This is a genomic window from Ferrovibrio sp. GW821-FHT12F09 (genome assembly GCF_058806775.1).
This window is the reverse complement of record NZ_JBXAPZ010000001.1, coordinates 1,229,292-1,686,139: the sequence shown is the minus strand read 5'-3', so window position 1 is coordinate 1,686,139 and position 456,848 is coordinate 1,229,292. Positions and strand designations below refer to the sequence as shown.

Genomic DNA, 456,848 nt, shown 5'->3' with positions numbered 1-456,848 from the left:
TTTTCGCCGCCCGACAGCTTGCTCACATCGGCCTCGCCCGGCGGGCAACGCAGCGCATCCATGGCGATTTCGACACCGCGCTGCAGGTCCCAGGCATTTGCCGCGTCGATCTTTTCCTGCAGCTCCGCCTGTTCGGCGATCAGCGCATTCATTTCGTCGTCATCGGTCACTTCGCCGAACTTCATCGAGACTTCCTCGAAGCGATCGAGCAGCGCCTTGGTCTCGGCCACGCCTTCCATCACGTTGCCCAGCACGTCCTTCGACTCATCCAGCTGCGGCTCCTGCGGCAGGTAGCCGACCTTGACGCCATCGGCCGCCCAGGCTTCGCCGGTGAATTCCTTGTCCAGGCCCGCCATGATCTTGAGCAGGGTCGACTTGCCGGCGCCGTTGTTGCCCAGCACGCCGATCTTGGCGCCCGGCAGGAAGCTCAGCCAGATACCCTTCAGGACCTGTTTGCCGCCCGGATAGGTCTTGGCCAGGTCCTTCATCACGTAGATGTACTGATACGACGCCATGTCACGCTCCGGGCGTTGGAAGCCTAAAAATCCGGCCGAGTTGTACAGAAACGGGGCTGCCGGGGCAATCCCGGGAGCCCCGCATAACAGGCGGTTCAGGCCACCATCATGGCCTTCACATGGGCTGCCGTGGCGCTGGCCAGCGCCCGCAGGTCATAACCGCCTTCCAGCGCCGAAACGACCCGGCCCCGCGCCGTTTTCTCCGCCACTTGCATCAGCCGTTCGGTCGCCCAGTAATAGTCCTGGTCGCCGAATTGCAGTTGCGCCAGCGGATCGCTCATATGGGCATCGAAGCCGGCCGAGATCAGAACAAGTTCAGGCGCGAAGCTCTCAAGCTTCGTCAGGATGCGCTCGAAGGCGGTGCGAAACTCGCCTGAGCCGGCATAAGGCCTCAGCGGCACATTGACGATGTTGCCGGCCACGCCCTGCTCATGGGCCGCCCCCGTGCCCGGATAGAGCGGCATCTGGTGTGTCGAGGCATAAAAGAGATCGGGATCCGCCGCGAAGGCCGCCTGCGTGCCATTGCCATGGTGAACATCGAAATCGATGGCCGCGACGCGCTTCAGCCCCCAGCGCGCGCGCGCATGCTGGGCGCCGATGGCGATATTGTTGAACAGGCAAAAGCCCATGGCCTGGTCGGGTTCGGCATGGTGCCCGGGCGGGCGGACGGCGCAAAAGGCGTTGCGCAACTCGCCCTGCATGACGGCGTCCACAGCCGCAACCACAGCGCCGGCGGCGTAAAAGGCGGCGTTCCCCGAACCCGGCGACACCACGGTATCCCCGTCGATGAAGCCTAGGCCCTGGGCCGGGATGGCCTGCAGGATGCGGTCGATATAGGGCCCGGGATGGACCCTCGCGATCTGCTCCGGGGTGGCCCGGGGGGCCTCCCGGCGATCCAGGTACAGGAAGTCTTCCCCTTCAAGACGGGCTAGGACCGCCTGCAGCCTTTCCGCGCATTCCGGATGCCCATCTCCCGTATCATGGGTGAGGCAGGCCGCATGAGTGAACAGCCCGGTTACCAAAGCGCCACCTTGACCATTAACTAGGCTCCTCCCCCGGCCGGTCCTGACACAAGGATTTCAACAGAAAACGCAGGACCTTGCGCAGACCGCCGTATACAATAGATCATACGACTGCCGAAATCAGTAGGCCGCTGCGAACGAGCCTGACAGGCATCGTGTTTTCCGGGGGGGAAAACGGGCGGGATCTGGGTCGGTTCGGGGATAGCACAGGGTGGTAGAGGACAATGAAGCTTTGGGGTCAGGTTATTGTGGTCGGCGTGCTCGCCGCCAGTGGTGCGCTTGCCTACACCTATCGGGACAGCCTGCCCTTTATCGGCGGCAAACAGACAGCCGCCAAGCCCGCCGTCACGACCCCCGCGATTCCGGTCGAAGCCGTACCGGTCCGGCGCATGGAAATCACCCGCACGATTGAGGCTGTCGGCACCGCGCAGGCCAATGAAGCCGTCGCTATCACCGCCAAGAGCAGCGGCATGGTCGAGCGCCTGAATTTCCAGGAAGGCCAACTGGTCAAAGCCGGCGTCATCCTGGTGGAACTGGAAGCCGCGGAAAGCTCGGCCAATATTTCAGCCCTGCGCGCCGCCCGTGACGGGGCCAAGATGGCCTATGACCGCGCCAAGCAACTGATCGAAAGCAAGGCCGTGGCGCAGGCCCGCCTGGATGAACTGTCCAAGGCCTATGAAGGCGCCGAAGGGCGCCTGCGCGCCGAACAAGCCAAGTTCTCCGACAGCGTGATCCGCGCACCCTTCGCCGGCAAGCTCGGCCTGCGCCGCGTCAGCCTCGGAGCCCTGGTCCGTCCGGGCGACATGATCACAACGCTGGACGACACCAGCGTCATCAAGCTTGAATTCGAAATTCCGGAAACCGTGCTGAGCGGCATCGCCATCGGCAATACGGTGAGCGCCAAGGCATCGGCCATGCCGAGCAAGAAATTCAACGGCGTGGTCAGCACCATCGACAGCCGCGTCGATCCCACGACGCGCGCCGTGCGCGTGCGCGCCCAGATCCCCAATGCCGACGACACCCTGAAACCCGGCATGTTCATGACCGTGGCGCTGAGCATGGGCAAGGTGCCCGATGCCATGATGGTGCCGGAAGAATCGCTGCTGGCACAGGGCGGCGAGCAGTTCGTCTTCGTCATCCGCGACGGCAAGGCGACCCGCACCCGCGTCACCATCGGCCAGCGTGTCCCAGGCATGGCGCAGATCACCAACGGCCTGCATGCCGACGATCAGATTGCCATCACCGGGCTGCAGCAGCTGCGCGATGGTTCGCGCGTGCGCCAGACCAACGCACCGGGCAGCACGCCGCCGGTTTCCGGCACCGGCACCCCGGCTCAGAAATCCGCCAGCTGACCTAGCAGGATACAGGACCCAAACCATGGTTCTCTCGGACGTTTCGATCAAGCGCCCGGTCTTCGCGACCGTGATGTCTCTCGTGCTCATCATCTTCGGCCTGTTCGCCCTGCGCGGCATGGCCGTGCGCGAATATCCCGATATAGATCCGCCCGCGGTGAACGTCTCCACCATCTACCGCGGCGCCTCGGCCGAGATCATTGAAAGCAAGATCACCCAGGTGATCGAGGATTCGGTGGCCGGCATCGAAGGTATCCGCTCGATCTCCTCGGCCAGCCGCGAGGAATCCAGCTCGATCAGCATCGAATTCAATCTGTCGCGCAATGTCGATGCCGCCGCCAACGATGTGCGCGACAAGGTCGGCCGCATCCTGTCCAAGCTGCCCGATGAAGCGGACCAGCCGATCATCGCCAAGACCGAAGCCGACGCCCGGCCGATCATCTACATCTCGCTGTTCAGCGACCGCCTCAGCCTGCTGGAAATGACCGATTACGCCGACCGCTACCTGGTCGACCAGATGTCGGTCATCGATGGCGTTGCCTCGGTGAACATCTATGGCGCGCGGCGCTATTCCATGCGCGTCTATCTCGACCGAATGGCGATGGCGGCCCGCAACGTCACCGTGCAGGATATCGAAGAAGCCATCCGCCGCCAGAATGTCGAGCTGCCGTCCGGCCGCATCGAAAGCAATATGCGTGAATTCACCGTGCGCGCTGAATCCGGCCTGCGCACCGCCGCGCAGTTCCGCAATGTCGTGCTGCGCGAGCAGGACGGCTATCTGCTGCGCCTGGGCGAGGTCGCCAAGGTCGAGCTTGGCGCCGAGGACGACCGCACCGAACAGCGCATCAATGGCGTCACCGCTATCGGCCTGGGCATCATCCGCCAGTCCAAGGCCAATGCCATGGATATTTCCAATGGCGTCACCGCCACGGTGGAGCGCCTGCAGGGCAGCCTGCCGACCGGCGTGCGCATGGAAGTGACCTACGATCAGTCGAAATTCATCAGCCAGTCGATCTACGAAGTGTTCCACGCGCTGACCGTGGCGCTGGCGCTGGTGATCGGCGTGATCTTCCTGTTCCTGCGCTCCTGGCGCGCCACGTTGATTCCCGCGGTCGCCATTCCGGTGTCGGTGATCGGCTCTTTCATCGTCATCGGCGCGCTCGGCTATTCGATCAACGTGCTGACCCTGCTGGCGCTGGTGCTGGCCATCGGCCTGGTGGTCGATGACGCCATCGTCGTGCTGGAAAACATCCACCGCCGCATCGAGCTGGGCGAACCGCCGCTGCTGGCCTCCTTACGCGGCGCCCGCCAGATCGGCTTCGCCGTCATCGCCACCACGGTGGTGCTGATTGCCGTCTTCGTGCCGATCTCGCTGATGGAAGGCAATACCGGCCGCCTGTTCCGCGAATTCGGCATGTCGGTGGCGGCCGCCGTGCTGTTCTCCGGCTTCGTCGCGCTCACCCTGACGCCGATGATGTGCTCCAAGCTGCTGCACGATGCCAAGGAAGAAGGCTGGTTCTATCATGTGACGGAGAAGTTCTTCGTCGGCATGAGCAACGGCTATGGCCGCCTCCTGCGCCTGTCGATGGGGGCACCGGTGGTGGTGCTGGCGCTCGGCGTCGTCGTGTCGATCGCCGCCTTCCTGATGTTCAAGGCCCTGCCGCGCGAATTCGCCCCGATCGAGGATCGCGGCGCCTTCTTCGTCATCATCGAGGGGCCGGAAGGCTCGTCCTATGACTACACCCGCAAGAACGTTGTCCTGATCGAACAGGCACTGGAAAAGCATATCAAGTCGGGGGCCGTCACCGTCGTGCAGTCGAATGTCGCGCCGGCCTGGGGCGGTCGTCCCTCGCCGGTCAATTCCGGCATGATCGTTGTCCGCATGGCCGACTGGGGCGATCGCGACGTCAAGCAGCAGGAAGTGGCCCGCCAGGTCTTCCAGCAACTGCAGTCGCAGACCGGTGTGCGCGCCGTCGTCATCAATCCGCCCAGCCTGGGCCTGCCCGGTGCACAGACGCCGGTGCGTTTCATTCTCGGCGGATCGACCTATGCGCAGCTCGACGAATGGTCCGATCGCGTGATCGAACGGGCCCTGCAGAACCCGAATCTGCTCGGCGTGAAAAAGAACTATCAGCCGACCCGCCCGGAAATCCAGGTGCAGATCGACCGCGACCGTGCCGCCGACCTGGGCGTGCCGATTGAAACCATCGGCCGTACCCTGGAAACCATGCTGGGTTCGCGCGAGGTCACCAACTTCCAGCGCGACGGCAAGCAGTACAAGGTGCTGGTGCAGGCGCCGGTGGAGCAGCGCGTCACGCCGAACGACATGAACAACATCTATGTGCGCGGTAGCAACACCGGCGGCAAACTGGTGCCGCTGGCCAGCCTCGTGACCCTGAAGGAAGGCGCCAATGCGCGCGAACTGATCCGTACGGACCGCCTGCGCTCGGTGATGATCGAAGCCTCGCCGGCGCCGGGCTACACGCTCGGGCAGGCGCTGGACTATCTGGATGCCGCCGCAGCGGAAGTGCTGCCGCCGGAGGTGCGCATTTCCTATGCCGGCCAGAGCCGCGAATATAAGGATTCCTCCGCGGCAATCTTCATCACCTTCGGTCTGGCGCTGATCGTCGTCTTCCTGGTGCTGGCGGGCCAGTTCGAGAGCTGGATCCACCCGATCATTATCATCCTGTCGGTGCCTCTGGCGGTGACCGGAGCCCTGGCCGGCCTGCTGCTCGCCGGGCAGACGCTGAACGTCTACAGCCAGATCGGCATCATCATGCTGGTCGGACTGATCGCCAAGAACGGCATCCTGATCGTGGAATTCGCCAATCAGCTGCGCGATGAAGGCCGCGATATCTCCGACGCCGCCGTGGATGCCTCGATTGCACGCCTGCGCCCCATCCTGATGACCACGATCGCCACCATCTTCGGCGCGGTTCCGCTGGCACTGGCCCATGGCGCCGGTGCCGAGTCCCGTGCCGCCCTGGGCTGGGTGATCGTCGGCGGCATGACCTTTGCCACGCTGCTTAGCCTGTTCGTGGTGCCGGTGCTTTATATGCTGCTGGCCCGCTTCACCAAGCCGGCGGGCTTCATCGCCCGCAAGCTGAGCGAACTGGAACAGCGCCCCGATGTCGATGGGGGCAAGGTCGAGCCAGCCGAATAACCTGTCCGTAAGGACAGGTTACCGGTTGATAACCTAGACTTGGTCTGGCGCTGGCTTTCCTATAGCTGGATAAGAATCGCTCGCACCCCTTACCGGCACGCCATGGTCCCGATTTCCAAAAAAGATCAGTCAAATCAAGCCTTTGATACTGCAGTTGCCAGCGCCCAGGCGGCCGTTGCCGGGCTGTCGGACCAGTATATCGGCTGGGTTAACGACGATCTGAAGCGCCTGGACAATGCCATTGCCGGGGTAACCGATGGCAGCAATGCTCAGGCTTTGCGCGATGTCTACGGGGTCGCCCATGACATCAAGGGCCAGGGCAGCACATTCGGCTATCAACTGGTGACCGATATCGGACAGTTGCTGTGTCGCTATGCCGAGACCGCCATCGAACAGGGCAAGGTTGATCGCGACGTGATCGACGCCCATGTCGCTGCCCTGCGCACGGTGGTCGATAACCGCATCCAGGGCCCTGCTGGCGAACTGGGCGCCGAGATCATCGAGGCGCTGAAAGGCGCCGCCCAGAAAAGCTTCGCTTAAGGCTTTGCCCTGTCTTCGGCGCGCCTGAACGGCCCGGCATAATCCGCGCGCACGGTACGTCGCCGATCCGGCCCGAAATAATCCGAGCTGCGAACGAACTTCCGGGGCCGCTCGACAATTTCCCGCAGGCGCGTGCCCACGGTTTTCGGGGTCAGCGGCGGCACCAGGATTTCATGGGCCCCAGCCTGCAACGCTTGCCGAATCCGCTCCCGCGTAATGGTCTGCGTCACGATGATCGCCGGCAGAAACGGGGTCGGCGACTCCGGATCGCGTCGCAGTCTGTTCACCAGCGCCAGGCCATCCTCCCCGGGCAATTCCCAACGCGCGATCAGGATGTCGAACGCGGCATCCGACGCCGCGCCACCGCACAACAGGGTCCATGCCGGAGTTGCGCCAGGCACAAAGCGAGCCTTACGGATTCGCAGGTCGGTCAGCAACCGGCGCCAGGTGGTGGCGATGGTTTCGTCTGGCTCGATAATCAGCAAAGCCAGGCGACTCAAATCGTAGGGCATGCAGGCCAGCCATACCTATATAGGTTCGCATCTCTCCGCCGATTGCCGGCGGCAGCGGTTTGAACCACTCTATAGCGCAACCTGACCAGACTGCCACAGGGCAGCGGAGCGGAAATGTCGAACACACTGACCACCCTTCCCGAGATGCACTTCTACGATCCGGCAAAAGGCCATGGCCTGGCCCACGACCCCTTCAAGGCCATCGTTGGCCCGCGCCCGATCGGCTGGATTTCTTCACGCGATGCCCAGGGCCGCGTCAATCTCGCGCCCTACAGCTACTTCAATGCCTTTCACGACAAGCCACCGATTGTCGCCTTTGGCAGCACCGGCTGGAAAGACAGCATCCGCAACATCCAGGACACCGGCGAATTCGTCGCCAATCTGGCAACCCGGCCGCTGGCGGACGCCATGAACAAGACTTCGGCCAGCGTCGAGTCCGATGTGGATGAGTTCGCACTGTCCGGCCTGACGCCGGCGCCATGCCACAAGGTCTCCGTACCGCGGGTCGCCGAGAGCCCGACGGCGCTGGAATGCAAACTGCTGCAGGTGATCCGCCAGCACGATCTGGACGGTAATCCGCTGGACGCCTGGATGGCTCTGGGCCAGGTGGTGGGCGTGCATATCAACAAGGCCTTCATCAAGGATGGCCTGTTCGATGCCGCCGCAGCGCGGCCGATCATGCGCTCGGGCTATCTGGCCGACTACTTCGAGGCCACGCCGGAAACCAAATTCCGGATGGTGCGACCGAAATAGACGCCTGCAATCAGGCCGATGCTACCGCATCGCAACAACACAGCAGGCACCATCAACTGGGCGTGAGAGCGGGTCCCTGCGACCCCTCGTCGCGCCCGCAGCGGTCCGGTCCCACTAGCCAGCCGGTCGGGCCGGAGGCTAATATCCGGCACCAGCTAACGATTTGCCGGCCCACAATGCCGGCGCGACCAGGCATCAAGCCCCATGGATTACGAAGCCCTCTTCGGCCAGGCGGTCGAGACATTGCGCGCTGAAAAGCGCTATCGGGTGTTTACCGAACTGGCCCGCAACTGCGGCAGCTTCCCTGTGGCCGACAACCACAGCGGTGTCGGCCCGGCCAAGATCACCATGTGGTGCTCGAACGATTACCTTGCCATGGGCCAGAATCCCGTGGTGATCGAAGCGATGCAGAAGGCGGCCGCCGAATTCGGCGCCGGCGCCGGTGGCACCCGCAACATTTCAGGCAACAGCCACGCGATCGTCGAACTCGAAGCCGAGTTGGCAGACCTGCATGGCAAGCAGGCCGCACTTGCCTTTATGTCGGGCTATATCGCCAACCAGACCTCGCTGGCCACGCTGGCGAAGCTGATGCCCGGCTGCGTCATCCTCTCGGATGCCGACAACCACAATTCAATGATCGAAGGCATTCGTCATTCCGGCTCCGAAAAACTGATCTGGCGCCATAACGATGTTGCCCATCTGGAAGACCTGCTGCAGAAACTGCCGGCCGACCGACCGAAGCTGATCGCTTTCGAAAGCGTCTACTCCATGGATGGCGATATCGCCCCCATCCATGCCATCTGCGACCTGGCCGACAGATACGGCGCGATGACATACCTCGATGAGGTGCATGCCGTAGGCCTCTATGGCAATCGCGGCGGCGGCATAGCCGATCGCGATGACGCCATGCATCGCCTGCACATCATCCAGGGCACGCTGGGCAAGGCCTTCGGTGTCGTTGGCGGCTATATTGCCGGCAGCAAGACCATGATCGACGCCGTACGGTCCTATGCGCCGGGCTTCATCTTCTCGACGGCCATGCCGCCGGCGATCGCCGCCGCCGCCGCCGCCAGCGTACGCTACCTGAAACGCAGCCAGGTCGAGCGGGCCCGCCATCAGGAGCGCGCCGCCACCCTGCGGCGGATGCTGGTCAATGCCGGCCTGCCGGTGCTGGTCAACCAGAGCCATATCGTGCCGGTGATGGTGGGCGATGCCGCGCTCTGTAAGGCGGCGTCCGACATGCTGCTGGCCGATCACGGTATTTATATCCAGCCGATCAACTACCCGACCGTGCCGCGCGGCACCGAGCGGCTGCGCATCACGCCCACCCCGGTTCATACCGATGCCATGATGCAGGCCCTCACCATGGCCCTGCAGAATGTCTGGCAGCGCCTCGGCCTGCGCCGCCAGGCGGCCTGACGGGCGAAGCGGCCCGGGTTCAAAGGGTTACGGGATTTCAACCTCTGCCGACACTACCCCTGTTAGTAACCCTCGGGTACGACAGGCTCATGTCACAAAAGGCCTACAATCCGATTGCCGGTTTCGGTTTTACCGATCAGCAGGTCACCATCCTGCGGACCCGTCTGGCCGTGCCGCAATTCGTCTACATTTCCGGCCCGGCGGGCGGCGGCAAGACCAAGATTGCCCTGCTGCTGGCCGTGTCCTTCTTCAAGGCCTACAACCGGCCGCACCGGCTGGACGGCCAGGACATGACCACGGCGCAGATCCTGCAGGCGGCCAAGGACCACAACACCGGGATCCTGTTCAACGACCTGGCCTCCCCGCATGACTATATGCGGGCCGGCTATTGCGTGGACTGCCGCATGATCACGCTCGGCGTCGCCTTCGACGGTCCCTCCCGCGGGGAGAGCGCCTATTCCCAGTTGCTCACCCATCTGCCCGGCATGGCGCTGCGCCAGGACGTCACGGTGATCGGCGTCGACCGCGATGAATCTGCTGCTACCCCTGACATGTACAAACTCGACTTCTTCACCACCTGAAAGCCGGCGGCTTGACCGGGCGCTCGCGCTCCGCATGATGGTGGTCCGTCAGCCACACCATCGCCATGACCGAAAACACGCCCTCCGATCCCGTGCATCCCGAATTGCAACGCCTGCGCAACAGCATCGACAACATCGATGCTGCGCTGATCCACCTCCTGGCCGAACGTTTCGCCTGCACCCAGCAGGTCGGGCAACTGAAGGCCCGCGAGAAGCTACCGCCGGCCGACCCCGCCCGCGAAACCCGGCAGATCGCCCGGCTGCGCCAGTTGGCCGAGAATGCCCGGCTCGACCCCGACTTCGCCGAGAAATTTCTAGCCTTCATCGTCAGGGAAGTGATCCGGCATCACGAAGCGATCGCACAGGAAAGCCGGACAAAAGAAAACGGCGCGTAGCCATCGCCACGCGCCGTCATTTCTGTCACGGACTGCCCGATGCGCTAGATGCGCCCCATCAGCAGCAACACAATCACGATGATCAGCACCAGGCCGATACCGCCACTGGGGTAATAGCCCCAGCTGCTGCTGTGCGGCCAGCTCGGCACCGCGCCGATAAGAAGGATGATCAGGATAATAAGCAGGATTGTGCCGATACTCATGGCGCCGCCTCCAAAATGTTTAAAGTAGGATTGACTGAAAAAGAAACGCCGGACGGATGCTTCCGTCCGGCGTTGTTTTTATTCTCAGGCCTTGCGGCCGAGGAGCAGGAGCACCGCGCCGCCACAAGCGACAGCAGCGCCCCCCACCAGGTACCACATCGTTCGGTCGCTGTAGCGGCCGGTGAAGGTCTCACTCAGTTGCTCCATCGGGGCATCGGACGCATTCATTCCGAAACCCAGCAGGATCAGGCCGGCGACCAGAGCCACCGCGCCAAGGACGCGTCCCATCGGCATGACGGCGCGCTCCTTACTTCACAACCAGATCGTTTTTCACGCCGCGCACGCCCTGCACGTTGCGGGCAATCTGCTCGGCGCGGGTCTTGGAGGCCGAGGTGTCGACGAAGCCGCTCAGCTGCACGGTGTCCTTAAAGGTCTCGACGCTGATCTGCGAAGCCTTGGTCACCGGGTCCTTGATAAGCTCAGCCTTCACCTTGGTGGTGATCGCAGCCGAATCGACATATTCCCCGGTCGATTCCTGCTTGGGAGTCGAGGAACAGGCGGAAACGGCGACGGCGCCGCCCAACATGATGACGACGGCGAGACTGCGGGAGAAATCTGAAATCTTCAGCATGGTGTCTTCCTTTGCTCCAATAGTGGTGCGGTTAGAAATTCGTCGTCTTAAATAGAAAGTGTGACTTTCCGCCTGATAGCATCGCATTGCCATCAGGCGGATGTTGATGCCGAGAGGCAATGATGGTTCGACCCATCACTTCCAAGCGGGCTTGCCGAGATTGATCTGATCGTCATCGGTCAGCGCGCCTGTCGCTGCGCCGGCCGCGCCGCCAAGCACCGCGCCGCCCAGCGTATTACCGGTTAGCGCGCCACCGACGGCACCAACACCGGCACCAATGGCGCCACCCGAAATCGCGCGATCCGTTTTCGACTGACCACAGGCACTTAAACCCGCGCCAGCCACCATCAGGGTCATTGCCGCCACAGCGGCCATAAGACGGTTTTTCGTCATGTTCGTCATAACTGCCTCCTAATCACGGCACAGCTTCGTTTGCCGAAGTCATGTCATGAGGTTGCTACAGAAACGACCCCATTCCGGAATAGTTCCGGTTGGCGCCCGATTAGGAGAATATGAGCAGCAAATGCGGCAGCCGCACGGCTGCCGGGTGCTTATCGCAGGAATCTCACAGCTTGTGAGATTTCAGACAAAGAAATCCGGGATCAGGTCGGTTTCCGCCGTGCCCGGATAACGATAGCGCGACAGGTCATTGAGGCCGGCGCTGCGCAGCACTTCATCGTCGATAAAGAAGTTGCCGGTGGTTTCCTTCGCCGGCCGCGTGAGGATCACATGGGCCGCGTCGGCCATGATCTCCACCTTACGACATTTCTTGCGGAGCTCAGGCCCGGTGATGACATTCATCGCATCGGTATCGATAGCGGTGCGCGGCCATAGTGCATTGACGCCGACACCCTTGCGACGGAACTCACCCGCCATGCCCAGCACGCACATGCTCATGCCGAACTTCGCCATCGTGTAGGCGACATGGGATTCGAACCAGCGCTGCTCCATGTTGAGCGGCGGCGACAGATTGAGGATATGCGGATTCTCGGCCTTGAGCAGGTATGGCAGGCATTTCTGGCTGCACAGATAGGTGCCGCGTGTGTTGATCTGGTGCATCAGGTCATAGCGCTTCATCGGCGTTTCCAGCGTGCCGGTCAGCGAAATGGCAGAGGCGTTGTTGATCAGGATATCGATGCCGCCGAAGGTTTCCGCCGCCTGGCTCACAGCAGCCTCGACCACGGCCTCCTCGCGCACATCCACCACCAGCGGCAGGGCCTTGCCGCCGGCTTTCTCGATGGCCTCGGCCGCCGTATAGATCGTGCCGGCCAGTTTGGGATGCGGTTCGGTGGTCTTGGCGGCGATGGCGATATTGGCCCCGTCTTTCGCCGCCCGCAGCGCAATCGCCAGGCCGATGCCGCGGCTGGCGCCGGTGATGAACAGGGTTTTGCCCTGCAGCGAACCGGTCCGGATGGTCTCGGTCATGGTCGTCCTCCCGTCGTTTTCGCCATCCTAGCGCGACGGGTGGACTTTGTGGTGCGAAAAGGAAAAGGAATTACTGCGCGGCTTCGGCGGCGCTGCCGGCGCACAGGAACTCATACTGGCCGGCGGCATTCAGACGACGCATCACCTGCCCCGTATGCATCAGGTGATGCAGATGAGCCAAGGCCTCGCCCACGGCCAGGGTCATATGGTCGGTCACGTCACGACGGAACAGCAGCGGCAGGGCATCGATCACGGTCAGCGGCCGCTGCTGCATGGCAGCCAGCAGGGCATCCAGACGCACCGCATGGTGCCGCTTCAGCATCGCGGTACGTTTGTGCAAACCGATAAACGGGTCGCCATGGGCGGGCAGCACCAGCACATCGGCCGGCAGGTGATCGAACTTGTCGAGCGAATCCAGATACTGCGTCAGCGGCCCGGCTTCGGGCTCGCCAGGATAGACCCCGATATGCGGCGAGATGCGCGGCAGCACCTGGTCGCCGGAAATCAGCAGGTTCAGGGTCGGACTGAACAGGCAGGCATGCTCGGGCGAATGGCCGCGACCGACAATCACCTGCCAGTCACGGCCGCCCATGGCGATCACATCGCCCTCGGAAATACGGTGGAAGCTGCGCGGGATCGGCGACACGGCCTTGGCGAAATTGCCGAAGCCGCGGGCCTTGAGCGCATCGAGCTGCGCGGCCGTGAAGCCGAGCCGCGTGTAGAAGGCGATCACGTCGGCGGGCACTTCAGGCGACTGCTCCAGTTCGAGCATGCGGCCGAATGTCCATTCGCCAAACGTCATCCACAGCGGCGCATCGAAGCGCTGCTGCAGCCAGCCAGCCAGGCCCAGATGGTCGGGGTGGAAATGGGTGCAGAGAATGCGGGTGATGGCCTTGCCCTTCAAATGCTGGGCGACAATGCGATCCCAGATCGTCTGCAGGCGAGACGACCGCAGGCCGGTATCGACCAGGGTCCAGCCCTCAGCCTCTTCGATCAGCCAGAGATTGATGTAGTCCAGCCCCGGAATCGGCACTGGCATGCGCAGCCACAGCACGCCCGGCCGCATCGCCATCACTTCGGCATCGCCGGGGCGGCCGGTTCCCTCCTTGGCAAAGGGATAGGTGAGACTGCCCTGATCGGATACCGCAGTGCCGTCGATATTGGGGGAGTCGCTGGGTTGGGCGGCGTCGGCCACGCGGCTGGTCCTAGTCTGGGTCATGGGCGGGTTTTGCCCCAGTTTGACGCTTACGTAAGCGTCAAACAAGCAAAGTCCAGCGCTGACGTAGCGTCAGTGCCGGTCAGCCCGTAACGAAAACCCCGGATTTTACGCTCGCAGCAGCTCGGGCGTCACCTCGGCCAGCGCCTCGCTGCCCTCGGTCGCGGCCCGGCACAGGCCATCCACGCTGCTCAGCACCTGCTCGGCAAAGATGCGGGCCGAGACGATCTTGGCGGTGAAATAGGGATCGCTGCTGCCCTGCAGGATCTCGGCTTTCGCCGCCAGCGCCTGACGCGCCAGCAGCCAGCCGCCCACCGTGACAGCAAAACCGCGCAGATAGGGCGTGGCCCCGGCCAGCGCCGCCTCCGGATTCTTCGTCACCTGGCCACCCATCCAGACCGATGCCTGGATGAGCGACTTCAATGCGCCGTCGAGATGGCCGTGCAGGCTGCCAAGATCGCCGGCTTTCGCCAGGTCGGCCACCGTGCCGCCGATCTGGGCGAACAGCACCTTCACTGTCTCGCCGCCATTCAGCGGCAGTTTGCGCATCACCAGGTCGATGGCCTGGATGCCGTTGGTGCCCTCGTAGATCGGCAGGATGCGGGCATCGCGGTAATGCTGGGCCGCACCCGTTTCCTCGATGAAGCCCATGCCGCCATGCAGCTGCAGGCCCATGGATGCAACTTCGCAGCCGATATCGGTGGCCCAGGATTTCGACAGCGGCGTGAACAGCTCGACCATCGCCTTCCAGTTTTTCCGCTCGGCTTCATCGGGATGATGATGCGCACGGTCGATAGCGGCGGCGTTCAGGTAGATCAGGCCGCGGCAGGCCTCGGTCAGGCTGCGCATCAGCATCAGCGTGCGGCGTACGTCGGCATGCTCGATGATCGCCACATGCTGCTCGGCATTCATGCCGGGATGACGGCCCTGCTTGCGTTGCTCGGCGTAATCCAGCGCCTGCTGGTAGGCGCGCTCGGCGATCGCCAGGCCCTGGCAGCCCACCGAGAGGCGCGCATTGTTCATCATGGTGAACATGCAGCGCATGCCCTGGTTCTCGGCGCCCAGCAGCCAGCCGATGCAGTCATCGTTGTCGCCATAACTCATGACGCAGGTCGGGCTGGCATGGATGCCGAGCTTGTGCTCCAGCGACACCACGCGCGCATCGTTGCGCTTGCCGGGCTTGCCCTGGGCGTCGGGAATGAATTTCGGCACGATGAACAGCGAGATGCCCTTGGTGCCGGCCGGTGCATCCGGCAGGCGCGCCAGCACCAGGTGCACGATATTGTCGGCCATATCGTGTTCGCCATAGGTGATGAAGATTTTCATTCCCTTGATCTTGTAGGTACCATCGCCTACCGGCACGGCCTTGGATTTCAGCGCGCCGACATCCGAACCGGCCTGCGGCTCGGTCAGGTTCATCGAGCCGGTCCATTCGCCCGACACCATCTTGGGCAGGTACATCGCCTTTTGATCGTCGGTGCCATGCGCAATGATCGCGTCGATGGCCCCCTGGGTCAGCAAGGGGCAAAGCGAGAAGGACAGGTTGGCCGCCTGCACCATCTCCTGTGCCGCCATGGTGACAGCCCACGGCATGGCGCCACCGCCAAGATCTTCCGCGAATGGCATACCGTTCCAGCCGCCATCGACGAATTTCTTGTAGGCATCGGCAAAACCCGGCGCCGTGCGCACCACGCCGTTGTCGACCTTGGCGCCATGCTGGTCGCCGCCGCGGTTGAGCGGCGACAGCACGCCGGCCGCGAATTTCGCCGCCTCTTCCAGCACGGCAGCCACCGTGTCGCCATCGGCATTCTCCAGACCGGGCAACTGGCCGAGTTCAGCCAGGCCGGCGATCTGGTCCAGCGTGAAGCGCATGTCCTTGAGGGGGGCGGCGTAATCCATCTTGGGTCTCCCTTGACCGCAATCTTGGTGTTGCGGCAGGCATAATATGGTCCGGGATGCCTAGCAAGGCCAAGCCCTGCCCGCCTAAACTGCGCCCCATGGTTGACGTAACGATTTCAGAGGCCGCCGCGCGGCTGCTGGCCGGCGATGTGGTCGCCTTTCCCACCGAGACGGTCTATGGCCTGGGCGGCGACGCCACGGACGCCGTGGCCGTGGCGAAAATCTTCGCCGCCAAGGGCCGGCCGGATTTCAATCCGCTGATCAGCCATGTGGCCGATATCGCCCAGCTCGACGATCTGGTGCTGCTGGACAGCCGCGCCCGTCTGCTGGCGGAGCGCTTCTGGCCCGGCGCCCTCACCCTGGTGCTGCCACGCAAACCCGGCTGCCCGGTGACGGACGCCGTTTCTGCCGGTCTGCCCTCGCTGGCCTTGCGGGTACCGGCCCACCCGCTGGCGCGCGACCTGCTGGCCCGCGTCGCCCGCCCGGTCGCCGCCCCCTCGGCCAACCGCTCCGGCCATGTCTCGCCCACCATGGCACAGCATGTGCGCGACAGCCTGGGGCCGGAGATCGCCGTGCTGGATGGCGGCGCCTGCCCGGTCGGACTGGAATCCACCGTGATCGGCCTCACCGGGTCGCAGGCATTGCTGTTGCGGCCGGGCGGCATTGCGGCCGAAGCCATAGAGGCTATGCTGGGCGAGCCGCTCGGCCGGCCGGTGGATGCAAAAATCCAGGCGCCGGGCATGCTGCTGAAGCATTATGCGCCGCGCCTGCCGGTACGTCTCAATGCCGCCGCAGCGCAGGGCAGGGAAGGTCTGCTCAGTTTCGGCAAGCCGCCGGCCGGCTATGCCACCGTTTTTTCCTTGAGCGACACCGGCGATCTGGCCCAGGCGGCCGCCCGCCTCTATGCGGGGTTGCATGCACTGGATCACGTCGCAGGGCTGGACGGCATCGCGGTAATGCCGATTCCGCAACAAGGCCTTGGTCTGGCAATCAATGATCGCCTCGTCCGCGCGGCGCGCGGTCGCTAGTCATACCGGACGATAGCCCTTCGGCGCTTCTTGCATCAACGCCAGGCTGTTGCCGTCGGGATCGTCGAAAAATGCCATCCACAAATCATGGTCAGGCATCTCGGCCACCAGATGCGCAGCCTGCGTGAAGACCACGCCACGCCCCTGCAGTTCCGGTATGGCGAGCGCAAGGTCGGCGCAACGGAAATAAATCGTGGCACCCGCCGTCTTCACGGCACCCTGCGCCTTCTCGATCAGCAGGCGCACGCCGGCGCAATCGAAGAACAGCAGATCGCCGAACCGGAACAGTTTCCGGAACCCCAGTTTCACGCCGTAAAAATCTTCCGCCCGGTCGACATCGCCGGCTGAAATTGCAATCTGGCCGATCCGGCCAATATCCACCGTCATTCGCCCCTCCTGCCCGTATTGCCATGCGAGAATAGCATCTCCCGCTGGCCGGAATATTGCGATCTTCTGTCATTGCGCTAGGGTTGCGGCCATGAACGCACCGATTGTCACGCCGCTGCCATCCGCCCTGCTCGACCGCTTCAAGGCTCTTGTCGGCCCCAAGGGCTGGGTCACGGATCCCGATGTGCTGGCCCCGCATCTGCGCGAGCAGCGCGATCTCTATGTCGGCAATTCGCCGATGCTGCTGCGCCCCGCCAATACCGAAGAAGTGTCCGCCATCATCAGACTGGCCCGCGAGACCGGGACCAAGCTGGTGCCACAGGGCGGCAATACCGGTCTGGTCGGCGGCAACATTCCGTTCATGAGCAACGACGAGATCATCCTGTCGCTGCAGCGCATGAACAAGATCATCGCCATCGACCCGCTGAACGACACCATCACGGTGGAAGCCGGCTGCATCCTGCAGCAGGTGCAGCAGGCCGCCCGCGAGGCCGACCGCCTGTTCCCGCTCTCGATCGGTTCGGAAGGCAGCTGCACCATCGGCGGCAACCTTTCCACCAATGCCGGCGGCAATGCCGTGCTGCGCTACGGCAACACGCGCGAACTGGCGCTCGGCCTGGAGGTCGTTCTGGCCGATGGCCAGATCTGGAACGGCCTGCGCGGCCTGCGCAAGGACAATACCGGTTACGACCTGAAGGACCTGTTCATCGGCGGCGAAGGGACACTGGGCATCATCACAGCCGCCGTGCTGAAGCTGCACCCGCTGCCCAAGGCGATGGCCACGGCCTTTACGGCAATTCCGAGCCCGGCGGCGGCCATCGAACTGCTGGCGCTGTCGAAAGCCGCCACCGGCGGCCAGGTAACGGGCTTCGAACTGATCTCGCGCCTGTCACTGGATTTTGCGCTCAAGCACAATCCCGGCACCGTCGATCCCGTGTCCGAGCGGCATCCCTGGTATGTGCTGATGGAATTCTCGTCCGGCCGCGATGACGGCAATATTGGCGAGACCATGGAAGCCCTGCTGGCTGAAGGCTTCGAGAAAGGCCTGGTTCTGGATGCCGCGATTGCGCAATCCGACAGCCAGCGGGCTGCCTTCTGGAAAATCCGCGAACTGCTGTCGAGTTCGCAGAAGCCCGAAGGTGGTTCGATCAAATGCGACATCTCGGTGCCGGTTTCGAAAATGCCGGACTTCATCGCACAGGCATCAAAGGCGGTGGAAGCCTATCTGCCGGGTATCCGCGTCGTCGCCTTCGGCCACATCGGCGATGGCAATGTGCATTTCAATGCCTCGCAGCCTGTTGGCTGGGACCGGCTCGAATACCTGAAGCATTGGGATGCCGTACACACCATCGTGCATGACATCGTCCAAAGCATGCAGGGCTCGATCTCGGCCGAACATGGCGTCGGCCGCATGAAGATCGACGAAATCGTGCATTACAAGTCGCCGGTCGAGATCGAGATGATGCGCAGGATCAAACGCGCCTTCGACCCCGACAACATCCTGAATCCCGGCAAAGTGGTCTGGCCGTAATCATTTGGCCAGCACCACCTGGTTGGGCAGCAGCTTCTGCCCAACCAGCAGGGCAGCTAGTAACGTCACGCCAACCGCATCGCCCATCCAGCCCGGCACCAAAGTCATCGCCAGCGCACCGGCAATCATCATGACGCGCTCATAGCTGCGCAGATGCGTGCGGAAATAGCCGTGCAGGCCGGCCGCCAGCATGGCAATGCCGATGCAGGCCGAAATCGTGGCATGGATGATCTCGGGCCAGTCGCCGATCATCAGCAGCGCCGGCTGGAACACGAACATGAAGGGTACGATGAAACCGGCGGCACCGATCTTCACCGCCGCCCAGCCGGCTTTCCATAGATCCGCTTTCGCCAGGCTGGCCGCTGCATAGACCGCCAGCGCCACCGGCGGTGTGATGGCCGACAGGATCGCGAAATAGAAGGCGAACATATGTGCCGCCGGCTCGATGACACCCAGCTTCATGATCGCCGGCACCATTAGCGACACCATGACGATATAGGCCGGTGTGGTCGGCATGCCCATGCCGAGGATGATGCCGGCTACCGCGGTCAAGACCAGCGCCAGAAGCAGGCTGTTCTGCGACAGGCCGATCAGCCAGTTGGTGAAGCTGATACCCAACCCGGTCAGCGTGATCGAGCCGATCACCAGGCCAGCACAGGCGCAGGCCATCGCCACTGCCAGCGTGTTGCGGGCCCCGTCTTCCAGGGCCTCGGGGATCAGGCTCCACCGTAATTCCTGGCGCGTGGCGGCCCGCAGCAGGGCTACCGGGAAACAGGCCAGCGTGCCAGCCAGCGCGCACATCGGCGCCGAATAGCCGGCAATCATACCGCCAAGGATGATGGCGACCGGGATGAACAGATGGCCGCGTTCACGCAACACGGCCAGCAGGCGCGGCACTTCATGGGACGGCAGGCCGAGCAGGCCCTGGCGCTTGGCTTCGAAATGCACGGCCCCGAAGCAGGCGACGTAATAGAGGATACTGGGAATCAGGGCCCAGACCGTGACCTGGAAATAGCTGACCGCCAGGAACTCGGCCATCACGAAAGCGGCAGCACCCATGATCGGCGGCATGATCTGGCCGCCGGTGGAAGCCACTGCTTCGACGCCGGCCGCAAAATGCTTGGTAAAACCGGAACGCTTCATCAATGGAATGGTGATTGGCCCGTCGACCATCACATTGGCCACCGCCGAACCCGAGATCGTGCCGAACAGCGAGGATGAAACCACCGACACTTTGCCGGGGCCGCCGGCCTGCCGGCCGGTCAGCGCCAGCGCAAAATCCATGAACAGCTTCCCGGTGCCGGTGCGCTCCATCACGCTGCCGAATACCACGAAGATGGTCACATAGGATGCCGAAACCGCCAGCGTGGAACCGAAGATGCCTTCGGTGGTCATGTAAAGCTGGTCCAACAGCGTCAGTGGATCGACCCGGGTGACGAACAGCGCGTGCCCCATGAAGATCAGCGCCGTGATCGGCAGCGCCCAGCCAATCACGCGGCGCGTGGCATCCAGCACCACGAGCACTAGGCTGAGACCGGCGAGAATATCCAGCGGCTTGAGATCGTCGATATAGATAATGCGGTTGATGAAGTAGTCGTAATCGAGGAACAGGTGACCCAGGCCCAGCGCCGCGCCGGCAAACAACAAAGCATCGAGCCAGACAAAACGGCGGCGCCCGTCATTACCTGCAGCAAAGGGATACAGCAGGTAAATCAGCGCCAGGGCGAAGGCCAGGTGGGTGCCACGGAAGATCAGCGCCTGCGGCGGCCCCATGGCGATGACCCACATATGGTACAACGCCATCGTCACGCCGATGGGCGCCACAATCCGCCCGATCAGGGTCCTGCCTTCCATGATAACGCTCCCCCAAAATCTTAAAAAAGTACCGGCGCCGCCCGTTTCTCCGACGGGACAACGCCGGTCAGTCGCCTCAACTGATCACGGTTACTCTCCTTTGGAGCGCTTACTTCAGCGCGCCGACTTCGCGGTAATACTTCGCCGCACCCGGATGGAAGGGCACGCCGATATCCTCGGCCATGTCCTTCACCGTCATGCGTGACATCGCCTTGTTCACCGCCACCATGTCGCCCATCTGCGTCGCCATCGCCTTGGTCACGGCATAGACCTTGTCCTCGGGCAGCTTACACGAGGCGATGAAATGTGCCGAATAGGCAATCGCCGGTACATCCTTGTCCTGCTTGGGGTACGTGTTGGCGGGAATCGTACCCTTCACATAGCCGGCATTGATCTTCTTCATCGCCGCCACTTCCGCATCCGTCACCGGCACCATCTTGATGCCGCGCGACGAGGCCAGATCCATCACCGACGAGGCGGGGATCGTGGTGCCCAGCGTAAAGACCTGGGCATGGCCGTCCTGCAGCAGGGCCGCCGCATCGTTATACGAGGCCATGAAGTTGACCTTGCCCATGTCGCTGTAGGCCAGGCTGTTCGCCTTCAGGATATCGGCCGAGATGGCTTCGGCCGTATTGCCCTTGGTCTGCACGGCAATCGTCTTACCCTTCATATCGGCGACCTTGTCGACCTTGGAGTCGGCCAGTGCGACGATCTGGAAATACTGCGGATAGAGATTGGCGATCTGGCAGACATTGCTCGCCTTCTTGTCGAAGGGTGCGCGGCCCTCGATGGCATCCACCGTGGAGGTCGAGTTACCGAAGCCGAATTCGACCTTGTTTTCCTCAATGCCCTTCACATTGGCGATACCAGCACCCGGCAGGGTCTGGATCGTGCTGCCCGGTAGCGCTTTTTCGAACATTGCCTTGAAGGTGCCACCCATCGGCACCCAGACGCCGCCCTGCGGGCCAGTCATCAGCTTGTAGGTCTGGGCGTTGGCGGCGCCGGCGAAAACGGCCAAGCCGGCGACTGCGCCAGCATAAAAGATGCTGCGATACTGCATGACGTCCTCCCGTTATGTAATTTTTATGCGGGAAGTCTGCGTATGCGTTACTGCCGCGTCAAGCGAAGATCAGAACAGGCTGCCCTGTTTCGGCGGCTGTTGCAGCGCATCATGCGGCAGCAGGCTGCCGTCGCCCAGAATATGGGCGACCGTCGCGCCCTGCTGCTGCAGCGCCGGCGTCACCAGATGGGTACGATGGCACTGGCGCGGGTCGCGCTCCGCGCACATCATCGCCACCGGCTGCACACCGGCCAGTGCAAGCAGGTCGCCGATCCCGTGAGCAAAGACCGGCTCGGCCGCCCGCGGTTTCCCACCCAGCGCTGCGCCCAGCCAGCGATAGCCGATACCGGCATCGTCCAGGCTGCGCTCCAGGGCGGCGCGGTTGAACTGCGGGGCGAACCGCGAGGCCGGTGCGGAACGGATATCGGCCAGCAGGCGGATGCCATGCCGCTGCAGCAGGGCCACGAACTGCGCTGCGGTCTGGTTGGAATGGCCGATGGTGTAAACCGTGAGGGTCAGTGGGACCTCTGTGATTAATATCACAGTTACCTAAAGGTAACTATTGCAGGATTGGACGCGGTTCGTCCGTACTTATATATACGGCTCTGCCTGGCAGCACAGGGTGGCCGGGCGGGGGATTACAGCATGAAACGCGTCGTCAAGATCGGTGTCTCGATCCTGGTTCTGGCCGTGGTGGCCGGAGGCGGTCTCTATGTGCTCAAAGGCCGCCAGGCAGCCCGGGCAGTCGCCACAACCGAAACCGCGAAATTCGACGGCCTGGAATTCTCGCCGGCCGATCTGGTGCAGGCCACCCGCGCCGATCTGCGCCAGGTGGTGCGCTTCAGCGGCAGCCTGCAGCCGCTCAACCAGAGCCTCGTGCGCGCCGAAGTCGCCGCTGTCGTCAACGAGATCACCGTGCGGCGCGGCGAGCGTGTGAAGAAAGGCCAGCTGCTGGCCCGTCTCGATACCGCCGATGTCGGCGCCAAGCTGCGCGAGAAGCAGAGCAATCTCGACAGCGCCCGCTCGGCGCTCAATCTGGCCCAGATCAATCGCGAAAAGGCCGAGACCCTGCTGCAGCGCGGCGTGAAGTCGCAGACCGCGATGGACGAGGCCGAGAACGCCTGGCGCAATGCCCGCGCCAATGTCGCGGCGCTGGAGCAGCAGCTCGCCATGGCGCGCAAGGCGCTGGGCGATGCCGCCATTTACGCCCCCATCGATGGCCTGGTGGGCGACCGCCTGGTCAATCCGGGCGAGCGCGTCGCCGTGGATGCCAAGCTGTTCGCCATCGCCGATCTCGACACCATGGAAGTGGAAGCCATGGTGCCGGCGCGCGACGTGCCGCAGCTGAAGATCGGCCAGAAGGTCTCGATCCGCGTCGAGGGCTTCGGCGACCGCAGCTTCACCGGCCAGATCGACCGTATCAATCCGACAGCGCAGACCGGCTCGCGCTCGATCCCGGTCTTCATCCTGCTGGCCAATCCCGACCACGTGCTGCGCGGCGGCATGTTCGGCAGCGGCGAGGCCGTGCTGGTCGAGGCCGCGCAGACCGTGGCGATCCCGCAGGAAGCCCTGCGCCAGGATAACGGCGCGCCGGTCGTCTATGTGCTGAAGGACAACAGGCTGCAGCGCCGCGCCGTCACTGTGGCGATCAGCGGCACCGCGGAAGGCCGCATCGGCATCGCGTCGGGCCTGGAGGCCGGCGAAACCGTGGTGGCGACCCCCGGATTGCGTTTGAGCGACGGCCTCGCCGCCCGTATCGCTGGCCGGTAAGGACCCACCGCCATGTGGCTCACCCGCATCAGCGTCAACAATCCTGTTTTCGCCACCATGATGATGCTGTCCCTGCTGGTGGTGGGGCTGTTCGCCTATTTCAAGCTCAGCGTCGAGCAGTTCCCCGATGTCGAGTTTCCCATCGTGCTGGTGAATACCAGTTATCCCGGCGCCACGCCGGAAAGCGTGGAAAGCGAAGTCAGCCGCCCCATCGAGGATGCGGTCAACACCATCAGCGGCGTGCGCACCCTGACCTCGCGCTCGCTGGAGGGTCGCTCCACCGTCATTATCGAATTTGAGCTGACGGTGAATGCCGTCGCGGCGACGCAGGATGTGCGTGAGAAGATCGCCCTGGTGACGCCGAGATTCCGCGACGAAATCAAGATGCCCGAGATCTCGCGCTTCTCGCCCGATAACCAGCCGGTCGCCTCGATCACCGTCCGCAGCGAGCGCCGCGACCTGCGCGAACTGACCACGCTGGCCGATCAGGTGATCCTCAAGCGCCTGCAGACCGTGCGCGGCGTCGGTCAGGCCTATATCGTCGGCGGTCTCAAGCGCCGCATCAACATCCTGCCCAATCCGGAAAAGATGCAGGCCTATGGCGTCGGCATGGACCAGCTGGTCAATGTGCTGAAAGCCGAGAACCAGCAGATTCCGCTCGGCACGCTCACCCGGCCGCAGACCGAATTCGTCGTGCAGATCGAGGGCCGCGTCGCCGATCCGCGCCGGCTGGGCGAACTGGTGCTGGCCCGCCGCGGCAACACCTCGGTCACCGTCGGCGACATCGCGACGATCGACGATGGTTCCGAGGAAAAGGAAGCGGTCGCGCTGTTCAACGGCGACCGCCAGCTGGCGATCAGCTTCGTCAAGGTACAGGGCTCCAACACGCTGGAGGTCATCACCGGCCTGAAGCAGGCGATGAAGGAGCTGCAGCCTGACCTGCCGTCAGACGTTTCGCTGCAGTTTATGCGCGACGACAGCCGCGCCATCCTCTCTTCAGTCAATGGCGTGCAGCGCACCCTGATCGAGGGCGCCATCCTCACCGTGCTGATCGTCTTCCTGTTCCTGAATTCCTGGCGCAGCACCGTTATCACCGGCCTCACCTTGCCGATTGCCGTGATCGGCACGCTGGCCGCCGTGCACGCCGCCGGCTTCACTTTGAACAAGCTGACCCTGATGGCGCTGTCGCTGGCCATCGGCATCCTGATCGACGACGCCATCGTGGTGCGTGAAAACATCACGCGTCACGTCGCCATGGGAAAAAGCCATCGCCAGGCTGCGCTCGACGGCACCAACGAGATCGGCCTGGCGGTGCTGGCCACCACCTTCTGCATCGTCGCCGTCTTCCTGCCGGTCGCCTTCATGGACGGCATCATCGGCCGCTTCTTCCTGCAGTTCGGCATCACGGTGACGGTCGCCGTGCTGATCTCGCTGTTCGTGTCCTTCACGCTCGATCCGATGCTGTCCAGCGTCTGGCACGACCCGGACAGCCAGCCCAATGCCAAGCGCGGCCCCATCGGCCGCGCCGTCGGCCTCGTCGACAGGGGCATGGACTGGCTCGGCCGCGTCTATCGCCGGATTCTGGCCTGGAGCCTGCGCCTGCGCTGGCTGGTGCTGCTGTTGGCCGTTTTCAGCTTCATTGCCACCATCGGCATCCTGCGCACCGGCGCCATCGGCACCGAATTCCTGCCCGAGCCGGATCTTTCGGAAATCCTGGTCGAGATCACCACCCCGCCGGGCTCCGCCATCGACTATACCGAGGCCAAGATTCGTCAGGCGCAGGACGCCCTGAAGGAATTCCCCGAAGTGGATTATTCCTTCGCCTCGATCAATGCCGGCGGTTTCGCCCGGCGCAATGTCGGCACGCTCTATGTCCGCTTCGTGCCGATCAGCCAGCGCACGAAATCACCGCAGCAGATGGCGGTGCACTTCCGCGAACGCCTGACCCGCATCGCCGGCATCGACAACATCAATATCGGCCAGGCCAATCTGGGCGGCGGCCTCAACAAACCGATCATGATCGCGCTGAAGGGCCAGGATATCGCCACACTCGACCGGCTGACCCAGGAAGCCATGACGATCATGCGCACGGTCCCCGGCGTGGTCGATCTGGAATCGAGCCTGAAGGCCAACAAGCCCACGGTAGCGCTGGATGTCGACCGCCAGCTCGCCGCCGATCTCGGCGTAAGCACAACAGCGATTGCCGCCACGCTGCGTCCGCTGCTGGCCGGCGAGGAAGCCGGCACCTGGAAAGCGCCGGATTCGGAAGACTACAGCGTCTTCGTGCGCCTGCCGCGTGACGACCGCACCGGCATGCCCGACCTCGCCCGCATCTATGTCGCCTCCAGCCAGATGAATGCCGATGGCAATCCGAAGATGGTGGCGCTGTCGCAGGTGGTCCATATCCAGCCGTCCACCGGATCGACCCAGATCAACCGCCGCGACCTGGCGCGCGAAGTGCTGCTCACCGCCACCACCGATGGCCGTCCGGTCGGCGAGGTCAGCCGGCTGATCCAGGCCAAACTGGAAGAGCTGACCCTGCCACCCGGCTACCGCTTCTGGTTCGGCGGCGCCTCCAAAGACATGAAGGAATCGGCCGGCTACGCCGCCGCCGCGCTGCTGCTGGCGGTGATCCTGATCTACCTGATCCTCGCCTCGCAGTTCGCCAGCTTCCTGCAGCCTATCGCCATCATGGCCTCGCTGCCGCTGTCGTTGTTCGGTGTTGTCGTCGGCCTCTGGGCCTGGGGTTCCACCTTCAGCATGTTTGCCGTCATCGGCTTCATCATGCTGATGGGCCTGGTAACCAAGAACGCCATCCTGCTGATCGATTTCGTCAACCATGCCCGCCGTGAGGGCATGGCGCGCACGGAGGCCATCCTGGAAGCCGGCGAAATCCGCCTGCGCCCGATCATGATGACCACCCTGGCGATGATCTTCGGCATGCTGCCGCTGGCCTTTGCCGTCGGCGAAGGCGCCAAGCAGACCGCCGGCATGGCCCATGCGGTGATCGGCGGCCTGATCTCCTCCACCCTGCTCACGCTGGTGGTCACGCCGGTGATCTTCACCTATCTGGACGATCTGGGCGCCTGGGCGAGCCGCAAGCTGGGCAAACTGCCCGATGACCATGGCACCGATGACGCTGGGGCAAGGCAGCCCGCCGAATAACCGGCATCTTGTCACCATCCTGTCGCCGGCCCATATATAGACTAGAACAGAAAAGAACCGGGCCGATCAGACGGGAGGATCGCATGTCGCAGACCGCCACGCAGAAAGACAGTATTGCCGTCACCAGCGTCTTGATCGACAAAACCGACCTGACCCAGACGAAGACCGCCACCGGCACCCTGCGGCAGAGCGACCTGAAGCCGGGTGAGATTCTGCTCAAGGTCGACAGCTTCGCCTTCACCGCCAACAACATCACCTATGCCGAGCTTGGCGAGAAAATGGCCTACTGGGCCTTCTTCCCGACTGAAGACGCGCGATGGGGCATGATCCCGGTCTGGGGCTTTGCCGATGTGATCGCCTCCAATGCCGAGGGCATCGCGGTGGACGAACGCATCTATGGCTACTTCCCGATGGCCAGCCATCTGGTGCTGCAGCCCGCCAAGATCACCGACAACACCTTCCTCGACTCCAGCCCCCATCGCACCAAGCTGCCGGCGGCCTATAACCACTACATGCGGGTGACCAGCGACCCGACCTTTGCCGAGCCCTTCGATGCCTGGCAGGCCCTGCTGCGGCCCCTGTTCATCACGTCCTTCCTGATCGACGATTTCCTCGCCGATGAAGGTTTCTTCGGCGCCGAAGCAGTCGTGCTGTCCAGCGCCTCGGCGAAAACCGCCTTCGGCCTGGCGCATCAGCTGCACAAGCACAAATCCGTGCAGGTGATCGGACTGACCTCGGCCGGCAACCGGGCCTTCGTCGAAGACCTGGGCTGCTATGACACCGTCGTGACCTATGACCAGATCACCAGCCTGCCGCGTCAGAAGGCCGTCTATGTCGATTTCGCCGGCAGCGCCGACCTGCGCCGCGCCATGCATGAGCATTACGCCGACGACCTGACCTACAGCTGCGCCGTCGGCCTGTCGCATCGCGAACTGAATCCGCCCGGCGGCAAGGACCTGCCCGGCGCGCGGCCGATCTTCTTCTTCGCGCCCGACCGTATCGTCAAGCGCAACAAGGACTGGGGCCGCGGCGGCCTTGATATGAAACTGGCATCGGCCTGGACCGATTTCGTGCCGCTGCTGCAGCGCTGCCTCACCGTGCATCGCGGCAGCGGCATCAGCACGGTTGAGGCCGTCTACCGGGCAACGCTTGCTGGCCAGGTGAAGCCGAACGAAGGCCATATGCTGAGCCTGTGGGAGTAAATCGTGGATGACACGCAAGCGTGGCATGACCGACTATAAAACCCCAGCGTCATCCCACGGCACAGCCGTGGGATCCACGTCTTCATCCTTTAAGCCAACAGCTTCGCCAGCAGCCCGTCCAGCACGGCGCGGCCATCTTTGGTGGCAACGATCTTCTCCGGCGTCCGCTCCAGCAGGCCCGCCTGTTCCAGCGGCCGCGAGCGCTGCGCCGGCACTACGGTATCCAGATCGAGTCCGGTGGCAGCCCGGAAGTTCTGCGCATACACGCCTTCGGCCAGGCGCAGGCCCATCATCAGCGCTTCTTCGGCGCGCTCGGCAGCGGCCACGGTCGCCTGGCTTTCGCGGCCATGACCTGACGCTTCCACCTGCTCCAGCCAGGCTTCCGGCTTGCGCCTGGTCTGCGTCGCCGCCCAGCGCCCATCCTGCAGGATGCGGCCATGGGCGCCCGGTCCGACGCCGATATAGCTGCCACTGCGCCAGTAGACCAGGTTATGCCGGCTTTCGCCGCCCGCCATACCTTCAGACGCAGGGCGAGCATGATTGGAAATCTCGTAAGCCGGCAGGCCGGCTTGTTCCATGATCTCCTGCGTCACATCATAGAGCGCCGCCTGCGTATCGGCTTCCATCGGATGCAGCACACCGCGCGCCACCGCACCGGCAAAGCCGGTATTGGGCTCGATGGTCAGCGTGTAGAGCGAGAGATGGTCGCCGGCCAGTTTCAGCGCCTCGGTGAGTTCAGCCCGCCAGGCCGCTTCGGTCTGTTCGGGCCGGCCGTAGATCAGGTCGAAGCTGTAGCGCGGCACCGCCTTCTGCGCTGCCTCGATCGCACGGCGGGCTTCGCCGGCATCATGGGCGCGGCCGAGGAATTTCAGCGCCGCAGGCTCGAAGCTCTGCACGCCGATGGAGAGACGGTTGACGCCTGCCGCAGCAAAACCGGCAAACTTGCCGGCCTCGGCCGAATTCGGATTGGCCTCCAGCGTGATTTCGGCATCGGCCGACAGCCGCCAGCGCGCCGCGATCCGCTCCAGAATAGCCGCCGCCGTCTCCGGCGGCATCAGCGATGGTGTGCCCCCGCCGAAAAAGACCGAGGTGACCGTTTCACCGGCGCCGATGCCGGCCGCGGCATAGTGATCCAGCTCGGTCAGATAGGCGGCCTGCCAGCGCTTTGCATCCACCTGCTCGCGCACATGGCTGTTGAAGTCGCAATAGGGGCATTTCGAGACGCAGAAGGGCCAGTGCACATAGAGGCCGAAGCCACGCTGTGGGACTTTGACTGCCGATGGTTCAGCCGAAACAGGCATCGATCAGCTGCCGGAAGGCCAGCGCCCGATGGCTCATGGTCTGCTTTTCGGCATGCGGGATTTCGCCGAAGGTCTGCGTCTCGCCATCGGGCACGAACATCGGATCGTAACCGAAGCCATGGCTGCCGCGCGGCGGCCAGACCAGGCGGCCCGGCACGATGCCTTCGAAGCTTTCGCGATGGCCATCGGGCCAGGCCAGCGTCAGCACCGAGACGAAGCGCGCGGTGAAGGGCGGCTCCGCCCCCTTGTCTTGTACGGCCTGCCAGACCTTTTCCATCGCCTTGCCGAAATCCTTCGACGCCCCGGCCCAGCGCGCGGAATAGATGCCCGGCGCGCCATCCAGCGCATCGACGCTGATGCCGGAATCATCGGCCAGCGCCGGCAGATTGGCGGCCTGGACGGCCGCCAGAGCCTTCAGCTCGGCATTGGCCAGATAGGTATCTCCGGTCTCGTCCGGCTCGGGCAGTCCCAATTCGCTGGCCGAGACCGCGCGCACCCTGAAGGGCGCGATCAGTTCAGCGATCTCGCGCAGCTTGCCCTGATTGTGGGTGGCGATCACCAGCGTATCGCCGGTGAAACGGCGCGCGGTCGTCATGGCTACAGCCCCACCGCCTGGCGCTGCAGGATATTCAGCTCCTTGATGCCCTTCTTGGCCAGTTGCAGCATGGCGGCGAACTGCGCTTCGGAGAACGGCTCCTTTTCGGCGGTGCCCTGCACTTCAACGATGGCGGCGGCATCCGTCAGCACGAAATTGGCATCGGCCTGCGCCGTGCTGTCTTCCGGGTAATCGAGATCGAGAACGGCGGCGCCGTCGCACAATCCGCAACTGACGGCGGCGACCTGGCCGATCAGCGGGATCTTGGCGATGGCGCCATCCTTCACCAGCTTGGCGAAGGCCAGATGCAGCGCCACCCAGCTGCCGGTGATGGCGGCGGTGCGCGTACCGCCATCGGCCTGCAGCACATCGCAGTCGAGGCGAATCTGGCGTTCGCCGAAGCCGGTCAGATCGGTAACGGCGCGCAAGGACCGGCCGACCAGGCGCTGGATTTCCTGGGTACGGCCCGACTGCTTGCCGCGCGAGGCTTCACGATCGGTCCGGGTATGGGTCGAACGCGGCAGCATGCCGTATTCCGCCGTGACCCAGCCGCGGCCGGTGTTGCGCAGAAAGGGCGGCACCTTTTCCTCGATGGTGGCGGCGCAGAGCACATGGGTCTCGCCGAACTTGATCAGGCAGGACCCTTCGGCATATTTGGCAAAGCCCGGCTCAAGGCGGACAGGGCGCAACTGGTCAACGGCGCGGCCACTCGGACGCATGGGCTGGTTCCTCGCGAATAAGTCTGAAAAGCATCGGCTTTTCTAGTGGAATTCCGGATACCCCACAAGACGTGTGCTTGAGTGGGACGGCCCGATGCAATATCACGGCAGCATAACCGAAGGGACAGTACCGGACCAGCAACCGGCCGCTGGCGGGGGGATTTGTCGATGACCAGATTATCAGGCCTTTTCGCCGCCCTGCTCTGCGCAGCGGCACCCGCCGTCGCTGCCGAAGACGACCATGACAAACCCGGCAAGCGCTTCGGCTTCGGCGATGCCGAGCTGACCCTCAACCTGGATGCCGGTTTCGGTGTCTTCGGTGTCGCCAATGCGCAGAATGGTCTGGGCAGCCTGTCCTCCGGCGGTCGACGTCAAGGCGGGCGCGACTGGGCCGAGGGATTCGTCGCGCCGGGCCTGGCGCTGGACTATTTCCTCAACGACACGACGGTTTACGGCAGCATCCGCCTGCTCGGCTCGGCCACGCGTGGGCAGGGCGATGCCCAGCGCACCAGCGGCACCGGCACCCGCCCCGATGCCCTTGCCGTCGATGAAGCCTATCTCGGCTGGAAATCCGGCCTCGCCTTTGCCGCGCTGGGCGAGGATGCGGTCGATGTTTCGGCCGGCCGCCAGGGCTTCGTGGTTGGCGACGGCTTCCTGCTTGCCGACGGCACGCTCGATGGCCTGCGCCGCGGCGCCTATGTGATCGGCCCGCGCGCCAGCTTCGACCGCACGGCGATCCTGCGGCTCAACACCCAGCCGGTGCGCGCCGATGTGTTCCATCTGCAGGGCAATGTCGACCAGGATTTCATGCGTGGCCAGGACAGCGCCGGCACCAAACTCTATGGCGGCAATGTCGAGTGGTTCGGCTCCAGCCACAAGGACCATGGCCGTTTCGAGTATGAGGAACGCGCCTGGTATCTCGGCGCCACGGCCCTGAAAGTCTATGACGCCGACCGCGCCCTGAATGCCACCCGCGACGGTCTGAACGTATGGGCGGTGCGCTCCGGCGGCACGCTGCTCAGCCCGCTGGGCGACGCCTTCAGCGATTTCGCGCTCTACAGCGAGTATGCGCGCCAGGACAACCAGATCGGCTCCACCAAGGTCCGCGCCAACGCCTGGTATGTCGAACCGCAATACACGCTCTCCGCCCTGCCCTGGTCGCCGCGCCTCAGCTATCGCTACGCGCATTTCAGCGGCGACGGCAACACGGCCGACAATCGCCAGACCGGCTGGGATTCGCTCTACATGGCTGGTGGGCCGCGCGGCTATGGCAGCTGGGACCAGGGCGAGATCTTCGCCCGCTATGTCGGCAGCAACACCAACCTGAACAGCCAGATGGCGCAGGTGAAGCTGCAGCCGATGGAAGAGCTGAGCCTTGGCGCGATCTATTACCGCCACCGTTTCGACAAGCCCGACCTGGCCAATGGCGTGCGCTCCGACCGCCTGCTGGACGAGATCGACGTCTTTGCGGTCTGGGACACGCCGCTGAAGGGCCTGACCGTCAGCACTGTGCTGGGTGCAGCGAAAGCCGGCGACGGCCGCCGCCAGCAGCAGGGCACTACCGATGCCACCGACCGCACCACCTGGCTCGGCCAGATGGTCTTCGCCTATCAGTTCTAGGATCAGGCCGGCAGCTTCTCGATCATGGCGCGGGCGATCTCGCGCTCGCCCATGATGACAATGCCGGCGCCATGCTCGACCAGATGGTCGATCTCGGCATCGGCATGGGCGCGCGCCATGATCGTGAGCGAGGGATTCTCGGCCCGCGCCACCTGAACGATCCGGCCGGCCTCGAAGACATTGGGGATCGCCACGATCAGCTGCCGCGCGCCGGCAAGATTCGCCGCCGCCAGCACATCGGCGCGCGCCGCATTGCCGGCCAGCACCTCGGTGCCCTGCTTGATCAGGTCGCGCACCAGTTTCTCGCCGTCCTCGATGACCAGGAAGGGCAGGCCGCGGCTTTTGAGCGCCGCGCCGACCAGGCTGCCGACCCGGCCATAGCCGACCAGCACGATATGGTTGCTGAGCGTCGTCTTCACCGGCACCGCATCGGGATCGGGCACGGCCGCCGCGGCGACCACTTCGGGTGCCGGCGCGATCTCGCCCGGCTTGCTCGTCGTCATGCGCCGTTCCAGATGCGGCTTGAGCCAGTCGATGCCGACGAACAGCAGCGGATTGAGGATGATGGAGAGGATCGCGCCGGCCAGGATCAGGTCGCGGCCCTCTTCTGGCAACAGCTTCATCTCGGTGCCGAGTGCGGCCAGGATGAAGGAGAATTCGCCGATCTGCGCCAGGCTGGCGGAAATCAGCAGGGCCGTGCCGAGCGGATGGCGGAAGGCCAGCACGATGAAAAAGGCCGCCAGCGACTTGCCGATCACGATGATGAACAGCGTCGCCAGCACCGGCAGCGGGTTTTCCAGCAGGATATGCGGGTCGAACAGCATGCCCACCGAGACGAAGAACAGCACGGCGAAAGCATCGCGCAGAGGCAGCGATTCATTGGCCGCCTCATGGCTGAGCGGCGACTCGCTCATCATCATGCCGGCGAAGAAGGCGCCCAACGCAAAGGATACGCCGAACAGCTTGGCCGCGCCGAAGGCGACGCCCAGCGCAATCGCCAGCACGGCCAGGCGGAACAGCTCGCGCGAACCGGTATGCACGATGTAATGCAGGATCCAGGGGATCACCCGGCGGCCGACCACCACCATGATGGCGACGAAGGCCGCCACCTTGGCCAGCGTGATGCCGACGGTCTTGGCGATGTCCAGCGGCTGCAGCTGCACGGCGCCTGAATTGTCCGGCGCCATCAGGCCGCCCAGCGCCGGCAGCAGCACCAGCGCCAGCACCATGGCCAAGTCTTCCACGATCAGCCAGCCGACCGCGATGCGTCCGCGGTCGGTTTCCACCAGCCGGCGCTCCTGCATGGCGCGCAGCAGCACCACAGTGGACGCCACCGACAGCGCCAGGCCGAAGATGAAGCCGCCGCCGATCGACCAGCCCAGGCCCCAAGACAGGCCCATGCCCAGCACCGTGGCGACCGCGATCTGCACAACCGCGCCCGGGATGGCGATGGCCTTCACCGACATCAGGTCTTTCAGCGAGAAATGCAGGCCGACGCCGAACATAAGCAGGATCACGCCGATCTCGGCCAGCTCGTTGGCGAGCGCCTGGTCGGCTACGAAGCCCGGGGTGAACGGACCGACAAACACACCGGCCAACAGATAACCCACCAGCGGCGAAACCCGCAGGCGATTGGCGATGGCGCCGAAAATGAAGGCGAGCACCAGGCCCATCACGATGGTGGCAATCAGTGGTGTGTGATGCGGCATCCCGTGCAGGTCCCCCGGTTCGATTCTGGTTCAGACTCCCAAAATAGGGTCGCACTCCCTCACCTTCAACCGAAGCCGCATGCGTTTATCGCGACGATCTGCGGAAATTTTGAGAACATCGCGGAACATCGCGCCATACTCCAAAACCGTCATGCCACGCTGGCGTGGCATCCACGTCTTGAAAGCCGCAGCCCAGGTCGTGGATGCCACCGCTGCGCGTTGGCATGACGCGGTTATCTGAACGCCGCATCGCGGAAGCGCCGCGCAACGTCACCCAGCGACAACTCCTCCTGCCTGCCGTCGCGATGGCGCAACGTGAGGCTGCCGCGTTCCATCTCGCGGTCGCCGACAACCGCCAGCAGCGGCACGCCCTGCTCATGGGCCTCGGCGATCTTGCGGCCGATGCGTTCGTTGCGCACATCCACCGCCGCGCGATAGCCCTCGCGGCCCAGCATGGCCGCCGCCTTGCGGGCATAGGTCTCCTGGCCGCCAGTGACACTGGCCACCACGATCTGCTCGGGCGCCAGCCACAGTGGCAGGGCACCGCGATGATGCTCCAGCAGCATGGCGATGAAGCGTTCCAGACTGCCCAGCACCGCGTGATGGATCAGCACCGGCCGCTTCTTCGTGCCGTCGCTGGCCACATAATCGGCGCCCAGCCGCTCGGGCAGCACGAAATCGAGCTGCACCGTGCCGCATTGCCAGGAGCGGTCATGGCTGTCACGCAGATGGAATTCCAGCTTCGGTCCATAGAAGGCGCCTTCACCGCTGCGGATGGCAAAATCCAGCCCGGCGCGCCGCGCCGCCATGGCGAGGCCGGCTTCGGCACGGTCCCAGGTGGCCTCGTCGCCGGCACGCCGCGCCGGTCGCGTGGAGAAGAACACCAGCGGCGCACCGAAACCGAAGTCGCTGTAGATGCTGCGCAGCAGCTCGCAGAAACGCTGCACTTCGCCTTCCACCTGCTCCTCCGTGCAGAAGATATGCGCATCGTCCTGGGTGAAGCTGCGCGTGCGCATCAGCCCCTGCAGGGCGCCGGACGGTTCATCGCGATGACAGGCGCCGAATTCGCAATAGCGCAGCGGCAGCTCATGCACCGAACGCAGGGTCTTGTTGAACACCTGCACATGGCCGGGGCAGCTCATCGGCTTCAGCGCAAACGGCCGATTCCCGCTGTTCAGGCGGTACATCTCGTTGGCGAACTTCTCGGCATGGCCGCTCTGTTCCCACAGGCTGTAGCTCAGCAACTGCGGCGTGCGGATCTCGGCAAAGCCGGCCTCGCGCATGCGGCGGCGGATGTAATCCTCCACCACGCGATAGAGCGCAAAACCGCGCGGATGCCAGAACACCATGCCCGGCCCTTCCTCCTGTTGGTGGAAGAGGTCGAGCCTGGTGCCCAGTACACGGTGGTCATAGGCGTCGGAACTGTCCGGGCTGCGGTCTAAACGGCTGAAACTGTTCATGTCGGTCTCCATGGTCGGGATGGACCGGCGATGAACAAAGCCCCAGAAACACCGAGGCCCCGTCCGTCGCCGGCGGGGCCTCTGGGTGTCTTGCTTTGCGTTATCTTTCTACGCGCAACGACCCAGGGCACCGCCGGTGGCGGTAACCTTAATGGTAGCTACGGTGAGAATAATGCTCTGCATGGTGCGCGGACGGTAAGCGGAGATCGGAATTTGGTCAACCGGAAAAATGACACCGCACATTTTTGCGGTGTCACCCCGGGCATTTGATCCAGGGTCCCATTCAGAAAATGGGATGCGGGCTCAAGGCCGGCATGACGATGTTACTTTTTGGATTTCCCGCGTCCGCTCCGCCGTGAAGAAGGCGGCGGCCGGTTTCGGCAGCTTCTTCAGCATCGCCGAGGCCGCATCCAGCACGCGCCAGACCGGTGTGAGCGTGGCGGTCGCTGCGCCGGCCCGATGCGCCTCCCAGGTCGCCTCCGCCACGATGCGCAGGCAGAACCCCATGGTGATCGGGCAGGTCACTTCGGCCCTGTAACGGCGCGCCATGCGCGCCCTCAGGTCGCGGGTATTGCCCTGCATGCCCGACGGCAGCCGGCGGATGAAGCCGTCGACCAGCTTCGCCGTCGGCACCAGCATCACCTGCCCGGCCTTCATGCCGGCGATGTCGATGGGGGCCGGTTTCACCTGGTGCGGCTTGCCGTCATTCAGCTTGTCGGTCCAGCTGGCGAGCATGGCATCACTTCAGCGGCAGGCAGATATCGGTGAGCAGTTCGGTCGGCGGCACTTCGCGCGGATTGTTCAGGTAATCCTCGAACACCGGGGCATCGGCCGCTTCGCGGCCCGACTGCACCAGCCATTCGCCATAAAGCCAGTCATAGGCCGCCTTCATGTCGGAGTAAGGCCCCTTGTGACGCAGCACGGCATAGTCGCCGCCGCGCAAGCCGGCGCGCTCCAGCGGCGCCTCCACCGGAAAACCGGCATCGGGAATGACGATGCCTGCCGCCGAACGCAGTTCGGCTTCCGGCACAGAGGTAGGGTCGGAATAGAACAGGCCCTTCATACACAGGCCCGGCCGGATCAGGTTGCGCGCCGCCAGGGTGCCGAACAGCGTTTCGAAGGCACGTCCGATCTCCATATAGGACCCCTTATGCGGGATCACAGCGAGCGTGGCGGGTTCAAGCTTGCGGATGGCGACGTCGCGCATGATGGATACTCCTTTGGGCGATTGCGGCAGGGTGAAGCGGGTGTGGCTGCCGCTCTTGCGGTATTCCGCTGGCGGCAGGCCGTAGGCGTCCTTGAAGCTGCGGCTGAAGGCGGCAGCAGAGCCATAGCCGGCGCGCGGCCAGATCTCGTCCAGCGGCATCTGCGTATGCGACAGATCGGCGGCGGCGCGCTGCAGCCGCAGGCGCTTCACCGTATTGGTGATGCTTTCGCCATAGACCGCCTGCCAGATGCGATGCCAGTGCCATGGCGACAGCGCGGCCACCTCGGCCAGCGTGTTGAGGTCCAGCTCGGCATCCATGTTGGCGTAGATATATTCAGTCACGCGGGTGAAGCGCCGGATATAGCTGGCTTCGCTGGCGGAACTGGTTGTCACGAAATCGGTCATCTCGATCTTCCCTCTGACTGAAAGAACGCTAGCACGGCCCCATTTGATAAATCTTGCGAAGTTGGCGCTGCAGGGCCAGTGTGCCGGCCCAGGGACGAAACCGGAGACGCGCCGCCATGGCCGACAGCGACCACAACAAGCTTTTCATGCTCAACGAGCAGTATATCCGCAGCGTCGCCGAGTCCGATGTCGCCTGGTTCGAGGCGCATCTCGCGGCGGACTTCCTGAATTCCAACCCGGACGGCCGATTAATCGACCGCGCCGCCTTCCTGGCGCAGATCGCCAAACCTTCGGCGGCGAAAAACCTGAAAGCCGAGGATGTGCGCATCCGCATGTTCGACAGCATGGCGATCATCCATGCCCGCACGATGTATACCAAGCCCGACGGCAAACCCGGCCAGGGCCGCTACACCGATATCTGGACCCAGCAGACCGACGGCGCCTGGCTCTGCGTCGCCGCCCATGTGACGCGGGGATAGAAATCTCATCGTCATTCCCGCGAAAGCGGGAATCCAGTGCCAGGTTAGACTTTACCGTAGCTCTGGGTCCCCGCCTTCGCGGGGACGACGGACCGGCTAGTGTCAACGCTGCGCCAAAAACGCCAGCACCAGCTCATTGAACTGCGCCGGCCGCTGCTCATACATCGGATGACCGGCGCCCTCGATCAGCACACGCCGCACATCGGGCATCAGACGCTGCATCGCATCCAGCACCTTGGGGAAATGACCGCGCGTCAGCGCGCCGCCGACCAGCAGCACCGGCATGCCGATGCTCTCGATCTCGGCTTTCATGAAAGCCGGTCGCGGCTCGCGGGTCTGGCCCAACAGGGTATAGGCATTGTCGCGCGCCATCTGGCGAAAGCGTTCGCTGCCGTATTTCCAGGCGCGCGGACCGCCGACGGCGGTGACAAACAGTTCCAGCCCGGCATCCACTTCGCCGCGCGCGATCAGGTCGGCAGAGTCGGCAAACATTTTTCCCAGACCGGCGCCCGGCGGCGGCGCGTCCTGATCGCTTAACGCCGGATCGAGCTGGCCGCCCGGTTCGCACAGGACCAGGCTGCGCAACAGCTGCGGGTGATGCTGCGCCACGCGGAAGCTCACATGGCCGCCGCGCGAATGACCGAGCAGATGCGCCGGGCCGGCGCCGAGTTCCTCGATCAGCGCCGCGATGTCGTCGGCATGGCGATGGATGTCGTAGCCGTCACCCACGCCATTCCACCGCTCGGGCCAGCAATGGCGCAGGCTGAGCGCCAGCACGCGGTAGCGTTCGGCAAACGGCTGCATCTGCGCCGCCCAGATGCGCTGGTCGCAGAGCGAGCCATGCACCAGCAGCAGTGGCGCACCCTGCCCAGCTTCCAGATAGGACAGGTCATAGCCGTTGACGCGGCGCGTCTGCCGAACCGGTTCCGTGATCATATCCTCATACCGAAAGCGCATCAGCCCTTTGATGCGGTATGGCCATCGTCGTTCGGGCGATGCCCTCGATGGTTCGTCGAGTCGAAGAGCTGCCGCCGACTGTCTTCGCGCACCCAGCGCACCGCGTCATGCCCCAGCCACACATCCGAACCTTTATCGATGAGAAATGTTCTCTCTATAACCGAGCCATGCTCAAAACACGCAACGATCTGGTTCTTGTTGGAAACGAATCGCCCGAGCAGGCGATAGAATCGCCGCGCGAAGCTGATATGCGCTTTATTCCGGTATTCGCAATAGACATGAACGTCGGCAACCTGGATACGCTCAGGTCCGAGCGGACCCGCAGGCCGTATGCCAGCCACCCAGGGGCGGAACAAGATGGACGGCAACGGCACCCTATTTCGCATCCATCGCGGCCGTCCATCCTGATTCTTGTAGGGCCGATATCGCCAGTCCGGATCCAGGCACATCGCAATATCAACCGGCATCCTGCCTTCCAGCTCCAGATATCCGCAGAGGTGATCGACCGTGCGAATGTCCGGGACGACATCCGGATTGGTCGCCTCCGCCTCGGTGCAATGACGATGATACAGACCCGGCGGATAAGCCTCCTGCAGGGCATCCCCCAGAGCCTGCCAGTCGGCAATCGAAAGACAGATTTTCCGGGAGCGGATCGTGGGCCAGTAATACGGGTCATCCGGATACGGGCGCAGGTCCTTCAGGTCGAAGAAAACGGCGGGGTCACTCATTGCAGCCTCCCGAACGGTTCGATCACGCCTTCCTGTTCCAGCTTATGCTCCAGCCGGCGCCACATGTCCTGGCAGCGGAGGGTGACATACTGGCGATACGCTTCGTCGCTTTCACCCGGCTTCATCTTGCGCGCCCAGCCGGCAATACCTCCCTTCAGATTCCGCAACAGATTGTCATAGCGGCGGCGCTCGTTTGCCGTCATCGTTTCGGTTTCGATACTATCGCTGCCGGTCTTCAGGATATCGACCGTATTCATGCGGGCAGCAAATTTTTCGTTCTGTTCGTTGATGTGGCTGTTATCGGGCCGGCTGCTACCACGCAGGGATTTCTCATCCTTGTTCCGTTTGACGATTTCCTCGGGCAAAGGGTCTCCGGCTTCATTCACCCCGCCATATTTATGCGTGATCCCCCGCAGGCGGGGAAAACCGACCAGGCTGTCCTGGCAGGCCTTGGCCGCAATGGTATTGGCTTTCACGGTTTCCGGTTTGCCGCGGATGCCATACGGATTGGATTCCAGGATGATGCCCCAGAGGTCCTTGGCAAACGGCCGCTCCTGCGGCGGCAATTTGCCGATCCAGGCGCTGACTTCAGGCGGGATCAGTTTTTCGATCTGCGGTTTGACGTCAGACGCAGGGAATGGCGGAGTCGGGAGCGGTGGCGCCGGGTCCGGTGCCGGCCCTTGCAAGGGCCCCGCTTTCAGCCCGCCATCGGCAGGAAACGGCGGCGTGCCGGTTTCAACCTCGACAGGGGTAAAGGCCTCGGACCGGTCTTCCTTGACGCGCAATGCCTGCTGCATCATCTCGGCAGGCACACGCAGCAGATTGAGCGGCCCGACGGCGTCAAACGCATCCTTGATCCGGGCCACATCATCGATGCCGCGACGGATTTTCGTTTCGGCGTTGTCCAGGCCGCGCCGCACCGCTCTTGCGGCGGCCTTAACCTCCGGCGCGTCCTGCGGATAGGGATGCGGACCTCTGCCCTGGCCGGTGGCCGCGGGGATGATGGGCGGCGGCGCCGGCACCGGAACGACCTGTGCCACCTGCTGCCCTGCCTGAAAACGGGGCGGCGCGAGTTCATCCACGTCGCTGAGGATTACGCCCTGTGGCAGATCGCGCCCGATGCGATCCTGCACTGTTGCAATGCGCGGTGGCGCTGCTGTTGCCGGATCAGGCTCGCCGTGACCGGGCATCCACGTGTCCCAGTTGGCATCGACCTGCTGCGGCGTCGGCGCATCATAGCCATCCAGCTTGGAACCGAGCGACCGCTGCATCGCCTCGATCGTCTCGCCCTCGCCTCGCTCGCCGACCTTGCCATGATTGAGCGGCAGGAGAATGCCGTCAGGATCCACGTCTTCCTGTTTCTGCAGCCGGGTGATGGCGTCTGAAAGTTCGATACCGGGCCAGCCAGTTGGCACACCGGGATACGGCAGTTTCAAAAAGCCGGTGTTGGCCAGCAGCAGTTCAGCCTTGATCACATCGGCGCGTTTATTGTCGCCAAAGCGGCCGACCGAGCCGGACAGGCGATACGGGTTACGATCATCACGCGGAAGCAAGCTCATGCGAGACCTCGAAACATGTTTTTACTATGTTCTCATTTAATGTACATGATATGTTCCTTTTGTCAAGTTGCGCTCTGTCACTTTTATTCCCGCAAAGCGTGAATACTTATGTATGTCAGTCCGGTCCCGGTCAGGGCGTCTGCATGCCCTTGGCCGCCAGCAGCCGGGCCGTCTGCGGCCCGGCCAGATGCTCCAGCAGGGCGCGGGCGGCGGCCTGATCCGAGGGCGCCGGCCCCAGGGCGGCAGCATAGGTGGTGTAATTCTGGATCTCGGCCGGCAGCGGCCCGACCAGATCGACGCCGGCGACCGGCAGGATTTCGCTGATCTGGTGGATGGCGAGTTCGGCCTCGCCACGCGCCACCCGCTCAGCCACCAGGCCGCCGGGCACCAGCACGGCCTTGGGCGCGATCTGGGCCGCGATGCCCCATTGCTCGAACAGGGTCTGCAGGTAGATACCGCTGGAACCGCCGGCAGCCGGATCGATATAGGCGACGCGCGACGCGGCCAGCAGCATCTGACGAAAAGCGGCGGTGGTGGAGATATCGGGCCTGGCTGCACCGGCCTTCACCGCCACGCCGATGCCGACCTTCGCGAGGTCACGCCGGCTGCCCGGCATGACAAGGTTTTTCGCCGCCAGCGCATCGATGGCGGATGGCGTCAGCACCACCAGGTCGAAACGCGCGCCAGCCTCGATGCGGCGCACCAGCGCCCCGGCGGTGTCGTTGTCGAGCGTGATGCGATGGCCCTGCTGCTCGAATGCCGGCAATGCCGCCTGCAGCGAGGACTTGAAGGCGCCGGTGGTCAGCACCGCAAGGTCGGCTGCCGATGCAGGCAGTGCCAGAAAGCTGAACAGTGCCGCGAGGACGTGGCGTTTCACGTGACCCGCCTGCTTCATTTGACAACGGTGAACTGGATGCCGAACCAGCGGAAACGGCCCTGCTCCGATGATGGCACGCTGCAGGAAATGCGGTCACGCGGCGGCTTCAGCGCATCGGGCGCCTGCAGCTCGTAACGGCGCTCGGCGATCTCCTTCGGCACGATCGATTTGCCTTCGCCGGTGTAGCAGACCATCTGCTTCAGCCGCTCGATGCCGGGCGCCACGGTGAAGCGCAAGACTGGCGGATTCCGTGTCTGGCCGAGCTTCACCAGCACGTCGGTGGGCTCGACATCGGTGACCGGCAGCGGCAACGCGTTCAGCGCCTGGCGGATGCGGTCGACACTGCCAAAATGCTCGTTCATGGGAAAGCGCGGCAGCCAGAACATGTCGTGTTTCGGATGCGCGACGCCGGAATGCTGGCCGAAGGCGACGCTGTAGCCCAGCGACTTCACCAGGGTCAGGGTCTTGGCGTCCCATTCGCCGAAGGGATAGGCGAACAGCGTCGGCTTCTCGCCCAGTTCCTTCTCGAACAGCGCCATCGAGGTTTCCAGGTCCTCGCGCGCCTTCTCGGGCGAGAGCTGCGGCAGCGAGGGATGGCGATGGCTGTGCGCGCCGATGGTGACGCCTTCCGCCTTCATCTGGCGGATCTGGTCCCAGGTCAGATAGCCGCGCAGCTTCGAGGTCACCGGCTCAGTGGCGACGAACAGCGTGAAGGGCAGGCCGGCTTTTTTCAGCCGCGGCCAGCCCTCGGTGAAGGCGGAGATATAGGCGTCGTCGGCGGTGATGGCGACCGCGCGGTCGGGTAGCGCCTCGCCGGCTTTCAACTTGGCCACGATCTCAGGCAGGCCCAGCACCCTGTAGGAACCGGACTTCAGCTCGGCGATATGGGCATCGAACTGCTCCAGCCGGATATTGGTGCTGGGCACCGTATTCTCGCCGAAGCGGTGGTACATCAGGATGCTGGCATGGTCGGCGGCGATGGCCGGGCCGCCGACCGCCAGCAGGCCGGCGATCAGGATATAGGGGCTGGTTTTCATGGCTGCACTGTAGCCTTAACGGCCTGGCCGGGGGAGGTCTGGGGGGAGACTTCCGGGGGCAATTCCGCTATAAGCCCGCCCCATGCAGACCCCATCGAAAAATCCGGCGCCGGTCTTCTGCGCCATCGACACCGTGGACCTGGAATTTGCCGCCCGCTGCGCCCGCGCTGCCGCCTCTGCCGGCTTCGGGGTCAAGCTGGGCAAGGAATTCTTCACCGCCCGCGGCCCGGCCGATGTGCGGGCCGTGGTGCCGGCCGGCACGCCGCTGTTCCTCGACCTGAAATTCCACGATATCCCCAACACGGTGGCCGGTGCCGTGCGCTCGGCCGCCGAGGCGATGGGCCCGGCAATGCTGACCGTGCATGCCTCTGGCGGGCCGGCGATGATCCGCGCCGCCGTCGAGGCCGCCAAGGGGGCGAAGACCCGCCCGCTGATCCTGGCCGTCACCGTGCTGACCTCGCTGGATGCCGCCGACCTCGCCGCCATCGGCGTCACCGGCGATGTCAGCCAGCATGTGATCCGGCTGGCGCGGCTGGCCCAGCATAACGGCGCCGACGGCGTGATCTGCGCCGCCACCGAGATTTCGCTGCTGCGTCAGAATTGCGGCCCCAATTTCAAGCTGGTGGTGCCGGGCATCCGCCCCAAGGGTTCGGCGGCCGGCGACCAGAAGCGCGTGATGACGCCCGGCGATGCCATCCGTCTCGGCGCCGACCATCTGGTGATCGGCCGGCCGATCACCGAAGCGGAGAATCCGGAAGCCAGCGCCCAGGCGATTGCCAAAGAATTGGCCGAGGCGGCGTAAATCAGATGGCGCTGTTCACCAAAATCTGCGGCCTGACCGACGAAACGGCCCTTGCCGCCGCCGTCGACCATGGCGCCGACATGCTGGGTTTCATCTTCTTCCCGCCCTCCCCGCGCAATCTCTCGGCCGAACAGGCGGAAGCCCTGCTCAATATCGTGCCCAGCGGCATCGATCGCGTCGGCGTCTTTGTCGATCCGGACAATGATTTCCTCGACAAGGTCCTTGCCAAGGCACGGCTTGACCTGCTGCAGCTGCATGGCGACGAAACGCCGGAACGCTGCCGTGCCATCAGCGTGTTCTTCGGCCTGCCGATCATCAAGGCGATCAAGGTCTCTACCAAGGCCGACCTGAAAAAGGCCAAGGATTACGAGGACTGCGTCGACTGGCTGATGTTCGACGCCCAGGCGCCGAAAGATGCCAAGCTGCCCGGCGGCAACGGCGTCGCCTTCGACTGGAGCATCATGAAGGGCGCGCAGTTCAAGCGCCCGTGGATCCTGTCGGGAGGCCTGACGGCGGACAATTTGCCGCAGGCGATCCAGCAATCCGGTGCCAAGGCTGTCGACGTATCTTCCGGGGTGGAAATTTCCCCCGGCAAAAAAGACCCGGCGAAGATCGAGGCCTTCCTGGCCGCCGCCAAAGCTTTGTAACGAGGTAGCTGATGACCGCGATCAATTCCTATCGCACCGGCCCGGACGAACGCGGCCATTTCGGCAAGTTCGGTGGACGCTTCGTCGCCGAGACGCTGATGCCGCTGATTCTGGAGCTGGAGAAGCATTACAAAGAGGCCAAGGCCGATCCCGCCTTCAAGGCCGAGATGGACTACCTGCTGCGCGATTATGTCGGCCGTCCGAATCCGCTCTATTACGCCGAGCCACTGACCAAGCATCTGGGCGGTGCCAAGATCTACCTGAAGCGCGAAGAGCTGAACCACACCGGCGCGCACAAGATCAACAACTGCATCGGCCAGATCCTGCTGGCCAAGCGCATGGGCAAGACCCGCATCATCGCCGAGACCGGCGCCGGCCAGCATGGCGTGGCGACGGCGACGGTGGCCGCCCGTTTCGGCCTGCCCTGCGTGATCTATATGGGCGAGGTGGATATCGAGCGCCAGCAGCCGAACGTGTTCCGCATGCGCCTGCTGGGCGCCGAGGTCCGCGCCGTGAAGTCGGGCTCGAAGACCCTGAAGGACGCGATGAACGAGGCCCTGCGCGACTGGGTCACCAACGTGCATGACACCTTCTACATCATCGGCACCGCCGCCGGCCCGCATCCCTATCCGCAGCTGGTGCGCGACTTCCAGTGCATCATCGGCGAAGAAACCAAGGAGCAGATGATCGAGCGCGAGGGCCGCATCCCGGACTCACTGGTCGCCTGCATCGGCGGCGGCTCGAATGCCATCGGCATGTTCCATCCCTTCCTCGACGAGCGCAGCGTGCAGATCTATGCCGTCGAAGCTGCCGGCGAAGGCCTGGAGACCGCGCGTCATGCGGCCTCTCTGGCCAAGGGTGTACCCGGCGTGCTGCATGGCAACCGCACCTTCCTGCTGCAGGACGAGGACGGCCAGATCACCGAGGCGCATACCATCTCGGCCGGTCTCGACTATCCCGGCATCGGCCCGGAACATGCCTGGCTGCATGATGTCGGCCGTGTCACATATCTCTCGGCCACTGACAAGGAAGCGCTGGATGCCTTCCAGATGCTGTCCCGCCTGGAGGGCATCATTCCCGCGCTGGAATCGTGCCATGCGCTGGCGCAGGTGATCAAGCTGGCGCCCAAGCTGCCGAAGGATCACCTGATGGCGGTCTGCCTGTCGGGCCGTGGCGACAAGGATATCTATACCGTGGCGAAAGCCCTGGGAGTGACGCTGTGAGCCGCATCGACAAACGCTTCGCCGACCTGAAGCAGCAGGGCCGCGCCGGCCTCGTCACCTTCGTCACCGCCGGCGACCCGGACCTCGCCACCTGCGCCCGCCTGATCGAAGGCCTGCCGGACGCCGGTGCCGATGTGATCGAACTGGGCATGCCGTTCAGCGATCCGATGGCCGATGGTCCATCCATCGAAGCCGCCGGCCTGCGCGCACTGGCCAATGGCGCCAGCATGAAGACGACGCTGGATCTGGTGCGCGGTTTCCGCAAGAAGGATAATGCCACGCCCATCGTGCTGATGGGCTATTTCAATCCGATCTCCGCCTATGGCGTCGACAAATTCCTTGTCGATGCCAAGAGCGCCGGCGTCGATGGCCTGATCGTGGTTGACCTGCCGCCGGAAGAGGATGACGAACTCTGCATTCCGGCTGTGAAGGCCGGCATTCATTTCATCCGGCTGGCGACCCCGACCACCGACGAGCGGCGGCTGCCGGCCGTGCTGGCCAATACCTCGGGCTTCCTCTATTACGTCTCAATCGCTGGCATCACTGGCGCGGCAGCCGCCGATCCGAATGCGGTGGGCAAGGCAGTGGCGCAGATCAAGAAGCACACGAAGATTCCGGTGGCGGTCGGCTTCGGCATCCGTGACGGCAAGCGCGCCGCCGAGATCGCCGCGGTGGCCGACGCCGCCGTGGTGGGCACCGCCCTTGTGGAACGGGTGGCCGAGGCCCAGATGAAGAAGATCGATCCGGCCAAGCATGTGCTGGATCTGGTGCGCGAACTGAGCGCCGCCGTGCGCGGCGTTGCCAAGGCCGCGGCTTAAGAAGGAAGATTGCCATGAACTGGCTGACCCGTACCGTCCTGCCCAAGATCCGCGAGTTCACCGCCAAGAAGGACACGCCGGACAACCTGTGGCGCAAGTGCCCGAGCTGTCAGCAGATGATCTATGCCAAGGAGCTGGAAGAGAACCAGCATGTCTGCCCGAAATGCGATCACCATATGCGCATCGGGCCGAAGGAGCGCTTCGCCGGCCTGTTCGACAAAGGCGAGTACCAGACCATCGAACTGCCTGATGTGGTGCAGGACCCGCTGCATTTCCGCGACTCCAAGAAGTATCCCGACCGCCTGAAGGATGCCCGCGCCAAGACCGGCCAGAAGGACGCCTTCGCCGTCGCCCATGGCACGCTGAAGGGCCAGGATGTCGTCATCGCCGTGCAGAATTTTGCCTTCATGGGCGGCTCGATGGGCATGGCCACCGGCGAGGCGCTGATTGCAGCATCCACGCTGGCGATCAACCAGAATGCCGCGCTGATCCTGTTCGCTGCCGCCGGCGGCGCGCGCATGCAGGAGGGCATCCTCAGCCTGATGCAGATGCCGCGCACGGTGATCGCCGTGCAGCGCCTGCGCGAGGCGCATCTGCCCTTCATCGTGGTGCTGACCGATCCGACCACCGGCGGCGTCACGGCCTCCTACGCCATGCTGGGCGATATCCAGATCGCCGAGCCCGGCGCGCTGATTGGCTTCGCCGGCCCGCGCGTGATCGAACAGACCATCCGCGAAACCCTGCCCACCGGCTTCCAGCGCGCCGAGTATCTGCTGGAACACGGCATGCTGGACATGGTGGTGCATCGCCGCGACCTGCGCGACACGCTGGGCCGCATTGCCGCCCTGCTGCTCGACCCGCAGCCAAAGGCCGATGTGGTGGCCCTGCCGCGTCCGGGCCTGGAGATTCCGCCGACCGGTGAGATTCCCCATGGCTCCGCCGGCAAACGACTCCGCTAAGCGCGACCTGATCCTGCAGCGCCTGATGGCGCTGCATCCCAAGGCCATCGACCTGTCGCTGGACCGCATCCGCGCCCTGCTGGCGCGGCTGGGCGATCCACACCTGCATCTGCCGCCGGTGTTCCATGTCGCCGGCAGCAAGGGCAAAGGCTCGACCACCGCTTTCCTGCGCGCCATGGCCGAGGCTGCCGGCTATCGCGTGCATGCCTATACTTCGCCGCATCTGGTGCGGTTCAACGAACGCATCCGACTGGCCGGTCAGCTGATCGACGACGACCGGCTGATCGCGCTGCTGGAACGCTGCGAGAGCGTGAATGACGGCGCGCCGATCACCTTCTTCGAGATCACCACCGCGGCCGCCTATCTCGCCTTTGCCGAGACGCCGGCCGACCTGGTGCTTCTGGAAACCGGCCTGGGCGGCATTGCGGATACCACCAACGTCATCCCGCAGCCGATCCTGACCGCGCTCACGCCGATCGGCATCGACCATGTGGCCTTTCTGGGTGACACCATTGCGAAGATCGCCGTCAACAAGGCCGGCATCCTGAAGCCCGGCGTCCCCTGTGTGGTCGGCCCGCAGCCATCCGAAGCCATCGCCGTGATCGAGGCGCGCGCCGCCGAGACCGGCTCGACGCTGTTCCGCCAGGGCCGCGACTGGACGGTACGCGAGACGGCCGACGGTCTCGTCTGGCGCGACAGCACGGTGACGCTGTCGCTGCCCCGTCCGGCTCTGCTCGGTGCCCATCAGGTGGTCAACGCCGGTATCGCGATTGCCTGCGCCCGGCATCTTTCCGGTTTCAAGATCGGTCCGGATGCCATGGCCGCCGGCCTGCGTCAGGTCGACTGGCCAGCCCGCATGCAGCGCCTCGCCAAAGGCCCGCTGCCCAACCTGCTGCCGCCCGGCACCGAGCTGTGGTTGGATGGCGCGCATAACGCCATGGCGGGCACGGCGCTGGCCGACACTCTGAAGCAGCTGCCGCCGCGGCCGACCTGGCTGCTGGCCGGCATGCTGAACACCAAGGATGCCGCCGGCTTCCTCCGTCCCCTGGCGCCCGGCCTGCAGGGGGCGCGCTGCATCAGCATTCCGGGCGAGGCCAACAGCCTCTCGGCCGAAGACCTGGCCGCTGCCGCCCGCAGTGTCGGTCTGACGGCGGAACCCGCAGGCAGCGCCGCGGCAGCCATCCGGCAGATCGCACAAATGATACGGGCCGATGCTTTTTCAGCACCGGCCCGGGTCGTCATTGCCGGCTCGCTATACCTCGCGGGCCGGATCCTGGCGGAGAATTCCTAGATCGCGGAGTTGATCCACTCGACGATGCGGCTCTTCGGCATCGAGCCGACCTTGGTCGACACCGGCTTGCCGTCCTTGAACAGGATCAGCGTCGGGATGCCGCGCACGCCGAACTTCGACGGCGTCATCGGGTTCTCGTCGATGTTGACCTTGGCGATGGTCAGCTTGCCGGCCATCTCGCTGGCGATCTCATCGAGCGCCGGGGCGATCTGCTTGCAGGGACCGCACCACTCGGCCCAGAAATCGACGAGCACGGCGTCGGACGACTTCAGGACGTCGCTTTCAAAGGAGGCGTCGGTAACTTTGGTCGGCGCGGACATTGCGGAAACCCTCTTGAGAATGGGAAGCGCCGGATTCGCTATTGGTAAACGACTCCGGCTTCGGTGGTTAAAGGTAAGTAGGCACCCCCGGGGCGTCAAGCTGACGCCGATCACAGGACGACCACCCGGCAAATTTTGCCCAACCCCATGATATTACTAGAAAAGCAGGAAATATTAGACGAAATCAAGGGTAGACAAGTCGCAGCCGGGGTTGTTACAACTGGTTACAGACAGCGGGTCGGGGCCCGCTTTTGTTAATAAATTCGAGAGTGCGGGGGATCGTATGACTGGGGGAAACGCATTGACGCTGCGCACGTTCCGCAGTCTCTGCCGAATTTCTGCCCTTGCGTTGCTTTTGGGCAGTGTCGCCGCCTACGCGCCGGCCACCAGCGCCCAGCCGCGCGCCGGCCAGACCAAGTCCTCTGTCGCTCCGAAGCCCGATGCCAAGCCGGCAAAGGCTGCCCCGCGCAAACTGAAATCCGCCGAACCTGCCCGCCGCGCCGCCGAGGCCGAAGGCAATGGCTTCACCATCGATGGCCGCCGCGTGCGAGTCGATGTGGTGAAGGCCGAGACCGATCTGCTGGGCCCGGATGGCAAGACCCCGGCCGTGCTGATCCTGCATGGCGCCCATGGCCTGGGCGACGGCTCGCTGTTCTATCCGCAGGCCAAGGCGCTGGCCGAAAAGGGCATCACCGCCTTCGTCATCCATTACTTCGACGGCATCACGCAGGCCCGCAAGGCCGCGCCGACCCTGCATGACGAGCGCGAGCGCGTCATCGCCGAAGCCGTCTCCTATGTTTCCAAGCAGGCCTATATCGATGCGGACCGCATCGGCGTGTTCGGCCTGTCGCTGGGCGGCTTCCATGCCCTGGCGCTGGGCAGCCGCGATCCGCGCATCCAGGCCGTGGTCAATGTCGTCGGCGCTATGCCGTCGGAAGTGCAGCGCAGGGGCGTGTCGCGCATGCCGCCGACCCTGGTGCTGCATGGCGACAAGGATGCCACCGTGCCGGTGCGCCGCGCCTACGAACTGACCAACCTGCTGGAAGAGGTTGGCGCCGAGCATGAAGTGAAGATCTACAAGGGCCAGGGCCACACCTTCCGTGGCGATGCCCAGACCGACAGCATCACCCGCACCGTCGGTTTCTTCGAGCGCCATCTCGGCACCGACCGCGGCCTGCTCGACAAGGAGCTGGAGATCGACATCGCGCTGGCGCCGGTGGTGCCGGAAACCGAAATGCTGCCGATCCGCGAGTTGACCATCGCCGACGAGGCCCTGTGGGCCCAGGCCGAACAGGCCGGCACAGAGGCCACCAACTAAAATCCGGGTTTTCTTCCGCCATTAAAAAAGGCCGCCAGATTATCTCTGGCGGCCTTTTTTGTTTCTGTCGCGGCGCCGTTCAGGCGGCGTTGGCTTCGTCGCGTTCGGCGGCAGCCTTGGCTTCCGGATCGAGCACGGCTTCCAGCTCCATCTCCAGGCTCGGCTGTTCGCCGCCCTCGGTGGCGGGCTGCTGCTGCTGGGCCGGCTGACCCGGCTGCTGCTGCGGCTGCTGGCCGTTCTGCTGCTGGTTGGCGGCGCGCTGCATCGGCGTCACGCCCTGGGCCAGCATGATGCGGTAATAGTGTTCCGCATGCTGGAGGTAATTCTCGGCAGAGACGCGGTCGCCGGAGGAATTGGCATCGCGCGCCAGCTGGCAATACCGCTCGAAGATATTCGTGGCGGTGCCGCGGATTTTGACGTCGGGACCGTTGGAGTCGAAATTACGGTGGGAATTGTTCATCCCGCCGTTATTGCCGCCTCCACCGCCACCGCCGCCTCCACCACCGCCGCCACCACCATGCGGCCTCCGGCCCTGGGGACGGCCGCCACGTTGACGATTCTTGTTATTCACAGCTTCATCTCGCTTGTTTTCAGCAAATAGCGCAGTCAGGCACCATGCGCACACACATTGCGTCGCTAACGCGCGCCATGCGGTCGGCCTCTCGATGATCCCATCGCTACGATGTCAGTCGAAGAGGCGATGACGCTGCCTGCCTTATGCGCCCCTGGTTAACACCCGTAGGCGAGTTCCTTGGGACCGCGTCATCCCGGACCCAAGATAAGCGGGGCCCGTGCCGCTGCCAACCCTTTTTTCACGGAATTTCCGTCACTTCCCCGGATTTAGCGGAGTTTCATGCCCATGATGACGCGACCGATGCCGGACAGATCGGGCAGGACGGCGATTTCGGCAAAGCCCGCCCCAGCCAGCAGGGCGGCCACTGCGACATCTTGCCCCATGCCGACCTCGAGCGCCGCGCAAGCGCCGGGCACGCCCAGACGGGCCAGATCGGGCATCAGCCGGCGATAGGCCTCCAGGCCATCCGCGCCGCCATCCAGCGCCAGATGCGGATCATACTGCGCCACTTCAGGCTCCAGCGTCGGCACCACGGCGCTTTCGATATAGGGCGGATTGCTGATCAGGATATCGAAGCCGCCATCCAGGCCCTGCCCCCAGTCGCCCTGACGAAATGCAGCGCGATCCGAAAGACCGAGGCTGCGGGCATTGTCCTGTGCGACGGCCAGCGCCGCCGGCGAAAGATCGATGCCGAGGCCGGTCGCATTCGGCAGGTCATGCAGCAGGCTGAGCAGCAGGCAGCCCGAGCCGGTGCCGAAATCGACCAGCCGCAGCGGCGCACCACGGTCGGCAACATGCGCCAGCACACCGGCGACCAGGGTTTCGGAATCCGGGCGTGGGTCGAGCACGTCGCGGCTGGTGCGGAAGTCCAGACTCCAGAATTCGCGCCGGCCGATGATCTTGGTGACCGGTTCGTGCTGCAGGCGGCGCGCGAGCAGGGCCTCGAAAGCGGCGACGATTTCCGGCGCCAGCAAAGCGGCGGGATCGAGGCGGATGCGGTCGGCGCTGATCCCGCTCACATGCTCCAGCAGCAGGATGGCGTCCAGACGCGGCGTCTCGGCGATATCGGCCTGTTTCAGGTGTTCGGTGGCGGCGGCGATCACCGCCCCGGTCATCTGCGCCCCGGTCATCTGCGCCTCAGGCATTGAGCTCCGCCAGGCGGCTCGCCTGATCCTCGGCCATCAGCGCCTCGATCACATCGTCCAGCGCCTCGCCCGTCATCACCTGTTCGATCTTGTAGAGCGTCAGATTGATGCGATGGTCGGTGACACGCCCCTGCGGGAAATTGTAGGTGCGGATGCGTTCGGAGCGATCGCCGGAACCGACCTGGCCCTTGCGGTCGGCGGCGCGGGTGGAGGCCAGGCGCTCGCGCTCGGCCTCATACATCTTGGCGCGCAGCAGCTTCATCGCCTTGGCCTTGTTCTTGTGCTGCGACCGCTCGGTCTGCTGCGCCACCACGATGCCGGTCGGAATATGGGTGATGCGGACGGCGGAGTCCGTGGTGTTCACATGCTGGCCGCCGGCGCCCGACGAGCGGTAGACGTCGATGCGCAGGTCGTTCTCGTTGATGTCGATATCGACATCCTCCGCTTCCGGCAGCACGGCAACGGTGGCGGCCGAGGTATGGATGCGCCCTTGAGTTTCGGTATCGGGCACGCGCTGCACGCGATGCACGCCGGACTCGAATTTCAGCCGGGCGAAAACGCTGCGGCCGGAGATCGTCGCCACAGCTTCTCGGAAGCCGCCCAGTTCGGTATCGGCGATGTTTTCCACCTCGAAGCGCCAGCCATGCTTGGCGGCATAGCCGCGATACATCTCGAACAGGTCGCGCGCGAACAGCGCCGCCTCGTCGCCGCCGGTGCCGGCGCGCACTTCGAGGATGGCGTTCTTCTCGTCAGCCTCGTCCTTTGGCAGCAGCATGACCAGCACGCGCCGCTCGGCATCGGGCAGGGCCGCCTGTGCGGCTTTCCACTCGGCTTCCGCCAAGCTGCGCATCTCCGCATCGGAAGAGGGATCGTCACGCATCGCCAGCAGATCGGCCACTTCGCTGCGCAGCCGGCGCCACTCGTTGATGCCCTGCACCAGCGGTTCGATCTCGGCATATTCCTTCGACAGCTTGACGAAAGCCTCGGCCGCGAGCCCGCCGGCCGCCATCTGGGCCTGCAGCATCTCGTAGCGCTCGATCACCTTGTCGAGCTTGGCCTCCGGCAGGCCGGCAACATCCATTCGTTCAGGCCTTCAGTTTCGCGGCCAGACCAGACAGCGGCACTTCCGTCTCTTCGCCGCTCTTCAGGTCCTTCAGCTTGGCCACACCCTTGGCCAGTTCGTCATCGCCGATCACCACCGCATGGGTGCAGCCCATCTTGTCGGCGCGCTTGAAGCGCTTGCCGGCATTGCCCTTGTAGGCCAACTCGACGGCCACATCCGCACGGCGCAGTTCGGCGGCGATCTTCACGGCCGCGGCTTCGGCGTTTTCGCCAATCGGCACGATGGCCACGGTGGCGACCAGCACCGGCTTCGGGTCGCTCAGCATCACCAGCCGCTCGATACCGCCGGCCCAGCCGATGCCGGGCGTCGGCTTGCCGCCGAGCTGCTCGACCAGGCCGTCATAGCGGCCGCCGGCGAGAACCGTGCCCTGGGCACCCAGCATGTCGGTGGTGAATTCGAAAGCGGTGTGGGTGTAGTAGTCGAGGCCACGCACCAGGCGCGGACTGACCTTGAAGGGTACGCCGTTGCCGGTGAGGCCATCCTGCACGGCCTTGAAGAACTCGGCGGCGGCCGGCGTCAGGTAGTCCTGGATCAGCGGTGCATTGGCCACGAGGGCCCGATCTCCTTCATCCTTAGAGTCGAGGATGCGCAGCGGGTTCTTCTCCAGACGCTTGCGACTGTCTTCCGACAGTTTGTCGACATGGCCGCCGAAATACGCCACCAAGGCGTCGCGATAGCCAACGCGGCTTTCCGGATCGCCCAACGTATTCAGCTCCAGCACGCATTTGTCGAGGATACCGAGGCGGCGCAGGATTTCAGCCGCCACCGAGATCACTTCCACATCGGCCTGCGGTTCGGCTGCGCCGATCACCTCGACGTCGATCTGGTGGAACTGGCGCTGGCGGCCTTTCTGCGGCCGCTCGAAGCGGAACATCGGACCCCAGCCGAATACCTTGAACGGCACATGCTGCTGCAGGCCATTGGAGATGAAAGCGCGGCAGATGCCGGCGGTGTATTCCGGACGGAGCGTCAGGCCTTCGCCGCCTTTGTCGGTGAAGGAATACATTTCCTTGGAGACGACATCCGAGGTCTCGCCCATCGAGCGGGCGAAAACATCGGTGAATTCGAAGATCGGCGTCGCCATCTCGCGATAGCCGAACAGGAAGGCAGCCTGACGCGCCGTGTCCACCACATGGCGGAAGCGGTCATACTCGTCAGGCAGAATGTCATGCGTACCGCGCACGGGCTGCAGCTGCTGGGCCACGGCGTGTCTCCTAAGAAGATTGGAAAGCTAAGAAGCGGCGTCGGCCGCGTCGGCGGACTGCGTCTTGGCGGCTTCGATCTCGCGCGCCTTGTTCTCGACCAGCCTGACCAGATGCGCGACGATATCCTCGTTCTGCAGCCGGTGTGCCGGCTGTCCGGCAAGATAGACCTGATGCGAGCCCTTGCCGCCGCCGGTGAAGCCGATATCGGTCTCGCGCGCCTCGCCAGGACCGTTGACCACGCAGCCGATCACACTGAGCGTCATCGGCGTGGTGATATGGCTCAGCCGCTGTTCCAGCACCTCGACCGTCTTGATGACATCAAACTGCTGGCGCGCGCAGGACGGGCAGGAAATCACGTTCACGCCGCGATGACGCAGGTTCATCGACTTCAGCATGTCGAAGCCGACCTTGACCTCTTCCTCGGGTGCGGCCGAGAGCGACACGCGCAGCGTATCGCCGATGCCCGACCACAGCAGCATGCCAAGACCGATGGAGGACTTCACTGTGCCGATGCGCTGGCCGCCGGCTTCGGTCACGCCGATATGCAGCGGATAGTCGCAGGCCTCGGCCAGACCCTGATAGGCGGCAACGGCGAGGAAGACATCGGACGCCTTCACGCTGATCTTGAATTCGCGGAAGTCATGGTCTTCCAGAATGCGCGCATGATCCATAGCGCTTTCCACCATGGCTTCCGGGCAGGGCTCGCCGTATTTTTCCAGCAGGTGCTTTTCCAGCGAACCGGCATTGACGCCGATGCGCATCGAGCAGCCGTGATCCTTGGCGGCCTTCACCACTTCGCGTACGCGGTCAGCAGAGCCGATATTGCCGGGATTGATGCGCAGGCAGGCGGCGCCGGCCTCAGCGGCCTCGATGGCGCGCTTATAGTGGAAGTGGATGTCGGCGATGATCGGCACCTTCGACTGGCGCACGATCTCTTTCAGCGCCCTGGTCGAGTCTTCATCGGGGCAGGAGACGCGCACGATATCGGCGCCGGCCTCTTCGCAACGACGAATCTGCTCCACCGTCGCCTGGACGTCGCTGGTCAGCGTGTTGGTCATGGTCTGCACGGTGATCGGCGCGTCACCGCCCACCGGCACCTTGCCAACGAAAATCTGCCGCGATTTGCGGCGCTGGATATCGCGATAGGGTCGGATGCTCATGATCTGGTTTCCGTCCGGCTCAGCTCAGGCTTTATTGGGGCCTGCGGACGCGGCGTAACATGGCGTCTTTACCGGGTGATGGCAAGGCAGGCCGGGCCCGAAAGCCTAGCCCTGGCGCTCGTTTCCGGGGTTTTTCAGGCGTTCCGGATCGAGCGAAATGCCGCGCTTGACCTCACCCTCGTTGCCCAGCGGGGCCAGGGTCTGGCCATCGACCACCACCCGCACGCCACCGGCATTGCCGGTCAGCAGCGTCAGGCCGGCGCGGTCGGGCACTTGGTAGCGCTCGCCGGCATTCAGCAGCCGGGTGAAGACCTGTTCGTTGTTGGGGCCGCGCACCTGGATCCACGATGGTGCGGTGGCTTCCAGGCGGATGCGACTGCCGGCATCGGCGGTGCCATAGCTGGTGGGGGCCGCGGCCGGCGGCTGCGCAGGCGCGGCTGCGACAGGGGGTGCGGGCGCCGGCGCGGGTGCGGCGGCGATGGCCGGAGCGGGCGGCGCGGGCGCCGGAGATGCGGGTACGGATGCAACGGCGGGCGGCGGGGTTACCGGTGCCGGCGTCGCGACCGGGGCTGGCGTGCTGGCAACCGGTGGCGGCGGCAGAATCACCGGCGGCGCAGCCGGCGCGATCGGCTGCGGGCTGGGCACAAGATCGGCGAGCCGCGACGGCACAGCCTGGATCAAATCCTGGCCGACACGCAGCGCTTCCTGGTGCTTGTACCACAGCGCATAGACGATGCCGGCCAGCACCAGGGCGCCGATCACCAGCCACAGGCGCGGCGTGCGCTCTTCCGGGCGCGGCAGCGGGAAATTCAGAACCGTGCGGCGCACCGAGCCATCGGACTCGCCCTGATAGGTCTTCAGCACGTGTTCGGGATCGAGGCCGAGGAATTCTGCATACTGGCGCAGGAAGCCGCTGACATAGACCGCGCCAGGCAGTTCGCCGAAGCGGCCGGCTTCGATGGCTTCCAGATATGGACGACGGATACGCAGGCGTGCAGACACGTCGGCAAGGGCGAGGCCTCGCCGCTCACGCACAACCTTCAGGCTATGGCCTACCCCGTCGTAACGCTCCTCAACGCTGACGGCAGTTGCCATGGCGGCTTGTTCGCCGGACTGGCTATTCATTCTTTTCGCCCGCATCGTTCGCCCGGCATCTTACGGCAAATGGCCAATGAGGCCAGCTATTTCAAACAATTACCGCGTTTTCCCGGGCAAATTCTTCTAGCGCTGCGCGCATGCTGCGTTCCGGCGAGGCGTAATGCTTAGACATAAAATCAGCCAAAAGAGGAACATCCAGACTACGGAGCATTTCCTTGACCGGGCCGATGGCATTGGCCGGCATGGACAGGCGACGGAAGCCCAGGCCGAGCAGGGCCATGGCCTCCAGCGGCCGGCTGCCCATTTCGCCGCACATGGTGACCGGCTTGTTGGCCGCATGGCACTGCTGCACCACCCAGTGCAGGAAGCTGAGCAGGGCCGGGCTCAGGGGGTCGTAGCGATCGGCAAGCTTCGGGTTGCCGCGGTCGGCGGCGAACATGAACTGCATCAGGTCGTTCGAGCCGACCGAAACGAAATCGACCAGCGGCAGCAGGGCTTTCAGCTGCCAGGCCAGCGCCGGCACTTCCAGCATGCTGCCGACAGCCACCTTCAGCGGCACCGGCTTGCGCAGATTGACCAGACGCTGCACCTCGCGGTCGAGCAGCCGGCGGGCGCGGCGGAATTCGTCGACCTCGGCGATCATCGGGAACATGACATGCAGATTGCGGCCAGCGGCAGCTTCCAGCATGGCGCGCAGCTGCACCTTCAAAAGGGCCGGACGGTCGAGCGCCAGACGGATGGCGCGCCAGCCGAGCGCCGGATTCTCTTCCGGATGCTTCACCAGATAGGGCAGCACCTTGTCGCCGCCGATATCGAGCGTGCGGAACACCACCGGGCGGTCACCCGCATGTTCGATGACGCGGCGATAAATCGCCGTCTGCGCCTCGGCCTTGGGCAGGGTCGGCCGCACCATGAACTGCAGTTCAGTGCGATAGAGTCCGATGCCATCGGCATTGGTCTCGTCCAGATGATTGAGATCGATGAGCAGGCCGGCATTAACCAGCATGGCAACGCGCATGCCGTCGCGCGTGACCGGCGGATCCTCGCGCTGGGCGGCGTATTTCGCCAGTCGGGCGCGGCGCAGGCTGACGCTCTGGTGGAAGGCATTGACGACATCGGCAACGGGACGCACGAAGACCTGTGCGTGGTCGCCATCGACCACCACCGTATCGCCGGGCTCGACTTTGGCGATCACACCGGCGACCCCGCCCAGCACCGGAATCGATAATGCACGCGCGACGATGGCGACGTGACTGACGCTGGAGCCTTCTTCCAGCACCACGCCCTGCAGCTTGCGGCGATCGTAATCCAGCAGCTCGGCCGGACCCATCTGGCGCGCGAACAGGATCGCGTTGTCAGGCAGGTTCTCGGCCGCCGAATGCTGCGGCTTGCCGGTCAGATGCAGCAGCAGGCGATTGGCCAGATCATCGAGATCGGCCAGGCGCTCGCGCAGGTACGGATCGGTGATCGCTTGCATACGATGACGCGTATCGCCCTGCACGCGCTGCACGGCGGCTTCCGCGGTCAGGCCTGATTCCACCGCCTGGTGCAGCTTGGAGAGCCAGCCGGTGTCATGGGCGAACATCTTGTAGGTTTCCAGGATGTCGCGGCTCTCGCCGACAATGTCGCTGTCGGGCGCCTCCAGCATCCGGTTGACCTGGTCGCGCATCGAGGCGACCGCCGCATCCAGCCGCTCCTTCTCGAGCGGGATGTCGTCGGCCATGGTCTTTTCGACATGGATGCGCGGCTCGTGCAGCACGGCAACGCCCAGCGCCAAGCCTTCCGACAGCACGCGGCCATCGGCGCGGAAGGGCATGGTGGATGTGCGGTTGGTGGCAGCGATATCCTCGCCGCCCGAGAGCTGGCCCGAGGCCACCATCTCGGCCAGCACCATGGCGATGGTTTCCAGCGCCTCGGTTTCTTCATCGGCATATTGCCGGCGCGTCTGGTTCTGCACGACCAGCACGCCGATCACGCGGTTGTCGCGCAGCAGCGGCACGCCGAGCAGCGAGTGATAGATTTCTTCGCCGGTTTCCGGCTTGTAGGCGAATTGCGGGTGGTTCTGTGCATCCGCCAGCGCCAGCGGGCGCGCATGGGCGGCGATATCGCCAACCAGACCCTCGCCCACATGCAGGCGGGTCTTGTGTACGGCGTCGGGGTTCAGACCCTCGGTGGCGTAGAGTTCGAGTTCATCGTTGCGCAGCAGATAGACCGAGCAGACTTCCGCCACCATGTTGGTGGCGATGTTGCGCACCACACGCGCCAGCCGCTCGTCGACGGTGCCGGCTTCCGCCATCACCTCGCGCAGGCGGCGCAGCAGGCCGCGCGGGCCGGGCGCGGATGCGCGTCCCGGCGGCGTCACAGCCCGTCTCCGCTAACCGTTACCGGAGAGGCTGGTGTGGCGTGCCCTCCCCGCATTGCCCCCCCGCTTTCATTCGGCGTCGAGGCCGAAGGCGGTGTGCAGGGCGCGCACCGCAAGCTCGGTGTAGTCGGCGCTGATGAGGACGCTGACCTTGATCTCTGAGGTGGTGATGGCCTGGATATTGATGTTCTTCTCGGCCAGCGCCTTGAACATGATATGAGCCACGCCCGCATGGCTGCGCATGCCGACGCCGACCACCGAAACCTTGATCACGTTCTTGTCCGGGATCAGCTTGGCCCAGCCCAGGCTCTTTTCCTGCTTCTCCAGGATGGTCACCGCGCGATCGAGATCGCTGCGCCCCATGGTGAAGGTCATATCGGTCTTCTTGCCGTCCTCGGAGATATTCTGGACGATCATGTCGACATTGATGCCGGCATCTGACAGCGGGCCGAAAATGCCGGCGGCGATCCCCGGACGATCGGCCACGCCGATCAGGGTCACCTTGGCTTCGTCGGCGGAATAGGTCACGCCGGAAACGATCTGCTTTTCCACGATCTCATCCTCATCGACAACCAGAGTACCCGCAACATCGGCGAAACTCGACAGAACCTGGGTGCGCACCCGATGGTTCATCGCCATTTCCACCGAGCGGGTCTGCAGCACCTTGGCACCCAGCGAGGCCAGCTCCAGCATCTCCTCGTAGGTGATCTTATCCAGCTTGCGGGCTTTTTTCACGATCCGCGGATCGGCGGTGTATACGCCATCCACGTCGGTATAGATATCGCAGCGGTCGGCCTTGAGCGCCGCCGCCAGGGCCACCGCCGAGGTATCCGAGCCGCCGCGGCCCAGGGTGGCGATGCGCTCGCCGGGGCCGACGCCCTGGAAGCCCGCCACCACCGGCACGACGCCGGCGGCCATATCCTTGAGCATCGCGGACCCGTCGATCTCCTCGATCCGGGCCCGGCCATGCATGTCGTTGGTGCGGATCGGCACCTGCCAGCCCTGCCAGGACCGGGCCTTCACCCCGGCCGCCTGCAGGGCGATCGAGACCAGGCCGGTGGTGACCTGCTCGCCGGCCGCCACCACGGTGTCGTATTCCTTCTGGTCATGGACCGGGTCGATCTGCTTGCACAGGTCGACCAGCCGGTTGGTCTCGCCGGACATGGCAGAGACCACCACAGCCACCTGGTGGCCGGCGTCCACTTCCCGTTTCACTTTGGCCGCGACATTCTTGATCCGGTCCACCGAACCGACCGAAGTGCCGCCGAATTTCATCACCAAGCGCGCCATGTCGCTCGATCCCGTTTCACGATACGTTGTCGATAGCTACCGGCGGAACCTTGCCGGTAAAAAGGCGCGACCTTAATACTCTCGGGGCCGGCCGGGAGCAAGCCGACCAAACGTAAAAATTCCCTGTTTTTGCCAGACCTTGCCGGACCCAGATGACCCAGACCGCCGCCAGCATCGACCCTGCCGAAATCGAACGTTTTTCCGCCCTGGCGGCCGAATGGTGGGACCCGCGCGGCAAGTTTCGCCCCCTGCATAAATTCAACCCGGTGCGGCTGGGCTTTATCCGCGATCGAATCGCTGCCCATTTCGCCCGCGACACGGCCGCCGAGGCCCCGCTGGCCGGCCTGCGCCTACTGGATATCGGCTGCGGCGGCGGCCTGGTCTCCGAGCCGATGGCCCGGCTGGGCGCGGCCGTCACCGGCGCCGATGCCGGCGAGCGCAATATCGGGGTGGCCAGCCTGCATGCCGCCGAGGCCGGGGTGGCGGTGGATTACCGCTGCACCAGCGCCGAAGACCTGGCTGCGGCCGGCGAACGCTTCGACGTGGTGCTGGCCCTGGAGGTGGTAGAGCATGTGGCCGACCTGCCCGGCTTCCTCGCCGCCTGCGGCCAGATGGTAAAGCCCGGCGGCCTGCTGATCGCCGCCACGCTGAACCGCACGCCCAAGTCTTTTGCGCTCGGCATCGTAGCGGCGGAATACATCCTGCGCTGGGTGCCGCGCGGGACGCATGACTGGAAGAAATTCGTGCGGCCCCATGAGCTGGCCGGCGGCCTGCGCAACGCCGGCCTGAGCCTGAAGGAAGTGGCCGGCGTCAGCTACGATCCGCTGGCCGACCGCTGGAGCATCGGCCGCGACACGGATGTGAATTACATGCTGGTGGCGGCGAAAGACTCTTAGGCGTCGCTGCGCGGCAGCCAGGGAATCATCGCCACGTCGATGCCCTCTTCCACCAGTTCCTTGGCCTCGTCCTTGCTGGCCTCGCCGTAGATGTTGCGCTTGTCGGCCTCGCCGTAATGCATCTTGCGCGCCTCCTCGGCGAACTGCTCGCCGACATAATCGGCGTTCTTTTCGACATGGTCGCGGATTTCGCTGAGCGCCTTCATCGCCACGGCCATTTCCTTGGCTTCGGCGGCGGCGCGCTCGCCCTTGGAGCGGCCGATGCGCGGCGCCATCGGCGCCTTGGTCACCTTGCGCGAGTTGCACACCGGACAGACGACCTCGCCGGCTTCCGCCTGCGTGTCGTAGGTGGCGCTGTCATAAAACCACGCTTCGAAGACGTGGTCCTTGCGGCATTTGAGTTCGTACTTGATCATGCTGTCGCAGGTGATTCGGCGGGGGTCATGTCTCGTAAGGCGTGCAACAGGTTATACATGGGGCAGTCACAGGCCTGCAACAAGGGGCCAGACAGCCGGGAGGCCATCGATGGCGCCGGCACCGTCTGACTGGGTGCAGCGATTCGCACCGCAGGTTGCAGCCGGCGGGCGCGTGCTCGACCTTGCCTGCGGGAGCGGCCGTCATGGCCGGCTGTTCCTGGGCGCCGGCCATCGCGTCACCTTCCTCGACCGCGATCTCACCGGCGTCGCCGATCTGCGCAATACCGCTGGCGCCGACCTGATCGAGGCCGATATCGAGCATGGTCCATGGCCGCTGTCGGGTCAGGATTTTTCCGCCGTGGTGGTGACCAACTATCTCTGGCGGCCGCTGTTCGGCCATCTGGTCGCCGCCGTGCAGCCCGGCGGCCTGCTGATCTACGAGACCTTCATGCGCGGCAACGAGCGCTTCGGCAAGCCGAGCAATCCCGACTTCCTGCTCGTGCCCCATGAACTGATCCGACTCTGCCAGGATGCGTTCGAGATCCGCGCCTTCGAGCAGGGCGAAGGAGCCAACAGCCTGCGCCAGCGCATCTGCGCCGTGAAGCTGTGATGCGCGAGACTGTTGAAACCGAGCGCCTGCGCCTGCGCCGGTTCCACGGCTCTGACTGGCAGGGCCTGGCGCGCTTCTATACCGACGATCAGGTGATGCGCCACATGCTGCCCGGCCGCGGCCTCGCCCGCGAACAGGCGCAGGAACGCGCCAAGGGCAACATCCACAATTTCAACGATCATTGGGACCGCCGCGGCTATGGCGTCTGGGCCGTCACCGATCGCGACAGCGGCCGTTTGCTGGGCCAGTGCGGCCTGCGCTGGATTCCGGAAGCGGAGCAAACTGAACTGCTGTATCTTTTCACCAAGACCGTCTGGGGCCGCGGCCTTGCCACTGAGGCCGGACGCGCGGTGATTACTTACGCTTTCGAGACTGCCAAGCTGCAGGGCCTGATCGCCCTGACGGCACCGGAAAATCGCGGTTCGCAGCGCGTACTGACCAAGCTGGGCTTTGTCCATGCCGGCGAGAAGCCGTTATGGGAGCGCATGGTCAGTTGGTTCGATCTGCCGCGCAGCGACTGGAACGCGACGCAAACAGAAAGTGCTGAATCGTAGTCCCTGCAAAAAGCAGTTGGGCCGCGTCGCTGCGAGGCGTAGCATCGCCGCGAACAACAGAAACCGTTTGCGCCATGACCATCGATATCGGGCAAAGACTGCAGCATGCAACGCAGGTGATCCGCGAAGCCGGAAAGCTGGCGCGCGGCTTTTACGACAACCGCAAGGATCTGGTGATCAAGCTGAAGGGCGTGCAGGATTTCGTCAGCCAGGCGGATTCCGAAACCGAGGACCTGATCACCTCGCGGCTGCTCAGCAAATTCCCGCATGACGGCATTCTGGGCGAAGAGCGCGGCAAACGCGGCGGTGAGATCGATGCGCTCTGGGTGATCGATCCCATCGACGGCACGGCGAATTACGTGCGCGGCCTGCCTTACTGGTGCATCGCCATCGCGCTGGTGGCGGGTGGCAATCTGGAGCTTGGGCTGATCTACGACGTGATCGGTGATCGCCTGTATACGGCGCGGCGCGGCCATGGCGCGTTCTGCAACGGTCAGCCGATCATGGTGAGCGACACCCAGCAGATCGAACGCGCCTGCCTCGGCGTCGGCTATGGCCATGGCGAACCGGCCGATGTGCATGCCGGCATCATCGACAACCTGCTGCGCGCCCATTGCCAGTATCGCCGGCTGGGCAGCGGCCTGCTGCTGATGGCGCTGGCCGCCGAGGGTGCGCTAGACGGCTTCTACGAAGCGCGCATGAAGCCCTGGGACGCGCTGGCCGGCCTGCTGCTGGTGCGCGAAGCCGGCGGCATCACCAACGACTACGATTTCAACGGCGAGACCAAGGCCGAGCCGGTGCTGGCGCTGACGCCGGCACTCTGGGCGCCATTCTCTGCGGCAATGAACGTGTCGCTGCCGGTCTATTCGGCGGCGCGGCCCGAAAGGCGCGTCGGCAGGGCGTAAACCGGATCGTGGTTCCAAGCCGGAATCTGTGCCCGCGCCTTGGCCACTTCGGCCAGATCGATCTCCACCACCGTGGCGCCAACGCCCTCGCCCATATCGGCCAGCACGCGACCCCAGGGATCGACCACCAGCGAATGGCCATAGGTCTGGCGGTTGCCCGGATGGTCGCCCCACATCGCTGGTGCGACCACGAAGGCGCCGGTCTCGATAGCCCGTGCCCGCATCAGCACATGCCAGTGCGCCTTGCCGGTGGTGCGGGTGAAAGCGGCCGGGATCGAGATCACATCGGCGCCGGCCTGGGCCAGGCCGCGATACAGGCCTGGGAACCGCAGGTCGTAGCAGACCGACATGCCGAGCGTGCCGAACGGCACCGGCACCACGATGCCATCGGCACCGGGCGCGATCGAGTTGCTCTCACGATAGGTTTCGCCCGACGGCAGATCGACATCGAAGAGATGGATCTTGTCGTAGCGCGCGGCGATGCCGCCATCGGGATTGAGCAGATACGAGCGGTTGAAGTTGCGGTTGGCGCCTTCAGGCTTGATGGCGAGCGAGCCGACCAGCAGCCGCACGCCCAGCTCTTTCGCCAGCGCCTGAAACGCCAGCAGCGCCGGATGGCTGTCTTCCGGCCGTCCGGCCGCCACACTGGCCGCCGCATTCAGGCCCATGAAGCCGGAATTCTCCGGCGTGGCGATGAACTCGGCGCCGCCGTCCCTGGCCTTGCGCACCAGGGCGGAGACATGGGCGATATTGGCGGCCATGTCGTCCCAGATATTGGGCTGCACCAGACCGATCTTCACTTTCTGCGCCATCGCCCTGCCCCGTTTTCTTTCCGTTTAGGCCGCCAGCAGCGGATCGAGCTTGCCGGCGCGGTCCAGCGCATGCAGGTCGTCGCTGCCACCGACATGCTGGCCGTTGATCCAGATCTGCGGCACCGTGCGCACGCCGCCGGCCTTTTTCGTCATCTCCTCGCGCGTCGCCGCATCGTAGGTGACGTCGATCTCGTTATAGGTCTGACCCTTCCTGTCGAGCAGCGCCTTGGCGCGCGCGCAATAGGGGCACATGAAAGTGGTGTAAATCACGATATCGGCCATGACGTCCTCGTTGGAAGCCCCTCAGCTTCTGCCAGGAATTATTGACGGGGATTATATGGTGCCCTGCTCGGCCCGAACAACCCGGGCCAGCGTCAGGACATCGACCGCCGCTGCCCCGCCCTGCCGCAAAATCCGGCAGCAGGCCGAAACCGTGGCTCCGGTGGTGAACACATCGTCGATCAGCAGCAGGCGTTTTCCATGAATCTCATCCCTGGCATCGGGGGCCAGCCGGATCGCCCCGGCCAGCGTCCGGCGGCGCTCGGTCCGGTTCAGCCTCCCTAAGCTGCGGGTCGGCTTCGGGCGCTCCAGCAGATCGAGGCGGGCCGGCTTGCCGCTCAGCCGCCCGAGCTGCTGCGCCAGCAGGCCCGACTGGTTGAAACGCCGCCGCCACAGCCGCCAGCGATGCAGTGGCACCGGCAGGATCAGGTCGCAGTCGGCCAGAAGCGCCGCGCCGGCGGTCTGCATCAAGGCCGCCAGGCCCGGCGCCAGATCGGTGCGGTCGCCGCGCTTGAAGCGCAGCACCAGGTCGCGGCCGCCACCGCCATAGGCAAACACCGCGCGCGCCCGGTCGAAGCGCGGCTCGCGCTGCAGGCAGGCGGCACAGACCAGGCCATCGGGCACCAGAATCGCGTAAGGGATACCGCAGCGCGGACAGCAAGGCTGGGCGATGAACCCGACTTCGGGCCAGCATTGCGGGCACAGACGTCCGGGCTGATCCACCGTTGTCGTGCAGAGCATGCATTGCGGCGGTAGCAGCAGATCGACGCTGCTGCGCCAGACCCGGCGCAGGGCGCGCAGGGGCAGGATGGAGTCTTCGCTCTGCAGCATACCGGCTTGCACCTCGCATGACGCAACGGCAGGCCGCCCGAAAGGCATAAGGATGCATGACGACGGCTGCCGGCCTCGGTTATGGTGGCAGAAAAGCAGATCAGAGGAAACGACGGCATGAGCGCCAAGGGCAGCAGCAGGACAATCCGCATCGGCGGCGCATCGGCCTTCTGGGGCGACAGCATGGTGGGCGCGCCGCAACTGCTGTTCCAGGGCGAGGTCGATTACCTGATCTTCGACTACCTGGCCGAGATCACCATGTCGATCATGGCGCGCATGCGGGCGAAAGACCCGCTGCAGGGCTACGCCACCGATTTCGTCACGGTCACCATGAAGCGCCTGCTGCCAGAACTGGCGCGGCGCAAGGTGAAGGTGGTGGCCAATGCCGGCGGCGTGAATCCCGCCGCCTGCGCCGCCGCCATCCGCACGCTGGTCGCCGAGGCCGGCCTGTCGCTGAAGGTCGGCGTCGTGCTGGGCGACGACCTGATGCCCGAGATGGCCAGACTCAAACCCATGCTGGAGCCTATGCAAGCCGGCGCACAGCCGCCCGAGCGTTTCATGTCGGCCAATGCCTATCTGGGCGCGGTGCCGATTGCCGCCGCGCTGAAGGACGGCGCCGATATCGTGGTCACCGGCCGCTGCGTCGACTCAGCGCTGTGTCTCGGCCCGCTGCTGCATGAATTCGGCTGGGACCTGCAGGATTTCGACCGCCTCTCGGCCGGCAGCCTCGCGGGCCATATCATCGAATGCGGCGCGCAGGCCACCGGCGGCCTGTTCACCGATTGGCGCGAGGTGCCGGACTGGGACAATATCGGCTATCCCATCGCCGAAATTTCCGAAGACGGCAGCTTTATCATCACCAAGCCGCCCGGCACCGGCGGTCTGGTCACGGTCGGCACCGTGGCCGAGCAGCTGGTCTATGAGATCGGCGATCCGGCCGCCTATATCCTGCCGGACGTGACCTGCGACTTCACCGCCGTGACAGTCGAACAGGTGGGCGAAAACCGCGTGCGCATCTCGAATGCCAAAGGCCGTCCGCCATCCGACAAGTACAAGGTTTCGGCCACCTATATGGACGGGTTCCGCGCCGTGGCCCATATCACCATCGGCGGCATCGAGGCGCGCGCCAAGGCCGAACGCACGGCCGAGGCGATCCTGAAACGCACGCGCCGCATCTTCACCCAGCTCAATCTCGGCGACTACCGCGCCACAGAAACCGAAATCCTCGGCGCCGAAGCCATGTATGGTCCCCATGCGAATGCCGGCGCACAGGGTTCACGCGAGGTGGTGATGAAGCTGGCGGTCAGCCATGCGGAGAAAACCGCGCTCGACATCTTCGCCCGCGAGATCGCACCAGCCGGCAGTTCCTTCTCGCCCGGCACCACCGGCTTCTTCGGCGGCCGGCCGAACCCGCAGCCGGTGGTGAAGCTGTTCTCCTGCTTCATCCCGAAAAACACTCTGACCGTTGCGCTGGATGCCGACGGCACCGCGCATCCGCTCACTCTGCCCGCCATCGCCGGCAGCACCGATGGTCCGCCGGCCGCAAAACCGCAGATCGCCGAACTGCCGGCCGGTGCGCGCAAGACGGTGCCACTGATCCGGCTGGCCTTTGCCCGTTCGGGCGACAAGGGCGACAACAGCAATATCGGCATCATTGCGCGCCGGCCGGAATACCTGCCCGCGATCCGCGCCGCCCTTACCGAACAGGCGGTGGCCGCGCATTTCAGCCATCTGGTGACAGGCCCGGTGCAGCGCTTCGACCTGCCCGGCATCCATGGCCTGAATTTCCTGCTGCAGGGCGCGCTGGGCGGTGGCGGCATCGCTAGTTTACGCAACGATCCGCAGGGCAAGGCCTATGCCCAGATGTTGCTGGATTTCCCGGTTCCGGTGCCGGTGGCCTGGGGAATCGCGTGATCCGGGGCTGGAATAGCTGCGCAAAAGGCGGATAGTGGCGGCCGGGCCGCCGCCCTATTTTGCTGGCATGACACAGACACAGCGACTGCCAAACCAGAGACTGCCGACCGAAACGGAATACGCCGCCATCCGCAGCAATGATGCATCGGCCGATGGCCGGTTCTTCTATGGCGTCACCAGCACCAAAATCTTCTGCCGGCCCTCCTGCGTCAGCCGGACGCCGAAGCCGGAGAATGTGCGCATCTTCGCCAGCGCCGAACAGGCGCAGACCGCCGGCTTTCGGCCCTGCAAGCGCTGCCGCCCAGAAAATTACATTGCTGGCCAGGCGCCCGCCGCCGATGCGCGGCTGGAACGCGCCCGCGCCCTGATCGACCGCCGTCTGGCCGCCGGCGACCCGACCCCGACGCTCGCCGAACTGGCCAAGACGGCGCATATGGGCGCCACGCATCTGCAGCGCCGCTTCGCGGCAGCCTATGGCCTCAGTCCGCGGGCCTATGCCGAAGCCCAGCGCGTGGCCAACTTCAAGCAGGAACTGCGCCGCGGCAATGGCGTGACCGATGCGATCTATGGCGCCGGTTTCGGCGCCGCCAGCCGCGTCTATGAAAAAGCCGACCGCTGGCTGGGCATGACTCCGGCCGATTACCGCCGCGGCGGTGAAGGCCTCACACTGGAGGTCGCGGTCCGCCGCACCGAAATGGGTTTGACCCTGGTGGCGGAAAGTCCGCGCGGCATCGCCGCCCTGCTGTTCGGCCAGAATGAAAAAGCCATGCTGGCCGAACTGCGCGGCGAATTTCCTGCCGCCGCGATTCGCCGCAATGAAAAAGCCGGCAGCGGCGCCTTTGCCGCGCTGGCCGCCATGCTGGCCGGCAAGCCGGCACCGAAAAACCTGCAGCTGGATCTGCGCGGCACGCCGTTCCAGATCCGCGTCTGGACCGCCCTGCAGGCGATCCCCGCCGGCGAGACCCGCAGCTACCAGCAGATCGCCGTGGCGCTGGGCAATCCCAAGGCCTCGCGCGCGGTGGGTTCAGCCTGCGGCAACAATATCCTCGGCGTGCTGGTGCCATGCCACCGGGCGCTGCGCAGCGATGGCAGCCTGGGCGGCTATCGCTGGGGGCTCGACCGCAAGGAAAAGCTGCTCAGCACGGAAGGCGTCGAACTGGAACCGGCCGAATAGGCCGGGACCAACGCCTATGTATAACTGGCCGAAATATTTGGGGAGTATATCCTTGTCCGGGCTGCTTTCCGGCCATGCCGTCATCGCATGACCGGCACCTTGCAGTTGGTTGGAATAGCTCTAAATTCATCGCCTGAAGTCCGGAAAACCAAGAAGGAGTTGCCCCCATGGCTGTCGCAGTCGACATCGGCATTGCCGAAAAGGAACGCAAAAAAATCGCCGATGGCCTGTCGCGCCTGCTGGCCGACACCTACACGCTCTACCTGAAGACCCATAACTATCACTGGAATGTCGAAGGCCCGATGTTCCAGACCCTGCACACCATGTTCGAGCTGCAATACACCGAACTGGCGCTGGCCGTGGACCTGATCGCCGAACGCATCCGCGCGCTCGGTCATTATGCGCCGGGGTCGTACGCGCAATACGCCAAGCTCTCGTCCATCAAGGAAGAGACCGGCGTGCCGGGTGCCCAGGACATGATCAAGGACCTGGTCAAGGGCAACGAAGCGGTGAGCAAGACGGCGCGCGCGCTGTTCCCGGTGGTCGACAAGTCGTCCGACGAGCCGACCGCCGATCTGCTGACCCAGCGCATGCAGATCCATGAGAAGACCGCCTGGATGCTGCGCAGCCTGCTGGAAAAGAAGTAAGCGCGGCATTTTCACGCACGGCTTCACCGAAGCTTGATTGGCGCCCGGCCGATGACCCGCTAGCTTAAGGTCATCACCGGGCGCCTTTCTTTTGCGGAGTAGGGATTATGCTGATCAAGCGACGTCGTGGCTGGGAACTGCCGGAATCGATGGCCACGCCGGAAGAGCTGTTCTTCGACCGCCGCAAGCTGTTGCTGGGCCTGGGCGCGGCCGGCCTGATCGGCGCCACCGGTCTGAAATCGGCACGGGCGGAAACCGCCACCGAGCTGTATCCGGCCAAGCGGATCGATACCTACAAGCTCGACCGCGAGATCACCGAGGAAAAGGTCGCCACCACCTACAACAACTTCTACGAATTCGGCACCAGCAAGAACATCGTCAAGGCGGCCCAGGCGCTGACGCTCAAGCCCTGGCAGGTGAAGATCGACGGCATGGTGGCCAAGGAAATGACCATCGATGCGGAAGACCTGATCCGCAAGATGCCGGTGGACGAGCGGCTCTATCGCCATCGCTGCGTCGAGGCCTGGGGCATGGCCGTGCCGTGGAGCGGCTTCGCGCTGAAGGCCCTGGTCGATTTCGCCCAGCCCACCTCCGGTGCGAAATACCTCAAGATGGAAACCTTCTCGCGTCCGCAGGAAGCCAGTGGCCAGAAGCAGTTCTGGTATCCCTGGCCCTATGTCGAGGCCGTGACCATCGAAGAAGCCAATAACGAGCTCGCCTATATCGCCACCGGCGTCTACGGCAAGCCGATCCCCAAGCAGATGGGCGCGCCGCTGCGCCTGGCGCTGCCGTGGAAATACGGCTTCAAGTCGGTCAAGTCGATCGTGAAATTCACCTTCACCGACCAGCGCCCGAAAACCTTCTGGGAAGCCATGGGGCCAAGCGAATACGGCTTCTGGGCCAATGTGAATCCGATGGTGGCGCATCCGCGCTGGAGCCAGGCCAGCGAAGAGCTGATCGGCACCGGCAAACGCGTGCAGACCCTGCTGTATAACGGTTATGGCGATTTCGTCGCCGATCTCTACAAGAACACGCCGGCGAGCGAGAAGCTGTTCATGTAAAAGCTCATGGGTTATCCATACCGGATGACCCATGACCTCATCATTTTCGATCTCGACGGTACGCTGGTGGATTCCGAAACACTGGCCAATCGCGTGTTTTATGACCAGCTCGTGACACTCGGTCTCGATCCTGCCTTCGATCTGGCGCGTGTCACCCGCGATTTCACCGGGCTCACCGTGCGCAACTGTCTGGCCCTGGCGTATGACATCTATGGCATGGCGCCGGTGCCAGAGGATTTCACCGCCAGACTCAAAGACGCCACCTATGCCAGTTATCGCGAGGGCCTGGTGCCGATCCCCGGCGTGCCCGAGATGCTGCCGCAGCTGCACCAGCCCAAATGCGTCGCCTCGTCTTCGTCACCGGAGAAGATCGCCTTCAGCCTGGCGCTGACCGGCCTGACCTCGCATTTCGGCAGAGACCTGTTCAGCGTGCATCAGGTGGCCGCCCCCAAGCCCGCGCCCGATGTCTATCTCTTTGCCGCCGAGCAGATGGGCCATGCGCCGGCGCGCTGCGCCGCCATCGAGGACAGCCTGCCGGGTGCCACGGCCGGCATCCGCGCCGGCATGACAGTCTATGCCTATCGCCCCGATGGCGATGACGCGGCCTTCGCCGCCATGGGCTGCCGCATCTTCCGCGATATGAAAGATCTTCCCGCCCTGCTGGCCTCCTGAAGGCAAAAAAAAGCCGGCCTGGGTTACAGGCCGGCAAAGTCTTAACAGGGAGGCTCCGCGCGAGACGCGCGGACGGCCGGAGCAGCGGGGGAGCTGCCACGGCCAAGTTTCTGGCCAAAGCCAAAAACCGGAAGATGTTGCGACGCAACATCTGACAGGCACAGGTGTACGACGTGTCGACAGGTTTGAGTATCCATTGAATTGGCAACTCAGGTATGCGACATGCGCATAACTAACTGGTGAGTCAAATCCGCTGACGGATCAGTGCATTAGGGTATTCACACCGGCATTCGGGCCAGGCGGGAAATACAGACGCACCGTGGTGCCGCGGCCCGGTATGCTCTCGATGTCGAGCCGGCCGCCATGCAGTTCGATCAGGGCTTTGACCAGCGGCAGCCCCAGGCCGGTGCCGCGCATCTGCGAGACCAGCGCCGAATCGATGCGACCGAAGGGCTCCAGCGCCTTCTGCACATCGACGGCATCCATCCCGACACCGGTATCGGCAACGGCGATCACCGCGCCGCCATCGGGTGCAGCGGAAATGCCGAAACGGACCTGGCCGCCCGAAGGCGTGTATTTCACGGCATTCGACAGCAGGTTCACCAGCATCTGCTTGGCCAGACGGTCATCGGCGAACAGCGTGGCGCCATCGGGCGCGGGCTCGGCCTCCAGGGTGACCAGGCGATCGGCAGCCAGCGGCCGCAGCAGCGTGGCGCAATCCTCGGCCAGCCGCGACCAGCTCATATGTTCCGGCACCAGCTTCATCTTGCCGGCCTCGACCTTGGACAGATCGAGGATGTCGTCGATCACCGCCAGCAGATGGCGGCCGGCGGCCAGGATGTCGTTGGCGTAGCGGTCATACTGCGGCACGCCCGAGGTGCCGAGCAGCTGCAGCGCCATGATCTCGGAAAAGCCGATGATGGCATTCAACGGCGTGCGCAACTCGTGGCTCATATGCGCGAGGAACTGGCTCTTGGCGCGGTTGGCGTATTCGGCCTCCTGGTGCGCCTTGATCGCCGCGGTGCGCGCCGCCTCCAGGGTTTCAGTGCGTGCCGCCAGGCTGTCGTTGACCTCGCGCAGCTCGCGCTCGCCGCGCTTGAGCGCCGTGATGTCGGTGATCAGCGAAGCCGTGCCGCCGGAGCCGAGCCGGAAGTCGCGGATCTGCAGCCAGAGCCGGTCGCGCGTATCGTAGAAGATATGCGCCTCGCCATTCGCGGCCTTGAAGATGCGCCGGCGCTCGGCCTGCCAGGCGGTGTAATCGGTTGTCACCCCGGCGCGCGAGGGCAGCGGGCGGCAGGCCACGGAGGCATCGCAGATCTGGTCATGGGTCTGACCGGGCGCCTCGGCCAGCGGCACGCCGATGATGGCGGCATAGGCCGGATTGCAGATCACCAGCCGGGCCTGCTGGTCGAACAGCGCGACGCCATCGGGCGCCACGGCCAGCGCATCGGACAGGCGCTGCTCGGCCTCGCGCAGGCGCTGTTCGGAGGCCTTGCGGTCGGTGACGTCGTTCACCACCACCAGGGCGGCATCCTCGTCGGCATAGCGCATCGGCACCGCGGCCATGGTGGCCCAGATGACATGGCCCTGGGCGGTGGCAAGCTGCAGTTCCTCGTTCGGCCGGGATGCCGTCTCGAAGATGCGGGCCCGGTGCGCGGGATCGAGCACATAGCGCGGCGGCGCTGTCGCCACGCCGCCATCGACGATACCGAACAAGTCGGCGGCGGGCCGGTTGCTGTAGAGGAAGGCGCCATCGTGGCGCCGCGCCACCACCAGCGGGAACGGCGCCGTATCCAGGATCGACCGCAGGCGGCGCTGGCTTTCCTCGGCATTGGCGCTGACTCGCGTGCGATCCTGCAACATGCCGCGCAGGCGCTCCACCATGCTGGTGGTGCGGCGGAAATAATGGTTCAGCCGCCATGCAAAGCTAAGCAGCAACAGGATGGCGATGAGGGCGACACAACCAAAAATCCGGTCGTCCTCCGTCGGACCAAGCAGCATCAGAAGGCTGGCCGGCAGCAGGGACAGCACGATCACCACCGCGGCCGCGACGAATTGCACCGAAATGGTCAGGCTGAGCGAGGCGATGCTGCAGATCACGCAGAGCAGGGCCAGCATCGTGGCCGGCTCGAAGGGCAGCTTGGCCAGCACCGCCGTGATCGCCCCCAGCACGATGCCATTCAGGGCGTAGACGGCGACCAGGCGCCGGCGCCAGGTCTGCGGTCGGCCGCGGCGCTCCCGGTCGGCCAGAAACCAGCGATGCGTCAGATATTGCAGGACAATGACAAAAACCGTTGCACCGACATAGACAGCACGCATCGGCAGGTCGAGATAACGGTCGAGCAGGATGGCGACAGCGATGGCAACCGCGATTTGCGCCAGCATGTCGACCGGCCGGCGAATCCGCACCAGCAGTTCATTGCGGCCCGCCGCGCCGCTCCCAGCCTCGGATTGCCATGGCATGGTCAGTAGCGCCAGTCCGCCACTTTGCGCAGCAGGAAGTCGCGGAACACCGCCAGCCGCTTGGTGGCGCGCAGCTCTTCCGGATAGACGAGGTAGGTATCGAAGCTGGGGCCGTCGATATTGGGCATCACGCGCACGATGCGCGGGTTGCCTTCCACCATATAGTCGGGCAGCGCGGCGATACCGAGACCGCTGGCCACCGACTGCATCACGCCATAGACGTTGTTGACGGTGAGAATCGGATCGCGCGGCACGGCGGGATCGCCGACCTTCAGCAGCCAGTTGATGTTGTTGAAATGCGCCGGGGCTTCCTCGCCATAGACGATCAGCTGGTGGCGGTCGAGATCGGCGATCGACTGCGGCGCGCCGTGGCGGGTGACATAATCCACCGAGGCATAGACGTGGTTATGCACGGTGAGCAGCTTGCGATGGATCAGGTCGGCCTGGGTCGGCTTCCACATGCGGATCGCCACATCGGCCTCGCGCATGGAGAGGTCGAGTTCACGGTCGTCCACCACCATCTCGATCCGGATATCGGGATAGAGGTCCATGAACTCCTTCAGCCGCGGCGCCAGCCAGACGGTGCCAAAGGCCACCGTGGTGGTGACGCAAAGCTCGCCGGACGGCTTGTCCTTGGCATCGGCGATCATCGCCTCGGTCACCGCCAGGCGCGAGAAGATGTCGCGCGCAGTGCGATAGAGCAGCTCGCCCTGTTCGGTCAGGATCAGGCCGCGGGCATGGCGATGGAACAGCGTGGCGTTGAGCTGGGTTTCGAGCGCGCCGATCTGGCGGCTGACCGCCGACTGGCTGAGGCCCAGCGACTCACCCGCATGGGTCAGACTGCCAGCCTCAGCCACCGCATGAAAAATGCGCAGCTTGTCCCAATCAAGCGCCGACATACACCCCCCTTAACACCGGCCACCGCCCTGCAGGGCGGCGTCAGTCAGCCGCTTCGGCCGCCGGTTGCGCGTGATGCGCGATGAACTTTTCCGCTTCCAGCGCGGCCATGCAGCCGGTGCCGGCGGCCGTGACGGCCTGGCGGTAAATCTTGTCAGCCACGTCGCCGGCGGCGAACACGCCCGCGATGCTGGTCTGCGCCGTGCCCGGCTTGGTCGACAGGTAGCCTTCCGCATCGAGCGGCAGCTGGCCCTTGAACAGTTCGGTATTCGGCGTATGGCCGATGGCGATGAAGACGCCATCGGTGGCGATCTCCTGCGTCGCGCCGGTGGTGGTGCTCTTCAGACGCACGCCGGTGACGCCGCGCGGTTCATTGGCGCCGGCATCCTTGGGGCCGAGAATCTCGTCCACCACATGATCCCAGATCACCCTGATCTTGGGATGCTTGAACAGCCGCTCCTGCAGGATCTTTTCCGCGCGCAGGGAATCGCGGCGATGCACCAGCACCACCTCGGTGGCATGATTGGTCAGATATAGCGCCTCTTCGACAGCCGTGTTGCCGCCGCCGACCACGACCACCTTCTTGCCGCGGTAGAAAAAGCCGTCGCAGGTGGCGCAGGCCGAAACGCCGAAGCCCTGGAAATCCTGCTCGCTCTGCAGCCCGAGCCAGCGCGCCTGGGCGCCGGTGGCGATGATCAGCGTATCGGCGATGTAGGTATCGCCGCCGTCGCCCTTGGCGACGAAGGGCCGCTTGGAGAGATCGACCGAGACGATGTAGTCGTTGAGGATGGTGGTGCCGACATGCTTGGCCTGCGCCTCCATCTGCTCCATCAGCCAGGGGCCCTGGATGGTCTGCGCGAAGCCGGGATAGTTCTCGACATCGGTGGTGATGGTGAGCTGGCCGCCGGGCTGCAGGCCATGCACCAGGATCGGCGCCAGCGAGGCGCGCGCAGCATAGATCGCCGCGGTCAGACCCGCGGGGCCGGAGCCGAGGATGAGAACCTTGGTGCGATGGGTCGTGGCCATGGAAAAACTGCTCCGAACGCGATGCGACAGGCGCTGAATAACGGGTTGCCGGCGATTATGGCAGCCGTCCGGGCCTGCGCCAAGGGAAAGCCCGGCAAGTCGCGGAGAATGCGGCTTTTTCACCCCTGCGGATTACAGGATTGTGAAGGCGCCGCCGCGACTCGCTGCCGGTTATATAGGGCCGCTTCCAGCGGCCTGAAGTGCCCTATCCGGCTTAAAAACCGAACATGTGATCGATGCAGAAACTCTCGGCGCCGTTCTGCAGGCCGTGGAAGCCGAACAGACGGCAACTGGCATCGCGCACCTGGATCCAGGCGCCCATGCCGGCGGTCTGGCGTTCGGTTGCGGAAAACGTCTCCGACACCCGGAAGAAGCGCGAACCGCCATAGGGAATCGCCAGCGGCCGCTCGGCGACCTTCTCGGCCTTGCCGTTGAACAGCGTCAGCGTGGTCTGCGACGCATCCTGGCCGTAGACCTCTTTGGGCAGCGAGGCCGGATAGACCAGATGGCAGATCGCATCGAAGCGTGCCTCGCCCAGACGCAGGAAAAGCCGCGTGGTCAGGCCCGGCGGGCGATGGGTATAGCTCTGCGGCTCGTCGCGATAGGTGATCGGCATATTGTAGATATGCGCGCCGAAGATCGTCTCGGCGGCATGGCCGGAGCTGCGCTGCTCGTACAGCCCGAGCGCGTGCAACCAGCCATCGCCCTCGCCGCCATCGCGGAAGTCGTAGAGATATTCGACATGGCCGTAGCCAGACGGCAGCTTTGCCTTGGCCTCCTGCAGCCAGGCATCGGTATCGACCGGATGCGATTCACGCCGCGCCAGCCGGCCCATGAAGCGTTCAGCCGCCACGCTGCCATCGGCATCATGCAGCACCACGCGCACCGGCAGTTCGGTCTGCGCCGTCGACATGGGCGTCGGCAGCGTCACCGTCTTCCACTGATCGAGCGGCAGCACCGGCAGCGGCATGATATAGCCCTTGCCGAGCAGGGCTTCGAGCTGCGGCAGCTTCGGATCGGCGACCAGGTCGGTGCGTTCGACATTGGCGTGCGCAATACGACGCTTGCCGGCCAGCATTGATCCATTTTGGCCATTGGATTTCTGCACGATCTCGTAGCGCGGGCGGATCAGGTAGCGGCCGGCCTGCAGCTCGATCTGGTCGGGGAATTTGGCGTGCGGCAGCAAGGCGCCGAGATCGACCGGCGCAGTGCCGAAGGGCGGCACTTCGCCGCTCCACCAGGCGATATCCTGGGAACCGACGAGATTGACGCCGAGACCGCCGGACGGGATCGCTACCGGATGGCTGTTCTGCACCCAGAGCAGCAGGCGCTCGCCGTCTTTCGGCGCCGGCACACCGGCGTAAAGATCGGCCGGCCAGGCATTGGCATCGTGGCTGCAGCTCAGCTGGCGTCCCGAATCCGAGAAGCAGTCGAGCGCGTATTTCACCACGTCATGACCCTTGATGCGGATCGCATGGATGAACAGCGAACCGGCGAAATCCTTGAGCCCGAAGCGCCGCTTCACCGCGCGGCTGTCGATCTGCACGGCATGAAACGCGCCGGACAGCGGCTCGGTCCATTCCGCCAGCACGGCGCCATCGGGGCCGAAGAGGCAGAGCCAGAGCGCCGGATCGGCGGCGCCATAGCCGCTCCAGTAATTGCCGGTGACTACCTGCGTATGCAGGGCATCGCCATCCTCGCCGGCATCCTCGCGCAGGAAAGCGAAGTTGGTGGCGAAGTTGATCGGATCGAGATAGCGGCCCGGACTGGACAGCCACTCTTTCGGCAGGCGCATGGCATCGAGGGTGAAGACCGTGCAGCCCGGCGGCAGCAGGCGGGCGATCTGCGCCTTGTGGATCTCGGCATCGAAGGCCGTGATCAGCAGGGCATCGGGTTTGAGCGCGGCGATCGCGGTGATCGGCTGGGTCGGCAGGCCGAGGCGGGTCTGGCCTAAGTCTTCCACGCGCTGCACGAAGACGCCGGCGAGATTGGCGCGCGGGATCGGGAAGAAGGTGTCGAAATGGGCGGCGGCCGGCTGCGGCTCGGGGTCGTAGACGGCGAGGCGCTGGAAGCCGGCGAGATCGGCGGCGAGCTGGCGGCCCAGCGCGGCGGTCTTCGGATGGCCGAGCGCCTTGAACAGGCTGTGGCCGCCGAAATTGTTGCCGGGCCGCCAGCCGTTCCTGGCATCGGCATTGGTGAAGGTGTCGATTTTCAGCGCCATCTGATCCGCGCGGCCCGAGGCCGTCTCAAAATGCCGGTGCCCCCGCTCCGGCCGGTGAAGGACCCTGCTTTAGCATCTGGGCCGGCCGGTTGGAATCGGCTTGGGCGAGCCAAGGCGGCCGGCGATTGACTTATCGCAACCTGTGGCGCCCGGCAGCAGCCCGTGGCAGCCGCAAAACCTGCCAACTGGCGCCATCCTGAGCCTAACCGGACCATGCCTGGCCATCCTGAGCCAAACTTTGCCAAACCGGACCATCCTGGACCGTCCTGCGCCTTCCTGAGCCCACCCATTTTGCTCATAAACACCGGTTTTCCGGCATAAATACGGCGCGCCATCACTCTGGAGCCTGCGAAACGCGATTCACGATGCCCAACAACAGCCATTCGCCTGCCAGCGGAGAGGTCCGGGCAGTCGAGATTAAGAACATACATCGTACATTATGCAGGAATAAAGTCAAATCGCAACTCGAGTAATTTTATGTCCACCCTGCCCCTTGGATTCTTGCGAGTTTTTATAATATTATTGCGCAAACCTCCCGAACGAGAAAACTTATGCAACGCGTGAAGCTCGACCTCATCGACCGCAAGATTCTGACTGACCTGCAGGCGGACGGCCGCATGACCAATGTGGAGCTGGCCCAGCGGGTCGGCATCTCGGCCCCGCCCTGCCTGCGCCGGGTGCGTGCGCTGGAGGAGGCCGGCTATATCAAGGGCTATCACGCCGACCTCAACCCGCAGCAGCTCGGCTATGGCGTGACGGTGTTTGCCATGGTGGGCTTAAGCAGCCAGGCCGAGCATGACCTGGTGGCCTTCGAGCAGACCGTGGCCGGCTGGGCCCAGGTGCGCGAGTGTTTCATGCTGGCCGGCGAGAACGACTTCATTTTGAAGATCGTGGCGCGCGACTGGGACGCCTACCAGACCTTCCTGACCAAGGAACTCACCGCGCTGACCAATGTGGCGCATGTGAAGACGGCGCTGACCATCCGCTGCTCGAAAAGCGAACCCGGCGTGCCGGTCGACATGCCGGCGGAGGAACACGCGGCGGAGTGAGGGGTGAAATCCGACGCTTGATCGAACATTTAAAACTTAGCACACGTGCCGTATTCAATAACTATTGAATCTCCAGCTTCATCAGAAGGTCGAGAGAAATTACCGTACATTTGCGCACGGGAATAGCGCGACTGGTCAGCCGAGAAAACCATAAAGTAAGCTTCTTCTACGCATTGAAGAACACCACCCAAAATTACACCGCAAGAATACCCTTCTGTTTTATTGTTTATATTCACGGCTAATGTTTTTTTGTTATCGTCAAATTTGATCGTGTATCGCTTTGCAGAAAAACCAGTGCGCTCGTACTTCTTAGTCTTTTCGTTAAAATGGAAACCATTTGCATCTGTGGCGGTGCAATACATTACGTCAGAGGCATAGGTGTTTGAAGCTGCCAACAGCATGGCGACAGACAGTATGCAGAGCGTACGCATATCCCCCCCTGCCATTTGATCGTGCCTTAAATGTATCGGCGACAAACATTCTGTCGCAAGATCAAATCAATCGACGTCGGAAAATTCAGCGGTATATCGATACATTAAGTGAGACTTTGGAAGCAATCAGGGACAGACTCCGATTGCATCCTTATTCCTCCATTTCCACTCTACGAACGTTTCGCAATGGCATAGCCCAGGGCAAGCCAGTAGAGAAGAAATTCAACGAACTAAAGTAGATGAAACCGGAGGAAGTTGACCGAGCCATTGACCTCAATAGCGAATGGGTCATGCTCTGCAACAAAGATACAGTTTTTGCGATCTATGATGATATGGATAACGTCTGGAGTGAGTTACTAGCGGCTTCTGGCTTGCAGATTTATGAAACACTCACCCACGGCTCCAGTGGCTTCAAAATGGAATCCACCATAGACAAGTAGCATGCTCGTTTAAGCGAGCCCTTTATAAACAGCATTCAATTCTTCTAGCTTCATCATGAGGGGGCGAAGAAATGTTTCTAGAGAATGTTACCGAGTACTTTACCGAATATGTGAAGTGGAACTTTAACGAGTTCTGCAAGAACCCGGCGGAGCCGCGCCTAGCCCTCAATACAATTATTGCAGGCAATCATTTATCTGACTGGCTTAGGGTCGAGAAGGAGAAGCAGGACGGCACCTACTGGTCTCGTGTGCTTATTGGTCAGCACGGAAACGAATTCAAACATAAATACAAAAGCTACTTATCTGCGCATATCCCCCACTATCAGTTGATCTTGGATATTGCGAATGGTGTAAAACACTGTGATCAAGATCCAACAACACCATCTTTGACGCCAGAGCCAGGTAAACACCATGGTGCGCTTTGGGGCAAAGGGAAATGGGGCGATGCAAAATGGCCTACGCCCGGGCGTGTTGTCGTGTCACATAAAGGTGCCCTACTCGACATGCAACCGCTGCTATACGAGACGCTCACCGGGTGGATTGAATTAATTCAAGAGCATGGAGTGTGGAATCCCATGCCTCCACGTCCGCCATATCAATAAGGCCGTTTGGACTCAAACTAATGATAATGAAAGCCATCCTCAACTGACATTACAGTTGAGGGCCTTCGCTAATATTTGAAAATGTTTCGATCTGAATTCAGTCGAATGCATTACTTAACGTCTAAACACGCCAACACGCATTCGAAAGAAAGTTTGGCGTCCCCACGGGGATTCGAACCCCGGTTTGCGCCGTGAGAGGGCGCCGTCCTGGGCCTCTAGACGATGGGGACCCATAAGTCGCAGCGGGCGAAGCCCGCGCGAGGTCGCACCAGATACAGGAGGCCTATCGCGGGCGCAAGGGCTTTCCGGCTTAGCCGGCAAATATGCCCGGTCTGCCAGCGGTTTGGCTGCACCGGCCGGGGGCCGCGCCGGAGTCCCGCCAAGGCCTTGGACCCATGGCGAAATTGTTAAACGAGACGCTTGCATCGGACTCTTGGCTGGGTATAGTGCGCGCCTGCAACCGGCACCCCGCCGGTTGGTCGGTTTCAGGGCCTGCCCGAAGCCGTCGCCGGGTCTCCCGGCCATACCGGATATACCGGCGCCGAGCGGGCGTAGCTCAGGGGTAGAGCACAACCTTGCCAAGGTTGGGGTCGAGGGTTCGAATCCCTTCGCCCGCTCCAATTTCTCTCCCAGACCAGATCAACCACCAGAACGGCCCCGTCCCTGCCGCCGGCCACGCTTTTGTGTCCGCGTTGCCACCCGCCTGCCGCTACACTTGCGCCAACGGCCATCCGGCCGGCGGGAGGACTGAATGCGCGCCTTGCTGATGCGTGCGGCCATGCTGGCTGCGCTGAGCCCGATCCTGATTCTGGCGACGAATGCCATGGCGCAGTCTTCGCCGCCGCCGCTGAATGAACTGGCCCCGAAAGGTCCGGTGCGCGTCGCCATTGCCTATTCGCCGGCGCCCTCGGCGCTCTATGTGGTGAAGGACGGCGAGCGGTTCAAAGGCGTCACCGTCGATCTCGGCACGGCCATCGCGGCGAAGGCCGGGCGGCCGGTGCAGTTCGTGGCTTATGCCTCCACCGGCGAGATCACGGCGGCGGCCGATACGGATGCCTGGGATGTCACCTTCATGCCGCATGATGCGGCGCGGGCGAAGCTGGTGGAGTTCGGCAACGGCTATCACCTGCTGGAGAGCACGCTGCTGGTGGTCGAGCGCGCCAAAGCCGGCACACTGGCCGAGATCGACCGGCCGGAGATCCGCATCGCCGGCGTGGAAGGCACGGCGACGGCGCGGGCGGCGATGGCGCATTTCAAGCAGGCGAAAGTGGTGAGCGTGCGCGGCGTGGATGATGCCGTGGCGCTGGTGCAGGCCGGCGGCGCCGAAGCCATCGGGCTGTCGCGCGAATCCCTGGTTGGCCTGGTGCCGAAGCTGCCGCGCTCGCGCGTGCTGGAGGAGGGTTTCCTCAACACGCTGACCGCCGTCGCCGTGCCGCGCGGCCGGCCGGCGGCGCTGGCTTTCGTCAATGCCGTGATCGAGGAAGAAAAAGCCCGGGGCCATGTGCGCCGCTCGCTGGATGCCATGGGACTGACCGCATCGGTGGTGGCGCCGGCCGGGATGAAGCCGTGACGCGCTATCACGTGCCTGCGGTGCTGTCGCCGCGCAGCCTGGGCGTGCTGCTGCTGAGCCTGGCCGTCTGCTTCGCGGTGTCGGCTGCCGGCGGCGCGATCACCTCGGGATCGGTGAAAAGCTGGTATCCCGGCCTGATCAAGCCGCCGCTCAATCCGCCCGACATCGCCTTCCCCATCGTGTGGACCCTGCTGTTCGCCATGATGGCGGTGGCCGCCTGGCAGCTCTGGCGCCAGGCCGGCTGGCCGCGCGCCCGCGGCGCCTTCACGCTGTTCGGGCTGCAGCTTGGCCTGAACCTCGGCTGGTCGGCGCTGTTCTTCGGGCTGCAGAAGCCGGGCCTGGCGCTGATCGAGATCGGCCTGCTGTGGCTGGCGATTGCCGCCACGATCCAGGCCTTCCGCTCGCATGAGCCGCGGGCGGCATGGTGGCTGCTGCCCTATCTGGCCTGGGTCAGCTTCGCGGTCTACCTGAATGCCGGGATCTGGTGGCTTAATCGTTAAAGCGGCGCTGCACCGATTCAGGGCAGTCCGTACCCGTCCTGCCCGCGATGGATGCAGCGGCCCCGGCTTTTGCCGGTCTGTTCACGAGTCCACGCCTTCGCCGCCATGGCACGAATCCTGCTGATCCTTCCCGTCAGTGACTGACAGAGGAGGATCTCGCCGTGAGCATCAAGCGTCCGCCTGTTTCCGCGACCCCGGCCGAAAAGACCGTCCGCGCCGCCAGCCGTTTCACCCGCCGCACCCTTTTGAAAGCCACGGTTGCCGCCGGCGGCATCGCCGCCATGGGCCCGTGGTTCGTGCAGGATGCGCTGTCGTCGTCCGGCAGCCTGAGCCTGCTGCACTGGGATGACGAGCTGCCCGATCCTGTGATCCCGGATTTCGAGAAGAAGACCGGCATCAAGATCAACAAGACGCCCTTCTCACAGAACGAAGAGCAGATCAACAAGCTGCAGGCCACCGCCGGCATGGGCTTCGATCTGTGCCAGCCGACGCGCGACCGCTCGCCGCAGTTCAAGGACCTTGGCCTGCTGCAGCCCTTCGACACCAACAAGCTGAAACTCGACGGCCTGCTGCCGGCGATGCTGGAAGGCTCGACCAGCGTCTGGACCTGGGACAGCAAGCTCTATCACGTGCCGCATTGCTGGGGCAGCGAGGCGATCTCGTGGCGCACCGACCTGGCCAAGCTGGATTACAAGACGCTGTCCTACGGCACGCTGTGGGACGACGAATACAAGGGCAAGGTGCAGGGCCGGCCGCATTCGCTGCTGCTCAGCATCGGCCTGTGGTGGGACCGCACCGGCAAGCTGCCCTCCAACCGCATGATGGACGCCTTCAAGGACGAGGCGAGCATGAAGAAGATTTACGACCAGATCCTGGTCTTCGCCATCAGCAAGAAGCCGTGGATCAAGCAGTTCTGGGATTCGGCCGACAACACCAAGTCGGGCTTCATGGAAAACGGCGTCGTCATCGGCCAGACCTGGGACGGCCCGGCGCTGTCGCTGAAGAAACAGGGCAAGCCGGTCTCCTACATGGCGCCGCAGGAAGGCGCGATTGCCTGGCTCGACGGCTGGGCCATGCCGACGGGCGCAAAAAACATCGCCCAGGCCTATGAGTGGATCAACTACCTGCATTCGGCCGAGGTCTCGGCCAAGGTGGCGGACGGCTCGGGCTACAACCCGGTGGCCAAGGGCGCCGATGCCCTGCTGTCGGATGTGGCGAAGAAGAACTTCACGGAAGCCTTCCCCGACGACGCCACCACCAAGCTGTGGCATCGCCCGCCGGAGCCCTCGTGGTTCGCCGAGCTGCGCACGCAGTATGCCGAGAAGTTCAAGGCGGCTTAAGTCCATGGCGCCGGCCGCAGGGCCGGCGCCGCTTTTTTCCGATTTGTGATCCGTCCCGCATGACCGCAGCCATAACCCTGGACCATGTCAGCGTCCGTTTCGGCGACTTCACCGCCGTCGATGACGCGTCGCTGGAGATCGCGCCGGGCGAATTCTTTTCCTTCCTCGGCCCGTCGGGCTGCGGCAAGACCACGCTGTTGCGCACCATCTCGGGCTTCGTCGATCCGAGCCAGGGCCGGGTGCTGCTGGATGGCCGCGACATGCAGGGCATCGGGCCCAACAAACGCCCGACCGCGCTGATCTTCCAGAACCTGGCGCTGTTCCCGATGATGAGCGTGGCCGACAACATCGCCTATGGCCTGCGCGTGCGCGGGCTGTCGAAGCGCGAACGCACCAAGAAGGTCGACGCGCTGCTCGACCTGATCGCCCTGCCCGACCAGGGCAGGAAGCGCGTGGATGAACTGTCGGGCGGCCAGCGGCAGCGCGTGGCGATTGCCCGGGCGCTGGCGGTCGAACCCAAGGTGCTGCTGCTGGACGAGCCGCTCTCGGCGCTCGACCTCAAGCTGCGCCAGCATATGCGCAACGAGCTGCGCGCCATCCAGCGCCGCGTCGGCATCACCTTCATCTACATCACCCATGACCAGGGCGAGGCGCTGACCATGTCGGATCGCATCGCCGTGATGGATCGCGGCGTGATCCAGCAGGTCGGCGACGGCCGCGCCGTCTATGAAAGCCCGCGCACGGCTTTCGTGGCCAGCTTCGTCGGCGAGAACAACGCTTTCATCGGCAAGGTGGTCGCGCAAGAGTCCGGCATCGCCACGGTGGAAACGCCGCTGGGTCCGTTGCGCGGCCGCAATGCGCGCGGCCTGGTCAACGGGTCCGAGGCCGTGCTGTTCGTGCGGCCGGAGGTGCTGCGGCCCAATCCGCCGGCCGACCATCAGTGGATTCCCGGCCGCATCGCCGATATCGCCTATGAGGGCAACCTCACCCATGCGACGCTGGCCGCCGGCGAGACGGCAAAAGTCGTGATGACCTTGGCGCGCGCCGATGCCAATGCGGTGCCGGCCATCGGCACCGAGGCCGCCATCGGCTACCGGCCGGAGGATGCGCTGGTGCTGCCGCGCGAAGGCTTCGGGGCCGCCTGACCATGCACAGTTCCCCGCATGCATAGCAGTGTCGGCCACAGCCTGATCCTGGCCCTGCCGCTGGTGGTCACGGCCGGCTTCGTGCTGCTGTCGATCCTGGAACGCCGGCGGCTCGGCGCGCTGGCGCCGGTGTCCTTCTGGCGCCGCAACGGCATCGCCATTTCCAGCTATCTGGTGCTCGCCGTCGGCCTGTGGACCGTGATCATGATCGTGCTGCCGCAGCTCTACATGATCGATCTCTCCCTGCGCCCCAAGCTGCCGCCGGCGCAGACCGGCGGGCCGAAGGATGTCTACACGCTGGAGAATTACCGCTACTTCCTCTACGGCTCGACCACCTCGACGGCGAACTGGAACACCACGCATATCAAGGCATTTTTCCTCACCATCGGCGCCAGCACCGCGGTCACCATCCTCAACTTCATCATCTGCTATCCCCTCGCCTTTTACATGGCGCAGGTCAGCCCGAAGGCGCGGGTGCGGCTGTTCATGCTGCTGCTGATCACGCCCTACTGGGTGAATGAAGTGCTGCGCGCCTTTGCCTTCCGCGTGCTGCTGGGCAGCCAGGGCGCCATCAACATGCTGCTGCTGAAGACCGGGATCATCGACCAGCCGATCGATTTCCTGGGGTTGGATGTCGGGCTCTATGCCGGCCTCGCCTATGCCTATCTGCTGATGATGATGTTCTCGCTCTACAACGCCATCGAGAGCCTGGACAAGAACCAGATCGAGGCCGCCCGCGATCTCGGCGCGCCCTGGTGGTATATCCACTGGTCGGTGGTGATGCCCCATGCCAAGCCGGGCATCGCATCGGGCGCCACGCTGGTCTTCATGCTGAATGCCGGCGCGCTGGCCGCCCCGCTGGTCCTTGGCGGTCCGCGCACCCTGTGGTTCACGCCGATCGTCTACGACCGCTTCTACCAGGCCTTCAACTGGCAGCAGGGCGCCGCCTATGCCTTCATCCTGCTGCTGGCCTGCGTGGTCTTCGTGCTGCTGGTGCTGCGCGTCTTCAAGGTCGGCCTGGGCGAGATCGCGCGATGAGCAGCCGCGGCATTATCAAGCTCTCCACTTGGCTCTACATCGGCCTGTTCTTCCTTTATCTGTTCGGTCCGCTGGCGGTGATGGGTGTCACCGCCTTCAACAGCTCGTCCTATCCGCAGATCTATCCCTTCGAGAGCTTCACCCTGAAATGGTTCGGCGGCCTGCTGAACGACGCCGACATCATGTACGGGCTGCGCAACTCGCTGTGGATCGGTTTTCTGGTGGTGCTGGTTTCCGTACCTGTGGGACTGGCCGGCGCCATCCTGATGACCCAGGTCTATGCCCGCGCGCGCTCGTTCTATTACCTGATCGTGGTGTCGCCGGTGCTGACGCCGGGCGTCATCATCGGCATTTCCACCGTGATCTTCTGGCGCGAGATGACCGGCGCCACCGGCACGCGCTTCCTCTATGACGGCACGCTGATGACCGTGGTGGCGCAGGCGAGCTTCATCTCGGCCTATACCATGCTGATCTTCCTGGCGCGGCTGCAGCGCTTCGACCGCGCCCAGGAGGAAGCAGCGCTGGATCTCGGCGCCAGCCATCCGCAGGTGTTCCTGCATATCCTGCTGCCCTTCATGCGGCCGGCGATCCTGTCGGCGGCGGCGCTGGCCTTCCTGTCGTCCTTCGAGAACTACAACACCACCACCTTCTCGATCCTGGCCGACAAGACGCTGACCACCGTGCTGGCCGGCCGGGTGCGCCAGGGCACCACCCCTGCGATCAGCGCGCTGGCGGTGCTGATCATCGCCGTTACCCTGCTGGGCGCCATCGCCTACGAGCTGGTGAAACGCCGGGAAGAGGCCGCCAAGGCCGCCCGCCTGCGGCTCGCCCAGCAGGAAGATGACCGCAGTCTGACCGGAAACCGGGCTTCCGCGGCGAACTGACCGGCAACACCGCCCGCCCGGCATTGACGCCGCCCCGGCAGGTTCTTAAGTCTGGTCCCATGATCCAGGAAATGAGCCAGCGCAGCCGCGACATCCTGCGGCTTGTGGTCGAGACCTATATGACGACCGGAGAGCCGGTCGGCTCGCGCTTCCTGTCGAAAAAGCTCGAACACCGGCTGTCGCCGGCCAGCATCCGCAACACCATGGCCGATCTGGAAGAGGCCGGGCTGCTCTACGCGCCGCATACTTCGGCCGGCCGCCTGCCGACCGAAAGCGGCCTGCGGCTGTTCGTCGACGGCCTGCTGCAGATGGGCGACCTGACACAGGACGAGCGCAGCTCCATCGAGGGCCGCGTCGCCGCCTCGAACCGCGGCTTCCAGGAAGTGCTGTCCGAGGCCACCGGCGTGCTGTCGGGCCTGTCGGGCCATGCCGGCCTGGTGGTGGCGCCCAAGGTGGACACGCCGCTGCGCCATGTGGAATTCGTGCCGCTGGGTCCGGGCAAGGCGCTGGTGGTGATGGTCTCCGACAACGGCCAGGTCGAGAACCGCATGCTGGATATCCCGAGCGGCTTCACGCCCGAAGCGCTGGCCGAAGCGGGGCAGTTCCTGTCGCAGCGCCTGAAAGGCCGCACCATCGGCACCGGGCGCAGCGAGATCCTGAACGAACTGGAGCAGCGCCGCGCCGAACTGGATCAGCTCTCGGCCCGCGTGGTGGAAGCCGGCCTGGCGGTCTGGGGCGGCGAGCCCGAGCGCGGCACCCTGATCGTGCGCGGCAGCGCCAACCTGCTGGACGACGTGGCGGCCATCGCCGATCTCGAGCGCATCCGCAATCTGATGGAAGAGCTGGAGAATACTGAGGAGATGCTGCGGCTGATCGAACTCACCCAGGGCGGCGAGGGCGTGCGCATCTTCATCGGCTCGGAAAACACCCTGTTCCGCCGCGCCGGCTGTTCGCTGATCGTGGCGCCGCTGCAGAACCAGCAGCAGCGCATCGTCGGCGCCATCGGCGTGATCGGGCCGACCCGGATGAATTATGCCCGCGTGGTGCCCATGGTGGACTTCACCGCCCAGGTGGTCGGGCGGCTTCTCGGTTAAAAAACGGCGGATTATACGCCCACCCCTTTTAAACCGGCCCAATCATCCGTATATCCGGGCCTTCGCATATGCAGGGGCCTCTAACGAGACGCCAAGATGAGCCAGAACGACAACGACCGTATCGAACCCACGCTGCACACCGGCACCCAGTCCGGTGCCGCGCCGCAGAATACCGCTGCCGATTCCGCTGCCGCGCCCGACGACCAGTTCGCCAGGGTGCAGGCCGAGGCCGCCGAGCTGAAGGACCGCCTGCTGCGCCAGGCCGCCGATACGGAAAACCTGCGCAAGCGCCTGGACCGTGAGAAGGAAGACGCGATCAAGTTCGCCTCGGCCAAATTCGCCAAGGATATCCTGAGCGTGGCCGACAACCTGCGCCGCGCCCTGGAGAATGTGCCGAAAGCCGAAGCCGAGGCCAGCGAGCCGGTGCGCAACCTGGTGGCCGGCATCGAGGCGACCGAGCGCGAGCTGCTGAACGTGTTCGAGCGCCATGGCATCGCCCGCATCGATCCCAAGGGCCAGCGCTTCGACCCCAACCTGCATCAGGCGATGTTCGAGATCGAAGACCCGAGCGTGGCCAGCGGCACAGTGCTGCAGGTGATCGCCGCAGGTTACGTGCAGCAGGGTCGCCTGCTGCGCGCCGCCATGGTCGGCGTCTCCAAGGGCGGGCCGCAGCCCGATGCCCAGGCCGGCCAGACGGTCAACACGCAGGCGTAGTTCTTTCGCCGGCTTTTCCCGCACCCGCTGCTAACGATTGCGTCTGTCGTCACACCACTCGACAAATCGCGGCAAACATCCGCGATTGTCAAAAAAACGCAATCTGCCTGACCGATAGTCGCCCGGTGAAACCGGGGGACGGCAGTGGATATGTTCACATCCGAGGCGCTTGAGACGATCGGCACGGTTGCCGTGCCCTTGCCGCCTGTGTCGGCCACCATGCGCTGCGAGGATGTCGACCGCCGCTTCCAGGGCGATCCTGATCTCGGCGCGCTGGCGGTGGTGGACGGCACGCGGCCCGTCGGCCTCATCAACCGCTACGATCTGATCACGCAGCTCTCCCGCGATTACGGCCGCGCGCTCTATGCCAAGAAGCCGGTGGCCGACCTGATGGACCGCAATCCGCTGATCGTGGATGCCAGCATCAGCGTCGACAAGCTGGAGAGCCTGATCGCCGACGAGCATCAGAGCGCGCTTTTGCGCGGCTTCATCGTCACCCGCAGCAACCGCTATTACGGCGTCGGTACGGCGCTGTCGCTGCTGCAGCTCGGCATGGCGCGCAGCGAGCGCCGCAACCGCGCGCTCGACCGCGCCCGCCAGCAGGCCGAGGAAGCGTCACTGAGCAAGACGCGTTTCCTGGCCAATATGAGCCACGAATTGCGCACGCCGCTGAATGCCATCATCGGTTTCGCCGAGATCATCCATAAGGAAATCTTCGGCCCGCTGGGCAACACCCGCTATGGCGAATACGTCAACGACATCCTGTCCAGCGGCCAGCATCTGCTGGGCCTGATCAACAACATCCTCGACATGTCGAAGATCGAAAGCGGCAGCTGGCGTATCCAGCCGGAAATGACCGATCCGGTGGAAATCATGGAAGCCTGCATCCGCACCTTCCGCGAACGCGCCGAAGGCCGCGGCGTGTTCATCTCCATGGCCGTCGATGCCCGGTTGTTCGAGGGCTTCGTCGACCGCCAGGCGCTGCGGCAGATCCTGCTCAACCTGATTTCCAATGCGGTGAAATTCACCCCAAGCGGCGGCCGTATCGAGGTCGGCGCGAAGCCGGCCGACACCGGCGGCTTCCATATCTGGGTCAGCGATACCGGCATCGGCATCGCGCCCGAGCATATCCCCACCGTGCTGGCGCCCTTCGGCCAGGTGGAAAACGACCTGACCCGGCAATACGAAGGCACCGGCCTCGGCGTGCCGCTGGTGAAATCCCTGATCGAGATGCATGGCGGGCGCTTCGAGATTCACTCCGTGCCGGGTGAAGGCACCACCATCCGCGCCCTGTTCCCGCCGCCGCCCGGCGAAGCGCAGGCCGGCGGCGTCATGGCGGCGCTGACGGGCGGGTCACCCGCCGCAAGGTGAGATTGATGCGGCCGCCGCCGGGCAGCAGGCGGCTGGTACCCGGCATCACCCGGTCGATACCGTGATAGGCCAGCCGCGCGGCGCCGCCCAGCACCAGCACATCGCCCGATGCCAGCTTGAAGGATCGCGTCGGATCTTTCCGCGCCGTACCGCCGAGGCGGAACAGCGCATCGTCGCCCAGCGAGATCGACACCACGGGCGCCGTCATCGCCGCCTCGTCGCGATCCTGGTGCAGGCCCATCTTCGCCTGCCCGTCATAGCGGTTGATCAGGCAGCATTCCGGTGCATGGTCGTAATCGGCCACCGCCCACCAGATCGAGAGAATCTCGTCCGGGATCGCCGGCCAGGCCTGGCCGGTCTGCGGATGCTGCGGAATATAGCGGTAGCCGGCATCCTTGTCAGAATACCAGCCCAGGCTGCCGGCATTGCTCATCGCCACGCTCATCGCCTTGCCGGTTTTCGGCATCGTGGCGTGATAGGGCGGCGCGGCCTGCAGCAGCCCGAGCACGGCCTCGGTCAGAGCACGCTGGCGCGTCCGGTCGAGCAGACCGGGAAACAGGCGGAAACCATCAAGCGACTCGCGGGCGGGCATGCCCCTGAATCTGGCGCACGCCTGCCCGCTGTCTAGCCTCAGGCCAGGTCGGCCGACTGGATGCGCTTGACGCCGGCAGTCTTCATGGCGGTCCAGGATTTCGCCAGCGAGCCCTGCGCGTCGATGCCACGGCAGGCATCCTCGATCACATAGGTCTCGAAGCCCTGCTTGCGCGCATCCATGGCCGTCCAGGCGACGCAGAAATCGGTGGCGAGGCCGACCACGAAGACGCGCTTGATGCCGCGCTGCTTGAGATAGCCGCCCAGCCCCGTCGTGGTCTTGCCATCGGCCTCCATGAAGGCCGAGTAGCTGTCGACATCCTTGTGGTAGCCCTTGCGGATCACCAGCTGCGCATGCGGGATGGCGAGATCCTTCACCAGCGAGGCGCCTTCGGTGCCCTGCACGCAATGGTCGGGCCACAGCACCTGGCTGCCATAGGGCAGCTTCACGGCTTCAAAGGGCTTCTTGCCCGCATGCTGCGAGGCAAACGACACATGGTCGGCGGTATGCCAGTCCTGGGTCAGCACCACATTCTGGAAGCCCTTGGCGATCTTGTTGATCAGCGGCACGATCACATCGCCCTCCTTCACCGCCAGGCTGCCGCCCGGCACGAAGCAGTTCTGCACATCGACCACGATCAGCACGCTCTTGCCGCCGGCCGAAACCTTGCCGGCCGCAAAGGCTATGCCGCTCGATCCCAGCAGCCCGGCCGAGAGCGCCGCTCCACCCAGACCCATCATCATCTGACGCCGATTGACCATGACGCACCCCCGCGTTTGTTGCTTGGCTGGGCCTAGCAAACGCCGTTTGTATGTAGACGTCCAATGCTTTTTTCGCTGCCCGGTTTTTCGGCGGACTGCCCGCGGCGTCAGCCGTTTTTGCGCGCCATCCGCCAGGAATGCCCGCTGTAAACGAACAGCGCGCCCCAGATGCAGGCAAAGGCGACGGCATGCACCATGGTGAAGGCCTCGCCCCACAGCAGCACCGCCAGCAGGAACTGCAGACTCGGCGACAGATACTGCAGCAGGCTCATGGTGGCGACGCTGAGCCGCCGCCAGCCGGCCGCGAACAGCACCAGCGGCGCCGCCGTCACCGGACCGGCCAGCAGCAGCAGGACATGCGTCCAGCCATCGGCAACGCCAAACGTGCCGGTCCCTGCCGCGCCGAGCCAGAACAGGTAGCCCAGCGCCACGGGCAGCAGCACCATGGTCTCGACGGTCAGGCCGATCAGGCTGTCGACGGGGAAGCGCTTGCGCAGCAGGCCGTAGAACCCCCAGGTGGCGGCGATCATCAGCGACAGGTAGATGGCCGAGTCGGCGGTGCCGACCAGCAGCACGGCGACGCCCAGGCCGGCCAGGCCGAAGGCGCCCCACTGCACGCGGTCCATGCGCTCCTTCAGCACCACGCGGCCGAGCAGCACGGCGAACAGCGGATTGATGTAATAGCCCAGGCTGCAGGCCATCACCTGGTTGCGGTCGATCGCCCAGACGAAGATCAGCCAGTTGATCAGCAGGAACACCGCCGTGCCGGCCAGCACCAGGCGTAACTTTGGCGTAAACAGCACCCGCAGCCATTCGGCCCGTTTGCCAAAGGCCAGCACCAGCCCCAGGCAGAGCAGGCAGGACCACAAAACCCGATGGGCGTTGAGTTCCAGCGTGGGCACCCCGGCGGCGCCGGCGGCCTTGAAATAAATGGGTGAAATTCCCCAGAGAAAATAACCACCTAGACCGCAGGCCACGCCGGCCCAGAGGCCAGGCGCGGCAGCCGGGGGCATGGCAGTGGTCGGGGGGACGGGCGGAATCGGCGCGGCGGTACTCTTGGACATCGGTTCCAGGGGGTCTTTCAGGGTTTCCTCGGTCAGGGCCGGCGGCCGGAAAACCCCGGCTGCGCCCTGTTTTTCTGGACATTTTTTCGGTCCACCCGTTGCGGGACGGGGGGGCTCCTCTTACATACCCCGCGAACGCTTGAACCAAAAGGGGTCCGCCCCGGCGCTTCCTGCCGAAGGCCGTCTCGGATCGCCGCATAAAGGAGTGAGACTATGGCCAAAGTCATTGGCATCGACCTGGGTACCACCAATTCCTGCATCGCCATCATGGATGGCAAAAATCCGAAAGTGATCGAGAACGCCGAAGGCGCGCGCACCACGCCGTCGATGGTTGCCTTCTCCAAGGACGGCGAGCGCCTCGTCGGCCAGCCGGCCAAGCGCCAGGCGGTCACCAATCCGGAAAACACGCTCTTCGCCGTGAAGCGCCTGATCGGCCGCGCCTACAGCGATGACGCGACCCGCCGCTTCACCGAAATGGTCCCCTACAAGGTGGCCAAGGGCGACAACGGCGACGCCTGGGTGGAAGTCCAGGACAAGAAATACAGCCCGAGCCAGGTCTCGGCCTTCATCCTGCAGAAGATGAAGGAAACCGCCGAGAGCTTCCTCGGCGAGACCGTCACCCAGGCCGTCATCACCGTGCCGGCCTACTTCAACGACGCCCAGCGCCAGGCGACGAAAGACGCCGGGCGAATCGCCGGCCTTGAAGTGCTGCGCATCATCAACGAGCCGACGGCTGCGGCGCTGGCCTATGGCCTCGACAAGACCAGCGACGGTAAGAAGATCGCCGTCTACGATCTTGGCGGCGGCACCTTCGACGTCTCGATCCTGGAGATCGGCGACGGCGTCTTCGAAGTGCGCTCGACCAACGGCGACACCTTCCTCGGCGGCGAAGACTTCGATCTGCGCATCGTCGACTATCTGGCGACCGAGTTCAAAAAAGAGCAGGGCATCGACCTGCGCAACGACCGTCTGGCGCTGCAGCGCCTGAAGGAAGCCGGCGAAAAGGCCAAGATCGAGCTGTCGTCGGCGACGCAGACCGAAATCAACCTGCCCTTCATCACCGCCGATGCCTCGGGTCCGAAGCATCTGGTGATGAAGCTGACCCGCGCCAAGCTGGAAGCCCTGGTCGATGACCTGATCCAGCGCACCGTCGAGCCCTGCAAGAAGGCTCTGAAAGACGCCGACCTGTCGGCCGGCGATATAGACGAAGTGGTGCTGGTCGGCGGCATGAGCCGCATGCCCAAGGTCATTGAGGTGGTGAAGCAGCTGTTTGGCCGCGAGCCGCACAAGGGCGTCAACCCGGATGAAGTCGTCGCCATCGGCGCCGCCATCCAGGCCGGCGTGCTGCAGGGCGACGTCAAGGACGTGCTGCTGCTCGACGTCACGCCTCTCTCGCTCGGCATCGAGACGCTGGGCGGCGTGTTCACCAAGCTGATCGAGCGCAACACCACCATCCCGACCAAGAAGAGCCAGGTCTTCTCCACCGCCGAGGACAACCAGGGCGCGGTGACGATCCGGGTCTTCCAGGGCGAGCGCGAGATGGCCGCCGACAACAAGATGCTGGGCCAGTTCGACCTGGTCGGCATCCCGTCGGCGCCGCGCGGCGTGCCGCAGATCGAGGTCACCTTCGACATCGACGCCAACGGCATCGTGCATGTCTCGGCCAAGGACAAGGGCACCGGCAAGGAACAGCAGATCCGCATCCAGGCCTCGGGCGGTCTCTCGGAAGACGACATCAAGAAGATGGTGCGTGACGCCGAGGAGAATGCCGCCGAAGACAAGAAGCGGCGCGAAGCTGTGGAAGTGAAGAACCAGGCCGAAGCCCTGATCCACACCACCGAGAAGACCATCGCCGATCTGGGCGACAAGGCTCCGGTTGCTGAAAAGACCGAAGCCGAAGCCGCCATCGTCGAGCTGAAGAAGGCGATCGAGGAAAACGACAGCGACGGCATCAAGGCCAAGGCGACAAGCCTGAGCCAGATCGCCATGAAGCTGGGCGAGGCCCTGTACAAGAGCCAGGAAACGGCCGGCGGCGATGCCGGTCAGCCTGGCAGCGAACAGCCGGCCGGCGCCTCGGCCGAACCGAAAAAGGAAGACGGCATCGTCGATGCCGACTTCGAAGAAGTGAAAGACGACAAGAAAAAGAAGTAACACCGGGCAACCGGAGAGCCGGGCGCCGCCAACCATGCGGCGCCCGGTTTCGCTTACGGGGCCATATGGCCTGTGGGGAATGGGCCTGAGCCCGGGACTGATTGAATGGCGAAGCGCGATTATTACGACGTCCTTGGCGTTGCGAAGACCGCCAATGCGGAAGACCTGAAAAAGGCTTTCCGCAAACTGGCGATGCAGCATCATCCCGACCGCAATCCGGGCGATGCCGAAGCCGAGCACAAGTTCAAGGAAGTCAGCGAAGCCTACGAAATCCTCAAAGACGACCAGAAGCGCGCGGCCTATGACCAGTATGGCCATGCCGCCTTCGAGGGCGGCCGTGGCGGCGGGCCGGGCGGCGGCGGCTTCGACTTCACCTCCTTCTCCGACATCTTCGACGACCTGTTCGGCGAGTTCATGGGCGGCGGCGGCCAGCGCGGCGGACGCGGCAATGCCAATCGCGGCTCGGATCTACGCTACAATCTCGAAATCACCCTGGAAGACTGCTATCGCGGCAAGGCGGCGCAGATTCGCGTGCCGACCTCGATCTCCTGCGAGTCCTGCGACGGCTCGGGCGCCGAGGCCGGCGCGCAGCCGATCGCCTGCCCGACCTGCAAGGGCCATGGCAAGGTGCGCGCCCAGCAGGGCTTCTTCACCATCGAACGCGCCTGCCCCACCTGCGGCGGCGCCGGCCGCGTGATCGAGAAGCCCTGCAAGGTCTGCGGCGGCGCCGGTCGCGTGCACAAGGAAAAGACCTTGAGCGTCGACATCCCGCCGGGCGTGGATGAAGGCAACCGCATCCGCCTGTCCGGCGAGGGCGAGGCCGGCATCCGCGGCGGCGCGGCCGGCGACCTCTATGTCTTCCTCAGCGTGCAGCCGCACCGGCTGTTCCGCCGCGAGGGCCAACATCTGCATTGCCGCGTGCCGGTCTCGATGACCACGGCGGCGCTGGGCGGCAGCGTGGAAGTGCCGACGCTGGACGGCGGCAAGGCCCGCATCACCATTCCCGAAGGCAGCCAGACCGGCAAGCAGTTCCGCCTGCGCGGCAAGGGCATGCCCTCACTGCAGCAGTCGGGCTTCGGCGCCGGCCATGGCGACCTCTATATCCAGGTGATGGTGGAAACGCCGGTCAAGCTGAGCAAGCAGCAGCGCGAGCTGCTGGAACAGTTCGCCAAGCTGGACGGCGAAGTCAGCAGCCCGGAAAGCACCGGCTTCTTCGACAAGGTGAAGGAGATGCTCGGCGGCAAGGCCGAGTAAGCGGGGCCGAGTAGCCCCTCGCCTTTTGCCCTGCTAGACTGCCGGCCTGTTTCGCCAGTCTGCACGGGGAAGTCTCATGTCCGCAGTTCGCATCGGCATCGTCGGCATTGCCGGCCGCATGGGCCAGGCCATGGTGCGCGAGATCGCCGCCACGCCGGGCGCCGAACTCGCCGGCGGCACCGAGCGCCCCGGTTCTGAATTCCTCGGCAAGGATCCCGGCCTGATCGCCGGCAGCGGCGCCACCGGCGTGGCCATCATCGACGATGCCGCCCAGATGTTCGGCACCGTGGATGCCGTGCTGGATTTCACCATCCCGGCGCTGCTGCCGCAGCATGCGGCTTTGGCGGCCCAGGGCAGGACCGGCTATATCGTCGGCACGACGGGACTGGAGCCCGAGCATTTCGAGGCGCTGAACAAGGCCGCGCATCACTGCGCCGTGGTGCAGAGCTACAACATGAGCCTGGGCGTCAACCTGCTGGCCGGCCTGACCCGCCAGGTGGCGGCCTCGCTCGGCGAGGACTGGGATATCGAGATCGTCGAGATGCATCACCGCATGAAGGTGGATGCGCCATCGGGCACCGCCATCATGCTGGGCGAGATGGCAGCCCTCGGCCGCGGCAAGCCGCTGGAACAGATCGCCGACCGCGGCCGCGACGGCATCACCGGCGCCCGCAAGAAGGGCGATATCGGTTTTGCGGCGCTGCGCGGCGGCAATGTCGCTGGCGAGCACAGCGTAATCTTTGCCGCCGACAACGAACGCATCGAGCTGACCCACAAGGCGACCGACCGTGGCATCTTCGCGCGTGGCGCGGTGCGCGCGGCGATGTGGACCAAGGGCAAGGCGCCGGGCTTCTACCGCATGGCCGACGTGCTGGGGCTTTAACGGCCGGACTGTTTGCGGCTCAGGCAGTTTCCAGCGGCCGTAATCCGGCATCAGGCGGCTGACGCCAGCGCCACAGCGCCTCACGCAGCGCTTCCGCCAGCACCCGGCGTTCGTGGGGGCTGAGGAAGGCACCCAACGTCAGCGCCCGGCCATGGCTCCAGACCCGTAGTTTCGCGCTGTCATCCTCGTCATCGCATTCGACCCGCAGCCAATAGGGCTGCAGGCGCCAGATCTTCTCGCGGCCATTCAGGTCGGTGCGGCGGACCACCAGCGCCTCGCGCTCCAGCCGGATATATTCCCGCGCCCGGGCCTGGCGATAGCTGTATTTGAAGGCGAGCCAGACCAGCACGATATCGGCGCCGCAGAAGGCGAAGATCGGCCAGGCACCGAGCAGCCAGAAGGCCAGGCCGGCGGCGAAATTCACCAGCGCGACAAAGGTGATGAGGATGATGAAGCCGCGCGGCCCGAGCGAGCGGTGCGGCTTCAGCATGATCTCGAAAACCGGCGGTTCGGCGGCCTGCGGCGTCTGCATGGGCCGCAGGCTAGCGCCAGCGGACCAATCCGCCAAGCGAAAGCCGAATGGATCGCCCGTGACCCCTGCCCCCACCTCGATTATACTCGTGAAATCAACACCTTCAGGACCCTGCCCGCCATGACCAGCCTTGCCCCGACCGTTACGCTTGCCGATGTGCGCGCCGCCGCCGAGCGCATCCGCGGGGCCGTGGCGGAAACGCCCTGCCAGCATTCGCGCACGCTGTCGGACCTGACCGGGGCGCAGGTCTGGCTGAAATTCGAGAACCACCAGTTCACGGCGAGCTTCAAGGAGCGCGGCGCGCTGAACAAGCTGCTGCAGCTCTCCGAGGCCGAGCGCAAGCGCGGCGTGATTGCCATGTCGGCCGGCAACCATGCCCAGGGCGTGGCCTATCATGCGGGGCGTCTGGGGATTCCCGCCACCATCGTGATGCCGAAGATCACGCCCTTTGTGAAAATCCGCCATGTGCGCGCCTTCGGCGCCCAGGTGGTGCTGGAAGGCGAGACGCTGGCGGAATCCGCCGAGAAGGCCCATGCGCTGGCGGCCGAACAGAATCTGGTCTTCGTGCATCCCTATGACGATCCCGCCATCATCGCCGGCCAGGGCACGGCGGTGCTGGAGATGCTGCAACAGGCGCCGAGCATCCAGGACCTGCTGGTGCCGGTCGGCGGCGGCGGGCTGATCGCCGGCATCGCCACCGCGGCGAAATCGCTGAAGCCCGATCTGCGCATCTTCGGTGTCGAAGGCGAGCTTTACACCGCGATGTACCAGCAGATGCACAATCTTCCCGTCAGTGTCGGCGGCATCTCGATTGCCGAGGGCATCAGCGTGCGCGATATCGGCCATGCGCCGATGGATGTGGCGCGCCGCCTGGTGGACGACGTGCTGATCGCGCGCGAGGCCGATATCGAACGCGCCATCGTGGCGCTGGTGGAGATCGAGAAGACCGTGGCCGAGGGCGCAGGTGCTGCCGGCCTCGCCGCGCTGATGACCCAGCCGGAACGGTTCCGCGACCGCCATGTGGGCGTGGTGATCACCGGCGGCAATATCGATACCCGCCTGCTGGCCAGCATCCTGATGCGCGGCCTGGTGCGCGACGGCCGGCTGGCCCGCATCATCGTCACCACCGACGACGCGCCGGGCCGGCTGGCGAAAGCCTCCGGCGTGATCGGGGCGGCGGGCGTGAATATCGTGGAGGTGGCGCATCAGCGCCTGTTCACCCTGGCCTCGGCCAAATCGACCGAGATCGAGTTTGTGGTGGAAGCCCGCGACCGGGCGCATCTGGAAGACCTGCTGAAGGCGCTGGCCGCCGCCGACCTGCGCGCCAAGATCGCCGAGGCGGACTGACCTTTCCGTTAGGGCATATTTGCCCGCTCCCGCAAAACCCGGCTATCCTCCCGGCAAAGATAACAGGAGGAAGCCATGGCCCGCGTAGCCAACAAAGTCGCGCTGATCACCGGCGGTGCGTCCGGTCTGGGGAAAGCCACGGCCGAGCTGCTGGCGGCCGAAGGCGCGAAAGTCGCCATCGCCGACCGCAACCTGGATGGCGCCCGCGAAGTCGCCGACAAGATCGGCAAGAACGCCATCGCCATCAGCCTGGATGTCACCAGCGAGCAGCAGTGGATCGCGGCGCTGGATGTGGTGGACGCCGCGTTCGGCAAGCTGAACGTGATGGTGCATTCCGCCGGCGTCGGCGTGATGAAAAGCGTGGAAGACATCAGCGTCGAGGAATGGCATTTCGTGCATAACGTGAACCTGCACGGCCCCTTCCTCGGCATCAAGCACGGCCTGCCGCGCATGAAGGCCCATGCGCCGGGCTCGATCATCATCATCTCGTCGGTCTCGGGAATCATCGCCGGCCATAACATGTCGGCCTACAACACCTCGAAGGCCGCGGCCCGCATGCTGGCCAAGACCACGGCGCTGCATTGCGCCAAGCGCAAATACGACATCCGCTGCAACTCGGTGCATCCCACCTTCATCGACACGCCGATGGTGCAGAGCATGATCTATGCCGGCGGCGACCCTGAGGAGCGCCGGCGCAAGCTGGAGGCGCAGGTGCCGCTCGGCCGTCTGGGCGAGCCGATCGACGTCGCCAACTGCATCCTCTATCTGGCCTCGGATGAATCGAAATTCGTCACCGGTACGGAATTCGTGCTGGATGGCGGCATTACCGCGCAGTAACTGCCTGGCGAGCCAACCGGGGTGACGGCGCCCTGTGGCCGCCGTCACGCAGAAGCATCTGGTCAGCGCTGGCGACGCGCGGCATAGTAAGACGCATGGATTCTGCCGCCCATCCTGAATCGCCCGCCATCCTAGTGATCGTTCACCAGGAAAGCTCCGATCCGGGCCGCATCGGCGAGATGCTGCGCAGCCGCGGCTACCACCTCGACATCCGCCGGCCCTGCCTGGGTCAGGAGCTGCCCGGCAGCATGGACAACCATGCCGGCTGCGTGGTGTTCGGCGGGCCGATGTCGGCCAATGACGATCATCTGGATTTCATCCGCCGCGAGCTGGAGTTCATCCCCAAGGCGGTGGCGAGCGGCAAGCCCTATCTGGGCGTCTGCCTCGGCGCCCAGCTGCTGGCGCGCGCCGGCGGCGCCAAAGTGGCGCCGCATCCCGATGGCTGGCACGAGATCGGCTATTACCCGGTGAAGGCGACACCGAAAGGCCGCGCGCTGTTTCCCGAACAGCTGCATATCTTCCAGTGGCATGGCGAGGGTTTCGAGCTGCCGCGCGGCGCCGTGCGGCTGGCCGCCACCGGCTGGTTCCCCAACCAGGCCATGCGCATCGGCAACACCGCCTTCGGCCTGCAGTTCCACCCGGAAGTGACGCCGGTCGTGATGGAACGCTGGGCCAAGATGGCCGGCCATCGCCTGGTGCTGCCGGGCGCGCAGGCGCGCGACCTGCTGCGCGCCAACTGCGCCAAATACGATGCCGGCATCGCCGCCTGGCTGGACGGCTTCCTCACCCGCTGGCTGGATACCCGCTCAGGCGTCACGCACAAGAACCGCGGCAAAGAAGCCGTCGGTGCCATGGCGGCCGGGTGACAGACTGAGATAGGGTCCCGGCACCGGACAGGCACCGCCAATGGCCTCGGCCCAGGCCTGGGTCACCGACACGATCCTGAACTCCGGATGGCGCTTCATGAAGGCGTCGACCTGGTCCTCGTTCTCCGGCTTCAGCACCGAACAGGTGACATAGACCAGGCGGCCGCCGGGCTGCACCAGTTTAGCGGCGCGATCCAGAATCTCGGCCTGACGCGGCACCAGCTCGTCGAGGTCGCGCTGCTCCAGCCGCCATTTGGCATCCGGTTTGCGCCGCCAGGTGCCACTGCCGGTGCAGGGTGCATCGACCAGCACGCGGTCGGCCTTGCCGGCCTGACGCTTGAGCCATTTGGTTTCCAGCTCGCGCGTCTCGGCATTGTGCACGCCGGCGCGACGCAGCCGCAGCTTGGCCTGAGTGAGGCGGCCGACATTCACATCCATCGCCACCAGGCGGCCGTTGTTCTTCATCGCCGCCGCCAGCACCAGCGTCTTGCCGCCGGCGCCGGCGCAGAAATCGACGACGAATTTCGCGTCTTTCGCATCGACCAGCTGGGCGGCGAGCTGCGAGCCCTCGTCCTGCGGCTCGACCAGGCCGTCGGCATAGCTTTGGGTGTTGTTGGCATAGGCGCGCGGCGACAGCCGCAGCCCCATCGGTGAGAAAGGCGTCGGCTGACTCTGCAGCCCTTCCGACTGCAGACGGGCGCTGGCCGCCGGCCGCGTGGTCTTCAGGATATTGACGCGCAGATCCAGCGGCGCCGGGCGCAGCATCGCCGCCAGTTCCAGTTCCAGATCGGCGCCGAAACGCTGCTTGAGCAGCGGCATGATCCATTCGGGTACGCTGGCGCGCGCCGACTGCGGCATGTCGGGATGTTCCAGCGTATGGCCTTCCAGCCGGCGCAGCAGCGCCTCGATGGCGTCATCGGGCGGGAACAGCGGCAGCAGGCCATCGGTCTTGGCGCCCATCTGCAGGATGCGATAGGCGGCCAACCGCAGATGATTGTCGGGCGGCAGCGCGGTTTTCCCCTGCGTGATCCACCAGTCAATACGGCCGCGCAGGCGCAGCACATCCTCGCTCAGCTGGATCAGCGCATCGCGCTCGGCTTCGTCGAAGCCGCGATGATGCTCGCGCATCCATTTATGGCGCACGCGGTCGGCCGGCTCGCGGCTGGACGAGATCGCGTCCAGCAGGGCGATGGCGCCCTCGGCCACCTTGCGGCTGCCCATCGGTCGCAGGTTGCTGGTGCGGGCCGGTTTGCCGGCGCGCTCCGGACGATCCGGGCGGAAGGCCGAGCGCTCTTCCCAGCGGCCCCGCTCTCCATGGCCCCGCTCTCCATGGCCACGGTCTTCGCGGCCCCGGTCTTCGCGACGCGGACGCTCGTCGCGGGTCTCGCGTTCACCACGGCCATCATCGCGGGCGGCGCGGGCGGGCTTGCCGCCGAAACTGCGGCCGCCCGGATGACGGTCGTCGGGATGGCGCGTATCGGGCTTGGGCCGTTTCTGCGGCCGGTCGGTGCGGTGGCCGTCGGTGCGCGGCTCTTCCACGGCACGCTGCGGCGCGGGTCGCTCCGGGCGGCGGTCGGGCTTCTGGCCCGGTTTGCCGCCGGGTTTGAAGCTGGCCGCTTTGGCGCCGGGCTTGAACCCGGCCTTGGCGCCAGGTTTTGCACCGGGCTTGCCGGGACGATCCTTGGCAGGCCGGCCCTCGGCGGAACGGCTGGCGGACGGACGAGCAGAAGCCGGGCGACCGGAGGACGGGCGGCTCGAAGACGGGCGGCCGGACGGAGGGCGACCAGAGGGCGGACGGGGCACGGCGAGGCTCTGTGTTGGGAAATTATGGCCCTGTCATAGGCCCGGGGCGGCTCCGCCACAAGCATCTATGCCGGCGGGCGCCCCATGCTAAGCTGGCGGCAACCTTTCCCCTTAACCCGTGTTCATCCCATCGTGACTGCCTCCCCTCGCCCGCGCAGCGGCTACCGCCTGGCCGACCTGACTTGGACCGAAGCCGCCGACCTGCTGGGCGACAATTTTCCGGTTGTGATCCCCATTGGCGCGGCGAGCCGGGCCCATGGGCCGCATCTGCCGCTGGGCACCGACCGGCTGGTGGCGGAGGCCGTGGCCGAGCGGCTGCTGGCCAGCCTGCCGGTGCTGGTGGCGCCCAATATCGGCCAGGGCTTCCATCCGGCCTTCATGGATTACCCGGGCAGCCAGCATATCGAGGCCGACACCTTCCAGGCGCTGGTGGTCGAGATCGTGGAAGGCTATCTGCGCCATGGCGCCGAACGCATCCTGATCCTCAACAACAGCATTGCCGCCGAAGCACCGCTGAAGCTGGCCGCCCAGACCATCCTGCAGCGCCACGGTATCCGCATCGCCACCGCCGATCTGCCGCGGCTGGGCAGCCAGATCGCCTCGACCGAGGACCTGGACGAGCGCGAGACCTCGCTGATGCTGGCGATTGCGCCGGCGCTGGTGCGGCTCGACCGCCTGGGCCAGACCGCGGACGAAGACGACGAAGACGACGGCCTGGCCGAGGAACCGCAGCTGTTCAGCCTGCGGCTGCCGATGCGCTTCACGCCGGAAGAACGCCCCGGCGGCCTGCTGAACCGCACCGGCACGACCGGCGATGCGAGCACGGCCACGGCGGAAAAAGGCGAGCAGCTGCTCGCCGCCATCGTCGACGAGATCACCGTCGATATGCGCCAGCTCTGGCCGGACCTGTAATTTTAAGAATTCAGACGATGCGCAGGTTGCGCGCGTTGTTGCGCAGCTTCAGATCGTTGACCGCGACTTCCATCACATTGATGGCGCGCTTCACTTCATCGAGCTGCGCCTTCATCTCAGTGATGTCGCTCTTGATGTCGCTCAGCTCGCCATAGGTGAGCTGCGAGGCGCGTTCATTCTCAGCAAAGAATTTGTTATAGGCGGCGAACTGCTTCTCGATGCCGCCCATGCGGGTTTCCAGCGTGATGCGGATCTGGCTGATGCGCTGTTCGAAATTGCCCAGATGCAGCAGCAGCCATGCGCCCAGCCAAAGCAGGATCACACCGCCACCCATCACATACAGCCAATCGTTCATGCATCACCTTCCGGTATCCGCGCTGCACCAGTATAGCTCCGGCGCGTTATCGCAGCGTAAACAGGATATAGGGTGAAAAGGTTTCCGCGCAATCGCAGGTTTTGCGTGGTTAACGGTCGCGCCGGGCCAGCGGACGGCCGCCGAACACCACCTGGCGAATCGGATTGAGGCCGACCTGATAGGCCAGTGCCGCCGGGCGTTCGATATCCCAGACCACGAAATCCGCCATTTTCCCGGTTTCGAGCGTGCCGACCCGGTCGGCCATCCCGAGCGCCCGGGCCGCCAGGCGGGTGACGCCGGCCAGCGCCTCGGCCGGGGTCAGGCGGAACAGCGTGCAGGCCATCGACAGCATCAGCAGGATGGAGGTCACCGGCGAGGTGCCGGGATTGCAGTCGGTGGAGATGGCGATGCCGACGCCATGGCGGCGCAAAAGCTCGATCGGCGGCAGCTTGGTTTCGCGCAGAATGTAATAGGCGCCGGGCAGCAGCACGGCGACCGTGCCGGCCTTTGCCATCGCCTGCACACCCGCTTCGTCCAGATGCTCCAGATGATCGGCGGACAGCGCCTGGAAGCCGGCAGCCAGCGCCGCGCCGTTCAGGTTGCTCAACTGCTCCGCATGCAGCTTCACCGGCAGGCTGGCGGCTTTCGCCGCCTCGAACACGCGCCGGGTCTGTGCCGGCGTGAAGCCGATATTTTCGCAGAAGGCATCCACCGCATCGGCAAGGCCCGCCGCCTTCGCCGCCGGAATGATCGTGTTGCAGACCAGATCGATATAGCCGTCGGCATCGTCGGCATATTCCGGCGGCAGCGCATGGGCCGCCAGCAGCGTGGTGGCGATGCGCACCGGATGCGTCTCGCCCATCCGGCGGGCGACGCGCAGGCATTTCAGTTCGTTGTCCAGATCGAGGCCGTAGCCGGACTTGATTTCCAGCGTGGTGACGCCTTCGGCCAGCAGCGCCCGCAGCCGCGGCAGGCTCTGGGCCAGCAGGGCGTCTTCGCTGGCACCGCGCGTGGCCGTGACGGTGGAGCGGATGCCGCCGCCAGCGCGCGCGATCTCTTCATAGGTGGCACCGTTCAACCGCAGTTCGAATTCATGGGCGCGGTTGCCGCCATAGACCAGATGGGTATGGCAATCGATCAGCCCCGGCGTGATCCAGCCGCCGCCGACATCATGCACGGCGGTATGGTGGCCGATGCCGGCGCCGGGCAGATCGGCGGCCGGGCCGATCCAGGCGATACGGCCGTCCTTCAGCGCGATGGCACCGTTCCGGATGGTGCCGAACCTGTCGTCGCTGCCTGTCTCGGCCATGGTGGCGATGTCGGCACCGCGCCAGACGCTGTCCCAGGTTTCGGCCATCTGTCTCTCGTCCATCCTTGTGGGTCGCAGGCTACTCGTCACTGACCAGGGCCGCCACTTTGGCATTCAGCAGGCTGGCCAGGTCCGTTGGCCTGAGCCGAACCTGCAGACCGCGCTGACCGCCATTCAGGTAGACGAGGTCATGCACCAGCGCGGCTTCCTCGATCGCGGTGGGCGCGGGTTTCTTCTGACCGAAGGGGCTGATGCCGCCGACGACATAGCCGGTCGCCCGCTCCGCATCGACAGGCTTCATCATCTGGGCCGACTTGCCGCTGAACACGGCAGCCAGCTTTTTCATCGAGACCTCGCGATCGGACGGCACCACCACGCAGACCGGCTTGCCATCGACCAGCGCCATCAGGGTTTTCAGCACCCGCTCAGGCCGCTCGCCCAGGGCTTCGGCGGCCTGGATGCCGACCTTGTCTGCGTCCGGGTCGTAGTCGTAGGTATGGACGGTGAACTGGGCGCCCTTCTGTTTCAGGAACAGGGTTGCGCGGGTGGTCTTCGACACGTCAGCCTCTTGCGTCTTTCGGAACGCGGCGGTTTCTGCCAACTTATATATACAAGTTGGGAGACCCCGTCATGCCTCGCTTCCTGCTGCGTCAGGCCCTGCTGCCCGATGGCTGGCGCACCGATGTGCTGGTCACTGTGGATGCCGCCGGCCTGATCGCCAGCGCCACCCCGGACTCGGCACCGGGCGATGCCGTCATTCTCGACGGTCCGGTACTGCCGGGCCTGGCCAACCTGCACAGCCATGCCTTCCAGCGCGCCATGGCGGGCCTTGCCGAACGGGCCGGGCCGGGTAATGACAGCTTCTGGACCTGGCGCGAGACCATGTATGGCTTCGCCGCGAAGCTGACGCCTGAGGATGTGGAAGTCATCGCCGGCCAGCTTTATGCCGAGATGCTGGAAGCCGGCTACACGGCGGTGGCGGAATTCCATTACCTGCATCATCAGCCGGACGGACAGCCCTATGCCGATCCGGCCGAACTGAGCCGTCGTGTGCTGGCTGCTGCCGATGCCAGCGGCATCGCGCTCACCCATCTGCCGGTGCTGTATCGCTATGGCGGCTTCGGTGCGAAAGACACACAGCCGCGCCAGACGCGGTTCCTGCATGACAGCGATGCCTATGCCGGGCTGCTGCAGGCACTGGCGCCGGCCTTTCGCAACCGGACCGACCGGCGGCTGGGGATTGCGCCGCATAGTCTGCGCGCCGTCTCGCCCGCGATGCTGCACGAGGCTATCGCGGCGCTGAGCCGCATCGATGCCGGCGCGCCGATCCATATCCATATCGCCGAACAGACGGCCGAAGTGGACGACTGCCTCGCCTGGTCGGGAAAACGCCCGGTGCAGTGGCTGCTGGACCAGGGCATGGTCGATGCGCGCTGGTGCCTGGTGCATGCCACCCATCTTGATGCCGATGAAACCCGGCGGCTGGCCATTTCGAAAGCCGTCGCCGGACTCTGCCCCACCACCGAAGCCAATCTGGGCGACGGGCTGTTTCCCGCCGTCGACTATCTGGCCGCCGGGGGCCGCATCGGCATCGGTTCGGACAGCCATATCAGCGTCGATGCGGCGGAAGAGCTGCGCTTGCTGGAATATGGGCAGCGGCTTATCTCACGCAACCGCAATGTGCTGACGGGCGGACCGGAGCGTTCGACCGGACGGCGGCTGTTCGATGCGGCCAGCGCCGGCGGCGCGCAAGCCATCGGCCAGCCGATGGGCGCGATCGCGCCGGGCCGCCGCGCGGATTTCCTGCTGCTCGACAGGGATGCGCCGGCCCTGATGGAAAAGCGCGGCGATGCCGTGCTGGATGCCTGGATCTTTGCCGGACAGCGGCGCGCAAGCATCAAAGACGTCTATGTCGCCGGCCACCGCGTGGTGGAGAACGGTCGCCATATCCGCGCCGCGGATTTCGCGGCCGCTTACGCAAAGACGTTACGACGCCTGATCCAGGAATGAGCGGCTGCCCGGCTCGCGGCAGAAGGCAATCAGGCGGCGCAGGAAGGCCTCGCCCTCGGCGACCTGGTTGAGTTCGATGAACTCGTCGGGCTTGTGTGCCTCGCGGATATTGCCCGGACCGCAGACCACGGCCGGCACGCCGCCGATATGGAAAATGCCAGCCTCGGTGCCATAGGACACCGCATGGGTCTGGTTCTGGCCGGCCAGCTTGAGCGCCAGGGTCTCGGCCGGATTGCCCTCGGCCGGCAGCAGCGCCGGCGCATAGGCCACCATCTCGGTGTCGATGCCGGTATTGGGCTGGATGCGCTGCATCTTCGGCACCAGCTCGTCCGCCGCATAGCGTTTCACGCGATCGAGGATGACGGTGTCATGCTCGGGCTTCACGCTGCGGATATCCCAGACCACCTTGCATTCTCGGGCCAGGATATTGCGCGCGGTGCCACCGTGGATCTCGCCCACCGTGATGGTGGTGTAGGGCGGCTCGAAGCGGTCGTTACGATGTTCGGGCTGCTGGTATTCCACCTGGATGCGGTTCATCTCGGCGATCAACTCGGCCGCCATCTGGATGGCGTTGACGCCCTGATGGGTGGCGGAGGAATGCGCCTCGAAGCCGCGCACCGTGGTGTTGCAAGCGCAGACGCTCTTATGCGCGTTGACCACCAGCATGTCGGTGGGTTCGCCGATGATGGCGAGCTTGGGCACCGGACCGCCGCGGTTGATGAATTCGACGATGCCGTGCACGCCGATGCAGCCGACTTCCTCATCGTAGGAAAAAGCGAAATGCAGCGGCACGCTGAGCGGCTTGGCCAGCATCTCGGGCAGCAGCGCCAGACAGAGCGCGATGAAGGTCTTCATATCCGAGGTGCCGCGACCGAACAGCCGGCCGTCTTTTTCGACGATCCTGAACGGATCGCTGGTCCAGGGCTGGCCGTCGACCGGCACCACGTCGGTATGGCCCGACAGCACGATGCCGCCGACATCTTTGGGACCAATCGTGGCGTAAAGGTTCGCCTTCTTGCCGGTGGCGTCGAAGATCTTGTCGCTGGCCACACCGTGCTGCGCCAGATAATCGGCGATGCAGTCGATCAGCTCCAGATTGGAGAGCCGGCTGGTGGTGTCGAAGCCGACCAGACGTGCGATCCAGTCGAGCGAGGCCTGTGAGGCGGGCGGTATCTGCGTCATGCTTCCGGTTTAGGGCCGGATGCCGGCGCGGTCAATCGTTGCCGCCACCCCGGCCGCCGCTGCCGATCATCGACAGGAATTCGTGCCGGGTGCGCGGGTCGTCGCGGAAGGCGCCCAGCATATGGCTGGTGACCATGGTAACGCCGTGTTTATGCACGCCGCGGGTGGTCATGCATTCATGGGCGGCCTCGATCACCACGGCCACGCCGCGCGGCTGCAGCACGGTCTGGAAGGTGTTGGCGATCTGGGCGGTCAGCTTCTCCTGGATCTGCAGGCGCTTGGCATAGACCTCGACCACGCGGGCGATCTTGGAGATGCCAACCACGCGCTTCTCGGGCAGATAGGCGACGTGGGCCTTGCCGATGATCGGGACCATATGATGCTCGCAATGGCTTTCCAGCCGAATGTCGCGCAGCACCACCATCTCGTCGTAGCCGTCGATTTCCTCGAAGGTGCGTTCCAGCAGCTTCACCGGATCTTCGCGATAGCCGCCGAAGAATTCCTCGTAGGAGCGCACCACGCGATCCGGCGTGCCGAGCAGGCCCTCGCGCTTCGGATCGTCGCCGGCCCAGCGGATCAACGTGCGCACCGCCTCTTCGGCCTGGGCGCGGGTCGGGCGATTGTCATCGTTGGCGCCGGCGGGCGGCTGTTTCGACAGACTGCTCACGATAAAACTCCTTGATGGGGACCGACCTGATACGCGGCCGACCCTGAACTGGATCAATACGGATGAAGGCCTGCGCGTCAGTTGACGCGCCGCGCCTCATGGGGGCTGTCGAGGGAGAAGGCCGGAATGGCGACATCGAACTGCTCGCCATTGTTGCTGACCATCTGGTAGGTGCCGACCATGAAACCGGACGGCGTCGGCAGCGGCGTGCCGCTGGTATATTCGAAACTGTCGCCCGGCCCGAGCACCGGCTGCTCGCCGACCACGCCGGGCCCGCGCACCTCCTGCACGCGGCCGCGCGCATCGGTGATCTTCCAGTAGCGGCTGCGCAGCTGCACGGTGTCCTGGCCGCTATTCTCGATCTTCACGTTATAGGCCCAGACGTAATAGCTCTCTTCCGGCGAGGACTGCTCGTCGAGATAGATGGGCTGAACCGTGACCGAAATGTCGTGCGTTGTCTGATTGTACATGGCCTGCAATCCCGCGCCGGGGCAGGCGCCTTCCTGAAATATTAGGAGCGAGGGCCGGAATGTCCAGCCGGCAGGCGGTGTTTACAGCCCGGAAACAGCAACGGCCGCCCCTTGCGGGGCGGCCGTGCCGGTAATGCTAAACCGCTGCTTACTTGCGCAGATAGATCTGGGCGTTGCGGTTTTCATCGTTGCGGACGCCGTCAGCCGTGGGGACGCGCGGCTTCTCTTCGCCGTTCGCAACCGTCTGGATGGCGCTCTGGGGGATGCCCTTCGAGCTCAGGTAGGACGCAACCGAGCCGGCGCGACGCTGCGACAGACGCTGGTTGTAGTCGTTCTTGCCCGAGCGATCGGCATTGCCTTCGATCCGCACGTTGGTCGAACCGGTGGCGCGGTAATCGGCGATGGCGCGATCAAGCACCTGCGCCGCAACCGGGCTGATATCCGACTTATCGAACGCGAAGAAGACGATGTAGGTCTCAGGCGCACGCGGAGCCGGGGCCGGCGCCGGAGCGGCAGCCATCGGAGCGGGGGCCGGAGCCGGAGCCGGAGCGGCAGCAGCCGGCATCGGCTTCGCCGGAGCGCCGAACTTGTAGGTCAGGCCCAGCATGACGGTGTGGTTGGAGTTGCCCGGCTCGACCTTGGCAACGGTATTGGTCGAGAGGCTGGCATCGCCCGTGTACATGTAGCGGTAGTCAGCCGAGAGCTGCCAGTTGCTGTCCAGCGCGTACCACGCACCGGCGATGCCCTGCACGCCCCAGGTGTTGTCCTGGTCGTCGCTGATCACGCCGCTGCGGGTCAGGCCGTTGGCCGAATAGCGCACCATACCGACACCGGCGCCCAGGTAGGGGCTCCAGCTGCTGTTCGGCATGAAGTCATACACACCGTTCAGGAACAGGGTGTAGGCGCGGAGGTCGCCGCCCGCATTGTCGGCACCCCAGTTGCGCGCGCCCAGTTCGCCTTCAGCGCGCCAGCCGCCACCGAAATCATAACCACCCTTCACGAGGCCGGCATAACCGGTGTCGAATTCGATATCGGGGGTTGCGATGTTCTTCACATCTGCGTCTTCAATCCAGGTAGCGCCAAGGCCGGCACCAATATAGGGCTGTGCCATGGCCGGAGCCGAAGCCAAGCCCAGAAGGGCGGCGCCAGCCAGCAGAGCGACACGAATGTTCATCGAGAGTCTCCTCAAAGAAAGTACGATGGAGCCCGCAGAACACGGTCTCCGATACGCCTCAACCCGAGCGGACTATAGCAGCACCAGTGCCCGGGCGAAAAAGCCTCAGGTGCAGGACTCTTAAGAATCCCCGCCCCTGTGGCATTCCGGCAACAGATCAGCCCGCTTTTTCAAGGGCATGAGTCAGGTCTTCAATCAGGTCCAGCGGGTCTTCCAGGCCCACCGAGAGGCGCAGCAGGTCCTCGCCGATACCCAGCCTGGCCCGCTCCTCGGCACTCAACCTCTGGTGCGTCGTGGTGGCCGGATGGGTGATGAGGCTTTTGGAGTCGCCGAGATTATTCGAGATATCCACCAATTTCAGGGCGTTCAAAAACCGGAAGGCCCCAGGCTTGCCGCCGCCGACCCGCAGGGCCAGCATATTGCCGCCGGCACTCATCTGCTTACGGACGAGCGCGGCCTGGGGGTGGTCGGCCCGGCCGGGATACAGCAGGGCCGGAATGTTGGTGGGGGCGGCCAAGCCGGGGTGTCCCGCCAGGGCATCGGCCAGTCTGGCGGCCGAATCGGTCATGCGGCCCACCCGCAGGTCGAGAGTTTCCAGCCCCTTCAGCATCACCCAGGCGTTGAACGGGCTCAAAGCCGGGCCGGTATGACGCAGATAGGGGGTCAGCTCGTTGGTGACGAAGTCCTCCGATCCGAGGATCACGCCGCCCAAGCAGCGGCCCTGGCCGTCGATATGCTTGGTGGCGGAATAGACCACGATATCTGCACCGAGCTGCAGCGGCTTCTGCAGCACCGGGGTGGCGAAGACATTGTCGACCACGACGCGGGCACCGTGCTGATGCGCAATCGCCGCCACGGCCGCCAGATCGACCACTTCCAGGGTCGGGTTAGCCGGGGTTTCCAGGAAGACGATGCGGGTCTTCGGCGTGATGGCGCGTTCCCAGGCGGTGATATCCGTGCCGTCGACCAGGTGGGTGACCACGCCGAAGCGCGGCAGCAGCTCTTCCATGATGTAGCGGATCGAGCCGAACACGGCGCGCGCCGACACCACCTCGTCGCCCGATTTAAGCTGGCACATCAGCGCGGCATTTACCGCCGCCATGCCGGTGGCGGTGGCGCGCGCGGCTTCCGCGCCTTCCAGCAGCGCCATGCGCTGTTCGAACATTTCCACGGTGGGATTGCCGAACCGGCTGTAGACGAAGCCCGGCTCCTCGTTCCGGAAGCGGCGTTCGGCGGCTTCAGCGCTGTCATAGCGGAAGCCCGAGGTCATGAAGATCGGCTCTGAGGTTTCGCCAAAGCCGGTCCGCATCAGGCCGCCGCGCACCATCTGGGTGGCCGGCCGCCAGGACTTCTCACGCTCGTTCTTGCTCATCGCACCGCTCTCTCTTCCCCGCCTGCATTCCGTACAGGCAACAAAAAACCCCGGCACCTGAATGAGGCCCGGGGTTTTTGAAAACCGCCCGACCTCTTTAGCGGTTTGTTTTACGTGGTCCGCAAGCCGGTCGGCTCCAAATCACCACGACGCCGATGGACCGGCGTGGCAAGCGTGATACGGCGGACAGCCGGACCCGTCAAGCCCGAAACATGCCGGGGTACAAACCTGCCCGCCGGTAAACGGTCGCAAGTCTTTGAAGGAATGGCGATTCCGCCCCTATTCCTTGAACTCTTCCTTCTTGGGGATGCGGTTGAAGGCGATCTTGGCGCCCATGAAATCGGATTTGTGTTTCGGCAGCGGGCCGATGCGCACCGTGTCCTTTTTCTCGTATTTCTGGTTCAGCTTATCCATCGCCTGCCAGAGCTTCGCGCGCTTCGCCGCCGCTTCGGCATCGTCCTGCTCCAGCCCGGACGCGCCGCCGAACAGATCAAGCGTCACCTCGTCCTGCCGCACCAGGCCCCCGAGCCACATGCCGACCTTCATGTAGCGGCCGCGCGGCTTTTTCGTCTCGGCCAGCATCTGCTGCCAGAGGCGCGCGATGGCATCAAGGATGACGAAATTGTCCTGGGTCTGGGTGAGGCGGAAATCCGTGGCCCAGCGGGCGCCATCGTCGAAGCGCACCTTGATGCCGAGCGTGCCGGCGACAAAGCCTAAGCGCCGCAGCCGCGCCCCGCCCTTCACCCCCAGGCGCCGCAGGATCAGATAGGCGGATTCCACATCGCGATTCTGCGGCGGCAGCACATGCTCGTGGCTGATGCTGCGCGTGGCATTCGACTGCTCGTAATCGCCGATGCCGCGGATGCGCTGGATGAAGGCCGGGCCTTCCTTGCTGCCCCAGATGCGGCGCGCGTCTTCGGCTTTCAGCTCCCAGAGTTCGGCGATGGTGCTGATGCCGGCGTCATTCAGGCGCTGTTCCATATTGGGGCCGATACCCGGCAGGTCGCGCAGTTTGAGCGGCAGGATGCGCTCGGGCAGTTCATGCTTTTCGATGATGGTGAGCCCGTCGGGCTTCTGCATGTCGGAGGCGAGCTTGGCCAGGAACTGGTTCGGCGCGATGCCGATGGAGCATCGGATGCATTCGCCAAGCTCCTTGTTCTCGCGCAGGCCGACGCGGATGCGGTGCGCCAGCGCAATGGCATTGTTCTTCAGGCGCTGCGGCCCCATCAGCTCGCAGGAGGCCTCGTCGATCGACCAGGTGTGGAAGATCGGGATATGGCGGTCGATCTCTTCCTCGATCAGGTCATGGACCGCGACATAGCGGTCGTGCCGCGCATTGACGATGGCGATGCCGGGATATTTCTCCTTCGCCTCCCAGACCGGCGTGCCAGTCTTGATGCCAAAGGTCTTGGCCTCGATGGAGGCGGCGATGGCCGAGGTCGTGTCGCTCATCACCGGCACGACGATGATCGGCTTGCCGCGCAGGTCCGGATTGTCCTGCTGCTCGACGCTGGCGAAGAAGCTGTTCAGGTCGACATAGAGAAAGCGCAGCGAGGACGCATCCCAGGCGGCGCGCTGGGCGATATCGGCATCTGAACGGGGTGGCAGGGGCATGATGCCCGCAGTTTAACCCGCCCCGGATGAATACGAAATAGGAACATGATCGTGGATGATGCGGCGTCAGGCGCCGCAGCGGGACCAGGGCCCGATATCCCAGTGGAAGCTCTTGGCATGGGCGGAATCGGCATTGGGCCCGAGCACGACCGCGAAATAGCGGCAGGCAGCGCGGTTGATCTCGCGCAGATACTGGCCTTCCCGGCCGCGGCTGCGGAAATGCTGATCGACCGAGATGCGGGTGCCGTCGCGCAGCAGGAAACCCCAGACATCCAGCGCACGGCCATGGCCGTGTTCGCTGATGCGACTGCTGTTGCCGGTCATGCGCTTGCAGGTGAAAGCGCCGGCGTGATTGATCTGGCCGAGCGGCTGGCCGAAGACGCGCTGCGCCTCGGGCATCAAAACCTCTTTCTCGAACTGCATCAGGCGCAGCGCCATCGGGCAGGTCATTTCCGCCGGCTTCACCAGCTCGACATTGGTGCTGATGAGACGCACGCCGTTCTGCAGCGTGCAGCCGTCCTTGCCGGCCTCGGCCTGAGCGATCAGCTCGAATTTCGCCCCCGTCGCCACCAGGTCGTTCAGGCAGGCGGCCTGGATCACATCGCGGCCGATCCATTGCTGGCTCTGCTGCGGCTGGGTCGGTGCCGGCAGCGGCGGCGCGGCCACCCGCGGCTCGCGCGCACAGGCGGCGGCCAGCAGGGCGAGCGCCGAAGCGGCGATTATTCGGACGCTGTTCATTCGGAAACCGGCAGCCACAGCACCTCCTCGATCCGGCTGGCGCCGGTCAGCAGCATGACCAGCCGGTCGATCCCCAGCGCGATGCCGGCGCAATCGGGCAGGCCATGTTCCAGGGCCGCCAGGAAATCCGCATCGATCGGATAGTCGTAGCCGTAGAGCCGCTTTTTCAGCGCCATATCGGCCTCGAACCGGCGGCGCTGTTCGGCCGCATCGGTCAGTTCGGAAAAGGCATTGGCCAGTTCCATGCCGCAGGCATAGAGCTCGAAGCGTTCGGCCAGATGCGGCGCGTCTTTCTTCGGCCGGCTGAGCGCCGCCATATGGATCGGGTAGTCATACAGGATACAGGGCGCATCGAGGCCGAGGTTGGGCTCGACCTTTTCCAGCGCCGTGCGGAAATACAGATCGTCCCAGCTGTCGCCGGCATCGACGCGGATGCCGGTGCGCGAACAGGCTTCGCGCATCAGCGCGAGGTCGGGCTTCAGCGGATCGGCGCCGATACAGGCCGGCAGATCGAGCCGCGCATGCCGGGCGAAGGCCTCGGTCACCGTCAGATACTGCCAGGGCTGCATCAGATCCGCAGCGTGACCGTTCCAGCGCAGCATCGTCCGTCCGGTGACGGCAGCGACATGGCGCAGCAGGGTTTCGCAATCCTGCATGATGGCGCGGTAGTCAGCCGGTTTTCCCTCTGGTGTCTGGGCGCGGTACCATTCCAGCATGGTGAAGGCCGGGTGATGCGTCGCCGCACGCTCGCCGTTGCGGAAGACCGGAGCGAACTGGAACAGCTGCCGCTCGCCAGCCACCAGCAGCTTCTTCATGGCGAATTCGGGCGAGGTATGCAGATAGAGCGGCCGGCTGCGGCCGTCGGGATGCTCCAGGGTGGTCCCGAAGGCCTTCAGATGCGGCTCCAGCCCGGGCGAGACCTGCAGGGCCGGGGTCTCGACCTCGACGAAATCCAGCCCGGTGAAGGCCTCCCGCAGCGCACGCAGAACCGCCTGGCGGACCAGCAGATTGGGCCGGCGCCGGGCATAAAGCGCCGGATGCCACCAGTTCGGAGCGGAAGATGGAGCCTGTTCGTCCACGGGGCCTGCTGTTCCAAAGCTTTCTGAAGGGCGACTTTTCGCGGCGACTCGGGTTGAGAAGGGGGTCTCAACCTGATAGTTTCCGCGCGGTTTTTTCGCAAGCGGGTCCTTATGCTGGGGCCCGCTGTTCGTTTCTGGAGATACGCTTCCATGCCCAAGGTAAATGCCAACCAGCTCCGCAAGGGCAACGTGGTCGAGATCAACGGCAAGCTGCTGGCCGTGATCACCGCGCAGAACATCCAGCCCGGCAAGGGCACCCCGGTGATGCAACTCGACCTGCGCGACCTGTCGACCGGCATCAAGACCACCGAGCGCTACCGCACCACGGAATCGGTCGAGCGTGTCTTCATCGACACCCGCGAATTCAGCTACCTCTTCTCCGAAGGCGACATGTACACCTTCATGGATGTCGAGAATTACGAGCAGGTCGGCGTGCCGGCCGAAGTGGTGGGCGAACAGGCCGTCTGGCTGCAGGAAGGCATGAAGGTCGATATCGCGCTGTATGACGGCAAGCCGGTATCGGTGTCGCTGCCGCAGACCGTGATCATGGAGATCACCGAGACCGAGCCGACCGTGAAGGGTCAGACCGCGTCGTCGTCCTACAAGCCGGCCATCGTCGAGAACGGCCAGCGCGTGATGGTGCCGCCGCATGTCTCGTCGGGCGTGCGCATCGTCATCAACATCAGCGAAGGCGCCACCTATATGGAACGCGCCAAGGACTGATCGTCCGCAGGCATTCCGCGTTCAGAAACCCGCCGGTGCGAGCCGGCGGGTTTTTTGCGGCCTAAAGCGGCGCGAGCGGACCGAAGAAGCCGGTGACGCGCCGCAGCCGCCCGCCCTCGCCCAGATCGCAGATATCGACACCCTCGCGCATCACGCTGCCATCGGCCGCCAGGCGCACGAAGCCGAAGCGCAGACCGCCCGGATGGCTGTCGATGGCGCTGGTGCGACGGATCAGGCTGCCGGGGAATTTCTCGAGCAGCGTCCCGATATGGGCGACCAGTGCGGCGCGATCGAGGTCCTGCACCAGCGGATCGCTGTAGCGTCAATCCGCCGTACAGGCCACACGCAGCAGCCGGTTGCGCTCGGCCGCATCGCCGGCATTCCAGGCCGCGCAATAGGTATCGATCACGTCATCCAGAGCCATCATGGGGCGCCTCCCATCATTTTGCGCCAGCATACTCAAACTGTGACCGCAGACACAGGCCTGTTGCGCCGCAACACCGGCTGTGACCGGCGGCACAGCGATCCGACCAAACCGCTGGCTTGATGGCCGCAACAAAAAAATCCCGCCCTCCCAGTCGAACACACAGTTTCCGCTACCAGTCCGCCGCCGCTGCAATCCCGCAGGGGGCCGCATGAAGGGGAGTGACGTGTCATGTCCTGTCCGGAAGAACTGAACGCCCTCGAAGCATTCTGGAATGCGAAGCGCGGCGAGCGCGCCCTGCCCAGCCGCTGCGATTTCACCCCGCATGACCTGCGGCCCTGGCTCGGCAATATCGCCATCGTCGTGGTCGAACGCCCCGCCGCGGGCGCAGACCAGATGCGCTTCCGCGTCGCGTTGTCCGGCACCCAGCTCGACGATTATCGCGGCCACAGCATTACCGGGCTGTATATCGACGAAATCCCCTACAATGTCTGCGGTACCGCGAAGTATTTTCTGGCCTGCGTGGATCAGCGCGCGCCGACGTATTACCTGCACGACAATTCGTCCAACAGTGCCATCTACACGGATATGGGCAAACTGCTGCTGCCACTGAGCGAGGACGGCGTCACCGTCGACCGCATCCTGGTGGCGATCTATCCGTTGTCGGCCAGCGCCCGGGTCGCGGCATAAGCCAGGCGCGCCGACTAAAACCTCAGTCCGGGCATGGCGCGCCGGCGCGCAGCCACTCGGCCATCGCCACCACCAGATGATCCCGCGGCAGTGCCGGACTGCTGCGGCCCGCACCGGGCGCCCAGGCCCAGCCGATCAGCTGGTCTTCGGCGAAATGCTGCCCCAGCTTTTCCGGCTCCAGCCCGCCGTTGCGCTGCGGATCGCGCAGAGTCCGGCAGAGCGACGCTGCGTCGCGGTTGCGGAAGATCGCCTCGCCCGCTTTGGGCATGCGCCAGTCCGGCGCACCGGGCGCCGTGGCGGTATTGCGGTCCTTGTGACAGGTCGTACAGGCCAGCTTGCCCACACCCTTGCCCTCCACCCCGCGCTGTACCGGCGGCTGGTGCGGCCGGCCGTCGCGCTGCAGCGGCGCCGCCGTATCGGTGTGGCAGTTGGAGCAGCGCGGATGCTGGGTGACGGCAAAGACCGGCGCGAACAGATCGGCCTGCGCCCAGGCAGGCAGCGGCAGCACGATCAGCAGCAGCAGGCCGAGCCTAGTCATCCTTCTGCGGCTTGCCCTGTGCATCAAAGCTGCGGCGGGCGGTATCCACCGTTTCGCCGTGGCGAATCGCCCATTCCCAGACACCGCAGAGCGCCTCGCTCAGCTCGATGCCGGCCGGCGTGAGTTCGTAATCGACGCGCGGCGGCACCTCGGCATAGACGCGGCGCGTGACCACGCCATCGCGTTCGAGCTGGCGCAGGGTCTGGGTCAGCATCTTCTGGCTGACACCGGCGAGCCGCTCGCGCAGGCGGGAAAACCGCGTGGCGCCACGTTCGTAGAGCTCGTCCATCACCAAGAGGCTCCACTTGTCGCCGAAGCGCACCATCAGGTCGCGCACCAGATCTTCGGTTTCCTTGGTGAAGGTGCAGGTCTCGATGCAGTTCACGGCTGCCGGTGCGGTCGCCGGCATGGTTTCCGCCGAGTGCCTATCGGTTGCCACAGGTGCCTTATTGCTCATCGGAAGCGAGGTTTTATATGCTTGCGTCATGCAGCCAGTAAATCGCAGGGACGCCGGCAAGACCAATGGTTTTTTGTCAGCATTCCTGTCATTTCCGGTCTGCTGTCACAAACACCGATGAAATTCTGCAGACGGGTTTCCATCGGCCTGAGGTATACTGATTGCGCTGACCAGCAAGGGGGCCGCCCGAATGCCCCCAGAGATTTTCGATCCCTAGATTCATCGCAGCGGACCTGACGGTCTGCCGTTTTTCGTCTTCACCGCCCCAGTGGAGGACCACACATGGCTATCAATTTCACCCTGAACGGAAAACCCGTGAGCCTGGATGTCGACCCCGACATGCCGTTGCTCTGGGCCGTGCGCGACGAGGTCGGCCTGACCGGCAGCAAGTTCGGCTGCGGCATGGCGCAATGCGGCGCCTGCACCATGCATGTGGAGGGCCAGCCGGTGCGCGCCTGCTCCACCCCGCTTTCGGCCATCGGAGGCCAGAAGGTCACCACCATCGAAGGCATCAAGGGCAAGGTCGCCCAAGCGGTGCAGAATGCCTGGGTCAAGCATGAGGTCGCACAATGCGGCTACTGCCAGTCAGGTCAGGTGATGTCGGCGGTCGCATTGCTGACCGAGACGCCGAAGCCGAGCGATGCGCAGATCGACGAGGCGATGCAGGGCAACATCTGCCGCTGCGCCACCTATGTGCGCATCCGCGCCGCCATCCATGACGCCGCCAAGACCGTGAGGGCCTGATCATGACGGACCAGACACAGATCAAACTTCCCGTTGCTTCGCGTCGCCGTTTCCTGCAGGGCGCAGGCGCGGCCAGCATCGGCCTCGTGGTCGGTTTCCACTGGCTGCCCGGCAAGGCGCTGGCCCAGGCGAAAGCCGGGACCGAACCGACGATGATGAATGCCTTCATCCAGATCGCGCCCGATAACACCGTCACGGTGCTGTCGAAGCATCTGGAAATGGGCCAGGGCACCTATACCGGCCTGGCCACCATCGTGGCCGAGGAACTGGATGCCGACTGGAGCCAGATGCGCGCCACCGGCGCGCCCGCCGATGCCAAGCTCTATGCCAATCTTGCCTTCGGCATGCAGGGCACCGGCGGCAGCACGGCGATGGCCAATTCCTGGGACCAGCTGCGCAAGGCCGGCGCCACCGCCCGCGCCATGCTGGTGGCCGCCGCCGCCGAGCAATGGAAAGTGCCGGCGAAGGAGATCACCGTTTCCAAGGGCGTGGTCAGCCATGCGTCCGGCAAGAAGGCCACCTTCGGCCAGCTTGCCGCCAAGGCCAGCACGATGACGCCGCCGGCCGAAGTCACGCTGAAGGATCCGTCGAAGTTCGGCCTGATCGGCAAGAAAGCGCCGCGTCTGGATGCGAAAGCCAAGAGCAACGGCGCCGCGCTGTACACCATCGACGTCAAGCTGCCGGGCATGGTCACCGCTGTGCTGCAGCGCGCGCCGGTCTTCGGTGCGACGGTGAAAAGCTTCGATGCGGCCAAGGCGAAGGCTGTGCCGGGTGTGCTGGATGTGGTGCAGATCGACAGCGGCGTGGCAGTCGTGGCCAAGAATTTCTGGGCTGCCAAGCTGGGCCGCGAGGCGTTGGAGATTCAGTGGGATGACAGCAAAGCCGAGAAGCGCGGCACCGATGCGATCATGGCCGAGTACAAGGACCTGGCGAAGCAGCCCGGCAAGGTCGCCCGCAAGGACGGCGATGTCGAGGCGGCGCTGACCCGGCCCGGCGTCAAGCTGATCCAGGCGACCTATGACTTCCCTTATCTGGTCCATGCCCCGATGGAGCCGCTGGACTGCGTGGTGAAGTTCGATGGTCAGGGTTGTGAAATCTGGGCCGGCGACCAGTTCCAGACCGTCGACCAGGGTAATGCGGCCGGCGTGTTCGGCATCAAGCCGGAGAATGTGAAGATCAACACGCTCTATGCCGGCGGCAGCTTCGGCCGTCGCGCCAATATGGCGTCGGACTTCATCGTTGAAAACGCAAAGATCGCCAAGGCCTATGGCAAGGCGGTGCCGGTCAAGCTGATGTGGACCCGCGAGGACGATATCCGCGGCGGCTATTACCGCCCGATGTATCACCACGCGCTGGCCGCCGCCGTCGATGCGCAGGGCAATATCCTGGCCTGGCGCCATCGCATCGTCGGCCAGTCGATCATGGCCGGCACGGCGTTCGAGCAGTTCATGGTCAAGGACGGCGTCGATATCACCTCGGTGGAAGGCGCCGCCAACCTGCCGTATGCCATCCCCAACCTGCAGGTCGAACTGCACACCACCAAGACCGGCGTGCCGGTGCTGTGGTGGCGGTCGGTGGGCAGCACGCATACCGCCTTCGCCACCGAAGTGTTCCTCGACGAGATCGCCCAAGCGACCGGTCAGGACCCTCTTGGCCTGCGGCGCAAGCTGCTGACCAAGCATCCGCGTCATCTGGGCGTGCTGAACCTTGCCGCCGAAAAGGCCGGCTGGGGCAAGCCGCTGCCGGCCGGCCGCTATCGCGGCATCGCCGTGCATGAGTCCTTCTCCTCCTATGTCGCCGAGGTCGCCGAGATTTCCTACAAGGCGGATGGCGGCTGGAAGGTGGAGAAAATCACCGCTGCCGTCGACTGTGGCCAGCCGATCAACCCGGACATCATCCGGGCCCAGGTGGAAAGCGGCATCGGCTTCGGCCTGACGCCGCTGCTGAAGGGTGGCATCGTGATGAAGGACGGCGTCGTCGAGCAATCGAACTTCCACGATTACGAAGTGCTGCGCATCCACGAGATGCCGAAGGTGGAGGTGCATATCGTGCCGTCGACGGAAAAGCCGACCGGCATCGGTGAGCCCGGTACGCCGCCGGTGGCACCGGCCGTGGCCAATGCCCTGATGGTGGCCAGCAAGCAGACCTTCCGGGCCATGCCGCTGCCGGAGGCCGCCGCGAAGTCCGCATAAGCCTCACTTTTAGTATCGTTCTAAAAAGCCCGCGGTTCGCCGCGGGCTTTTCTTTGCCTGCAACAAATTTCCGTCAGCGAAACAACATGTCTTGACGTTACGGGCGGTTTGGGGGAAATAGGCCTAAGTCTGATAATAATAATGAGTCTCACTATGAACTTGCACTTCAGGGGAACCGCCACCGCCCAGGGACTGACCTTGGGCCTGCTGCTGGCTCTGCCGGCTTTCACCTCTGCCCGCGCCCAGGGCAGCCAGCCCGTGCTGCTGCAAAGCATCACCGTCAACGCCGCCGGCGACTGGCTCGGCGAGGCCGATCCGGAAGTGGTGCGCACCCATGCGGGCGGCCGCAGCGTGGTCCGCCAGGACCAGTTCGAGCAGAGCGGCGCCGCCACGGTGACCGACGCGATCCGCGCCATCCCCGGCGTGCAGACCCCGCCGCCCAACGGTAGCGGCGGCGGCGACTACGCCCTCAATATCGGCATCCGCGGCATGACCTCGCGGCTGAGCGCCGGCTCCACCATCCTGATGGATGGCGTGCCGCTGGCCAATGCGCTGTACGGCCAGCCGGAAACCTCGCTGGGCGCGGTGTCGCTCGGCATGCTGCAGGCCATCGACGTGGTCAAGGGCGGCGGTTCCGTGCGCTATGGGCCCGGCACCTCGGGCGGTGTGGTCAACTTCGTCACCAAGGACATTCCCACCGCCGCCTATGGCGGCGAGATCAGCCTGCGCGGCGACAGCACCGCCAGTGACCGCAGCGGCACCCGCATGGTCGGCAAGTCCGACCTGATGTTCGGCGGTTCGCTGGAGAATGGCAGCGGCCTGGCGGTGTTCTATTCCGGCAACCACGGGGAAGGCTATCGCAACAACGCCACCCATGACATCGACGATTTCATGCTGAAGGGCCGCCTCGCGCTGACCGAGAACAGCCGGCTGGAGACCCGCCTGCGTCATTACAGTGCCGATGCCAACACGCCCGGCCCGCTGACCCAGGCGGCCTACAGCGCCAATCCCTACCAGTCGACGCATTCGCATGAACGGTTTGTCGGCGAGCGCGACGAGTATGTGCTGAAATACGTGAACGAGTTCAACGGCAACTACCGTCTGGAAACCACCGGTTTCTACACCCAGGCCTTCCGCGAACTCACGATCGCTTCAGCCCCGGCAGCATCCGTCAACGGCGGCAGCAACCAGTCACTGACCATCCTCGACCGGCTGCCGCGCAATTACAGCGTCTATGGCTTCGAGCCGCGCTTCACGGCGCTGGCCGAAACCGGCGCGATCAAGCATGCCGCCTCGATCGGCTATCGCTACATGACGGAGTCGACGGACGAGATGCGGTTCCGCCGCACCGGTTTCGGCGCCGGCGGCAATCCCTTCTCGGTGAATGAAGCACGCAACCGTTACACCGATGGCTCGACCGAAGCCCATGCCGTCTATGTCGACGACGCCATGAAACTCGGTGCTGTCACGGTGACGCCGGGCATCCGCTTCGAGAAGGTGGAAGTCGACCGCACCAACATGCTCACCGGGTATCGCGATACCCAGAAATACAACGAACCCCTGCCCTCGCTGAGCCTCGGCTGGGAAGTCACCAAGGAGCTGTTCGGCTATGCCAACTACTCCACTTCGTTCAACCCGGTGACCCATCTGGCGCTGGGCGAGACGGCGGCTGGCGGTGCCAGCAGCCTGAACCCCGAACGGGCCAAGACCTATGAACTCGGCGCGCGCTACAAGGCCGGGCCGCTGTCGCTGGAAGGCGGCCTGTTCTGGATCGATTTCGAAGACCAGATCGAGTCGGTCAACAGCGTCAACATCAACACCGGCGCAACCCGCCATCGCGGTTTAGAGACGGCAGCCGAATATGACCTTGGCGCGCTGAATGCCGCGATGAAGGGTCTCAGCATCTATGGCACCTATGCGTTCACCAAGGCCGAACGCATGCAGGGCGCCACCAAGGGCAACGACCTGCAGCTCTATTCGCCACATGTCGCCACGCTGGGCACGCGCTACCGCGTCCAAGAATGGACCTTCAACCTGAATGCCTATGGCCAGTCGCAGCAGAATTCTGACGATGCGAATACCGCGCTCGCCAGCGCCAACGGCAAGGCCGGCTATATTCCCGGCTATGTCCTCTGGAACGGCCAGGTCGCCTACGACTTCGCCAAGGGTCCGACCGTCGCCTTCGGCGTGACCAATATCTTCGATCAGCCCTACTACACTCGGGCCTCGATCGAGGCGAACGGCGGCATCTTTGCCGGCGCACCGCGGACCGCCTATATTCAGACCAAGTTCGTATTCTGATATGGGACGTTAAAGATATGGGGCGGCGCCAGTGACCTTGCGACAACTCTGGCGCCGCCTGCATCTCTGGATCGGGCTGGCGGGCGGCGTGCTGTTCGTGCTGCTCGGCCTGACCGGCAGCCTCCTGGTCTACCAGGACGAACTTCTCGATCTTCTCTATCCGCGTGAAATGCAGGTGACGGTCGGCCCCGCAGCGGCGCCGCCATCCCGCCTCATCGCCGCCGCTCAGGCCGCCCTGCCCGGCGCACGGGTCAACACGCTGCGCTATCCCGAGGCCGCTGACCGCCCGGTGCAGGCAGTGATGGTTAAGCCCGGCGGGGCTCGCGAGACCCTGCTGGTCGATCCCTATTCCGGCGTCCTGATCGGCCCGCTGCCCGGCGACTGGCTGCCCGTCATCGCCGACCTGCACAGCCGCCTGCTGCTGGCAGCTGCAGGACGCGACATTGTCGGCTGGCTCGGCGTGTTATTCGCGGTCAGCGCCATCACCGGGATCATCCTGTGGTGGCCGCGCCCCCGCATGTGGCGGCAGGCCTTCACCCTGCGCTGGCGCAACATGTCGTGGTTCCGCCGCAGCTTCGACCTGCACAAGGTGGGCGGTGGCGTGATTGCCATACCGCTGCTGCTGCTTTCCGTCAGCGGCAGCATGATTTCCTTCCGTGAAGCCCTGCTGCCGACGATGGCGCTGTTCGGCGGCACACCGCAGAAGCGCCCGGCCGCCACGGCGCCGGCAGGACCGGTCCGGTCGCTCGACGCGTTGGCAGACGACGCACTGCGGCTGATGCCCGGATCCCGGCTGGTCTTCATCCTGCCGCCGGCGCGGGCCGACGGACCGACCCGCATCCGCCTGCGCGAACCGGGCGAAATCCACCAGAACGGCCGCAGCTATGTGCTGTTCGACGCCAGCGGCAAGGTGCTGGATATGCAACGCGTATCGGAACTGCCGAAGGCCAACCTGATCTTCGACCAGCTGCCCTACCCGCTGCATACCGGCTACGTGGCCGGCGAAATCGGCCGGCTGATCGTGTTCATCGCCGGGATCCTGCCGGCCCTGCTGTTCGCCACCGGGCTAGTGATATGGCTGAAGAAGCGGGTGCCTAAACCGGCGTGAAGAGGATACGGTCGCGCCGGCGCCACAGCAGCAGCGCGAAGAATCCGCCAAGCAGCGATAACGGCACCATCGCCAGATAGGTCAGCCCGTCGGCATACGGAAACAGCGGGCCGATCAGCAGCGTGACGCTGGCCAGCACCGAGGCATTCGCCGCCGTATACAGACTCTGCGCCGAGGCCGAGGCCTGCGGATCGGTGCCGTCCGACAGCAGCCGCATGGCGCCGAGATGGGCGCAGCCGAACGTGGCCGCATGCAGCAGGTTCAGTGCGACCAGCAGCGTGAAATCGCCGGTCAGGCCGGTGAGGCTCCAGCGGATCACGCCACCGATGCAGGCGAGCCAGAGCAGGCCGACACCGCCAAGCCGCAGCGCCACGCGCTGTCCCACCGCGAACAGAATCACTTCAGCGAGGACGCCCTCGGCCCACAGAAAGCCGATCTGTGCGTCAGACAGGCCCGCATTGCGCCATTGCAGCGTGCCGAAGGTGTAAAGCATGGCATGCGTCGCCTGCAGGCAGGCGCCGGCGCCCAGGAAGGCGAGGAAGAATTTGTTGCGCAACAGCCGCAGCGCCGGCGCGCCGGTCAGCTTCGGTCGATCCAGCGGCAGGCGCAGATCGGGCAGCAAATGACTGCCCAGCGCCAGGATCAGCAGACCGACCAGCAGCATCGCGTAAATCCAGTCGCCATCGCGGCCCTTCAGCCACAGGCCGGCGAGATAGGCGGTGACCAGGAAGCTCAAGGAACCCCAGAGCCGCAGGCGGCCGTATTGCAGACTGTAGCGGCCGGCAGCCAGCAGCGCGATATTTTCGCTGAAGGGCGTGATCGGCGACCACAGGATGGCGTGCGCGAGGCTGAGCAGGAAGATGGCCCAGAAGCCATGGGTCCACCAGAAGGCACTGAACAGCACGAAGCTTGCCCAGGCCAGCAGGATGATGGCCTGGCGGCGCGCGCCGCTGCGATCCACCAGATGCGCAGCCACCGGACCGGCGAACAGGCGAATCCAGATGCCAGCCGCGATCACGATGGAAATTTCCGGTGCGCTCAGGCCCCGCGACTCGAGCCAGACCGACCAGAAGGGCAGATGCACGCCCGGCACCACGAACAAGGCCGCGAAATACAGACTGATGCGCCAGGCGATGGCGCGGCGTTCCTCGCGCGCAAGACCGGCGCTGGCGTCGCTCATGAAATGCTCCGATTGCCCGGGAATCGGGCAGGCGATAAATGTTTACAATTCCGCAGCAACAGTGTTTACAATTCCTTTATGTGCGGTGCACGCATCACCGCAACGAGGGGATAAATCCGACAGGATTTTGCAGGGGGACCGATCGCAGATGAACGCGATAATAATCTTATGCGGCCGCGTGTCCGAGCGCCGGCCGGCACCGGAGCTGGCGTGATGCAGGGCCCGGCTTTCGTCAAGATCAACGCGGTCAGCCTCACCTATCAGCAGGCGGAAGAACAGACCCTGGCGGTCCAGGACCTCAATATCGACATCCAGGAAGGCGAGTTTGTCGCCGTGGTCGGACCTTCGGGTTGCGGCAAGTCTACCCTGATGAAGCTGGTCACCGGTCTGCTCGGCTGCACCCAGGGCAGCATCACCATCGGCGGCAAGCCGGTGAACGGACCCATCCAGGGCGTGGGTATGGCGTTCCAGAACTCCACCCTGCTGCCCTGGCGCACCACGCTGGACAACGTGATGCTGCCGCTCGAGATCGTCGAGCCGCACAAGCGCCGCCTGCGCAAGGAAAAGAAAGCCTATATCGAGCAGGCCATGGCCCTGCTCAAGACCGTGGGCCTGGCCGATTTCGCCGACAAATTCCCTTGGCAGCTGTCGGGCGGCATGCAGCAGCGTGCCAATGTCTGCCGCTCGATCATCCACAATCCCCGCCTGCTGATGCTGGACGAACCGTTCGGCGCGCTGGATGCCTTCACCCGCGAGGAATTGTGGGGCGTGATGCAGAAGCTGTGGATGGAAAAGCGCTTCACCGCGATCCTGATCACCCATGACCTGCGCGAAGCGACCTATCTGGCCGACCGCGTCTTCGTCATGAGCAAACGCCCAGGCAGGATCATTCTGTCCAAGGAAATCGACATTCCGCGCCCGCGCACGCTGGACACCACCTTCGAGCCGCATTTCGGTTCAATCGTGCATGAGCTGCGCGAGCATATCCATTCGGTGAGGGAATCGTGATGAACGAGAAAAACCTCGTCAGGGCTATGCCCTGGATGGTCACCATCGGCCTGTTCGTGCTGTGGGAGGTCGTCTGCGTGGTCACCCGCGTGGAAACCTTCATCCTGCCGCGCCCCAGCGTTGTGTTCGAAGCGATGGTCAAGTTCGCGCCGCAGATCACCCATCATGCCCTGCAGACCCTGTTCACCACCACCGCCGGCTTCGTTCTCGGCGTGATCGGCGGCGGCCTGCTCGGCGTCTTCATCGGCGCCTCGCGGCTGGTCTATGTCGGGCTCTATCCCGTGCTGGTCGGTTTCAACTCGATCCCGAAAGTGGCCCTGGTGCCGGTGCTGGTGATCTGGTTCGGCATCGGTACCGTGCCGGCGATCATCACTGCCTTCGTGATTTCCTTCTTCCCCATCGTGGTGAACGTGGCCACCGGCCTCGCCACCATCGAGCCGGAGCTGCGCGATGTGCTGCGCAGCCTGGGTGCGACCAAGACCGAAATCCTCACCAAAATCGGCCTGCCGCGCGCCATGCCCTATTTGTTCGCGTCGCTGAAAATCGCCATTACCCTGGCCTTTGTCGGCTCGGTGATCGCGGAAACCGTCGCGTCCAACGAGGGCATCGGATACCTGATGCTCTCGGCATCTTCGAGCTATAATGTGCCGCTGGTCTTCGCCGGCTTGATCGTCGTGGCCGCCATGGGCGTGGTCATGTATGCGGTCGCGGTCTGGTTTGAGCGGCGCATGACTGGCTGGGCGTTCCGCGGCAGCGATCTGATGAGCTGACGCGGGCCCTTTCACGGGGCTTCAGGGAGCGGAAGTGATGTCCGAACCGGCAAGGTTCGTCTCGCGTGGCGAGGTGGTGACGGTGGAACCCGATGTTCCCCACACCATGACGGTGCTGGGGTATCTGCGCACCCGCCTTCGCCGCACCGGATCGAAGGAAGGCTGCGCCGAAGGCGACTGCGGCGCCTGCACCGTGGTGGTGGCCGAAGCCGGACCGGACGGCAGCCTGCAACATCGCGCCATCAATGCCTGCATCCTGTTCGTACACCAGCTGGACGGCAAGGCGCTGTTCACCGTCGACGATCTGGCGGATGGCAAACATCTGCATCCGGTGCAGCAGGCCATGGTCGATGCCCATGGCTCGCAATGCGGCTTCTGCACGCCCGGCTTCGTCATGTCGCTGTTCGGGTATTACAAGACCCATGACAAAGCCGATGACAGCAGCCTGAAGGATGCCCTGGCCGGCAACCTGTGCCGCTGCACCGGCTATCGCCCGATCCTGGAAGCCGGGCAGCGCATGTATGATTCCGGCACGGATGACCGCTTCGCGCCGCAGGAAGCGGCACTGCTGCAACAGCTCGCAGCGCTTAAACGCGACCGCATGCTGAATCATGCGACGCCGCAGGGCAGTTTCCTGGCGCCGCGCAGCACTGCAGAACTGGCCGACAGCCTGAGCACCCTGTCCGATGGCGAAAGCTGGATGCTGGCCGGCGGCACCGATGTGGGCCTGTGGGTGACGAAGCAGCATCGCCAGCCGCGCAATATCGTCTATCTCGGCCGCGTGGCCGAGCTGAAACGGCTGGTCGATCATGGCGACCGCATCGAGATCGGCGCCGGCGTCACCTATATCGATGCCTTTGCCGCCATCGAGAGCCTGCATCGGGATTTCGCCCGCATGGTGCGCCGGCTGGGTTCGACCCAGATCCGCAATTCCGGGACGATTGGCGGTAATATCGCCAATGGCAGCCCGATCGGCGACAGCATGCCGGCGCTGATTGCGCTTGGTGCGACCCTGACCCTGCAGAGCAAGGCGTCGGGCAGCCGCAGCCTGCCGCTGGAGGATTTCTTCCTCGCCTACCGCAAGACCGCCTTGCAGCCAGGCGAGTTCGTCGCGGGCGTGACCGTGCAGAAACTCGGACCGCAGAGCCGCTTCGGCATCTACAAGCTGTCAAAACGCTTCGACCAGGATATTTCCGCCGTACTGGCGGCATTTCACGTCACACTGCAAGGCGATGTGGTGCAGAGCGCCCGCATTGCCTATGGCGGCATGGCCGGCACGCCAGCGCGGGCGAACAAAACCGAGGCCGCACTCCTGGGGAAGCGGTTTGTACCGGCCGAGATCGAACCGGCGGTGATGGCGCTCGCCGAGGATTACCAGCCGATGAGCGACATGCGCGCCTCGGCCGCCTATCGCCTGCTGGCAGCACAGAACCTCCTGCGCAAATTCTGCCTGGAGGTCAGTCGCGGCGAAAAGATCAGCGTGGAGGCGGCGGAATGACGGCCGTCGTCCACAAGCCGGTCAAGCATGACAGCGCGCCCAAGCATGTCAGCGGTATGGCGCGCTATATCGACGACCTGCCCGAGCCTGAAGGCCTGCTGCATGCCGCGCTGCACCTGAGCGACCGCACACATGCGAAAATCCTCAAGGTCGATGTCAGCCGCGCGCTGGCCCTGCCCGGCGTGCTGGCGGCCATCACGGTGGCCGATGTGCCCGGCAATGCCGATATCGCACCCGTCAAAGGCCCTGAACCCATGCTGGCCGATGGCGTGGTGGAATTCCATGGTCATCCGGTGGCCGCGATTGCGGCTGTCGATCTCGCCACCGCCCGGCGAGCGGCAAAACTGGTGCGGGTGGAGTATGAGGACCTGCCGGCGATCCTCAGCATCGAGGACGCGGTCGAAAAACAATCCTTCCTGCTGCCGCCGCTGGGCCTGAACCGCGGCGATGCCACGGCAGCGATTGCAAAAGCGCCGCACCGCCTCAAGGGCGAACTGCATCTGGGTGGCCAGGATCATTTCTATCTCGAAGGCCAGGTCAGCCAGGCGGAACCGCGCGAGGACGGCGATGTGATTGTGCGTTGCTCGACGCAACACCCCTCCGAAGTGCAGAAGTTGCTGGCGCGCGTACTGGACTGCCCGCTGCACGCCGTCACCGTGGAATGCCGGCGCATGGGCGGCGGCTTTGGCGGCAAGGAAACCCAGGCGGCGCAGTTCGCCTGCATCGCGGCCGTGCTGGCACAGAAAACGGCGCGGCCGGTCAAGCTGCGGCTCGACCGCGACGAGGATATGGCGATCACCGGCAAGCGCCATGATTTCTGGAACCGTTACGATGTCGGCTTCGATGATGAGGGCCGCATCCTCGGGTACGAGGCCGTGCTGGCCGGACGCGGCGGCTGGACCACCGATCTGACCGGCGCCGTGGTCGACCGCGCCGTCTTCCATGCCGATTCCAGCTACTGGCTGCCAGACGTCACCATCACCGGGCTGTGCTGCAAGACCAATACGGTATCGAACACGGCGTTTCGCGGCTTTGGCGGCCCGCAGGGCATGGCGACGACGGAATATGTGATCGACGAGATTGCGCGCTATCTGAAGCGCGATCCGCTGGCGGTGCGACTGGCCAATCTCTACGGCAAGACGGAGAACAACGTCACGCCGTATTTCCAGACCATCAAGGACAACATCCTGCCCGAGCTGCTGGATGAACTGCTGGCCAGCAGCGACTACAGGCGCCGCCGGCAGGAGATCGAGGCCTTCAACGCACAGAGCCCCTATGTGAAGAAGGGCCTGGCGCTCAATCCGGTGAAATTCGGCATCTCGTTCACCACCACCTTCCTCAACCAGGCCGGCGCGCTGGTGCTGGTCTATGAGGATGGTTCGGTGCAGCTCAATCACGGCGGTACCGAGATGGGCCAGGGGCTGTATATCAAGGTGGCGCAGGTGGTGGCCGAAACCTTCGGCATCGGCCTGGACAATATCCGCATCATGGCAACGCGCACCGACAAGGTGCCCAACACCTCGGCCACGGCGGCTTCCGCCGGCGCCGACCTGAACGGCAAGGCGGCGGAGAATGCCGCCCTGGAGATTCGCGGTCGCCTGGCCGAAGTGGCGGCGCCGCTGCTGGGCGTGTCGCCGGATCAGGTGGTGTTCGCCAATGACCAGGTGCGTGGCGGCGGCAAGTCCCTGAGCTTTGCCGAGGTCGCGCACAAGGCCTGGATGGCGCGGGTGCAGCTTTCAGCTTCGGGCTTCTATGCCACACCCGATATCCATTTCGACCGCGCCACCGGGCGCGGCCAGCCCTTCTACTATTTCGCCTATGGCGCCGCCGTCACCGAAGTGCTGCTCGATACGCTGACCGGAGAATACCGATTCACCCGCGCCGACCTGCTGCACGATTGCGGCAGCTCGCTCAATCCCGCCATCGATCTCGGTCAGGTGGAAGGCGCTTACATTCAGGGCCTGGGCTGGCTGACCATGGAAGAGCTGTGGTGGGACGATAAGGGCCGCCTGCGCACCCATGCACCCAGCACCTACAAGATTCCCACGGCGCGCGACCTGCCGGAAGATTTCCGGGTGCAACTGGTCTCCGGGCGCGCCAATCCGGCGAACACGGTCTTCCGCTCGAAAGCCGTGGGCGAGCCGCCCTTCATGCTGGGCATCTCCGGCTGGCTGGCTCTGAAAGATGCAGCCATTGCCGCCGCCGGCACGCATCATCTGCAGCTGGATGCACCGGCGACGCCCGAACGCCTGCTGCTGGCGATCCATGCCGCGCGCCACCAGACCACCGCAGCCGACAGCATGGCTGCGAAATGAACTGGCTGAATGCCCTGAGCGACCTGGAGCAGCGCGGCATTCCCGCCGTGCTGGTCACTGTGGCAGCGACCGATGGTTCGGCGCCGCGCGAGGCCGGCACCAAGATGGTGGTGACGCCGGACGATATCGTGGGCACCATCGGCGGCGGCACCTTGGAATTTCGCGCCATCGAGATCGCGCGCCAAATGCTGGTCGCCAGGCGCGGCCCGGACTTGCGCAAGTTCCCGCTCGGGCCTTCGCTGGGGCAATGCTGCGGCGGCACCATGACGCTGTTGTTCGAGCCGCAGCGACCGGACCTGTTCACCGTGGCGCTGTTCGGTGCCGGCCATGTCGGCAAGGCCATCGTTCAGGTTCTCAGCGCCCTGCCCTGCAAGATCCGTTGGTTCGATCCGCGACCCGACGAATTCCCCGACCATGTGCCGCCGGGCGTGAGCGTGGAAGTGACCAATGCGCCGGAGCGCGAGATCGCCGGCCTGCCCGACGATGCCTGGCTGCTGGTGATAAGTCACAGCCATGCCCTCGATCTCGGGATCGTGGCAAAAGCCCTGCTGGAAGACCGCTTTTCCTATATCGGCCTGATCGGCTCGGAGACCAAACGCGCCCGCTTCGTCAAACGCTTCCGCGAGCTGGGCCTGAGCGAACAGCAGATCGCCAGACTGACCTGCCCGATCGGCGTCGAGGGCGTATCGGGCAAACATCCGGGCGAGATCGCCATTGCGACCGCAGCCCAGCTGCTGCAGCTGCGCGAGGCACGGAAACAGACGCTTCGCGTGGTCGACGACAGCGCGGCTTAAAGGCCGAGAATCTTGAGCTGCTCTTCCAGCTCGGCCTTGCTCATCGGATAGTCGCTGCCGTTGCGGGCATTCAGCATCATGCGCGGCGGCACGCGCGCGAGGTCGCGCTGCACCATCACAGCCGTCCGCATGCTGAACTGCGCACGCCAGACCAGTGCGGTAATCAGCCGACCGTTGCGGGCATCGAGGGCCTTCTGGATCACCGACAGCGGAATCCGGCCGTTCTGGATCAGGGCCTGCAGCACGAAATTGCGATCGTTGCGCTCGATCGCATCCTGCACGGCGTCGCTGTCGAGCTTCTTGGCCTTGATCAGTTTCTTGATCTTGACCTCGGCCTCGGCCATCGGCGTATGACCGTCGCCTTCGTCATCGGCGGCCTTCTCCGGCTCTTCTTCGAGCTTTACATCCAGGCGCTTTTCCATCACCTGCCGCACGACGGCCAGCGCGTCGGCCGGCAGGTCCTTGCGGCTGGCCAACAGGCTGAGCAGCGAAGACGCAACGAAGCCGGCGATGCGCTTGGCGGCGCCGCCGGGCAGATTGGGACGCTGCACCAGCGGCTCGTGCCAGGCTTCCACGCTGGGCGCGGCATCGAGGATGAGGTCCAGCGTCTCCTCGCGGATCTGGGCCGAATCATTGGCCAGCAACGCCGTCACGGCCGAGACGTCGCGGGTGGCGGCAATCACATCCGACACGCCGGCCGACAGGCCTATACGCTGCGCGATGGCAGTCAGTGCGCCGGACTGCGCCGAGGAGGCGACGATCTCGCGCAGGTCATCATCGGTCAGCAGCGGCGAGAATTGCAGCACCGGGGCCGAGACGATCAGCTCGACATCCTGCGCCAGCTGCCTGATCAGATGATGCGGCACATTGGTGGCCGACTTCAGCGCATCCGACAGTGCGGCGCGGATGCGGGCCAGTTCGTCCTGCGCCAGCAGCTCAAGCGTCTGGATTGCCAGTTCTCGCGCCTTGCCGGCTTCATCGGCCGGCATATCGGGCAGCAGGCGGGCTACCTTGGCGGCCAGGCGGCGGCGCACTTCCTCGGAGGTGTCGTTGGCCAGCAGCAGATGCGCCTGGGCCGGCGTCGCCTCGTTATCGGCGATGGCGCGACGCACGGCCTCAGCCTCGTCGATGGCCAGGTAATACAGGATCTCGGGCTGCGTATCGGCGCGCTGCGCCAGCTTCAGGCGCTCGGCTGCATTGCTGGAGGCCGCCAGCAGCTTGGCCTTGTCGTATTCGATCCCCTTGCCGCTCACGCCGAGACTCCGCTGTCGTTATCCGGCAGGGGCGCGATGAAACTACGCCCCTTGCCGCCTTTCTTGGCGACATACATCGCCTCGTCGGCTCTTGCGATCAAGGCTTCCGCGGTTTCCGGCCCGTCGAGGCGGGAGAATACCGCGCCAATGGAAAAGCCCAGCGGGAAGCCTTCCACGCCATAATCCCGGTCCAGATCGCGGGTTGCCCCGTGCAGGCGGGCCGCGATCGGTTCGGCGGTGGCGCGATCCACCTCTTCGAGCCAGAGCAGGAATTCATCGCCGCCGATCCGCGAGGCAAGGTCGACGCCGCGCAGAATCCGGCGGGTGATTTCAGCCACGGTGCGCAAGACATCGTCGCCGGCCTGATGGCCGCGCACGTCGTTCACCTTCTTGAAATTATCGAGATCGAAATAGATCAGCGTACCCCGCTTGGCATTGCGCAGATGGCGGCCGAGCCGTTTGTCCAGTTCGGCCAGGAAGGCGCGGCGATTGAGCATGCCGGTGAGGCCATCGGTGCTGGCCAGCTTGTCAAGCTGCTTATGGGCGCGCCGCAGGGCCTCGACGCGTTCGCGCGCCTCGGTGACATCGCGGGCCACCCCGCGCACGCCAGTCCAGCCGCCCTTCGCATCGTGCACCGGCAGGCAGGAAACCTCGAAGCAGCCGACGCTGCCATCCTTGCGCTGCAGGAACACCTCGGCGGCATCCATCGCCTCCTGGGCCTCGAACGGCCAGACGGACGGCCGCGGCGTGAGCGGCGCATCTTCGGCAGCGAAGTCACGGGCCGGGCGACCATCCAGCTCGCGCGCACTGTAGCCCAGCGCGCCACGCGGCGAGACAAAGCTGAATCTGCCATCCGCCTTGGTCTCCCAGGCGAAATCGGTGGAACAGGTGACTAGGTCCTTGAACAGCTGGCGCGACTGCATCAGCGCCTGGATCAGGTTGCGCTCCAGGGTGGCATCACGACCGAGCAACAGCAGCCGGCGCGTATCCGGCGTGCCATAGGGAATGAGAGTCACCTGCAGGGCACTGCCGCCACGCGGGCCCGGCACATCGGCGCGGTCCTGGCGCATGTGGCCGTCGCGCAGCACGGCATCGATCAGCGTGGCGAGATTGGGCAATTGTCCCTCGGCCAGCGCCGTGAGCAAGGGGGCCGCGGCATCATTGGCCTGCTGCACGCCGCCGTCGCCATCGAACAGCACCGCAGGCCCGGGAAACTGCGGCACCAGGGCTTCGGGTGCCAGACCAGCATTCGCATCGAATCCGGAACCGTCCATCGTTGCGCTGTTTCCGCCCACTGCGGCACCTCTCCCTGTCCGCGCCGGAGACTGAGGGCGGCGACGGATACTCGCCATTCTAGCCAGAACCCCTTATGGTGCGAAACCGTGATCTCCCCTGCTGCAAAACCCCTGCCCACCCCCTCTGCCGGCCTGCCGCTGTCGGGTGCCGCGCTGCATGGCGCCGCCACCTGGGTCTTCGATCTGGACAACACGCTTTACCCTGCGCACTGCAACCTGTTCGACCAGGTTTCGCGCCGTATGGGCGAGTTCATCGCCACCACCTTTGCCGTCGACCTGGCCGAGGCCAAACGGCGCCAGAAGGGCTTTTTCCATAGCCACGGCACCACACTTCGCGGCCTGATGGTGGAACATGGCATCGCGCCCAAGGCGTTCCTGGATTACGTGCATGACATCGACCTGACTGCGGTGGCCGCCATGCCCGATCTGGGTGCGGCGCTGGACCGCCTGCCCGGCCGCAAGCTGGTCTACACCAACGGCACCGTGGCCCATGCCGACCGCATCCTGCGCCGGCTTGGCATCCATGACCGCTTCGAGGCCGTGTTCGATATCGTCGCATCCGAGTATCTGCCCAAACCCGAGATCGCACCCTATCGCGTGATGCTGCAACGCCATGGCGTCGATCCGATCCAGGCCGTGATGGTGGAAGACATGGCCCGCAACCTGAAGCCGGCAGCGGATCTGGGCATGACCACGGTCTGGGTGCCGACGGCGGAAGCCTGGTCGCAGCCCGATCCGGACGGCCGCGATCATATCCACCATACCGCCCCGGACCTGACCGCCTTCCTGGCCGGCCTGCCCCGGGAATAGGCCGTTCGCCCTGCCCCGCCGGGTTGACTCGGCAGGCTCGGCGGCTATTGTCTCGCCGTTCCGCCAGACCGCCTTATTTTCGAGGAATTCTCCATGTCCGACGCAGCCCTCGCCAAGCAGCTTCAGCCCGTGATCGATGCCGCCTGGGAGGCGCGCGACCAGGTCAATCTGCAGACTAAGGGCGAAGTGCGCGACGCCGTCGAGGCGACGCTGAACGCACTAGACGAGGGCAAGCTGCGCGTGGCCGAGAAGATCGGTGGCCAGTGGACCGTGCACCAGTGGGCCAAGAAGGCCGTACTGCTGAGCTTCCGACTCACCGACAACATGCTGATCAGCGATGCGCCGGGTGGCGCCCACTGGTTCGACAAGGTGCCGTCGAAGTTTGCCGGCTGGAGCGAGCAGCGTTTCCGCGGCGCCGGTTTCCGCGCGGTGCCGGGTTCGGTGGTGCGCAAGGCCGCCTATATCGCACCGAACGTCATCCTGATGCCGAGCTTCGTCAACCTCGGCGCCTATGTCGACAGCGGCACCATGGTGGACACCTGGGTCACCGTCGGTTCCTGCGCGCAGATCGGCAAGAACGTGCATCTCTCGGGCGGCGTCGGCATCGGCGGCGTGCTGGAGCCGCTGCAGGCCAATCCGGTCATCATCGAAGACAACTGCTTCATCGGTGCGCGCTCGGAAGTGGTTGAGGGCGTGATCGTCGAGGAAGGTGCCGTCCTGTCGATGGGCGTCTATCTCAGCGCCACCACCAAGATCATCGACCGCGCCACCGGCGAGATTTTCGTCGGCCGCGTGCCGGCCTATTCGGTGGTGGTCTCGGGCAACATCCCGGGCAAGCCGCTGCCCGATGGCACACCGGGCCCGTCGCTCTACTGCGCCGTGATCGTCAAGCGCGTGGATGCCCAGACCCGTTCCAAGACCTCCATCAATGAACTCCTGCGCGACTAGCCGCGCAGGTGGCATTACCGGGCTGCCGGGCGGCTGGTGCTAGCGCGCAGGTGGCAATGCGCCGTCTGCGAGCCATGATGCGTGGCCTGAAAACCATTCCTTAACGCTCTGCGGCGAGGCTCTAGACTCCTGTTTTCCCGAGTCAGGCCATGTCAGAGCTTCTTGCTGCCAAATCGCGTCGCATCGACCCCAGCACCTTCCGCCGGGCTACCATCCTGGTGGCCGAAGGTGACCGTGCCTTCCGCCGCACGCTGCGCGATGTGTTGCTGGGCATGGGCTTTCCCAGCATCGTGGTCGCCGGCACTGCCGGCGAGGCCATGCGCCATATCATCGAGCAGCGGCCGAGCGTGATCCTGCTCGACGCCAAACTGCCCGGCAGCGACGGCATCAAGCTGACCCGCCGGCTGCGCAGGGATGGCGACAACCTGCCCGTCATCCTGATGGTGCAGGCTCCAGATGCCACCCTGGTGACCGCCGCACGCGATGCCGGCGTCAACGAAATGGTGATCAAGCCGGTGTCGATGGAAGCCCTGGTGCTGCGGCTGATGCATGTGCTGCAGGTACCGCGCACCTTCATCCGCAGCCCGGGCTATCTCGGTCCGGATCGCCGTCGCCTGCCGGACCGACGCCGCATTGCCGAACGCCGCACGCATCCGCTGCTGCAATCCGATACCGAGCGTCGCCAGAAGCCGGGCCGGCGCAGCGGCGACGAACGCCGGCAGCGCAAAGCGTCCTGATACAGATTCCGGAAAAAAGAAGGCCGGCCGAGGCGGGGACATCGGGCCGGCCGGGCGCGGCGAATCGCGCCTGAGGTTCCATCACGCTAGCCTGCCGCCATGACGCTGGCGTGACGGCCACCGGACTGCTGTAATCCAGACACACAGCTGGCGGACCCGAAATTAGTCCGCTTGCATTACTGTCACGTCCCGCTACAATCCGGCGCCAATATGGCCCGGCAGATCATGGCCGGCCAACAGCCAGTCTGGGAGGACGGCATCTTGGCGATCAGCGCGGCGCGCATCGGCATAAAAAGCGAACGTCGCAACACGCCGGCACCGCGCATCGATTACGGCACCCTGCCCAACCATGTCGGCTATCTGCTTCGCCTCGCCCAGTTGCGGGTCTGGGAGGATTTCTACGGCCGACTGGCAGAGACCGGCATCAGCCCGGCGCTGTTTTCCGCCCTGATGCTGATCGAACGCAATGCCGGACTCCAGCAGAGCCGGCTGGGCGAAGCGCTCGGCGTCGCCCGCTCCGGCGCCATGACCATGGTGGACCGCCTGGAACAGCTCGGCCTAGTGGAACGCCGGGCCGATCCGCATGACCGGCGCGCCTATGGCCTGTTTCTGACCATCAGCGGCGCGCGGCGCGTGGAAGACCTGATCGCCCGCGTGCAGATGCATGACAAGCTGATCAATGCGGTGCTCTCAGCCGACGAGCATCGCATGCTGATGCAGCTGCTGCGCAAATTCATTTCCGTACCGGCGCCCATCGCCACCGAGGCCCGCGCCGCTGAAACCGCAGCCGCAGCATCTTCTGAACCGAAAACCGCTTCTGTATCATCGCGTACCAAACGGGCCGCCCAGGGTGGGCGACGCCCCAATAACCTGTCTTAACCGGAGGAACCATCATGAGCGTCAAGATCACACGCCGCCAGTTCGCCGCCTCGGCCGCCGCCGGCGCGGCCCTGGCCGCCGGCACCGCCCCCTTCAACATTGTGAAGGCCCAGAGCAACACCCTGAAAATCGGCTCGATCCATCCGCGTTCGGGCTTCCAGGCCCAGCTCGGCATCGCCTGCCAGCGCGGCATCGACCTCGCCCCGCGGGTGCTGAAGGGCATGGGCATCGACGCCAATGTCGAGATCATGAATGCCGATACCGAATCCAACGTCGACGTGGCGCGCAGCCGCGCCGAGAAACTGATCAACGACGGCGCCCATGTGCTGATCGGCGCCTTCGACAGCGGCCAGTCGGCCGCCATCGCCCAGGTCGCCGAGCAGAAGGGCGTGCCCTATATCATCAATATCGCCGCCGCGCCGCAGATCACCGAGCAGGGCTACAAGTTCGTGTTCCGCAACTTCCCCACCGCCCCGATGCTGGTCGGCGATGGCCTCAACCTGATGAAGGGCGTGTTCGAGAAGAGCGGCATCACGCCGAAGACCGCCGTCTTCATGCATGTGAACGATACGTTCGGTCAGTCGATGAACGGTGCGATCAAGGCGATGGCCCCGCGCTTCAACCTGCCATTCCAGATTGTCGACACCATCGCCTACGATCCGCAGGCCAAGGACCTTTCGGTGGAAATCGCCAAGGCCAAGGCCACCGGCGCCGACATGCTGATGCCGGTGACCCGCCTGAACGACGCCATCCTGATGGTGCGCGAGATGGTGAAACAGCGCTGGGAGCCGCAGATCGTGATGAGCCCCGGCGCGCCGGGCTTCTACGAAGGCCAGTTCTACAAAGCACTGGGCAAGTTCTCGAATTACCTGCTCACCAACAACCCGTGGTACAATCCGCGCTCGGGCATTACCCAGAAGCTGCTGGACGAGTTCACCAAGACCTACAAGGGCGAGATGTTCGAACTCAACGTCGGCTTCTCGTTCGAGGCGGTGATGATTGCGGTGAGTGCGTTCAACAGTGCCAAGTCCACCGCCGGCGTGGCGCTGGCCGACGCGATCCGCAAGACCAACATCACCGATCATGTGATGGCGGGCGGCCCGCTGCAGTTCGACGCCAAGGGCCAGAACGTCAACATCAAGTCGGTCACGCTGCAGAATCTGGATCAGCGCCCGAAGGTGGTGCTGCCGCTGGATATCGCGGAAGACAACCTGACCCTGCCGATGCCGAGCTGGACCAAGCGGTAATCATGACAACAACCACGCGTACCTGCCGGATATCCGATGCCTGCTGAACTGGTTTTCACTGTTGCCATTCAGGGCATTCTGACCGGACTGGTCTACGGGCTCATGGCCCTCGGCCTTTCCGTGATCTTCGGCGTGGTGCGCGTGGTCAATTTCGCCCACGGTGAAATGATGACGATCGCCTCCTACGCGGCCATCGTTGCCTTCGCCGCCTGGGGCATCGACCCGCTGGTGGCGATGGTGCCAATCGCCGTGGCGCTGTTCGCCATCGGCTACATGATGCAGGCCGTGCTGATCAACCCCTTCATCAACCGGCCTGAACACAGTCAGTTCATGCTGCTGGCCGCCATGGCACTGATCATGGTGAACGGCCTGCTGATGATCTTCGGTCCGGATGCGCGCAACGTGATGGTGGATTACGCGCTCGACTCCATCGAAATCGGTCCGCTGCTGGTCGACAAGGTGCGCGTGATTACCGCTGCCTTTGCCATGGCCATCACCGCCGGGCTGTTCGCCTTCTTCAAACTCAGCCGAACCGGCAAGGCGATCCGCGCCTGTGCCGACAACCACATGGGCGCCCTGGTGGTCGGCCTGAACGTCAAGCGGCTCTATGCGCTGACCTTCGGCATCGGCTCGGCCTGCGTTGGTGCCGCCGGCGCCATGATGACGCTGCTGATCGACACCACGCCCAATATCGGGCCCGCCTTTACGCTGCAGGCCTTTGTCATCGTCATCATCGGCGGCCTGGGCTCGATGCCCGGCGCGCTGCTCGGCGGCGTGCTGATCGGCCTGTCCGAAGCGATGTCGGGCCTGCTGTTCGCGCCTTCGGCCAAAAGCATGTTCGCCATCGCCATCCTGATCCTGGTCCTGCTGTTCCGGCCCCAGGGCCTGCTGGGGCGCAAAGCATGATGTCCCGTCTCATCGACGGCGTGCCGCCGCGCGCGCTGATCCTGCTTGCCCTGCTGCTCGGCGTGCTGCTGCTGGCCCCGCTGTTCATCGGCAGCTACGGCCTGTCGATCCTGATCCTGGTGCTGTATTTCGCCTATACCGGCCAGGCCTGGAACGTGATGATGGGCTTTGCCGGACAGCTCAGCCTGGGCCACTCGCTCTATGTCGGCGTCTCGGCCTATACCGCCGCCGCGCTCTATGTGCATTTCGGCATCGGGCCCTGGGCTGGCGTCTGGGTCGCCATCCTGGTCAGCATGGCGTGTGGTTTGGTGATCGGTTTCCTGGCCTTCCGCTTCGGCATCGGCGGCGTCTATTTCGCGCTGCTGACCATCGCGTTTTCCGAATTCACCCGCGTCGGCTTCGACCACTTCACCTGGGTGAATGGATCAGGCGGTTTCTTCCTGCCGGTAGCGCAGTACAGCGCGAACGATCCCCTGAACCTGCGCGGTTCGCCGGTGATGTTCTATTACATCCTGCTGGCGATCACGACGCTGGCCTTCATCTTCTGCCGCTGGCTGCTGACCGGCCGCATCGGTTATTACTGGCTGGCGATCCGCGAGGAGCCTGAAGCCGCACAGACGCTGGGCATCAACATCTTCCGCTACAAGATGATCGCCGTCGCCATCTCGTCGGGCATGACCGCACTGAGCGGCGTATTCTTCGCCTTCTATTACAACAACCTGTTCCCCGAGCAGATCTTCAGCATGAACCGCTCGATCGAACTGATCCTGGGGCCCATCATCGGCGGCATCGGCTCGCTGTTCGGCCCCATCCTCGGCGCCTTCGTGCTGACCGCCCTGGCCGATGGCCTGAACGAGATCATGGCGCATTTCGGCTATGAAATGCCGGGTGTGAAGCTGCTGTTTTATGGTTTCTGCCTGCTGGCGGTCATCATGTGGCTGCCGAACGGCATCTGGCCACCCCTGCGCAAGAAGCTGGGCCTGGGAGAACGGCTGTGACCGATCTTCTGGTTGTCGAGGGCATCTCGAAAAGCTTCCGCGGCCTGCGCGCCGTGCATCAGGCCTCGCTGACCGTGCCGCAAGGCGGCATCGTCAGCCTGATCGGGCCGAACGGTGCGGGCAAGACCACCTGCTTCAACATGATCGCCGGCGTCTTCCCGCCGGATGAAGGCCGCATCACCTTTGCCGGCCGCGAACTGGGCGGCCTGCGCCCCGACCAGATCTGCCATGCCGGCGTCGGCCGCACCTTCCAGATCGTCAAACCATTCAAGGAACTGACGGCGCTGGAAAACGTCATCGTCGGCGCACTGCTGCGCGAGACCAGCACCCGCGTCGCCCGCAGGAAGGCGGAAGCTGTGCTCGACCAGCTCGGCATGCTGGACAAGCGCGACCAGCCGGCCGCGCAACTGACCCTGCCCGAACGCAAGCGGCTGGAAGTGGCGCGTGCGCTCGCCACCGACCCGAAGCTGCTGCTGCTGGATGAAGTGATGGCCGGCCTCCGGCCTACCGAGACCGACCAGATGGTTGCCGTCTTTCGCGACCTCAATGCCAGGCACGGCATGACCATTCTGCTGATCGAGCATGTGATGCGCGCGGTGATGGCGCTGTCGCAGCAGGTGGTGGTGCTGCACCATGGCGAAGTGATCGCCCGCGGCAAGCCCGAGGACGTAGTGCGCGACCCCGCCGTACTGGAATGCTATCTGGGCGAGGAGGCTGCGGTATGAGCCTGGTCCTCGACAAGCTGGATGTTTTCTACGGCGATGCCCAGGCTCTGGACGCCGTGTCGCTGTCGGTGCCGCAAGGCAGCATCGTCGCCATCATCGGCGCCAATGGCGCCGGCAAATCGACCCTGATCCGCACCATTGCCGGCATCGAGAAGCCGCGCGGCGGTTCGATCCGCTACAACGACACCGAAATCGGCGGCCTGCCCAGTTTCAAGGTCTGCAACATGGGCATTGGCCAGGTGGCCGAGGGCCGGCAGATTTTCCCGAGCCTGAGCGTGCTGGAAAACCTGGAGATGGGCGCGCTGCTGCCGCGCGCTCGTGGAAAAGAAAAATCCACCATGGAAGAGGTCTTCACCCTCTTCCCGCGCCTGGCCGAGCGCCGCGACCAGCTGGCCGGCACGATGTCTGGTGGCGAGCAGCAGATGCTGGCCATCGGCCGCTGCCTGATGGGCCAACCCGAACTGATCATGTTCGACGAACCATCGCTGGGCCTGGCGCCAGCCGTGGTGCAGGAGGTCTTCCGCATCATCAAGCTGCTGCATGAGCGCGGCCTGACCGTGGTGCTGGTCGAGCAGAATGTCGCCGTGTCGCTGAAACTGGCAGATCATGCCTACGTGCTGGAGAACGGTCGTATCGCCATGCAGGGCAGCGGCGAGCAACTGCTGCACGATGACCGCGTGCGGCAGGCCTATATGGGCCTGTAACAGAAAAGGCCCCCAGTTTCGCTGGCGGCCTTTTTCATGCCTGAAAACAGCTGGCGCTTACTTGATCGTGGCGAAAAAGTCGTTGCCCTTGTCGTCTACGATGATGAAGGCCGGGAAGTCTTCCACCTGGATGCGCCAGACGGCTTCCATGCCAAGCTCCGGGTATTCCAGGGTCTCGATATGCTTGATCGAGTTCTTGGCCAGGATCGCGGCGGGTCCGCCGATCGAGCCGAGATAGAAGCCGCCATATTCTTTGCAGGCATCGGTCACCTGCTTGGAGCGGTTGCCCTTGGCCAGGCTGATGAAACCGCCGCCGTTTTTCATCAGCTCACCAACATATGAATCCATGCGGCCGGCCGTGGTCGGGCCGAACGAGCCCGAGGCATAGCCCTCCGGCGTCTTGGCCGGACCGGCGTAATAGATCATGTGGTTCTTCACATAGTCTGGCAGCCCCTCGCCGCGCTCGATGCGCTCGGCGAATTTGGCATGGGCGAGATCGCGGGCGACGATCAGTGTACCGCTCAGCGACAGGCGGGTCTTCACCGGATACTGCGACAGCTGCTTGCGGATATCGGCCATCGGCTGATTGAGATCGACCTTTACGACCTCAGCCGAAATCTTGTCCTCATGATCGGGAAGATACTTGGCCGGGTCGGTTTCCAGCTGCTCCAGGAACACGCCCTCGCGGGTGATCTTGCCCAGAATCTGGCGGTCAGCCGAGCAGGACACGGCGATACCGATCGGCACGCTGGCGCCGTGACGCGGCATGCGGATGACGCGCACGTCATGACAGAAATACTTGCCGCCGAACTGGGCGCCGATACCGTTGACGCGGGTCAGCTCGAGAATCTTCTGCTCGAACTCCACGTCGCGATAGGCATGGCCGGTCGGACTGCCCTTGGTCGGCAGGGTGTCGAGATAGCGCGCCGAGGCGAGCTTGGCCGTCTTCAGGTTCAGCTCCGCCGACAGGCCGCCGATCACGATGGCCAGGTGATAGGGCGGGCAGGCCGCGGTACCGAGCGTCTTGATCTGGGTATCGAGGAACTTCAGCAGGTTGTCGCCACGCAATACGGCGGGCGTCTGCTGGTAAAGGAAGGTCTTGTTGGCCGAACCGCCGCCCTTGGCCATGAACAGGAACTTGTAGGCATCGCCCTGGGTGGCATAAAGCTCGATCTGGGCCGGCAGGTTGGTGCCGGTGTTCACTTCCTTGAACATGTCGAGCGGGGCGAGCTGCGAATAGCGCAGACTGGTTTCCGTATAGGTGCGGTAGATGCCGCGGCTGAGCGCCTCTTCGTCACTGCCCGAGGTCCAGACATACTGGCCCTTCTTGCCGATCACGATGGCGGTGCCGGTATCCTGGCAACTCGGCAGCACCATGCCCGCCGAGATATTGGCGTTTTTCAAAAGCTCCAGCGCCACGAAATGATCGTTCGGCGAAGCATCCTTGTCGTCGAGGATGGCGCGCAACTGCGCCAGATGGCCGGGACGGAACAGATGCGCGATATCGCGCATGGCATTGAAGGTCAGATCGCTGAGTGCCTTGTCGCTGACCTGCAGCACTTCGCGGTCACCAACCTTGACCACCTTCACTTCATCCGTATCGAGCTTGCGATACGGCGTGGTGGTGTCGGGGCCAAGCGGAAGCAGGTCCTCGTAGCGGAACTCGGGCATTGTGGTCTCCGGGGCTTATGCTGGCAGACCTGCGCGAGGCAGGCCCGATCGGAAATCAGGTCTTCTTTTTGCGGAAGGCGTCCAGGGCGACAACATCGCCAGTCTTGCGTTCGGCCGCGTCATCCGCGCCGCCCTCTTCGCCGGCCGGCGCATCGCCATCGAGGTTGCCGGCCGGCGCCTGGGTGATCATGCCGGTGCGGGCCTCGGCATTGGGCGTCACGCGGAACTGCAGGCCAAACTGGACGCTGGGATCGGCAAAGGCGGTGATCGCCGCATAGGCGATGACCAGACGCTCGGGCACCTTGTTGAAGCTGAGAGTCACCTGGAAGGCATCTTCGCCCGGCTCCAGACCCCAATACTGGTGCTGCAGCACGATCGTCATCTCTTCGGGATAGCGCTCATGCAGATAGTCGGGCAGCTCCACGCCGGGCTGGTCGGTGCGGAAGGTGATGTAGAAATGATGGTTGCCGGGCAAACCGAATTCCGAGGCGCGTTTGATCGCCTCGCGGACCGCGCCGCGCAGGGCGTTCTCCACCATCTGGTTATAATCGAGCAGCTTACCGGCCATGACTGATCTTCTCGGGGCTTAGGAAACCCATTTTACCCTTCCGCAGCGGACCATTCAATTCCAAGCCGGCCCGTCCGGACCGGCCGTCCACAGATAAAGCAGGCCATTCTGCAGATAGTGGGGGGCTTCTGTTGCCCGGCGCCCCCCGTGCCGCGCTTACCTATTAGGCAGCGAGTGCAACGCTATTGTCGTTGGCACTTAGAGATTGACCCGATAACGGCGGTATCATGCCGGGCAAAAACTGCACCTTTACCACGCACGTCAAGCCTGATTCGCCCCCATCATCAACCCAGCGGCCCCGTCGGACAAAGGACGTCCGGGGAGCCGAAAGGCCGTTTCCAGCCCTTTTCGGGGGCTGGGCTCATGGTGGAGGCGCCGGGTACTGCCCCCGGGTCCGTTACGTTTATTCCGAGCAGCGTTTATCACCATAGTCGGTTACCCGACGGACCTAATGTAGGGCGTCCGGGGGGCTTTTTGAAGCCCCACAGCCGGCCCGTCCGAGGCTTGGGAAGACTCGGCCTGCCGGTCTATAACCTCCTGCCTTTCGCCCGGTGGCCCGAGTCGCCGGAATTTGCCGGAGATTGCCCTTATGACCATGACGCCGGAGCAGGCCGCCGAAATCGCCGCCCTGCGCAGCCAGAACCAGCAGACCCGCCGCGCCACCGTGCCGGCGCTGGAAGAGATTCTCTACGACGCGATCCCGCTGCTCGACCACGGCTTCGTCCGCGTCATCGACTATATGGGCGACGATGCCGCCGTGGTGCAGGCCGCGCGCGTCTCCTACGGTCGCGGCACCAAGAAGGTCAGTGAAGACCGTGGCCTGATCAACTACCTGATGCGCCACCGGCACAGCACGCCGTTCGAGATGTGCGAGATCAAGTATCATGTGAAGCTGCCGATCTTCGTGGCGCGCCAATGGATCCGCCATCGCACCGCCAATGTGAACGAGTATTCGGCGCGCTATTCGATCCTCGACAACGAATTCTATATTCCCGCCCCCGACCAGCTGGCCTCGCAATCAAGTTCGAACCGCCAGGGCCGCGGCGATGTGCTGACCGGCCCCGAGGCCGCCCGCGTGCTGGAGCTGCTGAAGCGCGACGCCAGCCAGAGTTACGCGTCCTACGAGGAAATGCTCAACGAGTGCCCCGATGGCAGCAAGCGCGATGAGGACCGCGAAGGCCTGGCGCGCGAGCTGGCACGGATGAACCTGACGGTGAACTTCTATACCCAGTGGTACTGGAAGACCGACCTGCTGAACCTGCTGCACTTCCTCAGCCTGCGTGCCGACAGCCATGCGCAATACGAAATCCGCGTCTATGCCGAGGCCATGCTGGATACGGTGAAACGCTGGGTGCCGGCCTGCTACGACGCCTTCATGGAATACCGCATCGGCGGCGCCAGCCTCTCGGCCACCGGCCTGAAGGTGGTTCGTCGCATGCTGGCCGGCGAAACCATCGAACAGGCCAATTCCGGCCTGAGTGCGCGCGAGTGGCGCGAACTGATGGCAGTGCTGAAGCCCGAAAGCTGAAGACCGAAGACGGGAAACCGGACGGGGCTCAGCTGCCCATCGTTTTCGCCGCCATCGCGCGATTCATCCACCATACCGCCGCGCCGAAAGCGGCCGTCACGGCGAAAGCCGTGGCGAGCCAGAAGGCGTCGCCTGCGGGGAACAGCGTGTTGAGCGCCGAGCCCCCGCCGCCGCCCACGGTCTGCAGGAAGCCGGACAACGCCGCGCCGGCGCCGATGGTGGCCGGATTGACGCCGATGGCCGAGACAGCTGAATTGGGCAGGGCCAATCCCATCCCCACCGCCCACAGTACGCGCAGCGCGATGATCACGGCGATGTTCGGCCCGAACAGCTCGACCGAGACGGCCATCAGGCCCGCGCCGGCCAGCATGCAGATCACACCGGCATCCACCAGCGGCGCCATACCGATGCGGCCGCCGAGCCAGGAGGACAGCAGCGCGCCGATGAAAAAGCCCGCACTGCCCAGCGCAACCAGAATGCCGTAGGAGACCGGCGTCACCCCCATGCTGCCGATCAGCACCGCCGGCGCGCCGGCATTGAAGCCGTGCAGCCCGGCGAAGATCGAGAAATTGAGCAGGCCGAAGGTGACGAAGGCGCGGCTGCGGAGCAGGAAGGCATAGGCGCGGAGGATGCCCATCAGAAGCGGACCGGTCTCGCCGGTGGGCGGATGGGTTTCCGGCAGCCGCCGCATCACCACCAGCAACACGGCCAGCGTGACGCCGCCGCTGAGCCAGAAATTTGCCCGCCAGCCCAGATAATGCTCGACCAGGCCGCCCAGCACGGGCGCGACCACCGGCGCCACCGCCAGCGAGGCGCTGACCACCGAGGTGGCGCGCGCGGCCTGCGGCCGGTCGTAGACGTCGTTGATCACGGTGCGGGCCGCCGCCATGGCGCTGGCCGCACCCAGGCCCTGCAGCGCGCGGGCCCAGAGCAGCCCCATGAGGGTGTCAGACAGAGCACAGGCCACCGATCCAGCCGCCATGACGGCCAGTCCGCCCAGCAGCAGCGGCCGGCGGCCATACCGGTCGCTCAAGGGGCCGAAGACCAGTTGCCCGCCCGCAAAAGTAGCGAAATAGACCGCCAGGGTTAAAGGCAGGGCATCGGCAGATGCGTTAAGCTGGACGCCGATGGCCGGCAGCGACGGCAGATACATGGTTGCCGCCAGAATCCCGTTCGAGAACAGGATGGTCAGGAGCAACAGCAGACCGGCAGGCGGCGGCGGTTTTGGCATCGGAATGGCGGAAGGGGCTGAGCCAATGGTAGAATGACAGGCTATCCAATCCTATTTAGAGTGTTGCGGATTGGTTGGCTTCGTTCCACCGTCAGTATATATATGATCCCCAAAGTATTTCTATGATTCTCGCGGTTGTGGCGCCGGAGGGCCGGCGGCGGGAATAGCGCAGAACGATCTGTGGAAAACTGCCGATAGCGGCAAGGGACAGCCGGAACAGGGATGTCGGAAAAAATCGATTTCAACCACGTCCGCTTCCTTGTCGTGGACAGCAACAAACTGATGTGCCAGCTCATCAAGGATATCCTGATGATGCTGGGCGCTACGCAGGTGGCGACCGCGCGCGACAGCGAAAAGGCGATCGTCAGCCTGCGCTCGGGCGGCATCGACGTGCTGATCAGCGAATGGAACCTGAAGCCGCGCTCCGGTCTGGAGCTGCTGGACTGGGTGCGCACCGATGGCACCTCGCCCGATCGCATGATGCCGGTGATCATGCTGACCGCGAATTCGGAAGTCGAATACGTGATGGAGTCGCGCGACAAGGGCGTGACCGAATTTCTGGCCAAGCCGTTTACGGCTGACGGCGTCTATCGCCGCCTGGTTTCGGTGATCGCCCGCCCCCGTGATTTTGTCAGTATCAAGGGCTATTTCGGGCCGGACCGCCGGCGCCAGCAATTGCCCTTCGAAGGACCGGACCGCCGTCAGCAGAAGCCGGAATAGGCTGATCCATGCGCCGGACGACCATCCCAAATCGTGGCGAACTGAAGCGCAAAGCGGTCAATTACAAGACCGGCCTGAGTCTGAAGCTCGACGACGAGATGCTCAAGAAGATGGAGCAGCTGGTCGAAAATTCCTCCGCGCAGTTCCTGGATGCCACGGTCGACAGCCTCAAGACACTGCGCGAACAGCTGGGCCGTGCCGCCGCCGATCCCTCGGCCCGTGCCGAAGTGCTGGAACATATCCGCGAGGAAGCATTCCAGATCAAGGGCATGGGGGGTGTCTTCGGTTACCCCCTGCTCACCGAGTTCGCCAAGTCGCTGCATGACTTCCTGAAAGAACTGACCGATCTGGACGAGTTGCAGCAGGAAATTGTCAGCATCCATGTCGATACGCTGTATGTGGTGGTTTCCCACCGCATCAAGGGCTCGGGCGGTCCCCTGGAGGCCCAGCTGCGCGGCTCGCTGAAAGCCGCCATCGACAAGGCCAAACCGGGCACCCCCAAATCCTGATCCGGGCCGGATTTCCGCCCCCGCTGCCAGCCCCACCAGCTTCTCTGGACACTCCCCGCCCCCCGCCCTATAACCCCCCGCATGCACCCGGCAACCGCGCTTCCCTTCGTTAAAATGCATGGCCTCGGCAACGATTTTGTCGTGCTGGATGCGCGCACGCACAGCCTGCCGCTCGATCTGGCGGCGGTGAAGCTGCTGGCCGACCGCAAGCGCGGCGTGGGCTTCGATCAGATGATTACGCTGGAGCGTTCGCCCAAGGCTGATGTCCTGATGCGCATCCACAATGCCGATGGCGGCGAGGTGGAATCCTGCGGTAACGCCGCCCGCTGCGTCGCCACCCTGCTGATGCGCGAGAATGGCCGCGATGCCGTCACCATCGACACTGCCGGCGGCTGGCTCAATGCCAGGAGCGGCGCCAGCGGACTTATCACGGTGGATATGGGCGAGCCGCGGTTCGACTGGCAGGCGATCCCGCTGGCCCGCGAAATGAACACCATGAGCATGGCCTACAGCTTCGCCGGTTATGACAAGCCCGGCGCAGTCAATGTCGGCAATCCGCATGTGGTGTTCTTTGTAAACGATGCGGAAGCCGTGCCGCTGGCCGAGATCGGCCCCAAGATCGAACATGACCCGCTGTTTCCCCAGCGCATCAATGCCGAATTCGCCCAGGTGATCGACCGCCAGCAGATCCGCATGCGGGTCTGGGAGCGCGGCGCTGGCATCACCCGCGCCTGCGGCACTGGCGCCTGCGCCACCCTGGTGGCTGCCGCCCGCCGCGATCTGGCCGAGCGCAAGGCCGATATCGTGCTGGATGGCGGCGTGCTGACCATCGAGTGGGGCGCCGATAATCATATCTACATGACCGGCCCCGCCACCGAGGCCTTCCGGGGTGAAGTGCCGGCGAGTTTCTGGACCGCGCTGACCGACGCGGCGTGATCCGATGCCGGATACCGTTGCCGCCGCCCTGCCCGATGTCCTGAATTTCGGCTGCCGCCTCAATGCCTATGAAGGCGAGGCGATCCGCGCCACCCTGGCCAAGCATGGCCGCGATGATGTGGTGGTGGTCAACACCTGCGCCGTGACGGCGGAAGCCGAGAAACAGGCGCGCCAGGCGATCCGTCGTCTGCGCCGCGACCGGCCCGATGCCCGCATCGTCGTCACCGGTTGCGCTGCCCAGATCAATCCACAGGGCTTCGCCGCCATGGCAGAGGTCGATCATGTGATCGGCAATCGCGAAAAGCTGAACGAAAGCCTGTGGGCCGGCATTGCCGCCGCCTCGCCCCGCATCACTGTGGGCGACATCCTGACCGATACTCCGGCGGCGCTCCCCGCGGTGACCCACTTTCCCGGCCGGCCGCGCGCCTATCTGGAAATCCAGCAGGGCTGCGACCATCGCTGCACCTTCTGCATCATCCCCTATGGGCGCGGCCCCAGCCGCTCGCTGCCGCTGGGCGCGGTTGTCGAGCAGGCCCGTGCTCTCGCCGACCGTGGCTACCGCGAATTCGTCCTCACCGGCGTCGACATCACCTCCTACGGCCATGACCTGCCAGGCCGACCCACGCTGGGCCAGGCGACCCGACGGCTGCTCGACCTGGCACCACAGATCGAGCGCCTGCGGTTCTCCTCGCTGGATCCGGCCGAGATGGATGAAGACCTCTTCCGCCTGTATGCCGAGGAACCGCGCGTGATGCCGCATGCGCATCTGAGCCTGCAGGCTGGCGATGACCTGATCCTCAAACGCATGAAGCGCCGGCACAGCCGGGCTCAGGCCCTGGAGGTTGCCGCACGCCTGCACGACCTGCGCCCCGGTGTCGCGCTGGGCGCCGATCTGATCGCCGGCTTCCCGACCGAAAGCGATGCAGCCTTTGAACAGAGCCGCAGCCTGATCGTCGAAGCCGGCCTGGCTTTCGTGCATGTCTTCCCCTATTCGCCGCGCCCAGGCACGCCGGCAGCACGCATGCCGCAGCTGCCGGTCGAACAGCGGCGCGCCCGCGCCGCCCTGTTGCGTGCTGCAGCAGGCCTGGCGATGGATCGTTTCCTTGAGACCCGCATCGGTCGCGATGCCAGCATCCTGGTCGAGCAGGAAGGCGTGGGCCGTGACGAGACCTATGCCCCGGTGGCCTTGCCTGTCCATCTGGCGAAAGGCGACATCATCGCCGCCCGTATTGCTGCCGCGCGCGATGGCAAACTTTGGCTGGAGGCCGCATGAGCGATGGCGAGAAGAAGGCAGGCTGGTTCGGCCGCCTGAAAGTCGGGCTGTCGCGCTCGGCCGGCCAGCTGGGCGAGCAGATCGGCGCCCTGTTCACCAAGCGCAAGCTGGATCAGACGGCGCTGGACGAACTGGAAGAAACGCTGATCGGCGCCGATCTCGGCGTAACCACGGCCGCGAAGATCGTGAAGGCCATCGCGAAGGACCGTTTCGACAAGGACATCACCTCGGAAGAAATCCGTCTTGCGCTCGCCGATTCTGTCGCCGGCCTGCTGCAGCCGGTGGAAAAGCCGCTCGACCTGTCGGGTGAAACACCGCAGGTGATTCTGGTCGTCGGCGTCAACGGCGTGGGTAAGACCACGACGATCGGCAAGATCGCCACACGGCTGCGCGACGACGGCAGGAGCGTGATGCTGGTTGCCGGCGATACCTTCCGTGCCGCTGCCGTCGAGCAGCTGAAAATCTGGGGCCAGCGCGCCGGTGTGCCGGTGCTGGCCGGCGAACCCGGCGGCGATGCCGCCAGCCTGGCTTTCGACGCCCTCACTCAGGCCCGCGAGCAGCGCCGCGATGTGCTGATGATCGATACGGCCGGCCGTCTGCAGAATAAAGCCGACCTGATGGCCGAGCTGGCCAAGATCGTACGCGTGTTGAAGAAACAGGCGCCGGATGCCCCGCATCATGTGCTGCTGGTGCTGGACGCCACCACCGGCCAGAACGCCGTGAACCAGGTGGCGACATTCAAGGAGATCTGCGCCGTAAGCGGCCTGATCGTCACCAAGCTGGATGGCACGGCCCGTGGCGGCGTGCTGGTGGCCATCGCCGATAAATTCGGCCTGCCCGTGCACTTCATCGGCGTCGGCGAACAGGCCGCCGATCTGCAGCCCTTCTCGGCGACCGCCTTTGCCCGTGCGCTGGCTGGCCTGGACCAGTAAATTTACGGCTCAGTAATTACCCAGTTCACCGGGCGGGTTGGTAAAGGTGGGAAAATGCTCTTTCCCCTCCACTTCGCGATGCTGCGTCAGCGCCCAGTGCACCGAGGGAAACGCCAGGTCGGCCCAGGGAATCTCGGCCCAGCCGAACAGCTTCACCTCCAGGGACTCCGGACCGGCGGCGAAATCGGGCCCGGCCAGCGTCGCGCGATAGATCAGCTGCACTTGGCTGATGCGCGGAATGTTGTAGACGGCGAGTAGGCTGTCGATGGCGATATCCGCACAGGCTTCCTCTCGTGCTTCCCGCATCGCTCCGGCTTCGGAGGTTTCGCGCTCTTCCATGTAACCGGCCGGTATCGTCCAGAAGCCGTGCCGCGGTTCAATCGCCCGTCGACATAACAGGATACCGCCCTGATGGGCGATCACCGCACCGACGACGATCTTTGGATTGACGTAGTGAATCCAGCCGCAATCGCCGCAGACCAGTCGCTCACGATTATCGTCTTCAGGTATTTTCTTTGCGAAACGAAAGTCTTTCGGGTTCTGCTGCATGCCGGGACCGATGTTTGCAATGTCAAAGATCGATGGTATCGCGATTTATGCACAGCACGGAATTTATTGCCGCTTTCTCTGGACGAACAGCCATCGAATAGCGTTTTATCAGTGGACTGAGAAGCGGGGAAAATGCCCGCCCAGTTACAGGTAGGCTTGAACAAAAAACATAAGAAAGGGGAGGTTCCATGTCGGGGGACAAGACCGCCCAAAGCAACGCCGGGGATACTCTCGGTGTTTTCAGTCTGCATGATGCGCCGGGGCATCTGTTGCGACGCTGCCAGCAACTCGCCGTCGATCTCTATACGGCGGAAGTCGGCAGCAACGGGCTAACGCCGCGGCAATTCGCTCTTCTGCTTGCGATCTACCAGAAAGCCGGCATCAGCCAGGTCGATCTGGTGCGGCAGACCGGCATCGACCGCTCCACCGTTGCCGAAATGGTGGCGCGACTGATCAAGCGTGGCCTGCTGGTGCGACAACGCACCGAGACCGACCGGCGCACCAACGCGCTGGCGGTCACGCCGGAAGGCGAGCGGCAGTTACGAGCGGCGCAGCCGGGCGTGGCGCGGGCCCAGGATAAAATCCTGGATCCGATCCCGACCGCGAAACGCGCCGAATTCGTCGCCATGCTGCGCCAGCTGGTCGACAATCTGGAAGCGCGCGGCTGAAATCAGGGTTTCTCACTGCGCTGCAGGTTGTCGTGTAAACGCGCCTGCAGCGCAGCGATATCGATCTGACGCACTGAACCGGCGCCGGCGAGATCAAGCGCCTGGGCTGCGGCTGCTCCCATGGCCACGCAGGGCCCCATCACGCGCACCGAACTGAGCGCCGCCGGATCGCCGTCGATGCAGCGCCCGGCCGCCACCAGGTTGTCGGCACCGTCCGGCACCATGGCGCGGAACGGCACGTAATGCAGATGGTCGTCGCCGAACTCTTCCCAATGCACATCTTCAGGCCGGTCATGCAGCTCGACCGGCCAGGAGCAGCGCAGGATGGCATCGGCCGGCTTCACGCCCTGCCGCACCTCCTCCACCGTCATGCTGTGCTGACCGACGATCCAACGGGTCTGGCGAATGCCGAGGAAACCGTATTGCCGCACCCGCGCCGCCGAGAAAACAGCCGGGTATTCGCCACGCAGGAAATTCACCACACGATCGGCCTGGGCACGGCCTTCCGCCTGTGCCGCCGCATAGCCTTCGGCATCCAGCGGTGTTTCCACATGGGTCATGTTCACGGTCGCATGCCCCTTGCCAGGGAAGGCAAAGACAAAACCGTCACGCCGCACCAGACCGTATTGCTTCCCGGTTTCGGCCAGATGCTTCTGGACGGCCCAACGGTCGAGCTTCAATGCCGCCGCTTCATCGAAGCCTTCCAGCGTGAACATCAGCGTGCCCATGATCGGGCTCACCGGCTCGCGACAGGCGAAACCGGCGAGGTAACTCAAGGCCGCATCGCCCGAGGCATCGACAAAGCCCTGGCCGCGCAGCTCGACCTGGCCGAAACGGGTGGCGAGATCAAGCGCAGTAATGCGCCCATCATCGCGCCGGGCCTGGAGCAGCGTCGCGCCAAGCAGCACCCGAATGCCCGCCGCATGCACAGCCTGCTCGATCCAGCGCACCAGTGCCTGTTCCTGATAGAGCGGGATGTAGCTGTTGCGGCCACGGCGCAGGTGGAAAGCGTCGGCTTTCTGCAGATGCGCGAACATCGCGTCGACCATGCCGTAGACGACGCGATAGGGCTCCGGGCCGTTGGAATAGAATCCGCAGAAGGTGCCCAGCATCGAACCGGTCGACTGGCCGCCCAACTGCTGTCCCGCATCGACCAGCGCCACGCTGCGGCCGGTCTTTGCCGCTTCCAGTGCCGCCGATATGCCGCTGATGCCGGCGCCGACCACGACGATCTCGGCTTCGATCACGCGTGGACCGGTGGCCCTGTGGTGAACGGTACGGGTCGGCGGGATCGGATAATCGCTCACAAGCAGCTCCCTAGCGCCAGCGCAGCACAATCTTCTCGGTCAGGCTGAGCAGGGCGCTGACCGCCAGGCCAAGCAACGACAGCAGAACCACGCCGGCAATCAGCTGATCGATCTGCATTAGATTTCCCGCTGCCAGCACGAAGGCGCCAATGCCGATCTGGGCGCCAATCATCTCGGCCGCCACCACCAGCATCAGCGCGATCGATGAAGTAATGCGGAAACCGGCCAGGATGCCCGGCATGGCGCCTGGCAGGATCACCTTGAACACGATCATGCGGGTCGACAGGCCAAAACTCTGCGCCATGCGAATCAGGTTGCGCGGCACATTGTCGACGGCCGAAAAGGCGCTGACCACGGTGGGGAAAAACACACCCAGACCGATGGTGGCGATCTTGGAAGGCTCGCCAATGCCAAACCACAGAATGAACAGCGGCAGCAATGCAATCTTCGGGATCGGGAACAGCGCCGAAACGATCGGCAGGCCGACCGAACGCGCCGATACAAAGATGCCCATCAGGAAGCCGACGGCGACGCCGCCAATGCTGCCCAGGATCCAGCCCGAAACGATGCGCTTCAGCGAGGCGCTGATATGGGCCAGCAGCTTGCCGTCGACCAGCAGGGTGTGCAGGGCATCCACCACTTCGCTGGGCGCCGGCATAAACAGCGGCGGCAGCCAGCCCAGCCGCGAGGCGGCTTCCCAGCATCCGAGAATGAGAGCGAAAGCCAGCCAGGGCGCCCAGCGCCGGGTACCCGGCACAAAGCCGGCGCCACGAAAGGCCACAATGCTGCCGCGGGTGGCCTCAGGCATCCTGCATCTCCCGCTCGGCCACCTGGGCCTCGGTTTTGATCAGGCTCCAGAGTTCGTCCTGCAGGTTCTGCAGCAACGCTACATGCTCCGGCTTCTGCCGGTCCGCCACCGGCACCGGCACAGAAACAATGCGCTTGATCCGGCCCGGACGGCGCGACAGCACCACCACCTTGTCGGCCAGCCGCACGGCTTCGTTGAGATTATGGGTGACGTAGAGCGTGGTGGTGCGTTCACGCGCCCAGATCGCGATCAGGTCTTCCATCAGCAGTTCGCGGGTCTGCGCATCCAGCGCCGAAAGCGGTTCATCCATCAGCATCACGGCCGGCTTGACGGCAATCGCACGGGCGATGCCGACACGCTGGCGCATGCCACCCGATAGCTGTTTGGGCAGGGCATTGGCAAAATCGGTAAGACCGCAAAGCTTAAGAACGTTGGCGATCCGCGCCTCGCGCTCGGCTTTGCTCAAGGCATGATGCTCCAGCGCCAGCGCCACATTCCCGGCCACTGTGCGCCAGGGCAACAATGCAAAATCCTGGAACACGAACGTGAGCGGATTAAGGCAGCCGGCCGGTGCATCACCTACGGTGGCGATGCGACCTTTCTGTTGCGACAACAAGCCGCCGACCAGATTAAGCAGGGTGGATTTGCCGCAGCCCGACGGGCCGATCAGCGCTGCCGTCTCGCCTTCATTGACGGTGAAACTCACACCGTCGAGGACCGGCAGGTCGCCATAGGCGTAGCCGACATCCTCAAGGACTACCTGCATGACTGAATCCCGCTGACCTGCCGTTACTTCGGCAGGTCGAGATGGCCTTTGACAAAGCTCAGATCGATGAAGTCCACCGCCTTGACCGTCTTGTCGACCAGCCCCTGAGCCTGACCCCAGGCGACCTGGTCGTAGATGTTTTTCACCAGCAGACGGCCCTGCGGATCCATGTAATTGGCAGCCACCTTCACCGTATCGATGCTCGGCTTCGGCTCGACCCATTTCTCCAGGATCGGCATCACGGCCAGGGCTTTCTCGCCAATCATGCGGTTGCCCTGGGCATCCCTGGCCAGGAAGGCGGCCGCATAATCGGCCAGACCCTTCTGGTAGGCGCGCACGAAGCGTTCGACCAGCGGGCGCTTCTCCCTGACGATTTTGGAGGAGGCAAACAGGGCGCCAAGCTGCCAGAGCGTATGTTCATGCACCCAGCCGATGATCTGGCCGGCGCCATCGTCCTGCAGCTTGATCGCGTTATTGGCCGGCAGAATGGTGGCGTCCACCTGACCGCCAGCCAATGCTGCCATCATGTTGGGGATCGACTGCACCGGCTTCATCTGCACCGAGTCGAGCTTGAAGCCGTATTTGTCGGCCAGCATGCCGAGATTGTAGTGAAAGCTGGAGCCGACTGTGGTGATCGCCACGCTCTTGCCGGCGAAATCCTTCGGCGAGCGGAAGCCGGCGTCATAAGCCTTCTTCGAGGCGACATAGGCAACGAAATTGTAGCCCGGTTCTTCGCGGCTCTGGGCGGCGATGACCTTCAACACACCCTTGCCGGCCAGATTGAAAAAGCCACCGGTAAAGGCGGTGATGCCGAAATCAGCGTCATTCGAGGCCACGGCCACGGCCACGGCCTGGGCGGCATTGAAAATCTTGATATCGAGGTCGATGCCCTCGGCATCGAAATAGCCACGCTCTTTGGCAATGAAGATCGGCGCGGTGGAAATGAAAGGCAGGGCCGAGATCGAGACCTTGTCTTTTGCCTGCGCCAGGGCGACACCCGGCAACAGCAGGATAGCGGCCGCAGCAATAGCGGTACGACGCGTAAAGCGCTTCAGCATGACGTTTCCCCAGATCGTTCGTATGCGACGTTGGGCGCCAAGCTAGACGCCGGGTCAAACGGCGTCAATCAGACCGGTCGTGATAAGGAAAATCGTCCGGGATCAGACGAGGATATTGACGTGCTGGCCGAGGTAGCCGCCGCGGGTGGGGATCGGGCGCTGGTTCTGAACCGGTGTCGAGAAGGCCTGGGCCGATGCAGCCTGGGCCGGCGGCGCGGTACGGATCGCGTTATCGGTGCTGACCAGCTGGGCAGCAAAGCTGTTCTGGACCAGCGCGCTGGCGCCCGAGGGCTGCTGCTGGACCGGACGGGCCGGTGCGACCGGACGAGCGCCGCTCTGCAGCTGCGAAAGCGCCGACAGAAGATTACTGCTTGGTGCGATAGCCATGTCACCCAACCTGCGGACCGGAATTGGTCCCTCGAACCCGGCCCGATTACGCGCAGGACTCCCTTAAACAGGAGTTAACAGGGCCGGGCGTTATCGGGATTTAACGGGTCAGGCTGGCAATCCGCTCAGACAGCTCCCTGGCCTCGGCCGAGTCGGGCGGCAGCAGGGCAAGCAGCCGGTTCCAGCGGGTGCTGGCCGTTGCCTTGTCGCCGGCTTCGTAAGCGCCCCGACCGGTAAACCAAAGGGCCTGGGGGTGGTCGGGGACGCGTTCCAGCACAGCGCCGAATTCGGCCACGGCGGCTGCCGGCAGGGGATCGCGGCTGGTCACGGCGGCGCCGGCCAGGCTGAAGGCCAGTGCCAGCCGGGCATCCACCCGGTTCGGATCGGCCGTCACCGCACGCTGCAGCGCGGTCCGCACCGCCTCGCCTTCGCCCAGCACCTCCCGCGCGCGGGCCAGACGCAGCCAGCCGTCCACATCTCCCGGATTCTGCTCCAGCCGCGCCGCCAGACCTTCGACCATGCCGCGGATCATGGCGGCGCGATCCTCGGCCGACATCTGCCCGGCAGCCTCGGCCTGTTCGCGGGTCGGGCCGGGGGCTGGGTCAACCTGCTTCGGCACCGGCACGGCCTGGGCCAGCGGTATGCCCAGACGCGGCGCGAGTTCGCGCAGGCGCGCCTGCACGGTTTCCAGCCAGGGGGCATCAACCGGCGCATCGGCCGCCAGCCCATACCAGTCGTCATAGGCCCCGCGCGCGTCACCCGCCTGCAGGCGGGCCAGACCCAGATAATAACGCGCGCCGGGATGTTGCGGATCGCGCTCGAGCACAGCACGGAAATCACGCTGGGCTTCCGCCGTGACCGAGCCGTCAGCGGCCAGTGTCAACGCTTCGGCGCGGAAGGCATAAGGTTCCGGATCGTCCGGGACCAGGGCGATGGCGCGGGAAAAGGCCTCGGCGGCTTCATCGGGCCGATCCGTCATCAGCAGGCTGCGCCCGAGCAGCAACCAGCCATCGACGCGCTGCGGTTCGGCCGCCAGACGCTCGCGCAACTGGCCGATCATGCGTTCGCTTTCCTGGCGCATCTGTTCGCTGCGCACCGCCTGGGCCTTCGCCTCTTCCTGGCTGACCAATGCCGCTTCCGGCCGGCCGAGGGCCAGATAGAGACCGCCACCCAGTATTGGCACCAGCAGCAGCACCGCCAGCAGGCCGGCCATGCTGCCGCCAGACTCTGCAATATCGCCATCGGCCGCCGCATCGGCCCGCAACAAACGGCGCTGTATTTCAAGGCGCGCGGCGCTGGCTTCTGACTCGCCGAGCGCCCCACGCGCCAGCTCCTCGGCCACCTCGGCCAGTTGCGCCTTGTAGACGGCAACATCATGAGCCTTACGCCCAGCCGTGCCCGCCTGGCGCCGTTTCAGCAGTGGCCAGAGCAGAATAGCGAGCGCGAAAAACGCCAGCGCTGAAAAACCGAGCCAGAGCAGCATCAGCGGCGCTCCTCCGGTTCCAGCAGTGTCGCGAGCCGTTTCTGCTCGGCGGCATCCAGCGGTGCAAGAGCGGGGGCAGAGGCCCGACGCTGGCGGCGATACAACAGAACGAGGATGATCGCTCCGACGGCGAGGAACAGCGCCGGCCCCAGCCAGAGCAGAAGCGTCTGGCCATTGAAGCGCGGCTTCAGCAGAACCCATTCGCCATAGCGCGCCACAAGATAGTTGAGAATCGTGCGATCATCTTCTCCCAGCGCCACGCGCTCGCGCACGATGCGGCGCAGATCGCGCGCCAGCGGCGCATTGGAATCCTCGATCGACTGGTTCTGGCAGACCAGGCAGCGCAACTCGCGCGACAGATCGCGGGCCCGCAATTCCTGCATCGGATCGGACAAGCGGTCATCCAGATGCTGCGCGGCTGCGGGCAAGGCCGCAAACAGCATCAGAGCAAGCCCCAGGCGCTTCAGCATTTGACTTTACTCGTGCGGCCCGCCTTTAGATCGCGCAGGAGCGGCCGGATTTTATTATCCAGATCCCACTCCATCAGTGGACCAACATGCTTGCAGACGATCTGGCCGGCGCCATCGACGACAAAAGTTTCCGGCACGCCATAAACACCCCAGTCGATGCCGACACGGCCATTGCGATCGGCACCGGTGCGCGTGAAGGGGTCGCCCAGCTGATCCAGCCATTTCGCCACGTCGGCCGGATCGTCCTTGTAATTCAGGCCATGGATGGCCGCGAGCTCGTCACGCTTCAGCGCCATCAGCAGCGGGTGCTCGACCCGACAGGGTACGCACCAGGAGGCAAAGACATTCACCACCTGCGGCTGACCGGTTTTCAGATCTGCCGTCGCCAGGCCCTGGCTGCGGCCCTGCACCGGCGGCAGTGCGAAGTCCGGCACCGGCTTGCCAATCAGCGCCGAGGGAATATCGCGTGGATTCAAGGTCAGGCCGACGGTGAGACCGAGGCCGATCAACACAAACACGACCAGAGGAATGACATGGGACAGGCGCATGACGGTCTACTCCGCGGCAACGGCCGTGGAGGTCCGGCGGCGCACCGGCGCGCCAACCCGCAAACGGCGGTCGCTGAGCGACAGGAAACCGCCCAACGCCATGACCAGCGCGCCGAGCCAGATCCAGGATACGAGTGGCTTCCAGTACAGCCGCACAGCCCAGCCGCGCTCGGCATCGCCCTCACCCACGACGGCATAGAGATCGGCCAGCGGCGAGGAGTGAATGGCAGCCTCGGTGGTTTCCATTGGCGGCTGCTGATAGCGGCGCTGCGCCGGCAGCATCTCGCGCATCACCACTCCACCCGAAAGCACGATGAAACGCCCCTGCATCGCCGTATAGTTCGGGCCCTTTACCGGCACGACGCCTTCGAAGCGGTACTGCACCGGGCCCACGGTGGTGATTTCGCCGGGCTTCATCACCTGCTGCACTTCGACCTGCCAGGTCTCGGATACCGTGATGCCGAGCACCAGAAGCGCAACACCCAGATGCGCCACCGTCATGCCCCAGGCAGCACGCGGCAGGCCCCGGGCGCGCCGCAGACTCTCGGCAAAGGGCGCAGCAAAAAGCTTGATGCGTAAAGCCATCTCGCAAAACACCCCGATACCGAGCCAGGCCACCAGGCTCAAACCCAGCAAAGCCATAAAGCTGCGGCCGTCTTTCAGGTAAAACCCGATACCCAGCGCAACCAGAACGGCGATGGCAGCCGGCAACAGACGGGACAGTGCTGCCGCCAGATCGCCGCGCTTCCAGGCTAGCAGCGGACCAATAGCAATGGCCGCCACCAGCGGCGCGGTGAGCGGTACAAAAACTGCGTTGAAATATTGCGGACCGACCGAAACCTTGGCGCCGCTGATGGCATCGAGCGCCAGCGGATAGAGCGTGCCGAGCAGCACGGCGGCGCAGGCGACGGCGAGCAGCAGGTTGTTCAGCAGCAACGCGCCTTCGCGACTCAAAGGGGCAAAGACCCCGGTTGCCTGCAGCGCCGGACCGCGCCACGCATACAGCACCAGGCTGCCGCCAACCACGATGGCCAGAAAGATCAGGATGAAAACGCCGCGCGTAGGGTCAGTGGCGAAGGCGTGCACCGAGTTGATCACGCCGGACCGGACCAGAAAGGTGCCGAGCAGGCTGAGCGAGAACGTGAGGATGGCCAGCAGCACCGTCCAGCTTTTCAGGGTGTCGCGCTTTTCCACCACCACGGCGGAATGCAGCAAGGCCGTACCGGCGAGCCAGGGCATGAAGGAGGCGTTTTCCACCGGGTCCCAGAACCACCAGCCGCCCCAGCCAAGTTCGTAATAGGCCCACCAGGATCCAAGCGCGATGCCGATGGTGAGGAAACACCAGGCCGCCAGCGTCCAGGGCCGCACCCAGCGCGCCCAGGCTGGATCGACGCGGCCCTCGATCAAAGCCGCCACGGCAAAAGAGAACGCCACCGAGAAACCGACATATCCGAGATAGAGAAACGGCGGATGAAACGCGAGACCCGGATCCTGCAGCAGCGGATTGAGGCCGCGGCCTTCCAGGGGCGCCGGCAGCAGGCGCGCGAACGGATTGGAGGTGAAGAGAATGAAGCTCAGGAACCCAACACCGATCAGCCCCTGAATGCTGAGCACGCGGGCCTTCAGTGTGGCCGGCAGATTGCGGCCGAACAGCGCAACGGCGGCGCCGAAGATCACCAGGATCAGAATCCAGAGCAGCAGTGAGCCTTCATGATTGCCCCAGACGCCGCTGACTTTGTAGAGCATCGGTTTCAGCGTGTGCGAATTCTCGGCCACGTTCAGCACCGAGAAATCGGAGGTGACGTAGGCATAGGTCAGGCAGCCGAAAGCAAAAGCGACCAGCGCCGCCTGCCCCATCGCCGCCTGCGGCGCCATGGCAATCCAGCCCGGAATGCCGCGCGCAGCACCGATCAAGGGGAGCAGGCCCTGCACCAGCGCCAGACAGAGCGCCAGGATCAGCGCGATATGGCCCAGTTCAGGAATCATGAGCCGGGCTTGCGCTCGGGCGCATGGCCCTGGCCGTCATTCCACTGGCCCGACTTCTTCAGCGCATCGGCCACTTCGGGCGGCATGTATTTTTCATCGTGCTTGGCCAGCACTTCGGAGGCGATAAAGCGGCCCTGCCCGTCGAGTCTGCCATTCGCCACCACACCCTGCCCCTCGCGGAACAAGTCGGGCAGGATGCCGGTGTAGCGGACGCTCACACTGTGACGGAGGTCGGTCACGACAAAATCGGTCACCAGGCCATCCTTCTTCACGCTGTCCTGCAGGACCAACCCGCCGATGCGGAACCGTTTGTCAGCCGGCAGCTGCTTTTCCACCACATCGGACGGCGAATGGAAAAACACCAGATTGTCGTTGAAGGCGGTCAGCACCAGGGCGGTGGCAACGCCGAGACCGCCGACCAGACCGAGCACCGCCATCAGGCGCTTCTGTTTACGGGTCACGGCCGGCTTCCTGACGTGCCTCGGCATGCTCGCGCTCGGCAGCCTTCATGGCGACAAAACTCTGCAGTGCCAGCGCGAGCAGCAGGAGCAGCGCCACGGCAAAGGCGGGCCAGATAAAGGCGGCATGACCACCCATGGCCAGAAAATCGCCCAACGAAGCCCAATACACGATGTAACCCTTTGTTTCCCTTGGCCCCTGCGGCCAGACCAGCGGAAAATACCGCTTAACGCCCCCGGCTGCTAGCCGGCGCGGCGATCGGTCGCGGTCGCAAAGCGCAGGATACGCGCCTGACGGCTGAGGATTTCCGCCCTGACCCGCAGGCTGAGCAGCCAGACGTAATAGCCTTTCGCCCCCAACGCGGTCAGCACCAGCGGCCAGAGGATGTCGGGGTGGATTTTCGGCCCTGCCAGGGTAAGCACGCTGGCGGGCTGGTGCAGGGTGTTCCACCAGTCGACGGAAAACTTGATGATCGGCAGGTTTATGGCGCCCACCAGCGCCAGAATGGCGGCGGCGCGGCCGGCCCGCGCGGGGTCGTCGAAGGCTTCCCAGAGGGCGATGTAGCCCAGGTAGAGGAAGAACAGGATCAGCATCGAGGTGAGCCGCGCATCCCAGACCCACCAGGTGCCCCACATCGGCTTGCCCCAGAGCGAGCCGGTGATCAGACAAATAATCGTGAAGGCCGCGCCAACCGGCGCGGAAGCCTTGGCCACCAGTTCGGCGACCGGATGGCGCCAGATCAGCGTGACAGCCGAGGCCACGGCCATGGCGGCATAAATGAACATCGCCATCCAGGCGGCGGGGACATGGATATACATGATCCGCACCGTTTCGCCCTGCTGGTAATCCGGCGGCGAATAGAGCAGGCCCCAGCCCAGGCCACTGGCCAGCCCGGCGACAGCAATCGCTGCCACCCAGGGGCGGATCGCGGCCATCAGGCGCAGGAAGCGGGCGGGATTGGCGAGCGCGTGCAGCATGGGCTGAGTTTATAGGGCGAGGGTCATTCCAAGGCCAGCTTGATCGCGCCGGCGATGGCGAAGGGACTGAGCGCCAGCGCTCCAGCCAGGAAGGCGCCCAGCAGCAGCAGATGCGGCGTGGCCGACAAACCATAAGCGCTGGCCTCCACGGCGCCGACACCGAAGATCAGCACGGGTATCACCAACGGCAGGGTCAGCAGTGGCACCAGCACGGCCCCCCGCCGCGCGCCCAGGGTCAGGGCCGCGCCAATGGCGCCGATCAGGCTGAGGGATGGCGTGCCAAGCAACAGTCCCAGCAACAGGACCGGAATGGCTGCAGGCTCCATCTGCAGAAGCAAGGCCAGCACCGGCGCCATGAGGCTCAATGGCAGTCCGGTGGTGAGCCAATGCGCCAGTGTCTTGGCCAGGACCATCAGGCCGAGCGGCAATGGCACCTGCGCCAGCAGATCGAGGGTGCCGTCTTCCTGATCGGTCTGGAACAGGCGATCGAGCGACAGCATAGCCGCCAGCAGCGCCGCCACCCAGATCACGCCAGCTGCGATCCGCGCCAGAATCTGCGGTTCCGGACCGACACCGAGCGGAAACAGGCTCACGGCCAGGACGAAGAACAGCAGGGTGGTCAGCATCGCGCCCTGAGCACCGAAACCCAGTCGCAGGTCGCGCATCACGATGGCGAGGAAGGCGGTCATGCCAGGATGCCTTCCGGCAGATCGAGCTGCCTGGCATCGGGCAGTGGCACGGCAACATGACTGGCCAGCAGCACCAGACCGCCACGCTCGCGGTGCGCCGCCAGCACAGCGCCAAGCCAGCCGACGGCCTTGCTGTCGAGTGCATTGGTCGGCTCGTCGAGCAACCACAGAGGCGCCGGCGTGAGCAGCAGGCGCGCCAGCGCCAGGCGGCGCTTCTGTCCTGCCGAAAGATAGCGGCCCGGCAGGCGACGCTGACGTCCCAGATCCGCAACCTCCAGAGCCTTATCGGCCTGCTCCACCGCCGCCTCGCCCCGCACGCCCTGCAGACGTGCGAAGAAGACAAGGTTCTCCAAGACCGTCAGCTGCGGTTTCACCGCATCCTGGTGGCCGAGATAAAACAGGCGCGCACGATGGGCCTCTCCATCCTCGGCAACGGACCGGCCATCCCACAGGATGCTGCCGGCGGCGGGCTCAAGGAAGCCGGAGAGCAGTCGGAGCAGACTCGATTTGCCGCTGCCATTCGGGCCATGCAACAGCAGCGCCTCGCCAGCCGCGAGGCGGAAATTCAGATTCTGAAAAAGCTGACGCTCGCCGCGGATGCAGGCGAGCCCTTCGACCGCCAACGCCATGATGGGCGGAGTTTAGCCGTTTCCCGCGCTTACTGGTAGGTACGCAGATCGGCAATCACCTTGCCGTCGTTGGGCAGACTACCAATGGCAACCACTTCAACCTGGCCTCGCAGCTTGCAGATCGTCTGCAGCGTCTCTGCGACAGCACCCGCCAGGACCTCCTTGCCGCCGGGGACCTCCACCTTCAGCACCATGACATCCTGGTTATTCTGCGAACTGACTTCCAGCCGCAGCCTGGCGATGCCGGGATGCCGCACCATCACCTGGGCGATCTGCCCCGGCGTGACGAACATGCCCTTCACCTTGGTGGTCTGGTCGGCACGACCCATCCATCCCTTGATCCGCGTATTGGTACGGCCACACGGGCTGATGCCCGGCAGGACGGCAGAAAGGTCGCCAGTGGCAAAACGGATCAGCGGATAAACCATATTCCCCAGGACCGTGACCACCACCTCGCCTACCTCACCCGGTGCCACCGGATCACCGGTGCCGGGACGCACGATCTCGACGATCACATCCTCGTCCAGGATCATGCCTTCCATAGCGAACGACTCATAAGCAACAAGGCCAAGTTCAGCCGTGCCATAGGATTGCAGGACATCGACACCAAGCGCCTTCAGTTCAGCGCGCAGGCTCGGCGGCAGGGCTTCGCCACCGACCAGACCTTTTTTCAAAGCGGTCGCCGGTTTGCCAAGCTCCCGGCTTTTTTCCAGCAGGATTTTCAGGAAAGACGGTGTGCCGGTATAGACGCGCGGCTGAAGCTGCGCGATGGCATCGAGTTGCAGTTCGGTATTGCCCACGCCGGCCGGGAAGACCGGACAGCCCATGGATGCCGCCGAACTTTCGGTCAGCCGGCCGGCCGGCGTCAGGTGATAGGAAAAGGTATTGTGCACCAGGTTGCCAGGGCGGCAGCCTGCGGCCCAGAGCGCGCGCGCAAAGCGGAACGGGTCCTTCACCTTGGCCGTCGGATGCGGATAAGCCTCGTAGAGCGGCCCCGGCGACTGGAAGTAATTGGCGATCTCGCCCGGTTTACCCGCCTCAAGGCCCCCCAGTGGCGGCCTGGACTTCTGGCGCGGCGCCAGATCGGATTTGCGGGTGACGGGCAGCTTGGCCAGCGCCTCAAGCGACGTCAGCTTGGCCGGCTTCGCGTCTTTCAGAATCTCACGGTAGTAGAGGCTGTTCTTTTTGGCATGGGCCACCAGAACCTGCAGAGCCGCCAGTTGTGCCTTCAGGCGCGCGGCCGGCTTACGGGTCTCGCGCTTGTCGAAATACTCGTCGGCCCGGACCCTGGGTCTCGCGGCCTTTTTGACAGCCTTCTTCGCTATACGCGCCACACATGTCTCCTGCGTGTATGAGGATCAGGCCAGCCAGCGCTTGCGGCGGCGATAATGCTTGGTATCGCGGAAGCTCATGCGGCCACCGACGCCTAGACCAAGATAGAATTCCTTCACATCGGAATTTTCGCGCAGTTTCTCGGCCGGGCCATCCATGACGATGCGGCCATTTTCCAGAATATAGCCGTAATCGGCATAGCGCAGAGCCATATTGGTGTTCTGCTCGGCCACCAGGAAGCTGACACCGGTTTCCTTATTCAGCTTGTGGACGATCTCGAAAATCTCTTCCACCAACTGCGGCGCCAGACCCATCGAGGGTTCATCGAGCAGGATGGTATCGGGCTTGCTCATCAGCGCGCGGCCGATGGCCGTCATCTGCTGTTCGCCGCCGGAGGTGTAACCGGCAACCGACTTGCGGCGCACCTTCAGGCGCGGGAAATACGAATAGACCATCTCCAGGTCACGATCGATCGCCTTGGTGCCGTCGCCACGGGTATAGGCGCCAGTCAGCAGGTTTTCCTCAATGGTCAGGTGGGCAAAGCAATGGCGACCCTCCATCACCTGGATCAGGCCCTTCTTGACGAGCGTGGACGGATTGAGCTGGTCGATCCGCTCGCCGTGATAATCGATCTGGCCCTTGGTGATATCGCCGCGCTCGGCGCGCAACAGATTGGAAATCGCTTTCAGTGTGGTGGTCTTGCCGGCGCCATTGGCACCCAGCAAGGCAACAATGCCGCCCTTGGGCAGCTGCAGCGACACGCCCTTCAGTACCAGAATAACGTGATTGTAAATGACTTCTATGTTGCTGACGGTCAGCAACGGCGCAGCAGGGATCTGAACGGTCATCTGGCTGTCTCTTGCGAAAGGGATGAAGTAATCCCCGCCGGCAAAGCCGGCGGGGATCAGCGTCAGACGATCAGGACTTAGCGCAGGAGCGCGACGGGATGTTCTTCTCGCGCTGATACTGTTCGGCACCAGCGAGATAAAGCGGCATCAGCTTCTGGTTCTCAGGCGCGAGCCAGTCACTGACGGTCTTCCATTTGTCGCCCTCCCACTGGACGATCAGCATCTTGCCGTCACCCTGGTGATTGTCGCAGGAGATCTTGATCGGCTGGATCAGGCCTTTCAGGCCCAGTTTCGCCAGTTTGTCATCGGTGAGGTTGATATTCTCAAAACCCCAACGCGACTGTTCGCCATCCATCACCTTGTTGCCATACTGCGCCTGCGCTGCACGCAGGGCCTCAGTGGTGAACATGGCATTCAGAATGCCGCGCACATAGCCGATCTCGCCCAGATGCTTGCCGCCCTGGCTGGCAAGGCCTTTGTCAACCAGACGGGTCTTGATCTGCTTGAGCACTTCCAGATCGCGATCCGCACTGTGGAAGGTCAAGCCGCGGAAGCCCTTGGCTGCCGGACCGGCCGCCTGCACGTCACTGTCCTGCGAGGTGTACCAGCCGCCGAGAATCTTCTCACGCGGGAAGTTCACTGCCGCCGCTTCCTTCAGCGACACGGCATTCATCGCACCCCAGCCGGTCAGGAACACGAAATCCGGACGCATCTGGCGAACCTGCAGCCAGATCGACTTCTGCTCCAGACCTGGCGCCGGTACCGGCACCAGTTCAAGCTGGAAGCCCAGCTCCTGGGCATAATTCTGCAGAACCGGGTTCGGCTCCTTGCCATAGGGAATGTCGATAAAGACATGGGCAATCTTCTTGCCCTTCAGCTTGTCCTTGCCGCCGGCTTCCTTGGCGAAGAACTGAATGGCAGCCGACGCACCCGACCAGTAGGTGACCGGGGCGTTGAATACCCAGGGGAAGATATTGCCGACCATGGCCGAGGCGCGACCGTATGCCATCGAGAAGATCACCGACTTGTCGGTCGGTGCGCGGTCGATCAGGGCGTAGGTGATGCCGGTCGAATACGGGCTGAAAATGGTGCCACCCTGCGCCTTGAGACGCTCGTAGCATTCGACGCCGCGCTCGGTGTTGTACTGGGTCTCACATTCCTCGACCTTCAACTTGACGCCGTTGAGGCCACCATCACGGTTGTTCAGCAACGCGATGTAATCAGCGAAGCCGTCTGCCGTCGGCGTGCCGCTCGGCGCGAAGGGGCCGGTCCGGTACACCATCGAAGGGATCAATTGCTCCTGCGCCGAAGCCGCATAGCTGGCCCCGAGCAGAGTTGCGCCCGCCAGAATGGCGAGGCCCCAATGTTTCGCACGCATCGTTATTCCTCCCGTTTGTCCCATCCCATTCCGGGTGGGTTGGTTGAAGCCTAACACGCAGTAACGACCCGACAAAGCCGGGTTTTGACGCACACTCAATACGGAAACGGCCAAGCCCGCAGTTTTTCCTTGGCGATCTGCCACAGCCTGGCCAGGCCATGCGGCTCGACGATCAGGAAGAACACGATCATGGCGCCGAAGACCATGAACTCGGTATGCGCAATGGCCGCCGTCGACATGTCCAGGCCAATCAGCGGCAGGCCGCGCGTCAGGAAGATCGGCACCAGAAGAATGAAGAAAGCCCCAAGGAAACTGCCCAAGATAGACCCCAGGCCACCGATGATGATCATGAACAGCGCCTGGAAAGACAGATTGATATTGAAACCGTCCGGCTCGGCAGAACCGAGATAGACGAACAGGTACAGCGCCCCGGCAATGCCAATATAGAAGGACGACACGGCGAAGGCCGTGAGCTTGGCGACAATCGGACGAATGCCGATGATCTCGGCGGCGATATCCATGTCGCGGATCGCCATCCATTGTCGTCCCGGGTTGCTGCGCACCAGATTCTTGGCGCCCAGGGCCAGTATCGACACAATGCTGAGGGCCAGCAGGTATTTCTCCACCGGCTTGTCGATCACCCAGCCGAACAGGGTCAGGGCTGGCACGGTGATGACGCCGGAGGCATTGTTATTGGTGAACCAGCCAATCTTCACGAACAGCCAGGGCAGGAAGAACTGCGCGGCGAGCGTCGCCACAGCCAGATAAAAGCCTTTGATGCGCAGGCTCGGCAGGCCGAAAATCACGCCAACCAAAGCTGCGATCAGCCCTGCGATCACGAAAACCACCAGCAGGTTCAACTCGGGAACCCGGAAGGCAAGATTCCAGGCCGCCACGGCGCCAACCCCCATGAAGGCGCCGGTGCCCAGCGACACCTGGCCGCAATAGCCGGTGAGAATATTGAGGCCGAGTGCTGCCAGCGCCATGCACAGGAAGGGAATGATCAGCGCCGTATAGAGATAATCGGTGGCGACCAGCGGCACACCCACAAAAGCCGCCAGCAGCAGCAGAGCGAAGAAGACGCGATCCTGCGGAATGGTGAAGATCGCCTGATCGGCGGGGTAGCTGGTCTTGAACTGACCGGACTCGCGATACAGCATCTGCTTCCGCCCTTCCTACACGCGCTCGATGATTTTTTCGCCGAACAGGCCCTGCGGACGGATCAGCAGGAAACCCAGCGCGACTACATAGGCAAACCAGTTTTCGATACCGCCGCCGAAGAACGGTCCGATATAGACCTCGGCAAGCTTCTCACCTGCACCGACAATCAGGCCGCCGATAATGGCACCCGGCACCGAGGTGAAGCCGCCCAGGATCAGCACCGGCAGCGCCTTCAGGGCCAGGCCAACGATGGCGGGCTGCATGCCGAGCTTGGAGCCCCACATCACGCCGGCGACCAGGGCGACCATGCCGGCGATGGCCCAGACAATGATCCAGATCACGTTAAGCGGAATCCCGACCGACTGCGCCGCCTGATGATCGTCGGCGACGGCACGCAGGGCGCGACCAATCCGGGTCTTCTGGAACACCACCAGGCTGGCGAGCAGCGTGCCCGCCACCAGTGCGGCCCAGAGATCAAAGGACTGAATGAGGATATCGCCATCCATCAGCAGGATCGGATCAGTGGGAATTCCGATATCCAGCGCCTGCACCCCGGAACCCCAGATCGACTGCCCCAGGCCATCGATAAAGAAGGATACGCCGATGGTGGCCATGAACAGGATGATGCCTTCCTGGTTGACCAGGTGACGTAACACGATGCGTTCGATCGCAATGGCCAGCAGCAGCATTACACCGAGCGTCAGAATGATGGACAGCCAGATCGGCACGCCCTTCTGCAGGAATCCTACAAAGAACAGACCTGCGAACAGCACCATGGCGCCCTGGGCGAAATTGAAGACCCCCGACGCCTTGAAGATCAGCACAAAGCCAAGAGCCACCAGGGAATACATCACCCCTGCCATCAAGCCGCCGATCAGCACTTCCAGGAAAAAAGCCATGACTCTGCCCGCCCCTAATGCTGCACGCCGAGATAGGCGTCGATGACTTCCTTGTTGTTCTTGATCTCTTCGGGCGTGCCATCGCCGATCTTGCGGCCGTAATCCAGCACCACCACGCGATCCGAGATATCCATCACCACGCCCATGTCGTGCTCGATCAGGCAGATCGTAGTGCCGAATTCATCGTTCACGTCCAGAATGAATCGGCACATATCCTGCTTTTCTTCCAGATTCATACCGGCCATCGGCTCATCCAGCAGCAGCAGGGTCGGCTCGGCCGCCAGCGCGCGGCCAAGCTCGACGCGCTTCTGCAGGCCATAAGGCAGGCGCCCCACCGGCACCTTGCGGATCGCCTCGATTTCCAGGAAATCGATGATCTTCTCGCAGAAGGCGCGATGCTCCACCTGCTCGCGCTCGGCCGGACCCTTGTAGAAGGCCGATGCGAGCAGGCCGGACTTCATCTTCAGGATGCGGCCCGTCATGATGTTGTCCAGCGTCGACATGCCCTTGAACAGCGCGATATTCTGGAAGGTGCGGGCGATACCCTGGCTGGCCGCCTCATACGGACGCATCTGCTTGCGCGGCTGGCCCTTAAAGGTGATGAGACCCTGCTGAGGGTGATAAAAACCGTTGATGCAGTTCAGCATCGACGACTTGCCGGCACCGTTGGGGCCGATGATGGCCAGAACTTCGCGCTCGCGAATCTCGAAGCTGATATTGGTCAGCGCCTTAACACCACCGAAACTGAGAGAAATATTCTCCACCTTCAACATGATATCGCCGATGGTTTTTCCTGCTGCGGTCATGCCGGTCAACCTGCCTTCCGCATCGTGCTGTGGGTCTGCACGTCTTCGATTTTCAGCTTGGCCTTGAAGCTGCCGGTGCGGCCATCCTCGAAGGTGATTTTCGCATCCACCGCAACATCGGGCTGGTCGGAATACAACGCCTCGATCAACGCGCCGTACCGTTCAGTGATGGTGCGCCGCCGCACCTTCCGGGTGCGCGTCAGCTCGCCATCATCGGCATCCAGCTCCTTGTGGAGGATCAGGAAGCGATGCACCTGGCTGTCGGTCATCGAACTGTCGGAGGCCAGGTCGCGATTGACCTGTTCGATACAGCCCTTCACCAGCGCGTAGACCTCCGGCCGGCCGGCCAGATCGGTATATGAAGTATACGGAATAGCCTTACGTTCGGCCCAGGAACCGACCGCCGCCAGATCGATGTTGATGAAGGCGGTGGCATGGTCGCGCTGGTTGCCGAACACCACCGCCTCCTTGATGGCGGGGAAGAATTTCAGCTTGTTCTCGATGAATTTTGGCGCGAACAGTGCGCCGCCGTTGAACCGGCCGACATCCTTGGCGCGATCGATGATGCGCAGATGACCGTTGTCGGTGAATACCCCGGCATCGCCGGTATGGACCCAGCCATCCGCGGTCTTGGTTTCTGCCGTCGCGTCCGGATTCTTGTAATAGCCGACAAAAACACCGGGGCTGCGATACATCACCTCACCGGTCTTGTCGTCGATATACAGCTCAATGCCCGGACCCGGCGGACCGACCGTGTCGGCCTTCACATCGGTATCGGTATGCAGGCAAAGGTAAACCGTGCTTTCGGTCTGGCCGTAGAGCTGCTTGAGATTGATGCCAAGCGCGCGGAAAAAATCGAAGATATCCGGCCCTATCGCCTCGCCGGCCGTGTAGGCCAGCCGCAGACGGCTCAACCCCAGTACATTCTTGAGCGGGCCATAGACCAGCAGATCGCCAAGCCCGTAAAGAAGCCGGTCGACAAGGCCCACCGGCCTTTTCTCCAGGATGCTGCGGCCGACCCGTTTGGCGACGGCAATAAAATACCTGAACATCGCCCGCTTGATGGCGCCCGCATCCTCCATGCGGATCATCACGGTGGCCAGCAAACCCTCGAAGATGCGCGGCGGAGCGAAGAAATAGGTCGGTCCGATCTCGCGCAGGTCGGTCAACACCGTCTCGCCCGATTCCGGACAGTTGACGCAGAATCCGGCGATGAACGCCTCGGCATAGGAAATGAAATTGTCGCCAACCCAGGCCAGCGGCAGGTAGGCCAGAATTTCATCCGCTTCGTTGATCTTATCGAATCCGATCGCCAGGTTGGCCGAACGCACGATATTGTCGTGGCTCAGCATCACGCCCTTGGGCCGTCCGGTCGTGCCCGAGGTGTAGCAGATCAGCGACAGGTCCTCACCTTTGCCCTGTTCGATTTCAGCATGCAGGAAGCCCGGATTCTGCTGGCTATAGGCCCGACCGGACGCAATCACCTTCTCCAGATCATGCAGGAAGGGCTGGTGGTAATGCCGCAGGCCGCGCGGATCGGAAAACAGGATCAGTTCCAGGCGGGGCAGCCGCTCGCGGACAGACAACAGCTTGTCGACCTGCTCCTGGTTTTCGGCCAAGGCAAAACGAACTTCGGCATGCTCGACGACGTATTGCACCTCTTCGGCAACACTGTCCTGGTAAATCGGAACCGGCACGCCACCGAGCGCCTGGATCGCCGCCAGCGTCCAGTACAGCTGCGGGCGGTTATCGCCAATGATCGCCATCTTGTCGCCACGGCGAAAGCCCAAAGCCTTCAGACCGCCGGCAATGGCCTCCACCTGGACAGCCACCTGACCCCAGGTCCAGCTTTGCCAGATACCCAGGTCCTTTTCGCGCATGGCCGGGCGATCGCGGCGATGCTGCGCGTTGTAGGCGAGGAATTTCGGGACAGTGTCACGGCCCAACGGGTCGCGCCCGTCGGGGATTACCGACGTCTCGGACATGTTCGCCTCCTCATACGCGGCGCAGCCGTAGCCATCACCGTCATTATTCTTCGTTGATAAGGGCACGGACCTTTGCCCGTCAAGGGGTCATGCAGGTTGCCCCCGTGCCACGCCGCCACCCCCTCGGCATTGCCTAAATTTCGACCCCCGTTGAACTTTCTTCCAGCCGAAAGAGCTTGGCAAAGCCATGGTTTTACGGCACCTATTTGCCCATCCAGGGTGGGACCAGCCCGCCCAGACCAGCCTTTCATTTTTGACGTTTCCGCTACGAAAGGATTGCCCCGTGAAAGCCGCGAAGAAGACCAAGCGCAAAGCCGCGAAGGCGAAAGCCCCGGCGAAAGCCAAGGGCAGCAAAAAGGCCGTAAAGGCCAAGAAGGTCGCCAAGTCCGTCAAGAAGCCGGCCAAAAAGGCAATCAAGAAGGCCGTTAAGGCCGCGAAAAAGGCGGTGAAGGTCAAGAAAGCGGTGAAGGCGGCCAAGAAGGCTGTTGTTCGCAAGGCTGTTAAGAAAGCCACCAGGAAGCAGGCGCTGCGCAGCGCACCCAAGAAGGTCGTCGCCAGGAAGGCTCCGGTCGCCAAGAAGTCCATCGGCGCCGCCCGTTCCGTGCCGATCGTGGTCGGCCATGACACCATGAAGACGCGCCGCACCCTGAAGGTCGGCAACAAGAGTTACGCCTATTACAGCATCAAGGCCGCTGAAAAGGCCGGCCTGGGCGATCTGACCCGGCTGCCCTATTCGCTGAAGGTGCTGCTGGAAAACCTGCTGCGCTATGAAGACGGCCGCAGCGTCACTGTGGACGACCTCAAGGCCGTGGCCCAGTGGCTGAAGGACAAGCGTTCAGACCGTGAGATCGCTTATCGCCCGGCCCGCGTGCTGATGCAGGACTTCACCGGCGTGCCGGCGGTGGTCGACCTGGCCGCCATGCGCGATGCCATGACCCATCTGGGCGGCGATACCAAGAAGATTAACCCGCTGTCGCCAGTTGATCTGGTGATCGATCACTCGGTGATGGTGGACCACTCCGCGGCCAAGAGCGCGTTCCAGAAGAACGTGGACCTGGAATACGAGCGTAACGGCGAACGCTACGCCTTCCTGCGTTGGGGCCAGACCGCCTTTGACAACTTCCGCGTCGTGCCGCCGGGCACCGGCATCTGCCATCAGGTGAATGTCGAATACCTGGCGCAGACGGTGTGGACCGGCCTGGACGGCAAGAACGAGGTTGCCTACCCGGATACTCTGGTCGGCACCGACAGCCACACCACCATGGTGAACGGCCTGGCTGTGCTGGGCTGGGGCGTGGGCGGCATCGAAGCCGAAGCCGCCATGCTGGGCCAGCCGATCTCCATGCTGCTGCCGGAAGTCGTCGGCTTCCGCCTCTCGGGCAAGCCGAAGGAAGGCACCACGGCCACCGACCTGGTGCTGACCGTGACGCAGATGCTGCGCAAGAAGGGTGTCGTCAACAAGTTCGTCGAATTCTACGGCCCCGGCCTGGACGAGCTGTCGCTGGCCGACCGCTGCACCATCGCCAACATGGCGCCGGAATACGGCGCCACCTGCGGCTTCTTCCCGGTCGACGAAGAGACCATTGCCTATCTGAAGGCCAGTGGCCGCGACACCGATCGCGTCAAGCTGGTGGAAGCCTATGCCAAGGCCCAGGGTCTGTGGCGTACCTCCAAGTCGCCGGATCCGGTCTTCACCGATACGCTGGAGCTGGATCTCTCCACGGTCGAGCCCTCGCTGGCCGGCCCGACCCGTCCCGAAGGCCGCGTGCCGCTGAGCCGGGCCGCGGTCGAGTTCAAGGACGCCATGGGGAATTTCTACGGCAAAAAGACCGCCGTCGACTTCCGCGCCAAGGTTGAAGGTTCAAACTTCGACCTCGGCCATGGTGACGTGGTGATCGCCGCCATCACCTCTTGCACCAACACCTCGAACCCGAGCGTGCTGCTGGGTGCCGGCCTGCTGGCGCGCAATGCCCTCAAAAAGGGCCTGACCACCAAGCCGTGGGTCAAGACCTCGCTGGCACCGGGCAGCCAGGTGGTTACTGACTATCTGGCCAAGTCGGGTCTGCAGAAGGACCTTGATACCCTGGGCTTCCAGGTTATCGGCTATGGCTGCACCACCTGCATCGGCAACTCCGGTCCGCTGCCAGACAACATCTCGAAGGCCATCACCGATAACGACTTCGTCGTCGGCGCCGTGCTGTCGGGCAACCGCAACTTCGAAGGCCGCGTCCACCCGCTGACCAAGGCGAACTACCTCGCCTCGCCCATGCTGGTGGTGGCCTATGCGCTGGCCGGCAACCTCAATATGGACGTCGCCAACGAGCCGCTCGGCTATGACAAGAAGAACAAGCCGGTCTACCTGAAGGACATCTGGCCCTCGAACAAGGAAATCGCCGCCAACGTGCGCAAGTACGTGACCCCGGCGATGTTCAAGAAGCGCTATGCCGACGTGTTCAAGGGCGATCCGAACTGGCGCAAGATCAAGGTCGAGGGTGGCCAGACCTACGGCTGGGACAACAAGTCCACCTATGTGCAGCATCCCCCGTATTTCGAGGGTATGAGCGCGACGCCGTCGGCGATCACCGACGTCAAGGGTGCACGCCTGCTGGCGATCCTGGGCGACAAGATCACCACCGACCACATCTCGCCCGCCGGTTCGATCAAGAAGGATGGTCCGGCCGGCAAGTACCTGACCGACCATGCCGTGCCTTATGCCGACTTCAACTCCTACGGTGCCCGTCGCGGCAACCACGAGATCATGATGCGCGGTACCTTTGCCAATATCCGTCTCAAGAACGAGATGGTGCCCGGCACCGAAGGCGGCATCACCAAGCACATGCCGGCCGGCGAGGTCATGTCGATCTACGACGCCGCCATGAAGTACAAGGCCAGCGCCACGCCGCTGGTGATCGTGGCCGGTAAGGAATACGGCAACGGCTCGTCACGCGACTGGGCGGCCAAGGGCACCATCCTGCTGGGGGTGAAGGCCGTGATCGCCGAAAGCTACGAACGTATCCATCGCTCGAACCTGGTGGGCATGGGCGTGCTGCCGCTGCAGTTCCTCAACAACACCACGCGCTTCGATCTCAAGCTCGACGGTTCGGAGAAGTTCGACATCTCCGGCATCGCCGTGGGCCTGAAGCCGCGCATGAAGACGCCGGTGACCATCACCCGCGCCGACGGCTCGACCCAGACCATCGAGGTGCTCTGCCGCATCGATACCCTGGACGAGATCGACTACTACAAGAACGGCGGCATCCTGCATTACGTGCTGCGCAACCTGGCCAAGGCTGCTTAAGCGCAATACTGCAAACTGCAGATACGAAAACGGCCGGGGAAACCCGGCCGTTTTTTATTGTCCTGTTCCCGACAAGATCATTTCAGGTCGATCAGCTCGACATCGAAGATCAGCGTGGCATTGGGCGGGATCACGCCGCCGCCGGCGCCCTGGGCACCATAGGCGAGGCCCGGCGGAATGATGAGCGTGCGTTGGCCGCCGGTCTTCATGCCGACGACGCCTTCGTCCCAGCCCTTGATCACGCGACCGCCACCGAGCGGGAAGGCAAAGGGCTGGCCGCGCGTGCGCGAGGAATCGAACTGGCGGCCCTTCTCGCCGGCGATGTAGAGCCAACCGGTATAATGCACGGAGGCCGTCTGGCCAGGCCGGGCCGTTTCGCCATTCCCGACTTTGACATCGACATAGCGCAGGCCGCTGGACGTGGTGACTTCCTGCTGGGCCGCAGCCGGCAGGGCGGCCAGCAGACCGGAAACAACAGCAGCGACAGCAAAAACGCGACGAGACAGAGACATTACCGGTAGCTCCTCAGGGATTGTGATGCGGGAAAATTGCCGTCGGAATGCGGCGACAGCGTGGCAGGGCGCCCGCATCAGCGGACGCTGACCAGCTCGATCTCGAAAAACAGCGTGGCGTTCGGCGGGATGATGCGACCGTTGCCGCGAGCGCCATAAGCGAGATAAGGCGGAATGATCAGGGCGCGTTTGCCGCCGATCTTCATATAGGTAACGCCCTCATCCCAACCCTTGATCACCTTGCCCTGGCCGAGGGCGAATTCGAACGGCTGGCCGCGCTTGTAGGAACTGTCGAACATCCGGGTCGGCTTGTTATTTTCCCATATCCACCCGGCATAGTGCACGGACACCATCTTGCCCGGTTCGGCCTTGGTGCCGGTTCCGACCACGACATCGCCGATGCGCATTCCAGACGCAGTCTGGCGCAGGTTTACGGCCTCTTGCTTACCGCCAAGGCCGATCGCCCCCAGCAATGATGAAAGCACTCCCATATCTTGATGATACCAAGCAAATTTACCGCTGCCCAGAGTTGTCACAGCCTGTCGCCCCTAGCGACTCGCGGGAGCCGACGAGTCGACTACAGCGGCTCAATCCACCGTTGCGGGGCAGGTCGCATTCATCGAGTCGTCAATTAATCCGTATCAAGATTAATATTTGCCGTGGCCGATATGGCCAGATCGATGCCCTCGGCCGCCAGGAAGCCGCCCATATGCTCGCGCAGTTCGGCCCAGCGCAGGATTTCCAGCCGGCCATCGGCATGCTCGACCAGGGCTGTACAGCTTTCGACCCAATCGCCATCGTTGCAATAGAGGATGCCGTCGATCTCGCGGATTTCGGCATGGTGGATATGCCCGCAGACCACGCCGTCCACGCGACGGCGCCGCGCCTCTTCGGCAATGGCCTGCTCGTAGTCGGAAATGAACTCCACCGCATTCTTGACCTTGTGCTTCAGATAGGCCGACAGCGACCAGTAAGGCAGGCCCATGCGGCGGCGGATGTGGTTGAACCAGGTGTTGAGATCAAGCGCAAAGCCGTAGGCGGCATCGCCAAGCAGCGCCAGCCATTTGGCGCAGGTCACAATGCCGTCGAAATGATCGCCATGGGTAACCAGAAGCTGCCGCCCGTCCGCCGTCTGGTGAATCGCTTCAATCTGGACAGTAATGCCGCCGAACTGCAGCCCCACCCCCTCGATAAAATCGCGCAGGGCCTCATCATGATTGCCCGGCACATAAATGACCTCGGTGCCTTTGCGCGCCTTGCGCAGCAGCTTCTGCACCACGTCGTTATGGCTCTGATTCCAGTACCAGGAGCGTTTGAGCCGCCAGCCGTCGACGATGTCGCCGACCAGATACAGCGTGTCGGACTCGGTATGTTTAAGGAATTCCAGCAGCAGATCGGCCTTGCAACCGCGCGTGCCCAGATGGATATCAGAAATCCATATGGTGCGGTAACGGGCGGGAAAGAGCGCCATGTTCATCGGTCACCTGCTGGTGAATCGCCATGTTCGGCAATGCGTTGGCGGGGAAGATGAATCCTGCCTCTTATGAAGTCCCGTGAATTTTCAATGACCGATGTGACGGTTTGGCGACACTCCCCGATCGGTCAAAAAAGCCAAAGAAAAAGGGCCTGCCACATGTAGCAGGCCCTGAATCCTCAATCCTGTCAGAACAGGATCAGACGGCTTCCTTGAGCACCTTCGAGGCGCGGAAGGCAACTTTCTTGGAGGCCTTAATCTTGATCGGCTCGCCGGTCTGCGGGTTGCGGCCGATACGGGCGGCGCGCTTGCGGACCTGCAGAATACCGATATCGCCCATGCGGACGCGCTCGCCCTTCTTCAGCGACTTGGTGATGGCGGCGAAGAAGTCCTCGAACAGGGCGAGGGTCAGCTTCTTCTGCAGCTCATGCTTCTCGGCCAGCGTGGAAGCGATCTGCTTCGCGGTGACGGTAACCGTCTTGGTGGCGGCAGCTGCCTTAGCCATGATTTCTCTCCTCAGAGTTGATGCGTCAGATGTTGTTTTTCAACGAATCGGGGGTTGATTCCCGAATCCTGCATAGCACCGCCCTCGGGTTTTGCCCATCGGGGAATGCATAAAAATCCGCTAGACATGCGGTTTTCTGACCACTCGGGCGAATCGGAACCGCCAAACACGCGGGTTTATGGCACCCGGCACCGGCCCGACATGCAATTCAGCCCCGGCTGGCGCGAAATTTTGACGCGACCAGAAAGCTCAAAACCGACAGGATACCGCAACCGACCATGGTCCAGATCATCGGATACTCGCTCGGGTCGTGATCCTGGCCATACCCGACCAGCAGGGCAGCAGCGGCTCCGACAAGCATCTGCAAGGCCCCGGAGAGGCCGGCCGCAGCCCCTGCGGCACGCGGGTTGACCGAGACTGCCCCGGCGGTGCCATTGGGCAGGGTGAGGCCATTGGACACCGCCACGACCATCATCGGCAAGAAGATGCCGGGAAGACTGAGGGCACCCAGCCAACTGGTCAGGGACAGGGCCGCAATGCCAAGCACTCCGGTCAGTGCGCCGGCCGCGAGCATGCGGTTGATACCCACCCGTGCCGCAAAGCGCCCGGTGAAGAAATTGCCGATCACATAACCAACCGAAACCACCACAAACCACAGACCGTAATCCGAGGCCGGATGGCCCATGACGGTCACCACCACGAAGGGAGCACCGGCAATGAAGGCGAAAAACACCCCGGAGGTGAAGCAGGTCTGTAACGCATAACTGCAGAACAGCGGCGAGCGCAGCAGCATGGCATAGCCACGCAAGAGCGAGGCAGCCCCCTCGCCTTCGCCCCGCTGCGCCAGGGTTTCAGGCAAGGTCAGGATCACCCAAACAAAGACGCCCAGGCCAACCAGGCTGCAAAACCCGAAGCTGGTGCGCCAACCCGCCATGGTATCGAGATAGCCGCCAAGCGCCGGAGAGAGCATCGGCGCCAGACTCATCGCCATCGCCACATAGCCAATCATGGCAGCCGACCGATCACGATCATAGAGATCGCGGATGATCGCTCTTGCCAGCACCAGTCCGGCACAGCCGCCAATGGCCTGCAGGGCACGCCCGAGCATCAGAAGGGTAATCGATGGTGCCGCCACGCAGGCCAGGCTGCCGACACAATAGATGCCCAGCCCCCAGAGCAGTACCGGCCGCCGCCCGTACCGGTCGCTGAGTGGTCCATAGACCAACTGGGCAGCGCCCATCCCGACCAGATAGAAGGTGAGCGTCATCTGCACCAGGCCGTAATCAACGGCGAAATACTTCGCCAGGCCAGGCATGGATGGCATGAAAATGTTGAGTGCCATCGGCCCAAGCGCCGACATGGCGACAAGGATGGCAACGGAAGGCTGGCGGCGGGCCGGGGGAGCGGACATCGGGACGCGATACAGGAGCAACGGAATGAGACGCACCATATAACGCCGATCATGGCGCGAACCAAGCCGCGGGTCAGTGCGATATCCGATATAAGTCAGCTCATACAGCCTTGCGCCATCACCTTGCGGCGCAAGTCCGCCCGCAGTCCGCCATTAGAAGACGGGAGGCCGCAAACGAGGCAGCCTCCCGCGATCCAAGCGTTTACTGGCCAGACCAGCTATTCAGAACTTCCCGCTTACCCTTGCGCTGGTCTTCTGGCGACAGCTTGTAGTTATGCCCGAAGGGTGCAGATTCGAATGAGCCATAACTGGGATTGGCGATCATGATCCATTCACGGCCCCAGCGCTCCTTGTTGTCCGTGAATATCTTCAGCCTTTCCGCCTCGCTGCCGCGGAAGCCATCGTGAAAATCCCCGAAATTATCGCCGATATTGAGCAGCACGCGATATTCAGCCGTAACAACCGCTCGCCGCGTGCCTTTGACCGAACCCCACTCGGGTTTCTTCCGCGCGGACAGGAAAGTGTCGACATTGCCACCCATGGGGAAGCCATATTTTTCCATGACCTTGCGGGTTGCCGGCTCTTCCTCGAAGGTGCGGTTGCTGATGTAGAAGACCTTCACGCCTTTGGAGTCAGCGTATTTCGCGAAATCGACAGCGCCATCAATCGGCGTCGAAGTCTGCGAATTCACGAAGGTCGTCCAGGTTTTCGGATCGAACGTCTTGTCGTTCAGCACCATCCAGGCCTGATAACCGGAATTGTCGAGGAGCGTCTCGTCGATGTCGAGGATGACCGCCGGCGGCAATGCCTGGAAATTGCCGGTCTGCTCGGCCGGGGCTGCCGTCCAGGATTTATCGGCCAGGGCCTGGTCCAGTCGAATTCTGGCCAAGGTGAAAGCCGTCAGCGCGTTGGCTTTATATTCAACAGACCGCTGCATCCACAACGTGGCATTCAGGTTGTCATGCGGCGCCGGACCATCGGTCGCGAAAGCAGACGTCGCAGCAAGCACCAAAGCCGCTGCCGCCATCAGGGATCGTATGTGATGTGTTTTACCCATAACCTTGCCCTCCTGTTTTCCCAATAAAATGTTACAATCTCTGCGCTTTCGATGCGCGAACTCGCTGTTTCAGGCCGTCCCGCAGATCGGCATCGGCGAATGCCGCGTCCAGAGCTGTTTCGGTAATCGCCGTCAGCGCGGCGGCATCGAGGCCGAAATCAATCACCGCCGCAGCATATTCCCGCCCGATCGAAGTCTTGAAGAAGGGCGGATCATCGGAATTGAGGGTAACCCGCACACCGGCATCGAGCAGGCGGCGCAGCGGATGCGTGGTGACATCCGGGTAAAGGCCCAGTGCCAAATTGCTGCCGGGACAAACCTCCAGCGTGATGCCACGACGTACCAGATCCCGGACCAGGGCCGGATCTTCGCTGGCCCGCACGCCATGGCCGATGCGGGCAACCGGCAGGCAGCGGATCGCATCGCGCACGCTCTCCGGGCCGCCCACTTCCCCAGCATGCACTGTGCAGGGATAACCCGCATCGGCTGCCATCCGGAAAGCTGGTGCAAAATCCTCACACCGGTATTGCAGTTCATCGCCGCCCATGCCGAAACCGACAACATAGGGATGCGGTTCTGCAATCATGCTCCGCACCACAGCGCCCGCACGATCCGGTCCCAGATGGCGCACGCAAGTCACGATGATTCGCCCGACAATATCGAATTCGGCATGGGCAGCGTCGATTCCGGCAGCCAGACCCGCCAGATGATCGGCGTAGCTCATGCCGACGGCCGCAGCATGATCGGGTGAAGAGAAAACCTCGACATAGACCGCGCCTTCGGCGGCGCAGTCGGCGAGGTAGCGGTACATGATATCGCGGTAATCTTCCGGCCGGCGCAGGCAGGCGCTGGCGCCGTCATAGGCCCGCAGGAAGCTGCCGAAATCATGCCAGGCATAATCCGTATCGCCATGAAAGAGGTCGTCAGCCAGAATGATGCCGTTCCGCGCCGCGATATGGCGCACCAGTTCCGGCGCGATCGCCCCTTCGATATGGCAATGCAGCTCGGCTTTCGGCAAGGCTGCGATACTCATGCGAAACCCCGGGGCGGCAGATCCGGTCGCTGCAGCCAGTTCTCGGCCGGATAAGCCGCCACGCCATCGATCAGATGCAGGGCATAGGCATGACGCGGCAGCGTCGAATGGTTGGCGCCACTCGCATGGGGCAGCAGGCCATGCAGAACGATCAGGCTGCCGCGCGGCGCTTCCAGCAGCACCGGATCGGTCGACGGCCAGGGTGCAGGAGACTCATCGACCATGCGGGCCGTATTGCCCTCCCGGACGAACCGTTGCCGCAGCGGGCCGCGATGCCCGCCGGCCAAAGCGACCATGCAACCATTCTCGGCTGTGGCATCATCCAGAGCCAGCCAGAAACCGACGACACTGGAAGGTCGGGTGTAGAGGAAGCTCGCATCCTGGTGCCAGCCAACCTCTGCGCCGATCTGCGGCTGCTTGAAGATATACATCGACTGCAGCAATACCGGCGCCTGCAGGCCAAGATCGGCAGCCAGCGCCGCACAGTGCGGGGAACGGGAAAAAGCGTTAAAAACGGGATCAAGATCATGCAGCGCATGGCCGACCTTGTTAATCGTCAGCGCCTTGTCGCGGGTCAGATTGCCGGATGCATCGAAAGCGTCGGGCTCGAAGAAGAACCGGACCTTGTCGCCAGAATGCAGAAAATAGCGATCATCGCCATGGGACTGGTCGGCAGCCGAAAACACGGTGCGGATGCCGGCCGGATCGAACTGCTCCACCAGAACCGCCATGCGCTGCTGCAGGGCATCGCAGTCCTGAGATGTCGCAAAGCCATCCAGGATCAGGAAACCGTCACGAGCGAAAGCCGCTTTCATATCAGCGTCGAGACGCCCATCCGGCCGGGCTGCGAAACGCTGCCGCGCAGGTGTGGCGATGGAGGCTGCAATCGTCATGGGAAACAGGGTTCGCCATATTTTAGCGGGGCGATCCCAAAATGGCCTGCCAGAGTCTGCCCCATATCGGCAAAACTACGACGCAAGCCCAGATCGCGGCTATGCAGGCCAGGACCAAACCACAGCATCGGCACATGTTCACGCGTATGATCACTGCCGGGCCAGGTCGGATCACAGCCATGATCGGCCGTGATCAGCGCAAGATCACCGGGCCGCATACGAGCCTGAAATTCTGGTAAACGCCGGTCGAAGGCTTCCAGGGCGGCGGCATAGCCGGCCACATCGCGGCGATGGCCGAACAGGCTGTCGAAATCGACAAAATTGACAAAGACCAGGCTGTTATCGGCGGCCGTATCAGCCTGTGCCAGCAATGTGTCGAACAGAGCCATATTGTCTTTGGCGGCAATCTTCTGCGCGATGCCGCGATGGGCAAAGATATCCGCAATCTTGCCGACCGAAATTACCTGACGGCCGGATGCCGTCAACCGATCCAGCAAGGTGTCGTCATGTGGCGGTGTCGTCAGGTCTTTTCGGTTGGCGGTGCGCTGGAAGGTATCGGGCGTTTCACCGATAAACGGCCGGGCAATCACACGGCCGATATTGAAGGGCTCCAGCAGCGCCTTGGCTGCCTTACAGACGTCATACAGACGTTGCAGACCGAAATACTGCTCATGCACCGCAATCTGGAACACCGAGTCCGCCGAGGTGTAACAGATCGGTTTGCCGGTACGGATATGTTCCAGCCCCAGCTCCTTGATGATCTCGGTGCCGGAAGCATGGCAATCACCAAGAATCCCGGGCAGGTCGCACCGTTGCATCAGAGCAGCGATCATGTCCGGCGGGAAGCAGGGCGTGGTGCGCGGAAACAGGCCCCAATCAAACGGCACCGGCAAACCGGCCATTTCCCAGTGGCCGCTCGGCGTGTCCTTGCCGACACTGCATTCAGCCGCGCAGCCATAGGCGCCGGTAATTGCGCCGTCGAATTCCAGTCCGGGCGGCACGCGTCCGGTGCTGGTCCTGGCGGCCAGGCCAAGACCAAGGCGCGCGAGATTGGGGAGATGCAGCGGGCCCTGGCGCAGGCCCGGCTTGTCGGCCCGGCCATTGCTGCACCAGTCCGCAATATGGCCAAGCGTATCAGTACCCAGATCGCCATAGGCTTCGGCATCGCCGGCAGCGCCCAGGCCAAAGGAGTCCATCACCAGAATAAATGCGCGCGTCATGGTACCGGCTCCTGTACCCCCTGCTGCGTCATTACTCCTGCATCAATGCGCGCCCGGATCACCGGACTCGCCGCCACGGCTGCATCCCCAATGCTGATTGCGGCCTGCAACTCGACAATGGCGGCAGCGGCAGCGGCTTCGGTGGCAGCATGAACCATGGCCAGCGGCGCCCCCGCCTGCACGGCTGAACCAACGGGCTGAATATGGGTCAGACCCACGCCCAGGTCGATAGTATCGCTGGCGCGTCGACGCCCGCCGCCCAGACCAATCACGGCCACCCCCACGGCGCGAGCATCCATACCCTGGATATAACCCGCTTTTGGTGCTGGGCAGGGCCGCCGCACCGGTGCCGATGGCAGATAATCTGCAGCTTTGGTCAGGATATCTGCCGGACCTCCGAGCGCCATGACCATGCGGGCAAAATGTTCCGCAGCCTGACCACCGGCCAGCGCCGCCTCCGCCTGCTGCAGTCCCTGCTGAACCGATGCCGCAAGACCACCGAGCACCAGCATCTCGGCCGCCAGCGCCATGACCACCGCATGCAGACGCGGCTCCCGGCTCCCGGGGTCGACAAGATAGGCAATGGTTTCCGCGACCTCGACAGCATTTCCCGCAGTATGACCCAGCACCTGATCCATATCGGTGATCAGCGCGACGGTTGGCAGGCCGGCGCCATTAGCAACCGCGACAATGCTTTCAGCCAGTGCCTTTGCCATGGCCGGGTCTGCCGCGAACGCACCCGAACCGGTTTTCACATCCATCACCAATCCACCAAGGCCGGCGGCCAGCTTTTTCGACAGGATGGAAGCAGTTATCAACGGGATCGATTCCACCGTCGCCGTCACGTCGCGAATGGCATAGAAGCGCCGGTCGGCCGGCGCCAGATCGTCAGTCTGGCCGATGATGGCGCAGCCAGCCTGCTCCACGACACGACGAAAAGTGGGCAGATCCGGATTGGTAGCGTAACCAGGAATGGAACCCAGCTTATCGAGCGTACCGCCGGTATGCCCCAGACCACGACCAGAGATCATCGGCACAAAACCACCGCAGGCCGCCACGATGGGCGCCAGCATCAGGCTGACCTTGTCGCCGACGCCGCCCGTCGAATGTTTATCCAGGATCGGCCCCGGCAGCCGGAGATCCTGCCAATCAATCACACGACCCGACTGCGTCATCTCGCGGGTCAGCGCTACACATTCAGCGCGGGTCATGCCGCGAAAGAATACCGCCATGGCAAAGGCAGCCACCTGTCCTTCGCTCAGGCTGTTGTCCGCAATGCCGCGCACCATGAAGGCAATCTCTTCGGGTGAGAGCGCCATATTATCGCGTTTGCGACGGATGATTTCCTGCGGCAGCAGCATCACACGGCCTCCCGCGTTACGGCCGCCGCAAGGAAAGCCTTCAGGATCGCCTGCATGTCGGCGGCAGCCTGGCGCGCTACTGTCACCGTCTGCTCATGGCTCAGCCTGACGCTGCTCATTCCCGCCGCCGCATTGGTGATGATCGACAGCGCCGCCACCGGCAGGCCGAAATAGCGCGCGAGGATCACTTCCGGAACGGTCGACATGCCGACGGCATCGGCGCCCAGGACCTTGGCGGCGCGGATTTCCGCCGGTGTTTCAAAACTCGGCCCGCAGAACCAGATGTATGTGCCTTCATGCAGCTGCACGCCGGCCGCATGCGCGGCCTCCTGCAGGCGGCGACGCAGGGCCGGATCATAGGCATCGACCATGTCGACAAAGCGGCGGTCGCTGGTACGATCGAACAGCGGTGAAACACCGGTGAAATTGATATGATCGGTGACCAGCATGATGCTGCCCGGCGACATATCCGACTTCAGGCTGCCCGAAGCATTGGTCAGCAACAACGCCTCGCAGCCGATCTGTTGCAGGACCTCGATCGGCAGGGCCATCGCATCGGCACGGCCATGCTCGTAGTAATGCGAACGGCCCTGCATCAGGGCAACCGCACAACCGCCGGCATGGCCCAGCACTAGCCGGCCGGCATGCCCGCCAACGCCGGGTTGCGGGAAGCCCGGCAGGTCGACATAGGCGACTTCGGCCAGTTTCTCGATGGTATCGGCAAAGCCGCCAAGCCCCGAACCCAGCACGATACCGTAGCGCGGCCTGAACCCGGCCGGCACGGCCGCACGAATCGCAGCCAGGGCAGCGGTCTGCGCGCTCATGACCGCCTGCCTTTCGGACTGAGGTTTTTCGGCCCGAAAGAGACCGGCAACAAGGCACCGAACGTGAAGCTCTTGCGCCAGCCGCGTGGCCCGCAGATATGCACAGCAACACTGTCGGCCGAGAATTCACGGAGGCGCTGGCGGCAGCCGCCGCAGGGTGTGACCAGGGCCGTGCCTTTGCCCATGACCAGGATTTCGGCAATACGGCGTTCGCCATCGCCCACCATGGCGGCTATCGCCGAGGTTTCCGCGCACCAGCCCTGTGGATAGGCGGCGTTTTCGATGTTGCAGCCGGCATAAAGCTTGCCGTTGCCGCCACGCAGCACTGCGGCCACGGGAAAATTGGAATATGGCGCATAGGCACGGCCCAGCATCTGGCGCGCCATGGCAATCATTTCTGCAGAAGGACGGGGAAGCGCCGCCATCGTCAATGCTCTTTCTGATAAGGAATGCCGGCGGCTTTCGGCGCGGTGGCGCGCCCGACAAAACCAGCCAGCAGGATGACGGTCAGCAGATACGGCAGGACCTGTATCGCCTGCACCGGAACCTCGCCGAACGAACCCAGCCGCACGCCCTGCAACCGGATCGCCACGGCGTCGATAAAACCGAACATCAGGCAGGCGCCGAGGGCCGGCACCGGCTTCCACTTGCCGAAGATCATCGCCGCCAGCGCAATGAATCCCTGTCCGGCGCTCATGTCGCGGCTGAAGGCGGCATTCTGGGCAATCGACAGATAGGCACCGGCGACACCGCTGAGCAGGCCACAGATCAGCACGGCCCGGAAGCGCAACCAGGCGACCGAGATGCCGGCAGTATCGACCGCCAGCGGCACTTCGCCGACCGCGCGCAGGCGCAGACCGAAGCGCGTATGATTCAGCCCCCACTGCGCCAGCGGTACGCTCAGGAAGGCGACATAGACCAGAAGGTTATGCCCGCCGATCAGATCGGCATAGATCGGCCCGAGCACGGGAATGTCTGCCATGGCCGAACTGCCGGGCAAGGTGTTCGGCATGAACCGGGCTTCAGGCGGCAGCGATGGCGTCTGCCCGCCGCGGCGGAACCAGGCCATGCCGAATACGATGGTGAGTCCGGAGACCAGGATGTTGATGGCCACGCCGCTGACCACCTGGTTACCGCGATAGGTGATGCAGGCCAGCCCATGCAGCAGCGCAAGGATCTCGGCAACAATGACTGCCGCCGCCAAGCCTGCCCAGGCAGAGCCGGTTACAGCCGCCATAGCCGCCGCCGCAAAGGCCGCGGCCAGCATTTTACCTTCCAGACCGATATCGATGATCCCGGCGCGCTCGGAAAACAGACCACCCATGGCACAGAGGATCAGTGGCGTCGCCACCCGCAGGGTGGCGGCCAGGATCGGGATCAGGCCGGTGACGAAATCGTCCATCACTCAGGCTCCCTGACGCATGGCCGGCCGCCAGTCACGCTGCAGCAAACCAAACAAGGCCTCGAACCATGGCCGTGTCATATGCGCCAGCGCCCCCGAGAACAGGATCACCAGCCCCTGGATCACCACCACCATTTCGCGGGTAATCGTCGGAAATTCGAAAGCCAGTTCCGCTCCGCCCTGCTGCAACGCGCCGAACAGCACACTGGCGAGAACAACGCCGAGCGGATGGTTTCGCCCCATGAGGGCCACAGCAATACCGGTGAAGCCATAACCGGCGGTGAAACTGAGAATCAGCCGGTGCTGTACACCAAGCAGTTCATTGACCGCCATCATACCGGCCAGTGCCCCGGATACCGCCATCGTCAGCATAATCATGCGGCGTGCATTGACGCCGGCATAAATGGCGGCCTGCAGATTCTGCCCGATGGCGCGCAGCTCGAATCCCCAACGGGTATGCCAGAGGAAGATCCAAAGGCCGGCACAGCAGGTCAGAGCCAAAAGCAGCGACAGGTTCAGCGGTGATTCTCCCATGCCGATCCCCAGGCCAAGCAGCACTTTATGCAGCAGAGGCAGGCTGGCGGCCACGGCGAACGGACGGCTTTCCGGCGACATCGTGCCCGGCGCGATCAGGATGTTGACCGTCAGGTAAACCATCAGTGCGGCGGCAATGAAGTTGAACATGATGGTGGTTATGACGATATGGCTGCCGCGATAGGCCTGCAGATAGGCCGGCACCAGCGCCCAGGCCGCACCGCCCGCAGCGGCGCCCAGAATGGCCAGCGGTACCAGCAGCGTACCGGGCAGGATACGATCCAGCGCCAACACGACCAGCGTGGTGCCCAGGCCGCCGATATAGGCCTGCCCCTCGCCGCCGATATTGAACAGCCCGGCATGGAAGGCCGCCGCCACGGCCAGGCCGGTGAAGATGAAATTGGTGGCGTAATACAGCGTATAGCCAATGGCCTCGGGGTAACCGAAAGCGCCGAACAGCATGATGCTGACCGCATCGAGCGGGTTGACCCCGACCGCCAGAACAATCAATCCGGCAACCAGCAGGGCGAGCATGACATTCGCCAGTGGGATCAGGCCGATATCGACCCAGACCGGCAGGGGCCTGCGCGGCTGGCTCATGATGCGGCCTGCATGGTGATGGCATCCTGCGGCGGCCAGGCATTGGCCATCATCAGGCCGAGCGTACGCTCGTCTGCCGCCGCGCCATCGACTTCGCCGACGATGCGGCCACCGAACATCACCAGAATACGGTCGGCCAGCGACATGACCTCGTCAAGTTCGACCGATACGATCAGGATCGCGCAACCGGCCTTGCGCAGGCGCAACAGCTCGCGATGAATGAATTCGATGGCGCCGATATCGACGCCACGGGTCGGCTGGCCGATCACCAGGATATCCGGACGGCAGTCGATTTCGCGCGCTAGGATCAGCTTCTGCTGATTACCACCGGAAAAGCCCGCCGAATGCAGATCCGGGCGACGCGGCCGTACATCATAATGCTCCATCAGGCCGGCGCAGTGCTTCACCATGGCCTTGCGGTTCAAAAGCGCTCCGCGATTGAACCGGCCGTCGCGGTGGTAGCCTAGAATCGCCGTTTCGTCGGCCGAGAAACTGCCGACCATGCCGTAGCGGTGCCGGTCTTCCGGCACATGGGCCAGTTTCAGCGCCCGCATTTCCGCCGGATCGGCAGGATGCAGGATATCGATACGTCGGTCACCGATCTGCAGGCAGCCTGAATCCGGCGGGCGGATGCCGGACAGAATTTCCAGCAGCTCGCTTTGCCCATTGCCTGAGACGCCGGCGATGCCAAGGATCTCGCCAGCCCGTAATTCCAGACTGACCTGATCCAGCAAGGTAACGCCGCGGCGGTCTCGCAGACTGATCGATTGCGCTGCCAGCATGACCGCACCCGGCTTCGGAGCCTCGCGGTCGAGCTCCAGTCTCACCTTGCGCCCGACCATCAGTTCGGCCAGTTCCTCACGATCGGTCTGCGCCGTCTTGCGGCGGGCGACCACTTCACCCTGGCGCATAACATAAACCGTATCCGTAATCGCCATGATCTCACGCAGCTTGTGCGTGATCAGGATGACGGTAACGCCACGCTGCCGCAGCATATCGAGGATGCGGAACAACTGATCCGTCTCCTGTGGCGTCAGCACGCCCGTCGGCTCATCCAGAACCAGAACCTTGGCGCCGCGATACAGGACTTTCAGAATCTCGACACGCTGCTGCTCGCCGACCGGCAGATCATCGATCACGGCATCCGGATCTATCCTGAGGTCATATTCACGCCCCAGACGCTCAAGCTCACGACGGGCGGCGGCCTTGCCACGGCGCAGCAGCGGTCCGGCTTCAGATCCCAGGATAACATTCTCCAGAACCGTGAAGGGCCCGACCAGCATGAAATGCTGATGCACCATGCCGATGCCTGCGGCAATTGCATCATGGGGCGCCCCCATGGCCAACGGCCGTCCTTCAACGAGAATCTCGCCGCTATCGGCCTTGTAAAGGCCGTACAAAATACTCATCAGCGTGGATTTTCCAGCGCCGTTCTCGCCGATGATACCGGTGATCGAGCCAGCCTCGACCGACAGCGTCACGCCGCGATTGGCATGCACCGTTCCGAACGACTTATGGATATTCCGCAATTCGATAGCCGGCGGAGCTTGTGACCCCGCCGGCGATATCGAAGCTGGCATTGCGCCGGACATATATGTCCGCCCGCTCTCGTTACGACGAACAGGCGTTGTTGCTCATATAATCATGCACCTTGATTTTGCCCGAGATGATGTCGGCCTTGGCGGCATCGATCTTCGCCTTCATATCGGCACTGATCAGCTTCTCATTATACTGGTCATAAGCCCAGTCAACGCCACCTTCCTGTAGGCCGAGCACGGTTACGCCAGCCTGCCAGCTGCCGGCCGCCGCCGTCTTGAAGCTGTTATACGCGGCCAGATCCACACGCTTCACCATCGAAGTCAGCATGGTGCCTGGATGCAGGTGGTTCTGGTTCGAGTCGACGCCGATGGCGAACTTGCCGCGATCCTTGGCCGCCTGATACACACCGATGCCGGTGGCACCGGCGGCAGCGAAGACAACATCGGCACCGCGGTCGAACTGGCCCTTGGCCAGTTCACCGCCACGGCCCGGATCGTTCCAGGCGCTGGGCGTCGTGCCGGTCATATTGGCCAGAACCTCGGCTTTGCTGTTGGCGTATTTCACGCCCTGCTCATAGCCGCACTGGAAGCGCCGGATCAGCGGAATGTCCATACCGCCAATGAATCCGACCTTGGCGGTCTTGCTGGCCAGAGCCGCCGCAACGCCCACAAGGAAGGAGCCTTCATGCTCCTTGAAGAGAACCGACTGTACATTCGGGAGTTTCACCACGCTGTCGATCAGGGTGAAACGAATCTTGGGGAATTCAGTCGCCACCTTCTCGACAGCCTTCGCCTGCGAGAAGCCGACACCGACGATCGGATCCTGCCCGCGCTGGGCAAAACGGCGATGCGCCTGCTCGAACTGGGTTTCGTTATTGACCTCGAATTCGGCATAGGCCGTGTTGGTCTCGGCCTTGAATTTGTCGACACCCATGGCGACGCCTTCATTGAAGGACTTGTCGAACTTGCCGCCCATGTCGAAGACGACGGCAGGCTTGATATCGGCGGCCTGCGCGGTGACGGCGAAAGCCAGGAATGCGGCTGTGCCGAGTGCGGTTTTTGCAAACATCTTGGTCATGATTCTATTCTCCTCTTTCCCTGTTATCGGCAGCCTTGTTATGGCGTGCATTTGTTGTTGCTGACGTAATCATGCACACTGATCCTGCCGGCGATGATGTTGGCTTTCGCGGCCTCCACCTTGTCTTTCATCGCCGCACTGATCAGCTTTTCGTTATGCTTGTCATAGGCCCAGTCGACCCCGCCCTCTTTCAGGCCCAGAACACTGACGCCGGGTTTCCAGCTATCCGTCCGCGCATCGTCGAAGCTGCGGTACACAGCCAGATCGACGCGCTTTACCATCGAGGTGAGAACCGTGCCAGGATGCAGGTGATTCTGGTTGGAATCGACGCCGATGGTCAGCTTGCCGTTATCCTTGGCTGCCTGCATGGCGCCGAGGCCGCTGGTGCCGGCGGCGGCGAAGACCACGTCTACGCCACGGTCGAACTGGGATTTTGCCAGTTCCGCCGCGCGCCCTGGATCGGTCCAGGCCGCCGGTGTGTTGCCGGTGGAATTGTAGATCACAGTTAGAGCCGGATTGACCGACTTCGCCCCTTGTTCATAACCACAGAAGAATCGACGCACGAGCGGAATATCCATGCCGCCGACCATGCCGATGGCGCCGCTTTTTGACGCCATGGCGGCTAACACCCCGACCAGGAACGATCCCTCATGCTCGCGGAACAGGACCGACTGCACATTGGGCAGATCAACCACTGTATCGATCACCGAGAAGCGAAGTTTCGGATATTCGCGGGCAACAGCCGTCAGCGCTGCATTCTGGAAAAAGCCGACTCCGACAATCGGATCGCTGCCGCGCTGGGCGAAACGCCGATGCGCCTGCTCGAACTGCGCTTCATTGGAGACGACGAATTCGAGATATCCAATACCGCGATCCGCCTTGAACTTCTCAGCCCCGCGATATGCGGCTTCATTGAACGACCCATCGAACTTATCCCCGATGGAATAGACAATTGCCGGTTTGATATCGGCCGCTTCCGCCGCCCCGATACAGCTCAGCGAAACTGCTGCTGCCAGTGCTATCCGCCGCATGCTTCCCTCATTCGCCATAAGGCACCCAGATATTTTTTACCTGGCTGGCCTGCTGCAGGAACAGCCGCCCCTCGCCATCGGCATCGTCAAGCCAGTTGCGCTGACCCGCAGCTTCCTCCGACCAAACCCGCTTGAGATTGCCGGCCGAAGCCTCCTCGACCCGGCGGCAACCTTCGGCCGTGCCGAAATACCAGAGGGCGTCGACGTCCTGGTGATCGGCGAGCACACGAGACAGGTCGTCACGGAGACCGGTAACGATATTGACCACTCCAGCCGGCAGATCAGAGGTATCCAGCACCTGGTAGAAATCCGTCGCCAGAAGCGGATGCCGTTCGGAAGCGAGCACTACGGTGCGGTTACCCATGGCAACAGCCGGAGCCCAAAGAGATACGAAGGATAGCAGCGGCGCCTCATCCGGGCATGCGATCCCGATCACACCCATCGGTTCGTTCATGGCCAGCACGATGCCGCGCAAGGGGGGATTGCGCACCGCTCCGTCATATTTGTCGGCCCAGGCGGCGGCCGAGAACAGGCGGCGGATACTGGCATCCACTTCGGTCCGGGCGGCGGCGCGTGTGGTACCCGCAGATTGCATCAGACGATCGGAAAATTCATTGCGCCTTACCGACAGATTCTCGGCGCAGTAATAGAGGACCTGCGCGCGGGCATGACTGCTGGTCGCCGACCAGTTTTCAGCCTTGCGTGCCGCTTCGACGGCATTGCGGATATCCTTACGATTGCCGTCGGCCACGTGGCCTAGTAGCCGTCCGGATGCATCATGAACCGCCCGGCTATACCCGCCATCAGGTCGCACCTGCTGACCGCCGATGTAGAGTTTGGCTGTACGATCGATACCAGATTCCACAGGAACGGCCGCGACAACCGATGCCGCGGTGGCGATGCGGCGCTTCGCTTTCACTGGCGCCAGATATTCCAGCATGCCTTCGCGACCACCCTCGCGACCGAAACCGGACTCGCGATACCCGCCGAAACCGCTGGCCGCATCGAACTGGTTGGTGCAGTTGATCCAAACTACGCCCGCCTTGAGCTTGGGCGCGATCTCGAGCGCAAGATTAATATTCTCGCTCCAGATGCTCGCCGCGAGGCCGTAGCGCGTGTTGTTGGCCAGTGCAATGGCCTCTGCCGGCGTACGGAACGTCATGGCCACCAGAACCGGGCCGAAGATTTCCTCCTGCGCCACGGCCATCGCGGGCTCAACATCCGTCAGCAGCGTCGGCGGATAGAAACACCCTCCTGCCATGTCCACCCCGCCCGCACAGAAAAGGGTCGCCCCTTCGGCAACGCCGCGCTGCACCAGAGTATCAATGCGATCACGCTGCACGGGTGAAACAATGGCGCCGATATCGGTCGATTTGTCGAGCGGATCGCCAACACGCAGGGTCTGCATCCGGGCACGAATCTTGGCGTAAACGGCTTCGGCAACGGTTTCCTGCACCAGCAGGCGCGAACCGGCGCAGCAGACCTGGCCCTGATTGAACCAGATGGCATCCACCAGGCCTTCGATTGCCCCATCCAGATCGGCATCGTCGAACAGGATGAATGGCGATTTGCCGCCAAGCTCCAGGCTCAACTTCTTGCCGCTACCCGCAGTCTGGACACGAATCTTGCGGCCAACCTCCGTCGAACCCGTGAACGCAATCTTGTTGATATCAGGATGCCGCACGATCAACTCGCCCACCGCGCCATCGCCGGTGACGATATTGACAACACCTTTGGGCAGGCCCACAGCCTGACAAAGCTCGGCAAACAGCAAAGCCGTGAGACTGGTGTCTTCCGCTGGCTTCAGAACGACGGTATTACCGGCCGCCAAAGCCGGTGCGATCTTCCAGGCCAACATCAAGAGCGGGAAATTCCACGGGATCACCTGCCCCACAACACCCAGCGGCTCGTAACCTGGAAATTCCGCGTTCAGTAACTGCGCCCAGCCCGCGTGATGATAGAAATGCCGAACCACCAGTGGAATATCGATGTCGCGGGTTTCACGGATCGGCTTACCGTTGTCGAGCGTTTCCAGCACCGCCAATAGACGTGCCTGCTTCTGCACCTGGCGCGACAGGGCATACAGATGCTTCGCGCGGACATGACCGCCAAGCCGCGCCCAGCCCGGTTGCGCCTTGCGGGCTGCCGCAACAGCCGCATCCACATCCACCGCCGTGGCAGCCGTGATCTGTGCCAATTCACGGCCGGTTGCCGGGTTATTGCTGGCGAAGGTACCCGCGACCGCGCTCCGAAACTCACCATCGATGAACAGACCGAAACGACGGCCATGCTTTTCCAGCCACGCCTCGGCCTCGACTGTGCTTTCCGGTGCCGGGCCATATTCCATGGTCTTCATCAAGGCAGAGATCTTGCTCATGGTCAGGCCATCGGATGGCGATGCGCCGCGGAATAGCCACCGCTGGCATGGTGTTCAAGCTGGCGCTCGATGTCGTTCAGGAGGCTGGACGCGCCAATACGGAACAAGTCAGGCTGCAGCCAGGGCAGGCCAAGCTCTTCCTTCATGAGAATCTGATACTGCATGATATCCTTGGCCGTACTGATGCCCCCGGCCGGCTTGAAACCGATCTTCTGGCCGGTCATTTCCTGATAACCGCGGATCATGCGCGCCATTATCAGCGCAAAGGGCAGCGTGGCATTCACGGCCTCCTTGCCGGTCGAAGTCTTGATGAAATCGGCGCCCGCCATCATGCAGACCATCGAGGCGCGCGCTACGTTTTTCAATGTTCCCAGATCGCCGCAGCCCAGAATGGCTTTGACATGGACAGGGCCGCAGGCGCTGCGGAACGCTCTCATTTCTTCATACAAGCGCCGCCAGTTTCCGGTCAGCACCAGAGAGCGGTCGATAACGATATCGATCTCCTCCGCGCCGGCCGCGACAGAGGCTTCGATCTCCCGGACCCGCAGGTCGAACGGCGACAGGCCGGCCGGAAAACCGGTGGATACGGCAGCCACAGGAATGCCACTGCCCTGCAGCGCTTCGACCGCCGTGGGCACCATGGCGTGATAAACGCAGACGGCGCCCACAGCGATCCCCTGATCGGCGACACCCAATTGCTCCAGCAGGTCACGGCGTACAGGCTGACGCGCCTTGGCACAGAGCCGACGCACCCGGCCCGGCGTATCGTCACCCGACAGTGTTGTCAGGTCCATGCAGGTGATGGCCTTGAGCAGCCAGGCGGCCTGCACATCTTTTTTCACGCTGCGGCGACCCGGCAGGCTGGCAATGCGGCGTTCGACCGCGCTGCGGTTGACGCGGATACGGTCGACCGGGTCCATATCGAACGGCAGGCCCGGATTACGGTGATGCTCACCGCCGCCATGCACCGGTGCGCCATGACGGCGCTCGCGGTTAAGCGGCGCGACCTTTTGCGCTTCGGCCATTATCCGCTCCGGATTTCTGTTTCATCAGGGCAACGATCTCGGTTGCCGCTTCCTCATCCACCACCAAATCGCTGATCGCGCCGGTTCGAAGGGCCGCAAGGATGGCTTTGGCTTTCTCGGCCCCGCCGGCAAGGGCGACGACGCGCCGCCCCTTGAGGTCGTCAATACCAAGTCCGACAGACAGGCGATTGAGCCCCGAGGCCACCGGCCGGCCGTTGGCGTCGATAAAACTGCCCATCAGGTCGCCAACCGCGCCCTGGGCACGCAGCTCGGCCCATTCCCGCTCATTCAGCATGCCGATCTGGCGCAGATGCGCATCTGCTTCCAGGCTGCCGATCCCGATCAGGACCAGGTCAGCATGCCGGGCCAGCTCCAGCATATCGCCGACACTTTTCTGCGCCAGCAGCACTTTTTTCTCGGCTTCGCTGGAGGCCAGATACGGCACCGGCAGGAAAAACCCCTGCGCCTTGGTTCGATCGGCAAGACGCAGCACGATATCGAGCGGATTGGCCGCCAGATTGCGGTTCAGACTGCCCGAGACAGCAACCACCCGCAGATCCGGGCGCTCCAACTCCGGCATATGCTGTACGACAGCCGCGAGTGAGCGGCCCTTGCCGACACCGACCACCGATATCTTGTCGCCGGACAGCATGTGATGGAGCAGTCGCGCGCCTGCCGCCCCGATGGCGGCAAAAGCCGTGTCGCGATGCTCGCTCTTGCGGCCGAGCGACAGGGAGGGGGCGACAGCGCAGCTTTGCAGACCGAAACGGGCCGAGAGTTCGTCTTCAATGGCCGCGCATTCGGCGGGCACGCCCTGCACAAAAACCTTCACCAGGCCACGGCGCAGCGCTTCGGCGATCAGGCGATGGGCCTTGGCCTGGGAAACCCGCAGACGATCGGCGATCTGCTGCTGGGTATAGCCACCGATATAGGAGAGCCACGCAGCCCGCGCAGCCAGACCCAGCTCGTCATCGTCGAGAGCGGGCGGGGCAGAAGCAGGTGTGCGCCTGGCCATGATTAAAATTTTGCCTCGTAAAATTTTATTCAACCTGCCCGGAGTCGCGGCCGGAGTCAATGAAATTGCGGGTTTTCGAGACTTGGCTGTCGCCGGGGAAAGCAAAAAAAGCGGCGACGCATTCCTGCGCCGCCGCCGCGATTATCAGGCGGGTTTTACCCCACCGAACAGACTACTTGACGTATTTCTTCGACGCCTCAAATACGGCATGGGTCCAGGCGCCGTCCGGCTTCTTGGTGATTACCGGGTCCGACTTCACGGACAAGAGGATATCCACCGTCCGGTTGAAATCAGCCGGATCGAGATAGCCGGTGCCCATCTTCGAGCCTTCGACCAGTTTGGCAATCTCGCCCATCATGCGTTTCTGGTGCTTTTCCGTCTGCGCCCCGGTGGTGTCGTTATCCAGCACGACCTTGGCTGCCGCATCTGGATTCTTCACCGCCCAGTCCCAGCCTTTGTTCGAGGCCGCGACGAAACGCGCCAGACGATCAGCATAAGCCGCATCGCCGAGCTTCGCGCCGTTGGCATAAATGCCGTCTTCCATCGTGCCAACGCCCTGTTCGCTGTACTTGAACACGATGAGATCGTCGGTTTTGAAGCCGGCATCGATGACCTGCCAGTATTCATTGTAGGTCATGGTCGAGACGCAATCGGCCTGCTTCTGGATGATCGGATCGACGTTGAAGCCCTGTTTCAGCACCTTGACGCCCTTGGCGCTGCCATCGGTCGGCACGCCAAGCTTCGCCATCCAGGTCAGGAAGGGATACTCATTGCCATAGAACCAGACGCCCAGCGTACGGCCGGGGAAATCTGCCGGCGTCTTCACGCCGCTGGCCTTCGAGCAGGTCAGCATCATGCCCGACTTCTGGAAGGTCTGCGACACGTTGACCAGCGGCACGCCTTTCTCACGGCTGGCCAGCGCCGACGGCATCCAGTCGATGATCGCATCGGCACCGCCGGCTGCCATCACCTGCGGCGGCGCGATATCCGGGCCGCCCGGCTTCACGGTGACATCAAGGTCGACTTCCTTGTAGAAGCCCTTGTCCTTGGCGACGTAATAGCCGGCGAATTGCGACTGCGTCACCCATTTCAACTGAATGGTGAACTTGTCTGCGGCGAGCGTCGAACTCCCTGCCGCCATGACGGCTGCCCCCAGGGTCAGCCCGAGAATTGCACTGTGTTTCATTGGTATTCTCCTCTCCTGTCTGGAACTCGGTAAGACTGTTAAGACGCTTTACGGAATGAGGGATGCCAGAAGGTCAGCCACCGTTCGACCAGCGCGATCAGGCCGTAGCTGGCCGAACCGGCGAGGGCCGCCACCGCAATAGTGGCCCAGACGGTGGGAATGTTCATGCGGCCGACTTCGGTCGATATACGGAAGCCCATGCCAATGATCGGGGTGCCAAAGAATTCAGCCACGATGGCGCCAATCAGCGACAACGTCGCGTTGATTTTCAGGGCATTGAAAACGAATGGCAGCGCGGCCGGCAGCCGCGCGCTCAGCAGCGTCTGCAGGTAACTGGCGGCATAGGTCGTCATTAGATCACGCTCCATACGACCCAGCGCATTCAGCCCGGCAATGGTGTTCACCAGCATCGGGAAAAAGGTCATGATCACGACGACGGCAGCCTTCGACTGCCAGTCGAAGCCGAACCACATCACCATGATCGGCGCCACGCCGATGATCGGCAGCGCACTGACCAGATTGCCGACCGGTAGGAGCCCGCGCTGCAGGAATGGTACGCGGTCAACCAGAACGCCCAGCAGGAAGCCTGCGGTCGACCCCACAATAAAGCCTGGGATGACGGCACGAACGAAAGTCTGCATGAAATCGACGCCCAGGATCGGCAGGTTCGCCCAGATGGCGTGACCGATGGCGCTGGGCGGCGGCAGCAACACGGCCGGCACAGCGAAACCGACCACGATCATTTCCCACAGATAAAGCAGCCACAGTCCGAACAGCAGCGGCGCGAGGCTGGCGGCGATCAGCCCGCGCCTGGCCGCAACCAGAACGCTGACGCGCTCCAATGCGCGCCAGACCAGCAGGCCGAGAGCGAACAGGCCGCACCAAAGGCCCGCGGCATCAAAACTCTTTGCTCCGCGCAGCATCAGTCCGTAAAGCACGATAGCGCCGGCAATACTGGCCGTCACCGAAAGGCCGGAACCGACAGAGGTCGCAGGCGGCCGCAGGACGAAGACAGCCATAGCCATCAGCACGGCCAGCCAGATCGCCAACAATACCGGCTGTAATAGCCAGCCGGTATTGCCTAACGGCAAAAATAACGCGCCAACGCTGCAAAGCAGGGCCAGCGCCAGAACACCATCGCGACGGCGCGCCGTTGTCATGCCGCCTCCCCGAAGCGACGGGCGATGCCGCGCTGGATCGCACCGATGAGGCCGACACAGGTGCCGGCCAGGATCGCCGCCATAATCAGCGCAGACCAGATCTGCACGGTCTGGCCGTAATAGGATCCGGCCAGCAGACGCGCGCCGAGACCGGCTTGCGCACCGGTCGGCAATTCGCCGACGATGGCGCCAACCACAGCCAGGGAAATCGCCACCTTCAGGCTGGTAAACAGGAATGGCAGCGAGGCCGGCATGCGCAGATAACGCAGGGTCTGGCCGGTAGATGCGGAATAGGTGCGCATCAGATCCAGATGGATCGGTTCGGGCGAGGTGAGCCCCTTCACCATGCCGATGGTGACCGGGAAGAAGCACAGATAAGCGGAAATGATCGACTTCGGCAGCAGCCCGACCATGCCAAGCGAGCCGAGTACCACCACGATCATCGGCGCAATGGCCAAGATCGGCACGGTCTGCGAGGCGATGATCCAGGGCATCAGGGCGCGTTGCAGGCTGGCGACATGGACGATGGCAATGGCAAGGCCGATGCCCAGCAAGGTGCCAAGCGCGAAACCGACCAGGGCGGATTCTAGTGTGACCCAGGCATGGTAAACAAGGCTGCGGCGCGAGGTGACTGCAGTTTGCAGCACCGTACGATCCAGTTCCGCCACCACCTGATGCGGCGCCGGCAGCACCGGCCGCTCCATCTCCATGGTGTCACGGACCAGATCACTCCAGGTCCAGGCCGCACGACCGGCACGCTCGTAACGGTCCAGCACCTGCGGAGCATTCAGCTTGACCGTCCCGATATACCAGGCCCCCAGAATAAACAGCAGGACGGTCAGAATCGGCAGCGCCGCCCCGTGTCGCAGCCGGGTCGAAAATGCGGCAGCAGCCGGTATCTCAGACCTGATGGTCGTCATAGCTGTGTCCCGCCCGAAGGCCTTCGCGCACCCGATGGGCAATGGCAACGAATTCAGGCGTCTCGCGGATATCGAGCCGGCGGTCGCGCGGCAGGTTGCTGTCGATCACATCGATGATCCGGCCAGGTCGCGGACTCATCACCACGATCTTAGTGGAGAGGAAGACCGCTTCCGGGATCGAATGGGTGACAAACAGCAGCGTCTTTCCGGTGCGCCGCCACAGGCCAAGCAGCTGTTCGTTCAGATGATCGCGAATAATTTCATCCAGCGCGCCAAACGGTTCATCCATCAGCAGGAGCTCAGGATCGACCGACAAGGCGCGCGCAATGGAGACGCGCTGCTGCATGCCGCCCGAAAGCTGCCAGGGGAATTTCTTTTCGAATCCGGTGAGATTGACCAGGTCAAGCACCCGCTTCGCCCGCGCCAACCGCTCCACCTTGGGCAAACCGATGATTTCCAGCGGCAGCGTGATATTCCGCTCCACACTGCGCCAGGGATAGAGCGCCGGCGCCTGGAAGACATAGCCATAGGCCCGATCCAGTCGTGCGGTTTCCGGACTGACACCGTTCACCTGCACCGTACCGCCCGTCACCTGCTGCAGATCGGCGATCACGCGCAGCAATGTCGTCTTTCCACAACCGGACGGACCAATGAAGGACACGAACTCGCCCCGGCCGATGGTGAGATTCACGTCTGATAGCGCATAGACCGGTGTATCAGCAGTCTGGAACACCAGGTTCACGCCTGCAATCTCGACCGCCGGCGTCACAGCAGCGGCAGCCACCGGCATAGCCTTCGCCGCGGATGTCATATCGGACTGTTCCATGGCTACAGCCATTGCCGCCTGTCTGTCCGTTCAGGCCGCATGGACCAGCATCGCCCGGAGCAGCACGTTGCAACCGGCGGCAAGGTCTGTCGGCGTGGCCGATTCCACTTCGTTATGGCTGATGCCGTCGGCACAAGGCACGAAGACCATGCCGGTCGGGGCCACACGGCTGATATAGCCGGCATCGTGGCCAGCGCCCGAGACAATGTCGCGATGAGCATAGCCAGATTCTTCGGCTGCCTTCCGCACGGCAGCAATGCACTCCTTGTCATAATGGATCGCCGGCGAATTCCAGATTTCCTTGCACTCATAGGTCAGGCCAAGGTCGCCGCAGACCTCAGCGCAAGCCGTATGCAACGCCTTGGACATCCTGGCCAGGTCGTCCTCGAAAGGATGACGCAGGTCAACGGTGAAGAAGACCGTTCCCGGGATGGTGTTGCGCGAATTCGGGCTGACTTTCACCAGGCCTACCGTGGAAACGCCCGGCTTGTTTTCAAGCGCAATGGCATTCACCCGTTCCACGATACGCGCACAGCCCAGCATCGCATCCTTGCGCCGCGGCATCGGCGTCGTGCCGGCATGGCTTTCCGCACCGGTCACCGTCACCTCGAACCAGCGTATGCCCTGAATACCCTGCACGACACCGATGGTTTTCTGGTCGGCTTCCAGGATCGGGCCCTGCTCGATATGGGCCTCGAAGAAGGCCTTGAACTTGCGTCCACCGACCGGCAGATCGCCGAAATAGCCGATGCGCTTCAGCTCGTCGCCGATGGTCTTGCCATCCAGATCGGCGCGGCTGTGTCCGTATTCTTCGGTGAAGACGCCAGCGAAAACACCTGATGCCACCATGGCCGGCGCGAAACGCGAGCCTTCTTCATTGGTCCAGACCGATACCTCCACGGGTGCTTCGGTTTCGAAATTATGGTCGTTGAGGGTACGAATCACTTCAAGTCCCGCCAGCACGCCGTAGACGCCATCGAATTTGCCACCGGTCGGCTGGGTGTCGAGATGACTGCCGGTCACCACCGGTGGTAGGTCATTGTTGCGACCCGGACGGCGCGCAAAAATATTGCCCATGCGATCGACGCTGATGGTGCAGCCGGCGTCCTTGCACCAGCGCACGAAAAGGTCCCGCCCCTCGCGATCCAGGTCAGTAAGCGCCAGTCGCGCGCAACCACCCTTGGCCGTTGCGCCGATCTTGGCCATTTCCATCAGGCTGTCCCACAGGCGATCCTGATTGACCTGGATATTCTTTGCACTCGCCATTGCCATACTCCTTCAATCTCCGGCCGACGGCCTATTCGGCAGCCGCCCGCATCGGGTTATTCGGGTGCTGGGTCCAGTTCTGGTAAATGCTGCCGTCATCCACGCGCTTCATAGTGATGCAGCCTTCGACCGGGCAGACATGCAGGCACAGGTTACAGCCGACGCAGTCGGCATCGACAACGCTGTATACGCGCCCGCCATCGGCGCGGCCGGCCGTGATCGCCTGATGCGAGGTATCCTCACAGGCGATATGGCACAGACCGCATTTGATGCATTTGTTCTGATCGATCTCGGCAACGATCTGATAGGCCAGGTTGAGATTTTTCCACTCGGTGATATTGGGCACCGCCAGGCCGCGGAAGGCATCCAGCCCGCCATAGGCCTTGTCATCCATCCAACGTGCGAGGCCATCCGCCATATCGTCGACGATGCGGAAACCGTAATGCATGGCCGCGGTGCAGACCTGCACGTTCCCCGCACCCAGTGCCATGAACTCCGCTGCATCGCGCCAGCTCTCGATGCCACCAATCCCGGAAATCGGAATGCCGTGGCATTCCGGATCGCGGGCGATCTGCGCCACCATGTTCAACGCAATAGGCTTCACGGCCGGACCGCAATAGCCCCCGGAAGTGCCCTTGCCATCCACGGTCGGCGTGGGCGCCATCACGTCGAGATCGACGCTCACAATGGAGTTGATGGTATTGATCAGGCTGACGGCATCGGCGCCGCCGCGCACAGCTGCGCGCGCCGGCCCCAGAATATTGGTTATATTGGGTGTGAGCTTCACGATCACCGGCATGCGGCTGTACTGTTTGCACCAGCGGGTGACCATCTCGACATAGTCCGGCACCTGGCCGACGGCAGCGCCCATGCCGCGTTCCGGCATGCCATGGGGGCAGCCGAAATTCAGCTCGACGCCATCGGCGCCGGTATCCTCCACGCGCTTCAGGATTGCCTTCCAGGCATCCTCCTCGCAAGGCACCATCAGCGACACCACCAGGGCCCGGTCCGGCCAGTCGCGCTTGACCTGCTTGATTTCCTGCAGGTTGATCTCCAGCGGCCGATCGGTGATCAGTTCGATATTGTTCAGGCCGGCAACACGATTGCCCTTGTAGGAATAGGCGCCATACCGCGAGGAGACATTGACGATCGGCGGACCGTCTTCGCCCAGGGTCTTCCATACGACACCGCCCCAGCCGGCCTGAAAGGCGCGCACGACATTATAGGCCTTGTCGGTCGGCGGCGCCGAAGCGAGCCAGAAGGGATTGGGGGAGCGAATACCGGCAAAGCTGCTGCTGAGACTGGCCATGATGCACCTCCCTCAGGCTGCCGCGCGCTGGATCAGCGCACGATTGATCGATTCGGCAGCGAGTTTGCCGGCCTGCACGGCAGCAACCGTCAGGTCCTGCCCACCGGCAACGCAGTCGCCACCGGCCCAGACCTTCTCCAGAGAGGTGCGGCCCTCGGCATCGGCGATGATGCGGCCCTGTTTCAGCTGTAGCAACTCGCGGCCGCTCTCGCTAAGCGGATCCGCCACAAAGGTCTGACCGATGGCCTTGAAGACCATGTCGGCGTCCAGGGCGAAGGTCTCGCCAGTGCCCGTCAGCGTGCCGTCCTTCAATGCGGTGTATTCGAAAATGGCGCGGCGCACATGGCCGCCCTCGCCGTCCAGCCGCACCGGCTGCGCCCAGAGGCGGATTACAACGCCGTTTTCCTTGGCAAAAGCCTGTTCATGGTCAGTGGCGCTCATGCTCTCCGCACCGCGGCGGTAGACCAGAGTCACTTCCTCGGCGCCCAGCCGCTTGATCTGCACGGCAATATCGATGGCGGTATTGCCCCCGCCGATCACGACGACACGTCGCCCCACCGGCAGCGCCGACAGGTCTTCCGCCTGGCGCAGATCGGCAATGTAATCGACAGCATTCATGACGCCCTGCAGGACCTCACCATCGCAGTCCAGCGCTTTCACGGCCCCAAGGCCAAGCCCGAGGAATACCGCGTCATAGTCACGACGCAGGGCGGAGAGCCGGATATCGCGACCCAGCAACTTGCCTGTTTCTACCGTGATGCCGCCGATGCCGAGCACAAAATCGATCTCACGGCCGGCATAGCCATGCGGCACCTTGTATTCCGCCACGCCTGTGCTGTTCAGGCCGCCCAGAAGCGGCCGGGCCTCGAACACCGTCACGTCATGGCCCAGCAGCGCCAGGCGATGGGCGCAGGCCAGTCCGGCCGGGCCGCCACCAACCACGGCAATGCGGTTTCCGGTGGAGGCGGCACGGGTGAACGGGTGCTGGTTTGCGGCCGTGCCATGATCGGTGGCGTAACGCTGTAACAGTCCGATCGGGATGGGCTTGCTTTCCTCGGTCATACGTACGCAGGAGCGTTCGCACAGGATTTCGGTCGGGCAGACACGCGCACAGGAGCCGCCGAAGATATTCTGTTCGTAGATGCGGAGCGCAGCGCCGGCGACGTTACCGCTGGCAATCTTGCGGATAAACCCCGGAATATCGATGCCGGTCGGGCAGGCCTCTATACAGGGCGCGTCATAGCAGAAATAGCAGCGGTTCGATTCGATCAGAGCCGCCTGCTGGTCCAGGGACGGCACTGCCGCATCGAAATGCGCCTCATAATCACTGGGTGTCAGCCTTCCCGGCCGGATGTCCGGGGCGGTGGATGCACCACTGACTTCATGCTCGTTCGCCATGACCTGCTCCCCCCGTAGGTCTGCGTCGACATCTGCATGGATCGATCCCTCATCGAACCATGCCTCGCAAAAAGAATGCCGCCGCGCCCTCAACGCTGCCGCTCTTCCTGCATTGCATGGCGAGGCTAGGATTTTCTTGACCAAACGGTCAAGTCCGGATTTTGTTATGTCCGCGTGATTGCAGCAGGCGCTGATGCGCCGATGTAATCCGCATAAGGAATCTGCATCACCGCTGTGCATTTGCACGCCAGTTGGGCAAAACGGATACCGGAACGGAATGGCAGGCAAAGCGATCCAAAAGAAGACGACGCGCAATCGGGCGGCGAATGACGATGCCGGCAATGGCAACGGGCAGGCTGGTGCAATCCGTCGCCGCAACGTTGAGAAAATACTCAAGGCTGCTGAATCTGTCTTTGCCAAGAAAGGCTTCGCTGGCACCAGCACCGCGGAGATCGCCGTCAAGGCCGGGATGCCCAAAGCCAACCTGCACTATTATTTCCGCACCAAGCAGGATCTGTATGCCAGCGTGCTCGATGCCATCCTGGGCGTCTGGCTCGATGCGCTGGATGAGGAAATCCAGCCCGATGCCGATCCCGCAACAGCACTCGGCAACTATATCGCGCGCAAAATGGCGGCCTCGCAGCGGTCTCCCGAACCGTCGCGCCTCTGGGCCATCGAAGTGATCGGCGGCGCCCGCCATGTGCAGCCCTTCCTGCGCAACCGCTTGCGCCGGCTGGTAAAAGAGAAAAGCACGGTGATCGACGGCTGGATCGCCGCCGGCAAGATCAGGCCGATTGACCCGGCGCATCTACTGTTCACGATCTGGGCGATGACCCAGCATTACGCCGACTTCGCGGCCCAGATCGGCGCGGTTCTGGACAAGAAAAGCCTTGATGATGCCGTGTTCAGCAACGCTACCGAAACCGTCCGCAGCCTGATTCTCAACGGCCTCGGCGTGAAGATGAAAGTGCGGCGCTGAATGCCGATAATCTATGCAGGCCGCCGCGCGATTGCGCAGTTTGAAGCTGCAACGATTTTCTTGACCGTTTGGTCAGGCCATGAGTGAATGGGTTAAACGTCGCAAAGCTGTGGGAGGCTAAGATGGCGGTCTTGGTACGCGGGGGTACAGTCGTCAACGCGGATTTCAGTCAGCGGGCCGATGTGCTGATTGATGGCGGCACGATCAAAGCCGTCGGCGCCAATCTGGAAACGCCGGCCGGTGCCGAGGTCGTGGACGCCGGTGGCGCCTATGTCATGCCGGGCGGCATTGACCCGCATACCCATATGGAACTGCCTTTCATGGGCACGACAGCGTCGGAGGATTTCTTCTCCGGCACCACTGCCGGCCTGGTCGGCGGCACCACCATGATCATCGACTTCGTCATCCCCGACCCGCAGGAAAACATCCTCTCGGCCTACAAGAAATGGCGTGGCTGGTCGGAGAAATCCGCTGCCGATTACAGTTTCCATGTCGCCATCACCTGGTGGGATGAAAGCGTCCAGAAGGACATGGGCACACTGGTGCAGGAGCATGGCGTCAACAGCTTCAAGCATTTCATGGCCTACAAGAACGCCATCATGTGCGAGGACGAGGTGCTGGTGAACAGCTTCCTGCGCGCCCGTGAACTCGGCGCGCTCTGCACCGTGCACGCCGAGAATGGCGAACTGGTTTTCCACCTGCAGAAAGAGATCCTCAAGGCCGGCATCACCGGACCCGAAGGCCATCCGTTGTCGCGCCCCCCCGAGGTCGAGGGCGAGGCCGCCAACCGCGCCATCCGCATCGCCCAGGTGCTGAACGTGCCGCTCTATATCGTGCACAATTCCTGCCGCGAGTCGGTGGAAGCCATTATCCGGGCCCGCAACGAAGGCCAGCGCGTCTTCGGCGAGGCTTTGGCCGGCCATCTGCTGGTCGACGACAGCGTCTACCGCAACCCCGATTTCGCCACGGCCGCAGCTTACGTGATGAGCCCGCCCTTCCGCGCCAAGGAGCACCAGGCTGTTTTGTGGCGCGCCCTGCAGGCCGGCCATCTGCAGACAACGGCGACCGATCATTGCTGCTTCTGCGCCGACCAGAAGGCGATGGGCCGCAACGACTTCACCAAGATCCCGAACGGCACCGGCGGCGTCGAAGACCGCATGCATGTGCTGTGGCATCATGGCGTCAACAAGGGTCGTCTGACGCCGAATGAATTCGTCGCCGTCACTTCGGCCAATGCCGCCAAGATCTTCAACCTGTATCCACGCAAGGGCGTGATCCAGCCTGGCGCCGATGCCGATCTGGTAGTCTGGGACCCGAAGAAGACCCGCCGCATCTCAGCCAAAACCCACCACCAGAAGATCGACTTCAATATCTTCGAGGGGATGGAGGTCGAAGGCATCAACACGGTGACGATCTCGCAGGGCAAGATCGTCTACAAGGACGGGGACGTCCGCACCGTGAAGGGCAGCGGTCGCTATATCAACCGCCCGCCTTTCGCGCCCTATTACGATGCGCTGAATCGCAAGGCCGCCCTGGAACAGCCCAAGCCGGTGCTGCGCAGCGCCGCAGAATAGCCTTGCGGCGATCGAACTGCGCCTTCACGGCGCAGTTCATCCGGCATCATCATAGAGTTGCAGGAACCGGCCAAGGAAGCAGAGAAAATCACCCATATTGCCCGGCGCCGCGGACTCAGGTTGTCAGCCCATTACCATTGCAGGCGCTCGACACCCTCGAAGGTCATTTCACTGCCATCGGCCATTGTAACCGTGCCGGAGACATCGGTGCCAAAGGTCAGGGTCCCATGGGCGGCGGCATTGGTAATCAGCGAGCCGTCCGCCAGCGTGACGGTCCAGCCGCCAAAGCCCGGGCCGGCCGAGACGCTGTTGACATAGATCGTATCGGTCCAGCCGCCGCCGACACCGCCGGAAAAATGATCCTGACCCCAGCCGGCCGCGAAATAGGCCGTATCGGCGCCATCGCCGCCATAGATGATGTCGTCGCCGAGGCCACCGGTCAGGGTATCGGTGCCGGCGGCACCGATCAGCGTGTCATTTCCTGCACCGCCGGTCAGCGCGTCGTTGCCGACCGCACCGTCAAGAATATTGTCGCCGGCGTCGCCGGTCAGCGTGTCGTTGCCGCCGCCGCCGGTCAGATTCTCGATACCGGAGAAGGTATCGCCAGCCGCATTGCCGCCCGTGGCCGCGCCGGTCGCAAGATTGATGGTGACCGCCGTATTCGAGCCGGCATAGCTGGCCGTGTCGCTGCCAGCACCGCCAACCAGCACATCCGCGCCACCGCCGCCATTCAGAACATCATCGCCCGCGCCGCCATCCAGACGGTTGGCTGCAGCATCGCCGGTCAGGGTGTCGCTGAAATCCGAGCCGGTCAGGTTTTCGATGGTCGCCAGCGTGTCGCCCTGGGCATCGCCACCGGTGCCTACGCCCGTCGTCAGATTGACGGTAACGCCGGCCGTTGAGCCGGCATAGCTGGCCGTATCCGTGCCGGTACCGCCGATCAACGCATCCGCCCCGGCGCCGCCCGTGAGAATGTCATTGCCGGTGCCGCCATCGAGGCGATTGGCAGCCGCATCACCGGTCAGCGTATCTGCGCTGTTGCTGCCGATCAGGTTCTCGATGCCACTGAGCGTATCGCCGGCCGCATCGCCACCGCTGCCGGTTCCAGCCGCAAGATCGACAGTGACGGCTGTGGACGATGCCGCATAACTGGCCGTATCGACCCCGGCACCGCCGATCAGGATATCGGCGCCGGCGCCGCCAACCAAGGTATCGGCACCAGCGCCGCCATCGAGCGTATTCGCGTTGGCGTCACCGGTCAGGGTATCGGCCAGAGCACTGCCGATCAGGATTTCGATACCGGACAGGGTATCGCCCTGCGCATCGCCGCCGCTGCCGGTGCCTGCTGCAAGGCTAACCGTCACCGCCGCCGTCGAGGCCGCATAGCTGGCCGTATCGGTACCGGTGCCGCCAACCAGCACATCCGCGCCGCCGCCGCCGACCAGCAGATCGTCGCCCGCCCCGCCATCAAGGCGATTGACGGCCGTATTGCCCGTCAGGGTATCGGCATGATCGGAGCCGGTGACATTCTCGATAGTGGCGAGCGTGTCGCCTTCGGCATCGCCGCCGGCTCCCACGCCAGTGAGAAGATTCACGGTGACCGCCGCGGTCGAGCCGGCATAGCTGGCCGTATCGGTGCCGACGCCGCCGATCAGGGTATCGGCACCCACGCCACCGATCAGGGTGTCGTTGCCGCTGCCGCCATCCAGGCTGTTCACCGCATCGTCGCCGGTGAGCGTGTCGTTGCCGCTGCCGCCGACCAGATTCTCGATACCGGTCAGGATATCGCCCGCAGCATCGCCGCTGCTGCCGGTTCCAGCAGCCAGGCTGACGGCAACCGTCGCAGTGGCGCTGGCATAACTGGCAGTATCGTTGCCCGCACCGCCGATCAGGATATCGGCACCGGCGCCGCCCGCCAGCGTATCGTTGCCCGCGCCACCGTCCAGCGTATTGGCGGTCGCGCTGCCGGTCAGGGTGTCGTTGAAATCGGACCCCGTAACATTTTCGATGGTGGCCAGCGTATCGCCGGCCGCATCTCCGCCGGTGCCGGTGCCGGTGGTCAGATTGACCGTCACGGCGGCTGACGAGGCTCTATAGCTGGCCGTATCCGTACCCACACCGCCGATCAGAATATCGGCACCAGCGCCACCCGTCAGGGTGTCGTCGCCGGCGCCACCATCCAACTGGTTCACACCGCTGTTGCCCGTCAGGGTATCCACGTAAGCGCTGCCCGTGACATTCTCGATCGTTGACAGCGTATCGCCTTCGGCATCGCCGCCCGTCCCGGTGCCTGCCGCCAGATCAACTGTCACGGCATCCGCAGAGGCCGCATAGCTGGCGGTATCGGTGCCGACACCGCCGATCAGGGTATCCGCGCCCAAACCGCCCGCTAGCGTGTCATTGCCGCTGCCGCCATCGATGACATTGTCGCTGGCATTACCGGTCAGGGTATCGGCACCGCTGCCGCCAATCAGATTCTCGATACCCGTCAGCGTGTCGCCAGCCGCATCGCCGGCCGTGCCGCTTCCGGTCGCCAGGCTGGCCGCAACAGTGGCCGTTGCACTGGCATAGCTGGCGGTATCGCTACCCGCGCCGCCAATCAAAATGTCGGCGCCGGCGCCGCCGGACAGCAGATCGTCACCTGCTCCGCCATCCAGCGTATTGGCGGTGGCGCCACCGGTCAGCGTGTCATTGAAATCGGAACCGGTCACATTCTCGATGGTGGCCAGGGTATCGCCCTGGGCATCGCCGCCCAGGCCGGTGCCGGTCGTCAGGTTGACCGTCACGGCGGCCGACGAGGCCACATAGCTGGCAGTATCCGTACCGGTACCGCCGATCAGAGTATCCGCCCCGCCGCCGCCAGCGAGCATGTCGTCGCCCGCGCCGCCATCCAGCTGGTTCGCACCACTGCTGCCAGTCAGCGTATCGGCGTAAGCACTGCCCATCAGATTTTCGACGGTGGCGAGCGTGTCGCCCTGCGCATCGCCGCCCAGGCCGGTGCCAGCTTCAAGGTCGACCGTGACAGCTGTCGCCGAAGCCGCATAACTGGCCGTATCAGTGCCGGCGCCGCCGATCAGGGTGTCGCTGCCGGCGCCGCCAGCCAATGTGTCGTTGCCGGCACCGCCATCGAGAATATTGGCGCCACTATCGCCGGTCAGAGCATCAGCACCGCCACCGCCGGTCAGATTCTCGATCCCGGAGAAGGTATCGCCGGCCGCATCGCCGCCGGTGGCTGCGCCGGTCGCCAGACTGACCGTCACCGCTGTATTCGAACCGGCATAACTGGCCGTGTCGCTGCCGGTACCGCCGACCAGCACATCGGAGCCCGCCGCGCCGATCAGGGTGTCATCGCCGGCACCGCCTTCCAGGCGGTTCGCCGCGGCATCGCCGGTCAGCGTGTCGTCGAAATCGGAGCCGGTCACATTCTCGATCGTGGCCAGCGTATCGCCCTGGGCATCGCCGCCGCTGCCCAGACCAGTGGTCAGATTCACCGTGACAGCCGCGGTAGAGCCCGTGTAGCTGGCCGTATCCGTGCCGGTGCCGCCGATCAGCATGTCGGCGCCGCCACCCCCGGTCAGAATGTCATTGCCGGTGCCGCCATCCAGACGGTTGGCGCCGGCATCGCCGATCAGCGTGTCGGCATTGATGCTGCCGGTGAGATTCTCGATCCCCGCCAGCGTATCACCGGCCGCATCGCCACCCGATCCGGTGCCGGCTGCCAGGTCGACTATCACTGCTGCTGCCGAACCCGCATAGCTGGCCGTATCCGTGCCGGTGCCGCCGATCAGCGTATCGGCGCCGGCCCCGCCGGCCAGCGTATCGTTGCCCGCGCCGCCATCCAGGATATTGGCCGCCGCATCGCCGGTCAGGGTATCGGCCAAGGTACTGCCGATCAGATTCTCGATCCCCGACAGCGTGTCGCTGGCGGCATCGCCGCCCGTGCCCGTGCCGGCAGCCAGGCTGACCGTAACGGCCGCCGTGGACGCCGTATAATCCGCCGTATCGCTGCCGGTCCCGCCGACCAGCGCATCCGCACCCGCGCCGCCGATCAGCATGTCGTCACCTGCACCGCCATCGAGGCGATTGGCAGCGGCATCGCCGGTCAGGGTATCGGCATGATCGGAACCGGTCAGATTCTCGATGGTGGCCAGCGTATCGCCTTCGGCATCGCCGCCAGCGCCAGTGCCGGTCGCGAGATTGACCGTGACACCGGAAGACGAGCCGGCATAGCTGGCCGTATCCGTGCCGGCGCCGCCAATCAGAACGTCTGCGCCGCCCCGGCCGATCAGCGTGTCGTTACCGCTGCCGCCATCCAGGCGATTGACATCCGTATCGCCGCTCAGCGTATCCGCGTTGATGCTGCCGGTCAGATTCTCGATGCTGGTCAATATATCACCGGCGGCATCGCCGCCCGATCCGGTGCCTGCCGCCAGATCCACCGTGACGGCTGTTGCTGAAGCCGCATAACTGGCGGTATCGCTGCCGGCGCCGCCGATCAAGGTATCCGCACCGGCAGCGCCCGTCAGCGTATCGTCGCCGGCGCCACCATCCAGGACATTCGCCGCTGTGCTGCCGGTCAGGCTGTCAGCGTGGTCGGAGCCCGTCACATTCTCGATGGTTGTCAGCGTATCACCGGCGGCATCGCCGCCACTGACGGCGCCGGTTGCCAGATTGACCGTCACCGCCGCTGCCGAACCGGCATAGCTGGCCGTATCCGTGCCGGTGCCACCGATCAGCTGGTCAGCGCCGGTGCCCCCAACAAGAATATCGTCGCCCAGGCCGCCATCGAGCCGGTCATTGCCGGCGCCGCCGGTCAGGGTATTGGCACCGGCATCGCCGGTCAGGGTATCGGCCAGCGCACTGCCGGACAGGTTCTCGATACCGCTCAGAGTGTCACCGGCGGCATCGCCGCCGCTGGCCGCGCCGGTGGAGAGGTTCACCGTGACAGCCGCTGCCGAACCCGCATAGTCGGCCGTGTCGCTGCCGCTGCCGCCGATCAGGGTATCGGCGCCGGCCCCGCCGCTGAGCTTGTCGTCGCCCGCACCGCCATCCAGGCGGTTGGCGCTAGCATCGCCGGTCAGGGCGTCGTCATGATCCGAGCCGGTCAGGTTTTCGATGCCGGTCAGCGTATCGCCCTGGGCGTCGCCGCCGCTGGCGGTGCCGGCCGAAAGATTGACACCGACACCTGCCGACGAACCCACATAGCTGGCTGTATCCGTGCCGCTGCCACCGGTCAGGGTATCGCCACCGGCGCCGCCGGTCAGACTGTCGTCGCCGGCGCCACCATCCAGGATATTCGCGCCCGCATCACCGGTCAGGGTATCGGCCAGGGCACTGCCGGTCAGATTCTCAATACCGCTCAGCGTGTCGCCCGCTGCGTCACCGCCGCTGGCCGCGCCTGTTGAAAGATTCACGCTGATACCGGCCGACGAGCCGGCATAGCTGGCCGTATCCGAACCGTCACCACCGATCAGGACGTCAGCACCTGCACCGCCACTCAGACTGTCGTCGCCGGCGCCGCCATCAAGGATATTCGCAGCCGTATCGCCGGTCAGGGCATCGGCATGACCGGAGCCCGTCAGATTCTCGATGCCGCTCAGCGTATCGCCGGTGGCATCACCGCCGCTGGCCGCACCCGTTGCAAGATTGACCGCAACGCCAGAAACAGAACCCGCATAGCTGACTGTGTCTGTGCCGCTGCCACCGGCCAGCGTATCCGCACCGGCACCGCCGGTCAGGACATCATTGCCTGAACCGCCAGCCAGCGTGTTCGCACCGGCATCGCCCGTCAGCGTGTCATCGAAGGCGGAACCGGTCAGATTCTCGATATTGCTCAGCGTATCGCTCGCTGCGTCGCCACCATCAGCCGTACCGGCAGCCAGATTGATCAAAACGCCCGCAGCAGAACCGGCATAGCTGGCCGTATCGGCCCCAATACCACCGATCAGTGTATCCGCACCGGCACCGCCGGTCAGAACATCGTCCCCTGCACCGCCATCAAGGCGGTTGGCGCCGGAATCGCCGGTCAGGGTATCTGCCAGTGCACTGCCGGACAGGTTCTCAATACCGGTCAGGGTGTCGCCAGCGGCATCGCCGCCGCTGGCGGTGCCGGTGGAAAGGTTGACCGCGACAGCCGCCGAGGATGCGGCGTAGTCGGCCGTATCGCTGCCGCTGCCACCGATCAGGGTATCCGCACCGGCTCCACCGCTGAGCCTGTCGTCACCTACTCCGCCATCCAGACGGTTGGCACCGGCATCGCCTGTCAGAAGATCGTCATGGTCCGTGCCGGTCAGGTTTTCGATGCCGGTCAGCGTGTCGCCCTGGGCGTCGCCGCCGCTGGCTGCCCCTGTGGCGAGGTTGACCGAAATGCCCGCAGCAGAACCGGCATAACTGGCCGTATCCACGCCGCTGCCACCGGTCAGGGTATCGCCACCGGTGCCGCCGGTCAGACTGTCGTCGCCAGCGCCGCCATCCAGGGTGTTCGCGCCCGAATCGCCAGTCAGCGTATCGGCAAGACCGCTGCCAGTCAGATTCTCGATGCCGCTCAAGGTGTCGCCAGCCGCATCGCCGCCGCTGGCCGCACCGGTCGAAAGATTGACCGAAACGCCAGACGCCGAACCGGCATAGCTCGCAGCATCTGTGCCGGCGCCACCGATCAGCGCGTCAGCACCTGCGCCGCCAACCAGCGTATCGTCGCCAGCGCCGCCGTCCAGGATATTCGCCGCACTGTCGCCGGTCAGCGTATCGGCGAAACCCGAGCCGACAACAGTTTCGATGCCGGACAAGACATCGCCCTGCGCATCACCGCCGCTGCCGGTTCCGGTTGCCAGATTGACAGCCACCGCCGCAGCAGAGCCTGCATAATCAGCTGTGTCCGAGCCTGTGCCACCGGCCAGCGTATCCGCACCGGCGCCGCCGACCAGCGTATCGTTGCCGGCACCGCCATCCAGGATATTCGCCGCACTGTCGCCCCTCAGGCTGTCGGCATAGGCCGAGCCCGTCAGGTTCTCGATACTGATATAGGTGTCGCCGGCGGCATCACCGGCGCTGCCGCCCTGGGCAAGGTCGGCTGTCACGGCTGCCGTGGCAGCGGCATAACTGACCGTGTCGCTGCCGGCATCGCCCGAGAACACTTCCGCTGCCGGCGTCGCCGCAAACAGGTCATTGCCCGAGGTGCCCAGGTGCAGCGGCTGCGATGGCTCCACCGCGCTCACACTGTCTTCAGGCAACGGCTCCGGCGGCGTCAATGCCCCTTCGCTCTCTTCAAGAGCCGGTGCCTCCGCCGCGGTATTCAGAATCCCGGCCTGTTCGGCGCGCGCTTCGGCTTCCGCCGGTGGCGACCGGCCCATATTCGACTGCTCGGCCGCGCGATCCGCAGCAATGGCGGCAGCCGTCTCGGCCGCAGCCTGCTCGACGGCCGTGAGCGAAGCCGTTTCGGTCGGGCTGACATCCCGCGCGGCAACATCGGGGGGCGCAGCCTGCTGTTGTTCGGCGCCAGCAGCGACAGCCGTTGCCGGTGCGGGTGCAGATGCCGGCGCGCGGGCACCGCCGACCTGCCGGCCGGAATCCAGCAAAGCCGATTGCACCCCGCCATTGGCAAGTTCGTTCGGACGGAGATCGTCCGATGCCCGATCGGTCTGGAAAATATCCTGGACGTTCGCGCCCAATGCGGCGACGCGAATCTCACCGCCGGCGATCGTCGTCTGATCCGGCTGGAAGCTGCGCTCGTCACCGATCACCGTGCCATAATGCACAGCACCGAGTGTCGGGCCGCTGTCGCTGCCATTGCCGGCATCACCGGGCGCCGAGAGCGTGCCGGCCTCGCCCGCCAGCCCTCGTGGCGCTTTGGCGTCTTTGGGCAGGGCATTGAGCTCGTCGCTAAGGATGTCTGATTTAACGGTCATTCTGCATCCTAGCTGCGCGAAGGTAACCAATAGTTAATTCTTCGCCGGGCTCTTAGACTGTCATTATACGTCGCGCATTCGGCGTATGATTGATGCCAAGCAGATCGTGTACAAAAATAATATCGATCCTTGCTGCTGCATCACTAAGGTCGTCCACTGACGAAAGATGATGGGGGAATCTGCAAAAGTGCGCAGCCGCATAGACACTAGTCTGCTTTACAATCCCACACTGGTCATCTGCTCGATCGTTCTCAACCTCCTGACGGTGGCGCTGCCGATTTTTACACTTCAGGTGTACGACCGGGTGATCCCGAATGCCGCCACCGATACGCTCCTGCTACTGACGATTTTGCTGTTTACCATCCTGTTCGGCGAAGCGGCTTTGCGCGGCATGCGCAGCGCACTGGCCGGCTGGGCCGGCGCCCGCTTTGAACATAACGCCGGCTGTTCCGGCATTGCGCAGCTGCTTGGCGCCGATCTGCAGGCCGCCGAGGCCGATACCCTCGGCACCCACCTTGAACGCCTGGGCGCCATAGACCGCCTGCGCGAATTCTATGCCAACCAGGGCGCCATCATCGTCATCGACCTGCCCTTCGCCCTGCTGTTCGCAGCCATCATCTGGATGGTTGGCGGGCCGCTGGCCTGGGTGACGGTGGCTGTCTTCCTCGCCTTTGCCGTGTCAGCTGCTGTCATCGGCAATGCCTTGCGCAATGCGGTCGACGCCCGCACCGATTCCGACAAACGCCGCACCAGCTTCATGATCGAGGTTCTGTCCGGCATCACCACCATCAAGGCCATGACGATGGAGCGGCTGATGATGCGCCGCTACGAGCGCCTGATGGACAATGCCTCCGGTGCAGCACATCACGTCACCTACCTCTCGGCGCTGTCGCAGGCACTCGGCACGTTCTTTTCCAACCTGGCCACCGTTGCCGTGCTGACCTATGGCGCACTGCTGGTACTCGATCATCAGATGACCATCGGTCAGCTCGCCTGCTGCTCCCTGCTGGCTGGACGCGTCATGCAGCCGCTGCTGCGTGCCATGGGCATCTGGAGCAACTTCCAGACCATCCGTCTGGCTGAGAAGCAGCTCGACCGCCTCTACCGGCTGCCGCAGGAACCCGGCGGTTTGCGCGGCGCGGCGGAACCAATCGTCCATGCCGGCAGTATCGAATTCCGTGCGGTAAACTTCAAGGATAGCAGCGGCCGGCCCGTGCTGGATAACGCGAACCTGTTAATCCGCGCCGGCGAAACCGTGGCCATCGTTGCGGCCGATGGTGGCGCACGCTCTGCCGTGCTGTCCCTGATGGGAGGACTGTTGCGGCCGACCGGAGGACAGATTCTGTTTGACGATACGCCGCTGCTGCCGACAGCCCCGCGGCCGGGCCCGAAAGAGATCGGCCTGCTGCCGCGTCATGCCACGGTGTTCCAGGGCAGCCTGATTGACAACCTGACCATGTTCCGCCGCGGTCAGACCGTCGATATCGCCCTGCAGCTCGCCGAACGGCTGGGCCTGGACCGCTATATCGCCTCACTGGCCAACGGCTACGACACCACGATCAGCGGTGGCCAGACCGAAACTCTGCCCGGCGGCGTGCGGCAACGCATCGCCATCATCCGAGGCCTGGTCGACCAGCCCCGCATCGTATTATTCGATGAAAGCAATAATGGCCTCGACCGCAATTCCAACGAGCGCCTGCTGCAACTGCTGGCCGATATGAAGGGCAAGGTCACCATCGTTCTGATCAGTTACCAGCCTTCCGTACTGCGCCTGGCCGACCGCATGTTCGAACTGCGCGAGGGCGCTTTCATGGAACGCCCCACTCTCGGGCCCGCGATCGTGCCAACGGGGGTACCGTCGTGAACGACGTCAGCAATCCGCCGCCGCCGTCGGATCCGGCATCGAACCGCCTGCAGGTGGTGCGATCCGAACCCCTGGCGGAAGCTCTGCGTCAGGGCCGTATCGGCGCCTTCCAGGCTGTATCGCCCTATGCAGCCTGTCTCATGCCATTGCTGACGGCACTGGGCTGGCAGGGCGATCCGCGTCATATCGTCGAGGCGCTGCCGCATTTTGCTGCCGATCTGGACCTCGACGGCCTACGCAATGTCCTGATCGAACTTTCCTACGTGACCAAGCCGCAGGAAAAACGCATCGACCAGCTCGATCCCCGCCTGCTGCCCTGCCTGCATGTCGACAACACCGGCATCCCGCGTGTGGTGATCGAACGGCATGGCGATGACCTGCGCGTGTTCGATGGCCAGCGCCGCGAGGAAATAACCGCATCCCGCCTGTCGATTGCGGGCACCGCCTATTTCATCGAACTGGCGGAAACGACGCAGGATGACAAAAATTCACGCCCGCTGTTCCTGAATATGATCGCCCGGCGCTTTCAGGGCATTGCCATGCAGCTCGGCCTGATCACGCTGTTCGGCAACATCCTGGCGCTCGGATTCCCGCTTTTCGCCCTCATGATCTATGACACGGTCATCGCCGCCGATGCGCGCGAACTCGTCGTGTATCTGCTCGCTGGCATCGGCATGACCTTCCTGTTCGATTTCGTGCTGCGCATGCTGCGCGGGCGGCTGCTGGCCTATATGGGTGCCCGTATCGAACGGCTGGTTGCCATCTCGGTGCTGAAGCATCTTTTGCGCCTGCCGGTCGGATTCATGGAAGCCGCGCCAATCGGCACGCAGCTCGCACGCCTGAAGGAATTTGAATCGGTGCGCGAGTTCTTCACCGGCCCCCTGGCCGGCGTGGCACTGGACCTGCCTTTCCTGTTCGTTTTCCTGATCGTCATCGCCTGGCTCGGCGGCCCGCTCGTGCTGGTGCCGCTGCTGCTGGGCCTGATCGTCCTGGCCATCGGCCTTCCCTCCCAGGCCATGCATCGCAGCACGGTGAAGCGTGCAGCGGGCAGCATCGCGACCCGCCACGACCTGACCGTCGAGATCGTGTCGAACCTGCGCGCCATCAAACAGTCCGGCAGCGGCGATATCTGGCTTGAACGCTACCGCGCCGCATCGGCCGCCGCCGTTCTCGATGGCCGCAAGATGCAGGTGGCATCCGGTTTTCTGAATACCCTGTCGCAGATGCTGATGATGCTGACCGGCGCCATCGTTCTGACCTGGGGCGCCATGCGCATTATCGGCGGCGCCATGACCGTCGGCGAACTGGTCGCCACCATGGCCCTGTCCTGGCGGGTGCTGTCGCCGCTGCAGCTTGGCATGGTGGCACTGACACGGCTGGAGCAGATACGCCATGGCATCCGGCAGATTGATACCCTGCTGCAGCTGCGTCCCGAACTGACGGACCGCACCGCACCGGCCGTCGTGCAGCGAGTCTTTCGTGGCGCCATCACGCTCAACCGGGTCTCGCTGCGCTATCGCCCTGATGCCGAGCCTGCCCTGCTTGGTGTCGATCTGGCGCTCCGGCCCGGCGAACTGATCGGCATCACCGGCCATTCCGGCTCCGGGAAGTCGACGATCCTCAAGGTGATGGCCGGCCTCTATCAGGCACAGGCCGGCGCTGTATTGCTGGACGGCCTGGACATCCGGCAGATGACGCCACATGAACTGCGCAGCGCCGTTACCTATGCCCCGCAGAACCGTCATCTGTTTCATGGCACGATCGCGCAGAACCTGCGGCTGGCCGCACCCACGGCCAATGATGACGATCTGAAATCGGCTCTGGCCGAGGCTGGCGCGCTGGACGAAGTTCTCGCATTGCCGGACGGACTGCATTCCGGCCTCGGCGATCATGCCGACGCCCGCCTGCTGTCCGTCGGCCTGCTGCAGCGGATCGCGTTGGCGCGCATTTACCTGCGCCCTGCCGCCGTGCTGCTGCTGGATGAACCCGGGCAGTGGCTGGATGAACCCGGCGATGCCGCCCTGATCCAGTCGCTGCGCGCCCGCCGCGGCCAGCAGACCATTGCCATCGTCACCCACAGGCCAAGCCACCTGGCGATCTGCGACCGCGTCGTCCTGATGGAAAATGGTCGCATCGTCGAAACCCGTATCGCCGGACAGGGACAAACAATGCGTAGTCACGGAGTCGCACCATGAGCGAGACTGCAACCGGCCCGCAGGGCTTTGGCGGCAAACTGCCGGCCTTGCGCGCCGATCCTGCCCGCATTCGCTACCTGACTCTGGCAATACAGCTTGAAGAAGGCAGGCCGCCGCGCCTGATGCAGGCTTCGGTCTGGATTGCCGCGGCCATCGTGGCCACGGCCGTCGGCTGGGCCGCCGTGACCAAGGTTGCGCAGGTGGCCCGGGCACCGGGCGAAATTGTCCCCAATGGCAACCTGCAGGCCATGCAGCATCTGGAAGGCGGCATCGTCCGCGAGGTGCTGGTCAGCGAGGGCGATCTGGTCGAGGAAGGCCAGGTTCTGATCCGCCTGGACCATACCGGCGTTCTGGCCGAGCTGGAGCAACTGCGCACGCGGGAACGCGCCCTGCGCCTGCAGGCCGAGCGCCTGCGCGCCTTTGCCGATGGCCGCACCGCTGTTCTCGACGACTCTCTCGAACAGGGCCTGTCCTCCGATCAGGCCGCTATCCTGCGCAGCCAGGAGAAATCCCGTGCCAGCCAGCGCATCGTGCTGGAGCGCCAGCTGGCCGGGCGCCGCGCCGATCTTGATGCCCTGGTCGGCCAGCAGAGAACCCTGCAGCGCCAGACCGCGATCACGGGCGAGGCGCTGGAAATGCGCAAGACCCTGAACAGCCAGGGTTTGAATTCGCGCCTGACTTACCTCGATGTGCAGCGTGAGATGAACCGCGTGCAGGGCGAACTGACCACCGTAACGGTGAATATCGGGCGGGCGCGCGAGGCGGTTGCCGAGGCCGAACAGCGGCTGGTCGAGCTGGAGTCACGTCTGGCCGTCGATGCCATGCGCGAGCTGGGCACCGTGACCGGCGAGTTGCGGCAGGTGGAAGAGGCGCGCGTCAAGCTGGAAGACCGTGTCGCCCGCACCACCGTCACCGCGGCCGTGCGGGGCGTGATCAAGGACCTGAAGGCGCGCACCGCCGGTGGCGTGATCGCGCCGGGCGGCAGCATTGCCGAAATCGTGCCGCTCGGCCGCGAACTGATCGTGGAAGCGCGGGCGCAACCAGCCGATATCGGTCAGCTACGGCTGAACCAGCCCGCGGCCGTGAAAGTCTCCACCTATGATTTTGCGCAATTCGGCAGCGTGCCGGGGCATGTGACCCATATCTCGCCCTCCACCTTCCGCGATCCGCTGGGCGTGCCCTATTACAAACTGCTGGTGCAGCTCGACAAGGATCATGTGGGCGACGACCCCAAACGCAATCCGGTGCTGCCGGGCATGATCGTTCTGGTCGACATCAAGACCGACGAACGCAGCGTGCTGCGCTTCCTGCTCAATCCGGTCTATCGCGCACTCGACGCGGCGTTCCAGGAGCGCTGACGCGCGACCGGAATCGCGCCGCCCGGTGTTGCGGGCGATTGAGAAAGCGGTGAATTGGCAGCGGATTCCGGGAAGGAATGGCTGGGGGACTAGGATTCGAACCTAGACAACCAGAGTCAGAGTCTGGGGTCCTACCGTTAGACGATCCCCCAGCAGGGATCGGGGCCGGGATATAGCCCGTCTAAGGGGGCTTTGCAACCCCCCCTGTCAGCGCAGGCTAGCGTTTGAAAAGACTGACGATTTCCAGATGCGGCGACCACCGGAACTGGTCGATCGGCACCGCCCGCTCCAGGACATAGCCGGCATCGGCCAGAACCCGGGCGTCGCGGGCAAAGCTGGAGGGATCGCAAGAGGCCATCACGATCAGGCCCGGCGCCTCGCCGACCTTCGCGGCCTCGGCGATCTGCTGCACCTGCGCCTTGGCGCCGGCGCGCGGCGGATCGATCACCACGGCATCGAGCTTCTTCAGCTCCGCCCGACCGAGCGGCTGGCGCTCCAGATCGCGCGCCGTGGCGGTCAGCTTGCCGGCAAAACCCTTGGCGCCGGCCGTGAGCGCGGCAATCGCCGGCTTGTCGGCATCCACCGCCCAGACGGTCCTGCCGCTGGCCACCAGACGCAGGGCAAAGACGCCGCAGCCCGAGAAAAGATCGGCGACGCGTTTGGCATCCTTCACGGCATCGACGGCGAAATCCGCCATAACCTGTTCGGCTTCGGCGGTGGCCTGCAGGAAGCCGCCCGGCGCCAGCGTCACGGCATGGGCACCGAAGGACACGCGCGGCGCCTGTTCGCCCTGATACAGCATCTCGGGCTCGGCGCGCATGTCGAAGCGGAAACTGAGGCGCGCGAGGCCAAGCTGCTTGGCCGTCTTGCTCAGTTCGATCCGCTCCTGCACCCGCATCTTCAGTTTGCCGGTGATCAGCACATCGAGGCCGGTTTCGGTCTCGGTGACCTTCAGGTCGACGGCCCAACCATCGCCCAGCACCGGCAACATCATGGCGCGCAGGCCGGGCAAAGCGGCAACCAGACCGGGCCGCAGCACCAGGCAGGTCTGCAGGTCGACAATCTTGCGCGTCTGCGCCTCGTGGAACCCGGCCAGCACCTTGTCCTTCACGCGGCGGACAATGAACTCGGCGCGCCGGCGCGAACCATCCGGCACGGCGACCAGATCCTCCACCAGCGGGGCCTCGAAGTCACGCCGTTTGAGCGCCGCCACCAGCTTGTCGCGCTTCCAGGCCCGGTAAGGAGCATCGGCCCAGTGCTGCAGCGCGCAGCCGCCGCAGGCGCCAAAATGCGGACAGGGTGGCTCGACGCGATCGGGTCCTGCTTCCTCCAGCACGCTGATTGCGGCGGCGAAACCGTCGCCGCGCTCTTCGCCGGATTTGGCGGCCACGCGGTCGCCCGGCACGGTGAAGGGGATGTAATACCGCGCATCATCCTTGCTCAGCACGCCATGGCCCTGCCCGCCCATGCGTTCGATCACACCCTCGACATCACGCATGGATTGCACCTTTTCTGGCAGCGATCAGGAATTCACGATTGCCTTCTGGCCCCAGGATCGGACTGGGCTCGATACCGGCCACGGTCCAGCCGGGCAAACCGCTCCACCATTCACGGATCGTGTTGCAGACTTCCTCATGCAGCGCGGGATCGCGCACCACACCGCCCTTGCCGACGCGTTCGCGGCCGACCTCGAACTGCGGCTTGATCAAAGCCACGGCCCAGGCATCTGCGGCAGCCAAAGCCAGCGCCGCCGGCAGCACGGTCTCCAGGCCGATGAAGCTGGCATCGCAGACCACACAGGAAATTGGATCCGGGATCAGCTCGGCCGTCAGATGGCGCGCATTGGTCTTTTCCATCACCACGACGCGGCTATCATTGCGCAAGCGCCAGTCGAGCTGGCCCTCGCCCACATCGACAGCGAAGACTTTCGCGGCATTATGATGCAACAGCACATCCGTGAAGCCACCGGTGGACGAACCGACATCGATGGCAGTGCGGCCTGCAGCATCCAACGAAAAATGATCGATGGCATGCGCGAGCTTGACGCCGCCGCGACTCACCCAGGGATGCGGCTTGCCGCGTACCTCCAGCGGCACATCGGCCGCCAGCGTCACGCCCGGCTTGTCGAGGCGCTTTTCCCCCGAGAACACCAGACCGGCCATGATGGCGGCCTGCGCCCTGGTCCGGCTTTCCGCCAGACCGCGCTCCACCAGCAGCTGATCGAGGCGCTGTTTCGGGGCTTTCATCGCTGCAGACTATGGCTGCGGGCGGCGAAACGCCAGACCAGCAGTACGGCCACCACGGTCAGGCCAACCACCAGCCCAATCCAGACGCCGGTGCCGCGCAGGGGCGTGTAGAAACCGAACCAGACGGCGACCGGGAAACCGATCAGCCAGTAGCCGACGATGGTGATCACCATCGGTGTCGCCGTGTCCTTCAGGCCGCGCAGGGCACCATTGGCCACCGCCTGCGCCCCGTCGACCAGCTGGAACAGCGCCGCAATGCCGAGATAGATCACCGCAAGATCGAAGACCGCCGAGCTGCGGTCGGGGAAATACAAACCGACCAGCGGCGCGGCAGCAAAGCCGAAAACCAGTGCCGTCAGGCCCATGAAACCAATGCCCATCGCGATGGCAATCCAGCCGGCCCGGCGCAAACCGCCGGCATCGCCGGCGCCGGCCGCCAGGCCGACACGCACGGTGGCAGCCTGGCCCAGGCCCATCGGCACCATGAAGGCAAACGAGGCCCATTGCAGCGCGATCTGATGCGCCGCCACTTCCGCCGCGCCCAGACGACCCATCAGCAGGGCGGCGGCCGAAAACAGCCCGACCTCGGCGCCCAGCGCCATGGCGATCGGCAGGCCGACGCGCAGATAGGCGCGCATGCGGTCTGGCGTGGTACGCCACCAGCCGCGCGACAGTTTATAGAGGCTGAACTGCGGATCGCGGGCGATATACCAGCCCAGCCCGATGAAGGTGGCGATATTCACCAGGCTGGAGCCAAGGCCGGCGCCGATCACGCCCAGCGACGGCACGATCCAGAAGCCGAAGATCAGCACGTAATTGACGATGGCATTCAGCACCAGGGCCAGCACCATGAACACCATGGCCGGCCGCGGCCGTTCCAGCGCGGCCACAAAGCCGCGCAGCACCATGAACCAGACCGAGGCGATGAACACGCCGCTCAGCGCCTGCAGGAAGGGCACGGCCAGGGTGATCAGTTCGGCCGGCTGGCCGATCAGCACCAGGAAGGGCTCGCTGAGCCACAGCAGCGCCGTGCAGACCACGCCATAGACGCCGGTGGCAATCAGGCCGTCATGCACGGCATGGCGCACACCCGCACGATCGTTGGGATCATGACCCAGCGCCTGTGCCGCCACCGCCGGTGTGGCCATGGCCAGGCCCAGGCCGATAATCCAGAAGAAGGTGAAGATGGCGACGCCCAAAGCCGCCGCGCCCAACGCCAGTTCGCTGAAATGCGACAGCAGCCACACATCGGTGGCGTGGATGGACATCTGGGCGAGCTGGGTGCCGACAATCGGCAGCGCCAGCGTGAGCGTGGCCCGCGCTTCCTTGAGGATCATGATGAATTGTCCTGTTAGGCGCGGGCCGGAATCTCGCTGGCGCGACCGAGCGCCATGAGAGCGGTGGCGACGATCTGCGGCGCATTCAGCCCCGCCTCGTCATACTGCTTCATCGGGTTGTCGTGGTCGATGAAGCGGTCGGGCAGCACCAGCGGCCGGATCTTCAGGCCATGATCCAGCAGTCCGTCATGGCTGAGGAACTGCAGCACATGGCTGCCGAAGCCGCCAACCGAGCCTTCTTCCAGGGTGATCAGCACTTCGTGGTTGCGCGCCAGCTGGCGCACCAGATCAGTATCCAGCGGTTTACAGAAGCGCGCATCGGCCACCGTGGTCGACAGGCCGCGGGCGCCGAGATCGTCGGCGGCCTTCAGCGCTTCAGCCAGGCGCGTGCCGAACGAAAGAATGGCGATCTTGCTGCCTTCGCGGATGACGCGGCCCTTGCCGATCGGCAGCACCGAACCATGCTCGGGCAGCAGCAGGCCGGTGCCTTCGCCGCGCGGATAGCGGAAGGCCGACGGCCGATCATCGATGGCGGCCGCGGTGGCGACCATATGCATGAGTTCGGCCTCATCGGCCGCCGCCATCACCACCATATCGGGCAGGCAGGCGAGATAGGCGATATCGAAACTGCCGGCATGGGTCGCGCCGTCGGCGCCGACCAGGCCGGCACGGTCGATGGCGAAACGCACCGGCAGCCGCTGGATCGCCACATCATGTACCACCTGGTCATAGGCGCGCTGCAGGAAGGTGGAATAGATCGCGACAAAGGGTTTGAAGCCTTCGGTGGCCAGGCCGGCGGCAAAGGTCACCGCATGCTGCTCGGCTATGCCGACATCGAAGCAGCGGTTCGGGAAGCGCTTGGCAAACACATCGAGGCCGGTGCCTGACGGCATGGCGGCGGTGACGGCCACGATCTTGTCGTCGCGTGCGGCTTCCGCGACCAGGCTGTCGGCAAAGACGCGGGTATAGCTCGGCGGACCGGCCTTGGGCTTGGCCTGGGTGCCAGTGACGACATCGAATTTCGACACGCCGTGATACTTGTCGTCGGCGGCCTCGGCCGGGCCATAGCCCTTGCCCTTCTGCGTCACCACATGGATCAGCACCGGGCCGGTCTTGTCGGTGTCGCGGATATTCTTGAGCACCGGCACCAGATGATCGAGGTTATGGCCGTCGATCGGGCCGACGTAATAAAAGCCCAGCTCCTCGAACAGCGTGCCGCCGGCCATCATGCCGCGGGCGTATTCCTCGGCCTTCTCGGCCATCGAGGTCAGGCCCTTGGGCAGAATCTTTTCGCCGATCTGCTTAGCCACCTGGCGCAGGCCGAGATAGGAGCGCGACGACATCAGGCGCGACAGATAGGCGCTCATGGCGCCGACCGGCGGCGCAATCGACATGTCGTTGTCGTTGAGGATGACGATCAGGCGGCTGTCCATCGAGCCGGCGTTGTTCATCGCCTCATAGGCCATGCCGGCCGACATGGCGCCGTCGCCGATCACGCAGATGACATTGCTGCGCTCGCCCTTGAAGTCGCGCGCCACCGCCATGCCGAGACCGGCCGAGATCGAGGTGGAGGAATGCGCGGCGCCGAAGGGATCGTATTCGCTTTCCGAACGGCGGGTGAAACCCGACAGGCCGCCGGGCTGGCGCAGGGTCCGGATGCGGTCGCGGCGGCCGGTGAGAATCTTGTGCGGATAGGCCTGGTGGCCGACATCCCAGATCAGGCGGTCGGCCGGCGTATCGAAGACATGATGCACGGCAACGGTGAGTTCCACCACGCCAAGGCCGGCGCCCAGATGGCCGCCGGTGACCGAGACAGCATCGATCATCTCGCGCCGGACTTCGTCCGCGAGCTGCTTGAGCTGGTCGAGATCGAACTGCCGGGTATCGGCCGGGCTATGGACGGTATCCAGCAGGGGCGTGCGGTTGCTGATCATCTTGGCCTGATCGTGTCACGAGCGGCGGGTTATAACAAACTCCGCCAGCTCCTGCAAAACCACGGAACCAGGGCCGAATTGGGCCGAAACCCGGGATTTGGCCGAATTGGTTAACGCCCGCGCCTTGGCCCGGGCCTGATCCAGGCCCAGCAGGCCGACAAAGGTGGCCTTGCCGGCCGCGGCATCCTTGCCCACCGCCTTGCCGACCTCGGCGGCCGAGCCTTCATGGTCGAGGAGGTCGTCGGCAATCTGGAAGGCGAGTCCCAGATCGGCGGCATAATCGCGCAGGACTGCCTGTTCTGCCGCCCCGGCACCGGCCAGGATCGCGCCCGCCTCAGCCGAAAAGGCGATCAGCGCGCCGGTCTTCAGCGCCTGCAGCCGGGCGATCTCGTCATAGCTCAGCGGCTGTCCCGCCGCCGTCCGGTCTGCGGCCGCCAGGTCGATGGCCTGGCCGCCAACCATGCCGCGCGCACCGGCTGCCAATGCCAGGCCGGCGACCAGTGCGGCTCGGATGGCGGCATCGGCATGGGTGGCCGGATCGGCCAGCACCAGGAAAGCCTGCGTCTGCAGTCCGTCGCCGGCCAGCACGGCGGTGGCCTCGTCGAAGGCCTTGTGCACGGTGGGCTTGCCACGTCGCAGGTCGTCATCGTCCATGCAGGGCAGGTCGTCATGCACCAGCGAATAGGCATGCAGCATCTCGATGGCGGCCGCGACCCGCAGCGACTGTGCACGCGGCACAGCAAACAGGTCGGCCCCGGCGACGACCAGCAGCGCGCGCAGGCGCTTGCCACCACCGAGGCAGGCATAGCGCATGGCTTCATCAAGCTTTTCGGTCGGGCCTTCCACGGCTGGCAGCAGGCGGTCGAGCGCGGCCTCTACGGCTGTGCCAACATCCTGCATGGCCGCCGCGAATGCGGGCGACGGCTGGTCGGCCATCTCAGTCGGCCTTGAAGGGCTGGGTGCCGGCCTGGCCATCGGCGCCGACGACGATCTTTTCGATCTTCTCTTCCGCGGCCTTCAGCTTGGCCTCGCAATGGCGTTTCAGCAGCGCGCCGCGGCCATAGAGCGCAATCGACTCTTCCAGATCGACGCGGCCGCTTTCCAGCTTGGCGACGATCTCGTCCAGCGCCTTCAGTGCGGCCTCGAAGCTCAGCGCCGCGATGTCCGCCGGGATGGTCTCCTGAGCGGTATTTTCCTGGGCCTTGGACATGCCGCCTCCGTTCCACAAAGCTGCCACAGTTTAGGGACTAGCTTACGCTGCAACAACCCGCGCCCACCCGTCCATCGGGGTGATTCGGCGCGGCCGAAGCAATATATTCAGATTCGCCTTTTGCCAACCCGGAAAGGGACCCGATCATGCCGACTCCCATACTCGCCCCCATCGTTACCCGCCGCACGCTCTTCACCACCGTTATTGCCGGCGCCGCCGGCGCCATGCTGCTCGGCGCGCTGCCAGCCCATGCCGCCAGCGACGACCAGACGCTGATCGACAGCGCCCGCATCACGGTGGAGCATTTCACCACCGACGGCCAGATGAGTGACCTGCGCCGCAAGCTGGCCCAAGCCAAGGGCGTCTTTGTCGTACCGCAGCTGCTGAAAGCCAGCTTCATCATCGGCGGCGAAGGCGGCAGCGGCGTGCTGCTGGCCAAGACCGGCACCGGCTGGAGCGAACCCACGATCTACACCATGGGCGCCGGCTCCATTGGCCTGCAGATCGGCGGCGAGGCCTCCGAAGTGATTCTGGTGCTGATGAACGACAAGGCCGTAGAGGCCATCCTGCGCAACGAGTTCAAGCTCGGCGCCGACGCCACCGTGGCCGCCGGCCCGGTCGGCATGGGCGTGGAAGCCGCCACCACCACCAATCTGGGCGCCGACATCTATTCCTTCTCCAAGAGCAAGGGCCTGGCCGCCGGCGTATCGGTGGAGGGCGCGGTGATTACGGCGCGCCATAGCCGCAACACCGCCTACTACGGCAAGGAAGCGCATCCGCGCAACATCCTCTACGACCATGTGGTCAGCAATCCCGGCACGCAGGGCCTGCGTCAGGCGCTGGCCGCGGCGGAGATGCCGTGATCTCTGATCGCACCCTGCAGGGTTATGTCGCCACCACCTATGCGGTGACAACACCCGATGGCACGCTGATCGGCCTGCGGCTGGGTAAGACCAGCCCGCAGGCCGACGCCTTTCTGCGTCAGGCCAAAGCTGACACGCTGATCTGCCTGAATGCCTGGAACCCGCGCAGCCAGCATCTGGCCGTCAGCCGCAACATGGCCGCGCATCAGCGCCTGCGCCGCGATCTGGCGACACGCGGGCTGGCGGTTCTGCCGCATCTGGGCGTACCCGACCGTGCCGGCTGGTACCCGGAACCGGGTTTCGCCGTGCTGGACCTGGAAACGGAAACGGCCATAGGCCTTGCACAGACCTATGGCCAGTTCGGGATCGTGCGCTACGAACGCGGCGGCGCGGCGGAACTGATTCTGACCCGCCTCGCGACGCCGAGGCTTTAAGCGACTTCGAACAGTCCGGCGCCGCCCTGACCGCCGCCGATGCACATGGTCACCACAACATATTTGGCGCCGCGACGCTTGCCTTCGATCAGGGCATGACCGGTCATGCGCGCACCCGACATGCCATAGGGATGGCCGATCGAGATCGCGCCACCATTCACGTTGAGCAGCTCGTTGGGGATGCCGAGCTTGTCGCGGCAGTAGAGCACCTGCACGGCAAACGCTTCGTTCAGTTCCCACAGGCCGATATCGTCCATCTTGAGGCCGAAGCGCTGCAGCAACTTGGGCACGGCAAAGACCGGGCCGATGCCCATCTCGTCCGGCTCGCAGCCGGCAATCGCCATACCGCGATAGATGCCGAGCGGCTGCAGGCCCTTCTTCTCGGCCAGCTTCGATTCCATCACCACGCAAGCGGAGGCGCCATCGGAAAGCTGGCTGGCATTGCCGGCCGTGATCACCTTGCCCGGACCGCGCACCGGCTGCAGGCCGGCGAGGCCTTCCAGCTTGGTATCGGCACGATTGCCTTCGTCCTTGGCCAGCGTGACATCCTTGTAGGAGACTTCCTTGGTCTCCTTGTCGACCACCGCCATCTTGGACGACATCGGCACGATCTCGTTGTCGAACTTGCCGGCGGCCTGACCGGCGGCCGTGCGCTTCTGGCTTTCCAGCGCATAAGCATCCTGCACCTCGCGGCTGATGCCGTAGCGCTCGGCGACGGTTTCGGCCGTATCGATCATCGCCATATAGATGTCAGGCTTGTTTTTCATCAGCCATTCGTCGCGGGCGCGATAGGTGTTCATATGCTCGTTCTGCACCAGCGAGATCGATTCCAGACCACCGCCCACCACGATGGGGGCGTTGTCATGGATCACCTGCTTGGCCGCCGTGGCAATCGCCATCAGGCCGGAGCCGCACTGGCGGTCGACGCTCATGCCGGCCACACTGACCGGCAGACCGGCGGCAATGGCGGCGTGGCGGGCGATATTGCCGCCGGTGGAACCCTGCTGCAGGGCTGCCCCCATGATCACGTCATCGACTTCGCCGCCCTCGATGCCGGCACGCTTTACGGCTTCGCGGATCGCATGGGCACCGAGCGTGGCGGCATCGGTGTTGTTGAAGGCGCCGCGATAGGCCTTGCCGATCGGCGTGCGGGCGGTAGAGACGATGACGGCTTCACGCATTTTTTGTTTCCTCCAAAGACTTGCCAGAAACTCTTCTCGGGCGCGAACGCTAGACCCAAATTTTTCGCCGCGCCACCCTGCCCTTACGGCAGGTTATTTCAGTTGCGGCACCAGGCGCTCCAGCGCCTGCGACAGCTTGGGCAACGACGCCGCGTAGCAGAGCCGGATGCGACCCTCACCGGCGGGACCGAAGGCGATGCCGGGCGCCATACCGACCGCGGTCTTGCGCGCGAGGTCGATGCAGGTCTGCAGGCTGTCGGTCATGCCGTCCAGCCCGAAGAAGGCATAGAAGGCACCTTCCGGCTTGGCCAGCCGCACGCGCGGCAGCGGCGCCAGCGCCTGATAGACCATGTCGGCGGCGCGGTTGTAGCGCTCGACCAGCCCCTCAATATACGCGTCACCTTCGTTCATCGCGGCGACGCCGCCCCATTGCACGAAGGTGGTGGGATGCGAAATGTTGAACTCGGTCATCTTTTCGACCGCCGTGCACAGGCGCGGCGGCGCCACGATCCAGCCCAGGCGCCAGCCGGTCATCGACCAGCTCTTGGAGAACGAATTGACGATCACCACAGGATCTTCCGGCTGCGCCAGCGTGTAGTAGCTGGGTGCATGTTTGGCGCCGCCATAGATGATGCGGCCATAGACTTCGTCCGACAGGATCCAGATGCCGCGCTGGCGGCAGAAGTCGAGGATCGCCGCCAGCTCGGCTTCCGAGGCGACCCAGCCGGTGGGATTGCCCGGACTGTTGATCATGATCATCCGCGTGGTGTCGTCGCAGGCATCGAACAGCTCGTCGAGATCGAGCTTCCAGCGGCCATCTTCCTGCATCTTCAGGAACACATCGCGCGGCTCGCCACCCATGGCCCGGATCGCCGAGCGGCCATTGGGCCAGATCGGCCCGATCACCACGGCGCTGTCGCCCGGCTCGATCAGGCACTGGATGGTGATCATGATGGCGTTCATGCCCGACGCCGTCACCACCATGCGGTCGGCCCCGATATCGGCGCCGTAGCCGCGCAGCAGGTAATCATGGATCGCCTGCATCAGCGGCGGGATGCCGCGATTGGCGGCGTAGAAGGTCTCGCCGGCATCCAGCGCCGCCTTGGCGCCCTCGCGGATGAACTGCGGCGTCGGCTCGTCGCCCTCGCCGAACCACAGCTTGATCATGTCGGGGATATCGGCCGAGGCGCGGGTGACCACGCGGATGCGCGAGCCGGGCAGGTCGAGGATGCTGGAGCAGATACGGGCTTCGGAGATCGTTTCAGACATGGAGGATTTATTTACCTGAGAGACGGGTGGCGAGGAGGGAAATCATGGTCTGGATCGCGTCGTCGATGCCGGTCTCGCCGGACAGCACGGCATCGGAGAGACGATCGGCCTCGGCGGCCGGCAGATCGGCCAGACCCTTGCGCAGACGATCGAGCACCAGGTTCTGCAACAAACGCTTGGTGCGGGCGCGCGGATCGGGACGCTTGCGCTTGCCGATGGCAGTGATGGCATCGGCCAGTTCGGGAACGCCCTTTGCCGTGCTCGCGCTGGTCTGCAGCACCGGCACGCTGCCCTGCCCGCGCTGCGCACTCATCGCGGCAAGCTGGCGCGCCGAACGTTCGGCAAAGGGCAGGTCGGACTTGTTGACCACCAGGATATCCGCGATCTCCAGGATGCCGGCCTTGATCGCCTGGATGTCATCGCCCAGACCGGGCGCATTGACCACCACGCGAACATCCGCGATCTCGGCGACCTCGACCTCGGACTGGCCGGTGCCGACGGTCTCGACGATCACCACATCGCGGCCCGAGGCATCGAAGACATCGATCACGCGGGCAGCGGTACGCGACAGCCCGCCGAGATGGCCGCGACTGGCGAGACTGCGGATGAACACGCCGGCATCGGCGGCATGCTGGCTCATGCGGATACGATCGCCAAGAATGGCGCCGCCGGTGAGCGGGCTGGAGGGATCGACGGCAACCACGCCGACATTGAGGTCGCGGCGGCGCAGCTCGGCCACATAGGCGGAGACCAGCGTGGACTTGCCCGCACCCGGCGCGCCGGTGAAGCCAACCACCAGCGCCTGTCCGAGCTTGCCACGGATCGCCTGCAGCACCAGCCTGGCCTCGTCGGTATCGTTCTCCACCGCGGTAATGGCGCGGGCCAGCGCCGCGCGCTCGCCCGCCAGCAGGGCCGGCAGCCAGTCCGGCACCGCCTGGGCTCCGTCCGTGCCCGTTTCCGGGGAATCCGCCGCCTGCTTTTGCATTGCCGCAGATTACGCGCTATGTAGCCGGACGAACAAGTTTCCGTCCCGCGCCAAAAACCCAAAGATCAGTCAAAAGCATGTCAGACCTGCCGCCGCATGCGACACTCCGCCACTATGGCCCGGTCAACTGGCTGGGCCTGTGGACGCTGTATGTCAAGGAAGTGCAGCGCTTCCTCAAGGTCATCACCCAGACCGTGCTGGCCCCGGTGGTGACCACCCTGCTGTTCTTTGCCGTTTTCGCCCTGGCGCTGGGCGGCGCGGTGCGGCAGGTCGCCGGCATGCCCTTCATCGAATTCCTCGGGCCGGGCCTGATCATGATGGCGACCACCCAGAATGCCTTTGCCAACACCTCCTCCTCGATCATGATCTCCAAGGTGCAGGGCAACATCATCGACGTGCTGATGCCGCCAATCAGCCCCGGCGAACTGCTGGTCGCCTATGCCGGCGCCGGCGTTACCCGCGGTCTGGCGGTGGCGCTTGCCGTGGCGCTGGCGATTGCGCCCTTCTCGCCCATCCATGTGCATCACTGGGGCGCGACGCTGTATTTCGCCTTCGCCGGCGCGCTGATCCTCAGCCTGATCGGAATTCTGGCCGGCCTGTGGAGCCAGAAATTCGACCATATGGCGGCGGTGACCAACTTCGTCGTCACGCCGCTGGCGTTTCTCTCCGGTACGTTTTACTCGGTACAGGCATTGCCGCCCTTCTGGTATGCCGCCGCCCATGCCAACCCGTTCTTTTTCATGATCGACGGCTTCCGTTACGGGCTGACCGGGCATACCGACGGCGATGTCGGCCTGGGCGCCGGCGCGCTGGCCATGGTGGCGCTGGCGCTGGTGGCGCTGTGCTACACGCTGCTGAAGCGGGGTTATCGCCTAAAACCATGATAATTCAATAGCTTAATCGGTAATCCCATCCAGCAATCCTGCCAACTGATGCCAAATCGAGCCAAAGTGAGCCAACTTGGGCCAGCTGGAAACCATTCAGCGCCATTTGCGACCATCCTGAACCATCTAGAGCCAACAAAAGCCCACCTTTTTTTGCGATCCGGCGCCTATTTCCATTCACGATGGCCAACAACGACAGACCGCCGGAAAACCGGCAGCCCGAATTAGAACATATAGAGTACATTAAAATGAAAGGACGTCAAGCCTAGGACTGGGCAGCCGCAGCGATCGGACCGCCGGTTACCGGCGCTGCTGCGCCCGCTGCGGCCAGACCAGCCAGAGGCCGGTGCTGAACAGCGCCGCTCCGGCCCAAGCCGCCGACTCACGGTCGTTGTTGGCAATCGCCACGCCGGCGACAGCCACCGCGACAAGGCCCATCAGGATCACGAATTTCGCGCCCGGCGTCGCCGGGAGTTTCATGTCGAACATCGGTCTTCCCACCAACTCATGCGCGCCGCTGTTGCGGCTGCGCTGTCTGCCTGTTCGCACTATGGCAGAGGCGGAGATTTTTCGCTGCTAAATCTGTGGTTACCTTTCGCCGCAGCCTTATACCCAAGCTGCGTTGCGCTGAAGAGCGTCAGCGCTGCAGCGCCAACAGATGGCGCACCACCGGCTCTTCCGGGCCGATATGAAAGCGGCGCAATTCGCCCTGGATATCGGCATCGGCCTGCGAGACGCGACGATGCTGGCGCAGATGCTCGGCCCAGGATTCCACCATGAACCATTCGACCACGCTGTCGGGCACGGCAACATCCTCGGAGACGCCCCAGGCATAGGCGCCGTCACGGCGACGCTCCTCGGCGAGACGTTTCAGCGCCACGAGAAAGGCCGGGCGGTCGGCCGCGCGGATGCGGTATTCGACGGTGATCATCACCGGCCCGCGATCATGCGCCACCGGTTCGGCCAGCAGCGGCTCGGGCCAGTGATTGGACGGCGTCAGATCGGCCTCGCCCGTCGGCAGGCGGATCAGGCGGGCCAGCACGGAGATCAGCGCCAGGCTGCCGGCACCGATCAGCAGCGTGGCGGGAATGCCAATCCATTCGGCGACGCCGCCCCAGATCAGGCTGCCACCGGTGAGGGCGCCGTTGAAGACGGTGAGATAGATGGCGAGACCGCGGCCGCGCACCCAGTTGGGCAGCACCGCCTGCATGGTGCCGTTCAGCGTGGTGAGCGCGGTGATCCAGCCGGCGCCGAGCAGCAGCAGCACGGCGACGGCTACCCATTGCGGGGGACTAAACGACAGCACCGCCATGACGCCGCCCGTAATCAGCGCCGCCAGCAGCATCAGGCCGTCGGCACTGAGATATTGCCGCAGGCGCGGCAGCGCCAACGCGCCGAGGATGGCGCCGGCGCCCACCGATCCGAGCAGGATGCCGTAGAAACCGGCACCGCCATGGAGCAGCGTGCGCGCCACCAGCGGCAGCAGGGCCCAGGCGGCACTGGCGAACAGGAAGAAGACGGCGGCCCGCAGCAGCACGACATGAAGCGCGCGGCTGGCCCGGGCATAGCGCAGCCCGGCGCGGAAGGCACCGGCGAACTGTTCCTGTAGCGCGTCGTCGGCATCGGCCTTGCGGCGCCACCACAGCAGCGCGCCAATCACCACCACATAGCTCAGCACATCGGCGCCATAAGTGATCGCTGCACCGAAGGCGGCCAGCAGCGCGCCGCCCACGGCCGGGCCGATGGCACGGGCGATGTTGAAGCCGAGCGAGTTGAGCGCGACGGCATTCTTCAGATCGGGTTTGGCGACCAGCTCGGGCACGATGGCCTGCCAGGTCGGACTGGCCAGCGCCGCGCCGACACCGCCGAGGAAGGTCAGCGCCACGAGGCTGGCAACGCTCAGAGTCCCGCTATAGGCCAGCAGCATCAGCGTGACGCTGACGCCGCCCAGCATGACCTGTATGGCGATCAGCAGCCGACGGCGGTCGAGAATATCCGACAGCACGCCGGCCGGAATCGCCAGCAGGAAGATCGGCAGGGTGCCGGCCGCCTGCACCATCGCCACGGCCGTGGGCGAGGTGGAGAGATCGGTCACCAGCCAGGCGCTGGCGACATCGCGCATGAAGGTGCCGGTATTGCCCAGCACGGTGGCGACCCAGAGCAGCGCGAAGACCGGCTGGCGCAGCGGCGCAAAACTGCCGCCGGCAGACGGCTTCACCGGCTTCGGCTCCGGTCCATGGTCGTGGCCGTGATCGTTGCTCATCGCGAAGCAGTGTCGCGCAGGTCGTACCACGCCACCAGCAGGAATCCGCCGACCAGGCCCAGATGCTCGTAGAAGCCGTTGGCCATCATGAAGCGGTCATGACCGGGCGGCAGCGCCCAGTAGCTATTGGCGATGAAAGTGGAGACCAGCGTGAAACCGGCCAGCCATAGCGCGCCGAACCAGCGCCAGCGACCGCTCAAGACAAGCGCCGCGCCCAACAACTCGGTGACGATCACGGCGATGGCGAATGGCAGGGCCGGTTCGAGACCGAAATGCTGCATCTCGGCCACCGCGCCGCCGAAATCTGTCAGCTTGTTGAAGCCGCCCTGCAGATAGGCGGCGCAGAGCAACAGCAGGGCGAGCCAGCGCACCGCCGCCGGGGCAAGGAGAGTCTGCGCGAGACGGGTCAGCATCAGAAGGCCCAGCAGGAGCAGCCGAGCGCACCCCAGAAGGTTTTCTCATCCGACACCGGCATGGCCGAGGCCAGCGCACCGGCATGGGCATGGCCATGGACGCCGCAGCCGGTGGCGCAGCCGCAGGCGGCGGCAAGGGCGGCATCCTTCTCGACCAGCTCGGCGCGACGCTGTAGTGACCGGCCCTGATAGCCGCCGAAACGGCGCACCGGCGACCAGTCGGGCATCGCGGCGGGGAGCGCCGGCGTCAGGCTGCCGAAATCGCCGCTGCCATACACGGGCTTGCCGCCCAGCAGCGTCAGCACCGCGGTGATATGCGGGATGGCATCTTCCGAGACCGAGAAATAATCCTCCGACAGCACGGCAAGATCGGCGAGCTGTCCCGCCTTGATCTGGCCCTTCTTGCCCACTTCGGTGGAGAACCAGGCGTTGCTCTCGGTCCACAGCCGAAGCGCATCCTCGCGGGTCAGGCGGTTCGACGGCGGATACATCGTCAGGCCGCCGACCGTGCGCCCGGTGACCAGCCAGGACAGCGAGACCCAGGGATTATAGGAGGCGACGCGGGTGGCGTCGGTGCCGGCGCCGACCTTGACGCCGCGGTCCAGCATGCGGCGGATCGGCGGCGTGGCCTCGGCCGCCTTGTGGCCATAACGCTCGGCGAAATATTCGCCCTGATAGGCCATGCGATGCTGCACGGCGATGCCGCCACCCAGCGCCGCGATGCGGTCGATATTGCGGTCGTCGATGGTTTCGCAATGGTCGAAGATGAAATGCAGGCCGTCGAAGGGAACGTCCTTGTTCACTTTCTCGAAGACGTTCAGCGCCCGCGTGATGGTTTCGTTATAGGTGGCATGCAGGCGCCAGGGCCAGCGGTTCTGCGCCAGCAACCGCACCACCGGCTCCAGGTCGGTTTCCATATTCGCCGGCATGTCGGGCCGCTCGACGCGGAAATCCTCGAAATCGGCTGCCGAATAGACCAGCATCTCGCCGGCGCCGTTATGACGATAGAGATCGTCACCCTGCCCCGGCTTCACCTGCTTCGCCCAGCCGGCGAAATCGGCCAACTCTTCCTTCGGCTTCTGGGTGAAAAGATTGTAGGCGATGCGCACGGTGAGATCGCCGTCTTTGTGCAGCTCCTCGATGATCCGATAGTCGTCCGGGTAATTCTGGAAGCCGCCGCCGGCATCTATCACGCCGGTGACGCCCAGACGATTCACCTCGCGCATGAAATGCCGTGTGGAATTCTTCTGATATTCCGCCGGCAGCTTCGGGCCTTTCGCCAGCGTCGCATAGAGGATCGTCGCATTGGGCCTGGCCAGCAGCAACCCGGTGGGATTGCCTGCCGCATCGCGCTGGATCTCGCCGCCGGGCGGATTGGGCGTGTCTTTCGTATAGCCCACCGCCCGCAAAGCGGCGCCGTTGAGCAGCGCGCGATCATAGAGATGCAGGATGAAGACCGGCGTATCGGGGGCGACGGCGTTCAGTTCGTCGATGGTGGGCAGGCGCTTTTCGGCGAACTGGTGTTCGGTGAAACCACCGACCACGCGCACCCATTGCGGCGCCGGCGTATTGTCGACCTGCTGTTTCAGCATGCGCATGGCATCGGCCAGCGAGGCGACGCCGTCCCAGCGCAGCTCCATGTTGTAGTTGAGGCCGCCACGGATGATATGCATGTGGCTGTCGATCAGGCCGGGGATGGCGCGGCGACCCTTGAGGTCGATCACCTGGGTTTTCGCATCGGCCAGGGCGCGGATGTCGCGTTCGTCGCCGACAGCGAGGAATTTGCCGTCACGGATGGCCACCGCTTCCGGATTGGGATTGCTGCGATCCAGCGTGGCAAAGCGGCCGTTGACCAGAATCATGTCGGCAGTCATGCGGGTCTGTCCCTGGGCGGTGGGGCCCATCAAAGCGGTGAGTGTCAGGCCGGCAGCACCGGCCATGGTGTCGCGACGGGTGGGTTTCATGATCGCCTCTTTACGACGGGCAGTCCGGCGATTTGGCCTCGAGCTTGCCGGGCAGGGTGCCGAAGATATGCGGGCCGCAATCGGATTTCAGCCAGGATATGGTGATCGGCTGGCCCGCGATCAGGCGCTTGGCCACCGGCACGGCCTGTTCGCCGATCAGAATGCCGAGCAAACCGATCAGCGCCACCACCGGCGGTGCCGGCGAGCGCACATCGAGCATGGCGTAAATGACGCCGACCAGCAGGCCGACCGCGAGGGAGACGAGATAGAGTTTCATGGCGACCTTCCGGGGCGGACAGGGAGCGGGCGGAAACCGCGATGGCGGCCGGCATGCCGCCATCGCGCATCGTCGGTTACTCGCCGGCTTCGGAAGCGTGTTCGCCCAGCATGGTCTTGGCGTAAATGATACCGAGCCCATAGGCGCCGCCGAACTTCTTGGCAATGCCGGTGGTGAGATCGTAGGTGGCGGCCCGGGCCCAGTCGCGCTGCAACTCCAGCATATACTGCAGCGCCGTCATCGGCCGCACACCGGCCTGGATCATACGCTGCATGGCGCGTTCATGGGCCTCGTCGGAGACATCGCCGCAGGCATCGGCGATCACATAGACCTCGAAGCCCTGGTCGAGCGCCGACAGCGTCGGGCCGACGATGCAGACCGAGGTCCACAGGCCGGAGAAGACCAGGCGCGGCTTGCCGATGGCATTGACCTGCTTGATCACGGCCTCGTCTTCCCAGGTGTTCATCGAGGTGCGGTCGAGCATTTTCTGGCCCGGGAAGGCGGCAGTGATTTCCTCGAACATCGGGCCGGAGAAGCTTTTCTCGGCCACGGTGGTGAGGATGGTCGAAACCTTGAAGCCGGCGGCGGCATGGGCCACGAGGGCCGCATTGTTGCGCAGGGTGATGGCATCGATCGACTTGGTGGCAAAGGCCATCTGCGACTGGAAGTCGATCATGATCAGGGTGTGATCCTGCGGGGTCAGCAACATTTTACCGGGAACTGCTTTTGCGGTGGCCATGGGAAACTCCAAGAGGATGAGTGAATGCGTGCCGATTCAATCGATTTGCAGGGCGGCCGTCAGCCATACATAGGTTTAGCAGGAGCATACCATCGGGCGCGCGGTCCCTATATGTTGGAACGCGGATATTGCGGCAATAAGTAACTTTCGGGATACCGTGCGATGGCTCGGACAAAGGCATCCGGTGCGACGGCGCTCACACGATTCGTGTCGCATTGCGGGTTGAACCAGGCCCTGCAGTTTCTCGCCAGGGAATGGACCGTCCATATCATCTGGACGCTGGGCCGCAATGGCGAATTGCGCTTCGGCCAGCTGCGCACCACCCTGCCCGGCCGCGTTTCGGCCCGGGTGCTGTCGACGCGGCTGCACGAGCTGGAAGCGCAGGGCCTGATCGCGCGGCACGACATGGCGACCAAACGGCCGGAAGTCTGGTACCGCCTCACCGCCAGCGGCCGCAAGGTCGACCGCCTGCTGGGGCGTGTCGAGCAGGCGCTGCTGCCGCCGGACCAGCCGCGCTAGCCGGCCAGGATCTTTTCCAGCGCCGCGCGGATCTTGGCCGGGATCGGCACCGGCTTCTGCACGCCGCGTTCGACGAACACATGCACGAAATGGCCTGTCGCTGCGGGATGCGGCTCGCCGGCGCGGAACAGCGCGATCTCGTGGCGGGCCGAGGAATTGCCCAGCTTCACCGTGCGCAGGCAGCCTTCCACAGTTTCAGGATAGTTCAGCGACTTGTGGAAGCGGCAGCCGCTTTCCACCAGCAGGCCGATGATCTTGTCATTCACCATGTCGAGCCCGCCGAAGCGGATCATGTAGTCATTCACCAGCGTGTCGAAATAGGCGTAATACTGCACGTTGTTGACATGCTGGTAGACGTCGATATCCGACAGCCGAGTGGGAATCAGCAGGCTGTGGCGATAGTCGGCACGGGTTTCCTGGCGCGGGTCTTTCACATCGCTCATCAGATTACAGGGCCTGCTCGTAGATCTTCAGCGCGTCGTCGTAGAGCACGTCGCGCGGATTGTTGACCAAAAGGCGTTGCTGGTTCATCGCATCCTTCGCCAGCATCGGCAGGTGATTGTGACTGATGCCGACCTGACGGAGCTGCTTTTCCAGCTTCACGTCATCGATGATCGATTCCAGTTCGCCGAGCAAAGCACCGGCGCCAGCCGATGCCGTTGAGAAACTCTTACCAGGAAGCAGGATCGGCGCCAGTTCGGCATACTGGCCGGCGGCGAGATCGACCTCCAGGTTGAAGCGCATCACATGCGGCAGCATGAGCGCATTCGACAGACCATGCGGCACATGGAAATGCCCGCCGACCGGATAGGCCAGCGCATGCACGGCGGCCACCGGCGCATTGGCAAAGGCCATACCGGCCAGCATGGCGCCCAGCAGCATCTCCGAGCGCGCGGCGCGATCCTTCATGCCCTCGGGCGAGCAGACCGTGCGTATATTTTTCGACAGCAGCCGCAGCGCCTCGCGGCCCAGGGCATCCGACATGGCGTTCTTCTTGTGCTTCGAGGTATAGGCCTCGATGGCATGCACCATGGCGTCCACACCGGTGGCCGCCGTCACATGGCGCGGCAGGCCCAGCGTGAGATCGGCATCCAGCAAGGCGATATCGGGCAGCAGCAGCGGCGAGACCACGCCCTTCTTCTCGCTCTCGCCGGTGGTGATGATGGCGATGCCGGTGACTTCCGACCCGGTGCCGGCCGTGGTCGGCACCTGGATCAGCGGCAGGCGTTTGCCGCGCGCGTTGCCCACGCCATAGATCTCGGTGAGCGGCTGGGTCGTCACGGGCAGGAAGGCGACCAGCTTGGCGATATCCATCGACGAACCGCCGCCGAAGCCGACCACGCCATCCGCCTTGAAGTCCTTCGCCACCTGCACCGCCTCATGCACCAGCTTTTCCGGCGGGTCGGCCTCGGTCTTGTCATAGATGGTGACGGCGATGCCGGCGGCCTTCAGGCTGGCGAGCGCCGCCTCGGGCAGGCCCAGCTTCATCACGCCCGGATCGGTGACCAGCACCACCCGGCTGCAGCCCAGTTCGGCCATCAGGGCGCCCAGCTTCGCGCTGGCGCCCGGCTCGCAATAGACCCGGCGCGTGGTCTCGAAGCTGAGCGTGGTCATGGCGTTCTCCCGGTATTTCCCTTGTCGGCCAGAGACTAACACCGGGGCGAAAGGCCCTTCCAGCCCCGGACGTTAGGGCAGGTTTAAGGACTTATCAGCCATTGCGCCCATACATTCGCCGAATTGACACCAGCCCGTAAGCCCCCGTAGAGTCTGGCCTTACCGCCAGCCCGGCCGTGTAAAACCCGGGGCTGGCGTCATTATTTTCAGGCCCCGCCAACCTTCATTGTGAAGAATTGGCTCCGGGCCATGGCGAGAGGAGCGTGTCGTGACCGAAGCATTGATGTCGACTTACGCGAGGCAGGACCTTGCGTTCGAGCGGGGCGAGGGTTCCTACCTCCACACCGCCGACGGTCGACGTTATCTGGACTTCGGCTCTGGCATCGCGGTGACCGCACTCGGTCACAGCCATCCCCACCTGGTGAAGGCGATCCAGGAGCAGGCGGCCAAGCTGTGGCACACCTCCAACCTGTTCCGGATTCCGGCGCAGGAGCGGCTGGCCGAACGGCTGGTGGCCCATTCCTTTGCCGACAAGGCCTTCTTCTGCAACTCGGGCGCCGAGGCGAACGAGGGCGCGGTGAAATGCGCGCGCAAATACTTTGCCGTCAGCGGCAAGCCGGAGAAGTTCCGCATCATCACCTTCGAGGGCGCCTTCCATGGCCGTACGCTGGCCATGCTGGCAGCGACCAACAATGCCAAGTATCTGGAGGGCTTCGGCCCCAAGGTTGAAGGCTTCGACCAGGTCGAATTCAGCCTGAAGGCGGCCAAGGATGCGATCACGCCGGAGACGGCGGCGATCATGATCGAGCCGATCCAGGGCGAGAGCGGCATCCGCAGCGTGCCGACCGAGATGCTGCGCGGCCTGCGCCAGCTCTGCGACGAGCATGACCTGCTGCTGATCCTGGACGAAGTGCAGACCGGCATGGGCCGCACCGGCAAGCTGTTCGCCTATGAATGGTCGGGCATCGCGCCGGATATCATGTCGCTGGCCAAGGGCCTGGGCGGCGGCTTCCCGGTCGGCGCCGTGCTGGCCACGGCGGAAGCCGCGAAAGGCCTGACGCCCGGCACCCATGGCACCACCTTCGGCGGCAACATCCTGGCGATGACGGCGGGCAATGCCGTGCTGGACGTGATGCTGGAAGAGGGGTTCTTCGACGGCGTGCAGAAGCGCTCGTCGTATTTCATGCAGCAGCTGGTCATGCTGAAGGACCGCTATCCCGACGTGGTCGAGGATGTGCGCGGCCAGGGCTTCCTGCTCGCCATCAAGACCAAGGTGCCGAACACCGAGTTCCAGGCGACGCTGCGCGACGAGCATGTGCTGGGCGTCACCGCTGGCGACAACACGCTGCGGCTGATTCCGCCGCTGACGGTGCCGGAAAAGGATATCGCCGAAGGCATCCGCCGGCTGGAAGCCGCCTGCCAGAAGCTGCAGGACAAAGCCAAGGCCGCGGCATGAGCGGGATTCGCCACTTCCTCGATCTCGACCGCCTGCCGGCCGAGACGCTGCGCGGCATTCTGAGCCACGCATCGCAGATGAAGGCCGGCCGCAAGGGGTTGCCGAAAGGCCATGTCGAGCCGACGCGGCCGGGCCGCGACCGGATTCTGGCGATGATCTTCGAGAAGCCGTCGACCCGCACGCGGCTGAGCTTCGATAGCGCCATGCGCCAGCTGGGCGGCGAGACCATCGTGGTGCGCGCCGACGAGTTGCAGATCGGCCGCGGCGAGAGCATCGCCGATACAGCCAAGATCCTGTCAGGCAATGTCGACGCCATCATGATGCGCACCAGCAAGGCGCAGAACCTGGCCGAGCTGGCCGCCAATGCCAGCGTGCCGGTGATCAACGGCCTGACCGATGACAGCCATCCCTGCCAGGTGATGGCCGATGTGATGACCTTCGAGGAGCATCGCGGTCCGATCAAGGGCCGCAAGATCGCTTGGGTCGGCGACGGCAACAACATGGCCACCTCGCTGATCCATGCCGCCGTGCTGTTCGGCTTCCGCCTCGACCTCGCCTGCCCGGAAGAACTGCAGCCCGATCCGAAGGTGCTGCAATGGGCGGCCGAACGACAGGGCCAGATCCGCGTGACCATCGATCCGGCCGCCGCCGTGGCCGATGCCGACTGCGTCATCACCGACACCTGGGTGTCGATGGGCCAGAAGGATGCCGAGAAGCGCCACAAGATCCTGGCGCCCTATCAGGTCAATGCCGCCCTCATGGCCAAGGCTGGCAAGGGCGCCATCTTCATGCACTGCCTGCCGGCCCATCGCGGCGAGGAAGTCACTGCCGAAGTGATCGACGGGCCGCAATCGGTGGTGTTCGACGAGGCGGAAAACCGCCTGCATGCGCAGAAGGCGATCCTGGCCTGGTGTTTCGGCGCCTAGGATTGGCGCTGAAGCCGCTTTATATTGGACGCCGTGCGTAGCATGCCTCTTCTCGACGACCTGTCGCTGCCCTTCCAGATCGAGCAGTGCGATACGCGCGGCCGCCTGGTGCGGCTGGGCCCCGCGATCGACCGCATCCTGGCGCGCCATGCCTATCCCGAGCCGGTCGCCTATCTGCTGGCCGAAGCGCTGGTGCTGGTCGCCACCATGGCCACCGCGCTGAAATTCGATGGCGTGTTTTCGCTGCAGGCCAAGGGCGACGGCCCGGTCTCGACCCTGGTGGCCGACTGCCGCACGCCGGGCCAGCTACGCGGCTATGCCAGTTTCGATGCCGAGCGGCTGGAAGGCCTGGAGATCGGCCCCGGCGGCACCGCGGCGCTGGTGCCGCTGCTGCTGGGCAAAGGCTATCTCGCCTTCACCATCGATCCCAAGAGCGAAGACCTGGAGCGCTACCAGGGCATCGTCGACCTGTCGGGTTCGACGCTGGCCGATGCCGCCCATGCCTATTTCGCCCAGTCCGACCAGCTCAACGCCCGCGTAGTGCTGGGCGCCAGCCATCGCAAGACCGGCGAGCATCGCCGCATCTGGCGCGCCGGCGGCATCCTGCTGCAGCAGCTGCCGCTGCAGCCCGGCGGGCTGTCGACGGAGGAACGCGGCTTTGCCTGGGAAAAAGTGACCGCCCTGCTGGGCACCACCAAACCCGACGAGCTGACCGATCCGGGCTTAAGCCCGAATGACCTGCTGTTCCGCCTGTTCCACGAGGATGGCGTGCGGGTCTTCGAGGCCGGGGCACTGGCCGACCGCTGCACCTGCTCGCCCGACAAGGTGCGTGGCATCCTGACCACCTTCGCGGCCGAGGAGATCGCCGACATGGCCAATGCCGACGGCCAGATCACGGTGACCTGCCAGTTCTGCAGCGAAACCTATGCCTTCCCCGCCGAGGCCGTAAAAGGCTGATGCCGCAAAAAGGCTGAAATCCGCAGCAAACGAAATCGCGTCTGCGCCGTTTCTCTTCCACACAGTCCTGCGTTCATTCCTTAACCGATACGGCCCGCAGCCCGGATACATGCCCCGGGCGGGCCTTGAATTTGCCCTATTTCGCCGCCTATTTAGGGGCGGAAAACCAAGGAGAAACGATATGAATCCCCGTATTGCCGCCGCCATCCCGGCCCGCCTCGCCGTCCTTGCCGGCCTGGTCTTCGCTGTTGCCGCCTGCTCGGGCCCGCTGGAGAAGTCGATCCTGCCGGAGATCACCTTCCAGGATCAGCCCAAGATCACCTTCGCCGCCTCCACCGTGGAAACCGTGCTGGAATACCAGCCGACCGCGCAGCCGCCGCATATCGAACTGGCCATCCCGCAGCCGCCGGCCTCGGTGGCCACCCGCTGGACCCGCGACCGTATCGCGCTGGACATGAGCCAGCAGAACCGCGTCACCGTGGTGATCCGCAAGGCCAGCGTGACCGAGGTCGACCTGAAGAAAACCCCGGGCCTGCGCGGCAGCTTCACCGAGGACCAGGTCGCCCGCTTCGATACCGAAGTGGAAATGGCGGTCGAGGTGCGCGATGCCCGCGGCTTCCGCGTCGGCGAGGCCTCGGCCTCGGCCCGCCGCTCGAACTCGATCAGCGAGAAGGCCACGCTGAACGACCGCGACCGCGCCATCCACAGCCTGGTGCGCGAAACCATGATGGACGTGAACCGTGAGCTGGAGCGCAACATCCGCCAGTATATGCCGCTCTATGCTCGCTAATTAGGCGGTTATCAGGCGCTGGCCGGCCGTTCGTACGCCAACAGACGATCTGACGTAGCGTTGGCCGAATGTCTAACCGGTCCCTGCCCTTAGGGTAGCTGTTTTCGACCCGGTCGAGGTTTGTCTCGGCCGGGTCGATCTGCTAGAGAGGGCTTGAGAAACCTCCCCTTTTCGCGGAGTGGAAACGCCCTATGCCGACGCCGAAAAAGCGCCCCCTGGTTATCGTGACCCGGAAGCTGCCGGACCCGATCGAAACCCGGATGATGGAGCTGTTCGACACGCGGCTGAACGTGGCGGACAAGCCGCTGACCAATCTGGAACTGATCGAAGCCGTGAAGACCTGCGACGTGCTGGTGCCGACCATCACCGATCGCATCGACGGCGCCATCCTGGCCCATGCCGGACCTAACTTTCGCCTGATCGCGAATTTCGGCACCGGTGTCGACCATATCGACCTGGCCGCCGCCCGCCAGCGCGGCATCACCGTCACCAACACGCCCGGCGTGCTGACCGAAGACACCGCCGACATGACCATGGCGCTGATCCTGGCCGTGCCGCGCCGTCTGGTGAAGGGCGCCCGCGCTCTGCAGGACGGCAAGTTCGAGGGCTGGTCGCCGACCTGGATGCTGGGCCAGCGTATCTGGGGCAAGCGGCTGGGCATCATCGGCATGGGCCGCATCGGCCAGGCCGTCGCCCGCCGCGCCAAAGCCTTCGGCCTGTCGATCCACTATCACAACCGCAAGCGCGTGCACGAAAGCATCGAGCAGGAGTTGGAGGCGACCTATTGGGAAAGCCTCGACCAGATGCTGGCCCGCATGGACATCATCTCGGTGAACTGCCCGCATACGCCGGCCACCTTCCACCTGCTGTCGGCACGCCGGCTCGACCTGCTGCCGCCGCATGCCTATGTGGTCAACACCGCGCGCGGCGAGATCATCGACGAGAACGCCCTGGTGCGGAAGCTGCGCAAGGGCGAGATCGCCGGCGCCGGCCTCGACGTGTTCGAACATGAGCCGGCGGTGAATCCGAAACTCCTGGAACTGGATAACGTCATCCTGCTGCCGCATATGGGCTCGGCCACCCTGGAAGGCCGCATCGACATGGGCGAGAAGGTGCTGATCAACATCAAAACCTTTGCCGATGGCCATGCTCCGCCCGACCGGGTGATCCAGGGCCTGCTCTGATGCCCTTGAACGGCGTCCTGCCCCGGCCGGACGCCGTTTTGCTATGTACAAGGATGATCCGGCTGCCTAGTCTCAGCCCGTTCCTGCCGAATCCGCGATGACCCAGACGCCCTCCTACAGCCGCGCACCCGCCGACTTCCTCGACATGATCGCTGCCCATGGCCGCTATCTGCAGTCGCAGAACACGGCTGTCCGCGTGGGCAAGCAGCTGCGGCTCGATCATGTGGATTTCGGCGCCATCAAGCTGCAGAAGAAGCAGCTGCGCCAGGCGCATCTCACTTTCTGCGGCTTTTCCTGCGCCGACCTGCGCGAAAGCGATTTCACTGGCGGCGACCTGACCGGCGCCGATCTCTCGGCGGCCGACCTGACCAAGGCGATCTTTCACAAGGCCAATCTGAGCGGCGCCGACCTGAGCCGCGCGGTGCTGACCCAGACCGATTTCTCGGAAGCCCGCCTCGCGCCCCATGCCGGCCAGGACGGCAACCAGAATACCCGCCTCGGCGGCGCGGTGATGCATGGCACCAGCTTCGCCCGCGCCCAGCTTGTCGATGCCAATTTTGACAAGGCCAAGCTGGACAGCGCCGACTTCTCGTTTGCGCGGCTGGAGAATGTCAGCTTCAGGGGCGCCGATCTGCGCGGCGTGCAATTCGCGCTCGCCGATCTCGGCGACGGCATGGCCGAGGCGATTGCCGCCGCCGGCGGCCAGCTCGCCCCGCGGCTGCCGCCCGGCGGCCTGGAAGAGATCATCGCCCAACATGCGCTGTGGATCACCACCGATGGCAACAAGGGCATCCGTGCCGGCCTGCGCGGCGCCTATCTGGTCAATGCCAGCATGGTGGATGTGGATCTGAGCGGCGCCGATCTGAGCCTCGCCAACCTAGCCGGCGCCGACCTGACCGGCGCGCGGCTGATCTGCACCGATCTGCGCGGCACCAATCTCTCGCGCTGCCGCCTGACCGGTGCCGATTTCCGCGGCGCCCTGCTGGATGGCGCCCACGGCTTCATGCCAGCGGGGAGTCTGTAGGACTGCCTAGTCGCCAGCAACCAGCGACGTCATTTTCCATTGACCACCACGCAGCTCGAAGCTGGCTCTGTAATCGAGGGCATGCCGGATATTGCTGGCTGACACATAGCCAATCTTGCCGCTGGCCGACTGGACGTGGACATAGCTGCCCTCTGGCACCGACATATAGCCGGCAGGATCGAGAATGCGCACTATATCGTAATCAAGCTTTTCGATGATTGCAGCATCATTGCGGGTGGCGGCACGCAGCGTACTGCCCCGACGCACCACCACCGCATGCTCAAACTGATCGACCTGAGATGATGGAAATTCCGAGAACGTGTACGGTGCCGAAAAGGAACCATCGGCTTGGAATGACCCACCAAGTTTGAGCAGTCTCTCGAGTTCTCTCCAAATCGGGCTGTTCCGATTCTGTGGATTCCAATTCTCCCTGAACGCATCGACACCTTTGTCGCCTTCAAAAGCGTTGGCAAAATCAGAGGTCAGCACTCCGATCAATGCAGAAGCATCCCGACGCTTCACTATTGATTGCAACTGCCTCCTAAATTGAAGGAAGGAAGTATTTTTGTTTGCCTCATCTATGGGAGGCAAGCGTCTGCCGGTATTGTCCGCCGCATGGGCAGAATGAAACAGGCAGACAACGAGAAGTGTTACCCAGATCAGGCCACGAGCCGATGCTATTCGCGGCAGCGGCCCGGCCATTGCCCTACGCGATCGCTTTCAGTTCCTCGACGCCGGCGAGGTCGACCGAGACCAGGGTGGAGACGCCACGTTCGGCCATGGTGACGCCGAACAGGCGGTCCATGCGCGCCATGGTGATCGGATGGTGGGTGACCACCACGAAGCGCGTGCCCTCGCCCATATTCTGGGTCTGGCGCGCCATCGCTTCCATCAGGTTGCACAGCCGCTCGACATTGGCGTCGTCCAGCGGCGCGTCCACTTCGTCCAGCACGCAGATCGGTGCGGGGTTGGTGAGGAAGACGGCAAACAGCAGCGACAGCGCCGTCAGCGCCTGCTCGCCGCCCGAGAGCAGCGACATCACCTGCAGACGCTTGCCCGGCGGCGAGGCGTAGATTTCCAGGCCGGCCTGCAGCGGGTCATCACTCTCGACCAGCTGCAGATGCGCCTTGCCGCCGCCGAAGACCTCGACGAACAGCTTCTGGAAATGGCCATCCACCTTCTGGAAGGCTTCGAGCAGGCGCTCGCGGCCTTCCTTGTTGAGCGTGGTGATGCCCTGGCGCAGCTTCTCGATGGCGGTGACCAGATCGGTCTGCTCGGTGGACAACGCCGTGAGCTTCTCTTCCACCTCGTTGGCTTCCAACTCGGCGCGCAGGTTGACCGGGCCCATATTGTCGCGCTCCTTGCGGAGGCGTTCGAGCTGGTTTTCCACGCGCGGCAGTTCGGGGAAGTCTTCGCCCTCGTCCACATCGCCGGCCTTCAGCACCTGATCGAGCGTGCAGTCGAGCACCTCGCGCACGCGGATCGCCAACTCGTCCAGGCTGACGCGCTGATGCTCCAGGTCGCTTTCCGCCTTCACGCGGGCCTCGCGGCCGTAGCCGAGCAGCTGCTCGATCTCGCGGGCGGTCTTGGTTGCCAGCTGCTGCGCGGCTTCGGCATTGGCCAGATGGTCGGCGGCCTCGCGGCGCTCCACCTCGGCCAGGTCGATCTGCTCCTGCAGCGCGGCCTTGCGGCTGTCGAGTTCCAGCGGGATCAGTTCCAGGCGGGTCAGTTCGACTTCCGCCTCGCTGCGGCGTGCCGTGAGCTGGGCGATCTGCTGGCTGGCGCTGTCGTTGCGGGCAGCCGCATTGCGCAGCTCGACCACGATGGCTTCCAGGCGGCGAGCGCGGGCCTCGGCATCGCGGCGCAGTTGGTCCAGCGCGGCGCGCGCTTCGGCCAGGGCCTGACGCAGCGCATTCACCTCGTCGCGCGCGACGCTGATGAGCTGGCGCACCTCGTCTTCCGGTGGCAGCGCATCGAGCGCCACGCCATCGGCGGCGCGGGTCTCTTCGGCTTCCAGGATTTCCAGCTCGGTCTGCTGCTTCTGCTCGGCGATGGCGGCGAGCTGCGCCTGGCGCTCGGCTTCCTTGCGCACGCCCTCGGCCTGGCGGTCGCGCGCCTGACCCAGTTCGCGGTCGGCGCGGGCGATATCCTGGCTGGCTTGCTCGCGCGCCGTCTGGCGCTCGCGCTCGGCAGCGGTGATGCCCTGGGTGGCATGTTCGCGCGCGGTGTTGCGGTCGCGCTCGGCGGTCGCCACGCCATGATTGGCACGGTCGCGGGCGCCCTGACGCTCGCGCTCGGCCGCGGCCACGGCCTGGCTGGCGCGGTCGCGTGCTTCGGCGGCGGCGCGTTCGGCCGCCTGCACAATGCCTGAGGCCTGCTGGCGGGCTTCGTTGCGGCTCTGCTCGGCACCCTGCACGATGCCGGCCGCCTGCTGGCGCGCGGTGTTGCGTTCGGCTTCGGCGGCAGCAATCGCCTGGCGCGCGGCGCGCTCGGCAGCGGCGGCGGCTTCGGTGGCATGGCGTGCCGCTTCATAGGCGCGCTGGGCATCGCCGAGCTTGCCTTCCATCTCGCGCAGTTCCTCGCGCAGGTCGGCCAGGCGGTTGCGCTGCTCCAGCTTCACCGAGGCCGAAGTCGGCGCACCGGCCTTGACCGTGAAGCCGTCCCAGCGCCACAGCGCGCCCGAGCGGGTGACCAGACGCTGGCCCAGCCGCAGGTCGGCACGCAGACGGGCACCATCGGCATCATCGGCGACCAGGCCGATCTGGCTGAGGCGGCGCTGCAGGGCGGCCGGCCCGGTGACATGGCGCGACAGCGGCTCGGCACCCGCGGGCAGCCCCGGTGCATCGGTCAGCGGCGGCAGCGCATCCCAGTGCATCGGCGCATTGGGATCGGTGGCGGCGTTCAGTTCGTCGGCGAGCGCGGCGCCCAGCGCCTTTTCATAACCCGGCGCCACCTGAATCTGGTCGATCAGCGGCGCGAAGAGATTGCCTTCATCGACCTTCAGCAGCTTGGCCAGGCCGGCCTCTTCCGCCTTCAGGCGGGTCAACTCGCCCTGCACGCCCTGCCAGGCATCGCGGGCGGTCTGCTCGCTCTGCGCGACGGTGTTGCGCTCGGCTTCGGCGGCTTCCTGATGTCTGCGGGCGGCCGCGATCGTCTCGGCATGCTCGGCCTCGACGGCGTTCAGACCACTGCGCGCGGCTTCGATCTTCTGCGCATGCTCGCCTTCGACGGCGTTGAGGCCCGCGCGGGCGGCCTCGATCTTCTGCTCATGCTCGGCGCCGGCCTGGGCCAGCAGGCTGCGGGCGGCTTCGATCTTCTGTGCATGCTCGGCTTCGACGGCTTCGAGGGCGGCACGCGCCGCCTCGATCAGGCGGCCCTGCTCGGCCTCGACGGCCTCGTAGGCCTGACGCGCGGCCTCGATCTTCTGCGCATGATCGGCTTCAACGGCATCCAGCGCCGTGCGGGCGGTTTCGACCGCCACCTGCCGGGCCTCGACTTCGGCATTGACCGCCTCGGCCTCGGCCAGCGATTCCGTCTGCGCCTGCAGGCGGGCTTCCTCGTTGCCGAGTTCTTCCAGACGGCCCTTCAGGCGGGCCAGACGACGCTCGCCGTCCTCGATGGCCTGACGCAGGCGGGCGCGGCTGGCCTGTTCCTGGGCAGCGCGGTCGGACAATGTGTCCAGCTCGCCCTGATGCGCGGCGACCTTCGCCTCAGAGTCTGCAACAGCCGCTTCAGCCGCAGCCTGCGCATCCGTCTCGCCGGCGCGCTGGGCCTGCAAGTCGGCATCCTCGGCCGAGAGGCGAGCGACAGTCGCCTGGGCGTCTTCGGCCAGGGCGGTTTCGCGCGCGGCGTCGGCATTGATCTGGTCCAGACGCTGGCGCACCTGGTCGGCGGCCTCGCGGGCACGATCGGATTCCGCCTCCAGGCCTTCGCGCGCCACGGTCAAGCGATGCAGCTTGGCGCCGGCTTCGGCTTCGTGATGGCGCAGCGGCGGCAGCGCCTCGGCGGCGATGCGTTCGGCGCCATGGGCTTCGGAGACCTGCAGCGTGCGATCGGCCACCTCGCGCTCGGCGGCCTGCAAGGCCTGCTCGGCCTCGGCCAGCGCGTTCTTGAGGGCGGCATGCTTGAGATGGAACAGGATCGCCTCGGTGCGGCGGATCTGGCCGGCGATGTTGCGATAGCGGCTGGCCTGGCGCGCTTGTCTTTTCAAAGACTGCAGCTGGTTGTCGAGCTGGCCGATGACATCGACCACGCGTTCCAGATTTTGCTCGGCGGCCTTGAGCCGCAGCTCGGCCTCATGGCGGCGCGAATGCAGGCCCGAAATGCCAGCCGCCTCTTCCAGCAGCATGCGCCGGTCGGTCGGCTTAGCGTTGATGATGGCGCCGACGCGGCCCTGACTGACCATCGCCGGCGAGTTGGCGCCCGAGGCCAGATCGGCGAACAGCAGCTGCACGTCGCGCATGCGCACGTCGTTGCCGTTGATCTCGTAGTCGGACCCCTTCTCGCGCTCGATCTTGCGCGTGATCTCCACCGTCTCCATCTCGTTGAAGGCGGCGGGCGCGGTGCGCGTCTTGTTGTCGAGGGTGAGCGTGACTTCGGCGATATTGCGGGCCGGCCGGGTGGCCGTACCCGCAAAGATCATGTCGTCCATGCCCGTGCCGCGCATGCGCTTGGCCGAGTTTTCGCCCATCACCCAGCGCAGGGCTTCCACCAGATTGGACTTGCCGCAGCCGTTCGGACCGACAATGCCGGTCAGACCCGGATGGATCACGAAATCCGTCGGTTCGACGAAGGATTTGAAACCGGACAAGCGCAACTTGGTAAACTGCACGGGGACTCCCTTTCGATACTGTCGCGACTGGCGAAGTTTACTTCGCCAGCGCGTCGAGCTTCTTGCGCAACTCTTCGATCGTCGGCGCACCGGCTTCGGTCTTGCCATTGATGATGAGAGTCGGCGTCGAGTTGACGTTGAACTTCTGATTGCCTTCGAGGCGCGAATTCAGGATGTAGTCGCCCAGCGGCTTGTCGGCGAGGCAGGCTTCGAACTGCTCGGACGAGACGCCGCCCAGACGGCCGATCTGCACCAGCGCCGCTTTCGGATCGGTGGCGCCGGCCCACTGGCGCTGCTGCGCGAACAGCACGTTGAGGAAGGTGTAATACTTCTCCGGCCCGCCGCAGCGCGCCAGCACCGCGCCGGCATAAGCCATCTGGTCGAGCGGGAAGTCGCGGAAGATCAGCTTCGCCTTGCCGGTGTCGATATACTCGGTCTTCAGCGCCGGCAGCACCTCGGCATGGAAGCGCGCGCAATGCGGACAGGTGAGTGAGGCATATTCGATGATGGTGATCGGCGCTTCGGCCTTGCCGAGCATCATGTCCTGCAGACGCGGATTACCCGCCGGCGCTGCCGTCTGGGCCAGAGCCGTGGAACCAAAGAAACCCGCAATCACAAAAGACAGGGTCAGAACCAAACGCTGTATATATTTCATGGAGATACTCCGACCCCCTACATCTAGGGGGCATTCTATGTTGCACGATCCGGCCTGCAACCGGACTCTGCCTTTATCCACAAGAATCTGGCCGGCTCAAGGCAGCTCAGCGACTCGCACCAAGAAGTGATCGTCCAAGGTTCTCAAGGGCTTGGCGAAGCTCCTTGTCCTCGACTCCAACCAGCATTTTCTCCAGCCGGGCGCGCTCGTCAGCGGTGAGCGGCCGAGTCGTGCGCGCGGGCTTCAGATGCGACTCGGGCTGGCGGATCGGCATCTGCTTCAGCTTCAGGCGCTCGACGGCGCGATACCCGAAGTAGCCGTTGATCTTTTCGATGATCAACGGGCTCAGATGTTGCAACTCCAGTGCAAAGGCCGGGCTGACACCGATCTCCAGCGTGGCGGCGTGGCCGGCGCCGGAGGCGTAGCTCATGCGCTCAGGCTGGGTTTCGCTTTTCAGCAGCGGGCCGGCGATCTCGCCCCAGCGATGGATGATCTCGCCCAGCGCCGCGCCGCGGTTTTTCATAAGCGGCCGGGTCAGGCGGCCGAGCGACAGGCCAAGCGCCTTGGGCGCATTGGTGCGATGCGCGGGATTGCGCGCGGCAGGATCGGCTTTCTTCGACTCATCGGCCATGGCGGCAGTCTACGCCGCCGTCGCCGCGATTAGTAGCCGAGCGCCTCCGACAGCCGCTCGTAGCGCGGTCCGCGCAGCTGATAGACATAGGCCTGCCGCGTGCCCTGGCGGCTGCCATCGGCGAAATCCTGCACGGTGCCGCCGAACAGGTCGCGCCAGCCGCGGATGCCGGCCACGGCGCGGGTCAGGCGTGGCATGGCGGTGTCGCCCTCGGCGCGGTCCAGCGCCAGGATGGCCAGATCGGCAATGGTGGCGCCATAGATCGCACCGGCATTGGGTTCCTGGCCGAAGCGCGCCTTGTAAGCATCCATCCAGGCCACAACCTCGGTACTGGCGCCGCTGCGCTCGGGCAGCGCAATCGAAGACACGCTGTACAGGCCCTGGGTGCCGCCGCCGGGCGCCTGGGCCAGCAGATAATCATGCGTGGTGGAGGGCCCGAGGAAAGTAACGCTCCAGCCCATGGTCCGGGCCGTGGTCATCGGCAGGATGGTGTCGCGCAGCAGCGTCGCCAGCACGACGAGGTCGCAGCCAGCCGACTGCAGCCGCGTCATCGCCGCGGTGAAGTCGGTGTCGGTGGGGCGATGGGTGACGACAAGCCCGAGCGTCTGGCCATGTCTGGCCAACTGGTCGCGCAGCGCCTGCTGCACTTCCTCGCCGTAATCGGTGCTCTGGGCCAGCGCGCAGACCGCCTTCTTGCCCTGGGTCTCGACCATCCACTTCACGCCGGCGCGGATCTGGTCGTAATAGAGCGAGCCGGAAATCCAGGTCACGGCATCGGGTGCCTGCACCAGGTCGCGGCTGGCCGCCATCGGAAACAGATTGGCGATGCCGGCCTGCCGCAACTGCGGCAACACCGCCTGCACCTGCGCGGTGCCGAGCGAACCGACGAAGACCTGCACGCGATCATGCTTGATCAGTTTGTTGGCGGCCTGCACCGCGCGCGGCACCTGGAACTGGTGGTCCTCGACCACCAGGCGCAGCTTGCGGCCGCGGATGCCACCGGCGGCGTTGACCGCATCGAAGCGCAGGCGCATGGCGTTGACCACCGCATGGCCATAGGCCGCCGCCGGGCCGGACAGGTCGGTCAGGGTGCCGAGCACAATTTCATTGCGCTGGGGTTCGGCGGCCTGGACGCCGCCCGCCATCAACACCGCGATCAGGGCCGCCAGAATTCTGCTGCGCATGGCCTTCACTCCGCTGAAAAATCGGCGTCAAAATGGCGCAGCCGGCCACAACGCGCAAGCGCGAATGCGGCAGATGCGATGACAATCGTCCGTTTTCAATGTTACGGTCCGTCCATGCCCCAATCACGGCCAAAGTCCCGCGCCGCTGCGCCCGATCTCGCCGCCCTGCTGCTGCCCTGGTACGACCGCCATCACCGCAACCTGCCGTGGCGTAGCCCGCCAGGACAGCCGGCGATGGCCGCGTATCGCGTCTGGCTCAGCGAGATCATGCTGCAGCAGACCACGGTGCCCGCCGTGATCCCCTATTTCGCCAAATTCCTGCAGCGCTGGCCGAGCGTGCATGACCTTGCGGCAGCGCCGGTGGACGAGGTGATGGAGGCCTGGGCCGGCCTGGGCTATTACGCCCGTGCCCGCAACCTGCACAAATGCGCGCAGATGGTCAACACCACGCTCGGCGGCGTGTTCCCCGATACGGAAGAAGGATTGCTGGAACTGCCCGGCATCGGCGCCTATACCGCCGCCGCCATTGCCGCCATCGCCTTCGAACGGCCGGCAGCCGTGATGGACGGCAATATCGAACGCGTTCTGGCGCGGGTGTTCGCCGTCGAGACGCCGCTGCCGCAGGCCAAGCCCGAACTGCGCAAGCTGACGGCGCAGGTGACGCCGCAGACGCGGCCTGGCGATTTCGCGCAGGCCATGATGGATCTGGGCGCGACCGTGTGCACGCCGAAAAGCCCCGACTGCCTGCTCTGCCCGCTGCAGGTCATCTGCCAGGCGTTCAAACGCGGCATTGCCGCGACGCTGCCGCGCAAAGCACCAAAGGCGGAGCGCCCGGTCCGACACACCATCGCCTTCCTGCTGGAACGCGACGACGGCGCCGTGCTGCTGCGTCGACGACCGCCCGAGGGCCTGCTGGGCGGCATGCTGGAGGTGCCCAGCACACCGTGGCGCGATACGCCCTGGCCGCAAGTGGACGAAGCGCTGGACCATGCCCCGGCGGCGCTGGCCTGGCAGCCGGTGGCGGATGCCGCGGCCGAACACGGCTTCACGCATTTCACGCTGAAGATCGCGGCCCTGCATGGTCGCATCAATGCCAAGGCCGCCGCCAAGCTGGCGGGCGTGTGGCAGCCGCCACGCGAAGCGCAGCTGCCCACGGTGATGAAAAAGATGCTGGGCCTGCTGCCGCGCGAAACGCCCGGCGAAACGGTCAGATCGACGAAAAGTCGCCGTGGCGGCCAAGGCCGCTCTTGAAGCGCGCGGCCCCCGCTATCGCCTCTTCGGTCACGATCGGCAGGCCGCCCTCGGCCTCGTCATGCAAAGCGGCATCCAGCGACATATCCCACTGGCGGTAGCTGGAACTGCGGTCGGCCAGCATGCAGCCTTGCGGGAAGCGGCTGATCTCTTCGGCCAGCGCTTCCGCCGCCACCCGCGCCTGCCCCTTCGGCACCACGCGATTGGCCAGGCCGATGTTCAATGCTTCGTCAGCGCTCACGGCACGACCGGTGAGGATCATGTCGAGCGCGCGGCTGTGGCCGATCAGGCGCGGCAGACGCACCGTGCCGCCATCGATCAGCGGCACGCCCCAACGCCGGCAGAACACGCCGAAGGTTGAATCCTCTTCGGCCACGCGCAGGTCGCACCACAGGGCCAGCTCCAGTCCGCCGGCCACGGCGAAACCCGACACCGCCGCGATCACCGGCTTGGACATCATCAGCCGCGTCGGGCCCATCGGACCTTCGGATTCCGGCGAGACATCGTTGCGCTTGTCGCCATCGGCAACCGCCTTGAGGTCGGCGCCGGCGCAGAACGTGCCGCCCGCACCCCAGAGCACGGCAACCTTTGCCGTTTCATCGGCGTCGAAATCCTTGAAGGCCTGGCGCAGCGCATCGGCGGTGGGACGGTCGACCGCATTGCGCGCCTCGGGCCGGTCGAGGATCACGGTGGTGATCGCTCCCTTGCGTTCGACATGCACAGCCATGACATCCTCCCGGGATTTTCACTGATCCCGACAGGCTGACAGTGCAGGCGCGCCCCCGCAAGGCCCGGCAAATCCCTTTGGCCGTCTTGTCCTTACGGCAACGACGCTGCTACACACTGGCCATGACCTTCGACTGGCGGCGATCCCTCTGGCGCGGCACCGGGCATCTGATCGCACCGGCCGTACGCCTGTGGCTGCAACATCGCGCCCGCATCGGCAAGGAAGACCGTGCCCGCCTGCCCGAACGGCTGGGCATCGCCGGCCGACCGCGTCCGGCCGGACTGGTGGTCTGGTGCCATGGTGCCAGCGTGGGTGAAAGCCAGGCCCTGCTGCCGTTGCTGCAGCATCTGCACGAGCAGCGCCCTGATGTGACCTGGTTGCTGACCTCCGGCACCGTCACCTCGGCAGCCTTGGTCGAACGCCGCGCCGGACCCGGCGTGCTGCACCAGTTTCTGCCGGTCGATCTGCCGCGCGCCGTGGATGGTTTCCTCGATCACTGGAAACCGGACCTGGTGCTGTGGAGCGAGTCCGATTTCTGGCCGGGCATCCTGAACAGCCTGCGCCTGCGTCGCATCCCGACGCTGCTCATCAACGCCCGCATGTCGGAACGCTCCTGCCGGCGCTGGGCCGGCATGCCGGGTACCGCGCGCTGGCTGCTGCAGGGCTTTGCTGCGGTCTATGCGCAGACCGCGCAGGATGCCGAGCGCCTGCGCCGGCTGGGCATGACGGATGTGATCGAAGCCGGCAACCTGAAACATGCCGCGCCACCGCTGCCGGTCAATCCCGCGGACCTGGCTGCCTGGCGCCGGCAACTGGACCTGCGGCCGGTCTGGCTCGCCGCCAGCACCCATGCCGGCGAAGAAGCCCTGGTGGCCGAGGTGCATCGCCGACTGAAATTCCGCCACCCCGACCTGCTGACCCTGATCGTGCCGCGCCACCCCGAACGCGGAGCGGAGATCGCCGCGGAACTGGCAGCCGGCGGCCTGACCAGCGCCCTGCGCTCGCGCGATGAACGGCCCGATGCGGGAACCGAGCTCTATATCGCCGATACCCTGGGCGAACTGGGCCTGTGGTATCGCATCAGTGCGATCGTGGCGATGGGCGGCTCGCTGATCCCCCATGGCGGCCATAATCCGTTGGAGCCGGCGCGCCTGGGCTGCGCCGTGCTGTTCGGTCCGCACATGTTCAATTTCGCCGAAGTCAGCACCGGCCTGCTGCAGGCCGGCGGCGCCGTGCAGGTGGAGGATCTGGAAGACCTGGGGGCCCAGATAATCGCGCTGTTCGAAGACCAGAAGCGCCGCCGCACCCTGGCCGATGCCGGGCAGGCCTATGCTGCCGGACCGGCGGATATCATCGAACGCCTGTCAGCAGCGGTCCTGCAGCATCTGCCGCCGATCCGCTAACCCACGAAGGGCTTGGCGATATGCGCCACCTCTTCCATCGACGAGCCGAAATGCTGCGGCTTGCCCATATCGGTGATCTTCGCATAATTGGCGGCGAAATCCTCGACAGTGACCTTGGCATCGACGCCGAAGAACATACCCTGGGATTCCATGATCTGCATCTTGGCGTAGAACCCAGCGCCAGCCGAGATGATGTCGCCGGTGGCGGTGCAGGCTTCCGAGCAGAGATAGGCCACGGCCTGCGTCACATATTCGGGCTTGAGATGCGGCAGCAGTTGCGGCGGCAGCAGGGCTTCGGTCATGCGGGTGGCGGCAACCGGCGCAATGGTGTTGACCAGGATGCCGTATTTGGCGCCTTCCTGCTTCAGCGAGTTCATCAGGCCGACCACGCCCATCTTGGCGCCGGCATAATTCGACTGGCCGAAGTTGCCATACAGGCCGGAATTCGACGAAGTCATGACGATGCGGCCGTAATTCTGCTGCTGCATCACCGGCCAGGCCGCCTTGGTGACATAAGCCGAACCGAGGAAATGCACCTTCACGACGGTGTCGAAATCGGCCACATCCATCTTGGCAAAGGTCTTGTCGCGCAGGATGCCGGCATTGTTGACGACAATATCGACGCGCCCGAAGGCATCCATCGCGGTCTTGACGATATTCGCCGCCGCACCGGCTTCCGATACGCTGTCGTAATTCGCCACCGCCACGCCGCCGGCCGCGGTGATCTCGGCCACCACCTGGTCGGCCGCCTTGGCCGAAGCACCGGTGCCATCCACCCCGCCGCCCAGATCGTTCACCACCACCTTGGCGCCACGCGATGCCAGCAGCAGCGCATGGCTGCGGCCCAGACCGGCGCCCGCGCCGGTGACGATGGCGACGCGACCATTGAAATCGATGGCCATGGGAATCCTCCGTTTATGGGTTCTGAGTTCAGACTTTGTATTCGAGCAGCAGATCGCAAACTTCGCGCACGGCACCATGGCCGCCGGCGGCATCCGTGACGTAAGCCGCGGCCTTTTTCACCTGCGGCCGTGCATTGGCCACGGCAATTGGCAGGCCGACCGCGCCCATCACATCGAGATCGTTGACGTCGTCGGCGACATGGCAGACCTGGTCGAGGCCGATGCCGAGTTCGGCACAGATCGCCTGCAACCGAGGCAGCTTGTGCCGCACGCCCATATGACCGAAGCGGATTTTCAGACGGTCAATGCGGCGCTGGATCGAGGGCGTGTCGCTCATGGTGATGAGCGCCACCTCGATACCGGCCTCTTTCACCAGCAGGATGCCGAAGCCGTCCTGGACATGGTATTTTCGCAGCTCGGAGCCGTCATCGGCGTAATAAAGCCCGCCATCGGTGAGCGTGCCGTCGAGATCGAGCGACAGCAGTTTGATGGCCTTGAAGCGGGCAACCAGATCGGCGTCCAGCATGAAACTCTCCCCCTGGCCCGCGACAGCCTGCGGACCCGACTGCAAATAATCCGACAAGATTAGCGGGGAAGCCGGGGCCGACGCCAGCATCGGCGCCGCATCTGACGCAGCGTCAGGCGGCTCAGGGCGGCAGGGTACGGTTCATCTGCTGCTGGCGCTCGCGGCGCTGCTCGGCCTCCAGCGCCCGGCGACGCTGATCGAGCTGCAGGCGCTGGGTCTCGGTCTGGCGTTTGGCGCCCTCGGCATCACGGCGGCGCTGCATGGTATTGAGGCGGCGCTGGTCCTCGTTCATGTTGAACTGGCGCTGGCGGTCCTGGCGCGCGGCATCCTCCTGCCGGCTGCGCTGGGCATCCTGGAAACGCTGCTCACGCTCCAGCTCCATGCGGCGGGTTTCGGAGTCCATATGCTGGCGGTTCCACTCGGCCGGATCGCTGCTCTGGGCCAGCGCCAGTGGGATTGCCAGGCCATAGGCCAGCAACAGCCACCGGCAAAGACGCAGAATCATGGCCGGCGCTCGTTTTCAAAGCGCTGGCGCACCGCGCCGATTTCACGGGTGGGATCTTCGCGGCCGCGCAGCGGATCGACATCGGCGCCGCGCTCGGGACCGAGGCGGCGGTCTTCCTCGATCCCCAGACGACGGCGGGTCTCCTGCTGCTCCCCCAGCTCGCGCTGAAGAGTGAGGAAATCCTTCTCCTGATCATGGCGTTCGGGCTGCAGGCGGCGGTTTTCCGCCTCCACGCGCTGGCGGCTCCATTCGGTCGGATCCATCGTCTGCGTGGTCTGGGCAAACGACGGCGCAGCTGCGATCATAAAAGTCAGGGCATAAACCAGGCTGGTGCGCGACATGGCCGACTCCCGTGCTGGATCGGTTAATGCTCGCACCGGAATAGGGCGATTCTGCGCCTATTCACGGGCGATCAGCCCTATAAACGCTTTCAGCGGCGCTTTGGTTTCGACGGGCCCATATCGTCCAGCCAGAAGACGACATGGTCTTCCAGCTCGCCGGCTTCCTTTTCCGAGATGCAGCGGCCGGCCGCCGAAACGCCGGCCTGGTGCACGGTCTCGCGGCTGCCGCTTTTCAGCGGGTGCCACCAGGGCAGATCCTTGCCCTGGGCCACCAGCCGGTAGCCGCAGCTTTTCGGCAGCCAGTTCATCTTGGCCACCTTAGCCGGCGTGAGCTGGATGCAGTCGGGCACGATCTTCTTGCGCTTGGGATAGTTGCTGCACTGGCCCGTTGAACAGTTCAGCAGCTTGCAGGCCACATTGGTCTGTTCCAGATGGCCGGTATCCTCGTCTTCCAGACGGTAGAGGCAGCATTTGCCGCAGCCATCGCAGAGCGACTCCCATTCGGACTGGGTCATCTGGTCGAGGCGCTTGCGGCGCCAGAATGGCAGGGCACGGGACATGCGGGCAGTTTACGCCGGAAGCCGTCGTCCAGAAAGGCGTAAGCCCCAGCGGTATAACAGACCCTAGCGTTTGCCGGGCTGGCCGTTGTGCTGGCGGATGAAGGCCGTCACCCGGGGAGCGATTTCCTCGCGCCAGCGGCGGCCATTGAACACGCCATAATGGCCGACACCAGCCTGCAGATGGTGCTGGCGCCGGGTTTGCGGGATATTCGGACAGATATCATGGGCCGCCATGGTCTGGCCGACGCCGGAGATATCGTCCTTCTCGCCTTCCACGGTCAGCAGCGCGGTCTTGCGGATCGCGGTGCAATCCACCGGCCGGCCGCGATGGGTCATGGTGCCGCGTGGCAGCTGGTGCTCCTGGAACACCGCCTTCACGGTCTGCAGATAATATTCCGCCGGCAGGTCCATGACGGCGAGATATTCATCATAGAAATCGGTATGGGCCTTGGCGCTGTCGCCGTCGCCCTTGATCAGATGATGGAACAGCCGCACATGGGCGCCGACATGGCGATCCAGGTTCATGGTCATGAAACCGGTGAGCTGGATGAATCCCGGATAGACCTGCCGCATGAAACCGGCATGGGGAAAGGGCACATGATTGATCACACTGTGCTCGAACCACTCGATGGAATGTTCCTGCGCCAGGTCGTTCGGCGTGGTCGGGCTGATGCGGGTATCGATCGGCCCGCCCATCAGCGTCATCGACCGCGGCAGATTCGCGTCGTTGTCTTCCGACATCAGTGCAATCGCGGCCAGCACCGGCACCGAAGGCTGGCACACCGCCATGACATGGCTGCCCGGGCCAAGCGCGGCGAAGAATTTGCGCACGTAATCGATATAGTCGTCGAGATCGAAAGCGCCCTCGCTCAGCGGCACGTCGCGGGCATCGACCCAGTCGGTGATATAGACCTCGTGATGCGGCAGCATCGCTTCGACCGTGCCGCGCAGCAGCGTGGCGTAATGGCCCGACAGCGGCGCCACGATCAGCAGCTTCGGATCGTTACGGTCTTCGCAGCCCTCGCGGACGAAATGCTTCAGCCGGCAGAACGGCAGATCGAGCACGTATTCCTCGGTCACCGGACGCTCTTTGCCCTCCACCAGGGTGGAGGGCAGGCCGAAGGCCGGCTTCGGGTAACGGCGCGTGATATTGGTGAAGACTTCCAGGCCGGCGGCGAGCGTGCGCGCGGCCGGCGAATAGTTCACCGGCAGATAGGGCAGCTTCAGCGCCTTGGTCTGCGCTTCGGCCAAAACCCGGAAGGGCTGCAGGGCAGCCTGCTGGAATTCAAAGAGCTGGTAGAGCATAGGTCCCACCCTGATGCCGGAGCGCGGCGGAACTGAGGCGGCCGCACCACAAGACTCGGACAAAGCTGTTAGCGAACTGTGACCGACGAGATGTCACGCTGCGTTACATAGGGCAGCTTAACGGGATTCCTCAGGGTCCGCACAAAATTATTTTGCACTGCAACATATACGTGCATTCAATACAACCCGCTGATCGGGAACGATTTAAAGTTTGGCCTTGATGCGTTGGGCCATTTGATCCGGCGTTGCATCATGGCGGAAATGCGCCAGATATCGGCCCTGCCCGTCCATCAGATAGATGAAACCGGAATGATCGACGGAATAGCCCAGGCTCGAATCCTTGAGCTGGACCTTCTGGTAATAAACCCGATAGGCGCGCGCCACGGCGGCGATCTGCTCCGGCGTGCCGGTCAGGCCGACCAGACGTTCGTGGAAGGCCTGTACATACTCCTTCATCACCGGCGGCGTATCGCGCTCGGGGTCGACGGTGATCAGGATCGGCTGCACCTGCGCCCCCGCCGCGCCCAGTTCATCCATGGCGATGGCAATGGTCTGCAGGCCAGTGGGGCAGATATCGGGGCAGTTGGTGAAACCGAAATACACCAGCATCAGCTTGCCGACGAAATCCTTGTCCGAAACCGTCTTGCCGTCCTGGTCGGTGAGCGTGAACGGCCCGCCGATGGCGACCGGGCCACTGCCCGCGTCGTCGCCTCTGGGCGCGAACCACTGCAGGCCGAGGAAGCCCAGGAAGCCGATCACAACAATGGCAGCGACAATCAAGACGCCGCGCTGCAGGCCGCGTTTGGCAGCAGACATGATTACTTCCCCTTGCCGCCGAGGGCCGCAGCTGTCGTCTCGATGAAATCGGCCAGCGCCACATCGCGCTCGCTCAGCCCGTTGGCGTCATGCGTGGTCAGCGTGATCTCGACGCGGTTATAGACGTTGAACCATTCGGGATGGTGATCCAGCTTTTCGGCCATCAGCGCTACACGGCCCATGAAGCCGAAGGCGGCGTTGAAATCGGCGAAGAGGAACGTCTTCTTGATCGCATCGCGGCCGGGATCGTGGCTCCAGCTCGCAAAACGCTGCAATGCATCGCTGCGCGCGGCGCCTTCCAGTTTGCGGATTGCCATGTCATCCTCCTGCCGCCTGTGATCAGGCGGTCTGGCGCGCAAGCTAGCGCGCGCCCCGGCCTGCTTCAACCGCCGTCCAGCCGCTTGAGACGATCCGCCGCATGAGCCAGATACCGTCTGCCCCCGCCAGTTCGCACCCGCGCGCCGAGAGCCTCGCGCCCAGCCTGGACGATATCGCCGCCATCGGCGAAGCCGAATTGAAACGGCTGCGTCCCGCGCTGGCCCGCTATATCGATGGCGTGCCGATCCAGGTGGTGGATTTCCCCGATGACGACACCCTGACCGAAATGGCCTGCGATACGCCCTTCGACCTGCTGGGCCTGTACAGCGGCGGCAGCGTTCTGGCCGAGGATCGCGGCGAGACCGGTACGCTGCCGGCGATGATCTTCCTCTATCGCCGGCCGCTGCTGGATTACTGGTGCGAGACCGGCGAGGCGCTGAGAGATGTCGTGCGCCATGTGCTGATCCACGAGATCGGCCACCATGTCGGCCTGTCGGACGACGACATGCATGCCATCGAGGACAGCATCGTCTGAACGGTCAGTCGGCCGCCATCTGCACGGCATCCCGCCGCGGCAGGCGGAAGGCCACACGGGTGCCATGGCCGGGCTTGGAGGCGATCGCCAGCGGCGCGCCATGCAGTTCGGCCAGACGATTGGCCAGCGCCAGCCCCAGCCCTGTGCCACGCTCGCTTTGCGCCACCATGCCGCTGACCTGACCGAAAGGCGTCATCGCCACCTGCACCTGCGACTGGGTCATGCCGGGCCCATCATCACTGATGGTGAACCGCACGACCTTGTCCTCGGCCGTAGCCTCGACCCGCACATCGCCACCCGAGGGGGTGAACTTCAAGGCATTCGAGAGCAGATTGACCAGGGTCTGCTTGATGGCGCGGGCATCGCCCATCACCATGGGCAAGGTTTCGTCCACGGTAACATCCACGGTCGTGCCGCGCATCTGCGCCAGGCCGGAAACCAGCACCAGGCTGGCACGCACCAGCTCGTGCGGCGACAGGGCTTCGTGATGCAGCTCCATGCGACCGGCTTCGATCTTGGAAAGATCCAGCACATCGTTGATCAGCGACAGCAGATGCTGGCCGCTTTCACGGATGTCGCGGGCATATTCGGCATATTTGTGGTGGCCGAGCGGACCGAAGACCTGGCGCTCCAGCACCTCGCCGAAACCGATCACGGCATTCAGCGGCGTGCGCAGCTCATGGCTGACATGGGCAACGAAGTCGGTTTTGACCCGCGCCGCCTGCTCAGCCCGCATCTGGGCTTCCGCCGTGCGATGCAGCGCCTGCTCCAGCCTAGTCGCCTGCAGTTCGGCGGCATGCCGGCCCAGATAGGCGATGCGGCGCTGGCGCTCATAAACATAATTGGAGAAGAATCCGATTGCGAAGGCGGTGGCCATCATCACCTGGTAGACGGTGAATTCCAGTGGCGTGCCGAGCTGAAGGGCGACATAGGTAATGTCGAGCACTGCAATGACGGTGGCGACAACGGTTGCCGCGCGCAAAGTGCCGAGCCGCAGCACGACGAAGATGCCAATGATGACCAGAATGACGCAATCGAGATAGAGCGGGAGCAGCACCGGCGGCGTCAGCGCGACGATGCCGACGAAACCGAAACCGACCGCCAGCGCGCCGATCTGCATGATCAGCTGATGCCGCGGCAGCACGCGCGGATCGTAGGTGGCGACGATACCCGCCAGCAGAACCAGAACCGAGATGGCGCGGATGATACTCATCGTCATCGCCGCCGGCGCAAACAACCAGTCGGTGACGCCGAAACTGGTAAACAATCCAGCCGCCAGGCCCAGCGCATAACGCGCGTAGATCAGCGTGCTAGGCGCTTCGGCCTGCTGGAATTCCTGCTCCAGGGCCGGATCTGCGAATGCGGAATCGTACCAGTGCAGGGTGGCGGAGGGAGCGGACAAAGGCGGCAACGGGCTCATGACAACAATCCCGTCAGGCTAGGCATAGCGCTATGCCGCCGCAACCGGGTTTCGGCATGACCCGGCGCATTCAACCTCTGCGGCGCATCGCAGGCCCTCAGCTAAGCCGGCAGTATCAGCCCGCCGTGAGCAGCCGTTCGACGAAAGTCGGAACCAGGCTGGTGGCCGGGCCGAAGATTTTCTCGGCAAACAGCGAGGCACCATCGGAGGGATCGAGATTGAGTTCCACCGTATGGGCGCGGCGAGCGCGACGGACCTCGGCCACAAAACCGGCCGCAGGATAGACTTGACCTGACGTGCCGATGGACAGGAACAGGTCGCAGGCATCGAGCGCCCTGTAAATCTCGTCCATATGCAGCGGCATCTCGCCGAACCAGACTACATGAGGCCGCAGGCGCCCGGTGGTGGCACAGGCCGGACAGGTGGCGGCCAGATCGAGATCGTCGCGCCAGGGCATGATATTCTCGCAGGCCTCGCAGCGGATTTTCAGCAGCTCGCCATGCATGTGCAGCAGCTTTGTCGATCCCGCCCGTTCATGCAGGTCGTCGACATTCTGCGTCACCAGCAGCAGATCGCCATCGAAGCGGCGCTCCAGCTCGGCCAGCGCCACATGGGCGACATTGGGCGTGGCCTCCAGCAGGTTTTTGCGCCGGGCATTGTAGAAGTCATGCACCAGCACCGGATTGCGCGCGAAGCCCTCCGGCGTCGCCACATCCTGCAGGTCGTATTTGGTCCACAGACCGTCCTTGTCGCGGAAAGTGCCGAGGCCGGACTCCGCCGAGATGCCGGCGCCGGTCAACACGACGATGGAACGGAAGCGCGTCTGCGTCACCGGCCGCGGCTACTCGCCATGGCCATAGGCGGCAACTTCCTGACGCTCCCAATGCTCGGCTTCGTCGGCCATCCAGTCATGCTCCTCATCGTCTGCCTCGCCGCCATCGACGCGATAGACATGCTCGGGCGTATAGATCGCGCCCGAGGAGGACAGGAAGCTGGAATACAGCACGAAGCGGTCGACATAGCAGACTGGCGCTGAATACAGCGCGTGATGGCTGAGGAAAGCGCCCACGCGGTCGAACGGTGCGTTGTTCAGGCGCGCCAGCGTTACATGCGGCATAAACTTGCGGCGATCCGGCGGCAGGCCGGCGCGCAGCACGGCATTGTCCACCTTGTCCTGCAGGCGGTTCAGTGTGGCATTGGGACGTACGCCGGCCCAGAGCGAATTGGCCTTGCGCTTGTCGCCGAAGGTGCCGACGCCGAACAGCTCGAGATCGAAGCTGGGCACGATAATGCCCGACAGCTCTTCGCCGATGGCGCGCGCCGTGCGGCCATCAACCTCGCCGATAAACCGCAGGGTGAGATGAAACTGGTCGGGATTGGCCCAGCGCGCACCGGGCACGCCGGCACAAAGGGCGGCAAGAGACCGACGGACGTCGTCGGGGAAGCGTAAGGCAACGAACAAGCGGATCATGGGGAAAGCCCTCCGCTGGAACGGGCGCTATGGCCCAGAGCAAACGCCGGTGGTCAGGCGCTCGGGTTCGGTTGATCGCGATGGATCGCCTCGATGCCGTCCAGAACCTCCTTGGAAAGTGTCACGCCAATACTGTCGATATCGATCTTGAGCTGTTCCAGCGACGTTGCGCCGATGATGTTGCTGGTGACGAAAGGCCGGGTGTTCACGAAGGCCAGCGCCATCTGCGAAGGATCGAGGCCATACTGCTTGGCCAGGGCCACATAGCGTTCGGTGGCGCGGTCGACCTGCGGATTGCTGTAGCGGGTGAAACGCGTGAACAGGGCCAGGCGGCTGCCAGGCGGCCGGGCGCCGCCCAGATACTTGCCGCTCAACACACCCATGGCGAGCGGCGAATAAGCCAGCAGTCCGACCTCTTCCATCTGCGTCACTTCGGACAGTGCGCTTTCGTACCAGCGATTCAGCAGGTTGTAGGGGTTCTGGATCGAGACGATGCGCGGCCGCGCGGCGCTGGCCGCAGCGTCGCTCACATGGCGCATCACGCCCCAGGCGGTTTCGTTCGACACGCCGAAGGTACGGATCTTGCCGGCCTTCACCAGCTCGCCCATCGCATCCAGCGTCTCGGCGATGGCGATCGACTCTTCGCTGTTCCACGGATATTCGGCGCGGCCGAAATTGGCGGTCAGACGATCGGTCCAATGGGACTGGTAGAGATCGATATAATCGGTCTGCAGCCGCTTCAGGCTCTTGTCGACCGCCTCGAAAATCTGCTTGCGGCTCAGGTTCGGCGGCTGCTTGTCATCACGCAGCCAGGTGAAATCGCCGCGCGGGCCGCCACCGCGACCGGCCACCTTGGTGGCCAGCACCACCTTGTCGCGATTGCCGCGCGCCTTCAGCCAGGTGCCGATATAGCTTTCAGTGCGGCCCTGCGTCTCGGCGCGGGGCGGCACCGGATACATTTCGGCGGCGTCGATGAAATTGATGCCGCGCTCCAGCGCGTAATCCAGCTGGGCGTGGGCGTCGGCTTCGGTGTTCTGCTCGCCCCAGGTCATGGTACCCAGGCAAATCAGGCTCACCTGAATGTCGGTGCGGCCTAAGCGACGGAACTCCATGACAAAACTCCCGAAACAGCGAAACAGGCCGGCTGTTTTGCCGGCAGCCCATATTGTCGGCAGGACTCGGCCATTTCAACAACGAATTGAGGTCAACGTCCCAGGAACCGCAAAATGTGGGGCATGGTGCGCTCGACAATCACGGCGACGCCCTCACGGGTCGGATGGATGCCGTCGCTCAGATTCAGCTTCGCCTCGCCGGCCACGCCATCGAGGAAAAACGGATAGAGCGGCAGCCCGTGCTTTTGTGACAGATCCGGGTAGATGGCGTTGAACTTGCGGCCATAATCCGCACCCAGATTGGGCGCCGCCAGCATGCCGGCCAGCAGCACCGGCAGATTGGCCTGTTTCAGCCTGACCACGATGCCGTCCAGATTGCTCCGCGCCTGCTCGGGCGCCAGGCCCCGCAGCATGTCGTTGGCGCCCAGTTCGACCAGCACATGGGTCGGTTTCTCGGCCAGCGCCCAGTCGAGCCGCGCCAGGGCCGCAGCCGTGGTATCGCCGGAAACGCCGGCATTCAGCACCGTGACATCGGCAATGCCACGCGCCTTCAGGGCCTTGTCGAGCTGTGCGGGGTAGGAGGCGTCGGGCGGCAGGTTATAGCCCGCCACCAGGCTGTCGCCGAAGACCAGCAGACGGGCCGGCGCGGCCTGGGCCCCGATCGAGGCAGCGCACATCAGCGTGACCAGCATCACCGCCAGCAGGCCAGCAACATTGCGGCAGCGCCGGAAAAGCCCATATCTTTCGTGTAACTTCACGATCTGCCTTCCTGACTTTAAGGACCGAACCCTGATGGCGTCACCCAGCGCGACCCCGCCCGCAGCCGAGCGTGAGATAGTCGTTCGCCTGAACGATGTGAAGCTCACTCTCGCCAGCACGGCCGGGCCGGTCAATATCCTGCGCGGCATCGATCTGGCGGTACAGGCCGGCGAGCGTATCGGCATTGTCGGCCCCTCGGGCTCGGGCAAGTCCACCCTGCTGGCCGTGCTGGCCGGCCTGGAGCGGGTGAGCGGCGGCACGGTGCATGTCGCCGGCGCCGACCTGAACGGCCTGAACGAGGACAAGCTGGCGCTGTGGCGCCGCAACCGCGTCGGCATCGTGTTCCAGAGTTTCCATTTGATCCCGACCATGACCGCCATCGAGAATGTGGCCGTGCCACTGGAACTGGCCGGCCTGCGCGATGCCACCGACCGCGCCCGCGCTGCCCTGGCGCAGGTGGGCCTGGGCCATCGCGAGACCCATTATCCGGCCCAGCTTTCGGGCGGCGAGCAGCAGCGCGTGGCGCTCGCCCGCGCCGTCGCCCCGCGCCCAGCCCTGCTGCTGGCCGACGAACCGACCGGCAATCTGGACGGCAGCACCGGCCATGCCATCATCGACCTGATGTTCGGCGAGGCCGCGCGCCTGCAATCCACGCTGATCCTGATCACCCATGATGAAACCCTGGCCGCGCTCTGCGACCGGGTGGTGCGGATCGAGGATGGCCGCGTCAAAAGCATTGCGCCCGGCACCGGGCGGGTCGTGCAGACCCAGGCGGCCGACTGATGCTGTCGCTGCGTTTTGCCTTGCGTGAACTGCGCGGCGGCCTGCGCGGCTTCCGCCTGTTCGTGGCCTGTCTCAGCCTTGGCGTCGCGGTGATCGCCGGCATCGGCACGCTGTCATCTTCCATCGTCACCGGCCTGGAACGCGACGGCCGCAGCCTGCTGGGCGGCGATCTGGAATTCCGCCTGACCCATCGCGGCGCCACGCCCGAGGAGCGCGACTTCCTGCAACGCCAGGGTGGCGTGTCCGAAACCGCGCAGATGCGCGCGATGGCGCATAGCCTGCGCAGCGACCAGCGCACCCTGATCGAGCTAAAGGCTGCCGATGCCGCCTATCCGCTCTATGGCAGCATCGAGCTTGAACAGCCCGGCAAACTTGAAACTCTGCTGGCCGCGCAGAACGGCCTGCCCGGGGCCGCCGTCGATCCGCAGGCGCTGATCCGGCTCGACGCGCAGGTCGGCGACCGCCTGACCATTGGCGAGCAGACCTTTGAAATCCGCGCGGTGATCGCGCGCGAACCCGACCGCGCCACGGAAGGCCTGACACTGGGCCCGCGCGTGCTGATCGGGCTTGAAGCACTGGACGCCACCAAGCTGGTGCAGCCCGGCACGCTGGCCTACTGGCATTACCGCGTGAAGCTGCGGCCCGAGCTGAGTGCACTGCAGGTGCAGGAGGTGGCGCAGAAAGACTATGCCGCGTCAGGCTGGCGCATCCGCGACTGGAAGGAAGGCAGCCCCGGCGTGCGCCGCTTCCTCGATCGCGCCTCGCTGTTCCTGGTGCTGGTCGGCCTCACCGCGCTGCTGATCGGTGGCGTCGGCGTCGCCAATGCCGTGCATGCCCATCTGGACGGCAAGACACCCACCATTGCGACGTTAAAATCCCTGGGGGCAACCACGGGCCTGATCTTCCGCGTCTACCTCTGGCAGACGCTGCTGTTGGCGGCCTTCGGCATCCTGCTCGGCCTGATCTTCGGCGCCGCGATTCCGAACCTGGCGGCCAGTGCGCTGGCCGAAATCCTGCCCCTGCCCCTGGTGGCTGGCCTGTACTGGCAGCCGCTGGCCATGGCCGCCACCTACGGCCTGCTGGTGGCGCTGGCCTTCACCATCTGGCCGCTGGCGCGTGCCGCCGATATCCGCCCGGCCGCGCTCTATCGCGACCTGGTGGCGCCGGGCGGCCGCTGGCCGCGCCCGGTCTATGTCGTCACCACGCTGGTCCTGTTTGTCGCCCTGGCGGCGCTGGCCGTGCTGGGCGCCGAGGAACGCCGCTTCGCGCTGGCCTTTGTGGTCAGCGCCATGATCGCCTTCGTGCTGTTCCGCCTGATCGCCAGCGGCGTGGCTGCCGTTGCCAAGCGTGTCCGGCCGCCGCGCGCCGTGCGGCTGAAACTCGCACTGGCCAGCCTGCATCGCCCCGGTGCGGCGACGGCGGCGCTGCTGCTGTCGCTGGGCGTGTCGCTCACGCTGCTTGTGGCGATCGCCCTGGTGGAGAGCAACCTGCATGCGCAGGTGGAAGACCGCCTGCCCGACGAAGCGCCGGCCTTCTTCTTTGTCGATATCCAGCCCGGCCAGATGGACGACTTCCGCGCCACCGTGAATGCGACGCCGGGCGCGCGCGACCTGGAAACCGTGCCCAATCTGCGCGGCCGCATCAGCGCCGTGAAGGGCGTACCGGCCGAACAGGTGGAGGTTTCGGCCGAACAGCGCTGGGTGCTGCAGGGCGACCGCGGCCTGACCTATGCGCGCGACCTGCCCGCCGGCTCGACCTTGCTGCAGGGCCAGTGGTGGAAGCCCGACTATGACGGTCCGCCGCTGATCTCCATCGAGGAAAAAGCCGCGCAGGGCTTGAATGTCGGCCTCGGCGACAAGCTGACTGTGAATGTGCTGGGCCGTGACATCGAGGCCGAGGTCGCCAGCATCCGCCGGCTCGACTGGAGTTCCTTCGGCATCAACTTCGTGCTGGTCTTCTCGCCCGGCCTGCTGGAACGTGCGCCGCATACCTTCCTCGCCACCGTGAAGGCGCCGGCCGCCGCCGAGACCGCGCTGTTCCGTGCCGTCACCCAGCGCTTCCCCGGCATCTCCGTGGTGCGCATGAAAGACGTGCTGACCGAGTTGAACGCCATCGTGCAGAAGCTGGGCAGCGCTGTGCGCGCCGCCGCCGGCGTCACCCTGATCGCCGGTCTGATCGTGCTGGCCGGTGCACTGGCAGCGGAACACCGCCGCCGCCTGAAGGAGGGCGCGATCCTCAAGGCATTGGGCGCCACACGGCGCGACATCATCACCGCGCATCTGATCGAATACGGCAGTGTCGGCCTGATCGGCGCCCTGCTGGCGTTCGGGCTGGGCTGGCTCGCCGCCTGGGCCATGGTGACATTGATGATGAATGCCACCTTCGTCTTCGCGCCCGGCGTGGCCGCCGCAACCGCCCTGGGCGGCGTCGCCGCCACCCTGGTGCTGGGTCTGGCCGGGGCCTGGCAGGCGCTGGCCGCCAAACCCGCCCCCCTGCTGCGAACGGCCTGATACAGCCGGATAATCCGCCGGCCTGAGAATATTGCGTTAACGCTTCCGTGCCAGACTTTCCCGGCAATCCGCAAAGGGGAAATTCTGTGGCTGGCGTTCCTGATCGCAAAAACGTTTCCGGCGGCCTGTATCAGGGCCACTGGAGCCAGACTCGCACCCTGATCGAGTCCCTGATCGAGAAGGGCGAAACCGACCTGTCGCGTCTGGTGACCGCCACCCGGCAGATCGGCTCGACCGAGGCCGCCCTCGCCATGCTGCAGCGGTTCGGTTACCGCATCGCAGGGACCAATGCCGTGGGGCAGGTGCAGGACCAGCAGCTGTCGCTCAACCTGTTCGATATCCAGAAATTCTGGCACATGTTCCGCGCCATGCCTGAAGGCACCAGCGATATCCTGGAGCTGGGCAGCGGTTACGGCGCCAATCTCTTCACCCTGTGGCTGACCGGCGCACCGGCCGATGCGACGTACCACGGACTGGAATACACCTCGGCCGGCCGCGACTGCGCCGACCGTCTGGCCAGCTTTGCGCCGAAGATGAAGTTCCGCTCGGCCAGCTTCGACTTCTATACCGATACGCTTGCCGAATTCGCCAGCAGCAAAAAGCTGTTCGTCTTCACCTGCCTCGCCATCGAACAGATCACCTATATCCCGACGTCGTTCTTCGACAACCTGTTGGCCCTGCCAAATCTCGGCTCGGTGCTGCATATCGAGCCGATCGGCTGGCAGTATCCCCTGCCGCCGGATGCCGATGCGAAAGCAACGGAGATCGACCAGCTGATGCGCAAGTCGGTGTCCCAGAAGGGTTACAACCAGAATCTGGTGGCGGAACTGCATGCCCTGGCCAAGGCCGGCCGCATCGTCATCGAGGAAGAGGCCGTTCATTTCGGCGCCTTCCGGCCCGACCTGCCGCTCACCGCCATCCGCTGGCGCCCGGCCCGTTAATCAGGGCCAACATCCATGCCGGTGACCGGCTGCGTTTGCCGGGAGGCGAACGCGGCAGCGCTCTGTGCCGTTAACCTCTCCGAAAGCAGAAAGCGCGATTATTCTCATCATATTTGAGAATGCCCGCAGGTTTGACCATGGCCCATCGCAATCGCATCTGGGACGAATTCATGAGGAGCAAGGCCATTGGCGTCGATGCCAAGCCGCTCATTCGCCCCACCGATCGCGTCTTCACCATGGGCAGCTGCTTTGCCAACGAAATCCGGCATGCCCTGGAAAAGCGCAACTTCACGATTTATCCGGCAACCAATCCGCAGTTCCATAAGCATGTCTCGCCTGCTTCCCATGAGCCAACCGGCCATTGGGGTGACTATGACGAACGCGTGCACTGGCAGTTCTACACCACCTTCTCGATGCTGCAGGAATTCGAGAAGGCTTTCGGCCTGTGGCAGCACGATCCCTCAGAAGTCTGGGCCGCTGTGCAGAAGACGAGCGACGGCCAGCGGAATCCGATCTTCCAGGAGCCGTTCAAGCGCCGGCTTTTCGCCCACAGCCTCGAAGACATCCTGGCGCTGCGCAAGCTGATGGAAGATGCCCTGCGTGAAGGCATCATGACCGCCGACGTGATGGTGCTGACCATGGGCCTGACGGAGGTCTGGCGTTCGCCGACCGGACGTTACGTCTGCGAAGCGCCGACCAAGCTGCGTTCGAAGGATTTCTTCGGCTGCAAGGCCTTTGGGACCACCTACGAGCAGAATCTGAAGAATATGCGGAAGCTCTGCACGCTATATTTCAACGCCTTCCCCAATCGCAACATCTTCCTGACGGTGTCGCCGATTGCCCTGCACCGCACCTTCACGCCACTCGATATCGCCATTGCCAATTCGGAGAGCAAGGCGATCCTGCGCGCCGTCGCCGCCCAGATCGTCCGCGACTTCCCGAATGTCCATTATTTCCCGTCCTTCGAACTGTGCCAGTACGACCCCCAGGCCTTCCACGAAGACGGCCGCCATGTGCTGCCGGCCAAGGTGGAAAGCATCATGTCGCAGTTCATGGAAGCCTTCCTGGCACCGGCAGACGCGGCGACGCAGAGCGCCCCCGCATCCTGATCCACCGCAGCCCTCAGCGCAGGAAAAGCTGGTTGCGGTAGAGGAAGTCTGCCGTCGGCGCGGAAGCCACCGGCAGATTCTTTACGGCCAGACGCTCGCGGCCAGACGCCAGGTCGCTATAGGGCAGCAGCGTATAAAGCACCTGGAACAGCATGCGATTGCGTGACTTCGGCGGCATGCCCTTATGCAGGCCGTAGGTATTCACCAGGAAGGTCGATCCTGCCGGGCCGACAAAATGCTCGAACCGGTTTGCGAAGACCTTTTCCAGATAGGCCGCATGGTTGCGCTGGCCGCCGGCGAAGAACTGCATCGGATTATGCCCGTCAGTCGTCGACATCCGGTACAGCTGCTCGAAACCGTCCGGCCGATGCGAACCGGGCAGGTAGACATGCGGACCGGAATCTTCGTCGACATCGCTCAGGTAAAGGAACAGCTTGCAGAAACGGAAGCAGTCCTTGTCGCGATGCAGAATCTGCGGACTGCCCGCCGCCTGACGCCCCGCATAGGAATGCCAGGCCATATAGGCATCGATGATCGGCTCAAAGCCCAGATAGGCCCGCACCACCGACAGGATCGCTGGATCGTTGGCGATATCGATCAGATGCGGGCAATGCAGCACATCGGTGACATCATGTTCGCCCAGGAACGCCAGCGGCGGCGGTTCCAGAGCCTGTCCGGTTCCCATCGCCTTATGGGCTTCATCCTGGAATTCGACCGGACGGCTCAGCAGGTAATCGCGGATCGCGGATAGCTTGTCCGCTTCGACCTTGACGCCAAACTGCAGCCGGCCCTGCTGAATGAATTCGCCGGCGTCACCACCGGGCGGTGACACGGCTGGCGCCAGATCGGGAAAGGTGTTGCGCAGATCGGCAACAATCGTGTCGGCCGTCTGGCTCATCAGCGCGGGGGCGGAGGCCACGATCGGGCGCAGTCTGCGGATCGTGCCGCGGAACACGCGATCGATCTGCCCGGGGGAAAACTGCGCTGACGATGCCGTCGGTTCCATATGAACGAACTCTTTCTGACCTGGCGAAACACCAGAATCATAAACGCAGAGCCGCGCAATTGGAAAACATTATCGGCCGGACGAAGGTTACGCGCGCACCAGCACCAAACGTGCGATCAGGCCGCAGAGACCGGACAGGCCGACAATCACCGCCATCGGCAGTGCCGTACCGTTATTCAGGGCGCCGACCAGCCCGCTGGTGACGGCGCCGCTGAGGAACTGCAGCGTCCCCATCAGCGCCGCGGCCGTACCGGCCCGGCGCGCCTCGCCGGCCATCGCGCTGGCCGCCGCATTGGGCAATACGGCGCCCAGACTGGCGATATAAACGAACAGCGGCAGCCACAGGCCGAAGATGCCGCCGATCTGGAAATAGGTCATGGCCAGCAGCACCAGGCCCGATGCCGCCATGATGCAGACCCCGACGATCAGCACCTCGTCGAGGGTGAAGCGGCGCAGCAGGCTGCGGTTGACCTGCGAGAAGCCGATGATGCCCACGGCGTTGATGCCGAAGATCCAGCCATAGGTTTGCGGCGAAACGTGAAACAGGTCGATGAAAATGAAGGGTGAACCGGCGATATAGGCGAACAGACCACCCATGCCCAGACTCGATGCGAGCGTGTAGCCCATGAAGCGGCGCTGGCCCAGCAGTTCGCCGTAATTGCGCAGCGCCGAACCGATGGTCAGGCGCGCTTCGGGATGCGCCACATGAGTCTCCGGCAGCCACAGCCGGCCAGCCAGCATCACCACGGCGGCAAAGATCGCCAGGAACCAGAAGATCGCATGCCAGTCGAACCAGACCAGCACATAGCCGCCGAGCAGTGGCGCCAGGATCGGGGCGACGCCCATCACCAGCATCAGCAGCGACATGACGCGAGCGCCTTCCCGCGGTTCGAACAGGTCGCGCACCATGGCGCGCGAGATGACCAGGCCGGCGCAGGAGCCGAAGGCCTGGACGAAACGTGCCGCGATCAACGCATCGATATTGGGCGCCAGCGCGCAGGCGACGGAGGCGCCGATATAGAGCAGGTTGCCGATCACCAGCGGCGCGCGGCGGCCGAAACGATCACTGATCGGGCCGTAGAAAAGCTGGCCGATGGCGAGGCCGAGGAAAAACAGCGACAGCGTCTGCTGGACCCGGCCGGCATCGGTGGCCAGCGCCCGCTCCAGCGCCGGCAGGCCGGGCAGATACATGTCCACCGCCAGCGGCGTGAAGGCGCTCAGCGCCCCCAGAATGAGGGTCAGGCGCCACAGGCCCCCGGGACTATGGGGCTGGATGCGGATCGAATCGGCCATGGAAATCTCTGCAAAGCGGCGGTTTTCCGCCGATGGATCTTGGAAGAACGTCTGGGGGACCCCAGTCATACGGCATCCGAGACAGGCTGACGAGGGCGGCAATCACACCACCGGCGGGGGCCGGCGGCCGCTTTGGCTAGGGGTGGGGTAAGAATGGACGATTTATGAATGACTTATATGAGAATTTTATGCGGAGGTTATGCTTGAAATCCGCTCTGGCGCTGACAATATGCTCAACACAACCATTGTCTGAGGAGGCACACCTATGTCGACGCCGTTCAACCAGCCCCGTTATGGCTACGGCGCCACCACTATTGACCGTGCGGTGGTCGATGAGGCCCTGCGCAGCTACATGCTGCGGGTCTACAATTACATGGGTTCCGGTCTGGCGCTGAGCGCCATCGTGGCCCTGGTGGTGTCGCAATCCCCTGCCCTGATGAGCACCCTGTTCTCAGGCGGCCTCGCCTTCGTGGTGATGCTCGCCCCGCTGGGCTTGCTGCTGGTGATGAGCTTCGGCGCCAACAAGCTGTCGGCTGGCGCCGTGCAGGGCCTGTACTGGGCCTTCACCGCCGCGATGGGCCTGTCGCTGTCGACCATCTTCATGGTCTACACCGGCACCTCGATCCTGCGCATCTTCTTCATCACCGCCGCGATGTTCGGCGCGATGAGCCTGTGGGGTTACACGACCAAGCGCGACCTGACCGGCATGGGCACGTTCCTGTTCATGGGCGTGATCGGCCTGATGATCGCGAGCATCGTCAACATCTTCCTGGGCTCCAGCGTGCTGCAGTTCGCCATCTCGGCGATCACGGTTCTGGTCTTCACCGGCCTGACCGCCTTCGACACGCAGCGCATCAAGTCGGAGTTCTACGAGGGCGACCCGGCCGACCTGCAGACCAAGCAGGCCGTCTTCGGCGCCACCTCGCTCTACGTGAACTTCCTCAACATCTTTATGGCCCTGCTCAACCTGTTCGGCCAGAAGAACGAATGATTTCGGTTTAACCGCCGAAACACGGAAAGCCCCGGCAGGCAACTGCCGGGGCTTTTTCTTTGCCTGAAGCGTCGTATCCAACGTGACAAAGCTGGTGGCGCGGTTTTAAGCTTTCGTTCGTCTGCCTACGAATTACTCAGCCCAGCAAGAGAGCCCCGCCCCATGAAGCTTGTCCTCGCGATGGTGAAGCACGAGACCAACACCTTCTCGCCGATTGTCACCGACTTCGCCCGCTTCGAATCCTGGGGCCTCTATACCGGACAGGCCGCTATCGATGCCTATGCCAAGACCAACATGCCGCTGGGCGTCTACCTGAACCTGGCGAAGGACTACGGCGCCGAGGTGGTGCTGCCGATGGCGGCCGAGGCGATGCCGGGCGGCCTGGTCACCAAGGATGCCTGGAAGCGCCTGACCGATCCGATCCTGGAGGCGGTGCGCGCCGGCTGCGACGGCTGCCTGCTCGACCTGCATGGCGCCATGGTGGTGGAGGGCCTGGAAGACGGCGAAGGCACGCTGCTGGAACAGATCCGCCAGATCGCCCCCGATCTGCCGATTGCCGTGACGCTCGACCTGCATTGCAACCTGACGCCCAAGATGGTGACCAACTGCACGGCGCTGATCGGCTACAAGACCTATCCGCATGTCGATATGGATGTGGTGGCCGGCCAGGTCGGCCGCGTGGTGATGCCCTTCATTGCCGGCAAGGGACCGAAGCCGGCGATGGCCCTGCGCCAACTGCCCCTGCTGTCGCAGACGCTCTGCCAGGGCACCGATGACGAGCCGATGAAATCGGCGATCCAGGCCTGCATTGACGAAGAAGCGAAGGGCCTGCCCTGCGCCAGCGTCTTTGGCGGCTTTGCCATGGCCGATATCCGCGATGCCGGCACGACCGTCATCACGGTCGGTCGGGACCAGGCCGAGGCGGATGCCAGCGCCGACCGCATCGCAGCGCAGGTCTGGGACAAGCGCGACATCCATGTCTACCAGCACCGCGACCTGGCCGAGACCGTGGCCAAGGCCAAGAAGATCAAGGATGGCCCGGTGATCCTGCTGGACCACGCCGACAATTGCGGCTCCGGCGGCACCCAGGATGTGATGATGGTGATCGCGGAAGTGCTGAAACAGGGCCTGGAGGATGTCGCCGTCGGCGCTGTCTGGGACCCGGAGGCCGTGCAGATCATGAGCAAGGCCGGCGTTGGCGCGACCGTGACGCTGGCGCTGGGCGGCAAGAGCGAGATGCCGTCGCTCAAGCTCAAGGGCAAGCCGCTGACGCTGACCGGCAGGGTGCGCACCATCACTGACGGCGAATGGGTCGTGCGCGGCCCGATGTATACGGGCTACAAAGTCATGATGGGGCCGACCGCCGTGCTGGAAGTCGAGGGCCGGATGCAGATTGTTGTGGTCTCGCGGCATCATGAGCCCTGGGATACCGGCGTGTTCCGCTCGGTCGGCATCGAACCCGAACACAAGCGCTACCTGCTGCTGAAGTCCCGCATCCATTACCGCGCCGGCTTCGCCCCGCTTGCAAAAGCAACCTTCACCCTGGACGGCGAAGGCGTCACCACCTCGGACAACAGCATCATCGACTACAAGAATGTGCGCCGGCCGATCTATCCGCTGGACAAGATCAACGACTGGCAGGATGCCGCGAAATAAATGCTGAAAGACCGCTGGGGCCTCGACGTCGCCACCGACAATCCGGCTGTGATCGAAGGCCTGGATACCTTCGACACCAGCTTCCTCACCTATGGCACTACGGCGGCCGCGATCTGGGAGGCGGCCAAAGCCGATCCGGCCTGCGTGATGGCGCAGGCCAAGGCCGCAGCGCTGGAGCTGTTCCTTCAGACCGGGCAGTCGGTGGCGAAAGCCCGGCCGTGGCTGGCAACGGCTGAACCGCATCTGGCCAAGGCAGCCGAACGCGAACGGCTGTGGCATGCCCAGGTAAGCGCCTGGGCGGCCGGCGATGCCGAACGGGCGATGGATCTGTGCGGCACCATCGCCGCGCGCTGGCCGCAGGATCTGGCCGCCGTAAAGATGACGCAGTTCCACATGTTCCATGTCGGCGACCTGGCCGGCATGCTGCGCATCGCCGAAGCCGCCCTTCCCCATCACCGCGATGTCGCCGAGATGCACGGCATGCTGGCCTTCGGACTGGAGGAGATGAACCGGCTGGACGAGGCGGAAGCTGCCGCCCGCCACGCCATCAGCCTCCAGCGCGCCGAACCCTGGGCGCATCATGCGCTGGCCCATGTGATGGAAACCCAGGGCCGGTGCGCCGAAGGCCTGGAGACCATGATGGCGCTGGCCGATACCTGGGGCGACAAGAACTCCTTCATGCGCAGCCACAACTGGTGGCATGTCGGCCTGTTCGCCATCGACAGCGACCGGCCGGAGGAAGCCCTGCGGCTCTATGACGCGCAGGTCTGGGGCGTATGGAAAGAGTACAGCCAGGACCAGGTCAACGCCGTGGCCCTGCTGGCGCGGCTGGAGATCGCCGGCCTCGCTGTCGGCGACCGCTGGCAAGACGTCGCCGACTATCTGGAGCGCCGCGGGCCCGAGCATGTCGAACCCTTCCTCGATGCGCATTACCTGCTGGGACTGAGCCAAGCGGGACGAGACGCGGCCGCGCGGCAAGTGCTCGATAGCCTGCGTGCGCATGTCGCGGCACAGCCCGACCATCTGAACGGCCGTATCTGGCGCAGTGTTGGTCTGCCGCTCGCTGAAGGCGTCACCGCCTATGGCCGCGGCGCCTGGCGCGAGGTGTTTGAAAAATTACCTCCAGCCCTGCACGGCCTGCAGCAGATCGGCGGTAGTCATGCGCAGCGCGATCTGTTCTGGCAGCTGTGGCTGCATGCCGGTGCGAAAGCTGGCGAGTTTGCCGCCGTAAAGCCGCATTTCGAACAGCGCCTCGCCGAGCGTCCGACAGTGGCCAAGCATCGACGCGAACTCGCTGCAGTCACGCAAATATAAATTTCCCGTAAATCGACAGAGTGTCGCAGCTAAAATATCGACCATTGCCGTCCGCCGAAGACAGGCGCAAGAATGAACACGATGCAGCCTGCCGATTCGCTGGCATGCATGCAGCACTGTTCAAGGGATGGACCCCGATGTTGACCCGCTTCAAGACTTTCGCCGCTGCTTTCGTCATGGCTGGCTTCCTGGCCGGCACTGTTGCCCCTGCTTTCGCCCCGGCTGCCGAAGCGCAGACCACTCAGCCTGCCAAGAAGAAGGCTGAGAAGAAGAAGACCGGTGAGAAGAAGGCTGCCGCCAAGCCGGCGAAGAAGGCCAAGAAGGCCTAATCGCCTTACAGCTATCCAAACCCTGGAAAGGCCTCCGCCCTGTGGCGGAGGCCTTTTTCTGTTCTGCAGCCTACAGCGCCGCTTCGCGCTTGGGTTCGAAGTAGCGCAGCATGACGCCGAGTTCGCGGCCGCGGCGCAGGATGCGGCCGCCCTGGCCGAGGATGGCAAAAGCTCCCTGCTTGCGCGCCAGCTTCGGCGTCTTGACGATACGGTAGAGCGCGCCGTCGGCGCTGCGGCGGAAGACCGCAAAACTGCAGCTGTCGCGGTCATGCCCGATGGCATAGTCGCGCCACTCGCCCATCCCCACCATGCGGGCATACAGATTGAGGATCAGGCTGAATTCGCGGCGGTCAAAAAATACGGCCGGCTCTACCGCCGGCCGGGGATCGGTGCTTCTGGCGACGATCAGCTTTGCATCCGCACCAGGACCCGCGCTCTGCGACGCGGATTCCGTTGGCATCGAATGCCGGAACTGATGCAAGGCAACGACCTCGCTCATGCCGAAACGACTGACCTCCCGAAAGGACTCTGTCTGGTCTGAATCTTGGTCCCGCGCCGACGATGCGTCAAGCCGGGATTGCACCGCCGGCCCGGTTAAGGACGGGTCAGATTTCGTTCAGCAGCCGCTCGACGGCATCGTCGCTCATCTGCTGATCGCCCTTTTCCATCATGTCCTTGCGGCGTTCTTCGCCGGTGTAGTTGGACACCCGGTGGCGGCGGCGGTCGGGGCCGAAGAAGTCGTCGGTACGCACGAACTGCCGTGGATTCTCGACCACCACCGTGATGCGCCGGGCCATGGTCTTGGCCGAAAACGGCTTGACCAGGAATTCGGTGACGCCGACATCGCGGGCCTTCATCACCTTCCACTCTTCCGACTGTGCCGTCACCATGACGATTGGCACGAAGACATTCTTGGAGGCCGGATTCTTGCGCACCCACTCGACGAAGCCGAGGCCATCCATTTCACCGTCCATGTGCCATTCGGTGAAAATGATGTCGACGACGTTGTTTTCGAGATAGGTGAGCGCATCCTTGGCATTCATGCATTCCGCAATGCGCGTCACGCCAAGCGGTCGCAAAACCTCTTTGATAAGCTGCATGTGGTTGTGGTTGCTGTCGACCACCAGCACTGCAACGTTATTGAGTTTGTAAGCCATAACCGAATACGACCGCGCGGATCAGTCAAACAATTCGATGCTGCCCGCCGTCGACTGGACGGCAGTGATCTTCTTGGTGCTCTCGCGCTGGAACACCGCCTTCGCACTGGCGTCTTCGATCTGCTTCATGCGGACCACGCCGGTGGAGGGGAAATACTGCACCTTGCGTGGCAGCGTGCCGCGCAGATCGGCGCCCATGATCCGGAAGCCTTCGGCTTTCAGATAGCGTTCGACGAAATCGGCATTCTGATGGCCGATGCCACGCAGGCCGGCCAGCACGTTGGCGCCACCGAAGATTTTCACTTCGAGGCGTTCACGCCGTCCGCCGGCACCGAGGATTCCGTTGATCAGCTGCTCCATGGAGTAGCTACCGTAACGCAAAGAGGCGGAAAACGGCAAATCTGGATTGGTGTCTCCGCCCTTATCGGGCAGCAGAAAGTGATTCATGCCGCCGACGCCGGCCACCGGATCCCGGATACAGGCGGCAACGCAGGAGCCCAGAACCGTGGCCAGCATCTCGCCTTCGCGAGTCGAGACGAAAAAGTCGCCCTGGAAAACCTGGACGACATTCACCTTCAGAATCGGGTCGTAATAACGCCGGCGGTCGCCCGAAGCGCCGCCATCGGCGGTCGGGGGACGTCGCAGGATGCTGCCAGGCGTCGTGCTCATCGGGCCATCATGGCCATCGGCCGGTCATGGTTCAAGGCCGCTGGCGTCATGGAGGATCGCGTCGCCCCAGTCGACCCCCTCCAGAACGGCCCCGTTCAGACGGGCCCCTGAGAGGTCCGTGTAAATCCTGCGACCGGTCTGCTCGCCCTTCGGACTGATGATTTCGGCGCTGCCGAAGCGGCAGCCGGTCAGGCGGCTGTTGCGCAGGTCGGCCCCGGTCAGGTTGCAACCGGCAAAGGTTGCACCATTGGCGGCGCTGCCGCGCAGATCGACGCCGGACAGATCGGCGAACTGGAAGGTCACATTGTCCAGCCGGGTATCGCGCAGCGCCGCACCGCGCAACTTGATGCCGGAGAGATCGAGGCCGCTGAGATCGAAACCGCTCAGATCCTGGCCACGCAGGTTGGCCGGCCGGCCATCGCCGCCGCCAACCCAGTTCTTGTGGTCGGTCAGCGCCGTGCGGATTTCCGCTTCGGTCATGGGCTTGGGGGCTGTCGCCGCGGTCTCGGGCGCCATATTCGCCATGATGACATTGGCGCCGAAGGTCTCGACATCGGTGAGGTCGACGCCATGCAGATGGGCATCGGTCAGATTGGCGCCCTGCAGCGTCGCGCCAGCCAGATTGGCCCCGCTCAGCTCGGCACCGACAAGGTTGGCGCCGGCCAGCGTCGCCCCGCCCAGATCGGCCCCCGATAGATCGGTGCTGACCATCTGGCAGTCGGTCAAGGCCGCATCCTGCAGGTTCGCGCCGGCCAGGTTGCTGCCGCTGAAATCGGCCCCCAGGGCATCGACGCCAACCATGGTGGCGCCGGCAAAATTGCTGCCGGTGACGTTCTGGCGCAGCACTTCCACGCCTTCGGCGGCATTTTGCCCCAGTTCCAGGCCACGGCGGAAGTTGGCGCCGGTCAGATTGGCGCCGGCCATGTTGACCTGCTCCAGCGTCGCCCCGCGCAGGTCGGCGCGCGTGAGATCGGCATCGCTGAGATCAGCGCCCGACAGGTCGGCCTTGAAGAGATCGCATTGCAGCAGCTGGGTCTTCACCAGCTTGGCGCCACTGAGATTGGCCATGCGGAAGGACGCGCGCCGCAGATCGGCGCCCGAAAGATCGGCCCCGCTGAGATCGCGGCTGGAAAAATCAGCCGGCTTCCCCGTTGGCATTCCCTTTAGCCAGAGATGATGGTGATGCAACATCTCTTTGATATCGATCGGATCCATATCCGCTCGCGGCCCCCTGTTCGATCAGGTAGTTAGCATGTTTTCCATAGTGGACATATGCTTGCGGCGACTGGTTATCAGCTTTTAATTTCCATTCCCCGCCGGCATTGTCCAGTCTGGTCATGCACGCCGGAAACGCCTTGGCTGCGACAACCAGCAGTCGTAATACCGAAGGGCGAGATAAACAGAAAGATATCAGCAGCTTGCCGGCAGGGATGGGTGCAAATCCGCGGCATTTATGAAAGAATTGGGGTATGGGGAAGGCTCCGGCGACATCGCAGGACAATCGCAAGACGCAACCTGGCGGCACGGACGCGCCGGGGATTGCGCCGGCTGGCGCACGCGAATTGCTGGACTTCATCGCCCTCGTTCTGCTCGCCCTGAAGGAAGAAATCGAAGACCTGCAGAAGGTGCAAAGCGCCAACGCCCAGTCCTTCGCGGCCAAGCTGGTGGAGCTTGGCAAGCAGTTGCCCGGCTCGCCGGTGATGGGCGAGGTCATCAGCCTGATGCAGAGCGACGATCTGCGCAGCCAACGCCAGCAGCATGTGATCAATGCCCTGCGCTACGTGGAAGACATCATCCGGGACCAGTCGGGTCGCGACTGGGCGCCGCGTCTGACCGAGCGGGCCGCCGGCTGGGGCGAAGGTCTGGTGGCAAGCCAGACGCTGGAACAGGTGCGGGCGCATTTTCAGCATTATCTGCTGGGTACGCCGCCTGAGGATGCACCCGCACAGGCTTCTTCCACACGTAAGAGTGAAGTGGAGCTGTTTTAATCTCTATGCTGAGAACCCTGTATTCGGTTGCGGCTCCAATACGAGATGTTTACGTTGATAGCGTTACCGTGGCGGCTGTTATGCCGCCGCATCAGGAGCGTTGATACAGAGCATGGCTGACAACGACAGCGCCAAGACCAGCGCCGACGCCGGCAAGAAACAGCCGAGCGAAGCGCAATTCGTCACCCCGCCGAATTACCTCAAGATGAAGGTCGGCGCCGGCGGCATCGACAAGGAAGCCATCAAGGAAGCTGAAATCGCTGTCCAGGTGCTTGGCCACAAGATGTACGCCAAGTGGGCCGATGACGATCTCGGCCGCATGCGCGCCTCGTTCGAGGCGCTGAAGCAGACCAGCCTGGACGACAGCGACAGCGTCAAGCAGATGCTGCGTATCTGCTGGGACATGAAAGGCCTGGGCGGCACCTTCGGGTATCCGCTGGTCACCACGATCACCCATTACCTGAGCAACTATCTCGAGCATTGTCTCAACAGCGCCGAGGCGAGCGTCAGCGCCGCCGTGGTGACCCCCCATATCGATGCGCTCTATGTAGTGCTGAGCCAGAAGATCAGCGGCGATGGCGGTGCCATCGGCCGCGAACTGGTGGCCGGCCTGCAGAAGGTGGTGCTGAAAACCGGTGCCCGCATCGGCGGTCTGGCCTGATTTTCAAGGCCTAGTGGTCGAAGCGCCACGTGAATCCGCGATCTAGCGGTTCTTCCTTGACCCTCCGAATCCCCACAGATAAGGTCTAACCGAATCGGGCGATGGCTCCGATTCGCCAACCGATACCGTGGTTTTTTCAGGGATTGGAACACCCGTGGATTTCGATCAAGGGTTGTTCGCAGATCGTGATGCAGATTCCGGCGCAGATGACGCCGGCTATAGCCATTCCCGTTCCGTCGACCAGATCATCGATGTGGATGTCGAGGACATCGAGACGATCGCCCCGAAGCGCGAAGGGGCCGGCCGGCAGACGGTGGTCATACCCGCCCGCATAAGCGACCGCTTCAACACCGAAACCACGTTCCACGGCCTGTCGCTGTCACAACTTGCAGTTCATTCCCTGTGGATCGCCGATTATTTGCGCCAGCTTGGTGAAACCGAGATGGCCGATGGCGATCTGGACAGTATCGACCGCTGCGCGGACGATTTGGAAAGCGCCATAATGCTGATGTTCCAGCTGGCCGGCGGCACCCGCCAGGAGTTGCGTCAGCGCTATCACGAGATCAAGCGGGTGCTGCAAACCCGCCAGCACGGCACAGTCGACCTGCATCGGCCGCAGTAAACATCCGCCGCCCTGCGGCCAACGGCCGACCGGGCCGGAAGCCTCGGGCGAAATTGTGGTTTTTTGATAACCTCCGATTCATCCCCCTTCCGTCCCAGCGCCCCCTCGGCTAGGCTCGCTCTTAATATCTAGGCCGGGGCCCGAAAAGCACCGGCCGACGCTCGCTCCGCGAGTGTTGAGGGGGATTGGTGGATGGATTCGTTCACAGTCACGAAAACGGACGACGCAACCCAGATCGCTCTGGCAGCGAGCATGGATTTGCGCGCCGCCGAACCCCTTTTGCATAGCTTCCACGAGATTTTGTCCCAGGGCGGCAAGGTGGTAATCGATGCCTCGGCGGTGGAACGGCTTTCCACACCCTGCGTGCAGATTCTGCTGTCAGCGGCGAAGCATATGGAGGAGCACGGCATCGGCTTTGTCGTGAAAGCCCCCAGCGATGCCTTCGTTTCCGCTTTCGACGATCTGGGCCTGTTCTCGTTTCTCATGAAATGGCCGGTACAGACATGACCAAAAGAGTTCTCACCGTCGACGACTCGAAGACGATGCTGCAGATGCTGCAATTCGCGCTGAAGCAGGGCGGCTACGAAGTCATTCAGGGCGAGAACGGCCAGGAAGGCCTGGATTTGCTCGAAGCCAACAATATCGACGTCATCATCACCGACATCAACATGCCGGTGATGGATGGCATCACCTTCATCAAGGAATTGCGCAAGCACGCCAAGAACAAGGCGACGCCGGTGCTGATCCTGACGACCGAAAGCAGCCAGTCGAAAAAAGAAGAAGGCCGCAGTGCCGGCGCCACCGGATGGATCGTCAAGCCTTTCGATCCCGGCAAGCTGCTGGATGTAATCCGTAAGGTCAGCCCCTGAACCGGCTGACGCAAAACGGCGACGCGGAGCAGAAGCGGGACGCGCCCTATGGATGACCTAGAACAATTCAAGCAAACCTTCTTCTCAGAATGTGAGGAGCTGCTCGGCGATCTGGAAGGCCATCTGATGGCGCTCCAGTCCGGCGAAGGCGACAAGAACACGCTGAACGCCGTTTTCCGCGCCATCCATTCGATCAAGGGCGGCGCCGGCGCCTTCGGCTTCGAACGCCTTGTCGCCTTTGCCCATATTTTCGAAACCGTGCTGGATCTGATGCGCGACGGCCGGCTGGAGCCGACGCCGGATTCCGTGCTGCTGGTGCTGCATTGCGCCGACATCCTGTCCGACCTGGTCAAGGCGGCGCAAACCGGCGCGGAACTGCCGCCCGATCACGAAAACGAAGGCCGCAAGTCGCTGATCGACCTGGCCGCCTCCATCGGCGTCGATGCCGATCCGAATGCGGCGGATGCGGCGCTGGCCGCCCTGGATGCCCAGCTGGCAGGCGGCGGCGATGTCGACGACCTGATGGCTGCCGCCCCGGCAGCCGCCGCCGAGCCTGAACCCGAGCCCGAGCCTGAAGCGGCGGCGCCGACCAAGGCGCCCCTGCTGAAATATGTGGTCAAATTCGAACCCAAGGACGCGCTGTATCAGCGCGCCAACGAACCGCTGATCCTGATCCGCGAACTGCGCGAACTGGGCGGCTTTATCGCCAAGGCCGATGCCGACGCCGTGCCGCCGATCGACCAGATCCAGCCGGAAGGTGCCTATATCAAGTGGGAGTTCGAGATCGAGACCGATCGCGGCGAAGCTGCGATCCGGGATGTGTTCGAATTCGTTCTCGATGACTGCCTGCTGGAAATCACCTGCCTGAATCCGCCGGCCGCCAAGGCCGAAGCGGCGCCGAAGCCGGCTGCCGCCAAGCCCGCCGACAAACCAGCGGCCGAAGCCAAACCGACCCCGCCCGCCGCTGCCCCGGCGGCCCCGAAAGCGGAAGCCCCGCCCAAGGCCGCAGCAGCGCCCAAGCCGGAAGCCGGCGCCAATGCCGGTGCGGCTGGTGGCGGTGCAGCTGGCGGCGGTGGTGGCGACGCCAAGACCCCGCGCTCGATCCGCGTCGATCTCGACCGCGTCGACAAGCTGGTCAACATGGTGGGCGAGCTGGTCATCACCCATGCGATGATCGCGCAGCAGACCGAGCATCTGCATGCCGACCAGCATCCTGAACTCGCCAACGGCCTGGCCGAACTCTCGCATCACATCCGCGATCTGCAGGAAAGCGTGATGGCGATGCGTGCCCAGCCGGTGAAGAGCGTGTTCGCCCGCCTGCCCCGCCTGGTGCGCGAGCTGGCGATGATGACCAACAAGAAGATCCGCCTCGACATGAGCGGCGAGAACACCGAAATCGACAAGACGGTGATCGAGCAGCTCGGCGATCCGCTGACCCATATGATCCGCAATTCCTGCGATCATGGCATCGAAAGCCCGGAAGACCGTGCCGCTGCCGGCAAGCAGGCGGAAGGCGTCATCCATGTCTCGGCCGACCAGCGCGGCGGCCGCATCGTCATCGAGATCACCGACGATGGCCGCGGCATCAACCGCGACAAGGTGATGAAAAAGGCGATCGAGAAGAAACTGGTCGCCCCCGATGCGGTGCTGAGCAACGAAGAAATCGACAACCTGATCTTCCTGCCCGGCTTCTCCACGGCGGATACGGTGTCGAACATTTCCGGCCGCGGCGTCGGCATGGACGTGGTGCGCCAGAACATCCAGTCGCTCGGCGGCCGCGTGCATATCCAGTCGCGCCCCGGCCAGGGCTCATCCTTCATCCTGACCCTGCCGCTGACGCTGGCCGTGCTGGACGGCATGGTGCTCAAGGTCGGCGTGCAGTCCTACATCCTGCCGCTCGCCAATATCGTCGAAAGCCTGCGGCCCGAACCCGACCAGATCAATATCGTCGCCAACCAGAGCGAACTGCTGCGCATTCGCGGCGAATATGTGCCGCTGGTCTACCTGCACCGCATCTTCAAGGTGCCGATGGGCATCGACGATCCGACCAAAGCCCTGGTCATCATCGTGGAACTGGAAGACAGCTCGAAAATGGGCCTGGTCGTCGACGAGATCATCGGCCAGCAGCAGGTGGTTATCAAAAGCCTGGAAGAGAATTTCGACCCGATCCGCGGTGTCGGCGCCGCCACCATCCTCGGCAATGGCCGGGTGTCGCTCATCCTGGATGTGGCCGGCATCAAGCATATCGCCGAGCACGAACAGCGCACAGTACGGCCGCGGTTGGCCGCGCCCGCGGCCTGAAGCGTTTAGGGAGCATTCCGCATGGCATCCGAAGCAGAACAGTCTGGCCGCTCCAGCCGTACCGTACAGTTGGTATCCTTCACGGTCGGCAATGAGGAATATGGCGTCGACATCATGGCGGTGCGCGAAATCCGCGCCTGGTCGGAAACCACGCCGCTGCCCAATACGCCGGAAGTGGTGCGCGGCGTCATCAACATGCGCGGCGCCATCGTGCCGATCTTCGACCTGCGCGCCCGCTTCGGCATGCCGCGGACCGAACCGACCAAGTACAATGTCGTGATTATCGTCTCGATCGCGGCCCGTATCGTCGGCATCCTGGTCGATGCCGTCTCCGACATCATCACCATCAACGAAGATGAAATCCGCCCGATGCCCGATATGGAGCAGGTGAGCGGACTGGGCTTCATGGAGGGTCTGATCACGGTGGGCGAGCGCATGGTCGGCCTGATCGGGCTGGAACGCATGTTCTCCGGCCGCATGCTGGAAGCCGCCGACAACACCGGCAAACCGCTGCTGGCCGCGCCGTCGGAGTCAAGCGGCGCTGCGGCCTGACGCAGAGCGGCTGAACCGATGGCAACCGCCGACATTCCAACCGCTGAAGACCGGGAATTCAGTTTCTCGACAGGAGACTACGATTTCCTGCGCGCCATGCTGAAGGAACGCACCGGCATCGAACTCGGCCCGACCAAGCACAACATGGTCTATGCCCGCCTGGCCAAGCGGCTGCGCAAGCTGGGCATGAAAACCTTCCGTCAGTATATCGAATTCATCGCCACGCCGGAGGGTCGCGACGAGCTGGGCACCACGCTCAACGCGCTGACCACCAACCTGACCAAATTCTTCCGCGAGAACCATCATTTCGAGCATCTGGGCACCACCGCGCTGCAGGAGATTCGCGCGCGCGCGGTGAGCCAGGGCCGGCGGCTGCGCATCTGGTGCGCCGGCTGCTCGTCTGGCGAGGAGCCCTATTCGACCGCGATCACCCTGCTGCGCTCGATGCCCGACATCAAGCAGTGGGATGCCAAGATCCTAGCCACCGATATCGACACCGAGATGGTGCGTCGCGGTTCGGAAGGCATCTATGCCGCCAGCGCGCTGGAAGGCATGCCGGCCGATATCGCCAAGAAGTATTTCGAGCCCCATGGCGCCGACAAGGTGCGGGTCGTTGATGAAGCGCGCAGCCTGATCAGCTTCAAATACCTCAACCTGATCGACAAGTGGCCGATGAAGGGCCCGTTTGACCTGATCTTCTGCCGCAATGTGGTCATCTACTTCGACAAGGATACCCAGCGCGTACTGTTCGACCGCTATGCGAACATGCTGGTGCCCGGCGGCTTCCTCTATATCGGCCATTCGGAGAACCTGTTCGGCATCACCGAGCGGTTCAAGCTCCTGGGCCGCAACATCCATCGCAAGATCGCTTAATTCCTCTGGGACGCAGCACAGTGGCCGGCAAAAAGATCAAAGTTCTTATCGTCGATGACAGCGCGCTGATCCGCCAGCTGCTGACCTCTGCCCTGTCCAGCGATCCCGAGCTGGATGTTGTGGGCGCCGCCCCCGATCCGCTGGTCGCCCGCACCATGATCAAGGAACTCAATCCCGATGTCCTGACCCTGGATATCGAGATGCCAAACATGGATGGCATTTCCTTCCTGGAAAAGATCATGCGCCTGCGGCCAATGCCGGTGGTGATGGTCTCGACCCTGACCCAGAAGGGCGCCACGATCACGATGCAGGCGCTGGAAATGGGCGCCGTCGATTTCGTGCCCAAGCCGACGCTGGACATCAAGCACGCTCTGGAAGAGATCAAGACCGAGCTGATCGCCAAGGTGAAGATGGCTTCCACCGCCCGGGTGGTGGCGCGCAACCGGCCGCCGGAAGGCCATACCCCCAAGCGCCTGACCCCCGGACCCGGCTTCAACTCCACGGATATCATTGTGGCGATCGGGTCCTCCACCGGCGGTGTCGAGGCGCTGAAGGAAGTCATCACCATCCTGCCGCCCGACAGCCCGCCGATCCTGATCACCCAGCATATGCCGCCGCGCTTCACCGGCAGCTTCGCCGCCCGGCTGGACTCGCTGTCGGCCGTGACCGTTACGGAAGCTAAGGACAACGTCCGCGTCTTCCCCGGCCATGTCTATATCGCGCCGGGCGACTTCCATCTGACGCTGCACCGCTCCGGCGGCCACTACTACACCAAACTTAACCATGATCCGCCGGTCTCCGGCCATCGCCCGTCAGTCGATGTGTTGTTCAATTCGGTGGCCGAGCATGCCGGCCATAATGCGATCGGCGTGATCCTGACCGGCATGGGCAAGGACGGCGCCGTCGGTCTCAAGAAAATGCTGGAGGTCGGTGCCCAGACGATCGGTCAGGATGAGTCGACCAGTCTGGTCTACGGCATGCCCAAAGCCGCGAAACTGATGGGTGGCGTACAGGCGGAAGTGGGGATCGGGCAGGTCGCTGCCGAGATTCTGAACCGCTGCAAACAGCGTTGAGGAAACTTGTTTTTTGCGCTAAAAACCATGATGTTAGGTGTTGAATCGTGTGCCGCCGGCCAGGATGGCTGCGGCTGGTAGCGTTGAGGAAAAGCGAGGGGCAATATGCCTTCGGCCAGCACTCTTAGAGTTTTGATTGTCGACGACCAGATGAGCATGCGCGGCATCGCGCGGTATTGTCTCCAGGAAATCGGCATCAAGAATGTCGTTGAAGCCAAGAGCGGCGCGGAAGCCCTCGTCGCCATTGGCTCGAACAAATTCGACCTGATCATTTCCGACTGGAACATGGACGGGATGGATGGTCTGACCCTGCTCAAGACCATTCGCAGCAACCCGCTGACCAAGCGCATGCCCTTCATCATGGCGACCGGCCAGCGCGATACCGAAATGGTGAAGACGGCCATCCAGGCCGGCGTCAACAACTACATGGTGAAGCCGTTCAACGCCGCCACCATGAAGCAGAAGATCGAAGCCGTTCTGGGCAAGCTCGGCAACTGACGCCCGCGCCGCGCGCACGATGGCCACCAGCCCGCCTCCCCTGGATCAATCCACCGCAGTTCTGCCGCCCGCTGCGGATGCAGCCCCGCCGCTCCGGCTTGACGATTACCTGCCCTATCTCATCAATCGCGCCGGCGTTTCGCTGGCCCTGCGCTTCGGCGGCAAACTGCGCCATGCCGGCGTCACCCTGCAGGACTGGCGCGTGCTGGCGGCCCTGCGCGAAAGCGATGGCCAGCGCCTGACCGAACTGGCCGCCCGCACCAGCATCGAGGTTTCGACGCTGTCGCGCCTGGTCGGTGGCCTGGAGGCTGCGGCCCTGGTGCTGCGGGCCCGCGATGCCAGCGATGCCCGCGCCATCGCCATCCGACTGACGCAGGCCGGCGCCGCACTGACCGCGGATCTGACGCCGGCTGCCACGGCGCTGGAACGCGCCGCCCTGGCCGGCCTGAGCAATAATGAAATCGATCAGCTCAAGACGCTGCTGCACCGGATTTACGGCAATCTTGCTGTCGATACGGTCCCCGAAGAGTCCGCGTCTTAAGTCAGGCAGCGCCGGAAAAAGCCGAGCACGTCTTCCGTCACCGCATCGCGGTTGGTCTCGTTCAGCAGCTCGTGCCGCGCCTCGTCGTAGAAGCGGCTTTCTACCCGCTGCAATCCCGCGGCCGCATAAGCATCCAGCAACTGCCGCAGGCCCTTGCCGCCGCCGGATACCGGGTCGTGACGACCGGCGATCACGAAAATCGGCCGCGCTTTCGGAATCCGCGCCTGGTTCTGCGGCCGCGCCATCGCCTCCAACCCGTCCAGCAGGCCGATCCAGGATTCGATGGTGATCGGAAAGCCGCAGAAGGGATCGGCGATATATTTGTCGACTTCAGCCGGATCGCGCGACAGCCAGTCATAGGGCGTGCGCGCCGGTTGGAAACGCTTGTTGAAGGCGTCGAAGGACAGCGACTGCACCAGCGGGCTGATGCCGCGCCGGCCGCGCCGCAGGCGCTCCAGCCGCGTCACCAGGCGCCCCAGCGCGGCAATCGCCGGCGGCTTGCCGTTCGAGCCGCAGAGCACGCAGCCGGCCAGCAGATCGCCATGCTCGTAGAGCAGCTGCTGCGCCATGAAAGAGCCCATCGAATGGGCGAACAGCAGCACCGGGCGGTCCGGATGGCGCGCGGCCGCCATGCGGCAGACCGCGGCCAGGTCGACCACGGCGCGGTTCCAGGAATCGCGGTCGGCCATATGGCCCAGATCGGCAGGCTGGGCCGCCGTATGGCCATGGCCGCGATGATCGAAGCCGTAAGCCGCAAAACCGGCACCGTTCAGGGCCGCGGCAAAGCGGGCATAGCGGCCGGCATGCTCGGCCATGCCATGGGCGATCACCACCACGGCGGCGGCATCGCCCGCCGGCAGCCATTCATAGCCGCGCAGCACCAGGCCGTCGGCGGGAGAGGTCAGGGTCAGAGTCGGTGCAGTCATGCCCGGAGTCTAACGGCACCGCTTGGCTTTTGACAGCGGGGGGTGTTTCGCCGTCTACTGACGACCTCTCACTGCCCGCCCCGGAGTCTGCCATGACCGTGATGCCCAATCCCCCGCGCCCGAATTCCATGGCGGCCCGCGACATCGCCCATGTCATGCATCCCTATACCAACATGGTGAAGCATGAGATCGCTGGTCCGCTGGTGATCGAGCGCGGCAAGGGCATCTATGTCTATGACGACACCGGCAAGGAATATATCGAAGGCATGGCCGGCCTGTGGTGCGCCGGCCTGGGCTTCAGCGAGGCCGCCCTGGTCGACGCCGCCATCGAGCAGATGCGCAAGCTGCCCTACTATCATGGCTTCGGTCACAAGACGACTGGACCGGTGGTGGAACTGGCCGAGAAGCTGAAGGCGCTTAGCCCGCTGCCGGTGGGCAAGGTGTTCTTCGCCGAAGGCGGCTCAGGCGCCAACGACACCCTCATCAAGCTGATGTGGTACTACAACAACGCGCGCGGCAAGCCCGAGAAGAAAACCATCCTCGGCCGCATGAAGGGCTATCACGGCGTCACCGTCGCCAGCGCCAGCCTGACCGGCCTGCCGGCCAACCATCGCGACTTCGATCTGCCGATCGCCCGCATCAAGCATGTCGACTGTCCGCATTATTACCGCTTTGCGGAAGCCGGCGAGAGCGAGGCCGATTTCGTCGCCCGTCTGGCCCGCAATCTGGAAGCCTTCATCGCGGAAGAAGGCGCTGACAGCATCGCCGGATTCTTCGCCGAACCGGTCATGGGCGCCGGTGGCGTGATCCTGCCGCCGAAGGGCTATTTCCCCGCCATCCAGGCGGTGCTGAAAAAGCACGATATCCTCAGCGTCTCGGATGAAGTGATCTGCGGCTTCGGCCGCACCGGCACCTGGTGGGGCGCCCAGAGCTTCGACTACAAGCCGGATTTCATCTCCTGCGCCAAGCAACTGTCCGGCGCCTATCTGCCGATCTCGGCCGTGCTGGTGCCCGAGCATGTCTACGAGGTGATCCGCGACAACTCCGGCAAGATCGGCACCTTCGGCCATGGCTTCACCTATGGCGGCCATCCGGTGGCCGCCGCCGTGGCGCTGCGCGCCCTGCAGCTCTATGAAGAGCGCAACATCCTGGAGCATGTGAACAGCGTTTCGCCGCGCTTCCTCGCCCGCCTGAAAAAGCTGGGCGATCATCCGCTGGTCGGCGAAGCCCGCGGCATCGGCCTGATCGGCGGCGTGGAACTGGTGGCCGACAAGGCGACGAAGCGCAACTTCGCCCCCACGGCCGGCGTCGGCGCTGCCTGCATGAACTTCTCGCAGGAGGAAGGCCTGATCAATCGCGCCATGGGCGGCGACGTCATGGGCTTCTGCCCGCCGATGATCATCACCGAAAGCGAGATCGACGAGCTGTTCGACCGGTTCGAACGCGCCCTGGCCAAAACCGAGGCCTGGGTGACTCAGCAGGGCCTGCGCATCGCAGGCTGACCTGCGGCAGCGCCATGTCGCGCTGCACCCTATCCTTTTGAGGGGTAACCAGATGGTTCGCCAATCGCGGGGATTGTGTTAAGGTTAATGTAACCGGGCTCGAAACAGTATTTATCGATGATCGCTGACAATCACGCGCATAACCAGGAAGCCAACGAACTGGTTTCCAAAATTGAACAACGGGCCCTCCAGATCTTCAGATTCACGGAAGATCCGGCGGAAAAGCGCAGCACTGTTTCCGGTTTCCGCAAATTCTCCGGCCTGGTCGACGATTTCCACCAGGCCGCCGAGGTGGCCGAAGGCCGGCTGTCGGTGCTGAAGACCGGCCGTCGCGACGAGCTGCGCCGCTATGTGGCGCAGATGCGCGCCAAGATTCTCAAGATGGAAATCGACATCAAGCAGAGCTACCTCGAGAACCTGATCGAGGCCCGCTCTGCCCTGCCCTATGGCGCGCGGGAATTCTTCGCCTCGCGGCTGAAGCGGCTGGAAGAACTCAGCAGCATGCTGATCGACGGGCCCGAAGCCGGCGGCAGCGCCGGCGATCTGCTGGAGCATATGCGCAAGATGCTGCAGCATCTGATGGACCAGGCCCCGCAGCTGGAAGTGTTCGAACGCGACCCGGATTACCGCCCGCCGCAGCGGACTGGTATCGTCACGGCCGCTGCCAAAGGCGCGGGCGGCGGGCAGGCTCGCGGCAGCGGCAGCACCACCGATATCAAGCCGATCCGCCTCACCGGCCGGGATGAATGGGGCCGGGTTTTCCTCGACAAGGGCTCGTTCGACATGGTCAGCGCCGCCTGTCGCGCCCGCGGTCTGACCCTCGACCAGGTTGCCCAGAAACTGGGCATGACACGGGTGGCCTTCACCCTGATCCTGAATGGCCAGGACCCGATCGCCCGCAACCTGCTGGATGTGGTCCACCGGACGATCAATAACTACAACCCGAATACGGGCGAGATGGGCTGAACCTGCGGCAAAAGCCGCTAAGTCCACGATTTTACGAAAATTTTATGCCTTATTGGTGGGCAGTCGATTATATATAGCGCCGGTCGTCGACCGGGGCTGGATAGAACGACCCGCATAGAATAAGAAACAGCCCCGCAAACAGGGACGGCCATGGCGTGACACACCGGGCCGCCGACGATCCGGATCAGGGACGATCCGGTGCGAAGGGGGAATTTGTCTATGCGTGCGCTTCTGGCTTTCAGTACTGCCGTCGACCGCCTCAACACCTGGATCGGCTGGATTGCCACCTGGCTGATCCTGCTGTCCTGCCTGATCAGCGCCGGCAACGCCTTCTCCCGCTATCTGTTCAATGCCAGTTCGAATGCCTGGCTCGAAATCCAGTGGTACATGTTCGGCGCGATCTTCCTGCTTGGCGCCGCCTATACCCTGAATCGCAACGAGCATGTGCGCGTCGACATCATTTACGGCAACGTGTCATCGAAGGCCCAGATGTGGATCGACCTGCTGGGCGGCATCTTCTTCCTGTTGCCAGCGACCGTCATCATCGGCTGGCTGTCCTGGCCGATGTTCCACAATTCCTGGGTCATCAACGAGATGTCGACCAATGCCGGCGGCCTGCTGCGCTGGCCGGTGAAGATCTGCGTGCCGATCGGCTTCTTCCTGCTCACTCTCCAGGGTCTCTCCGAGATCATCAAGCGCATCGCCGCGCTGCAGGGTCATGAAGAACTGATCATCAAATACGAAAAGCCGTTGCAGTGACCGCTGCGCTGGCCTTCAGGGTTCGAGGATACCAGAAATGATTCCGTTGGATTGGATGGCGCCCCTGATGTTCGGGGGCCTCGTGGTCTTCATGTTGATCGGCTACCCGGTCGCCTTCTCGCTCGCGGCGGTCGGTCTGTTCTTCGGTTTCATCGGCATCGAGCAGGGCTTCTTCTCCTCAGCCCTGCTGCAGGCCCTGCCCGAGCGCGTCTTCGGCATCATGGCCAACGACCTGCTGCTGGCCATTCCCTTCTTCACCTTCATGGGCGCGATCCTGGAGCGCTGCGGCCTGGCGGAAGACCTGCTCGATGGCCTGGGTCAGGCCTTCGGTCCGATCCGCGGCGGCCTCGCCTATGCCGTGATCCTGGTCGGCGCCGTGCTCGGCGCCATCACCGGCACGGTGGCGGCTTCCGTCATCGCCATGGGCCTGATCTCGCTGCCGGTGATGATGCGCTACGGCTATGACATGCGGCTCGCCACCGGCGTTATTGCAGCCTCGGGCACCATCACCCAGCTGATTCCGCCTTCGCTGGTGCTGGTCGTGCTGGCCGACCAGCTCGGTCGCTCGGTCGGCGACATGTATGCCGGCGCCATCGGCCCCAGCATGCTGCAGGTCGCCCTGTTCTGCCTGTTCATCTTCGGCGTCAGCATCTTCAAGCCGCAATGGGTGCCCGCCCTGCCGCTGGAAGCCCGCACCATTCATGGCTGGGCGCTGGCCAAGAAAATCCTCTGGGGCATCGTGCCCTCGTTGGTCCTGATCTTCCTGGTTCTGGGCACCATCCTGATGGGCTTGGCCACACCGACCGAAGGCGGCGCCATGGGTGCTGTCGGCGCCATGGTGCTGGCTGCGATCCACAAGCGCCTGAGCTGGGACCTGCTGTGGCAGGGCATGGGCTCGACCATGCGCATCACCGCGATGGTGGTGTTCATCCTGGTCGGCTCCACCGTGTTCGGCCTGACCTTCCGCGGCGTGGACGGCGATCTGTGGATCGAGCATCTGCTGACCAGCCTGCCCGGCGGCGCTGTCGGCTTCCTGATCTTCGTCAACATCTTCGTCTTCTTCCTGGCGTTCTTCCTCGATTTCTTCGAGATCGCCTTCATCATCATCCCGCTGCTGGCGCCGGTGGCGACCAAGCTCGGCATCGACCTGATCTGGTTCGGCGTCATGCTGGGCGCCAACATGCAGACCTCGTTCATGCATCCGCCCTTCGGCTTTGCATTGTTCTATCTGCGCGGCATCGCGCCGAAATCGGTCCGAAGTTCGGATATTTACTGGGGTGCCATCCCATGGGTGATTCTGCAGCTGATCCTGGTCGGCATTCTGATCTTCTGGCCGGAATCGGTGACCTACTGGCTGGATGACGGCCCGAGTGTCGATCCCAATACGATCCAGATCGAAATCCCCAACGATCCGATGGGCACCGATTCCAATGCCAGCCCGGACACACCGGACCCCGACGACGAACCGGAAGTCCCCGAAGAGCTGCGGCCCAAGGCCGATTAAGCAAAAAGCCCGGCAGCGATGCCGGGCTTTTTTCATGTGATCAGTCGGCGACTTCCAGCCGCAGGATGCGGCCCTGCGGACTGTCGGTGGCGAGATAGAGATAGCCATCCGGTCCGTTGCGCACATCGCGGATGTTGTCGCCGATATCCTTCAGCATCTGCTCCTGCCTGACGACCCTGGCGCCATCCAGCACCACGCGATGCAGCGTGCCGAATTTTAGCGAGCCGACAAACAGGTTGCCTTTCCAGGCGGGTATCCTGTCGCCGCTGTAAAACGCCATGCCCGAAGGCGCGATCGAGGGTGTCCAGTGCAGCAGCGGCTGCTCCATGCCGGGTGCCGCCGTGCCGATACCGATCTTCGCGCCGCTGTAGTCGATGCCGTGGGTGATGACCGGCCAGCCATAGTTCCGGCCGCGCTCGGGGATATTGATCTCGTCGCCACCCTGGGCACCGTGTTCATGCAGCCAGACGATGCCGGTCTGCGGATGCCGCGTCATGCCCTGGATATTGCGATGGCCGTAAGACCAGATTTCAGGCTGCGCATCGTTGCGGCCGACAAAGGGATTGTCAGCCGGCACGCTGCCGTCGGTGTTCAGCCGGATCACCTTGCCCAGATGGACATTCAGGTTCTGCGCCTCGTCGCGGCGATACCGTTCGCCCAGACCCAGCCACAGTTTGCCATCCGGGCCAACGACCACGCGGCTGCCGAAATGCAGGCCGCCGGACAGTTTCGGCTGCTGCCGGAACAGCACCTTCACATCCTCCAGGCGGGTCTCGGCAAACACCGCACTGGCCAGCGCCGTGCCGGCACCGCCCTGCTCCGCTCCTTGGCCAGGCTCGGCATAGGTGAAGTAGATTTTCCGGTTGCTGGCGAAGTCCGCGTCCAGCGTCACGTCCAGCAGGCCGCCCTGGCCGCTGTCGAACACCTTCGGCACGTTACCCAGCGGCGCCGAGACTTGGCCGTCCTTCACCACACGCATCTTGCCCGGCCGTTCGGTCACCAGCAGGCGGCCATCGGGCAGGAAGGCCATGCCCCAGGGATTCTCCAGGCCGCGCGCCACCGTGACGGCGCGGACCGCCACATCCTCGGTACGGATGACTTTTGCCGGCTGGCCGGCCGCCGGAACGGCAACCAGCAGACCCAGCAACCCAAGACCGGCTAATCGACGCATGACCCCTCCATTGCTGACCCTTGAACAGATAGGCGGCCGGGCCCGCCATGGCCAGTTGACGAAAAGATGTCTCTTATAGTAGACGATTGTCTCATGAATGACGATATCGAAGCCCGGATCGCCAGCCGCCTGAAAACCCGCCGCGAGGAGCTGGGCTTTTCGCTGGCCGAACTGGCCACCCGCAGCGGCGTCAGCAAGCCGATGATATCCCGGATCGAGCGCCGCGAAGCCAGCCCCACCGCCGCCCTGCTCGGCCGGCTCTGCGCCGGGCTGGAGATCACGCTCTCGGGCCTGATGGCCGCCGTGGAGGACCGCAGCCTGGTGCTGCTGAAGGCCGCCGCCCAGCCGCAATGGCGCGATCCCGAAACCGGCTTCGAACGGCAGGCCGTCAGTCCCGCCGGCACCGGCTCGATGGTCGAGATCGTGCAGGCGACCCTGCCGCCCGGCGCGCGCATCAGCTATCCAGCCCTGCCGCCGCAATCCTACGACCAGCACATCCTCGGCGTCAGTGGCACGCTCACCTTCCAGAGCGGGGCCGAGAGCTTTGCCATCGGCGCCGACGACTGCCTGCATTGCGCGCTCGACCAGCCGCATGTTTTCACCAACACCGGCAGCACCGCCTGCCGCTACCTCGTCATCATTGCCAAGCGAGCGACCCGATGATCCAGATCCGCGATGTGCGGCCCGCAGACGCCGAGGCGATCCGCGCCATCTATAACGATGCCGTACTGAACACCACGGCGGTCTTCGACTATACCGCGCGCGAGCCGCAGGCGCAGGCCGACTGGCTGCGGATGAAGGCCGAACAGAACCTTCCGGTGCTGGTGGCCGAGGAAAACGGCACGGTGCTGGGCTATTGCAGCTACGGACCCTTCCGCCCCTGGCCGGCCTATCTCTACACAGTGGAGAACGCCATCTATGTGGCGCCCGACAGCCGCGGCAAGGGCATCGGAAAACTCCTGCTGGCGCCGCTGCTGGAGATCGCGAAAGCGCGCGGCCTGCGCACCATGATCGCTGGCATCACCGCTGATAATGCCGCCAGCCTGCGCCTGCATGAACGGCTGGGCTATGCGCCCGCCGGCGTGATCCGCGAGGCCGGCTGGAAATTCGAGCGCTGGCTCGACCTCGTCTTCCTGCAAAGGATGCTGCAGGCATGATCGCCGTTCTCAATGCCGCCACGGCGGAAGCCGAACTCGATGCGCTGGCCGATATCCTGAAGGACTGCGTGGAGGGCGGCGCCAGCGTCAACTTCGTGCAGCCCTTCAGCCATGAGCAGGCAAAGGCCTTCTGGCAGCGGCAACTGCCGGCTCTGCGCAGCGGCGATGCCGTGCTGCTGGCGGCGCGCCATGACGGGCGGCTTGCCGGCACCGTGATGCTGGGCCTCGACACGCCGCCGAACCAGCCGCATCGCGCCGATATCAAGAAGCTGCTGGTGCATCACCGCGCCCGCCGCCAAGGCCTGGCCCGTGCCCTGATGCTGGCGGCCGAAGCGGAAGCGCGCCGCCTGCAGCGCGACCTGCTGACGCTGGATACGGAGCATGGCAGCAGCGCCGAAAGGCTGTATGCGGCGCTGGGCTATACGTCGTTCGGCATCGTGCCGCGCTATGCCCGGACGGCGGACGGCACCGCAGTGGCGGCCTGCACGTTTTTCTACAAAGACCTCGCCTAGATCATAGCGGCCTCGCTAGAATAGCGGCGATCAAACAGCCGCCATGACCAATCCGTTCAGCCTCGCGAATTTTTCCCTGCCGGCCCAGAACCTGCTCAGCGGCCTGACCGCCATGGCGGGCGTGCTGATTGTGGTTCTGGCAGCCGGGCTGTTCGCGGGCTATCAGGTGGCCGCCGCGGTGGCAGTGGGCGCCACCAGCGTCAGCATCGTCGATACGCCGACGACGCCCGACCACAAGCGACTGGGCTTCCTGATCGCCTTCATCTTCGGCAGCCTGGTGACGCTGGCGGTCGGCCTGAGCAGCGGCAATGCCTGGGCGCAGCTGCCTATCGTCGCCGTCACCAGCTTCCTGGCCGCCATGGTCTCGGTCTATGGCAAGAGCGCGCTGGCGCTCAGCATGTCGATGATCCTGGCGATGATCTTCGCCTTCGGCACGCCGACGCCGGATCCCCATGCCGCCGTGCTGCATGCGCTGTGCTTCGCCACGGGTGCTGCGGCCTATGGCGTCTTCGGCATGCTGGCCGCGGAATGGCTGGAGGCGCGCCACAAGCAGATCGCGCTGGCCGGCGCACTGGAGGCCTTTGCCGCCTATGTGCGGGCCAAGGCCAGCCTGTATGACACCGAAACGCCGATCGAGGCGGCCTATGCCGCGCTGATCGAGCGGCAGGTGACGCTGATGGAGCGCGTTGAATCCGCGCGCAACCTGCTGTTCCGCACCATGGAGCGCACCCGGGAGCGGGAATGGGCCGCGGCCCTGGTGGCCATGCTGGATGCCTTCGAGACCATCCTGTCGAGCCAGACCGATTACTGGCTGCTGCAGCGCCAGTTCGGCAGCCAGCGCGACAGCAGCCTGATCCTGGTCAGCATCCGCGATGGCGTGCTGCATATCGCCGACCTGCTCGGCACCCTGGCCGAGGAAGCCGACAGCGGCCGCCCGAGCGCCGATATCGAAGCCCTGCGCGCCGAATTCGCCGCCATTGCCGCACGCGTGCAGCAGATCGCGCCACTGGATGCCGGCATGGATGCCGCCACCGAGCATGGCCAGGCAGTGATCGAACTGCGCGCCACACTGGAACGCATCGGCCATGCCATCGACGCCACCGTCCAGGTACAGCAGGCGCTGCGCCGCGAAGACACCGCCGACGCCGTGCTGAGCATCGTGCAACTGGCCGACTTCCTGCCGCCGCGACCCTATCGCCTCGCCGTGATGCGGCGGCATCTGCGGCTCAGTTCGCCGATTTTCCGCTATGCGTTGCGGCTGACCGCGGCGATGCTCTGCGCCTATGCCATCGCCGAAGTGCTGACCCGCTATTTCAGCCATGGCAGCTGGATCCTGCTGACGGTCGCCGTCATCATGCGCGCCAGTTACAGCGCCACACGGCAACGCCAGAAAGACCGTCTGATCGGCAACCTGATCGGCTGCGTGCTGGCGGCGATCATCCTGCATCTGCTGCCCGATCCGGCACTGGCGGCGGTGTATTTCGTCAGCATCGGGCTGTCGCATGCCTATGCGCCGGTGCGCTATCGCATCACCTCGACGGCGGCCTGCATCATGGCGCTGCTGATGATGCATTTCCTCAATCCGAGCGACAGCTCGCTGCTGCTGGAACGCCTGCTGGATACCGCGATCGGCGTCGTCATCGCCGCCGCCTTCAGCTTCATCCTGCCTTACTGGGAGCGGCAGAGCCTGCCGATGCTGACCGCCACGCTGCTGCGCGCCAACCGCAAATACGCCCGCCAGGCCCTGAAACGGCAGCCGACCGAGCAGAGTTATCGCCTGGCGCGCAAGGATGTGTTCGATGCCGGCGCCGATTTCGCCGGCGCGCTGCGCCGCCTGGCCGCCGAACCGGGTGCCAGCCATGCCGATCTGCCACGGCTTCAGGCGTTTCTGTCGGCCAATTACCGCATGATGGCACAGCTTGCAGCCCTGCATGTGCTGCTGCGCATCCGCGGCCGCGAGCTGGATGCAGGCGTCACCGACGCGCTGCTGGCGCAGCATCATGGCCGGCTGCTGGCGTTGCTGGGCCATGCGGAGGATACGGAAAATCCTGCGCCCGATGCCCTGCCGCGCGACGGCGACACCGGCAGTGCGCAATGGCAGCTGGTCGCGGCGCTGATGCAGCGGCTGGCGCAGGCCGAAGCGGTGGCGGCGCAGATCAACGACCTGGCCGCCGGGCTTGAGATCGCGCCGCTGAAGCGCGCCTGATCAGACGCCGATCAGGAAATACCAGGCGAGCGCGAAGGCGATGATGGCGCCGGCGATGCCGAAGCCGAGCACATAACGCATGCGATGCAGCTCGATCCCGGCGCGCGCCTTGTTGGTGGTTATCGTGCGGTCGCGGGTGTCGTATTCGGTCCGCTCCTTGGGGCCGTATCCGGCTGAGGACGACATGGGACCTCCATCTGTTAAGCAGTCAGAGGGATAAGGCCCGGCGGGCCGGAGGGTTCCCCTGCCATCAGTGCCATCAGCCTCATCAGTGCAGGCAGGGTTGCCGCGCGGGCCTTTTTACCCTTAAGCCTTTGATTCTGTTGAATCCGGCAACTGCAAAACCTGCCATCCTGAGCCATCTTGAGCCAAACTGGACCAAAGTTGGCCATTTGGAGCCACCTGGAAACCATTTTCAGCCATCTCGAACCATTTTTGGCCAGCCTGAGCCGTGGGTCCCAGCCTTCAGGGCGGGTGGAGCGGCGGGTCGATTCACGATGTCCAAAACCGAAAAGAAACAAAATAGGAACAAGAAACGCAAAATCAAGGGGCCTGCGCGGCCCCCTGATCCGGTCCCGCCGCGTCTGGGCGGCGGGCGATAGGCAGCGGGCCTCAGCTCTTGTTCATGCGGTTGGTGACCAGATCGTCGACCACGGTGGGATCGGCCAGCGTGCTGGTGTCGCCCAGCGCCGAGAATTCGTTCTCGGCGATCTTGCGCAGGATGCGGCGCATGATCTTGCCCGAGCGCGTCTTCGGCAGGCCCGGCGCCCACTGGATCAGATCGGGCGAGGCGATCGGCCCGATCAGCGTGCGCACATGCTGCACCAGTTCCTTGCGCAGCTCTTCGGTCGGCTGGATGCCGGCCTTGAGCGTCACATAGGCGTAGATGCCCTGGCCCTTGATGTCATGCGGATAGCCGACCACGGCGGCCTCGGCCACCTTGAGATGGGCGACCAGCGCGCTTTCGACTTCCGCCGTGCCCATGCGATGGCCCGACACGTTGATCACGTCGTCGACGCGGCCGGTGATCCAGTAATAGCCATCGGCATCGCGGCGGCAGCCGTCACCGGTGAAATACTTGCCGGGGAAGGTGCTGAAGTAGGTGTCGATGAAACGCTGGTGATCGCCATAGACCGTGCGCATCTGGCCCGGCCAGCTGTCGGTGATGCAGAGGTTGCCGTCGGTGGCGCCCTCCAGCACCTTGCCGTCGCCATCCACCAACTGCGGCTGCACGCCGAAGAAGGGCAGCGTCGCCGAACCGGGCTTCTGGTCGATGGCGCCGGGCAGCGGGGTGATGAGGATGCCACCGGTCTCGGTCTGCCACCAGGTATCGACGATGGGGCAGCGGCCGTCGCCGACCACGCGGTGATACCAGAGCCAGGCTTCCGGATTTATCGGCTCGCCGACCGAACCGAGCAGGCGCAACGATGCGCGGCTGGTCTTCTTCACCGGCGCTTCGCCATCGCGCATCAGGGCACGGATCGCGGTCGGCGCGGTGTAGAAGATGTTGACCTTGTGCTTGTCGATCACCTGCCAGAAGCGCGAGGCATCGGGATAGTTCGGCACGCCTTCGAACATCAGCGTGGTGGCGCCATTGGCCAGCGGGCCATAGACGATATAGCTGTGGCCGGTGACCCAGCCCACATCGGCGGTGCACCAGTAGATATCGCCGTCGTGGTAATCGAAGACATACTGGTGCGTCATCGAGGCGAAGACCAGGTAGCCGCCGGTGGTGTGCAGCACGCCCTTGGGCTTGCCGGTCGAGCCCGAGGTATAGAGGATGAACAGCGGGTCCTCCGCATTCATCGGCTCCGGCGCGCAGGTCGCCGGAACCTTGGCGGCTTCTTCATGCAGCCAGATGTCGCGGCCGGCCGCCATCTCGATCTTGCCGCCGGTATGCTTCACCACCAGCACCTTCTTCACGCCGGGGCAGGTCTTGAGCGCCGCATCGGCATTGGCCTTCAGCGGCACCCCGCGGCCGCCGCGCAGGCCTTCATCGGCAGTGATGAGGAACTGGCTGTCGCAATCCTGGATGCGGTTGGCCAGGCTGTCGGGCGAGAAACCGCCGAAGACGATGGAATGCACGGCGCCGATGCGCGTGCAGGCCAGCATCGCATAGGCCGCCGCCGGGATCATCGGCAGATAGATGGTGACGCGGTCGCCCTTCTTGACGCCGTTGGCCTTCATCACATTGGCCATGCGGCAGACTTCGTCATGAAGCTGCTGGTAGGTGATGTTTTCCGACTTCGACGGATCGTCGCCTTCCCAGATGATCGCGGTCTGGTTCGCACGCTTGGCCAGATGACGGTCGATGCAGTTGGTCGAGACGTTCAGCACGCCATCGGCAAACCAGCGGATATGCAGATCGGCCTTGTCGAAGGAGACGTCTTTCACCTGGGTATAGGGCTTGATCCAGTCGACACGCTTGCCCTGCTCGCCCCAGAAGCCGTTCGGGTCCTTCACCGACTGTTCGTACATGGCCTTGTACTTGCCGGCATCGGCCCAGGCGCGCTTGGCCCAGTCGGCGCTCACCGGAAACAGTTCATTCTCGGCCATGATCGGCTCCCTCTCGTTCTGAATCCACGCCCGGACGACGCGGTCCGGCGGCGTTTCCCCTATCGGGCCGGATGATGCCCGCTCGGGTGGAAACGGACAAGCTCGGCCACCCCGGGTTTCGACCAAAGCATAGGCCGATCAAGGCTTAAGTATAAGATGGCGCGACGATTTTCAGAGATCGTTGGCAGCCGTGGCGCCGGCCACAGCGGGCAGGCCGGCGATGGTGGCCTCCAGAGCCTGCATCAGCCCCGGGAACTGGCCGCCAAGGCGGGCTTTCGCCTCGTCCTGGGCGGCACGCCATAGCGAGACGCCGGCGCGATAGGCGGCGCGCCCTTCGGCTGTGGCACGCACCAGCCGCGCGCGGCCATGGCCCGGCACCACCGTGACCAGGCCGGCGGCGATCATCGGCTTCAGGTTACGGCTGAGCGTGCTGCGATCGAGATCCAGCGCCGCCGCCAGCTCGGTGATGCTGGGCGGGCGGCCGTTCTGCTTCTCGCAGGCCCAGGCCATGCCGACCAGACTGTATTGCGGCAGGCCAAGGCCGATGGGCGAAAGCTGCTCGGTATACCAGGCGCTGGCGCGGCGGGCGGCCGAGCGGAGCTGGAAGCACAGGCAGAACTCCGTGCCATCGGGCATCGGCGGCGGCAGGGTGAACACCTGGTCAGCGGCGGCCAGAGAGGATGGTGGACTTCGCTTCATATCGTGTATATACACGATACAGGGCAGCCCGACAAGCCATCCTCAAGGCTGTCCTGCAACTTCCGGCCTCCCCACTTTTTTGGCCGCACAAAAACGACCCGACCAAGCAGAAGGACCGCCCGATGTCAGCCGCCCTGAACGAAACACCGCCCGCCCGCTCGGCCGATCTGCATCCGCCGACCGGCGGCGTCTATGCGCCGGTGCCGGTGGAGCAGTTGCGTGAACTGGCCGGCATCGAGCTGTTCCGCAAGATCATGAACCGCGAGCTGCCTGGCGCGCCGATTGCCGAACTGATGAATATGTGGATTTTTGAAGCCGAGCCCGGCCGCGTGGTCTTTGCCGGCCGGCCCGAGATGAAGCATTACAACCCGATCGGCAGCGTGCATGGCGGCTATGCCGGCACCATGCTGGACAGTTGCATGTCCTGTGCCGTGCAGTCCCAGCTGCCCAAGGGCATGGGCTACACCACGCTGGAATACAAGGTGAGCCTGGTGCGCGCGATCACCCACAAGACCGGTACCGTCTATGCCGAGGGCACCACGATCCAGGTCGGCAGCCGTGTCGGCACGGCCGAAGGCCGCATCGTCGATGCCGGCGGCAAGATCCTCGCCACCGGCACGACCACCTGCCTGATTTTCCCGATCTGAATTTTACGCCGGGAACAGCATCGCGTCGCTGTCGCGCCAGGCCAGGGAAACGACAGCACCCGCCGGCGGCAGCGCCGCCAGCCGTTCGGCCTGGCTGCTGACGGTGCCATAGAGTTTCACCGCGCCGGCGGTGCAGAAGATCGCGATGCGGTCGCCGGTCATGATGCGGTCCTGAACCCTGGCCGCGATGCCGGTCATGCCGGCCGGTACGGGCCCCTGCACGATCTCGACCGCCTCGGGCCGGAACATCAGTGACACATGCTGGCCGGCCACGGCCTGCGGCGGCAGGGGCAGCAGCACTTCCGGTTCGCCGTCGGGCCTGAGCAGCTTGCGTCCCTCCAGCAGCACGACCATGCCGGTGACGCGATTGGTGTTGCCGATGAAATCCGCGACGAAGCTGTTGGCTGGCCGCAGATAGAGTTCGGCCGGCGCGGCCACCTGCTCGATCTTGCCGTTGCTCATGATGGCGATGCGGTCCGACATGGTCATGGCTTCGCCCTGGTCATGGGTAACCAGCACGGTGGTGATCTTGAGGCGCGACTGCAGGTCGCGCACTTCGAGCTGCATGGCGCCGCGCAGCTTGGCATCCAGCGCCGCCATCGGCTCGTCCAGCAGCAGGACCCGCGGCTCGATGGCGATGGCCCGCGCCAGCGCCACGCGCTGCTGCTGCCCGCCGGAAAGCTGCGCGGGGAAACGCGCGCCGAAGCTTTCCATACGCACCAGCGCCAGCGCCCGCTCGACCTTGGCGGCCGTTTCCGCGCGGCTGAAGCGCCGCATCTTCAGGCCGAATGCGACATTCTCGGCAACCGTCATATGCGGGAACAGCGCGTAATTCTGGAACACCACGCCGATATCGCGCTGCCAGGGCGGGGTGCCGGCCAGCGGCCGGCCTGCAACATGGATCGCGCCATCGTCGGCCTCGACCAGGCCGGCGATGCAGCGCAGCAGCGTGGTCTTGCCGCAACCCGACGGCCCGAGCAGCGAGACGAATTCGCCGGCCGCGATGCCGAGGCTGACATCGTCAAGCGCCTGGGTGCTGCCGAAACGCTTGGAGATATGGGCGATCTGGAGGTCGCCGGTTTTCTCAGCCATGTTTAGCGGCGTCTCCACGATTTGGCAGCGTCAGGCTGCCCAGTCCATACAATTTCTCCACGACCAGCAGCACGACGACGACGATAACCATCTTGATGACGGAAATCGCGGCCACCGCCGGATCGTAGTTGTTCACCAGATAGCCAAGGATCGAGACCGGCAGCGTCATGTTCGAGGCATTGGACAGCATCAGCGCCACCGCCACCTCGTCGAAGGAAATCAGGAAGGCGAACATGCCGCCGGCGAACAGCCCGGGACGGATGGTGGGCAGCGTGATATGCCAGAAGGTGCGCCAGGGCGTGGCACCCAGGGTCTTCGCCGCCTCCTCGATGCGCGGATCGGCATTGGCATAAATCGCCAGCACGGTGCGCAGCAGATAGGGCAGCACAATCACCACATGGCCGACCAGCAGGCCGATATAGGTGTTGCCGAGCCCGATGGCGCTGAGGAAGAACAGCAGCGCGATGGCCAGCACCAGGCTGGGCAGGGCCAGCGGTGACAGCAGGAAAGTCTGGATCAGGGCGGCGCCCGGCAGACGGCGGCGCACCAGCGCCAGCGCCGCCGGCACCGCCAGCAGTGCGGCGATCCCTGCCGCCAGCACGCCAAGCTGGATGCTGTTCCACAGCGGCTGCATGAAACTCGGATCCTGCAGCACCTGGGTGAACCAGCGGATCGAATAGCCCGGCGGCGGGAAGATAACGAAACGCGCCGAGGACAGCGACACCACCACCACCAGAACCAGCGGCGTGAGTAGGAAGATGGTCGCGACGACCAGATACGTCTTCAGCCAGCGGTTCATTCTTCGGCCCTGCCCCGCCGCAGGCGACGGCCGAGCGCGATCTGCAGGCCCGACACCAGCAACACGGTGACTAGCAGGATCACGCCGAGCGCCGCGGCAAACGGCCAGTCGGAACTGAGGTTGAGCTGCTGGTAGACCAGTACGGGCAGCACCATGGTGCGGTTGTTGCCCATCAGCATGACGGTGACGAAGCTGCCGATGGAGAGCGAGAACACCAGCAACGTGCCGGTGATGACGCCATCCAGACTGAGCGGCCAGACGATATAGCGGAAGGCCTGCAGCGGGCGGGCGCCCAGCGTGAGGGCTGCCTGTTCCAGCGCCTGGTCGATGCCTTCGAGCGCACTGGCGATGGAGAGCACCATGAAGGGCAGCATTACATGCACCAGCGTGATGCCGATGCCGAACCAGCCGCCGAGCAGGTCGATGGTCGGCAGGTCCAGCGCCTTCAGGCTGCCGTTGATCAGGCCGCTGCGCCCCAGCACCACCATCCAGCCGAAGGTGCGCACCACCACGTTGATCAGCAGCGGCGTGACGATCAGGAAGATCAGGATGCCCTTCAGCGTGCCGCGGCTGCGTGCGATGGCGAAGGCGAAGGGATAGCCCAGCACCAGCGCGCCGCTGGTGACGCCGGCCGCAAGTCCGATGGTCTGGGCCCAGACGCGGATATAATAGGGATCGGTGAGCGCGCGCAGATACTGGTGCGGACCCAGCTGGCCATCAGGCTGGCGCAGGCTGACGCCGAAATTCAGCAGCAGCGGCCCGATGAAAAACACCGCCAGCAGCAGGATGGCCGGCGCCAGCAAGGCGAAGCCAGACGCATGAAGCCTGAAGGGCATCGCGATCCTGCTCCGTCTGCCGGCGACCGGTCTGTCGATGTCCCGGACTTACGGGATTTCCTTGTTCCAGCGCTCGATCCAGGCCGGGATCTTGTCCATGAAGGACAGGAATTCCGGCTGGCGCACGCGCTCCAGCGGCGTCAGCACCTTCTTCAGGTCGTCGGGATAGACCACCTTGGAGTTCACCACCGGATACTTGATCATCGAGGCATGGCCGAGCTGCGCCTTGGGCGACAACACGCAGTCGATATAGGTCCAGGAGGCTTCCGGCGCGTTCTTCACCTTGGCCAGCATGGCCGCCGACTGGAAGGCGCCCGGATCGGGGATATAGGCGCCGGCCCAGCTGTTCTGGTTGGCGAAGTCATAGGCGCGACCATCCCAGTAGACCAGGATGTCGACTTCCTTGGTGGCGAACAGGTTGATCGCATCCACCGGATTGACCCAGTATTTGGTGATGTTGGGCGCCATGGCGCGATACTTGGCGAAGACCTCGTCCTCGCTGCCGCCATACTGGGTGGTGAGGAACCAGGTGAACATCGGGCCCCAGGCCATGGTGACGGCCGGGAAGGACACGCGGTTGCCATACTTGCCGGCAATCGTGTTGTCGATCAGGGTCTTCCAGTCCTTCGGCGGCTCCTTGATCTTATCCTTGTTGTACATGACGATCATCGCGCCGAAATTCTGGATCGTCGCGTAATTGTCCCACTGCTTGCGGAAGACCTCGGGCACATCGGCAAGGTTCGGCGCCTTCTCAACGCTGAGCTTGTCGAGCAGGCCTTCGCGGCCAGCGCGGATGGCGTCAATCTCGCTTAAGAGCGCCACGTGGATCGAAGGATTTTCCTTGTTGGCGCGGATGCGGTTGATCACCTCGCCGGAATTCAGCACCAGGATGTCGACATCGGAGCCGGTGCGTTCCTTGTAGCAGGCGGCGAAATTCGTCTTGGCCGATTCCAGCCAGATGCCGCCGGACGCCACCACCGTGATCTTCTGCGCCAGCGCCGGACCGGCCATGAGGGCCGAAAGGCCCGCCAGACCCACCACAGCACTGCGGATGCAGAATGCACTGCGGATGCAGAATGCACTGCGGATGAACTGTTTCGGATGGAACATGCGATCCCCCTCGCGTTTGCCAGTCTGTGGACGTCAAACCCCGGAGCGGAAGCGGACGGTTTGCAGGCCGGCCGCATTCCCCTGTTGACGAAAAGGCTAAGTCCCGAGTACCAGATGTGTCAACTGTGTTGTTAAATACGGAACACGACACCGGACCGGGACGGACGTCATGAGCAACCTAGAAAGCGCCATCCGCATCCTGCATTGCCTGTCTGCCGAAACGCCATTGCTGAAAGTGACGGACGTGGCGAGCCGGCTCGGCATTGCCAAGAGCACGGTCTCGCGCCTGCTGCGCACGATGCATGACGGCGGCCTGCTCAAGCGTGACGACAATACACCGGTCTACGGCCCGGGTCCGCTCGCTCTGGAACTGAGCCGGCTCTATGCCTCCGGCAACAGCCTGCTGGACCGCGTGGATGCGGCACTCGCCAATCTGGTGGAGGAGTTCGGTTTTACAGGTTTCGCGGGAATGCTGGACGATGAGTCCGTCGTAATCCTGCGCCAGCACCAGGGCTGGTACCGCCTGCGCTATATCCTGGAGGTGGGCGAGCGCCAGAAACCCGACGACATGGCGCTCGGCATTGCCCTGCTGGCCCGGCATAACCTGGTCAAAACCCAGGCACAGACCGCCGCCACCCGCAAACTGTTCAAGGCCTTCCTGACCGACCGCGTGGTGGAAGTGCCCTGCCGCAGCGTGCCCGGCATCACCGCCATCGGCACGGCGTTGCGGGTCGAGCGCAGCGGCCAGACCATCGGCTTCTCGATCTCCTTCCCCGACATGGCCGCGCCGGCGGCGATGCGGGCCAGGATCAAAAGCCGGATCCAGGCCGTGGCCCGCGAGATCGGCCAGGACATCGAGGATTCATTCCACCGCACCGGGGCAGCCAAACGATGAGCAGCAGCACTTCGACGGAAAACAGCGCGCCGGCCCGCCGCTCGTTCAGCCGCATGGCCTTTGTCGGCGATGCTTTCACCGTTGGCGCCGGCGATGCCACCATGCTGGGCTGGGTCGGCCGGCTGGCGGCGTATGAATGGCAGGCCGGCCATGACATCACCGCCTACAATCTCGGCATCCGCGGCGCCAGCACGCACCTGATCGGCCAGCGCTGGCGCGGCGAATGCGAGGCGCGGCTGCCGCCGACCGCCAATGCGCGGCTGGTTTTCATGTTCGGCGGCAACGACGCCAAGCTGCTGGATGGCAAGGTGCCGGAAGTGCCGCTGGAAGAATCGGTGGCCAATGCGCGCGCGATCTTAAGCGCCGCCGCCGCCTGGCTGCCGACCTTGTGGATCGGCCTGATCCCGATGAACGAAAGCCGCCCCTATCCGAAGCTGATCGGCGCGCAGAACTACACCTTCTCCAACAGCCTGCAGGCGGACTACAACGCCGCCTATGCCAAAGCGGCGGCCGAGCTGGGCATTCCCTTCCTCGACCTGCATACGCCGCTGCTGGCCGATCCGGCCTGGCCCGATCTCACCCAGGCCGGCGACGGCAGCAATCCCGCCGCACCCGGCTATGAAGTGGTGGCCGCGATGATCCATCGCTGGCCGGCCTGGCGCCGGTGGTTTGACTGATTGGGGTTCGACTGATTGGGGTTCGACGGAACGGTTTCTCAGCGCCGCCAGACCGGCTTGGCGCATTCGGCCTGGATATCGGCACGGCTGAGGCCGAGATCCTTCAGCGCCGCATCGCTCAGCTCGGCAAGCTGCGTGCGTTCGCGGCTGAGCCGCTGCAGCGACAGGATCTCATGGATCATATCCAGGACGAGACGGCGCAGGGGATGCGTGCCGGCGGGATAGCTGCGAACGGTCATGGTGCTCTGCGTCATGGCGGGACTCCGTGGTTTCTGATCTGTCCGCAGTCTACGCCGCCGTCATGACGCGACGGTGACCGAACGCTACGGCCGCGACCGAAGTGTTGCAGATGGACGACAGCGCGCGAGCGGCCTAGATTCTCCGTCATGAGCAGCAACGACCCGCATGTGGCGAAGATCGCGGCCCTGATCGGCGATCCGGCGCGCGCCAATATCCTGAAGGCGCTGATGGACGGGCGCGCCCGCACGGCCAAGGAACTGGCCCATATCGCCGGCGTCTCGCCGCAGACCACCAGCGGCCATCTGGCCAAGCTGTCGGACGGCGGCCTGCTCGGCCTCGCCAAGCAGGGCCGGCACCGGTATTACCATCTTGCGAACAGCACTGTCGCGACGGCGATTGAAAGTTTGATGGCGCTGGCCGGCGAGCAACCGATGCCGAAGCATCACCATCACACCCGCGTCGCCGGCGCGCTGCGGGCGGCGCGCACCTGCTACGATCATATTGCCGGCAAGCTCGGCGTTTGCCTGTTCGACCAGCTCATCGCGCGCGGCTGCCTCTTACCCAGCGGTGAAGAGGACTTCGTCGTCACGGCGGCAGGGCGGCAGCTCTTTGCCGCGCTCGACATCAATGTGGACGCCATCGCATCCGGCAAGCGCCGCTTTGCCCGCGCCTGCCTGGACTGGAGCGAACGCAGCCCGCATCTGGCCGGCGCGCTGGGCGCCGCCCTGGCCGAACGCTGCTTCGACTTCGGCTGGCTGGAGCGCCGGCGCGACAGCCGCGCGGTCAGCCTGACCCCGGCCGGCAGCCAGGCGCTGGCCCGGCTGTTCGACCTGCCGCCGGAGCGGATTGCGGCGGCCATGGCGGAGACGCATTAACCCGCAGTTGCACGCCGTGGGCGGGTTGGCTATCTTCCGCCCCGGACCGTCAGGCCAGCCTTGGCGCGCGGGTGTAGCTCAATGGCAGAGCAGAAGCTTCCCAAGCTTACGACGGGGGTTCGATTCCCCTCACCCGCTCCATCCACATCAATGACTTACGCGAATTCACTCCGCGCTGATGTGGTCCATACGGCAAAAATACGGCAAAAGCAGAGCTAAATGCCCGTGGACGCAGGTAAATAACCCGCCAAAACCGGTGTACGGAAGCGATTTTTGCGACACCATGATTCAATTCGTCGGAAGCGATTCTTCTCGGCAAGATTGCATGCCTTGCGTCACGGCGCTGCCCACCGCGATCTGTTTGGGTAGAGCTAGCTTTGGTGTTGCATGCATCTCATTCAGAGGCCTATAGCACCCTAGCCGAACCACACCTTTATCAATCTTCGTTGCATGCGAGATACGTGCCCCTATGAAGAAAATCGGCTTTTTATCCTTTGGACATTGGTCCGAGTCACCGCAATCAGAAGCCCGCTCAGCGCAAGACGTTCTTTTGCAATCCATTGACCTGGCGGTGGCAGCTGAAGAGCTTGGCGCCGATGGCGCCTACTTCCGTGTCCATCACTTCGCCCGCCAACTCGCCTCGCCCTTCCCTCTTCTTGCCGCAGTCGGCGCTAGAACGCAGCGGATCGAGATCGGCACCGCTGTCATCGACATGCGGTATGAAAATCCCCTCTACATGGTCGAAGATGCCGGCGCTGCCGACTTGATCGCCGGGGGCCGCCTACAGCTTGGTATTAGCCGCGGCTCGCCGGAACAGGTGATCGACGGCTGGCGCCATTTTGGCTACGCGCCTGCTGAAGGCGAGAGTGACGCCGATATGGGACGCCGACATGGCGAGGTCTTTTTATCGCTATTAACCGGCAAAGGTTTTGCCCGGCCAAGCCCTCACCCGATGTTTCCCAACCCGCCCGGGCTGCTGCGTTTGGAGCCTCACTCAGAAGGCCTGCGCGATCGTATTTGGTGGGGCTCTGCCTCTGACGCGACCGCCGTCTGGGCGGCCCAGCAAGGCATGAACCTCCAGAGTTCGACCTTGAAGGCCGACGAAAGCGGCGAGCCTTTTCACATTCAGCAGGCTAAGCAGATACGCCGCTATCGCGAGGCCTGGGCGGCGGCAGGGCATCAGCGTACGCCACGCGTTTCTGTCTCACGCTCGATTTTTGCCCTGGTCAATGACCTAGACCGCGCCTATTTCGGTCGCGACACTAGCAGTGACCAGGTTGGCGTTATTGATAATATGCGGGCGATATTTGGTCGCTCTTATGCGGCCGAGCCAGACCGGCTGATCGAGGCGCTCAAAGGCGATGAAGCAATCGCCGAAGCCGATACCCTGTTGCTGACCGTGCCCAATCAGCTGGGCGTTGCGTATAACGCCCACGTCATTGAGACCATTCTCACCCAGATTGCGCCTGCTCTCGGCTGGCGATGATCTGATAATCAGAGAATCGGACTACGAAGCATAGGAAAACCATGGCTGACGATAATGTCGCAATGCGTGTTACCGCACTTGAAGAGCGCGCCGCATATCAGGATGAGATAATCGAGACTCTGAATCAGACCATTACCAAACAATGGGCTCAGATTGACAAGCTGACGCGGTTGATCGGAGCGCTAACCGACCGATTGCATGAAACTGAGGCCAAAGCATCCCATGGCCCAGTCACTGAACGTCCACCCCATTACTGATCTAGAAAATCAAGTGGCCGGTGACTAACTAGTAAAATCTACTGGGCAGTTGTCGACCGCATCATTTGGTCGTCAGTCCTAGGGCAATCACCGCATCGAAGTCTATGATCTACCGCTCTCGTAAGCTCTCGTCGCGGTAACGCATGATTGGCGATAATAGATAATCAATCATGCGGCGCTGATCGGTCTTGATTTCTGCTGTCAAAGCCATGCCAGCGCCAAGGTCCATACGTTTGCCATCAACATCGATCCACGTACGCTGCAATGCAATGCGTGCCGGGTAGATCAGGCCACGCTTTTCATCGGCAACGGCGTCTCGCGACACAGACGTCACTTTCCCGGGGATCGTGCCATATTTGGTGAATAGAAACGTTTCGAGCTTCACCTCGACATCCTGGCCCGGCTGAATGAAGCCAATATCTCGATTCTGAACCATGGCTTCAACTTCGAGGGCACCGCCCGCTGGCACCACGGCCATGAGTTGCTGCGCCGGCGTAACCACGCCACCAACCGTATGGATGGCCAGTTGCTGTACAACGCCATCAAGCGGCGATGTCAGGGTCTGCTGACCATAACGCTGTTCAGCTTTCAATACCTCTTCTTCCAACGCTGCCTGCCGACGCTCAGCTTCATTTCGTTGCACGAGAATGTCGCGCAAATATTCTGAACGGGCCTGACTACGCTGGCGCTCTAGCGTCTTTAAGGTCGCGATCGTTTCTTCTCGACGATGTCGCAGCGCCCTTAACTCATGCTGCATTTCTACGAGCTGTTGCTGCAGCTCCAACGCCGTGAGGCGAGATCCGTAACCTTTATCGGCCAACCCAGTTCTGGCATCGCTGCGCTGAGTCATGAGCGGTAGCGTCTGTTCCAGTTTGGCGATAGCCACTTCAACCGACCGGCGCTCCGCCTCACGTCGCTCCTTCTCAGATTCTAGGCCCGCCAAACGGGCCATATGCTCATCTGTCTGACTCACCAGCAGCGCCCGCTGCAGATCTGCCAAGCCAGCCGGCGTGCCGATTGGTGCTTTGAAGCGGGGCAGGGGATCGGCTGGATATGACGCCGCTTCTAAACGAGCGACATCGGCGCGCGATGCAGTCAAATCTGAGATCATGCGGCGCATGTCGGAACCCGACGCCGTCGGATCCAATTCGACAAGGATATCGCCAAACTTCACTGCTTGCCCATCCTGTACATGGATGGCACGAATGATGCCGGTTTCTAACGGCTGAATCACCTTTGTCCTTCCAGGTGGGATTGTGCGGCCATCGGCCAGGGCCACCACATCTAACCGACCGATAAATGACCAAGCCACACCGATGACCAATAGCGCCGTCAGAGTCCAGAATAGATACCGTGCCGTCGGCGAAGCCGGGCTTTCCAATACCTCTAGCGCAGCCGGCAGGAAGTCGATCTCATCACGACTGCGCGGCTTAGCCACTGGCCTCTTAGCCTCATCGCGCAGTGCCGCACGGGTCACAGATGCCGCATTGCGCAGGCCGTCCCAGGCGCCCCTAAACGACATGCAACCCTCCCGCCTGTTGACGGATCATGGCGGCAAATCGGCCACCTTGACGTATCAGTTGCTCGGGCGAGCCATCTTCAACGATCTGGCCTTGTTCGACGGTAATAATGCGATGGGCATGCCTGACCGCCGACAGTCTATGGGCGATAATTAGCACCGTGCGGCCCTTGCAGATACGCTCCATATTAGCCTGGATCGCCGCTTCAGATTCGACATCCAGCGCGCTTGTCGCCTCGTCGAAGATCAAAATGCGCGGGTTAGCGATCAGGGCTCGGGCAATAGCGATGCGTTGACGCTGGCCGCCTGACAACGACGCCCCACGCTCGCCAACTGCGGTGTCATACCCTTGCGGTAGGGTCATAATGAAATCGTGAGCGCCTGCTAATTGAGCGGCAGCCATCACCTTCTCTAGCGGCGCACCTGGGTCGGCAAGCGCAACATTCTCGCGCACTGTGCCGGTAAACAGTGTGTTTTCCTGTAGCACCACGCCAATCATACGACGCAGCGAGGGCGGATCAACTTGCGCCAAGTCCAGTCCATCAATGGAAATCTTACCTGATTCCGGCACATACATGCGCTGAATGAGCTTCGCGAGCGTGCTCTTACCCGACCCTGAAGGGCCAACGATACCGACCACCTGTCCCGCCGGTATGCCAAAGGTGAGGTTGCGCAGAACATCTGGACCATCTGGGCGATAGCGGAAGGTAGCACGTTCAAATGCCACTTGCCCCTTCAGAGCGGGCAGTGACTGGCGGCCCGCGCTGGTTGAAGCTTCTGAATGCGTGTTCAGAATGTCACCCAAACGCTCGATCGATAGCCGTGCCTGCTGAAAATCTTGCCACAGCTGAGCGATGCGTAGCACCGGACCGCTCACGCGCCCCGACAGCATGTTGAAAGCCACCAGTTCGCCCACCGTCAAATTGCCGCCAATCACCAGCTTTGCGCCGGTCCAAAGTGTCGCAGCAATGACAATCTTGCTGATCAACTGCGCTGCTTGGCTGCCGATATTGGCGACATGGTCGACGCGAAAGGCAGCGCGCACATAGGCCGAGAGCAACTCCTCCCAACGGCGCTGCATCTGCGGTTCAATGGCCATGGCCTTCACGGTCTCAATACCGCCGATACGCTCCACCAAGAAGGCCTGATTCTCTGAACCACGAGTGAATTTCTCATCCAACCGAGATTTCAACATAGGCGTGATAACCAGTGAAATTCCAACATAAAACGGAATGGCTGCCAAGCAGATCCAGGTCAGAACCGGGCTATACAAGAACATCACGATAAGAAAGACAAAAGTGAATACCATGTCGACTGCCGCCGTCAGCGTCGACCCGGTTAAGAAGTTTCGAATACTCTCTAATTCACGCACTCGCGCCACGCTGTCACCGACCCGCCTCGCCTCGAAGTAAGGCAATGGTAGGGCCATCAGATGGCCAAACAACCGAGCACCAAGTTCAAGATCGATGCGATTGGTGGTATGCGAAAACAAATAGGTACGCAGCATGCTAAACAGTGTCTCAAAGACTGCGATCGCTAATAGAGCAAATATCAGTACATCGAGAGTCGTCAGCGAGCGGTGCACCATAACCTTGTCGATCACCACTTGGAACATCAGCGGCGAAACGAGGGCGATCACCTGAATAATGAACGAGGCCAGAAGAACCTCGCCGAACATCCTGCGGTATTTCACCACTGCCGGGATAAACCAGGAGATGCCGAAGCGTCGCTGCGCGCCTGCCAGATTGGCGCGGGTAGCGATCAGGATCAGATCGCCGGACCAGATGGTCGCGAATTCCTCGCGGCCGATTGAGCGTGGCCTCCCGTCATGGCCATCGGCAACCAGCACCTCGTCACGGTCGCCCTGCCGCCGCACGCTGCCCAGTACGACATAACTGCCATCCTTCAACACCGCGACGGCCGGCAGTGGTGTACTGGCCAGCCGGTCCCAGCTAGTGGGCACGCGCCGGATTTTGAGGTCAAGCTGACGTCCTGCCCGGACCAGTTCATCGGGCGTGATCTGCCAGCCCGGCCGGCCGAAACGGTGGATTAGCTGGCCCGGGTCAACCGCCCTACCTTGTATGCGCATGATCAGCGCAAGACACAGCAACCCGCTGTCAGCCGATCGCACTCCATTCTCATTATCCACGCCTCAGGTCCCCGCCTCTCCGGCCCCGTCTACGGGGCCGGCGTCATGCTTGTTTTCGTACTATGCCCAGGCCGTAGCAAAGACCGGTGCGAGCGCGCTGGCCGTCGACGGATCCAGCGTGAACTGACCAGCCGCCGGCGGACTGTAGGATGCCATAGCATTGACCAGAGATTGGACATTTGCCGCCGTCAAGCTGTGGCTGCCATCCTCAGTCTGGATGCTGTCAACCCGGCGGCTACTGTCGGTATACCAGTCCTTCATCAACACGCTACTGCTCGTCTCGCCGATGACGTCGATCTTCAGGTCGTTGCCGCTCTGGCGGAACCAGAGCTGGTTATAGGCCACACCAGACATGAACCGGACGACATCGTTGGTCGAGGCCGCATCAGTGATTCCGGCCTGATAGATACTATCCACGCCGTCGCCGCGGGCTATCTGGTAGGTATCGTTGCCCTGACCACCGGTGAGAGAGTCGTTGCCGATGCCACCATTCAGGATGTCGTTGTTATCGCCGCCATTCAGCGTGTCGGCACCATCCAGACCCCACATATTGTCATTACCTGCGCCACCGCTCAGAACGTTAGCGGCATTAGTGCCTTCGACGCTGTCGTCATAGTTACCCATGACAGCATTCTCGAAGTTCAGAATTGTCTCGGACCAGGCGGGACCGCTGTACCCCATGCCATTCAGAAGGCTAATGGCAGCCCCTTCGGTTGCGCCACTGTAGTCGACAGTATCGATACCGTTGCCGCCATCCATATAATCGACGCCATCACCGCCGATGATCACGTCATCGCCGTCACCACCATTTAGCGTGTCATCGCCGGCACCGCCATTCAGGCGGTTGGCCAGGGTATTGCCGACGATGGTGTCATTGAAGTCCGAACCAAGGACGTTTTCGACGGTGGCGATCGAGTCACCCGCAGCATAGCCACCCTGCGAATTTATCAGCAGATTGACCGAGATCGCCGAAGTTGCGGCGCTGTAGTCGACTGTGTCGATTCCGTTGCCGCCATTGAGTGTGTCGCTGCCGAGGCCGCCGACGAGCCAGTCGTCGCCATCACCGCCGTTCAGCGTGTCGTTACCGGCGCCACCATCCAGACGGTTGGCGATCGTCGTACCGGTCAACGTATCGTTGAAGGCAGAGCCAATCATGTTCTCGATGCCGTTGAAGGTGTCGCCAGCCGCATCGCTTCCGCTGCCGGAGTTGGTCCCCATGTTGGCCGTGACCGCCGCGGCGGCAGAGCTGTAATCCACGGTGTCGATGCCGTTGCCACCGGTCATCGCATCGCTGCCTGCACCACCGACCAGGATATCGTCGCCGTCACCGCCATTCAGTGCGTCATTGCCCAGGCCGCCTTCGAGACGGTTGGCATTGGTGTCGCCGACCAGCGTATCGTTGAAAGCAGACCCGATCAGGCTCTCGATGCTGGTCAGCACATCGCCGGCCGCATCGCCGCCCGAAAGGGCACCTGTGAGCAGGTTGATCGATACGGCAATCGACGAGCCTGCGTAAGAGGCTGTGTCGCTGCCGCCGCCGCCATTGATGGCGTCGGCGCCCACCCCGCCTTCGATGGTGTTGTTTCCGGTCGAGCCGACCAGCGTGTCGTTGAAGGCCGTGCCGATCAGGTTTTCGATGCTAGTCAGCACATCGCCGGCCGCATCACCACCCGAGGCGGCGCCCGTTGCCAGGTTGACGCTCACGCCGGCCGACGAGGTCGCATAGGTGACTGTATCTATATCTGCGCCACCATCAATGGTATCCGCGCCGGAGCCGCCGTTCAGGATGTCATTCCCGTCCAGCCCCCAGATCATGTCGTTGCCGGCACCGCCGCTGATGACATTAATGCCATTGGTGCCTTCGACCTCGTCGTTATAGTTGGTCATGACGGCATTTTCGAAATTCAGAACTACCTCCGACCAGGCGGAACCAAGCACGCCCATGCCATTCAGAAGGCTGACAACTGCATATTCGGCCGCGCCGCTGTAATCGACAGTGTCAATGCCATTGCCGCCATTCATGGTATCAACGCCATCGCCGCCGATGACCCAGTCATCTCCGTCTTCACCAAGGATCGTGTCGTCACCGGCACCGCCATCAATGCGATTGGCGACATTGCTGCCTTGGATCGAATCACCGTAAATCGAACCGATGGCATTTTCGAAGTTCAGGATCGATTCCCAATAGGCGTAACCCGATCCATTGCCGTTCAGCAGGCTGATCGCCAGCCAGCTGGTCGCGGCGCTGTAATCGACAGTATCAATACCACCGCCGCCATTCATATTGTCGATGCCATCACCACCGATGATCCAGTCATCGCCGTTGCCGCCATCGATCACATCATCGCCAGCCCCACCCTCGATGCGGTTGGCAGCACCACTACCGGTAATGGTGTCGTTGTAAGCCGTGCCGAGGACATTCTCGAGCGTGCCATAGGTATCGCCCTGGGCATCGCCGCCCGTGCCGGCACCGGCGGTAAGGTTGACCGTGACGGCAACCGTCCCCGTCCTGTAATCGACCGTGTCGATGCCATTGCCGCCAGTCATGGCATCATTGCCTCCGCCGCCGATGAACCAGTCATCGCCGTCGCCACCATTCATCGTATCGTTGCCCAGACCACCTTCGAAGCGATTGGCGTTGGCGTCGCCGGTGAACACATCGTTGAAGGCCGAACCGATCAGGTTTTCGATGCTGGTCAGTACATCACCGGCTGCATCGCCGCCGCTGGCGGCACCCGTTCCCAGGTTGACCGAGACGGCGACTGACGAGTTGGCGTAAGTGACGGTATCAGTACCGCCGCTGCCATTGATCGTATCGGCGCCGGCGCCGCCATCGAAGATGTTGTCCCCGGCCGTGCCGATCAGCGTGTCGTTGAAGGACGAGCCGACTGCATTCTCGAAGCTGCTGATCACATCGCCCTGGGCGTCGCCGCCCGAGACAGCATTGGTGGCTAGGTTGACCGAGACGCCGGCGCTTGATCCGGCATAGCTGATCGTATCGTTACCGGCGTCGCCAGTCATCGTATCGGCGCCAGCGCCGCCACGGAAGGTATTGTCGGCAACCGTACCAACAAGGGTGTCGTTATAGGCCGTGCCGATCACGCTCTCGAAATTACTGATCGTGTCGCCCGCGGCATCGCCGCCTGCAACAACATTGGTGGCCAGATTGACCGAGATTCCGGAAGTGGAGGTCGAATAATCCAGCGTATCCGAACCGCCGGCGCCATCCAGGATATCGGCGCCTGCACCGGCGCGCATGAGGTTGTCTTTGCCGTCGCCGATCAGTGTATCGCTGTAAGCCGAGCCCCAGATGTTATGGACGCCCAACGCGGTGTAGGCCTGTCCCCAGGCATTATAGTAAGTTCCCAGGAAGACGTCGCCCGTGGCATCACCACCATCAGCGTAACCGGTGGCAAGATTGATGCTGACCCCGGCCGAGGACCGCAGATAGCTGAGCGTATCGATGCCACCGCCACTGCTCATGATATCCGCGCCGACGCCACCTTCGAATATCTCATTGGCAGCAGACCCGTAAAACAGGTCTCCGAATTTGGTTCCGATGAAAGATTCAAAGTTGAGCAGCTGATCCTTGTTGATGGCATTGCCGACCGTCGATCCGACATATTTCGAATAACCATCAACCCGGTTGAACACCACCTGGGTCCAGGTGGCCAATGAGTTCAGGCCACTGTAATCAATGGTATCGAAACCAGCGCCACCATCAATGGAGTCCTGGCCTGCACTCAGCAGGAAGGTACTGTCGCTGGCATTGCCAATCAGACTGTCATCGAAGGTCGATCCTTGCAGGCCTTCAAAGTTGCTGATGACGTCGCCGGCTGCATCGCCGCCCGACGCTGTATTGGTCGTCAGGTTGACGGTGACTGCTGCGGCGGAATTGACATAACTGAGGATGTCCATGCCGGCGCCGCCATTCAGCGTATCGGCGCCGAGACCGCCGTTAATGATGTTGTCACTGTTGTCGCCCGTCAGGCTGTCGTTATTGGCCGAACCGAGCAGGTTCTCAATGCTGGTCAATGTGTCGCCGGCCGCGTCGCCGCCGGTATTGACATTGGTCAGCAGGTTGACCGTCACACCAGCGGCCGACGTCCGGTACGATGCCGTATCGGACCCGGCACCACCATTGACCGCATCGGCACCCCCGAGGCCTTCAATGGTGTTCTGGTTGCCGTCACCAGTCAGGGTATCGGCATAGGTGGAACCGATCAGGTTCTCGATTTCGGTGAAGGTATCGCCATTGGCATCGCCTGTTCCGATGCCGGTGGCCAAATTGACGATCACACCCGCCAGCGCCGTACTGTAGCTGGCCGCGTCGGAGCCATTGCCGCCGATCAGCACGTCAGCCCCTGCTCCACCAATCAGGGTGTCGTTGCCATCCATGCCGTAGAGCGTGTCGGTCCCTGCTCCGCCATCCAGCACATTGGCATTGGCATCGCCCTGCAGACTATCATCGAAGGCCGATCCGGTCAGATTCTCGACCGTGTTGAAGGTATCACCCGTGGCGTCACCGCCAGAGCCCGTGTTGTTGGTCAGGCTGACGGTCACCGCGGCCTGGCTGCCGCTGTAATCCGCCGTATCGAGGCCATTGCCGCCATTAAGGGTATCGGCACCAAGGCCGCCAACCAAGATATCGGCACCATCGTTGCCAAACAGCTGGTCGTTGCCGTTCAGGCCCCACAGCGTATTGGCCCCGGCATTTCCGGCCAGGATGTCGTTGAAATTCGATCCTTCCAGATTTTCGATAGCGCTGTATGTGTCGCCCGTGGCTTCACCGGCCCGCGTTGTATTGTCCAGGCGGGCCGTGACGGCCGCCGCGGCATAGCGGTAACTGGCGGTATCGATACCATCTAGCCCATTCATCGCGTCGGCACCCAAACCACCAATCAAGGTGTTGTTGCCGGCATTGCCGATCAGCGTGTCGGCGAAGTTGCTGCCAATGATATTCTCAAAGTTGGCCAGTACATCGCCTGCAGCATCACTGCCGGCGCCCGCCCCCGTATTCAGGTTGGCGGTCACGGCCGCGGCCGAGCTGGCATAGCTTACCGTGTCGATGCCGTCGCCGCCATCCATGGTGTCCGAACCAGCGCCGCCATCGATCACGTCATTGCCGCCCAGGCCATAGATGGTGTCGTTGCCGCCCAGGCCGTTGATGATGTCCTCGTAAGGCGTGCCGTAAATTGTCTCGCCGGCCGCCGTACCATTGATCGCACCGGTCAGAGCACTGCCAACGCCGCCATCGGAAAATTGCAGGCCTTCAACACCAGTCAAGGTGACTGCGCTGCTCAGGCCACCGCCGGCGACGGTAACACTGCTTGGGCCATAGGTGATTGTGTAGCTAGCCAGCGCGCCGGAAAAGACGGCAATATCTGTCCCGGAACCGCCGATCACGTTGGTGCCTCCAACGGTGACGGTGATGAGGTCGTTGCCTGCGCCACCATCCAGGGTACCGCCGGAGACAGTGCCGCCGACGATGGTGTCATTGTGGATCGAGCCGATAATGCTCTCGATGCCGCTGTAGGTTCCGGTGTTGCTGATACCCGTCGTCAGGTTTGCCGTGATCGGGCCAGCTGCCGTGACATGGGATACTGTATCGATACCCGAGCCGCCGATTACCGTGGTATTTGTGGCATTGACCACAATCGTGTCGTTGCCATCGCCACCATTCAGCGTGCCGCCCTGCGTGACTGTGCCGGTAATGGTGTCGTTGAAGGCCGAACCGATCATGCTCTCGATCAGGGATATGGTATCGCCAGTGCTGTTGACACCAGACTGCAAATCCATGGTCACGCCGACAGAAGAATTGGCATAGGACACCGTATCGATGCCCGCCCCACCAAGCATCGTGGTGCCGCTGGCATTCACGACGAAGGTGTCGTTGCCATTGCCACCAGTCAGGGTCGCGCCGCCGATGCTGCTGCCGACAATGGTATCGGCGAAGCTGGTGCCGATTACATTCTCGATACCGGTCAAGGTATCGCCGTTGCTGCTGGTGCCGGTCTGCAGGTTAACCGTGACGCCTACCGTGCCCAGAGCATAGGACACCGTATCGGTGCCTGCGCCGCCGATCACCGTGGTGCCGGCCGCGCCTACGATAATGGTGTCGTTGCCGTTGCCACCATCCAGCGTGCCGCCGGTCGTCGCGCTGCCGGTTATAGTGTCATTGAAGCCAGAACCGATCACACTCTCGACGCCGCTATAGGTACCGGTGGTGCCGGTGCCGGCCGTCAGGTTGACGGTCACGCCAGCGGTCGCATTGGCATGAGACACCGTATCGATGCCCGCACCGCCGATAACCGCGGTACTGTTGGCATTGACGATGATGGTGTCGTTCCCGTTGCCGCCATTCAGCGTGCCGCCAGTGACGGTTCCACCGGTGATAGTGTCGTTGAAGTCAGAGCCGGTGACGCTCTCGACACCGTTATAGGTATCGCCGCTGCCACCGGTGCCCGTCACCAGATTTACGGCAACGCCGGCCGAGGCATTGGCATAAGAGACGGTATCGGTGCCGCTGCCGCCAATCACTGTGGTGCTGCCGGCACTGACGACGATAGTGTCATTGCCGAGCGCTCCGTCTAGGGTGGCGCCGGTATTGGTGCCGCCGATGATGGTATCGGCATTGCTAGACCCGATGGCATTCTCGATACCGACATAGGTGTCGCCCGCACCACCACTGCCCGCGCTCAGGTTTATGGTTACGCCGCTGCCGGCATTGGCATAGGACACGGTATCGTTGCCCGCGCCGCCGATCGCGGTGGTGCTGCCCGTCATGATGTTGATCAGGTCGTTACCGTTTCCACCGTCTAAGGTGGTGCCCGTGGTCAGGCTGCCGATGATGGTGTCGTCATAGGTCGATCCGATCACATTCTCGATCGTGTTGAAGGTGTTCCCGTTGCTGCCGGTGCCGGTATACAGATTCACGGTCACACCAGCCGCGGCATTGGCAAACGACACGGAATCCGTGCCCGCACCGCCGATGACGGCCGTGCTAGCGGCATTCACGATGATCGTGTCGTTGCCGTTGCCGCCATTCAGCGTGCCGCCGGTCGTCGCGCTGCCGGTAATGGCGTCGGCAAAGCCAGAGCCGATCACGCTCTCGACACCAATGATCGTATCGCTGTTGCTGCTGGTGCCGGCCGTCAGATCGACCGTCACGCCGGCCGTGGCGCTGGCATAAGAGACCGCGTCGTTACCTGCCCCACCGATGATAGTGGTATTGGCGCCATTCACGGCAATGGTGTCGTTACCGTTGCCGCCATCCAGCGTGGCGCCACTCGTCGCCCCGCCGGTGATGGTATCGCCGTATGCCGAACCGACTACGTTCTCGATACCGGTGAAGGTATTGCCACCGCTGCCGGTGCCGGTGCCGAGGTTGACAGTCACAGCTGCCGCCGCGCTGGCAAACGAAACCGTATCGCTGCCGTTGCCGCCAATCACCGCGGTGCTGCCAGCCGTCACATTGATAGTGTCGTCGCCATCGGCGCCATCCAGAACCACGCCCGTTGCGGTGCCGCCGGTGATGGTGTCCCCATAGGCCGAGCCGACGATATTCTCGATGCTCGTGAAGGTGTCGCCGTTGCTGCTGGTCCCGGTGATTAGGTTCACCGTCACTGCAGCCGCGGCCTGGGCATAGGAGGCCGTATCGGTGCCTGCACCGCCGATCACCGCGGTATTGCCGGCGGTCACCACGATAGTGTCGTTGCCGTCGCCGCCGTCCAGCGTAGCACCTGCCGCGATGCCGCCGGTGATAGTGTCGCCATAGGTCGAGCCGACTACGTTCTCGATGTCGATCAGCGTATCGCCGTTGCTGCTGGTGCCGGTGGTCAGGTCCACCGTTACGCCGGCCGCGGCTGCTGCAAACGAAGCTGTATCGGTGCCGCTGCCACCGATCACCGTGGTGCTGCCAGCCGTCACCACAATGGCGTCGTTGCCGTCGCCGCCATCCAGCATAGCACCTGTGGCAGTGCCGCCGGTGATGGTGTCGCCGTAATCCGAGCCGATCACATTCTCGATGTCGATCAGCGTGTCGCCGTTGCTGCTGGTGCCGGTGGTCAGGTTCACAGTCACGGCCGCCGCGGCTTCAGCGTAAGATGCCGTATCGGTACCAGCGCCGCCAATCACTGTGGCGCTGCTGGCGGTGACAATGATGGTATCGTCGCCGTCTCCGCCGTCGATCACACTGCCCGAGGCCGTGCCGCCGCTGATCGTATCGCCGTAAGCCGACCCCGTGACGTTCTCGATGCTGATCAGCGTATCGCCGTTGCTGGTGGTGCCCGCAGCAAGATCCACCGTCACGCCGGCCGCAGCGCCGGCGAAAGACGCCGTGTCTGTTCCCGAACCGCCGATGGCCGTGGTATTGGCTGCCTGTATCACGATGGTGTCGTTGCCTGCGCCGCCGTCCAGCACTGCGCCAGTGGCTGTGCCGCTGATGAGCGTGTCGCTGAAGTCCGACCCGATGACGTTCTCGATCGAGACATAGGTATCGCCACCAGCGTCGCTGCCCGCGCCCGTGCCGGCGCCAAGATCGACCGTGACCGCGGCCGTGGCCGTGGCGTAGGATGCCGTATCGGTGCCGGCGCCACCGTCGATGCTGTCGGCACCACCGCCGCCGATGATGATGTTGTTGCCGGTATCGCCGGTCAGGCTGTCATTCTGGGCCGAGCCGATCAGGTTCTCGATATTGACCAGCGTGTCGCCCTCGGCATCGCCGCCATGGCCAGTATCGGCCTCCAGATCGATCGTCACTGCCTGCGCCGAAGCACTGTAATCAGCCGCATCGATGCCATCACCGCCATCCAGCGCATCGGCACCGGCTCCGCCGGCCAGCACATCATCGCCGGCACCGGCATCCAAGGTATCCGCACCACCATTCCCACTGAGGCTGTCGTTGCCTTCACCGCCCGTCAGCACATTGTTGTTACCGTCACCGATCAACGAGTCATCGAATTCTGAGCCAATGAGATTCTCGATAGTGGCGAGCGTATCACCCTGGGCATCGCCACCCGTGCCGATTCCGGTGGTTAGGTTAACCGTCACGCCGGCCACCGAGCCAGCATAGCTGGCGGTATCCGTGCCCGCTCCGCCGGTCAGGAAGTCGCCGCCCGCGCCGCCTTCCAGCAGGTCGTTGCCTTGACCGCCATCCAGTCCATTGACACCGGCATCGCCGGTCAGCACGTCATCGAAATTGGAGCCGGTGATATTTTCCACGCCGGTGAGCGTATCGCCTTGAGCGTCACCACCCGCACCAGTGCCGGTATCCAGATTGACGGTCACGCCAGAGGCCGAAGCGGCATAAAGCGCCAAGTCAGAACCGTTGCCACCAGTTAGCGCATCGGCACCACCACCACCGATTAGAACATCATGGCCGTCGCCGCCATCGATGACATCATCACCCAACGCACCGTCGATCACGTTATTTCCGACATCGCCGGTCAGAATGTCGTCGAAATTCGAGCCGAGCAGGTTCTCGACGCCGGTGAGCGTATCGCCCTCGGCATCAGCTCGCGTGCCGGTCCCCGTGGACAGGTCTACAGTCACGGCCCCACTGGAACCGATATAGCTGGCCATATCCGTGCCACTGCCACCAACAATGGTGTCTGCGCCACCGCCGCCGATCAGGACATCATTGCCCTGGCCACCATCGATAAAGTCATCCCCCAGCGCGCCATCGATGACGTTGTCGCCATTGCTGCCGGTAAGGCTGTCGTTGTCCGACGAACCGATCAGATTCTCAATACTGTTGTACGTATCGCCCTGCGCATCGTTATCCACACCGCTGTTGGTGGCGAGATTGACGGTGACTGCGCCAGCCGAGCCGGCATAGGTGGCGGTATCCGTACCGCTGCCGCCGACCAGGCTGTCGGCGCCCGCGCCGCCTTCCAGCGTGTCGTTGCCGTTGCCGCCGTCCAACACGTTGGTGCCGGCATTGCCGGTGAGCCGGTCGACGGAACCCGAGCCGGTCAAGTTCTCAATCCCAGTCAGCGTATCGCCTTGGGCATCACCGCCCAGGCCGGTGCCCGTGGTCAGGCTGACATTCACACCTGAGGCCGAACTGCTGTAGCTCGCGGTATCTGTGCCATTACCGCCGATCAGTACATCGGCACCTGCACCGCCGGTCAGCACGTCGTTGCCGTCGCCGGCATCAATGGTGTCGGCACCGCCGGCACCGTTCAGGTTGTTGTTGGCGCTGTCGCCAGTCAACGTATCGACCTGGTTGGAACCGACCAAGTTCTCGATTCCGGTCAACGTATCGCCCTGGGCATCGCCGCCGACACCGGTTCCGGCGCTGAGATCGACCGTCACACCGGCAGCTGAGCTGCTGTAGCTCGCGGTATCCGTGCCATTGCCCCCGATCAACGTATCAGCGCCAGCACCGCCGGTCAGCGTGTCATTGCCGTCACCACCATCCAGCGTGTCGTCGCCGGCATTGCCGGTGAAGCTGTTATTCGACGCATCGCCGGTCAGCGTGTCATCGAAGAAAGAGCCATTGAGGTTTTCGATACTGATCAGGGTATCGCCTTGGGCATCACCGCCGACACCGGTGCCAGTGCTCAAGTTAACGGTCACGCCAGTGGCAGAGCCTGTATACTGCGCCGTATCGGTGCCGCCACCACCATTGATCACATCGGCGCCGGCGCCGCCGGTCAGGCCATTGGCGTTGCCGTCGCCGATCAACGTATCGTCATAGGACGAGCCGAACAGGCTTTCGACGCCCGTCAGTGTGTCGCCTTCTGCATCGCCACCACTGCCCGTACCGGTCGCCAGATTGACGGTCACGGCGGCCGAAGATTGCGCATATGTGGCAGTATCCGCGGCGCCCGCCCCGCCATTAATGGTATCTGCGCCAGCGCCACCGACCAGCGTATCGTTACCATTGCCACCATCGAGCAAATTGTTGCCGGCGTCGCCGACCAAAAGATCGTTGAAGGCTGACCCTGTGAGATTCTCAATGCTGCTGAGCGTATCGCCAGCGGCTTCGCCGGCATTGATAATGCTGTTATCAAGAGCGACCTGAACAAACGACGTCGCATTGGCGTAGCTCGCCGTGTCTGTGCCGTCGCCGCCCACCACCGTGTCGGCGCCAGTGCCGCCGATCAGCGTGTCGTTGCCGTCGCCGCCATCTAGCATGTCATTCCCAGCCCCCCCATCCAACACATTGTCGCCGGCATCGCCGGTCAATGTGTCGTCATGGGCAGAACCGGTGAGATTCTCGATGCCGCTCAACGTGTCGCCATCGGCGTCACCGCTGCTGCCAGCACCTGTCGCTAGATTGACGGTTACGCCTGCTGCAGAACCAGCATAGGTCGCCGTGTCGACATTGGCCCCACCATCCAGCGCATCTGCTCCTGCACCGCCATCGATAAGATCGTTACCGCCGCCGCCGGAAAGTGTGTCGTTGCCGGCCAGACCAGAGATTTGATCCGCCGCAGCGGTACCGTTGAGGGTGTTATCAGAAGAATCACCGGTAATAATCGCCATGGCTGAGCCCCCTCATATGACCGTCTTATAGATGCGGTATTATGAGGCTTCACAACTATTGGTACGGAGTCAAATACTTAAAGAGGACTTGTGGATAACTTCATAAATTATAAGTTGCCGTGTCATATAAATTTACTATCAACACGACCTGCACGGGTGTCGACCATTTAGCGCAAATACCGAAGACATATCCGTCGTGATTTGGGCGACCAGCCGGGCCTCTTCTTGCTAACGGCCGCCAATCGACCCGCCTACCGCTCCCAATTGCATCGAACCGCTGAACACTGCTCATAAGCAGAGGCAGCAGCGCGGTCTGAAGGTATATCTGCCGCCGCTAACCAGCGCTGACAGATGGGCACATAGACTTCGCAAAGCCTGGCACATATCGCACTAATCGAGCCCCATCAAAGCCGCCAAGTTTTATTGGCAAGGCGCTATCTCCTCACCAGAGTTCGTAGCGTAATCCCTACTCAGTCAGATCCTACTGACCAATTCGGTCACTGAACTGATTCCAATAAAATCTACCGGCAGATATCAAATTCGGAAAATCTACTGACCGGGTATTTTTACCTCCGCCGGATGCTAAGTGGCAAAAATCTACTAGCCAGACGCAGTCACTGTCGAAGAGAAATATGAAAAGTCTAGTGATAAAACACATCATTTAGGAGGCGTGCACGGCGAAGATCGCATCCACGGCAACAGCCGAACCCTGCGGCAACTGATTCACGCGAATAGCCGTTCGGACATGCGCCGCGATTGCGCTACCGAATACCTCATGGAAGCAATCCGATGCGCCGTTGACCACGTGGGGACAAATGCAAAGTCCGGGGTGCAGTTCACGAAGCCTCCGACCCGGAGGCAGGACGCAACACGATCAAAATTTCCGTCTACGGCCTCACGCAGGGCCGCGACAAGGTTAAGCGCACAGACACGGGCAGCCTTCTGGGCAATCTCCAAATCAATCTCGGGCCGAGCGCCACCTTGACGGCGCCTTGGCGCCCAGAGCATGCTTCCGATTCGCGAACAGGCCGTCAGAGTTAGCCGATATGCCTCAGCTGGCCCCTCTAAAAACATGGGCGAGCGATGCGGGCATACTCCGGTCTACCTTCGCGACCGAGTGTGCAGCGACCAGCGTTACGAAACATAGCCCATATGGAAGGCAGGACAGGAGATGGCTGGAGAGCGATACTCCTGCGGCCTGCAGCTGGAGAACGGCGATTTCTGAGAGCCCAAAAACCAACGCCACTGGCAGAGCCAGTGCGGGCTGCCATCTCGCGACAATAACCAGCCCGACGGCAACGAAGCCGCGACCCTTTGTCATTTCCTGAGCCCAGGTCTGAGTATAGTCGACCGCCAGCACGGCACCGCCAAGGCCAGACAGTGTACCGCCAACCATGATGGCTTCCAGCTGAGCGCGCCAAGGCCGAATTCCGGCGGAGCTGGCGTTGGACAGCGAATCCCCCACTGCACGCCACTGAAGGCCACGCCGAGTTCTGGCCAGGAACACAGCAAGCACCACTGTCAGGCCTAGCGCAACGAACGCCATTGGACTGATACCGAACACTGGTTCGAATCCCCGAACCTTACCGCCGACGTATGGACGTCCCAGCAGCGAACTCAATCCCAAGCCCAAGGTCCATACCGCCACACCGCTGGCGAGCTGGTTGACCCTGAATCCAATACACAGCACGGCATGCACGACAGACAATGCTGCCCCTGCCGCCATTCCAGCAGTCATGCCTAACGCTGGATTGCCGGTGACAACCACAGTGGCAAATCCTGCCACTGCGCCTACTAGCATCTGACCTTCGATGCCAAGGTTAATAACACCTACCCGCTGCGTCATTGTCTCTCCGAGCAATGCCAGAAGGAGAGGAGTGGCGCTGCGGATCATCGCCGCAGCCCATGCCAGAATCAGGGCGTCAGTCATGCCGGAGCGCTCGCAACTTGCCCCAACCGCTCACACTCAGGGCCACGGCGAACAGAATGCCTTGAAGAACCATCGCGCTGGCCGCGGGTACCCGGGCAATGTCTTGTAAGGCATCACCCGCCGAATAAAGGCCGCCAATCAACACTGAGAGCACCACGGCCCAAAGTATGTTGTGGCCGGACAACCACCCGACCAAAAACCCGGTGAGGCCATACCCCAGGGAAAGGCCAGGCTGCAGCCGCCCCTGGACAGCTGATGCTTCTCCCCATCCAGAAAGTCCCGCCAACGCACCGCCTATTGCCATGGTAACAATGGCGGCGCGCCCATAGTTCAGGCCGATGGCAGTCCCGAGGGAACGGTTTTCTCGCAGTACCCGCAGTTCGGTCCCCATCCGGCTTCGCGACAGGTACCAGTGCGCAAACACTGCCATAACGATCGCAATGACCAGTCCAAGGTTGATCCTGGTGCCGAACAGGGTCGGAAGCGCCGCTTCGGGTGGGAAGGATATTGTTGCAGGCCAGCCCAGACTGCTGGCGTCTTTCCATGGGCCGTAAACCACATAGTTGACCAACAGTACCGCGATATAGTTCAGCAGCAGCGTCGATATCGTTTCATGAACGCCGATGCGGGCCTTCAGATATGCTGGTAAAATTCCCCAGAACGCACCTCCCGCGACAGCGGCAGCGCCAACAAGGGGGAATAGTAGCCAGCCCAGCCCGACATCATGCGCGGCAATCATGACGCCTGCCGCAACCAATGCGCCCATATAGAGCTGACCATCGGCCCCGACGGAGATCAGCCCCAAGCGAGCCGGGATAATGGTTGCCATGGCGCAGAATAGGATGGGAGTCGCTTTGACGAGTGTTTCGGAGAATGAATAGGCATCTCCGAAGGAATACTGGATCATTGCGCCAATCATGGTCATTGGGGGCTTACCGAGTGCCATGAAGAAAACGACAGCCGCCAGGAAGGTCGCTGCCGCCACCACCAGAATGGTGAACGCCTGCTGTATCGGTATCACGCGGCGGCCAGCTTTTGGGCTGCCATCAACTGCCCAATACCTTGTCGCGTTGCTTCGCCACGATCCAGGATACCGGCGATTTCGCCGCTGTTCATGACAGCGATACGGTGGGCAAACCGCAGAAGATCGTCCAGATCCTCCGAGAACCAGACTACGGCTGCTCCACGGCGGGCATGCTCGAACAATGCTGCGTATACGGCATGGCAGGCCGCCACATCCAGCCCCATGGTTGGATAACACGCGACGATAAGGTCGGGCCGTCCGGACAACTCTCGCGCAATTACGAGCTTCTGCAGGTTTCCACCCGACAACTGCCCGGTTAGCATTCCTGGAACAGGGGGCCGAACGTCAAATTTTTCGAGCATAGCCTGTGTACTCGCGCTCTCCAGCATCCAGTTCGGCAAACGCTTCATGGCTGGCAGACGGCGAAGGAGCAAGTTTAGCGAGTTACTCAATCCCTCGGCTACCGCATTCTGGCGCGGCGCCTCGGGCAAATAAGCTACGCGGCTGTCCGGCTTTCCATCCAACTTTCGGGCAATGCTGATGCCATCCAGGACGATATCTCCATGAGATATAGGCAAGGCTCCGGCCAGTGAGTCTGCCAACGTCTTCTGGCCGTTACCGGATATACCCGCAATTCCCAGGACCTCACCTCGGCGAACATCGAAGTCGATGGTCCGCAAACCTGAAGCTCTTACGGACCGTACTTGCAGAAATGGAATATCGCCGGGTGGAGGAAGCTCCTGAACGTCCCTGATCTCCGCTTCGCCGACCATTCCCTTGACCAGTTCCTCGGCTGACCTCGCGCCAACGAACGCCCGGTCAACGACATTTCCGCGGCGCATGACGATAATCCGGTCGGCAACCGCCGCGACATCAGCCATCTTATGGCTGATGAGGACAACTGACCGCCCACTTGCCTTAAGGTCCCGAATGAATCCGTAGAGCCGCTCGATTTCCGGCGGCAGAAGTACCGACGTGGGTTCGTCCAGGATCACGACCCTGGCACCGCTACTCAGGGCCTTGGCCAACTCGACCATTTGGCATTCACCGACCGTCAGGGTGTAGACGGGACGCGATGGGTCAACTCCCGGTGCAAGGGCCGTCAGGTGACGCTGGGCTGTGTCCGTGTCGGTGGATTTCAGCCAAAACCCGAGACTGGGATTAGCGAACCTCAGATTGTCCCGCACGCTCAATGCCGGGAACAGGCTGAAATTCTGGAAGACCATACCGATGCCGCATGCGGTAGCGTGCTTCGGATCGCGAATAGTCGTCTGGACACTATCGATAAGTATCTCGCCAGCGTCAGGCCGGTAGATACCCAGCAGAATCTTCATCAAAGTGCTTTTGCCTGCGCCATTCTCACCCAGCAGCGCAATCACTTCGCAAGGGCGGATATCCAGGTCTACGTCTTTCAACGCATGCACGTCTCCGAAGCGCTTGGATATGGCACGCATTTCGATATGCATTCAGTCCTCGACGACAAACATGGCGTCGACTTCGACGGCCGCCTTTCGCGGCAGGGTCGTCACGCCGACCGCCGTTCTAGCGTGCGCACCGGCCGGGCCGAATACCTCCATCATCAGATTTGAGGCACCGTTGATGACAGCGGGAACTGAATCAAATTCCGGATCGCTGTTCACAAACCCGCCCAAGCGCAGGCAGCCACGGACTTTGTCTAGGGAACCGCAGGCTTGCCTGATCGCCGCAATAAGGTTTAATCCGCAAATTCGCGCTGCAGCCTGACCGGTACTTAGATCTAGATCGCGCCCGACTTTTCCCGTGTACAGCACTTTGCCGTTCCACTCGCAGACCTGTCCGGCCAGTACCAGAAAACGCCCATCGCGACGCCAGGCGACATAATTGGCCGATGGTGTTGGGACATTAGGTAGCTCTAACCCCAACTCAAGAATGCGCGCTTCACTCACTTTGCTAATCCCTGGAGAAGCGTGCCGGACTTGAGCGTGAAGCCGAAGAGAAGGCGGATGTTGTAGAGCGCCGCCTGCACGCAGTAATCGGGAGATGTTGTCGCCGCCCCGTCCTCGACCAGAATCGTGTCGTAGCCGAGAAAGTTGGCATCCTCGAGCGTCGTCATGACGCACTGGTCGAGATTCACGCCGCCGACAAACAGTGTTCGGACGCCTAGGTTTCGCAGGATCGCGTCAAGGTCGGTGTCCCAGAATCCGCTGAAGCGGTGCTTCGTCACCTGGATATCGGCGTCGCCGGGATTCAAATCGTCGACAACCTGGGCACCCCAGCTTCCGACACGAAGGACTTCGGACCGCGTTCCCGGGACTGGACTGCCCAGGTCCACTGCGTCACCGAATTTGTTGTGAGCGTGCATCAGCGATGGGCTGATATTCAGCAGATCCTTGCGGACCCCCCAGTTCACCCAAACTACCGGCAAACCATGCTCTCTGAATGCCGTAACCAGAGATTTCAGCGGCTCGATCGGGTCTTGGTTTGGTGTGACGTCGATACCCTGACTGTCCATCCAGCCACCTACCGTGCAGAAGTCATTCTGCATATCGACGATAACCAGAGCCGACTTGTTGGCATCAACCACAATATTCTGCGGCAAGGCCTCGAGCTTGACCGGTCGGACAGGCCTCGCCGGACGGGTCATGTCAACCAGGTCGCGACTGACCTGCCAGGATTGTTCGGGTCTGGCGCCCATCAATTTCATGCCTGTCATCCTACCCTCCAATCCACCCGGCCGGAGGCCGGGTGGATTTTCATCTATCCCGGTTACTTGGCAGAGCCGATGACGCCTTTGATCAGGTAGTCCATGGTCTCGATTTCCTGCAGGGTCATCTTATGGCCAGCAGATGCAGCTGTCGTGCCATCCTGCTTGATGACGGGGCCCTGCCAGACAACCTTGCTTCCGCCGATGATGGCCGCTTTTTCAGCCAGGACCTTCTTCGCGACGACTTCCGGAACTGCCTTGCCGAACGGGTCGAGCACGGCATTTCCTGAGGCGAGGTTGCCGCGGACATGGGACGGTTTCCAGGTGCCAGCCTGAATTTGCTTCACGAGATCCACCATCATCGGACCCCAATTCCACGAAACGCCGGTCAACCATGCATTAGGAGCCCGGTCCATGATGTTGACGTCTTTGCCGATGATATGGATGCCGCGCTTCTCGGCGACCTCAGCAATCGTGATCGGTGAATCGACCTGCTCGGCCACGACATCGATACCTTGATCAGCAAAGGCGTTGGTGGCCTCCGCCTCCTTCTGTGGCTCCCACCAGCCGCCGGTCCATACGACCGTGGTAGTGGCATTCGGATTTACCGACTGTGCGCCCAAGGTGAAGGCATTGATCGACCGCAGAAGCTGCGGAATCTGGAAGGCGCCGACGAAGCCCAGCTTGCCGCTTTTGCTGACAGAACCGGCAATGATTCCTGCGAGGTACATCCCGTCATCGCTGTCGGCCCAATAGGTTCCGACGTTGGATGAGGTTTTCAGGCCGCCAGCATGGAGGAACGAAACCTTGGGATATTTCTGTCCGAGCTTGATGGCGTAGTCGAGGTAGCCGTAGCTGGTCGCGAAGATAATGGAATGCCCGGTATTGATGAGCCGCTCCATGCTGCGCTCGACTTCCGCCGTCTCCGGAATTGCTTCGAAGGCAGTCGTCGTCGCGCCCGGAATGGCGGCTTCGACCTGCTTGCGGCCGATATCCATGGACATGTTGTATCCATAGTCGGCGGCCGGGCCGACATAGATGAAGCCGATTTTCTTGTCGCTGGCCTGTGCTGTAACAGCGATTCCAAGTGCCAGGATTGCCCCGGTCAGTGCTCCGATACGCATGCTTGCCTCCTTTAAGTAAGTATTCGTTTACTTACTTAGCAACCTTCGTGCCAGAGAATGTTCATTTCCTCTCAATGCTTTAGATAGCTGACGGAGTATACCAGCCCGCACATTTTTCGTGCAGGCGCGGAATTCATGCTTAATTTGGTGTCAGATAGCTCCGAAAGATTTCCGCAGTGTGAGCGGCTCTGGGCTTTAACCAGCTCGGGCCCAGTAGATCCTGGCGGAAAATCACTGACAGCGTGTGCCCGTTCGACAGATGAAAATAACTTAGAGCCACCATCGACACGTACAGCTGCAGAGGATCGATCCCCGCGCGTACTGTTCCGTCGGCTACTCCCCTTTTCAGGAGGCTTGCGATGAGGTCGATCGTTGGGGATGAAATCGATGGCACAAGGTTGGATCGCTTCAGGAAGCTCGCTTTGTTCAGGTTCTCGGTACTGAGCAGGTTCACAAGCTTGGGATGCGAGGCAAAGTGTCGATGGATGAACTCGTAGAGGTGCAGCAAGGCATCGAGAGCGCTTTCCTCGTCGGACGAAAAACTGCGCTCGGCGTCGCGGAGCTCCTTCAGGCCCGTTTCCAGGACGGCAATATAGAGCGGCTGCTTTCCACCGAAATAATGGTAGATCATCCGCGGATTGAGTTTCGCACGCTCGGCAATCCTGTCGATGCGGGCCCCGGCATACCCCTTGGCGGAGAATTCATTCATCGCCGCGTCAAGGATACGCTGACGCGACTCGTCTGGATTCCGGGTAGCTGGAGACTGTTTCGGTCGTCGGCCTGTACTTTGCGACATCTATGAAACCAAAGCTGTTTTCTGATTGATACGGCAAGGACGGTTGTAAATAAATGCTTACTTGCAGTACCGCCATAGATAAATTTGCCAACCGCTGGAAGCTACCTGCTGGTAGGGTGTTTAGACTCCAGCGACGGAAGCCATTTCGGCCAGGAACACTCCCGGGGGATGACGCCGCCAGAGTTGCCGGTCATATATCTCTGCCAGCCCGAGACCGTAACAGGACCTTTTCCGATGCCTGCCGCCCCCGTTCACACCTTCGCCATCCAATATGGCCTTGGCGACCTCCAGTTCGAACTGCCGCTGGCCACCGCCCTTCAGTTCTCCAACATGGCAGGCCGCATGATGAGCCAGTCAGGTCTCTCCCTCCCGGTCTTTCGACTGCATATGTGGGACATGCTGGCCAACAGCCTGGAACGCGGCGACCATCTGAAAGGTGGCCAGGAAGCCAATGCGGTGGCCATGGGGGCTGCCTGGCTATCCTTGACCTCAGCCATGCACCGGGACCACCCCGAGCGCCCCTTCTTCGTCCTGAAGCTTGGCGCCAAGGAGGAGGATATCGGCGTAGAAATTGAACAGGCCAACCGGTATGCCGAGCCTCATGAGGAACGCGGTCAGATCTTCGCCGTCGCAAATGTCACTGCTGAGCAGTTTGCAGTGGACACCAGGGCTTTCAGGGAATGGGCGACTGGCATTCAGGCCGACTTGGCAAAGGCGGAGCAGTAAATCCGTGCTACAGCGTTCACATTCTCTAAATTCGCCTCCAAGGTCCAAAAAACAACTTTTGCCATGTTTGCACCAACATCATTCGCCTTCAGCGTACTTCTGGTCGAAGCGCCAGACCTCCTCGAACCCCATCAACGTATTAAACCTATTGAAGTCATACGTTGGGACCTTGGTGCCTGCGCTGCAGCACGCTTCGTGTCCCGTGGTGTCTGCCAACTTTATATTTGAGAGTCATCTGCACTAAGCTCATTCCCGATCCAAAGCTCGGCAGAGCTTAAATCGGGAATGAGCAACGGTTCACCGATTACAGGTGAAGAACTTATTCGAATAGAACTTCGAGTGGTCGGCGATTGCCCCCTCCAGGCCCGCATACTTCTGCAGGACCTCAAGCCCCTTGGTCCAGTCGGCTGCTGAATGCCAACCGTGTGGGCAGGTCTTTGTGTCTTCGGAGAAGAATAGTTCGGTCATGAGCTGCCATTCGCGCTGCGTATTCGCCTTGTCCATAATCGGATTGATGGCGAGCGCTGCGGCCGCCGCGTCTTCCGGCTTCTTCTGCGCCTCGGCAGCAGCAGCCAGGGTCGCCTTCACAAACTTCTCGACCTGCTGTGGATTCTTTTCCAGCCTCTCCTTGGAGGTGATGATGCAGAAATCCGGCATGGCGAAAGTCGGCGATGCCCACGGAATATGTCCGGACGGACGCTGCTTATCGATCGCCGGTGCCGATGCGGCATAATGTGTGCCGACGATGTCTGCCTGACCGCGAACATAGGTGCCGGTCTTCTGCGACGGGTCGACGTTCACCACCTTGAGTGCGTCGGGCGCCATGCCGTTTGCAGCCAGAACCGCCGGAATCAGCTGGTCCGTTGCCGCACCGGCGCTGATGACGACGGTCTTGCCCTGCAGGTCCTTCATCGACTTGACGTTGGCATCTTTCGGGAAGAAGAAGCCCGGACCGAACTTGCCGGTGACGGTAGCAACGGAAATGAGGTCGCGCCCCTTGGCAATACCCAATGCCGTAGCCCAGCAACTCACAAAGCCGTAGTCAGTCTCGCCGCGCACAATTGAATCGAGGGTGGAGTTCGAGCCCTGGCCCGGAAGAACTTCGACTTTGAAGCCTTCCTTGCCGTAATAGCCACGCTCAGCGGCGTAATAGAAGGCGCCATAGATGCCATTGGGCACCCAATCCATGCGGACCTTCAAATTCTGCGCCGGTGCGGTCTGGGCCATTGCAGTCGATGCAAAGGTTGCCGCCACTATCACTGCGACCAAACCGCGCAGAGAATTTCGCACTGTTGTCGTCTTCATTTTTCGTCCCCCTGTTATTCCATCCCGCCAATACCCCGATGACCGAGGCCCGCCCCCGCGGCTATGGGATGGTCGTTCACTCTGATTTCGACTGTTCCCTGCGCAGGAGGCGGTCCAGCATCCGGCGTGCCTGCAGGCCAGGCCGGTCCGCCTGAACACTGATTTCCGGTCCGTGGACATAGTCCGGATCGGCATCCGCGGCGGCCTGAATGGCCTCCAGAACGACCTTGTCCTCCAGGAAGCCCTGAACGATGAGCTCGCGCAGCCTTTCCAGTTCAACCTTATTGTTCTGAGCGTAGTCGCCGCCCCTGAACCACCAGTAGTGAGCTGTGCCCGATGTCTCTGGTGTGGTGATGTGGGTGTAGCGGGACATGTAGAGTTCACGCTCGCCAGGCGCGGGATCGCGGACCGTCAGCTCCAGGCAGGCCTCGTGAATGGCGGAAGACAATGAACGCCCCCAGCTCTTCCTGTTGACCCTCCGGGAGGCATCCAGCCCCAGCAAGGCCCGATACATCGCCGGGATCGGCACATCTTCAAATGCGACCTCAAAACTGACCGAGCCGTCGGCACCAACCGTTGTCTCCGGCGGTTTCACCCAGTCGGTGATCTGGAAGGATTTGGCATGCACGAAGCCGAAGTGCGTCAGGTCGAGGACGTTTTCCTTCAGGCTCATGTAATTGGCCTTGAGCGGCATATAGCTGCCGATCAGGGCGTATTCTGGGTCATCCAGCCAGGAGAGATGCTGAGGCTCCACACCCTCGGCCAGCGCCGGGTCACCCGTCCAGATCCAGATGAGCGGCTTGATATCCTGCACCGGATAGGAGCGGACCACGGCATTGCCGGGAATGGTGGCCTGGGTCGGGATATGTTTGCACTTGCCATCCAGGCCGTACCTGAAGCCATGGTAGCGGCACATGATGGCGTCGTCCCGAACTTCGCCCAGCGACAAGGGAGCCTGACGATGCGGGCAGCGGTTCTCCAAGGCTGCGATCCTGCCATCCGCTGTGCGGAAGATGACCACCGATTTACCCAGGATGCGGCGTTCCAGCAGCTGTCCTGGCTCCAGCTCTTCCGACAGGCCCGCGACCCACCAATGATTGTAGGGATAGTTGACGGCGCCACCTTCTTTGGTGGCAATCGGCGGTCGCAATGCGACTGACGGATTCTGTGCCACTGAGACCTCTTCGTCAGCAACGCATCGTAACTGACGCGCCTGCTGACCAATCTGTTCTTCCCGCTAGGGACACGAGCTGCTGGGCCGTGGTGTCACATGGGTGACGCAGAAACTATGAGATGGCTGCACATGACCGGCCAATAATTATAACCACGCCCTAAATAACGAACCGTGATGACTGCCTGTTCAGCTTCGCTTGAGTAAGTCGGGAGCGCCAATTCAAAGACGTTATGACTCACACCAACAAATTAATTGGATGCCCTGAGGAGAAGTGGCGAGACTGCTATGCCCCCTCACATCAGTGCGCTGACAGAAATGTAGCTCCCGAAAAGATTGAATTCAGAAAAGCACGCTATGTCTACGTCCTCTTCTCCAGAAAGCCATACCGCGCCGGAACGGCGCTCATTTGACGTCGAAGTGCGCTCGATGCGGCAAATTACGCCACATATGAAACGGATTACGGTCGCCGGGGCGAACCTGAAAGGCTTCCAGGTCACGCTACCCGGACAATGGGTGAAGCTGTTCGTCACTAATCCCCGGGACGGCGCACGGTCTGGCCGCGCCTATACAATCCGCGCCTTCTCGCCTGAAACGGCCGAAATGGACCTCGACTTTGTTCTGCACGGCGACGGTCCATGCTCGACATGGGCCGAAGGTGCAAAACCCGGCGACATCATCCAGATTGCCGGACCTCGCAGCGGCTTTCAGATTGATAGCGACACACGATATCTGCTGATTGGCGGTGACGAGACTGCACTCCCAGCCATCAGCGCAATCCTGGAGTCCCTGCCTTCAGGCATTGAGGTCAAAGCCCTCATCGAGGTGCCCGATACCTCCGACATTCAGCGGATACGCTCCAGCGCCCAAGTCCAGTATCGCTGGTTCCCGCGCAGCGAAATGGCGCCAAGCGACAGCCAGACACTGCAGAATGCCATGCTGGCGTCCCATCTGCCCGAGGCCGCGGAAGTATGGTTCTCCGGCGAAACCTCTGTCGTCCGCGCCGTTCGTCAACACTTTTTGGTGACCCGGAAGATGGACCGTCGTCGAATCACTGCGTCCGGATACTGGAAGAAGGGAGAGGTCGATTTCCGCGATACCGAGCGGGTTGCTAAGAACTGATGATCCGCCCGGATGGCACCCTACTGGATTTTCGGACTATTCTGATTCCGTGCGGATACTGACACGCCAGCGGAACCAACGCGCTTCAACCAGCTCCAGGAACTTGTCAAGCGCGTAGAGAATGCTGACCAGAATGGCGGTCCAGACGAGGATACCCGCGGTATCGAAGAACTGGTTGGCGGTGTACATGGCCGCACCGATACCTGTGCTGGCACTCAAGGCTTCCGCGAAAACCACGATGCGGCCGCCAAAGCTCAGGCTGACCTTCAGGCCCGTGAAAATGAATGGCGTCGAAGCCGGGAAAATGACCATTTTCAGCATCCCAAACGTCGAGGGACGCAGGGAGCGAATCATCTGATAGAGCTCGTTTGGCACTGCCTTCACGCCGTCCGCTGTGTTCACAGCGACGATCGGGAAAACCAGCACGAACATCAGGAACCACACGCGCACTTCCGGCGCTCGGAACCAGACAATAGCCAGAAGAACCCAGGTCAACGCGGGAATACCGAGAACCACGCGAAGCAACGGGCCAAGTATGGCGTTGGCCCGGGCTGACATCGCAATCAGGATACCGACGGCAATGCCTAGGGTGGACGACACGACAAATCCGCCCAGTACGCGGCGCAGCGTAGCCGCAATGGCGAGGTACGTGCTTCCCTCGGAGAGAGTGGATACCAGCTTTTCCCAGACGTGGGGGATTGTAGGGAAGATGTACTCCGGAACATATCCACTGCTGACATGCCATATGGCGAGCAGGAGAATGAAATTCAGGGCCGTATATTTGTAGCTCCCGATACCATGGAGCAGGCCATAGGCCTTTTCTTTGGGACTCGTCATGTCGGCATGGCCTTGCTCTTGAATAGACGCCTGCGTCGTCAGGCGGCTGCTAGCTCTTTATCGATGGTTCCGAAAATTTCGTTGCGCAGGCGTACGCATTGCGCTGGCCAGTCTTCCTGTGCGCGCATGCCGCGGATCTTCATTTCTAGAAGGATCGATGCCGGACGCCCCAGGACAAGAATCCGGTCGCCGATTTCCAGGGCTTCCGTGATGTTGTGCGTGACAACCAGCGCAGCCTTGTGAGTCTCGGCAATGAGCCCCAGGCAATCGTGCCGTAGCTCCTGTGCCGTGACCTCATCCAGATGTCCGAATGCCTCGTCCAGCAGAATCAGGGCCGGATCGAGCACAAAGGCCCGGCAGATGGCGACGCGCTGGCGCATGCCACCGGACAGTTCATGCGGATAATTGTCACGCCACTTTTCCAGGCCGACCCGTCGGAGCCAGACCATAGCGGCTTCGCGGCGTTCGTCCTTGGGGACGCCAATTGCCTCAAGGCCAACCGCGACATTGTCGACAATGGACCGCCATGGCAACAGACGGTCTCCCTGGAAGACCGCGGCCACCTGACGACGCATACTCATGAAGTCGGCGTTCGGGTCGAAACCGTTGATCAGGATCTGCCCACCCGAAGGCTTGAGCAGACCAAGCAACATGTTGACGAGCGTGGACTTCCCACAACCCGACTTTCCGACAATACAGACGACTTCGCCCGGATTGACGTCGAACGTGACGTTTCGGACTGCAGTATGCGCTTCCCGCTTTCCAGGCTGCGGGAAGCGCTTGGTTACATCCTGGGCAACAAGGACTGGAGCCATTGTCTTACCCGCCGAAGAAGAAGCCGTTGTCCGGCACCTTCTCGATGAAACCGTATTCTTTGTAGACTTCGAGTTCGGCCATGATCTGGGGTTTGATCTGGGCGACCGGGACCGAGGTCCAGGTGTGCTTCAGGCCATTGATGCCGGTGCCGTACACCGCCATGCCGATGTCCTGCGGCAGACCCGCACCGCCCTTATCCGGCGGGGGCACCAGGCGCGCAGTCGCATCCTGCGGATTGTCGCGAACGTAGTCGGCCATATCCTTGTAGGTGGCTTGCACGCGCTCAATCACGCCCGGATTGGCGGCCAGCCAATCATTGCGGACGGCCATAAACTGATAGGTCCGTTCGGCGCCGAAAGTCTTGGCGAACGCGGTCCCCAGTTCGGCCATGACGTAGAAATCGTTCGGCGCGGCATTCACCAGCTGCTGCAGTGCGGTCTCCGGCTGGATCACTGCGGCGTCGAAATCTCCACGCTGGAACCGCGGAATAGCCTGCAGAAGATTGACGTTGGTGAACTCGACGTCCTTGTCGACATCAAGACCGTGGGTCTTCAGGTAAGAGCGGAGATAGGCGTAGTAGAACGACGTCTTGTCAGTCGCAATCCGCTTACCCTTCAGGTCCGCGGGCTTGGAAATCTTGGCATCCTTGCGGGCGATGAGCGTGCACAGCGAGCTGATGGATGCCGCAACAATCTTGAACGGGACACCGCGATTGTAGAGGTTCGCTAGGACATTCAGACCGGCAAGGTCAAGACCGCCAAAGACACCGGTATTGAAGTCGCCGTAGTAGGACTCCACGGTGTTCCGGATCTGCCAGTCCAGGTTCCAGTTGTGCTTGACGTCAAACTTGTTCTGCTTGATCCAGATTTTGCTGTGCGCGCTGTTGCCTGCCGGGAAGCTGACCATACCGAGCGAGGGCACTGCCCCCTGTGCCATGCCGCTGCCGAAAGGGTAACTCGCGGCCAGACCGGCGGCGGCCGTCATACGGAGAAAACCACGTCGCCCAATCTTGAGATTGGCGCCGATGTTGCTGGACTGGTTGCTTGCCGTCATTTCGGTCCCTCCGATTGTGCCTGCATCCCCACAAGCGAGCATGCATCCGTGGTCTCGCTGAATTCATTGACATCAGTGATGTCGGCGAACTCGGCACAGCAATCGGTCAGACGGCAGTCGATGAAGTGGTTACCACTCAACTTTGATCAGCAATGCACGAGCCTTACAAACGGCGCGCTATCCAATCGTCGTTGCCCGAACCCCCGCCTCCAGTTCATTTCAGTGGTTCACTGATGAACTTTCTTGCTGATGAAACTTTTGTAACGAGGGCCATTTAGAAAGGATAATAATAATATGTGGGTCAGTAATAATGGATTTGCATGATCCGACTGGCAGTGGTTTTTGCTGAAGCGGGCACCATTTCCCCGCCTTTTCCGGCCACTTCGAACACTAAACCAATACAGGTATTGCCCCGCGTTTAAGCACGCGCGATGGGACATTGGATTGTCATCGTGGTGATTGAAATCCAGCTACGCAGTTGCGCAGCTTTTCCGGGCCAGTTTCCGAACGTCGATTGCTCAGGCGTTGAGAATTGCACCGACGTCGGACAAATCCTGTGCTGACAGCAAACGCGCCCCAGCCGATACGTTCTGCTCAAGCTGTTCCGGCTTGGTCGCACCGGCAATCACACTTGAAACCTCAGGCATTGCCAGCAACCAGGAGAATGCCAGATCGGTCAGGCTGATGCCACGTACCTCGCACCAACCAGACAGTCTCTCGACAAGCTGAAAGTTCGCGGGTGTCATATACCGCTCGGCCAACCCGGGTGAGGTGGCAAGCCGGGATCCGGCCGCGGCACCTCTACCGGTGTGTTTACCGGTCAGAAGCCCGCTGGCGAGTGGGAAATAGGGCAAGAATCCGAGCCCGTACCGTCTGCACGCTGGCAAAAGCTCGGCTTCATTCCTGCGAACGACCAGGCTGAGTTCGTCCTGCGCTGAAACAAATCGATGTGCTCCCAGCTGTTTGGCGGTCCAATCCGCATCAGCAAGCTGCCACGCCGGGAAGTTGGAATTGCCAATATACCGGACCTTGCCCTGCCGGATGAGGTCGTCCAAGGCGCGTAGGGTTTCATCAATCGGCGTGCTCGGATCTGGCTGATGCTGCTGATACAGATCAATCCAGTCAGTCTTCAGTCGCCTGAGACTGTCCTCGACAGCCTGAAGAATATAGCGCCGCGAAGCGCCTTTCTGCCTGTCCGCGTCATCCATAGGCATGGCGAACTTGGTGGCCAGTACAATGTCCTTACGTCTGGCGCCAAGGATTTGACCCAGGTGGGTCTCAGACCCGCCCTTGTTGCCGTAGACATCCGCAGTATCGAAGAGCGTTATTCCAAGGTCGAGCGCCTTATGGATCACCGATCGCGATCCTTCAAGGTCGAGCCTCAATCCAAAATTGTTGCAACCGAGTCCGATCTCGGAGACCAGGAGGCCAGATGTTCCAAGGGTACGGAAATTCATTGGCCGAATATCACCCGGCTCACGAGCGTCAGGTACCACTCAAGGCCCGTGCCTGTCCGATTATTCATCGAACATCGCCCGCAGCGATGACATGGCGCGCTGGGCGATGTCGACCGGAGGCTGTGAACGGAAGTGTGTGTTGAACACCTCCACGGAGTAGTAGCCTTCGTAACCCGTTTTGCGTATCTGCCGGATGAATTCCCGGATTGGGGTGATGCCTTCGCCGGGAAACTGCCGGTGGTATCGGATCATTTCCAGCAGATCGAGCTTACCTCCCGGGATATCCGAGACTTCGACCAGGAATATTTTGTCCACAGAAATGTCCGCAATCGGCTCTACGGGCAGGCCAAGCGAGTAAATATGAATGCAGTCGAGTAGCAGTCCGAAACTGGGGTGGTCGACCTTCTGGACGATGTCCCAGGCGTCACGATAGTCGCGTATCCACTGCCCAATGCAGATTGGCTCCCAGGCCACGCGCATGCCGTAGCTGTCAGCCAATCCCCCCAGTTGACGGAGGTCGTCAACAATTCTCCCCTTGTCGGGCGAAGAGTCCGGAGAAACATTGGTGCAAAGCACCAGTGTGTCGGTACCCAGGAGTCGCATCTGGTTGAACAGTTGGGCGGCCACCGTCATACGGAGTTTTCGTTCATGCTCCGGCATGCCCTCGAAGTTTCTCAGGCTCTGGTAACATGAGATCTGCAGGCCCGACGCCTTAATCAGGTCAAGGACATGCTCTGGCCCTTGGAGCAGCTCGTAGAAGTCCTTGGGCAGGAACTCGGTGGCGGCAAAGCCCGCAACCTTCATGGCGTCCAGCTTCTCCGGAAGGGTTCCCCCAAATGTCAGGGTCGTGCAGCTTAGGCGTGGTGCGTTCATATGCGCTACACCAACCGCGGAATCACGACATCGGCTTCAATTTCGATGAGCGCACCGTCTCGTACGAACTGATCCACCCGAATCAGTGTGCTGGCCGGGAACTCCCCGTCCTTGTAGTATTCCATGCGGACCTCGTGCACATCGCGGATGGAGGCGCTGTCGATTGCGGCCACATAGATGCGGAAGCGGACGACGTCAGTCATCGTTCCGCCCTCCTTTTCCACGGTGGCACGAATATTCTCTAAAGTCTGCTTGGTCTGTTCGCGAATTCCGCGGCCCGCGATCTTGAGGCTGTCGTCTGTTCCAAGTTTGCCGGACACGTACAGCAAGGTATGGTCCGAGAGATCAACCCGTACAGCATCCGAGTATGCCACCTTGCTTCCGGACAGAGCTGGAATGCCACGGCTCTTGTCACCGCCCACAGGGATATACGTCTTTTTCATCGCTTACCTTCTATGCTCCCCCGCATCAATTCGTCAGGTCCTACTTGACGCTGGCTTAAGCCATTTCCTTAGATGCATTCTGCTGCGCCGATGTATCGGAAACAAATAATCAAACAACCCGATTCATTCATTTTTGTTATCACACCGGTTAAGCGACTGAGCGCAGCCGTTAGAGCGTGGCGACAGATTGCGGCTGTGTGGTCAGAATTTCTGGACCAATAGACGCATAGTCTGGGCAACCGACCATCGCCTGCGTGTAGGCGAGTTCATTTTTTAGAATTTCGATTGCGCGCGCTCCACCGGCCTGACCAGCAGCCGCAACGCCATACAGCGTTGCTCGGCCGATAAAGCAGAAGTCGGCCCCTAGCGCCAAAGCCTTGAGAATATCGGAGCCATGACGGATTCCTCCGTCGAGCATCAGAGGAACACCACCGTCTATCTGCATCTTGGCCTGTGCGAGCATGTCAACACTAGCAGGCAGGTAATCCAGCTTGTTCCCGCCGTGGTTCGAGACCGTTACGGCATCGGCCCCGGCCTCCACGGCCCTGGCAATATCGTCGAGATGCGTTAGGCCCTTGATGACCAGAACGCCCGGCCATAGGGCTCGGAAACGTTCAATATCCTTCCAGACCAGGTTCATGGGCCAGATGGAGCCAAAGTACTTCGCAACCTGCAGCGCATTGCTGCCCGGTGGGGCATACGGTTCCCACGCCGCCAGTTTCGGCATCCCGCCTGCCAGCAGGTAGCGTGCTGCCCATTCGGGATGCCGGACAATGTCCCCAGTGATCGAGCGCCACTTTCGCCAGTCCGGACCTGCAGCGAAGGAGACCCCTGTTCGCTGACCAATTTCACTACGATTCCTGACCGGAAAATCAACGGTCAGGACAAGCACCTGGATGCCCGCATTCCGTGCCCGATTGACCGTGTCCTCATTCACACGCCAGTCCTTGACCGGATAGCACTGAAACCAGGTGTGCTCAGGCGCAATTCGCGCAATCCGCTCGATAGGAGCGTTCCCACAACCGGACAGCATGAATGGAATGTCTTCGTTTCGTGCCACCTCGGCCAGCATTTCGTCGGCATGTCGTCGCAACAAACCCAGACTGCCGACCGCAGAGATGCCAAATGGCTGGGAGTAGGTCCTGCCGAAGATGGTACGGCGGCTACTCATTGCCGAAATGTCGACCAGCCCACGCGGCAGGAACTGGTACTTCTGATACGCGGCGATGTTGCGCCGCAGGCCATCCCCGTTGCCGCCGCCCGTTTCAACGTAACCACCGATGAAGTGGGGAAGATGACGAAGTGCCATCTGTCGCAAATCCGAGATATTAACGGCGTCTGCTGCGTTTGCCATTCTAAGAAACCGGCCTTGCGTAACTCGAAATTATCGAAAAAGAGCGCGCCGCCCCAACCGCCACGGATATTCAGCGCATCCTGCCAGTCGGAGCCGCGTGCCGCTGGTGTTGCGTCGCCCTCGTCACCTGATTGTCAATGAAAGCCATATATGCTGGCAAATAATTATAAATCGAATTTCATTTCGTTTTGTTATTAGTCGCACTGATTTCATTTGGCTTTCGCCAAAGCCTGCATCAAGTGCTCGGTCGTTGGACGGAAATTGTCCTTCCGCACGATGGCGTAGATGGGCGTGGTTGAAAGCTCGGCATCTTTGAGATTCAGAATGTGGACCGCATCGTGCCGCTCGCTTCGGTATCCCATTGCGACCAAAGCGACGCCTTCGCCCACTGCCACGCGGGCCAACGCATTCAGAAATGGGGTTTCATAGGCGACCACTTTCATGGTTGCGCCCATCTTGTGGAACTTGGCGACTAAAGTGTCGTGAAGATCGGGGTGTTGATCTCGCGGAACCGCGATAAACGGTTCATCTTTCAGCGCGTTGATAGTTATCGACTTCCTCATTGCAAGAGGGTGGCCGTCGGGAACCGCAATTCCCATGAGCTGCTGGTCGATAATGACAGAGTGGTAGTCTGTGGATGACACCGGCAGCGTTGTGATGGCGACATCAATATCGCCGATATCCAGCATAGCCTTCAGATAGTTTCCACCCTGAACCTTCAGGACGAGCTCTACATTCGGAGTGTTGGCTTTGAACGCCGCAATTCGTCGAGGGACATTGGTGTAGATAACCGAGGAAGCAAACCCTAGTGAAACCTTCCCAAGCAGGCCCTTGGCAATCTGCTGCCCCTCATCCTTCATTTTATGCATCATCGCCAGAACATGCTTTGAGTGCCCCAGGAAAGTCTCTCCTGCCGGAGTGAGTACGACTGAGCGCTTGGTTCGCTCAATCAGCTTAAAGCCAAGCTGCTTTTCCAGTTTGGCAATGTGTTGTGAGATGCCTGGCTGAGTGGCATTCGCCGCCGCTGCCGCCTTGCCAAAATGTTTGAACGAGGCAACGGCAACAAAGCTGGCAAGAAGCCGAGCATCAAACATTGGTATGCCTCAAAGCCACAGAGGTAAGATTAGATTTCGTTATTACTGCATCAATCAAATAATTAGCCAGCATTAAATTTATCCGGAATAGTCGATACGAAGCGGCAGAATATTGGGAAGCCGTAACGCGTTTTTATGCATGCTACTCAAGCTTCTTGAGAAGTGATTTGGATTCGCGCTGACGCAGAAAAAGAAATCCGGTTTCATGAATCCGAATGACATCTTCGACTATATCGTCGTGGGAGGCGGTGCCGCTGGATGTGTTATTGCTGCTCGCTTGAGCGAGGCTGGTTCCGTTCGAGTAGCCTTGGTGGAGGCTGGTGGTTCTGACTGGAATCCTCTAATTCACATTCCTGGGACCGCTGTTTTCGCCATCAACAGCACCGATTTGAACTGGCATTTCACCTCAAAGCCTGTCGAAGGTCTGGGGCGGCGGCGACTTCCACTCAGCCAGGGCCGGGTGTTGGGCGGCGGCGGCTCCATCAATGGAATGATGTTCTTACGTGGCGGCGCGTCTGAATTCGATGCCTGGCGTGATGCTGGTTGTCCGGGCTGGGGTTTTGCTGATCTGCTTCCCTATTTCAATAAGGTTGAGGCAAATACGCGCGGCTTGAGCGCACATCATGGCGCCAGCGGGCCAGTCAAGGTCGGTCCCGCAGTTGTTAATTCAGTCAGCCGCCTGTTCCTGGATGCCGCAGTTGCAGCCGGATACCCCATCGTCGAGGACATGCAGAATGCGTCTGGAGAGCGCTTCGGTGTCTATGATGCGAATGTCGCCAATGGGCGGCGGCTCGGCCCCGCTCAAACCTATCTGAAGGCCCGAAGGCCGAACCTGGTCCAGCTCACCAGGACACTGGCCCGGCGCGTCGTGTTTAGTGACGGCCAGGCCACCGGAGTCGAGGTGGAACACCGTGGAAAAGTACGAGTCTTGCAGGCACGCCGAGAAGTTATCCTGACATCAGGTGCGCTCAATACACCTCAGCTTCTGATGCTTTCCGGCATCGGACCGGCCGAGCATCTCCGCGCGAATGGAATTGAGGTCCTGGTCGACTGCGCGTCCGTTGGCGCGAACTTGCAGAATCATCCAGCGTATCGGATGCATTTTGGCCTGACCGGACATCCGACATCGTATACTTATTTGAAGCCGCACCGCGCCATAGGTGCCGCTTTAAGGTACATGGCTACACGACAGGGCTTTCTTGCGCAGCCGCCTTTCCCAGTCGGCGGCTTCCTGCGCAGCAGACCAGACCTGGCAGATCCGGATATTCAGGTTATCCTGGCGCCCGGGCTCGCAATGCGCACCGGCATCGGAACTGGCGTAAAGGGCCTGTTGCCAACCCAGCATGGCTGCACGGCATTCGTTAATCTTGGACTGACGTATAGCCGAGGTGCAGTAAAGCTCGCATCGGCTAACCCGCGCGCACACCCGGCAATATTCCTGAACTACTTCGATGACCCCCGCGATATAGACGCCATGATTAGTGGTGTCGAGGCGACGATAGCCCTTATGCAAATGCCGCCTATGGCATCCGCGATTACTTCCAGGATTTTCCCCATTCCATCAGTGAATAACCGGACTAAACTGGAAGAGACTATCCGTGCCAACACCGGCTCGTACTTCCACTATGCCGGAACTTGCCGCATGGGCAGTGACTCTACGTCAGTCATAGATACTGATTTGCGAGTGCGGGGCGTGCAGGCGCTGCGCATTGCAGATGCCTCGATCATGCCAAGGCTTCCGAATGCCAATACTCATTCGACTGTTCTCGCAGTTGCCGAAAAAGCGGCTGACCTGGTGGCCGACGACTGGTGCTAAAACCCCTGAGTTATTCTGCCTTTTACAGCGAGTAAGAGCGCGAGCGACTGCGATGAGAATTCAAACCCTCAGTCTTAGAAAACCTGTTTAGGACGTTTCGTAACAGGTACGAGCAGTCGTTCTCGTAATGGTTGTGACTCAGGCTCCCGATGAAACTGATTGATGATGCCGCGAAGAACATGCCCTGCCCTGGGGGAGTACCAAGGACCATATGAGCCTCGACCTTCGGGCATCCTGAGGCCGCCAGTGTGTAAGTCAGAATTTCTTCAGGTGTGAGCTGGAAACTGGGTCCATGGCCCTCCGACCGTGCCAGAATGACTGTGCCTTCCGGTGTACCTAGATCGGACGCCACCTGGTCGAGCTCAAATCCTGCAGCACCTCCGCCGAACAGGCCGTAGTCGCCAAATGTTTCGGTGTCCACATCCTGGAAAACCCAAGCGACGTCTGCAGCGTAAGAGTCCTGGGTTCGTCGAAAGTATGATGCCTCGTACATGCCTTGGATCGCAAAGCCGACCCCGGCAAGCTGCTGGGGTGGACGTCCATTTCGGCGCCACAGACCGCCATACCCGCCATCTAGCTGCTGGTAGTACTCACCGACCTGCGCCGCCCATGCCCTGATTCCACCCTCGGCCCGCCGGATCTCCGTCACGTGAGGCAGGTCGGCCCTGCGTGCTATGCGCCAGTAAAAGCCGTTGCCGCCCAGGTAGACCACATTCCCACCGCTCTTGCGGAAGTATTGCAGGGCGTCAAGGGAGCGTGGCGTGTGATACTCCGGGTGGCTCCCGGTAACCAGGACATCATACCCGGTCAGCGCTTCAACGCCCTCTTCGTCAAGTTCTTCGTCGGTAACGATGTCGTACTCAAAGCCCATGGCTTCGAGCCAGCCAGTCAGATGCGTGTCGGCGGGAAAATGACGAAGGCCTGAGCCCCGTGCGTCATTGAATGTGAGAAAACCTGGCCGCATGGTCAGTAGCGGGCGCCGGAACGACGCCATCGCGATTCCGCTACCGTCGGAATGGTAGTTGTAGGTCGATTTCCCGAATTCTGGAACCTCGTCCGGATTCCACTGATACGCGCCCCAGGACGTAACCCGCTCCCGGAAGTCATCATCGAAATTCCCGCGTGCGTGGTTCCCGTACGCCAAATAGGTGAAGGTCGACGCAAGAACGGCGATCGACTTTTTAGGCGCCCCATGCTTTGGCAACACAAAGAATGGAATTATGTCGTGACCGAGGTCTGACAATACGTCTAGAGCATAGATTCCACTGCTGAGCCGCTCCGGTATCCTGAAGGATACACTGTTCTCCCATCCGCAGTCGGTGAGATCATCGTCGTGGAAATGGATTGCGCCGTATTGTTCTGGGGCATGCCGCCAGTTGAACTCGCTGCCGTTCCAGTTTGAGCCGCGCATGCCGCGCATAGGCACATTCACCAGCTCGCCCGCACGGCCGCTTATCGTGTCTAGGATCGTTTGCTGGTCAATGTTCGCCGAGAAGTCCCACTGAGCGCGCAATTCCGCCTTCTCTATTCCCAAAGAACCGCCACTGTCAGCAATTCGCGGGGCAGCATCACGCCGCAAGGATGGCTGCTCAATTAGGCCATTAAAGACCAGTTCAGGTCTTCCCCGCCAAACCCCAGCAAAGGACGCATGCGTAAACTTGGTAATGTCAATTGCGCCAGGGAGGTCAATGCATTGTTTAAGCGTATCCCCCGCAGCACCATTTAGCTGCATCAGCTCTAAAGCCAGCGTACTTTTCCCGCCCTCGAATCCCAAACCTACCGAATGCCAGTTACCAGTCGACAACGATAGGTCCGAGGATTTCTCGTACCGCTTTCCGCCCTGCTCATAAAGGATGGCAATCTTCGAATTGCGAACTGCAATAGCGAGAAAGTTGCTTCCCTCGGCGTCCTGAAGGGCCATCATTACCCGATTCTGGTCATCGCCGGAAGTAGGATGAACGTTGGCCACCATTGCTGCCTTATCCGTTGGCGCGAGAAGGTGGATGGGAGCTCTTCCGCAAGATCCCATTGGGACGCTCTGCGCTTTGCCCGGATAAACTCCGGTCACATCGCTCTGTACGGGCTCAATTTTGAAACCAGGGCCAGCCGGATTTGGGTCAGCGCAGACAATGCGGACAATTCGAGCTTCGAAACTCTTCCCACCCTCCGAGCTGATATAGAAATCGAGTTTGTCACCAGCGCGACCGCGCAGCGGGTAGCTGTATCCAATTAGTGGGGGAATCATCGTTTCTCTACGTCAATGAACGGCAAGATATCGTTCGATGCGGCCAGCGGATGTCTGGCCCTCGTCTGACGTCATTGCGTCAACAATTGTGCCATTCTCCATAACCAGAACTCGGTCGGCGACCGAGAGCGCAAAATTCAAGTTTTGCTCCACCAGAATGATGGATATCTTGTCTCTCCGAAGTTCATTCAGGACGCGCTCGACCGACTTGACCACCACCGGCGCCAGACCTTGGGAAGGCTCATCCAGCAGCAATAGTTTTGGTCCCGGCGCCAATCCACGGCCGATCACCATCATCTGTTGCTGACCGCCTGAGAGTTGCGAACCGCGTCTCTTGGTCAGGTCTTTGAGTTCAGGAAACCACTGCAAGAACCGGTCTAGGGTGTAGGGCGACTGAGGACGGTGGCCGAGCATGATATTCTCCTGAACAGTCAGGAGTGAAAATGCGTCTCTGGTTTCCGGCACATAGCCAATGCCCCTGCGTGCGATTCTGTACGGCTTTTCACCAGCAATCCGCTGCCCGTCGAAGCTGATGTCACCCTGCCTCGGAGGGTTGAACCCCATTATCGAGCGCAACGTTGTCGTTTTACCGGCACCATTGCGACCGAGGATGGCAACAACTTCTTGCTCTCCCACATTGAAGCTGACGTCAAACAGCGCCTGGCTTTGTCCGTAGTATGCATCGATACCCGCAACGTCCAGTAATGTTCGGTTATCCACCAAAGTAGGCCTCCTGGACGGTCTTGTTCGCCTGAATTTCCTTCGGCGAACCGTGGGCAATCAACGCACCCCGGTTCATCACGGATATTTCGTCGGAGATCTCCATGACCACGCTCATATTGTGTTCGATCATGACGATCGTGAAATCGCCCTTCAGCGCCGCCACCACGCGCTTGACCTTCTCCGTTTCCTGGCGGGAAAGGCCTGCCGTCGGCTCGTCCAACAGAATTACGTCAGGCTCTGAGGCCAGCGTTGCAGCGATCTCAATGAGACGCTGGTCACCGTATGACAGCTCCTGTGCAGGAATATCCGCAAAGGCGGCGATGCCCAGCCTCTCAAGGAAGGCATCGGCATGTACCGATACGTCCTTGTAGGAGGCCGTTCGCCTCCAGAACGTAAAACTGCCTCCCTGCAATGCCCGGTATGACGAAAGCCAGATATTCTCCCGCGCCGTCATGTGAGGATAAACGCTGGATATCTGATAGGAACGGCAGAGCTTCTTGTGTGCGATCTGGTGCGGCTTCAGGTCAGTGACGTCATCACCTGCCAGCCAAACTCGACCGGCATCGGGGGTGATATCCTTGGTCAAGAGATTAAAGAGCGTCGTCTTTCCCGCGCCGTTTGGGCCGAGGATGCTGTGCAAACGACCTTTCTCAAATTCGATAGTGACGTCCCGGACGGCGATGTTGCCGCCGAAGCCCTTTCGGAGACCTTGAGCCGACAGAACGATATTCTTCCCGTTATTCTGCATCACGACCTTCCGAGGCGCTTCAGAGCGGCTCTCCCCTTGCTGATGAGGTCGACCATTCCGTTTGGCAGATACAGCATCACCAGAATGACCAGAATTCCGAGAAGCAGTGGCCAGCGGGCCCATACAAGGCTAAAGATGCCCTGCAGCCATATGAAGAAGGCAGCACCCAGCACGGGTCCGAGCATGGACTTGCTACCGCCGATCAACACCATGAAGACCACATAGGCAGACGATACCCAGTGCACGGCATCGATGGGCATCACGCGATAAAGCATTCCATACAGTGCGCCAGCGACGCCGGAAATCGCTCCCGCAATCACGAAAGCCAGAAGCTGTGCTGAATAGACCGAGTAGCCAAGGGATGCTGTGCGCCTGGCATTCTGCTTGGCGGCTTTAAGGACCATGCCAAGGGGACTACTGACGACGAGATGCAGAGCAATCATCCCCAGCAGGAAAATGACCGCCGATAGCCAATAGAACCCGTTGTGACTGTCGAAGCTGATGCCCATGAACGGGACACGCTTTATCCCAGCCAGCCCGTCTTCACCACCGGTCACGGAATGCCACGAGTAGCAGATGTAGTAGACGAGCTGATTGAACGCGAAAGTCAGCATCATAAAGTAGATGCCGGTGCGTTTGACACTCAGCGCACCAATGAGAGCTGCAATTGCACCGCCGACAAGGGCCGCGACCAACAACGAAACGGGAAGTGCGGCCAATTCACGCGTTGCAAGATATCCTGCTGCGTACCCGCCAACCCCGAAAAAGGCGGCCTGCCCGAACGAGTACAGACCTGCGGTGCCAATCAGCAGATTGGTTGCCATTGCGAATAGGCCGAAGATAAGAATCTCAGTGGCGATATTAATCGGGATTGCCATCGGCAGAACCGCTACCGCAACCACTATCAACGGCCACTTCAGATAACCAGGTATTTTTCCGTCGTTCCCTGTAGTGACGTCCGAATTAACGCTACGAGCTTTTTCCATCTTAGCGCTCTCCCATCAGACCTTGGGGCCGCAGAAGTAGGATTCCAATCATCGCGACGTAAATGACCGCGGTGCTTGCAGCAGGGGCGACGACTGTCATGAGGCTTTGGAGGGCACCGACCAGAATTCCTGCAAATATGCATCCATACAGCGACCCCAGCCCGCCGATGACCAGCACAACAAATGCCAGTGACATCATGTCCCCGCCCATCGTGGAGGTGGCGCCAAGGAGGGGTACCGCTACGGCACCTGCAAGACCGGCAAGAGCCGCTCCAAGCCCCATACCCAAAGCCAGAAGAAGGTTAGTGTTGATACCAATCGCTTGAGCCATGTGCGGCTTATCGATAGCTGCACGGATAAAGCTTCCAAGCCTGGTCTTTTCGATAAGCAGCCAGACTGAACTGATAACGAGTCCTGAGAACAGGCTGGCGAATACGATGTATCTAGGGATGTACATGAATCCGAGGTCGAGGGCGCCACTCAAGAATTTTGGTGGCGCAGTGCTCAGGCCTACAGTTCCCCATCCGACGAGGATTGACTGCTCGATGACGAGGGCGATTCCAAACAAAATTATGAGCTTTGTTAAGTAATCGCCCTCTTTCACCTGACTGAGAATTGCACGATCGAGGAATAGTCCGACCAAACCAGAAGTGACTGCGGCAATGACCAGCGCCAGCACAAACGGCAGATCTGTCTGCATAACTGAAAAGCAGACGTATGCACCCAGAGCGAACAAAGCGCCGTGTGCAAAGTTCGGTATGTCCAGAAGGCCTTTGATAATCGACAGCCCAAAGGCCATCAGCGCGTATATCAGGCCGATGGCAATACCGTTTGCCAACTGAGCTATAATTAACCAGGTCATTTCCAATTCCTACGATCTTCACCTCACATCGATGGACTTACAGGGCTGGCATGCCCTTGCAGGCGCTGAGGCTGGCGGGAAGCGTATTGCTGCCAGTCGCAACGATTTCGGCAAAATCCTGTGGGTTTGCCATTTCGGCGGCTGCCTTGCAGCGAACCACGAAATATGGGCGAACCGTCTGATGGGTATTCGGATCGACAACCATCTGTCCCAGGACACCCTCCCAGCGCATTGTTTCGAGCGCCTGGACCACTGCCTGGACATCAGCCGATTTGGCCTGCTCCATCGCGAGAAGCAGCGAGCGAACTGCGTCGTAGGCATAAGCCGCCGCATAACCCGGAGCGGACTTATACTTGGCCTGGTACAGGCTGACGAACTCCCTGTTCGCGGGTGTATCAATGGTTGGATAGTAATTCTGGCCGAGCACCAGATTGGCACGCATTTCGGGAGTCAGCTCGGGAAGCTGATCCACTTCCAGCGTCCACGGCCCGACAACCGAGATGCTCTTGGCGCCGTAGTTGGAGAACTGGCGAATTGCCGTGACGGCGTCCGCGCCAGCTGTATTCAGGAACAGAATATCGGGACGAGCCGAAACGGCCTTTGTAATGAGCGAGGTAAACTGGCGCTCGCCGAGGGGGTGGTTATCGTTGCCAACCAGCTCGAAGCCGAGTTCCTGGGCGACCACCTGCGTGTACTTCAGGAGCGCATGACCGAATACGTAGTCCGCGGTCAGGCTGTAGATTTTCTTTCTCTCGGGGAACGTCTTCCGCACATATTCCAGGGTGGTGCGCACAGCGGTGTACGGATGGGCGGACCATTGGAAGGTGTAGCGGCCACAGCGCGAGCCTGTGAAGTCCTCGGAACCGCCCGCCGCATACTGCAGCAGCTTTTCACGCTGGGCGATTTCCGATTCGGCGAGACCAACGGCGCTCGAATATGCACCGAGGAAATAGGTCATGCCGTCAGAGCTGGCCGCTTCCTGAACTCGGCGAACGCCCACAGCAGGTTTCCCCTCGTCATCGCGGGTAATGATTTTGATCGGGCGACCAAGGATTCGGTTGCCTTTCGCTTCGGCGGCTAGGGCTGCACCCTGCGCAATCAGTTCACCGGCATAGGCAAATGTACCCGTGCTCGGTGTGATGACGCCGATAGTAACTGGCGTCCCGCTACCCTGTGCCCATGCCATGCGCACGGGTCCGATGGCCAGCAGAGAGGCGCTGGTTGCAAGAAACGTTCTGCGGTTTGTAGAAAGCGACATATTGAGCCCCCGGTTGGTTTGATTGTTGACGCGCTTAACCACTCTTAACTGACGACGAAGCCTTCCAATGTTGTTTCAAGCAGGTCCGATAGTTCGCCCACTTGCTGTTCTGTGATTGTCAGTGGTGGTGAGACGATGATGGCGTTGTTCAGCGGCGCTATGCCTGCCGGATAGACCACCAGACCATTATCTCTTGCCTTTGCCGCGAACCGTGCCGATGCATTTGAGGCTGCCGTTGGCGGCTCTCGCGTGATGTGGTCTTTGACAAACTCGAAGCCAAACAAAAGGCCTCTTCCGCGAGCGTCTGCCATGCAGGAAAACTTCTGTGCGAGGATGTCAAGACGCACTTTGAGTTCTGCGCTGCGGAGACGGACGTTCTCAAGAATGTTGTTTTCGTCGATGTAGTTGAGCACCGACATGCAAATGGACGCACTCAGCGGATTTGCGCTGAACGTATGGCCGAACGGGATCTGCCCACTACCAGACGAAATTGCATCGATGATTGGCTGGCGTACCAGTACTGCGCCCATGGGCGTGTACCCTGCGCTCAGGCCTTTGGCCAAAAGCAGCAAGTCGGGGACGATTCCTTCATCATCGCAGGCGAACCATGAGCCGGTTCGCCCGAGTCCCGTAATGACCTCGTCCACAATAAGAAGGACACCATAGGCGTCGCAAATCTGCCTGAGTTGCTTCAGATAGCCCGGCGGAGGCATCAGCACCCCGCCAGCGGCGCCAACAATGGGCTCGACAATCACAGCCGCGACAGTTTCCGGGTCGTGCTTATCGAGCGCGGTCTTCCAGGCCGCCGCGCATTCGAGGGCACACATCTGAGGCTTCAGATCGAACGGACAGCGGTAGCAGTTTGCAGGCGGAGCCGCCGGGAAATCGTGGAGTAATGTGCTGTAATCCGGACGACGGCCCGCATGCCCCGACATTGAGAGGGCGCCCATTGTCATTCCGTGGTAGCTGGTTGAGCGACCAAGGATTTTCACTTTGGATGGCTTACCGCGCTCCTTCCAATAATGGAGGGACATGCGGATGGCATATTCTGAGGCTTCCGAGCCGCTATTTACGAAGAACGCGCCATTCAGGTCGCCGGGCGCAAGTTCACATAGTCGGTCAGCGAGTTGCTCAGCCTGGCGACTCGAAAACTGGTTACGAAAAACAAACGCCAGTTCACCAGCTTGGGCGGAAATACCGCGGGCGATATCCTGAAGTCCATGCCCCAGGTTCGCGGTCATTGCGCCGCTGGAACCATCAAAATACTGCCGCCCAGCCTCATCGAAAAGATAAGGACCTTGGCCTTTGACGATCGTCGGGTATTCGCCGCTAAAAGTAGGCCTCAGCAAGCCCCGCCGGGGGCTTACACCTACCGAGCGTGCGCCTTCCTTTGACCGCAGCGTTGTTGCACTGTCCGGCATTGTAATCCCTCGCGGCCTGACTGGCCCTCATCCCTGAAGGGAATTACAATACGAGACGGTCCGTATGTCAATTGGAAATGTAATGGAACAGAAATCTGCCGCGCGTGCTGGCCGCCCCCGGGACGCCGCCGTCGACCAAGCCATTTTAGGGGCGGCGCGCGAGCTCATTGCTGAGCAGGGCTACAGCAGTTTCTCCATGGAGGCAGTCGCAGCCCGCGCTGGCGTTGGTAAGCAGTCCATTTACCGCCGCTGGTCGTCTAAAGGCGCGCTATTGATCGATCTGTATATGGATGGCTTGGAGGGCATTCATCCTCCACAAGGTAAAGGCTTTGCCAAAGACTTCACCGCTGTCATGACCCAGACGGTGCAGCGGCTGCAGGACACTGCTTTCGCGAGCATCCTCAAAGGTCTCATGATGGAGGCTCAGGGAGATCCCAACTTAAAAGCTCTCTTCATCGAGAAAATTATTTCCCCTCGCCGCAACATGCTGGGCCGCGTTCTCCGCGATGCCCAAGCATCAGGTGAGCTCCCAAAGAACCTTGATGTCGAGATGGTCCTGGATTTCACTTTCGGAGCGATTTGGTTCAATCTTGTCGCGAAATCCACCGATATAGACCTGACATTGCCCAAACGGATGCTGAGCGTAATTGGCATGATGTCCAACAGGAAATAGCCGAGATTCAGGCTGTCGTATCTGACGCAGACTTAACTGCGATAGCGGAGGTTACTTTCGGCGACGCGCAGATGATGCGCCCGTGGTAATCGGGTCACATGCTCAGAACAGCATCACATATTGCATATCGGCGGTCGGCCGGATTTCGCGGACCATGAACCGAAAAACCTTCTTTCGGATGATCCGCAGGAAGCGTCGAACTCGTGGTTTGGCAATTCGCATCGTCATCACTGAACCCTCCCTCTGTCATCTAGGAGAATCGGTTCCCGGGCCTGCCCGGAAGTACGAAGGGCGCCCCAAAAGGGCGCCCTCGGAACACTTAGATGAATGACATCGTCGAGTATTTTCTGCCGAGGTAGACCAGGGTGTTCCCCTTATCACGGGGGACGACACTAGTAACCTGACAGAGGATTACACTGTGACTGCCGGACTCAATGACACTTTCGACCCGGCCGACGAAGGAAACAGTGCTGTCTACAAGGACGGGCGGTTTACCGGGAGTCACCTGCCAGTTTCCATGACCGAAGCGCTCTTCCATAGGAACCTTGCCGACACCTGCAAAGACATCAGCCACCTTCTGGTGCTGGCCGCTCAGGGTGTTCACCACAATCTGGCCACCAGCTTTGATCATGCTGTGGACGCGCCCCGCGCGATGCAGGCAAACGAGGAGTGTCGGCGGTGAGTCCGTAACGGAAGACACCGCAGTTGCGGTCACACCGCCGATTTCACCTCTATCCGCCACGGTGATAATGTGTACGGCAGCAGCGATGCGGGACATACCTTCCCGAAAAGCCAACGCCTCAGCAGGCGGGCTTGAGCTAGGTTCCATAACTTTAGCAAGCGCACTCATGTCAGCCTCCGATGTTGACCCAGGCGTCCGTGGTCCAACCGTTGTGGTCGTACTCGGACATGCAAGTATCGACGAGCTCGTCCATCTGCTTCATCAAGCCGTTCTTGGTTGACAGCATGTAGGCCTGGAGGAGCACTTCCTCGTGGTTACCAGCGTAGTTCCGTTCGTACAGCTCGTGGCGACCACTGAATTCAGTGCCGACAGCGTCCCAAAGCAGCTTCATCAGCTTGATGCGATCGTAGGCCGAGACGCCATTCGATCCGCGGACATAGCGGGCCAGGTACGGCTCAATTTCCGGGTTCGAGAAGTCCTTGGCGGATGACGGCAGGTAAATCAGGGACGAGGCGATGATTTTCTGCGTGATTTCGCGGGTTTTAGCGAAGGACGACTGCATGACCTGGCGGAAGGTGGCTGCAGCGTTGAAGTTCGGCAGCACCGCACCGTTCATCCACGGACTGGGACGGCCGACCATGGCCTCAGTCAGCGACCAGATGACATTACGCAGCGCGATGACTTCGCCAAGGAGCATCTGATTGCCGCGGAAGGCATCGCCGCCAGTGATTTTTAGGGCACGGGCAATCAAACCGGCCATGAATTCGAGCTTGATGGCATAGCGAGTCGCCGCCTGGAGGGCGAAGCCCTGGAGGAAGCCTGATTCATTGTAAAACCGCTTCACTTTGTCGAGATCGCGGTAGACGATGACGTCCTCCCAGGGGACGAAAGCATTGTCGAGCACGAAGATCGAGTCGTTCTCGTCGAAACGACTGGAGAGCGGGTAGTCGAACGGCGAGCCGTGCTTGGCGGCAATGCCTTCGTATGAAGTGCGGCAGATGAGCTTGCAGCCCGGCGAGCTGACGGGCAGCATGAACATCAATGCCAGGCTGTCGTCATCGGCCGCCGTAGTGCCGGACTGACCGACGAAGTTCCATTGGGTGATGGCAGCACCGGTCGCAACGACCTTGGCGCCGGAGACATAAATACCTGCGTCGGTTTCCTTCTCAACCTTCACAACAACGTCGCGGATGGTATCAGCCGAACGGCCGCGGTCGACCGGTGGGTTGACGATCGCATGGTTGATGTAGGGGACGGTTTCCTGGACCTTCTTGTACCAAGCACGGGCATTTCCAGCCTGCTGGCCATAAAAATCGGCGTTAGGGCCAAAAGTATTGGTCAGAGCAGCCTTGAAATCAGGAGAACGGCCCATCCAGCCGTAGGTCATGCGAGACCAAGTAGCGATGGCATCCCGCTGGGCAACCAGGTCATCGCCACTTTTGGCCGCCTTGAAGAACTTGTGGGTCAGGCTGTTACTGCCGGTGTCCGTCGTCGTCATCAGGACGTCGCGGTACTTGTCGTCATGCATGGCGTCGTAAAGACGCGCAATCGAACGGGCCGAATTCTGGAAGCAATGGTGCGTCGAGACGTCCTTCACCCGCTCGCCGTTGATGTAAACATTTCGCCCGTCATTGAGGGACGCCAGGTATTCCTTACCCGTAAACGGCTTCGTGGCGGACATTGGTATCTTCCCTGCTGATATAAAATCTTGGCCATCACGGCCGCGCTGGAAACCGAGCCTGCGGGACGCATTTGGGCGACGCCTAAAAACGTAAAAGCCATCAGTTTCGGCTGCCAATTATTTATTTGGTGGCACTCATAAGCAGCAGTAATGGAGGGAGCGGGAGTTCGTCGAATGCCCGCATTTCAAGGCGGATTGCGCTCTGGCCGCACCGCGCACTTCTTTTTTGTTATCAGTGCGGCCCGCAAAATTATTGGATGGTGTTTGCAACGGTAAGGATACTGGTTTCGCCTCGCGAAACTGGAAAATAGATGAACATTCCCAACTCTGGCCGCCGTGCAGCCATAGAACTTACTGTGATTCTCGGGGCGCTCAGCGCTTTTACTCCCCTCACCATCGATATGTACCTACCCGCCCTGCCGGAAATGGGCCGATTGCTCATGGCAGATCCGGGGCAACTCCACCAAACACTGTCTGTCTTCTTTTTGGGCATCGCGGCTGGGCAGCTTCTCTATGGCCCCATCAGCGATCGCTTCGGGAGGCGACTGCCCCTTTTCGTCGGGATTTTAGTCTTTATCGCTGCATCGGCAGCTTGCGCACTGGCCACCGACATCGAGACCCTGATCCTGGCACGCTTTGTCCAGGCATTAGGCTGCTGCGCCGCATTCGTGCTCTACCGCGCAATGGTGCGCGACCTCTTCGAACCGCGTGAAGGTGCCCGAATCCTGTCGATGCTCATGCTTGTCATGGGCGTGGCCCCAATTCTGGCTCCGATCATCGGTGCTTACATCATCGTCTGGTTTGAATGGCAGATGATTTTCTGGGTTCTAGGGGCTTTTGCCTTGGTCATCCTGGTGGTCTGCCAGATCCGACTGCCCGAGACCAATACCCATCCCAAGGTGCGCCTCTCTATAGGCTCCGTGCTACGGAACTATGCTGAGTTGCTCAGTCACCGCCAGTTCATGGCTTACACCCTGGCCACGGCCTGCACTCTGGGCGGCCTGTTCGGCTACATTGCCGGGTCGCCATTTGTGTTCATAGAAGTCTTCAGCCTTTCGCCACAGGATTTCAGCTGGCTGTTTGGTATTAACGCGGTTGGAATTATGGCCACGGCTCAGGTCAATCGCTCCCTGCTTCTCCGGAAGTCGCTCGACCAGTGCTTGACCCTAGGCATGGCCATCCAGGCGGTATCGGGTCTCGCCTTACTGGTTCTCGCCATCTTCAACGTGGAAAGCCTGCCCGCGCTTTGGATTGCGGTTTTCGTCTATCTGGCCGGGCAAGGTCTCGTGCTTCCCAATGCAACCGCCATCGCAATGGCCGGAGAAGCCCGCCGAGCCGGAACTGCGGCAGCACTAATGGGAACCCTCCAGTTCACTTTTGCCGCCATTGCCAGCGGCCTCGTCGGACTGTTCCATGATGGCACGGCGGCGCCGATGGCCGCGGTAGTCGGCCTGATGGGATTAGGCGCTCTGGGTTCGCGGCTATTCCTAGTCCGAAATAGCCTCTGAAGCGGTCCACAAATGAATGGGCCAAACCGATCGGGTTTGGCCCATCACCATCCTGCAATGTCTACCCGGCACTCACAGGCGTCAGTTACGGGACAACGGCAATCGCCGTGATCTCAATCAGCATGTCAGGATGCACCATCTTGGTCACCTCGACCATCGTCGATGACGGCAGCGGCGGCTTGAAATACTGAGCCCGGATCTCATGGACCGCTTTGAAGTGCTCCATGTTTCGCAGGAAAACATCCACCCGGCAGATGTCGTCCATTGTGCCTCCGGCCGATTCAACCGCGGCCTTGATGTTCTCGCACACCTGACGGGTTTGCTCCTTGATGTCGCCAACGCCTACGACTGAGCCGTCCGCGCCTCGGGCGGTCATGCCAGAGATGAAGACGAGCCTACCTGACGCCTCGATGATGGTGCCCTGAGAGAACACGCCGACGGGCTTGGACAGATTGGACGAAACGATTTCCTTTTTCATGGCTCTCACGCGTTACAGGGGGACGAGGTTGGGAGTCCAGCGGGGTAATGGCGTCTCTCGAATTCCGCCACTACCCCGCCGTCCGGGGGGACTACTGCATTGTATTGGGTAACCAGAGCGCGATGTCCGGCCAGACCATCAGCATCCCCAATAGGACGACCATCGCAGCCAGGAATGGTAGAATTCCTCGGTAGATTGCACCCAGTGGAATGTCCGGATTCATGCCTGCCAACAGGAAGACATTGATACCAACCGGCGGAGCAATCATGCCCGCCTGGCAAACAATGACGATGATGACGCCGAACCAGATGGGGTCGAAGCCCAATGCCTGGCTGACTGGGAAGAAGATCGGCACCGTCAACAGAATCATGGCCATCTCGTCCATCAAAGCGCCCATGATCAGGTAGGAAACGATGATCAGGCCCATGATGACAAACGGGGGGGCATGCAGATCTGTAATGTACTTTGCCAGCAAGGCGGGCATCTGGGTCACTGTGAAGAAGTAGCCCAGGATGATCGCACCAAGCAGGATTGCGAAAATCATCGCAGATAAACGGGCGGTTTCGCCCAAAGCTCCCAGGATATCGTCCAGAGAGAGCCGCTTGCGGAGCACACCGGCCATCAGGGCGCCAAACGCACCCACCGCGGCACCTTCGGTTGCCGTAAACAGACCCACATACATGCCGCCGATGACCAAAAGAAACAGCGCGCCCACATCTACAATCTTGGTGAGATCCGAGAGGCGCTGAGCAAAGGGAACCCGCACACCAGCTGGAGCCAGCGACGGCTTAATGGCCACCACGATCTGGATCGTGATAAGGAACAGGACAATCATGACGATGCCAGGTACGACACCGGCAAAGAACAACTTGCCGATCGACTGCTCCGTCAGAAAGCCGTAGATCAGGAAGATGACGCTGGGCGGGATGAGAATGCCGAGCGTGCCGCCTGCCGCAATTGAACCCGTGCCAAGGCTGACGTCATAGCCGTACCGGCGCATTTCCGGCAGTGCGGTCTTGGACATCGTGGCCGCAGTCGCCAGGCTCGATCCGCAAATAGCTGCAAAGCCACCGCACGCCACGACTGTAGCCATCGCCAGGCCGCCCCGGCGGTGTCCGAGCCAGTTGTTCGCCACCACGAACAGGTCCTTGCTCAAACCGGCTTGAGAGGCGAACTGCCCCATCAGGATAAACAGCGGAATGACCGTCAGGGAGTCGCTGGCGACTGCCGAGTATGGCGCTATGCCCAGCATCCTGACTGCTGTTTCGAAACTGGAAATCGAGGCAAAACCTACGAAGCCGACCAGACCCATTGCGATGCCGACTGGAACTCGCAGCATCATCAGAACAAGGGTAGCCCCTAGCCCGATACAACCCAGTGCCAACATACTCATTACTTTCTGTCCCCCGAAATAGTGTCACCCATCGCCAGCATCCGGGTCACATAGACCGCGGTCAGCAGCAGCGTCCCACCCGCTGCGGCGTACTGGAACGGGGAAACTGGAAGCAGCAACGACGGTGTCATGTCGCCAATTCGTGCCGACCGGACGGCTGCATTGTAAGTGCCCCAGGCAATTAGAGCATACATACCGGCACTCAGCGCCGCAGCGACGGTATCGAGCACTTTCCGCACTATCGGCGGCCATTTGTCTGTCAGGAAATCCGCAAGCACGTCACCACCGCGGGCCGTGTTGTCGGCAAGGCCGAAGAACACAAACAGAGCCATGAGGATGTCCAGCAGCTCCAGCGTGCCGCGGATGGGCATATTGAGAGTGTAACGAAGGGTGACGTCGGCAACTGTCAGGACGCACATCGCGACAAGCAAGGCTGCAGATACATGTCCTGCAGCCTTGCTCACGCTATTGACGCCCGATGTCGCATATCCGAGATAGCTCATCGTGGCTGTCCTGGATTAGATCAGGGGTCGTACTTCTTGATCAGCTCGCGCAGATCACTGAGCACGACATCACCCGGCAGGTTCTTGGCCTTCATATCGGCCAGCCAGGTGGTTTCAAGGGACTTGACCTTGTCAGCCCAGCGGGCGCGCTCAGCGTCCGACAAGGTGATGATGGTCGAGTTGGCCTTCTTGGCAGCCTCGATACCGTCCTCGTCGTTCTTGTCCCAGGCAGCACCGGTGAACTCCGCCGCCCAGTTGCCACCCAGCTCTTCCAGGACCTTCTTCTGGTCAGCCGGAAGGCTCGCCCACTTCTTGCCATTCATCGCGACGATGAAAGGCACGGTGTAGAAATTGGCGTTGGTGTGGAACTTGGTGACCTCGAAGAGCTTAACGCCCGCGATGGCTTCCCACGGGAACCACACCCCATCAATGACGCCGCGATCCAGGGCATTGTAGGTCTCCGGGAACGGCACGACGACCGGCGTCGCACCCAGCAGCGACGTGGCGTTCTGCTGAACACCCGGCGCCGTGCGGATACGCAAGCCATTCAGGTCTTCCATTTTGGCGACCTGCTTCTTGGACATATGCAGCTGGCCAGCCGGATGGATGAAGGTCCAGAGAACCTTGAGTTCCGCTGTTGTGCCTTCCTTCTGGAGATGCTTGTCCCAGAGTTCGTTGAGAGCGCGGCTGCCACCCTTTCCGCTCTTGAACAGGAACGGAAGTTCAGCCACCGAGGTCAGCGGGAAACGGCCAGGCGTCAGAGCGGGCACGAAATAGCCCATGTCTGCAATGCCGGTCTGGATCATCTCAAGCTGGTCAGCCTGCTTTCCCAGCGTGCCCGGGAAAATCGTAATCTTCAGCTTACCGCCACTCTTTTCCTCTACCATCTTGGCATACGGTTCAAGGACGCGCTTGTGATGGCCATGAGCAGGCCCCACGTAGCTGGTGAATTTCAACTCGGTCGTTTGAGCTGCCGCACCGGAAACGCCAGTGAGCTGCGAAGCGGCCAACAAGCCGACGGCCGCCAAGGCCTGCGTGAAGAAACGTTTGGACGTAATCATGATCCCCCGCCTTTCATAATTGGGTGTGCGCCGCCGCTTAGCTCGAACTGCTCCCGTAGTTGTTTTGCGTTCAGTTCGTTTTCACGTCGAGCTGACGCTAGTGTTGGATCAAGCCATGTTGCGCCGCTAATTATTATTTGCGATGCACTAATAGTGATTTTTTATGACTGTGGATTTTGCCATTTGGGTGCCAAATTTCCCGCGTATTTCGCGGCTTATCTGAGAAGATTCGGCAATCCAGCGTTTGCATAACTTGCGCCACAGACCTCATTGAGTGCCCATTTTTGAGACAGCGCGGCACTGAAATAAGCAGTGCTCAGAACATTGCTCATTGGGCAATGGAACTCGACCGGATATGCCGGAGCAGAGGACATCAGCTTGATGGTCGCCGCATCAGCGAGTCAGGCTATAGAAGCGCGGCAGCCTCGATTTTCTCGACGCACAGAAGATTGCAAAGTCCTAGTGGACCTCAGGCGCAGAGGAACTGACGAAGTCCGCCGAGGAATCCCTGGAGGTTATCCCAGGGAATCATATGGCCCGCCGCCGGAACACGCATGATGGAAATCCCGGGCTTCAGGCCTTTGATTTCCTCCAGTTCCTCGTCGCGGATGACGTCCCCGCGCTCAGCTGCCATCAGGAGGGTCGGAATATCGATATACGGGATGTCCTGGTGAATGTCGTCGTCGTGAAAGCCCTCGTAGGACGTCACGATCGCCATTTCCAGGCAGGTATGAAGCCATTCGGCTCGAAGGCGGAGCTGATCTTCCGGCCAACTCGGCAGGAAGACCTGCATCTGCTCCCAGCTTGCACCAGCCTTAGCCAGGCGAATTGAATCCACATACCAGGTCAGCGGCGCCGGATAGGCACGGCGGCCAGGTCCGGTCACCGGTGGATCTACCCAGACCATCTTACGCACACCGACGGGGTTGTGTCGTGTAGCCCTCATGGCGACACGGGCACCCATTGAGTGGCCCACGAGGTAGTAATCCTTCAAAGCCAGAGCCTCGGCAATGGCCGTCACGTCGGCTGCGCAGGCATCTAGGCCATAGTCGAGATCCGGCCCGGCATCTGACAGGCCACGCCCGCGCACGTCGAGCACATAGACGTCGTAGTCCTGAGCCAGTTCCTCGGCTATGAACGCCCAGGTGACGGCAGGACTGGTGATGCCTGGTACCAGCAGCAGTGGAGTGCCCTTGCCGCCGAACCGGAGGTAATGCTGACGGATACCGTTCGCCCTTACATTGGCGCCGTATAGCAATCTTGCACCCATGATTACGAGACCACACCCGTGGCGTCGTACTCATAGACCCAGCCCGCCTTCAGGCCGGTCTTCTGCGGGTTGATCAGCCCCTTAATATAGAAACCAATGTCGCGTTTAAGCCGAGCAATGGGCGAAATCAGGTGATTGGTCTTGCCCTGCTCACGAGCCCGCAGCTGGACTTCACTCGTCCGCGGCTTGCGCAATTCTTCATAGCGCCGCAAACCATCGGCGACGGTATCCTCTGCGGTCAATGTGCCACCCAGGACATAGCCATCCTCAATTGCCATGGCAGCGCCCTGCGATAAGTAGGGCAGCATCGGGTGGGCCGCGTCGCCCAGAATAGTGACGTTGCCCTTGCTCCATGTTTCCATCGGGTCACGGTCGAACAGACCCCACTTGAAGACATCATCCGCCTTCTCGAACAGGCGATGGATGCGGGGATGCCAATCCTTGTAAGCTTCGATGACCTCTTCCTTGGTGGTTTTGGCATTCCAAGACTCTGCAGTCCAGGAATCCGTTTCATGGCAGGCGACCACGTTCACGCCTCGGCCGCCCTTCACATAGTAGGTCACGATATGGCCGTTCGGGCCGAGCCACATGGTGGAGGCTGGAAGAACCAGTTCGAAGTCGGGCTTGTCGAATGGTACCACCATGCGCCAGCACATATTGTTGGTGAAACGTGGTTTTTCGGAGCCGAACAGCTTGTCGCGCACCACTGAATGAATGCCATCGGCGCCTACGACCACGTCGGCCTCAACCTCGGTGCCGTCCGCGAATTTCGCAAAGGCATTGCCACTCACCGTACCGGCATCCACGCAGCGGGTACCGAGACGAAATAGATTGTCGGGAAGCGGCGCTTTCAGAATGTTGTGCAAATCAGCGCGGTGGACGTGCATGTATTTTGCGCCATACAGCTCATCGCAACCGTCCAGCGGTGTGCGGAAAATCTGCTTCCCCGTCTTGCCATCAAGGCCAACGATCGCCTGCGGGAGGAAGGCAACGCTCTTCAGTTCATTCTCCAGGCCTAAGCCGCGCATAACCTTGACCGCATTTGGCGTCATCTGGATACCAGCGCCGACTTCACCCAGCTGGGGAGCCTGCTCGAAAATCGAAACCTCATGACCCCGCTGACGAAGCGCATTCGCCGTCGCCAGACCGCCGATGCCGCCCCCGATGACAACGACGCGCTTACTATTTCCCATTTTCGGCACCTTTCGACTAAACGTTTAATTAATTACAACAGCGAACTCAGCCGCCCAGGTACGCCTTCAGCAGAGACGGATTGTTGAGCATCGAGCTCGCCTGGTCCTCGGCGACAATCTGGCCAGTGCCGACGACATAAGCCCGGTTCGCAAGCTTCAGGGCCATCTCCACGTTCTGCTCCACGAGCAGGACGGAAACGCCCTTGGCATGTACCGTTCGGATGATCGAGGCGACCTGCTGCATCAGCTTCGGGCTCAGGCCCAGTGAAGGCTCATCGAACATGAGGAGCTTTGGCTCACACATCAGCGCGCGGCCAATAGCGAGCATCTGCTGCTGGCCGCCGCTCAGCCGACCGGCCATCTCGGTCCGCCGCTCCTTCAGGACCGGAAAATCGGTGTACACCTCTTCAAGCTTCCGCTTGATTTGGTCCCGCTTCGAAATTGTGTAGGCGCCCAGTTCGAGGTTCTCCTCGACAGTCATATGCGACCAGACTTTGCGCTCTTCCGGGCAATGGGCAATGCCTGCCTTGACGACATCCGCCGGGCTGCGCCCGTTGAGCTTAGCGCCGTTGAAGGTAATCTCGCCGCCCGTGGGCGAGAGAAGTGCCGAAATCGTGCGCAAGACGGTTGTCTTGCCAGCTCCGTTGGGACCGACCAGGGCAACCACTTCGCCAGTTGCGACAGTCAGGGATACGTTGCGAAGCGCCGGGACCGCGCCATAGCCTGCATAAACACTCTTGAGCTCAAGCATCCCCTTACTCCGCAACTTCCAGGCTGCCGCCGAGATACGCCTCGATAACCGAAGCATTCGCCCGGATCTCCACAGGGGTACCTTCAGCAATCCGCTCGCCAAAATTCAGAACAACGATGCGGTCAGAGACTTCCATCACCACGCTCATGTCGTGTTCGACCAGGAGGATGGTTATCCCCCTCTCGCGGCAGATGCCGCGCAGGAGCTCGACTAGTCGAGCCGACTCCTCGGAGTTCAGACCGGCAGCGGGCTCGTCCAAGAGCAGGAGCCGCGGAGCCGCCGAAAGGCCAATGGCAATCTCCAGCAGACGAAGTTTGCCATATGCCAGGTTCTTGGCGTTCTCATCTGCCAGAGCCTCCAGGCCAACCAGCGCCAGGATTTCTCGAACGCTCGCTTGCATCGCCTGGTCGCGTTCCCGCGCCACCCGGGTATTCAGCATGGTGTCCCAGAAGCTGCCGCGAACCCGCAGGTAGTGCGCTGCAGCCAGATTGTCCTCAACCGTCAGACCGGCGAAGACGTTGGTTATCTGGAAGCTACGGACAATACCGCGCTGGGCGACCTGATGCGGCTTCAGATGTCCGATGCTTTCGCCCTCGAACAGGACTTCGCCCTCGTTGGGCTCCAGGAAGCCGGTAATCATGTTGAACATCGTCGTCTTACCGGCGCCATTCGGGCCGATCAGGCTGACGATCTCACCTTTGTTGACCTCGAAGCTGACATCCTTATTGGCAGTCAGGCCGCCGAAACGGCGGGTCACATTGCGTACTTCAAGCATTGCCATGGTCAGCCCTCCACAGCCTTGGCCTGCACGGCAGGCACCGCGGGAGCTTTACGTCGGAACAGCAGTCCGGTGATGCCATTGGGTAGGAACAGCACCACGACGATAAGCAGAAGCCCGAAGATGCTGAGGCGCGCCTCGTTGATGAAGCGGAGGTACTCCAGGGCCAGGCCGATGACCAGGGCGCCGATAATCGGGCCGACGACGGTACCTTTGCCACCCAGCGCTACAATCATGAGCATAGTCACCATGAAACTGAAGCCGAAGACTTCAGGGCCAACAAAGCTGATGTAGTGGGCATAGAAGGACCCTGCGAGGCCCGCGAAGAAGGCGCCCGCCACAAAAGTGCCGAGCGCATACCGGAACGGGTTCACACCAATGGATTTGGCAAGCCGCCGGTTCTCGCGAACGGCAATGGCTGCCATGCCATAGCTCGACCGGGCAAACCGCAGGACGCAGAGCACGGTCAGCGCGAGCAGGATGAGGCCGAAGTAGTAGTAGTGGAACTTTGTGCTGAAGGTGAACGACAGGCTGTCTCCGAGTGCCACGACCGGCGCCGGGATGTTGGAGAAGCCGAGCGGGCCGCGGGTCACTTCAACCCAGTTCAACACAATCAGGCGCATGACTTCAGTGAAGGCTAGCGTAATCAGCACGAAGTAATGGCCCTCCAGCCGCAGCGTGATGGCGCCGATGGCAAGACCGAAAGCCGCCGCAATGACGCCAGCCAGCGGCAGGCAAATCCAGAACGGAACCTGGAATTGGCTGGACAGGATTGCCGAGGTATAGGCGCCGATGCCCAGGAAGGCGGCATGGCCAAGTGGCAACTCTCCGACATAACCAACGGTGAGGTTCAGGCTGGACGCCAGAATGCCGTAAAAGAAAACCATGATCATGACGTGCATCAAGAACTGATTCGGCAGCACGAGCGGCAGGGCGACGGCGAGCGCCAGCCCACCAAGCAGAATGTTGTTCTCGACCGTTTTCATTTCTCACGCGCTCCCGCCAGCCCGAACAGACCCGACGGTTTGACCAGGAGCAAACCAATCACCAACAGGAAGCCGATAACGTCCATGAAGCCTGTGGACACGAACCCGCCCCACAGGCTTTCCACAACTCCGAGCAGCAGGCCGCCCAGGATTGCGCCGCCAAAGCTGCCCATACCGCCCAGGATGACAACGACGAAAGCCTTCACTGTGGCGAGTTCGGCCGTGGTGGGATGAACGACGAAGACGGCACCGAGCAGGATTCCGGAGAGTGCAGCCAGCGTGGTGCCGAGCGCAAAGGTGAAGCGGTAGGTCTGCGAAATCGGGATACCGACCAGAGCCGCCGCTTCCTTCTGCTGGAAGACGGCCCGCATCGCTCGACCGCGCTTGGTGTGATTAATCATGTAGTGGACCGCAACGATTGCCGCGAGCGATACAATGATTGTGATAACGCGAACCTTGGTGATGACAACAGGGCCGAGCAGTAGAGGCACGCGGTCGATGCCGGTCGCAATATTCTTCGGGTCGGTGCCGAAGACCAAGAGCATGGTGTTCACCATGAATACCGACAGGCCGATTGTAACCAGCGCGTTGGATATCATGGGTGCATCGCGCAACCGACTCAGCAAAGCCCAGTCTACAGCCATCCCGAACAGCCACATGATGATAAGGACGAGCGGGATGGCAGCAGCAAATGGAACACCCAGGAAATGCGTCAGCACGAAGGTGAGCATTCCACCGAGGACGAAAAACTCTCCATGCGCAAAGTTGACGATTTGCATCATCCCAAAGATGAGCGTGAGACCAACCGCCGTCAGCGCATAGAAGCAGCCTGACACGAGTCCATTGACGATAAATTGGATCGTTACATCAAACACGGAAATCCCTCGTGGTCAGGCTGCTGGTACTTAGTTCGGCTTTTCCATCTTGGCAGATGCCTTGATGAGTGGCGAACCACCCTGGAGCTCCACGAGGAACACGTCCTGACCGTAGACCTGCCCCTTGGCGTCGAACTGGAGTCGACCTGTCGGACCAGTGTAATCCGTCGACTTCAGGGCTTCCCGGATTTTGGCAGGCTCAGCCGCACCAGCTTTCTTGATGGCCTGGGCGATGATGTGGATGGTGTTGTAGCCGGACATCGAGTACTTGCCCGGCAGTTCGTTGTTCGCCGCCTTGAACTTGTCGACAAAGACCTTGTTGAGGTCGCCGGTGATGGTCGGAGCATAGGCAACGCCCGCCAGCAGACCGTCCGCCGCCGAACCAGCCAGGTTCATAAAGGTCGGAGTGGCCCACGCGCCCACACCGAAGATCTTGGAATTCATGCTGAGTTCCTTGGCCTGCTTCACGAGAGTTGCAGCAGCCTGGGTTTCCGCAACCACTACGACCAGGTCCGGCTTGGCAGCGCGCACCTTGGTCAGCGGGGTGTAGAAGTCAGAATGGGCATAATCGAAGTACTCGGTGCCGACCGTTTTGGCGCCGAGGCCTTCCAAGACGTGCTTGAAGGATTCGACGGTGCCACGACCCCAGTCGTCGTTGGCGGCCATGAAGAACACGGTCTTAAATTTCAGGTCGTTGTAGAGCGACTTCGAGAAGGCGACGGCCAGCATCGCGTCCGTTTCCGCGTTGCGGAAGAACCACGAGTTACCAGCTTCGGTCAGACGCGGCAGGGACGACACCCCTGTCACCAGCGGAATCTGGTTCTTTTCCGCCACCGGCATCACGGCCTGAGTCGCGCCGCTGCAGAAGGCCCCCATGATGACCGGCACCTTGTCGGCAGTGATCAGCTTTTCGGCCGCGCTGACCGATTCTGCCGGTTTGCAGGCGCCATCGGCGATGACCAGCTCAATCTGGCTGCCCAGTACGCCACCCGCATCATTGATTTCCTTGACCGCCAGGCGAGCGCCCTTGACCACATTGTTGCCGTCAAAGGCAACGCCGCCAGTCAGCGGTTCGATGAGGCCAATCTTGATGGTCTGCGCGTCGGCAGTGGCGGCAATGAGCGTCACGCCGACTAGAGTTAGAGCCAGTTGTTTAAGCATGGTCGGTCCCTTTTCTCCTTGGAATGGCAGATGAATTTCGACGGGGAACGGCCGAGAGCGGAAGCGTCAGGTCTGTTTTGAGCGTGGACGTTTGACAAACGAAACAGCGCATTGCGCCGACGGATTTCACCGCCGAAACCTGCCTTCTGCTCTCCGCAAACGTACATCAGCTTGCCTGATCTGTTAATTAATTGACCGTTTAATTTCATACGGTATTGCCTCGATGCGTCAAGAGGTTTTTGCTGCCTCCTGTTTCCGCATGCTGTCTAATTCAACAGCATTTGAATTATTCCAGTATCCTTTTTTAGTGAATCATACCGTCTTCACAAGCATTTAAGCTGCGGTTTTATTGCCTTTTTTTGCATCGCACCGTTGAAGTAATAATTTTCCATCTTGACCGCCGGGACAAAATTCTTCTCATATTAAACAATTGATTAATATAAACAGGTGGCCCTTGAGCGACGCAATACTGTCCCTGTCCGCATGCGAATTGCGGGATTCCTACGCACGCAAACAGCTGTCTCCTCCTGAAGTCCTGGAGGCGGTGCTGAAGCAAATCGAGCGCCTGGAATCGAAACTGAATACCTTCGCAGTGCGCGCATCGGTGGATGATCTGAAGACATCTGCCGCCGAATCCGCGAAGCGCTGGGCCAGGAACGAGGCGTTGGGTCCGCTTGATGGCATCCCGATCACGATCAAGGATGCGATTCGGACCAAAGGCTGGCCGACGGTTGCCGGGTCACACACGGTCAATCCCAATGTGCCCTGGACCGAAGACTCGCCTGCGGTGGCGCGCGCGCGGGAAAGCGGTGCCATCTTCCTAGGGAAGACCACCACACCCGAATTCGGCTGGAAGGCCGTAACGGACAGCCCGAAATACGGCATCACGCGCAACCCGTGGAACCTTAACCTCACCCCTGGTGGTTCGAGTGGCGGGTCTGCGGCCGCCGTGGCGGCGGGTTTTGGCCATGCCGCCATCGGAACCGACGCCGCCGGGTCAGTGCGTATCCCGGCCTCCTTCTGCGGTCTGGTTGCCCTGAAGGCGACAACCGGGCGCATTCCCACCTATCCACCGAGCGCGCTCTGGCGCATGGGTCACATTGGGCCCATCACCCGTACGGTGGATGATGCGGCCATGATGCTCCAGCTGATGTCCCAGCCGGATGCCCGCGACTGGACTGCCTTGCCGCAGACCAATGAGGACTTCCAGGCCAAGCTACCGAACCTGAAGGGCCTGCGCATCGCCTACAGCCCCACGCTGGGCTACGCCAAGGTCGACCCCGAGGTCGCGAAAATCGTCCAAACGGCGGTCAAGCTCATGGAAGGTGCTGGTGCCCAGATCGACCTGGTCGAGGCGCCGTTCCCCGACCCCACACCTTTTGCGCTGACCATGTTTGTCGCCGGTATCGCGCATTCCCAGCGCCATCTGGACGAAGCGGCCCTGCGGACCCTCGACCCGGCACTGCTGGATGTCATCAAACGGTCCGATGCCGTGGACCGGACCGTCTTCATGTCCGCCATCGACAGCCAAATTGTGCTCACCCGCACCAACCGCCTGTTCCACCAGACCTACGACATCCTCCTGACGCCGACACTGGCCGTTGCTGCCTTCGATGTCGGGAAGAACGTGCCGGACGGCTGGGATACCGAGAACTGGATGAGTTGGACGCCCTTCACCTACCCATTCAACGTCACCGGCCAACCGGCAGCGACCGTGCCATGCGGTCTGACCGCCGAAGGGTTGCCCGTTGGCCTCCAGGTTGTCGGCGACCTTTATGCCGACGCCAAAGTGCTGCAGGTGGCCCGCATCTTCGAAGGCCTGTCCCCGTTCCGCCATGCAGTCCCAGACTGCCTGAAACCTGAGTAAACAAGAGGACTATCATGACGAATTATCGCATTGGCCAAATCGTACCCAGCTCCAACCTGACCATGGAGACGGAGATTCCGGCCATGCTGCAGATGCGGCAACAGATCCGCCCGGAACGCTTCACCTTCCACTCCAGCCGTATGCGTATGCGCAAGGTAGTCAAGGAAGAGCTGGAGGCCATGGACAGCGAGTCCGACCGCTGCGCTGTGGAGCTCAGCGACGCTCGCATGGACGTCATTGGCTATGCCTGCCTCGTCGCCATCATGGCGATGGGTAACGGCTACCATCGCCAGTCCGAGCAGCGTCTCCGCGAGCGGACCAAGGACAATGGTGCCGAAGCGCGCATCGTCACCAGTGCGGGTGCCCTGGTCGATGCACTTCCGGTGCTCGGCGCCAAGAAGATTGCGATCATCTGTCCGTATATGAAGCCGCTGACCCAGCTAGTGGTCGACTATATCGAGAGCGAAGGCATCGAGGTCGTCGACTTCGCGGCATTGGAAATCCCGGACAATCTCGACGTTGCCCGCCACGATCCGGACCGGCTGCCGGGCATCGCAAAGACGCTCAAGCTATCGTCTGTCGATGCGGTGGTGCTGTCGGCCTGCGTACAGATGCCGTCGCTTTCGGCCATCGCCAAGGCAGAGGCCATTCTCGGCCGCCCCGTGCTGAGCGCGGCCGTAGCCACTACCTATACCATGCTGAAGAGCCTGGAGCTCGAAGCCATAGTGCCGGGTGCAGGCACGCTCCTGTCCGGGGCCTACTGATGTTATCGCGCCGGGCGCCTGGTCACAGCCTTCTTGGCGGGCAGCTTGGTGCTCGGTGCTTCAAGTCCGCTGACCATGAACGACGCCATGCGATCGATGACCTCTTCACTGATGACGCCGCCCTTGTATTTCCCTTCGGAGATATCCTCAATGCGGTAGAGGCCCGACAGCATGTAAACCAGCGAGCCAATCATGAAGGTCATGCGCCAGTAGATGTCGGCGGGGTCCACCTTCGGCAGCACCTTGATGAAAGCCTGGACGTAGCGCCTAGTCGACTGGTCATAGACATCACGACGCAGATTGATGGCAAGCTCTTCAGGTTCGAAATGCAGCCGCGCCTGAAGGCGCACGAATGCAAGGCCGCCCGGCCCCTCATCGCGCATCGCAAAGGCTGGCGCCAGGAACGCATGCACAAGGCTGTTGATGTTCGGCGCCTTCGCTCCCTTTTCAAGAGTGTCCAGGAGTTCGTTGCGCCGCTGGGAAATCTGCAGGCCGCGCCGCTTGAAGACCTCTTCAAACAGCTGCTGCTTTGTTCCAAAGTAGTAGTTCACCATCGCCTGGTTCACTTCGGCACGCTCTGCGATATCGCGCAGCGACGTTCCGGTGAAGCCGCGGGACGCGAATTCAATCTCGGCGATATCGAGGATGTTTTCCCGGGTGCCGCGCTCGCCGGACGGACGGCCGGGACCGCGAGCTCGCTTAGACAACTTCTTTGCCATTTTGAATCCAAAATTAAAGGCATCTGCACACATGCGGCAGACTGGTCGAATGCGAAAATGCCGGATTCACGTGGACAAAAGCAACCCAATTAATTATACACCTCATTAATTAATGGAGGCATCAAATGGCAATCAGCGACTCTGAACTCATCGCCGCCTGGACCCAAGTTCTGAAGCTTTCCAACCTAAAGCCGAGTGAACTCGTGACCATCCTGACGAGCCAGGACAGTCATCCGCAGACTGTCAGTTGCGCGCGCACAGCCGCCCAGCTTGCTGGCGCAAAAGTCATCACTCTCGACCTGCCGCCTATGAATGGCGAAAAATCCCTCAGCCGCGACAAGACTGCTTATGTCGGTCACACGCCGCTGACGGGAAATCCAGCCGCGATGGCCGCGCTGAAAGGCAGCGACCTCGTTATCGACCTGATGCTGCTGCTGTTCTCGCCAGAACAGCAGGAAATTCTGGAAAGCGGCACGCGCATTCTGCTGGCCGTCGAGCCACCGGAAGTACTGGTCCGCCTCATCCCGACTGAGGGCGACAAAGCCCGCGTCACCACCGCCGCAAAGCTCTTGAAGAAAAGCCGGAGCATGCAGGTGCATTCAGACGCCGGTACGGATTTCCGCTGCGCGCTTGGCGCCTATCCCCTGCTGACCGAGTATGGGTTTGCTGACGAGCCGGGCCGCTGGGACCATTGGCCGAGTGGCTTCCTCGCTACCTGGCCTGACGAGACGACCTCGGAAGGCGTCATCGTGCTGGATCGCGGCGATATCCTGCTTCCAATGAAACGGTACCTGGCCGAGCCGGTGAAGCTGACCGTCAAGAAAGGCTTCGTCACCAATATCGACGGCGGCTTCGACGCGGACCTGCTGCGTGATTATATGCAGTCCTTCAATGACCCGGAAGCCTACGCCATCTCCCATATTGGCTGGGGCCTGCAGCCACGCGCTCGCTGGTCGACGCTGGGCCTGTTCGACCGGGAAGCCACCCTTGGCATGGACGCCCGTGCCTTCGAGGGTAACTTCCTGTTCTCGCTCGGCCCGAACACCGAAGCTGGCGGCACCCGGAATACGGCCTGCCACATCGATATCCCGATGCGGAACTGCACGGTGTCGCTGGATAATAAGCCTGTGGTGGAGCGCGGCCGCGTACTCGAAATGGAAGCAGCCTGAGTAATGTCTGAAGTTGAGGTCTACGAGCGACAGGGTTTCGGCAATTCGCTCGGCCTGAAAGGCCGCATGGGGCTGTTGATTGTCGATTTTGTCAACGGTTTTGCCGACCCTGCCGTCTTTGGCGGCGGCAATATCCCTGCCGCCATCGAGGCGACCGTTCCTGTCCTAGCATGGGCTCGACGCAAAGGCCTGCCGGTGTCTCATACCCGAATCGTCTATGCCGATGACGGCAGCGACGGTAACGTCTTCAGCTTGAAAGTCCCCGGCATGGCCACTTTGCTGGAGAATGGCCATGCAAGTCAGATCGTTCCTGAGCTGGCTCCACAAAAGGGGGAGTTGGTCGTCCGCAAGACGCTGCCGTCCGGCTTTTTCGGAACCAACCTAGCCGCCTGGCTAACTCAGAAAGGCGTCGAGACGCTGCTGGTGGCTGGGTGCACGACCAGCGGCTGTGTGCGTGCCAGCGTGGTGGATGCGATGTCGAGCGGCTTCAAGCCGGTCGTCCTGCGGGACTGTGTGGGCGATCGCGCTATTGGTCCCCATGAAGCCAATCTGTTCGATATGGAGCAGAAGTATGCCGACGTGACTCCGTCATCGGCGGTCTTGAATATCTAAACGATAAAGCCTCGAACCGGACATTCCGATTCGAACCTTTTATATACTTGGGTAGTCGGATTGGATCTTAGGCGTCAGGCCGGGACGGCCGACATGTCGCTCACGCTGGAGAAGCCGTAAAGATCAGTGGTGACCAGCTTGTTGCACAACTCACCCAGGCCACTGCCTCGCACGACAACCTCGTCGCCTGCCCGCAGGTAGATAGGAGGCGTACGGGCATTGCCGATGCCATTGGGGGTGCCGGTGAGAATGACGTCGCCCGGACGCAAAGTCATACCGAACGACAACTCGGCAATCAGTTCCGGAATCTTGAAGGCCATTTGGCTGACGCTGGCATCCTGAAGGATTGCCCCATTCAGTTCGCACTGGAGTTGGACACTGTACGGGTCCAGGTCATCCCGAGGCACGATCCAGGGACCAAGCGGCGTCGAATTGTCCGCGCTTTTGCCCTTATGCCATTGGCCGCCGTGGCGTCGCTGCAGATCGCGCTGTGTGATGTCATTAGCCAGGCAATACCCCCAGACGTGGTCCATGGCGGTCTTCTCGGAAATGCTCCGGCCCGCCTTGCCAATGATGACAACCAGCTCGGCCTCGTAGTCCCACTTGGCCGAGATTCGGGAGTCGAAGGCAATATCGTCATAGGCGCCGATGATTGCATCCGGGCTCTTTGTGAAGAAAGTCGGGGCCTTCGGGCGCTCGACTTCCTGGTCGCCGCGCTTGCCCACCCCCTCCTCGAAGTGAGCCCAATAGTTCCAACCCGTGCAGAGCACATCGCGGCGGAACCGGTCAATCGAGGGAAGGAACCGGACTTCTTCCACCGACAGTCTCTGCGCGTCTCTGGACTTGGCGGCTTTCAGGACGGCCTGAAGCCCGTCGTTGCCTGCCTCAATCAGGTCAACCATGCTGGAAGACATGGAGGGCAGCAGGAAAGCGGTGTCATCCTCGACGACGGCCAGCGATTCGGTAGTCATGTGCAGAACACGGGCAATTTGCACCATGGACAATATCCTCACTTGGCGGACTGGAATCATCCGCTCTGGTCATTTGGGTGCTCGTCATGAGCAACGATTGAGAAGTGTTGTAGCCAGCCTTTTTGGCTAGCCGCTCTGTCAATAAAGGTCGTGTAACTCCTTGACCCGATCACGGGTGAAGTGGTCGGTGAACATGGTCATCGCGAAGTCGGAGACCTTCTTCGGATCGTATCCGCGGCGGGGCTGGGAAATCGGCTGACCGCCCTTGATGACGACCGGAATCTTGTCTTTCTTGATCAGGTCGGTGATGTCCTTGGTGGGGTCGCCGTCCACACCGATGATGTCGGCCTTGAAGCCCTTGGCAATCGTGCCGACGTTCTGATCGGAATGGCGCAGCAGCTTGGCACTCACCGAGGTACCGGCTTCCAAAGCCTCGATGGGGCTGAAGCCAAGGTATTCCACGTAGATTTCCAGCTCACGGGCATGCCATTCGCCAAACGGCGTCACAGCGAAGCCCGAGTCCGTGCCCATCGGCATCTGGACACCGGCCTTCCGGGCCTTGTTCAGCGAAACCACCGCTGCATCGAACTCGGTCTGGTAAATCTTCTTCCGGTTGGAACCGTAGGCCGCGCTCGGGTTCAGCACAAAATCGAGGGTATTCCGCAGCAGGGTAAGCGTCGGCGATATCAGCGAACCGCTCTTTACCACTGCATCCAGGGCCTCGTCGTCCATGTACGAAGCATGGAAAATAAGGTCGGCGCCTGCGAGAGCCGAATACAGGGTTGCCTCACGACCGCGGGCGTGGGTAATGGCGATTTTGCCGAGACGCTTAATCTCCGTGACCATCGCCTTGGCTTCATCAAGGGTGAAAGCGGCGATGTACTCGCCATCCGGACGGCGCTGCAGACCGTCCATGGCGATCTTGATGACGTCGACGCCATCTTTTGCCTGGCGGCGGATTTCCTCGATTGCTTCATCCCGGCTCTTCACCAGGCGGCCGATGGATGTGACCGGTACGCCAATCCAGGTCGGGTACCAATCGGTCAGACCCTGGCGGGTGGTTATGTAGGGGCCTGCAGCGGTCATGCGCGGGCCTTCAAACAGACCAGCGTCAAGAGCGTCTCGAATGGCGGTATTGACGTTACCAGCACCGCCGGGGGCATTGATGGAGGTGACGCCAGCTGCGAGTACCTGGTGCGCGAAAAACATGCCGCGCAGCGCTCGGAACTCAAGCGAAGCATAGATGTCGATGTCTTCTTCGGTCTTGGCGTTGCCGTAGGAGAGATGCGTGTGCACATCGACCAAGCCCGGCATCACGAACAGCTTGGTCAGATCGACTTCCTGAACACCGTCTGTCTTATTGATGCTGGCGGTCGGCGCGACGTCGAGAATCATCCCGTCCTCAACGACAAGCGTCTGGTTCTGAAGAACTTCGCTACCTTTGCCAACATACAGTCGACCGCAACGATAGTGGGTTTTTTGAGACATGTTAGACGCACCTCTCTAATGCTCTGCCCAACCGGCTTTCCGCCGTTTCCGCCCCTGCCAAGGTGTTGAGTTTCTGGGCGTAAACGCCGTCGGCAGCTAACAGCCGCGCTCGCAATCGGCAGGATCTGTCCTCATATCCTCCGGTACCCGACTTATTCTGTGAAATAATATCTGGAGCTACATAAATAGCGTTCTGTTATGTATTCACGACCAATGCATTATCCTTGCGGAATCAAAAACGCGGCGGCCTTCTCGAAGACCGCCGCGTTTGCTTTCCCCGGCAGGAAACCAGCCGCGTACTCTTTTTTTATGTGGCAACCATCGCCTGCGATTGATGCCAGAAAATGAAACGCCTCTCAGCCATCTCCACGATGTAGTAGAGGACAAGACTGAGGAACGAGATCACAATCAGTCCCGCAAACAGAATATCCATGCGCTGAGCGCCAGTGGAACTCTGAATCAGGTATCCCAGTCCTTTGTCGCCAGCCAGGAACTCGCCGATTATGGCGCCGATGGTCGCAAAGGTGATGGCCATCTTCAGGCCCCCGAAAATGCTCGGTAGTGCGGAAGGCAGTCGAATCTTCCAGAAGACCTTCCATTGTGAGGCACCCATGGAACGCGACAGGGCCAGTACATCCGGCTCGATGGCCTTAAAACCAACCAATGTGCTGATAAGCATCGGGAAGAATGCTATGACCCCGGCCAACAGGACTTTAGGGAACTCACCGAAACCGAACCACACGAGCAACAGCGGCGCAAGGGCGACCTTGGGAAGCGCCTGCGATACGACGATGCTAGGACTGATGAGAGCCTCGAACGTCCGTGAGTAAGCCATGCACAGCGCGATCGGCACGGCCGTAACAATGGAAAGGATAAAGCCGCCAAGCAGCTCTCGCGTCGTGATGATGGTCTGGGCAAAGAACAGCTTGTGATGCTTCGTAAGTGCCGCGATTACCGATTCAAGTGACGGAATGAGATATTCCGGAACCTTGAAGTATTTGACCGAGACTTCCCACACCAGAACCACGAACACCAAGGTCAGGACAGCCGAGAACCACTGAGATTCGAAAATGTTGCGCATGGCTTGAGTATCCTTACAGAGTCGTGTGCGCGGTTTCGGCGCCCATCAGATGCACTCGGATGCGATGCATGTATTCGCCAAACTGGGCGCTGTCCCGGATGCCGACACGGCGGGGGCGCGGCAAATCAATCTCGATTTCTTCCAAGATGGTACCCGGCCGAGGTGACATGACGACCACACGGTCACTCAAGAAGACTGATTCGGCAATGCTGTGCGTGATGAAGACAACAGTCTTCCCGGTCTGCTCGCAGAGGCGGGTCAGGTCCAGGGCAATCTCGTCACGCGTTAGGGCATCCAGAGCGCCAAAGGGCTCGTCCATCAGCAGGACTGGTGCATCGTGAATGAGCGCGCGGCAGATGGAGACACGCTGACGCATACCTCCGGACAGTTCACGCGGATACTTGCTAGCGAAGTCCTTCAGACCGACTTTGTTCAGAAGCTCCATGGCCGGATCGATATAGTCCTTTTTCTTCATCCCGCGCATTTCAACCTGTAGGAGGACGTTCTCCAGTGCAGTACGCCACTCCATAAGGAGGTCACGCTGGAACACGATCCCAAGGTCTGTGTATGCGCCGGACACCTTCTTGCCGCCGATGGATATTTCACCCGACGACACCCCTTGCGGGTTCAGGCCCGCTATCAGGCTGAGAAGTGTCGACTTGCCGCAGCCGCTGGGACCGACGACAGAGACGAATTCACCGGGCCGAATATCCAGGGATACCTTCCCTAGCGCATTCACTACCCCGCTCTTCGTCTGGAAGATCTTCGAGACGTCCTTGATGGTGATGGCGCGACCTGTCGTGGCCGAACCTGTGTGTTGGGGGGGCAGGTTGCTCATATCGTCTACTCGGGAACGTTGGGCTAAGTCGCTATTCTGGGGCATCTGCTGTCTGCACCGGATTATGGTCCGGTAAGCTCATCAGGCACTCAAGATTTGTGCCAGCACTCGCCCCCGGGTACGCAGATTGTCAACGAACCGACATATGATCGCCAATAATAAAAGCCGCGACTTTAATTCTACTGGCTTATTTATCGGGGAATTGGACGTCCTACTATCGCATAGCCGCCCCTTCTGCTTACGCACCTTTTAGGCTTCGCGAGCACGTCAATTAATCGAGGACCACAGATTACCAGCCATTATAAGTGCGCATATCAAATAATTAGCCAGCAGTTTTGTTCTTCGAAATAGTTCGGCCAAGCGCGCAGCATTCTCTGCTCGTCATTTCCTGTAAGGGGTCGAAATCAATGAGGAAAGAACGCATCAAGTCGCCGAAAGTGTCCGAGCCGCCGCCGGAGCTTTGGTCTAACTGCGTCAAGGTAGGCAACACGATCTACATGTCCGGCCTGACGTCCCGCGCTCCCAACGGGGTCGCGGTCCTCGGTGACAACGAGTACGAACAGGCAAAGATTACTTTCCAGAAATTCAAGGATTACATTACCGCGGCTGGCGGCAAGATGAACGATTTCGTCAAACTGACGATTTACGTCACCAACATCAAGAATAACACCGAGGTCTGGCGCGCCCGCAAGGAGTTCTTTAGCGGCGATTTCCCGGCTTGCACCCTGGTCGAAGTCAGCGCTCTCGCCTCGTCAGAGCTGCTGCTGGAGATCGAGGGTGTTGCCATTCTGAATTGCAGTCCAGACGCGTAAAGGAATAAAGCCGTGGCTGAGCCTAGCAACCACATCATCTCCTATCCGGCGTCCGGCGCTGGAACCACAACGCGCGTCCTGGAATCCGGCAGCGGTCTTGACGTAGTTGTGTTTCTGCATGGAGTCGGCGCACGTGCTGACCGCTGGCGTCAGAATATGCCTGTCATTGCTGCCGCAGGTTACCGCTGCATTGCGATTGACCTGCCTGGCCACGGCTTCGCCAAGAAAGGCCAGGGTTTTGCCTATGGCGTTCCCGGATATGCCGATTTCGTAGCTGCCTTCCTCAAGGAACAGGGCATCGAGCTAGCCCACTTTGTCGGGACATCTCTCGGTGCCCATATTCTGGGGACAGTGATTAGTCGGACCCCAGCTATCGCGAAGTCCTTCACTATGGTCGGCGCTACGGGGATGTTCCCAATCGGCTCCGAGACGCGCGAGAATATCGCAAAGCGGATTGTCGATAGCACCCGGGACGGCATCCAGCGCAAGCTCACCAATGTCGTCTTTGATCCGGCGCTGGTGACCGAGCACTGGGTCGATGAAGAATTCAAGATCAATAACTCCCCTGGTGCCGAAGAATCGTTTGCCGCTTTGGCGGACTATTTCCGACAGAACCTAGACCGGGATGTTGTAGGGGAAAAGTTGGCCAGTATCACTGGGGCGCACCGCCGCCTGCTGGTTTGGGGTGAAGAAGACCGTTCGGTACCCATCGCCATCGGCCGCAAGGTGCAAGACCTCCTCGGCCTTACGCTTCATGCGATTCCTAAAACAGCTCATGCGCCGTACTGGGAGGCCCCACTGGAGTTCAACTCAATCCTGCTGAACTTCCTGAAAAGCACCTAGTCTGGGCCTGATCAAAACCGACAGGCAGCAAAAAAGCCCCGGCGTAGCATTCAGCTTCGCCGGGGCTTCTTATTTGGCAATTTAACTAGCTCTTGTCACACTTGTAGAACTGGTTGGTATAGAACTTCGAGTGATCGCTGATCTCGCCTTTCATGTCGGCGGCTTTCTGGAGGATTTCCAGACCCTGGGTCCAGTCGGCCTTCGAGTGCCAGCCATGCGGGCAACCCTTGGTGCTCTCGCTGTAGAACATCGAGGACATCTGCTTCCACTCTTGCTCGACGTTGCTCTTGTCGAGCAGCGGCTGGAGGTCAACAGCAGCAGCAGCGACGTCGGCTGTCTTGGTGGCACCGTCATGAGCCGCCGCGTAGGTCGCCTTCAGGAAGCGTTCGGCTAGCTTCGGGTCCTTCGCCAGCTTCTCCTTACTGGTAATGACGCAGAAGTCCGGCATGACGAAACCTGCATCCGCCCACATGATGGCATTGGATGCACGGGATTTGTTGATCTGCGCCGATGACGACGCGATATGACCGGAAACGAAGTCCGCCTGGCCACGGATGTAAGTCGGCAGCGCCTGGGACGAGTCCACGCTAACCTTCTTGATGTCGTTCTCGGTGATGCCGTTGATCGCCAGCACATACGGATAGAGCAGCATGTGGAGGCCAGCCGGGCTGACGACCATCGTTTTGCCCTTCAGGTCCTTCAGCTGGATGTTGCCGAATTCCTTCGGATAAAAGAATGAGAAGCCGTTTCGGCCGGTGAACGTTGCAAGGGAGATTACCTCACGGCCCTGGCCAATGCCGATGGCCATGGCCCAGCAGCTCGCAAAGCCGAAATCGATGTCGTTCCGCAGCAGGCCATCCATGGTGGCATTCGAGCCTTGGCCCGGCAGGACTTCGACGTCCAGGCCTTCCTTGGCGTAGAAGCCAGCCTTCTGGCCATAATAGAATGCCCCGTAGATGCCGTTGGGCACCCAGTCCATTCGTACTTTAACCTTCTGGAGCTGGTTCGATTGCGCCACGGCGGCCTGAGCCATTGCTCCGAGGAGCAAGGCGACTGCAACCAGGCGCAGATATTTCCATGCGCTCTTCATTTTATCCGACCCTCTCTGTTGCTTCATTTGTGCTGCGTGCCCCCCGATGCAGAACCACCACATCAAGCTGAATCACCAGAGCCTGCTCGCAACCACATCTTGCCGCTCACTCTGAACTGCCACAAATAATTAAAAGCGGTGAATAAATAACACGGCCTAATTATTCACAATCAGGCGTGTGTAAGTCCGACACTACCTATGCCCAAACTGGCAATGCATCGCCCCTACTGGACCTTCTTGTCTTTACGCAGGAAATCAAAAAGGCGATCGGTGACGGGCTTAATGAGATCCTTCCTGACGACTGCGAAAATGGGAGTGACCGACAGGTCCGTATCCTTCAGGGGAATGATGTTTACCGCCTCATAGCGCTCACGGCTATAGCCCGCCGCAACGAAGCCAACACCTTCGCCCATCGAAACTCGCGCAATGACATTCGGGAAAGCAGTTTCATACGCAGCAACGTTTAGCTCCACCCCCATCGCCCTGAATTTCGCAATGAGTAGATCGTGATTTGTCGGGTGCTGTTCTCTGGGAACCACGATGAAAGGCTCATCGCGCAAAGCTGCGACTGTCAGGTTCTTTTTGTCGGCTAGCCTGTGCTTGTGGTTTATGGCCACCGCCATGTTCTGATACCCCACGACTACGGCCTTATACTTTGTTTCGGACACCGGGAGCGTGGTTATGGCGGCGTCGATGTCCCCGACTTCTAGGAGCGACTTGAGCTGGTCACCGCCCTGCACACGGAATCGCATTTCAACGTCCGGCGCCATCTCCTTGAATTCTGAGATTCTCTGCGGGATGTCGCTGTAGATAACTGACGAGGACATTCCGAGCGTAAGGCGCCCCATCAGCCCTTGTGAAATCCGCCTACCTTCTTCCTTCATTCTGTCAATGATGGACATGATCTGCTCGCAGTTCGCGAGCAATGATTCACCGGCAGGCGTGAGAACGACCGAGCGTTTTGTCCGCTCGATGAGTTTGTAGCCGAGCATTTCTTCGAGCTTGGCGATGTGCTGCGACACGCCAGGCTGCGTAACATTTAGGGCGTCGGCTGCCTTCCCGAAATGCTTGAACCTGGCGACAAAGACGAAGCTCTTCAGCAGGCGAAAATCAATCATGTCCACTTCTCCCTCGTGGACTTAAATTATCCCTGCTTATTAGTGTCGTTCAATAAATTAATAGTGGGTCGATTTTTTGTGCCATATGATTATTCTGGGCCGATTAATAAAGCGCGGTCACAGTCAAGGCCGCTTCGACTTCTTTACGGCAGGCGGCATCCTTAGCACGGCCAAGGTCAACCAGCGCTACAGGCCAAAACCCGAACCGACGATCGCAAAGAAGTTGGATAGTTCTAAGCTCTGCGAAAAGCATTCCGTAGAGGATATCGCAATTAAGAAGCCCTGTGGTGAGCATTAAACCCAGGTATTTTTGCAAATACTTCGGCAATGAAATCCATGAATACGACGGCCCGCTTGGGAAGAAGCCGATCAGCAACGTAAATGACTTGAACGGGCACAGACGGAGCTGCGTATTCCCTCAACACAATCTGCAGATTGCCGTTTTTCAGACCTTCCTCGTATAGCCATTCGGGACCGTGAGCGATCCCCAGTCCTGCATTGACGCTATACCGTATGGCCTCAGGTGAGTTAACCCGAAACTTGCCAGAAACGGGAACATCGACATCCCGGAAGTGCCATGTGGTGTCTGTCGACAACAAAGTGTAGATCAAACAATCGTGCGCTCTTAAATCATCGGGAGCGGCGGGGATTCCGCGTTTCGCCAGGTATCCTTTGCTGGCGACGCATACGCGCTCGAACAAACCCAAGCGCCGGGCACGCATTGCGCTGTCTTCCAGATGCCCGATGCGGATCGCTAGTTCAGCCCCCTCGTCGACCAGGTTGACGTAGCGGTCACTGATTTGGAGATCGAGTGTCAGGTCTGGATATCGCTCCAAAAAGGTGGGCACATGCGGCACCACGAACGTATGGGCCAACGCAGTCGGACATGCGACGCGCAATAATCCAGAGGGGGCGACGTTCTCCTTGAGTGATGACTCCGACTCTTCCACGGCGTCGAGAATGCGACGTGCTTCCGCATAGTAGCGTTCGCCCTCTGGGGTGAGTCCGAGCTTGCGCGTCGAGCGATGAAGCAGCCGCGTTTGTAAATAGTCTTCCAGCGCCGCTACATAGCGGCTGACATTGGGCTGCCCCAGGCCCAAGTCGCGGCCTGCAGCCGTGAAGCTTCCTGTCTCAACAGCACGGACGAAGCACGTCATCAACAGGAAGCGGTCCATCCGAAATCTCCATTCATGCAGTTTTCGCATGAAATGTATCCGATAAGTCAATCTTATCAATCTCCAACATGAATACATATTGCCCTTCATAGGCCAGTACATTGACTGGCTGCGGACAACTTGAAGGTGAATATTATGTCGAGACTGAAAGATAAACGTGCCCTAATTACGGGTGGCACCAGCGGCATTGGCCTCGAAACAGCAAAACAGTTCGTCGCCGAGGGCGCGCGCGTGATCGTCACCGGAGTCAATCCGGAGTCCATCGCAAAGGCCCAGGCGGAATTGGGGAGTGAGGTTCTGGTGCTGCGCGCCGATTCAGCCAGCGTCGCTGCGCAGAAGGAACTGGCGCATGCCGTTCAGACTCATTTTGGTCAGCTCGACATCGCCTTCCTCAATGCTGGCGTATCCATGTGGTTGCCAATCGAACAGTGGTCGGAAGAAATGTTCGATCGCTCCTTCGACATCAATGTCAAGGGGCCTTACTTCCTGATCCAGGCGCTGCTACCCGTCTTCGCAAATCCCGCATCAGTAGTGCTTAATACTTCGGTCAGTGCCCACGTCGGCTCTCCGCACTCATCGGTTTATGCAGCGACAAAAGCAGCGTTCTTAAACATGTCGAAGACGCTTTCGAGCGAACTGCTCGCCCGCGGAATTCGCGTCAACGCGGTTAGCCCTGGACCAATCGACACGCCGCTTTACGACAAGCTCGGGATTCCCGATGCCTACCGCGAGCAGCTCAACAAAGATATCACTGCAACCATCCCGTTCGGCCGGTTCGGAACGCCCGACGAAGTGGCAAAGGCAGTGCTGTACCTGGCCTCAGATGAGTCACGCTGGACGGTCGGCGCCGAGATCGTCGTCGACGGTGGTTGCCTGCTCAACGGCTAACAACCAGCAATACTGCAATGAGCGGCAGCCCGCTCCCATTCATGGGGGCGGGCTTTCACCTTATTTGGAGTTTTCCCATGTCCCAATCGCAGTTGACACTCGTCAGCCACCATCTATGCCCATTCGTTCAGCGCGTCGCAATCGTACTGCTAGAGAAGGGCGTTCCTTTCGAACAAGTCAATGTTGACCTTCATGACAAGCCAGACTGGTTTCTCGCGATATCGCCCACGGGCAAGGTTCCGCTGCTTAAAGTTCTGCACAGCAATGAGGGCGAGTCCGTTCTATTCGAAAGGGGCATTTTATCGTTCATGTACCCAATCGGCAAAAATCTGCCAGATTCGGCAAGCAAACTGCGTAATTGGATGCAACTGAACTTCTTGATGACCCGCGAGCCGCCGAGAATGCCAATGAGGGTGGATTGGGTACGCGAACGCTAAAATGCCCATCCGAAATTGAACTTCCGCGCTTCAGAAATTCGGCAACCAGTCGAGGAAGAACGCGGCGATTGGCATAACCGTTATTGCGACCAGGCTGGGCCACTTCAGAACGCCTAGGAACTCCAGTTCCCTGGTCCCCGCATTCGAGAATCGGGCGATGCGCTTGCAATATACAATGACACCACTGACGGACAGGCCACAAAGAGCCAGGCCAAATACCACCCAAAGCAACTTCGACCATAGTCCTCCAAAGTCGCCGAAGTGAAGCGGGTCTGCCATATGGGACCAAAGCTCGACTGCTGGCTGGTCCTTACTATGCCTGGTAACGAGTACTTCACCACTGTACTGGTCGATGGCGACGCGATTGGCTCGTTCGCGAACGAACCATGCTGTCGTCTGCCCTTGGACCACAACAGCATCGTCGGCGTCCCTGGGGAGAGCAATCGATCTCACTCGGTAAGCAGGAAGTGCATTCTCCGCCGTGCGGACAATCTCATCCAGTGATTTGGCGGAATGAATGGCTGGATGCGAGGGAACCGCTTGCTGCAACGTTTTCTCGGGGTCAAGACCGGCCCGGTACATCGCACGTTCGACTAGATACCAGACTGAGGTTAGGCCGATGATGAAAACAAAGGGCAGAGACCAAAGTCCGACAAGCCTGTGGACATCGCCCCAGACAGTACGGCTGCTTTTGCCCCAGCGCGGCATCCGGAAAAAGCCTCGCCAGAATTTCTTGTAGACGACTATTCCTGCAAACAAGGACGCCAACAATACGATTCCGAGACTGGATATTAAGTAGAATATCGCGTCCCCAGGCACAAAAAGGTAGTAATGGATCGCACGCATGAATGACTTGAAGGTCACTGCCCTGCTTTCCGCGGTCACATGATTGGTACCTGGATCGACAAAGACATTCCGCCGTTGACCATCCGGCGTCACAGCCCGAAGCAGAGTCGCAAGATAAGAGCCTTCGCCTGCACTTATGTAAGTGAAGCGATAATCAGGATAGGCACGGTGAGCTGCCTCCAGCTGCTGCTGCCAGGAAAAATTCTCTGATGCTGTTGAACGCATCGCAGGCCAGAACAGCCATTCCAGCTCGTCGCTGACGGTAGCGATGGTACCAGTCAGCGAGACAAACAGCATGATGGCGCTGAGCTTCAGCCCAAGAAGGCTGTGTAGCCAAAAAGCAAAGGGCCTTTCGGGCCCCTTGCTCTTTGTCATCGCTTGCCGCAGCCAGTCTACCATTTTATGCGATAAGATACCGATGTTCGCATGCCTTCTTCTGGATACCAGAGATAGGCTCCATCGGACTCGGCTACGCCTTCATACTTTGTGTTCAGCAGATTGCGGATACCGAACACGAGTTCGCCACGGCCCAGTTCGAAGGCCGCGGCCAAATTGACTAGTAGAACCTGATCAACCCAGCCCTCACCCGATGCGGCGACGGTCGCCAGATTTTCGCCGTACGGCGAGCGGGCACCCCGATAGTCAAACTGCAACGTGTTGCGCCACCAGCTGTAAGGCTTGTAGTCAATGTAGGCGCTTGCGAACACAGGCTGATTGTCGCGAATACCGATGCGACGGTCATTCCCGTTGGTGGTGCGCAAACCTTCCATCCAGGCGAATGTGCCACCAACACCCCACATGTCATTAAGCTTGTGATTCAAGGTAGCTTCGACGCCCCAGAATTTCCGTGGTTCGCGTAGAGGTACAAGTGGCCCGGTCGGATTTGCCGGGTCGACCTGGAGGGTGCTCATCAGATCGGAGTGAGTGTAGTAGGTCGACAGGGAGTAGTTGGTCGACCCCTTGGTATCGCGGACGCCGATTTCATACTGATTCGATTTGGCGGGCTGGCCATCAACACGGCTGGCATTTACGCCGTTACGTGCAGCGCGGGCAATCTGGGAGACTTCGGCACCCTGACTGAAGGTGCCAAAGCCGTCGAGCTCGCCGACAACTGGGTGCACGGCGCCGATATTGAACAGCGTGATGTCGAATGGCTTGATGTCGCCGCCCTGGATGCCGCCTGAGCCTTGTGCGGTCTCGATATCGCCACGGTATTCTTCGTGGCGGATGCCGCCACTAATGACCAGATCACCAAACGGGATATCGAGCTGCGCATAGCCTGCGTAGCTATCCAATGCCACTTTGGGGGCGAAATAGGTCTGGATCGAGCTGTTGTCGACGAAGTAGTTCGGCCGATAATAGGTATTTCGGATGGCATCCAGGCCATATGTCACCGAGGAACCCTGCTTGAGGGCATCCAATTCAGTGGTCATGCTCGAACGGACACCGGCGTATGAATTGGTCTGCTCATCCCGGGTCGTTCGGTTACTCGTGGTGCCATACATTTCTGTGTAGACATTGCTTCCCAGCAGTTCGACTTTCAGCCTGCTATTCAGAAAAGCGTCATGCTCGTACGTCAGATTCCCAGTCAGGGACTCACGATACGGGTCTTCAGATTCACTTCGCTTGGTGAATGTGCCGTAACGTACGCGATAAAGACCGGCATTTGTCGTATAAGCTTCCAGAAGATTGACCCTGCCGTATGTGCCGGTGAAGCGCAGTCGGCTGTTGTCGTTGATTTCATAGCCAAGCGACGTGTCAAAGCTTCCATAAGCCTCACGTCCGAATCCGGCCAAGGCGCCTGGTCCGGCCATTCCAAAAGCGGGCTCCCCATCGGGGCTATAACCGCTCCCGTCATAACCAAGGCTACCGGCGATATGGAAATCGAAGTTTCCGATGATCTGAGAGCCGCTCTGATAAACGTTGCTCCGCCAACTACCCCCGGGATGGCTCGGATTGAAGCTGCCGCCGACTTTGCTGACAGCGGTGAACTCATTGCTTTCCGCACGCGGAGTGCTGAGTGCGATAATGCCGCCAGGCGAGCCAAAGCCGTAAGCCGAGTTTGCGCCACGGGCGATCTCGATGCTATCGATCTGATCAAGCGTCAGCAGGTTCAAATCGGAGCTGCTGCTGGCCCGCAGCTGCTCATTGGTCGGAACGCCGTTGATGAAGACCTGTGCGGTGCGTCCACGGATGCTGCGGACACCATTGTTCGTCGGATTGAAACCCGGCGCCTTGCGGGTCAGCACCTCTTCGATGCGGTCTGCGGTCGGCTGCTCCTTCAGGATCTCCTTCTGGTCCAGGACTGTAATGGATGCCGGTACATTGCTCAGCGGCACATCCGCGCGACGGGAGCCCAGTACCGTCATCGTTGGCAGAACCGCGCTCGTGCCGCTGCTGCGCGGGGCTTCGACGACTGTGATCGAGGTGGGCGTCAGGAAGCGATAGGTCAGCCCAGTGTTATCCAGCATCTGTCCCAGAGCGGCCCGGTCCGTCAATGTGCCTGCCACAGGCTTTGATTGGAGACCCTGCAGCATGTTGCCCGGCACTGAGACCTGCAGGCCGCTTTGCTGGCCAAATGCAGTCAGGGCATCGGCGAGCGGTTGAGCTGGGATGCTAAAGGCCCTGACGGGCTCAGCCTGAACAGTCGGCGCGTTCGCTTGGGCTAAGGCCGCGGACGGCGCGATAACGAGGGCCGACGTCGTAAACAGTGCAACCCCCAGCGCCCGCACGGCAATGCGGCGCCCGAAATCTTCCCCCAACATTCCAATCTCCAATTTCGCAATCTGGCACTGCCTGCAAATGCGTCTCAGCAGCACCTATTGATTACGAAACGTCAGTGGCCGACTGGATATTCAAATTTTCCGGCTGAACAACGACGTCCGAGACGTAAGCTATTGTTTTATTTATGGATAATTAATACAGGGCCGAATTTCTGTACGATCCCGCCGTGAACAGCGGCAATCGCTTCGGCAGCCTCTTGAGGCTTCGTCAGATCGAAAATCCCTGTGATAACCCGGTCCTTCAGGTCATCGCCCCGCAGGACAATGAAACCGGTGTAGTATCGCCGAAGCTCTTCAACGACTTCTGAGACGGGCCGCTCGCGGACAATGAGCTTGCCGAGTGACCATGCGCCTGCCTGTTCCGACGACTGCTTCCCTTGCGCTATCACACCCGAGGATGCGACGTAAATCGTATCCCCCGCATGCAGACGGACAGGCGCGGCACTGGATGCAATAGGCTCGACCTGAACCAGGCCATTTCGAACCGCGACCGTTGTAGCGCCAGTGTCGCTCCGGACATTAAAGGCTGTCCCTAAGACCACAATCTGCGTGCTGTTCGCGATGACGCGGAATGGCCGGTTGGCGTCCGGCACGACTTCGAAATAGGCCTCCCCCTTTAGAAGCTTCACACCGCGCTCACCATTGTGGAAGTTCACGCTGATGGCGCTGGATGGCGCAAGATGCAGTCTTGAGCCATCGGAAAGCGTCATTGCAGCAGCAGTTGATGATGGGGCGACAAAGTCCGCCTGCATGCGCAGAACGATATTAGGCGTGATGCCAAGCGCGATTGCCGCCGCGGCGGCAAATCCGATGACCGCAGCAACCCGGCGGCTGCCACGACGCGAAGGCATTGGAATTGCCTTTTGCGCGCCATTCGCCTTGATGAGGTTATCGACGTGGGTGACTTCTGCCCATTCCAGAGCATTCCGACAGTCCATAGCCAGCCAAGCCTCGAACTGCGCTCGCAAACCAATGTCAGCCGGGTGGTCGCTCAAAGCGACCAGCCACTCTTCCGCCTTGGTCGGCATAAATTCGATATCAGATCCGGTAGTCATCATGTTCATGGCTGGTCAGGCGCGGCATGGGACAGCCGCTTCGGGCACACTAATTAAACGGTTCTGGATGGGCGGATATTCAAAATCATTTTGCCCCCCGCTTCAGTCGAATACGGCAGTGTTCCAGGCCGGTGACGACGAGAGAATGCGCCTGCCCCACGGAAACACCAAGATGCCCGGCAATCTGCTTTACCGTGTGACCACCGATACGGTGCATCTCAACGGCTACGCGCGATTTTTCGGGGAGTTCTGCCAGCGCCTCCTGCAGGAGGCGCATTTCACCGCGATCTACGGCTTCTGTCTCCGGCGTTGGTTTGTCCTCGGCCATTGCTTCGGCCAGGACTTCCATCCCCAATGTGAAATATCGCCTTTCGCGAGAGAGGTGGCGGCGCCCGTCCAAGGCGAGGTTTCGGACAATGCGGTAGAGATAGCCCAGCGGGTCGTCGACCGATTTCGCAGCTACGGCATCGCTGAAACGAAGATAGGCTTCCTGGACGACATCTTCGGCGCGCGCCTGGTCACCGACAATACCAGAAGCGTAGTTCACCAGCTTGCTTCGGTGAGTCATGAAAATCGCTAGGGATTGTTGGCTGTAGTGCATGCCCGCGGGTCCAATTCGGGTGAACACTAGTTTAGTTGCGATCCATTCTCAATCGTTTGGGGGGGCAGGATTCACGAGCTGGGCACATCTCAAGGTCCCCGTGGCATCAAACAGTACATATACTCGACAGAAACTGAATGAAGGCCTCCTGTACGATGTCTTCTACGCGGCTGAGATCACAGACCAATGGGGTCGCGTATTCGACGAGCGCCGCACGATGGCGGAGATAAACGCTCAGCCTTGCCTCGTCTTGCTCAGTCTTAAGGTGTCCAAACGCCAGTCATGCCGACCACTCAGGCGAACCAAAAACCCCGTACCGCCCCATATTCACCCTGCCTTTCGTGGTGAGAAATTCGTTGCCTCATGCCCCGCTTCGGCGGGCAATGTACCCGGTCGTCCGCCCGCGAATGAGATGCCGGTGTAACGACCGGCCGAGAGCCTCTTAAAACCGTCGGTTTCGAATCAATCGGCGACAGTGCGCCTCAAATTACTCCAGGTCATGCTTCCAGCCGTGATCACGAACACCCTTTGCCCCGGGTTCTGGTGCATGATCGCTATGCAATTCCTTAGCAAAGCACTCCCGAAATGCAGGCGTGCCATCGACAAGGCCGCGGTCGCTGCATTCCTTGCGGATAGATGCCTGATACGCCTCCTGGCTCCACCCGCAGCCTGACAGCCCGAGTACGACGCCCAGAAGAATGACGGCGGCAGTCGAGTTCATGGCAGCCTCCTATTCCGCAGGATGGACATGTGGCGTGTGGACAGTGGCACCATCCAACTCTTCCTCCTCCTGCTGCCGTCCGGCACCGAACCGCGCATACAAGGCGGGCAGCACCAACAAGGTCAGGACGGTTGAGCTGATCAGGCCGCCAATGACCACCGTGGCGATCGGCCGCTGGACCTCGGCGCCGGTGCCAGTGGCGATAGCCATCGGGACAAAGCCCAGGGACGCCACCAGTGCGGTAATCAGGACCGGCCGTAGACGGATTTCTGCGCCCTCCAGAACAGCGGCGATCTTGTCCACGCCTTCCGCCAGCTCCTGCTGGAACCGCGTTACCATCACCAGGCCGTTGAGCACGGCAATGCCGCTCAGTGCGATGAAGCCTACGATGGCCGAGACCGATATCGGCATCCCGCGCAAAGCCAGCGCCAGGATGCCACCGACCAGAGCGAACGGGATGCCGCTATAGACGATGAGCGAATCCCGGACACTGCCCAATGCCATGAACAGCATGAAGAAGATGGCGGCAAAGCAGAGCGGCACCACGACAACCATCGTATCCCGAGCGGCCAGCAGGTTCTCATACTGGCCGCCCCAGGCCAGCCAATACCCCGCGGGCAGGGCAACCTGGGCGCCAATGCGCGCCTGTGCATCCTGGACCACGGAGCCGATATCCCGACCGCGAACATTGGCCTGGACAACGACACGCCTCTTGCCGTTCTCGCGGCTGATCTGGTTCGGCCCTTCGCTGACCTCGATGTCGGCCAACTGGCGTAGCGGGATGGTGATGGCCTTAGTGCTATTGGGCAGCACAATGGGCACCGGCAGGTTGCGGAGCACCTCAAGATCGCTACGTGCCGCATCGGACAGGCGGACCACGATATCGAACCGCTTGTCGCCCTCGAATATGACACCCACCTCGCTTCCGCCGATGGCAGTGGCTATCACATCCTGGACGTCCGCCACAGACAGGCCGCGGCGGGCGATTTCGCGCTTCTTCAGACGGATGTCCAGATACGGTAGACCTGCGACCTGCTCGACCTTGACGTCGCTAGCACCCCGAACACCGCGCATGGCTGAGGCCACAGAGTTGGCCGTTTCCAACAAGGCATCGAAGTCATCGCCGTAGACCTTCACGGCAATATCCGAGCGAACACCGGCAATGAGTTCATTGAAGCGCATTTGGATAGGCTGGGTGAACTCGTAGTTGTTGCCCGGCACCTGCTTCACGGCACGCTCGATTTCGGCGACCAGTTCTGCCTTGGTCTTACGCGGATTTGGCCATTCACCCTGCGGCTTCAGAATGATGAATGTGTCCGAGACGTTGGGTGGCATCGGGTCTGACGCCACCTCGGCAGTACCCGTCTTGGCAAATATGGTCGCGACCTCTGGGATGACAGATACGGCTTTCTCCACCAGATGCTGCATCCTGGCCGACTGGTCGAGTGAGGTGCTGGGGATACGCATCGCGTGCATTGCGATGTCTTTCTCGTCCAGTTGCGGGATGAACTCCTGTCCGAGCTGCGTCATCACCATCAACGAGGCAACAAAGGCAATCGCTGCCCCGATGCCGACGCGGCCGGGCATATGGACCACCTTTTCAAGGATGGCTCGATACCGGCTCTGGGCGGCCAGCATAAACCGGCTTTCCTTCTCCTTGACCGGCCCTGTCACGAACAAAACAATCATGGCGGGGACGAAGGTCACCGACAGCACAAAGGCGCAGCCAAGCGCAATGATGACTGTCAGGGCCATAGGCTCGAACATCTTGCCCTCGACACCCGTGAAGGTGAGCATCGGAACATAGACAATCATGATAATGGCCTGACCGAAGACGGATGGCTGGATCATCTCCTTGGAAGCGGCCAGCACTTCGGTCATCCGTTCGCGCCTGGTCAGCGTCCGCTTCAGCTCATGCTGCCTATCCGCGAGATGACGCAGGCAGTTCTCGGCGATGATGACGGCGCCATCCACAATCAGGCCGAAGTCCAGGGCGCCCAGGCTCATCAGGTTCGCACTGATATGGCCTTTCAACATGCCCGTAGCGGTCATCAGCATGGTGATCGGGATGACGGCTGCCGTAATCAGAGCGGCGCGGATATTCCCTAAGAACAGGAATAGCACCACGATGACCAGGAGCGCACCTTCGGCAAGGTTCTTCTCCACCGTCCACACGGTAGCATCCACCAGCTTGGTGCGATTCAGGACCGGAGCCGCTTCGACGCCTGGCGGCAGGGAGCCGTTGATCTGGGTAAGCTTTTTATCCACGCTCTCGGCGACGGTGCGGCTGTTGCCGCCAATCAGCATCAGGGCGGTACCGACGACCACCTCATGGCCCTGCGAACTGGCGGCGCCGGTCCGCAGCTCATGGCCGATATCGATGGTGGCGACGTCACGGACATGGACTGGCACGCCATCCCTGGTGGCGACAACTACATTGCCGATGTCTTCGATATTCTCCAGACGGCCGTAGGAGCGGACCACCAGGCCTTCACCATTCTGCTCCATGAAACCCGCACCGATGGCGGTGTTGTTCCGGCGAATGGCATCCGACAGAGCGCCAAGCGTCAGGCCTTGAGCCACCAGCCGGTCGAGCCGCGGCTGAATGTGGAATCCCTTGGTAAAGCCCCCGATGGAGTCGATGCCCGCCACGCCCTGCACGCTGCGGAGCTGGGGTTTCACCAGCCAATCCTGAACCGTGCGCAGGTAAGTAGACTGCTTGAACTCGCTATCGAGGATTTCGCCGTCCGGCGTCAGGAATGCGCCATTCGACTGCCAGCCGGGCTGTCCGTCAGCAACCGTCGCACGCGGCTCCTTGTAGCGAACCAGCCACATGTAGACCTCGCCCAGACCGGTCGAGATCGGGCCAAGCCGCGGCTCGACCTCCTGGGGCAGACCTTCCTTCACCTCGGCGAGACGTTCGGTGACCTGCTGGCGGGCGAAGTAGATGTCGGTCTTCTCCGAGAAGATAGCCGTAACTTGAGAGAAGCCATTACGGGACAGCGATCGCGTACTTTCCAGGCCTTGGATACCGGCCAACGCATTCTCAATGGGGTACGTGACCTGCTTCTCGATTTCCATCGGCGACAGCGCCGGTGCCAGGGCACTGATCTGCACCTGGTTATTGGTGATGTCCGGCACCGCATCGATCGGCAGCTTCAGCAGCGACTGAACGCCCAGGATGCAGACACCGACCACCAGAATGAGGACGACCAGCCTCTGCCGGATGGACAGGCGAAGAATATGCTCAATCATTGTCTTGTTCCGCCCGGGCCAATCAATGGGAATGCTCGGCTTCAGCTTTTTCGAGCTGCGCCTTCAACACAAAAGAGTTCTCGACCGCCACGAACTCACCGGCATCGACACCGAAACGGATCTCCACCCGACGCCCGTCAGCCCGGCCAAGGACGACCTCGCGTTTCTCGAAGCCCTCATCGGTTCGGACGAAGACAACCTGGTCCTTCTTGATGCGCTGGATGGAGGCCTTGGGTACCAGGATGCCAGCCTTCTCAGATGAGCTGTTCACGGTGACCGAGGCAAAGTCGCCTGGACGCCAGGTGCTGTCGCTATTGGGGAGTTCGACCAGCACCTTGGCCAACCTGGTCTCACGGTCGATAACCGGGCTGACAAAGACGACCTTGCCTTTGGCCGGATTGGCCTGCCCCTCGATGCTGACTGCATCACCTTCCTTGACGAAGGCCAGGTCGCCCGGCGCCACCGACGCTTCAACCCATACGACTGACAGGTCGGCAATGGTGAAGAGCTCGGTCTCGGCCGGTACCGACGCGCCGATGGCACCCCGGCGCTCTACCACGCGACCGGCAATCGGGCTGCGGACTTCCAGGATTTGCAGGCCCGAGCCGCTGCCATTCACCCGTGTCAGGTCGGCCGGATTCAAACCCAGGGCGACAAGCTTCTGACGAGCCAGATCAACGCGGATGCGCGCTTCTTCCAGGGCCGTCCGAGCGGTCAGGTAATCCTGCTCGGAAGAAATCTTCTTCTCCCAGAGGTTTCTCTCACGCTCGAAGGTATTGCGAGCGAGTGCTTCAGTGCGCTGGGCAGCCAGCAGCTCGCCCTTCACCTCGGCAATCTCGCGGCTTTCGATGGTGGCCAGCAGCTCGCCTTTGGCAACCGTGTCACCCAGGCGCTTCTTAAGGTCGATCACGACGCCTGAGGCTTTGGCCGCCACAATGGCCATACGGTCCGGATTGGCGGTGACCGTACCCGGGAATGTGGTGGTGCGGACCAGATCGCCTTCGGTCGCCTCAGCGATGGTGATACCGGACTGCTGGATCTGCTCAGGGGTCAGCTTGAGGGGGTCGCCTTCCTCTTCGCTTTCACCATGTCCATGGCCTCCGCTTTTGCCGTGACTATGGCCCCCGGCTTCCTCTTCGTGGTGGTCGCCAATCAATCCGGTCTTCATGGCCGCGACTGAACCGCCGATACCCAGAGCGATGCCCAGAATCAGGGCGATGATGGAATTGCGCATAATGTTCTCCGGGATATCAGTAGGTGCGGCCGACGAGGCGCATCAGCTCGATGCGGGCCAGGTGGTAGTCCTTGAGGGCAGTTGCGTGCTGTGCCTTGACGTCGAATTGGGTGCGCTGGGCATCCAGCAGGTCGAGGAAACCGAACTTGCCCGCCGTGTAGCCTTCGCGTGCGGCCTGGGCCGCTTCATCGGCAGCGGGGATAATCGTCTTGCCGATGGTCTCGGCTTCGCCGTGCGCGGCTAGCAACGTCTGTCGTGCGCGGGCTAGGTTGCCGAGCAACGTCAGACGCATGGCGTCGGCCTCGGCCTCAGCCCGGTTCAGATCCTGGCGGGCACGCAGGATGTTGCCGCTGTTCTGGTCAAAGATCGGAATGGGAATGGACAGGCCAACTACCAGGGCGTTGCCACCGTCTTCGTTGTAGCGCCGCATGCCTGCCCGGACGGTCGGGTCGGGCACACCGGCCGCGCGTTCGCGGTCGACACCTGCACGTGCCTGGGCAATCGACGCGCTCAGGCGTGCGAAATCGGGATTGTCAGCCAGGGCGGCCTCGTCGGGACTGACATCCGGCACATCACCAATACGGTCGAACCAGCCGGAATTCGGCACCAGCTCGGCAGTCGGCACACCCAGCAAAGCGATCAACGTGGCGCGGTTGCCTTGAAGCTCGCGCTGCGCCTTTTGGCTGGCGACTTGCGCTGCTGCCAGGGTGATATCGGTCTTGCGCGACTGGATGGGTGGTTCACGGCCATTCTGGACACGTTCGCGCACGGCGCCTGCCAGAGACTGGGCGTTCTTCAGCCGCTCGCCTTCCAGTTCGACGACGCGGGCTGAATACAGCGCATTCACATAGGCCCTGGCGATGTCTTCGCGCAGGGAAAGCTGGTCGGCATTGCGGTCATGCGAGGCGAGCGTCAGGCCCGCGTCGGCCGCATCGATCCGCGCCTGTCGCTTTCCGCCAATCTCGATGCGCTGCGACAGACCCGCTGTCAGTTCGATGTTGTTGGTTCCGCGATAGTCTTTGCTGCCCGCAAAATTCTCGGCATCAACGAAAAGCTCAGGGTTCGGCCAGGCTCCCGCCTGCATGCGATCGCCGCTTGCGCCTTCACGCCGGGCGTTGGCCGCACGAATACGGGGTGAATTGGCTTCACCGAAACGGATGGCGTCATCCAGCGTGCGAATTTGTGCGGGCTGCGCGAAGGCCGGAATGGCGGAAACCACGCAGATGGAGAGCGCGAATAGGCTTAGAGAGCGCATGACAATCCTCGGAAAACACAGGTCTCCCTGGTGCGGATGCACCAGGTGTGTTGGTCGTCAGAGGATTAGGCTTTGGGAGGTTCGAGAAGGCCGTCAGGCTGCGCAGCGGCAAAGCCGCCGTCATTCAGATCCAGGAGCTTGGGCGCCGTGAGCGATGAGCTGTTGAGGGTCGCCACGGAATGCGGCAGGCCACGACTATGCTGTTCGCAATGGAAAGCACAATCCTGGCTTCCATTTGCACCTGGGCTGGATTTCTCGGGTTCGGCCTGCGACGCATTATCGCCCGAAACAGAAGCCGAAACCGTCATATGGTCATTGAATCCGGTGACCTGAACCGGGTGATCGAGATGCCAGGCATCCAGCGTTGCGCCGACCAGCATGGCAAGCACAGTGACAATGACGGCGAGATGCCGACTTGTCATAAAATGCTTGGAAATGCTGGGATTCATTGCCGTTGGAGTCCTGGGGATTAGGCTTACTTGACGTTCAGATTGTACTGAGCCTTGCCAACTTCCTTACCATTCTCAGCAAGGATTGTCATGGCCCGAACATTACCAGCAGCCGGAGAGGCTGCCTTGCCGACCAGCTTATCGCCTTCCGGCTTCAGCTCGACAGCACTTTCTGCATTGTTGACGAAGAGGCGAACATTAGCCGTCATGGCCGCCGTCGGCTTCATCGGTTTGTGGTCCTTGATGACATAGAGATGGACGTCGGTACCCTTGACAACCAACTCGCCTTCATAAGAGCCAATCTTCTTCACCTGACCGCCAAACTTTGCCTCGTCAGCCTGCGCCGAAGCGGCGAAAGCCAACAGACTGGCTGCCAACACTGTTACAAGTTTCTTCATCCACACATCTCCTGTTGTGAGATGCTTAGAAATATCTTTCCCGTAAACATGTTGCAAGTCACGTGCCTGTTAGGTGTCCGCGACGCTTTGCCACCGTAATAGTATTGCATTGGTGTTTTCCCATATGGGAGGGCTCGGACGGGCCACACTCTGACTGAAGTGAGCATTATACAAAACGGTGAAGACGCCGTACGCGCTGGCCCAGACTTATCTCTCCACCGGACGCCAAGTTGGAAAATCTACTGGCCAAGTATCTTCTTTCCGCCGAAACCCAAACCTGAAGATCTACCGGCCCTGACTTGCCTCATCGGCGATGGCTAAGTCGGAAAACCCAGTTCAAGACATAAGCTGGCGACCTGCCGCACACTTCTCCGGGAGGTCTTCCGTCATTCGCATCAACCAGTAGCTAAGCAAAAAAAATTCAATTAACTATCGCCCCACTAATGAAATCTGATGAAGCCACGCCAGGTAAAATATCTCGCCCGTGCAGATTCTCAAACCAGAGCGTCTTTGCCCAATTCTTTGCGATCCTGTTCGCGGTCGCCAATGCGGGCATGGGGGCGGCCACCAGTCGATCCACCGAGAGCCACGACAATCTCATCGGCATTAGGCGCATCCGGAATGAACATCTCCAGCGTGATGAAATGCGAGCGGGTGCCGATCTCGTGCAGATGCTTCATCGGGATCTGGATCGAGCATCCGGCTGGCCCGCGCTTGTTGGCGAATGACAAAAAGCTCAGGGCATTCGCAGCCTTGCGATATTCGTTGCCGAAACGCAGGTTGTGGATGATGGCCGCGGCATGCTCGATCTCACCCGACAGGCCGACCACGGCCGCCTTGCCATAGGCTTCCAGCGGCTCGCCGTCGGTTTCACGCAGCACTTCCTCGGACAACACACGGCCGATATGAGCACAGCCATCGAGCTGATGCGGACGCAGATCGTCCACAAAGCTGCCGAACCAAGGATTTTCGATCACGGCGGCGGCACCGACCAGGGTGATCGGCTTCGGCAGGTCACGACCACCCTCGACATGGAGGCGTTCCTTGTAAATAGCGATCTTCTTGATCCGGAAGGTCATGACGTCAATCCATGTTTGCTGAGGAAGGTTTTCAGATGCGCCGCCACCTGGCCGGGAGCCTCGACCAGAATCGAATGGCGCAGACCCGGCAGAATCTGCAGCTCCGAGCCGGCGATCCGTTCGTGCATCAGGCGGGACATGCGCGGATTCGAGCCAAGATCCTGCTCGCCGGTCATTACCAGGGTCGGCAGCGTGATGGTGTGCAGTTCGTCGGCCAGGTCGGATTCCGCCAGTACGCGATAGGCCGCGGCATAGGCGCGCGGATCGTTCTGCGCATTGCGCGTAGCATAGGCGTCGATCAGCGCCGGATTGGCGCGGACGAATTCATCGGTGAACCAGCGGATAACCGACTCCCGGAAATGCGCCCCGGGAATGCCCTGCTCGACCAGGGCCAACCGCTCCATGACGCGCCGGCGCTCGTCTTCCGTGCGGCCAGTCACGGTGCTGATCAGGGAAAGGCTGAGCAGGCGTTCCGGGTGGCGCAGCGCAATCGCCTGGGCGATCAGGCCGCCCAGCGAAAAGCCGGCCAGATGGAAACGGCCAATACCCAGCCGGTCCACGACACCGAGGGCATCATTGACGAAATCGCCCAGACTGTAAGGGCCTTCCGGCTTGTCGCTTTCACCATGGCCTCGCTGGTCAAAACGGACGAACCGCCAGCCCGGCAGTGCCGCCACCACACCGTCCCAGGCATCCAGATGACTGCCGACGCCGTGCAGCAGCAGGACAGGCTCGCCCTGCCCCTCGACACGGCAGCGAAAATCGAGACCGCCAATCGTCAGCCGCCGATCCATCAGGGCAGCCGGAACTGGTTATGGCCGTGCAGGAACTGGATGGTCTTCTCGCGCTGCGGCTTGCCAAGCACCTCGGCTGGCGGGCCCTGTTCGTAGATTTCACCCTGGTTGAGGAAAATCACCCGGTCCGCGACATGATAGGCAAAGCCCAGCTCATGGGTGACGATCACCATGGTCATACCGTCGTCGCGCAGTGAGCGCATTACGCGCAGCACTTCGCCCACTAACTCAGGATCGAGCGCCGAAGTGACTTCATCGAACAGCATGGCATCCGGGTCCATCGCCAGGGCGCGCGCGATGGCGACACGCTGCTGCTGGCCGCCGGACAGGCGCGCCGGATATTCCTTTGCCTTCTCGGCGAGGCCAACCTTGGCCAGCAGGGTCTGGGCGCGTTCGGCGGCCTGCGCCTTGTCGCGCTTCAGTACCGTGACCTGACCTTCCATGACGTTCTGCAGAACGGTCATATGAGGGAACAGGTTGAACTGCTGGAAGACCATACCGACTGACGTACGCACCTTCTGCAGGTCCGCATCCCGATAAGTTAGCCTCTCCTGACCATCCTTGCTCGCCGGCGTACCAATCAGCCCGCCATTCAGGTAGATCCGTCCGCCGGTAGGCATTTCCAGAAAGTTGATGCAGCGGAGCATGGTGCTCTTGCCCGAACCGCTGGCACCCAGAATGACAACGGTCTCGCCCTTCTGCACGGTCAGGTCGATATTCTTCAGGACCTGAAGGTCGCCGAACGACTTGGACAGGCCTTCGATGCGGATCGCTTCGCTCATACGGGTATCTCTTTCACTCGCTGCGTTTGAGCTTCAGCTCGATAAAATACAACACGCGCACCATCGGGTAGATCAACGCGAAATAGATCAGCGCCGCGACGGTGAACATCTGCACCGGATTGAAATAGGCGCTAGAAATCCACTTGGCCGTATGGATCAGGTCTGGATAGGCGATCACGGAAGCCAGCGACGTCAACTTGAACAACTCGATCCAGCGATTGGTGATGGCGGGAATCATGCGCTTGATTGCTTGCGGTAGGATGATGCGCTGCATCTGTCCGCGATAGCTCATGCCCAGCGCTTTCGCGGCATCCCATTGGCCGCGTGAGATCGACTGGATGCCGGCGCGGAAGACTTCGGCGAAAAAGGCGCTGGAATTGAGAGTCAGCGCCAGGGTTGCCGCCGTATAGGCATCCACGTCGAAGGGCGCGATCGTCGGGAAGGCAAAGAAGAACCACATAATCAGGACGAGGACCGGCGTATTGCGGAAGACCTCGACATAGATGCGCGTGGGGATGGCCCAGTACCATTTCTGGGAATAGCGCCCCATGCCGATAACGAGGCCGATCGGCAGGCTGGCACAAAGGCAGACTAGTGCGATGCGCACCGTGCCCCAGAGGCCTTCGGCGAATACAGGTGCGTAGCGGAGAAGGTCGTTCATAGCCGCCTCAGTGCACTGTCGATTCGCCGCTGCGCGCCAGGCGGCGCTCCAGCATGCGGGTGAGCTGACTGCCGATGGTCACCACCACGAGGAAGATCAGAGCAACCGTGGTAAAGACTTCTAGCGGCCGGTAGCTGCGGTGCGAAATCTCGTTGGCCTGGAACAGCAGGTCGGGATAGGAGATCGCCGCTGCGATGGTCGAGGTCTTGAGCAGCTCGATGGCGCGCTCCAGGAAAACCGGGATCATGCGCTTGACCGCCTGGGGCAGGATCACCCGCCCCATGATCTGCACGTAATTCATGCCGAGCGCGCGGGCGCCTTCCCATTGGCCGCGCTCGATCGAAGCGATGCCGCCGCGAAAGATTTCAGCCACGAAGGCGCTGGACAGGATGGTCAGACAGATCAGTGCGGCGCCGAAGGGATCGAGCCGCACGCCGATTATGCGCGGCAGGGCAAAAAAGAACCAGAAGAGCTGCACCAACGACGGCGTGCAGCGGAAGAAATCGATAATAAAGCCGAAACCGATGGAGACGACGCGGATGCGAGAGAGACGCGCGAGCGCCAGGGCGACGCCGATCGGCAGGCCGAAAATATAAGCCAGCGCAGTCAGCTGCAGCGTATTGGCCAACCCGACCCACAACAGATCCTGGTACCGAACGACCGAAGAGAAATCCCAGACGAAGTTCATTGCATCTGTCTCAAGACTAGCAGGTATTGCGGCCCGGCACCGCCGGTTGAATGGCGCCGGGCGACAAGCTTACTTCCACTGTTCGCGCAGGATCGGCGGGCTGATTTTCGGATCAACGCCACGGCTCTTGAGGAATTCCTCATACCACTCCTGCGGCTTGCCCAAGTTGTAGTAGTAGAGGTTCGCCGTGGCCAACCAGTCACGGAACGTCTTGTCCGGTTCGCGACGCAGACCGATGTCGGAGAACTGATTCTGGATCGGCTTGGGCATCACCACCTTGGCATCGCCAGCTTTCTCGGCCAGCAGGATCAGGGTGGGGAAATACATCGCCGCCGCATTGATGTTGCCGTTCTGGTAGGCCGCGATCACTTCGGCATAGCTACCGAAACGTAGGATCTTGGCCTTGGGCAGGCGCTCACTGACAAAGCCGTCTTGGCTGGAGCCCTGGTTGACCCCGATGGAGATCTTCGGGTCGTTCAGCTCTTCCCAGCTCTCGATCTTCGAAGCCTTGGGCAACAGCACTGACAGTGCCGAATAGGAGATCGGCTGGTTGGTGTATTCGATGGTGACGGCGCGCTCGGGCGTCACGCTCAGGTTCGGCATGATGTCGATCTTGTTCGATTGCAGCGCCGCAACCGCGGTGCCCCAGGTCACCTCGACGAATTCAGGCTTGACGTTAAGCGCCTTGGCGACGCTGTGGCCATAGGAAACAGCCATGCCGGCCCATTCCTTGGTCAGCGGGTCCTTGAAGGCATAGGGCTCGGCCTGGGCGACGCCGATGCGCAGCGTGCCGCGCTCACGCACGGTGGTCCAGGTCGATTTCTCCTGTGCGGCCGCCGCCACGCCAGTAAATGTAATCGCGACCGCACATACGGCCGATAACAAGGATGCAAGCCTGCTCATGATCTGTCCCCTTCAGTGATGGCAATATTTATGTCGATGATACCTTACCCGGCCAGTCGCGCATTCGGATCGAGCGACGTCAGCGAGAGGCCGCGATCGGCCACCCGCATGCGCTCGGTCAAGGATGGAAAATTGTTGAACGTCCAGAAGATCGCCGGACGCAGGAACTCCAGCTGCGTCGGCCAGCCGCGCGTGAACCAGTCATAGCGGCAGGACCATTTCTGCGTCTGGTCGCTGATGAAGCGTACGCTGTGTTCCCAATGAGGCAGCGCCCTGCGCGGATCTGCCTCTTCGCTCAGCGCGATGGTCAGCGCCTTGGCATTCATGATGGCGAGGCCCGCGCCCTGCCCCAGCGTGGGTGGCAGGCCATGGGCGGCATCGCCGATGATGGCGACGCGGCCGCTGGACCAGCGCGGGCAGTCGACCAGCACATAGCGGTATTGCGTCACCGGTGCCGCCGCGATGACCGGCAGTTGGTCGCGCAGCAGTGGAAAGGCGCGCCCCCAGTCATTCAAGTCGATCGGCAGCACCTTGGCGGCACGGTTGCGGTTCGGGAAGGCCGTGAAGACATAGGTGTAGTCCGGGCCCGATGGCGACACGCCGATACGCCGGTTGCCCGACCAGTACTGAATCGATTCCGGCCGCGCTGCGATGATGCGGTTGGGAATGAAGTGGCGATTAACCGCCGTATCCAGCTCCCGGTGTCGCGCTCCGAGATTCAGGCCATCGCGAATTTTCGAGTTGAAGCCGTCAGCGGCGACGATCAGGTCGGCACGCAGGCGTTTGCCATCGCTCAGGACCAGTTCGCCGTCCGGCGTGGCGGCGACGGCCTCGGAATTCAGCACAACCTCGACGCCGGCTTCACGCGCGCCATAGGCCAGCACATCCACCAGTGCTTGGCGCGGTGTGACATAGAGGCGCTGCGTCTTCGGCACCGGCACGTTCTGGCGCACCGCGCCATCCCGGTCGATCGACAGGCTGCGTTCCAGTCGCGTGCCCTGCACGGCCAGGCGGTCGAACAGGTTATACTCGTCCAGCACATTCAGGCTGTTGTTGCGCAGATAGATGCCGGCGCCCGATTCACGGATTTCGGACGAGCGCTCATGTACGCGCACGCTCCAGCCTGCGCGCGCCAGCATCATGCCGGCGGCCAAGCCGGCGATGCCGCCGCCGGCGATCTCGACATGCCGCTGCACGGCCATTACGCCTTCGGCGCGGCGGGAACCGCGCCCATTTCCTGCAGCACCTGGTTGGCGACCTTGAACGCATCCAGGCCGGCCGGAATGCCGCAATAGACCGTGGCGTGTAGGAGGATTTCCTTGATCTCTTCCACCGTCACGCCATTGGCGATCGCCCCTCTGACATGCAGTCTGATCTCGGCCGGACGGTTCAGCGCCGTCAGCATGGCCAGGTTCAGCATGCTGCGAGTCTTACGCTCCAGCCCGTCGCGCCCCCAGGTGTAGCCCCAGCACCATTTCGTGGTGATCTCCTGGAAGGCCATCATGAAGTCGTTGGCCGTAGCCATCGATCCGTCCACGTATTCAGCCCCTAGAACTTCTCGGCGTAGTTGTAAACCCTGCTCGAAGAGGGGATCACGCGGGGCATCCGGGGGGGATTTCGACATGGCGCTCTTGTCTTTCATATGACTGTAATCTTGACATACTGTCATACAATCTTTATTCCTGAGTCAACCAATTTGTCATGGCAAAGACTTCTCGCCCAATCTATCAACGCCACCGCCGACAAAACTCAATCGAAGAGTGAAGCGCTCCGTGGATACATCCCTCAAAGTAGTGACCTCCCCCAGCATCCGTGAAATGACCTCGGCGCGGCTGCGGGAAGCCATCGCCGCCGGACGGTTTGCCCCGGGCGAACGCCTGATCGAGCGTCAGCTCTGCGACTTGATGGGCGTGTCCCGCACATCGATCCGTGAGGCGCTGCGCGAACTCGAATCCGAAGGCCTGGTCACCGTGGTGCCCAACCGGGGGCCGATCATTTCCGTGGTCAGCATCGAGCAGGCTGAATCGATCTACCAGGTGCGTGCCGTGCTGGAGGGACTGGCGGTGCGGCTCTTTGCCACCAACGCCACCGATGCGCAGCTACGCGCGCTGGAGGCCTCGGTCGAGGTCCTGGCCAAGGTCTATGAGAATTTCGACGCCAATGCCTTCCTGGTCGCGAAGGCGGATTTCTACCGCATCCTGCTCGAAGGCGCCGGCAACGAGATCGCCGGCCAGATGCTGCGCAATATCCATATCCGCGTGTCACAGTTGCGCGCCACTTCACTGTCGCTGCCGCAGCGGGCGAAGGATTCCATCGTGGAAATCCGCAACCTGCTCACGGCCCTGAAGGCGCGCGATCCGGATGCCGCATGGAAGATCTGCAAGGAGCATATCGAGAATGCCGCGACTTCGGCGCTCACGGTGCTGCGCGCAAAGCACAAGTCCGATACCCCACTCAAAGTCCTGCAAGGTTAAGGAGACCCGCGTATGACCGATTTCGTTTCCCTGAAGACTGCCGACAACGCGACCATTCCCGCCTATATCGCGAAGCCGGCCGGAACGCCGCGGGGCGCCGTCGTGGTCTGCCAGGAAATTTTCGGGGTCAACCACCATATCCGTAATATTACCGACAGCTACGCCGCCGAAGGCTATCTCGCCATTGCGCCGGCCCTGTTCGACCGCATCGAGAAGAATGTCGAACTGGCCTATGACCAGGCCGGCATGACCGCCGGCATCGCCCTGATGAAGCAGTTAAGCATCGATACGGCGCTGCTGGATATCGGCGCCGCCGCCACGCATGTCAAAAGCGCCGGCAAGGTCGCCATCATCGGCTTCTGCTGGGGCGGCACGCTGGCTTGGGCTGCGGCCTGCCGCACGGATCTGTTCTCGGCGTCCGTTGCCTATTATGGCGGGGGCGTCGGCAACATGCTCGACGAGAAGCCGCGCTGCCCCGTGCTGGCGCATTTCGGCAATCAGGATCAGTCGATCCCGATGGAAACCGTCGAGAAATTTAAGGCCGCCCAGCCGGCCGTGCCGGTGCATGTCTACGAGGCCGGCCACGGCTTCAACTGCGATGAGCGCGCCTCTTATAACGCGGCCGCCGCGGACCTCGCGCGCAGCCGTACGCTGGCCTTCCTGAAAGACAAGATCGGCTGAGCCACGACAATTGACGCTCTCCAACAGGCCCGCCAGCGATAGTTGGCGGGCTTTTTCACAGATAAATTCAAATATTTTTGGTGGTTGACCACTAGAGAGGCCAAAGATTGCACCTGGTGTGCGCGCAACCGTTAGCATTGCGCAGTATAATGCGTATCAGAACAGCAGATTTTTCCTGACAATTCGGTCAGGCCAATTTAGTAGCCTTCGCAGTCTTCTAAGCTGAAGCGTTCGGGTTGCCCCCATTATCAAAGCGAAGCTTAAAACTCCGACGATCTTTGCCGAAACATCTTCCGTCATTCGCATCAACCAGTAGCTAAGCAGAAAAATCTACTGGCGGCAGAAAACCTCCCCACCGGGAGCAAAATGCGACGCCCTCCCGGCCGGGATAAAATACTGGGGAGGGGTTTTTCGTCTTGTCTACTGGCGAGTAGATTATCGGGCTGCTGCGTACCATTTCTGGCCGATTGCGCGAAACCACAGTAAAGACAGCATAAAGCCCGGAGCTTGAGCGCCCCATACTCTATGGAACTCGTATAGGCGGAAGTACGCGCTGGTCCTTGGGCCAGAGAGAGCCTTCCCATAGTTTAAATTTTCCGCTGAGAATGAATTGTGGGTGAGGCGATTTCGCTCGAATCGGCCAGGTATGCTATGGTGACGACAAATGCAAATGGAGGCCGATATGATCTGGGATCCAGACACCCACTTCGCAGGAATCGATATTATCGATGATGCTATCGATATGGGATACCTTATTGCAAGTTCCGCAGCGGCCGGAATTGCTCGCAAGGTCGAAGCTGATGGCGAGGATTCTCTCACGGAAAAGCAACGAGCCATCTACGAAAAGCAAGTTTTACCAGCTTTAAGCAGGTATGCTTCCTGTATTGATCGCAAGCGGAAAAGAGAACTTGTGGACGCAGACTAGAGCCATCTACCGCAACGGCTTTAGGTTGCCCTCTGCATACGGGGCCCATGCCGTTGAGCCTGGCCCTTGGCGATCATGTCTGCGACCAAATCAAACTGTCCTGTACCGCAATAGACGAACCTCTCGGCACCCTTGACCTGTAGTGAATTGAGATTCTCGACGTTCTTGGGGCCGCAGAGGTAAGGCTTAAACCCGTTAAATGGTTCTAAAACCCGTACCGCGTCTGCTATTGCCGTACTGTACATCTTCCGCCGCAATACTGATATTCGAGATCGGCGGCGGAGTTTATGAATTTGGGCCCGCATTTCACCGACCATATTCGGGCAGAACAAGCCCAGCGTCAGTGTACTGCTCAGCGGTATATAAATTTCAATACCATAGCATTTAAGCCCCAAATTACCTCTCGGCCCGGCATCTATGTTGTTTTGCAATACCACGGGCGCGTCACCTATTAAGAAGGGATGATCTAAGGTCGTTTTATGTAAGCACCATTCTTTCTCCAAAAGTATAGGGGTGATTTTATGCGGTTCTGTATAGAGCGCTCGCGCATGAAATAGCTTTTCGTCTTCAGGCTTTATAGGCCGATAATTCTCGACATCCTCGACTCTCGCCCCACTGCTTTCAATCATTTCTAAGAAGAGCCGATCAAGATCTCTAACTCGCTCAATTTGATGGGGTGTTCTCAGATATTGAACGGCGATAAAATAAGCTAATTGTATACGCGCTTCTCCAGATATGACTGACAGAGATTCTGACGCGATTATCTTTCTAATGGTTTCGCAGGCCACGGCTTCCATTTGCGATAAAGACTCTTCGAATGACATTTCGACGCCTTCGAAGATGAAATCATAGAATTTATTCTGGGAAGCAACATCACGCGGTGGCGACACCCATTCTCTGCCAGAATGTTTATCTATGACGTGAATCTGACCGTAATTACTTTTACAAAAATTGTTCAGCAAGAACTGTGGAACATAGTGCTGCTTTTTGGCCGCCGTCATGATCTCCACCCACGAGGTATCGCTATCTCTTGACCCGAATCAGGGTCTTGCGACAAGTAAGCTTAGATCATGCTAACCCTCCCGCCGGACGCCAAGAGGGAAAATCTACTGGCCAGTTATTCGGCCCTACGGTGTTTTAAATACCGACTTTAGGAAAGCCACAGCGTCATCGCGCACAGCTGACCTCGCCTCGGCGTTGCGGCCGAATGAAGCGCCCAGCCGCTTACAGTTTGCTTCAAAGGCGGCAATTTCAGATACCGGCCGGGTTTCGCCCGTATCAGGTCGCCAGAAGGTGTTCTTTTCAAAGAGATACATATGACCACAAGCGCCCCACTGCTCTGCCTTGGCATTGCTCGTGTGGCGGTATGAGGTGTCATCAAAGCCATGCTTCGCATCTTTGTAAATGGTCAGCTTGGCATCCGTGCCTTGGGCCACGAGGCGCTTAGTGAAACGGTCACAGGTCTCTGGCGTCTGGTAGTCGTCTTTATCGCCCATGTAGACCCGCACCGGTGCCCCTGTCTGCTTATCACCCATAGCAAGACAGCCCGGGTAGACAGCGACATGGGCCGCGAATTTGAGATCAGACTTGATCACGCCGCGTCGGAAGGCCTCATGCACCGTGTAGAGTGCTGCAGAACCGCCCCGTGAGAACCCGATGATCGCAATACGCTTGGGATCGATACGGGGGTGGGTACTTAAGACTTCAAGCGCCGATAGAGCATCTGCGACACCGACTGCATAGCTCAACTGGCTTTGGTTCGTCTGAGTTGCCGTGATGCCACGGGTGGCGAAGCTATCGACCATGAACGTGGCCCAGCCCTGGTCTCGAAATAGCTTGGCCCAATCCTGGTCTTTATCTGAAAAGCCACTGCTGCCATGAGACATGACAATGGCCGGCACCCTGCCCTCAGCACTTGGAAGCACCAGTTCGCCCATGATTGGCTCTGGCGTAACCTGCCCGCGTGCGAGGCCGTAGTAGCTCTTGGGGGTCTTGGCCAGAAAGGTCACCTTGCCGGTCTGGCCAGCACTAAAACTCTGTAAGGGCTCTTGAGCCCAGGCGGGTGACGCCAAATAGCCAAGCACGATGATAGTGACGAGCGCGCGATAGACGAGCTGCATAGGATATCTCTGAGGTTAGTTTGTGGTGTGATCGTTAGTCGCGGAGCTTTTTGCCCCACTGAGCAAGCCAGTCATTGAGCACCGGTTTGGGCGAACCCGGCCCATTGCCAATGTTGCGGTTTTGCCGAATGGTGACGGTCTTGCCATCAGCCACCCAAGCGACCCAAACGCTCATATCGGCCAGATCGGTGACAACGATGGCGGCATCGCCATCTGTTGGCTGGGGTGACTTGGTGCCCGACGCTACCAGGAAGCGCCGATTGACGATGGTGGTCTTCGGTCCATAGGCCAGGCGGTCAGTAATGGGCTGGATCTTGTAATCGACCAGCTTTGCGACGCGAGGCCAGATGTCGGTCGATTGAATGGCTAGTGGTCCATTACCGAGCACTTGGCCCAAGTCAGGGGCGTCTTTGCCAACGACATAGAGCAGTCCCCTGGCGCGTTCATACTTGGTCGTGACCGGCAGGAGCTCGTCCTGAGGAGTCTCACCCCAGACTGTGCCTGAAAATGCGATGATGCCCTTGCCGCCTCGCTTGATATCAGACGCTTCCCCCCGACCTAAGCTACCCAAATACAGCGGTGGCGTCTGGGTCACGTCCACCAATGAGAGAGAGTCGACGCAAGAACTGCCAGAGTACTCGCTGCTAAAGATAATAATTTCTGGCTTCGCCAGCGATGGTATGGCCAGGATCGGGGTGACATGGTCCTCTTCAAACAGCTTGGTCTGGCCGACCTTGGCCACTTTCGGGCAGATGGCATAATCACAGGCTGGATCTTGGTAGCTAACAGTGACCTCGCCGGCCTTGGTTGGGATACGCCAGGCGACCTTGCCATTGGCATCTGGCTTAGGCTCTACCAAAACCTCGCCCAACGGGATCTGCTGGATCCGGGCTCGGCGCACTTGCCAGCCCAAACCGTCTCGCTGCAACACCAAAGTGAGCGTCGCGCCGACGTCTGCGCCACCGAACACCACGCCGTAATGGCTGGCGTCGATATAGCGGCCCTCTGGAGCTTGATCGGGCCCATCTACGTGCTTGTATAGGCTGATGGCGCCCTGCGGTGTCACCCGTTCGTCGATTATCTTGCCAATGGCAGTATTGATGATGGCCCCGCCGAGTAGGCCATTAAGCGCATCCAGACCGCCCTGCTCCTTTGCACCAGCCATCTGCTGCTGCATGAGCACCTTGATGTCTTCGCGAAGACTGTCTCGCACGCGAGGCCAATCGACCAAGACATCTAGGGTCAGGGTATCGCCCTGCTGTAAGGCGGCCTGAAGCTTCTTGAGCATCAGGACTGGTGCATACCAGACGTATACGCCAGCACCACCAATGCCAGCCGCCACCAATGCGGCGATAAGCCACTTACGCATAAATTCCCCCATTCAAAAATGTGATTCGGACCATTAGTACGACTTGAGTCTCATAATTCGTACTAATTAGGCGATTTAAGATCAACGAGACAACTTAAATCGTACTAACAGTTCATACCTTTGCGCCGCGTTCGGATGAACATTCCGAATATGCGTGAGGCTGAACTTCGTAAGCGATTCGGCGCCCATTTGAAGGCGTGCAGGAAGGCGCGTGGCCTTAGTCAGGCCGAGCTTGGCAAACGCATCCGCCTAACTGCTGAAGGTGTTTCAAAGATTGAGCGCGGCCTGTCGTTTACGGGCATCGGAACTCTTTACCGTGTTGCTCAGGCACTTGGCATCGAGGTCTCGGACTTATTCTCTTGGGTACCACCCAAAGCACAAACACCGACTGAGCTGCGGCAACGCGAACTAGTAGCAAAGTTCAAAGCCATTCTTTCCTCTGAGCAGCCCGCAACGGTCGAAGATATAGCGGCAATTGTGCATGCAGCTTCCCGCACGGAAGCCTAATACTCCTCCGCCAGCATGACCGTCAGCACGCGTGTAGTGATGGCCGGATTCGCTGGGTCTTTAGATCCGTATCTCAACTGCTTGTCGTAATAGTCGATCTTCCAAAAGACCTTGTGACTGTCGAACTCGATAGCCCCGAAATCATGCTCATGATACGAGTCATTGTCGGTACTGAAGGCATCAAATGCCTGCACCAACTGCACCACCTTTGAGAGTTGGGTTTGGCCTAAGCTGCGCACGCCATTGGTAATAATGAAGCGACCGCCTAGCATGGTGCGGCGGAAGGCGTCATTCAGTTCACGAATCCTGTCAGTATTGCTCATGGTATAGGTCTCCATTTCGACCAGCCAAGCTGGTCGAGTGCTTCGATATCGATGGGTTGATTGGCGGGTAGACTTAAGCGCTAGCGCTCAAATAGCCGCACCAAGGCGCTTAGGCCCGCATGGTGGATCTCAAAGGCATCGAGAGGCGTCAGTCGCCGCGCCTGCCGGTTAAGTCCAGCCTCGATATGCCAGGCTGGTACGCGAACGGCCGCCAAGGTCGAGGCTTCAGGCTTGGGCAAGCTGGCCTCGAAGTGCGCCGCCCCCACTACCAGCCCCCCCTTCAAGGCCGCTGAGGCGCTGGCGATGCCATGGCGCTGCCAAAAGCCGTCCAAGCCAGGTCGCTTAAAGCCATGGATGGCGCAAAGCGCTAGCCTGGGCCTTTGGGCCGCTAACAGAGCCCGCCAAGCTGCAACAGCCTCCTGTCTGAGCTGCCGCGCCTGATAGCCGTCGTAGTATTGGCCCTCGGACCGCAGAACCCTGACATGCCGAGACCGAGCGCCTAGTGCTGGCCGATCTTCCGTCAGCCCAAACAGGTCATAGCAAGCCGCCAGCATGACCCGGCCGCCATTGGGCAAGCCTACAAACCGATGCCGGCTGCTGTAGTCAGCCAGCGCCGGCACGATCGGCAGATAGTCGCCGACGGTATCTAAAGGGGCTGGGAATATCTTACGGGCCAGCCCTACTAGCTTGCCGGCCTTAAGGGCTAGGCAGCACTGGTCGCCCATCTCGACATAATTAGGTGCCCCAGAGTCACACCCCACCGCTAGCACGGCGCCCTTAGACTGTCGCTCAAGGGCCTTCGAGACGTCCTTCAGGCCTGACCAAAAGCCTTCATGGCTGAGCGCCCTGCAGCGCTCTTGATGGGTCTGATGCCCAATGAAGCCCTTGGCTCTCAGGTACCCGCCGGGGAAGACAATGGCGTCTATAGGTGGCCAGTCATTGGCCCTGAGGGCCTGTATAACAGCCAGGGCAAACTCTGTCCTGAGCCGGTTCTGTCTAACGCGGATTGCCTTCTTGCCGAGTAAGCACACAGAGACAAGCCGCGCCGACCGAGTGGTCTGTCGGGTCATGGTAGTCCTCAATTGTCAGTTTGGATGTTGGTAAGGCCCCGGAGGGGCAATCGGCTCAAACAAGCCCGCCGGCAGGCTTATTCGGTCTAGAGAAGCGACACCAGCCGGCGTTGGCTGCGCTCGTCGCCGTCAATATAGGCCTGGGTCTGATCGATCGACCGATGACCCGCCAGAATCTGCACGTCCCTCAAACTGCCGCCTGACTTGGCGACCAGCCTGGCCGCCCGGGTGATGAAGGTGCGGCGGCCAGAGTGAGAGGAGCAGCCCTTAAAACCAATTTCTTGATAGAAGCGGTGAAACCAGTTGACCACGCTGGTGGCCCGCATGCCTTCATTCCTCTCAGACCGTATGACCCGGTCAGATGGCTCGCCGAAGCGGCCGGCCTGCTTCTTGAGCTTTAAAAGCATGGCCTTCAGGTCTGCATGCATGGGTATGACCCTGCCAGATCCCTTCTTAGCGATACGGTTCTCAAGGCCGATCTGAGACGCGATCTTGCCGTCTGCCGTGGAGACCATCTCCCAGGTTAAGCCCGCGATCTCCCCCGCCCTCAAGCCGGCTTTGGTTGATAGCAGCAGCATTACCTGATTGCGTAACCCGTACTTACCCTTCCCCGCCGCTCTCAAAGCGGTCTGTAGCTGACCTGGCGTCAGCACCTTGGCCTGTTTACCTGGCATTTGCCCCTCTTATAGTTAGAGATTCAACTAGAAATACTCGTATAAGTAGTATATAAAGACGCGGCCAAGTCGTCAATAGTTTAAATATACTAGTAATTTAGCATATTTCTGAGCCGAACGACCCAGCCCGGCTGGCCAAGCCCAAACCCCACGAATCACCCCTATAGGATGTAGAGAAAGGTACCCCTATGCCCATTACCCGACGTCGTTTCTTAACCGGCTCTAGCCTGGGCTTGGCCACCCCGGTAGCCGTACATGCCAACGCAGCTCCTTCAGGTCACAGACGAGTTAGCCAGGCTGAATTAGAGCTGACTGCCCATCGGCATGGTCTATGGCATCGCCGGCAGCCCGGTGGGGAAATCGCTGACTTGGGCGGCTGTGATTTGAGTGGCTTGTCGTTTGGTCGGTGGGAGCTCAGATACGCCAATTTCACCGGCGCCAATCTGCGGGGCATCAGAGCCACTGAGACGCGGTTCTTCCGATCGCATATGACCGGCTGCGACCTGTCTGGCGCCCTGCTACTCGACTGCGATCTGAGAGGCGTAGATCTCACACGGGCGCGCCTAGTGAAGGCCATGGTTTTAGAGACCGACTTTCAGAACCCCTATGGCGGCGGGCTCACTGAGGCGCGGCTCAATCATGCCGACTTGCGCCTGGTGCGGACCAATACTGCGATCCTAGGCGCTGACTTTAGCTATGCCGACTTGTGGCAGGCAGACTTACGGGGCGCGTATGGCGGTGCTCACTTTGAGGCCGCTGACCTAAGAGAGGCAGACCTTAGAGGTGCGCTGTTGGCCGAAAGCTCGTTTGAAGCAGCACGCTTTAGCGCCACCAATGTTCAGTCGGCCAATCTCTTTGAATGCGCGCTGACCGAAGAACAAAAGTCGGGTCTTTATATGAATGCCACAACGATCTTGGGACCGACCACTGAGTAGAGTTCGTCAGAAGTCTATCGAGCTATTTTTTTACACATAAATTCCGTACTTATGAGAATCACCCTCTCCGTCAAATTACAACCTAAACATTTGAAAAGATTCGGCCCGTTCCAGCCCGGTAGCCCTACCCACAAATTCACCAACAAATGCTCGATCCTTGGCAAAGTGACAAAAAGGCGTCCGCAAGGCTGACATACATGGTTAAGCGCCCCCAACAAGGTTCGTTAAGACATAGCAGTTAAATGGCTTTCTAATCATATTGCTGAATTCAAGCAGTTATGTTTTGGGGGACACTGTGGGTTCGCCGTCTCAACGCGATGCTCAACTTATCCGAATTTTAAATGACAGAATCCTCAAAAAGGATCCTGAGTGGGCATGTATCAATCGCGCGGAACGTACCGCCGCGCATGGGTTAATTCAGTACCCGGCCATGATGGTCCCCGCGATGCAACGCGATATTCTCGAGCTATTACTTTCCGTCTCGCCTGAATCCGCTTTAGTCCTCGATCCTTTCGTAGGCTCCGCAACAGCATTAAGTGAGACCCTCGCAATGGGTCTTAATTTCATCGGATTTGATATCAATCCGCTAGCGATATTAATCGCGAGAGTGAAATCAGAACCAAGACTTGCCGCAGAATTTAGTGATGCTGCTGACCAGCTAATCTCCTATCTCGAAGATGATTCTGGCCGGCACTATTCGGTTTATTTTTCCAATCAAGCCAAGTGGTTCCGAAAATCTAATTCAGTGGGGCTTTCGCGCATTCGACGCAGCATTGAGCGGATCGATAGCCTTCAATGCAGACGTTTTATGTGGGTTGCGTTAGCCGAAACCATTCGGCGCTGCAGTAACTCTAGAACGTCGACCTATAAACTCCACATTCGGTCCGAAGACGACGTAGAAAAGCTAGATGGCACAGCCATTCCAATCTTTAAATCCGTCCTAAAAGTGAATGTGAAGCGGATGAATGACGAGAAGCACCGCCTAGAGGAAGCCGGCATCTTGAAGCAAGGTAAGATGGATAATAAGGCGAAGGTTTGGCTTGGTGACATCTGCAACACTAAAAAAGTCAAAAGTAAAAAGATCCAAGCAGATATCGTATTGACTTCACCGCCTTATGGAGACAACCGCACAACAGTGCCATACGGCCAATTCTCCTACCTCGCGCTACGATGGATTCCCCTAACTGACATTGACGAAAACATTTCCACAGAGCTTTTGAACACAACCCACTCTCTCGATACCGCTAGTGTGGGGGGCAGTGCACGCGTCACAAAAGACGAAGTCTCCGAGCTTTCAAAAATGTCACCGTCATTTGCCAAAATGCACCAGAGGCTTTCTCAGTATGAAGGGGACGCCTCGAAAAGGTGGGCCTCATACTGCCGCGACCTGTCTCGATCCATTGAAAACGTCTCATCGACGGTGAAACAGAATGGCTATTTGGCCTGGACTATTGGGCAGCGCCGAATGCTTTCAATGAGTGCGCCGTTAGCGAACGTTCTGGAAGAAGTTCATGATCATTTTGGAAGTAGTGTAGTCACGGCTGTGAAGCGCAAAATACCTACAAAGCGGATGCCAACGCACAACTCCCATAGCGCATTGATGCAGACTGAGCATGTTTGCTTCTTCAGAAAAAGATAGCCCGATATGACTGACACACCTCATGAGCTGCCGACTCTCAAGATTGATCCAAGAGTAGTGCGACAACTTGGATCCGAGCTAATTACGGATCCAGAACAGGCGCTGCTTGAGCTAATCAAGAATGCGTACGACGCCGACGCGGAATTTTGTCGAGTGAAAATCGACACAAGTGCTAAATCTTTCTTTCGTAAAGGCTCTCGCGTACCCAACAGTTCCGAAGAAGCTGCAGCAGAGCAGCTTGACAATACGCTTCAGGTTTTGAATGGACGCATTACCATCGAGAACGATGGGCCACTGGTTCCAATTCAGACGATAATTGATAGATGGCTGCTAATCAGTGGTTCATACAAACGCCCCTCACCAGGTGAAGAAAAAGCGAAGACAGATAAGCATCGTACACCGCTCGGTGATAAAGGCATTGGTCGTCTTGGCACAATGAGGCTGGGAGACGTTGTGAGATTCATTTCACGACAATCAGACGACAGCACTATTGCTGAAGGTGTAGAGTTCCGATGGTCCGATTTTGAGACTTATCGCAGCTTGCAGAGCGTCCCCGTCGCCACTGTTAGTGACTTTATCGACAGAGACCTAACGACACGCGTTCAAATTGATGGTCTGTTCAATGCCGAACACTGGAAATCTTTAAAGTACAACGAGCTCCAAGCCCGCCTATCGAGACTGATTTCGCCGTTCACTAGCGAACACGCAATGGCCGTCGAGATAAAGCTCGACGAAGAGATTCTCGAACTACAGAGCCTACAACGCGATTTGGAGTTTTATGCCGCCTCCCGCTACACGTTCGCCTACTTTTTGCGCGACGGCCGGCATTATCTAAGCCTAAACGGGCTATTGTCTGGCGACTTTTTCGGGCGCCATTGGAAGCCTGAAATGGTAGAGGAGTTTTTCTCTTCCTTTAAATCCCATGATCCAAAGTTTGGCCTCATCCGGAATCCGGATAATAAATCTCGTTATGTATATTCATTTCACAGAGAAATTGATTGCGACGAAATTTATGGTTTTGATGCCACTCACACACCAGGCCCGTTTACAGGGGCGATCTATACATTGAACTTTAATGCACTTCAGTCCAACGAGACCCCAGAAGATGATGTGGCTCCTAAGGCCATACCTCCCACCGGTGCGTTGAAGGACTTCTATCAAAAGCTCGCAGGCATCTCCGTATACAGAGATGGTTTTGGAATCAGAATTGATCCAGACTGGATAGGAATTTCAGGGGGCACTACCAACAGTAAAAGCTTCTATAGCCTGCGTAAAATGAACACTATTGGCTACGTCGATATCTCGTCGCAATATAACGCGATACTTGTTGAAAAGTCCGACCGAGAAGGGTTCGTAGATACATCCGCGTGGCGAGCGTTTCTGTCGCTTTGTCAAAAAGTTCGCGACGAAATTAATCTCACGCACTCAACATTGCGGCGCGATTTCGACAAATACACTAAAGGAAAAACACCCGGCCCAGAGAAAGTTTTACCATCTACGGATGCCGCATTAGCCAAATTGAGAAAAGACGGCACACATGCAGACGCAATGGGTCAGCAGCTATCGGCGAATACTGCTTTGTTGTCGGCCGCGGTTAGCCTCACGACTTCGATTGGAGACTCGAACCCGAAAGTCCGAGAATTCAGCAAGCAAGCCACTGCGGCTATAGAACGCGCGAAAGCGCTATCCGCAACACCCCGGACTAGTGACGGCAATGATGCACTTGCCCTCGTTACCGACGAGCTCAATACGCTGAGGCGTCAAGTGCGGACTGCATACGATTTTATTGCGGCGGGACTTTCTGCCGAAACCCTTGCACATGAGGTGCATCCGGTACTTGAGCAAGCCATCAAGCGGCTAAGCGCGATCGAGCGGAAGATTTCAAATGGCAAGTCCGATGGCGCACTATCCGACGTTCAATCTGCTCGCGCATACCTTCGTATGATCGGAAAGCAGCTTTCTTTACTTAATCCAACCCTTAAGATTTACAGAGAAACCCGCGACACGATTAAACTCGGAGATTTCCTTAACGAATACAAAGATTTTTCCGAGAACAGACTTGCTGAAGAAGGAATTAAACTAGAGCTCCAACTTGATGCGCCCGGACGCATCAACCTTCCTCGCGGCCGCCTTATGCAAATCATTGATAATATCGTGCGGAATGCTGAATATTGGCTTGGGGTCCCGGCAGTAAAAAAACGAATTAAGCATCCGACAGTGACGATTCAGGTGCAGGGCAATCGCATCTCAATTTCTGACAATGGTCTGGGCGTTAAGCCGGAGATCGAAGATCGGATATTTGACATGTTTATAACCGACAAACCCGCTGAAATTGGCCGCGGTCTCGGACTCTTTATCACTCGTGAGATTTTGCTTCGTTATAACTGCGAAGTGGCCTTGGCCCCCCATCGGAACGCTTTGGGGCGCCGGCACCAATTCGATATCGATCTTTCTGCTGTGGCGAAGTGAAGATGACCGAACTCACATCCATCGTGAAGGCTTTAGGAGTCGAGAAGGTAATCTGGGTTGATGATATATTCTCCGACCTGAAGTTCGGAGATGACACTGACACGGTGGTTCTCGCAGAGGCCGTTCTGCAGGAAGGGCACTATGATAAACTCCGAGGCGTACCACAGGGGCGAAAACTCTCAATTGAAGCCCTATCCGATCGATTAGCTCAGAATGCAGAACTCAGAAGTGCAGCTCTCGAACTAGTAGGAAGTGGCGAAAGTGTTGTTTCTCAGGTCTGCGAAGCGCTGAAAGAAGTTATAAGCACTAGTAGCGGGAATAAATGGCTCTCACAGCTCGCATCGGCAGAGGCGGTTAAGAATACCCTCTTCTTGCTCGATCGAAATTATTGGCGTGAGAATATCAATGACGACCAAGCTGTTGATCTATTAAAAAAAACTGTTGGAGCTTTTCTTAAAGACGGAACCTCTAATTATTGCGTGGTGCTTACTCAAGAAGTCTCCGTTGATGACGAGACTGAAGAGCGAAAAAAGCTCCTGCAGCAATTACTGGGTGCCGACTTAAATCACAAAGATCACATTCGATTTTCTGTTATCTCAAAGAGCGGCCTTGGGACTCAAGCTAAGGCAGCACTCTCAAAAAGTATAAGCGAGAAACTTGCCGGCGTCGTTTTGTACGCTCTTTTGGAGAAAATTGAAGAATCCCTTGCGACGAGCACACGAGCACTTCGCGGTTTGTTTGGTGCAGAGTTTGATGACGTTAGAAAAGCGATTCTCTACAATTCTTATACAGAGGGCGTCTCGGAGATTGACGTGCTATTGCGTGTACTTCAGCAACAACATCGCCTTGAACTGTCAAAAATTCTTCAAAATCCAGATGACGCCGCACTCAAGCAACTATTGGCGAGGTTTCGGACGTTCCAGGTGGACGGCCTGGAACTTAAGAACAAACACAAAGTTTCGGGCGAGCTGTCTAAGGTATGTCGGGCCGAAATTATTACTGAAGGGCCGCTTGTAAATCAGCTCACTTTACCTGTGGTTCCTGGGGACGTCTTTTCGTCATGGAGCCCCGACGAAAATCAGAGCACTCTGAGCAGTGATCTTGAGGACAACAAGTCTTACATGATGCTTGCAGGCCAACTCTGCGATATAATTCCACGTGGACACAAGATCGCAGCGGTAAATTCCGCCTTCCTGCTCCAATTCACAGCAAAATCAGCCGAAACACACGCCGTTTACGAAGCGACATTGTCGGCTGATTTAAGAAAACAGCTCAGCAATGGCAGAATTAATTGGGTAGTTGCTGGAGACTTTTATCTTCACTTCGACTTCCGTCAAGTAATGTCTGCAAATGTGTCGGCCCTGCAGCTTTGCGCATTTAATAGCGCGGGTACAGCAACGTTACGGGAAGACGAGGAAAATGAAGTTTGGGCTCTTACATCGATAGCCCGTGAAAAGTCGAAGGCCCTTGACCGCTTAAAGGCCGGCTTAAGTCCAACGTTACAGCAATATGCACTGGATTTTTCGGCGTTCGATACAGATCGAACCCTTAAAGTTTCGGGTAGTACGGGCAAGCAGCAATTCTGGTACCCGGTCCGCCGCGTATGTCGAGTCCGCGATATTGAAGCAAATGAAGTTTTGGGTGGATTGGAACGGTACTGGCGCCGCGCACCGAAACCACACTACTTTGCTTCCGATTCTTAAGTCTGCCGGCAAGGCTGGTTATTAATCGCTTTGTTCGGTTCTTGGCATATCTGCCGACAACTTAGTAGGAAAAGACGATTGCCTATCAAGTGCATCGTAGGCTGCTCAGTAGATTTGTCTTCTTCGGCCTCCGCGGAGGGGGTATTAGGCATCGTGTTTATAGACGGCTAGAAAAGTACAAGCATTTATATCTCTGGCCAGGTCAACTCTGAGTCTACCGCCTCAAGCGGAGTATAAACTGGCTTCTCATTTTTATCGACTAACGGGCTAAATGTCCCGGGACTTCTTGCGTACAAGCCAACGAATAAAGAAATCGTAGAATTCTTGATATCCAATGAACAATTGGACATCTCAATCCCTTCGTTAGTGCGACGATAAGTCGATTCACTATTGTTTGGCCAATGCACCTTAAATCCGTTCATCAACCTGTCACTATCAACCAATATCTCCATGATACCCTTAAAGGGCAGATCATACGCGATGCCTTGCCCGGCACGCTCCCCCCAAAATCGACGAGCCTCACGCTCTAAGCCGAAGAAGGTACCAACGAAAACCTTCGCTCTAGTAATTATCGCATCAAGCTCAGAGAACGTAATCTTAAACGCGCCGATTCCATGAGCCGCTCGACAACGGAACCCATCATCAGAAAATATGAAATCCGAATGACTAATAGCATTTCGCAGATCAGATCGATAGAACTCGTCAAACATTCCGCCAACATCTAGTTTGGCTTCGCCACTTAGTTTCCTAATAATTTCAATTTTTTGCCTAGGAAAAATACCGTTCTTACGAAAGCTCTTTTTTTGCTTCTCCGTAAGAAAATCGAAAAATGGGTTCGGGCTATATCCATACCCCAACTTAAAACGGAGCAGGTTTAATATAACCTCGTAGGTCGCATCCATCTCCAATATATGAGTATATAAAATGAGCCCAAGGCGCCACTGAGTGAGTTCCCCGTCCGAAAACTTATCTGGAGGAAAGTCACCTTGGATTATGGAATATAAATCATTAACTACGGCGCGTGATTCAATGTACGGGTCCCACCCTTTGTCCTCCATGCCAACAATTCTTAGCAGCGAAGCAAAGTACTTTATTATGTCCGGCTCCACTGAATCTTCTGGAAAGAAGAGCGGGGCTAAGATTTTTATATATCGCGATCGAATTTCCTCATTAATATCATCCGGACTGGGCTTCGCTTCCATCTAACCCTCTCAAAAAATGCCGACCTTACCTCGCCTCGACATAAAGACTGGGTTCAATCACTCTCCACACGTCGTCATACTGGGGGCTGGCGCCAGCCGGGCATGCTGTCCTACCGGCGATGCGAATGGTCTGAAGCTTCCGGTAATGAACGACCTGATCCGCATTCTGAACCTGGATACTACAGTATCCAAGCACGGCCTCAGTAAAGAGGGGAACTTCGAATCTATATATAGCCAAGCATTTCGAGAGAAAAACACCAACCTACTCGCAGAACTCGACATGGCGGTCAGCGATTACTTTAAAAAGATTACCATCCCAAATACACCGACTATATACGACTACCTAATCTTGAGCCTTCGAGAGAAAGATTTAATTGTAACCTTCAATTGGGATCCTTTATTACCTCAAGCCTTTAAGCGATGGCGTCATCTACGCCACCTCCCCAAAATGGTATTCTTGCATGGAAATATTGACATTGGCGTCGATAGGCAAAAGAAAGTCGTCCGCTTCCTCTCGGATGGTCCGCATGCTGGAGTGAACTTAGAGTCTTCCAGATTACTCTTTCCAGTAGATCAGAAGGACTACAACGCTGATTTATTTATTAAGGACCAATGGAATGTCGCAACCGATTATCTGAGACATGCCTATCTAGTAACAATCTTCGGATATAGCGCCCCCGCCACTGATGTTGAAGCTAAAGCCTTACTTTTAGATGCATGGAATAGTAACTCCACTAGAGAACTGGCAGAGATTGAAATAATCGATATTCGGGATGGCGATGAAGTTAAGGCATCTTGGTCAGATTTCATTGTTCGAAATCATGGATCTGCCTGGGATGATATTTCACACAGCCAGTTAATTCGCCATCCACGCAGATCTTGTGAAGCCTTTGCCTTCGCTACGTTACAACAAGATCCTTGGCACGAGGATCCATTTTCATTTGGTCCATCATTGGAAGCCCTCGAAAAGTGGATAGAGCCACTAATTTTTGAGGAAAACTCAGGTAAGCTCACCGGACATCCGCATCACACCAAGTAGTGATTCTCAATACCTCAGCAGATTGTCTTATCGAGCTTCGCGGAATCGAAATTGTTACAGTGGGGCGTCCCCCCAATACCCGCCAGTAGATTTTCCCCGATGCCCATCCGGGGAGGCGTAACATGGCCTTAGTAGAAAAGCCTTCTTTGATATCGGTTAGTAGAAATGATGTAAATTCTACTGTCCGAGAGCCTGCTTAAATTTAGCTTGAGTGCCGGAAGGGTAGAGACTCCCGCCGAAGCGCCCTCGTTTTCCTGATACCCTCAATCAGTCGATTTGCTTCTGAGCTAAGTTGACTGCCCTCTAACGTTTCAATCAGGCGCCCTGGAAGATTTGTATTGTACCAATTCGTCTTTTGCTCTCGATGTGCCGCAGCCACGCCCGTTCCATCCGTCGTCATGCCGAGCGATGTGTGGTCATGTAGTCGAAGCCTCCTCATCGGGTTCAGCAACGAGTTCGGAAGTCCGGAATTTCTTTAGCTCCTCCGAGTACGAGTTCCGGTCGAAAATGAATAGCAGCTCCGAGGGCCGTACTTCCTTGCCATTGATATAGATGCGGCCCTCTTCTTGATCGTAGGTAATCGAGGTTGATACATCCAAGACTTCGTTGAAGGACGCTAGCTCAAGGCGCTGTTCAATGAGATCGAAGCGTAGCTTCGTCAGTGTCAGATCGATATGAAACTTGTTGAAGGCATGCCAGAGAAGGCTAATAACGCTTTCGAAAATCGACACGAAAATCCGGATATCCGTTTGCGACGGCATGTCCTGGCTGTCGTGCTGCCCATGCCCGGCGATGCTGGTGCGGTTGCGAATTTCGGCAAGCGCACCGACGATCCCTGAAAGATTGCCGGCGATTCCCTCATTATCGAAGCCACAGGACGATAACGCCTGCTTGACCAGTCTAGGTAGCTTCAGATCGTCATAGGGAAGGCCGCGCTCAGAGAGGATGTGTTTGCAAATGATCTCGATCACGCATTTGCAATAGTCGATCGCTTCTGGTTCAAGGGTCTGCAGCGCCCTCTCCGCTTTGTCAATCGTGGCGGCCAACCGCGTTAGCCCGAAGACTTTCTGAAAATCGTGCGCATGTTCCAGAGGCGATATGATCACACCGCGTCATCCCCCGCCTTCGGCGCTAAAAAGAGCCTGCACCTCAAGCATGGCCGTCCCAACCGACATCTCGGTCAGCCCCAGCTTTTCGATCTTCGGACACCATTCGGGGTCACTCGCGATGTATTGGAGGATCTGTGCGGCGTCGGGTTCGATACCGAGCATATTCAGGTGCTCTATGGCATAATCGATCGTGGCCAGCGTCTCCCATTCCTCATTCTTTTTATAACGGAGATGCTCGGCTACCCAATGCGATGGCGCGGCGTAATGATAAGTGGCGATCCATTCCCCCGCATCGCCAATATCAGCCCCCGGCACATGGCCGAAGCCGAAACGGCCGCGCGCCTCGCGCAGCCAGTTCTTCTGCTTGGCGATGGCGATGCCGCCAGAATATTTCATGGTAGGGTTGTACGGGCCGGCCGCCTTCTTGAGATAGGCCATTTCGCCCACATGCTCGCCCATCTTGCGGCGGGCAAAATAGACAGCCTTTTGAAGACGGAAGTTGCCAATCGGCTCCCCCCCTGCCTCAAAGAATGTTTGCACGATAGCCGCGACCAGAACGGCCTCTTGGAACTTTGTATCAACACTCCGCACAAGACCCGTCGCTGCGCGGGTTTTTGTCTCCGATTTGGAAGGGGTAACGGCGCTTTTGACTCTCGTCGTTTCGGGGCTATTGCCGCTTGCCGGCTTGGGCGCGGTAATAGCGGGCGCGTCCCCGGCAAGGTTGGCAGATTCAGCCGTACCACCACCATCGGGGTCCGTCTCAGTCAGGGCATGGACGAGCGAGGCCATCAGCTCGGCATTTACCCGTTCGCCTTCACGCACCTGCTGTTCCAGTCGGTCGCACAGCGCCATGAGTTCATCGACCTGGGCGACGATGCGTTGTTGCTCGGCAAGGAGTGGGAGCGAGATCGGAGCAGCCTTGATGTGACTGCGCGTAATGTTACGCATGGAGTCGCTGGTGCCGGTGGCGACCTTTGCAAAATAGGCGCGCACAGGAGATGCATGAAATGCGAGGAGGAAATAGTCTGGATCGACGGCGTCTGAAAGAGCTAGCCGGACGATCTTGTCTGACAGCATGAGGCACGGATAGTCCTCCGGCACTTTGACTCCGCGTCCTACGAGTTCCGCAGTATTCGCGCGCGAGACCAGGATATCACCCGCACGAAGAGCGTGCTGAGGCCGTGGTTCCATATCGCTCGGGAGCCGTTTGTTCTCCTCCGGCTTGAAGACACCCCAAGTTACGGCACTGACCTTAAGCACACCCCATTCATCACTGGCCGCTGGAACGTTATCGCAGAGTGGGCTCCACCCGGAGTTTGATGACACGAGAACGTCGTCGACGGTGCCTTGCGCAAATTTGGCTCGCTCTGATGATGTACTAAAGGCCCCCACAACCGCCAAATCGATGACCACTTCCCGCAACGCCTTGATCGACTCTTGATCGTCGAACAGTTCGTCGAACTGCGCGGCTAGGCGGGACCAGCGCTCGGTAGCTTCTTGCGGCGTTTTGGTTTGGGTCAGATGATGCAGGGCAGACGCGGCGGCCGTGCGTTTCAGCCCATTCTCCTTCGCCTGTTGAGCTTCCAACTCGTCACACAGCTCCATCAGTTCATCGACTTTGGCGACAATCCGCTTCTGTTCGGCAAGGGGCGGGATGGGAATGGGAGCTGCGAAGAACTTGCCATCGTTGATTGCCGGATAGGCGACGCCCATCATCTGGCCTTCAACATACGTAACGAATTCAGGTGAACGGAGGTAATAGAAGACATACTCAGAGATTATGCCGCCGAGCGGATGCACTATCGCAAAAGCGGTGCTCGCAATTGCTTCAAGTGGAAACTCGCGATCTACAACGGCGATGTTTTTAAGATACGGACGGACCGTTGAATAGATAACGGTACCGCGTGCAATAAGCTTCCGTGCCCGTGATGGCGCATTTTCCGGCTGAACCAGTTCCAGCTCTGAGCTGATCTGACCCTTAAGGTTGTCGATTCCACCAACATCAATGTAATAGAACGGCTTGTCGGGGACTTTCTGCCCCCAATCACGGCTCATTCTGCCAATTGTAGTCCAGGCCCAATTATTCGGAGTCTGATAAATCGGATCGGCGCCTTTGTATTTGGTGATGCGTTTCTTAATCGCAGAATCTGCATCGTTTCCGATCTTTTCAAGAACAGCTTCCGCATGGCCGTCGGAGGCATTCTGTGGCACCAGCCTTCCCCGCACCGCCAATCGCAGCACCAATTCGCGCAGCTTCTGGACCCCTCCAGGGGCACTGACAAGAGGTGCAAACTCTCGGAGAAGTGTGTTCACGTGCATCAGGCCGCCGTCGATTTAGTGAGCGCCTCGGCTATCGCAGCCTTCAATTGTTCCTGCGTGGCACTGAGTTGCTTCCGGTTCTCCTGCCAATCAGCGAGGAGCTTCGCCGGGTCCTTGTGACTCTCTTCCTTGCGGTGCGGATTGGAGATGTCGAGATTGTAGCCATTGCCCTTGATCGCTTCGGCGGTCACCTTCCAGGCGCGATCATTTTCCTTGCGGCCGGCACGTGCCTTGATGTCGCCCCACCATACCTTCTCGCTGTTACCACCTCTGAATTCCTCGATACGCAAGGGTTTCGTTTTGGAATAGCTTTTGTAGCCCTCCGGATAAGGATGTTCATAAAACCAGACCTCCGAGGTCGGATTCAGTACGTTGCCCTTTCCGTCCTTGCGGCATTTTTCGAAGAACAAGAGGTTCGTCTTAATACCGGTATAGGGATTGAAGACACCATTCGGCAGACGAATGATCGTGTGCAGGTTGCACTCCGTCATCAGCTTCTCTTTGATGCGCGTCTTGATGCCTTCGCCAAAGAGGGTGCCGTCCGGCAAGACGACGGCTGCACGGCCGCCATCTTTAAGAAGCTCAATAATCAGCACCAGAAAAAGGTCGGCTGTTTCGCGTGTCTGAAATGCCTGCGGCACGTTCTTTTCGATGCCGTCTTCTTCCATGCCACCGAAGGGCGGGTTAGTGACGATGACATCGATTTTGCCCCGCCATTTATGATCTTTGAGGGGCGTGGCGAGTGCATTGTCGTGCAGAATATTGGTTGGCGCTTCGATGCCGTGCAGCATCATGTTGGTGATACAAAGTAGATGCGGGAGTGCCTTTTTTTCCACGCCGATAATTGTGTTCTGAACGGTCTCCGCATCTTTGACAGATTGCACGTACCGGTCTGATTTGTGGTCCATGACATGCGCCAGGAAACCACCTGTGCCACAGGCCGGGTCGAGAACCAGTTCGTTCAGCTGCGGGTCGAGCATGTCGACCATGAATTGGGTGACGGCACGCGGTGTGTAGAACTCGCCGGCATTGCCTGCGCTTTGCAGGTCCTTCAGAACTTGCTCGTAGACATCGCCAAAGGCGTGCTTGTCGCCGGTGTTGTTGAAATTGATCTCGTTGATCTTATTGACCACCTGTCGGATCAACGTGCCATTCTTCATGTAGTTATAGGCATCTTCGAACGCGGTGCGCACGACGCGCGCGCGGTCACGTTCCGGCCCTTCGAGTGACAGGTTCTTCAGCTTCGGAAAGAGCTGGTTGTTTATGAAATCTAGCAACGCATCACCAGTGATGCCCTCGGGATTGGTGGCCCAGGCAGACCACCGCAGATGATCTGGGATAGGGGACTTGTAGTCCTTGCTGAGGAGCATCGACGACTCTTCCTGATCATCCAGAATTTTCAGGAAAAACATCCAGACCAATTGCCCAATGCGCTGAGCATCGCCATCGACGCCCGCGTCCTTGCGCATGACATCCTGAATAGATTTGATTACTCCCGATACATTCGACACGCTTTACGCTCCCTCGCGATATAGTTCGCTCTGCAGCCCTCGGACAGCAGCCTCATAAGCCGATCTGCCGCCAAAGACGCCCTTCACGATCTCAACCGGGGTCCCGATCTCATCGAATGGCTTGAGCTGTAGAACTTTGGCATTTTCCAGCGGGCCGAAATCTTCGTCCGCGTATTTGTCGAGAAGCGCTTCCAGCACGGTCCGCGCTTTGCCCTCGAATTTCGCGAAGTAGTTGCGTTTCTTAACCTGTTCTGCCCGCTCTTTGCGGGTCAGCGGCGGCTGGCCATATGCAACATGGCAGAGCAAGTCGAAAGCACTGAAGGCGTCGCCGTTCTTGACCTCGTCGCGCAGCCCATCCAGGGAGACACCCAGCGCCTCCAGCTCTTCGATGATTGCTTGCTTCTTCTCCGCTTCCCCCCAACGCCGGAGAAATTCGTCCAGCGTCTTGTAATCCTTTTGGAGCGTCTTTTTCGTGTAGGAACGCAGTGACTCCGTGATCAGTTTTCCGTCCGGACCAAGATATTGAACCCGCTTTGAAAGAACATGGACTTCCACACCATCGACATAGAATTTTCGCGGCCGGTCTTCTCCGCCGAACGGATCGCCACGAATACCGCCGTCGATTTCACGTTGTTCTTCCTCGCCGAATCCTCGCAAAGATGTAGTGGTCGTATAATCGCTCTCTTCCGGTGGGACTGGCGGGTCGTCGGTGCTTGGTTCATAAATATGAACCGGATCGCCATCGAAGTCAGGATCAGCGAACAACTCTGTGGCTCGCTTGAAATCCATAATGGTAAAATACTGCTTGCCGTGCTCCTCGTCGATACGCGTGCCGCGCCCGATGATCTGCTTGAATTCGGTCATGGACTGAATCCGCTGGTCCAGCACGATCAACTTGCACGTTTTCGCATCAACCCCGGTTGATAGAAGCTTCGATGTGGTAGCGATGACTGGATAGCGCGCTTTCGGATCGATGAAATTGTCTAGCTCCGCCTTGCCTAGCGGATCGTCGCCGGTGATCCGCATAACGTATCGGTGGTTCTCGGCCACAAGATCGGGGTTCGCGTTGGCGAGTGCCTGGCGCATACGTTCAGCATGCTCAGTGTCCTCGCAGAAAACGATGGTCTTATCGAAGCGGTTGGTGGCTTTCAAAAATTCCGTGATCTTCGAAGCAACCAACTTGGTGCGCTCATTAAGAACCAGAGTCCGGTCGAAGTCCCTCTGGTTGTAAATGCGGTCTTCAACTTCGTTACCATAGCGGTCGCGCGTTCCCGCCTCCGGTCGATAGCCCGTCAGATCCTTGTCTAGGTCATAACGGATTACCTTATAGGGAGCCAGAAAGCCGTCTTCAATACCTTGGCGCAACGAGTAGGTGTAAACTGGCGCGCCGAAATAGTCGATATTGGACACATCCTTCGTTTCTTTTGGCGTGGCCGTCATGCCGATTTGTGTTGCGCTTGAAAAATACTCGAGGATTTCGCGCCAAGCAGAATCGGCCGCTGCACTGCCGCGATGGCACTCGTCAATGATCACCAGATCGAAGAAATCACGCGAAAACTGCTTGTAGATGTTCGCGGCTTCATCTGTTCCGGTGACAGCCTGATAGAGTGAAAGATATATTTCGTAGGACTTATCTGCTTGCCGATTTGTGATCTTCGTCATCGCGCCGGCAAACGGTTTAAAGTCGTTTGTTTTTGTCTGATCGACGAGAATATTACGATCTGCGAGGAACAGAATCCGCTTCTTTCCGCCCGCCTTCCATAGCCGCCAGATGATTTGGAACGCCGTATATGTCTTTCCAGTCCCGGTCGCCATGACGAGGAGAAGCCGGTCACGCTGTTTGGCAATTTCCTCGATTACACGATTGACCGCGAGAGTCTGATAGTAGCGCGGCACCTTGCCTGAACCATCATCGAAATAGTCTTGATTTACGATGACGTTCTCAGAAGAAGTGAGCCCCTTCCAAGCCACATATCGCAGCCAAAGCTCTTCTGGCGAAGGCATTTCACTCACGGCGATTTCTCGCTCGATGTTGCCGTCGGAGGCCGACTTGTCGTGGAAAAGAACACGCTTTCCGTTCGTCGAGAAGGCGAAGGGAACATCGATCATGCTGGCGTATTCGAGCGCTTGCTGTATGCCGGCCCCAACCGAGTGGGATGCATCTTTGACTTCGACGACTGCAATCGGGATGTTGGGCTTGTGGTAGAGGATATAGTCGGCCCGCTTCTGCCTACCGCGCGAAGTCAGTTTGCCGCGAACAATTATGCGACTCGCCGTTATGCTTACTTCTTCGCGTATTTGGGTGTGCAGATTCCATCCGGCGGCAATAAGCGCAGGCGTAATGAACTTACTGCAAACATCGCGTTCACTAAGCCCTTCCAATCCCGCTGCCTTTCCACCTTTGCCATCTGCCCTGAGCGCTCATACTCCACCACCGAAACGACCACAACACCGCGACTATGCTTTTGATGTGCATCGGCTCGGCCCACGCAAAGTCGATCATTACCCCGATGCGTTCTTCACTTCGCGTTGAGGCATCGTTTTAATGGCAGGAATCCGCCCATCCCAACCTGAGCCATTTAGAACAAAATAGCTCTTTTTGGCAATCTATAAGATGCATTCCCGGAAGATATCTGCCTGTTAAACGTGTGGGAGATGCGAGCTCCTGAGCATGCGAATCATCGCAAGGCGGACCCCGACTGCGGCCTTGCGAGCATGGCGTTCGAAGTCGAGAGCAAGCCTGCGATTGCCCCGTTCGATTTGCCAACTTCGCATGTCACGCCGCACCAGCGCCGCCCGGTTGCGAGTCGGACTGTCGTCACGGTCCGGCCAAAGCCGTGCCTTCGCCTATGTTGCATGCATCTAGCCCCATGCAGCAGCACGCGGAACTCGTGATGCCATGTCATCTGGGGCGTGTCCGCCACGTTGCCGCCCATCTGACCAAACTCGGAGAGATTGACGCCGAAGGTTCTTTCGACGAATCGGCCTCCCATGCCGATCAAGTCGGAAACCCAGTGCGCGAGGTTCGGCCGCTCAAGGAAGCGCGACAGGCATTTTTGGATCGGCGGAATTCTAAATAGTCCTATGGATAACTGGATATTCGGCATTCAGACAATGCACAAACCCACTCAGTACATTCACACTCAGTTGATAAATCAGCATTCGCTCCGGAGGATAGCTTAACCCCAGCGAATAGATTTTCCCTGAACCGTCCTAGCGGCGCTTCCGCGCATGTCCCGGGGCGTTCTTGTTGATATATGTGGCCAGCCCACGTCCAGCCTGCGCCAACCGACTCATGGCCGCGATTGCCTGCGCCCCTGCGCTGGCCAGCGTATAGGTGTAGATCCAACCATCCTTGAACTTGATATCGATACCACCGTCGAACACTTCGAAGGCAAGTACGCCAGAATTGCCACCCAAATTCGCGTATGCCTGCATGATTTCACCTTAGTTTTCGCCCATGCGCCTTAAACCGTCCAAGAGAACGGCCGTCGCGATACAGTCATCCTCGTTGTATTCGAGTATTCGCCGCCGGATATCTTGGTCGCCAGAGTTGATGTAGCGGTCGTACCACTCGATCGAGGCAGCCCCCGATGGGTCCGTGTCACGCCATTTGAAGCCGAGATACTTAGCCAGCGTCTTGATCGAATGATCGTTCGTCGGCCACTCCGTGCAATTGCGAACGATGTCGAGAAGATCGATCCAGGCTTCGTCACCAAACAGCGCGTTGACCTCGTCAATTGAGATGACATCGGGGTACATCTCTGCCAGCCGGCGATACTGGGTTCTCTCGTACTTACTGTAGTAGTACACGGCCGCCGGCATGCTGCGCCGTAGGTAGGCAATAGCATTAGAGAATGCGGCCTTCTCGGCCTCCTGGTCTGGCCGGTCTGCAAAGAACGGGTAGAATTCGAACTTTCCACCGTACATACGCTCGACGAAGCCATGCAAGTAGACGACATCTCGCATGGGGTCGACCTCGATATCAAAGAATACCTCGCGAGCTAGCGCAGGCAGAACGATCGGCTGTTTGATAAAGGGCCGAGCATCCTTGTCGACGAGCAGCTGGGCCCGGGCTTGAAAGGCTTTTAACCTGTCAGGGCCAATCCCCTTGAAGATTGTCTTGTTGCCGGTGATATAGTGACTGGTATCGACGCCTGCGAAGTCTTCTAGCGTCGCGATCTCTGGCGCCAGTACATCGCGCAAAGCACGACCCAACATGGGCACGAGGCTTAAATCAGACGCAGCGTCGATCTTTCTACGGCACGCCGTTTGCCAATGACAAAGCTTGCATTTCGATGACAGTGCCGGCGGTGGCTCTTGGCCGGCGGCCAGGTCTCGGGCGAAACCCGCGGCAGCTTCTCTATAGATTTCCGAGACTGACGGGCTCTTGGGGCCTAGCTTTTGATCAAGATCATAGTCGACGCGTTCGTCGCGGCCGTCCCAAATATATGGGGGTTCGCTCGACAGCACCCCCATGTCGCGTAGGATAGCCGCGTAATGCGCAAGCTGAACCCCGTATGTCTTCTTGAGACGACCCTCGCCGCTCTCGGCCTCTTCCAGGCCATTGCCAGATTTTATGTCACCGGGTTTGTAACCGCTCCGCGTGAACTCGAGTAAATCTGGTTCGCCAACTTTGCCTGCAGACTCGATACGGCCGCCGTATATCAGCGGCACTTCTTGCGCCATGGCCTCGATTGTCGCGGCAAGTCTCTGGTCGGCCGGTAAATCGCGGACATTGGTAAATGGGCGATCGAGACCAGCAACTAATTCTGCTTCGTGAACATTGCCTGCCTCCCACAACATTTTCACGAATGGCGAAACATCATCCCGGTCCGCTGGATTCCAGGACCGGTCGGCAAAGGCCCGCGTAGGGCATTCCAGATAGTTATAAAGATCACTTGCCGAGATCATTGCCCAAAACCCCACCCCCAGGGTCGCGTATACAGGCTATGCTGTTCGCCTTCACGAGATGATAAATGCCGGGTTCGCGAGCAGGTTATCCCGGATATAGGTGCGATTGCGTAACCATACCCACCAACCCGTGGCGCCCATCCCTGCCGACGCAGGTCAGTTGTAGCATGTCAGGGCATTCGCTGGCTTAAAAATAGCGAGACACATACAATCGCAACCAATCCACACCTCATTAAAACTGGGCAGACTTTCATTGAGTAGATTTTCCAATTTAGATGCTGGCTAGTAGATTGCGCAGCTCCCCCTCCTCCGCAGCCTGCCGAAAGCCCGCAATTGACCTTCAGCTACCTCAAACGAGGCACCCATAACTGTCTCCCGACATAGCGAAACGCGTTCAGCGCCTCAGGAATGGGTAGACAGATTGAGTGAGGGTTTTCGCGGTACAAAGTCAAAAATTTAATATAGTAGCCGGGTCTATCAACCATCATGCGAGCTAACTGCGCCCAACCGCTGGGTTTTAAGTTTCCCACCAGTGCTCGCCGGGCGGCATTTACCGCAATATCCGCTAATTCGAGTCCAGGTTCTGCATTCGCGCTAAACCGAAATGACTCATTCATGACCATCTTAGTATCGGTCGTAGTCGTGTTGGGATCCGCTCCCAGAAACTCTATCTGAAACGCGTCGGGCGCCGCATCGAAACGGTAGAAATGCGTATAGTCCCCGCCTTCAATTAGAGGAAACGGATTCTTCTTAGATTTTTCGGCCAGCGCCGCTACAACCAAGCCTCTCCACCAAGATTCTGACTTTGTAATTGTGAAATCTTTGGCATCAATACACCAATGAAAATGCTGCAGTTCTTTTGGGCTTCTTTGCGAGTAATACCCCGTGGATTGAACAAGGGTTTCGTAGATCAATTCAAATATCATCACGGTCTGAACATATAGCGGCAATGACATCTGCTCTAGTTGAGCGCGCCGATCCACTAAATCTCGAACCAGCTCTGGCGGATGCCGCTCCGTGAGGCCTTCTGTAAGTTTATTCATCTGGAGTTTTCGATGGTACTCAATCTCAGTATCCGTATGTTCTCCAAGATTTATCGCAACCGCCTCAAATAATGCTCCGTTTTTAAATAGAATATCTAGAACTTTGGCGACTTGAAATTCATCCAACATACTCCCCTTAACTTCCATTTTCCGTTTAGGAAAATGGGCTCGCAACCGGGCGTATTTCGCCAATATTCTATCGAATGAGAATTCTGGAATAATGAGTGCGCCTACTAGGGAGATGGCGCTCTTAAAAGGCGCAGTCTGAAAGGCCCCTGATTCATCAATAAATATGTGCATACACAGTGCCAGCGTTCGCCGCGTTATTGGCAAGCGGTATCACTTTCCTCGGCCTCGCTCCGATCCAAGACGACTCAACTTCGTGTTGATAAAATCTAGATCTTCTGAAGAAAGAGGGGTGTAAACGGCGCCCTCTCCGTCGGGCCTCGTACGTATCTCACCGTACTGCTCTAGGGCAGCGCGTATGGCTTCGGTGTAGGTAGCGTTCTTTGCAGCAAATGCCGCTAGCGCGTTAACCTTCGGACCAGTCCCATTCCAATCCAACCGTGGGGCCGATATTTGACCGATTTCACCCTCCCCCGCGAACCACCACAAACATGGGAAGAACCCATGGCGTACCAAAACCCCTGGCGTAGGCTCAAATCTAGTTCGCTGATACATGGCGAAGTGTGCAACCCGCGGGGAGCCATATGCATAATTTATCTCACCGATCGGATCACTTGGACACGTTAATTGATCCCAGCTCATATAGCCAAAACCAGTCAGCGCGATTTTATCATTGGGCGCACGGCACTCCATACGCATGTATGAAAGCTGGAGTTTTTCGTCCTTAGATGCCTGAATCAAACGGCCAAAGAAGTTGGGAGCACGCCCTGCTGATACAAAGATATCACTGCCATTATTGCTTTCTGCGAATTCAAAAAACGACTCAGCGCCCTGCCCCCATTCCGGGCAAAACGAGATAAACTCGATAAACTCTTTCTTGACTGCTTCATATCGCAGGCGATGAGATACTGAGGCGGACAGAATCACTTCATAGCGGTTTGCTTCCGTAGTATCCGCTAGTGTCGTCACTCCACAGAGCATCTCTCGGAGTCTATTAGAATCCAAAACAGCTCCAATCTGCTCCTTCCCGATACTCACCAACTCTGTAATTTCATATGACTTAAAGATGTTTTCGCACTTCTCTGGCGTCGCCCAGGTGAGTACGTGATGTTCTTCGTTGTCCAACGCCGCATGACCTTTTGTTAGCCATCGCACCGCGGCTTCTTCGGGCTCCCATCCCGGCCATAAACCGGGTTGACATTGGTGTATCTGAGTGACGTCTGATAAATCCTCAAGGCTTTCATCATTCAATCGCCAAACTGAAACAATTGTTTTGAACCCTTCACCCTCGGCGCCGGTTTGCCTCAAGCACAAAGCAGCCGCCCTAAATTCTCTGAGCTTTCTGCCGTTGGCACGCATAGCGTTGATATGCGCGGCTTGATCGTCTGCGCTGGAGTAGGACAGAATTCGAGAGGTTGGCGAGAACTTTCGTTCAAACGACACTTGGATTGGCTGCACCTCGTGCAACTCAATCAATCCCTCGGGGGTATGCTCGACTTCAAAGCCTTGTACCTTGCAACTCACTTCGCTCACAAAGAATGAGAAAGCTTCACGCAGTTCATGCCATGCCTCAGACACAACAATGCAGCGAATCTCTGCAGGTGAAACGTTCTCCGTCTTTTGTAGCAAAACGATATATTTTGATAGCTCATGTAAAGTTTGACGGGCGACAGCGTCGGACCGCTTCACCTCGATCACAACAATATTGTGAAACCTATCTCTAGCCAGAATATCCAGACGGCCGCCCGCGCCATCCTTTGACTTTAAAGAGGCTTCTTTTTCGATTCTTACCAGCCCGTCCTCAATGAGTGAAAGGTTGTCGCCCAAGTAGTCACAGAGCTCGGCCTCATCCTTGAACATTTTCCCCCCTAAATAGTACGAGCATAGTAAGCCTCATCTAACTTGGGTTAGAGGTCGACACAGATTGCCTGAAAACTGCTCTCGAATTAGGATGCTGTAACGAGGCTAGATTTAAAGCCACACCGTGGATAACGCGAGCAACCGTATAGGGTCGTATTTCGGATTTGGCGTAGCGCCCCCATCTCACAGGCTGGGCAAATATGGCGTTTCTTGCCATTGCCAACCCATTCAAGACGGTCTTTCAGCTCAGTGAAACGCTCCAATTCCAAGACAAAGGCACTGGGGCGTTCGCCAACAGCAAAGAGGATAGCTTTGTGCTTCGCCCTGGTCAGAGCGACGTAAAATAAGCGTCTCTCTTCCCCCAGTTCATCAAAAGCACTGGGCCGAATAAGCTCTAGCAACGGGTCTTCATCCCACAAATTCGGGAAACCCTTGTAGCCCGCATCCAGACCGGCAATGAGGCAGTAATCTGCCTCAAGCCCCTTGGACGAATGCATGGTCGTGCGAGATAGGCTTACCCGCCCCTTAAATTCAGCAATAAGACGATTGATGGCGGCCTCACCGAGCCCTTCAGGTTCAGCACCCTCAGCCTTATTGCGGGTGAGCAAAAACGCTGATGGCAGCTTCCCATCGATTTTCCCGGCATTAGCAATCAGCTCTAGCTCAACCCCGACAGCTTCCAACCGTGCTTCAGCTGTGTCGTCATGCTCGACAACTTTCACGACCCGGTCAGTATTCTTAATCAGAGCCGCGCGAACATCTTTATCGATTTGGCCTTTTTTATTGGTAATAAACCGCCTTGCCAGGTCTGCAATGCCTTGAGCAGATCTGAAGGTCTGCGTCAAACCGACGACATGCACGCCGCGGCCATCCTTCAGAGTGCCATAAAGGTTTGTGTCTTCAGTGATCGTAACGCCGTCTTTGGCGTTCGGTATATGCCTGCGGAAGATACCTAAATCTGACCCGGCAAAACGATTAATGGCCTGCCAGTCGTCACCCACAAAGAACAGCACGCTGTCTTCATGAAGCTTGCGCAGCGCATCGATCATCTGCATGCGCGGCCTGGCGATGTCTTGAAACTCGTCAACCAATATCAGTTTATAAGGGATATCGCCGGCATTGGCGTGAATCGCTGCCGACCCTTTTGTAATCATATCTGAGAATTCAATCAGGCCGTCGGTGTAGGCCTCTTCAACCGCTTCGCGCAGTGGGAAAGCCACTTTCAGAAATAGCTTGGTACGGCGTGGGTCTTTGCTCTTTTCGGCGCGCTGCAGCACCTCTTGGTTCGACAATCCTGAGCCACGTAAGGTGTGAATAAACGACAGCAGCAGATGCTCAAAATCAGACGCCTCACGAAACGCCATAAAGGCCTGATCCATGACCTCTTGGTTGACGCCCTCAAACGGTATGCCAAATGCCTCTAGAGACTTTCTGAGATGCGAAAAAAGCGTCCCATCTCGGTATTGGCCACTATTGGTCTCAAAGAACGGGATTCTCTCACCCTTCTTTTGAAGCCACCCATAGGCTTCCTTATAGGCCGCTCGCTTGCTCGCCGCCTGAGCAACATACTTTACGCCCCCCATAAATTCAGGGGCCTTGCCATCACGGCCAATGCCGAAATGCTCGTGATAGATTCGGTAATTTCGCTCAGCAGGATTGGGATAGCTAAAATCTGGCTTATAGGTGGGCAGTTCTGCGCCTTCCGGCAAATGCTTGTACAGGGCCCTGGTGACGGCTTCGCCCGCGCGATTCTCATAAAAGAACTCAATATTGCGAGCATAAAGCCAATTTGCGATCGCCGCTTCTTCAAGCGACCGCACGAACAATCCCGACTTTAGCGTCGGTATCGTGGCTCCCTTCGGCTTTTCTTCAATCTTATGCTTAATCGCCTGGCGGCAGGCGCGTTCATAGCGCCTTTCGGCCTCTTCGATGTCTTCGTCGCCAGGTTCGAGATTTGGTTCGGGGTAGCGCGCCAGTGATAACCAATTGAAGAGGTCTTCACGAAACTGATTGTCGGTCTTTAACAGCTTGTCATAGGCCGCCAAAAAAATGGCCTTACCCTCTGTCTGATCAAGTTCGACGATCTTTGATCGTCTATTGGCGCCTCTCTCGAGATATGACTTGCCAAACTTATGGAAGGTTTCTGATCGTATCGAGATATCTCGCTCAAACACCTTCTTCAGCTTGGCGCTGACTCGGTTAGCCAGACCTTCGGCCGCATCTCGATTGAAGGCCAAGGCGACAATCTCGTGCGGCTCGTACAATTTAGCTTGGATGGCGTAAGCCGCCTTGGCGACGATGACCGAGGTTTTGCCAGAGCCCGCCGCGGCAACCACCATATTGACGTCATCGAAAATAAGCGCCGCTCTGACTTGCTCGTCAGTCAGGCCCGTTACCTCAAGCCCCGCAAAGAAGTCTTCATGATCGATCGCCGCTTGTTTTAAGAAAGCCTCGTTATGACGTGTACGCGCTTTCGGCTGATCAGCGACTAGGTCTTTGACTGCTGTAACGAGATCTGTCAGCTTCTTGGTATAGGCATCGTCAATAAACGTCTTCCCAGCGACAAATGTGAGGCGATCAGTACTTTTGGCGATGGCAGCAATATCTTGGCGATCGCGCCAGCCACGCACCATAGAGCCACGAATATACCCACCGGTTTGCCAAAGCTTGGCGTCGGCATTAGCAACAATGCCCGTCAGATGCGCCTCACAGCGTGCGGCCTCAGCGCGGTAATACGCCCGTACTGCCCGCATAAGCCATTTGCCAACACTCTTGGCTGACCGCTTGCCGCCGACATAGACCAGCGCCTGGCTGGTTGTTAGCCGATCAGCTTCTCGCCTTTTATAGGTGATCTGTATGAACTGCGGGCTGACTGGGCCGAGCCAGCGCCATTTCGGCGTGAGCTCGATCTTGTCGATGGCATCAAAGTGATACTGGGCGGTCTTACCGCGCAAGATATTGGCTTTAAATAGCTCGACCTTTGACGGCCAAACCCAAGACACCACGGCCGCAAGACGTACATCTCGTATACCTGAATCTCGCAGACCTACCCGCCGCATCTTGCTCTCACGCATTGCCCATACTGGCCAGTAGAAAAGCCTTACTGTCTCTTAGCCATGATGAAGTTCGGCTTCCTTGCGTGCAATCTCTAAAGCAAGCCGGTCATTCAGCGCCTTTCGATCTTGCCCATGATGCGCCTGGCGATGACAATTCGGGCAAACAGCAGCCACATTCCGAGGCAGATCCAAGCCACCATCTGAGAGGTGATGAATATGGTGAGCCTCCAGAAACGGCCGGCCAGTGTCGGTGACAAATGGCGCCGTCTTAGTACAGGCCTCACACAGGCCAGCCGCCCGCGCATAGACATAGACCGCAATCGCCCTCAGCCGTTCATAGGCCGCTTTGACCGAGGGTTTACGATCGGCCTGGCGGTGAGTGGCATTGGCCTGCTCGGCAGCTTTGGCCATTGCTGCCCTGTACAGATCTTCTAAACCGGCGTCGGCAGGCACCTCATCAATTGCCTCTTGCACAAAGGCGTTCAGCGCATCGCAACGTGCCAGCTCAAACACGATTGCATTGCGCATCTCGCCATTTTTATCGGGTGCGCGCACATCATCGGCATAGCTCATGAGCTCGAATTCACCGGTATAGCTGAGCCAGCCGTCACCGATATCTTTAAAAATATGTATCTGTCGGTCATTTTGACGGTGATCGCGAATGGCTTCATTACCGCGATCCCAGGTCATATGGCCCTCTTGACCCTCACCGTAATAGCTGACGCTGCCATCGCCATGCCAGATATCGCTATAGCCATGCTGGTGACCTGACTCACCGGTCACCAGAAAGATGACTGGGGTATCTTTAGGGGTCGAAACACCGCCCTGCTGCTGGCCACCATAGGCCGCATGCAACTCTTGCCGCCGATACCGCTTGCCAATTTGAAATTCTGGCTGCACCGGCAGCGGTCGCCAACTCGACCCAGCCAAGGCTGTCTTCCAGTATGCATAGGGCCGTTTCTCGACCGTATAGCCATGGTCTTCGAAAAACTTCTGCGCCTTTGTCGAGCCAAACGCCTTGGTATTTGCGCCCCTCTTACCCAGAAGCCTCTGCACCAATGCATAGGCCGACTTAACCGGCACAAAGGCCTGCCCAATCTGAACGCCGTATTTTGAATAACTCTGCCCGGCCGTCTCAGCGGCATAAACAGCGGGATTGCCCTGGCTGTTAAGAGTCACTTCTAGCTTTTGCAGTACGTCGTCTAGTTCAGCCATGGCTCTTAATGCCTACCTTATAAATCAAATGAGAAGCCAGCAATGCGATCGGCCCATAATTCATAATCTGAAGAGTTCAAAGCGACAGGCTGCAGCAGCATTTGATTCACGAGCTCAGTAATATCAGCCACCAATACCAGCGCGCCGCTCTGCGCCTCAACTGCGGCGGTATCTTTTACCTGATGGTAAGACCATCTGTAGTCGCGTATCAACCCAACACAATCTTCTTGCTCTCGCGATTTCTTAACGACGTGACTTAGTAGACCCGCCGTTGCTTTGGGAAAGGCTGCTGAGAGCGCCAATAGCAGCATGATCACACGAAAATACCCTGGCACCTCGCGACTGCCCTCGAACTGATTGAGTTCAGTGGCCGGCACCGATGCCTTCAAAATGCGATAGATATTGGTAAACCTCTTCGCAGCTCTGGGATTGGGCATCAGCAAGAAAAGCTGCTCGGCATAATCAGCCTCTAGATCTGAGATGGTGAGCGATTCGATTGAGATTTCTGGGACATCGCTAGCTGTCGGGGGGGCAGATAGTGTTGAGCTGGGGTCCAAAGAGCTGAGGGCAGCGGCCTCATCTGCATCAAGTCTTGACGTCGTTACGTAACCTGAAGATTCTGAGCTCGGCTCTGCGGCCGAAGTACCAGCAGTCTGGCTTGCGCTGGTCGCCATCGGCTGCGGGCTAAACCCAACGGGCGCATCAGTAGGGCGCAGCAAGCCCCGCACTAAACGCCCATAACCTACCTCGCTCATAGGTTTGAGGCGCACGGGTATTTGGAAGATTTTTTCAATGTACTTTTGTGGGGCAATGACTGCACCGCCATTTGGGTCAAGGCCGATCTGACCATACTGCGCCTTCAGCGAGTTCTTAAGCCAACTCGGGTCGACACCTACCACGACCACAAACAGCTCGAAAGCAAGCATAAGATGCACGGCCTGCAACACGGCGACGACGTTCTCAGCTGGGCATCGGTCCAAATCATCGATGTACAAGAAAATACGATCCACCCCCTGCAAGGATGGCTCGCCACTTGTCGATTTTGCTGCCAAAAGCCGCCGCGACAAATCTTCAAAGTCTTGCCGAATGGTCGAGATTATTCCGAGGTGCTTTCGATAGTCGTCGGTGCTAATCCGATCCGCCAAGAATTTTGTAAGAGAGCCTTCTTCTTGAATAGTCTTGAGCTTGGCCTCAATGTCGACAACGCGACTTGATGCAGCGTTTAGCCGGTTCGCGACATCGAGTTCTTTGGCTTGCAGATGTTTAATCTCACTTTCCAACTCTCTTCCAGCAGCACCCGTATCTGCGCGCTTCTCGGCAAGCCGTTTGTCCAGCAGTGCTTTTGCCTGCTCGAACTTGTCGATACTGCTGTTGAATTTCTCAGATACCTTCTTCAGGTAAGTTGCTATGGCTGCCAATGTCGCGGAGACAGACAATAGTGTGCCCGAAACCTCGATAAAGCCCGCCGATAGCTGCTGCAACCATGGGATGCTGTGATAGGCAATGCCCGCCAGTAACGGCAGCGCCACAATAAAGACAATTAGAGACCAATATATCCACCCGCCTTTTACTTTTGATATTTGGGCGATCAGGGATCCAGCTCGACCATGAGACGCCACTACACTGTCCGCAGCCTTTTTTAGATCTTCTGCACTAGACAGAAGGGCTGGAACACCAAGATCCTTCAGGGCGGTTTCGAGCTTGTCGCGCAGATCTACATCTGCATCAAGAACTGCCTTTACATCACTGATCTTTAGATCGCTCAGCTGCAGCTCTTTTTGCTGCAACTCGGTGCGTATCTCCGACAAAGCTGCTTTCTTTTCGGTCAATACCGCCTGTGCCGCTGCCTCTTCAGATTTTATATCCGAGATGATTTTTTGTGTGGTTGTAAGCTCATTAACAAGTCGAATACGCTGCTGCTCGGGGGTTTCTTGATCTGAGCACAGCTCCTTCGACAGTGAATCAATGATATGGCTGACTAAGCTCGCCCACAAATTCGCGTCGATGTAATGCCACGCATTAAATTCAATAGATATAATATTTGAACAATACTTTTCGGTTGGGCTTTTCTTTTCGCGATCGGCGATCTTTTTTGTCTCGGACTGCATCTTCTTAATGAAGAAGCTCTTTCCCGTACCCCAACCACCAAATAGACCGATAGCAATTGGCGGAGTGACATCCTTTGCCATAATCACGGAAGACAGCGTTCTGACTTCCTCGCCAACTCCGAGGTAATCATTGTCGATATTAATGCGGTCCGAATTGAAACCGGCAATAACATCCTGATTGCCAACACCCCCGCGGTGACGCTTTTTCGTGATGTAGCGCAGAATTTGTCCTGCAATAATGTCTTCTCGTGCTAGCCTTCTAATTTCGGACGTTGCTGTCTTTCCAAGACTGTCTAAAAGTTCTGAGAATCTACGTTTTCCGATTTCATTAGAATCTTGCGATACCTGCAATACGGCATTTACCACTGTGAGTATCTGATCGTCGGTGAGGCGCGACGCCGCTTGCTCTGCCATCGTTTGATTTGCCAAAGCATATAGAGCGTCATAAGTTAGCCCACCGTCTCTTACCCTACGGCCGATCTGCTTATAAACGTCAGACAAGAGCTGCGTGTTCGGCACAATGCGCAGAACACGCAGTACAGACCAGGTCTCCGTAAAATCTTCAGAGTACAGCTTCTTCTGAAGCTCGCCCCAAATGGAACTGCTCCCAGGCATCAACCGATCTAAAATCGCACTAGCGAGTGTGTGCACCTCAATCATACTGTCTGAAGATGCCACTTTGCAGGCGTCTTCCAGATAAGGTGCTTTGGCCAGAAATAAGCTACCGAGAAGCCAGAACCGCGTATTCCTAGCGGGCTCGTATTTTTCATTGAGGTGACGTAGAGCCACCACTCTTGTTCTTGGGTCGTGAGCTGCCAGCGTCACAAGGCAGCTCATCATCCAAGACCGGATTGCCGTCACCGCTTCAGGGTCTCTTTCCGCCGCGGCAAATACTTTTTGCCTGCGCACGCCAAAGGGACCACTTACCTCATCACGTAGGCGCGACGCTAAAATGAGGAAATTTTGCGGAGTCCGTCTGATTTCCTCTAGGACACGGAGTCTTTCATCATCGCGCCCATCGACAAGTGTTAAAATGACAGAATCTAATCGCTTCCAAATTCCATTGGAGAGAGAAACAATTTCAGTTGCAATATCGTCTATAAATGACGGCTGAAATGATGACCAGTTCTCGACACGATCGACGAAGTGCTCCGACCTTATCGCCTCTTCTGCATCCTCATTATAAGGCTCCATGAGAATCCAAATAGTGCGCACGTCATCATCGATATCCCTATCGAGATGACGACGAATTTCCGCGAGCTCCGCACCACTTAAAATTATGAGGTTGTGCCCGCCGAATTCATCTTCAAAATCTTCTGTTTGATATGAGCCAAAAACGTCACTACTTATTCCGTTAAGTTTCAGCCTTTCAGATATTTCATATGCTATTTTCCCATATTCCTCGCGGCTATATAAAATTCGTGTATTTGCCGCCTTTTGGTTTCCGCGAACTGAAGGAAGTGAGCTATCCATTCTTTAGATCCCGAACTGCACTACGGCCGACATTCAGCCGCTGCGCTTAAAGTAAAAGCACAGGGCATGATTTGAGGGAAATGACGCCGTTCCACACCAGCCTTACAACCCGCATCTTCGACTAGCCCACGGTCACCATTTGCGGTGCACAGCATCACGACAGAGCTGCGGCCTTCTATGAGAAGTTTTAGAAGGTAAGGCTTAAACGGCGTTAACAAGCCCGGGTCGTGCTGCACCGACGAAGCAATAATGGTTTGGTCATCTTGGCCTTGAAACGGCGCCTTCTCGGCAACATAAACGTCAACGGCCGCCGAGAGTTTGGTCATAGCGGATGCCAGGGTATAGACCGTCTCTTCACTGATATCTTGCGCAGCTACCGCCGGCGACAAAAGAACTGCCGCCAGACCAACAATGCGTAGTATCTTCATCATGCCCCCCTAGGCCAGAACGTCACATTCCCAGTGTCTTGATCGACACCTGAGTCTAAATTCCAATTTCTAATTGGTTGGAGTTCAGACATGTCGTTATTGAAAACTGCCCTAGAAACTGCGCCCCAGGCATTGTTGACGTTTTGATGCGCAAGATCGAATAGCGCTTCAAACTCTATTGCCCCGCCGTTTGGCGTCGGCAGATTAGTCAGAAACTCGGTTTCCAATTCTGCTTCCGGAGGGTATCCAAACCCTATGTCCCGAGACACATGGCGGGATATTGCGCTCAGCCAATCGCCTTCTTCGGCAATCTTATTGACCATATATCCGAATTGGCCGTGCCAACGATGCAGCTGTGGTGCGTTGCCCGAAGCAATGTCAGGGTAAGAGCTCTCAAGTGCGCCGCCCCAGAGGGTAGAGATATCATCATCGATCCCTCCATTAGGATTAGAGCACCGCGCGATACCGTTCCTAAGATGCTCAGACAGCTTGATAGATAGGTCCATTTTTTTGCGGTAGATGAAGACGTCTTGATTCATCTCGCAGACGCGATGCGCCCGTTTATTTTCCTCATACTCACCGACTTTTAGATTGATCACTGGGTGTATCGTCGCATCCATAACGACATGGGCAGTATAGCCCAGAAGCCACGCCAACCCCTTTTCGCGGGCAACGCCTTGCTGTTCCGCCAGGCGTGCCGCAGATGCATGTACGACGGAATTCGTATTGGTATGATGCATTGTGTCGGCCCATACCTTTGAGCCGTCAAAGATCATGTTATTTAGAAGATCTAAGTAAGGGTAATCGGGCGAAACCGCTCCGAGCTCGCAAAAGCGAAGCCAACGCCCACAGATTCCAATAACAGCGGCAGGCAAGTTGGGAATGCTTTCGAGATTTAGTCTCGCCCCCGCCACGTTCACCATTGTGATATGCGTGTACGCTCCTGGCATTTTATCCCCCGATTTTGTGCCTTTAATTATCGTTCAGGTACTTTGAAGCCCAAGTAAATCCCGCCACTGATCCCCATGAGAGTTAAAAGGTTCGTGCCGAATTCCGGCATTTGCAGATTCCAATAGACGCGCAGCACATAAACAATGCCCAAGAGCACTGTCCAAGCGACCATCTGAAACCTATGAATGGTGGCTCCGCTCGAATCGCTGATTAGATCCTGCAAAAATCCGGTTGATTTGAACGGTTCGGTTAGCCGCTCATACATACCTACGAGCTGATCTACAGTCGGCATAACACCGTTTACAGGCTGGGCTGTAAGTAAATGACTCTGCGCCGGTTGCGAGCCGCCGCCCATGGCTTGTGCTTGTCTAAGCACTTTGATGTCTTGCGCATTTCGCATCCCCATCGCCGATAACTCGGCTTCGGCAGGTGCAGTGGGGGAGTCTTTCGCTCGATCAACAGCAACCGCGCCCAATGCGGTGCCGGCAGATATTCCAAGCAAAATAAAGGTCTCAGAAGTCACTGACCCTATTTCGCTTGTCACTGCCCATATAAAAATGAATGACACAAAAATCAGGCAGAACCAGACAGCCATTTGGAATTTTCCAAGGCTGTACGGCCTTTCACTTGCGCTAAGTTGAGGTAGCGGCGAACGGTCGCGCAACGCGCTGGTTCGACTACCCAGATAAACCACTCCGACAACTGCCCCCGCCGCGAGCAAGAAACCGAGAAACATCCAAAAGCCTTCATAACGGTGCAGCGAGAATGTCGCTTGCGTGATTTTTGGGTCCCCTGCGTCAAACGACAGAATTCGGCCGGAGAATTCTATATCGAAGAGCACATCGACTTTCTGAGAGTCAGAGAAGGGTGAGCCCAAAAGTCGTGACCACAACTCTCGGCTATCCTTGGCAGCCTCAGCGTTCTTGCCACCAGCAAAGGTCAGTGGGAATATCACTATTCTGGTATTCGAGATCACTCTCGGCTTTATCTCTAAGAGTGTCCCATCAACTCTTACGCGGATTTTCGACTCATCGATCCGCTCGATTCCGTCGACGATAATGCAGAGATTTCCGTCCAGAACAGCAGGAAGGCTGCAGGTCGTATTGTCGTTGTGCAGTTTAAATGACTTTATCGTACCGTCTGCTGTATTGGCGAAGGCATCGAGTGCGATCACCAGAACGAGCAACGCAACAATTTTTGAGATTGTTTTCATGTTCCCCCCTAGCGGCGCTTAACGCGCACACGTTCAGATTCTTGTATGAAAACACAGCCTATTTGAGAAACTAACGCGCCGGGCTGATCACCCAAGGTGCGCCGGCGGGTCTCTGACAGATTTGGAAATAAAGTTAAACTTGACCGCTCTTCCACTTCACCAACGGTCACAATGCTATTGCAGTAGTCATCGGATCGTTTTGCGTCCTGATGCATAATAAATGCAGCAGTCTTGATGATGCCTCCCTCTTCAAGAGCGATGACCTTCCAATAGGCACTGGGAATCGTGTGCTGCCGCTTTGCATTTGGCATGGGCCGCATGGGCTTTTCATAGAGTGTCCCCGTGGCCACATATAATGCGTTGACCCCACGCGTTTTTGTGAGCGTGCGCTCCGCAGATTCAAGCGCCTCCCACGGCCCCTGATTCAGAGGCGTCGACTGCGGGGTAATGTTTGAAAGGTAGTTGAGGGTCTTCCAACTCGCGGTATTGGTAAAAGACGCTAGTGGCGCCTGATGTCCTCGATCAATCTTAAGAGCGGTGGGTGCGCCATTGTAATCAGACGGCGCCAAAGTATCTTCAGCAGCCAGATCCGGGTCTTGTTTCCAACCACGGTCAGCCGTTTTTCCGATTGTCGTCTTTGTAATCCGATAAACGACCCAGTCGGCAAATTTGGTCTCTGGATTATTGCTTAAACTGTATGTTTGTCGCGTGATGACGGTATTGCCAGCAGGAGCTCCAACCGGGCACCCATGCAGACAATTGTCCGCTGCCGCTGCTGCGGTAAGCCATCCGCTTAATAGGAAGCAGGCGCCGATAATTGCGTGAATTATGATGTGATGACGCAAGCAGCGCTTCACGCCAAGCCGCACTGCCCAAGGGGCAGCGACACCATTCTCTTCCATGATCTTCCCCCTGATTGTGCCTGCCAGAGCTACAACCTGGTTGAATTATATCATGAGTGCACGCTGAGTAGTGGCCTCTAATAATATGTATGCGCTTAAACCGATACCGAGCACATGAATACATTACTATTCATTGTGCTCTCGTCGCTGCGAGTACACATCGCTACTCAAGTACGACTGCCCTATACGCCATAGCGTATAAAACGGTTTTATACGCTATGGCGTATAGGAGCCCCCATTCATCATTGGCTGCTCATGCAAAGCGCACGAAGCACCAAAACAGATAAGTGGCATCTTCTGACGCCATCATAGAGGAGCTCGTTCTTTGGCGGGTTAGTGTCGGTGGAGTCCATCACACCACAGACAATTGCCGTGGCTGCGGGCATAGGTGCACAAGAGCCAACTCCCAAAAACAATCTGGCTTTCTTGAGCGCGCACCTCACCCAAAGACTGGTCGTTAGGGCGTTTGGCAATACGAGGCGCGACACCTATGCCACCGACACACCCAGCCCGGTTTCTAGGTTTTATTACCTATTTTTGCCAGTTCTACGGCATAAGTACCTAGAGTAGCGGCCTTTAATAAAATGCCAAATGGCACTATTTTTAGTGTCAGGAGGCAGCCATGCGCCCGACACCTCAAACGCCGACCGACCTACACAGTAGCATCCCAAACCTGGCGGATGCTGGTGAGCGCCTACGCCTGACGCCGGCCGCTGTCCGCGGCATGGTGGCATTGGCTGATATTTGGAAGCTCGGGGCTACCGAGGCTTCGGCCCTACTTGGCGATGTCTCGGCGCGCAGCTGGTTTCGCCTGAAGAAGGGCGCGAGCACCGAGCCGCTACCCCAAGACGTCTTGATGCGCATCAGCCTCCTGGTGGGCATTTTTAAGGGCTTGCGTTTGCTGTTTTCTGAGCCACTCGCCGATGACTGGGTACGCCTGCCCAATCAGGGATCTGTCTTTGGCGGCCAGAGCCCGCTTGATCTGATGCTACGGGGTGGCATCCCAGCGATGATACGGGTGCGCCAGCATGTCGATGCCTTGCGAGGCGGGCTTTGAGCTTACCGGTTACCAATGTCGCCGAACCCAATACCGTCCGCCTAGTCCCCAGCGGCCGCCTCAAGTCGCCTGCGCTCTCGGCCCTGGTCTCGACCCATGGCGACTTGAGCGACCTAGCTGAACTCGAAAGCGTCACCAACGAGCGGCTGATTGCTGAAACCTCTGGGATGCCTGAGCTCAGGCGCGAAGACCTCATCTTCAGCCGCCCCTATCGCACCTTTATCAATGCCTCATTCGCCCATACCCGGCCAGGCGGCAACCGGTTCAACTCAGAGCGGCGTGGTGCTTGGTATTGCGCCTTCGAGGTCGAGACTTCTCTCGCTGAGGTGGCCTTCCACCTGACCCGCGAGCTCACCAATATCGGTCGCTTCGAGAACCAGACCGACTACACCGAGCTGTTTGCGGGGTTCATTGGGCCCTTCCAAGACCTGCGCCACACTGAAGGTCAGCCCTGCCTTGATCCTGACCCCGCCGTGGGCTACCCAGCCGGCCAGGCCTTGGCCAGCACCATTGTCGCCCAAGGGGGCAACGGGCTGCTCTATCCTTCTGTGCGACATGCCAAAGGCACCTGCCTTGTCGCCTTCCACCCCCATCTGGTCCAAGACGTCCGTCAAGGTGCTGTCTGGCGACTTTTCTGGGCAGGCTCGCCTAACCCCTCCATGACCCAACTATGAGTACCACTGCCAATCATGTTGAAACCCTGCAGACCCTCTTGCAGGCCGATGACGAACGTATGCGCATCTTGCGCCACGTCTCATATCTTGCCCTGCCCGACTGTTGGGTCGGCGCTGGCTTCATACGCAGCTTGGTCTGGAACCACGGCCATGGGCTGAGGCCACAGCCGCCAGCTGGCGACGTTGATGTCGTATGGTTTGGGCCAGAACCGGCACGGAAGATGCGGACCAGCTTTTTGAGGCCCAATTACGTCACCGAGCTCCGACAGTTCTATGGTCCGTCAAAAACCAAGGCCGTATGCATAAGGTCAATGACGACAAGCCGTACACCTCGACATCCAACGCGATTCAACATTGCCCTGAGACGGCAACAGCCGTGGGTGTTCGCCTAGGCAAAGACGGTATTGAGGGCCTAGCCCCCTTCGGGCTGAACGATCTCTTCGACATGGTTGTCCGTCCCACGCCCGCATTCAAAGAGCGCCAATCGGTCATTGCCGAGCGTATGCACAATAAGCGATGGCTTGAGCGGTGGCCGAACCTAAAGATGCAGCTTACAGGCCATTAAGATTATCGGTGCAATCGGCCGCAATCAGATCCGCCCCGGGCTATCCGCCAATAAGCGTTCCAGCTGCCGTATCAATGCCGCTAGATCGCTGGAAAAACTCGCAATCATGGCCGTCATAAATGGCTCGGGTTGCACGTGGCCAATCTCAAGAGGTGCCCCGCCTGAATTGCCAACATATCGGTAAACGCAAGCTGAATTCGACCATTAGAAATTACAACGATTTTCACGTTATACTTTTATCATAGTTCGCAACCAATTCGGTTTTGGTCAGCGACGGTATATCCGCGAAGTAAGAGCGGGTCAGGCATCATGCGAACCAGACCCGCTCCACCTAGCTAATCAGTTAAACTCTTATCCAACTCAGACAGACTGGACATTTGAAGGCCATCGAATTCGCCAAATCGTCCCTCTCGTATCAAGCGAACCCACTCCTCGAACATTTTAGCCGTATCTTCCGTACCGATATCAGCGACCATTTGCGCGGTATCTGAAGCCAGTTCAGACCAACTGTGCTCCCCGATCATCAAAATCTGGGGCAAATAGATGGCCTGCCTCATTGTCTTCTTGTAATGCTCTAAAAGCTTTTCCCTGTACTTCCACTGCCTTTTGCTGATCTTCGGCTTTTCCCGTTGATCACCTTGTTCAAATTGCAATGTAGGTTCCTTGACCTTTAACATTGATTTAGCACCTTATTTTTTCACCGCAACATTGCGGCATAGCTAATTTACAAGTTTGCATTAGGGTCGATTTTTAGGCGCTCATCATTCGCTGCATGGCGCTGATAATTGTAGTTTCTTGAGCCGCAAAAAAAGGCGAGCCTGGCTTCATCTGAACCAGGCTCGCCTTATCTCATGATGCAACGTTTCGTCGCTAATCTGTCGATAGGTCGCTCATGTCCTCGCCACAAAACTCGCCAAAGCTACCTTTACGTACTTCGCGTATCCACTCGTCGAACATTAGCGCGACGTTACTCTTGCCGACATCACAAACCAATTGAGTCGTACGCCAAGATAATTGCTGCCAGCTGATTGGACTTCCTTCTAAAACACCACCTCTTAACACTGCCTTCTTTAGCTGTTTTTCATGATGAGCCAACCATATGGCTTTCTTCTTTAGCTTTGCGACTGTGACATTCATCATTTTTTGAGCACCTGATTAAAGATACCGCAACAGCGCGGCACTGCTCATTTACAGGTTTAAATTAGCGCCTCATTCGCCAGCAACTGGCCAATAGATTTTTCCCCTTGTCGATCCGCGGGAGCTAAAAAGCGCCGTTTCTGAAACCTGTAAACAACAGGTATGGCCACATGGCCAAGTTCAGGAGGCGCTATGAAAGACTATGAATACGAGATTCTGAAACATCGCCTGAAATGCAAAGCCCGCGACGCGTTTATTCAATGGATGGTCGAGGCCGACCTTAACTGGTGGGTCACCTTCAACACCAATCGCGACACCACTCAGAACGGCATCACTCAGAATATTGGTCAGGTCTTAGCTAATATAGACCGCTCTATACTAGGCAATCGTTATCGCAGCCAATGTCGCATGCGGTGTGAATTAATTGGGGTTTTAGAACTGAGTACGTACTGGCATTGCCACAGCCTCATACGCTTGCCACGTAAACTTTCTAATTGCGCAGAGGATCAAACAGATGAAGTTTCGGCAGCGTTAAATGCAGGCTGGAGGTCTATTGTGCCGAGCGGGGATGTCCATGTTCGCTTTATTCGCGGGACAGTAAATAAAGATAAAGTCTCGCGCTACATGACCAAGACTTTTCGCCAACATGAATTTGAAGACCGTCTTATAACGTCAAGAATGTTTTGGCCGTCCAGATAGGCTACGACCGATACTAATTTAGTACGTTCTCAGAATTCGAGTGAAATGGCGTCCGGGACATCAGATTAATTTGCCTCGTAGACTAATCTGCCGAACGCATTTGCAGCAGTACGCACTGCATTGGGTAAGTATTATAAAAATCGACTGATTTGATGATCAATTGGAAATTCATGTATTTGATTCTTAAACATTTGATTTTCATAAAAAAGAAAAACATGCAGCTGCGAAGGCAGCGATGAAAGGGTGTCTTACGACACCCTTACACCAAAGGCTCAAATCACCTATTTCACCTTTCGCCCTGCCTCAAAAGCATCGAGCGCTGCCTGTGGAACTGCCGTCAGTTTGACGATTTCGATGACTCTCCGACGACTATCAACTTTAACAACCCCCAGCATCCTTCGCCGGCCAGACACCTTGTCAAACCGCCTCTGCGCCGCCCCAGAAAGCTTGTAGACGATTTTGTTATCTGGGAGCCGCATTTGATACAGACGCTTAGATAAGCCGACTAAACTCTCATCTCCCGAGAGAAGCTTCTTCGTTAAAGTCTTCGGTCCATAACCTGCAATAATCGCCCCCCTCAAGGCTCTCGTGTATATGGAGGCCTTAGCCGGCTCTTCAGCCAAGAACAGCCTCGCAACTCGTCCAGCTATCGGCGCACTCTTGTGGAAGTTCAGCTGCTTTTTCTTGCACGCATCATGAAGCTTGACCTCCAATTGGTGGTCACGATGGACTGCAAGGACCATCCCCAGGGCCATACCAAAGGCGATGTATAGTGACTTCTGGCTTTTACGCTCTCGTTCAGATCGGCGCTTCAGTCGAGTTTGAAGCTTCCTGGCCATTTCTTCATAATCAAAGTCATCACTCAACTTGTAGGCCAAGTCCCTGAGGTTCTTCTTTTCGATTACGTCGATCGAAGCAAGAGACACCTTGATACTGTTGTCTTCCTTCATCCTTTTTGCCCTCTGTTTAGAGTGAATGGCGCACGACTGTACCTTCGGATTGGTGCAGTCGTGCGCCACCGTTCACGGCTTGCGCCGTGTTACTCGTGATCAATTGTTACAAGTTGCAGCTATATACTGAGCTGCTCAGTGCTCATCCGTTAAATACTTGACTAATTTGTCCACCAAAATAAGCCGTCGCTTACCTCGGTGGATGTAAGGGATGCGGCCGGCCCGCATCTCTAAGTACAAAAACGCGCGACTCAAACTCGTAATTTCAGCGGCCTCCTCTACCGAGACAGCGAGTTTCTCGCGCCAAGAAACCTGAGCTTTACTTTCACACTGCGCATCATCCTGATGCGGGATAGGCATACAGACCTCCATTCTCGCGCTTGACTTGGCGCAAGTTGTAAAGACGTTGCAGTCTTGATGTTGCGTTTTAGGTGGGCTTCACCCAGCGAAAGACACCCCCCGCCTTCGCCAAAGAATTTTGGCAAATTGCGCCATTGAGCACAAGAGAGGTCGACGCAAAATTTTCTTAAAAGTCAACAACTTGATTCGCGATTCCAGAATCAAGAATCGAAAAACATGGTCACAAAAGTCACCATCGAACTCGTTCTTCC

The 456,848-nt window shown here is 61.7% G+C and carries 416 protein-coding genes, 4 tRNA genes, 1 other RNA gene, 1 pseudogene and 1 riboswitch (1 of these 423 only partly in view); of the genes and pseudogenes, 157 read left to right on the top strand and 265 right to left on the bottom strand.

Features of this window, described 5'->3' with window-relative positions; genetic code table 11:
- Both ettA and AC1ROB_RS08360 read right to left on the bottom strand, forming a co-directional pair.
- On the bottom strand, positions 1-515 hold the 5' end (the start) of the coding sequence (gene ettA / locus AC1ROB_RS08365; RefSeq protein WP_492971655.1) for an energy-dependent translational throttle protein EttA. 1,168 nt of this gene lie to the left of the window's left edge; 515 of the gene's 1,683 nt are visible here — the first part of the coding sequence; the start codon lies at positions 513-515; its stop codon lies off the left edge, out of view.
- A gap of 95 nt (positions 516-610) precedes the next feature.
- Positions 611-1,537, bottom strand: a complete 927-nt coding sequence (locus tag AC1ROB_RS08360) for a histone deacetylase family protein (RefSeq protein WP_492971656.1) — start codon at positions 1,535-1,537, stop codon at positions 611-613.
- 224 nt (positions 1,538-1,761) lie between these two features.
- On the opposite strand from AC1ROB_RS08360, the gene AC1ROB_RS08355 reads away from it, so the two are divergent.
- The 3 genes from AC1ROB_RS08355 (at position 1,762) to AC1ROB_RS08345 (ending at position 6,592) form a co-directional block, all read left to right on the top strand.
- Positions 1,762-2,889: an efflux RND transporter periplasmic adaptor subunit gene (locus tag AC1ROB_RS08355; RefSeq protein ID WP_492971657.1), complete on the top strand. Its 1,128-nt coding sequence runs from the start codon at positions 1,762-1,764 to the stop codon at positions 2,887-2,889.
- Between the two features lie 25 nt (positions 2,890-2,914).
- Entirely contained in the window at positions 2,915-6,052 is a 3,138-nt protein-coding gene (locus AC1ROB_RS08350) for an efflux RND transporter permease subunit (protein WP_492971658.1), read from the top strand.
- Between the two features lie 102 nt (positions 6,053-6,154).
- On the top strand, positions 6,155-6,592 hold the full coding sequence (locus AC1ROB_RS08345) for an Hpt domain-containing protein (RefSeq protein WP_492971659.1): 438 nt from the start codon (positions 6,155-6,157) through the stop codon (positions 6,590-6,592).
- Here AC1ROB_RS08345 and AC1ROB_RS08340 read toward each other — a convergent pair.
- Positions 6,589-7,104 (bottom strand): response regulator transcription factor, encoded by a 516-nt coding sequence (locus tag AC1ROB_RS08340; protein WP_492971660.1) that lies wholly within the window; start codon positions 7,102-7,104, stop codon positions 6,589-6,591. The two genes, AC1ROB_RS08345 and AC1ROB_RS08340, sit on opposite strands and share 4 nt — an antisense overlap.
- A 114-nt stretch (positions 7,105-7,218) precedes the next feature.
- Here AC1ROB_RS08340 and AC1ROB_RS08335 point away from each other — a divergent pair, with 114 nt between their 5' ends.
- The 4 genes from AC1ROB_RS08335 to AC1ROB_RS08320 all read left to right on the top strand — a co-directional run bounded on the left by AC1ROB_RS08335 (position 7,219) and on the right by AC1ROB_RS08320 (position 10,252).
- Positions 7,219-7,857, top strand: coding sequence for a flavin reductase family protein (locus AC1ROB_RS08335; RefSeq protein WP_492971661.1), 639 nt, complete (start codon positions 7,219-7,221; stop codon positions 7,855-7,857).
- Positions 7,858-8,061: 204 nt separating this feature from the next.
- Positions 8,062-9,276, top strand: coding sequence for a 5-aminolevulinate synthase (gene hemA / locus AC1ROB_RS08330; protein WP_492971662.1), 1,215 nt, complete (start codon positions 8,062-8,064; stop codon positions 9,274-9,276).
- Between the two features lie 89 nt (positions 9,277-9,365).
- Positions 9,366-9,857, top strand: a complete 492-nt coding sequence (locus tag AC1ROB_RS08325) for a P-loop NTPase family protein (RefSeq protein ID WP_492971663.1) — start codon at positions 9,366-9,368, stop codon at positions 9,855-9,857.
- 65 nt (positions 9,858-9,922) lie between these two features.
- A complete protein-coding gene (locus tag AC1ROB_RS08320) occupies positions 9,923-10,252 on the top strand; it encodes a chorismate mutase (RefSeq protein WP_492971664.1) in 330 nt (109 codons plus the stop codon).
- Positions 10,253-10,296: 44 nt separating this feature from the next.
- Here AC1ROB_RS08320 and AC1ROB_RS08315 read toward each other — a convergent pair whose 3' ends face one another.
- The 7 genes from AC1ROB_RS08315 to AC1ROB_RS08285 all read right to left on the bottom strand — a co-directional run bounded on the left by AC1ROB_RS08315 (position 10,297) and on the right by AC1ROB_RS08285 (position 15,626).
- The gene (locus tag AC1ROB_RS08315; RefSeq protein WP_492971665.1) at positions 10,297-10,455 is read right to left on the bottom strand and encodes a DUF3309 family protein; all 159 of its coding nucleotides are present in this window, start codon (positions 10,453-10,455) and stop codon (positions 10,297-10,299) included.
- A gap of 84 nt (positions 10,456-10,539) precedes the next feature.
- Positions 10,540-10,743 (bottom strand): DUF3185 family protein, encoded by a 204-nt coding sequence (locus AC1ROB_RS08310; RefSeq protein ID WP_492971666.1) that lies wholly within the window; start codon positions 10,741-10,743, stop codon positions 10,540-10,542.
- A gap of 19 nt (positions 10,744-10,762) precedes the next feature.
- Positions 10,763-11,086, bottom strand: a complete 324-nt coding sequence (locus AC1ROB_RS08305) for a BON domain-containing protein (protein ID WP_492971667.1) — start codon at positions 11,084-11,086, stop codon at positions 10,763-10,765.
- A gap of 135 nt (positions 11,087-11,221) precedes the next feature.
- The gene (locus tag AC1ROB_RS08300) at positions 11,222-11,488 is read right to left on the bottom strand and encodes a YMGG-like glycine zipper-containing protein (RefSeq protein WP_492971668.1); all 267 of its coding nucleotides are present in this window, start codon (positions 11,486-11,488) and stop codon (positions 11,222-11,224) included.
- A gap of 180 nt (positions 11,489-11,668) precedes the next feature.
- Positions 11,669-12,511: an SDR family oxidoreductase gene (locus AC1ROB_RS08295; protein WP_492971669.1), complete on the bottom strand. Its 843-nt coding sequence runs from the start codon at positions 12,509-12,511 to the stop codon at positions 11,669-11,671.
- A gap of 70 nt (positions 12,512-12,581) precedes the next feature.
- Positions 12,582-13,730, bottom strand: a complete 1,149-nt coding sequence (locus tag AC1ROB_RS08290) for an MBL fold metallo-hydrolase (RefSeq protein ID WP_492971670.1) — start codon at positions 13,728-13,730, stop codon at positions 12,582-12,584.
- A gap of 105 nt (positions 13,731-13,835) precedes the next feature.
- Complete coding sequence (locus AC1ROB_RS08285) at positions 13,836-15,626, bottom strand: acyl-CoA dehydrogenase (RefSeq protein ID WP_492971671.1); 1,791 nt, start codon at positions 15,624-15,626, stop codon at positions 13,836-13,838.
- Positions 15,627-15,724: 98 nt separating this feature from the next.
- Here AC1ROB_RS08285 and AC1ROB_RS08280 point away from each other — a divergent pair, with 98 nt between their 5' ends.
- The gene (locus AC1ROB_RS08280; protein ID WP_492971672.1) at positions 15,725-16,654 is read left to right on the top strand and encodes an L-threonylcarbamoyladenylate synthase; all 930 of its coding nucleotides are present in this window, start codon (positions 15,725-15,727) and stop codon (positions 16,652-16,654) included.
- Here AC1ROB_RS08280 and AC1ROB_RS08275 read toward each other — a convergent pair whose 3' ends face one another.
- Positions 16,655-17,041 (bottom strand): VOC family protein, encoded by a 387-nt coding sequence (locus AC1ROB_RS08275; protein ID WP_492971673.1) that lies wholly within the window; start codon positions 17,039-17,041, stop codon positions 16,655-16,657.
- Positions 17,042-17,132: 91 nt separating this feature from the next.
- Between AC1ROB_RS08275 and AC1ROB_RS08270 the strand changes: the two genes are divergently transcribed.
- Positions 17,133-18,572 (top strand): FAD-binding oxidoreductase, encoded by a 1,440-nt coding sequence (locus AC1ROB_RS08270; protein ID WP_492971674.1) that lies wholly within the window; start codon positions 17,133-17,135, stop codon positions 18,570-18,572.
- Here the strand turns inward: AC1ROB_RS08270 and AC1ROB_RS08265 are convergent, their stop codons facing one another.
- The 3 genes from AC1ROB_RS08265 to AC1ROB_RS08255 form a co-directional block, all read right to left on the bottom strand.
- On the bottom strand, positions 18,573-20,426 hold the full coding sequence (locus tag AC1ROB_RS08265) for a TRAP transporter permease (RefSeq protein ID WP_492971675.1): 1,854 nt from the start codon (positions 20,424-20,426) through the stop codon (positions 18,573-18,575).
- 109 nt (positions 20,427-20,535) lie between these two features.
- Positions 20,536-21,486, bottom strand: a complete 951-nt coding sequence (locus AC1ROB_RS08260; RefSeq protein WP_492971676.1) for a TAXI family TRAP transporter solute-binding subunit — start codon at positions 21,484-21,486, stop codon at positions 20,536-20,538.
- A gap of 69 nt (positions 21,487-21,555) precedes the next feature.
- The gene (locus AC1ROB_RS08255) at positions 21,556-22,029 is read right to left on the bottom strand and encodes a DUF488 domain-containing protein (protein ID WP_492971677.1); all 474 of its coding nucleotides are present in this window, start codon (positions 22,027-22,029) and stop codon (positions 21,556-21,558) included.
- Between the two features lie 102 nt (positions 22,030-22,131).
- On the opposite strand from AC1ROB_RS08255, the gene AC1ROB_RS08250 reads away from it, so the two are divergent.
- From AC1ROB_RS08250 to AC1ROB_RS08240, 3 genes are all read left to right on the top strand, one after another.
- Positions 22,132-23,256 (top strand): efflux RND transporter periplasmic adaptor subunit, encoded by a 1,125-nt coding sequence (locus AC1ROB_RS08250; RefSeq protein ID WP_492971678.1) that lies wholly within the window; start codon positions 22,132-22,134, stop codon positions 23,254-23,256.
- Between the two features lie 12 nt (positions 23,257-23,268).
- Positions 23,269-26,421, top strand: coding sequence for an efflux RND transporter permease subunit (locus AC1ROB_RS08245; protein ID WP_492971679.1), 3,153 nt, complete (start codon positions 23,269-23,271; stop codon positions 26,419-26,421).
- 83 nt (positions 26,422-26,504) lie between these two features.
- Entirely contained in the window at positions 26,505-27,623 is a 1,119-nt protein-coding gene (locus AC1ROB_RS08240) for a DUF2855 family protein (protein ID WP_492971680.1), read from the top strand.
- Positions 27,624-27,712: 89 nt separating this feature from the next.
- Here the strand turns inward: AC1ROB_RS08240 and hemW are convergent, their stop codons facing one another.
- The 3 genes from hemW to rph are packed head-to-tail and all read right to left on the bottom strand — an operon-like array spanning position 27,713 to position 30,238.
- Positions 27,713-28,924: a radical SAM family heme chaperone HemW gene (gene hemW / locus AC1ROB_RS08235; protein ID WP_492971681.1), complete on the bottom strand. Its 1,212-nt coding sequence runs from the start codon at positions 28,922-28,924 to the stop codon at positions 27,713-27,715.
- Entirely contained in the window at positions 28,908-29,519 is a 612-nt protein-coding gene (rdgB, locus tag AC1ROB_RS08230) for an RdgB/HAM1 family non-canonical purine NTP pyrophosphatase (RefSeq protein ID WP_492971682.1), read from the bottom strand. The genes hemW and rdgB overlap by 17 nt, the downstream gene beginning before the upstream one ends.
- Before the next feature lie 2 nt (positions 29,520-29,521).
- Positions 29,522-30,238 (bottom strand): ribonuclease PH, encoded by a 717-nt coding sequence (rph, locus tag AC1ROB_RS08225; protein ID WP_492971683.1) that lies wholly within the window; start codon positions 30,236-30,238, stop codon positions 29,522-29,524.
- Positions 30,239-30,406: 168 nt separating this feature from the next.
- Here rph and AC1ROB_RS08220 point away from each other — a divergent pair, with 168 nt between their 5' ends.
- Entirely contained in the window at positions 30,407-31,858 is a 1,452-nt protein-coding gene (locus AC1ROB_RS08220) for an alginate export family protein (protein ID WP_492971684.1), read from the top strand.
- Between the two features lie 2 nt (positions 31,859-31,860).
- Here AC1ROB_RS08220 and ybaL read toward each other — a convergent pair whose 3' ends face one another.
- The 4 genes from ybaL to AC1ROB_RS08200 form a co-directional block, all read right to left on the bottom strand.
- Entirely contained in the window at positions 31,861-33,567 is a 1,707-nt protein-coding gene (gene ybaL, locus AC1ROB_RS08215; protein ID WP_492971685.1) for a YbaL family putative K(+) efflux transporter, read from the bottom strand.
- A gap of 233 nt (positions 33,568-33,800) precedes the next feature.
- Positions 33,801-35,027, bottom strand: a complete 1,227-nt coding sequence (thrS, locus tag AC1ROB_RS08210; protein ID WP_492971686.1) for a threonine--tRNA ligase — start codon at positions 35,025-35,027, stop codon at positions 33,801-33,803.
- 303 nt (positions 35,028-35,330) lie between these two features.
- Positions 35,331-35,762, bottom strand: a complete 432-nt coding sequence (locus AC1ROB_RS08205) for a hypothetical protein (RefSeq protein ID WP_492971687.1) — start codon at positions 35,760-35,762, stop codon at positions 35,331-35,333.
- Between the two features lie 4 nt (positions 35,763-35,766).
- Positions 35,767-36,639 carry an AraC family transcriptional regulator gene (locus tag AC1ROB_RS08200; protein WP_492971688.1) on the bottom strand — a complete coding sequence of 291 codons (873 nt, stop codon included), beginning with the start codon at positions 36,637-36,639 and terminating at the stop codon, positions 35,767-35,769.
- A 116-nt stretch (positions 36,640-36,755) separates the two neighbouring features.
- On the opposite strand from AC1ROB_RS08200, the gene AC1ROB_RS08195 reads away from it, so the two are divergent.
- Positions 36,756-37,118 (top strand): nuclear transport factor 2 family protein, encoded by a 363-nt coding sequence (locus tag AC1ROB_RS08195; protein WP_492971689.1) that lies wholly within the window; start codon positions 36,756-36,758, stop codon positions 37,116-37,118.
- Between the two features lie 102 nt (positions 37,119-37,220).
- Here AC1ROB_RS08195 and AC1ROB_RS08190 read toward each other — a convergent pair whose 3' ends face one another.
- The 5 genes from AC1ROB_RS08190 to AC1ROB_RS08170 form a co-directional block, all read right to left on the bottom strand.
- Complete coding sequence (locus AC1ROB_RS08190) at positions 37,221-38,054, bottom strand: alpha/beta fold hydrolase (RefSeq protein ID WP_492971690.1); 834 nt, start codon at positions 38,052-38,054, stop codon at positions 37,221-37,223.
- A 20-nt stretch (positions 38,055-38,074) separates the two neighbouring features.
- The gene (locus AC1ROB_RS08185) at positions 38,075-38,803 is read right to left on the bottom strand and encodes a hypothetical protein (protein ID WP_492971691.1); all 729 of its coding nucleotides are present in this window, start codon (positions 38,801-38,803) and stop codon (positions 38,075-38,077) included.
- The gene (locus AC1ROB_RS08180; RefSeq protein ID WP_492971692.1) at positions 38,800-40,362 is read right to left on the bottom strand and encodes a hypothetical protein; all 1,563 of its coding nucleotides are present in this window, start codon (positions 40,360-40,362) and stop codon (positions 38,800-38,802) included. The genes AC1ROB_RS08185 and AC1ROB_RS08180 overlap by 4 nt, the downstream gene beginning before the upstream one ends.
- 130 nt (positions 40,363-40,492) lie before the next feature.
- Positions 40,493-41,239, bottom strand: a complete 747-nt coding sequence (locus tag AC1ROB_RS08175) for a molybdate ABC transporter substrate-binding protein (RefSeq protein WP_492971693.1) — start codon at positions 41,237-41,239, stop codon at positions 40,493-40,495.
- 14 nt (positions 41,240-41,253) lie between these two features.
- On the bottom strand, positions 41,254-42,276 hold the full coding sequence (locus AC1ROB_RS08170; protein ID WP_492971694.1) for a polysaccharide deacetylase family protein: 1,023 nt from the start codon (positions 42,274-42,276) through the stop codon (positions 41,254-41,256).
- An 82-nt stretch (positions 42,277-42,358) separates the two neighbouring features.
- Here AC1ROB_RS08170 and pyrF point away from each other — a divergent pair, with 82 nt between their 5' ends.
- From pyrF to AC1ROB_RS08140, 6 genes are read left to right on the top strand one after another with little or no spacing between them, the layout of a single operon-like run.
- Complete coding sequence (gene pyrF, locus AC1ROB_RS08165; RefSeq protein ID WP_492971695.1) at positions 42,359-43,078, top strand: orotidine-5'-phosphate decarboxylase; 720 nt, start codon at positions 42,359-42,361, stop codon at positions 43,076-43,078.
- A gap of 5 nt (positions 43,079-43,083) precedes the next feature.
- Positions 43,084-43,725 (top strand): phosphoribosylanthranilate isomerase, encoded by a 642-nt coding sequence (locus tag AC1ROB_RS08160; RefSeq protein ID WP_492971696.1) that lies wholly within the window; start codon positions 43,084-43,086, stop codon positions 43,723-43,725.
- 11 nt (positions 43,726-43,736) lie between these two features.
- Complete coding sequence (gene trpB / locus AC1ROB_RS08155) at positions 43,737-44,948, top strand: tryptophan synthase subunit beta (protein ID WP_492971697.1); 1,212 nt, start codon at positions 43,737-43,739, stop codon at positions 44,946-44,948.
- On the top strand, positions 44,945-45,766 hold the full coding sequence (gene trpA, locus AC1ROB_RS08150) for a tryptophan synthase subunit alpha (protein ID WP_492971698.1): 822 nt from the start codon (positions 44,945-44,947) through the stop codon (positions 45,764-45,766). Before trpB ends, trpA begins: the two co-directional genes overlap by 4 nt.
- Before the next feature lie 14 nt (positions 45,767-45,780).
- A complete protein-coding gene (gene accD, locus AC1ROB_RS08145) occupies positions 45,781-46,725 on the top strand; it encodes an acetyl-CoA carboxylase, carboxyltransferase subunit beta (protein ID WP_492971699.1) in 945 nt (314 codons plus the stop codon).
- A complete protein-coding gene (locus AC1ROB_RS08140) occupies positions 46,697-48,016 on the top strand; it encodes a bifunctional folylpolyglutamate synthase/dihydrofolate synthase (RefSeq protein WP_492971700.1) in 1,320 nt (439 codons plus the stop codon). Before accD ends, AC1ROB_RS08140 begins: the two co-directional genes overlap by 29 nt.
- On the opposite strand, the gene trxA is transcribed toward AC1ROB_RS08140, so the two are convergent.
- Positions 48,013-48,336, bottom strand: a complete 324-nt coding sequence (trxA, locus tag AC1ROB_RS08135) for a thioredoxin TrxA (protein ID WP_144068820.1) — start codon at positions 48,334-48,336, stop codon at positions 48,013-48,015. The genes AC1ROB_RS08140 and trxA overlap by 4 nt on opposite strands.
- A gap of 355 nt (positions 48,337-48,691) precedes the next feature.
- Between trxA and AC1ROB_RS08130 the strand changes: the two genes are divergently transcribed.
- Positions 48,692-49,654, top strand: a complete 963-nt coding sequence (locus AC1ROB_RS08130; protein WP_492971701.1) for an alpha/beta hydrolase family protein — start codon at positions 48,692-48,694, stop codon at positions 49,652-49,654.
- Between the two features lie 79 nt (positions 49,655-49,733).
- Here AC1ROB_RS08130 and AC1ROB_RS08125 read toward each other — a convergent pair whose 3' ends face one another.
- The 8 genes from AC1ROB_RS08125 to AC1ROB_RS08090 form a co-directional block, all read right to left on the bottom strand.
- Entirely contained in the window at positions 49,734-50,225 is a 492-nt protein-coding gene (locus AC1ROB_RS08125) for a DUF4167 domain-containing protein (protein ID WP_493000029.1), read from the bottom strand.
- A 269-nt stretch (positions 50,226-50,494) separates the two neighbouring features.
- A complete protein-coding gene (gene prmC / locus AC1ROB_RS08120) occupies positions 50,495-51,373 on the bottom strand; it encodes a peptide chain release factor N(5)-glutamine methyltransferase (protein WP_492971703.1) in 879 nt (292 codons plus the stop codon).
- Entirely contained in the window at positions 51,366-52,454 is a 1,089-nt protein-coding gene (prfA, locus tag AC1ROB_RS08115; RefSeq protein ID WP_492971704.1) for a peptide chain release factor 1, read from the bottom strand. Before prfA ends, prmC begins: the two co-directional genes overlap by 8 nt.
- A gap of 4 nt (positions 52,455-52,458) precedes the next feature.
- The gene (gene hisS / locus AC1ROB_RS08110; RefSeq protein ID WP_492971705.1) at positions 52,459-53,700 is read right to left on the bottom strand and encodes a histidine--tRNA ligase; all 1,242 of its coding nucleotides are present in this window, start codon (positions 53,698-53,700) and stop codon (positions 52,459-52,461) included.
- 27 nt (positions 53,701-53,727) lie between these two features.
- Complete coding sequence (gene ispG, locus AC1ROB_RS08105) at positions 53,728-54,861, bottom strand: flavodoxin-dependent (E)-4-hydroxy-3-methylbut-2-enyl-diphosphate synthase (protein WP_492971706.1); 1,134 nt, start codon at positions 54,859-54,861, stop codon at positions 53,728-53,730.
- Between the two features lie 105 nt (positions 54,862-54,966).
- On the bottom strand, positions 54,967-55,986 hold the full coding sequence (locus AC1ROB_RS08100) for a helix-turn-helix domain-containing protein (protein ID WP_492971707.1): 1,020 nt from the start codon (positions 55,984-55,986) through the stop codon (positions 54,967-54,969).
- Positions 55,987-56,047: 61 nt separating this feature from the next.
- On the bottom strand, positions 56,048-58,321 hold the full coding sequence (gene ptsP / locus AC1ROB_RS08095) for a phosphoenolpyruvate--protein phosphotransferase (protein ID WP_492971708.1): 2,274 nt from the start codon (positions 58,319-58,321) through the stop codon (positions 56,048-56,050).
- A gap of 69 nt (positions 58,322-58,390) precedes the next feature.
- Positions 58,391-59,611, bottom strand: a complete 1,221-nt coding sequence (locus AC1ROB_RS08090) for an aspartate kinase (protein WP_492971709.1) — start codon at positions 59,609-59,611, stop codon at positions 58,391-58,393.
- Positions 59,612-59,763: 152 nt separating this feature from the next.
- Here AC1ROB_RS08090 and ubiG point away from each other — a divergent pair, with 152 nt between their 5' ends.
- On the top strand, positions 59,764-60,507 hold the full coding sequence (ubiG, locus tag AC1ROB_RS08085) for a bifunctional 2-polyprenyl-6-hydroxyphenol methylase/3-demethylubiquinol 3-O-methyltransferase UbiG (RefSeq protein ID WP_492971710.1): 744 nt from the start codon (positions 59,764-59,766) through the stop codon (positions 60,505-60,507).
- Here ubiG and AC1ROB_RS08080 read toward each other — a convergent pair.
- A complete protein-coding gene (locus tag AC1ROB_RS08080; RefSeq protein WP_492971711.1) occupies positions 60,504-60,923 on the bottom strand; it encodes a DUF1178 family protein in 420 nt (139 codons plus the stop codon). The genes ubiG and AC1ROB_RS08080 overlap by 4 nt on opposite strands.
- A gap of 109 nt (positions 60,924-61,032) precedes the next feature.
- Here AC1ROB_RS08080 and AC1ROB_RS08075 point away from each other — a divergent pair, with 109 nt between their 5' ends.
- The 3 genes from AC1ROB_RS08075 to AC1ROB_RS08065 all read left to right on the top strand — a co-directional run bounded on the left by AC1ROB_RS08075 (position 61,033) and on the right by AC1ROB_RS08065 (position 62,992).
- On the top strand, positions 61,033-61,533 hold the full coding sequence (locus tag AC1ROB_RS08075) for a class I SAM-dependent methyltransferase (RefSeq protein WP_492971712.1): 501 nt from the start codon (positions 61,033-61,035) through the stop codon (positions 61,531-61,533).
- The gene (locus AC1ROB_RS08070) at positions 61,533-62,087 is read left to right on the top strand and encodes a GNAT family N-acetyltransferase (protein ID WP_492971713.1); all 555 of its coding nucleotides are present in this window, start codon (positions 61,533-61,535) and stop codon (positions 62,085-62,087) included. Before AC1ROB_RS08075 ends, AC1ROB_RS08070 begins: the two co-directional genes overlap by 1 nt.
- Positions 62,088-62,161: 74 nt before the next feature.
- Positions 62,162-62,992: an inositol monophosphatase family protein gene (locus AC1ROB_RS08065; protein WP_492971714.1), complete on the top strand. Its 831-nt coding sequence runs from the start codon at positions 62,162-62,164 to the stop codon at positions 62,990-62,992.
- On the opposite strand, the gene AC1ROB_RS08060 is transcribed toward AC1ROB_RS08065, so the two are convergent.
- Genes AC1ROB_RS08060 through AC1ROB_RS08050 form a run of 3 tightly spaced genes read right to left on the bottom strand, consistent with a single transcriptional unit; the run spans position 62,950 to position 64,914 of the window.
- Positions 62,950-63,804, bottom strand: coding sequence for a carbon-nitrogen hydrolase family protein (locus tag AC1ROB_RS08060; protein ID WP_492971715.1), 855 nt, complete (start codon positions 63,802-63,804; stop codon positions 62,950-62,952). The genes AC1ROB_RS08065 and AC1ROB_RS08060 overlap by 43 nt on opposite strands.
- Before the next feature lie 24 nt (positions 63,805-63,828).
- Positions 63,829-64,086 carry a glutaredoxin 3 gene (grxC, locus tag AC1ROB_RS08055; RefSeq protein ID WP_492971716.1) on the bottom strand — a complete coding sequence of 86 codons (258 nt, stop codon included), beginning with the start codon at positions 64,084-64,086 and terminating at the stop codon, positions 63,829-63,831.
- 51 nt (positions 64,087-64,137) lie between these two features.
- On the bottom strand, positions 64,138-64,914 hold the full coding sequence (locus AC1ROB_RS08050) for a double zinc ribbon domain-containing protein (RefSeq protein WP_492971717.1): 777 nt from the start codon (positions 64,912-64,914) through the stop codon (positions 64,138-64,140).
- 117 nt (positions 64,915-65,031) lie between these two features.
- On the opposite strand from AC1ROB_RS08050, the gene AC1ROB_RS08045 reads away from it, so the two are divergent.
- From AC1ROB_RS08045 to AC1ROB_RS08025, 5 genes are all read left to right on the top strand, one after another.
- Positions 65,032-66,828 (top strand): acyclic terpene utilization AtuA family protein, encoded by a 1,797-nt coding sequence (locus tag AC1ROB_RS08045; protein ID WP_492971718.1) that lies wholly within the window; start codon positions 65,032-65,034, stop codon positions 66,826-66,828.
- A 67-nt stretch (positions 66,829-66,895) separates the two neighbouring features.
- Positions 66,896-68,002 carry a bifunctional DNA-binding transcriptional regulator/O6-methylguanine-DNA methyltransferase Ada gene (ada, locus tag AC1ROB_RS08040; RefSeq protein ID WP_492971719.1) on the top strand — a complete coding sequence of 369 codons (1,107 nt, stop codon included), beginning with the start codon at positions 66,896-66,898 and terminating at the stop codon, positions 68,000-68,002.
- A 167-nt stretch (positions 68,003-68,169) separates the two neighbouring features.
- Positions 68,170-68,649 (top strand): Dps family protein, encoded by a 480-nt coding sequence (locus AC1ROB_RS08035; protein ID WP_341895659.1) that lies wholly within the window; start codon positions 68,170-68,172, stop codon positions 68,647-68,649.
- 107 nt (positions 68,650-68,756) lie between these two features.
- Positions 68,757-69,710, top strand: a complete 954-nt coding sequence (msrP, locus tag AC1ROB_RS08030; protein WP_492971720.1) for a protein-methionine-sulfoxide reductase catalytic subunit MsrP — start codon at positions 68,757-68,759, stop codon at positions 69,708-69,710.
- A gap of 6 nt (positions 69,711-69,716) precedes the next feature.
- Positions 69,717-70,382: an HAD family hydrolase gene (locus AC1ROB_RS08025; protein ID WP_492971721.1), complete on the top strand. Its 666-nt coding sequence runs from the start codon at positions 69,717-69,719 to the stop codon at positions 70,380-70,382.
- 261 nt (positions 70,383-70,643) lie between these two features.
- Here AC1ROB_RS08025 and AC1ROB_RS08020 read toward each other — a convergent pair whose 3' ends face one another.
- From AC1ROB_RS08020 to AC1ROB_RS08005, 4 genes are all read right to left on the bottom strand, one after another.
- Positions 70,644-72,845, bottom strand: coding sequence for a PAS domain-containing sensor histidine kinase (locus AC1ROB_RS08020; protein ID WP_492971722.1), 2,202 nt, complete (start codon positions 72,843-72,845; stop codon positions 70,644-70,646).
- 2 nt (positions 72,846-72,847) lie between these two features.
- The gene (locus AC1ROB_RS08015) at positions 72,848-73,744 is read right to left on the bottom strand and encodes a LysR family transcriptional regulator (RefSeq protein WP_492971723.1); all 897 of its coding nucleotides are present in this window, start codon (positions 73,742-73,744) and stop codon (positions 72,848-72,850) included.
- A 40-nt stretch (positions 73,745-73,784) separates the two neighbouring features.
- Positions 73,785-74,768: a thioredoxin-disulfide reductase gene (trxB, locus tag AC1ROB_RS08010; RefSeq protein WP_492971724.1), complete on the bottom strand. Its 984-nt coding sequence runs from the start codon at positions 74,766-74,768 to the stop codon at positions 73,785-73,787.
- A 214-nt stretch (positions 74,769-74,982) separates the two neighbouring features.
- The gene (locus tag AC1ROB_RS08005) at positions 74,983-76,989 is read right to left on the bottom strand and encodes a hypothetical protein (RefSeq protein WP_492971725.1); all 2,007 of its coding nucleotides are present in this window, start codon (positions 76,987-76,989) and stop codon (positions 74,983-74,985) included.
- 551 nt (positions 76,990-77,540) lie between these two features.
- Here AC1ROB_RS08005 and AC1ROB_RS08000 point away from each other — a divergent pair.
- Positions 77,541-78,038, top strand: coding sequence for an Lrp/AsnC family transcriptional regulator (locus tag AC1ROB_RS08000; protein WP_492971726.1), 498 nt, complete (start codon positions 77,541-77,543; stop codon positions 78,036-78,038).
- A gap of 29 nt (positions 78,039-78,067) precedes the next feature.
- Here the strand turns inward: AC1ROB_RS08000 and AC1ROB_RS07995 are convergent, their stop codons facing one another.
- Positions 78,068-78,469, bottom strand: a complete 402-nt coding sequence (locus tag AC1ROB_RS07995; RefSeq protein ID WP_492971727.1) for a hypothetical protein — start codon at positions 78,467-78,469, stop codon at positions 78,068-78,070.
- A gap of 239 nt (positions 78,470-78,708) precedes the next feature.
- On the opposite strand from AC1ROB_RS07995, the gene AC1ROB_RS07990 reads away from it, so the two are divergent.
- Entirely contained in the window at positions 78,709-78,909 is a 201-nt protein-coding gene (locus AC1ROB_RS07990) for a hypothetical protein (protein ID WP_492971728.1), read from the top strand.
- 71 nt (positions 78,910-78,980) lie between these two features.
- A complete protein-coding gene (locus tag AC1ROB_RS07985; protein ID WP_492971729.1) occupies positions 78,981-79,511 on the top strand; it encodes a hypothetical protein in 531 nt (176 codons plus the stop codon).
- Between the two features lie 154 nt (positions 79,512-79,665).
- On the opposite strand, the gene AC1ROB_RS07980 is transcribed toward AC1ROB_RS07985, so the two are convergent.
- Positions 79,666-79,741, bottom strand: a tRNA-Glu gene (locus AC1ROB_RS07980).
- Positions 79,742-80,056: 315 nt separating this feature from the next.
- Here AC1ROB_RS07980 and AC1ROB_RS07975 point away from each other — a divergent pair.
- The 10 genes from AC1ROB_RS07975 (at position 80,057) to AC1ROB_RS07930 (ending at position 89,167) form a co-directional block, all read left to right on the top strand.
- Positions 80,057-80,131 (top strand) — tRNA-Gly (locus AC1ROB_RS07975).
- Between the two features lie 131 nt (positions 80,132-80,262).
- The gene (locus tag AC1ROB_RS07970) at positions 80,263-81,081 is read left to right on the top strand and encodes a transporter substrate-binding domain-containing protein (protein WP_492971730.1); all 819 of its coding nucleotides are present in this window, start codon (positions 80,263-80,265) and stop codon (positions 81,079-81,081) included.
- Positions 81,078-81,581, top strand: a complete 504-nt coding sequence (locus AC1ROB_RS07965; RefSeq protein ID WP_492971731.1) for a TspO/MBR family protein — start codon at positions 81,078-81,080, stop codon at positions 81,579-81,581. The genes AC1ROB_RS07970 and AC1ROB_RS07965 overlap by 4 nt, the downstream gene beginning before the upstream one ends.
- Positions 81,582-81,742: 161 nt before the next feature.
- Positions 81,743-82,921 carry an extracellular solute-binding protein gene (locus tag AC1ROB_RS07960; RefSeq protein ID WP_492971732.1) on the top strand — a complete coding sequence of 393 codons (1,179 nt, stop codon included), beginning with the start codon at positions 81,743-81,745 and terminating at the stop codon, positions 82,919-82,921.
- A gap of 59 nt (positions 82,922-82,980) precedes the next feature.
- Positions 82,981-84,066: an ABC transporter ATP-binding protein gene (locus tag AC1ROB_RS07955; protein WP_492971733.1), complete on the top strand. Its 1,086-nt coding sequence runs from the start codon at positions 82,981-82,983 to the stop codon at positions 84,064-84,066.
- An 18-nt stretch (positions 84,067-84,084) separates the two neighbouring features.
- Positions 84,085-85,104 carry an ABC transporter permease gene (locus AC1ROB_RS07950; RefSeq protein WP_492971734.1) on the top strand — a complete coding sequence of 340 codons (1,020 nt, stop codon included), beginning with the start codon at positions 84,085-84,087 and terminating at the stop codon, positions 85,102-85,104.
- Entirely contained in the window at positions 85,101-85,988 is an 888-nt protein-coding gene (locus tag AC1ROB_RS07945; RefSeq protein ID WP_492971735.1) for an ABC transporter permease, read from the top strand. The genes AC1ROB_RS07950 and AC1ROB_RS07945 overlap by 4 nt, the downstream gene beginning before the upstream one ends.
- A gap of 59 nt (positions 85,989-86,047) precedes the next feature.
- On the top strand, positions 86,048-87,082 hold the full coding sequence (hrcA, locus tag AC1ROB_RS07940; protein WP_492971736.1) for a heat-inducible transcriptional repressor HrcA: 1,035 nt from the start codon (positions 86,048-86,050) through the stop codon (positions 87,080-87,082).
- Positions 87,083-87,178: 96 nt separating this feature from the next.
- Positions 87,179-87,796, top strand: a complete 618-nt coding sequence (grpE, locus tag AC1ROB_RS07935; RefSeq protein WP_492971737.1) for a nucleotide exchange factor GrpE — start codon at positions 87,179-87,181, stop codon at positions 87,794-87,796.
- A gap of 150 nt (positions 87,797-87,946) precedes the next feature.
- On the top strand, positions 87,947-89,167 hold the full coding sequence (locus AC1ROB_RS07930) for a sensor histidine kinase (RefSeq protein WP_492972208.1): 1,221 nt from the start codon (positions 87,947-87,949) through the stop codon (positions 89,165-89,167).
- Here the strand turns inward: AC1ROB_RS07930 and AC1ROB_RS07925 are convergent.
- The 3 genes from AC1ROB_RS07925 to rarD all read right to left on the bottom strand — a co-directional run bounded on the left by AC1ROB_RS07925 (position 89,127) and on the right by rarD (position 91,533).
- Positions 89,127-89,759 (bottom strand): alpha-ketoglutarate-dependent dioxygenase AlkB family protein, encoded by a 633-nt coding sequence (locus tag AC1ROB_RS07925; RefSeq protein WP_492971738.1) that lies wholly within the window; start codon positions 89,757-89,759, stop codon positions 89,127-89,129. The genes AC1ROB_RS07930 and AC1ROB_RS07925 overlap by 41 nt on opposite strands.
- Positions 89,760-89,797: 38 nt before the next feature.
- Positions 89,798-90,520: a bifunctional nicotinamidase/pyrazinamidase gene (pncA, locus tag AC1ROB_RS07920; RefSeq protein WP_492971739.1), complete on the bottom strand. Its 723-nt coding sequence runs from the start codon at positions 90,518-90,520 to the stop codon at positions 89,798-89,800.
- Between the two features lie 107 nt (positions 90,521-90,627).
- The gene (rarD, locus tag AC1ROB_RS07915; protein ID WP_492999991.1) at positions 90,628-91,533 is read right to left on the bottom strand and encodes an EamA family transporter RarD; all 906 of its coding nucleotides are present in this window, start codon (positions 91,531-91,533) and stop codon (positions 90,628-90,630) included.
- Positions 91,534-91,797: 264 nt separating this feature from the next.
- Here rarD and dnaK point away from each other — a divergent pair, with 264 nt between their 5' ends.
- The 3 genes from dnaK (at position 91,798) to dapB (ending at position 95,872) form a co-directional block, all read left to right on the top strand.
- Positions 91,798-93,735, top strand: coding sequence for a molecular chaperone DnaK (gene dnaK / locus AC1ROB_RS07910; protein WP_492971741.1), 1,938 nt, complete (start codon positions 91,798-91,800; stop codon positions 93,733-93,735).
- Positions 93,736-93,840: 105 nt separating this feature from the next.
- Positions 93,841-94,989, top strand: coding sequence for a molecular chaperone DnaJ (dnaJ, locus tag AC1ROB_RS07905; protein WP_492971742.1), 1,149 nt, complete (start codon positions 93,841-93,843; stop codon positions 94,987-94,989).
- Between the two features lie 76 nt (positions 94,990-95,065).
- Positions 95,066-95,872, top strand: coding sequence for a 4-hydroxy-tetrahydrodipicolinate reductase (gene dapB, locus AC1ROB_RS07900; RefSeq protein WP_492971743.1), 807 nt, complete (start codon positions 95,066-95,068; stop codon positions 95,870-95,872).
- A gap of 19 nt (positions 95,873-95,891) precedes the next feature.
- Here dapB and AC1ROB_RS07895 read toward each other — a convergent pair whose 3' ends face one another.
- Positions 95,892-96,404 carry a DUF2244 domain-containing protein gene (locus AC1ROB_RS07895; protein ID WP_492971744.1) on the bottom strand — a complete coding sequence of 171 codons (513 nt, stop codon included), beginning with the start codon at positions 96,402-96,404 and terminating at the stop codon, positions 95,892-95,894.
- Between the two features lie 120 nt (positions 96,405-96,524).
- On the opposite strand from AC1ROB_RS07895, the gene AC1ROB_RS07890 reads away from it, so the two are divergent.
- The 3 genes from AC1ROB_RS07890 to AC1ROB_RS07880 all read left to right on the top strand — a co-directional run bounded on the left by AC1ROB_RS07890 (position 96,525) and on the right by AC1ROB_RS07880 (position 99,454).
- The gene (locus tag AC1ROB_RS07890) at positions 96,525-97,751 is read left to right on the top strand and encodes a threonine ammonia-lyase (RefSeq protein WP_492971745.1); all 1,227 of its coding nucleotides are present in this window, start codon (positions 96,525-96,527) and stop codon (positions 97,749-97,751) included.
- 75 nt (positions 97,752-97,826) lie between these two features.
- Positions 97,827-98,588: a glucose 1-dehydrogenase gene (locus tag AC1ROB_RS07885; protein WP_492971746.1), complete on the top strand. Its 762-nt coding sequence runs from the start codon at positions 97,827-97,829 to the stop codon at positions 98,586-98,588.
- A gap of 95 nt (positions 98,589-98,683) precedes the next feature.
- Positions 98,684-99,454: a glutamine amidotransferase-related protein gene (locus AC1ROB_RS07880; RefSeq protein WP_492971747.1), complete on the top strand. Its 771-nt coding sequence runs from the start codon at positions 98,684-98,686 to the stop codon at positions 99,452-99,454.
- Here the strand turns inward: AC1ROB_RS07880 and AC1ROB_RS07875 are convergent.
- Positions 99,395-101,257, bottom strand: coding sequence for an RsmB/NOP family class I SAM-dependent RNA methyltransferase (locus AC1ROB_RS07875; protein ID WP_492971748.1), 1,863 nt, complete (start codon positions 101,255-101,257; stop codon positions 99,395-99,397). The two genes, AC1ROB_RS07880 and AC1ROB_RS07875, sit on opposite strands and share 60 nt — an antisense overlap.
- A 132-nt stretch (positions 101,258-101,389) precedes the next feature.
- Between AC1ROB_RS07875 and AC1ROB_RS07870 the strand changes: the two genes are divergently transcribed.
- Positions 101,390-102,169: a creatininase family protein gene (locus tag AC1ROB_RS07870; protein ID WP_492971749.1), complete on the top strand. Its 780-nt coding sequence runs from the start codon at positions 101,390-101,392 to the stop codon at positions 102,167-102,169.
- A gap of 10 nt (positions 102,170-102,179) precedes the next feature.
- On the opposite strand, the gene AC1ROB_RS07865 is transcribed toward AC1ROB_RS07870, so the two are convergent.
- The 3 genes from AC1ROB_RS07865 to ybaK form a co-directional block, all read right to left on the bottom strand.
- On the bottom strand, positions 102,180-102,524 hold the full coding sequence (locus AC1ROB_RS07865) for a hypothetical protein (RefSeq protein ID WP_492971750.1): 345 nt from the start codon (positions 102,522-102,524) through the stop codon (positions 102,180-102,182).
- 109 nt (positions 102,525-102,633) lie between these two features.
- A complete protein-coding gene (gene hutI / locus AC1ROB_RS07860) occupies positions 102,634-103,881 on the bottom strand; it encodes an imidazolonepropionase (protein ID WP_492971751.1) in 1,248 nt (415 codons plus the stop codon).
- Between the two features lie 31 nt (positions 103,882-103,912).
- Positions 103,913-104,392, bottom strand: a complete 480-nt coding sequence (ybaK, locus tag AC1ROB_RS07855) for a Cys-tRNA(Pro) deacylase (protein ID WP_492971752.1) — start codon at positions 104,390-104,392, stop codon at positions 103,913-103,915.
- 71 nt (positions 104,393-104,463) lie between these two features.
- Between ybaK and AC1ROB_RS07850 the strand changes: the two genes are divergently transcribed.
- Positions 104,464-105,843 carry a formimidoylglutamate deiminase gene (locus AC1ROB_RS07850; protein WP_492971753.1) on the top strand — a complete coding sequence of 460 codons (1,380 nt, stop codon included), beginning with the start codon at positions 104,464-104,466 and terminating at the stop codon, positions 105,841-105,843.
- Here AC1ROB_RS07850 and argE read toward each other — a convergent pair.
- The 8 genes from argE to epmA form a co-directional block, all read right to left on the bottom strand.
- Complete coding sequence (argE, locus tag AC1ROB_RS07845) at positions 105,820-107,025, bottom strand: acetylornithine deacetylase (protein WP_492971754.1); 1,206 nt, start codon at positions 107,023-107,025, stop codon at positions 105,820-105,822. The two genes, AC1ROB_RS07850 and argE, sit on opposite strands and share 24 nt — an antisense overlap.
- A gap of 31 nt (positions 107,026-107,056) precedes the next feature.
- Positions 107,057-107,692, bottom strand: a complete 636-nt coding sequence (gene folE, locus AC1ROB_RS07840; RefSeq protein WP_492971755.1) for a GTP cyclohydrolase I FolE — start codon at positions 107,690-107,692, stop codon at positions 107,057-107,059.
- A 77-nt stretch (positions 107,693-107,769) separates the two neighbouring features.
- Positions 107,770-108,162: a Co2+/Mg2+ efflux protein ApaG gene (gene apaG / locus AC1ROB_RS07835; RefSeq protein WP_492971756.1), complete on the bottom strand. Its 393-nt coding sequence runs from the start codon at positions 108,160-108,162 to the stop codon at positions 107,770-107,772.
- A 148-nt stretch (positions 108,163-108,310) separates the two neighbouring features.
- Positions 108,311-109,336: an OmpA family protein gene (locus tag AC1ROB_RS07830; RefSeq protein ID WP_492971757.1), complete on the bottom strand. Its 1,026-nt coding sequence runs from the start codon at positions 109,334-109,336 to the stop codon at positions 108,311-108,313.
- A 157-nt stretch (positions 109,337-109,493) separates the two neighbouring features.
- Positions 109,494-110,708 carry an O-succinylhomoserine sulfhydrylase gene (gene metZ / locus AC1ROB_RS07825; protein ID WP_492971758.1) on the bottom strand — a complete coding sequence of 405 codons (1,215 nt, stop codon included), beginning with the start codon at positions 110,706-110,708 and terminating at the stop codon, positions 109,494-109,496.
- 76 nt (positions 110,709-110,784) lie between these two features.
- A riboswitch (SAM riboswitch) is annotated at positions 110,785-110,866 on the bottom strand.
- A 121-nt stretch (positions 110,867-110,987) separates the two neighbouring features.
- Positions 110,988-112,322, bottom strand: coding sequence for a DNA polymerase Y family protein (locus AC1ROB_RS07820; RefSeq protein WP_492971759.1), 1,335 nt, complete (start codon positions 112,320-112,322; stop codon positions 110,988-110,990).
- 66 nt (positions 112,323-112,388) lie between these two features.
- A complete protein-coding gene (locus AC1ROB_RS07815) occupies positions 112,389-113,060 on the bottom strand; it encodes an extensin-like domain-containing protein (RefSeq protein WP_492971760.1) in 672 nt (223 codons plus the stop codon).
- On the bottom strand, positions 113,057-114,139 hold the full coding sequence (epmA, locus tag AC1ROB_RS07810) for an EF-P lysine aminoacylase EpmA (protein ID WP_492971761.1): 1,083 nt from the start codon (positions 114,137-114,139) through the stop codon (positions 113,057-113,059). The genes AC1ROB_RS07815 and epmA overlap by 4 nt, the downstream gene beginning before the upstream one ends.
- Before the next feature lie 150 nt (positions 114,140-114,289).
- Between epmA and efp the strand changes: the two genes are divergently transcribed.
- Complete coding sequence (efp, locus tag AC1ROB_RS07805; protein WP_492971762.1) at positions 114,290-114,862, top strand: elongation factor P; 573 nt, start codon at positions 114,290-114,292, stop codon at positions 114,860-114,862.
- Positions 114,863-114,923: 61 nt separating this feature from the next.
- Here the strand turns inward: efp and AC1ROB_RS07800 are convergent, their stop codons facing one another.
- Positions 114,924-115,166, bottom strand: coding sequence for a hypothetical protein (locus AC1ROB_RS07800; protein WP_492971763.1), 243 nt, complete (start codon positions 115,164-115,166; stop codon positions 114,924-114,926).
- Between the two features lie 351 nt (positions 115,167-115,517).
- On the opposite strand from AC1ROB_RS07800, the gene AC1ROB_RS07795 reads away from it, so the two are divergent.
- Positions 115,518-115,976 (top strand): PAS domain-containing protein, encoded by a 459-nt coding sequence (locus tag AC1ROB_RS07795; protein ID WP_492971764.1) that lies wholly within the window; start codon positions 115,518-115,520, stop codon positions 115,974-115,976.
- A gap of 22 nt (positions 115,977-115,998) precedes the next feature.
- Here AC1ROB_RS07795 and AC1ROB_RS07790 read toward each other — a convergent pair whose 3' ends face one another.
- Both AC1ROB_RS07790 and AC1ROB_RS07785 read right to left on the bottom strand, forming a co-directional pair.
- Positions 115,999-116,514 (bottom strand): hypothetical protein, encoded by a 516-nt coding sequence (locus AC1ROB_RS07790; protein ID WP_492971765.1) that lies wholly within the window; start codon positions 116,512-116,514, stop codon positions 115,999-116,001.
- The gene (locus AC1ROB_RS07785; RefSeq protein WP_492971766.1) at positions 116,507-116,923 is read right to left on the bottom strand and encodes a winged helix-turn-helix transcriptional regulator; all 417 of its coding nucleotides are present in this window, start codon (positions 116,921-116,923) and stop codon (positions 116,507-116,509) included. The genes AC1ROB_RS07790 and AC1ROB_RS07785 overlap by 8 nt, the downstream gene beginning before the upstream one ends.
- Positions 116,924-117,253: 330 nt before the next feature.
- On the opposite strand from AC1ROB_RS07785, the gene AC1ROB_RS07780 reads away from it, so the two are divergent.
- The 4 genes from AC1ROB_RS07780 (at position 117,254) to AC1ROB_RS07765 (ending at position 123,316) form a co-directional block, all read left to right on the top strand.
- Complete coding sequence (locus AC1ROB_RS07780; RefSeq protein WP_492971767.1) at positions 117,254-117,715, top strand: (2Fe-2S)-binding protein; 462 nt, start codon at positions 117,254-117,256, stop codon at positions 117,713-117,715.
- Positions 117,716-117,717: 2 nt separating this feature from the next.
- Positions 117,718-119,907: a xanthine dehydrogenase family protein molybdopterin-binding subunit gene (locus AC1ROB_RS07775; protein WP_492971768.1), complete on the top strand. Its 2,190-nt coding sequence runs from the start codon at positions 117,718-117,720 to the stop codon at positions 119,905-119,907.
- A 153-nt stretch (positions 119,908-120,060) separates the two neighbouring features.
- Positions 120,061-122,208, top strand: coding sequence for a TonB-dependent receptor family protein (locus AC1ROB_RS07770; protein ID WP_492971769.1), 2,148 nt, complete (start codon positions 120,061-120,063; stop codon positions 122,206-122,208).
- A gap of 31 nt (positions 122,209-122,239) precedes the next feature.
- Complete coding sequence (locus AC1ROB_RS07765) at positions 122,240-123,316, top strand: PepSY-associated TM helix domain-containing protein (protein WP_492971770.1); 1,077 nt, start codon at positions 122,240-122,242, stop codon at positions 123,314-123,316.
- Here the strand turns inward: AC1ROB_RS07765 and AC1ROB_RS07760 are convergent.
- Positions 123,303-124,496 (bottom strand): MFS transporter, encoded by a 1,194-nt coding sequence (locus tag AC1ROB_RS07760; protein ID WP_492971771.1) that lies wholly within the window; start codon positions 124,494-124,496, stop codon positions 123,303-123,305. The genes AC1ROB_RS07765 and AC1ROB_RS07760 overlap by 14 nt on opposite strands.
- A gap of 213 nt (positions 124,497-124,709) precedes the next feature.
- On the opposite strand from AC1ROB_RS07760, the gene AC1ROB_RS07755 reads away from it, so the two are divergent.
- From AC1ROB_RS07755 to xdhC, 5 genes are read left to right on the top strand one after another with little or no spacing between them, the layout of a single operon-like run.
- Positions 124,710-125,504, top strand: coding sequence for an ABC transporter ATP-binding protein (locus AC1ROB_RS07755; RefSeq protein ID WP_492971772.1), 795 nt, complete (start codon positions 124,710-124,712; stop codon positions 125,502-125,504).
- Positions 125,504-126,274 carry an ABC transporter permease gene (locus AC1ROB_RS07750; protein ID WP_492971773.1) on the top strand — a complete coding sequence of 257 codons (771 nt, stop codon included), beginning with the start codon at positions 125,504-125,506 and terminating at the stop codon, positions 126,272-126,274. The genes AC1ROB_RS07755 and AC1ROB_RS07750 overlap by 1 nt, the downstream gene beginning before the upstream one ends.
- Positions 126,275-126,311: 37 nt before the next feature.
- Positions 126,312-127,772: a xanthine dehydrogenase small subunit gene (gene xdhA, locus AC1ROB_RS07745; RefSeq protein ID WP_492971774.1), complete on the top strand. Its 1,461-nt coding sequence runs from the start codon at positions 126,312-126,314 to the stop codon at positions 127,770-127,772.
- Positions 127,769-130,087 (top strand): xanthine dehydrogenase molybdopterin binding subunit, encoded by a 2,319-nt coding sequence (gene xdhB, locus AC1ROB_RS07740; protein WP_492971775.1) that lies wholly within the window; start codon positions 127,769-127,771, stop codon positions 130,085-130,087. The genes xdhA and xdhB overlap by 4 nt, the downstream gene beginning before the upstream one ends.
- The gene (gene xdhC, locus AC1ROB_RS07735; protein WP_492971776.1) at positions 130,084-130,881 is read left to right on the top strand and encodes a xanthine dehydrogenase accessory protein XdhC; all 798 of its coding nucleotides are present in this window, start codon (positions 130,084-130,086) and stop codon (positions 130,879-130,881) included. The genes xdhB and xdhC overlap by 4 nt, the downstream gene beginning before the upstream one ends.
- Here the strand turns inward: xdhC and AC1ROB_RS07730 are convergent.
- Positions 130,878-132,134, bottom strand: a complete 1,257-nt coding sequence (locus tag AC1ROB_RS07730) for a DUF2336 domain-containing protein (RefSeq protein WP_492971777.1) — start codon at positions 132,132-132,134, stop codon at positions 130,878-130,880. The two genes, xdhC and AC1ROB_RS07730, sit on opposite strands and share 4 nt — an antisense overlap.
- Entirely contained in the window at positions 132,131-133,408 is a 1,278-nt protein-coding gene (locus tag AC1ROB_RS07725; protein ID WP_492971778.1) for a sensor domain-containing diguanylate cyclase, read from the bottom strand. The genes AC1ROB_RS07730 and AC1ROB_RS07725 overlap by 4 nt, the downstream gene beginning before the upstream one ends.
- Before the next feature lie 108 nt (positions 133,409-133,516).
- Between AC1ROB_RS07725 and AC1ROB_RS07720 the strand changes: the two genes are divergently transcribed.
- The 9 genes from AC1ROB_RS07720 to AC1ROB_RS07680 all read left to right on the top strand — a co-directional run bounded on the left by AC1ROB_RS07720 (position 133,517) and on the right by AC1ROB_RS07680 (position 141,383).
- Positions 133,517-134,239, top strand: a complete 723-nt coding sequence (locus AC1ROB_RS07720; protein ID WP_492971779.1) for a pyrimidine 5'-nucleotidase — start codon at positions 133,517-133,519, stop codon at positions 134,237-134,239.
- 93 nt (positions 134,240-134,332) lie between these two features.
- Complete coding sequence (gene dapD / locus AC1ROB_RS07715) at positions 134,333-135,187, top strand: 2,3,4,5-tetrahydropyridine-2,6-dicarboxylate N-succinyltransferase (RefSeq protein WP_492971780.1); 855 nt, start codon at positions 134,333-134,335, stop codon at positions 135,185-135,187.
- A gap of 149 nt (positions 135,188-135,336) precedes the next feature.
- The gene (locus AC1ROB_RS07710; RefSeq protein ID WP_492971781.1) at positions 135,337-135,924 is read left to right on the top strand and encodes a response regulator; all 588 of its coding nucleotides are present in this window, start codon (positions 135,337-135,339) and stop codon (positions 135,922-135,924) included.
- Positions 135,925-136,185: 261 nt separating this feature from the next.
- Positions 136,186-136,803: a MarR family winged helix-turn-helix transcriptional regulator gene (locus AC1ROB_RS07705; RefSeq protein WP_492971782.1), complete on the top strand. Its 618-nt coding sequence runs from the start codon at positions 136,186-136,188 to the stop codon at positions 136,801-136,803.
- Positions 136,804-136,817: 14 nt separating this feature from the next.
- A complete protein-coding gene (locus AC1ROB_RS07700; RefSeq protein WP_492971783.1) occupies positions 136,818-138,050 on the top strand; it encodes an ABC transporter substrate-binding protein in 1,233 nt (410 codons plus the stop codon).
- Between the two features lie 36 nt (positions 138,051-138,086).
- Positions 138,087-138,956, top strand: coding sequence for a branched-chain amino acid ABC transporter permease (locus tag AC1ROB_RS07695; RefSeq protein ID WP_492971784.1), 870 nt, complete (start codon positions 138,087-138,089; stop codon positions 138,954-138,956).
- Positions 138,953-139,954: a branched-chain amino acid ABC transporter permease gene (locus tag AC1ROB_RS07690; protein WP_492971785.1), complete on the top strand. Its 1,002-nt coding sequence runs from the start codon at positions 138,953-138,955 to the stop codon at positions 139,952-139,954. The genes AC1ROB_RS07695 and AC1ROB_RS07690 overlap by 4 nt, the downstream gene beginning before the upstream one ends.
- Positions 139,951-140,679, top strand: coding sequence for an ABC transporter ATP-binding protein (locus AC1ROB_RS07685; protein ID WP_492971786.1), 729 nt, complete (start codon positions 139,951-139,953; stop codon positions 140,677-140,679). The genes AC1ROB_RS07690 and AC1ROB_RS07685 overlap by 4 nt, the downstream gene beginning before the upstream one ends.
- Positions 140,676-141,383 (top strand): ABC transporter ATP-binding protein, encoded by a 708-nt coding sequence (locus AC1ROB_RS07680; protein WP_492971787.1) that lies wholly within the window; start codon positions 140,676-140,678, stop codon positions 141,381-141,383. The genes AC1ROB_RS07685 and AC1ROB_RS07680 overlap by 4 nt, the downstream gene beginning before the upstream one ends.
- A gap of 57 nt (positions 141,384-141,440) precedes the next feature.
- Here the strand turns inward: AC1ROB_RS07680 and AC1ROB_RS07675 are convergent, their stop codons facing one another.
- The 3 genes from AC1ROB_RS07675 to ssrA form a co-directional block, all read right to left on the bottom strand.
- A complete protein-coding gene (locus AC1ROB_RS07675) occupies positions 141,441-143,054 on the bottom strand; it encodes a fumarate hydratase (protein WP_492971788.1) in 1,614 nt (537 codons plus the stop codon).
- A 55-nt stretch (positions 143,055-143,109) separates the two neighbouring features.
- A complete protein-coding gene (locus tag AC1ROB_RS07670; RefSeq protein WP_492971789.1) occupies positions 143,110-143,622 on the bottom strand; it encodes an SspB family protein in 513 nt (170 codons plus the stop codon).
- A 116-nt stretch (positions 143,623-143,738) separates the two neighbouring features.
- Positions 143,739-144,105: a transfer-messenger RNA gene (gene ssrA, locus AC1ROB_RS07665) on the bottom strand.
- Between the two features lie 106 nt (positions 144,106-144,211).
- Here ssrA and thyX point away from each other — a divergent pair.
- Positions 144,212-145,150, top strand: a complete 939-nt coding sequence (gene thyX / locus AC1ROB_RS07660; protein ID WP_492971790.1) for an FAD-dependent thymidylate synthase — start codon at positions 144,212-144,214, stop codon at positions 145,148-145,150.
- Positions 145,151-145,178: 28 nt separating this feature from the next.
- Here the strand turns inward: thyX and AC1ROB_RS07655 are convergent, their stop codons facing one another.
- On the bottom strand, positions 145,179-146,381 hold the full coding sequence (locus tag AC1ROB_RS07655; protein ID WP_492971791.1) for a multidrug effflux MFS transporter: 1,203 nt from the start codon (positions 146,379-146,381) through the stop codon (positions 145,179-145,181).
- A 222-nt stretch (positions 146,382-146,603) separates the two neighbouring features.
- Between AC1ROB_RS07655 and AC1ROB_RS07650 the strand changes: the two genes are divergently transcribed.
- The 5 genes from AC1ROB_RS07650 to ftsY all read left to right on the top strand — a co-directional run bounded on the left by AC1ROB_RS07650 (position 146,604) and on the right by ftsY (position 150,751).
- Positions 146,604-147,101: a response regulator gene (locus tag AC1ROB_RS07650; protein ID WP_492971792.1), complete on the top strand. Its 498-nt coding sequence runs from the start codon at positions 146,604-146,606 to the stop codon at positions 147,099-147,101.
- Positions 147,102-147,109: 8 nt separating this feature from the next.
- Complete coding sequence (locus AC1ROB_RS07645; RefSeq protein WP_492971793.1) at positions 147,110-147,610, top strand: Hpt domain-containing protein; 501 nt, start codon at positions 147,110-147,112, stop codon at positions 147,608-147,610.
- Positions 147,611-147,691: 81 nt separating this feature from the next.
- Entirely contained in the window at positions 147,692-148,546 is an 855-nt protein-coding gene (dapF, locus tag AC1ROB_RS07640) for a diaminopimelate epimerase (RefSeq protein ID WP_492971794.1), read from the top strand.
- Between the two features lie 4 nt (positions 148,547-148,550).
- Entirely contained in the window at positions 148,551-149,819 is a 1,269-nt protein-coding gene (gene mtaB / locus AC1ROB_RS07635; protein WP_492971795.1) for a tRNA (N(6)-L-threonylcarbamoyladenosine(37)-C(2))-methylthiotransferase MtaB, read from the top strand.
- Positions 149,816-150,751, top strand: a complete 936-nt coding sequence (ftsY, locus tag AC1ROB_RS07630) for a signal recognition particle-docking protein FtsY (protein ID WP_492971796.1) — start codon at positions 149,816-149,818, stop codon at positions 150,749-150,751. The genes mtaB and ftsY overlap by 4 nt, the downstream gene beginning before the upstream one ends.
- A 9-nt stretch (positions 150,752-150,760) precedes the next feature.
- Here ftsY and AC1ROB_RS07625 read toward each other — a convergent pair whose 3' ends face one another.
- Positions 150,761-151,300, bottom strand: coding sequence for an NUDIX hydrolase (locus tag AC1ROB_RS07625; RefSeq protein WP_492971797.1), 540 nt, complete (start codon positions 151,298-151,300; stop codon positions 150,761-150,763).
- A gap of 188 nt (positions 151,301-151,488) precedes the next feature.
- Between AC1ROB_RS07625 and AC1ROB_RS07620 the strand changes: the two genes are divergently transcribed.
- Complete coding sequence (locus AC1ROB_RS07620; RefSeq protein ID WP_492971798.1) at positions 151,489-151,968, top strand: MarR family winged helix-turn-helix transcriptional regulator; 480 nt, start codon at positions 151,489-151,491, stop codon at positions 151,966-151,968.
- 2 nt (positions 151,969-151,970) lie between these two features.
- On the opposite strand, the gene AC1ROB_RS07615 is transcribed toward AC1ROB_RS07620, so the two are convergent.
- The 21 genes from AC1ROB_RS07615 to AC1ROB_RS07515 form a co-directional block, all read right to left on the bottom strand.
- Positions 151,971-153,275, bottom strand: coding sequence for an FAD-dependent oxidoreductase (locus AC1ROB_RS07615; protein ID WP_492971799.1), 1,305 nt, complete (start codon positions 153,273-153,275; stop codon positions 151,971-151,973).
- A gap of 10 nt (positions 153,276-153,285) precedes the next feature.
- Positions 153,286-154,083, bottom strand: a complete 798-nt coding sequence (locus tag AC1ROB_RS07610) for an ABC transporter permease (protein WP_492971800.1) — start codon at positions 154,081-154,083, stop codon at positions 153,286-153,288.
- Positions 154,076-154,849 carry an ABC transporter ATP-binding protein gene (locus AC1ROB_RS07605; protein WP_492971801.1) on the bottom strand — a complete coding sequence of 258 codons (774 nt, stop codon included), beginning with the start codon at positions 154,847-154,849 and terminating at the stop codon, positions 154,076-154,078. Before AC1ROB_RS07605 ends, AC1ROB_RS07610 begins: the two co-directional genes overlap by 8 nt.
- Positions 154,850-154,872: 23 nt before the next feature.
- The gene (locus AC1ROB_RS07600; protein WP_492971802.1) at positions 154,873-155,907 is read right to left on the bottom strand and encodes an ABC transporter substrate-binding protein; all 1,035 of its coding nucleotides are present in this window, start codon (positions 155,905-155,907) and stop codon (positions 154,873-154,875) included.
- A gap of 102 nt (positions 155,908-156,009) precedes the next feature.
- Entirely contained in the window at positions 156,010-156,294 is a 285-nt protein-coding gene (locus tag AC1ROB_RS07595; protein WP_492971803.1) for a hypothetical protein, read from the bottom strand.
- Between the two features lie 100 nt (positions 156,295-156,394).
- The gene (ccmI, locus tag AC1ROB_RS07590) at positions 156,395-157,777 is read right to left on the bottom strand and encodes a c-type cytochrome biogenesis protein CcmI (protein ID WP_492971804.1); all 1,383 of its coding nucleotides are present in this window, start codon (positions 157,775-157,777) and stop codon (positions 156,395-156,397) included.
- Positions 157,777-158,247, bottom strand: coding sequence for a cytochrome c-type biogenesis protein (locus AC1ROB_RS07585; RefSeq protein ID WP_492971805.1), 471 nt, complete (start codon positions 158,245-158,247; stop codon positions 157,777-157,779). Before AC1ROB_RS07585 ends, ccmI begins: the two co-directional genes overlap by 1 nt.
- Positions 158,241-158,795, bottom strand: coding sequence for a DsbE family thiol:disulfide interchange protein (locus AC1ROB_RS07580; RefSeq protein WP_492971806.1), 555 nt, complete (start codon positions 158,793-158,795; stop codon positions 158,241-158,243). The genes AC1ROB_RS07585 and AC1ROB_RS07580 overlap by 7 nt, the downstream gene beginning before the upstream one ends.
- Before the next feature lie 6 nt (positions 158,796-158,801).
- Positions 158,802-160,781, bottom strand: a complete 1,980-nt coding sequence (locus tag AC1ROB_RS07575) for a heme lyase CcmF/NrfE family subunit (protein ID WP_492971807.1) — start codon at positions 160,779-160,781, stop codon at positions 158,802-158,804.
- On the bottom strand, positions 160,778-161,242 hold the full coding sequence (gene ccmE / locus AC1ROB_RS07570) for a cytochrome c maturation protein CcmE (RefSeq protein WP_492971808.1): 465 nt from the start codon (positions 161,240-161,242) through the stop codon (positions 160,778-160,780). The genes AC1ROB_RS07575 and ccmE overlap by 4 nt, the downstream gene beginning before the upstream one ends.
- Positions 161,232-161,411, bottom strand: coding sequence for a heme exporter protein CcmD (gene ccmD / locus AC1ROB_RS07565; RefSeq protein ID WP_492971809.1), 180 nt, complete (start codon positions 161,409-161,411; stop codon positions 161,232-161,234). The genes ccmE and ccmD overlap by 11 nt, the downstream gene beginning before the upstream one ends.
- Before the next feature lie 71 nt (positions 161,412-161,482).
- Positions 161,483-162,214, bottom strand: a complete 732-nt coding sequence (locus tag AC1ROB_RS07560; protein ID WP_492972209.1) for a heme ABC transporter permease — start codon at positions 162,212-162,214, stop codon at positions 161,483-161,485.
- 26 nt (positions 162,215-162,240) lie between these two features.
- Entirely contained in the window at positions 162,241-162,906 is a 666-nt protein-coding gene (gene ccmB, locus AC1ROB_RS07555; RefSeq protein ID WP_492971810.1) for a heme exporter protein CcmB, read from the bottom strand.
- Positions 162,903-163,535, bottom strand: coding sequence for a heme ABC exporter ATP-binding protein CcmA (gene ccmA, locus AC1ROB_RS07550; protein WP_492971811.1), 633 nt, complete (start codon positions 163,533-163,535; stop codon positions 162,903-162,905). Before ccmA ends, ccmB begins: the two co-directional genes overlap by 4 nt.
- Positions 163,536-163,564: 29 nt before the next feature.
- Entirely contained in the window at positions 163,565-164,869 is a 1,305-nt protein-coding gene (locus AC1ROB_RS07545) for a phenylacetate--CoA ligase family protein (protein WP_492971812.1), read from the bottom strand.
- Positions 164,870-164,893: 24 nt separating this feature from the next.
- On the bottom strand, positions 164,894-165,715 hold the full coding sequence (locus AC1ROB_RS07540) for an ABC transporter ATP-binding protein (protein WP_492971813.1): 822 nt from the start codon (positions 165,713-165,715) through the stop codon (positions 164,894-164,896).
- A gap of 70 nt (positions 165,716-165,785) precedes the next feature.
- A complete protein-coding gene (locus AC1ROB_RS07535; RefSeq protein ID WP_492971814.1) occupies positions 165,786-167,093 on the bottom strand; it encodes an ABC transporter substrate-binding protein in 1,308 nt (435 codons plus the stop codon).
- A 95-nt stretch (positions 167,094-167,188) separates the two neighbouring features.
- Positions 167,189-168,253: a branched-chain amino acid ABC transporter permease gene (locus tag AC1ROB_RS07530; RefSeq protein WP_492971815.1), complete on the bottom strand. Its 1,065-nt coding sequence runs from the start codon at positions 168,251-168,253 to the stop codon at positions 167,189-167,191.
- Positions 168,254-168,268: 15 nt separating this feature from the next.
- Positions 168,269-169,153 carry a branched-chain amino acid ABC transporter permease gene (locus AC1ROB_RS07525; RefSeq protein WP_492971816.1) on the bottom strand — a complete coding sequence of 295 codons (885 nt, stop codon included), beginning with the start codon at positions 169,151-169,153 and terminating at the stop codon, positions 168,269-168,271.
- A gap of 14 nt (positions 169,154-169,167) precedes the next feature.
- Positions 169,168-169,959 (bottom strand): ABC transporter ATP-binding protein, encoded by a 792-nt coding sequence (locus AC1ROB_RS07520; RefSeq protein ID WP_492971817.1) that lies wholly within the window; start codon positions 169,957-169,959, stop codon positions 169,168-169,170.
- Between the two features lie 5 nt (positions 169,960-169,964).
- Positions 169,965-171,944, bottom strand: a complete 1,980-nt coding sequence (locus tag AC1ROB_RS07515) for an AMP-binding protein (RefSeq protein WP_492971818.1) — start codon at positions 171,942-171,944, stop codon at positions 169,965-169,967.
- Between the two features lie 628 nt (positions 171,945-172,572).
- Here AC1ROB_RS07515 and acnA point away from each other — a divergent pair.
- Positions 172,573-175,242 (top strand): aconitate hydratase AcnA, encoded by a 2,670-nt coding sequence (gene acnA, locus AC1ROB_RS07510; protein ID WP_492972210.1) that lies wholly within the window; start codon positions 172,573-172,575, stop codon positions 175,240-175,242.
- A 77-nt stretch (positions 175,243-175,319) separates the two neighbouring features.
- Here acnA and AC1ROB_RS07505 read toward each other — a convergent pair whose 3' ends face one another.
- The 27 genes from AC1ROB_RS07505 to AC1ROB_RS07375 form a co-directional block, all read right to left on the bottom strand.
- Positions 175,320-175,754 (bottom strand): FKBP-type peptidyl-prolyl cis-trans isomerase, encoded by a 435-nt coding sequence (locus AC1ROB_RS07505; protein WP_492971819.1) that lies wholly within the window; start codon positions 175,752-175,754, stop codon positions 175,320-175,322.
- A 77-nt stretch (positions 175,755-175,831) separates the two neighbouring features.
- The gene (locus AC1ROB_RS07500; protein WP_492971820.1) at positions 175,832-176,290 is read right to left on the bottom strand and encodes an FKBP-type peptidyl-prolyl cis-trans isomerase; all 459 of its coding nucleotides are present in this window, start codon (positions 176,288-176,290) and stop codon (positions 175,832-175,834) included.
- Between the two features lie 95 nt (positions 176,291-176,385).
- Complete coding sequence (locus AC1ROB_RS07495; RefSeq protein ID WP_492971821.1) at positions 176,386-177,231, bottom strand: UDP-2,3-diacylglucosamine diphosphatase; 846 nt, start codon at positions 177,229-177,231, stop codon at positions 176,386-176,388.
- A 196-nt stretch (positions 177,232-177,427) separates the two neighbouring features.
- Positions 177,428-177,733: an HU family DNA-binding protein gene (locus tag AC1ROB_RS07490; RefSeq protein WP_492971822.1), complete on the bottom strand. Its 306-nt coding sequence runs from the start codon at positions 177,731-177,733 to the stop codon at positions 177,428-177,430.
- Positions 177,734-177,941: 208 nt separating this feature from the next.
- Positions 177,942-179,144 carry a multidrug effflux MFS transporter gene (locus AC1ROB_RS07485; protein ID WP_492971823.1) on the bottom strand — a complete coding sequence of 401 codons (1,203 nt, stop codon included), beginning with the start codon at positions 179,142-179,144 and terminating at the stop codon, positions 177,942-177,944.
- A gap of 202 nt (positions 179,145-179,346) precedes the next feature.
- Positions 179,347-180,171, bottom strand: a complete 825-nt coding sequence (locus AC1ROB_RS07480; protein ID WP_492971824.1) for a 5'-nucleotidase, lipoprotein e(P4) family — start codon at positions 180,169-180,171, stop codon at positions 179,347-179,349.
- A gap of 61 nt (positions 180,172-180,232) precedes the next feature.
- Positions 180,233-181,234 carry an adenosine deaminase gene (add, locus tag AC1ROB_RS07475; RefSeq protein ID WP_492971825.1) on the bottom strand — a complete coding sequence of 334 codons (1,002 nt, stop codon included), beginning with the start codon at positions 181,232-181,234 and terminating at the stop codon, positions 180,233-180,235.
- Positions 181,231-182,127 (bottom strand): phytanoyl-CoA dioxygenase family protein, encoded by an 897-nt coding sequence (locus tag AC1ROB_RS07470; protein WP_492971826.1) that lies wholly within the window; start codon positions 182,125-182,127, stop codon positions 181,231-181,233. The genes add and AC1ROB_RS07470 overlap by 4 nt, the downstream gene beginning before the upstream one ends.
- Positions 182,124-183,347 (bottom strand): phosphopentomutase, encoded by a 1,224-nt coding sequence (locus AC1ROB_RS07465; protein WP_492971827.1) that lies wholly within the window; start codon positions 183,345-183,347, stop codon positions 182,124-182,126. Before AC1ROB_RS07465 ends, AC1ROB_RS07470 begins: the two co-directional genes overlap by 4 nt.
- Positions 183,344-184,708 carry a thymidine phosphorylase gene (gene deoA / locus AC1ROB_RS07460; RefSeq protein WP_492971828.1) on the bottom strand — a complete coding sequence of 455 codons (1,365 nt, stop codon included), beginning with the start codon at positions 184,706-184,708 and terminating at the stop codon, positions 183,344-183,346. The genes AC1ROB_RS07465 and deoA overlap by 4 nt, the downstream gene beginning before the upstream one ends.
- The gene (locus tag AC1ROB_RS07455; RefSeq protein ID WP_492971829.1) at positions 184,708-185,532 is read right to left on the bottom strand and encodes a purine-nucleoside phosphorylase; all 825 of its coding nucleotides are present in this window, start codon (positions 185,530-185,532) and stop codon (positions 184,708-184,710) included. Before AC1ROB_RS07455 ends, deoA begins: the two co-directional genes overlap by 1 nt.
- Positions 185,529-185,957, bottom strand: a complete 429-nt coding sequence (gene cdd / locus AC1ROB_RS07450; protein WP_492971830.1) for a cytidine deaminase — start codon at positions 185,955-185,957, stop codon at positions 185,529-185,531. The genes AC1ROB_RS07455 and cdd overlap by 4 nt, the downstream gene beginning before the upstream one ends.
- A gap of 2 nt (positions 185,958-185,959) precedes the next feature.
- Positions 185,960-186,934, bottom strand: a complete 975-nt coding sequence (locus tag AC1ROB_RS07445; protein ID WP_492971831.1) for an ABC transporter permease — start codon at positions 186,932-186,934, stop codon at positions 185,960-185,962.
- A gap of 3 nt (positions 186,935-186,937) precedes the next feature.
- On the bottom strand, positions 186,938-188,068 hold the full coding sequence (locus AC1ROB_RS07440) for an ABC transporter permease (protein WP_492971832.1): 1,131 nt from the start codon (positions 188,066-188,068) through the stop codon (positions 186,938-186,940).
- Positions 188,065-189,597 carry an ABC transporter ATP-binding protein gene (locus tag AC1ROB_RS07435; protein ID WP_492971833.1) on the bottom strand — a complete coding sequence of 511 codons (1,533 nt, stop codon included), beginning with the start codon at positions 189,595-189,597 and terminating at the stop codon, positions 188,065-188,067. The genes AC1ROB_RS07440 and AC1ROB_RS07435 overlap by 4 nt, the downstream gene beginning before the upstream one ends.
- Before the next feature lie 82 nt (positions 189,598-189,679).
- On the bottom strand, positions 189,680-190,684 hold the full coding sequence (locus AC1ROB_RS07430; RefSeq protein ID WP_492971834.1) for a BMP family lipoprotein: 1,005 nt from the start codon (positions 190,682-190,684) through the stop codon (positions 189,680-189,682).
- A 38-nt stretch (positions 190,685-190,722) separates the two neighbouring features.
- On the bottom strand, positions 190,723-191,715 hold the full coding sequence (locus tag AC1ROB_RS07425; RefSeq protein WP_492971835.1) for a BMP family lipoprotein: 993 nt from the start codon (positions 191,713-191,715) through the stop codon (positions 190,723-190,725).
- A 7-nt stretch (positions 191,716-191,722) separates the two neighbouring features.
- Positions 191,723-194,092, bottom strand: coding sequence for an aldehyde dehydrogenase family protein (locus tag AC1ROB_RS07420; protein WP_492971836.1), 2,370 nt, complete (start codon positions 194,090-194,092; stop codon positions 191,723-191,725).
- A 2-nt stretch (positions 194,093-194,094) separates the two neighbouring features.
- On the bottom strand, positions 194,095-195,117 hold the full coding sequence (gene deoC, locus AC1ROB_RS07415) for a deoxyribose-phosphate aldolase (RefSeq protein WP_492971837.1): 1,023 nt from the start codon (positions 195,115-195,117) through the stop codon (positions 194,095-194,097).
- Positions 195,086-196,192, bottom strand: coding sequence for a sugar-binding transcriptional regulator (locus AC1ROB_RS07410; protein ID WP_492971838.1), 1,107 nt, complete (start codon positions 196,190-196,192; stop codon positions 195,086-195,088). Before AC1ROB_RS07410 ends, deoC begins: the two co-directional genes overlap by 32 nt.
- A 112-nt stretch (positions 196,193-196,304) precedes the next feature.
- Positions 196,305-197,318 carry an ABC transporter substrate-binding protein gene (locus AC1ROB_RS07405; protein ID WP_492971839.1) on the bottom strand — a complete coding sequence of 338 codons (1,014 nt, stop codon included), beginning with the start codon at positions 197,316-197,318 and terminating at the stop codon, positions 196,305-196,307.
- 38 nt (positions 197,319-197,356) lie between these two features.
- A complete protein-coding gene (locus tag AC1ROB_RS07400; protein WP_492971840.1) occupies positions 197,357-198,478 on the bottom strand; it encodes an ABC transporter permease in 1,122 nt (373 codons plus the stop codon).
- Positions 198,475-199,398: an ABC transporter permease gene (locus AC1ROB_RS07395; protein ID WP_492971841.1), complete on the bottom strand. Its 924-nt coding sequence runs from the start codon at positions 199,396-199,398 to the stop codon at positions 198,475-198,477. The genes AC1ROB_RS07400 and AC1ROB_RS07395 overlap by 4 nt, the downstream gene beginning before the upstream one ends.
- The gene (locus tag AC1ROB_RS07390) at positions 199,379-200,188 is read right to left on the bottom strand and encodes an ABC transporter ATP-binding protein (RefSeq protein WP_492972211.1); all 810 of its coding nucleotides are present in this window, start codon (positions 200,186-200,188) and stop codon (positions 199,379-199,381) included. The genes AC1ROB_RS07395 and AC1ROB_RS07390 overlap by 20 nt, the downstream gene beginning before the upstream one ends.
- A 66-nt stretch (positions 200,189-200,254) precedes the next feature.
- On the bottom strand, positions 200,255-201,490 hold the full coding sequence (locus tag AC1ROB_RS07385) for a Zn-dependent hydrolase (protein WP_492971842.1): 1,236 nt from the start codon (positions 201,488-201,490) through the stop codon (positions 200,255-200,257).
- A 31-nt stretch (positions 201,491-201,521) separates the two neighbouring features.
- Entirely contained in the window at positions 201,522-202,799 is a 1,278-nt protein-coding gene (gene preA, locus AC1ROB_RS07380; protein WP_492971843.1) for an NAD-dependent dihydropyrimidine dehydrogenase subunit PreA, read from the bottom strand.
- A gap of 12 nt (positions 202,800-202,811) precedes the next feature.
- Positions 202,812-204,197 (bottom strand): NAD(P)-dependent oxidoreductase, encoded by a 1,386-nt coding sequence (locus AC1ROB_RS07375; protein WP_492971844.1) that lies wholly within the window; start codon positions 204,195-204,197, stop codon positions 202,812-202,814.
- Between the two features lie 178 nt (positions 204,198-204,375).
- Between AC1ROB_RS07375 and AC1ROB_RS07370 the strand changes: the two genes are divergently transcribed.
- The gene (locus AC1ROB_RS07370; protein WP_492971845.1) at positions 204,376-205,176 is read left to right on the top strand and encodes a TetR family transcriptional regulator C-terminal domain-containing protein; all 801 of its coding nucleotides are present in this window, start codon (positions 204,376-204,378) and stop codon (positions 205,174-205,176) included.
- Positions 205,177-205,298: 122 nt separating this feature from the next.
- On the top strand, positions 205,299-206,750 hold the full coding sequence (hydA, locus tag AC1ROB_RS07365; protein ID WP_492971846.1) for a dihydropyrimidinase: 1,452 nt from the start codon (positions 205,299-205,301) through the stop codon (positions 206,748-206,750).
- 131 nt (positions 206,751-206,881) lie between these two features.
- Here the strand turns inward: hydA and AC1ROB_RS07360 are convergent, their stop codons facing one another.
- Complete coding sequence (locus AC1ROB_RS07360) at positions 206,882-214,654, bottom strand: hypothetical protein (RefSeq protein WP_492971847.1); 7,773 nt, start codon at positions 214,652-214,654, stop codon at positions 206,882-206,884.
- Positions 214,655-214,841: 187 nt separating this feature from the next.
- Here AC1ROB_RS07360 and AC1ROB_RS07355 point away from each other — a divergent pair, with 187 nt between their 5' ends.
- From AC1ROB_RS07355 to AC1ROB_RS07345, 3 genes are read left to right on the top strand one after another with little or no spacing between them, the layout of a single operon-like run.
- The gene (locus AC1ROB_RS07355) at positions 214,842-216,518 is read left to right on the top strand and encodes a peptidase domain-containing ABC transporter (protein WP_492971848.1); all 1,677 of its coding nucleotides are present in this window, start codon (positions 214,842-214,844) and stop codon (positions 216,516-216,518) included.
- Positions 216,515-218,713, top strand: a complete 2,199-nt coding sequence (locus tag AC1ROB_RS07350; protein ID WP_492971849.1) for a peptidase domain-containing ABC transporter — start codon at positions 216,515-216,517, stop codon at positions 218,711-218,713. The genes AC1ROB_RS07355 and AC1ROB_RS07350 overlap by 4 nt, the downstream gene beginning before the upstream one ends.
- Complete coding sequence (locus AC1ROB_RS07345) at positions 218,710-220,071, top strand: HlyD family type I secretion periplasmic adaptor subunit (RefSeq protein ID WP_492971850.1); 1,362 nt, start codon at positions 218,710-218,712, stop codon at positions 220,069-220,071. Before AC1ROB_RS07350 ends, AC1ROB_RS07345 begins: the two co-directional genes overlap by 4 nt.
- A gap of 78 nt (positions 220,072-220,149) precedes the next feature.
- On the opposite strand, the gene AC1ROB_RS07340 is transcribed toward AC1ROB_RS07345, so the two are convergent.
- The 7 genes from AC1ROB_RS07340 to AC1ROB_RS07310 all read right to left on the bottom strand — a co-directional run bounded on the left by AC1ROB_RS07340 (position 220,150) and on the right by AC1ROB_RS07310 (position 226,798).
- Positions 220,150-220,223 (bottom strand) — tRNA-Gln (locus AC1ROB_RS07340).
- 65 nt (positions 220,224-220,288) lie between these two features.
- The gene (locus tag AC1ROB_RS07335; protein ID WP_492971851.1) at positions 220,289-221,569 is read right to left on the bottom strand and encodes a class I SAM-dependent RNA methyltransferase; all 1,281 of its coding nucleotides are present in this window, start codon (positions 221,567-221,569) and stop codon (positions 220,289-220,291) included.
- Positions 221,562-222,317 (bottom strand): TlyA family RNA methyltransferase, encoded by a 756-nt coding sequence (locus AC1ROB_RS07330; protein WP_492971852.1) that lies wholly within the window; start codon positions 222,315-222,317, stop codon positions 221,562-221,564. Before AC1ROB_RS07330 ends, AC1ROB_RS07335 begins: the two co-directional genes overlap by 8 nt.
- A complete protein-coding gene (locus AC1ROB_RS07325; protein WP_492971853.1) occupies positions 222,314-223,654 on the bottom strand; it encodes an MATE family efflux transporter in 1,341 nt (446 codons plus the stop codon). Before AC1ROB_RS07325 ends, AC1ROB_RS07330 begins: the two co-directional genes overlap by 4 nt.
- Before the next feature lie 14 nt (positions 223,655-223,668).
- Positions 223,669-225,588, bottom strand: a complete 1,920-nt coding sequence (gene dxs, locus AC1ROB_RS07320; RefSeq protein ID WP_492971854.1) for a 1-deoxy-D-xylulose-5-phosphate synthase — start codon at positions 225,586-225,588, stop codon at positions 223,669-223,671.
- Between the two features lie 15 nt (positions 225,589-225,603).
- Positions 225,604-226,524 (bottom strand): polyprenyl synthetase family protein, encoded by a 921-nt coding sequence (locus tag AC1ROB_RS07315; RefSeq protein ID WP_492971855.1) that lies wholly within the window; start codon positions 226,522-226,524, stop codon positions 225,604-225,606.
- A 1-nt stretch (position 226,525) separates the two neighbouring features.
- Positions 226,526-226,798 (bottom strand): exodeoxyribonuclease VII small subunit, encoded by a 273-nt coding sequence (locus AC1ROB_RS07310; RefSeq protein WP_492971856.1) that lies wholly within the window; start codon positions 226,796-226,798, stop codon positions 226,526-226,528.
- A gap of 146 nt (positions 226,799-226,944) precedes the next feature.
- Between AC1ROB_RS07310 and AC1ROB_RS07305 the strand changes: the two genes are divergently transcribed.
- Both AC1ROB_RS07305 and AC1ROB_RS07300 read left to right on the top strand, forming a co-directional pair.
- Complete coding sequence (locus AC1ROB_RS07305) at positions 226,945-227,661, top strand: lipid-binding SYLF domain-containing protein (RefSeq protein WP_492971857.1); 717 nt, start codon at positions 226,945-226,947, stop codon at positions 227,659-227,661.
- Positions 227,658-228,095, top strand: coding sequence for a DUF3293 domain-containing protein (locus AC1ROB_RS07300; RefSeq protein ID WP_492971858.1), 438 nt, complete (start codon positions 227,658-227,660; stop codon positions 228,093-228,095). The genes AC1ROB_RS07305 and AC1ROB_RS07300 overlap by 4 nt, the downstream gene beginning before the upstream one ends.
- Here AC1ROB_RS07300 and AC1ROB_RS07295 read toward each other — a convergent pair.
- From AC1ROB_RS07295 to meaB, 3 genes are all read right to left on the bottom strand, one after another.
- Positions 228,092-229,276: an acetyl-CoA C-acyltransferase gene (locus AC1ROB_RS07295; protein WP_492971859.1), complete on the bottom strand. Its 1,185-nt coding sequence runs from the start codon at positions 229,274-229,276 to the stop codon at positions 228,092-228,094. The two genes, AC1ROB_RS07300 and AC1ROB_RS07295, sit on opposite strands and share 4 nt — an antisense overlap.
- Before the next feature lie 93 nt (positions 229,277-229,369).
- Positions 229,370-230,545, bottom strand: a complete 1,176-nt coding sequence (locus AC1ROB_RS07290; RefSeq protein WP_492971860.1) for a pyridoxal phosphate-dependent aminotransferase — start codon at positions 230,543-230,545, stop codon at positions 229,370-229,372.
- A gap of 7 nt (positions 230,546-230,552) precedes the next feature.
- Positions 230,553-231,476, bottom strand: a complete 924-nt coding sequence (gene meaB, locus AC1ROB_RS07285) for a methylmalonyl Co-A mutase-associated GTPase MeaB (RefSeq protein ID WP_492971861.1) — start codon at positions 231,474-231,476, stop codon at positions 230,553-230,555.
- Positions 231,477-231,607: 131 nt separating this feature from the next.
- On the opposite strand from meaB, the gene AC1ROB_RS07280 reads away from it, so the two are divergent.
- Complete coding sequence (locus AC1ROB_RS07280; RefSeq protein WP_492971862.1) at positions 231,608-232,414, top strand: ABC transporter permease; 807 nt, start codon at positions 231,608-231,610, stop codon at positions 232,412-232,414.
- Positions 232,415-232,714: 300 nt separating this feature from the next.
- On the opposite strand, the gene AC1ROB_RS07275 is transcribed toward AC1ROB_RS07280, so the two are convergent.
- From AC1ROB_RS07275 to AC1ROB_RS07250, 6 genes are all read right to left on the bottom strand, one after another.
- Complete coding sequence (locus tag AC1ROB_RS07275; RefSeq protein ID WP_492971863.1) at positions 232,715-232,894, bottom strand: hypothetical protein; 180 nt, start codon at positions 232,892-232,894, stop codon at positions 232,715-232,717.
- Positions 232,895-233,051: 157 nt separating this feature from the next.
- Entirely contained in the window at positions 233,052-234,677 is a 1,626-nt protein-coding gene (locus AC1ROB_RS07270; protein WP_492971864.1) for an MFS transporter, read from the bottom strand.
- A complete protein-coding gene (locus AC1ROB_RS07265) occupies positions 234,674-235,090 on the bottom strand; it encodes a DoxX family protein (RefSeq protein WP_492971865.1) in 417 nt (138 codons plus the stop codon). Before AC1ROB_RS07265 ends, AC1ROB_RS07270 begins: the two co-directional genes overlap by 4 nt.
- The gene (locus AC1ROB_RS07260; RefSeq protein ID WP_492971866.1) at positions 235,090-237,054 is read right to left on the bottom strand and encodes an amidohydrolase; all 1,965 of its coding nucleotides are present in this window, start codon (positions 237,052-237,054) and stop codon (positions 235,090-235,092) included. Before AC1ROB_RS07260 ends, AC1ROB_RS07265 begins: the two co-directional genes overlap by 1 nt.
- A 10-nt stretch (positions 237,055-237,064) precedes the next feature.
- The gene (locus tag AC1ROB_RS07255) at positions 237,065-237,331 is read right to left on the bottom strand and encodes a XapX domain-containing protein (protein ID WP_492971867.1); all 267 of its coding nucleotides are present in this window, start codon (positions 237,329-237,331) and stop codon (positions 237,065-237,067) included.
- Between the two features lie 76 nt (positions 237,332-237,407).
- Positions 237,408-238,070 carry a hydrolase gene (locus AC1ROB_RS07250; RefSeq protein ID WP_492971868.1) on the bottom strand — a complete coding sequence of 221 codons (663 nt, stop codon included), beginning with the start codon at positions 238,068-238,070 and terminating at the stop codon, positions 237,408-237,410.
- Between the two features lie 162 nt (positions 238,071-238,232).
- Between AC1ROB_RS07250 and AC1ROB_RS07245 the strand changes: the two genes are divergently transcribed.
- The gene (locus tag AC1ROB_RS07245; protein ID WP_492971869.1) at positions 238,233-238,589 is read left to right on the top strand and encodes a winged helix-turn-helix transcriptional regulator; all 357 of its coding nucleotides are present in this window, start codon (positions 238,233-238,235) and stop codon (positions 238,587-238,589) included.
- Here AC1ROB_RS07245 and AC1ROB_RS07240 read toward each other — a convergent pair.
- Complete coding sequence (locus AC1ROB_RS07240) at positions 238,586-239,032, bottom strand: acyl-CoA thioesterase (protein WP_492971870.1); 447 nt, start codon at positions 239,030-239,032, stop codon at positions 238,586-238,588. The two genes, AC1ROB_RS07245 and AC1ROB_RS07240, sit on opposite strands and share 4 nt — an antisense overlap.
- Before the next feature lie 4 nt (positions 239,033-239,036).
- On the bottom strand, positions 239,037-240,203 hold the full coding sequence (locus AC1ROB_RS07235) for an iron-containing alcohol dehydrogenase (RefSeq protein ID WP_492971871.1): 1,167 nt from the start codon (positions 240,201-240,203) through the stop codon (positions 239,037-239,039).
- 268 nt (positions 240,204-240,471) lie between these two features.
- Between AC1ROB_RS07235 and AC1ROB_RS07230 the strand changes: the two genes are divergently transcribed.
- The 6 genes from AC1ROB_RS07230 (at position 240,472) to AC1ROB_RS07205 (ending at position 246,540) form a co-directional block, all read left to right on the top strand.
- Positions 240,472-241,659, top strand: coding sequence for an aspartate aminotransferase family protein (locus AC1ROB_RS07230; RefSeq protein WP_492971872.1), 1,188 nt, complete (start codon positions 240,472-240,474; stop codon positions 241,657-241,659).
- Complete coding sequence (gene argF / locus AC1ROB_RS07225; RefSeq protein ID WP_492971873.1) at positions 241,656-242,585, top strand: ornithine carbamoyltransferase; 930 nt, start codon at positions 241,656-241,658, stop codon at positions 242,583-242,585. Before AC1ROB_RS07230 ends, argF begins: the two co-directional genes overlap by 4 nt.
- A gap of 42 nt (positions 242,586-242,627) precedes the next feature.
- A complete protein-coding gene (locus tag AC1ROB_RS07220) occupies positions 242,628-243,542 on the top strand; it encodes an Hsp33 family molecular chaperone HslO (protein ID WP_492971874.1) in 915 nt (304 codons plus the stop codon).
- Between the two features lie 181 nt (positions 243,543-243,723).
- A complete protein-coding gene (locus AC1ROB_RS07215) occupies positions 243,724-244,332 on the top strand; it encodes a hypothetical protein (protein ID WP_492971875.1) in 609 nt (202 codons plus the stop codon).
- A 191-nt stretch (positions 244,333-244,523) separates the two neighbouring features.
- Positions 244,524-245,516 (top strand): 2-hydroxyacid dehydrogenase, encoded by a 993-nt coding sequence (locus AC1ROB_RS07210; RefSeq protein ID WP_492971876.1) that lies wholly within the window; start codon positions 244,524-244,526, stop codon positions 245,514-245,516.
- 97 nt (positions 245,517-245,613) lie between these two features.
- On the top strand, positions 245,614-246,540 hold the full coding sequence (locus AC1ROB_RS07205; RefSeq protein ID WP_492971877.1) for a pentapeptide repeat-containing protein: 927 nt from the start codon (positions 245,614-245,616) through the stop codon (positions 246,538-246,540).
- 6 nt (positions 246,541-246,546) lie between these two features.
- Here AC1ROB_RS07205 and AC1ROB_RS07200 read toward each other — a convergent pair whose 3' ends face one another.
- The 5 genes from AC1ROB_RS07200 to AC1ROB_RS07180 form a co-directional block, all read right to left on the bottom strand.
- On the bottom strand, positions 246,547-247,242 hold the full coding sequence (locus tag AC1ROB_RS07200) for a hypothetical protein (protein ID WP_492971878.1): 696 nt from the start codon (positions 247,240-247,242) through the stop codon (positions 246,547-246,549).
- A 4-nt stretch (positions 247,243-247,246) separates the two neighbouring features.
- Positions 247,247-251,371 carry an AAA family ATPase gene (locus tag AC1ROB_RS07195; RefSeq protein ID WP_492971879.1) on the bottom strand — a complete coding sequence of 1,375 codons (4,125 nt, stop codon included), beginning with the start codon at positions 251,369-251,371 and terminating at the stop codon, positions 247,247-247,249.
- A 37-nt stretch (positions 251,372-251,408) separates the two neighbouring features.
- A complete protein-coding gene (locus AC1ROB_RS07190) occupies positions 251,409-252,026 on the bottom strand; it encodes a DsbA family protein (RefSeq protein ID WP_492971880.1) in 618 nt (205 codons plus the stop codon).
- Positions 252,027-252,132: 106 nt separating this feature from the next.
- The gene (locus AC1ROB_RS07185) at positions 252,133-252,657 is read right to left on the bottom strand and encodes a DUF721 domain-containing protein (protein ID WP_492971881.1); all 525 of its coding nucleotides are present in this window, start codon (positions 252,655-252,657) and stop codon (positions 252,133-252,135) included.
- A gap of 29 nt (positions 252,658-252,686) precedes the next feature.
- Complete coding sequence (locus AC1ROB_RS07180) at positions 252,687-253,841, bottom strand: ABC transporter substrate-binding protein (RefSeq protein ID WP_492971882.1); 1,155 nt, start codon at positions 253,839-253,841, stop codon at positions 252,687-252,689.
- Between the two features lie 114 nt (positions 253,842-253,955).
- On the opposite strand from AC1ROB_RS07180, the gene mutY reads away from it, so the two are divergent.
- Positions 253,956-255,092 carry an A/G-specific adenine glycosylase gene (mutY, locus tag AC1ROB_RS07175; protein WP_492971883.1) on the top strand — a complete coding sequence of 379 codons (1,137 nt, stop codon included), beginning with the start codon at positions 253,956-253,958 and terminating at the stop codon, positions 255,090-255,092.
- On the opposite strand, the gene AC1ROB_RS07170 is transcribed toward mutY, so the two are convergent.
- Complete coding sequence (locus tag AC1ROB_RS07170; RefSeq protein ID WP_492971884.1) at positions 255,049-255,819, bottom strand: crotonase/enoyl-CoA hydratase family protein; 771 nt, start codon at positions 255,817-255,819, stop codon at positions 255,049-255,051. The genes mutY and AC1ROB_RS07170 overlap by 44 nt on opposite strands.
- A 122-nt stretch (positions 255,820-255,941) precedes the next feature.
- Here AC1ROB_RS07170 and AC1ROB_RS07165 point away from each other — a divergent pair, with 122 nt between their 5' ends.
- A complete protein-coding gene (locus AC1ROB_RS07165; RefSeq protein WP_492971885.1) occupies positions 255,942-257,222 on the top strand; it encodes a 3-deoxy-D-manno-octulosonic acid transferase in 1,281 nt (426 codons plus the stop codon).
- On the opposite strand, the gene AC1ROB_RS07160 is transcribed toward AC1ROB_RS07165, so the two are convergent.
- The 8 genes from AC1ROB_RS07160 to AC1ROB_RS07125 all read right to left on the bottom strand — a co-directional run bounded on the left by AC1ROB_RS07160 (position 257,219) and on the right by AC1ROB_RS07125 (position 262,536).
- Positions 257,219-258,124 (bottom strand): SDR family oxidoreductase, encoded by a 906-nt coding sequence (locus AC1ROB_RS07160; RefSeq protein WP_492971886.1) that lies wholly within the window; start codon positions 258,122-258,124, stop codon positions 257,219-257,221. The genes AC1ROB_RS07165 and AC1ROB_RS07160 overlap by 4 nt on opposite strands.
- Before the next feature lie 28 nt (positions 258,125-258,152).
- Positions 258,153-258,650 carry a KdsC family phosphatase gene (locus AC1ROB_RS07155; protein ID WP_492971887.1) on the bottom strand — a complete coding sequence of 166 codons (498 nt, stop codon included), beginning with the start codon at positions 258,648-258,650 and terminating at the stop codon, positions 258,153-258,155.
- A gap of 121 nt (positions 258,651-258,771) precedes the next feature.
- The gene (locus AC1ROB_RS07150; RefSeq protein WP_492971888.1) at positions 258,772-259,155 is read right to left on the bottom strand and encodes a hypothetical protein; all 384 of its coding nucleotides are present in this window, start codon (positions 259,153-259,155) and stop codon (positions 258,772-258,774) included.
- Positions 259,152-259,496, bottom strand: coding sequence for a hypothetical protein (locus tag AC1ROB_RS07145; RefSeq protein ID WP_492971889.1), 345 nt, complete (start codon positions 259,494-259,496; stop codon positions 259,152-259,154). The genes AC1ROB_RS07150 and AC1ROB_RS07145 overlap by 4 nt, the downstream gene beginning before the upstream one ends.
- Positions 259,497-259,585: 89 nt before the next feature.
- Positions 259,586-260,056, bottom strand: coding sequence for a YcgN family cysteine cluster protein (locus tag AC1ROB_RS07140; RefSeq protein ID WP_492971890.1), 471 nt, complete (start codon positions 260,054-260,056; stop codon positions 259,586-259,588).
- A gap of 63 nt (positions 260,057-260,119) precedes the next feature.
- Positions 260,120-261,361 carry a polyhydroxyalkanoate depolymerase gene (locus tag AC1ROB_RS07135; RefSeq protein ID WP_492971891.1) on the bottom strand — a complete coding sequence of 414 codons (1,242 nt, stop codon included), beginning with the start codon at positions 261,359-261,361 and terminating at the stop codon, positions 260,120-260,122.
- Between the two features lie 204 nt (positions 261,362-261,565).
- Positions 261,566-262,177 (bottom strand): SCO family protein, encoded by a 612-nt coding sequence (locus AC1ROB_RS07130; protein WP_492971892.1) that lies wholly within the window; start codon positions 262,175-262,177, stop codon positions 261,566-261,568.
- 2 nt (positions 262,178-262,179) lie between these two features.
- Complete coding sequence (locus tag AC1ROB_RS07125) at positions 262,180-262,536, bottom strand: 4a-hydroxytetrahydrobiopterin dehydratase (protein WP_492971893.1); 357 nt, start codon at positions 262,534-262,536, stop codon at positions 262,180-262,182.
- Positions 262,537-262,595: 59 nt separating this feature from the next.
- On the opposite strand from AC1ROB_RS07125, the gene AC1ROB_RS07120 reads away from it, so the two are divergent.
- Entirely contained in the window at positions 262,596-263,030 is a 435-nt protein-coding gene (locus AC1ROB_RS07120) for a metallopeptidase family protein (RefSeq protein WP_492971894.1), read from the top strand.
- Positions 263,031-263,034: 4 nt separating this feature from the next.
- On the opposite strand, the gene AC1ROB_RS07115 is transcribed toward AC1ROB_RS07120, so the two are convergent.
- From AC1ROB_RS07115 to AC1ROB_RS07095, 5 genes are all read right to left on the bottom strand, one after another.
- Positions 263,035-264,450: a sensor histidine kinase gene (locus AC1ROB_RS07115; protein ID WP_492971895.1), complete on the bottom strand. Its 1,416-nt coding sequence runs from the start codon at positions 264,448-264,450 to the stop codon at positions 263,035-263,037.
- Positions 264,451-264,565: 115 nt separating this feature from the next.
- Positions 264,566-265,282 carry a Sir2 family NAD+-dependent deacetylase gene (cobB, locus tag AC1ROB_RS07110; protein ID WP_492971896.1) on the bottom strand — a complete coding sequence of 239 codons (717 nt, stop codon included), beginning with the start codon at positions 265,280-265,282 and terminating at the stop codon, positions 264,566-264,568.
- 9 nt (positions 265,283-265,291) lie between these two features.
- A complete protein-coding gene (gene thpR / locus AC1ROB_RS07105; protein WP_492971897.1) occupies positions 265,292-265,921 on the bottom strand; it encodes an RNA 2',3'-cyclic phosphodiesterase in 630 nt (209 codons plus the stop codon).
- A 53-nt stretch (positions 265,922-265,974) separates the two neighbouring features.
- The gene (locus tag AC1ROB_RS07100) at positions 265,975-267,033 is read right to left on the bottom strand and encodes an NADP(H)-dependent aldo-keto reductase (protein ID WP_492971898.1); all 1,059 of its coding nucleotides are present in this window, start codon (positions 267,031-267,033) and stop codon (positions 265,975-265,977) included.
- Between the two features lie 92 nt (positions 267,034-267,125).
- The gene (locus tag AC1ROB_RS07095) at positions 267,126-267,791 is read right to left on the bottom strand and encodes an arylesterase (RefSeq protein WP_492971899.1); all 666 of its coding nucleotides are present in this window, start codon (positions 267,789-267,791) and stop codon (positions 267,126-267,128) included.
- A gap of 34 nt (positions 267,792-267,825) precedes the next feature.
- On the opposite strand from AC1ROB_RS07095, the gene AC1ROB_RS07090 reads away from it, so the two are divergent.
- The 4 genes from AC1ROB_RS07090 (at position 267,826) to AC1ROB_RS07075 (ending at position 273,135) form a co-directional block, all read left to right on the top strand.
- On the top strand, positions 267,826-268,575 hold the full coding sequence (locus AC1ROB_RS07090) for an ABC transporter ATP-binding protein (RefSeq protein WP_492971900.1): 750 nt from the start codon (positions 267,826-267,828) through the stop codon (positions 268,573-268,575).
- Entirely contained in the window at positions 268,575-271,085 is a 2,511-nt protein-coding gene (locus AC1ROB_RS07085) for an ABC transporter permease (RefSeq protein ID WP_492971901.1), read from the top strand. The genes AC1ROB_RS07090 and AC1ROB_RS07085 overlap by 1 nt, the downstream gene beginning before the upstream one ends.
- Before the next feature lie 86 nt (positions 271,086-271,171).
- Entirely contained in the window at positions 271,172-272,026 is an 855-nt protein-coding gene (locus AC1ROB_RS07080) for a hypothetical protein (protein ID WP_492971902.1), read from the top strand.
- 137 nt (positions 272,027-272,163) lie between these two features.
- Positions 272,164-273,135 carry a GSCFA domain-containing protein gene (locus tag AC1ROB_RS07075; RefSeq protein ID WP_492971903.1) on the top strand — a complete coding sequence of 324 codons (972 nt, stop codon included), beginning with the start codon at positions 272,164-272,166 and terminating at the stop codon, positions 273,133-273,135.
- 13 nt (positions 273,136-273,148) lie between these two features.
- On the opposite strand, the gene AC1ROB_RS07070 is transcribed toward AC1ROB_RS07075, so the two are convergent.
- Together AC1ROB_RS07070 and AC1ROB_RS07065 are read right to left on the bottom strand one after the other, a co-directional pair.
- Entirely contained in the window at positions 273,149-274,141 is a 993-nt protein-coding gene (locus AC1ROB_RS07070) for a phytanoyl-CoA dioxygenase family protein (protein WP_492971904.1), read from the bottom strand.
- A gap of 87 nt (positions 274,142-274,228) precedes the next feature.
- Positions 274,229-275,434 (bottom strand): Bcr/CflA family multidrug efflux MFS transporter, encoded by a 1,206-nt coding sequence (locus AC1ROB_RS07065; protein ID WP_492971905.1) that lies wholly within the window; start codon positions 275,432-275,434, stop codon positions 274,229-274,231.
- Positions 275,435-275,699: 265 nt separating this feature from the next.
- On the opposite strand from AC1ROB_RS07065, the gene AC1ROB_RS07060 reads away from it, so the two are divergent.
- The 4 genes from AC1ROB_RS07060 (at position 275,700) to AC1ROB_RS07045 (ending at position 279,724) form a co-directional block, all read left to right on the top strand.
- The gene (locus tag AC1ROB_RS07060) at positions 275,700-276,425 is read left to right on the top strand and encodes a Bax inhibitor-1/YccA family protein (RefSeq protein WP_492971906.1); all 726 of its coding nucleotides are present in this window, start codon (positions 275,700-275,702) and stop codon (positions 276,423-276,425) included.
- A gap of 162 nt (positions 276,426-276,587) precedes the next feature.
- Positions 276,588-278,081, top strand: a complete 1,494-nt coding sequence (locus AC1ROB_RS07055) for a M81 family metallopeptidase (protein ID WP_492971907.1) — start codon at positions 276,588-276,590, stop codon at positions 278,079-278,081.
- A complete protein-coding gene (locus tag AC1ROB_RS07050) occupies positions 278,082-279,395 on the top strand; it encodes a tetratricopeptide repeat protein (RefSeq protein ID WP_492971908.1) in 1,314 nt (437 codons plus the stop codon).
- Positions 279,396-279,532: 137 nt separating this feature from the next.
- Positions 279,533-279,724: a hypothetical protein gene (locus tag AC1ROB_RS07045; RefSeq protein WP_492971909.1), complete on the top strand. Its 192-nt coding sequence runs from the start codon at positions 279,533-279,535 to the stop codon at positions 279,722-279,724.
- 70 nt (positions 279,725-279,794) lie between these two features.
- Here AC1ROB_RS07045 and AC1ROB_RS07040 read toward each other — a convergent pair whose 3' ends face one another.
- The 4 genes from AC1ROB_RS07040 to AC1ROB_RS07025 form a co-directional block, all read right to left on the bottom strand.
- Positions 279,795-280,223 (bottom strand): DUF2794 domain-containing protein, encoded by a 429-nt coding sequence (locus tag AC1ROB_RS07040; RefSeq protein WP_492971910.1) that lies wholly within the window; start codon positions 280,221-280,223, stop codon positions 279,795-279,797.
- A 106-nt stretch (positions 280,224-280,329) separates the two neighbouring features.
- Positions 280,330-280,881: a response regulator gene (locus AC1ROB_RS07035; RefSeq protein ID WP_492971911.1), complete on the bottom strand. Its 552-nt coding sequence runs from the start codon at positions 280,879-280,881 to the stop codon at positions 280,330-280,332.
- A 21-nt stretch (positions 280,882-280,902) separates the two neighbouring features.
- Positions 280,903-281,550, bottom strand: coding sequence for a chemoreceptor glutamine deamidase CheD (locus AC1ROB_RS07030; RefSeq protein ID WP_492971912.1), 648 nt, complete (start codon positions 281,548-281,550; stop codon positions 280,903-280,905).
- A 24-nt stretch (positions 281,551-281,574) separates the two neighbouring features.
- The gene (locus AC1ROB_RS07025) at positions 281,575-282,708 is read right to left on the bottom strand and encodes a pentapeptide repeat-containing protein (protein WP_492971913.1); all 1,134 of its coding nucleotides are present in this window, start codon (positions 282,706-282,708) and stop codon (positions 281,575-281,577) included.
- A gap of 311 nt (positions 282,709-283,019) precedes the next feature.
- Between AC1ROB_RS07025 and AC1ROB_RS07020 the strand changes: the two genes are divergently transcribed.
- The 11 genes from AC1ROB_RS07020 to AC1ROB_RS06970 all read left to right on the top strand — a co-directional run bounded on the left by AC1ROB_RS07020 (position 283,020) and on the right by AC1ROB_RS06970 (position 291,528).
- Complete coding sequence (locus AC1ROB_RS07020) at positions 283,020-283,538, top strand: hypothetical protein (protein ID WP_492971915.1); 519 nt, start codon at positions 283,020-283,022, stop codon at positions 283,536-283,538.
- A gap of 112 nt (positions 283,539-283,650) precedes the next feature.
- A complete protein-coding gene (locus AC1ROB_RS07015; protein ID WP_492971916.1) occupies positions 283,651-284,199 on the top strand; it encodes a hypothetical protein in 549 nt (182 codons plus the stop codon).
- 154 nt (positions 284,200-284,353) lie between these two features.
- The gene (locus AC1ROB_RS07010) at positions 284,354-284,821 is read left to right on the top strand and encodes a hypothetical protein (RefSeq protein ID WP_492971917.1); all 468 of its coding nucleotides are present in this window, start codon (positions 284,354-284,356) and stop codon (positions 284,819-284,821) included.
- Positions 284,822-285,013: 192 nt separating this feature from the next.
- Positions 285,014-285,328 (top strand): STAS domain-containing protein, encoded by a 315-nt coding sequence (locus AC1ROB_RS07005; RefSeq protein WP_492971918.1) that lies wholly within the window; start codon positions 285,014-285,016, stop codon positions 285,326-285,328.
- Positions 285,325-285,690, top strand: a complete 366-nt coding sequence (locus AC1ROB_RS07000; RefSeq protein WP_492971919.1) for a response regulator — start codon at positions 285,325-285,327, stop codon at positions 285,688-285,690. Before AC1ROB_RS07005 ends, AC1ROB_RS07000 begins: the two co-directional genes overlap by 4 nt.
- Positions 285,691-285,738: 48 nt before the next feature.
- Positions 285,739-287,991, top strand: a complete 2,253-nt coding sequence (locus tag AC1ROB_RS06995) for a chemotaxis protein CheA (protein ID WP_492971920.1) — start codon at positions 285,739-285,741, stop codon at positions 287,989-287,991.
- A gap of 21 nt (positions 287,992-288,012) precedes the next feature.
- Positions 288,013-288,543: a chemotaxis protein CheW gene (locus tag AC1ROB_RS06990; protein ID WP_492971921.1), complete on the top strand. Its 531-nt coding sequence runs from the start codon at positions 288,013-288,015 to the stop codon at positions 288,541-288,543.
- An 18-nt stretch (positions 288,544-288,561) separates the two neighbouring features.
- Entirely contained in the window at positions 288,562-289,416 is an 855-nt protein-coding gene (locus tag AC1ROB_RS06985) for a CheR family methyltransferase (RefSeq protein WP_492971922.1), read from the top strand.
- Positions 289,417-289,436: 20 nt separating this feature from the next.
- A complete protein-coding gene (locus AC1ROB_RS06980) occupies positions 289,437-290,489 on the top strand; it encodes a protein-glutamate methylesterase/protein-glutamine glutaminase (RefSeq protein WP_492971923.1) in 1,053 nt (350 codons plus the stop codon).
- A gap of 105 nt (positions 290,490-290,594) precedes the next feature.
- On the top strand, positions 290,595-290,987 hold the full coding sequence (locus AC1ROB_RS06975; protein ID WP_492971924.1) for a response regulator: 393 nt from the start codon (positions 290,595-290,597) through the stop codon (positions 290,985-290,987).
- Between the two features lie 19 nt (positions 290,988-291,006).
- Entirely contained in the window at positions 291,007-291,528 is a 522-nt protein-coding gene (locus tag AC1ROB_RS06970; protein ID WP_492971925.1) for a MarR family winged helix-turn-helix transcriptional regulator, read from the top strand.
- Here AC1ROB_RS06970 and AC1ROB_RS06965 read toward each other — a convergent pair.
- The gene (locus tag AC1ROB_RS06965) at positions 291,525-292,454 is read right to left on the bottom strand and encodes an alpha/beta hydrolase (protein WP_492971926.1); all 930 of its coding nucleotides are present in this window, start codon (positions 292,452-292,454) and stop codon (positions 291,525-291,527) included. The genes AC1ROB_RS06970 and AC1ROB_RS06965 overlap by 4 nt on opposite strands.
- Before the next feature lie 92 nt (positions 292,455-292,546).
- Here AC1ROB_RS06965 and AC1ROB_RS06960 point away from each other — a divergent pair, with 92 nt between their 5' ends.
- The 4 genes from AC1ROB_RS06960 to AC1ROB_RS06945 all read left to right on the top strand — a co-directional run bounded on the left by AC1ROB_RS06960 (position 292,547) and on the right by AC1ROB_RS06945 (position 297,185).
- A complete protein-coding gene (locus tag AC1ROB_RS06960; RefSeq protein ID WP_492971927.1) occupies positions 292,547-293,956 on the top strand; it encodes an aspartate aminotransferase family protein in 1,410 nt (469 codons plus the stop codon).
- Positions 293,957-294,073: 117 nt separating this feature from the next.
- Positions 294,074-294,922, top strand: coding sequence for a hypothetical protein (locus tag AC1ROB_RS06955; RefSeq protein WP_492971928.1), 849 nt, complete (start codon positions 294,074-294,076; stop codon positions 294,920-294,922).
- A gap of 219 nt (positions 294,923-295,141) precedes the next feature.
- Positions 295,142-295,681 carry a TRAP transporter small permease subunit gene (locus AC1ROB_RS06950; protein ID WP_492971929.1) on the top strand — a complete coding sequence of 180 codons (540 nt, stop codon included), beginning with the start codon at positions 295,142-295,144 and terminating at the stop codon, positions 295,679-295,681.
- 37 nt (positions 295,682-295,718) lie between these two features.
- The gene (locus tag AC1ROB_RS06945; RefSeq protein ID WP_492971930.1) at positions 295,719-297,185 is read left to right on the top strand and encodes a TRAP transporter large permease; all 1,467 of its coding nucleotides are present in this window, start codon (positions 295,719-295,721) and stop codon (positions 297,183-297,185) included.
- Between the two features lie 40 nt (positions 297,186-297,225).
- On the opposite strand, the gene AC1ROB_RS06940 is transcribed toward AC1ROB_RS06945, so the two are convergent.
- The gene (locus AC1ROB_RS06940; protein WP_492971931.1) at positions 297,226-298,356 is read right to left on the bottom strand and encodes a PQQ-dependent sugar dehydrogenase; all 1,131 of its coding nucleotides are present in this window, start codon (positions 298,354-298,356) and stop codon (positions 297,226-297,228) included.
- Positions 298,357-298,449: 93 nt separating this feature from the next.
- Here AC1ROB_RS06940 and AC1ROB_RS06935 point away from each other — a divergent pair, with 93 nt between their 5' ends.
- The 4 genes from AC1ROB_RS06935 to AC1ROB_RS06920 are packed head-to-tail and all read left to right on the top strand — an operon-like array spanning position 298,450 to position 302,231.
- A complete protein-coding gene (locus AC1ROB_RS06935) occupies positions 298,450-299,019 on the top strand; it encodes a helix-turn-helix domain-containing protein (protein WP_492971932.1) in 570 nt (189 codons plus the stop codon).
- Complete coding sequence (locus AC1ROB_RS06930; RefSeq protein WP_492971933.1) at positions 299,016-299,513, top strand: GNAT family N-acetyltransferase; 498 nt, start codon at positions 299,016-299,018, stop codon at positions 299,511-299,513. The genes AC1ROB_RS06935 and AC1ROB_RS06930 overlap by 4 nt, the downstream gene beginning before the upstream one ends.
- Positions 299,510-300,025: a GNAT family N-acetyltransferase gene (locus AC1ROB_RS06925; RefSeq protein WP_492971934.1), complete on the top strand. Its 516-nt coding sequence runs from the start codon at positions 299,510-299,512 to the stop codon at positions 300,023-300,025. Before AC1ROB_RS06930 ends, AC1ROB_RS06925 begins: the two co-directional genes overlap by 4 nt.
- Before the next feature lie 43 nt (positions 300,026-300,068).
- Positions 300,069-302,231, top strand: coding sequence for an FUSC family protein (locus tag AC1ROB_RS06920; RefSeq protein ID WP_492971935.1), 2,163 nt, complete (start codon positions 300,069-300,071; stop codon positions 302,229-302,231).
- Here AC1ROB_RS06920 and AC1ROB_RS06915 read toward each other — a convergent pair whose 3' ends face one another.
- The 3 genes from AC1ROB_RS06915 to AC1ROB_RS06905 all read right to left on the bottom strand — a co-directional run bounded on the left by AC1ROB_RS06915 (position 302,232) and on the right by AC1ROB_RS06905 (position 305,486).
- The gene (locus tag AC1ROB_RS06915; protein WP_492971936.1) at positions 302,232-302,417 is read right to left on the bottom strand and encodes a hypothetical protein; all 186 of its coding nucleotides are present in this window, start codon (positions 302,415-302,417) and stop codon (positions 302,232-302,234) included.
- 426 nt (positions 302,418-302,843) lie between these two features.
- A complete protein-coding gene (gene acs / locus AC1ROB_RS06910) occupies positions 302,844-304,787 on the bottom strand; it encodes an acetate--CoA ligase (RefSeq protein WP_492971937.1) in 1,944 nt (647 codons plus the stop codon).
- Positions 304,788-304,958: 171 nt separating this feature from the next.
- Complete coding sequence (locus AC1ROB_RS06905; RefSeq protein WP_492971938.1) at positions 304,959-305,486, bottom strand: MarR family winged helix-turn-helix transcriptional regulator; 528 nt, start codon at positions 305,484-305,486, stop codon at positions 304,959-304,961.
- A gap of 122 nt (positions 305,487-305,608) precedes the next feature.
- On the opposite strand from AC1ROB_RS06905, the gene AC1ROB_RS06900 reads away from it, so the two are divergent.
- Entirely contained in the window at positions 305,609-306,133 is a 525-nt protein-coding gene (locus AC1ROB_RS06900; RefSeq protein ID WP_492971939.1) for a PaaI family thioesterase, read from the top strand.
- Positions 306,134-306,136: 3 nt separating this feature from the next.
- Here AC1ROB_RS06900 and AC1ROB_RS06895 read toward each other — a convergent pair whose 3' ends face one another.
- Genes AC1ROB_RS06895 through AC1ROB_RS06880 form a run of 4 tightly spaced genes read right to left on the bottom strand, consistent with a single transcriptional unit; the run spans position 306,137 to position 309,970 of the window.
- Positions 306,137-307,225, bottom strand: a complete 1,089-nt coding sequence (locus AC1ROB_RS06895; RefSeq protein ID WP_492971940.1) for an ABC transporter ATP-binding protein — start codon at positions 307,223-307,225, stop codon at positions 306,137-306,139.
- Positions 307,218-308,024, bottom strand: a complete 807-nt coding sequence (locus AC1ROB_RS06890; RefSeq protein ID WP_492971941.1) for an ABC transporter permease — start codon at positions 308,022-308,024, stop codon at positions 307,218-307,220. Before AC1ROB_RS06890 ends, AC1ROB_RS06895 begins: the two co-directional genes overlap by 8 nt.
- Complete coding sequence (locus AC1ROB_RS06885) at positions 308,021-308,860, bottom strand: ABC transporter permease (RefSeq protein ID WP_492971942.1); 840 nt, start codon at positions 308,858-308,860, stop codon at positions 308,021-308,023. The genes AC1ROB_RS06890 and AC1ROB_RS06885 overlap by 4 nt, the downstream gene beginning before the upstream one ends.
- A gap of 48 nt (positions 308,861-308,908) precedes the next feature.
- Positions 308,909-309,970 carry an extracellular solute-binding protein gene (locus AC1ROB_RS06880; protein ID WP_492971943.1) on the bottom strand — a complete coding sequence of 354 codons (1,062 nt, stop codon included), beginning with the start codon at positions 309,968-309,970 and terminating at the stop codon, positions 308,909-308,911.
- Positions 309,971-310,139: 169 nt separating this feature from the next.
- Between AC1ROB_RS06880 and AC1ROB_RS06875 the strand changes: the two genes are divergently transcribed.
- The gene (locus tag AC1ROB_RS06875) at positions 310,140-310,865 is read left to right on the top strand and encodes an IclR family transcriptional regulator (protein WP_492971944.1); all 726 of its coding nucleotides are present in this window, start codon (positions 310,140-310,142) and stop codon (positions 310,863-310,865) included.
- Entirely contained in the window at positions 310,862-311,542 is a 681-nt protein-coding gene (locus tag AC1ROB_RS06870) for a GDSL-type esterase/lipase family protein (RefSeq protein ID WP_492971945.1), read from the top strand. Before AC1ROB_RS06875 ends, AC1ROB_RS06870 begins: the two co-directional genes overlap by 4 nt.
- Positions 311,543-311,580: 38 nt before the next feature.
- On the opposite strand, the gene AC1ROB_RS06865 is transcribed toward AC1ROB_RS06870, so the two are convergent.
- Positions 311,581-311,796: a DUF1127 domain-containing protein gene (locus tag AC1ROB_RS06865; RefSeq protein WP_492971946.1), complete on the bottom strand. Its 216-nt coding sequence runs from the start codon at positions 311,794-311,796 to the stop codon at positions 311,581-311,583.
- 132 nt (positions 311,797-311,928) lie between these two features.
- Between AC1ROB_RS06865 and AC1ROB_RS06860 the strand changes: the two genes are divergently transcribed.
- From AC1ROB_RS06860 to AC1ROB_RS06845, 4 genes are all read left to right on the top strand, one after another.
- Positions 311,929-312,657, top strand: a complete 729-nt coding sequence (locus tag AC1ROB_RS06860; protein ID WP_492971947.1) for an ArsR/SmtB family transcription factor — start codon at positions 311,929-311,931, stop codon at positions 312,655-312,657.
- A 67-nt stretch (positions 312,658-312,724) separates the two neighbouring features.
- Positions 312,725-312,798: transfer RNA gene (locus AC1ROB_RS06855), tRNA-Gly, on the top strand.
- Positions 312,799-313,126: 328 nt separating this feature from the next.
- Entirely contained in the window at positions 313,127-314,143 is a 1,017-nt protein-coding gene (locus tag AC1ROB_RS06850) for an LLM class flavin-dependent oxidoreductase (protein WP_492971948.1), read from the top strand.
- 41 nt (positions 314,144-314,184) lie between these two features.
- Positions 314,185-314,400 carry a SlyX family protein gene (locus AC1ROB_RS06845; protein ID WP_492971949.1) on the top strand — a complete coding sequence of 72 codons (216 nt, stop codon included), beginning with the start codon at positions 314,185-314,187 and terminating at the stop codon, positions 314,398-314,400.
- 109 nt (positions 314,401-314,509) lie between these two features.
- On the opposite strand, the gene AC1ROB_RS06840 is transcribed toward AC1ROB_RS06845, so the two are convergent.
- The 10 genes from AC1ROB_RS06840 to AC1ROB_RS06795 form a co-directional block, all read right to left on the bottom strand.
- The gene (locus tag AC1ROB_RS06840; protein ID WP_492971950.1) at positions 314,510-315,922 is read right to left on the bottom strand and encodes an HlyD family type I secretion periplasmic adaptor subunit; all 1,413 of its coding nucleotides are present in this window, start codon (positions 315,920-315,922) and stop codon (positions 314,510-314,512) included.
- On the bottom strand, positions 315,912-318,068 hold the full coding sequence (locus AC1ROB_RS06835; protein WP_492971951.1) for a type I secretion system permease/ATPase: 2,157 nt from the start codon (positions 318,066-318,068) through the stop codon (positions 315,912-315,914). The genes AC1ROB_RS06840 and AC1ROB_RS06835 overlap by 11 nt, the downstream gene beginning before the upstream one ends.
- Before the next feature lie 60 nt (positions 318,069-318,128).
- Positions 318,129-329,561 carry a beta strand repeat-containing protein gene (locus AC1ROB_RS06830; protein WP_492971952.1) on the bottom strand — a complete coding sequence of 3,811 codons (11,433 nt, stop codon included), beginning with the start codon at positions 329,559-329,561 and terminating at the stop codon, positions 318,129-318,131.
- Between the two features lie 1,051 nt (positions 329,562-330,612).
- The gene (locus AC1ROB_RS06825; protein WP_492971953.1) at positions 330,613-331,491 is read right to left on the bottom strand and encodes an ABC transporter permease; all 879 of its coding nucleotides are present in this window, start codon (positions 331,489-331,491) and stop codon (positions 330,613-330,615) included.
- Positions 331,484-332,512 (bottom strand): ABC transporter permease, encoded by a 1,029-nt coding sequence (locus AC1ROB_RS06820; RefSeq protein WP_492971954.1) that lies wholly within the window; start codon positions 332,510-332,512, stop codon positions 331,484-331,486. Before AC1ROB_RS06820 ends, AC1ROB_RS06825 begins: the two co-directional genes overlap by 8 nt.
- A complete protein-coding gene (locus tag AC1ROB_RS06815) occupies positions 332,509-333,981 on the bottom strand; it encodes an ABC transporter ATP-binding protein (protein WP_492971955.1) in 1,473 nt (490 codons plus the stop codon). The genes AC1ROB_RS06820 and AC1ROB_RS06815 overlap by 4 nt, the downstream gene beginning before the upstream one ends.
- Positions 333,982-334,440, bottom strand: coding sequence for a RidA family protein (locus tag AC1ROB_RS06810; protein WP_492971956.1), 459 nt, complete (start codon positions 334,438-334,440; stop codon positions 333,982-333,984).
- Positions 334,437-335,198 (bottom strand): cysteine hydrolase family protein, encoded by a 762-nt coding sequence (locus AC1ROB_RS06805; RefSeq protein ID WP_492971957.1) that lies wholly within the window; start codon positions 335,196-335,198, stop codon positions 334,437-334,439. The genes AC1ROB_RS06810 and AC1ROB_RS06805 overlap by 4 nt, the downstream gene beginning before the upstream one ends.
- 62 nt (positions 335,199-335,260) lie before the next feature.
- Positions 335,261-336,322 (bottom strand): BMP family ABC transporter substrate-binding protein, encoded by a 1,062-nt coding sequence (locus AC1ROB_RS06800; protein WP_492971958.1) that lies wholly within the window; start codon positions 336,320-336,322, stop codon positions 335,261-335,263.
- 139 nt (positions 336,323-336,461) lie between these two features.
- Positions 336,462-337,118 carry a TetR family transcriptional regulator gene (locus tag AC1ROB_RS06795; protein WP_492971959.1) on the bottom strand — a complete coding sequence of 219 codons (657 nt, stop codon included), beginning with the start codon at positions 337,116-337,118 and terminating at the stop codon, positions 336,462-336,464.
- A 234-nt stretch (positions 337,119-337,352) separates the two neighbouring features.
- Here AC1ROB_RS06795 and AC1ROB_RS06790 point away from each other — a divergent pair, with 234 nt between their 5' ends.
- Positions 337,353-337,844, top strand: coding sequence for a hypothetical protein (locus tag AC1ROB_RS06790; protein WP_492971960.1), 492 nt, complete (start codon positions 337,353-337,355; stop codon positions 337,842-337,844).
- 297 nt (positions 337,845-338,141) lie between these two features.
- Here the strand turns inward: AC1ROB_RS06790 and AC1ROB_RS06785 are convergent, their stop codons facing one another.
- Positions 338,142-339,149 carry an ABC transporter substrate-binding protein gene (locus tag AC1ROB_RS06785; protein WP_492971961.1) on the bottom strand — a complete coding sequence of 336 codons (1,008 nt, stop codon included), beginning with the start codon at positions 339,147-339,149 and terminating at the stop codon, positions 338,142-338,144.
- Positions 339,150-339,225: 76 nt separating this feature from the next.
- Positions 339,226-340,323 (bottom strand): Rieske 2Fe-2S domain-containing protein, encoded by a 1,098-nt coding sequence (locus AC1ROB_RS06780; RefSeq protein ID WP_492971962.1) that lies wholly within the window; start codon positions 340,321-340,323, stop codon positions 339,226-339,228.
- Between the two features lie 354 nt (positions 340,324-340,677).
- On the opposite strand from AC1ROB_RS06780, the gene AC1ROB_RS06775 reads away from it, so the two are divergent.
- Positions 340,678-341,442 carry a siderophore-interacting protein gene (locus tag AC1ROB_RS06775; protein WP_492971963.1) on the top strand — a complete coding sequence of 255 codons (765 nt, stop codon included), beginning with the start codon at positions 340,678-340,680 and terminating at the stop codon, positions 341,440-341,442.
- Positions 341,443-341,478: 36 nt separating this feature from the next.
- Here AC1ROB_RS06775 and AC1ROB_RS06770 read toward each other — a convergent pair whose 3' ends face one another.
- The 8 genes from AC1ROB_RS06770 to AC1ROB_RS06735 all read right to left on the bottom strand — a co-directional run bounded on the left by AC1ROB_RS06770 (position 341,479) and on the right by AC1ROB_RS06735 (position 349,369).
- Positions 341,479-342,279 (bottom strand): ABC transporter permease, encoded by an 801-nt coding sequence (locus AC1ROB_RS06770; protein WP_492971964.1) that lies wholly within the window; start codon positions 342,277-342,279, stop codon positions 341,479-341,481.
- A gap of 38 nt (positions 342,280-342,317) precedes the next feature.
- Positions 342,318-343,094 carry an ABC transporter ATP-binding protein gene (locus AC1ROB_RS06765; RefSeq protein ID WP_492971965.1) on the bottom strand — a complete coding sequence of 259 codons (777 nt, stop codon included), beginning with the start codon at positions 343,092-343,094 and terminating at the stop codon, positions 342,318-342,320.
- A gap of 4 nt (positions 343,095-343,098) precedes the next feature.
- A complete protein-coding gene (locus AC1ROB_RS06760; protein WP_492971966.1) occupies positions 343,099-344,148 on the bottom strand; it encodes an ABC transporter substrate-binding protein in 1,050 nt (349 codons plus the stop codon).
- 518 nt (positions 344,149-344,666) lie between these two features.
- A complete protein-coding gene (locus AC1ROB_RS06755) occupies positions 344,667-345,605 on the bottom strand; it encodes an aldo/keto reductase (protein ID WP_492971967.1) in 939 nt (312 codons plus the stop codon).
- 60 nt (positions 345,606-345,665) lie between these two features.
- Complete coding sequence (locus tag AC1ROB_RS06750; protein WP_492971968.1) at positions 345,666-346,409, bottom strand: sugar phosphate isomerase/epimerase family protein; 744 nt, start codon at positions 346,407-346,409, stop codon at positions 345,666-345,668.
- Positions 346,410-346,483: 74 nt separating this feature from the next.
- Complete coding sequence (locus tag AC1ROB_RS06745; protein WP_492971969.1) at positions 346,484-346,921, bottom strand: RidA family protein; 438 nt, start codon at positions 346,919-346,921, stop codon at positions 346,484-346,486.
- A gap of 169 nt (positions 346,922-347,090) precedes the next feature.
- Complete coding sequence (locus tag AC1ROB_RS06740) at positions 347,091-348,230, bottom strand: alpha-hydroxy acid oxidase (RefSeq protein ID WP_493031401.1); 1,140 nt, start codon at positions 348,228-348,230, stop codon at positions 347,091-347,093.
- A gap of 254 nt (positions 348,231-348,484) precedes the next feature.
- Positions 348,485-349,369: a LysR family transcriptional regulator gene (locus tag AC1ROB_RS06735; protein ID WP_492971971.1), complete on the bottom strand. Its 885-nt coding sequence runs from the start codon at positions 349,367-349,369 to the stop codon at positions 348,485-348,487.
- A gap of 205 nt (positions 349,370-349,574) precedes the next feature.
- On the opposite strand from AC1ROB_RS06735, the gene AC1ROB_RS06730 reads away from it, so the two are divergent.
- Positions 349,575-351,185 carry a GMC family oxidoreductase gene (locus AC1ROB_RS06730; protein WP_492971972.1) on the top strand — a complete coding sequence of 537 codons (1,611 nt, stop codon included), beginning with the start codon at positions 349,575-349,577 and terminating at the stop codon, positions 351,183-351,185.
- Between the two features lie 22 nt (positions 351,186-351,207).
- Here AC1ROB_RS06730 and AC1ROB_RS06725 read toward each other — a convergent pair whose 3' ends face one another.
- The 7 genes from AC1ROB_RS06725 to AC1ROB_RS06695 are packed head-to-tail and all read right to left on the bottom strand — an operon-like array spanning position 351,208 to position 359,428.
- Complete coding sequence (locus AC1ROB_RS06725) at positions 351,208-353,430, bottom strand: N,N-dimethylformamidase beta subunit family domain-containing protein (RefSeq protein ID WP_492971973.1); 2,223 nt, start codon at positions 353,428-353,430, stop codon at positions 351,208-351,210.
- 12 nt (positions 353,431-353,442) lie between these two features.
- Complete coding sequence (locus AC1ROB_RS06720) at positions 353,443-354,150, bottom strand: ABC transporter ATP-binding protein (RefSeq protein ID WP_492971974.1); 708 nt, start codon at positions 354,148-354,150, stop codon at positions 353,443-353,445.
- Positions 354,143-354,901, bottom strand: a complete 759-nt coding sequence (locus AC1ROB_RS06715) for an ABC transporter ATP-binding protein (RefSeq protein ID WP_492971975.1) — start codon at positions 354,899-354,901, stop codon at positions 354,143-354,145. The genes AC1ROB_RS06720 and AC1ROB_RS06715 overlap by 8 nt, the downstream gene beginning before the upstream one ends.
- Positions 354,901-355,887 (bottom strand): branched-chain amino acid ABC transporter permease, encoded by a 987-nt coding sequence (locus tag AC1ROB_RS06710; protein WP_492971976.1) that lies wholly within the window; start codon positions 355,885-355,887, stop codon positions 354,901-354,903. Before AC1ROB_RS06710 ends, AC1ROB_RS06715 begins: the two co-directional genes overlap by 1 nt.
- 1 nt (position 355,888) lies before the next feature.
- Complete coding sequence (locus AC1ROB_RS06705; protein WP_492971977.1) at positions 355,889-356,749, bottom strand: branched-chain amino acid ABC transporter permease; 861 nt, start codon at positions 356,747-356,749, stop codon at positions 355,889-355,891.
- Between the two features lie 37 nt (positions 356,750-356,786).
- The gene (locus AC1ROB_RS06700; RefSeq protein WP_492971978.1) at positions 356,787-358,049 is read right to left on the bottom strand and encodes an ABC transporter substrate-binding protein; all 1,263 of its coding nucleotides are present in this window, start codon (positions 358,047-358,049) and stop codon (positions 356,787-356,789) included.
- A 2-nt stretch (positions 358,050-358,051) separates the two neighbouring features.
- Positions 358,052-359,428, bottom strand: a complete 1,377-nt coding sequence (locus AC1ROB_RS06695; RefSeq protein ID WP_492971979.1) for an aminotransferase class III-fold pyridoxal phosphate-dependent enzyme — start codon at positions 359,426-359,428, stop codon at positions 358,052-358,054.
- 82 nt (positions 359,429-359,510) lie between these two features.
- Here AC1ROB_RS06695 and AC1ROB_RS06690 point away from each other — a divergent pair, with 82 nt between their 5' ends.
- The gene (locus tag AC1ROB_RS06690) at positions 359,511-360,101 is read left to right on the top strand and encodes a TetR/AcrR family transcriptional regulator (protein WP_492971980.1); all 591 of its coding nucleotides are present in this window, start codon (positions 359,511-359,513) and stop codon (positions 360,099-360,101) included.
- Between the two features lie 319 nt (positions 360,102-360,420).
- On the opposite strand, the gene AC1ROB_RS06685 is transcribed toward AC1ROB_RS06690, so the two are convergent.
- Together AC1ROB_RS06685 and AC1ROB_RS06680 are read right to left on the bottom strand one after the other, a co-directional pair.
- Complete coding sequence (locus AC1ROB_RS06685) at positions 360,421-360,951, bottom strand: flavin reductase family protein (protein ID WP_492971981.1); 531 nt, start codon at positions 360,949-360,951, stop codon at positions 360,421-360,423.
- 1 nt (position 360,952) lies between these two features.
- Complete coding sequence (locus AC1ROB_RS06680; protein ID WP_492971982.1) at positions 360,953-362,464, bottom strand: 4-hydroxyphenylacetate 3-hydroxylase N-terminal domain-containing protein; 1,512 nt, start codon at positions 362,462-362,464, stop codon at positions 360,953-360,955.
- 311 nt (positions 362,465-362,775) lie between these two features.
- Between AC1ROB_RS06680 and AC1ROB_RS06675 the strand changes: the two genes are divergently transcribed.
- Positions 362,776-363,972, top strand: coding sequence for a Bcr/CflA family multidrug efflux MFS transporter (locus AC1ROB_RS06675; protein ID WP_492971983.1), 1,197 nt, complete (start codon positions 362,776-362,778; stop codon positions 363,970-363,972).
- An 85-nt stretch (positions 363,973-364,057) separates the two neighbouring features.
- Here AC1ROB_RS06675 and AC1ROB_RS06670 read toward each other — a convergent pair whose 3' ends face one another.
- The 11 genes from AC1ROB_RS06670 to AC1ROB_RS06620 all read right to left on the bottom strand — a co-directional run bounded on the left by AC1ROB_RS06670 (position 364,058) and on the right by AC1ROB_RS06620 (position 374,421).
- Positions 364,058-364,450 (bottom strand): RidA family protein, encoded by a 393-nt coding sequence (locus AC1ROB_RS06670; RefSeq protein WP_492971984.1) that lies wholly within the window; start codon positions 364,448-364,450, stop codon positions 364,058-364,060.
- Positions 364,451-364,541: 91 nt separating this feature from the next.
- Complete coding sequence (locus tag AC1ROB_RS06665; RefSeq protein WP_492971985.1) at positions 364,542-365,843, bottom strand: TRAP transporter large permease; 1,302 nt, start codon at positions 365,841-365,843, stop codon at positions 364,542-364,544.
- The gene (locus AC1ROB_RS06660) at positions 365,843-366,346 is read right to left on the bottom strand and encodes a TRAP transporter small permease (RefSeq protein WP_492971986.1); all 504 of its coding nucleotides are present in this window, start codon (positions 366,344-366,346) and stop codon (positions 365,843-365,845) included. Before AC1ROB_RS06660 ends, AC1ROB_RS06665 begins: the two co-directional genes overlap by 1 nt.
- A 20-nt stretch (positions 366,347-366,366) precedes the next feature.
- Positions 366,367-367,407, bottom strand: a complete 1,041-nt coding sequence (locus AC1ROB_RS06655; protein ID WP_492971987.1) for a TRAP transporter substrate-binding protein — start codon at positions 367,405-367,407, stop codon at positions 366,367-366,369.
- Between the two features lie 469 nt (positions 367,408-367,876).
- Entirely contained in the window at positions 367,877-368,677 is an 801-nt protein-coding gene (locus AC1ROB_RS06650; RefSeq protein WP_492971988.1) for an alpha/beta fold hydrolase, read from the bottom strand.
- A gap of 2 nt (positions 368,678-368,679) precedes the next feature.
- A complete protein-coding gene (locus AC1ROB_RS06645; protein WP_492971989.1) occupies positions 368,680-369,870 on the bottom strand; it encodes an FAD-dependent monooxygenase in 1,191 nt (396 codons plus the stop codon).
- A 46-nt stretch (positions 369,871-369,916) separates the two neighbouring features.
- Complete coding sequence (locus AC1ROB_RS06640) at positions 369,917-370,621, bottom strand: ABC transporter ATP-binding protein (protein ID WP_492971990.1); 705 nt, start codon at positions 370,619-370,621, stop codon at positions 369,917-369,919.
- A gap of 4 nt (positions 370,622-370,625) precedes the next feature.
- Positions 370,626-371,402, bottom strand: a complete 777-nt coding sequence (locus tag AC1ROB_RS06635; protein WP_492971991.1) for an ABC transporter ATP-binding protein — start codon at positions 371,400-371,402, stop codon at positions 370,626-370,628.
- A gap of 2 nt (positions 371,403-371,404) precedes the next feature.
- The gene (locus tag AC1ROB_RS06630; RefSeq protein ID WP_492971992.1) at positions 371,405-372,385 is read right to left on the bottom strand and encodes a branched-chain amino acid ABC transporter permease; all 981 of its coding nucleotides are present in this window, start codon (positions 372,383-372,385) and stop codon (positions 371,405-371,407) included.
- Positions 372,382-373,260 (bottom strand): branched-chain amino acid ABC transporter permease, encoded by an 879-nt coding sequence (locus AC1ROB_RS06625; RefSeq protein WP_492971993.1) that lies wholly within the window; start codon positions 373,258-373,260, stop codon positions 372,382-372,384. Before AC1ROB_RS06625 ends, AC1ROB_RS06630 begins: the two co-directional genes overlap by 4 nt.
- 30 nt (positions 373,261-373,290) lie before the next feature.
- Entirely contained in the window at positions 373,291-374,421 is a 1,131-nt protein-coding gene (locus AC1ROB_RS06620) for an ABC transporter substrate-binding protein (protein ID WP_492971994.1), read from the bottom strand.
- Between the two features lie 454 nt (positions 374,422-374,875).
- Here AC1ROB_RS06620 and AC1ROB_RS06615 point away from each other — a divergent pair, with 454 nt between their 5' ends.
- A complete protein-coding gene (locus AC1ROB_RS06615; RefSeq protein WP_492971995.1) occupies positions 374,876-376,288 on the top strand; it encodes an amidase in 1,413 nt (470 codons plus the stop codon).
- Between the two features lie 14 nt (positions 376,289-376,302).
- The gene (locus AC1ROB_RS06610) at positions 376,303-377,052 is read left to right on the top strand and encodes a maleate cis-trans isomerase family protein (RefSeq protein ID WP_492971996.1); all 750 of its coding nucleotides are present in this window, start codon (positions 376,303-376,305) and stop codon (positions 377,050-377,052) included.
- A 2-nt stretch (positions 377,053-377,054) separates the two neighbouring features.
- Here the strand turns inward: AC1ROB_RS06610 and AC1ROB_RS06605 are convergent, their stop codons facing one another.
- Positions 377,055-377,771 carry a TetR/AcrR family transcriptional regulator gene (locus AC1ROB_RS06605; protein ID WP_492971997.1) on the bottom strand — a complete coding sequence of 239 codons (717 nt, stop codon included), beginning with the start codon at positions 377,769-377,771 and terminating at the stop codon, positions 377,055-377,057.
- Positions 377,772-377,896: 125 nt separating this feature from the next.
- Here AC1ROB_RS06605 and AC1ROB_RS06600 point away from each other — a divergent pair, with 125 nt between their 5' ends.
- Together AC1ROB_RS06600 and AC1ROB_RS06595 are read left to right on the top strand one after the other, a co-directional pair.
- Positions 377,897-378,940: a 2,5-dihydroxypyridine 5,6-dioxygenase NicX family protein gene (locus AC1ROB_RS06600; RefSeq protein WP_492971998.1), complete on the top strand. Its 1,044-nt coding sequence runs from the start codon at positions 377,897-377,899 to the stop codon at positions 378,938-378,940.
- Positions 378,941-378,943: 3 nt separating this feature from the next.
- Complete coding sequence (locus tag AC1ROB_RS06595) at positions 378,944-379,552, top strand: N-carbamoylsarcosine amidohydrolase (protein WP_492971999.1); 609 nt, start codon at positions 378,944-378,946, stop codon at positions 379,550-379,552.
- Positions 379,553-379,626: 74 nt separating this feature from the next.
- Here the strand turns inward: AC1ROB_RS06595 and AC1ROB_RS06590 are convergent, their stop codons facing one another.
- From AC1ROB_RS06590 to AC1ROB_RS06575, 4 genes are all read right to left on the bottom strand, one after another.
- Positions 379,627-380,550, bottom strand: coding sequence for a fumarylacetoacetate hydrolase family protein (locus AC1ROB_RS06590; protein ID WP_492972001.1), 924 nt, complete (start codon positions 380,548-380,550; stop codon positions 379,627-379,629).
- A gap of 111 nt (positions 380,551-380,661) precedes the next feature.
- Positions 380,662-381,918, bottom strand: coding sequence for a metal-dependent hydrolase family protein (locus AC1ROB_RS06585; RefSeq protein WP_492972002.1), 1,257 nt, complete (start codon positions 381,916-381,918; stop codon positions 380,662-380,664).
- Between the two features lie 400 nt (positions 381,919-382,318).
- Positions 382,319-383,092, bottom strand: coding sequence for an ABC transporter permease (locus AC1ROB_RS06580; RefSeq protein WP_492972003.1), 774 nt, complete (start codon positions 383,090-383,092; stop codon positions 382,319-382,321).
- 13 nt (positions 383,093-383,105) lie between these two features.
- The gene (locus AC1ROB_RS06575) at positions 383,106-383,930 is read right to left on the bottom strand and encodes an ABC transporter ATP-binding protein (protein WP_492972004.1); all 825 of its coding nucleotides are present in this window, start codon (positions 383,928-383,930) and stop codon (positions 383,106-383,108) included.
- A gap of 407 nt (positions 383,931-384,337) precedes the next feature.
- On the opposite strand from AC1ROB_RS06575, the gene AC1ROB_RS06570 reads away from it, so the two are divergent.
- The gene (locus AC1ROB_RS06570; protein WP_492972005.1) at positions 384,338-384,742 is read left to right on the top strand and encodes a RidA family protein; all 405 of its coding nucleotides are present in this window, start codon (positions 384,338-384,340) and stop codon (positions 384,740-384,742) included.
- Between the two features lie 12 nt (positions 384,743-384,754).
- Positions 384,755-385,585: an alpha/beta fold hydrolase gene (locus AC1ROB_RS06565; protein WP_492972006.1), complete on the top strand. Its 831-nt coding sequence runs from the start codon at positions 384,755-384,757 to the stop codon at positions 385,583-385,585.
- Positions 385,586-385,670: 85 nt separating this feature from the next.
- Here the strand turns inward: AC1ROB_RS06565 and AC1ROB_RS06560 are convergent, their stop codons facing one another.
- From AC1ROB_RS06560 to AC1ROB_RS06550, 3 genes are all read right to left on the bottom strand, one after another.
- Positions 385,671-386,675: an ABC transporter substrate-binding protein gene (locus AC1ROB_RS06560; RefSeq protein ID WP_492972007.1), complete on the bottom strand. Its 1,005-nt coding sequence runs from the start codon at positions 386,673-386,675 to the stop codon at positions 385,671-385,673.
- Between the two features lie 224 nt (positions 386,676-386,899).
- Positions 386,900-387,793 carry a LysR family transcriptional regulator gene (locus AC1ROB_RS06555; protein WP_492972008.1) on the bottom strand — a complete coding sequence of 298 codons (894 nt, stop codon included), beginning with the start codon at positions 387,791-387,793 and terminating at the stop codon, positions 386,900-386,902.
- A gap of 272 nt (positions 387,794-388,065) precedes the next feature.
- On the bottom strand, positions 388,066-388,968 hold the full coding sequence (locus AC1ROB_RS06550; protein WP_492972009.1) for a LysR family transcriptional regulator: 903 nt from the start codon (positions 388,966-388,968) through the stop codon (positions 388,066-388,068).
- 135 nt (positions 388,969-389,103) lie between these two features.
- On the opposite strand from AC1ROB_RS06550, the gene AC1ROB_RS06545 reads away from it, so the two are divergent.
- Complete coding sequence (locus AC1ROB_RS06545) at positions 389,104-389,856, top strand: SDR family oxidoreductase (RefSeq protein ID WP_492972010.1); 753 nt, start codon at positions 389,104-389,106, stop codon at positions 389,854-389,856.
- Positions 389,857-389,933: 77 nt separating this feature from the next.
- On the top strand, positions 389,934-390,293 hold the full coding sequence (locus AC1ROB_RS06540) for a glutathione S-transferase family protein (protein WP_492972011.1): 360 nt from the start codon (positions 389,934-389,936) through the stop codon (positions 390,291-390,293).
- Between the two features lie 30 nt (positions 390,294-390,323).
- On the opposite strand, the gene AC1ROB_RS06535 is transcribed toward AC1ROB_RS06540, so the two are convergent.
- The 18 genes from AC1ROB_RS06535 to AC1ROB_RS06450 all read right to left on the bottom strand — a co-directional run bounded on the left by AC1ROB_RS06535 (position 390,324) and on the right by AC1ROB_RS06450 (position 409,322).
- On the bottom strand, positions 390,324-391,514 hold the full coding sequence (locus AC1ROB_RS06535) for a PepSY-associated TM helix domain-containing protein (protein ID WP_492972012.1): 1,191 nt from the start codon (positions 391,512-391,514) through the stop codon (positions 390,324-390,326).
- A gap of 17 nt (positions 391,515-391,531) precedes the next feature.
- Positions 391,532-393,904: a TonB-dependent receptor gene (locus AC1ROB_RS06530; RefSeq protein WP_492972013.1), complete on the bottom strand. Its 2,373-nt coding sequence runs from the start codon at positions 393,902-393,904 to the stop codon at positions 391,532-391,534.
- A 137-nt stretch (positions 393,905-394,041) separates the two neighbouring features.
- Positions 394,042-394,986, bottom strand: coding sequence for a FecR family protein (locus tag AC1ROB_RS06525; protein WP_492972014.1), 945 nt, complete (start codon positions 394,984-394,986; stop codon positions 394,042-394,044).
- 76 nt (positions 394,987-395,062) lie between these two features.
- Positions 395,063-395,578 carry a sigma-70 family RNA polymerase sigma factor gene (locus AC1ROB_RS06520; protein WP_492972015.1) on the bottom strand — a complete coding sequence of 172 codons (516 nt, stop codon included), beginning with the start codon at positions 395,576-395,578 and terminating at the stop codon, positions 395,063-395,065.
- Positions 395,579-396,065: 487 nt separating this feature from the next.
- A complete protein-coding gene (locus AC1ROB_RS06515) occupies positions 396,066-396,299 on the bottom strand; it encodes a hypothetical protein (protein ID WP_492972016.1) in 234 nt (77 codons plus the stop codon).
- Positions 396,300-396,308: 9 nt separating this feature from the next.
- The gene (locus AC1ROB_RS06510; protein ID WP_492972017.1) at positions 396,309-399,554 is read right to left on the bottom strand and encodes an efflux RND transporter permease subunit; all 3,246 of its coding nucleotides are present in this window, start codon (positions 399,552-399,554) and stop codon (positions 396,309-396,311) included.
- A 22-nt stretch (positions 399,555-399,576) separates the two neighbouring features.
- Positions 399,577-400,788: an efflux RND transporter periplasmic adaptor subunit gene (locus AC1ROB_RS06505; protein WP_492972018.1), complete on the bottom strand. Its 1,212-nt coding sequence runs from the start codon at positions 400,786-400,788 to the stop codon at positions 399,577-399,579.
- Between the two features lie 16 nt (positions 400,789-400,804).
- Positions 400,805-402,043 carry a TolC family protein gene (locus tag AC1ROB_RS06500; RefSeq protein WP_492972019.1) on the bottom strand — a complete coding sequence of 413 codons (1,239 nt, stop codon included), beginning with the start codon at positions 402,041-402,043 and terminating at the stop codon, positions 400,805-400,807.
- Between the two features lie 65 nt (positions 402,044-402,108).
- A complete protein-coding gene (locus tag AC1ROB_RS06495; RefSeq protein ID WP_492972020.1) occupies positions 402,109-402,492 on the bottom strand; it encodes a hypothetical protein in 384 nt (127 codons plus the stop codon).
- A 26-nt stretch (positions 402,493-402,518) separates the two neighbouring features.
- Positions 402,519-402,890, bottom strand: a complete 372-nt coding sequence (locus AC1ROB_RS06490) for a hypothetical protein (protein WP_492972021.1) — start codon at positions 402,888-402,890, stop codon at positions 402,519-402,521.
- A gap of 494 nt (positions 402,891-403,384) precedes the next feature.
- Complete coding sequence (locus tag AC1ROB_RS06485; RefSeq protein ID WP_492972022.1) at positions 403,385-403,969, bottom strand: amino acid synthesis family protein; 585 nt, start codon at positions 403,967-403,969, stop codon at positions 403,385-403,387.
- Positions 403,966-404,763: an alpha/beta fold hydrolase gene (locus tag AC1ROB_RS06480; protein ID WP_492972023.1), complete on the bottom strand. Its 798-nt coding sequence runs from the start codon at positions 404,761-404,763 to the stop codon at positions 403,966-403,968. The genes AC1ROB_RS06485 and AC1ROB_RS06480 overlap by 4 nt, the downstream gene beginning before the upstream one ends.
- Positions 404,763-405,545: an amino acid ABC transporter ATP-binding protein gene (locus tag AC1ROB_RS06475; protein ID WP_492972024.1), complete on the bottom strand. Its 783-nt coding sequence runs from the start codon at positions 405,543-405,545 to the stop codon at positions 404,763-404,765. Before AC1ROB_RS06475 ends, AC1ROB_RS06480 begins: the two co-directional genes overlap by 1 nt.
- A gap of 13 nt (positions 405,546-405,558) precedes the next feature.
- Positions 405,559-406,206 (bottom strand): amino acid ABC transporter permease, encoded by a 648-nt coding sequence (locus tag AC1ROB_RS06470; RefSeq protein ID WP_492972025.1) that lies wholly within the window; start codon positions 406,204-406,206, stop codon positions 405,559-405,561.
- 7 nt (positions 406,207-406,213) lie between these two features.
- Positions 406,214-406,894 carry an amino acid ABC transporter permease gene (locus AC1ROB_RS06465; RefSeq protein WP_492972026.1) on the bottom strand — a complete coding sequence of 227 codons (681 nt, stop codon included), beginning with the start codon at positions 406,892-406,894 and terminating at the stop codon, positions 406,214-406,216.
- Between the two features lie 69 nt (positions 406,895-406,963).
- The gene (locus AC1ROB_RS06460) at positions 406,964-407,737 is read right to left on the bottom strand and encodes a transporter substrate-binding domain-containing protein (protein ID WP_492972027.1); all 774 of its coding nucleotides are present in this window, start codon (positions 407,735-407,737) and stop codon (positions 406,964-406,966) included.
- Positions 407,738-407,841: 104 nt separating this feature from the next.
- Positions 407,842-408,999 (bottom strand): FAD-dependent oxidoreductase, encoded by a 1,158-nt coding sequence (locus AC1ROB_RS06455; RefSeq protein ID WP_492972028.1) that lies wholly within the window; start codon positions 408,997-408,999, stop codon positions 407,842-407,844.
- The gene (locus AC1ROB_RS06450; RefSeq protein WP_492972029.1) at positions 408,999-409,322 is read right to left on the bottom strand and encodes a carboxymuconolactone decarboxylase family protein; all 324 of its coding nucleotides are present in this window, start codon (positions 409,320-409,322) and stop codon (positions 408,999-409,001) included. Before AC1ROB_RS06450 ends, AC1ROB_RS06455 begins: the two co-directional genes overlap by 1 nt.
- Before the next feature lie 247 nt (positions 409,323-409,569).
- On the opposite strand from AC1ROB_RS06450, the gene AC1ROB_RS06445 reads away from it, so the two are divergent.
- The 3 genes from AC1ROB_RS06445 to AC1ROB_RS06435 all read left to right on the top strand — a co-directional run bounded on the left by AC1ROB_RS06445 (position 409,570) and on the right by AC1ROB_RS06435 (position 411,877).
- Entirely contained in the window at positions 409,570-410,271 is a 702-nt protein-coding gene (locus AC1ROB_RS06445; RefSeq protein WP_492972030.1) for a GntR family transcriptional regulator, read from the top strand.
- 12 nt (positions 410,272-410,283) lie between these two features.
- Positions 410,284-410,952, top strand: a complete 669-nt coding sequence (locus tag AC1ROB_RS06440; RefSeq protein ID WP_492972031.1) for a dienelactone hydrolase family protein — start codon at positions 410,284-410,286, stop codon at positions 410,950-410,952.
- Between the two features lie 682 nt (positions 410,953-411,634).
- Positions 411,635-411,877, top strand: coding sequence for a hypothetical protein (locus AC1ROB_RS06435; protein WP_492972032.1), 243 nt, complete (start codon positions 411,635-411,637; stop codon positions 411,875-411,877).
- A 20-nt stretch (positions 411,878-411,897) separates the two neighbouring features.
- On the opposite strand, the gene AC1ROB_RS06430 is transcribed toward AC1ROB_RS06435, so the two are convergent.
- The 3 genes from AC1ROB_RS06430 to AC1ROB_RS06420 all read right to left on the bottom strand — a co-directional run bounded on the left by AC1ROB_RS06430 (position 411,898) and on the right by AC1ROB_RS06420 (position 415,366).
- Positions 411,898-412,878, bottom strand: a complete 981-nt coding sequence (locus tag AC1ROB_RS06430; RefSeq protein ID WP_492972033.1) for a DUF4238 domain-containing protein — start codon at positions 412,876-412,878, stop codon at positions 411,898-411,900.
- 126 nt (positions 412,879-413,004) lie between these two features.
- The gene (locus tag AC1ROB_RS06425) at positions 413,005-413,997 is read right to left on the bottom strand and encodes a dienelactone hydrolase family protein (RefSeq protein WP_492972034.1); all 993 of its coding nucleotides are present in this window, start codon (positions 413,995-413,997) and stop codon (positions 413,005-413,007) included.
- Positions 413,998-414,031: 34 nt separating this feature from the next.
- Positions 414,032-415,366, bottom strand: a complete 1,335-nt coding sequence (locus AC1ROB_RS06420; protein ID WP_492972035.1) for a DUF2939 domain-containing protein — start codon at positions 415,364-415,366, stop codon at positions 414,032-414,034.
- 135 nt (positions 415,367-415,501) lie between these two features.
- Here AC1ROB_RS06420 and AC1ROB_RS06415 point away from each other — a divergent pair, with 135 nt between their 5' ends.
- Entirely contained in the window at positions 415,502-415,873 is a 372-nt protein-coding gene (locus AC1ROB_RS06415) for a helix-turn-helix domain-containing protein (protein WP_493031399.1), read from the top strand.
- Here AC1ROB_RS06415 and AC1ROB_RS06410 read toward each other — a convergent pair.
- Together AC1ROB_RS06410 and AC1ROB_RS06405 are read right to left on the bottom strand one after the other, a co-directional pair.
- Positions 415,870-416,196, bottom strand: coding sequence for a DUF3768 domain-containing protein (locus tag AC1ROB_RS06410; RefSeq protein ID WP_492972037.1), 327 nt, complete (start codon positions 416,194-416,196; stop codon positions 415,870-415,872). The genes AC1ROB_RS06415 and AC1ROB_RS06410 overlap by 4 nt on opposite strands.
- Before the next feature lie 1,156 nt (positions 416,197-417,352).
- Positions 417,353-417,940, bottom strand: coding sequence for a tyrosine-type recombinase/integrase (locus AC1ROB_RS06405; RefSeq protein WP_492972038.1), 588 nt, complete (start codon positions 417,938-417,940; stop codon positions 417,353-417,355).
- 188 nt (positions 417,941-418,128) lie between these two features.
- On the opposite strand from AC1ROB_RS06405, the gene AC1ROB_RS06400 reads away from it, so the two are divergent.
- From AC1ROB_RS06400 to AC1ROB_RS06385, 4 genes are all read left to right on the top strand, one after another.
- On the top strand, positions 418,129-418,875 hold the full coding sequence (locus AC1ROB_RS06400; RefSeq protein ID WP_492972039.1) for a pentapeptide repeat-containing protein: 747 nt from the start codon (positions 418,129-418,131) through the stop codon (positions 418,873-418,875).
- 295 nt (positions 418,876-419,170) lie between these two features.
- Entirely contained in the window at positions 419,171-420,514 is a 1,344-nt protein-coding gene (locus AC1ROB_RS06395; protein ID WP_492972040.1) for a DNA methyltransferase, read from the top strand.
- Positions 420,515-420,520: 6 nt separating this feature from the next.
- A complete protein-coding gene (locus tag AC1ROB_RS06390) occupies positions 420,521-422,983 on the top strand; it encodes an ATP-binding protein (RefSeq protein ID WP_492972041.1) in 2,463 nt (820 codons plus the stop codon).
- Positions 422,984-422,985: 2 nt separating this feature from the next.
- A complete protein-coding gene (locus AC1ROB_RS06385; protein WP_492972042.1) occupies positions 422,986-424,686 on the top strand; it encodes a hypothetical protein in 1,701 nt (566 codons plus the stop codon).
- Between the two features lie 185 nt (positions 424,687-424,871).
- Here AC1ROB_RS06385 and AC1ROB_RS06380 read toward each other — a convergent pair whose 3' ends face one another.
- Positions 424,872-425,888 (bottom strand): hypothetical protein, encoded by a 1,017-nt coding sequence (locus AC1ROB_RS06380; protein WP_492972043.1) that lies wholly within the window; start codon positions 425,886-425,888, stop codon positions 424,872-424,874.
- Between the two features lie 145 nt (positions 425,889-426,033).
- On the opposite strand from AC1ROB_RS06380, the gene AC1ROB_RS06375 reads away from it, so the two are divergent.
- Positions 426,034-426,927 (top strand): hypothetical protein, encoded by an 894-nt coding sequence (locus AC1ROB_RS06375; protein ID WP_492972044.1) that lies wholly within the window; start codon positions 426,034-426,036, stop codon positions 426,925-426,927.
- A gap of 416 nt (positions 426,928-427,343) precedes the next feature.
- On the opposite strand, the gene AC1ROB_RS06370 is transcribed toward AC1ROB_RS06375, so the two are convergent.
- The 15 genes from AC1ROB_RS06370 to AC1ROB_RS06300 form a co-directional block, all read right to left on the bottom strand.
- A complete protein-coding gene (locus AC1ROB_RS06370; RefSeq protein WP_492972045.1) occupies positions 427,344-428,033 on the bottom strand; it encodes an abortive infection family protein in 690 nt (229 codons plus the stop codon).
- A 6-nt stretch (positions 428,034-428,039) separates the two neighbouring features.
- Complete coding sequence (locus AC1ROB_RS06365) at positions 428,040-430,247, bottom strand: restriction endonuclease subunit S (RefSeq protein ID WP_492972046.1); 2,208 nt, start codon at positions 430,245-430,247, stop codon at positions 428,040-428,042.
- Positions 430,248-430,354: 107 nt separating this feature from the next.
- Positions 430,355-431,866 (bottom strand): N-6 DNA methylase, encoded by a 1,512-nt coding sequence (locus AC1ROB_RS06360; RefSeq protein WP_492972047.1) that lies wholly within the window; start codon positions 431,864-431,866, stop codon positions 430,355-430,357.
- A gap of 3 nt (positions 431,867-431,869) precedes the next feature.
- Positions 431,870-434,248, bottom strand: a complete 2,379-nt coding sequence (gene hsdR, locus AC1ROB_RS06355; protein WP_492972048.1) for an EcoAI/FtnUII family type I restriction enzme subunit R — start codon at positions 434,246-434,248, stop codon at positions 431,870-431,872.
- 831 nt (positions 434,249-435,079) lie between these two features.
- Entirely contained in the window at positions 435,080-435,304 is a 225-nt protein-coding gene (locus AC1ROB_RS06350) for a hypothetical protein (protein ID WP_492972049.1), read from the bottom strand.
- Between the two features lie 9 nt (positions 435,305-435,313).
- Positions 435,314-436,780, bottom strand: a complete 1,467-nt coding sequence (locus tag AC1ROB_RS06345; protein WP_492972050.1) for a TM0106 family RecB-like putative nuclease — start codon at positions 436,778-436,780, stop codon at positions 435,314-435,316.
- 344 nt (positions 436,781-437,124) lie between these two features.
- Positions 437,125-438,123, bottom strand: coding sequence for a hypothetical protein (locus AC1ROB_RS06340; RefSeq protein ID WP_492972051.1), 999 nt, complete (start codon positions 438,121-438,123; stop codon positions 437,125-437,127).
- Positions 438,124-438,162: 39 nt separating this feature from the next.
- The gene (locus tag AC1ROB_RS06335) at positions 438,163-439,809 is read right to left on the bottom strand and encodes an endonuclease NucS domain-containing protein (RefSeq protein ID WP_492972052.1); all 1,647 of its coding nucleotides are present in this window, start codon (positions 439,807-439,809) and stop codon (positions 438,163-438,165) included.
- Positions 439,810-439,895: 86 nt separating this feature from the next.
- Positions 439,896-442,883 carry a UvrD-helicase domain-containing protein gene (locus tag AC1ROB_RS06330; protein ID WP_492972053.1) on the bottom strand — a complete coding sequence of 996 codons (2,988 nt, stop codon included), beginning with the start codon at positions 442,881-442,883 and terminating at the stop codon, positions 439,896-439,898.
- A 36-nt stretch (positions 442,884-442,919) separates the two neighbouring features.
- The gene (locus AC1ROB_RS06325; RefSeq protein ID WP_492972054.1) at positions 442,920-444,080 is read right to left on the bottom strand and encodes an HNH endonuclease; all 1,161 of its coding nucleotides are present in this window, start codon (positions 444,078-444,080) and stop codon (positions 442,920-442,922) included.
- 17 nt (positions 444,081-444,097) lie between these two features.
- Positions 444,098-447,661: a P-loop NTPase fold protein gene (locus tag AC1ROB_RS06320; protein ID WP_492972055.1), complete on the bottom strand. Its 3,564-nt coding sequence runs from the start codon at positions 447,659-447,661 to the stop codon at positions 444,098-444,100.
- 20 nt (positions 447,662-447,681) lie between these two features.
- Complete coding sequence (locus AC1ROB_RS06315) at positions 447,682-448,092, bottom strand: hypothetical protein (RefSeq protein WP_492972056.1); 411 nt, start codon at positions 448,090-448,092, stop codon at positions 447,682-447,684.
- Positions 448,089-449,012 (bottom strand): zinc dependent phospholipase C family protein, encoded by a 924-nt coding sequence (locus AC1ROB_RS06310; protein WP_492972057.1) that lies wholly within the window; start codon positions 449,010-449,012, stop codon positions 448,089-448,091. Before AC1ROB_RS06310 ends, AC1ROB_RS06315 begins: the two co-directional genes overlap by 4 nt.
- 53 nt (positions 449,013-449,065) lie before the next feature.
- A complete protein-coding gene (locus AC1ROB_RS06305) occupies positions 449,066-450,253 on the bottom strand; it encodes a hypothetical protein (protein ID WP_492972058.1) in 1,188 nt (395 codons plus the stop codon).
- 8 nt (positions 450,254-450,261) lie between these two features.
- Positions 450,262-451,155 (bottom strand): DNA/RNA non-specific endonuclease, encoded by an 894-nt coding sequence (locus AC1ROB_RS06300; RefSeq protein ID WP_492972059.1) that lies wholly within the window; start codon positions 451,153-451,155, stop codon positions 450,262-450,264.
- Between the two features lie 622 nt (positions 451,156-451,777).
- On the opposite strand from AC1ROB_RS06300, the gene AC1ROB_RS06295 reads away from it, so the two are divergent.
- The 3 genes and pseudogenes from AC1ROB_RS06295 to AC1ROB_RS06285 all read left to right on the top strand — a co-directional run bounded on the left by AC1ROB_RS06295 (position 451,778) and on the right by AC1ROB_RS06285 (position 453,451).
- Positions 451,778-452,212: an antitoxin Xre/MbcA/ParS toxin-binding domain-containing protein gene (locus tag AC1ROB_RS06295; RefSeq protein WP_492972060.1), complete on the top strand. Its 435-nt coding sequence runs from the start codon at positions 451,778-451,780 to the stop codon at positions 452,210-452,212.
- Complete coding sequence (locus AC1ROB_RS06290) at positions 452,209-452,886, top strand: RES family NAD+ phosphorylase (RefSeq protein WP_492972061.1); 678 nt, start codon at positions 452,209-452,211, stop codon at positions 452,884-452,886. Before AC1ROB_RS06295 ends, AC1ROB_RS06290 begins: the two co-directional genes overlap by 4 nt.
- Positions 452,883-453,451, top strand: a pseudogene (locus AC1ROB_RS06285) (nucleotidyltransferase family protein). Before AC1ROB_RS06290 ends, AC1ROB_RS06285 begins: the two are co-directional and overlap by 4 nt.
- 335 nt (positions 453,452-453,786) lie before the next feature.
- Here the strand turns inward: AC1ROB_RS06285 and AC1ROB_RS06280 are convergent.
- Positions 453,787-454,128, bottom strand: a complete 342-nt coding sequence (locus AC1ROB_RS06280) for a hypothetical protein (protein ID WP_492972062.1) — start codon at positions 454,126-454,128, stop codon at positions 453,787-453,789.
- Between the two features lie 193 nt (positions 454,129-454,321).
- Complete coding sequence (locus AC1ROB_RS06275) at positions 454,322-454,591, bottom strand: hypothetical protein (RefSeq protein WP_492972063.1); 270 nt, start codon at positions 454,589-454,591, stop codon at positions 454,322-454,324.
- A gap of 189 nt (positions 454,592-454,780) precedes the next feature.
- Between AC1ROB_RS06275 and AC1ROB_RS06270 the strand changes: the two genes are divergently transcribed.
- Positions 454,781-455,287 carry a hypothetical protein gene (locus AC1ROB_RS06270; protein WP_492972064.1) on the top strand — a complete coding sequence of 169 codons (507 nt, stop codon included), beginning with the start codon at positions 454,781-454,783 and terminating at the stop codon, positions 455,285-455,287.
- 281 nt (positions 455,288-455,568) lie between these two features.
- Here the strand turns inward: AC1ROB_RS06270 and AC1ROB_RS06265 are convergent, their stop codons facing one another.
- Positions 455,569-456,237, bottom strand: coding sequence for a hypothetical protein (locus AC1ROB_RS06265; RefSeq protein ID WP_492972065.1), 669 nt, complete (start codon positions 456,235-456,237; stop codon positions 455,569-455,571).
- Between the two features lie 135 nt (positions 456,238-456,372).
- The gene (locus tag AC1ROB_RS06260) at positions 456,373-456,597 is read right to left on the bottom strand and encodes a helix-turn-helix domain-containing protein (protein WP_492972066.1); all 225 of its coding nucleotides are present in this window, start codon (positions 456,595-456,597) and stop codon (positions 456,373-456,375) included.
- Positions 456,598-456,848 lie beyond the last annotated feature (251 nt).

What these genes read in the sequence shown, in the direction of transcription:
- AC1ROB_RS08355 (WP_492971657.1), top strand. Translation starts at nt 1,762, where the DNA reads ATGAAGCTTTGGGGTCAGGTTATTGTGGTCGGCGTGCTCGCCGCCAGT.
- AC1ROB_RS08350 (WP_492971658.1), top strand. Translation starts at nt 2,915, where the DNA reads ATGGTTCTCTCGGACGTTTCGATCAAGCGCCCGGTCTTCGCGACCGTG.
- AC1ROB_RS08345 (WP_492971659.1), top strand. Translation starts at nt 6,155, where the DNA reads ATGGTCCCGATTTCCAAAAAAGATCAGTCAAATCAAGCCTTTGATACT.
- AC1ROB_RS08340 (WP_492971660.1), bottom strand. Translation starts at nt 7,104, where the DNA reads ATGCCCTACGATTTGAGTCGCCTGGCTTTGCTGATTATCGAGCCAGAC.
- AC1ROB_RS08335 (WP_492971661.1), top strand. Translation starts at nt 7,219, where the DNA reads ATGTCGAACACACTGACCACCCTTCCCGAGATGCACTTCTACGATCCG.
- hemA (WP_492971662.1), top strand. Translation starts at nt 8,062, where the DNA reads ATGGATTACGAAGCCCTCTTCGGCCAGGCGGTCGAGACATTGCGCGCT.
- AC1ROB_RS08325 (WP_492971663.1), top strand. Translation starts at nt 9,366, where the DNA reads ATGTCACAAAAGGCCTACAATCCGATTGCCGGTTTCGGTTTTACCGAT.
- AC1ROB_RS08320 (WP_492971664.1), top strand. Translation starts at nt 9,923, where the DNA reads ATGACCGAAAACACGCCCTCCGATCCCGTGCATCCCGAATTGCAACGC.
- AC1ROB_RS08315 (WP_492971665.1), bottom strand. Translation starts at nt 10,455, where the DNA reads ATGAGTATCGGCACAATCCTGCTTATTATCCTGATCATCCTTCTTATC.
- AC1ROB_RS08310 (WP_492971666.1), bottom strand. Translation starts at nt 10,743, where the DNA reads ATGGGACGCGTCCTTGGCGCGGTGGCTCTGGTCGCCGGCCTGATCCTG.
- AC1ROB_RS08305 (WP_492971667.1), bottom strand. Translation starts at nt 11,086, where the DNA reads ATGCTGAAGATTTCAGATTTCTCCCGCAGTCTCGCCGTCGTCATCATG.
- AC1ROB_RS08300 (WP_492971668.1), bottom strand. Translation starts at nt 11,488, where the DNA reads ATGACGAACATGACGAAAAACCGTCTTATGGCCGCTGTGGCGGCAATG.
- AC1ROB_RS08295 (WP_492971669.1), bottom strand. Translation starts at nt 12,511, where the DNA reads ATGACCGAGACCATCCGGACCGGTTCGCTGCAGGGCAAAACCCTGTTC.
- AC1ROB_RS08290 (WP_492971670.1), bottom strand. Translation starts at nt 13,730, where the DNA reads ATGACCCAGACTAGGACCAGCCGCGTGGCCGACGCCGCCCAACCCAGC.
- AC1ROB_RS08285 (WP_492971671.1), bottom strand. Translation starts at nt 15,626, where the DNA reads ATGGATTACGCCGCCCCCCTCAAGGACATGCGCTTCACGCTGGACCAG.
- AC1ROB_RS08280 (WP_492971672.1), top strand. Translation starts at nt 15,725, where the DNA reads ATGGTTGACGTAACGATTTCAGAGGCCGCCGCGCGGCTGCTGGCCGGC.
- AC1ROB_RS08275 (WP_492971673.1), bottom strand. Translation starts at nt 17,041, where the DNA reads ATGACGGTGGATATTGGCCGGATCGGCCAGATTGCAATTTCAGCCGGC.
- AC1ROB_RS08270 (WP_492971674.1), top strand. Translation starts at nt 17,133, where the DNA reads ATGAACGCACCGATTGTCACGCCGCTGCCATCCGCCCTGCTCGACCGC.
- AC1ROB_RS08265 (WP_492971675.1), bottom strand. Translation starts at nt 20,426, where the DNA reads ATGGAAGGCAGGACCCTGATCGGGCGGATTGTGGCGCCCATCGGCGTG.
- AC1ROB_RS08260 (WP_492971676.1), bottom strand. Translation starts at nt 21,486, where the DNA reads ATGCAGTATCGCAGCATCTTTTATGCTGGCGCAGTCGCCGGCTTGGCC.
- AC1ROB_RS08250 (WP_492971678.1), top strand. Translation starts at nt 22,132, where the DNA reads ATGAAACGCGTCGTCAAGATCGGTGTCTCGATCCTGGTTCTGGCCGTG.
- AC1ROB_RS08245 (WP_492971679.1), top strand. Translation starts at nt 23,269, where the DNA reads ATGTGGCTCACCCGCATCAGCGTCAACAATCCTGTTTTCGCCACCATG.
- AC1ROB_RS08240 (WP_492971680.1), top strand. Translation starts at nt 26,505, where the DNA reads ATGTCGCAGACCGCCACGCAGAAAGACAGTATTGCCGTCACCAGCGTC.
- hemW (WP_492971681.1), bottom strand. Translation starts at nt 28,924, where the DNA reads ATGCCTGTTTCGGCTGAACCATCGGCAGTCAAAGTCCCACAGCGTGGC.
- rdgB (WP_492971682.1), bottom strand. Translation starts at nt 29,519, where the DNA reads ATGACGACCGCGCGCCGTTTCACCGGCGATACGCTGGTGATCGCCACC.
- rph (WP_492971683.1), bottom strand. Translation starts at nt 30,238, where the DNA reads ATGCGTCCGAGTGGCCGCGCCGTTGACCAGTTGCGCCCTGTCCGCCTT.
- AC1ROB_RS08220 (WP_492971684.1), top strand. Translation starts at nt 30,407, where the DNA reads ATGACCAGATTATCAGGCCTTTTCGCCGCCCTGCTCTGCGCAGCGGCA.
- ybaL (WP_492971685.1), bottom strand. Translation starts at nt 33,567, where the DNA reads ATGCCGCATCACACACCACTGATTGCCACCATCGTGATGGGCCTGGTG.
- thrS (WP_492971686.1), bottom strand. Translation starts at nt 35,027, where the DNA reads ATGAACAGTTTCAGCCGTTTAGACCGCAGCCCGGACAGTTCCGACGCC.
- AC1ROB_RS08205 (WP_492971687.1), bottom strand. Translation starts at nt 35,762, where the DNA reads ATGCTCGCCAGCTGGACCGACAAGCTGAATGACGGCAAGCCGCACCAG.
- AC1ROB_RS08200 (WP_492971688.1), bottom strand. Translation starts at nt 36,639, where the DNA reads ATGACCGATTTCGTGACAACCAGTTCCGCCAGCGAAGCCAGCTATATC.
- AC1ROB_RS08195 (WP_492971689.1), top strand. Translation starts at nt 36,756, where the DNA reads ATGGCCGACAGCGACCACAACAAGCTTTTCATGCTCAACGAGCAGTAT.
- AC1ROB_RS08190 (WP_492971690.1), bottom strand. Translation starts at nt 38,054, where the DNA reads ATGATCACGGAACCGGTTCGGCAGACGCGCCGCGTCAACGGCTATGAC.
- AC1ROB_RS08185 (WP_492971691.1), bottom strand. Translation starts at nt 38,803, where the DNA reads ATGAGTGACCCCGCCGTTTTCTTCGACCTGAAGGACCTGCGCCCGTAT.
- AC1ROB_RS08180 (WP_492971692.1), bottom strand. Translation starts at nt 40,362, where the DNA reads ATGAGCTTGCTTCCGCGTGATGATCGTAACCCGTATCGCCTGTCCGGC.
- AC1ROB_RS08170 (WP_492971694.1), bottom strand. Translation starts at nt 42,276, where the DNA reads ATGAAAACCAGCCCCTATATCCTGATCGCCGGCCTGCTGGCGGTCGGC.
- pyrF (WP_492971695.1), top strand. Translation starts at nt 42,359, where the DNA reads ATGCAGACCCCATCGAAAAATCCGGCGCCGGTCTTCTGCGCCATCGAC.
- AC1ROB_RS08160 (WP_492971696.1), top strand. Translation starts at nt 43,084, where the DNA reads ATGGCGCTGTTCACCAAAATCTGCGGCCTGACCGACGAAACGGCCCTT.
- trpB (WP_492971697.1), top strand. Translation starts at nt 43,737, where the DNA reads ATGACCGCGATCAATTCCTATCGCACCGGCCCGGACGAACGCGGCCAT.
- accD (WP_492971699.1), top strand. Translation starts at nt 45,781, where the DNA reads ATGAACTGGCTGACCCGTACCGTCCTGCCCAAGATCCGCGAGTTCACC.
- AC1ROB_RS08140 (WP_492971700.1), top strand. Translation starts at nt 46,697, where the DNA reads ATGGCTCCGCCGGCAAACGACTCCGCTAAGCGCGACCTGATCCTGCAG.
- trxA (WP_144068820.1), bottom strand. Translation starts at nt 48,336, where the DNA reads ATGTCCGCGCCGACCAAAGTTACCGACGCCTCCTTTGAAAGCGACGTC.
- prmC (WP_492971703.1), bottom strand. Translation starts at nt 51,373, where the DNA reads ATGCCTGAGGCGCAGATGACCGGGGCGCAGATGACCGGGGCGGTGATC.
- prfA (WP_492971704.1), bottom strand. Translation starts at nt 52,454, where the DNA reads ATGGATGTTGCCGGCCTGCCGGAGGCCAAGCTCGACAAGGTGATCGAG.
- ispG (WP_492971706.1), bottom strand. Translation starts at nt 54,861, where the DNA reads ATGAGCATCCGACCCTATCGCGATATCCAGCGCCGCAAATCGCGGCAG.
- AC1ROB_RS08100 (WP_492971707.1), bottom strand. Translation starts at nt 55,986, where the DNA reads ATGAATAGCCAGTCCGGCGAACAAGCCGCCATGGCAACTGCCGTCAGC.
- AC1ROB_RS08090 (WP_492971709.1), bottom strand. Translation starts at nt 59,611, where the DNA reads ATGGCGCGCTTGGTGATGAAATTCGGCGGCACTTCGGTCGGTTCGGTG.
- ubiG (WP_492971710.1), top strand. Translation starts at nt 59,764, where the DNA reads ATGACCCAGACCGCCGCCAGCATCGACCCTGCCGAAATCGAACGTTTT.
- AC1ROB_RS08080 (WP_492971711.1), bottom strand. Translation starts at nt 60,923, where the DNA reads ATGATCAAGTACGAACTCAAATGCCGCAAGGACCACGTCTTCGAAGCG.
- AC1ROB_RS08075 (WP_492971712.1), top strand. Translation starts at nt 61,033, where the DNA reads ATGGCGCCGGCACCGTCTGACTGGGTGCAGCGATTCGCACCGCAGGTT.
- AC1ROB_RS08070 (WP_492971713.1), top strand. Translation starts at nt 61,533, where the DNA reads ATGCGCGAGACTGTTGAAACCGAGCGCCTGCGCCTGCGCCGGTTCCAC.
- AC1ROB_RS08065 (WP_492971714.1), top strand. Translation starts at nt 62,162, where the DNA reads ATGACCATCGATATCGGGCAAAGACTGCAGCATGCAACGCAGGTGATC.
- AC1ROB_RS08060 (WP_492971715.1), bottom strand. Translation starts at nt 63,804, where the DNA reads ATGGCGCAGAAAGTGAAGATCGGTCTGGTGCAGCCCAATATCTGGGAC.
- grxC (WP_492971716.1), bottom strand. Translation starts at nt 64,086, where the DNA reads ATGGCCGATATCGTGATTTACACCACTTTCATGTGCCCCTATTGCGCG.
- AC1ROB_RS08050 (WP_492971717.1), bottom strand. Translation starts at nt 64,914, where the DNA reads ATGCTGCAGAGCGAAGACTCCATCCTGCCCCTGCGCGCCCTGCGCCGG.
- AC1ROB_RS08045 (WP_492971718.1), top strand. Translation starts at nt 65,032, where the DNA reads ATGAGCGCCAAGGGCAGCAGCAGGACAATCCGCATCGGCGGCGCATCG.
- ada (WP_492971719.1), top strand. Translation starts at nt 66,896, where the DNA reads ATGACACAGACACAGCGACTGCCAAACCAGAGACTGCCGACCGAAACG.
- AC1ROB_RS08035 (WP_341895659.1), top strand. Translation starts at nt 68,170, where the DNA reads ATGGCTGTCGCAGTCGACATCGGCATTGCCGAAAAGGAACGCAAAAAA.
- msrP (WP_492971720.1), top strand. Translation starts at nt 68,757, where the DNA reads ATGCTGATCAAGCGACGTCGTGGCTGGGAACTGCCGGAATCGATGGCC.
- AC1ROB_RS08025 (WP_492971721.1), top strand. Translation starts at nt 69,717, where the DNA reads ATGGGTTATCCATACCGGATGACCCATGACCTCATCATTTTCGATCTC.
- AC1ROB_RS08020 (WP_492971722.1), bottom strand. Translation starts at nt 72,845, where the DNA reads ATGCCATGGCAATCCGAGGCTGGGAGCGGCGCGGCGGGCCGCAATGAA.
- AC1ROB_RS08015 (WP_492971723.1), bottom strand. Translation starts at nt 73,744, where the DNA reads ATGTCGGCGCTTGATTGGGACAAGCTGCGCATTTTTCATGCGGTGGCT.
- trxB (WP_492971724.1), bottom strand. Translation starts at nt 74,768, where the DNA reads ATGGCCACGACCCATCGCACCAAGGTTCTCATCCTCGGCTCCGGCCCC.
- AC1ROB_RS08005 (WP_492971725.1), bottom strand. Translation starts at nt 76,989, where the DNA reads ATGGCGCTGAAAATCGACACCTTCACCAATGCCGATGCCAGGAACGGC.
- AC1ROB_RS08000 (WP_492971726.1), top strand. Translation starts at nt 77,541, where the DNA reads ATGCAACGCGTGAAGCTCGACCTCATCGACCGCAAGATTCTGACTGAC.
- AC1ROB_RS07995 (WP_492971727.1), bottom strand. Translation starts at nt 78,469, where the DNA reads ATGCGTACGCTCTGCATACTGTCTGTCGCCATGCTGTTGGCAGCTTCA.
- AC1ROB_RS07990 (WP_492971728.1), top strand. Translation starts at nt 78,709, where the DNA reads ATGAAACCGGAGGAAGTTGACCGAGCCATTGACCTCAATAGCGAATGG.
- AC1ROB_RS07985 (WP_492971729.1), top strand. Translation starts at nt 78,981, where the DNA reads ATGTTTCTAGAGAATGTTACCGAGTACTTTACCGAATATGTGAAGTGG.
- AC1ROB_RS07970 (WP_492971730.1), top strand. Translation starts at nt 80,263, where the DNA reads ATGCGCGCCTTGCTGATGCGTGCGGCCATGCTGGCTGCGCTGAGCCCG.
- AC1ROB_RS07955 (WP_492971733.1), top strand. Translation starts at nt 82,981, where the DNA reads ATGACCGCAGCCATAACCCTGGACCATGTCAGCGTCCGTTTCGGCGAC.
- AC1ROB_RS07950 (WP_492971734.1), top strand. Translation starts at nt 84,085, where the DNA reads ATGCATAGCAGTGTCGGCCACAGCCTGATCCTGGCCCTGCCGCTGGTG.
- AC1ROB_RS07945 (WP_492971735.1), top strand. Translation starts at nt 85,101, where the DNA reads ATGAGCAGCCGCGGCATTATCAAGCTCTCCACTTGGCTCTACATCGGC.
- hrcA (WP_492971736.1), top strand. Translation starts at nt 86,048, where the DNA reads ATGATCCAGGAAATGAGCCAGCGCAGCCGCGACATCCTGCGGCTTGTG.
- grpE (WP_492971737.1), top strand. Translation starts at nt 87,179, where the DNA reads ATGAGCCAGAACGACAACGACCGTATCGAACCCACGCTGCACACCGGC.
- AC1ROB_RS07930 (WP_492972208.1), top strand. Translation starts at nt 87,947, where the DNA reads ATGTTCACATCCGAGGCGCTTGAGACGATCGGCACGGTTGCCGTGCCC.
- AC1ROB_RS07925 (WP_492971738.1), bottom strand. Translation starts at nt 89,759, where the DNA reads ATGCCCGCCCGCGAGTCGCTTGATGGTTTCCGCCTGTTTCCCGGTCTG.
- pncA (WP_492971739.1), bottom strand. Translation starts at nt 90,520, where the DNA reads ATGGTCAATCGGCGTCAGATGATGATGGGTCTGGGTGGAGCGGCGCTC.
- rarD (WP_492999991.1), bottom strand. Translation starts at nt 91,533, where the DNA reads ATGCCCCCGGCTGCCGCGCCTGGCCTCTGGGCCGGCGTGGCCTGCGGT.
- dnaK (WP_492971741.1), top strand. Translation starts at nt 91,798, where the DNA reads ATGGCCAAAGTCATTGGCATCGACCTGGGTACCACCAATTCCTGCATC.
- dnaJ (WP_492971742.1), top strand. Translation starts at nt 93,841, where the DNA reads ATGGCGAAGCGCGATTATTACGACGTCCTTGGCGTTGCGAAGACCGCC.
- dapB (WP_492971743.1), top strand. Translation starts at nt 95,066, where the DNA reads ATGTCCGCAGTTCGCATCGGCATCGTCGGCATTGCCGGCCGCATGGGC.
- AC1ROB_RS07895 (WP_492971744.1), bottom strand. Translation starts at nt 96,404, where the DNA reads ATGCAGACGCCGCAGGCCGCCGAACCGCCGGTTTTCGAGATCATGCTG.
- AC1ROB_RS07890 (WP_492971745.1), top strand. Translation starts at nt 96,525, where the DNA reads ATGACCAGCCTTGCCCCGACCGTTACGCTTGCCGATGTGCGCGCCGCC.
- AC1ROB_RS07885 (WP_492971746.1), top strand. Translation starts at nt 97,827, where the DNA reads ATGGCCCGCGTAGCCAACAAAGTCGCGCTGATCACCGGCGGTGCGTCC.
- AC1ROB_RS07880 (WP_492971747.1), top strand. Translation starts at nt 98,684, where the DNA reads ATGGATTCTGCCGCCCATCCTGAATCGCCCGCCATCCTAGTGATCGTT.
- AC1ROB_RS07865 (WP_492971750.1), bottom strand. Translation starts at nt 102,524, where the DNA reads ATGAACGATTGGCTGTATGTGATGGGTGGCGGTGTGATCCTGCTTTGG.
- hutI (WP_492971751.1), bottom strand. Translation starts at nt 103,881, where the DNA reads ATGGCCGAAACCTGGGACAGCGTCTGGCGCGGTGCCGACATCGCCACC.
- AC1ROB_RS07850 (WP_492971753.1), top strand. Translation starts at nt 104,464, where the DNA reads ATGCCTCGCTTCCTGCTGCGTCAGGCCCTGCTGCCCGATGGCTGGCGC.
- argE (WP_492971754.1), bottom strand. Translation starts at nt 107,025, where the DNA reads ATGACGCAGATACCGCCCGCCTCACAGGCCTCGCTCGACTGGATCGCA.
- apaG (WP_492971756.1), bottom strand. Translation starts at nt 108,162, where the DNA reads ATGTACAATCAGACAACGCACGACATTTCGGTCACGGTTCAGCCCATC.
- AC1ROB_RS07830 (WP_492971757.1), bottom strand. Translation starts at nt 109,336, where the DNA reads ATGAACATTCGTGTCGCTCTGCTGGCTGGCGCCGCCCTTCTGGGCTTG.
- metZ (WP_492971758.1), bottom strand. Translation starts at nt 110,708, where the DNA reads ATGAGCAAGAACGAGCGTGAGAAGTCCTGGCGGCCGGCCACCCAGATG.
- AC1ROB_RS07820 (WP_492971759.1), bottom strand. Translation starts at nt 112,322, where the DNA reads ATGCCCCTGCCACCCCGTTCAGATGCCGATATCGCCCAGCGCGCCGCC.
- AC1ROB_RS07815 (WP_492971760.1), bottom strand. Translation starts at nt 113,060, where the DNA reads ATGAACAGCGTCCGAATAATCGCCGCTTCGGCGCTCGCCCTGCTGGCC.
- efp (WP_492971762.1), top strand. Translation starts at nt 114,290, where the DNA reads ATGCCCAAGGTAAATGCCAACCAGCTCCGCAAGGGCAACGTGGTCGAG.
- AC1ROB_RS07795 (WP_492971764.1), top strand. Translation starts at nt 115,518, where the DNA reads ATGTCCTGTCCGGAAGAACTGAACGCCCTCGAAGCATTCTGGAATGCG.
- AC1ROB_RS07790 (WP_492971765.1), bottom strand. Translation starts at nt 116,514, where the DNA reads ATGACTAGGCTCGGCCTGCTGCTGCTGATCGTGCTGCCGCTGCCTGCC.
- AC1ROB_RS07785 (WP_492971766.1), bottom strand. Translation starts at nt 116,923, where the DNA reads ATGCCGGCGACCGCACCGGCAGCCGTGAACTGCATCGAGACCTGCACC.
- AC1ROB_RS07780 (WP_492971767.1), top strand. Translation starts at nt 117,254, where the DNA reads ATGGCTATCAATTTCACCCTGAACGGAAAACCCGTGAGCCTGGATGTC.
- AC1ROB_RS07775 (WP_492971768.1), top strand. Translation starts at nt 117,718, where the DNA reads ATGACGGACCAGACACAGATCAAACTTCCCGTTGCTTCGCGTCGCCGT.
- AC1ROB_RS07770 (WP_492971769.1), top strand. Translation starts at nt 120,061, where the DNA reads ATGAACTTGCACTTCAGGGGAACCGCCACCGCCCAGGGACTGACCTTG.
- AC1ROB_RS07760 (WP_492971771.1), bottom strand. Translation starts at nt 124,496, where the DNA reads ATGAGCGACGCCAGCGCCGGTCTTGCGCGCGAGGAACGCCGCGCCATC.
- AC1ROB_RS07755 (WP_492971772.1), top strand. Translation starts at nt 124,710, where the DNA reads ATGCAGGGCCCGGCTTTCGTCAAGATCAACGCGGTCAGCCTCACCTAT.
- AC1ROB_RS07750 (WP_492971773.1), top strand. Translation starts at nt 125,504, where the DNA reads ATGAACGAGAAAAACCTCGTCAGGGCTATGCCCTGGATGGTCACCATC.
- xdhA (WP_492971774.1), top strand. Translation starts at nt 126,312, where the DNA reads ATGTCCGAACCGGCAAGGTTCGTCTCGCGTGGCGAGGTGGTGACGGTG.
- xdhB (WP_492971775.1), top strand. Translation starts at nt 127,769, where the DNA reads ATGACGGCCGTCGTCCACAAGCCGGTCAAGCATGACAGCGCGCCCAAG.
- xdhC (WP_492971776.1), top strand. Translation starts at nt 130,084, where the DNA reads ATGAACTGGCTGAATGCCCTGAGCGACCTGGAGCAGCGCGGCATTCCC.
- AC1ROB_RS07725 (WP_492971778.1), bottom strand. Translation starts at nt 133,408, where the DNA reads ATGGACGGTTCCGGATTCGATGCGAATGCTGGTCTGGCACCCGAAGCC.
- dapD (WP_492971780.1), top strand. Translation starts at nt 134,333, where the DNA reads ATGTCCGACGCAGCCCTCGCCAAGCAGCTTCAGCCCGTGATCGATGCC.
- AC1ROB_RS07710 (WP_492971781.1), top strand. Translation starts at nt 135,337, where the DNA reads ATGTCAGAGCTTCTTGCTGCCAAATCGCGTCGCATCGACCCCAGCACC.
- AC1ROB_RS07700 (WP_492971783.1), top strand. Translation starts at nt 136,818, where the DNA reads ATGAGCGTCAAGATCACACGCCGCCAGTTCGCCGCCTCGGCCGCCGCC.
- AC1ROB_RS07695 (WP_492971784.1), top strand. Translation starts at nt 138,087, where the DNA reads ATGCCTGCTGAACTGGTTTTCACTGTTGCCATTCAGGGCATTCTGACC.
- AC1ROB_RS07690 (WP_492971785.1), top strand. Translation starts at nt 138,953, where the DNA reads ATGATGTCCCGTCTCATCGACGGCGTGCCGCCGCGCGCGCTGATCCTG.
- AC1ROB_RS07680 (WP_492971787.1), top strand. Translation starts at nt 140,676, where the DNA reads ATGAGCCTGGTCCTCGACAAGCTGGATGTTTTCTACGGCGATGCCCAG.
- AC1ROB_RS07675 (WP_492971788.1), bottom strand. Translation starts at nt 143,054, where the DNA reads ATGCCCGAGTTCCGCTACGAGGACCTGCTTCCGCTTGGCCCCGACACC.
- AC1ROB_RS07670 (WP_492971789.1), bottom strand. Translation starts at nt 143,622, where the DNA reads ATGGCCGGTAAGCTGCTCGATTATAACCAGATGGTGGAGAACGCCCTG.
- thyX (WP_492971790.1), top strand. Translation starts at nt 144,212, where the DNA reads ATGACCATGACGCCGGAGCAGGCCGCCGAAATCGCCGCCCTGCGCAGC.
- AC1ROB_RS07655 (WP_492971791.1), bottom strand. Translation starts at nt 146,381, where the DNA reads ATGCCAAAACCGCCGCCGCCTGCCGGTCTGCTGTTGCTCCTGACCATC.
- AC1ROB_RS07650 (WP_492971792.1), top strand. Translation starts at nt 146,604, where the DNA reads ATGTCGGAAAAAATCGATTTCAACCACGTCCGCTTCCTTGTCGTGGAC.
- AC1ROB_RS07645 (WP_492971793.1), top strand. Translation starts at nt 147,110, where the DNA reads ATGCGCCGGACGACCATCCCAAATCGTGGCGAACTGAAGCGCAAAGCG.
- dapF (WP_492971794.1), top strand. Translation starts at nt 147,692, where the DNA reads ATGCACCCGGCAACCGCGCTTCCCTTCGTTAAAATGCATGGCCTCGGC.
- mtaB (WP_492971795.1), top strand. Translation starts at nt 148,551, where the DNA reads ATGCCGGATACCGTTGCCGCCGCCCTGCCCGATGTCCTGAATTTCGGC.
- ftsY (WP_492971796.1), top strand. Translation starts at nt 149,816, where the DNA reads ATGAGCGATGGCGAGAAGAAGGCAGGCTGGTTCGGCCGCCTGAAAGTC.
- AC1ROB_RS07625 (WP_492971797.1), bottom strand. Translation starts at nt 151,300, where the DNA reads ATGCAGCAGAACCCGAAAGACTTTCGTTTCGCAAAGAAAATACCTGAA.
- AC1ROB_RS07620 (WP_492971798.1), top strand. Translation starts at nt 151,489, where the DNA reads ATGTCGGGGGACAAGACCGCCCAAAGCAACGCCGGGGATACTCTCGGT.
- AC1ROB_RS07610 (WP_492971800.1), bottom strand. Translation starts at nt 154,083, where the DNA reads ATGCCTGAGGCCACCCGCGGCAGCATTGTGGCCTTTCGTGGCGCCGGC.
- AC1ROB_RS07605 (WP_492971801.1), bottom strand. Translation starts at nt 154,849, where the DNA reads ATGCAGGTAGTCCTTGAGGATGTCGGCTACGCCTATGGCGACCTGCCG.
- AC1ROB_RS07600 (WP_492971802.1), bottom strand. Translation starts at nt 155,907, where the DNA reads ATGCTGAAGCGCTTTACGCGTCGTACCGCTATTGCTGCGGCCGCTATC.
- AC1ROB_RS07595 (WP_492971803.1), bottom strand. Translation starts at nt 156,294, where the DNA reads ATGGCTATCGCACCAAGCAGTAATCTTCTGTCGGCGCTTTCGCAGCTG.
- ccmI (WP_492971804.1), bottom strand. Translation starts at nt 157,777, where the DNA reads ATGCTGCTCTGGCTCGGTTTTTCAGCGCTGGCGTTTTTCGCGCTCGCT.
- AC1ROB_RS07585 (WP_492971805.1), bottom strand. Translation starts at nt 158,247, where the DNA reads ATGCTGAAGCGCCTGGGGCTTGCTCTGATGCTGTTTGCGGCCTTGCCC.
- AC1ROB_RS07580 (WP_492971806.1), bottom strand. Translation starts at nt 158,795, where the DNA reads ATGCGCCTGTCCCATGTCATTCCTCTGGTCGTGTTTGTGTTGATCGGC.
- AC1ROB_RS07575 (WP_492971807.1), bottom strand. Translation starts at nt 160,781, where the DNA reads ATGATTCCTGAACTGGGCCATATCGCGCTGATCCTGGCGCTCTGTCTG.
- ccmB (WP_492971810.1), bottom strand. Translation starts at nt 162,906, where the DNA reads ATGACCGCCTTCCTCGCCATCGTGATGCGCGACCTGCGACTGGGTTTC.
- ccmA (WP_492971811.1), bottom strand. Translation starts at nt 163,535, where the DNA reads ATGGCGTTGGCGGTCGAAGGGCTCGCCTGCATCCGCGGCGAGCGTCAG.
- AC1ROB_RS07540 (WP_492971813.1), bottom strand. Translation starts at nt 165,715, where the DNA reads ATGACCGTTCAGATCCCTGCTGCGCCGTTGCTGACCGTCAGCAACATA.
- AC1ROB_RS07535 (WP_492971814.1), bottom strand. Translation starts at nt 167,093, where the DNA reads ATGCGTGCGAAACATTGGGGCCTCGCCATTCTGGCGGGCGCAACTCTG.
- AC1ROB_RS07530 (WP_492971815.1), bottom strand. Translation starts at nt 168,253, where the DNA reads ATGCTGTATCGCGAGTCCGGTCAGTTCAAGACCAGCTACCCCGCCGAT.
- AC1ROB_RS07525 (WP_492971816.1), bottom strand. Translation starts at nt 169,153, where the DNA reads ATGGCTTTTTTCCTGGAAGTGCTGATCGGCGGCTTGATGGCAGGGGTG.
- AC1ROB_RS07520 (WP_492971817.1), bottom strand. Translation starts at nt 169,959, where the DNA reads ATGACCGCAGCAGGAAAAACCATCGGCGATATCATGTTGAAGGTGGAG.
- AC1ROB_RS07515 (WP_492971818.1), bottom strand. Translation starts at nt 171,944, where the DNA reads ATGTCCGAGACGTCGGTAATCCCCGACGGGCGCGACCCGTTGGGCCGT.
- acnA (WP_492972210.1), top strand. Translation starts at nt 172,573, where the DNA reads ATGAAGACGCGCCGCACCCTGAAGGTCGGCAACAAGAGTTACGCCTAT.
- AC1ROB_RS07505 (WP_492971819.1), bottom strand. Translation starts at nt 175,754, where the DNA reads ATGTCTCTGTCTCGTCGCGTTTTTGCTGTCGCTGCTGTTGTTTCCGGT.
- AC1ROB_RS07495 (WP_492971821.1), bottom strand. Translation starts at nt 177,231, where the DNA reads ATGAACATGGCGCTCTTTCCCGCCCGTTACCGCACCATATGGATTTCT.
- AC1ROB_RS07490 (WP_492971822.1), bottom strand. Translation starts at nt 177,733, where the DNA reads ATGGCTAAGGCAGCTGCCGCCACCAAGACGGTTACCGTCACCGCGAAG.
- AC1ROB_RS07485 (WP_492971823.1), bottom strand. Translation starts at nt 179,144, where the DNA reads ATGTCCGCTCCCCCGGCCCGCCGCCAGCCTTCCGTTGCCATCCTTGTC.
- AC1ROB_RS07480 (WP_492971824.1), bottom strand. Translation starts at nt 180,171, where the DNA reads ATGGCGGCAGCGGCTTTGGTGCTTGCTGCGACGTCTGCTTTCGCGACC.
- add (WP_492971825.1), bottom strand. Translation starts at nt 181,234, where the DNA reads ATGAGTATCGCAGCCTTGCCGAAAGCCGAGCTGCATTGCCATATCGAA.
- AC1ROB_RS07470 (WP_492971826.1), bottom strand. Translation starts at nt 182,127, where the DNA reads ATGACGATTGCAGCCTCCATCGCCACACCTGCGCGGCAGCGTTTCGCA.
- AC1ROB_RS07465 (WP_492971827.1), bottom strand. Translation starts at nt 183,347, where the DNA reads ATGACGCGCGCATTTATTCTGGTGATGGACTCCTTTGGCCTGGGCGCT.
- deoA (WP_492971828.1), bottom strand. Translation starts at nt 184,708, where the DNA reads ATGCTGCTGCCGCAGGAAATCATCCGTCGCAAACGCGATAATATGGCG.
- AC1ROB_RS07455 (WP_492971829.1), bottom strand. Translation starts at nt 185,532, where the DNA reads ATGAGCGCGCAGACCGCTGCCCTGGCTGCGATTCGTGCGGCCGTGCCG.
- cdd (WP_492971830.1), bottom strand. Translation starts at nt 185,957, where the DNA reads ATGGCGGCGCTTCCCCGTCCTTCTGCAGAAATGATTGCCATGGCGCGC.
- AC1ROB_RS07445 (WP_492971831.1), bottom strand. Translation starts at nt 186,934, where the DNA reads ATGGACGATTTCGTCACCGGCCTGATCCCGATCCTGGCCGCCACCCTG.
- AC1ROB_RS07440 (WP_492971832.1), bottom strand. Translation starts at nt 188,068, where the DNA reads ATGAGCCAGCCGCGCAGGCCCCTGCCGGTCTGGGTCGATATCGGCCTG.
- AC1ROB_RS07430 (WP_492971834.1), bottom strand. Translation starts at nt 190,684, where the DNA reads ATGACCAAGATGTTTGCAAAAACCGCACTCGGCACAGCCGCATTCCTG.
- AC1ROB_RS07425 (WP_492971835.1), bottom strand. Translation starts at nt 191,715, where the DNA reads ATGCGGCGGATAGCACTGGCAGCAGCAGTTTCGCTGAGCTGTATCGGG.
- AC1ROB_RS07420 (WP_492971836.1), bottom strand. Translation starts at nt 194,092, where the DNA reads ATGAGCAAGATCTCTGCCTTGATGAAGACCATGGAATATGGCCCGGCA.
- deoC (WP_492971837.1), bottom strand. Translation starts at nt 195,117, where the DNA reads ATGGCCGAAGCGCAAAAGGTCGCGCCGCTTAACCGCGAGCGCCGTCAT.
- AC1ROB_RS07405 (WP_492971839.1), bottom strand. Translation starts at nt 197,318, where the DNA reads ATGAAACACAGTGCAATTCTCGGGCTGACCCTGGGGGCAGCCGTCATG.
- AC1ROB_RS07400 (WP_492971840.1), bottom strand. Translation starts at nt 198,478, where the DNA reads ATGACAACGGCGCGCCGTCGCGATGGTGTTCTGGCGCTGGCCCTGCTT.
- AC1ROB_RS07395 (WP_492971841.1), bottom strand. Translation starts at nt 199,398, where the DNA reads ATGACGACCATCAGGTCTGAGATACCGGCTGCTGCCGCATTTTCGACC.
- AC1ROB_RS07390 (WP_492972211.1), bottom strand. Translation starts at nt 200,188, where the DNA reads ATGCCGGTGGCTGCCGCTGCTGTGACGCCGGCGGTCGAGATTGCAGGC.
- AC1ROB_RS07385 (WP_492971842.1), bottom strand. Translation starts at nt 201,490, where the DNA reads ATGGCGAGTGCAAAGAATATCCAGGTCAATCAGGATCGCCTGTGGGAC.
- preA (WP_492971843.1), bottom strand. Translation starts at nt 202,799, where the DNA reads ATGGCCAGTCTCAGCAGCAGCTTTGCCGGTATTCGCTCCCCCAATCCC.
- AC1ROB_RS07375 (WP_492971844.1), bottom strand. Translation starts at nt 204,197, where the DNA reads ATGGCGAACGAGCATGAAGTCAGTGGTGCATCCACCGCCCCGGACATC.
- hydA (WP_492971846.1), top strand. Translation starts at nt 205,299, where the DNA reads ATGGCGGTCTTGGTACGCGGGGGTACAGTCGTCAACGCGGATTTCAGT.
- AC1ROB_RS07360 (WP_492971847.1), bottom strand. Translation starts at nt 214,654, where the DNA reads ATGACCGTTAAATCAGACATCCTTAGCGACGAGCTCAATGCCCTGCCC.
- AC1ROB_RS07345 (WP_492971850.1), top strand. Translation starts at nt 218,710, where the DNA reads ATGAGCGAGACTGCAACCGGCCCGCAGGGCTTTGGCGGCAAACTGCCG.
- AC1ROB_RS07335 (WP_492971851.1), bottom strand. Translation starts at nt 221,569, where the DNA reads ATGCGTGATGTCGAGGGTGTGATCGAACGCATGGGCGGGCAGGGCCAT.
- AC1ROB_RS07330 (WP_492971852.1), bottom strand. Translation starts at nt 222,317, where the DNA reads ATGAAAGCCCCGAAACAGCGCCTCGATCAGCTGCTGGTGGAGCGCGGT.
- AC1ROB_RS07325 (WP_492971853.1), bottom strand. Translation starts at nt 223,654, where the DNA reads ATGATCCTCAAGGAAGCGCGGGCCACGCTCACGCTGGCGCTGCCGATT.
- dxs (WP_492971854.1), bottom strand. Translation starts at nt 225,588, where the DNA reads ATGATCAGCAACCGCACGCCCCTGCTGGATACCGTCCATAGCCCGGCC.
- AC1ROB_RS07315 (WP_492971855.1), bottom strand. Translation starts at nt 226,524, where the DNA reads ATGGCCGACCAGCCGTCGCCCGCATTCGCGGCGGCCATGCAGGATGTT.
- AC1ROB_RS07310 (WP_492971856.1), bottom strand. Translation starts at nt 226,798, where the DNA reads ATGTCCAAGGCCCAGGAAAATACCGCTCAGGAGACCATCCCGGCGGAC.
- AC1ROB_RS07305 (WP_492971857.1), top strand. Translation starts at nt 226,945, where the DNA reads ATGCCGACTCCCATACTCGCCCCCATCGTTACCCGCCGCACGCTCTTC.
- AC1ROB_RS07295 (WP_492971859.1), bottom strand. Translation starts at nt 229,276, where the DNA reads ATGCGTGAAGCCGTCATCGTCTCTACCGCCCGCACGCCGATCGGCAAG.
- AC1ROB_RS07290 (WP_492971860.1), bottom strand. Translation starts at nt 230,545, where the DNA reads ATGTCTGAAACGATCTCCGAAGCCCGTATCTGCTCCAGCATCCTCGAC.
- AC1ROB_RS07280 (WP_492971862.1), top strand. Translation starts at nt 231,608, where the DNA reads ATGTCAGACCTGCCGCCGCATGCGACACTCCGCCACTATGGCCCGGTC.
- AC1ROB_RS07275 (WP_492971863.1), bottom strand. Translation starts at nt 232,894, where the DNA reads ATGAAACTCCCGGCGACGCCGGGCGCGAAATTCGTGATCCTGATGGGC.
- AC1ROB_RS07270 (WP_492971864.1), bottom strand. Translation starts at nt 234,677, where the DNA reads ATGAGCAACGATCACGGCCACGACCATGGACCGGAGCCGAAGCCGGTG.
- AC1ROB_RS07265 (WP_492971865.1), bottom strand. Translation starts at nt 235,090, where the DNA reads ATGCTGACCCGTCTCGCGCAGACTCTCCTTGCCCCGGCGGCGGTGCGC.
- AC1ROB_RS07260 (WP_492971866.1), bottom strand. Translation starts at nt 237,054, where the DNA reads ATGAAACCCACCCGTCGCGACACCATGGCCGGTGCTGCCGGCCTGACA.
- AC1ROB_RS07255 (WP_492971867.1), bottom strand. Translation starts at nt 237,331, where the DNA reads ATGAAACTCTATCTCGTCTCCCTCGCGGTCGGCCTGCTGGTCGGCGTC.
- AC1ROB_RS07250 (WP_492971868.1), bottom strand. Translation starts at nt 238,070, where the DNA reads ATGGCCACCGCAAAAGCAGTTCCCGGTAAAATGTTGCTGACCCCGCAG.
- AC1ROB_RS07245 (WP_492971869.1), top strand. Translation starts at nt 238,233, where the DNA reads ATGGCTCGGACAAAGGCATCCGGTGCGACGGCGCTCACACGATTCGTG.
- AC1ROB_RS07240 (WP_492971870.1), bottom strand. Translation starts at nt 239,032, where the DNA reads ATGAGCGATGTGAAAGACCCGCGCCAGGAAACCCGTGCCGACTATCGC.
- AC1ROB_RS07235 (WP_492971871.1), bottom strand. Translation starts at nt 240,203, where the DNA reads ATGACCACGCTCAGCTTCGAGACCACGCGCCGGGTCTATTGCGAGCCG.
- argF (WP_492971873.1), top strand. Translation starts at nt 241,656, where the DNA reads ATGAGCGGGATTCGCCACTTCCTCGATCTCGACCGCCTGCCGGCCGAG.
- AC1ROB_RS07220 (WP_492971874.1), top strand. Translation starts at nt 242,628, where the DNA reads ATGCCTCTTCTCGACGACCTGTCGCTGCCCTTCCAGATCGAGCAGTGC.
- AC1ROB_RS07215 (WP_492971875.1), top strand. Translation starts at nt 243,724, where the DNA reads ATGAATCCCCGTATTGCCGCCGCCATCCCGGCCCGCCTCGCCGTCCTT.
- AC1ROB_RS07210 (WP_492971876.1), top strand. Translation starts at nt 244,524, where the DNA reads ATGCCGACGCCGAAAAAGCGCCCCCTGGTTATCGTGACCCGGAAGCTG.
- AC1ROB_RS07205 (WP_492971877.1), top strand. Translation starts at nt 245,614, where the DNA reads ATGACCCAGACGCCCTCCTACAGCCGCGCACCCGCCGACTTCCTCGAC.
- AC1ROB_RS07200 (WP_492971878.1), bottom strand. Translation starts at nt 247,242, where the DNA reads ATGGCCGGGCCGCTGCCGCGAATAGCATCGGCTCGTGGCCTGATCTGG.
- AC1ROB_RS07190 (WP_492971880.1), bottom strand. Translation starts at nt 252,026, where the DNA reads ATGAAATATATACAGCGTTTGGTTCTGACCCTGTCTTTTGTGATTGCG.
- AC1ROB_RS07185 (WP_492971881.1), bottom strand. Translation starts at nt 252,657, where the DNA reads ATGGCCGATGAGTCGAAGAAAGCCGATCCTGCCGCGCGCAATCCCGCG.
- AC1ROB_RS07180 (WP_492971882.1), bottom strand. Translation starts at nt 253,841, where the DNA reads ATGCGCAGCAGAATTCTGGCGGCCCTGATCGCGGTGTTGATGGCGGGC.
- mutY (WP_492971883.1), top strand. Translation starts at nt 253,956, where the DNA reads ATGCCCCAATCACGGCCAAAGTCCCGCGCCGCTGCGCCCGATCTCGCC.
- AC1ROB_RS07170 (WP_492971884.1), bottom strand. Translation starts at nt 255,819, where the DNA reads ATGGCTGTGCATGTCGAACGCAAGGGAGCGATCACCACCGTGATCCTC.
- AC1ROB_RS07165 (WP_492971885.1), top strand. Translation starts at nt 255,942, where the DNA reads ATGACCTTCGACTGGCGGCGATCCCTCTGGCGCGGCACCGGGCATCTG.
- AC1ROB_RS07160 (WP_492971886.1), bottom strand. Translation starts at nt 258,124, where the DNA reads ATGGCCATCGATTTCAATGGTCGCGTCGCCATCGTCACCGGCGCGGGC.
- AC1ROB_RS07155 (WP_492971887.1), bottom strand. Translation starts at nt 258,650, where the DNA reads ATGCTGGACGCCGATCTGGTTGCCCGCTTCAAGGCCATCAAACTGCTG.
- AC1ROB_RS07150 (WP_492971888.1), bottom strand. Translation starts at nt 259,155, where the DNA reads ATGATTCTGCGTCTTTGCCGGTGGCTGTTGCTGGCCTATGGCCTGGCA.
- AC1ROB_RS07145 (WP_492971889.1), bottom strand. Translation starts at nt 259,496, where the DNA reads ATGTCGCGCACCAGCCTGGTTTATGCCCTGACTTTTATGATCGCAGCT.
- AC1ROB_RS07140 (WP_492971890.1), bottom strand. Translation starts at nt 260,056, where the DNA reads ATGTCCCGTGCCCTGCCATTCTGGCGCCGCAAGCGCCTCGACCAGATG.
- AC1ROB_RS07135 (WP_492971891.1), bottom strand. Translation starts at nt 261,361, where the DNA reads ATGCTCTACCAGCTCTTTGAATTCCAGCAGGCTGCCCTGCAGCCCTTC.
- AC1ROB_RS07130 (WP_492971892.1), bottom strand. Translation starts at nt 262,177, where the DNA reads ATGTCTGCTGCCAAACGCGGCCTGCAGCGCGGCGTCTTGATTGTCGCT.
- AC1ROB_RS07120 (WP_492971894.1), top strand. Translation starts at nt 262,596, where the DNA reads ATGAGCCAGATACCGTCTGCCCCCGCCAGTTCGCACCCGCGCGCCGAG.
- AC1ROB_RS07115 (WP_492971895.1), bottom strand. Translation starts at nt 264,450, where the DNA reads ATGAGCCCGTTGCCGCCTTTGTCCGCTCCCTCCGCCACCCTGCACTGG.
- thpR (WP_492971897.1), bottom strand. Translation starts at nt 265,921, where the DNA reads ATGATCCGCTTGTTCGTTGCCTTACGCTTCCCCGACGACGTCCGTCGG.
- AC1ROB_RS07100 (WP_492971898.1), bottom strand. Translation starts at nt 267,033, where the DNA reads ATGGAGTTCCGTCGCTTAGGCCGCACCGACATTCAGGTGAGCCTGATT.
- AC1ROB_RS07090 (WP_492971900.1), top strand. Translation starts at nt 267,826, where the DNA reads ATGGCGTCACCCAGCGCGACCCCGCCCGCAGCCGAGCGTGAGATAGTC.
- AC1ROB_RS07085 (WP_492971901.1), top strand. Translation starts at nt 268,575, where the DNA reads ATGCTGTCGCTGCGTTTTGCCTTGCGTGAACTGCGCGGCGGCCTGCGC.
- AC1ROB_RS07075 (WP_492971903.1), top strand. Translation starts at nt 272,164, where the DNA reads ATGGCCCATCGCAATCGCATCTGGGACGAATTCATGAGGAGCAAGGCC.
- AC1ROB_RS07070 (WP_492971904.1), bottom strand. Translation starts at nt 274,141, where the DNA reads ATGGAACCGACGGCATCGTCAGCGCAGTTTTCCCCCGGGCAGATCGAT.
- AC1ROB_RS07065 (WP_492971905.1), bottom strand. Translation starts at nt 275,434, where the DNA reads ATGGCCGATTCGATCCGCATCCAGCCCCATAGTCCCGGGGGCCTGTGG.
- AC1ROB_RS07060 (WP_492971906.1), top strand. Translation starts at nt 275,700, where the DNA reads ATGTCGACGCCGTTCAACCAGCCCCGTTATGGCTACGGCGCCACCACT.
- AC1ROB_RS07055 (WP_492971907.1), top strand. Translation starts at nt 276,588, where the DNA reads ATGAAGCTTGTCCTCGCGATGGTGAAGCACGAGACCAACACCTTCTCG.
- AC1ROB_RS07050 (WP_492971908.1), top strand. Translation starts at nt 278,082, where the DNA reads ATGCTGAAAGACCGCTGGGGCCTCGACGTCGCCACCGACAATCCGGCT.
- AC1ROB_RS07045 (WP_492971909.1), top strand. Translation starts at nt 279,533, where the DNA reads ATGTTGACCCGCTTCAAGACTTTCGCCGCTGCTTTCGTCATGGCTGGC.
- AC1ROB_RS07040 (WP_492971910.1), bottom strand. Translation starts at nt 280,223, where the DNA reads ATGAGCGAGGTCGTTGCCTTGCATCAGTTCCGGCATTCGATGCCAACG.
- AC1ROB_RS07035 (WP_492971911.1), bottom strand. Translation starts at nt 280,881, where the DNA reads ATGGCTTACAAACTCAATAACGTTGCAGTGCTGGTGGTCGACAGCAAC.
- AC1ROB_RS07030 (WP_492971912.1), bottom strand. Translation starts at nt 281,550, where the DNA reads ATGAGCACGACGCCTGGCAGCATCCTGCGACGTCCCCCGACCGCCGAT.
- AC1ROB_RS07025 (WP_492971913.1), bottom strand. Translation starts at nt 282,708, where the DNA reads ATGCCAACGGGGAAGCCGGCTGATTTTTCCAGCCGCGATCTCAGCGGG.
- AC1ROB_RS07020 (WP_492971915.1), top strand. Translation starts at nt 283,020, where the DNA reads ATGGGGAAGGCTCCGGCGACATCGCAGGACAATCGCAAGACGCAACCT.
- AC1ROB_RS07015 (WP_492971916.1), top strand. Translation starts at nt 283,651, where the DNA reads ATGGCTGACAACGACAGCGCCAAGACCAGCGCCGACGCCGGCAAGAAA.
- AC1ROB_RS07005 (WP_492971918.1), top strand. Translation starts at nt 285,014, where the DNA reads ATGGATTCGTTCACAGTCACGAAAACGGACGACGCAACCCAGATCGCT.
- AC1ROB_RS07000 (WP_492971919.1), top strand. Translation starts at nt 285,325, where the DNA reads ATGACCAAAAGAGTTCTCACCGTCGACGACTCGAAGACGATGCTGCAG.
- AC1ROB_RS06995 (WP_492971920.1), top strand. Translation starts at nt 285,739, where the DNA reads ATGGATGACCTAGAACAATTCAAGCAAACCTTCTTCTCAGAATGTGAG.
- AC1ROB_RS06990 (WP_492971921.1), top strand. Translation starts at nt 288,013, where the DNA reads ATGGCATCCGAAGCAGAACAGTCTGGCCGCTCCAGCCGTACCGTACAG.
- AC1ROB_RS06985 (WP_492971922.1), top strand. Translation starts at nt 288,562, where the DNA reads ATGGCAACCGCCGACATTCCAACCGCTGAAGACCGGGAATTCAGTTTC.
- AC1ROB_RS06975 (WP_492971924.1), top strand. Translation starts at nt 290,595, where the DNA reads ATGCCTTCGGCCAGCACTCTTAGAGTTTTGATTGTCGACGACCAGATG.
- AC1ROB_RS06970 (WP_492971925.1), top strand. Translation starts at nt 291,007, where the DNA reads ATGGCCACCAGCCCGCCTCCCCTGGATCAATCCACCGCAGTTCTGCCG.
- AC1ROB_RS06965 (WP_492971926.1), bottom strand. Translation starts at nt 292,454, where the DNA reads ATGACTGCACCGACTCTGACCCTGACCTCTCCCGCCGACGGCCTGGTG.
- AC1ROB_RS06960 (WP_492971927.1), top strand. Translation starts at nt 292,547, where the DNA reads ATGACCGTGATGCCCAATCCCCCGCGCCCGAATTCCATGGCGGCCCGC.
- AC1ROB_RS06955 (WP_492971928.1), top strand. Translation starts at nt 294,074, where the DNA reads ATGATCGCTGACAATCACGCGCATAACCAGGAAGCCAACGAACTGGTT.
- AC1ROB_RS06950 (WP_492971929.1), top strand. Translation starts at nt 295,142, where the DNA reads ATGCGTGCGCTTCTGGCTTTCAGTACTGCCGTCGACCGCCTCAACACC.
- AC1ROB_RS06945 (WP_492971930.1), top strand. Translation starts at nt 295,719, where the DNA reads ATGATTCCGTTGGATTGGATGGCGCCCCTGATGTTCGGGGGCCTCGTG.
- AC1ROB_RS06940 (WP_492971931.1), bottom strand. Translation starts at nt 298,356, where the DNA reads ATGCGTCGATTAGCCGGTCTTGGGTTGCTGGGTCTGCTGGTTGCCGTT.
- AC1ROB_RS06935 (WP_492971932.1), top strand. Translation starts at nt 298,450, where the DNA reads ATGAATGACGATATCGAAGCCCGGATCGCCAGCCGCCTGAAAACCCGC.
- AC1ROB_RS06930 (WP_492971933.1), top strand. Translation starts at nt 299,016, where the DNA reads ATGATCCAGATCCGCGATGTGCGGCCCGCAGACGCCGAGGCGATCCGC.
- AC1ROB_RS06925 (WP_492971934.1), top strand. Translation starts at nt 299,510, where the DNA reads ATGATCGCCGTTCTCAATGCCGCCACGGCGGAAGCCGAACTCGATGCG.
- AC1ROB_RS06920 (WP_492971935.1), top strand. Translation starts at nt 300,069, where the DNA reads ATGACCAATCCGTTCAGCCTCGCGAATTTTTCCCTGCCGGCCCAGAAC.
- AC1ROB_RS06915 (WP_492971936.1), bottom strand. Translation starts at nt 302,417, where the DNA reads ATGTCGTCCTCAGCCGGATACGGCCCCAAGGAGCGGACCGAATACGAC.
- acs (WP_492971937.1), bottom strand. Translation starts at nt 304,787, where the DNA reads ATGGCCGAGAATGAACTGTTTCCGGTGAGCGCCGACTGGGCCAAGCGC.
- AC1ROB_RS06905 (WP_492971938.1), bottom strand. Translation starts at nt 305,486, where the DNA reads ATGAAGCGAAGTCCACCATCCTCTCTGGCCGCCGCTGACCAGGTGTTC.
- AC1ROB_RS06900 (WP_492971939.1), top strand. Translation starts at nt 305,609, where the DNA reads ATGTCAGCCGCCCTGAACGAAACACCGCCCGCCCGCTCGGCCGATCTG.
- AC1ROB_RS06895 (WP_492971940.1), bottom strand. Translation starts at nt 307,225, where the DNA reads ATGGCTGAGAAAACCGGCGACCTCCAGATCGCCCATATCTCCAAGCGT.
- AC1ROB_RS06890 (WP_492971941.1), bottom strand. Translation starts at nt 308,024, where the DNA reads ATGAACCGCTGGCTGAAGACGTATCTGGTCGTCGCGACCATCTTCCTA.
- AC1ROB_RS06885 (WP_492971942.1), bottom strand. Translation starts at nt 308,860, where the DNA reads ATGCCCTTCAGGCTTCATGCGTCTGGCTTCGCCTTGCTGGCGCCGGCC.
- AC1ROB_RS06880 (WP_492971943.1), bottom strand. Translation starts at nt 309,970, where the DNA reads ATGTTCCATCCGAAACAGTTCATCCGCAGTGCATTCTGCATCCGCAGT.
- AC1ROB_RS06875 (WP_492971944.1), top strand. Translation starts at nt 310,140, where the DNA reads ATGAGCAACCTAGAAAGCGCCATCCGCATCCTGCATTGCCTGTCTGCC.
- AC1ROB_RS06870 (WP_492971945.1), top strand. Translation starts at nt 310,862, where the DNA reads ATGAGCAGCAGCACTTCGACGGAAAACAGCGCGCCGGCCCGCCGCTCG.
- AC1ROB_RS06865 (WP_492971946.1), bottom strand. Translation starts at nt 311,796, where the DNA reads ATGACGCAGAGCACCATGACCGTTCGCAGCTATCCCGCCGGCACGCAT.
- AC1ROB_RS06860 (WP_492971947.1), top strand. Translation starts at nt 311,929, where the DNA reads ATGAGCAGCAACGACCCGCATGTGGCGAAGATCGCGGCCCTGATCGGC.
- AC1ROB_RS06850 (WP_492971948.1), top strand. Translation starts at nt 313,127, where the DNA reads ATGAAGAAAATCGGCTTTTTATCCTTTGGACATTGGTCCGAGTCACCG.
- AC1ROB_RS06845 (WP_492971949.1), top strand. Translation starts at nt 314,185, where the DNA reads ATGGCTGACGATAATGTCGCAATGCGTGTTACCGCACTTGAAGAGCGC.
- AC1ROB_RS06840 (WP_492971950.1), bottom strand. Translation starts at nt 315,922, where the DNA reads ATGTCGTTTAGGGGCGCCTGGGACGGCCTGCGCAATGCGGCATCTGTG.
- AC1ROB_RS06830 (WP_492971952.1), bottom strand. Translation starts at nt 329,561, where the DNA reads ATGGCGATTATTACCGGTGATTCTTCTGATAACACCCTCAACGGTACC.
- AC1ROB_RS06825 (WP_492971953.1), bottom strand. Translation starts at nt 331,491, where the DNA reads ATGACTGACGCCCTGATTCTGGCATGGGCTGCGGCGATGATCCGCAGC.
- AC1ROB_RS06815 (WP_492971955.1), bottom strand. Translation starts at nt 333,981, where the DNA reads ATGCATATCGAAATGCGTGCCATATCCAAGCGCTTCGGAGACGTGCAT.
- AC1ROB_RS06805 (WP_492971957.1), bottom strand. Translation starts at nt 335,198, where the DNA reads ATGAAATTGATGGGCGCCAGACCCGAACAATCCTGGCAGGTCAGTCGC.
- AC1ROB_RS06800 (WP_492971958.1), bottom strand. Translation starts at nt 336,322, where the DNA reads ATGCGTATCGGAGCACTGACCGGGGCAATCCTGGCACTTGGAATCGCT.
- AC1ROB_RS06795 (WP_492971959.1), bottom strand. Translation starts at nt 337,118, where the DNA reads ATGTCGCAAAGTACAGGCCGACGACCGAAACAGTCTCCAGCTACCCGG.
- AC1ROB_RS06790 (WP_492971960.1), top strand. Translation starts at nt 337,353, where the DNA reads ATGCCTGCCGCCCCCGTTCACACCTTCGCCATCCAATATGGCCTTGGC.
- AC1ROB_RS06785 (WP_492971961.1), bottom strand. Translation starts at nt 339,149, where the DNA reads ATGAAGACGACAACAGTGCGAAATTCTCTGCGCGGTTTGGTCGCAGTG.
- AC1ROB_RS06775 (WP_492971963.1), top strand. Translation starts at nt 340,678, where the DNA reads ATGTCTACGTCCTCTTCTCCAGAAAGCCATACCGCGCCGGAACGGCGC.
- AC1ROB_RS06770 (WP_492971964.1), bottom strand. Translation starts at nt 342,279, where the DNA reads ATGACGAGTCCCAAAGAAAAGGCCTATGGCCTGCTCCATGGTATCGGG.
- AC1ROB_RS06765 (WP_492971965.1), bottom strand. Translation starts at nt 343,094, where the DNA reads ATGGCTCCAGTCCTTGTTGCCCAGGATGTAACCAAGCGCTTCCCGCAG.
- AC1ROB_RS06760 (WP_492971966.1), bottom strand. Translation starts at nt 344,148, where the DNA reads ATGACGGCAAGCAACCAGTCCAGCAACATCGGCGCCAATCTCAAGATT.
- AC1ROB_RS06755 (WP_492971967.1), bottom strand. Translation starts at nt 345,605, where the DNA reads ATGAATTTCCGTACCCTTGGAACATCTGGCCTCCTGGTCTCCGAGATC.
- AC1ROB_RS06750 (WP_492971968.1), bottom strand. Translation starts at nt 346,409, where the DNA reads ATGAAGGTTGCGGGCTTTGCCGCCACCGAGTTCCTGCCCAAGGACTTC.
- AC1ROB_RS06745 (WP_492971969.1), bottom strand. Translation starts at nt 346,921, where the DNA reads ATGAAAAAGACGTATATCCCTGTGGGCGGTGACAAGAGCCGTGGCATT.
- AC1ROB_RS06740 (WP_493031401.1), bottom strand. Translation starts at nt 348,230, where the DNA reads ATGGCACTTCGTCATCTTCCCCACTTCATCGGTGGTTACGTTGAAACG.
- AC1ROB_RS06735 (WP_492971971.1), bottom strand. Translation starts at nt 349,369, where the DNA reads ATGTTTGATGCTCGGCTTCTTGCCAGCTTTGTTGCCGTTGCCTCGTTC.
- AC1ROB_RS06730 (WP_492971972.1), top strand. Translation starts at nt 349,575, where the DNA reads ATGAATCCGAATGACATCTTCGACTATATCGTCGTGGGAGGCGGTGCC.
- AC1ROB_RS06725 (WP_492971973.1), bottom strand. Translation starts at nt 353,430, where the DNA reads ATGATTCCCCCACTAATTGGATACAGCTACCCGCTGCGCGGTCGCGCT.
- AC1ROB_RS06715 (WP_492971975.1), bottom strand. Translation starts at nt 354,901, where the DNA reads ATGCAGAATAACGGGAAGAATATCGTTCTGTCGGCTCAAGGTCTCCGA.
- AC1ROB_RS06710 (WP_492971976.1), bottom strand. Translation starts at nt 355,887, where the DNA reads ATGGAAAAAGCTCGTAGCGTTAATTCGGACGTCACTACAGGGAACGAC.
- AC1ROB_RS06705 (WP_492971977.1), bottom strand. Translation starts at nt 356,749, where the DNA reads ATGACCTGGTTAATTATAGCTCAGTTGGCAAACGGTATTGCCATCGGC.
- AC1ROB_RS06695 (WP_492971979.1), bottom strand. Translation starts at nt 359,428, where the DNA reads ATGCCGGACAGTGCAACAACGCTGCGGTCAAAGGAAGGCGCACGCTCG.
- AC1ROB_RS06690 (WP_492971980.1), top strand. Translation starts at nt 359,511, where the DNA reads ATGGAACAGAAATCTGCCGCGCGTGCTGGCCGCCCCCGGGACGCCGCC.
- AC1ROB_RS06685 (WP_492971981.1), bottom strand. Translation starts at nt 360,951, where the DNA reads ATGAGTGCGCTTGCTAAAGTTATGGAACCTAGCTCAAGCCCGCCTGCT.
- AC1ROB_RS06680 (WP_492971982.1), bottom strand. Translation starts at nt 362,464, where the DNA reads ATGTCCGCCACGAAGCCGTTTACGGGTAAGGAATACCTGGCGTCCCTC.
- AC1ROB_RS06675 (WP_492971983.1), top strand. Translation starts at nt 362,776, where the DNA reads ATGAACATTCCCAACTCTGGCCGCCGTGCAGCCATAGAACTTACTGTG.
- AC1ROB_RS06670 (WP_492971984.1), bottom strand. Translation starts at nt 364,450, where the DNA reads ATGAAAAAGGAAATCGTTTCGTCCAATCTGTCCAAGCCCGTCGGCGTG.
- AC1ROB_RS06665 (WP_492971985.1), bottom strand. Translation starts at nt 365,843, where the DNA reads ATGAGTATGTTGGCACTGGGTTGTATCGGGCTAGGGGCTACCCTTGTT.
- AC1ROB_RS06660 (WP_492971986.1), bottom strand. Translation starts at nt 366,346, where the DNA reads ATGAGCTATCTCGGATATGCGACATCGGGCGTCAATAGCGTGAGCAAG.
- AC1ROB_RS06655 (WP_492971987.1), bottom strand. Translation starts at nt 367,407, where the DNA reads ATGATTACGTCCAAACGTTTCTTCACGCAGGCCTTGGCGGCCGTCGGC.
- AC1ROB_RS06650 (WP_492971988.1), bottom strand. Translation starts at nt 368,677, where the DNA reads ATGGGTGCAAGATTGCTATACGGCGCCAATGTAAGGGCGAACGGTATC.
- AC1ROB_RS06645 (WP_492971989.1), bottom strand. Translation starts at nt 369,870, where the DNA reads ATGGGAAATAGTAAGCGCGTCGTTGTCATCGGGGGCGGCATCGGCGGT.
- AC1ROB_RS06640 (WP_492971990.1), bottom strand. Translation starts at nt 370,621, where the DNA reads ATGCTTGAGCTCAAGAGTGTTTATGCAGGCTATGGCGCGGTCCCGGCG.
- AC1ROB_RS06635 (WP_492971991.1), bottom strand. Translation starts at nt 371,402, where the DNA reads ATGGCAATGCTTGAAGTACGCAATGTGACCCGCCGTTTCGGCGGCCTG.
- AC1ROB_RS06630 (WP_492971992.1), bottom strand. Translation starts at nt 372,385, where the DNA reads ATGAAAACGGTCGAGAACAACATTCTGCTTGGTGGGCTGGCGCTCGCC.
- AC1ROB_RS06620 (WP_492971994.1), bottom strand. Translation starts at nt 374,421, where the DNA reads ATGCTTAAACAACTGGCTCTAACTCTAGTCGGCGTGACGCTCATTGCC.
- AC1ROB_RS06610 (WP_492971996.1), top strand. Translation starts at nt 376,303, where the DNA reads ATGACGAATTATCGCATTGGCCAAATCGTACCCAGCTCCAACCTGACC.
- AC1ROB_RS06605 (WP_492971997.1), bottom strand. Translation starts at nt 377,771, where the DNA reads ATGGCAAAGAAGTTGTCTAAGCGAGCTCGCGGTCCCGGCCGTCCGTCC.
- AC1ROB_RS06600 (WP_492971998.1), top strand. Translation starts at nt 377,897, where the DNA reads ATGGCAATCAGCGACTCTGAACTCATCGCCGCCTGGACCCAAGTTCTG.
- AC1ROB_RS06595 (WP_492971999.1), top strand. Translation starts at nt 378,944, where the DNA reads ATGTCTGAAGTTGAGGTCTACGAGCGACAGGGTTTCGGCAATTCGCTC.
- AC1ROB_RS06590 (WP_492972001.1), bottom strand. Translation starts at nt 380,550, where the DNA reads ATGGTGCAAATTGCCCGTGTTCTGCACATGACTACCGAATCGCTGGCC.
- AC1ROB_RS06585 (WP_492972002.1), bottom strand. Translation starts at nt 381,918, where the DNA reads ATGATTCTCGACGTCGCGCCGACCGCCAGCATCAATAAGACAGACGGT.
- AC1ROB_RS06580 (WP_492972003.1), bottom strand. Translation starts at nt 383,092, where the DNA reads ATGCGCAACATTTTCGAATCTCAGTGGTTCTCGGCTGTCCTGACCTTG.
- AC1ROB_RS06575 (WP_492972004.1), bottom strand. Translation starts at nt 383,930, where the DNA reads ATGAGCAACCTGCCCCCCCAACACACAGGTTCGGCCACGACAGGTCGC.
- AC1ROB_RS06570 (WP_492972005.1), top strand. Translation starts at nt 384,338, where the DNA reads ATGAGGAAAGAACGCATCAAGTCGCCGAAAGTGTCCGAGCCGCCGCCG.
- AC1ROB_RS06560 (WP_492972007.1), bottom strand. Translation starts at nt 386,675, where the DNA reads ATGAAGAGCGCATGGAAATATCTGCGCCTGGTTGCAGTCGCCTTGCTC.
- AC1ROB_RS06555 (WP_492972008.1), bottom strand. Translation starts at nt 387,793, where the DNA reads ATGATTGATTTTCGCCTGCTGAAGAGCTTCGTCTTTGTCGCCAGGTTC.
- AC1ROB_RS06550 (WP_492972009.1), bottom strand. Translation starts at nt 388,968, where the DNA reads ATGGACCGCTTCCTGTTGATGACGTGCTTCGTCCGTGCTGTTGAGACA.
- AC1ROB_RS06545 (WP_492972010.1), top strand. Translation starts at nt 389,104, where the DNA reads ATGTCGAGACTGAAAGATAAACGTGCCCTAATTACGGGTGGCACCAGC.
- AC1ROB_RS06540 (WP_492972011.1), top strand. Translation starts at nt 389,934, where the DNA reads ATGTCCCAATCGCAGTTGACACTCGTCAGCCACCATCTATGCCCATTC.
- AC1ROB_RS06535 (WP_492972012.1), bottom strand. Translation starts at nt 391,514, where the DNA reads ATGACAAAGAGCAAGGGGCCCGAAAGGCCCTTTGCTTTTTGGCTACAC.
- AC1ROB_RS06530 (WP_492972013.1), bottom strand. Translation starts at nt 393,904, where the DNA reads ATGTTGGGGGAAGATTTCGGGCGCCGCATTGCCGTGCGGGCGCTGGGG.
- AC1ROB_RS06525 (WP_492972014.1), bottom strand. Translation starts at nt 394,986, where the DNA reads ATGAACATGATGACTACCGGATCTGATATCGAATTTATGCCGACCAAG.
- AC1ROB_RS06520 (WP_492972015.1), bottom strand. Translation starts at nt 395,578, where the DNA reads ATGCACTACAGCCAACAATCCCTAGCGATTTTCATGACTCACCGAAGC.
- AC1ROB_RS06515 (WP_492972016.1), bottom strand. Translation starts at nt 396,299, where the DNA reads ATGAACTCGACTGCCGCCGTCATTCTTCTGGGCGTCGTACTCGGGCTG.
- AC1ROB_RS06510 (WP_492972017.1), bottom strand. Translation starts at nt 399,554, where the DNA reads ATGATTGAGCATATTCTTCGCCTGTCCATCCGGCAGAGGCTGGTCGTC.
- AC1ROB_RS06505 (WP_492972018.1), bottom strand. Translation starts at nt 400,788, where the DNA reads ATGCGCAATTCCATCATCGCCCTGATTCTGGGCATCGCTCTGGGTATC.
- AC1ROB_RS06500 (WP_492972019.1), bottom strand. Translation starts at nt 402,043, where the DNA reads ATGCGCTCTCTAAGCCTATTCGCGCTCTCCATCTGCGTGGTTTCCGCC.
- AC1ROB_RS06495 (WP_492972020.1), bottom strand. Translation starts at nt 402,492, where the DNA reads ATGAATCCCAGCATTTCCAAGCATTTTATGACAAGTCGGCATCTCGCC.
- AC1ROB_RS06490 (WP_492972021.1), bottom strand. Translation starts at nt 402,890, where the DNA reads ATGAAGAAACTTGTAACAGTGTTGGCAGCCAGTCTGTTGGCTTTCGCC.
- AC1ROB_RS06485 (WP_492972022.1), bottom strand. Translation starts at nt 403,969, where the DNA reads ATGACCTTCCGGATCAAGAAGATCGCTATTTACAAGGAACGCCTCCAT.
- AC1ROB_RS06480 (WP_492972023.1), bottom strand. Translation starts at nt 404,763, where the DNA reads ATGGATCGGCGGCTGACGATTGGCGGTCTCGATTTTCGCTGCCGTGTC.
- AC1ROB_RS06475 (WP_492972024.1), bottom strand. Translation starts at nt 405,545, where the DNA reads ATGAGCGAAGCGATCCGCATCGAAGGCCTGTCCAAGTCGTTCGGCGAC.
- AC1ROB_RS06470 (WP_492972025.1), bottom strand. Translation starts at nt 406,206, where the DNA reads ATGAACGACCTTCTCCGCTACGCACCTGTATTCGCCGAAGGCCTCTGG.
- AC1ROB_RS06465 (WP_492972026.1), bottom strand. Translation starts at nt 406,894, where the DNA reads ATGAACTTCGTCTGGGATTTCTCTTCGGTCGTTCGGTACCAGGATCTG.
- AC1ROB_RS06455 (WP_492972028.1), bottom strand. Translation starts at nt 408,999, where the DNA reads ATGGCCGTGCAGCGGCATGTCGAGATCGCCGGCGGCGGCATCGCCGGC.
- AC1ROB_RS06450 (WP_492972029.1), bottom strand. Translation starts at nt 409,322, where the DNA reads ATGGCTACGGCCAACGACTTCATGATGGCCTTCCAGGAGATCACCACG.
- AC1ROB_RS06440 (WP_492972031.1), top strand. Translation starts at nt 410,284, where the DNA reads ATGACCGATTTCGTTTCCCTGAAGACTGCCGACAACGCGACCATTCCC.
- AC1ROB_RS06435 (WP_492972032.1), top strand. Translation starts at nt 411,635, where the DNA reads ATGATCTGGGATCCAGACACCCACTTCGCAGGAATCGATATTATCGAT.
- AC1ROB_RS06430 (WP_492972033.1), bottom strand. Translation starts at nt 412,878, where the DNA reads ATGACGGCGGCCAAAAAGCAGCACTATGTTCCACAGTTCTTGCTGAAC.
- AC1ROB_RS06425 (WP_492972034.1), bottom strand. Translation starts at nt 413,997, where the DNA reads ATGCAGCTCGTCTATCGCGCGCTCGTCACTATCATCGTGCTTGGCTAT.
- AC1ROB_RS06420 (WP_492972035.1), bottom strand. Translation starts at nt 415,366, where the DNA reads ATGCGTAAGTGGCTTATCGCCGCATTGGTGGCGGCTGGCATTGGTGGT.
- AC1ROB_RS06415 (WP_493031399.1), top strand. Translation starts at nt 415,502, where the DNA reads ATGAACATTCCGAATATGCGTGAGGCTGAACTTCGTAAGCGATTCGGC.
- AC1ROB_RS06410 (WP_492972037.1), bottom strand. Translation starts at nt 416,196, where the DNA reads ATGAGCAATACTGACAGGATTCGTGAACTGAATGACGCCTTCCGCCGC.
- AC1ROB_RS06405 (WP_492972038.1), bottom strand. Translation starts at nt 417,940, where the DNA reads ATGCCAGGTAAACAGGCCAAGGTGCTGACGCCAGGTCAGCTACAGACC.
- AC1ROB_RS06400 (WP_492972039.1), top strand. Translation starts at nt 418,129, where the DNA reads ATGCCCATTACCCGACGTCGTTTCTTAACCGGCTCTAGCCTGGGCTTG.
- AC1ROB_RS06390 (WP_492972041.1), top strand. Translation starts at nt 420,521, where the DNA reads ATGACTGACACACCTCATGAGCTGCCGACTCTCAAGATTGATCCAAGA.
- AC1ROB_RS06385 (WP_492972042.1), top strand. Translation starts at nt 422,986, where the DNA reads ATGACCGAACTCACATCCATCGTGAAGGCTTTAGGAGTCGAGAAGGTA.
- AC1ROB_RS06380 (WP_492972043.1), bottom strand. Translation starts at nt 425,888, where the DNA reads ATGGAAGCGAAGCCCAGTCCGGATGATATTAATGAGGAAATTCGATCG.
- AC1ROB_RS06375 (WP_492972044.1), top strand. Translation starts at nt 426,034, where the DNA reads ATGAACGACCTGATCCGCATTCTGAACCTGGATACTACAGTATCCAAG.
- AC1ROB_RS06350 (WP_492972049.1), bottom strand. Translation starts at nt 435,304, where the DNA reads ATGCAGGCATACGCGAATTTGGGTGGCAATTCTGGCGTACTTGCCTTC.
- AC1ROB_RS06345 (WP_492972050.1), bottom strand. Translation starts at nt 436,780, where the DNA reads ATGATCTCGGCAAGTGATCTTTATAACTATCTGGAATGCCCTACGCGG.
- AC1ROB_RS06340 (WP_492972051.1), bottom strand. Translation starts at nt 438,123, where the DNA reads ATGCACATATTTATTGATGAATCAGGGGCCTTTCAGACTGCGCCTTTT.
- AC1ROB_RS06335 (WP_492972052.1), bottom strand. Translation starts at nt 439,809, where the DNA reads ATGTTCAAGGATGAGGCCGAGCTCTGTGACTACTTGGGCGACAACCTT.
- AC1ROB_RS06330 (WP_492972053.1), bottom strand. Translation starts at nt 442,883, where the DNA reads ATGCGTGAGAGCAAGATGCGGCGGGTAGGTCTGCGAGATTCAGGTATA.
- AC1ROB_RS06325 (WP_492972054.1), bottom strand. Translation starts at nt 444,080, where the DNA reads ATGGCTGAACTAGACGACGTACTGCAAAAGCTAGAAGTGACTCTTAAC.
- AC1ROB_RS06320 (WP_492972055.1), bottom strand. Translation starts at nt 447,661, where the DNA reads ATGGATAGCTCACTTCCTTCAGTTCGCGGAAACCAAAAGGCGGCAAAT.
- AC1ROB_RS06315 (WP_492972056.1), bottom strand. Translation starts at nt 448,092, where the DNA reads ATGATGAAGATACTACGCATTGTTGGTCTGGCGGCAGTTCTTTTGTCG.
- AC1ROB_RS06310 (WP_492972057.1), bottom strand. Translation starts at nt 449,012, where the DNA reads ATGGTGAACGTGGCGGGGGCGAGACTAAATCTCGAAAGCATTCCCAAC.
- AC1ROB_RS06305 (WP_492972058.1), bottom strand. Translation starts at nt 450,253, where the DNA reads ATGAAAACAATCTCAAAAATTGTTGCGTTGCTCGTTCTGGTGATCGCA.
- AC1ROB_RS06300 (WP_492972059.1), bottom strand. Translation starts at nt 451,155, where the DNA reads ATGGAAGAGAATGGTGTCGCTGCCCCTTGGGCAGTGCGGCTTGGCGTG.
- AC1ROB_RS06295 (WP_492972060.1), top strand. Translation starts at nt 451,778, where the DNA reads ATGCGCCCGACACCTCAAACGCCGACCGACCTACACAGTAGCATCCCA.
- AC1ROB_RS06280 (WP_492972062.1), bottom strand. Translation starts at nt 454,128, where the DNA reads ATGTTAAAGGTCAAGGAACCTACATTGCAATTTGAACAAGGTGATCAA.
- AC1ROB_RS06275 (WP_492972063.1), bottom strand. Translation starts at nt 454,591, where the DNA reads ATGATGAATGTCACAGTCGCAAAGCTAAAGAAGAAAGCCATATGGTTG.
- AC1ROB_RS06270 (WP_492972064.1), top strand. Translation starts at nt 454,781, where the DNA reads ATGAAAGACTATGAATACGAGATTCTGAAACATCGCCTGAAATGCAAA.
- AC1ROB_RS06265 (WP_492972065.1), bottom strand. Translation starts at nt 456,237, where the DNA reads ATGAAGGAAGACAACAGTATCAAGGTGTCTCTTGCTTCGATCGACGTA.
- AC1ROB_RS06260 (WP_492972066.1), bottom strand. Translation starts at nt 456,597, where the DNA reads ATGCCTATCCCGCATCAGGATGATGCGCAGTGTGAAAGTAAAGCTCAG.